Source organism: Candidatus Uabimicrobium helgolandensis (assembly GCF_041508025.1).
Lineage (GTDB): Bacteria > Planctomycetota > Uabimicrobiia > Uabimicrobiales > Uabimicrobiaceae > Uabimicrobium > Uabimicrobium helgolandensis.
On record NZ_CP165719.1, the window covers coordinates 8721617 to 9182989 of the forward strand.

Here is a 461373-nt window from a genome sequence, read left to right on the forward strand (position 1 = left end):
TTTCTTTTCTTGTGATTGATCTTGTGATTCTGGTTCTAGATCGAGAACTTTCAATTCGGGTTGTGATTGATCTTCTGGCTCTAGTTTTAGGTCGGGAATTTTGAATTCGCGTTTCTTTTCTTGTGATTTATTTTCTGATTCTGGTCCTAGATCGAGAACCTTCAATTCGGGTTGCGATTGATCTTCTGGCTCTAGTTTTAGGTCGGGAATTTTGAATTCGTGTTTCTTTTCTGATTTAGACTCTAAATTAATGGCTTCCTGTTTATATTTTTCTTGTTTTTTTAAGGTTTCTTTGATTTTTTCGATACCTCTATTTGCTATCGGAAAATTAGCATCTTCTTGCAGAGCTTTGTCGTAGCAAATGATTGCTTCTTGCCATTTTTGAGATTGTAAAAGCATTGCTGCTTCCATGCAAAAACGTAGTGGTGTTACTTCTAAAGTGGTCCATTTTTTACAAAATTTTGCAGCGGTTTCCCAATCTTTATCGAAGATAGAAGAAGTTATTTGTAGACGTATTTTTTTTATGTTAGTTGATGCAAGTTGTTGATAAGTATCTAGCATTTTGGAGGGAATTTGGTTTTCGAGATATTCTATCTTTTCTTTTAGGCGTTCTAAACCTTTGTGTACTTTGTCGTAGTTAGGATTTAAAATAAGCGCATCTTGGTAGCTTTCTTTTGCTTCGTCAAAACAGCCTAGTCTGCGAAGTAAGTCTGCGCGGGCGCAAAATCTTTTGGAGCTAGGATCTATTTCTAGCATACGGTTTAAAATCCAAAGCATACTTGGCCAATTTTTTTCTGCGGCAAATTTATCTCTATCTTGACGCAATTGATTTAATAACTTTTTCCTAAGTTTTTTCATTGTTTGTTGTCCAAAATCAATAAATAGATAGTACTAAGAGAGTGCCTATAAATCGCGACATTTCAATGTCGGTACACTTTACTTCTTTGCTTTATCTTAGTCCTAAGATTAGGGAGATATTTGTTTTTATAATTTAACTTTTAAAGATTCGTTTCGACACGCCTTAATAATTTTATATAAGTTTTCAATCAATCGCATTATAATGTAGGTTCTTATATTCTTTAAATACATAATATTTCTGTAGTGAGTAGTTTTATGATAACGCAATACGAAAAAAATATTTTACAGTTTTTGATTAATAAAAATATTTTAACTCAAGTTCAGGTTACTGAGATAGTAAAAAATATTTATTCGCTCAGACAATCGCGAAACTCTGTAGATATATTAGCATTTCTGCAGCAATACAATTATATCTCTGCTGATGTTGCGTATAAACTACGGGAAATGATTGTTAAATCATCGCAGCAATCGCAATCAAGTCAGCGTAACCAAGATCAAACGATGGCTGGATCTCCGACGGGAATTTTTTTACAACAAAATCGAAATCAAGCGCCAGCAGGAAATATTGTGCAGCAAAACCAAGATCAAACGATGATGGGATCACCAGCGGGAAATATTGCACAGCAAAACCAAGATCAGACGATGATGGGATCACCAGCGGGAAATATTGCACAGCAAAACCAAGATCAGACGATGATGGGGTCGCCAACGGGAAATATTGCACAGCAAAACCAAGATCAGACGATGATGGGGTCGCCAACGGGAAATATTGCGCAACAAAATCAAGATCAAACGATGATGGGATCGCCAACGGGAGCTTTTCCGCAGCAGCAAAATCAAAGCCAAGATCAAACGATGATGGGATCACAAGCGGGAAATATTGCGCAACAAAATCAAGATCAAACGATGATGGGATCACAAGCGGGAAATATTGCGCAACAAAACCAAGATCAAACGATGATGGGATCGCCAACGGGAGCTTTTCCACAACAAAACCAAGATCAAACGATGATGGGATCACAAGCGGAAAATATTGCGCAGCAAAATCAAGACCAGACAATGATAGGATCTCCGGCTAGAAATATTCCGCAACCAAATCAAAATCAAACAATGGCAGGATCAATCGCCGAAAGTGTATCGCCGCAAATTCAAGAGCCGATAACTAATGTGCAACAAGAAACAAATAATGGTGGAAAATCGCTCAATCAATCAACAGATTTCGTAAATGGGCAAGATAAAATGTTTGGCCATTATCGGATAGAAAGAGAACTTGGCCGTGGTGGGATGGGCTTAGTTCTTTTAGTTTATGATACCAAACTTGATAGACAAGTAGCACTTAAGGTTATTATCAATAATCAGAATATTTCAGACGAACAAATACGTCGTTTTGCTCTAGAAGCGCGAGCAACTGCTAAACTCAAACATCCAAATATTGTCGAAGTATATGAAACAGGAAGTACTCCAAAAAACTATTTTACAATGGAGTATGTAAAAGGAAAGCCTTTATCAAGTCTTATTCAAAAGGGAAGTTTAAAAACAAAAGATATTGCGCTTATTATGAAAAAAAGCTCCGACGCCATTTCTCATGCTTATAAAGAGCACAAGATTATCCATCGTGATATCAAGCCTTCCAATATTATGATGGATGACAAGGAACCCAAGATTATGGATTTTGGATTGGCAAAAGAAATGGACCGCGATGAGCAGCTATCTCAAGATGGCGGAATGATGGGAACACTGGGTTATATGCCTCCAGAACAAATTGACAATGATAATGTCGGTCATCATAGCGATGTTTACGCCCTTGGCGCAACTCTTTACAATGCTCTAACTGGACGTCCTCCGTTTCAGGGGGAATCTTACTACATGGTTTTGAGGCAAATACATAATGATGATCCAATGCCGCCAAGTCAATTAACTCCAGGAATACCAAAGGAGTTGGAGGCAATTTGTTTAAAGTGCTTGCAGAAAAAGCCACGAAATCGTTATCGTAATGCAAAAGGGCTTGCAGATGATCTTGATAACTTTTTAAACAATCGTCCTGTAAATGCTAAACCGCCAAGTCTAGTAGCTAAAGGCTGGAAATGGACTAAACGCAATAAGACAAAGGCTTCGATTTTTACAACGATTTTTGTTTTTTTGGTAGCAATTACGATTCTTATGACGATAAATAACGCAATGCTAACCGAAGAGCGCGACAATGCAAAACTAGCGCGAGATAATGCTGAAGAGGCCCAAGAAGATGCTGTAATCCAATTAACCTCGGCTATTATTTCAGGACATCGATCGTTAAATACCCAGTACAAATTAACTATTTTCTCAGGGCAAAACTCTGCTGAGAAAAATAACGTTGAAATTACAAGACAATATTTGAAAAGCTTTAAAATACAAGAACAAGAATACCAAGATGACTTACGCGATACTATCAACGGTAAAAACTACGAGGGGGTTTTGGAAAAGCTCAATCCACAGTCTTATTTGTATCAAAAACTAAAAGAAAAACAAACAGATTTGATTAGCCATAACTGGGAGTGGCAGTGGTTAAAAACAATTGTAAATCGCCCTTTTCAAAAATATAAGCATGATAATATAATCATGTCTTGTGTCCATGATCAAAATAATTCGGAAATTATTTGTGGGGACGATGATGGCAATATTTTGAGTATGTCTTTGCCTCTTTCACCGAATTCTCGCTTTCGCGTTTGGAAAAATAAAGAATACGGAGACAAGCGACCGGTAATAAAGTTAGTTATTAGTCCTAACTCTAAATTTCTTCTATCTCTTAGCAATGATCGTCAATTAACTCTGTGGGATTTACCAAATAAACGTGTTATTCGTAAGTATTGGCGCACATTGCGAAATGTAGAAACAAATGAGAAAGATTTAATTGATATATCAGATTTTGTCTTCACTAAAGATAGCAAATATTTTATTGCTGGGTATGGCGAAAAAGATGCCAATTATCGCATGGATGTCTTTGGAAAAATGAATCGAGATCTAGTACCTCGGTTTGCAAATGCAGTGCTGTGGTCTGTTACTGATTCAAAAGCGCGACATGAGTTTTTTCTATATATGAATAAGAAAAGAGGTGATGGCATTGCGCATGCTGTTACTTCTGTCGACATATCTCCTAATAATAAATTACTTGCAGTGGGAAGAGCTAACACGATTACACCTATAATTGTTATCAATTTAAAATCAAAAAAAGAAAAAGTTTTGAAAGAGCATACTCAGGTGGTGAAGCATGTTAAATTTTCTTCTGACGGTCGTTATTTAATCAGCATTGATAAGAAAGGCATCATTCTTTTTTGGGATATTAGAACATGGAAATTACATCGAAGTATTTCTAGCGAATCAAGAATAAATCGATGTCTAGTTGTTGATAAGATGCTCATTACTTTTGGATCTGGGGGACAAGTAACATTGTGGGACCTGACTAACTTAGATGATGAGAATATACAAATTAGCTCTTTTTCTTGTAATGAAGAGATGATTGGTGATATTGCTTACGATAGTACTAACAAACAAATTATACTCGAAAGTAGAAGAAAGTATATTAAAGCTATTAATTTTTCATCTGTAGTAAACCCTTCTAGGTTAAGTGGTAAAAGTTATAGATATGTTCAGTTTCATCCAAAGCATAATGATATTGTTGTTTCTGTGTTTGGGCCAAGAACCTTTTCTCTAGAGGAAACCAGTAAACCATATACTAATTGTAAACTTATTGAAGTATTAGACACAAAATTTAACAAACAAGGAACTAGAATAGCGCTTGCATCTAAAGTTCAAAAAACGGTTTCAATTATAGATTTTACAGATAGAGAAACATTGTTTGAGGGTATAAAATCTGTACAAGGTTTAACTGCTAATAAGGATATATTGGGAATAAAATTTTATGATAAGCCTCAATCTTTGGCTTTTAACCCTGTGAGTCCGCAAATTCTAGTCGGATTTTCTTATCATGGTACTCAAGTTAAACCTACAATATTTGATTATCGAGGCTCTAAAGTTAAACCCCCAAAAAATAAGAAATATGCACTCCGCGAATCATTGTATTTATATGACATTTTGAAAAACAAGATGAGTAAGATGTGGGTTGCCTATTTTGAAAAAAAAGTAGAGAGGCTGGATATTTCTGACAACGGTAAACAGATGCTCGCTTTGTGTAATAGAAAATTGTATACAAAAACTTTTGACTCCGTTCAAAAAGATATCGATAAAAATAAAAAGTTTTTCAACAAAGAAGCTCTTACCCAACTTGATTTTAATGAATATGAAGATCCCGAAGACAATAAATATCTTTTAAAAAACGAACATCGACTAGGCATAAGATCTATATATCATGCTTGCTTTAGTCCAAATAATAAATACATTGCCGTTGCACGTAGTGGAATAAGTAATAACTTACTTATTCTAGATGCGAAAAGCTTAAAGAAAATAGCAACATTGGAAGATCATACTAATTCCGTTTCTTGTTGTGATTTCTCACCAGATGGTAAAAGACTTGTTTCCTCTAGTGGTGATGGAACCGTGCGCATTTGGAATATTGAAAGAATAAAAAATGGGGACGTACGACATTCTTTGCTTACTTTACGTGGTCATAAAGGCAGTGTAAATTATTGTGCTTTTAGTCACGATGGCAAAAATATTGCATCTTGTGGAAGTGAATTACTAATATGGAGAACTGAGTGATTATATTGTTAAAGCGAGTTGGATAGAATTTGATCGTTCTTATATAATATTTCTGTATAGTAGGTGACTTATGATAGCGCAACATGAAAAAAATATTTTGCAGTTTTTAATTAATAAAAATGTCTTAACTTCAGTTCAAGTTACTGAAATAGTGAGAAATATTTCTACGCTCAGACAAGCGCAACGTTCTGTAAATCTATTAGCATTTTTGCAGCAGCAAAATTATATATCTGCTGATGTTGCATATAAATTACAGCAAATGATTTCTCAATCTGTAGACGTTTCGTCAACGCAAGTGCCGCAAGCAAATGCGGAACAAACGATGATGGCTCCACCAACACAAGTACCACAAGCAAATGTAGAACAAACGATGATGGCTCCACCAACACAAGTGCCACAAGTAAATGTAGAACAAACGATGATGGCTCCACCAACACAAGTGCCACAAGCAAATGTAGAACAAACGATGATGGCTCCACCAACGCAAGTGCCACAAGCAAATGTAGAACAAACGATGATGGCTCCACCAACACAAGTGCCACAAGCAAATGTAGAACAAACGATGATGGCTCCACCAACACAAGTGCCACAAGCAAATGTAGAACAAACGATGATGGCTCCACCAACACAAGTGCCACAAGCAAATGTAGAGCAAACGATGATGACTCCACCAACGCAAATAAGAGAAAATTTTTCCCATCATGTCTCAAAAGAGATCACTTCTTACGTTGAAGAAACGGCGTATCCCCAATCTCCAGCAGGATCAAACCATCAGATAGGTAATAGTCAATTAGGAAATGCTAAAAGTACAACTGAGTCGTTTCGCATTTCTCAATTTAGCGATTCTGCTCTCAGTCAAAGTGATGACAAAATGTTTAGTCACTATCGCATAGAGAGAGAACTTGGTCGCGGAGGTATGGGCTTAGTTCTTTTGGCTTACGATACTAAACTAGATAGACGTGTTGCCCTTAAAGTTATTATTAATGAAGAAAATATCTCTGAGGAGCAAATACGTCGTTTTGCTTTAGAAGCAAGAGCAACAGCAAAGTTAAAGCATCCTAATATTGTGGAAGTGTATGAAGCGGGAAATCGTCCCAAAAACTACTTTACCATGGAGTATATAAAGGGAAAACCATTCTCCGGCCTCATTCAAAAGGGAAGCTTAAAGGCTAAAGATATTGCTGTTATTATGAAAAAAAGTGCTGATGCTATTTACTATGCTTACAAAGAGCATAAGATTATTCATCGTGATATCAAACCGTCTAATATTATGATGGACAACAAAGAACCGAAGATTATGGATTTTGGATTAGCGAAAGAAATGGATCGCGATGAGCAATTGTCGCAAGATGGCGGTGGGATGATGGGAACACTTGGTTATATGCCACCAGAGCAAGTAGATAATGATAATGTTGGACATCATAGTGATGTTTATGCTCTTGGTGCAACTCTTTACAATGCTCTTACTGGTCGCGCGCCATTTCAAGGTGAATCTTACTATATGGTGTTGCGGCAAATCCACAATGATGACCCTATTCCTCCAGGTCAACTGACTCCAGGAGTACCAAAAGAGCTTGAAGCTATTTGCTTGAAATGCTTGCAAAAAAAACCACAAAACCGTTATAAAAACGCTAAGGCATTCGCAGATGATTTAGGAAACTTTTTATATAATCGTCCTGTTATCGCCAAGCCGCCGAGTCTCGTTACTAAAAGCTTGAAGTGGGTGAAGCGCAATAAAACTAAAACGTCTATTGTGTCTATTGTTGCTTTGTTTCTCACAGTGTTTTTTGTGCTTATTGCTATGAACAATACAAATTTAACTAAGGCAAATAGCCGTTTGGCGGAAGCTAAAAAAAATATAGAGCAACAAATAGATAAGGTGCGCAAAGAACGCGCAAATGCGATAGATCAATTAGCTGAAGCGATTAAATCGAAAAAAAGTTCTTTACTCAAACAATATCAATTAACAATTATGGCTGGGCAATTTACAGCAGAGACTAGAAAAATAGATGCAACTAAAAAATACTTAAGAGATTTTACTTTTGAAGAAGAGAGCTTTCAAAGCTTTTTGAAAACGGCGATAGATGATTCTAATCATGAACAAATTTTGAAAAAGATCATAAGTGATAAAGAACTATATAGTATTGTAAAAAACAAAAAATTTGATGAAAGAATTCAGTATCGAGGTTGGGAATGGTTGTGGCTTAAATCTTTGTCAAACAAAGATTATGGACAATTCAAGCACACCAATAGCATAACAGCATTTGTACATGATAAACAAGGGGCACAGGTTGTTTGTGGTGATTCTAGGGGACGTATATTTAGTATTAGTTTACCGGTTAATTCGGATTCTTCGATTACTATGTGGAATAGGGCTCATAACAAAGGGGAAATTACGCAACTTGCAATTAGTCCAGATAGAAAGTATTTGATCTCAGGTTGCACCGACCGCCAATTATTTTTATGGAATCTCAAAGAGCGCCGCGCGATAAATAAATATTTAAACCAAACAATAAAAGGATCCTCTAAACCTGTTAAAGTATCTTCGTGTATTTTTATGAAAGACAGCAAACATTTTGTTGTTGGTTATGAAAAAAGAAATAAGGATACACGCTTTACAATGTTTAATCACGCAAATAAAGAGGTTGTTCCCCGGTTTGCCAATGCTATTATTTTTAGTGTGAAAAATGCAAAGCCTCGTAAAAAACTTTTTCTCTACACCAATAAAAAAAATGGGGATGGTTATGACCAGAGTGTTACTGCTTTGGATGTTTCTTCTGATGGTAAAAAAATAGCTATTGCTCGAAATAACGCAAATATATTTGTTGTTGTTGTCGATGTGAAATCTGGAAAAGAACATTATCTTAAAGGAGATAGCCCTGCCACTGATGTTGCTTTTTCAACCAATGGACGTTATTTAGTGGCAACTAATGAAAAAGGCTTGATTTCTATCTTTAATGCTAAAACCTTAAAACAATTAAATAAAATTAAAACAAATACAGCAGAAGTTGTGCATTGTGCAATCCATCCTCAGAGCAAGATACTTGCAACTGCTGGAAAAGAACACCAAATTGTTCTATGGAATATGAGAGATTTTAGTAAAATAACGACGTTTAAAATTAATAAGGAAAAAATCAAAGAAATTGCTTTTGATTCTACAGGAGAAAAGATTTTATTTAGTTCAAAAGACGATACATTAACCTCTGTTGATTTAGTTTCATTTACTAATCCTGTTAAAATAAGTGATCACAATAATTTTCGTTATGTTCATTTTCATCCACAGCGCAATGACCTTGTGTTTTCAAGTTATGGACATGAAAAGATTTTTTTGATGCAAAACCTGACTGAGTCTTTAACACATCGACCAAGTATTTTGGCTATGGGCTTTTCGGATTTCAATAATAATGGAAGTAAGCTAGCTCTGGCAGTTACTGATCCTGTTGGTAGTATTGGTTTTGTCGATTTTCGTAATCCGAAATCTTTTATTGGTATTTTGAATAAGGTTACTTCTGTTGTGTTTCGTCATGAAAAAGTTGTTCGTCTCGAAAAAGAAGGATACAAAATGATTAGTTGTGATTTTCATCCAACACAACAAAGAATATTAGTTGGGCAAGGATTTAATTCGAAAACAAAACCCAACAATAATGCCTCAAATCCTGATGTTATTTATAAAAAGAAATACAATTTAGACGACAAATATCGCCTACTCTTACATTTGTACTCTTTAAAAAATAAATCTCCCGAAAAAAAGTGGAGTGCTTACTTTAAAGACGAAATCGATAAATGTTATTTCTCTCCCGATGGAAAACAAATATTAGTAGTCGAAGACAAAAAACTGCATACTAAATTTATAAGTACTATTCAAGGCAATATTTTCAGTTCAAAGGATTTTGAACATTATACTCACAGAAAAAAATCCGAATCGCGAGATGAAATAGAGATACTACATGCATGTTTTAGCCCTGACAGTAACTACATTGCTGTTGCAACTTTGGGAGGTACCTATAATCTCGTTATTTTAGATGCGAAAAGTCTACAACAAATAGCAATACTCGAGGATCATACTGATAATGTGAATTGTTGCGCTTTTTCTCCTGATGGTAAGAGACTTGTCTCGTGTGGTGGTGACAAAACAGTTCGTATTTGGAATGTGGAGAAAATAAAGCAAGGAGAAGTGCGCAGCTCCTTATTAACCTTAAAAAAACATACAGCCGAAGTTGCTTATTGTGCTTTTAGTGGTGACGGCAAAAATATTGCGTCTTGCGGTTTAAATGAATTGTTGGTTTGGAAAACAAAATAAAATGAGCTTCATTATAGGAGCTCATTTTATTTGTAACTCAAATAAAGGTTACTTCGCGGACAGTAACAATGTAAATTTAATCATTTTGCCTTTAGCAAGAGTGCGAAAAGCGGAAAAATCCCAAATTACTTTATCTTTTTTGTTATCTTCTTTACTTATCTTGACTTCGATTTCAGAGTAGTCTTGTCTCAATGCTTCCAATTCAATTTGAATTTTTTTGCTTACGCTGTTTTGCATATGATGATTTAACCACAATCTCGAATGAGAACCATTACCGTTAGCTAGAATATTGTCATTTTCATCTTTGACAACAACTGATATATTCTTGCTTAATTTAATGGAGAGATAATGACTATTGCCATCAGTTAACTTTACGGAAATAGTCTTGTTTTCTATAGCAAATTTCTGGTCTATTATATCGACATTTTTTTTGCGGTCCATTCTCGAAACAACTTCGTACACTCTTTTTACGTTGGGCGCATAGTCTGTTACTAAAAGTGCGTTAGAGCCTTCTATGCCAGCAAGATTGCCACCTTGTGGGTTTATAATTCTAAGCGCACGTAGAGTTGTTTGCACTTCGCGAGATGAAATGTACTTCAAGTCAATTACCATCGTAATAAATCTATCTGTACGAGCGACAGCATCTAGCTCTTCTTTATTATAAATCAAAGGAGTCGATGTCCATGGTCCCTGTATCGATCTTTTGATTTTTAATACTTCGCTGTTCCCTTCTCCTACTTTTTCTATGAAATAACCGTTAAACTCTAAGTACGAGTGCAATATACTAAGAAGTTCTTCACTTGATTCAGCTTTTATATTGGCAATGTGAAGTTTTTTAGAGCTTACTGATAGATCGTAAATTAGAGTTTTACCTGTCTTTTTTGCAACATGATCGATAAACGTTCTTAAATTAACTTCGGATGTTTTAATATCATTTTGTGCGCATAGCACAATCATTATAATTGTAATAAATGTATAAACTCTGAACATAATTACTTCCTTTCGGTATTTAGTATATAATTAACTCTCTCGTATGCAATTTCTTGCAAGCGGTAATTATTACTTTTTTCCATAATTTTTTTGTAGATTTCTAAAGCACGAGGAAAATCTCGTAATTGTTGTTCGTATATTTTTGCTTGCCAGTATTTTGCAAATTTAGATATTTCTTCTTGTTCTGTGTTCTGAGATACTTCCTCTAAATAAGAGGCTAAGGTAGTTGCGTTGTGATTCTTCGGAAAAGGTTTACGTATTTTCTGTAGAGGCATTTCTTGGTTTTTTAAATACAATTTAAATGCACGACTTGCCAAGGGTGAATCTGGGTATTGTGTGATTATAGTTTTTAATCCGTAATACTCTTGCTGTTCTTTAGCACGAACATATAGAGTAAGAGGATAATAATTGTCGCGTTCATGGTGTTGCATCCAATTAATTCGTAGTTTTATTTTCTCATCGTTGAGCATACTTTTTTGCAAGTATTTTTTGTAACGTTCATAAGCTGCTAAAAATTGTAGTTGTTTAAAATCATGGTCTGCTAATCCTTTGCACGCCTGCCATGAATAACTTCCATATGAGTCTTCTTTTTCTAGTTCCTTGAGTATACGAAAATAAGAAGTGCTACCCATTTCGTGACATTGTGCTAAATTCCACATGTATTTTCCGCGTTCACTCGGGTCTAAAAAAGTGTCTGCGAGGATTTCATTGTAGACTTTTTGTGCTTTGTCATATTGCTTGTTTCTGTATAAATTTTTTGCAAGAGATATACGAATAGGAGCTGCTAAAAACCCTTCGGAATATTTTTTTAAAAAACTTTGTTGAGCGCTTATTATCTTGTTTTTACTTGATGTATAAAAAATCTCTTCGAGTATGTGTAAATCATCTATTTGTTGTTGTAGTTTGGTGCTTTGAACAAGTTTTTTTTCCATTGTTTGTATAAGCTTTAATTGACCTTGAGACAAAGAATCTCGGTATTTCTGATTTTGAGCGAGTATCATCAATATTTCATTGATATTAGTTTTTTTTACGACAAGGTTGTTACTTTTTGGTAAATATAGTTTTCCTAAAACAAAGCCAAGAACAAAAGAAAATAGTAAAACAGCTGCGATAGGTAAAAGGCGCATAAAAATTACGCGGCTACTTTTAGTGCTTTTCACTTGCCAACTTTTTTCTGAGCTTTGCGAAACGATGTTTAATACCTGTTGTAATTCGACTAGTTCTTGGGCACAAACTTCGCAACTCTCTATATGATTTTCCCAAACAATCTTTTGTTCATTAGGCATTTCATGATAAAGATAGCTTGCCATTTCTTGTTGTACTGCCAAACATTCCATGAACGTACCTTTCTACTCCATTAATCCTTGTTCTTTGAATTGGTTTTTGAGTTTTTTTAACGTCTGAAACAGTGTTGCTTTTACCGTACCTTCAGCACAACCCGTTTCTACTGCGATATCACGAATAGACATTTTTTGAAAGTGTTTTAAATATAAAATTTGTTTTTGCTTGGGAGGTAAACTATCAATAATAGAATGCAAGATATCTATTTGTTCCTTCTCTATCAGTACGTCTTTTTGCGATGATAAGCTTTGTAGTAAGTAATAATGTCGAGGTAAATTTTTGAGCTTAACTCGCTTTTTACGTAGATGATCTATGGATAAATTTTTTGCAATACGCAAAACCCAAGCATGAAAGTTTTTTCCATGCCACTGTTCAATTTTCTCTAACATAATGACAAACGTTTCTTGTATAATGTCTTCTGTATCATCTTGTGAACGTGTTATAGCAAATACAATCCTGTACATAATAGGACGGTAGTGCTCCATTATTTCGGGAAAAACTTCCATATTTCCTTTTTGTAAAGATGAGGCTAAGTTTTCAATTTTCTCTGACATTCTGACCTTTCCAACCTTTGCAGTTTAAACCTAGGAGATCTAGTCGATTATTGACCAACAGGTTTTTGGTGCTTTATCAAGTTGCATTTGTTTAAAAGACGGTAGTGGTAATAAAAAGGTTTAGTTGTCTAACAAAAGCAGTGATAAAAAGGTTTTGTGTTTTCTGAAGTACTGCATTTACGTATAGAGACGCTGACAATAACTAAAATGTTTAGTCTAAAAATTTTGCGAGGTGAACAATGAAAAAAACAAGCGTAATTATTTTAATTACTGTTGCTGTATTAATAATTGTAGGTTGTTCTCTTATAAGAACATTGTTTTACCCACCAGTAGTTGTTGCCGGGGAGATTTATCAAGACAAAGGGAAAACGTTATCTTTTTTAAAATGGAATGAAGATTTACAAAAGTATGTAAAGAGTGGTTTTGTTTCTTATGCTAAATGGAAAAATGATGAGACAAGTCTTGACCACACTATTGATTTTTTTAAAACAATGCAAGTAGATAAAGTTGCTCGCGATCATTTGCTTGCAGCATATATTAATGCTTATAACGCTTTTACTGTAAAACTTATTCTCGAATACTATCCCAATATTACTAGTATTAACGATATACCTAAAGCAAAACGTTGGGATGCTATTCGTTGGCAAGTGGGTAAAGAAACATTTAGTTTAAATCAATTAGAGCACGATATTTTGCGCAAAAATTTCATAGAGCCGCGTATTCATTTTGGAATTGTTTGTGCAAGTATTGGTTGTCCTCATTTGTATAACAAAGCATATGATGGTGACATTATTGAGGAGCAGTTAACAGCTGTAGCTAAAGATTTTTTTAGTCGCGAAGAAAATTTAAAAGTAGATGGTAGTGTTGTGTACGTAAGTTCTATACTGGACTGGTTTCGAGGTGATTTTGTTCGCGAAGAACTAGCAACAAAATTAAAGTGGTTTGGTGAGGATTATCAAAAGGCTTCCGAAAATATACGTTTACTTATGTTTATTTGTCGGTTTGCTCCAGAAAATATTAAAAATAAGATTAGCGAAAATTATAGTAAATGGTCGATTAAGTATGCAACATACGATTGGAATCTTAACGGCAAATAAAATATTTGATAGATGTGCAAAGTAAAAAACTTTTGTCACAATGTTTATCAATTGCTACAATAAGGAAGTGCTTGGGCGCATTAACATTTAGTTTTCATGTAATGTGGTCCTGAAAAAAGCGTAAAAAAACGTAAAGGCATCTCCAGACCATAATGTAGGATGTATTATTAGTTAGCTGTTTTACACTTGTTGATTAATAACTTCATCTCTAAACAATGATATCATATTCTATTTTTGTGTGGGTGTATTATGAGTTCAAAAAGTGGCTTAGATATAGTTGGACTTCCCAACCTGTTTCAAAGTATATCAAATGACATGAACACTGGTACTTTGAAAGTCCAAAGCGATTTAGGTGAGAAGTATGTGTATTTTCGTAAAGGTGATATTCAACAGGTTTCTTCCCCACAAAAGCCTTCTATCTTAGCAGAAGGATTGAAGAGGCATCCAGGATTAGATGAAGAATCCTACCAAGAAATGTGTGCACAACAAAAATCGACAGGAAAGTCTATGGCTTCATTGCTTTTAGAAGAAGCAGATGAAGGAAAACAGCTTGTTATAGAAGTTTGCCAATTCCAAATACTGGAAGAAATTTGCGAGCTTTTCACATGGGAAGATTGCCATTGCGAGTTTGAGGAAGGAGATCCTCAAGCGATGCTCTTTGACATGGAAATTTTAGATATTGATATGGCAATGAACACCGGCATGGTACTTCTTGAAGCAGCAAGACGTTATGATGAATGGAAAATTATTTTAGAGATTATTTCGTCAAAAGCCGATATTCCTGAAATGAAAGAAGAAGTTAAAGAAGAGCCTGAAGAAGATGAAACAGCTGTTTTGAACTTAATTGATGGTTTTCGCGATGTAGAAGAAATTTTAGACCAAGTTCGCTTAAGTCCTTTTGTAGCAATGAAAGCAATTGCAAATTTATTGCAACAAGGAAATATATCTTTTCGTAGTGGCCCTGATTTGGCACGTATGGCGAAACTCGATATTTTTCGCGAGAATAAATATAAAGCAATTAAACTATATGAACGCGCTGAAGAATTAGGTGAAAAAAGTGCTGAAATTACTTTGTGGCTTGCTCGCTCTTATGAAGCAATGGGAATGAAAGATAAAGCTGCGAGACAATATTTAGAATTAGGTTACCATTACCTCGATTCAAAAGTGTATCATAAGGCCGCAAATTCTTTTGAAATGGTTACTCATTTAACTCCTGATAACTTTGATGCCCAGGAAAGATTAATCACTATTCTACCTAAAATGAGTCGTTTGGAAAATTATAGTGAAACAACTACTAACTATTCTAGATGGCTAGCTCTGCGCGGTGACAGAAGACGTGCTATTGTACTTTTACGTGAATCAATAGAACGTGTTCCTGACAATTTAAGTGGTTTAGATCTTTTGGGAAACCTTTATAGGGAAGAAGGAGAGCGTCAAAATGCTATCGATACATATCGCTCTTTAGCCGATAAAGTGAGCGATTCTGAAAATCGCGAAGCATCGATTGGCGCCTATGAAAAAATAATTTCAATGGACCAAGATAATTTAGAAGCGCGTAAAGAAGTTGCTGAAATATATCACGAAGTAGGGAAAACTCAAGAAGCAATGGATTACTATCTCGCTATAGGTCGCAAAATAACTAAAGAAAGCAATATCGATAAAAAGTTGGTAACTTTACTTGTTGGTATAAGCCAAAAGATTATAAATATAGATTCTAGTAATTTAGTAGCAAGAGAGTGGCTAGCAAAAGCTTATATAAAAGAGAATAAGAACGACTTAGCTATTCAAAACCTCGAAGAATTACTCTCTAAAGCAAATGACAATACAGAACTCAACTTAGTTATTGAAGCTTTAAAAGACCTAACGACATTAAAACCTTTGGATTTTGAAAATAGACTGCGTTTAGCTGAGTCTTACCTGAAAGTAAAGCGCGAAAGAGAAGCGGTTCAAGAATTATTTAATCTTGGTACAACGGCTGCTAATAACAGTGATATAAATCAGGCATTAAAAGCATTTGATCGCCTTTTATCTTATGAGCCATCTAACTACGCTACGCGTTTAAAAAAGGCCGAAATACTTGAAAAAGAAAAAGATTTTCTACAAGCAATGAACGAGCTTATGTTAACAGGTTATTTGAGTATGGGAGCAGATAAATTGTGGCAAGCAGTAAAAGCTTTCCGCAAAGTTTTATCTTTAGATCGCAATTCTAATATAATTTGTTATTACGAGTTAGGTAAAGTGTACGAAAAACTCGATAAACAAAAAGAAGCTATTGCGGCATACAAGAAACACGTACAAAAGAATGTGAAAAGAAGTAATTTTGGCGATGCTCTAGTTTCTTGTGATTGCATTCTTCGTTTAGATCCAGATCATCAATGGGCAAAAGTAGCACAAGATAAGTTAAATAACATAATGCCAAGTATCAATGAACTATTTAAAAACAGTGTGAGTAGTAGCGCGTAGAAAGATTAACAAAGTCATTTTGTTTCCTACAAAAAAAACGCAAGCGAGGTCATCATACAAAGATGACACGCTTTAGCAAAACTCGCAGCTCGCAGCCATTTTTTACAAAAAAACATAAATTTTCTCTCATAGAGAGGAAGTTTGTAAGCAAGCAAGGTGGGCATCGCGTAAAGACAATATGCTTTTGCGTAGCTAAGCGCATGCTATAACCTTATGATAACGACTACGATACTATAATTTGAAAAATGAAAAAACCAAGAAAGGAACAAAAGTGGAAACACCGTTTAATGAGGAGTTACTAGAAAAAAGGCAAGCACTCTTAGACATGGGGATAACTCCTTATCCGTACGAATTTAAGACATCTCATAAACTAAGCGAAGTTCGCGAAAAACAAGAAGAATTAATGGAACAAGATGTTTCTGTTGCTGGAAGAATTACTGCTTTGCGTCGCCAAGGTAAAAAAGTATTTTTTATGGACATCGAAGATTTTGATAGTCGCATACAACTTTATATGAAACAACAAATTCTCGGAGATGAGAATTGGCAAGCTCTTTTACAACTCAATATGGGTGACTGGTTGGGTGTAACTGGGAAAGTTTTTGTAACCAAAATGGGCGAACTTAGTATCAATGGAAAAGAAATGTCGGTGTTGTCGAAAGCTGTAGTTCCTGTTCCTATATCGAAATCAAAAGGTGAAGAATCTTATTATCAGCTTTCTGATGCGGAAACTTTATATCGTCAACCTTATATTCGCTGGATTACAGATAAAAAATCGCGCGAGACAATGGTGACAAGATCGCGTATTATTTCTACAATACGTAGTTTTATGGAAGATCGCGAATTTTTAGAGGTAACTACTCCTACTATTGAAATGTTGTACGGTGGTGCTGCTGCAAAGCCTTTCGAGACTAATATTCAGGCTCTTTCAAATCAAGATGCATACTTGCGCATATCTCCAGAATTACCACTTAAAAAATTTATTGCTGGTGGTTTTCCTAAAGTTTTTACTATTTGTCAAAACTTTCGCAATGAAGGGATTGATCGCTCTCACAATCCAGAATTCACAATGATGGAGTGGTACGAAGCTCTTACTGATTACAACTATCAAATGGACCAATTTGAAACGCTTGTTTCTACTGTTGTAAAGAAAGTCACAGGGGATACAAAAATCACGTACCAAGGTACAGAGCTTGAGTTTGCTCCACCATGGGATCGCTTAACAATGATCGGTGCGATTAAAAAATTCGCAAATATAGATGTGGAAGAAATGAGTGACGAAGAGTTGCGAGAAAAAGTAAAAGAGATTGACAAAGATGAGAAAATGAAGAAAGACTTTTCTTGGGGGCATGGTGTTAATTTTTTATTTGAAGAACTGTGTGAAGACAAGATTATTCAGCCTACGTTTATTATGGATCATCCACTAGATATTTCTCCGCTAACTAAAGCAAAGCGTGGTAATCCTAAACTAGTAGAGCGTTTTGAACCACTAGTTGTTGGTATGGAAATAGGTAATGCTTATTCGGAATTAACAGATCCAGTAGAGCAGTACGAGAGATTTACAAATCAACGAAAATTTGACGAGCTTAGTATGGACCAAGAAGGCACAGTTCACCATCCTATTGATATGGATTTTATAAATGCAATATCGATGGGAATGCCGCCGACAGGTGGTGTTGGTCTAGGAATAGATCGTTTAGTTATTTTGTTGACTGATCAACCATCTATTCGCGATGTAATTGCTTTTCCGATGATGCGTCGCGTTACAACCGAAACAGAAGAAGATAAAAGCGAGGAATAATATTGCACGATGAATGTGATGATCCATCTGAAATGTTCTCCTTTTGGGGCGCTGAAGACGAATTATCTACATCAAGCTTAGAATACGTAGAAGTTATATCATCATTAGAGTCTGGTAGTTATTTTGGACGTTATAAAGTAATTACCAGACTTGGTAGTGGTGGTATGGGAACTGTATATAAAGTTTATGATCCACAATTAAAAAAAGATGTTGCCCTAAAATTAATTATTTCTGCAGATAAGGCTTCGCAAGAAAGTACGGAACGATTTATACGCGAGGCAAAAACGACTGCTACACTTCAACATCCATATATTATAAAAGTATATCATTTCGGTCATGAAAGTGGTCAACCGTACTTTTCTATGGAGTTAATTGAAGGGAAATCTTTAAAAGACTATGTGAAAACAGAGAGCAATTATAAGCAAATAATACAAGTGTTTATAAAAATCTGCGAAGCAATGCATTACGCACATCGTTGTGGAGTGGTTCATCGAGACTTGAAGCCAGACAATATCATGGTTAAAGATCAAAATCCATGTATCATGGATTTTGGTTTAGCAAAAGTAAGCGTAAAAAACAAAAAAATTTCTCATACCGGAATGGTTATGGGGACTTTGCAGTATATGTCTCCTGAACAAGCTCAAGGGTTAGTTAGTTTTATAGATGAACGAAGTGATATATATTCGTTAGGTTGTATTCTTTACTATATGCTTGTTGGTAGACCTCCTTTTATAGAAAAGGGCGTATATTCTTTTCACTTTATGTATAAAATCTTAGCAAAAGAACCAGCCTCCTTATCTACCTACAAAAGCGATGTCCCTGAATCATTGCAAAAAATATGTACAAAAGCTCTTGCGAAAAATAAAGAATTTCGTTACCAAAATGTTGCACAGATGTTGTACGATCTAAAAGAGGTGCAGAATCTACTTTCCGATGAAAAACACAAGTTTTGAGTGGTTAAACTATGCAACCCTTAATTATAAATAACAGATACGAAGTTAAAGAAACTTTATATAAATCTGAAAACTCATTGCTCTATTTAACCTATGATAATCTTAAATCTACTAGTATGTATTTAAGAGTTTTGCTGTTTCCACAAATTACGCGACAAAATTTATGGAAACAAGTGCTTGTGTTTTATCGAAATTACTACAACTGGTTACAGAAGTTGACATGTCCAGGAGTTGAAGTTGCTAGTGATTTTGGGCATACGCTAATAAAAAATCCAGCTGCTCGTTATGAAGATACTTATGCGTGTTATTTTGCTACCCCCTTAAGTAACAACCAAAGGCTTTTAGCAAATGATAATTCAAATGTAGAGGAGCTTGTTACTTATATTGGAAAAGTATTAGCTATATTGCCTGTTCTACATGGCAAACGAGTGTTTCATTACAACATTTCTCCTTATAATATTTTAATAGACGAGGATGATAATGTATCTTTGCTTGATGTAGGGCTTATACCTTTAGGACATAGTTTTCTTAGTAATTCGTGTTATACTGCTCCAGAGCTTAAATATGGATTTGAGCATGACTCTTCTTGTGACGTTTACTCTGCAGGAATGACTTTATATAAAATAGCTAGTGGTACTTTACATAATCAGAGCCTGCCGCAAGAAAAGTTTTTTGCTGAGATGGATGCTTTTTTAGCAAAAATCATTCGTAAAAGCACAGAAATACTTCCGCAAAATAGAATCACTTTGGGCGAATTAATCAATTACATTGAAGAGTTCTCAGGACAATCCCTTTCTATTACTCAAAACTTGAGTTATTTAAAGACTTGCTTTATTGGTGAACAATCTATTCACGAGAATATAAATTCAATTCTCGCCCGCATATCAAAGCAATCTAAAAAAGCTCATCAATCCTTAGCTTTTTTGGTGGAAGGAGATTATGGCCAAGGCAAGAGCCAATTTCTTTCGCAAGTAGCTAGTCTTGCAAGTTCTCATCGTATACAGTGCAACTATGTTCCACTGAAAAGAAAAGTCAATAATGCTATTGTTGTTTTTCATGATATCTTACGTTCGTTAATAAATGATGAATTTTTGTTTCCCGAATTTGATAAAAGTAATATTCCTCTTCACATAAATATTTCTCAGCAAGAACTCAATTTGCAAACAAAAGAAAGAATAGCGCAAGCCATTATTGACTATTCACGTAAGAATCCTCTTATACTTTTGTTTGATGATTTTCATTTAGCAGATTTAGCAACAGTAGATATAGTTAAATATATATGGAATAGAACAAAAGACGAGTTGGAAAATAGACAAAGTTTTCCGCGCCTTTTTATGGTGGTAACCTATAAACAACCTGAGAACAATCATCTACTACAGAATTTTTTTGATGATCAAGTCCACGAAGACGAACTAAAACCTTATCTTGTTCACTTAGGGTTAAGCCCATTTTCTTTAGAAGAAACAGGCCAGTGTATTTCTTCTATACTACGAATGGATTATATTCCTGAGAAATTTGCATCAAGGCTCCATAAGGTAAGTCGTGGTAATAAGTTGCATATATACGAAACTTTTCGTAGTATGTTGCGAAAAGGTACTCTTTACATGGAAGAAGAAGAGTGGTGCATAGATGTTGAAAATATCCGACTTCCGCAAACATTAGAAAATGCCATTTTGCAGCACATTGAAACTTTGCCTCCTTTATGTGAAAAAATACTCAACATTATTTCTATTGCCCAAAATCCTGTACCTATCGAAACTCTATTTCAGGTAATAGGAACAAATGGAGAAGAAGTTATATCTGCACTTTATTATTTGTCTTTTTATTCTATTATTCGAGTGTCTTCAAATTTTTCTATTGATTTTTATAGTACAACTACAGCGATGTGTTTACAGAAGCACATAAACGAAAAAAATGATATTGAATTACGATTAGCAAAATCTATAGAGACTTTGCAGGATCCAGCATTTTACTTTTTGCTTTCAAATTTACCTAAAGAGAATTTTAGTGAAGAGAAATGGTTTGAATATATTCAGAAATGCTGTTATTACATTGTGTCTTCAGGTTTTACTACTTATCATTATCAAAAACTCAACGATTACATTACTGTTTTGAAGGATTCAGAAAAAGACAAAATGTGGTTGGCTGAAATTCTATATCACTTACATCGCTACGAAGAAGCAAAACAAATTTACTATGAAATAGTAAATGACACTCCATCTGCTTTTTCTTTTTTGAGATTAGCAGAATTACTGTGTGAAGAAGAAGAACTTACTACTGCCGAAGAGTATCATCAAAAATCCAAAAAAATGCTTGTCGAAAAAAATCTAGATGAGGCTTTATATTACTTTGTTCATGCTCGAATTTTTTTGGCAAAGGGAGACATAAAAAGAGCTATTGATAATACCCAAAAGTCTTTGTATTTTATTATCGACAATTTTTCACATATGACCAATAAAAAAGTTGTGGTTGAATTCTATTGTAAAGTGCTTGCTTTTCGCGAATTGTGGGAACAGACTCCTTATATTGATAACTTCATTTTGCGAGGTAAAGAGATCTCGCAGCAACTTAACCACACAGCAAGTCTTGCTCTTTTATCTTGTTTGCTTGGAGAGCGTAAAAAAATAGAAAGCCGATATGCCCAAGCCCTTGAAAGTTATCAACATAGTTTGGGTTTATGGGAACAAGTAAAGAATCCTTACCAAGAAGCTATTTGCTTATTGGGCCTTAGTGAATTAAATATTGCTATTGGTGACTATGATAAGGCTGAATTTTTGCTAGAACGTGCTTTTAAAATATCATTAGATAACCATCTCGAAATTTTAATGGCTCAGTATTATCGTGTAAAAAGTGCTGCTCTTTTCGCAGGAAAACAAAATGAAGAAGCTGAAATATATTTGGATAAAGCGATTAAGGTATTTCAAAAACTTGATGAAGATGCATCTGTGTGTTTAGCGACGACACAATTGATTGAGAATTTAGTACAACACAATGATATTCAAGAAGCGGAAGGTTATATTTCTGCGGTAGAAAAAATTTCAGAAAGGCTGAAATGGCCTCAATTACAAGTGGCTGTCGATTTAGCAAAAATTAAGGTTTATAGCGAACAAAATCCCGAAACTGTTATTTTGTTATTAGATCGAACATTGAAAATTTGCGAAAGTTTAAAATTTAACGAATTTCAGTGGAAAATATTTTACGAGTATGGCAATACTTTGCGGGCACAAGGTAATATACAAGGGGCTGTTCAGAAATACCAAGCAGCAAAAAAAACCATTGATTTTTGTTTAGAAGGACTACCACAAGAAAAAATAGAGAGTTTTTATAGCACTGCAGGTCCAAAGTCTTTAGAAAAAATGTTGTCGATATTGACTACGGAACTTCCTATTGATGTAGATGAATTGCAGTACTCAGATGTTGTTTCTTCTTATGAAGAGTCTATGGGAAATGATCACTTAAGCTCATTAAGAGTTGAAAACTCTAGTTTGAAGAAATTACTTGATATCAATAAAAAACTTCTGCGCGAACGAGATCTAAAGAAACTACTCGATTTTATTATGGATACAGCTATAGAATTAACAAAAGCAGAGCGTGGTTTTATTATTTTACGCAATACAGAAAAAGCGTTTGAGGTCGCGCGCAATTTTGAAAAAGAGTATATTGAGAATCCTGAATTTGAAGTAAGTCATTCTATTACAGAGCAAGTGATAAAGACTGGTTTGCCGATACTTTCGGAAAACGCAATGGAAGATGAACGGTTTAACGGTTATAGAAGCGTTGCTGAACTAAACTTATATTCAATACTTGCTGTTCCTCTTGCAAGTCACGAGAAGATACTTGGCGCTGTCTACATTGATAATCGCTTTGAAACATCTGTTTTCTCTGAAAAAGAAAAAAACCTTCTTAGTGCTTTCGCGGTCCAAGCAGCGCTCGCGGTAGAGAATGCTAGGTTGATCCAGGATAATATAGAAAAGCAAAAAGAAATTGAGGCCTTCAATAAGCAATTAGGAAAAGCGAACACTAAGTTATCGAAAAAAGTCAAGCGCCAGGAAGAAGAGCTTAGTGATGTAAAGTTAATTTTGCATCGCAATAAACAAGAGTTGGCAACAAGGTATAGTTATCGCAATATTATAGGTAAAAGCCAAAAAATTCAGGATTTGTTTAATATTGTTGATAAAGTAAGTAGCAAAAATATTCCAGTACTAATTCAAGGAGAGAGCGGTACTGGAAAAGAATTAGTGGCGCGTGCAATTCATTATAACAGCCCGCGTAACAAAGAAAATTTTATGTCAGAAAATTGCGCTGCTATTTCTGATTCTTTATTAGAAAATGAATTATTTGGCCACGATAAAGGAGCATATACTAACGCATATGCGGATAAAAAAGGTTTATTTGAATTGGCAGACAAAGGTAGTTTATTTCTCGATGAAGTTGGCGATATGAGCCCAAATATGCAAGTAAAGTTACTACGCGTATTAGAGAATAATCGTATACGGCGTTTGGGTGGTAAGGATGAAGTTCAAGTAGATGTGCGTATTATTTCTGCCTCGAATAAGATACTCGAAGAGTTAGTAGAGAAACAAGAATTTCGCGGAGATTTATTTTTTCGCTTGAAAGTTGTACAAATTGATTTACCTCCTCTACGTGATCGTAAAGAAGATATTCCTTTACTCGCAGATCATTTTTTGAAGATGTTTGCAGAGGAAAATCAAAGTATTGTACGAAGTGTTGATAACCGCGGTATGGATGTTCTTTTGAATTACGATTGGCCAGGAAACATTCGCGAATTAAAAAATGTATTATACAATTCTCTTAGTATTTATGATGAGAAAAAACTAACAACTCAACATTTTGAAAGCCTTACGCAAAATCGTTCGCAAAAGCTAGAAGGCCTATTCAATCAAGAGTTGTCGATTGATGAATACGCCAAACAATTTGTAATTAAAAACCAGAGTAAGTATAATGACAGTCAGCTAGCTAAAATTTTAGGTTTTAGCCGAAAAACTTTATGGGAAAAGCGCAAAAAGTGGAGTATAGTTAGAGGATAATTATCATCTCAGTTGCTATCCTGTGGTTGTTTTTTATGCCTATAGCGATGTAGGTAATTGTCCTATTCCTGTGCACGTTTTTTCTTTATATTTGATACAAGAAAGTTTACTATGAGTTGCAAATACACAATTACAGCTGGATTACCATATGCAAATGGTCCTCTACACATTGGACATATTGCCGGAGCGTATTTACCTGCTGATATATATACTCGCGTTCGTAAATTAAGTGGTGATGATGCCATTTATATTTGTGGTACAGATGAGTACGGTGTACCAATTACAATTACTGCCGAAAAAGAAGATGTAAGTCCAAGAGTTATCGTGAAAAGATATCACGAAGAAATTAAAGAGGGGTTCGCAAGCCTTAATATCCAATTTGATAATTTTTCAGGAACAAGCAATTTAAACAATAAAGATCACGCTGCTCTTTCGCGAGAATTTTTTACTGAGTTAAACAAAAATGGATACATTTCTTCTAAAATTGAAGATCAATTGCGTTGTAAAAATTGCGATCGTTTTCTTGCAGATCGCTACGTTGAAGGAACTTGTCCTAAGTGTGGAAATGAAGAAGCACGAGGAGATGAATGCTCTGTTTGTAATGCTCAGTACACAGTAATGGAAATGGGAAGCCCTAAGTGTAAACTGTGTTCTAATGAGACTCTGGAAAAGATTCCTACAAAACATTGGTATTTAAAATTAGATGTTCTTCAGGCAGACTTAGAGGAGTGGATTGACTCTAAAGATTATTGGAAAGAAAATGTCGTTAATTTCATCAAGGGATGGTTCAAAGAAGGTCTAAGAGAAAGAGCAATTACTAGAGATTTACATTGGGGCGTTCCCGTTCCTTTAAATGACGCTGTTGGTAAAGTTTTATATGTGTGGTTTGATGCACCTATTGGTTATATTTCTTCGACAATGCAGTGGGCTGAAAAACAAGGTAATAAAGATAAATGGAAAGAATATTGGCAAAATCCTGATGCGAAAATTGTTCATTTTATGGGCAAAGATAACATTCCTTTTCATTCTATTATTTGGCCTGCAATGCTTATAGGCCAGAAAAAAAACTACCAATTACCATGGCATATACCAGCGAATGAATATCTAAATATTGGTTTAGATAATGAAGAAGGAGGAAAAGCCTCCACTTCAAAAGGTAATGTTGTGTGGGTAAGTGATTATTGTAAGAATTTTGCGGCGGACTATTTACGCTATTACTTAGCTGCAAATTCTCCTGAGAAAAGTGATTTCACTTTCACATGGAAAGACATGCAAGCGCGTTGTAATAATGAGCTACTAGGGGTTATTGGAAATTTAGCGAATCGCGTTCTTAAATTTGTGGGCAATAATTTTGAAAATACAATTCCTACGCCTGAAGACTTAGATGCACGTGATAATGAAATATTAAATAAAACCAAGGAATCTGTGGCGAAAGTAACAAAATTTTATGACGATTTTGAAGTGCGTCAAGCTATATCGGAAATTGTAAATTTGGGAAGACTTGGTAATCAATATTTTGATGAAAAAGCTCCATGGAAAACGGCAAAAAGTGATCGTACCATTTGTGGAAATACACTTTATGTAACTGCGCAACTTATTCATAAGGTGGTACAACTTTTATCTCCTGTTATTCCTGAATCCTGTGACAAGCTGTGGAAACAGCTAGGTTATTCTGAAGGAATTAAATCATGGAGCGAGTTAGAAAAAGATTTACCGGCAGGGCAAAAAATTGCTAACCCTCAAGGTGTTTTTAGTAAAATTGAAGATAAGGTGATTCAACAAATGGAAGAAAATTTACGTGCTTCGCAAGAAGATAATAACGAGAAGCCAGCTGTAAACTTAGTACCATTAAAAGAAGATAAAATTTCATACGACAATTTCTCTGCTCTTGACATTCGCATGGGGAAAGTTTTAGAAGCAGAAAAAGTCGCTAAAACCAAAAAATTACTTCACTTAAAAGTAGATATTGGACACGAAGTACGGCAGATTATTGCTGGTTTGGCAGAATACTATGCGCCTGAAGATCTTGTAGGTAAGATAGTTCCTGTTCTTGTTAACTTGGAACCAGCAAAAATTAGAGGCTTAATGAGTGAAGGAATGATTTTGTGTGCTGATATCGATGGTGAGGCAATTATTCTTCACCCAGGAAAAGATGTTTGCCCTGGAGCAATTGTACGCTAATTAGTAATTTATTCAATACTCATAGAGACTATAAGGGCATCCTTTATGGGTGCCCGCGAAATGCATTTCTAAACCTTTGCAAACCGTGAGATTATTTGGGACGCCTATTTATCAGTCTAAAATTCAATGTGTCCGAGTCTTAACAAAAATCTATTTTTTTCTCTAAATGTCGACATCTTATTTTTTATAGTGGGAGTTTTTGATGAGCGAAGAAAAAAGTGTAATGAATAATCCCTTCTTAGTGTGGGGAGTATTTGTGCTAATTCCCGTGGCTTCGTTTGGACTTTATGTCTACGAAGTTTTTTTCAAAGAAGAAAAACAAGCGCGCGGAGCAAATACTTTATACAAAGAAGCTCGGTTACTAGAAGCAAAAGGTAATCGCCTTAAAGCATATATAAATTATAGCACTATTGTCGAAATTCACAAAGATTCCGAAACAAAGAAGCAAGCTGCGCAACGGCTCAATGAAATGAAAAAGAGTTTGGAAGTAGAGATTTTATCTTTAGCAGGAAATAATAGATGGACAGAGTTGCGTAAAAAAAGAGATGAAATAACAAAATTATTACCTGCGAGAATTCCTTGGTTAGATGATCAGTTGAAGAACAAAGGAAAAAGCCGCCAAGATAAAAATGATCCCTTGACTGTGGAAGTTAATGATCTTAAGCAAAAAATAGATTTACTCATTGCTAGCGAGAACTTTACAGAAGCTTTTCAGGCGTGTAAAAAAGCAAGTTTAAAAAATAAAAATCGTAAGTTTAAAAAACAAGCGAAGTATATTAATGCAAATATTCACTATGAGTATGCAATGATAAAAAAAAATGCTCTACTTGCAAAAATTGATGGCGCAGATATTGGTGAATTTAAAAATGATTTTCCTGAGGAAGTTCTAGAAATACGGGCACATCTAAAAAAGTATTTAAAAATGTCGTCTAACTCTGATGCAAAGCGTATAAAAGTAAAAGAATTTTTTAAAAAATTAGATTAGAGCGTGTCATCATTCAAAATATTGTGTGTTTTTTCGAGCCCGAGCCCGTTTCCGAAACTTTCACTAACAATTTATCAAAGAAGCAAAGTTTCTTTTTCCATCGCAAAAAACTAGTATTGAACCAATAAATCACTTTCTGTCGCTCTCAAAAAGTTTTCGGGCGCGGGCTCGCAAACGGGCTCGGGCTCAATACTACTGGCGTATCATTAAATGAATCCGTTATATTTTTATCTGTATTGAATGATGACACACCCTAGAATATTTTTGTATAAAATTTTTGTATGATGGCAGGCCCTAAACAAGGATACTAAAGTGTCGAAAAATGATGATTTGGCAGATGTATACGGTCTTTTACGAAAAGATGAAAGGCCAAGTACTGTTGATAACCGTTATGAACCACATCAACTTTTAGGCCAAGGAGGTATGTCGAAAGTTTACAGTGCTTACGATATGAAATTAGGACGTATTATTGCTCTTAAACTTTTATCATCGCAAAATAGAACACTTTCCACGAAAGAAGCGCAATCAGTTGCTAAATTAAAGCACAATAATGTTGTTACTGTTTTTGATTTTGGCAATTGCAAAGATCGATCGTACATCGCAATGGAATATATTCCAGGTCAAAATCTTCAGCAGTATTTAAGCACAAAACCTAATCCAGAAATAAAGTGGATTGTTCGTTTAGTCCAACAAATAGCGGAAGCTGTCCATCATGCTCACCGTGAAGGTATTATTCACCGTGATTTAAAACCTGCGAATATCATGTTACAAAGTGGCATACCCAAAATCATGGATTTTGGGTTGGCAAAATCCATAGACGAAACCACGAACAATAATGTAATTCGTGGTACTTTGCAATATATGGCTCCTGAGCAAGTACAAGCTCAAAACTCAGAAGTTGATCAACGTACTGACATATATGCTTTAGGACTCATTCTTTATGAACTGCTTACGAAACGAAATCCTTTTACTGATGTGACTATTGCGAATTCAGTTCGTATTATCGAAGAAATTCCTCCTTCTCTTCGCAGTATAAATAAAACAATTCCGTGGCAACTAGAAAAGATATGCCTAAAGTGCCTAGCAAAAAATAAGAAGCACCGTTATCAAAGTGCGCGTTTTTTAGCTAAAGATTTGGACAGTTTTGCTAATCGTAAAACACGTACACTTATTTATATTCCTTGGGTTTTATTTTGTTTGTTGTTTATTTTTATTTTTTACCCAAAAAACCCTGAACTCAAGCCAATAAAAAAGCAAAAGCAAGTAAAGTCCCCTGTACAACAGTCCTCCGCAGTGTTACATCATGTGAACAAATACCCGATAGCTCAAAAACACGATTGGAGAGTTGTCTTTGATAATAAACCTAAAAGCACAAGTTACTTGCAAACACATGCCAAATTTCTGCTAAATTACGCAATGTCTTCTTCTGAGGTAAAACATCGCAAACAAAAAGTTGCAGAATTGATATCAGTTACCAAAAAAGCAATAAACTTAGACTCTAATGATAGTTTTTCACGTTTTTTACATTATCTTGGACACTTAATTTCGACTTCACCATCTTTACAACAAAAAGCGAATGTTTTTTTGAAAAACAACAGTCCTGTAAATAATGAAATACAATACTACAACAAGGCGATGTCTCATCTTGATAAAATCAAGAATAGAAAATCGGCTTCACCAAATAATCCTCACCTCAAACAAGCATTTCTTTCTATTGAAAAAGGGCTTGGAATTTGTAAATCATTTGTTTTTCTCTACGATGCAAAAGCTACCGCCTTACAGTTTTTATCAAAACATAAGGATGTGCTTACTGCTTATGAAACAGCTCTCAAATACGAACCCTATAATCCGTTTATTTTGTCTTCACGTGCAAATTATTATTACGAACAAGAAAACTCGGAAGCTGCTCTCGCTGATATTCAAACATTAGTCTATTATGAAATGACAACTGCACAAACTTGGTATTTACACGGGCGACTTTTCAAAGAAAAAAAACTATATTCAAAAGCCGCAAAAAGTTTTACTATCGCTCTCGATTTGGGCTATTCCGCATCAAAATGCTATTTTCAAAGGCAGAGCACTTATAGTAAACAAGGGCAATACCAAAAAGCCATAAATGACTGTACTAAATTACTTTTGCAAGACAAAAGAAAGAGCTACTATCTTGCAAGAGCTGAAGCTTATCTGGGTTTAGGTAGAAATAAAAAAGCGGTAGAGGATCTCGAAGCGGCGCGAAAATTTGCTCCTAATAATAGGAAAATCATTTTAGAAATAGCGAATATATATCAAAAGATGGGGGAAAAGGAAAAAGCTAGAGAAATTCTTCTTGAGTATACAAAGTAATGGTAAGAATACGAACTATTGGCGTTTAAACTGAGGAGTAGTCCCTACAAGTAATGGCAAGATTGTTACTCGTAGGGAGAGCGATAAGTTCTACTCGACAAACCACAGTTCTTTTTCAGGTTTTATTAGAGATAAGCTACCGCTGGCTCCATCAAATGAATTGTAACCAATTAGACTTTCATTCCAGAAAAAACAGGAGTTGCTTATTGCTTGATTTTCTGCTCTTCCAAACACGCCACTTGCAATACTATTCATTTTCATCATTTTTGGAAAATCGCCCGGTTTCCCTGGGGCTGCGAGTAGCCATCCTCTTTTGGGAACGATTAAGATCAAATCAGGAGACTTACATAGTCTACTAGCTTCTTTTAGAAATTCGTTATTAAGAATTTGCTCTGTTGATAAATCGTCCATCACGTCAATCGTTTTTATGCTTTGGAGGGATATAATCGCACGTAACAGCGACGGTTTTTTGAAAATGAATCCTGCCTGTTCACTTATTGTCCAAGTTTTGGTCTCGTTTGCTGCATGAGTATTTGCTTCCAAGATATAATTTTCTTTCTGTGAACGGTCAAGTGATGCTCGTTCAACAAAATCGTATTTTCCGTCAACAATACCTTGTGCAACAGAGATCCAGGGAATGCTTGGATTCTTTTGACTGCCAAGAAGGGGGCGTGATAAATACTTGTCAGCTTCTGGCCAATTACCTGGCATCAATACAAAAAACTTTTTATTAGACATATATTTTCCTTATTCTTAGTGAAAATAATAAACTGTTTACTAGGAGCTGTAATCATTTAAGATATTTTTCGAGCTCGAGATCGATTTCAAAGCTTTAATCAAACAAATAAGCATTTGTTATAACGTGCAAAAAGTTCTGTTTTTTTAAGACCTTGTAAGCGTTTTCGGAAACGGACTCTACATTACTCGCAGTATCATAATGTAAGGCAATTGATGACATGCTCTATACATAACTAAAATATATAGTACAACTAAGACTTTTGCCATTTTTTTTGCGAGATTGTATTATTATGACTGGAACCAAAATTACATGATCTAATCACAATTTAATATTTCTAAACAATACCGTGTTGATTTTTCTTTCCGTTTATTTGCTCCTCAAGTAAATAAATATGAAGTTGCAGAGTATAGAAATCTTTTTTGAACATAATTGGTACATTCGATTCTTCTATATTTTTTTTGAGTTCTGTGATTTCTGCTTTTAGCTTTTTCTTATTTTTAGAATTTTCTGCTTCTAATTTCATACGTAGTAATTTCTTGTACCACAAGCCTATTTTGCGATTAGTGCGCCAAGCGATTAGAGCTGGTATTATTTTAGATAGAGGAATAATTATCGTTAGCATAGAGAACAAAAATAGTGCTAATCGGTACAGTAAATTCGCCAACCAGAATGGCAAATAAGTGTATAAAAAATTTGGCCCGTTTTGAAAGTAGCGTTGTGCAGATTCGTGAGCTGGAAGTTCTAGGTATTGTAGAGAAGGAAATTCTTGGGATTCTTCTAGAATACTTCTTTTACTGTGGATTTTATTTGCTGTTTGTAGTAATAGTTGTACAACTGCAGGATGAATGTTTTTGTTTGTTGCTATGGTTGCAACGGTAGAGATAATGACCTTGTCTTTCGCTGGTATATTTTTCGTTAAGTTGAGCATACCTTCATATATATTGATATCTTTTATGAATAGAAAATTTCGCGCATAAGCGCGGTAACGTCTGAATGACATCAAAGAAATATCACTTTTGGTGAAAAGTTGCTGTATTACACTGGATTTAGGAGAAGAAATAAAGAAGGCAGCATCTAATTTTTTTTGTTGTAGCATTTCTGCAGCTTTGGCAAATCCAACTTCTTTTAGTTGAGAATTTTGTGGAGTTATGTCGTTTATTTTTAGGAGTTGGTTCGCCACGAATTGCGTACCGCTTCTCGGTTGACCAATTCCAATTTTCATACCTTTTAATTCCACAAGCGACTGTGCTTTTAAATCTTGGCGTAGAAAAACCCATAAAGGTTCGTAATATACGCTCATAATTGAAGTTATATTTTCGGTTTTCCCGTTTGTGGTACCCCCTTGAATGAAAGCAATATCTGCCTTGTTGTTTTCTAGAAGTTGAAAATTTTCTACGCTACCTGCTGTCTCTAAAATTTTTAATTCTATGCCTTGTTTTGCAAAATATCTTTTATATTTATGCGCAAATTTGTAATAAGCGCCCGAAGAATTGCCGCTGGCAATGGTAATTTTTTTGGGTAGTGGTGGAGACAATAATTTTAGTGATTGCCATACGAAAATAATAAGTAAAATGTAAAGAATAAATCGTATTTTATAGATAAATTGTTTGGTTTTTTGCATGATTTAACTTTCGCTCTGACTCATGTTTTTCTATTAAATAAAGAGATGTGATATTGTCTTAAATGGTTCAATAAATAAACATATGAATCTCTATAGGTTACTTTGGATTCATATGTTAGATAACACTTTGACTTCTATAAATTGGGTGCCTAAATACATTCAGTCTTTCACTTCACCAAAGTCTACAGCATGATATGTTAGAGAGTATAATAAAATTAGTGTAAAAAAAGCGAAAGAAAAAATGACATTGGGCTTGCGCCAACCTTGAAATGTGTGCTTCGAAACAACAGCATTCAAGGTTGAAATCACAAGAAAAATGTGGCACATTCTTAGAAAGGATGAAGGTAGGTTGTTTTTGATGGTAACCACACACCATAGAACATTAATGCGCAAAAGATTGCCAAAAAGAAAATCACAGCAATTGTTGACCATTTTTTTATTCTTTTGTTCTTCTTAATTAGCTCCTCTTTTGTTTTTGTAGAAACAATAAAGGATTTGCTTCTTTCTGTTGGTTTTTCGATTTGGTGGTCACCTGATTCTGGGTTAGCATCGCCAAGAATGTAAACTTTTTGTCCAATAGGAATAATACATTCTTTTAACTCATAGCCTAAAGCGAGTCCTTCTTCATGTCTAAAGTTGTCTACGTCAAAAGTAAGTGTACCAAACGTCAAAATTGTGCCACCTCCTAAAGGAGGTTCGATAAAATGATTTTTGACTTCAATAGCCTCTATTTCTGCACCTTCTCCTTTTACAAGAATTTTAGCCGTTTCATCTTCTACGAAGAAATCAGTGTATTTTGCTACTGTGTGGATTAACTTGTATGAGTTATGGCCTGCTTTGTTTTTGTATTTTTGGAATATTTGGTGTTCATAAGCAACACATTTTTCTTTTGCTAGATCTGATGTTAAAGGTGTATCGCAAACCGTTTTTCCATTTACTTCCACGTATTGTTTTTTGTTTGTGGATTTGATTTTTTTTATATCAGAAGAAGATGTCGATTGCATGTTGTAAAGTTTTTTGGCAGCAATATATCGAAAGATAACGAATATTAATGCTCCAAAAAGTGCAATTCCGGAAAATATATAGTAATGTAAATATGAATGTTGTCCCTTAGGTAATCCAAAGTTGTTATCTGGTCCCTTTAGGTTTATTTGTCTGAAGTTATGGCTGCGATATTGAACGTAGCAGGATTGATTTTTGAAGATATTCTTATGTAATTGGAATTTTACTTCTTTAAATTTCTCTTCTGAAAAGAGTAACTTTTTTCTGTCTGCAATCACAACAATAAAATTGCTTTTATAGTAAATATCAATCTTGTTCTCTTTTTTTTCTAAATATTTCCTTGACCAAGGTCCAAAAACTTCCCATTTTTTGCCTTTTTCTAATATCTCAACTTGGTCACTGGCATCAATTTGATTGCCACTTTTTGCGCATAACTCTTTAGAGATGTTTTGTTTGTCTAACTCTGCAGCAAAATGTCCGCTTACCGTTTCTTGATAATCATTTGAAGGTTGAAACAGAACAAATGTCCAGTTGTCTTTAAAGTCTAAAGATTTATTATTCTCTAAAAAAATAACCATTTTATCTAGTACTGACTGTTGTGCATTTATTTCGTAGTAAAGATTATGTTTACTACTAGATAGCTCTTTTTTTAAAATAAGTGAGTCGTGCCAGTTTACGACTTTTTGAAAATTATCTATGTATAGAGTTACTTCTACGCTCCCTTTTGGGAAGATGCTTGTTTTTATCTTTCCGCCAATATTTAAGCATACTAGTGGCCAGAAAATTTTTTCTTTCACTTTTTCTGCAGCTTTACTTAAACTGAAATCTATCTGGTATCCGTATTCATCTTGACGAAGCTTAACATCAATTGGTTTGTAATTTTTAAAGTACTGATCTTGCTCCAAGATTTTTGTGATTTCTTTTATCTCTGATTCTGGAATCTTTTTTGAGTATGCAAGTTCTCCATGAGAATATTGTATCTTGTTTTCGTTACAGCCGACCAAGAGACACAGAAAGAATAAAATCCACATAGAATTTTTTGTCATTATTGCTCCTATACATGAATAAGAAAAAATGAACGGCTAGGGCGTATTATCATTCAGAAATAACAGATGTCGTAAAAATACCATTGTCTCGTATTACAACATTGCAAATAGCCTCGAGTTTGAAAAAACATTTTGAATGATGACAAGCTCTAAATTTATAAATACAATGACAAGTGTACTGCAATTGTTTGTCAAATTGCCATTTTTTTTGTATACACCGTATATTGGTTTAGGTGGCGAAATTAAAATAGAAAAACGATCTTGCTCCTGTTTAAAAGATGAAAGTCTTATATGATTTTATGGAGATTGTGCAATAGAAACAAATCTAAGGTAGCAATGTTTTGGAGTTTGAGATGAAACGCATAAAAGTAGTTTTTGATATGGAAACTCAGGACCCTGATGATTTTTTAACCTTGCTACTGCTCTTAGGTCATCCTTGCGTTGATTTGAGAGCAGTTACAGTTACTCCTGGATCAACTGCTCAAATTGGTATAGTACGTTACGCTTTACAGGTTTTTGATGTTGATCTACCTATTGGAGCATATAATATAGATCATCCCAAAAAGTGCGTATCTGCTTGGCATTACAAAGTTCTTGGAGACGTTTCTTCTGTAAATGAGGCTGAAGAAGGTTATAAAGTATTATTTGAAAATTGTGATGAACACACAACTCTTATTACAGGTGCACCGCTTAAAAATTTAGGAAAGGCTATTGAAGAAACTTCTATTACTATTGGACGGCTTGTAGCTCAAGGAGGTTTTGCTGGTGCTCCTGTTGTACCAGAGCATTTGCAAATGGAGAAATTCAAAGGGAAGACTACTTGTCCAACATTTAACCTTGGTGGTGATTCTAGATCAGCATTGGCAGCTCTCGAATATTCTGGGATATTAAAGAGGTATTTTGTATCAAAAAATGTATGTCACCGCGTTCTCTACGATAAAGAACTTCATGTTGAAGTGGAAAAGATAAAAGAGAAGTCACGTTCTTTGCAAATGATTTGGCGAGTAATGGAGATATACCTACGTAAAAAGAGTTCTAAAAAATTACACGATCCTCTTGCAGCTTGTTGTGCTATTGACCCAAGTATAGGAGAATGGTCCGAAGTTGAATTATATTATCAAAGAGGTGAGTGGGGATCTAGGCTTTGTCCGGGTTCTAACACTTGGATTATTATTAATTACAATCATCAAAGGTTTTTACGAACGTTATTGGCATTTTAAATAGAGGTTTTTATGTCTGAAAAAAGAATATTTTTATCTCCTCCACACATGGAAGGACATGAACTTGAATATGTACAACAAGCATTTGCAAGTAATTTTATTGCTCCTTGCGGACCAATGCTAAATCGTTTGGAAAAGCAGTTTTGCGAATATACAGAAATTCCTTATTGTGTAGGTCTAACAAGTGGTACAGCGGCAATGCATTTAGCTTTAAAAGGATTAGGTATAAAGGAAGGGGACCTTGTTCTTGCATCAACATTAACTTTTGTTGCGAGCGTATCGCCTGCTGCGCATATGGGAGCAAAAATTACCTTTATTGATGCCGATGAAAAAAGCTGGACAATGGATCCGCGGTTGCTTCAAGAAGAAATAGATCGTTGTGAGCAAAAAGGACAGCTTCCTAAAGTTGTAATACCCACTGATTTGTATGGACAAAGTTGTGATTTAGATGCTATTTGCGAAATTTGCCGTCCTTTTGATATACCTGTTGTTGTTGATTCAGCTGAAGGAGTAGGTACAAAATACAAAAGACGCCATGCCGGGCATGGAGCTACAGCAGCAGTTTATTCATTTAATGGAAATAAGATAATTACTTCTTCTGGTGGAGGTATTTTGGCTTCTCATGATCAAAAACTTATTGATTATGCGCGTTTTCTGGCGACGCAGGCTAGAGAATCTTTTCCATATTATGAACACAAAGAAATTGGTTATAACTATCGCCTAAGTAATATATGCGCGGCGATTGGCTGCGCACAGTTAGAAGTAATAGACAAGAGAGCGCAACAAAAACGCGCAATTTTTGAATATTACAAGCGCCATCTCGAAGATCTTCCGGGTATAGAATTTATGCCTGAAGCTGATTATGGCAAAAGTAATTATTGGCTTAGTGTTATTTTAATAGATTCTCTAAAATGTGGAACTTCTTATGAAAAAGTGCGCCAAGCATTAGAAAAAGAAAACATTGAATCGCGTCCGATGTGGAAACCTATGCATTTACAACCTGTTTTTGTCGATTGTGATGTGGTTGATAATATGGTAGCCTCAAAATTATTTGAGCAAGGATTGTGTTTGCCTTCCGGAACATCGATGAGTAAAGAAGACTTGCAACGAGTAATTAACATAATTAAAAATAATTGCGAAAAATAAGTAGAACTTCGGGCCTGTAATCGTTGTAGCATGTGGTTCCATTGAATGCTAAAAAAGCCCTTTTTTTGGATAAAATAACGTAGGAGGTTTTTGACCTTAAAGCCTTATTTTAGTAATACGCCCTGGTAGGATTCGAACCTGCGACCTACAGATTAGAAATCTTTTCTTATTTTGAAATACTGAAAGCCACAAGTGATTTTTTAAAGAATCACTTGTGGCTTTTTTTATTTTTTCAATTATATCGTTGGTTCCCTTATGGGCCAATCTTTTTTACTAAATCAATTGCACCGTCTTGAATTTTTGCGAATCAGAGGTTCTAATAGCTACAAAAACGACTTTGAGCATTTACTCAGAATGACATAAGCTTTAACCTAAAAGAAATTCGTTATTTGTTTGACATTGTAGTACTTGTAGTAATCTAAATATCTACAATTCCTCACCGCAACAGGCAAGTCTATACATCTATATTAATCTCTTTTGCAAATTATTATTACCAACCAACTCGGTCCTTATGTTAAGAGGACGAAACTGAGTTGGTTATCAGTGGTGTGAATGGGCAGATGAGTATCGAGAAAAAGTGCCAGGCTCGCGCAAATAAAGAAAATATAGTAACATAAGTCATTTCGATCTTTCTTTTTCAAACAACCACATTCTATTCTATCGCAATTTCAATAATTCCTATAGTTCTAACTACAGTACTCTTAATTTTATGAGGATAAAAAAATGAAGCACGACATAACAACAGGACGAAAACTCAATCTTTTATACCTTCTTCGCCACTTTCCAATACCGGAAACATCAAGTTTGGTGAAGAACAATAAGATAAAAGGAAGTTATGGACGTAATATTCTACGTGATATAAAAGATGCTGCTGGTTTTTTGTTCTTTTCATGGATCATGTACATGTTTTTTGCCAGCGCAAATGAAGGAAAACTTGTCAGCCCAATTGTTGTTGTTAGTTTAGGGATTTTCGTGCTTTTTGCTCTTCTCTTCCTTTACTTAATGGTACAAAGGATCATTCTCTATACTAGGCATGGAAATACTTTTTTGCATTTAAAAAATTATCCCATCTATCTCCGAGATACTATCGAAGGTAGTATTGAGTTTAGTAAAAAAAATTTCAAAGATCTGACCGTTTGCTTACGCTTTGTAGCGGGAAACGGAATGATTACCTATGAAGATAAGATTGTGTTAGAAGATGTACATAATCGCCAGTCTTTTACCTTCCAACTTCCTAAAGAGCAATACGACGAAAAGATATATCAAGGAGTTGGAAATTGGCAAATTGAAGCGTATGGCGATCGTTTTTTTGCTAATTTTCAGACAACTTACTTTTTATCCATCGAATTTAAAACCGAGCAGCAAGAAAAAGAAGAACGAGCATTTGAAGAGACAGAACAACTACAAAAAATGTCATATTCCTACAATTTCAACGGCAATAATCATGATGTTGATCAACAAGAACTGTGTCTTGATACTTGGTTTTTTCGCAAAGTAAAAAATCAGGTAATTTTTGTTCCACAGAATGGTGTTTTCATTTCCATTTTTTTTCTACTCATTTTTGCACTACCTCTATCTGTAAAGACTACGGTAATTCTTTTTAAAGGTGTTTCACTGACTATAAAAAATTTCCTAATCATATCGGGACGTTTTCTATGTAGTTTCTCTCTGTTATCTATTGCAGCAATCGTGTATTTTAATAACAAGCGTAAAAGCGTATTTGGCAGAAATGGCGAAACGAGTCCGTGGACAAAAGAAAAAGTTTCTAGTTCGGATATTTCATTTGCGTTCTATAGCACTGGAGAAATTTTTGCGATATGTTTGTGTGCATTCACTTTGGTGCATATGATAAAATACAATTTTTACTACTTTAGTCTAACCTTGATTATTTTGCTGATGTTTTTTTTCGGAAGATTGTTATATAAATACATGCGTTTTTTTCCCAGAAATACATATGTACATTTCGATACCTATCCATTTACATGCGGAGAAGAAATGCATATTCGTTGGGAGTATGAGCATCTACCTTCTGTTACACAAGCTACTTTTTACTTGCAGTGTATGGAGGAACATCTCATAGAAAAAAGATCAGACGGGGGAGGACCATACGTATCGATTAAGCAGGTACATAGTGACAAATGTGTTGTACACAATATCCCCAAACATCTCAAAGAGTTACCTATTAGTTTCAAGTTACCCAAAAAATCAGGGACATCCATTGGAATTATTACCAGTCGTTACTGGCAATTAAAGGCCGAAATTAAAAATGTTGTTGCTTTTGAGACATTTCACTTGTTACCTGTTTTCGATTCCATAGAAAAAAAAGATAACGATTTAAATAGCAACAATGGCAATAAAGATCATGAAAATGCATAGTACAATAATTCAGTACTAAATTGACCAAATTACTTGAAAATAGCCAGTATTTTGTCAGAGTTACCTTTCGTAGAGAAATATCAAAAATTTTAGAAGGAGTGAGCAACTATATATCTAGCTAGCCGAACCTGTTCTGGTAAAATGAAGGCAGCATACAAAATCGAAAACTAGTTGAAACGAGAATGTATTCTAGCGGGGTAAGCAGCGGTGGTATGCAAGAAAGATAATTACGGAACTGGAGAGAGCTTCCTTATCCCAGTTAGCAGTTTTACCACTGTTTTTGGAAACTTACCAAAAGGGAATTTTTTGTACGGAGCGTACTTAGTAACTAAGTAACATTCGTTCCGCAATCTTTCTTGGAAGTCCGCTAGAAATAACTTTACTTGCTGCTTTTTCAGCATCATATTCAATGCTATAAATCCATATTTTACATGTTGTACTGTCGTAGATTCCACAATATGGATGCGGTCTATAAGGTTTTGGATTACCTTTTGGAAAACCAACGCTACCTACACCTATCAAGGTTTTGCTATTTTTATTTACGATGATTTCCTTATTTCTCGAAGGAATTTCTAAGTCTATGAAGGATGGATTTGATTCACCACAAAAAATTATAGGGGCATAACAACCAAAAAAGCAAACAGGTGTTTCTAGGTTATCTATAGCCGTGCATCATAATTGTTGAATATTCCGTCAAAAAGTTCAGGAGAAGACAAATTTCCGTAAACCAAAGTCATATCTGTATTTAAGGTAGTAACTAAATCTAGACCCCATAAATATTTTTTTTCTTCGATACTGAGTTGTCCTTGTGACCAGCGCAAAAGGTGTAATGCTTCCGAATTATAAAATTTCAACTGTTTATCTAGCCTACCAGCAACAGCATAATCTTGATCGCCAGCAACAGTTACACAGTTCAAATCACGTATTATTTTTAAACATTCCTTCGGATTTGCTCCATAGTTGACTGTATTACCTACACATAAGTATAGTAAAGTTTAACATAAATCAATATCAAATATGATCAAAAAATATCAAATTATTCTTGTCGAAAAGAAAAACTAAAGTATAATAAAGTAATGAAACTATCAGAATATGCAAAAAAGAATTCAATAACTTATTTAACAGCTTATCGTCATTGGCAAAAAGGCTATATAAAAGGAAAACAACTCCCGTCAGGAACAATAGTTGTTTTCGACGAAAAGGAAAAAAAAGCTAAGGAAGAAAAGCCAAGCGTGATCATTTATGCACGAGTATCATCATCAGAAAATAAAAAAAATCTAGAGTCTCAGTGCAACCGCCTAAGAGATTATGCAAGTGCTAGAGGCTATCAAATAGCAAAAGAAATCAAAGAAATAGGATCTGGATTAAATGATAAGAGAGCAAAATTAAAGAAAATTTTAGAATCAGATGATTGGGAAATTTTAATAGTAGAGCACAAAGATCGTTTGGCAAGATTTGGATTAAATTACATTGAAATATTATTAGCAAAAGAAAATAAAAAAATAGAAGTAATAAACAAAACAAGTGGTGATAAAGAGGACTTGATGCAAGATTTCGTAAGTATAATTACTTCTTTTTGTGCCAGATTATATGGGTTGAGAAGAAACAAGAGGCGAACAGAGAAAATTATAAAAGAGTTAGAAGAAGAAATGAGTAAAACTGAAAAATAAGTGAGTTTAAGCAAAATTATGAAGCTCGTAGAAAAACATCATATAACAAAAAATAATAAAAAATACTCTGAACTGGACGACTTAAGTTTCCGTTCAAAAAATCTATATAATGCTGGATTGTATGTAGTGCGTCAAAATTTTTTCGCAGGAAAAGGTTTTATAGGTTACGAAAATCTTCAAAAAGAGCTACAACAAAGTAAGCAGCCAGACTATTACGCACTACCAACAAAAGTAAGTCAGCAGATATTAAGAGTATTGTGCAAAAACTTCGAATCATTTTTTAGAGGGTTAGAAGGATACAAGATCAATCCAAATAAATTCAAGGCAAAACCAAAATTGCCAAAGTATAAACATAAGAGTAACGGACGGAATATAGTTTTATACCCAATAGATGCAATAAACAAAAAAGAATTAACAAAGAACAAAATCAAGCTATCAATGTGTAACATAACATTGTCATGTCAACAAAAACACATCAAACAGGTAAGAATAGTTCCTCGATATGGAATGTACAAAATAGAGATTGTTTACGAGAAATCAGTGTATTTACTCAAAGAAAAAGATATCACGTCGGAATTTCTCTTAGAACTACAAAAAGATACACCAATATCATTGTATTTGAGAAAAAAGTGTTCAAAAATATTGCAAGAAAAAATAGAAAACTACAAATGCGATAAACCAGCAAAGTTATTAAAAAAAGCAATAGCAGATAAATTGAATTCTTTGATCAAAACAAAAATTTATAACAAAGATATTTTTGATTCTGTAACACTATCAAAAGTAACAAAACAAATATTAAGTCAAAAGCCAAAAGAAGAAAAGTTACTTGAGTTCAATAGATTATTATTAGAAGATTGTTACAAACAATTAGGAAAACATAAAGTTCTTAATCCTAACCTTGATAAAAACAAAATCGCTGGAATAGACATTGGGTTAAACAACTTAGCGGCTATAACTTCAAATCAAAAAGACTTCACTCCTGTCTTGATTAACGGTAGACCTCTAAAATCGATTAACCAATTTTTTAACAAAAAGCGTTCTTGTTTAATGTCTTATATCGGTAACAAAGGAACTAGTAGAAGAATTGAAAAACTTACATACAAAAGAAATTGCGTTGTTAGCAACTACCTTCATCAATCTAGTCGCTATATCATTAAATTGCTAGTTGAGAAAAGTATTGGAACATTAGTTATTGGCAAAAACGATGATTGGAAGCAACAGATTAACATTGGCAAAAGGAATAATCAAAATTTTGTTTCTATTTCCCATTCTCAGTTTGTTAACCAACTTACCTACAAAGCCCAACTTGCTGGTATTGAAGTTCTTATTCAAGAAGAAAGTTACACTTCTAAATGTTCTTTCTTAGACAGTGAACCGATTAAGAAACATCAAAATTATTTGGGACGCCGTGTTAAACGAGGTCTATTTAGGTCTAAACAAAATATTTTGCTTAATGCTGATATCAACGGGGCAGCAAACATTATTCGAAAAGCAATCCCGAATGCTTTTGCTAACGGGATAGAGGGCATAGTAGTATTCCCCAAAAGGATCACTCCTTTTTAAATGAAAATTCATTAAATGTAATATTTGATAATGTTTTCGTGAACTATCTATCGATGTCTTTTTTTTTCAAATGATTTAGTACTGCTTCTAGAGCTTCTAAGTTTCCATGTATATTACCAAGAATTCCGTATCGCATAATATATCCTTGAAACATCTTTTCAAAAAGCAAAAGGCATTCAAGCCTGGCATGAATGCCTTTTGCTTTGATTCTTTAACTATTTTGCAAATACGCCCTATTGAGAAGCCTTATTCCAAACGGGCGCACCGAGGGGACACCGTTAACTCGCTACTTGAAATCTGCCCAAGGCCATTGGTCACTTTACTCGATTGACAATGATGTTGTATTTCAAAAACTGTAGATTGAGATATTGTAAAGCGCCCATGTATGAAATTCCTATTCGAACCCGAGAGCCATAATTCTTAGTGGTTTCTCTACTCTATCGCACTTATTGCGTAACGTGCATAAAGTTGTACATCCTCACAGAAAGGGAAATGGGACTTTTAACGGTTTAGAGCAAAAAATCCCATTTAAGTAAATTTTATAACTCCATTATTCGTCCTAAAAATAATGTACTTTTTGTTTGTTTGTCGAATATAAGAAATACAAACGGGCGATTTGCGTTAAAACGAATTAAATAGTCTTCGGATCTATCGACATAAGACAGCGTACTATACGCCACAGCCGTTGCTGCGGCTGCTTCTGTTCCTTTTTCATCAAACTCAATAAATGCTTTGTGAATGATTTCTGAAATCACCAACGGCTTTTTTGCTATTCCAGAGAAGTTCGCTTTAGAAGATGAAAAAGCTTGTTTCATGCCCATTTTTTCTAGTGGTTTATTTAAAGAGCGCTGATCAACTAACTTAAATTTAGGAATTGTAAAGTGTATGTTCTTACTTTTTGCATTTGCTAAAAACGCGTTGATATCAAAACTATCTATACTTTGTGTAAATGACTGAGTTGGGTTGGGAAGTAGAATAATTGCGACAATTGAATTTCCTTCATACGGTAGTTCAATTGCTTGAAGATTTCTATCTTCGTGGTATAAAAAATAATTCGTCATACTCATCATATCTACATTAGATTCTTTTTGCCCAAAAAACTTCCTCTTTCTTGTTTCTCCGTTATCAAATGGCATTGCCCATTGCCCTTTGAAGTAAATTGCGTTTGTTAAAACCAAACGTGTATCAGGGGTTATAACATTTTTTTCTAATAAATTTTTAATTTTTTTATTCGTTTTTTCTTCGACCCAAGAATTAATTTTTAGGCGTGAATATTCTGTTGCTCTTACAAAATCTACTTTCCTTGCACTACTGCGATAATTTTTATCAAGTGTATCTATAAATGCCTTTTCCAAAGAAAAATCGCTATGCACCCAGATAGAATTGGCCACATTAAATTTATAGTTATCTGAACTTTGACTTTTATCTATCAAGTTAGAAAATGCGCGATGTAGCTTCGCGTCGGGTAATGTAAAATTTAAAGCAGTTTTCATTTCTTCGCGTGTTTGTTCTCTTGCTCCGCTATAGGTCATTGCTAACGCTGTAGAAACGCTATATGGAGAAAAAAAGATATTTTTTGACGAGGAATCAGCCAATTGCCTATACAAATTCCACGCAAAATTCGTATTATTTTTCGCAAGCTCATCAGTATCTTCGTTAGAGACATCAATAATGTTACCGGTAATACTGATCTGAGTTTCTTTTTTTATATCTATGTTTTTTGATGAATTCTTTATGCGATTATGAGAATCTTGTTGTTGGTTACTATCAATATTTTTCTTTTTAGAGTCAGTACTTAACTTCCTATTATATAAATCATTTACACATGATATCATGAGGATGCAGATAAGTATTCCTATATAGGTATTTTGTTTCTTCATTTTTAAGTTCCTTTCAAAAATTATTTTTAGAACATTGTATCAATTCAGTGTAATTGTTATGTCATTTGTTGGTCATTTGTTGGTCATTTGTTGGTCATTTGTTGGTCATTTGTTTGTCATTTGTTTCAAAGGTTTCTAGTAGGTGTCAAATGATAGCAAAAAGGGAGAGCTAAAGATGGGAAGCATAACTTTTCGGGAGTTCTTAGTGGCACTCCACTCATATTCTGCCAATTTTGTTTTATCGTCTCCAAAATAGTATTTAAATTGAGAACCAGTACGACATGCATACTGCCATTCGACTTTTTGCAATTCGGTGCCAGGCTCAATATCTTATTTGTAATTCGGTGCCAGGCTCAAGATATTACGAGTCTGGCATGAATGCCATGAAATTGACTTGGAAGATTATTATGTTTTAAGTTATTATGAGTCTGGTATGAATGCCCATGACTAAGTTCAATACTGACTAAGGAGATTATCATGGAAAAAACAGACTTTTTTGAAAAAATACTCAGGAATTAAAAGCAGATGCTGTATGTGACTACTGCAAACAAAAACTCTTAGCTGAAAAAGAAATAAAAATGAATGAGGCCATAGTTGGGCCAAGGTTGTATTGTCAGGTTTGTCGGAAAAAAGAAGTTTTGTCTCCATGTTATGTTTGCCAAGTTGTTAAAGGTTATTGTAGGTGCTATGAATACCAAATATCATTAGGCATTTCTGTGCCTAGAGCCAGAGGATTGAGAACAGATGTTAAAGTTTGTAGAGGATGTGGTAGTTTACCTTGTCTCAATGAGAACTATATTTGTTCGAAAAGCTCGCGATTTAAAGGAATTCTCTTACCTGGAGCTGATAACTCAGATGACACACTGGAAGAGGATGATAAGTTCGAGGATGTGTTGGAAGAGGATATGTTGGAAGAAGATGATTCTGGTGATTTTAAACATTCCGTGCCAACAATCGACTTTTCCAAATAACTATTGCGTTTTCAATTATAGCTAGTTTTTATCCTTAAATGAAATATCGTCATATAGACGAAGCCCGGCTCATCACCGACTTGCAGCGAAATAGCGAAATCTCACTGTAATAATTCAGTTCTAGTAAACTCCCTTGTTACTTTACACAAGAAATCTACTTATTTTTTGCTTCGCTAATTACGGTTATTGACAAAACAACATTTGCAAATATAATAAGTGACCAGCCAAAAGTATTCACATTTGGTTTGCTCTTCATAATTCTTAATGCAGGATATTTCTATGACTTCTGATTACAATAAAAATCTATGGAACGCGGTACTTGCCGAGTTAGAAGAAAAAATTTCAAATCGCTTACATAGTTTGTGGTTTCAAAATACAGAACTTCTTTCGTACTCAAAAGATTTATTAACAATGAGTGTCGAAAATGAATTTATCCAACAAAGAATATTAGAAAATCATAGACAAGATATAGTTGATGCTGTATTTAAGTGTTGTGGAGACCAACCAGAGCTAGAATTAATTATTCGCGAGGAAAATAAGGAAGAACAAGGCTTTTTTGACTTTGAAGATAAAATCAATACTTATTGGCAAAACGAAGGTGCAAAAGAGTTTCCAGCGGTGCATGCCAATATTGAAGCGGTAAAGCAACGTGTTCAGCTCAACGATCTTTATACTTTTAACAATTTTGTTGTTGGTCCTTCTAATCAATTGGCTCATGCTGCAGCACTTGCTGTTGCAAATAAACCAGGAGAGACCTATAATCCTTTGTTTATGTATGGAGCTGTCGGGCTAGGAAAAACACACCTATTGCAAGCAATTTGCCATAATATTTTATCGGCCTCAGAGAAACACAATATTGTGTATCTGTCGTGCGAAGAGTTTATTAATCAATTTATTACTTCTGTCGAACGTGGAAACGTCGAAGGATTTCGCCAAACGTTTCGCTATATCGATATTCTTGTTATTGATGATATTCATTTTCTAGCTAATAAAGAAAGAACTCAAGAGGAGTTTTTCCACGTTTTTAACATGTTTTACAACGCGCACAAGCAAATTATTTTGTCAAGTGATAGCCCACCGTCGGAGATTCCAGAATTGCGCGAACGTTTAGTTTCGCGTTTCAAGTGGGGACTTGTTAGCCAAGTTGATATTCCTACTTTTGAAACTCGTGTTGCAATTGTTAAAAAGAAATCGCGTTTAAAAGGTACGCCTTTTGGAGATGGTGTTTGCCAATATGTTTCAGAGAATATTGTTTCTAATATTCGCGAACTAGAAGGAGCAATTAATCATCTACTTGCTCTGTCTGATTTACACAAAGAGAGTATAACTCTCGAGTTTGCGCAACAGTATTTGAAGGAAGTTATTATTCCTGAAGAAACAATGATTCAATTACCTCTTATAATGAATGTTGTTGCAAAAGATTTTAATGTCACCATTGGTGACTTACAGTCAAAAAAGCGCCATAAGTCAATTGTAATTCCACGGCAAGTGGGAATGTATTTAGCGAAAAAATTAACCAACTACTCCTTGCTTGAAATTGCAAATTTTTTCGGAAAACGCGATCATACCACAGTACTTCATGCTGTAGATAAAATTAAGGATCTACGTAAACAAGACAAAGATCTCCACGAAAAATTAGTTGATTTGGAGTATAAAATTTCAGGGACAGATAGCAAAGACTGATATGTAATTATATGTTTTGTAATTTTTTTAGAGCTTGTAATTTCATGTATTTAATTTGCGATTGTTTTATTTCTTGTTCTCTAAAAACTTGTTGAATTTTTTCTATATCTTTCTCTTTTATTTCAATGTAAGCTTCTCTAGAGAATGACTCTGGTTCTTGAATATGAAGTAGTAAGATGTGATGTGATTTTTCCTTATCGATAATCATGCCAAAATGGTAGCTTTTTATGTGTTCATATTGGCAATAGTGCTCTCGGAAATTTTTCTTTTTTATACAGCGAACTTTGTCTTTTTCCAAGAAGAACTCTTTACCCTCTTTTTTACCATAATTCCATATCATCTCTAGGATCGCAGATGTAAAAATTGCTAGGGAAAAATTTCCTACTAAGTAATAACTGTAAGGCCTTGTTTTCCAAAAATTCCCAAAACCAAGTTTTATAACAATACGATTTATGTCTCTAAAATTCTCATAAATTAAAGGGTATAGTAAAAGAATCATACCTAGAGTTAAGAACACAAGCACGATTGTTGTTAAAATAGTAATATGTAGCGAATAAGATCTTCTCACCAAAGCTGGTACAGTATTACCGGCAATAAAACGATACACTATATTGGAGTTGTTGTCGTTTTCTTTGGGCTTAATTTTTACTAAATGTTCAATTAATTCTTGATCTTGATTAAAAATTTGTAGCTCTTTTGCTAGTTTTTCATTAACTAAAGTAGTTTGTGCTTCGAAGCGCGGTGCTACAAAAAAAACTTTTTGATTTGTTATTAAATTGAGAAAAGTACGAAGATGTTCAACTGGCACTTGTCGGACATGAATTGAAAATACTACGTTTGTTATTTTATTTTCGATAGCATGAGTAAGTTTTTGTTTTGCCAGTAATAGTTCTTCTTCTGGTATCTTTCCTCCAATAACTATAGAAAAAAAATCGCTGAAAAGTTTACCTTGTCGATGGTTTTCTTCATTGTAAGAAAAAGAAAAACTTTTGGATTTTGAGTATATAAAATAAGCCATAAGTATCGCTATGGTACTTGAAAATCCTCTTAGAGCTATAATTTTTTTTTCTACTTCTTGGTCCAATATTTTTTGGTCTAATAAATATACTATGATCGAAATTAAAAAAGAACTAACAGTAACAACAACAAAAAATAAAGCTAAAATACGAAATATGCGCGTTGTGTAACTATCATAATTCGCAGGGTTTTCAATGAAAGTAGCGACTGTCGCAACAAATGGAATACTCAAAGCTAAAATAGATACTAAATAAAATACTTTTGTTTGCCTATCGTTTGTTACTACAACTTTAATGATAAGTACTAACATTGAAAGAAATAACGTATTACGTAAAAATAATCTTGCTGTTTTTATTTGTGTTCTCCTTTAGCAACTGCAATGCTTTACTTAAGGTATTAAATGTCGATATGTTTTAGTAATTTGTTGTATCTAATTTGCGATTGTTGTATTTCTTGTTCTGTAAATACTTGTTGAATTCTTTTTATATCTTTCTCTTTTATTTCGATGTAGATTTTTTTAGATAAAGACTCTGGTTCTTGAATATGAAGTAGTAATACATGGTGTAGATTTCCTTTGTCGATTGCGACATTAAAATCGTAGTTTTTTATATGTTTATATAAACAGTAATCCTCTCGGCAGTTATTGTCTTTTACACAACGAATTTTGTCTTTTTCTAAGAAAAATTCTTTGGCCTCTCTCTTACCATAGTTCCATATCATTCCTACAAGTGCAGATGTTACAATTGCTAACAAAAAACTTCCCATTATGCAATATTGATAGAACTCTGATTTCCAAAAATTTCTAAAACCAAGTTCAATAACAAAGCGATGTATATCGCTGAAGTATCTATAAATAAAAGGATATATTAAAATAAACGTAGCAAGAACTAAGAATGCGAATGCAATTATCGTTAAAATAGCAAGGTGTGGAAAATAGGACTTTCTCACAAGGGCAGGTACGTTATTACCGGCAATGAAGCGATATAGTACATTAGGATCATTGTTATTTTCTTCGCGTTTAAGTTCAACTAGATGTTCAAATAATTTTTGATCTTGATCAAAAATTTGTGATTCTTTTGCTAGTTTTTCATTAATTAAAGTAGTTTGTGTATCAAAGCGCGGTGCTACAAAAAAAACTTTTTGATCTGTCATTAAATCGAGAAAAATACGAAGATGTTCGGTTGGTACTTGCCGCGCATGAATTAAAAACACTACGTTTGTTATTTTATTTTCGATAGCATCAGTAAGTTTTTGTTTTGCCAGCGATAGTTCTTTTTTTGGTATTTTCCCTCCAATTACGATAGAAAAAAAATCACTAAAAGCTTTACCTTGTTGATGGTCATCTTCATCGTAAGAGAAAGAAAAACTTTTTGATTTTGAGTATATAAAAGAGGCCATAAGCATCGTTATAATACTAGAAAATCCCTTTATTGCTATGATTTGTTTTTCTATTCTTTGGTCCAATAAATACATTACTATTGAGATTAAAAAGGAACTAGCTGTAAGAACAACGAGAAATAAAGCTAGAATACGAAACATACGTGCTGTGTAGCTATCATAATTTAAAGGATTTTCAAGGAAAATTGCCACTGTATAAACAAATGGAACACTCAAAGCTAAAATGGAGATTAAACAAAATATTTTTGTTTGCCTGTCACTTGCTATTGCAGCCACAATAACAAGCACCAATATTGAAAGAAATAGCGCATTGCGTAAGAATGTTTTTATTGTTTTCATTTAGGTTTTCCTTTAATAACCACAACACTTAAAATAAGACACATCCGATAATTAATTATGGATGTGTCTTATTTTAGGTTACAGTTTATCTTTTGCGTAAAAGAGGAGCAATGAACACATTGCGAATTTTATGCTCGCTATCTGCACCACCTGTTGCTGCAGAAAAGCCAATATTTTTATATTCGTTGTTCCATTTGTATTCATGGCTAATTGTTGGTTTACTATTTTTATCTAAATAAACATTTATTTTATTTGCGTAAACTACAATTTTTACTTTGCGCCATTTTCCATGTGTGTAGATAGATTTATCCCATTTATCTGTAATTAATGAATCATTTCCATCTCGAACCATTATTCGTCTTGACTCATACGTAGTAAAAAAAACGCCGTAGCCTGTTCCGTCTTTTTTGAACCCGCAATCTCCTCCTGTTGGAGGATTATTATATTTTTTGGCATTCTTGGCAAACATAAATACAAAGCCGTCAGCTGAATTATATATGTTATTGATTCCACCATCGTTGTCGTAAATCGAATATTCGAATGCTACTGCAAATGGAATACTCACTTCTTTTTTATACCAGACCGCTGCTGCCGCTTCTGTACGATCATCAGGAGTTAGTGTTACAGTATTTCCATCGGCTACTGGATATTGCTTGTTATTTGTTTGATAGTAGTTCCAGTTTTTATCATTAAAATACGTATCTTTGTCTTTCCACGTTTGGGTTTTTTCAGGAATTCGGCTGAGTATTTTGTCCATCTGACCATTGTAAAATTTATTAGGATATCGCCACTTATCATAGCGAAAAGGTCGATTGACTGGAACTTTGTCACCGGAAAAGACTTGCGTTGTGGATGAACCACTTTCTAGAGTAATATGACCACTTTTATCAATATCTAATTTTATTACTCCGTCTCCATTCCATTTCATTGTCCATAGAACTTTTTCATTTATAATAACTTTAATCCACCAGTAGGCTGTGGAGTAGTTATTTGGACTAGGAAAAAAACCTTGGGCGCTAAAGTCAATGTAGCCTTTTTGCGGAATATAGATACTTAAATCGTCCTTATAACCATACCAACCGCCCCTTGTAGATTTTTTATTAGATAGTGATATAATATGAACGAAATCGCTGTAGTCATTATTTATACTTTTGAAAGTCCAGCCACGAGAGCCTTTTTGAGGAATTTGCTTTTTTAGTTCTTCATTCTTGGCTGTGAGTTCTTGTACTTGTTTTTCTAGTTGTTTGTATTTTTTAGCGTTTTCCAATATGGTTTCTAGGTGATTTATCGTTTGTTGTAAAGAAGTTTTTTCTTGGCAAAAAGCAATTGCCATCAAACAAAAAAAAGTGATTATGTACTTCATAATAATCTCCAAAATATAGGTTCTTAAGAGGTGGAGTATAGAAATATGGAAAAATTTGATACTATTATTATCGGCTTGGGAGCTATGGGTAGTGCAACTGCTTACTCTCTTTCTCAACAGCAAAAAGTTCTTGGTCTAGAACAATTTACTTTAGCTCATACTTTTGGCTCTTCTCACGGAGAAACGCGCGCAATTCGCGAAGCGTATTTTGAAGACCCTGTTTATGTTCCTATGGTTCAGCGTGCTTATCATAATTGGTTTGCACTGGAAAAAAAAGCACAAACTTCCTTGCTAAAGCAAGTAGGTGGTTTGATGATAGGTTCTCCGCAGGGGATTGTTGTTCAAGGATCAGAGAAAAGTGCCGTAGAGCATAATTTACCTTATGAACGTATTGATTCATCTACTATAAAAAATAGATTCCCATTTTTTAATCCTGACGAAAATATGATTGGTATTTGGGAGCCGCGTGCAGGTATCTTGCTTGTAGAAAAATGTATAAGTACATATTTGGAGCTTGCTAAAGAGCAAGGAGCAAAATTGAATTTTTCGGAAAAAGCATTGTCGTGGGGTGCATCTGGGAATGATATCACTGTTACCACAACAAGAAATTCTTACAGCGCAAAAAATTTAGTACTTACAGCAGGAGCATGGCTTGGTGATTTGTTTCCTTTTATAAAACAGCATTTGACAATTGAAAGGCAAGTACAGCTCTGGTTCGAAAGCGAAAAAAAATGTGAGAATTGCCCTGTTAACATTTGGGAATATAAACCGGGCTATTTTTTTTATTCATTGCCGGATGTTGGTGGTGGTGTGAAGGTTTCTTTGCACCATAATGGTCAGCATACAACGGCAAATAGTATAAACAGAGAAGTTTGTCAAAATGAAGATGTTACTCCTGTTCAAGATTTAATTCGTACTTATTTACCATATATTAATCCACAAGTAATACGTAGTAGTGTTTGTATGTATACCAATACTGTTGATGGGCACTTTCTTCTCGACCATCACCCACAACATAATAATGTTTGGATTGTTAGTCCATGTTCTGGTCATGGTTTTAAATTTTCAAGTGTAATAGGAGAGATTGTAACTTCTCTTGTTACTACAGGAGAATCACCATTCCCACTGGAGCGTTTTTCATTACGGCGCTTGCTTTCATAATAGACTTCCTAATTAAGCACTAAAAAACATACCTCGCTCACAATAATTAGGGCGGGTTCTTTTTACAAAAAAAATATGTATAAACTGGGAAACTGTAACAAAACGGAAAATAAAACTTTGTTAGAAGAGGTAATATTGATTTTTTAATAGAGGTACGGCTAATAGAGAAGCCGTACGCTGGGTTTGATGGCGGAGCTGGAAATATAGTCATGGTAGAAAGACTCTTTCTCAAGGAACTTTCTACCTAAAACTAACGCGCCTGTTCTCAATCTGATGCCAAATTGATTCCCTATTGGCGCTTAACAAATTTGATTTGCATGAATTTGGTGAAATCGTCTTTCTTTTCGCACAGAAAATTGAACTCCAAGACTTTCTAATCTTTGATGTTCTTTTGCAAGATCGTCTACCATGAAGGATGTCCAAGGGATGCCTGCATCTTTCAAAGCTCTTTGGTACACTTCTGCAGGTTGGAAAGACATTGGTTCAAGTAATAATTCTACACCACTTTGTTCTTTCGGTGAAACGACTGTTAGCCATTTATGCTCACCTACCGGGATATCTGTTTTTTTTATAAAACCTAATACCTCTGTATAGAATTTTAATGCTTTTTCTTGGCTATTTACAGGAACACTTGCTACGTGTATTCTAATCATTTGGTTAACTTCCTTTACTATTCTATTTCTAAATGATGCTACACAAGCATAACAAAGTATTTTTAAAAATTCTTATTCTGGATTGCTATTATTCATTTTTTGGTAATTTTTGGGGGAATATCCTGTAGCGCACTTAAAAGTGTTTGAAAATGTCGGTAAACTTTCGTATCCAATACTATAACAGACTTCTGTGACAGACAGCCCTTTTTCGAGTAACTCCTTCGCTTTTAAAATTCTCAGGTCTCTTAAATATTGACGCGGAGTAATTCCATAAATTTGTTGAAAGATCCTGATATAATGAAAGCGAGACATAAATGCTGTTGCTGCTATTTTTTCCAATTCAAGTTTTTCTGAGTAGTATTTTTCCATAAAAGCTTTGGATTGTCTCACTTGCTCATACTGATATTCTGGTAATAAATGTTTTTCAATTATTCGATCCATCTCTTGTTCGTAGTATGTTTTGGGCTGATCAGTCATTCATTACTCCAAATTTAGTCTACGGTCTTTATTAGATCAATAGCGTCTGGAAAGTCAGTATAGAATTTGCCAAAACCTCTCAGATAAATTGATCTTATTGGAGAGTCCAAGTAAAAAAGATGACGTTGGGTCGAGAACAGGTGCCAACTTTTATAGCAGTTGTATTTTTTCGAGATCTTGTGCCGAAAATTGTTCTATAGAAAGAAGATTTTGACAATATTTTTTTGCAATAATTTTCGATTCAGGATGTTTTTGAGCGAATTCAATAATTAAGGTTGTAGCAGTGATACGTGCTATAGAGTAGGCTAATTGTCTTGCTTCTACTTCTAAGAGATCGCGTTCTTTGTTATGAATAAAACTAGATAATTTTTGGGTACTTGTTTTTACAGTTTCTATACAATCTTGACATGATTGCAGATTGTTTAGTTGTTCATTAACCCATTTGCACCATACCGGAAAGGATTGTTCTTTTTGTATAGCGCGTAAGACATCCAGGCTCAATATATTTGTTGTTCCCTCCCATATAGAGTAAACTTGAGCATCGCGCAAGAATTTAGGGAGTTTTGTATCTTCTATATAGCCCGCTCCTCCAAATAATTCTAGTGTTTCGCTTGATATGGCGATGGCTTTTTTGGCAGAGTACAATTTGGCAATAGGAGTTAATGTACGTAGCAATTTTTCTTCTTCTGGAGTCGCGATGTTTGTTTCACTCTTTCCTAGTAGTTCTATAAGGAAAAAAATCAAATGAAAACATCCTTCGAATTCAATTTTTAATTCGCATAGTGTACGATAATGCAAAGGATGTTCTATAAGAAGTTTTCCAAATGCTTTGCGCTTTTGCGCGTAGTCTATAGCCAAAGATAAGCATCTACGCATGTGTCCAAGAGCAGTAATTGAATTGTAAAGCCGTGTTATATTTAACATTGACGCTATTTTTCGGACGCCATTACCTACGCCAGCGATAATTGTTGCAGGTGTATCGTGTAGTGTGAGTTCTGCTGTGGGTAGCGCTTTTGTTCCTAGTTTATCTTTCAAGCGATGTACTTCAATGTTTTGTAATTGTTGGTTATTGTCGCGCAGGACTAACATAAATAAACTAAGTCCTTTACTGCCTTTTTCGTTATCAATGCGCGCCAACGTTAATGCCATTTCAGATGTTGTGGCTGAAGTAAACCATTTAGTACCACGCAGTTTGTAACGGTCTTCTTTTTCCCATATAGCATTAGTTGCTGTTTGGCTTACGTCAGAGCCTCCACGGCGTTCTGTCATCCACTGTCCTGAAGTCCAAAAATTAGCTGGATCGCGAGAAGTTAATTTCTCAAATGTTTGTTGCTGTTTTTTGTTTCCATGTATTTCAATGACGCGCGCAGCGCCATCTGTCATTGCAAGAGGGCAGGTGAAAAATGCTGAAGAGGGATGAAATAAATAGAGTTTTGCAAATTGGTATAAACGAGAATAATGTTGTTGTTTACGTTCGTAACCAATGGCGATGAGTCCTTCTGTTGCTGAAATAGTTTTTAGTTGTTGCCATGCATTACAGACGTTGATTTTGTCTATGCGTCTTCCCCAGCTATCATAGGGAGTATGTTGTGGAGGATTGTCTTCTGCTTCCTCACCTAAAGGTAGAATATTTCTAATAACAGTATCGCCAAATCTATGTAAATCTTTTGCTATATCGTTATATATTTCGTTTGGTAGTTTCCATTGTAAATATTGTTTTAGGAGAGAGTCAGCATGATATTGGTTTTTTAATTGGGGAGGCTGTTGAAAAAAGCTACTCATGATTGTATCCTAACTAACGCAATAAGTGAATGTGTTATTTGGATCGTGATAAAAATCAAGCCAATACAAAACTAATGTTGCAGGTTCGTAACTAGAGCTATTATAACATAGGGGAAATGAAATGAAAAATAACAATATCTACTGGCATCATGGTATTGTGAACCGAAAGCATCGCGAAAAATCAAAAGGACATCGGAGTTGTTGTTTGTGGTTTACTGGACTATCAGGCAGTGGTAAATCTACAACAGCATGTCATTTTGAAGAGTATTTACACCGTAACGGAGTGCACTCGTATTTGTTAGATGGAGATAATATTCGCCATGGCCTGAATAAAGATTTAGGGTTTTCCCCCGAAGATCGTTGCGAAAATATTCGACGCATTGGTGAAACAGCAAAGCTTTTTGTGGATGCTGGTGTGGTCGTTTTGGCTTCATTTATATCTCCTTACATTAAAGATCGTCAGGCGGTGCGCCAGTTGTTTTGTGAAGGTGATTTTATTGAGATACATGTTTCTTGTGCTCTAGATGTTTGTGAACAGAGAGATCCTAAGGGTTTGTATAAAAAAGCGCGTAGTGGTGAAATATCTAATTTTACAGGTATTTCTGCTCCTTACGAAGCGCCTGTTTCAGCAGAAATAATTATTGACACAGGTGTGAGTTCTTTAGAGGAAAATGTCGTGCAAATAGTGAGCTATTTACAACAAAATAATTATTTACACATGTGATTTTCTTAAGGAGCTTTGAAAATGTACTTAAAAGCTTTTGTGGCTCTTTTAAAAGATAAAAATGTTGATTTTGGTTTGAACGTATAAGATAATGTAAAAATGCTCTAGAGACAACTGCCTTTTATTTTAGGGCTGAAGTTCCTGGAAGCGCTTTTGCTATAGAATTAAATTATCCTAAGTCCCTTTTTTTATAGGATAATTGGAGCAATAGCGTTTTGCAAATTATTTAGAGGTTTGAGTTAACAAATTATTTTCTACTTTAGAAGCAAAAATACAATGTTTCGCAAATCAAGTCAATGTAACATTGTACTAGCTTCTAGTATTTTAAAGGTTTAAATAGTATGTCTCGCGGTAGTGATATAGATTTCGCAAAATTTTCTCTGATTTTTGGTTTTGCTAAAAAAGAGGAAATTTGTTCGGCCATACGCGAAGTAGCATTGTTACAAGAACTTGGAATAAACAAGCGTTTACCGCATATTATGTATGAACGAAGAATGTTGAGCGCTGAACAAATCCAAGCTATCTTTTGGGGTTTATACCACTCTAAGAGAATTCGTCGCTATCCTACGCGTATCGTTTATGATTTTACACATGAAGATGACCAAGTTTTTTTTGAAAAAGCCTCCGTTCCAATTAATGACTTAATTGACGATATTCGTAATAAAAACAAACAAGAAAGCACCTTTCCACAAGAATTCTTAATTTATTGTCAAGACATCCAGAATACGTTGGCAAAAAAAGGATTTAAGCGCTCTTTACTTTCTATTCTCAATACCAAAGGCTATTTAACAAAACCTTATAAAAATCTTATTCCCGATATTGAAAGCAAACGTATTGTTCTGGCATCACCTCGGCAAGTTAAGGAGGTTCACTTTCGAAGAAGATGTGAACAAATACTTTACTCTGCTTTAGCAAAAAAGAAGTTTAAACTAAAAGATAGTGAAGCTTCTCATGCCTTAGACGTATGGAATCAGTCTTTAAAACATGATATTGAATTTAAATACAGCGAAATACTGTTTTTCTTAGGTTATGCAAAGCGTACAGAAGTTCATTCTGTCGCTATGGTTCTCGAATATATTACAACAATAGAACAACATCCTAATGTTAAATTTGTAGATTCACGCGCGCGTTTATTTTCAATTCAAAATCCTGAATATAAAGAGAGATATGCTGCGGAATATGAACTTGCTGAGAAACTGCGAAGTATTGGTCTAGTAAAAATAGATGGTTCTAATATTCTTATTTACAAAAACATTATTGATCATGATGATTTGCCGAATGATCAAAGTACAGCAAGTATAGATTTAGCTTTTGTTTCTGGCAGTGATAAAGGACTTCTCACTCATCAAAAATTACTTTCTATTGGTGCTAAATCTGAAAAAGAAAGGCGAAAAAATCTTTTTCGGTCAATGTTTCCTTATTCTTTATCAAATCTTGGACGTGAATTTGAACAGGTTTATTTAGATGAACGAATTGCCATTCGCAAAAGTCCTGTTAATGAAGCAAATGAGATTGTTCAGGAATGGGCGCAAACACAGATTCTATCATTACAAGATGAAACATATCAGACAGAAGTTGTGCCATTACCAAATGAAAGTCCATCTAAACGACGTGCAGTGGCTCCCGATATTGAGAACACAGACTATATTTCTCTTCCGCAAAATGATAGTCAACAAGCTTCTGGAGCGCAAACAGAGTATTTTTCGTTGGCTCAAGCAACGCACGAATTAAAAGTGCTTAGTGCAAAAATTGAGCAAAATGTAGCAGAAGTGCGCTCAACAAAATTATTATTTTGGTCCATTTTTTGTCTTTACGCAGGTGCTGCTGTTATTCTTTCCGATTTAGATAAAATTTTCCAAGGGCAAGATGACAATCTTCCTCTTTTTAGTGGTATGAGTACTTTTATTATGTGTTTCCCTGCGATTTTTTGGGGAGGACATATTGGTAAACTTGCTGATAGAGGACAGGCACATAAATTGATTTTATGGGGCTTTGTTATTCACGTATCCTGTATGCCTTTTTTACCTTTTTGTAGCAACATTTATATTCATCTAGTTGTTAAATTTTTTCAAGCTATTGGTTTAGTTGCTGCAGGAATTGGTACGGAATTTTGTGTTAGTCGTTGGTATGGTATTGGCGAACGAGGGAAAATGCTGGGGGTTGCTTCGATTACAGCTACTGTTGCAGCTGCCGTAGGTTTTGTATTACCTGCTTTTTTTGAAGGCATACAAATACCTTATGTTAAAGATTCTTTAGCTCCCGTATTTGCAGCTTCTATATTGTGGATGGTTATTTCTGCTATAACAGCACCTTTTGCATATAAATATATTCGATTGGGAGCTGCTAGTACAGAAGATGTTGATGATGAACTACCTGCAGAAAAACTCGCTGTATCGCGCGTTCCTTTACTTGCATCAATGATTTATGGTATTGTTCAAATGGGAATTTTTATTGTCTTTTTGCCTACGTTTGAACAAAAAATGGGTGAAAATCCTTCTCCATATTTAAATGAATATTACTTAGCAAGTATTTTAGCTCTTGGATCGGTTATTAGTAGTTACATTTTCGGTAGTGTTAGTGACCGTATTGGTCCTCTTAAAATTTTACGCAGTTTAACATTTCTAGCTATCGTTTGCTGCATACTTGTTCCGTATTATATTCGTTTAGAGCAAGCTTTACTGATCTTTTTTATACTAGGTCTTGTCGAAGGTGGACTCCATCCTTTGGGCTTTTCGTGGTTACTAGAAAGTATTGATGATGAACAGTACTATGGAGCGGCGACAGGTGCATATACTTTGTATAACAGTGCTGGAGCAATGTTTGGGTGTTTATTCTGTGGAATAATCTTTAAATATGCAAGTATTAGTACGTTTTTCTTAGTATTGACGATTATTTTCATTCTTTATCTCTATCTTCTACTTATTTCTAGAACGCGAGATGCTCCTTTTGCAAAACGTAGAGTACGAGGCGTTCTACGATTATTAGAGCCTCCAGAGGCTGAGATATAGATTACGAATACAATACTCTACTAAAAATACACTTTTTCCATATTTTAAATATATGGAAAAAGTGTATTTTTTTTGTTTAAGTCCCTATTTCATAAGGAGCCCTCTATGGATAGTTGCGCAGAAAAATTAAACATTGAACAAGAGCAAGTTCAAAAACTACACCAACTTAATCATCATAAAACTTACCTACGTATGATTGTTTTTCTTGTCCTTTATTTTGTAAGTGGCTATAGTGCTTATATGTATGTAATGTGGATGAGTACATGGTGGGCATTTTTACTTATTTTTCCGCTTTACATTATCGCGGGAGCTTCGCTTCATGGTATTAGTTTATTTACTCATGAAGGAGTTCATGGAGTATTGTCTCGTAATCGTTTATGGAATCATACTCTCAGCGCTTTATGTGCTATGCCTGTTTTGCAGAATTTTGCAGCGTATCGCGTTTTGCATTTAAAGCACCATCGACATTTAGGCTTAGAGGGAGATCCTGATCATTATGATAATTATACCAATTGGACTTGGCTTGTTTTCGCGATGCATTGGGGAAGATTAATATTAGGATATCCTGCTTATATAACTGCAATACCTATTCTTGGTTTTCAACAAGGTAATATAAAAGATCGTTTTTGTATTTTTGCTGAACTTATGGTAATGAGTGCTATTATTTGGGCAATATGTATTTCTCCATTGTCATGGACCTTACTTCTTCATATGTGGTTAATTCCAATGATTATTATTAACACAATGGTGAATATTCGTGGTATGAGCCAACACACTCTTTTAGAACATGAGTCTGACACAATAAAAGGAACACGGACTATTTTGACAAATCCTGTTACTACGTTTTTTATGTGCAACGAAAACTATCATTTAGAGCATCATCTTTATCCTAATGTTCCGTGGTATAACCTACCTGCAATGCATCGCGAGTTAAAAGATGACCTAACAGAAAAAGGCGCGCCTTATATACCTTCTTATTTTGCTTTTGTGTATGATTTTATTGTCGCCAGTATAAAAAGAAGCCCAGCTGGTAGTGTTGTTGTTGGGAAGAATAAAGTTTAGATGGAAAATCGAAATATTATACCGTTTCTTCTGGATTGTTGTCAGAGTAATGATTTTAAATTATGGAATAAGCGAAGAAAAGCATTTTCTGATTCCCATGAAGATATTAATCTCGAAGGAACTAGTTTAGAAGGATTAAATTTAGCAAAATTTAATCTAGCTTGTGTGAATTTAAAACATGCAAATCTGCGAGGATGTAATTTACAAGAAGCTGATTTAAGGGAAGCAAATTTGCAAGGAGCTAATTTACAAGAGGCAAATTTGCAAAGCGTAAAATTTTATAACACAAATTTGAGATATGCAAATTTTACAGAAGCGAATCTCGCATTTTCTTACTACTCAGAAGCAAATGCTGAGGAAGCAATTTTTACAAACGCTAACTTGATGCGCGCCAAGATACGGAGCTCTAATTTTCAGTTTTCTATTTTTAAAGAAGCGAATTTAAAAGATACATATCTGTTATCTAATCTTGAAAATGCAAATTTTGAAGGAGCGATACTAGATGGCACTATTTTTGGAGCTCAAGGTTATCATGGATATACGGATGAAGCATATGGTCTTACAAGTGGCCAAATCGCATGTTGCGCTCATATTAATAACATAATAGCGCGCAAAAAACTTTTACTCTCGCTTCAAAAATCTAGTCCAGAATTAATGAAGTGGTGGGATCCTATGCTTTATCCTGACATAGATAGCCCAATTTTTAATAGTGTGTATTATTATAGTCGTTCTCCTCAGTCCCTAAGGTCTATAATAAAATTACTTAGTTCTAAAAATGACAAGGATGCTATTGGTGCGATAATTGTTTTAGCGCAGAAAGGGCAAAAAGTGAAAAAGGCTTTGCCGCAAATAAAAAAAATAGTCAATAAATATAAGTTAAATGATAGTGATAATGATGTAGCAAAGATGGTACTTTATGCGGTTGACAAGATAAAGAGTTGTAGTTGTGAAAAATAATTGCTGTATGTCTTCTTGTATCAGGAGTATCTAAAATATTATATTTAGAATAATTTTGCGAGGAGAATAAACCACAGAGATTGCAGAAATAGGTTACAAAACAATACAAACAAAGATTTATCTTGAAAAAGTTTAGGGCGCGTTGATACGCCCTATTCTTTTGATAATGGTTTTAAAGCGCTTTGTTCTCTCTGGCTAGTTTCAGTAAGTCACCAAATTCATTAGAATAGGAGTTCACTTATTCAAATTCAACTGAGAGTATTCTGTTATCAGAAGTAACATAAGCTTTTACCTTTTTGGTAAATAAAGTACCAGCCACACTACGCTCTCTGTATACCATTGATATACTATAACTATTTCCTATTTTTTCTTTTGTTGTTGAAACATGCTGAAAAGATTCTGGTCTTTCCATTTGGTTTTGCACATACTCAACTAAAGGTTGAAATGCGTTGGAATTGTAGTTTTGTGTAGGGATTTTTTTTATTGGTGTGTTATTTGTTGAAATAATTGTGTTTTGTTGTGAACTGTTTGAGCTATTTGAATTTGTCGATGTGCTTTCTCGTACGGCTTGTGCAACAAAAGCTATAAGTAAAAGTAAAACTAGGGCTGAAAATAAGTTGCGAATGGTGTTATCTTCACCTTTGCTTTTAATTTTTGGTTTTATAACTTTTTTTGCTTTATTTTGCTTTTTAGGATATCCGCAATGCAGACAACAACTTGCAGCACTTGAGTGTTTTTTTCCACATCTTTTACATTTTATAGTTGCCATTTTTTCCTCATTGATGCCACCTAAACAATTTAAAAATTGTTTAGGTGGTAAAAAAAATTATGCCTGTGGCTTTTCTTCTCCGCCCTCTTGATCTTCTGATGGAGCTTCATTGTCGTCGCTAGAATTTTTACCAATAAAAATCAAAATTACAACAATAACAATAACTATCAATAATCCTGGAGGATAAGAATAAGACGATGGTACTTTTAAACCACCTTTAATCTCTTTATTTAACGTAGCAACTAATTCTTCGTTTAGTGACCAGTAGGTATTTTGTGATTCACTATAAAGACAATATTCACCACTCCATGTCCATATTTCCAACCAGAATACGCCAAATTGTCCATATTTATATCCAATATAAGCATCTGGAGCAGGAGCCATTTGTTTATAAGCTTCAGGTAAATCTGCGACTTTGGCTATATCATCCCCGTAAGTGATTAACATCTTTGCCTCGAGTTGCGGTACGAACAGAAGCATGATGATTACAAATGAGAAAAGTATACTTTTAGATGACAATTTCTGTCTCCTATCAAAATAATAAAAAAGAAAGATCATGAAAGGTTGAAATCCCTTTTATGATTTAGTACTCATAATCCTTATGAGTATAACATAACTCTTTTAGCTGAGGTATCTCTGAGTACCCAACACTTATATGTAGGTTTCTATGGCACTACTCGTAATCATGCTTCTGCGAACGGCACGCAAATAGAGATTTAAAATATTGGGTTTGGCCAAACTATCTAATAAAAAAATTAAAGGCTTATAAGCGCCTGAGTGAATAAAGTAGTTATATTTTTTGTTTAGCTCGTCGAGTTGTTTACGTGTTATAAGGTCATTATCTACTAAGTTATCACATAATATTTTATTTTCTTCGCTTAACCAAAAATGCTGCATATAACAGCATAGTATTTTATAATAACGACGTGGCAAGATAGACAGTTGCAATAATTCATTGCAAGGAATAACATCCTCTACTTTGTTTTCTTTTACGTAGCGGTCTATTTTTTCTTTTGCTTTTGGTAGAAACTTTAAGGCTTCTTCCATAAAAGAGTTGTTTGTAAATAGCATGTGCTTTTTAAATGTCTCTCGGATAATAATTTCTTGCGATGGATTAAGCATATTTTGTTCAGCTATTAAATCCATTAATGAGAGTTGTGCACCAGTCACGTGATAGTATTCTAGTTCATCTAAAAACATCTCTAGTTGATTATCACCAAATATTCTATTGTGGTGGATAATTTTTCCATAAAGTACATCTGTTGGACTTGGAGGCGCACAAATATCATCTCTTGTTTTTTTCATTTTACACACACTACAGTTAAATTATGAATTTTAGCATTGAAACCTGTGTAGAGAAGGTAAACAACCTACAATTTAGACCACAAAACACAAGTTACGATTTTATATTAAGCTATAATATACAAAATTGCCAACACAAAAACAACCCAACGGTTTTACCGTAGAAAATGGCTATATTCTTTTATTTTAATTTTTAGTCTCTCTGCCAGTAGTTGATTGCTTTTGTGCAGATGGTCGTGAATTATTTCTGCTTCTTGTTGGTAACGCAATATTTTATCTTTTTTCCAGTAGTGGGGCGGATGATAGAGATTCGTTATTCTGTCAGCTATTTTTACCATCCAGACTTCAAAAGGTTGTTGTTTTATCCGTTCCAAGGAATCTAGCATTTGTTGGTTTTTAGTTGGAAGTTGTTCGTTTTTTGTTAGTGACATGACGCCATCAGCAACATTTTTACCAAATGTTTGTAAAATGTCGTTATATGTTATTTTTGTATCTTCTATAGTATCATGCAGTAGTGCACATGTAATAGCTAAATCATGATAACAATTAGGAGTGTGTTGTAGTCCCCAAGTTAATTCCATCGCAACACTTGCAATGTGGTTGATATAAGGAACTCTTATTCCTTTTTTTTTGCCACCGTATGTTTGTTTACTGTGAGCAGATGTTGCAAAATCCCACGCTTTTTTGTAAACGTCTGGAGACCAGTTCATTGTTTTCCTTTGTTTGTAACAGGCTTTTGTTATAAAAATTTTGCAATTCGCTTGTTGATGATTCAAATTATAAATTTATAATACAATGAATCAAGTACAATGTTCAGACCACTTTCTAAGTGACCCGTCAAAAATAGTTAGCCATTGGTATTTTGTTCTTTTAATTTCTAGTTTTGTTACTTCTGAGTTACGTAGCTATAGCGGCGCGACAAGGATGCGTTGTACTAGAAAATAAAGGTCTGTATTCAACAAGTAATTACTTTTGTCAAATCACTTTCGAGATCATTCTTTAACTAAAAGTAGTATAACTATGCAAAAAACTATTATTATTGCTATCGGCGGAAACTCTCTTATACAAGATAAAAATCGACAAACTATTAAAGATCAGTGGGATTGTGTTGCTAAAACTTGCTGTGCAATAGCAGAGATGTATGATCCTCAGGATCGTTTGGTTATCACCCATGGAAATGGACCACAAGTAGGATTTATTTTACTACGTTCGGAATACTGCAAGGATATTCTACACACAATACCTCTTGATATCTGTGGAGCAGATACTCAAGGCTCTATTGGATATCAAATACAACAGTGTTTACAAAACGAATTTAACAAGCGCGGTGTAGAGAAGGATATCACCACTGTGATTACGCAGGTAATTGTAGATAAAGACGACCCTGGTTTTACGGAACCTACAAAACCAATCGGTATGTTTTATAACAAGGATGAAACTACAAAATTACAAAATGAGCATGGTTGGCAGATGGTCGAAGATGCTAATCGCGGATATCGTCGTGTTGTCGCTTCTCCAAAACCTCGTGAGATTATCCAAGCAAATAGTGTATCGAAAATACTTGGTATGGGTAATGTTGTTATAGCATGTGGAGGTGGTGGTATTCCTGTAGTAAAAGATGAAAATGGAGCTCTTCATTGTCGTGAAGCAGTGATTGATAAAGATCTTGCTTCAGCACTCCTTGCAGCAACAATTAAGTCCGATATTTTTATTATTTCTACTGCTGTTGAAAAAGTAGCTATACATTTTTCTACACCACAACAGCAAGAATTGGATAATGTAACTGTTAAAGAATTGAAAAGTTACATAGAGGAAGGGCACTTTGCTCCAGGGAGTATGCTACCTAAAATTCAGGCAGCTATCGAATACTTAGAAAATGGTGGTAAGAAAGTTATTATTACGACACCAGATTGTTTAGCTGAAGCTATTCGCGGTAACACAGGTACTCATATTGTGAATGATTAGAATCTGGTAATCGTTGTTCATTAATTTTGATTTTAATTCCATTTTATCAATATTATTGACCGATTTAAAATAAATTGAACAAATACCTGGTTCAATATTCGTAGTTCGAAACTTGAGTTAGTATTTAGTAGAGCATGTTGACATTTTCTAACGAGCTCTACTAAATTTTGAGAACGATTTACAATTTATTTTAGTTCGGCAACTGGTATAGAAATTTTTAATACGCCTCTAAAATCACCCTTTTTAAAGTTGACAGCTTTGTCGTTGGGATATTTTTCCTTTAACATTTTCTTTAACTCTGGCTTCAGGTTTACTTCACTTCCATGGCATTGTATACACAGTGGTGCTACATAAAGAGGTTTATAGTAATTGATAAACAGTTGGTCATCGAGTCTTACTTTTACTAGGTGATGACTTGGCGCTTGTTTTTTAGTTTTTATTTCTTCAACAAAAAATTTCAAAGCTTGCTTTTCTTCGTTGTTTGGCGTGTTTTTCTGGTTGCGATTTTTTTGTGATGTACGCTTTATTGTAATTTTCTTAGTGAATTTTTCTTGTATTTGAGAAGTTAATTCTTGGGCGTGTACAGAACAAAATTTTGCTGCTTTGACTGTTCCACCTTGTTGTATTTCTTCCATTAGTTTCATCATCATAACACGTAAGACCGTGGTGGATGATTCTTGCCCAATAATCTGCGCTTGTTTTTTTTCTTGTGGGGTAATGGTTAAATTTTCGCCACACCCGATCAATAAACATAAAAAAAATAGTAAAATTATTTTTGTGTTCATTACCTTCCCTTTTTTTTTGTAAATGGCATTTTTAAAAGTTGTAATGTATTTTTTTGTTGCGGGTACTCTACCATACCAATTTGAATAAGCAAAGGGTTTTTATGCCATTTGAAAGTTCTAAACACAAAGTCCCATAAACTCAAAACGCTTGAATAATTAGAGTTTGCTTCGTAGCCATTTTGAGAGTGATGTATGCGATGAAAATTTGGGGTGACAATTACATAGCTCATTATTTTGTCTAAACAGAAGGGAACAGCGATATTACTGTGCTGGAATAAAACAATTACTATAAAAATGATTTCGTAAAAAAAATAGAACTCCAAATCGATTCCCAGTAACCAAATCCAACCAAGTTGTAATATTTTTGAAGTGAAAATTTCAATAGAATGGAAGCGAAAACTAGAGCTAGTATTTAAATTCAATTCGCTGTGATGTACCTGATGAAATTTCCATCCCCAAGGAACTTCGTGCATAAGTCTGTGCCAAGTATACATAAAAAAATCTAATAGCAAAAATGATATTAGAAATTGAATATGTGGGTTTGGAATGCATAATGGTATTATGCCGCTAAACACAGGTTTAGTAGTAATCCACGTAAGCAAAAAAATGAACATGCTGTTAATTGAAATAGCATTTATGAATGCTAATGTATAATTACTGCGTATTTTTTGTAAATAGGACGTTTTAGTATGGTAGAAAACGAATAAGTTCTCTATCACTCCAAATGCAAATAAAGATCCGCAAATGATGTATATTTTCGGTAAATTTACCATGTGATTTTTCTAGCTTCGTTAATCGTAAAAAATTGGGTGATTGTGTACAATGTGAATGATCGAGGAACGTGAGTATGCAAAAATTATTTATGGCACAAAGATCAGATTATTTTCATTGCCCTTAATGCCTAAGCATTCTTCTAACGTACTTATCTTGTAATCTAGATTTGTAAACATCTTTTGTATTTCGACCATGTTTTTCTGCCATATTTCGGCAATGATGATAGGACGATATTTTTTGATCGTTTCCAGTGCTCCTTGAATAACTTCTAATTCATGCCCTTCAACATCTATTTTAATAAGAGATACATTTTTGATACAGAATGAATCTAAGGTTGTTATAGATATCTTTTTTTCGCGATATTTTGTAAATTGTGGATTTTTATAAAGACTTGCCCAACCATTTAATTCTAGTTTGTTTTGAATAGGAATAAAAAGTGTTGATTGTTTTGTCACTGATGATAAACCAACTGTGATGATTTTTATATTTTTAGCACTACATTCGCGGAGATCTTGAACAATACTGTCATTGATTTCAAATGCATACACTTTATTGAAAAAATTAGACATGCGATATGAATACAATCCTTCGTTAGCACCAATATCTATAGCGACTTCTCGTTTTTTGCATAATTTCTTTAGATGTAACAATTCCGGTTCACATGTTTTTAAATTTGAATATAAAAAATATTTAAAACCAAGTTGATTTTTTTTCGGAATGTAGGGAATTACGTATTTTTGAAAAAAACGAATGATTAAGCGTTTCATGTAGTTTTAGGTCCTGGCGTTTGTAAAACTAAATTTGGGTTTTATAATAAGCGATTACTTTTGTGAGGTCACTTAGTTTAATGACCATGTAAGCACCCAAGGCTTACCTCAAGTACTTACATGTTAGAGAAGACTCCGACTTCGAAATAATGATTTATCAAAGCCTAGAAAAAAAGTCTTTGTTGTGCCAGTTTAGTCTATTGCAGGTAAGATTTTGCCGTGGCATTTACCGAATCCCACGCGATAGCCATCACCTTGGCACCAACCTTTTAAAGTAACTTCATCACCATCTAACAAGAATTTACGTTCTTCGCCACTTGGCAACTTCAAGGGTCTGGTTCCGCGCCAGCATAATTCAAGCATACTTCCTAGAGAATCGGGAGTGGTTCCCGAAACAGTTCCTGAACCGTAAACATCTCCAGCTTCGATGTTAGTTCCATTACTAGAAACGTGCGCGAGTTGCTGTGGAATATTCCAGTACATGTTTTGAAAATTCGTTTTTGTCATGCACATTGGCGCATCCATTTTTTCGGTTTTAATATGAGCTTCTAAGTGAATATTGTAATTACCGTCACCCTCAAATTGCAAATGTGGCAATACTGGTGGGTCTTGTTTTGGACTCGAAGCGCGAAATGGTTCAAGAGCATCCATAGTGACAATCCATGGAGAAATAGAAGTGGCAAAAGATTTTCCTAGAAATGGACCTAGAGGAACATATTCCCATTTTTGGATATCACGCGCACTCCAGTCGTTAAGAAGTACCATTCCAAAAACGTAGTCTAGAGCTTCAGCCGTTGGAATAGTTTGCGATAGCGGTTTTCCTGGACCAGTAATAAAACCCATTTCTAATTCGATATCAAGTAGTTTGCTAGCGCCAAATGATGGCACTTCTGCGTCATCGGCTTTTATTTGCCCTTTTGGACGAACGACAGATGTTCCCGAAACCACAACAGAACTCGAACGCCCGTTATATCCAACTGGTAAATGTTTCCAGTTTGGCATCAATGGATTGTTTGGACGAAACATTGAACCAATATTTGTGGCATGTTCGATACTCGAATAAAAATCGACAAAACTAGCTACTTCCACAGGCATTTTCATCGTAACTTGATTTTGATCGATAATGCATTTTTGGCGTAGATCGTTATTGCCTTTTAGTTCAGCGTTATCTTCTCTAAGTAATTCGCTAACTCTTTTTCGTGCACTACGCCACGCTTTTTTTCCGAGCATTAAAAAAGGATTTAGAGAACTTTTGGCAAAGACATTTTTTTCGACGGTGTCAGACATCAAACCAGCATCATATAGGTGCCCTAAGTGAACTATTTTGTCACCTATAGCAACTCCAACGCTGGTATTTCCTTCGTATGAAAATACACCAAAAGGTAGATTTTGAATCGGGAAATCACTGTCAGCTGCAACAGTTATCCACGATTTGAGATTTGGATTATTTTCTTCCATTGTTTATTCCTTATTCTGAGTTTGTTGTTGACGAAATGATTTTAAGCTAAGTATAGCTTCTATGCATAGCCATATCGCCATAAAAAATAATGCACCACCTACTACAATTAACGGTGTGTTTCCTTTTTCGAGAAATTCAATGCCATTAATGATCATCGCCGCAACGGCCATTCCTAGTATAAAAATCATTGGTAGGAGAGTGTAAATGATAGGTTTACCACTTTTGTAAAGATACATTGTCGCTACAAGAAGAGCGATTCCAGCAAGTAGTTGGTTTGTGGTTCCAAATAGTGCCCAAAGCGTAAGTCCGGCCGGTTTTCCATTTATTTTCATAAAAGCAAAAAATGCAATGGCAATGACCGCAAATGTTGAGGCAATGTAGCGATTTTGTAAAGCAGGAACTTTGACATCTTTGCCAATTTCTTCGATATTATAACGTAGTAAACGTGTTGCCGAATCAAGAGTTGTCATAGCAAAACCAACGATGAGAACCGCAATAAGTGTTTTTGCAAAGTCAACGGGGATTCCTACATGAGCAATAAAATTAGCAGCTCCGTCGACAAAAGCAGCAAGCTTTGCCCCTAGACCACTTGCTGCTCCCCAGTCACGATAAAAATATGCCCAACTTTTTTCAGAAGAAAAACCTGCTGTGCATGCAAGAATAACGACAATAGCTAGAGCTCCTTCGGTGAGCATAGAGCCATAACCGATAAATTGAGCGTCGCGTTCATTTTTTACTTGGCGCACTGTTGTTCCCGATGAAACTAAGCAGTGGAAACCGGAAATTGCGCCACATGCAATGGTGATGAAAAGAAATGGAAACATTGCTGGTATTCCTGTGGTAATATCGCGCACAAAAAAATGACCGTGAGAATTTACTGCTGGAGCAACAATCGTTGGAGCACCGATAAGGAGTCCTATGTATACAAGACCTAGGCCAATATATAATTGAAATGAGTTTAAGTAATCTCGTGGTTGTAAGAGTAACCATACTGGCAAAATGGAGGCGATAAGAGCGTAACCTAGAAGTATATAAATCCATGTATCGCGTGCTTTTGTTGAAGCATTTTTCAAATCACTGACAATTTCATTGTTTTTAGTAGCGGTAAAGAACTTGACCATCGTGCTTGCATTTTGTGGAACTAATTTATGGTATACAATGGGTACGCTTTTATTATCAATAAGTTTAGCATTTATTGCCAAAACAGTGTCGTAAGAATAAACATCTTCTGCAATTGATGATTGTTGAGAAGTTTTTAAATCGGAGTCACCATAGTCAGTGATATAACAATAACGATCAAATGTACCATCAGCAACATAGTTATTTACCGTTTGTAAAGTATCTGCTTTTGCGAAATAGGGGTAGAGGCTAAACGGATAAGAAATACCAATGTACATAGTGATAAAAACTAGTGTCAAACCAATAATGCTTGCGGTTCGTAATGGAACGCGGAATTTATAAACAGCTAGTCCCATTACCACAGCAATTCCGATGAGAGAGAATGTTGGTATAACTGCCTGGGGATGAAAATCGTTAAATAGTAGCGCGATAATGAGTGCAAAAGCCCCCATTGCTAAAGCTAGAGCAAAAAAGATTATGAATAAAAAAAGTAATCGCGCGCGCCTACCAATGATGTCTTTGGTTATGTCTCCAATAGAACGCCCTGAAAATTTTAAGGAAATTCCCAAAGTAACGAAATCATGAACTGCACCAAGAAAAATAGTGCCAAAAAATACCCATAAAACAGCGGGTAGCCATCCCCAGATGACGGCAATAGCAGGGCCTACAATTGGTCCAAGGCCTGCAATAGAAGCGAAATGATGTCCAAAAAGTACAAATTTGTTTGTCGGTATATACTCATGACCATCTTCATAAATGTGTGCAGGGGTTTTACGGTTTGGATCGAGACCTAAAATTTTTACCGCAATAAATTTGCCGTATACAAAGTATGCCATCAAAAAGCCAGCGATAGATAGTATCGCTAATAAAATCGCATTACTCATTAAATTTCCTTTAGAGAGATTGTTGCGTAAGTGACGCAAGTATAAATATTGCGTAGAATTTTAAAATTGACGATTTAAATTCTTGTCATTAACCAGTGTTATAGTACACGATATTTGAAATACTCAAGGAACCAATATTATGTTAAAGGGTTTTTATTATGTCAATACTTGACTTTCTCTATCCACCACTGTGCTTTGTATGTGAGAAAAGCACTTATCATTGTAACAATAAATCCTTATGTTATACATGTTGGAAAAATATGAATATAATTCAAAGGGTTTGTCAGGAATGTATGCAGCAACAAACCGCTTACTGTTGCAAATCTAGATGTAACTTCACTGAGTATAGATGTGTTACAAGATATAGTGGTGATATAAAGAAGCTACTCACTAATTTTAAATTTTGTGGAAAAGTCCACTATGGACAGCTCTTGGCAAGTCTTTTGTTTCGCAATATTGCGCGTATGCCTTTTTTACAGAAAATTGATTTTATCATTCCTGTACCAATGACTGCTAAAAAAAGGATACAACGTAGATATAATCAAGCAGAAATTATAGCGACTCACTTGTCAAAAAAAATGCAAGTATATTGCATGAAGCGAAATTTAGTAAAAATCAAAAATACAAAGAACCAATCCTCGTTATCGAAGGAACAACGAAAACAAAATGTGCGAAATGTTTTCCATTTAGTGAATAAATCATCTCTTTATCAGAAAAATATTCTTCTTATCGATGATATTTGTACAACTGGGAATACCTTGCAAGCATGTATAAAGGCTTTAAAAACAGCGAAATGTAAAAACATTTACATTGCTACTATAGCATATGGATAAATTTTTGATATGTGACCCACTAAATACTTTTGTCAGATTACTTGCAACACAACGCATCTAAAATTTTTCTTCTAATTTTGTGAGTAATGTTATCGCAGGTTGGTAATTTGGTTTTTTCTTTATAATTGTTTTTAGTAATTTTTTGGCTTGATAGTAGTTCCTTAGTTTTATAAATAACGAAGCTTTTTTCATCATAAAATAAATATTTCCATTGTCGAGTTTTAGAAGCTTATTTGTAATTAGAATTGCTTTATCCCATTTACGCTGTGATACAAAATGATTGAATTGCTTTTTGAGTTTTGGAATAACAGATTCACCGCTTAGATAAATTGTTTTTTCGCGGTTGTGTAATAGTGATTTATTTTCACTTTTCGTTGCAAAGCTTTCTAAATAATTTGTTGCTTCACTTCTCGTAGCAAATATATTGAAAAAAGAGTCAAGCTCCAACATGGAAAATACGATCTTGATTCGCGGTGGTAAATCAAAGAAAACTAATCCACCGTTTTTAGACTCTAGTTCGTCAGCAAAGTTAACCAGTGTCCCTAAGGCGATACTATTGATATAAGATACGCGAGTGAGATCCATGATGAATCTCGTATACCCCAATGATTGCAATTCACCTAGTTTTTGTCTAAACGCAGGAATTGTTTTATGATCAATTTGTCCTTTAGCGCGAAACATTACTGTTTTGCTAATATTTGGAAAATCAATATTCATTTCCAAATTTTGCATTCGCTATCCTTTCGCTGCACTGGTGTGGTCCTTCTCGAGAATAATTTACACATTATACACAAAACAATAAATATTTTTCGAACAAAAAAAATAGCGTTATTAGATTACTCAATATATAATAGAGACAACGACTTACATATTTTTGCGAAGGAGATAGTCATGAAAAAGATAATTGGGTTGTGTGTATTTTGTATGATTATGGTTAGTTGCCAGAAAAACGTATACACTTATGATGTTTCGCAAACCGTCCCTAGTAATAAAGCGATTGCGAAAAAAACGTATCCTCTTTATGTACAAATGGCTTATAGAGGTATTAAGAAAAGTAATAAAAATGGAAAAGAAGCTTTGAAGTTTGATTTACTTGTTCAAAATATGGGGGCTGAAAAAGTGACTTTAGCCCCAACGAATTATTACTTACTAGACGAAGAAAAAAAACGTTTAGACCCACTTGTTAGGAAAGAACACAAAAACCTAACTGTTGCCCCTGAAACCTCGACACTGTTTCCTGTGTTTTATACAATACCTAATGGTTATGAAATGGATGATTCGCAAATTTTACATCTGTTGTGGGATTACAATGTTGAGAGCCAAAAATATGAAATGGAAACAAAGTTTGATCGTCGAATGATTCGCGAAAAAGACTATTTTGGTTATCCTATTTCTCAACAATTTTACCAAGGCCCAAAACAATTTCGACGTTTAGGCCCTGGACCATTGTGGCGTTATCAAAAACTTGAGAATAGAGGTTTTCGTAACCGAAGAAAATAAGTGCGATTTGGTTCTTTGCTTATAAAATTTATTTATAAATAAATTTTGGTGTAATGATATTGTATGATCCAACGACCAATAAAGCATTGGGAACATGCGTTACTTACAAAACAAGGAGAATGATATGAGAATTATGCTTTTAATGGTATGTTGTCTTTTGCCGCTGTCGTGTCAAGAGGCTGTTGGTGTTGTGAATATGGATCACAATGAGGAAGTAAAAAAAATGAACGACCCTAAATTAAAAACGGCGACATTTGGTGGTGGATGTTTTTGGTGTGTTGAAGCTATATTTCAGCAGGTAAAAGGTGTTCATAGTGTTATATCTGGTTATTCTGGTGGAGTAAAAGAAAATCCTACCTATAACGATATACTTAGCAAGAAAACTAAGCATGCAGAGGTATGCCAAATAAAATACGATCCAAAAGAAGTATCGTTTAGCGAATTATTGGAAGTATTTTGGAAAACCCATGATCCGACAACACTCAACAAACAAGGCAATGATGTTGGTCCTCAATATCGTTCGATCATACTTTATCATAGCGATGAACAAAAGGAAATAGCAGAGAAATATAAGCAAAAATTACAGGACGCAAAAGCGTGGAGTAATCCTATTGTTACAGAAATAAAACCACTAACAAAATTTTATAGCGCAGAAAAATATCATCAAAATTACTATAGTTTAAATCCAAATCAAGGATACTGCGCTTGGGTAATCCAGCCAAAAATAGAAAAATTTCGCAAAGTATTCAAAGATAAATTAAGTGATAAAGCAAAAACCAAGTGATAATAGCGTTTTGAAAATTTGAACAGTTATTAACTGTGTTTGACTCTTAGAGAGTATCTGCATTTATTTTTAGGTAAACCTCATACCATAAAAAGCAATGCGGGTATTCTTTTTTTTTGCATTTTTCTAGGGAGACTTAAGGTGAGAATAGCGATATTTATAATATTCATTTTAATTGGTCTTAGCGCCCAGAACCAAAATTTACGACGTATAAATCTCGATATTTCGGCTGAATTTCCCCCAGGAGAAGTTGTAGATGCAAAAACGGTAGAATTAAATGGAAAAGACGTTCGTGGAAACTTGTTTTACCCAGGTGTGTATCAACTAAAAATAGCTGAACCTGGATTTGCAACTATAAACAAAAGTCTTGTTATTTCTGATGAAGAGTTTTCGTTTGTAATTAGAGAAGTGTTAAGAGTAAAACCTCGAAAAATAGAAATAAAAATTACTTATGACATCGAGCCACCTGATTATTTAGAAAATTACAAAGTAGTTCTGACACTTCTAAATGAAGCTTCTGTAGTAAAGTACGTTAAGTCAAATGATATTATAAAGCCTGGTATTTACTTACTAAGAATTACGAAACCTGCCTACCAAACGGTAGAAATAAAGCAATATGTGTGGCCTGATAATAATCCATATATGATTGAGCAAAAGTTATATGCAAAGCGGGTTCCAATTAATGCTCTCATTACTCACGATGTAAAGCCATCTGATAATCTTGAGTCGTATTTTGTATCGATTGTTTCAAAAAAAACGCGTGCGTTACTGATGGCACCTGAAAAAATTCGCCCAGGGAAATACGATCTGAAGATTTCTCAACCTGGATATAAAACAGTACAAAAAGTATTAGATATCAAACCAAGCGAAAAACTATTTCTAGTAAAAGAAAAACTAATTGCAAAAAAGCGTCCTATTTCTTTTGAGTTTATTGTTACAAATGGAGGATGTTTACAAGATGCTTGTAAAGTCATTGATCTCAAAACTCAGCAAAAAATAGGTTTTAGAGATTTATTTAAGCCAGGACAAGAAATGCATTTGAGGTTTAAATTCGATTCTTATAAAGATCTAGAGGTTAAAATAATTCTTCCTCCAGGAGAAGGTCCTTATTCTCACTTTAACAAGGGAATAGCTCTTGTTCATCTTTATCCTATTTGTTTTACAGTTCGCCGCTGTATAGAAATAATGGATGGCTTTGAATATGAATGCAGTTTTACTATTGATGGTCAAATACCTGAAGATATTCATATTAAAAAAGAAAGAGGTTTTAGATGTTTTTACTATACGTTAATGGTGTTGTCTAAAGCAAAAAATTTTCGCGCATACATTGGATATAAGTATACACAAGTCGACTTGAAAAATTTTCATCAAGGCATGATGATTGAACAACCCAATAATATATCGGTAGCGAAACTCATTGAACATCTTGATCGGATTGCAAAAAATGAGAGTTACAACACATCTTTAAATGTCATCAAAAAACTTCTAAAAAATTCTCCTAGCCGAAAAATATTGAAACAACTTACAAATAGAAATCAATTAATTACCTATCTCAAAACTTGGAAGTTAAACACTACAGAACGTAGTCAGTTGCAACTATTGATAAAAGATATCATCAAAAATTAGAGGTTGTTATGAAAAAATTCATTTTTGTTCTTGGGTTTACCTGTATTTTGAATTTTGCCTACTGCGATAAGCCATTTAGTGTAAGCAAAGAGTACGACTATTTAGAAAAAGATTATCGCTTTTTGAATAATATAGCAGTTGAAGGTGACTGGAATCTTTTAGAGAAACATATAAAAGAAATGAATTACATAAAGCGTATTGAGAAGTTAGTTAATACGAAATTTTCTTTAGATTTTGATCGCCAAGGAAAAAAGAAAAAACAGTTGCAAAAATGGTTTGATGAATTAAAAATATGGCTTGTTTATATCTATGAGTGCGGTCGTGGGCGTCGAGATCCATCTATTTCTGAAATATTGAGTGATGCTTCTAGGAAAATATCTGAAGTAGAAGAGTTATATTACAAAGGCAAAGAAATACATAGCGAACATCTTTTAATACGAGTTCTAGAGATTACGAATAATGTTACGCCTGGACTGAATAAACATATTGATTCTTCCAAAAAGAAACAGGTACAACCACTATTAAAAAGATACATATATTTCTCGAAGTTGGCGAGAACAGAGTTAGAAATTATTGATAAAATAAAAAGAATTAAGATTGATGGAACAATATATTTTTCTAATCCTCAAGAAAAATGGCGAAGTGTTGCTTTTATTGAGAAGCAGATTTGGCGAGTAAATGACAGATTAAAGAACGGTTTTGTTGTGAAAGAAATTCGATATGGTGAAGTTTTGTTCGAATATAAAAAGAGGCGTTTTGTTTTACGTAAAGAATGAATAGCGAAGTGAAGAATCTAAGCTAGAAAATCGAAAGCTCTAAAACGTTTAACAAACAATAACTTTTCACGCTTTTTCTAACTTAATCCTTAAGCCAATAGCTTATTTTATAAAAAACTCCTGCATTATGCAGGAGCTCTCATTGTTATTGTAACAATTCTTTATAAGTGTCTTCCTCAAAACCTGCCATCGCCCAGGTTTTCCCGATCAACACTGGTGCACGGAGAGTTCCGCTGCGTCCTAGAAACATTTTAAGTAATAACTCTTCATTGGCTTCTTTTGCCGATAAGCGTTTGACAGTTTTTCCTTTTTTTTCCAAGAACAGTTTTTTACCTTTGAGAAGTTCTAGCACTTGCTGTTGTTCTATTGGTTCTTTGCGAACATCGTGGTGAATAATATCATCATTTTCCGAGAGAAACTCCCTCGCTTTTGCACATCCACTTCATTTGCGGTTATAAAAAACTACTTTTGACATAATTCATTCCTATTTTTTCTTTTTTGCTTTTGCCCAAGAATCTTTTAGAGTAATTGTGCGATTGAATACTAGTTTTTCTTCTGTTGAATCTTTATCAATACAGAAATATCCTACGCGTTCAAATTGGTATGTTTTTTCTGCCTTCGCTTCTTTGACACTTGGCTCTATATATCCAGTGGTCACTTTTAACGAATTTGGATTCAAATTGTCTTCTAGATTCCCTTGTGACGGATCTTCTACAGCAAAAAGATGTTCATATAAACGAATTTCTGCTTCTATTGCATGTTTTGCAGAAATCCAATGAATTGTTCCCTTTACTTTGCGGTTATCCGCAGAAGATCCACCTTTAGTCTCTGGATCATATGTGCAGTGAACTTCTAATATTTCACCGGTACCTTCATCCTTGACTACTCCAGTACAAGTTACATAGTAACCATAGCGCAATCTTACTTCGCGACCAACAGTCATACGGAAATACTTTTTCGGTGGGTCTTCCATAAAATCATCTTGTTCGATATATAAAACTTTAGAGAATGGTATTTCTCTGCTGCCATAACTTTCGTCTGTTGGATGATTTGGTGCATCGAGAAGTTCTTCTTTGTCTTCCGGGTAGTTTGTAATTATCAATTTCAATGGTTTAAGAACACCCATTACTCGTGGAGCGACTTTGTTTAGGTCTTCGCGAACAAAGTGATCAAGAAGCGCCATCTCTATAGTATTATCTCTTTTAGCAACCCCTACTCTTTCACATAAATTGCGAATAGCGCGTGCAGTTATACCGCGGCGGCGCAAACCTGACACCGTCCACATGCGCGGATCATCCCAGCCATTTACCACTTTGTCAGCAACCATTTTAACAAGATGACGTTTTCCCATAATTACATGTGTTAGATTGAATTTAGCAAATTCAATTTGTTGTGGGTGGCACTCTGTGCCTATTTCATTTAAGCACCAGTCGTAAAGTGGGCGATGATTTTCAAATTCTAAAGTACAGATAGAGTGGGTAATTCCTTCTATTGCGTCAGAAACGCAGTGTGCATAATCGTACATTGGGTATATGCACCATTTATCACCTGTTCGATGATGATGTACTCTACGTATACGATATAAAGCTGGATCGCGCATATTGAAATTTGGCGAAGCCATATCTATTTTGGCGCGAAGTATATGTTCGCCTTCCGCAAATTCGCCATCGCGCATTTTTGCAAATAGTTCAAGATTTTCTTCGACAGAACGTTCGCGATAAGGGCTATTTTTTCCTGGTTCGGTAGGTGTTCCGCGATACTCTCTTGTTTCCTCTGCGTTCAAACTACAGACATATGCTTTGCCTTTTTTAATAAGTACAGTAGCGTATTCATATAATTTTTCAAAATAGTCAGAAGCGTAGAGTTCACTTTCTCCCCAACTAAAACCAAGCCATTCAATATCGCGCTTGATAGCGTTGACGTATTCTGTATCTTCTTTTTCAGGATTAGTGTCGTCAAAGCGTAAATTACATTTTCCACCGTATTCTTGGGCAAGTGTAAAATTTAAACAAATAGATTTAGCATGACCAATATGCAAATAGCCGTTTGGTTCTGGCGGAAAACGCGTAACTACTTTGCCACCGTTTTTGTTCTCAGCAATATCTTTTTCAATAATGTTTTTAATAAAATGTGTTGATTCTTCTTTTGAGTTTTCTTCCTCTACGGAATCATTAGATTTTTTCATACACTGTCGGCTTTCAAAAATATACAATGTTCTTTTGAGATCTCTGTAAGGTTTATCCGACGATAAATTTCCAGACGTGTCTACAGGAATATACACTGTTTTTCGCAGTTCGCAACAAAAAATAAATAACTCAGTAAAAATATTTATGTAATTTCTCAGATATACTACAAAGCGTGACATTTATCTTGTAAGCTCTTGATATTGGCCGTGTCACTAATCACAATCACTTTCGTATTAGGAAGTGACTTGATAGTTAGCAGTATTTCTATGAATATTAGTCATTACTACGGTCACGGTGACCTAACGATAAGCACCAATAGAACTTAACAATCTTTTTAAAATAGAAAACATAAATATTTTTTTTTACAAAGTGTAACAAAACATTTTATTGAAGCTACTTAATGATGCCTAAAAACTACTCTACTAAAATTTCCGTACGCGAACTGGTTGAATTTGTATTGCGCAGTGGCGACTTACGGCATACTCCAATGTCCAAAAATCGACTAACAGATGCCATTACCGCCCACACTCTTTTGCAAGAGCAGAGTCCAGAAGGATATATTCCTGAAGTATCCTTGAAGTATATTTTTGAGCAAGATGATATGTTTTTACAAGTCCAAGGGCGCGCTGATGGTATATATACCACAGAAGAAGGTGTTTTGATTGATGAGATCAAAACAACATATGTGCCTTTGGAGAAAATACAAACAAATGAAGTGCACTGGGCGCAAGCAAAGATGTACGCTTTTATTTATGCTCATGAACAAGATTTATCACAGTTAGAAGTTCGTTTATCCTATTTTCATATGGAAACAAAAGAAACTCGTTACTTTGTTGAAACTTTTTCTTTGGAAAGCTTGTGTAGTTTCGTTGAAGGAATTGTTGGCGAATATTTTCACTGGTTAAAGAAAAAAGTATTATGGTTAGAAAAACGACAACAATCAGTACATTCTCTTTCTTTTCCTTTCAAAAAAATGCGGCAAGGGCAACAACAATTAATCGATGCAGTTACTGATTGTATAGAGAATAAAACTAAAATCTTTGCCCAAGCCCCTACAGGAATTGGTAAAACAATTGCAACCTTGTATCCTGCAATAAAAAATATAGATGACAAGATTTTCTACCTTACCGCTAAAAACACCGGACATCAAATTCCAATGCAATCTCTTGATAAGTTGCGCGAATGCGGTTTAAAGTGTAAATCGATTGTCATTACCGCGAAAGATAAAGTATGTTTTTGCGAAACGAAAGACATTAATAACTGTGATTTTACTATTGGTTATTTTGATCGAGTGAACGACGGGTTAAGCAATATGTTGGAATGCGATGATTGGAGTGCCGACAACATAAAAGATTGCGCCCAAAAATATCGTTTATGTCCATACGAATTTTCATTAGAGCTATCTTTATGGGCCGATTGTGTTATCTGTGACTATAATTATGTTTTTGACCCTCGCGTTTACTTGCGGCGGTTTTTTCAAAATGCAAAAGGAAATTATTATTTTCTCATTGATGAAGCTCATAATTTAATAGAACGTGCGCGCTCTATGTTTTCAGCACAGTTAGAGAAAAAGACAGTATTAGAAGTTCGCAGAGCAATAAAAGACCATTATCCTACGATTGCTAAGAAAATATATAAAATTAATACCTTTTTGTTACAATTAAAAAAGCGTGGTGAAAATGATATTGATGATGACATGTTACAAGAGCTTTTGGGCACAATTCAAGAAGCATGCGATCAGGTAGACTCTTATATTTCACAAAAGGGAGAATTACCAAATATTCTTATCGACTTCTATTTCTCATTGATTACTTTTTCGCGCGTCGCTAATGAATTTCTCGATGATAATTATTGCGTGCATTTTGAAGTCCAAAACGGAAATTTATACTTATGGTGTATTAATCCAAGTGACCTTTTACAGAAATCTTTTGCAAAAGCGCACAGTTCGGTACTATTCTCAGCAACGCTTGCTCCTATAGATTATTGCAAGAGATTTCTTGGAGAAAAAGAGCAAGATGTTTCATTACAACTACCTTCACCATTCCCAGCGATTAACTTTGGGCTTTTTGTCGCTGGAAATATAGACACCTCATTTCGCTACCGTCATTTAAGTTATGAAAAAATTGCCGATTATGTTGCCACTGTTTCGCAAATAAAAACCGGAAACTATTTGGCTTTTTTTCCTTCTTATGCATATCTATCCAAAGTTATCGAAATTTTTCGCGAAAAATACTCGCACATTGATTTATTAGAACAACAACGCAATATGGACGATGAACAGAGAAAAGAATTTTTGCAAAATTTTACTCCCAACAATAAACAATCTTTAGTGGGATTTGTAGTATTAGGTGGGATTTTTTCTGAAGGAATAGATCTCGTAGGAGATAGAATTTCAGGGGTTGTGAATATTGGAGTTGGCTTACCACAAATCGGAACAAAGCGTAATTTGATACGAGATTATTTTAATGAAAGGCAAGAGAATGGGTTCGCCTATGCTTACGCTTATCCAGGAATGAATAGAGTAATGCAAGCGGCAGGAAGAGTAATTCGAACTGAAAAAGACATCGGAATCGTTCTTCTGATTGGTCGTCGTTTTGAACAATCGCCATACAAAGAAACAATGCCCAGTCATTGGTATCCTCATAGAGTGTATAATGAAGAAAATTTATCGCGCTTAATCAAAAGTTTTTGGGAGTACCCAAGGTAAAAGGCATGTAATTTAAAACTTTAGTAGTGGTTTTGCGCTAAGAATTTTTTGTTTCTTGGATAGATTTTAATATTATATTTTTTGCCTTAGCATTTACTTTCTCTAAAACATTAACAATTTCGTTTTCAGAGTTTGGACTTACTTTTTGTATTAAAGATATTGCTGAACGTACAAATGTGTTGTAGATTGATGCGTTGCTTAATTTTGATAGGAAATCTTTGTTGTTCATAACACTTAATAGAACTGGTGTAACAATTTCTGCTTTAGGACCAATTTTTTCAAGCGCGTTTACGGCAAGGATTTTTATTGATCCTGATTCATTACGGATAGCTTCTATAAGTTGTATCGCTGCTATCTCAGAACCAATTTCTCCAAGAGTTTCTATCGCCTGAGCTTTTGGTGCTACATGTTTAGAGTATGCTCGTGGGCTGTTGAAGACTTGTTTACTCCAATTCATATTTGCCTGCAAAGCTTTTATTAGTGCTGGCGCTGCTGTTTTTGCGTTACTACCAATGCTTCTGATTGTTTTAATAACGGCTTCAACTGTTTCAAAATCCTGCTTATCTAGGGCTTTTTCCAAAGCTTTACTTAGTGCTACAACAACGCGTTCCGAAGAGAGCCCCATTTTTTGTATTTTCTTTGCTGATTGGACTCTATTGTTCTTGTCTTTCGTGTTAAGTAACCAGATAAGGTTTTCTTCTAGCATAAATTATTCTCTGATTTTAGCAGTTCGAGATGTTTTTTACATACAACATCCCACGCAATATATTGTGCAAAAAGGTTTTGGGTATTTGTTTGTAAGTGCGTGCGGAATTCGGTGTCTCTATGAATCTTGACTATATATTTTAAGAGTCTCTGGTCATCTAAATTATCTAATAAAATTGCGTTTTGTTCATGTTGCAATATTTTATCTGTTAAGTTGCCTTTGCTGCTTACAATCACTAATGAATTTGCAAAAGCTGCACATAACGCTCCGCTATGCAAGAATATACCTTTATCTGCTGGCTCCCAAATTAAAAATATGTCAGACATAGCTAGATATTCTGCAGCGTCGTTAACATCAACATATCCCGTTGTGTGTATGTGGTCATTTAAGTTAAGGCGGTAAATTTCATTATAAAAATGTTGAGCTCTAGCATTTTTGTAACTACCAATTAGAATTAACTTCCAAGAGATGTTTTGCTGATGTAATTGTTTAAGGACCGGTAGTAGCATATAGTTGTAACGGATATTTCCAAACATCGCGAAAAGTATGTCACATTTACCTACGACATTACTGTGTATTTTGCGTAGATCGCTTTTAGACTTTGTACACTGAGGAATATTGCTACCTATATGAATAAGCTTTGTTTCTTTGTTTTTTAAGAATTTTTCAACGCACTCGTTACTTACAATAATGTATCGAGATAGATAGCACAGAACATATGCTATAAAACGTTGTAGTAAAGAAACAATAAGAACCTTAGGTTTTTTTGATATTTCAATGGCCACCTCGTGAAAGAAGATTGCTACTTTCTTGGAACGCAATAACCATAGTAGTTTACAGATATAGAACGGTACACCTCGTGGATCATATAAATAAGGAACATATTGTAACAATATATATGTGGGTTTAATTTCGTTTATTTTTGTGACAATAGTTTTTACGGATTTAGAATTCCAATTTTCTGGAATGCAGTGTACTTCTACGTTTTTTAAGCGTACACATTTTTCTATTTGCCCACAAGTAATTACAGAGACCTTTATCTGAGAATTTTTAGCAAACTCTTGTGCTAAGTTGTATGTGTAATCTCCTACACCACAATGGATAGGGGGAAAATTTTTGCAAATAATTAAGATATGCATGGATAACCATTAGGATGTTTTATTTTCCATTGCCATGCGCTTTTTATGATTTCACTAATGCACGAATATTGCGGGGTCCAACCTAGTACAGTTTTGGCTTTGTTATTGTTTGCTATGAGAATCGGTGGATCACCTTGTTGACGTGCTGCAAATTCGATTGGAATGTCTTTTTGGGTTACTTTACGACAAGCATCTATTAACTCCAAGATGGAGTGCCCTTTTCCGTTCCCTAAGTTGATCGCGTTAGATTTCTTTTCTTGTTGTAAATAGTCAATTGCATTGATATGTGCTGTGGCCAAATCATAAACATGAACATAATCTCTTACTGTTGTGCCATCGTGTGTTGGATGATCATTGCCGTTGATGGATAGTATTGACTTTTCTTTGTTTGCGGTTGCTAAAATGTTGGGAATAATGTGTGTTTCTGGAGAGTGATACTCTCCTTTACTTTGCGTTGCTCCTGCAACATTAAAATAGCGAAGAGCGATGTAATTAAGGTTGTAGGCACTGGCATAACTTTCTAGCACTTTTTCTATTATTAATTTACTCCAACCATAAGGATTTATAGGTGCAAATGGTTGGTTCTCTGTTACCGGTACACTTTTTGGTATGCCATATACTGCACATGAAGAAGAGAAAACTATTTGCTTCACGTTTTTTTGTAGCAGAGTGTTAATAAAATGCAGGCTACCTGTTACATTGTTTTCGTAATAGATTTGTGGATTAGTTACCGACTCTCCCACATATGCATACGCAGCAAAGTGAATACACTGAGTGATATTATGCTTATCTATTATTTTCTCAACTAGATCTTTATTTGCGATATTACCAATATAAAAAGGTGTATTTTTTATAATCGAGCCCGAGTTACCCCGCGATAAGTTATCGAGCACTACAAAATTTCTAGCTTTGTTATGAAGTAGCTCTGCGACAACACTGCCAATATATCCTGCCCCGCCGCTAATAAGAATAGCCATACATGCTCTTTCTTTATGTTGGTTTGCTGTACTTTTCGTATTTATACCATACGTGTTTTAATAAGAAAAGGCGCGATTTCTTTTTATCGCGTAAGTTTTGTTTTTTTAATATCAAAAATCCTAAAAGGTTCAAAAACAAATATTCACCCACATGACGTAAGAAGAGTAGCGAACAAAAAATAGTTTTGTTCGGAAGTAAACTATGTTTTTCTAAAAACTTGTAACGATTGCGGTAGAAACGCGCTACTCTTTTTGCTGTACTCTGCGGACTACCACTCCCCATGTGAAAAGCTCGTAAAGTTTCTGATATTTTTAATTTCCAGCCATGCAAACGAAGGCGCATAAAAAAATCTATATCACCGTCTAGAAAGTCAAAGTTTTCATCAAAACCATTAATACTTAGAAAAGCTTCACGGCGAATGATAACACCACACGAGTAGCATACAAACGGTTGGTTTTCTTTGCGTTTTTTACGTAGTTTACCATACAGTTTTTGCCCGAGAAGAAGCCCCCAATAATTAGGAACTTCTTCATGATTCCCCGTGGGTTTTCCGTTTTTGTCAACGAGGTGTAAAGATAAAGCCCCTAGAGAAAGGTCTTCTGAAAAAAGTTGTTCTAAGGAAGAAAATATGTCTACTACTGGATAAGCATCACTGTCTAAAAGAACTATCAAATCTTGAGTAATATGCTTAACACCAATATTCACCGATGCAACATATCCATAATTCTTTTGGTTCTCTACTACTTTTACTTTTGATGGCAAATTTTGAGGACTTGCTTCTGTTGAAGCATCATTGACAACTACTATTTTTTCAATATTTTTTGAACCATGCTCATATATTTTGTTAATACAACGCTGCGTAAGTTCCCAAGTATTGTAGTTTGTTATAAGAACTGCTATTGACAGAGGATTGCCCATAAAGACTTTCTAAATTAGAGTATTTTAGGATGTGATTGATGTTTAGATGTTAGCAAAAGAGCATTTCTTTGTACAAAAAAATTTTAGAATGTCTATGCTCTTACTTTTTTCAATATGCCACTGAGACTCTTTTGCATTGCATATGATAATGGTTTTAGATAAAATTAGAGTGTCGATATTTAAGTTTTATGCAATGAGAGATAATGCTGGCATACCTTAATACATTGATTCAAAAATTTTTGTGCGCTATAACGCAGATAATTTTGGCACAAAACTGTAATTTATAACTGAAAAGTAACAACATTAGTACTTAAAAATGCAAACTAGAATGTTACTTTTGTCAAACCAGTTAGTTCAAAATTCACAATGAGGATAAAACTTATGAGCACTACAACTCAATCTACTGAAGATGTGAAACAAGCATCATTCAAAAAAGAAAAAAAATCATTGCCTAGTTTTATGAAAGCAGCTTTTTCAGGAAGAATTGATCATAAGCTAATTTTTCCATTTCCTGAACCATCTTCTGAAGAAATGGAAGAAATGGATTCTTTTTTGCAAGAATTGGATAAGTTTTGTAAACAAAACATCAATGCATCTAAAATAGACGAAGAAAGTAAGATACCTCAAGAAGTCTTAGATGGACTAGCAGAACTTGGCATATTTTCTTTAACTGCCCCAGAAGAGTATGATGGTTTAGGTGTTTCCAATGTGTTCTTTTGTCGTTTTCTTGGACTTATTTCGCGACATTGTGCGTCTGTTTCGACTACATGTGGTGCTCACTTATCTATAGGTAGTAAAGGACTTCACATATTTGGAACAGAGGAGCAAAAGCGCAAATATATCCCTGGTATTATTAGCGGAGAAACAATTGCAGCTTTTTGTTTAACTGAACCACAAGCAGGCTCGGATGCCCATAGTATTCGTACAACAGCAAGACTGTCAGAAGACGGTAAGCACTTTATTTTAAATGGCGAGAAGATTTATATTACCAACGGTGCTTTTGCTAATTTTTTTACTGTGTTCGCTAAAATTGCTTCTGAAAATGAAGAAGAAAGTGGATTCACAGCATTTATTGTAACTCGCGATCTTGGTGGAGTTACTAGTGGAAAAGAAGAAAAAAAATTAGGGTTAAAAGGGTCTTCGACAACGCCTATTTTCTTCAATGATGTTAAAGTGCCTGTTGAAAATGTTCTTGGAGAGCGCGGTAAAGGTTTCAAGATTGCGATGGAGATCCTTAATCTAGGACGACTTGGATTAGCGGCAGCTTGTGCAGGAGGTGTGAAGCGTTTAGTTAATGAAGCTATTCGCCAAGCTTCAGAGCGTAAGCAATTTGGTTCATCCTTGAGTTCTTTTGGACTTATACAAAAGAAGTTGGCACGTATGGGTTCTTTGTGTTTTGCGATGAATAGCGCTGTTTTGCTTACAGCTGGTCTTGCTGATAGTAAAGAAGTTGATGTTTCAATTGAATCGGCGATTTGCAAAATTTTCACAACAGAGTCAACTTGGGAAATAGTTAATGAAACAGTACAAATATTCGGTGGAAATGGTTTTATTGCTGACTTTGAACTTGAAAGAGCTCTTCGCGATACACGTGTTAATATGATTTTCGAAGGCACAAATGAAATTTTACGCTTGTTTATTGCTCTAACAGGGATTAAAGATTTTGGGAACTACTTAAAGAATGTAGGAAAAGCGTTAAATAAACCACTACAGTCTATGGATGTGATTATTGACTATCTTTCAACAAAAGTAATTCGCTCTATTGCCAAAGAAAAATTCGACAACGTTGAATCTCTTCTAAGTTCTGAAACTAAAGTTGTAGAGAAATATATCGCTCTTTTGAATCACGTAGCAGAGAAGCATATCAAGATGTACAAAAAAGACATTATTCATCAGCAATTTTTGCTTGAACGAATGGCAAATATGGCAATGTACATTTATGTGCTTGTGGCGTGTATTAGTCGTATTGATACACAAATGAAAAATGGCAAAACTGCTGAAGATTTAGAGCACGATTTAGCTTGTGTACGTATTTTTTCAGAGATAGCCAAAGAAAAACTAGAATACAATTATAATGGAATTAACAGTAACTATGATGACTCTATAACAAAAGTAAGTAATCACTTGTGCGAAAATCAACAGTATCCATTTAAGGTGTGGGGTTAATGAAGTTATTTAATTCTCTTATTGCTAATACGCTTCCTTATGTGCCTAAATCTTTGGTCGGAGTTGTATCTAAGCGCTATTTAGCAGGAGAATATATCGAGGATGCTATTGCTACTGTGAAAATGCTTAACTCTGAAGGGGCTGTTTGTACTGTTGATTTATTGGGAGAATTTGTTACATCTGAATCGGAAATTCAAAAAACAATTGATGTGTACAAAAAAACAATGACCAAAATCAGCGAAGAGAATTTGTCGTCTAGTATATCGCTTAAACCTACTTCTTTTGGAGCACTTATCGATCGTAAGGAATGTGCCAGCAATATTCGCGATATGATAGTTTTTGCCAAAGAAAAAAACATTTCCGTTACTATTGATATGGAAGATCATCCGTACACTGATTTTACCTTAGAAATCTATAATCAGTTGCGCAAAGAATTTCCTGACCATATTCGGACAGTAGTGCAAGCCTATTTGAAACGCACTTTGGACGATGTCCAAAAACTGGCAGTAGAGGGAAAGTGTTGCTTGCGTTTGTGTAAAGGTATATATAACGAGCCTGCTGATATTGCTTATAAAGATCGAAATAAAATTAATGAGAATTACTTACAAATATTGCGACTAATGCTTCATAAAGGTTATTATCCTGGAATCGCAACTCATGACGATTACTTGGTATACAAAGCTTTTAAAATTATCGAAGAATTTTCGTTAACAAAAGAAGATTATGAATTTCAAATGCTACTTGGTGTACGCTCTGAATTACGTAAAGAAATTCTCGCAAAAGGCCATCCTCTTCGAATTTACATACCGTTTGGAGAGCGCTGGTATGAATACAGTTTAAGACGCTTAAAAGAAAATCCAAATATCGCTGGACACATTGTTAAGGGGTTTTTCACATTTGGACGCTAAAAATGTTGCGATAAATTATCTGACTTGACTATAAAAAAGCCGTATGCGAATGAATAAACGCATACGGCTTTTTTTATTCTATAACAAATGCCAAATGAGGCACTTTCTTGCGATGAATTGTCGTTGCTATTTCGTAACGAAATCGATTATGGTATCGCGCTATCTCTTTTTGTATAAGTATAACAGGAGTTGTCTCGCGTTGAGTTACTGTTACCAGTAAACGCGTTATATTGGGCATTGGTACAGCTCGAACTGCATATAAGGATGCAATGATATCGTTGTCTATGTCAGCGAATGCTAAATTGAGAGCTTGCACCACTTGACTGCAAAGTTGTTGGTTCTTGCGATGTACTTTTCTACATTTATTGTGAGAATTTTTATAACGTTTTTGTAAAATGCGCGGATCAATACCATCGTCTTCACCGATTGTAGCACAGCTTTTTAATAAATCTTTTTGCGAATTTTTCATGAATTTCTCCAGTGAGTATTTGTTTACCGAAGCCCGTCCACGTTTATCGCATTTTGATTGTAAGTCACACCATTAAAATAATTTGTAGTTTTTTTGTTTGCACAAATGATCGTATTCACCATTTGCATTTTGTGTTTACACAGCATAACAAAAAATGCTATACTACGGAATAATAATTTGAAATATAATCACTATAGTATTAGTGATTTATGAATTCATAAATAATTTTCTATCTGACAACTCGCGAGGTCAGATTTAGTGTATGGAGGGAAACATGTTTCCGACCGGAAAAAAATTTCGTTTTTTTGCTATCTTCCTGATGATGACAGCTGCTATTTTGATTGGCTGTGACGGAGGAGATGGTGGTAATAACGACGGTGAGAATGATGGTATTGGTGCACTTGATAATGCGTTTGGTAATGCTGGTGTACTCCTTGTTGAAGCGCAAGGCCAGGAAATCATTAGCGCTGAACAAGATGCAAAAAACCAGCAAGCACAAGTTGAAAATCAACAAAGAAAAAGAGAGCTTCAGTTTGTAAATCGTTTTGATACTACTACTCTACGTAATACATTTAGAGCTGCAGGAGATGATACTGTAGAGGCTGTTGCTATCGATGACGGAAATAATCGTATCGCTTACGCTGGTATCTCTGACGGAGCTGTAACAAAGGTATTATTTTCTCTTAGCGATCGTGACGGAAATCTAGATAACAATTTTGGTGGTGATGGTCGCGTTGCTATCGATGTCGGTGCTGCTGCAGTAGGCGATGTTGAGATCCAAGGAGTTATTATTGATGCAGCGGGTATTGTTGCTATTGGTAAACTTACTACAGCTGGTAATGATGATGTTTTAGCTGTAAGAGTCGATCTTACTGGTGCTTTGGACGTAGCATTTGGAGGTGGTGATGGTATTGCAACCTTTGATGACCTAGAAGCCGCAGGTAACGTTCAACAAGACGAAGGTAATTCTGCTCTACTAAATGGAGCGAATATTTTTATTGCACGCTCAAGTACTTTTGATGGAGCTACTTTTCGCGCAGGTATTTTGGTTATAGATGCGGCAACAGGAGCTGAAGTTAACAATTTTAGTAGTGATGCTGATAACTCTACAGGTTTAGATGCTGCTGTTGATTCTGGTGGCAATATTTTTGGTGTTGGAGCGCGTGCTGCTGGTTCTCAAGTTTTCAAGATGGATGCTGCTGGTACTCTAGATGTAGCATTCGGCGGTGGAGATGGAATTGTTGATGTTGCAAATGCAAACTTTCAAACAGTTGTTGTTGATGCTGATGACAATGTTGTAATTGGTGGACGTGATATTCAAACCACTGATTCATTCCTTGTTCGAAGACTTGGCGTTGATGGAGAAATTGATCCTACCTTTAATCCTGATGGAAATGGTAATGGCCAAGATCTTGTATTTGAACCAAAAATTGGTGCAGATAATCAATTCGTTGAGGATGTATTTCTAAGAGGTACTGATATTGCTGTTGTTGGTGGCGCAACTGCTGCTGGCGATGTTCTTGGTTTTATTGTTTTATTGAATGCTGCAGGCGTTCAACAATTTGCTTTTGAAACTGAAGGACTTATTAGCCAAGATAACATTAATGAAGATTTAAGACAAGGTGTTGTTGATGGTGGAACAAATCGCATTATTGGTGTAGGTGCTGCACTTGAAGTTGATAACGATGGATTTGATGGAGTGGCTGTTCGCATTCTTGATGACTAATCTGAATTAAGCTTTGGTACCTATGCTTAAGGCATAGGTACCAAATAAATTGAACTATTTCTAAAACACCGTTTCTTCATCTGGTTTATCTAGTGTTGAATCGTATATCTAGTTAAGTTTCTAATTCAAAATAGTATCAATTACTTCGATGATTTTTTCACACTTTTCTTTGTTTAAAGCATCAGGATGCTGATTGCCAAAACAACCGGAGTCGTTGTCAAAATACTTACCCGAAGCATTAGCAAATTCATCAGAGAATGATGCACGGATAAGAATATCCACTCCGATACCGATATCTTTACCTGCTACACCAAATCCTTCTTTCACCATCTTGCTTCCTAACAAAGAACCGGGATTAACAGCAACGATTATTGGGCTATTTCCAAGTAAATTCCCCATTGCATACGACCACATAGTAATAGCTAGCTTACTTTGAGAGTAAGCACTCATCGCGTCTAATTTATTATCTTTACCAATCAAGGCATCAAGATCAACAGGGGCTTGCGCTGCTGAAGATACGTTAACTACCCGCCCAGCGCCTAATATTGGTAATAATTTTTTTGTCAATAAATATGGAGCAATTGTGTTTACAGCAAAACGCACATCAATACCATCAGCAGTTATCGCATTTGGAGTTTTCAATACTCCTGCATTGTTAATAAGTACATCAAGAGATTGGTGTTTTTCGGCAATAGTTTTTGCCAATGATCTTACAGCTTTGAGATCAGATAAATCAGCGACATAACTCTTTACTAATCCCAACTTTCCAAGTTCGGTTTCGACTTTTTGTAATTTTTCTGGATTGCGCCCATGTAATAAAACATGGTGGCCTTGTTCAACCAGTACTTTTGCGGTCTCAAAACCAATACCATCGGTAGCCCCTGTGATCAAAATAGTTTTAGTCATTATTTTTTCCTTATTGATGAAACTCTGGTAGCACTTTGCTTGCTGAGAGTTCTATGGTTTTTTTGATATCTGATTTGTTAAAACGTAAATTAATCGCAACGTGACTTTACACCAATTTCTTTGCGAGATTTTAGGCAGTCTTTAGAATCAAAAAAATTTAACTGTTTCTAAAACATCGCCATTTGCTCATTTGATGGGTCTTCTCCCTCGTTCTCTTTTGGTTGCTGTTCCTCATTTTCTTGCGCTTGTTTTTCAAGCAGTTCTTTTGCTTTCTCTACTTCCAGAGGTTGTATTTTTAAAAGCTGTTGAGCGCTTAAGCGATTCCCTGTAGCTTTCCATCCTTTTATGTCTATAAATTCCTTAAGATCAATGATCTCATCTACAAGCTTTCGTGGACGTTTGCGTAGATAACTTACTTGGACATGGGGCTTTTCTTCTGTGAATATATGTAGTAATCGCGATTCGCTATGGGCGGTGGTAATTTGTAGCATTTTTCCGGTAAGAGTGTTATCTAATTCAAAACGTTTGACGTATACTTGCTTTTTATTACCATCGTGATGAATGACTGTAATTGGGTGTTGTTTATTGAATTTTTCTATTGAGTGGACATCTTTGTATTGATATTCTAATTGATAAGGCGTTAATTCTAGACAACCGTTTTTGTAAAAAATGAGCAGTAAATCTTCGGCATCAAACTCTCCTAAAAATTTTCCTCTTTCTTCATTATTTATTTGACCAATTGCTTCATCGAGCCATATTTTTGTAGGTCCAAAAGTCGATTTCCCTTGGCTCTTTTGAGTTACACGATTTATCGGATATTTGGTGACAAGGTTACCTTGTGCGCTACGTCCTTTTACCAAGAGTTCTGAAAAATCAAAGTCTATTATTTTATTGCGTGCTGTGGCTTTAGGATGTAAATGCAAGGTAACTATCTCTGTTTCGCCATTTGGATTTGCAGTGAAGTATAAAATGCGCGATCCCTTGGTTCCTTTTGTTAGATCATATTCTTTGTCACGAGTGATTGCTTTTACATTAAAACGCTTTGCAAGAATGCGCCCGCCTGTGCCGTCGCGATAGATTAGATTATAGACACGCCTTTCGTCGTTCTTTTTCCATACATCAATGTGTAGAATATCTTTACCTACAAAAACCTTGTCGGCAATTTTCACCACTTTACAAATACCACTCTTTAAGAAAATGATAATGTCATCGATGTCAGAGCATTCGCAAACAAGTTCATCTTTTTTGAGTGAATACCCCATAAAACCATCTTTGCGATTGACATAAAGTTTTTGGTTGGCAACAGCTACCTGGGCGGCCTCTATAGTTGTAAAGTTTTCTATTTTTGTTTTGCGTAAAAAGTTTTTTCCGTGTTTCTTTTTTAGGGATTGAAAATAACGGATAACGTAATTTGTCAAGTTGCGAAGGTTACGTTCAATTTTGGCGATTTCTTCTTCTAAATTACTAATTTGTTCTTCAGCTTTGCGGTGATTAAATTTGGAAATGCGTTTGATTTTAATTTCAGTTAGTTTTGTAACATCGTCGTTAGTTATTGCCTTGTGTAATTTTTTAGCAAATGGTTCGAGAGCATCTTTTATACATGAAATCACTTCTGGCCATGTTTCGCATTCTTCTATTTTACGATAAATTTTTTCTTCGATAAAAAACTTTTCTAAAGAAGCGAAATGCCATTTATTTTGCAATTCTCCGAGAGCAACTTGTAATTCGAGTTTTAAAACTTGTGTTGTGTGATGCGTTGATTTTTCAAGTAATTCTTCTACTCCTAGAAACAAAGGAGTTTCATCGTATATGATGCAGCAGTTAGGAGAAATAGATATTTCGCAATTTGTAAAGGCGTATAGCGCGTCCATCATTGTTTGCGGTGGAATACCAGATGGTAATTCAACTATAATTTCGAGTTCTTTTGCTGTGTTGTCGATGATTTTTTTGATTTTGATTTTGCCTTTGTCATTTGCCTTGACAATAGAATCAATCAAAGTAGATGTTGTTGTGCCATAAGGAATACTGCGAATAGCAAGAGTTTTTTGGTCTACAATATCAATGTCAGCACGAACGCGAATTTTGCCACCTTTTTGGCCATTGTTGTAATTACTAAAATCGGCTTTACCACCATGAGGAAAGTCGGGGAATATCGCGACTGGTTTTCCTCTTAGTATATCGCAACTTGCGTCTAGTAATTCATTAAAGTTGTGGGGCATTATTTTTGTGGCAAGTCCCACTGCTATTCCCTCTACACCCTGAGCTAAAAGAAGAGGAAATTTCACTGGTAGGTTAATTGGCTCTTTGCGCCGTCCGTCGTAGGACATTTGCCATTTTGTTACATGAGGGTTGAACATTATTTCTTTAGCAAAAGGAGTCAAACGCGCTTCTATATATCTAGCAGCTGCTGCTGGATCTCCTGTACGCGTATCGCCCCAGTTACCTTGTGGATCAACTAATAGAGACTTTTGACCGATACCCACAAGAGCATCACCAATGGCTGCATCACCGTGCGGATGATACTGCATGGTATGTCCAATGATATTGGCTACTTTGTGATAGCGACCATCATCGATTTCATTCATTGAGTGTAGTATACGTCTTTGTACAGGTTTTAAACCATCTTCTAGAGAAGGAACAGCTCGCTCAAGAATTACATATGAGGCATAATCTAGAAACCAATTTTCGTATAGGTTTTCCAAATGAGATTTTGGAGGATTCGTAGGCTCATTGTTTATAGGTTCATTACTTATAGGTTCATTACTTATAGGCTCGTTATTTATAGGCTCATTTTCATTAGACATGTGCTACGTCCTTTTCTACTTTTAGATTGTCGATAATAAAGCGCTGGCGTTGTGGAGTATTTTTTCCCATATAGTAGTCAAGAGTATGATCCACTGGTGTGTTGTTGTTAATAATTACTGGTTCTAAACGCATGTCATCACCGATAAAGTGTGAGAATTCGTTAGGTGATATTTCCCCTAAACCCTTAAAACGCGTTATTTCAGATGTTTTTCCAAGTTTAGATAAAGCTTTGTTTTTTTCTGTTTGGTTGTAACAATATATCGTTTCTTTTTTATTGCGAACGCGAAATAAAGGTGTTTGTAAGATATACAAGTGACCATTTCTCACTAATTCAGGAAAAAATTGTAAGAAAAAAGTCAAAATAAGTAAGCGAATATGCATACCATCAACATCAGCATCTGTGGCAATAACAACGTTGTTGTAGCGCAAATCTTCGATAGTTTCTTCTATATTTAACGCATGTTGTAGTAGGTTGAATTCTTCGTTTTCATAAACGATTTTTTTGGTGAGCTTATAACAGTTGAGTGGTTTTCCACGTAAACTAAATACAGCTTGTGTTTGAATATCGCGCGCTTTAGTAATGGAGCCACTAGCAGAATCCCCTTCTGTTATGAAAACAGTTGTCTCGTAGCGTTTATCTCCGCGTTTGTCGTTTAAATGAACCTTGCAATCGCGTAGTTTTTTATTATGTAAATTGGCTTTTTTTGCTCTTTGATTCGCTAATTTGCGAATTCCAGCCATTTCTTTTCTTTCGCGCTCGGATTGTAATATTCTTTTTAGTAGGCGATCAGCAACTTCTTTGTTTTTATGTAGGTAATTGTCTAAGTTTTTTCTTAAAAAATCACCAACAAAAACGCGTATGCTTGTTCCTTTAGGGGCCATAGTTATGGAGCCTAGTTTTGTTTTCGTTTGCGACTCAAATACCGGGTCTTGAACACGTAAACTAATTGCTGCTGCAATAGATTGACGAACATCGGCGGCATCAAAATCTTTTTTGTAGAAATCGCGAACAGTTTTGAGTAAACCTTCGCGAAAAGCAGATAAGTGCGTTCCGCCTTGAGTCGTGTATTGACCGTTTACAAAGGTGTAATACTGCTCTCCATAGTGGTTACCATGTATCATTGCTATTTCAATATCAGTGCCTTGCAAGTGAATAATAGGATAACGATGATTTTCTACTTCTGTTTTTTTACTAAGGAGATCAAATAGACCTCTTTTGGAATGATATTTTTGACCATTGAATAAAATAGTAAGACCAGCGTTTAGGTAAGCGTAGTTCCATAATAATCCATCTAGGTGTTCAGGGATATACCGATAATTTTTAAATATTTGTGAATCTGGTATAAAGGTTATTTTTGTTCCATTTGTTTCTTCTGTTGGAGTAACAGGAGGATCGCTCATAAGCTTTCCACGCTGAAATTCAGCGCATTTTTCTTTGCCATCTCGTATAGAGCGAACACAAAAATAGCTTGATAAGGCATTTACTGCTTTTGTACCAACTCCATTTAATCCAACCGATTTTTGAAATGCTTTTGAATCGTATTTTCCACCTGTGTTGATTTTTGCTACACAATCAACTACTTTTCCTAAGGGAATACCACGTCCATAGTCACGCACGATGACTTTTTCTTCTGTGATATTGACTTCTATCTTCTTACCGTGTCCCATAAGATATTCATCAATACAGTTATCCAGTATTTCTTTTGCTAAAACATATATTCCATCATCTGGCGCAGAGCCATTTCCCAGTTTTCCAATATACATTCCCGGACGCATACGTATATGTTCTCGCCAGTCTAGAGAACGGATATTTTCTTCTGTATATTTGACTTCCATGATAACCACATTTCTATAATAAAATTAGGCGGCATTTAAGCCGCCTAACAAGCTCTATAAAACTAATACAATTTTGGTCAATTTTTATGACCACTATATAATACACTAACCTACGCAGAAATGCAAATTTTAATACGGTTTGTGTACGGAACACGCGAGAGAAACGTTGTAGGTTATAGTTTTTTAGCATATGCTATGAATGCGCATATTTTCATTTTTTCGCTATTGTATTCCATCTCTTTGTTCTGTGAAAAATGAATTGTTTGTCCACCAGCTTCTCTCAGTATTATATCAGATGCCGCAATATCCCACTCCATTATAGGATAGAGGCGCGGGTAGATATGTGCTTTTCCTTCAGCAAGACGCATAAATTTAAGAGATGAACCTATTGCTAAAGTTTGCACATTGTTTAATTCTGAGATAAACCTCTTTGTTTCATCGTTTAAGTGAGATCGCGAACAAACAACTCCTAAATTTTCGTCTGTCATCCTGAATTCTTGACATTGAAGTTGTTGTAAACCATTTTCTTTTGAGTGTTTATAAGCTCCTTGGCCTTTTTGCGCCCAATATATTTCTCCTGATACCGGAATTTGTACTACTCCTAAAACAGGTTGTCTATTTTCAATAAGAGCAATATTTACGGTAAATTCTCCATTTTTTTTAATAAATTCTTTTGTTCCATCAAGAGGATCAATGAGCCAAAATTTCTGGTAGTGCTTTCGTGTTTCGTAACAAAAATCTTTGCTTTCTTCGCTTACAGCAGGGATGTCAGGATAGTTTTTGGCTAATTCTTCTATAATGTACTTGTGTGATAGCTGATCGGCTAGTGTTAATGGACTGTTATCTTTCTTATTTTTTACAGAGAAATCATCACTAGTATACACTGTTAAAATTTTCTGTGCTGCACCTATTGCAATTTTTTTTACGAGTTCTATATCAACGATACTCATTTTGATTGTTTCCTAAAATTTCGGCGTTGTTCTTTTAGTTTATTTTTTATAGAAGAAGATACTTTTTCAACAGCAGGAGAAAAAGCTATTGAAGAGATGTCTTTTAGGTTTTTTTCAATGAACTCTATTGTTTCGGTTGGGTAAACATTGCCTACTTCGCGCAAAGACCAACCAATGCCTTTTTGCACATAGTAATCATCATCTTTTAACAGTTTTTTGATTAATGGAAAAATTTTGTTTTTAACAATAATTGTTTTTCGAATAGAGCTGTAGTATACAAGACTGACAATTGATTGTCGACGGAACCACGGATTTTCACTTTTATTCCACTCTTTTAATGTAGGATATACATTTTTTGGAAATTTTTCTAGTAAGTGAGAATAGAAACGCGATAAACGATCAGAGTGTTCCCAATTATCAACGCCGTTAAGCCAGCTAGCAAAAGTAGACCAATGTTCATCATATGTTATGATCGCCATTTTTTTTTCATAATAGAGAATGGCTTGTATTTTTTCTTCAAATACTTGTGAGTTTTTCCATATATAGTCCCAAATTTTTAAGATTTGCTGCGGTTTTTTTTCATAAAATGAGAATACTTTGTTGATATTTTTGAGTTCTGGTATTGTCAAGCCAATGACTTTAAGTTGCGTGTTGTATATTGATTTTCTTTTTTGCGCTTTTTCACGTGGTGTAGGTTGTACTCCTCGTATTTTGCTACGCACTTCCATTAAATATTTTTTACTCATAATATACCCAAAAATCTTAGATTCTTAGTCTGATGTAAATTCTTCTGAGTTAAGAAATCTAAAAGCCAAAAAAGCTAATATCCCACCAACAAAAGGAGCTGTTAAGTAAATATACAGTTGCTCGATTGATATACCGCTGTTTATTATTTTTCCAACGAGAACAAAACTTAATCCTACTGCAGGGTTTAATACTGCTCCAGATATTCCTCCGACGCAGAAAGCACTTGCTGTTACTGTAAACCCTATTGCTAAACCGTATATGTAGTTTCCTTCTAGTTTACTCGACGTTGCAACATTTAGAATAACCATAGCTAACAAAAATGTAAAAATAATTTCGGCAATTATCGCTTGAGATACGGTTATTCCTTCACCTAGATTAGGAACAAAAGTTTTTTCCGCCATATAATAACAAAGAGCTGCTGCTACAAAAGCTCCCAATATTTGCATCAAAATGTATCCTGCAACATACTTCGTCGCTAATTTACCACGCATCCATATTGCGATTGTTATAGCAGGATTGTAATGTGCACCTGATATGTGTCCTCCAGCATATATGATCGCTGTGAGCATAATGCCAATTGCCAGTGGGTCTTGGGTTAGTCCTATTGCTAGAACGAGAAACATTGTTCCAATAAATTCCATAATATAGCTTTTCATATTATCTCCTTTGATATGAAAACATCATTACCGTAGCAAAACTACAATAAAATGCAATTACTTTTTCACGAGCAAATGAAATCATTATTGATGCTAGGTCTAAGTTATAGTAAAATTATCGAAAAATTGAGACAGAGATCTTTATTTCATTTACCCGCGCTAGGAGAAAACATGTCGGAGAAAACAGTAGATACTTTAGTCATTGGTGGTGGTCCTGGAGGTTATGTGGCAGCAATTCGCCTTGGTCAACTTGGTATAAAAACTTTAGTTGTTGATAAAGATCGAGCTTTTGGCGGTGTGTGTCTTAATTGGGGATGTATACCATCAAAGTCTTTGATCCAAATGGCAGGTGCTTACGATAAAACCCAAAATTTATATCCTAAAATGGGAGTTCTCGTCGATAGTGTTTCTGTAGATTGGCCAAAAACACAACAATGGAAAAATACAATCATTCAAACTCTCACAAAAGGTATTTCAGGTTTACTCAAGGGTAATGGTGTTGAACAAATACTTGGTACTGCAACACTCACTTCTCCTTACAGCGCTGAAATTGTAACTAAAAGCGAAAAGCATACTGTAAAATTCAAAAACGCTATTATCGCAACGGGTTCTACTCCGCGGTCAATACCTGGATTTGATTTTGATCACGAATCTGTTCTCGACTCTACAGATCTCTTGGAGCTCATGGAGATTCCCAAGTCGCTTGTTTTAATAGGTGGTGGCGTTATAGGTTTAGAACTTGGCACTGTATATGCAAAATTAGGCGCAAAATTAACTGTTATTGAAGTGATGGATCAGTTACTTCCAAATATAGTTTCTAAAGATGTCTCAGATGTGGTTCATAAAAAACTGAAGAAAAAAGGCACTGATATTCATTTAAAAGCTAAAGCAAAATCTTGGAAAAAAGTGGGAAATCAAGTTGAGGTTACATTTGAATGCAAAGGCAAAGAACACAAGGTCCAAGCTGACTTTGTTAGTGTTGCAGTTGGGCGCCGTGCAAATACCGATTCTTTTGGAGCCGAAAAAGCAGGAATTGTGATAGAGAAAGGCTTTATCAAAGTAGACGATCAGTTGCGAACAAGCCAAAAACACATTTATGCAATAGGTGATGTCGTTGGACAACCAATGCTTGCGCACAAAGCATCCAAAGAAGGTGAAATTGCTGCTGAAAACATTCACGGTGAATCCTACTCTACTGATGATATTCAGGCTATTCCAAGTATTATTTTTACCGACCCAGAAATTGCAACCGTTGGTTTAATTGAAGACCAAGTTATCAAAGACAAAACTCCATATAAAGTAGGGAAATTTCCATACGCATCATCTGGACGTGCAAGATCGACTGGTGAAACCGATGGATTTGTGAAAGTAATTGCTGAAAAAGAAAGCGAAATAGTTTTAGGAGTTGAAATGGTTGGAGGACACGCTTCTGATTTGATTGCTGAAGCTGGTTTGGCTATAGAGATGACCGCTGAACTAGATGATTTATCTCTCACTGTGCATCCACATCCAACTCTTGGTGAACTTATCATGGAAGCGGCTAAAGTTGCCAAAGGTGAACCGATACATACTTTGAAAAAGTAAAAATATGCTTTATGTACTAAGCACTTACGAAAACTTTCCCGTAATATTTATCTACTTTACAAAGAAATTTTTTTGTCATTCGCGATAAATACAAGATAAAGTATTTTTCAATAGAAACAAAGACAAAGAGGGCGAAGACTTGTTCAGCGAAGCATTGTTTCTTCTCCCTCTTGTCATCGCTGGCTTGACTAGGAATGTATGTGTTGAAGATGACTCTAGCGAAAGCATTGTTTCTTCTCTCCTGTCATCCTTGGCTTGGCTAGGGATCCATGCGTTGAAGATGGGTCCAGTCAAAGATTTAATTATGCATCACAATCGAATAAGAATTTACTACTCGATATAGCTAACTACAAATCTTCAGTCATTAAACTTATCTTATAACGAAATAACGGAGAGAAAGATGAAATATACAACAATTTTAGACTATTGGTTTGGTAAAGTTGAGCGCGATGAAGATATAGCAAAAGATAAACAATCGCTATGGTTTCAAGGAGGCAAGGAAGTTGACATTTATATCATTGAGCATTTTAAGAATGCTTTAGAAGAAGCCAAAAAAGGTGCGCTTAACGAGTGGAAAGAAACGCCACGACAAAGACTTGCTTTGATTATTTTGCTCGATCAATTTTCTCGGAATATTTATCGTAATAATCCACAAATGTACGAAAGTGACTCCCTTTCTTTAGAGCTTTGTACAAAAGGAATTGAACAAGAAATGGATTGCAAACTTTTTCCTGTTTATCGCCAGTTTTTTTATATGCCGCTACAACACGTTGAAGATCTAACTTCGCAACAAAAATCTGTAGAATTATATACTCAACTCAAGAATGATGCTCCGCAATCGACAAAAGAGTATTTTGCTATGGCTGTGAAGTCGGCGAAAAGGCATTGTGAAATTATAGAATTATTTGGACGTTTTCCCCATCGTAATAAGATACTAGGACGTTTATCAACTGCGGAAGAAAAAGCATTCTTAGAAACCCCTGATAGTTCATTTTAAATATTGAGGTTATATGAAAGAACAAGATGTAAAATTCGGACAAATAGCTCTGGGTAAGAACTTAATTAATTCGAAAATTTTGACATATTGTATTCACTTGCAACATTCATCACCTCAAAAAAAATTATCTGATATTTTTTTAGAGAATGGTTACTTAAGTAATCAGCAAGTTGTAGAAATACACAACCAATTAAAACCACAAAATACGAAGCAAATTGGTCGCTATCAAATTTTAGAAGAAATTGGTCGCGGTGGTATGGGAGTTATATACAAAGCTCGGGATACCTTGTCTAAAAATATTGTAGCAGTTAAGATTTTGATTCATGGTAGCCAAGAAAACAATGCGCGCTTTTTACGAGAATCAAAAGCAACCTCTCGTTTACAACATCCGAATATCGTGCGCTTACACGAGTGTGGGCAGGAAAAAGGCGTGCATTATTTTTCTATGGATTTTATTGGTGGGAAATCTTTAGATGACATTGTCAAAGGTGATGCTTTACTGTCTATTCGTAAAACGGTTCACCTAATGATAAAAGTTTGTAAAGCAATTCATTATGCACATGAACAAGGTGTTATTCACCGCGATTTAAAACCAGCAAATATCATGCTTGAAGATGATGAACCGAAGGTTATGGATTTTGGTTTGGCAAAACTTCACGATGCTAGTCAAAAACTTTCCACGAGTGGTGCAATGATCGGTACGATATATTACATGTCGCCAGAGCAAGTATTAGGTCGTGTTGGTTCTATTGATGCACGTAGTGATGTGTATTCATTAGGAGGAGTTCTATACACACTCCTTACAGGAAGAGCACCGTTTACAGGTAATTCTATTCCTCAGGTTTCAAAGCAAATACTAGAAAAAGAACTTGTTCCCCCTAGTAATTTAAAACAAATAGTACCAAACGTTTTAGATGATATCTGTGCTAAGGCTATGGCTAAAGAAAAAAATCAACGTTATCAAAGTGCTGCGCAGCTAACTGTTGACCTCGAAAAATTTCTTGTCGGCGAGAAAGTGGATCGAGCTAAGTCCCAAAATTATAAAAAAATAAGCTTATGGTTAAAAAAGCACAGTATAGTTTTAACAGTGTTTTTTATTATATTCTCGGTAACTTGTGCTTTGTTTTTTAGTGCTTACAATTCTTTAATGAAAAAATATGAAGCACTTCGCGCTAAATCCTTGCAAGTTAGGGTGCCTAAACGAGATAATTCTAGTAAGAAAAAAATGTATCTTTTATATGAGCAAGCTATTAAATATCGAAATGCTGGACAAGATGATTTGGCTATAAAAGAGTTTAGCAAAGCCATTGCTATTGATCCTTCTCATGTTCGTTCTTATGTTAATCGTAGTTCTCTTTATTATAAACAACGAAAATGGAAAGAAGCAGTTCGCGATGCAGATAAACTACTAGAATTGGATCCATTTGCTGATACCGCTTTGTATAATAAAGGTGTAGGTTATAACAACAATGGTAAGACAACGAAGGCTCTCAAATATTTAGAGAAAACAGTATTTTTAAATCCTAATTCTTACGGTGGTTGGGTGGTACTTGGCCGTATTTATACAAGTCAAAAAAAGTATGAGCGTGCTAAGAGAGTACTTGAAAACGCAATAAGAGTAAAACGAACTCAAGAAGCACACTTTCTTTTGGGTTTAGTGGAGTATCGACTGAATAATATGGATGCCGCTATTAATAACTATACGTTATCTATAGCTTTTGGTAACAGAAGTGTTGAAGTTTTTCGCAATAGAAGCGTCTGCTACCTAGAAAAAAAAGATAGTGCAAAAGCTATTGAAGATATTGATAAAGTTATCAAAATAACACCACGAGATCATACATTGCATAATAGTAAAGCTTACTCTCTTGCAAAGTTAGGTAAATTTTCTTTAGCACTTAGTAGTGTTAATGACGCTTTGAGAATTCGTGCAACACCAGCTTCTTTGGATACTAAAGGAGAGATTTTCAATCACATGGGAAAATATGATGAAGCGCTCGATATAGCACAGAGAAGTCTACGACTCGCGGAGCAAGGAGATGCTTATTACAATCGCGCGATTAGCTACTATATGTTAGGTGACTACAGTAGAGCGAAAGTTAATTATTTGAAGGCTTTACCACTGAAAAAAATGGCAACAGAGGAAGAATATTTTGAAGACATTCCCAAAGAGAGCGCATTGTATCTACGTCGTAGACGAATGAAGGCGTTTTTTGCACAAATCAAATAAAAACAATATTTAGTAATTAGAACCTATCATCATTCAAAAATCATTCAAAATTTTTTTCGAACCCAAGCCCAGTTTTAAAACTTTTAACCAAACAAATAAGCATTTGTTACAACGCGCAAAAAGTTCTTTCTGCGCTTGGGAACAAGAGAAAAACGGCAAGAGATTATCAATTATTACATATTTTTTTGGTAGTCCATATCATGTAGTGATTAGGTGCTGTTGACGAATTGCTGTTATTAAGATCTTCCAAAGAGCGCCAATATGGTTTTCGGTTTTTTTGGAAAAAGAAAGAGTTTTACGGACGAGTCGAGAAACTCCTTGCCGAAGGGTATTATTAAAACGTTCAATGCAAGCTGTTTTACCAGTATGTTTGCCAACAGCTTTGTGACTAGAAGGAAAAACCTCAGAATAAGAATCCCAAAAATCAGTATAAGATACAGCGCATTGCCTGTATACCGCTGGTAAAGAATTCCAAAGACCTTGCGCTCCTTCTTTATCACGTTTTGCAATGTGAGCTCTAACAATTTCTTTAGTGTTGGCATCTATAGCTAACCAAATCTTATTGCTTTTCTTAGCAACAAAAGACCACATTTCATCACACTGAATTTTTAGAGGTCCTTTGCTTTTTTTTTTTACTCTACCCTACGTGATACTGTCGCGTATTTTTTGTTCACATCTCGAAAATCTCTGTATACCTTGAAAAACAATGGGTAACTATTTTTGTCGCATTACTAAGCATGTGAGCACCCGAGGTAAACTCACATGCTTAGATAAACGTGAGTATGAACGAATTTTTTTACCTTGCCATTACTTATAGAGAACTATTCAACTCTTTTTCCTTATATTCGCAGAGATCTTTTATTATACATTTTGTACACTCTGGATTTTTCGCTTTACATACATATCTTCCATGAAGAATTAACCACAAATGCGCATTTTTTTTCCACTTGTCTGGTACTACTTTTACAAGTACTGCTTCTGTGTTTTTTTCGTTTTTTTCATTTGCTAAACCGGTGCGATTACATACTCTAAAAACGTGAGTATCTACAGCAATATTGAGATCACCAAATAAATAATTCATAACAATATTCGCTGTTTTTACTCCAACTCCTGGTAGCTTTAATAAATCTTCAAAATTGTTAGGAACTTTACTCTCATATTTTTCTAGTAATATATTACACAAAGAAATAACATTATGCGTCTTAGAGTTAAATAGACTTAAAGATTTAATATACTCTTTCAGACCTTCTTCTCCTAAATCGTACATTTTTCGAGGAGTATCTGCTACTTCAAACAAACTCTTTGTCGCTTTGTTCACTCCTACATCCGTAGACCTAGCAGATAAAACTACTGCAACGAGAAAAGTAAATTCATTAACGAAATCCAGTTCGATTTTGGGTGAAGGATTGTCATCAGCCCACCGACTAAATATTTCATTTATTGTTTTTTCTTGCATCCATTTGTCCTTAAAAAACATTTCTTGAGATAAAACCAAGTTTTGTTAAGTGAGTCACAAAAAGTTTTTGCAACTTGCTTAACTAACACTCTAATCGATCAACAAATTCATATCGAAATGTCATTCAGCAAAAAACAGCGACCTATTATATACGTATAAAAATTGTAAAATTGTAAAAAATTTTAAATAACTCATAGACATAGTAAATAAAAAGAGAGATAATAATGCACATGACACTTATATCAATATCCCTAATTAAAGAAAGATTCACATGAAAAAATATATATATTTCCTCATTGTTAGTTTTTTGTTGTCGATGAGTACAGTAGCGCAAGATTTAAAAGAAATAAGAATTCTTACTGAAGGTGTTGAAAACAAAGCTCTTCCTAAATCTATTTCTATTGATGATCACGAAGGGTGGGGACACACAGTAGGGAAGCACGTTGCTAAAAAAGATAAGTATTTAAAGAAGCGCTTGAAAAAAGAAAAGCTTGCTGCAGCTAGTTCTTTTGTAGAGAAAAAAGATGCTGGATCTGCCGCCAAAAGAGTATTTAATAAAAACTTAAAAGACATTAACAAATGGTGGACAAAAACAACAAAAGTTAAAGAAACGTTTACTGCTAATCTCAAGGTAAAAGGATATGCTTTTTTTAAACAAAACCCAACTAAGAAAATTCAAATCACCAAGAAGTGTAAAGTGATTCTTGTTTTAAAGAGAAATAAAAAGAAAAAATTACTTTACATTTTAACTTGTTATCCTAAACCTGACCATAAAGACTACGATTTAAGATAATTGATAAAGGCTAAATATGCAAAATTTTCAAGACATTTTTCCTGAAATATACACTTTACTAACAGCGTGGTTTTCCGATGATGGTAATGATGAGAAAGTAGTAAAAGAATTCGTTACTGAAGAATCCAAGGAAATGATAAACAAAGTGCTAAAAGAAGGAAAAACTTTACTTAGCGGCGATAGCAAATATCGCGAAAAAATAGGCGATTTGGCCAATCGCTCTTTCGATTCTCAAAAACAAAGTGAAGAGTGGTTGTTTGATATTCTTTCTTCAATAGAAAAAAACGTCGCTTAGTTGGCTACACCATAACAAAAGAACACTATTTTAAATAGTGCTCTTTTGTTATTAAGCTTACTTACTCTCGTTTACGGGTGAACTGTAGTCGTCGATTTCAACAACAATAGAAACTCCCCATTTTTCGGACTTAGCTTGGAACAGTTTTTTTCCTCTAAAATCAAGTGGTATTTCGATTTGGGTTTTACCTAAATCTTCGTATGGATTCATGATATCTTCTTCAATTTTATACATATCATCCCAATCTACCTCTTCTGCCCACAATTCAAGTTTTAAACTTTTTTCTTCTGGGTTAACAAACCAGTCAAATAGAGTACTTTCAATTGCTTTGCTATCTCTACTTTTTCCAAACTTAATTACTTTTGCAGTGTGATTCTCGCGATTAACTAAAGCAATTTCTTTGTCGATATTCCATTTTTCTTTAATATAAGGCGAGTATACTTTTGCTTGGAAAACAACCTCTGCATCTCCATACCAATTTTCATCTTCGTCAAATTGGCTAGCTTTTCCTTGCAGTAATTTTATAGTAACTCTACGTGTTCCACGAACAAAGCTTACGATATTTTGTAGAAAAATTTCGTCTTTGGTTGCTGATAAGTGGGTAGTGTTACCTATTACTTTAGCAGGCATTCTTCCACGAAAACGACTTTGCGGAGCAACTTTGTGCAAATACATATCATCAACAAGAAGTACGCCATCATTAGGGCGATTTGTTGCAAATGTTAAAAGTTGTTCGTTCAATCTGTCATTTGATGAAATATAGTGACCAATAAGAATATCTTTAAAATATTCGCAATTAGTTTCTGTATGAGGATTATGAATGTTTTCGTTTACCCACTGATGATGCATTGTTTTTGGATCAGAAATATCAAGTCCAAGAACTTCTTCGACAAATTCACGGATATCTTTATCTGCCGAAAGACCTGCAGCCCAAGCACCACAAACAACACCTTCTAGAGTCAACCATTTCTTGATCTTACCTTCAGCAGCAAGATTTTCAAGGTTATTTTCTATAAGGTAACGTCCAATAAGAGCCCCATAACTTCCCCCGCCTAAACTTACTCCAGATGCTTTGGTTAGTTCTAAGCGTCTTTTAATAAATTTAGCAGCAACAAGCGCATAGCGCGGTGTTCCCTTGCCCGCCGCTTCTATTTCTTTAATATCTTCTGCTGTATAGTACTGTGGAGGAGTATCACCGTAGTAAGCTACTTGAACAATTTGATTTTTAGCATACGGATCATCGAAACCATCTGGAACTCCCAAAACCTTTGCTGCTCTTACAATAAGGTTTTCTTTTTCAGCAATTCCAAAAGTTCCTTTTTTTGTTGAGCCGTTAGGATTAAAACCATTTAATATGACGCTAATGGTATCATCATTGGCGTAACAACAACTTAAAATAAGTAAACATAAAATGAACTTCATTTTTTTCTCCACGAGAATAGATAAAAACATTACAATTAATATGTGCCGTGTTAAATTTTAACTCATAGGCACAAAATACAGTGTTATGCTATTTTTGTACAATAATTTTGTAACACTGTACTAATTTATTATAACAATGTTTTAAGGGGTTTGAAAAAAAATAATGTGCCAAATTTTGCGTAGAAATTTTATCCATCGATCAGACATTTTGAATGCGCAGATTATCATCTGTTAGCAAAAACAAAATGCCAATAGATAAAAGAGTAACGAAAATGGTTCATGATTTCTTTCGATTCCTTAGTTCAAAACTAGGGAGAAGCAAATGAGTTCGACATCAAAGTCAAAAAGATGGAAAAGGATTGTTATGATTGTGCTAGTACTGTTGTTAGCGCCAACAATTACATTGTGGTTTTTGCTAACGCAGCCAACTTTTTCTCAAAATAGTAAATCTAACAAAACAGTTGATAGCGAAAAACTACAGAAGCATGTTGTTATGTTATCCGAAACTTTCCATCCACGTAATGAAGTCGCTATAGAAAATCTCAATAAATGTGCCGACTATATTCACGACCACTTTACCAAAGCGGGAGCCTCAGAAGTTGGTTTTCAAGAGTATAAAAGTGGAAGAAGAGTATACAAAAATGTGACAGCTATTTTTGGTAAAAAAAGTAATAATCGCATTGTTATTGGAGCACATTACGATAGTTGCGGAATGACTCCTGGAGCAGATGATAACGCTAGTGGTGTTGCGGGGTTAATCGAATTAGCATATCTGTTGCAAAAATACCCTTTAGAGCGTACTGTTGAGCTTGTTGGTTATACCTTAGAAGAACCACCAAATTTCAGAACAAAATGGATGGGGAGTTATGTACATGCTAAGGCTTCTCATGATGCCGGAATTAAAATTGATTTAATGATCTCACTAGAAATGATTGGTTATTTTACCGACGAAAAAAAACAAAGTTATCCATTTCCACTCCTTAAACTCTTTTATCCAAACCAAGGAAATTTTGTAGCAATTGTAAGCCATTTAGCTGATATTTCTGTAACAAGAAAGCTAAAAGTAGGAATGAATGGGGCGACAGATATGCCTGTTTATTCGATTAATGCTCCTGCAGCTCTACAAGGAATTGACTTCTCTGATCACCACAACTATTGGAAATTTAACACGCCAGCTCTGATGGTTACTGATACAGCGTTTATGCGCAATTTTGAGTACCATAAGCCAGGAGATACTGCTGATCGTTTAAATTATGACAAAATGGGTCAAGTTGTAATTGCTGTATATGAAGCTATTGCGAAGTGGTAGATTATCTATAATTATTTTATTAACTTAGGACCTGTCATCATTTGAAAATATTGCTTGTTTTTTGGAGCCCGAGCCCTATCCCCAAGTTTTTACTTGTGTTTTGATGAAACGAGTAAATATTGTTACCTTGTATAAAAGGTATAATTCTCTACAATTTTATCTGTAAGGATAACAAAGTTAGAGAATTATTTTAAAATCAAGATGTTCATGGTCGAAATTGCTCACTGCTACCTCTTTTAGAAGGTGGAAACGGGTTCGGGCTTGGACTTGTAAACGGGCTCAAAGCATTTCATGCTGAATGATGACACGTTTTAGAAAAGAAAATTTTTTTAAGTTGATAAAACAATTTGATGAAGTAGCTCAGTAAAATCTAGGGCTTTTTGCATATTAAAGTAAAAACTCGGTGAAGAATTCTTAAAGTATTTTCAGGAAAAAATTTGGCAAGCATTTGTTGTAGTTCTTGGTCAAAATTTTCTACTTTCTGAGGTTCTAAGCTAGCACCAATTCCAGCACTTGCTCTTATTCTTCCTCGCCATCCTCGATGAGTATATGGTATACTCAAATCAAAAGTATATGATTGAATATCGATAAAGCCCGCTTTAGCAACGTCAGTAAACCAATCAGGATATATGCCTGTCCCACCACTGAGATGCCAACTTGGGTTATGTTTTAATATTAATTTTTCGGTTTTATCGACAATATTTCCGTCAATAGGTATCCAGTCGAAGTGAGCTATAACTAGCTGTCCACCTTTTTTTAGTATACTTTTAGACTTCTTCGCTACTTTTTGTCTATCGAACCAATGCCAACATTGACCAGCAACAATACAATCAAAACTTTGTGGTGCAAAGCTCATTTCTTCGACTTTGTCGACGACATAATCAATCGATAGTCTCTGTTCTCTGTCTAAGATTTTCGCTTGACCAATTAATTCTTTCGATATATCAATACCAGTTACTATTGCTCCTTGTTTTGCAAATCCTCTTGCAAGTGTACCTGTTCCTGTTCCAAGATCTAGAATTTCTTGCCGTTCTTTGCCAATGTCGAACTTGTGTATTTCGTCAAAAAATTTCTGCGGGAAACCAGCTCGATGTTTGACATAATCGTTCGATGTAAGCCCAAAATCTACTTTTTTCACAAATTATCCTTACTTGTTATACTACAGTGATTGCAATTGTATTTTTCTGTCTTGGCTAACAATAACTAGACTATTATCTTCAATGGTTGCCTGTTCAAGGTTTAGTGGTTTCGAAGTAATCAAGCTGAATTTTCTTCTCCTTCCTCCATATGGCAAACACCATTCTCACCGTTATATTTGTCTCTTTTACGATAATACAGATTATTGTGTGCGTAACCTGTTGTTGCGTATTTTGACGCAACAAGTCTTTTTTCATCAGAAACAACTAAATTCATTGTTGATGGGTAGTTTACATCTAACTGTTTTTTGAGTTGTTCAACTTATTCAAAGAAATTTGTAATAAAGGTTTATTTATTATAATAACAAAAACTATGTTGCAGTGCAATGTACAGTAAAGGTAAAATAAATAGTTTGAGATTGGGTGCGTTAACGCACAATCACTTTATTTTAGGAAAAATAAAAACGATGAAAATTTGTTATAACGGCACAAAAGTAAAAGTGCTAAATATAGTATTTCTCTTACTTAGCGTATTATGGGTATTTGCTATTGTTGCTAGTTTTTATTTTTTAGGTGCATATGAAAACAAACCTGGACAACTAGGTAAGATATCTAAAAAATGGGTTGAAAATTCGCTCATAGTTCGCAACCCAGAGAAGCCAACTCTACTTCTTTTTTTGCACCCGCATTGTCCATGTTCGAAGGCAACTGTTGGCAGTTTAGAATTTATTCTTAGCCGTTGTAGACAACCTCTTGAAGTAAGAGTTGTTTTTTATGTTCCAGAGAACGCCAAAAAAAATTGGGAAAAGACATCTTTGTTTCATACCATAAGTAACATATCAAGTACGTTGGGTAACAAAAAAAAAGATATTGTTATAGACATCTATTTGGATAGCGGTGGCGCGGAAGCGATAAATTTTGGGGCCGCAATTTCAGGGACAGCGCTACTTTATAGCAAGAATAGTGATTTAGTTTTTCATGGTGGTGTAACTCTTTCAAGAGGACATTTTGATTCAGGTGATAATTTTGGTGTGAGCTCAATTGTGAATTTTATTAATGAAAAATCGCAGTCAAAATCACAAACACCTGTTTTTGGATGCCCTATTTTCGAAGTTAAAGGAACTGATGTATGTCCGAATTGCAATCAAGACCAGAGTTAGATGATCCTGAAGTATATGCTTCTTTGATTTATAAAAGGTCTTGTCTTGAAAATTACAAATTGGTAGATAAGATGTTTGCCTATCTTATGATTTTTCAATTTTTATTTTGCGTTTTTTTAGCTATTTTTATTTCTCCTCAGACTTGGATTGGAAATGAATCTACTTTTCATATACATCTGTGGAGCGCAATATTTTTTGGCGGTATTTTTACTATTTTTCCCGTGTTTTTATCTGTATATAAACCGGGAAGTATTATAACGCGACATGTTATTGGAATTAGTCAAGTTTTAATGTCAGCACTTCTTATTCATATTACAGGTGGTAGAATAGAAACCCACTTTCATATCTTTGGTTCCTTAGCATTTTTAGCTTTTTATCGTGATTGGAAAGTTCTTATCTCTGCTTCAGTTGTTGTGGCTGTTGATCACTTTGTGCGCGGTATTTATTTTCCTCAATCTGTTTTTGGTATAATTACTGTAAGTAACTGGCGATGGTTAGAACACGCTGGATGGGTAGTATTTGAAGATTTGTTCTTGTTGTATTCATGTATACGAAGCCAACGCGAAATGCGTAATATTGCGGAAAAACAAGCAACATACGAATCACTAAACTCTAAGCTTCTCGCTAATGAACAAATATTGCAAAAAAGTAGTTGGCTAAAAACAAACTTAGTAAAACTAAACGAAGAAATTTATACGCAACACGATCTTTCTGCTTTTTGCAATGGGTGCCTTGATTTTCTGATGACACACACCAAAGCTCTGATGGCTGCTTTTTATCATCGAGATCAGGAGCTATTTTCTCTAGTTGCAACTCATTCATTTGATAGTAAAAATATGCCTTTTAGTTTTTCATTTGGCGAAACTTTATTAGGTGAGGCTGCAAAAAAAGGTAAAATTTTGTGCATATCTGCTAATGAAAATAGTTTAAAAATAAACACTGGTATTGGTCTTTTAACGCCTAAAAGCATTATTTATATTCCTATTTGTTATGACGAAAAAGTACACGGTTTGATCGTTTTAGCTACGCTAGAAGATTATCGTGAACAAGAATTTTTAGAGCAAGCAGCTGAGAAAATAGCAATACGTTTAGAGAATGTACTTTCGGCTCACAAAACTGAAATACTTGCAAAAACACTTAGTGAGCAAAACAAAAAAATTCAGAAAAGTAGCGAAGATTTACAAGAAAAGAACAAACAACTTGAAGAAGCAAGTCGTCATAAAAGTGAATTTTTAGCCAATATGAGTCACGAATTACGTACCCCTTTAAATGCAATGATTGGTTATACTGCTTTAACAGTAAAAAGCTTAAAGGGTAAAGTAAGTGATATGAATATTAAAAATCTCAAAAGAGCTGAAAAATCAGCAAAAGGTCTCTTAAAGCTGATTAACGATATTCTTGATTTCTCGAAAATCGAAGCAGGAAAAACGCAAACATATTGTAAAAAAATGTCGTTGGCAGATGTTTTAAAGGATTGTTTAGAAACATTAGAAGGGCTTGCTAAAGATAAATCGATTTCTCTCGAATGGGTAAATAAAGATCAAAAATTATCACCTATTTATTGCGATTCTACAAAACTCAAGCAGATATTGACTAATATTATCGGTAACTCTGTCAAATTTACGGACAGTGGAAGTATTTCTATTTTGGTAAAAGAAATAGGGGAATCTCTAAAAGTGACAATTGCAGATACCGGGTGTGGTATACCAGAAGATACCGTTGACAGCATTTTTGAATCTTTTAAACAAGTTGATAGTACAACAAAAAAAAGATTTGGAGGTACTGGTTTAGGATTAGCAATTACTAAAAAGTTCTGTGAACTTCTCAACATTGATATATCAGTAGAAAGCGTAGAAGGGGAAGGAACTACTTTTCATTTACAAATACCACTGTGGATAAGTAGCAAAGAGCAAGAAAGTGAAAGTAAACAATCTTTGAAACACACTCCCAAACCGATAGAAAAAATTAAAAGAAAATCTTTTTCACATGTTGAGGTCGAAAAAGACTTTGTAACAAAAAAACGAGTGCATATTCCTTGTATTGTTAGCCCCGAGTCTTTTAGTTCGTTACAAAAACATTTGAAAGACTTACCTTTCCACTTAGAAATTTGCGATCTAGAACGTTGTTTAAGCAATGATGGTCTCTGGGCAATTGTTGTAGAGCCAAAACTTTTTGGACTAGAGGCACTGAAGACATTGCAAGAACATCCAAAAACAAAGCATGTACCTGTTATTGTATATTCCGCAAAAGATGATACTCCTAATTTTTGTGCACAGATACAACACTGGATTTCGAGTGACAATGAAGATGAAATACTTGACGCTTTTATAAAAGCAAATAATCATCAACGCGGTGATATTTTGATCGTTGAAGACCATCGCGATACCGCAGAGATGTACAAAAAAACGTTAGAAGAAGCGCAATTCAAGTGTTTAATTGCTGACAATGGAGCTAAAGCGTTAGAGCTAATTACTGAGTATAATAATTTTCAACTTATTCTTCTCGATTTACTGTTGCCAGAGATGGATGGATTTGAATTTTTAGCAAAATTACAAGAAGATACTTATCTACGTAAAATACCTATTATAATTGTGACTGGAAAAGAGCTTTCTGAAAAAGAAAAAGATGAAATAAAGGAAGGCTCTGAGTTACTGCTAAACAAAGGTGATTTTGAATACTCTGATTTTGAAATTTATATACAAGATATTGTACAAACTTTTCGTTTAGCGCGTTCGCGATCCGTTTTAGTGGTGGACGATAATATTGAAAATTTAGATTTGATAGCTTCGCTTTTAAAAATATCGGGCTACTCGGTGAGTAAAACAAACTCAGGGAAAAATATAGTGGAAAAAGTAGTAAAGGAAAATCCTGCCATTGTTCTTATGGATTTGGCCATGCCAGAAGTTGATGGATTTGAAGCCACGCGAAAAATTAAAGAGAATCCTTCTACAGTAGACACTACGGTAATTGCATGTAGTGCTTTTCATACTTCCGACTTTCGCCAAAAAGCTTTTGAGGCAGGTTGCGAAGGCTATATCACCAAACCAATAGATCCAGACGAATTGATTGAGCAAATTCAAAAATATACACTGGCATCTAAAATAGCAAGAGTATAAGATCTCGAATTTTAAAGGTAAGTCAACGTGAAATCTAAAAAACGATTATTTCCTACTTGTTTGTGGGAAGAAGTACAACATGAAAATACAAATGTATACTCATTACTTGAGTCTTTCCAAGAATACCAAAGAAATACTCGATCACAACTTTCCCTGTCAGCTATAGAAGGACTAGATAAAGCGTTTAAAGATGAATTTGAGAAGCTAGAAAGCTTTTTTTGGCGCTCAAAAATACATAACCTATTCGATATTGCTAGTGAAGTATTTAACTCTTTACGAGAATTAGTAAAAATAGGAGCTAGCGCTGAGCTATTAGATAAAAACGAGTTAGGGAATTTTAATGTTGCGAAAGCCATAAAAAGTCTTCCTGATTTCACACAACAACAAGACCTTGATCTTGCAAATGAAATTATATGGCTCACTGTGCAAGCTGGATCTCTTTTATTAGAACAAAAAGCCTACGCGGGAAATGGTGGTAGTTCTGCAATTTATTGGTTAATAGATAATATGCATATAACTACCGAACATCCATTACAACAACAAATACACGAATACAGTTATCAAATGATTTGCCTAATGTTTGTCTCAAACATCGGTATACCAGTGGCAGAATGCGATATACTACTTTCTATTTTACTAAGAAATAATAATGTTCAACTAGATGAGCACAAGAAAATAGCGATGCGTATTGTGAATATTATAACTGGTTTCTATTGTTTTTCCCTTTCTGCAATATTGATTGATGTAGTTAAATGCAAAAATTGGGAAATGATTCCTATTTTACTTCCTGACACATCTCACATGAAAAACGCAGTGCAAATTATTAAAGCATCTATTTTAGAAAAAGATATTGTCGATATAATAAATGCATTTACTCTTAGCAAGAGTGGTCGCAATATTTTCAAAACACAATTCTCATACCACTGGTTATCATCACTCGTTGTAAAAAACTACCCAAATGTTCTTTTTCAACTAGTCAAAAGACGAGAAAAAACCATACTCGAAACGTTCAGCAAAAAACATCGATTGCAGCTAGTTAATCTAAAAGACAAAGAAGGGAATACTCTTCTTCATATAGCAACCCAAACGCATGGCAAAATGGAAAACACTATAAAAATGCTATTAAACGTTGGAGCAAATTCTGCGGTAAAAAACAACAAAGGTTTTACCCCATATGATATAGCTCAAAAAAACAAAAATTCTAAATTAAAAATGTTATTTGTAAAAAAGTGACTTTGGCATTTTTATAATCTCTAATGCACAAAAATTGATGGTATCGCAATAAGCACAATAGGAAAAAGAATTAGGGCGTGTCATCATTCAATACAGATAAAAATATAACGGATTCATTTAATGATACGCCAGTAGTATTGAGCCCGAGCCCGTTTGCGAGCCCGCGCCCGAAAACTTTTTGAGAGCGACAGAAAGTGATTTATTGGTTCAATACTAGTTTTTTGGATGGAAAAAGAAACTTTGCTTCTTTGATAAATTGTTAGTGAAAGTTTCGGAAACGGGCTCGCAAACGGGCTCGGGCTCGAAAAAACACACAATATTTTGAATGATGACACGCCCTACTGTTTTTACTGAATAGCTGCGATTTTCTTTTTCAAGGAATAGTCCTACTCTTTATAAATACTTGTCCCTTCTTCATCAATAATTCTTTTCTTGAATTGATCATATATTACATATGCGGTATTTTTTGCACTTCCTTCTTTAATAGCTTCGCATACAATTTTATAAATTACTTTGTCTCCTGGCGGTAAAAAAACAATTGAGTCAAAATGAATTTGATGTTCTTCCTTGTTGTAGCGATACTCTATTTTATTTGCTTGTTTGTTTTTTGGAGCGTCAACCTCTGCTTTTATAAACTTCATTTGCTTTGGAATCCGATTTGTCAATTTAGCGTTTGTTATTATGAAAGTTCCTTCATTAAGTATAGTAATCACATATGTAGTTCTCATACCAACGGCACAAGGATCATCTGTGTCATATGCACTCAGATGAAAAGCACTGACTCAGTGTTCTACTCTAATAGATATATTGTCTTGTTTTTGAATACCTAAATAAGAAACTTGAAAAACATTGTTAACGCGTGAACATCCGTGTATTCCGCGCATAATTACTCTTATTTTTGTTGTCGATTTTCCAGCAATAGTTATTTTCCACTGAAGTGTGTTTTTTGGTTTTTCATGAAAAGTATAGTCATTTTTTGCAGGTTTGGTTTTTTCGTTGTATTTTGCTTTAAAATTAGAAGATATATATTCTAATTCTCTAGGTACTTCATAAAAAACTTGGGTTGTTATAGCGTTAACAGATAAATTTTTAAGCGTAACAATAAACATCGCTTTCTTATCGGTAGAAACAGAGCGTGCGCTTGCTCTCACTTTGATTTGTATTGACGATTCCAAATTTATTTTTTCCGTTTGCGCATTTAGTAGAGTGCAAATAGAAACAAACAATAATATAGTACTCTTCATTTTTTTCCTAACTATTTTGCTGAATCTTTGCTAGTAAAAGGCACTATTTCTAAAGGTATTGATAATTCCCTGTCTTTTCGATTTTTTCTAAGATTAGATATTTTAAATGTGTTGTAGCATTTCCGACTTGAATTTATCGCTGAACGAAATAATGGAAGCACTTTGATTGTCGTTTTGAAGGTAGATTTTGCCGGAATATTCAACTGCCAGGTGACTGTATTATCTGAATGAGATTTATTGTAAACGCCCAATGGTTTCGAGAATACATATTGAAGTGTTGTTGGCAGCTTGTAGATTAGTTGTCCATCAGCAATAGCAAGTAAAGATTTATTTTCTATTACGATATTAAAAGAGGTTGTTTACTAGTAATTATTATTTTAACATTTGCTAACAAATATTAAAAATATTAAAAAGGTTAAAATAGGAGTGAAAAAGGGGGTAAAAAATGCAGTGGGTACCAAGTCGAGTAGCTTGCGAAATATTAGGAGTGCACGCAAATACTTTAAGAAACTGGGACAAAAAAGGACTTATCAAAACAATACGCACAAAATCAAACCAACGAAGATACAATTTGGAAAGTATATTAGGTAATAAAAAGCCAAAGAAAAAAGTATGTTATTGTCGCGTATCGAGCAGTAAGGAAAAAGACGACTTGGAAAGACAAAAGAAGTTTATGAAGGAAAAGTATCCAAATCATGAAATCATCACCGACATTGGGTCAGGGCTCAACTTCAAACGAAAAGGGCTGCTCAAAGTACTGGAACAAGGACTTAGAGGAGAAATCGAAGAAGTACTTTGTACCCACAGAGACAGACTTAGTAGATTTGGATATCGACTTATCCAGTGGATTATGGAAATCGGTGGTGGGCGAGTCGTGGTTCTCGAAGAAGATAAAAGTAATGCACAACAAAAGCTCACAGAAGATCTTATGTCGATCATATACGTATTCTCGTGTAAACTTCACGGAATGCGAAGGTATAGCAGTAAAAAGAAGCAGGAAAATAAGATTCTATCCAAACAAAAAACAACGGCAACTTCTACGTAACTGGTTTGGTTGCGCTCGGTTTGTTTACAACAAAACGATTCACTATCTAAAACAGCCAAATACAACTGCAAGCTGGATGAAAATCAAGAAACAAATACTTGATGATCTACCTGAGTGGTCAAAAGAAACTCCTTTTCAAATCAAATCAATTGCTATTAAAGATGCGTGCAAAGCTGTACAAAATGCCAAAAAGAAGTTCGCAAAAACTGGTAAAGTGCAGGAAGTGAAATTCAAAAGTCGCAAAAAACGCGATGAGTGCATCTACATTCCAAAAAGTGCTGTAAAGCAAGATTCCTTTTATAAACGCAAAATGGGAAAATTGTTACTTCGCGAAGTTGTTGGTAAAGCTTATTTTGATTGCCGCGTTGTTTTCCAACAAGGACGTTTTTTTCTTGTTAAGCCTGAAGGCAAACCTGTCATGAAACCTGAAAACCAAAGGAGTGACATCGTTGCCTTAGATCCAGGAGTTCGATCTTTTCAAACTTTTTACACCAAACACAGTTGTGGCAAAGTCGGCTGTGGTGATTTTGGTCGTATTGTGCGACTATGTCATCATCTCGATCAACTTACCAGTCGCATATCGAAAGCAAAATCACGACGTAAAAAGCGTATGAAAAAAGCCGCTGATCGCATGCGATGGAAAATCAAAGATCTCATCAGCGAAATCCATCACAAAACTGCCAATTGCTTGTGCAAACATTTTGAAATTATTATTATACCACCTTTTGAAACCAGCCAAATGGTGCTACGTTCAAAGCGAAAAATACGCTCAAAAACAGTCAGAGCAATGCTCAACTGGTCGCACTTCAAGTTCAAAAATACTTTGAAGTCTAAAGCTGAGCTCTTGTCTTCTATTGTTATCGAACAAAACGAAGCATATACCTCCAAAACTTGTAGCTCTTGTGGCTATGTTAAAGAAAATATCGGTGGACACAAGTTTTTTAATTGCTCTTCTTGTAAGAAGCGTATTGATCGCGATTTTAATGGAGCGCGTGGAATCTTTCTACGTGCATTGGGAGATAACCCCTGGCTGCATTCTTTGTAGCTTGCATTTGTTAGCATTTGTTAACAAAAATTTATCGGTTAACTGTTTTTCTACAGTGGATTTTAAATTTAGAACATCAAAACGAACATTATCTTCATCTACCAATGTTCCTTCTTCATCAATAGTTTCTCTATCGTAGTGGCGAAAAGTATCATATTTTATAAATCTTTTGTTTGTGCATTTAATAAAACGCAGCTAAAAACCGCTAGCAAAATAAAGAGTTTCATTTTTTTCTCCAATTGCTTTTAGAGGTTTTTAGACTGATACGTTTTAATGTCACTATTTTTTCTTTTCAAGCGTAATCAACAACATTTTGGCAGGTTCATTCCCTTGATCTGCTGCTTTTCTGAGCCAAGATTTGGCTAAATCGAGATCTTTTTCTATTTCTAGTTCTTCATCACCTTTTATGTAAAACATGCCAAGACCTAGCATTGCTTGATCTAGACCTAATTCAGCGGCTTGTTCTAAGTAGTCCAAACCTTGTTCCACATCTTTCTCTCCTCCTACTCCCATCATATACATACTTCCAGCTTGCGCTAAACAAATAGGAATACCAATAGAAGCACCTGTATCATACCAAGAAAGAGCCTCTTCCTGATTAGCTTCTATTCCTACACCATTTTCGTAATTTTGCGCCACTTCAATAATAGATAATTCATGGTCGAGTTCGGCAGCGAAGAGAGTCCATTTGTGAGCCTCTTTGAGATCTTTTAATACCACAACACCTTCTTTGTAATAAGTTGCTAATTTGAGCGCTGTTTTTACATCGTCTTCATATTCTACATATATTTTGTACCATTTTATGGCTTCGTGATAATCTGGTTTTCCAAGTTCACCCTCAGCATATATGTCGCCAATATCATCAGAAGAACTATATTGCCCTTCATCAAAAGCTTTTTTATACCACTTCAGAGCTTTGGGAATATTTCTTTCAACGCCTTCACCCCAACAATATGCATAACCTATACAATACATCGAGTAGCTTTTACCCATAGCGGCTGCTTTTCGAAAATACTCTAACGATTTAGAATAGTCTTGAGGAAAACCATTACCTTTTTCGTGCATTTCGCCGATCATCTGAACTCCGTCAGCATCATTTAAGCTCGCTGCTTTTTGATACCATTTAAGCGCTTCTTTGGTGTTCTTAGTGAGCCATTTTCCTTCTAAATAACTGTCGCCTAGTGTTGTCATTGCACGTGTTACACCAGCATTGGACTTTTTAAGAAGCCATTCTTTAGCTTTGTCATGTTCTTCTTCTTCTAAGTAAAGATCAACAATAGTGCTTATATTATGAATTTCTCCGTGATCAACACTTTTATCAAGCCATTCTATTACTTTTTCAGTTCCACCTTCAATAGATCCGTCTTTATAGAGCTCTGATATTTCCCACATGGCATTGGTATCATCTTTTTCAGCAGCTTTTTTAAATATTTGCAAGGCTTCGTCGTATTCACCTTCGTATTTCCTTAATCCTCCAAGTTCATTCATCGCATCAGTGTCGCCAGCATCAATAGCTTTTTGGTACCACTGTATTGCTTTATCATAGTCATAACGAGGGGACTCTTCGTTTAGGTAAATATTAGCGATAATTGTCATTGTGTATGTGCTACCAAGTTTGATAGCTTTCATACTCGTTTCGATCGCCTTATCTTCATCTGGCTCTGTTCCTTCTCCTGAAACATAAAAGTTAGCTAGATTTTCTAACCCTTTTACGTTGTTTTTTTCAGCAGCTTTCTTGTACCAGTAGAAGGCCTTTTTGCTATCCTGCTCCACGCCATTACCGTCGTAATACATCTGTCCTAAAGTAACCATCGCTTTTGGGTCTTTTGGGTTAAGGTTTAGAGCGTTTGGCTGTTTTTCGCCATTTTGAGGTTGTTCTTCATCATTTTGAGCCTCTGGCGATGTTTCTACCATTATATTGGGAATCAAAATAGATATGATCACAAGTATTAAGATTATATGCTTTAGCATCCTAGGATCGCTCCTTCAAATATAGGTATTATTTAGTTTTCTAACTGTAGAAAAGTTTATTACGAAGTTTGGGAAATAGCAAATCTATATTTTTTGATTTTTTTAAGCGCAAAATAAATGCAAACGACTAACAAAAAAAGGAGTATAATTTTTATAAAAGAGATATCTGATGTAGTTGCAAGACCAATTACTGCAATATTCTTGTAGTATTTTTCTTGAAATTTCTTTTCCACATCTTTATTCGTTGCAATCCATTTTTTTTCATCTTCACACAATTTTGTATACCAATTGTTGGCGTCTTGTAGCTCATGTGTAAACTGTTTTTGTTCAGTTTCAAAGTCTTGCTTTGGATTTCGATGACCTGATATACACAATTTTGCCAAATCATAATATATTTTTTTTAGAGATGTGTCTTTGCTATGAGAGGAAGCCTGTAAAAAAGCACGACATGCTAATTTACTAGCATTATGATGACGGTGTTCTTTTTCAATTAATAAGTGAGCCAAAACTTCTAAAAGTATAGGGGAAGAAAAATTGCCAAAACGCATCATCCCCAAAATGCCATTGACAGCCTTGTGGCGACTGAATTTCTTACCCTGTTTCTTTTGTAAAAAATCAACAAAACCGTTAAAAATCGAACTCGCTACAAAAATATTACTCCTTGAACTGCTTATATAATCAGTAACGGTTTTATATTTATAATGCTTGGCTTTCTCCGTGAGAGTGAAAAGAGGAAGTGTTATTTTGCTATCAATCATTTTACTCAATAAATACTCCACCAAATATTTTTGATATACCTCTCTGCCAAAATGAGCATCAGGATTTATAGCAATCGCTTTATCTATATAAATAAGCCCCTTTTTATACTGGCGACTATGAATATAAAACGTTCCCATATTAGCATAAGTTTCATACAACCCAGGAGATTTCTTTTCCTTTTGCAACATTACCTCTATTGCCTTGCTATGTTCACCAACTTTGTCATAAGAAACAGCCAAATCATCATATAGAGCTAAATTATCGTGGTCATTTTCGATTTTTTGTAAACGGTCCTTTATTCTCCATTGATAAAAATGAGTACTGTGACGAGGAAATTTTCCAGCGATAAGTTCCAAAGTACTAGGAAAAATCGATCGCTCTTGAACAAGAGTCTCTTCATCCCAAAGGCAAGCATTTGCACATATAATGAGCATATAAACAACTAGCGATTTTAAAAGCATAGTGATCTCCTTTTTTGTTTTGGCCACAAATTCACCTACAATTATACACTATGATCTCAAACGCAGCAAAAAATATAAACGTTGTAGCACAAATGTAAATTTTTTTTATTTTAATGCAAGATTTAGTGAAAGCAAGACGACTTTACTTACAGAAACAAAAAACGGGGGTGTAGCTCAGATTGGTAGAGCATCTGCCTTGCACGCAGAAGGTCGCAGGTTCGAACCCTGTCATTTCCATAAGAAGGTGTAGCTCAGATTGGTAGAGCACCTGCCCGACATGCAGGATGTCATAGGTTCAAGTCCTATTACCTTCATTTTTATGTCCAGTAGCTCAGTGGTAGAGCATTTGGCTGTTAACCAAGTTGTCGTAGGTTCGAATCCTACCTGGACAGTTTTTCCAATAACAAAAAATGTCGCGACAATTTCTACTATTCTAATTTCCATAAACGCGAAGGTAAATCGAAGTTTTCTACCTGTTGAAAGGGAGAAACTCGTTTTTGAAACAAATATTGAGTAAAAAGCTTTGGATTGGCTTCTAGGTTATATTCAATTAACCACCCAGGTATATCCAAACGATAGTCGAGAATGGAATTTTTGATATATTTTTGCTTTTGCTGTGGGACAAAATTGAGTGTCCACAGTGGCAAAGGATGTATGGCTTTACGAGCTTTTAGAGGAGCGATTTGCGAGATACTAACTTTGTCGTCAGAAAGATAATTTGTAAGCATTGTCTGGTCGTCAGAGTCTAATTGGGCGACCTCAGCGCCTTTTTCTGGTTTGTAGATAGTTCGGAGTGGCGCTTGTCTTTTTATATCCCAAATAACTGTTTGGTCAGCAGTTTCACATAGTAAATATTTGCTATTAGCGAGAAATTTTTGTTTCTTTATAGGTTTTATATTATCCAGTTTGTACGTTTTGTTATCTTGTAAGCTATTTATAAGTAGGGCTTCACCGTCTTTTTGTACAAGATAGTGTCCATCGGGGCTAACCATTGGTTTCTGTACGATAAACCTGTTGCTAACTTTGTAGTTTTTGAGATTGCTAAATAGTGCCAGATTTTCTGATAAAGAAGCGAACCCTCGGGGATAAAAAAAAGTTGATACTGCACTATCTTGAGAATGTTCTACCGTTTTATGGAGAATTTTTTTATCCTTAAAACGCCATAACACCACCTCTCCCTGTGATGCGGTTAAAAAATGTTTTCCATCTGCTGAAAAAGTAATATCTGTTGGATAAGAGGAATGCGTTTTTTGTAATATTTCTACTTTATTTTTTCGATAATCCCAAAAATACAGGTCGTTATCTCTGGCGACAATTGCCGATGAATTATCGATAGCGAAAGCAAATTCAGAAGGCAGTACATGAGTGTCTTTTTTCAGAAAAGCGATTTGTCTTCCTGACAATATATCGACAATGCTACATTTTGTTCCTGAAGAAATCAATAGCACATTGTTATGTGTTATTACCTGGCTTATAGGAGCTGTATTTTTTTCGATGTAAGTGAACAACTTTTTTCCTGAAGTATTCCATAGAAATACCTTATTGCCTTTGTACGTTACAAATTTTTCATTTCCTGGAAGAAAAGAATTCTTGCCATACAAATAACTTTGAGATTTACCTGCGACTATGATCGAGTTACCCAAATTAGCAATGTCAAATAGAGCTATTGAGGATTTTGTTGTGCTCAAAAAAAAGCGATTTGACTCTATACTTCCCACTAAAAATTTATCACTACAATCAAATACTGTAAAACCACTAAAATAGAAACCGCTCTTTTGCAAAGAAAAGTCGACAATCGTGATTCTTCCTTGCTCCGTACATAGTAGTTGGTTTTTGCCATGAAAGATAGCATCTCCGGGACTATAAGATAAAGATTTCTCTGTTTGATTGAGTACCTTTTTATATAATTGTTTTCCTGTAGAAACATCGAAGAAACTCACTGCATCAAACTGCCCAATAGCCATTACTTTACCATCTATAGAGTACCTGATGGATAGAACTTGACCAGATACAGGTATTCTATATAGAAGTTTCTGCGTAGCAGTATCCCATACTAAGACATTTGTATCTTGGCTTGACCCTGATACAGCTAATTTTTTACCATCTCTACTAAATTGCACTTGGCTGCTGTATAGAAGGTCATCTCCATTTTTTAAACTTGCGATGTCATAGTTGTTTGCGATATCACGAAGTAAGACTCCTTGTGTTTTGGCCACCGCAAGAATTTTGCTATCAGCGGTCATGTCTATCTTGTAAATAGCGTTATAACCACCGTTAATTCGACTTTTTCTATCTGGTCGTTGGTATATTTGTTTTATAAGTGTACCGCTTTTAGCGTTGTGGACAAATATTTTGTATGGAGTTGCGACTATCAGCCATTTGTTGTCAGGGCTGAATAAATAATCGCTGATGTTATCATAGTAACTTAACTGGTATTTCTCTTGGCCGCTTTCTATGTCCCACATTGTTATTCGCCATGAATTTCTGATGGCCAATGTTTTTTCATCTGGGCTGATTTGGGCAATATCTTCGGGTAAGTATTGAGATATTCTTCTCATCGTTTTATCTTGAATCTTCAAAGTAGGTGCATTACGAGAGAGGTCTTCGTAATGTACTTCTTTAGAGCGTGCGTTTGGTCTTCCTGGAGAACATAGCCATCTTTTATTTGCAATATCCCATAGATAGATATGACGACTTCCTTCACATATAGCCAGTACTTGGTGTGAAAATGCAAAATCAATATGCGAAACGTCATTGTAGAATTGGTATTCCCATATCTTTTTGCCCTGCAAATTATAAAGTACAACTTGTTTTTTGTTTATGAAGGCAATTCCGGTAGGGGAAATTTGTAACTTTTGTCCTTTTGTCTTTATTTTAAATCTCGGTTTATTTTTATGCCACAATACCAATTCATCTCCTGCAAGAGTTACGATGTTACCAGTAATATGATCGACGACTAGTTCATTAATCGTTTCTGGAACTGAAAACCTTTGATATGTTTTTTGTGATGCAATGTCTCTTACAAAAACATCCTTGTCTACAGCAAATACAATTTCATCTTGTGATAAAAAAGCAGCTCCATGCCCCTTTACCATCAGCTCTTCAACTTTTGATTTATCTTGGATATTCCACAAAGAGATACTTTTCGTTGAGCGAGCAACAAGAAATTTATCGTTTGGGTCAAAATCAATAGATAAAAGACCTTTCTTTTCTAGGCGCCATTTTTCTGTTCCGCGAGGAATGTTCCAGACAATGATCATGTTTTCATCTACGGTTGCAAGGTATTTGCTATTAGCACTAAACTTAATGAGGTTAACATCGCGAATGTGCCCAGGTAAATCCATAATCTTGTCACCATTTATATGGTATAGACTGAGAAAATTTTCTTCGTAAGAGGAAAACGTTACTACGTACTGATTATCAGGGCTAAAATGAATGGTATCGTAGCGTAATCCACTGCCATAGTTATACTTTTGACTTAGAACACCAATGTCCTGTAAACAGGCTCGGATATAACCCTTTCCTTTTTCTCTAAGAAGGACAACATCTTCTCCTTCGATATTCTTGATGTATTCTAGCGCAGTGCCCACTAGTGCACCACATTCTTGCCACTTTTTGTGATGATAATTCTCTGCTGCTTGGGTCATGGAAATTTTTGCTAGAGCTAAAGCTCTTTCCCTTGCCAGTTCGGTTTTTTGTGCTTTTTCGCGCTCTGCACTTTTCCACTGAACAACAGAAAAAATAGCGCCTATAACTACCAATAGATAAACTGCGATGCCGGTAAACACTGCTAGCCGATGACGCAGAATGAATTTATAGGTCACGCTCCATATCGAAGGTGGTTTTGCGCTTACAGGACGGTTTTCAATGAAGTTTTGTAGATCTTTGGCCAGCGCTTTTGCACTGTGATAGCGACGATTAGGATCTTTTTCCAAACATTTTAGGCAAATGGCCTCTAATTCTCCTGGCACATCAGGGTTCAAAACAGAGGGACGAACTGGGTCCATGCTCAGAATCTGCATAACTATATTGATGTAGTTTTCGCTCTGAAAAGGAGGACGCCCCACAAGAGATGCGTATAAACTAGCTCCTAGAGAATATATATCAGAACGTTTGTCTATTTTTTCTGCGTTTACCTGTTCTGGTGACATATACAAAACCGTACCCAATACATTCCCTGTTTTGGTCAAACTGTTTTCCTGGCTTACCTTTACCAAACCAAAGTCCATTAACTTAGGGTGCCCTTGCGAATCAATCATGATATTCGCTGGTTTGATATCGCGGTGTATAAAGTTTTTTGCGTGCACTGTGTGCAATGCCGAAGCTATTTTTTGCAAAATCGATGCATATTTTTTAAATTCTGGCGTTTCCTGATATAGCAAGTCTTTGAAAGTTTTACCTTCGATGTACTCCATTGTAAAAAAACAATTTGGTTGATCGCCGACTTCTAAAATTTTGACGATATGAGGATGATCTAGCTGTGCGGTAACAGACGCCTCACGCATGAACCTCTGTGCTTCTTCTTCAGAAAAAGCAGTATTTAGCATCAATTTTAAAGCCACAATACGTCGCAATTTGGTATCAAAAACTTTATAAACGACTCCCATACCTCCCTGACCCAACTTTTTTTGTATCTGATAGTGGAGAAACATTTTACTTTGCGGTGGTACCTTTTCAAGAATAGCTATTTTTTCCACAGAATCATAGTTAGTCATATCCGCTATTTCTTGGACTTGTTGCGGGCTGAGAAGATTGTACTTTTTGAATATCTGTATTAGAGTGGAATGTGGATGTTGCTTTTGTATTTGCAAACCTTTTTGTAGATGCTCAGGTTTAATAAAGCCTAAAGATACAGCTTTCTGTGCCATTTCTAAATCATAATTATTGGGCATTTTTTCTATCTTTTTGTAGTAGTTTTTTTTTGTTTTTTTATTCTTTTGATCCTAAATGCGCTTTGTATTTTGTTTCCCATAAAACGGGAGGGATTTCGAATTTATTTATACTGAGAACTTGCGATACCGACCTTTCAAATAAATACTGTGTGAATAATTTAGGGGTCGCTGCTAGGTTGTATTCTATCAACCAGCCAGGAATATCAGTTCTAAAATCAAAAATAGATTCTTTTTGATATTTTTGAGGATCGGATGGTAAAAACTGTTTCGTCCATCTTGGTCGAACATATTCTTTATCACGCTTAACATTCCATTCGATTTTTGACAGAGAAACAGTTTCGCGTCCAGACCATTTGTTCAATAAAATTGAATTGTCGGGGCTGAACTCTACAAAGTGAGTACTGTATGTCGTGGGTTTGTATATTGTTTTTAACGGCGATTTCATTTCTAAATCCCACAATATCGCAGGTCCTTCAGAGTAATCGCAAAACAAATATTTGCTATTTCGCGAAAAAGTGGTCTTGGTAAAAGGAGCCTGTGATATGTTTTCTAGTTCGTGGACCTTGCCATTTTCTAAGTTATAAACTAACAGTTTTGACTTTCTGTTGCCAATGAGATATTTACCATTAGGACTGACATTCGGACTTGCTAATAGAAATTTATTGATAATCTTATATGTTTTTGCATCTTGTAAAACCGCGAGTGAAAAAGAAAACGACATAATTATATTCTTTTGGGGATGAAACATTGTACGAACAGATCCACTTGGGTGCTTGACTGAAGAATCTAGTAATTTTTTTTTCGACAAATCCCACAAAGTAACAACGCCACTTTTATTTCCAGAACCATATCCACTACCTGTTAATAATTTGTTAGTAGAAGACACTTCTATGGAATGGGTTGCTCCGAACTCATTAGAAAGCTTGAAAGTTTTGTCTTTTATAAAATCCCACAAATAGATATTTGTACCACGACCAACAACGATGGAATGATTGTCTGGACAAAAAGCAGCTGTAGCACCACCGTTTTTTGTTTCTTTCTCCATAGTTGCTATTGTTTTTCCCGTTGATACATCAACTATTTCTACTTTTTTCCATGATATTACGCATATTTTTGTACCATCATTATTAATAACGACATTGGTGATGTGATCATGAGAAGAACTCAAGATCTTTTTGCCATCTGTGTTCCAGATGACAACGTCTTTCTCTACCCTTGTAAAAAGTTTTTTGCTACCAGGGAAAAAAGCTGTTTTGTTGTTAGTACTGTAGTTTCCTTCTGTACGTGCAGAGCTCTCTAAATTTTGTATATCAAGTACAGATGTTCCCGACCCACTGCCAGCAATTAAATAATTTTCGCTAGAGTAAGCAGATTTTCCGCCTGAAAAGAGACTACTTTTTTGATATAGAATGTCAAAAATATTTATACGTCCGTTGTCACTGTAAAATAAGAACTTCCCCGATTTACTAAATACTACTCCTGATCCTCTGCGCGCTGGAATTTGTTGTAACAACTCTCCTGTTTTAGAATTATATAAGTAAACCCCGCTGTATGTACCTATACATACAAATTCACCATCAAGAGAGTAATCTATCGATACGCAGTGGTCTTTAGTATCTATTTCCTGTAGTATTTTTTGATTGCTAACATCCCAAATCAAAAATTTCTTTCCCGCTGAAAAAGCCGTTGTTAACAGATTTTTTCCATCAGGGCTGAAAAGTACTTTTCCAAAGCTGAATTTTTCGTGGTTCAAGTTTGCTAGTTCGGTGTTGCCATCAATTCTTCTTAGGGTGACTTCTTTTACCCGTGCAATAGCAAGTATCGAGCTATCAGGACTAATAGCAATAGAAGAAATAAAGTTTCCAAACCCTCCCAATACAGGCTTTTTATCATCAGGGCGCCCTAAATTAATACGCTCGAGAAGCCGTCCATTATGCGTATTAAGAATGAAAACTTCATAAAGAGTTGCTACAATCAGTAATTTTCCATCAGGACTAAAGATATGCTGCATAATACGATCATAAAAACCTATCCTCTGTTCTTCTTTGCCATTGTCCATGTTCCATATTATGATAAGGTGCGAGCCACCCCGGGTTGCAATTTTACGTTCTACAGTATTTGTTACCGCGCCACTTTCATGTAAATACTGTGTGAAACCTGTGAAAGATTTCGCTGGAGTGTATTTGGGAGGATCTGAGATCTTATCGGGAGTAGCAGGGGCACATAACCAACGCTTTTCGCGAATCCCCCACAAATAAACATGTTGCTCATCGGAGGTAATTGCTAAAACATTGCCACCGAATGCAAAGTCTACTTCTGAGATTGCACGATTAAATTTTAACTTCTTTAGCTTTTTCCCTTCTAAATTGAATAACATTAACTCGGTAGTATCTATAACCGCTACACCAGAAAGACCTATTTTTATTTTGTTACCACTTTTACGTTTTTTTAATACCGACCGTCCATTTTTTGCATTCCAAACTCTGAATTCTTTTTGGGAAAGACTGGCTAAAAGAGTTCTGTCTTTGCTAACAGCAGTATCTTTTATTTCTTCTTCATGGGAAAATTCATGAACAACTTTTCCTGACATACTATCTTGGACAATTGCTTTGTTGCCATTGGCAAAAAACACTTGGGTTTTTCCTACAAAGGATGCTTTTTTTACTTTTTCACCAAGTTCGCCTACAAATTTATGCTGTGCAGTATCCCATATGTTTATTTTCTCTTTTGTGTGCAAGAGAAAATATCTACTGTCCTCAGTAAAATCTATAGATTTTACAACGTTTTCATCAAAAGTTGCTACGATATCACCGCTTTGTACATCCCAAATAGTAGCAGTATTACCTCCCTTTGCTGCGAAATACTTGCTATTAGGACTGAAAACTAATTGTTTTAAAACCTGAGAATACCCAGACAAGTCATGTAGATGTTCCCCTGAGATTGTGAACAATCGCAATATATTCTTGCTTATAAATCCTTGAGAATGTGAGAATAAAGCTATCAGCGAATTATCCACACTAAAAGATACTTTGCAGTAAAATATACTCTTTGTACTATTAAACCTTTGACTAATAATAGCTATATCACGCACACAAGAACGAATGTAGCCTTTTGCTTTTTTTCTGAGGATATCTACATCTGGTCCTTCGAGATTTTTAATATACTCCAAAGAAGTTCCCATCAACGCTCCACAATCCCGCCATCTTTTTTCATAATGTGCTTTTGCTCCTTGCGCCATAGCAACTTTACAGAGAGAAATCGTCTTGCTTCTTGCAAGCGTACTTTTTTGGGTACGCTCTTCAATCGCTACCAGTTTTTCACTTTCTGCTTTTTTCCATTGCACGATAGAAAAAATAGCACTAATGAAGATCACAAAATATATCGCAGCAAACGATATCACAGCATAGCGATGACGTGATACAAACTTGTACCCTCTCTTCCAAATAGTAGGAGGTTTTGCACTTACAGGTCGATTTTCTAAAAAATTTTGCAAATCTTTAGCCAACGCTTTTGCCGTGCGATAGCGGCTTTGAGGTGCTTTTTCGAGACATTTTAAACAAATAGCTTCTAACTCAGGAGGAATACCTGGATTGATGACCCTAGGTTTTACTGGCTCTGTTTCTATTATTTGCATTACTAAGTTTACACTGGTTTGGCTAATAAATGGAGGACGTCCTGTCAATACTTCGTATAGACTTGCACCGAGAGAATAGATATCGGAGTATTTGTCTACCTTTTCGCCATTAGCTTGCTCAGGAGACATATAACGTAATGTTCCAATTACATTGCCCGTTTTCGTTAGACCATGTTCGTCACTAACTTTAGCTAAGCCAAAATCCATAAGTTTTGGATTTTGTTGCCCATCAATCATAATATTTGCAGGTTTAATATCACGATGAACAACACCCTGGCTATGAACTTCGAAAAGAGCTGTAGCCATTTTTTGAATGATTTGTATATGCTGAGAAAGTTCTATTTCATCCTGGCGCAAAAAATCTTTAAATGTTGTCCCTTCAATATACTCCATAGTAAAAAAGCAATAAGGTTTATCACCATACTCTAGAACATCTACAATGTTTGGATGTTTTAATCGAGCGGTAACCGATGCTTCCCGAATGAATCTTTTGGCAGCTTTGGGAGAATCATTGTGTAACATCAATTTCAAAGCAACCACTCTACGAAGTTTTGTATCAATGGCCTTGTATACAACCCCCATTCCTCCTTGTCCTAGCTTGTCTTTAATCTCGTAGTGAAGGAAATGGTTTTTTTGTTTGAATTGAGAAAACCCGGATTGAGAAAACTTGGGTTGAGGATTTTGCTGTGTTGACTGTCCTAATTTGGTTTCGTTTACAAGTTGCTGAATGCTTTGGGTAGTGAGTTGTTTGTAGTTGAGTAAGATTTGTAATAATGTAAATTGCTGATTTGCTTTTTGAAATTGTATTGCTTTCTGTAACTGTTCGTTAGTAATAAGACCTTTCGATACAGCTCTTTGGACAATATTAAAGTCATCTTGCTTTGACATCACTTCTCCTGGTGCTTTGTATTGTAAGTCTCGAAGCATTTACCGGTTTTTTTGAGATTTATGAAGTTTATGCTTCGATTTTTAGATACTATTTTACAATAATTTATTGATTCTACATAACTAAATCCTTACGTGGTTTTCAGACTTGTACCTGGTACAAGTCTGGTGGAAATCTGAACTTAAATGTTTTTTTGGCTGCGGTATTATCGATGATTGTGTACTTTCTTCCTTGTTTTGTTTTCAATACCAAAAATTACTCTTTGATGTACAAAAACTTCTTGAGTTGGAAAAAACATGGCAGAAAAATCGCGTAATCAAATTAAAATTAACATCTATTGGAAAATAGGCGAGAGAATTGCGAGCGATCCATTTTGAGTTTGTCACCGTTTTTTCGCGTTTAGATCCTAACGAGTTTGGCGCTTATAAAACGGATTTAACGAGTCCGGCGCTTAATAAAACGAGTCTGGCGCTTATAAAACGAGTCTGGCACTTATAAAACGAGTTTGGCGCTTATAAAAAAACATTGTAGCCGTGATAAAAAATCGCGTAAAATAAACCTTGCGTTTGATCGCAAATTACGGAGGATTCTTAGATTAAAAAAAATACTAACTCTGAAAATATAAATACCCAACAGTTCTGGGTTGACCATCACGCTTCAGCAAATACAAAAGTGCTGAACACTTTTTTATCATTGACACCAGCTGATTGCTCAGAAATACTAGATAATGTTGCTGGGTCGTCTCTAAATGAAGGCGTTCAATTTGAAAGTCCTGAAAATAGAGTCTTTGGATTCGGTGATGTGGTTGTGAAATTTTATCGCCCAGGTCGCTGGAGCATTCATGCTCTAAGAGACGAACTTCAATTTCTGGAAGACCTACGAGATGCAAATGTTCCTTTTGTTCGTCCCATTGGAGATATTGGGACTTGGCGTGACATTCATTATCTGGTATTTGAAGCTGTTCCTAAGCCTTACAATGTAGACCCAGAAATACTCGATGAAGACGCTGTTCGTACTATGGTGCATTTAGTTGCGCAAATTCACGATGTTGGAGCCAAGCGGCCGGCAATGGCTCGACCACAGTTTGAAGCCTATAATATGTGTTACGGTTGCTTTGAAGTTATTTGTCGCGCAGGATTTATTCCTAAATCATTACACAAACGTTACACACATGCTATCGAGCAGATTGTTTCGCAAATTGAAAATTTTGGTCATATTCCAATACAAAGAATTCACGGAGACAGTTATAGTGGTAATGCTCTATGGCGAGCTGATGGTCCTATTTTCTTAGACCTCGACGATTTTCAAATGGGTCCTGTGGCTATGGACATACCATTACTAAGTTTTCCTTGGCGTTTAAACTCACTACCTAAGTCGATGGATCGTCGTGAACGTCGAAATATTCAACATCAGTTAGTACTAGATCTGTATCGCGAGGTTCGTCCATTTCCTAAAAAATTTGAAGCATTGATTCCCTTAATACGAGGCTGTCGAAACATTGTATTTGATGCCTGGTTTTCAACTCGCTGGAACGAACCTGGGTTTAGAAAGCATTATGAGGATGACAATATTACCAATCCCGATTGGTGGCAGGACTCTATCGAAGAGCTGGAGCGCGCAACAAAATAAAAATTAATGTTGGAATACCTCTAATCAACGCGCTATTTCAATTCTCACTTAAAAAAATGAAGCGTTAAATCCCAATAATTTTAAATGCTATTTGGTTTGTTGGTTTTAGGATAAATATCATGGCAGAATATAAACATGCTATTGTGAAAGATGGCAAAGGAGGACATATAGTATTTCCGATAAATTTTTGTTAAATGCTAACAAATGCAAGCTACAAAGAATGCAGCCAGGGGTTATCTCCCAATGCACGTAGAAAGATTCCACGCGCTCCATTAAAATCGCGATCAATACGCTTCTTACAAGAAGAGCAATTAAAAAACTTGTGTCCACCGATATTTTCTTTAACATAGCCACAAGAGCTACAAGTTTTGGAGGTATATGCTTCGTTTTGTTCGATAACAATAGAAGACAAGAGCTCAGCTTTAGACTTCAAAGTATTTTTGAACTTGAAGTGCGACCAGTTGAGCATTGCTCTGACTGTTTTTGAGCGTATTTTTCGCTTTGAACGTAGCACCATTTGGCTGGTTTCAAAAGGTGGTATAATAATAATTTCAAAATGTTTGCACAAGAAATTGGCAGTTTTGCGATGGATTTCGCTGATGAGATCTTTGATTTTCCATCGCATGCGATCAGCGGCTTTTTTCATACGCTTTTTACGTCGTGATTTTGCTTTCGATATGCGACTGGTAAGTTGATCGAGATGATGACATAGTCGCACAATACGACCAAAATCACCACAGCCGACTTTGCCACAACTGTGTTTGGTGTAAAAAGTTTGAAAAGATCGAACTCCTGGATCTAAGGCAACGATGTCACTCCTTTGGTTTTCAGGTTTCATGACAGGTTTGCCTTCAGGCTTAACAAGAAAAAAACGTCCTTGTTGGAAAACAACGCGGCAATCAAAATAAGCTTTACCAACAACTTCGCGAAGTAACAATTTTCCCATTTTGCGTTTATAAAAGGAATCTTGCTTTACAGCACTTTTTGGAATGTAGATGCACTCATCGCGTTTTTTGCGACTTTTGAATTTCACTTCCTGCACTTTACCAGTTTTTGCGAACTTCTTTTTGGCATTTTGTACAGCTTTGCACGCATCTTTAATAGCAATTGATTTGATTTGAAAAGGAGTTTCTTTTGACCACTCAGGTAGATCATCAAGTATTTGTTTCTTGATTTTCATCCAGCTTGCAGTTGTATTTGGCTGTTTTAGATAGTGAATCGTTTTGTTGTAAACAAACCGAGCGCAACCAAACCAGTTACGTAGAAGTTGCCGCTGTTTTTTGTTTGGATAGAATCTTATTTTCCTGCTTCTTTTTACTGCTATACCTTCGCATTCCGTGAAGTTTACACGAGAATACGTGTATGATCGATATAAGATCTTCTGTGAGCTTTTGTTGTGCACTACTTTTATCTTCTTCGAGAACCACGACTCGCCCACCACCGATTTCCATAATCCACTGGATAAGTCGATATCCAAATCTACTAAGTCTGTCTCTGTGGGTACAAAGTACTTCTTCGATTTCTCCTCTAAGTCCTTGTTCCAGTACTTTGAGCAGCCCTTTTCGTTTGAAGTTGAGCCCTCACCCAATGTCGGTGATGATTTCATGATTTGGATACTTTTCCTTCATAAACTTCTTTTGTCTTTCCAAGTCGTCTTTTTGCTTACTGCTCGATACGCGACAATAACATACTTTTTTCTTTGGCTTTTTATTACCTAATATACTTTCCAAATTGTATCTTCGTTGGTTTGATTTTGTGCGTATTGTTTTGATAAGTCCTTTTTTGTCCCAGTTTCTTAAAGTATTTGCGTGCACTCCTAATATTTCGCAAGCTACTCGACTTGGTACCCACTGCATTTTTTACCCCTTTTTCACTCCTATTTTAACCTTTTTAATATTTGTTAGCAAATGTTAAAATAATAATTACTAGTAAACAACCTCCTTTTGTGACTCAAAAAGAGCTTGATGAGATAGCTAAAAAATTTAAAGTATACGATAGTGACGTGTTTGTTGTCGCTTATCCCAAGTCAGGTACTACCTGGATGGAACAAATTGTTCATTTGTTGAGAAACAATGGTGAACAAGGAGATCAAGTTCTTAGTGAGGCCGTTCCCTGGGTAGAAGGTGCAGCAAACAGATATGATGGGCTATCTCACTTAATGAAACCTTCATCTCCGCGACGCTATTTCCACAGCCACCTCCCATATTCTTTAATGCCTGGTGTTTCCCATACAAAGGCAAAGTATATATATATCGCTCGCAATCCAAAAGACAATGCAGTATCGTTCTATTATCATTGCTGTAGTAAGTTAAACTACAATGGCAGTTGGCAAGATTTTTTTGATTTATATGTTCAAGGAAAAGTGGGATATGGATTTATTTTAGATCACATTTTAGAATGGTGGCATGCCAGTATTTTTCAAAAAAATATCATATTTTTACATTACGAACAAGTGCATAAAAATATAGAAAACGCTATTTCTCAGGTAGCCAATTTTATAGACATTTCACTAAACGATACGCTTCGGAAATCTGTTGCCACAAAAAGCTCTTTTGCATCCATGAAATCCAATTCTCTAGCCAACTTAGATTGGGTACCTCAAAGAAAAGGATTTCCTAAACATATGCGTCGAGGAATTATTGGCGACTGGAGAAATTATTTTAGCGATGCGCAAAACGCCATTTTTGATGATTTATGCAAAAAGAAACTTGCTGGAACAGAATTGACTTTCGATTTTGGGTAATAAAAAGTATTGCGTTGAGTGTGAGTATATATCCGTGTCAGCGGTAGCTGTCGTTCAGTAACTTAAATTTATATTTACATCGATAAAATTTATCAAAGTTTGATAAATTTCGTCAAAAATTGACGATATTACAATTAGTAACGTTATCTAAAATTTCACCGCAAATTTACCAAACCTAATTTTACCCAATGAATACTTAACTTACATCGTTTCATTACATATTTGTATATGTACAAAGTATATCTTTGGCATAGTATGTGCTTTATAATTTTATATCGCAACAAACTATTTCATAAAACAATTGTCGTATTACAAAATACCACTTTACCTAAAAGTGTAGTAAGGAAGTAAAAATGTTTAATAAAAACTCGATTATCAGCTCTCTCGTCATTATGTTATTACTTAGTGTAAGTTCTACAAAATTAAAAGCACAAAACTATAAAAAAATATGGCAAGATGCTAAAAAAGAAGCCAATAAAGATTTTGAAAGTTTATATAAAGCTATAGCCTCTACAGAGAGTAATAAAAAGCAAAAACAAAACTTACTCAAAAAATGCGGCCTCAATCCAGATAAGTCGTCTTTAGGTAAAAGTATAAATTTTAATCTAGAGCTTAGTCCTAGTTTAAGCAAACTTAAAGATAAAATAGATGACTACGAAAAAGCCAAAAAAGAAGACTTGCTGTTTGGAGTCTCACTAGGAAAAAAACTGAATATTATTTTAGGAAACAAAAAAATCAAAAAAGAATACATAATTTTTTGCTCTAAGGAGAAGTCTTCTGAAAATATAAATTTTTATTTGGAAGCAAATAAAAAATCAGGGAAATACCTATACTCTACATACGTTAAATCAAAATCGAAACAACAAATCAACCTTCCTGATGATCTTATAGAGCTTTGGGAAACAAGTAATGACAAAAAATTCAAAAATAGTAGCTACAAAGGCTTGGTAGAAAAAACAAAAACAGAAATTGCTAATCTCATGATGACAGATACAATCGGACGATTTACAACATCAAAATATTACACTAAATACCAAAATAGAAAAAAAGCTAAGAAAGCAGTTGCTAACAAAATCGAGGCGATTAAAAAAATCATTAATAAATACGAAGAAAGCATAAAAAAGCTTCGCAAGAAGATAGATAAAGGAGTAAAAGATTTAGAAGGTAGTGATATTGATTTATCTGGAATTGATTTTACTAAGGTTTTAGAAAAAGCTTTTAAGAAACTAAACAAAAAATTCAAAAAGCTTAAGAAATCGGAACATATGTAGGAGTACGGACAATATCAAAAAGCAAGAAATTTGCATTTGTGTTGTTATCTTCTCCTCCGCGAGGATCATAGTCTATTCAGTGTGGAGGTATCGGAAAACAAAAGACTTCCGATGCCTCCCGTTGTGAGGTAATTCCTTAAACAGTACGACTAATCATATCCCAACCAACCCACATAATGGCAAGATCTGCAAGTACATGACTGATGTAGCAATCTATAATAGAAACCTGTTTTACACGTAACCATGCCCATAAAAAACCTCCAACACTAGCACCTGTTGTGAAGAGAAGAGCTAATGATACATCAAAATAAACATTGAGAATGATAAAATGGTGCAGTCCAAACAATATTCCATTAATTACGCATATTCGTAGATGTTTATCACTATACGATGCTTGTTGTTCGAGAATAAATGCTCGCCAGTAATATTCTTCAATGAAGCTATTCCACAACGAAATAAAAATAGCCATTACCCAAAAGTATTCAATCAAACCCAACTCTTTGATTTTATTATATAACAGTGATGCATCCAAAGAAGGGAATAGTAGATAGTAACTACCTATAATAAAGGTAAAAATCACAATTCCTGTTCCAATACCATAAAGTCCGTTGGTTTTTTTCCACCCAATACGTTTCTTAAATTCTGCTAATGATTTACACATATGTCGCCATAGCACAATTGGAAAAGCAATAATGATGATTTTACTAATGGAATAAATTGTTTTTTCATACCCTGGCATGGAGAAAGCTAAGTAGGTAAAAATAGTAGGCAATAAACAAGCAACAATAAGAAGCGGTAACGAAATTTTTCTATTATTTTTCATATAATATCTCTTGAATAAATAAACCGACCAAACTAAGTGGCCTAACAAAAATAGTTACTCGTTTAGCACAGAGCTTTTATATTTCAGTGCGACGAAAACGAACAGCCTTGTGGCGTACACTTAGCTACGTAACTGAGGAGTAACAAAATTAGAAAACAAAACAACAAATTTGAGTAAATAAATACTTTGGTGAGTAACTTAAATTAATTCTTTACGGATAAACCATCTTTCTTTGTTCATATTTTTATTGAATTTATCACTTGCCACTGATCAAGCAGTATAACCTCATATCCTACAATTTTTAGTAAATCTTTTGCTGCTTTTGATTGCTCTTGGCACAATGGAAGTTGTTCCTCAACGTAATTACGATAAGTTTTTTCTTCCCACAAAGTGGTGACCAAGAAACGATTCTCGTTAATATGGGAAAAATATCCAGTAAGCATTCCAGCTCTTGCCATTGCTGGTACCCACAAGTTTAACTGCATATCAATAAAATGATTTTGGCGCTGTGTTGCTATTGTACACTCGGAAACGCGTAGTATTGTTGCTGAATGCACAGCATCTTCTATATTTCGCTCAGTACCTGGCATCCAAATCAACGGTTCGGCAAGTGCTACTTGTATTTTATTGTAGTAATTTTGCTGTTCGTTTTTAGAAGTAATCGCATCATGAACAAACAGAAAAAAATTGTCATAACATTTCTTATTTTCCCACAGTGTTAAAATACAAGCAAGTGAAGTATTTTTACACCAGCCACCCACTTGTCCAATAAAACCCACACTGTTTTTTACACAGTTCCACTGTTCCTGTGCCTGGGAAAAGTTTTCCCGTTGAGATTGGTCTACTTCACATGTGATCCACTTTAACAGCATAGTAATTCTCTTTAAATTATTTACATTTATTACGCAAAAAATCAAAAATTTTATTGTTTCGATAAAACTATATTCCTAATAAAAAGACAACTATACGCAGTGAGTAATGGGTATTAATTCTTCTATCTTTTTTTGATTTTTTCTATCATAAGAGTTACTTGTTTTTTTGAAGGCTGAATATTGAACTGACTAGGAGCATACTTAAGTATTTCTAATATTTTTTTGAATTGTTCTTGCGCTTTTTTGTAACTCTTTTTTTTGAAATATTGCACTCCTTGATCATAAAATTCGTTTACATCGTGTTGTAGTATTTCTTCATCAATATCTACATATTCAATGCAGCCTCTAACTGGCACTGTATGATTTGGTAAAATAGTACATAGTTCATTGTAATCCTTTTGTAGTTTGGGATTCTTTGGAAGCATATCGTGTATATGATTGAGGTATGCTTTTGCTACTTCGTATTTGTGTGTTTTTATCTTTTGGCGAGCTGTATTTAATGAGTAAACTACATAAGCTTTTTGTAGTTTTTTTCGCGATGGTTTGTGGTCTACTCTATCTTGGCATTTTTGTGGTTGTTGATTTGGAGATACTTGACAACTGGTTATAATAATTATTATGAGCATGAATATTCTGTTTTGCAATGTTCTCTCCTAACTTACTTTTTATACCAATATTGTATTACCTTTAGGTTTCTGACTCTATTCCATTGTGAAAATGAAAGAATAAAAACAATACTCATTCCTAAGTAATAAATATTCGCTAACCATGTTGTTCCAGCCAAAAAATAAAACGCTGCATAGGTTACCGCAATTGGCAAAATAATACGAGCACATAGAGCTAAAAAGTGTTCTTGGGTAACAGAGACATCAATATGTTTTTTACGAAAATTTATCCAGAGCTTTTTTGCTACCACTGGCTCTAGATTTTTTTGTGTAGTGTAAAAGTAAATTCTTTCAAGAGTGATAAACATTAAAAAGAGCGCTTGGAAGGTGTAAATTATCGATTTAAATAAGACAAAATGTCCTGTTCTAGTTGCAAAATGGATATTAATAATTGCAAAACCCATTCCCTTGTCTACACCTTGAAACGTTATATTTAAAGCAAGCAACACGACAATTATATAAATATACCTGTAGCTAGGAGAAGAATGCTTCAAAGGTTCCCCATTGACTATATCTCCTGGGCTCTCTTCGTTTATTCTCATTATCATATTTTGAAAAATCGGAGAAATGAATAAACAAATGTTGAGAGCCAAAAATACAGAGATGACCATCAAGGCATTTTTTTGCCATAGCTCTGTTACGATATTTTTGGCAATATACTCCAACTGTAATATAGGAAAAAAGTAGCCTAGTAACTGATATAGAATTAGTATCGGAGTCAGAGTAAGTACTATTCCATAAAAGTAGCGATATACAATTTGCCACGTTTTTAACTTATTGCCCACAAGAGTTTCTTTTTGTTGTAGTTCTAACTTGTTGACATCTCTTAAGAAAATATAGTTGCGAAACATACACCAAGCTGGATATGGCATAATAACTAATCCAAAGAATATTCCAATATCAGAAAAGTCTTTTGAAATAACCGACGTAAGAATACCTGCGCCAAAAAATGAGCCCGCCATAACTGCTATATAAGTAGATGGTGAGATAAAAAAAAGAAGTAAAGACTCTTTCCAAAATATATCTTCAAGAATAACGCGCCACTTTTCAAAACCAAAAACCATAAAAAGTAGTAAGGATGTGACAGGAAAAATAATAGCTGCAAACAATAGGCGAAATTGTATGACTGTGACAAAATCTAACGAGTCAAAAGAGGTAAACAGACGCGTTTTCGGTAATTTACGTGAACCAATATAAAGCCATACGAGATGAAAACGAATCGAAAACGAGAATAGTAACGAAAACAAAAGAGCTAACCCATAAATATCTTTATACATCAAGTAAACCTCGTACGGTTATAAGAACCAACTAAACAATTGCTTTTCACCTTATATTAAAAAGCACAGCACCAGTATAATTTTTTTTTATTTTAATGCAAGCTTAAGAGAAGGTAAGACGACTTTATTTACAGAAGCAAAAAACGGGGATGTAGCTCAGATTGGTAGAGCATCTGCCTTGCACGCAGAGGGTCGCAGGTTCGAATCCTGTCTTCTCCACAAGAAGGTGTAGCTCAGTGGTAGAGCGCCTGCTTTACACGCAGGATGTCATAGGTTCAAGTCCTATCATCTTCATTACAATGTCCAGTAGCTCAGTGGTAGAGCGTTTGGCTGTTAACCAAGTGGTCGTAGGTTCGAATCCTACCTGGACAGCCAGTTTGTACACTCCTCGAACCTAGAGGAGTGTTTTTGTGCCTTCATCACCACCACAACCCGTTGCGGGTATATTTCTACTTTTTCAATCAACTCTTCCAAAACTCGCTTCTGTTCTTTGCTACTAACTTCATAAAAAGATTCCATAGCAACAGAAACGGTGTAGCGAATATCATCCACAGAAACAAGTCCATTCTTAAATGTCAAAACTTCAGAAATTAAAGCCTGCTTCTGTTCCTCTAACTTTTTCTTACAACAAGAAATTTCATTTAGCCGCGGAGTTACAAACTCGCGGATTTGCTGCTCATCCAAATAAGAAAGTCGATTAACAAGACCACTAGCCTCACAATTCAATGTTGCTAAATCTTGCTCAACAAGATCTAGTTGTAATTGCAATTGATTGCAATCTTTATTTAACGTCTTTTCAACCTCACTACAAATATCTTCCAACAAACGATCATCTTGATGAACAAGCCCTAAGACTTGTTTACCAACAATAATTTCTAGTTCATCTATTGGAAATGAAGTTGGATAAGGACAATCCTTCTTACGCTTTTTACTTGGATGCCGATAATAAAAATATGACTTTCCGGTGTGGCTAGTTCCAGAACCATTCTCTAAAACAATACCACAGTGCGTACAATGCACCAGTCCTAACAACAGATAATCATGCTGAACATCTTCACTAACACTGTTTCCACGCGTTTTACTATTTTTCTTTAGTAATTGCTGTACTAACTGCCACTTTTCTTCATCAACAACACCATCCCACACTATTGACAACATCATCACCAGCACGCCTCTTGCCAATATAAGCTGGGTTTTTTAAGATTTGCATAACTGAAGTGCTACTCCACGGCTTTGATGGTCGATATTTTCCTGTAAGTGTTGTATATTCGCGTGTTTGATAACCTTGGGCATTATAATCATGATTTGGCAGCCCACACACGACAAGCATTTTTTGAGTTGAACATCTTTTTCTAGTAGTATCATCTTTTCTCCTTATAGTTATAATATACTACAAACGTTTAATGCGACTATAAGCTCTCACTGCGATAATTGCGATAAGCTCAAAAATACTGTTTGTCGAAAACGACTGAAAATGAGCGAAAGTACAGGGAAGTTATTGTAAGTGATTGGAAATTTGTAAAAAAAAATTACGCTCACCTTCAAAGTTTGCTTTTAGGTGGAACTACTCGGCTTGCTCCGCCGCGCCTCTCTGTTCCACCTTCTTCGTAGCTCCGCTACCTTTTTGTGACCTCAGGCAAAACCGAAAACCAATGAAGTCGTCGCGGGAGTCGGGCTCGAAACTGTAACGGTACGCAGAGCGCACGTGCCCAGACGAATAGTCCCACCAGCTACCGCCGCGTATGACACGGTTAGAACCACTATCAGGGCCAACAGGATCTATAACACTAACTGTTTCGTAATTGTCAAACCAATCACAGCACCATTCCAATACATTGCCGTGCATTTCATATAATCCCCAAAGATTGCAAGGCAATGACTTTACCTCGACTGTAACTTTGCTACCGTAGTTAACTTGTTCCTTAGTAATACTTTCTCCAAAGCTAAATGCCGTGGTTGTTTCAGCGCGACATGCATATTCCCACTGTGCCTCTGTAGGTAAACAAATATTTTCACTTGGGAGTAGCGAGTTCATTTTTTGTACAAACTCATCACAATCTTCCCAACTAACATTTTCGACAGGAAGTTTTTTACCTTTAAAGCGACTAGAATTGCTTCCCATAACCGTTTCCCATAACTCTTGTGTGCAAGCAGTATCTGCTAACCAAAATCCACTACTCAAAGTTACCTGATGTTGAACTTCGCGACCAGACCTACCTTTTTCACTTTTTGGTGATCCCATTGTAAATGTTCCTGGTTTTATCCAGCGAAAACTTTGTTGCACTCCTTTGAACGTAAACGAAATCCATAGGCCATATTCGTCTTCGCCCCAACCACTTGCCCATCTTGGAGGAAAGTGCGGAATTTCGAGGTTAATATTTTGTTCTTGCACTGATGACACGGTATTCCCCTATAAAAAATATCAAATTTTAGACGAAAGCTTGTAACTTAAAAAGTTTGCTTTTAGGTGGAACTACTCGGCTTGCTCCGCCGCGCCTCTCTGTTCCACCTTCGTAGCTCCGCTACCTTTTTGTGACCTCAGGCAAAACCGAAAACCAATGTAGTCGTTGCGGTCGTCGGGCTCGAAGCTGAAACGGTACGCAGAGCGCACGAGCCCAGACGAATCGCCCCCCCAGTTACCGCCGCGCATGACACGGAGAGAACCACTGTTAGGACCAGTAGGATCTATAACATTACCTATTTGATAATCATCATACCAATCATAGCACCATTCAAATACATTGCCGTGCATTTCATATAATCCCCAAAGATTGCAAGGCAATGACTTTACCTCAACTGTAACTTTGCTACCGTAGTTAACTTGTTCCTTAGTAATACTTTCTCCAAAGCTAAATGCCGTGGTTGTTTCAGCGCGACATGCATATTCCCACTGTGCCTCTGTAGGTAAACAAATATTTTCACTTGGAAGTAGCGAGTTCATTTTTTGTACAAACCTATCGCAATCTTCCCAACTAACATTTTCAACAGGAAGTTTTTTTCCTTTAAAGTAACTAGGATTGCTTCCCATGACCGTTTCCCATAACTCTTGTGTGCAAGCAGTATCTGCTAACCAAAATCCACTACTCAAAGTTACCTCATGCTGAATTTCTCTTCTCGACCTTTCTTTTTCACTCTCAGGGGAACCCATCATAAACGTTCCTGGTTTTATCCAGCGAAAACTTTGCTGCACTCCTTTAAACGTAAATGACATCCATAGGCCATATTCGTCTTCTCCCCAACCACTCGCCCATCTAGCAGGAAAATTTTGCGGGATCTCATAGTCAATATTTTGTCTCTGCGCCGATAACATATATTTTTTCCTAAAAAAATCATCCGCGTAACCGCTTCTTTTACTTGCAAAAATAATTGTCGCACAACATATTTTCTAACTTGATTTAGTGTTCGTTTGGCTTGACTACGGCTATCACACCACCAAATAATATCGTCCATGTAGCGCACCACAGCACATACTTTTAGTTCTTCTAAAATATACCGATCAAGACTATCTAAAAAATAATTGGCAAAATGTTGCGATGGCAAAGTGCCAATAGGAAGCCCTTTACCTGGACTAGATTGGTAATTATGTATAATGTTTTTCAACAAATTTAAAACTTGTGTACCTTTAAAACGGCGCTCAAGTTTTTGATAAAGTAATCTGTGGTCTATCGCATCAAAATAGCTATGAATATCAATTTTGGCATAATATAGAAAACGGCGTATATTTTTCTGAACTTGTCTTATCGCTGCATGGTTACCTTTTTGTGGCCTACATGCAAAACTACTACTTATCATTGCTCGATCTAAAACAGGAGCGACAAAATTCATAATAGCATGATGCAAAACACGATCAGGAAAATTGGGCGCGCGAATAATACGTCTTTTTGGATCAAAAATAGTGAACTGATGTAGTTCTCCTGACGCAACTTTTCCTGCGAGAATTCTTTCTCTTATCTCTTGCAGATGTACCTCAAAATTTGCAAAAAATTGCATTACATTTGCGGATGTTCGCTTACCGCTAGCTGCTTTTGTTGCCGCTTTAACTAAATTGTCAAAACAAGCAACATCTTCTACCGCGATTTTTTTACGTTTCATCGTTTTTGCTAGTTTCTTTAAATTCTTTTTGTAAAAGTGGCAGAAAAACGTCGGCGTACTTTTCCATTCGCGATTTGCCAATACCTTCGATAGCGTTCATCGCTGCAGATGTAATGACTTTTTTGCTCACCAACGTAGCAAGTTGCTCATTGGTAAATAACGCATAGACAGGAATTCCTTCTTGTTGCGCAAGTTGTTTACGCAAAGCACGTAGTTTTGTGTAAATAGCAAAATCATGCCCGTTGAGTACCTCTTTGTAATCCATCTTGCTTTTTATTTTGACTTGCTTTACTCCACTTTCTATATACGTGATACAAAACGCCCAAAAGCTCATTTCTCCATTAGCCACAAACTGTTTTTCTACCGCCGCAATTTTGTGACTAGTACAAAATTGATTCAGTTCTTCTTGCACTTGGTATGGAGAACTTATAGTGACTTTAAAAAATTGATATTTCATCTTGAAACTCCCTCGGCTGAGACTACTCGGCTTGCTCCGCTGCACCTCTCTATCTCATCCTCTCCTCTAGCTCCGCTACTTTTCTTGTGACCTCAGGCAAAACCGAAAACCAATGTCGTCGACGCGGGAGCCGGGCTCGTACCTGTCACGGTACGCAGAGCGAACGAGCCTAGGCGAATTGTACCCCCAGCTACCGCCGCGAATGACACGGCCAGAACCATCATTAGGACCAGTAGGATCTACAACACTACCTACTTGGTAATCATCATACCAATCATAACACCATTCAAATACATTACCATGCATTTCGTATAGACCCCAATTATTACAAGGTAATGATTTTACTTCAACTGCCTGCTCACTATTGTAGTTAACTTGCTCCTGTGTAATATTTTCACCAAAGCTAAATGCGGTCTGAATTCCTGAACGACATGCATATTCCCACTGTGCCTCTGTGGGTAGAGAAAAGTTACATTCTGGCAGTAATGAACTCATTTTGTCTATAAACGTATTGCAATCGTCCCAACTCACCGTTTCTACAGGAAGCTGTGTTTCTTTAGACCTACTCGGATTATCTTTCATAATTGCTTGCCATAACTCCTGTGTGCAAGCTGTATCTGCGAGCCAAAATCCACTACTCAAAATAACTGTATGATGAACTTCATCATCGCGGCGATTCACTTCGCTCTCAGGTGAACCCATCATAAACTTGCCAGGGTTTATCCAACGCATGCGAAAACGAACGCCTTGCACGATATAGTCACTAAACAAACCATAACGATCTCGTCCCATGGCAATCGCAACCGATGGCTTTTCTACTGACTTAAAAACAACTTTCTCGCAATCTGTTTCGATCGAAAAACCGCCTTGCTGTGGTATTTGTATTTCGCATGCATGTGCTAAATTGTGCGCGTATTTAAGACCATCGTCGTAAATTTGTTCGAGATATGTATTTGCTGTAAGATCAATTACTGGACTTCCCATCGAAAACGGCTGCTCTATATTTTCGCTTTCCACAACAAACACATTTCCTTTGTGTATCAAGGCGTATTTCTTTGCTGGCGTCTCTTTTTTGTTGATAAGCCACTTGATTTTGTCTAGATCCATGCCTTCTTTGACTGGCAACTTACTTCCTTGCTCCCATAATTCGCGATGATTGGAAAACCATGTAGCAAGTAAAGCTTCATTGTCCCACATTTCTTTATGCTGGCGGCTACTAACGCGGTGAAACCACTGTTTAAAACCTTCGCGATAGTCAAAGTTATCACTGTCCATTGTACGAAAAATCTTTTTTATGTACTCTTGGGTTTCTTCTTTTTCTTCATTTAAAAGATCCTCATATAACCACTCTTCCTCTTGTCGTACTCCCTCAGGCAGATAGGCGTGATGTTCTTTGATTATTTTTATAACTGGCATACGATATTCTTCAATGATTTTTTGTATTTCAGGAACCAACTCGCCTTCGCATGCAAAATTTTTGCGGTATGTATCAAAGTGCGATTCTTTGTAAGAGAATGCCAAGGGGTTTTGCTCGACATGCGGATGATTCCATACTTGTGCCTCAACGCCTGAATCTGTGTATTTATGTAAAAGAAGTCTAGCGGCACGCAATAAAGATGGTTCAATACGAACAGCAGGAGAAAGCAAACTTAATAAAAGATCAACACCATTATGTGGATTTGCTGTAGAGGTAGACAAGGAGCAGCGATGATCAAAAGGCAAACGCTGACCTCGATCCCACCAAAATAAATTAAAATAAGAAAATAATCTACTATCCCATAAGCGCGGAGGACATGGTGTTAGAACAATAGCCTTTTTTCCCTTTTTTTTAAGACGTTTGCCGAAACGCAACCATTTCTCAATAACAACATCTCGCATTTGCTTATTGCTATAATCGCTTTCTTGTACTGGTTCAGCAACGCTTTTTTCTTCTGTCGGTTCTAAACAACCAAGATCACTAATAATCAATAATGGTTCATTTACCTGAGGGGTAATAAAAGACTCAGCTTTTTCGCGGTATCGCCGATATTTCTTAAATTTGGTCAAAAGTCCATTTTCAACGCAATATGCCTCTAACCCAGAGCTACCGCGCAACTGTTCTATACCTTCGTATATAAAGTTCATATCATCCCAAAAAGTGAGCAATCGCTCATCAAAATCAAAAACAATATGACAAGTATTTGCCCATGAGCGGTAAGACTTTTTTGGAACACGGTAAATCGGCTTGATCTCAGATACGATTTTAATCAACTTTTTGACATCTATGCCTCGTTGATAAGTAGCACCAAGCACACTTTGCAAAAAAGGCCATAATTTCGGCCATGACACTAAAGGATATTGTTTAGGAGGAGTTTTATCATAGTTCATTCCACCCTTCTTTGTATCTAATATTTCGCCTTTAGTCCACTCTGGTTCTTCAACGTTAACTACAGACTCATGTTCTTTTGATTCATATTTAATAGCACGCCAGAACCGCATTTTTTCAGATTGGCTAGGTGGTTTTTCATTAACATCAATATCAGAACCTTCTCCATCAGGCTTGCTAGGACTCTTGCCTAATTCGATAGGCTCTTCTTCTTGTTCGTTTTCTATCTGGATAGACTCAAAGCCTGCAAATGCTGACATTTTTTTAAGATAACGCTCACCATAAAACAAAAACTCAACAAGATCAGCGCGGCCAATAGAAGTACTTTTATGTTGTATAGAACTTTTTTCAGTTGTCATGCTAATTATCTTTCGCATGTTTTTTCAAAGCAAACTCACTAATCTTACCCAAAACTCGCAGCTGTTCTTTTTCATTGCTACCCATTTTGCTCAAAGCTCGTAATAAATCAAAATACTCCGCTTGTCCAGGAGCAGGCAATCCATTATCTAAAGCTTTCTCACGATCTTTCCACAACAACTCCGCTGCTTCTTCATACACTTTTCCATGCACTTTTTTACATTTTCCCTTAAAATGTAGTCTTCCTCTTTCAATAACTTTGTTCTTTTCAGGAAGTTTCATATTTAACACCATACAACGTCGTAAAAATGCACGAGGAAGTTCACGTTCTTCATTTGTAGTAATAATAACCAGTGGTTGAACATCACCCTTTACAGTAACTTCACACTCATCTTCTTTAAAATAAGGAACCGTAAAAGCCCCATTACCAAAGACCTCAAGTAAACCATTGGGAAGATTTGCATCTGCTTTGTCAATTTCATCAATAAGTAATACACATCCATTTTCTTCACTCCACCCTTCAGGTTCTTTAGGCATGCGATTTTTATGGACACATTCATCCCACTGCTTTTTAGCCGACTCCCAATTAAAAGCCCACCACATAGAGCCAGGGTTTAAAAACTTCAAAGGATCTAGTTTTTCTTTTCGCTCATCTTCTCTACACCCAGCGAGAACTTGCGCTTCTCCCAGCCGAGCAACCGCATCAAACTTCCACAAAAGATCACAACACTCACTATGAGCATAAACCACTTCTGAAATAAAGATTCGCCCTAATGCCTGTGCCGCAGCACGAGCAAGTTGACTTTTTCCAACGCCAGGCTCACCGCGGATTAAAAGAGGTCTTCCAGAGGTAAGAGCGGCATTTACTGCCCAAATACTCTCTTCCTCAAAGCCATGCATACTCGCAGGCCAAGAACCTGACGCTGGGATTTCTACTGTTTTTTTATCTTCGGGAATCAATTCCATTTCTTTGCTCCGGTTTATTGCGAAAAAATTCTTTTAGCCATGTCATCAGTTCGACTTCAGGAACAATAAATATTTCCTCATCGCCTACTTTCATATACAGAATATTTAAATCAGGAAGGTCTTGTTTTAAACGAAAATACACCTCTGGACTTTTTATCGCTTCTAGTCCCTCAGAATTTACTGTGAGATAAAAAAAATTTTTATCCTCATTACGCCACTTTAACGACCCATTTAATTCAGTATTTACTTTTTTACCAAATTTTAGAGGAGGGTTTTCTTCGTTGATTATTTTCCAAATAAGCTGCTTAATAACCAGCACTTGATCCTCCGTTTGCCATCCCGATTCGGGAAAACCATGTTTATATGCATTTCGACCAAAAGGTCTTCCTCCTCGCTTTTTTACATCTAGCCAAGCTGGAGTCTCTGTCATACAAGAAAATGCAATCTCTAAACCCGCATCAGTTTCTACTGGAATTTCAAGCTTTCTATTTTTCGGATCATTATCAAAAAACTTTTTTTGTTTTTGGACCCATTCACCGTCTGTAGAAAGCAATACTAACCATCCAACAAGACTAACAACATTCTCCCATAGATCTTTTTTCGCGTTTTCCCTATCTTCTAGTTTTAAACTACCAGAGACTGCTTTAGACACTAGACGTAAAGCTTTTCGAAGGGGATATTCAATAAGAATAGAAGCAGGGTTTTGCTGATTTTTTCTGATTTCCTCTAACACCTCAATATTTAGTGGATTTAGAAAACTCTTTACTTCCGATGTGAAAGGAGATGGAATTTGATCGACAATCAATTTTCGCAAATTAGAGAGTTTTTCTTGATTTAGGATGGCGGTAATTTCGTTTTTAACACGTTCTTTAGTTTCTTCTTGTATAAACGGAAACGTTGGTGGATCAAATGGCTCTGAGATTTCTAACCAACTTTTTACAAAAACTAGCCCTTCTTTGTGAAATACCAACAACCAATCGACTAAGCGATTACGCGCTTGGAGGTATTCTACAATGTTCGTGTAGTATGTAGGAAGATAATTATCTTGCTCTATGTAAACGCGATTTATGCCGATTCTTTGTAGGGCAAAATTGGCTGTTTTTTCTGTTATAGATTGAATGCAATTTTCTACAAGAATAGCGATTTCATTTGTTTGCAGGTTTTGCCAATTATCTAGTGCTTTTGGGAAATTTTTGATTTCAGAGCTATTCTTATCGTTCATATACATTTCCTACCTTCGTCTGACTAGACTAGAATTTTTGTTTTATTCTTCTATTTAGTTAAGCATAAAATCTTTAGTTAAGATCATTTATCCAACTATTTACAAACACAATATCTTTTTTCTTTAATTCTTGTAACCATTGGAAAAGCATTCCTTTAATTACTAAATGCTTGATAATATTTATAAAATACTCCTTAAGAAGATTATTTGTAGCAATATGCGCTTTTTGTATATTTAAGCGCATTAATGCATGTTCTGCTTGTTCTTTAGTTAAAAAATTATCTATACAATCCTCAGATAAACGCTCAATGTTTTGTTCGCTAATTTTTATTTTTTTATGAACAATATTATGGATTTCTTGTCCTTTTGTAGCGTAGCTAGCAAAATCTTTTTGTTTAGCCAGCTCCTTTGCTCTTTTGATAAGTCCTTTTATCTCTGTTGCTAAGTCATTTTTCTCACCAAACACTTCCAAAAGTTTTATTACTTCGGATAAATTTTCTTCATTAGTATGAACGATCGCTTCTAACTGTGCTAAATCATTAATATCAAAATAGTCAGAGGGTGTCATCGATATAGGTTCATTAGGATTAGGAGGTGCATATGCTACTGGAAAATCGCGATCTAGGCTGGAAATTTTTAAAACAGGACGCTGTTCTTTTTCGAATTTAAGAGCATCTTTTACTACATTTTCATTTAAGTATGTAAACAATCTTAACACGCTTATATAACCTAGTCTTTCACTTCCGCAATTTGAGTGAAGAGCTTCACATAAATGTTTAACAAACACACTATATTTATCATCTTTAAAGATATAAGATTTTTGCTCAGGCTTGCACGAAGAAATAACGACTCTTCCTTCACCTTCTTTCAACTTATTTAAAAAATCTTCAGGAGGAGCAACTCCGTCATTCCCCATGCCATGAGTAACTCCTCCGGAATGACAACAATCTAGAAAAACCAAAACTCTTTGACTTCGTTCCAAACGAATATTTACAAAAGTATTAAACTCGCGGCTATGAATAATATTAGTACTTTCTTTTTTTTCTTCGTAGTCGCATTCACATCCTTTTTCGTAGTCATGTGGCATAAAGAAATAACCATTTCTTTTTTTTATATAGTCGCCATGTCCCGAAAAAAGGATAAATGCGATACTATCTTTAGTACTCTTTATTTTTTTTTCTAACCACTGAAATCCTTCGCGAATACTTGATGTTGTTGCTTGTTCATTTGTAAGAACTTTGACATTATCTTTTGGGTATGCACATCGTTTAGGATTTCGTAAAATTTTTGCAACTGCCTGTACACCGTTTGCTGGTCCTTTTTCTGGCAATTTGTAACGCTTTTCTTTATATTCACTTATACCGATAAGTAAAGCATATGCATTATTTAAAGCCATTATAGTTAACTCTCTTTACTAATTAAAAACTGTAGACTTTGTTTTGTTTGTGGATCAAGATGAAATCCTCCGTGGGTTGTTGCTGAACAACGTTTTCCTTCGTATTCATTACCCCCTGTTACAGAAAAAGTTAATCTTTCTTCATTGAGAAAACGATCTATTTCATCGAGATGATCAACTTCACAAGGAGCAGCATCTTTTTTGATATGTCGGTGTAAGCCAGCAATAGGTTTTCCTACTTCATCCTCTAAAATACCTGAGATAAAGTAAAGCAACGAACGAGGATAAATTCTTGTTTGCTGAGATGGTAATCCGTCAAGACATTCGTATTTGTCACTCATTGTAAACATACGAAAATTTTCATAAACACCTTCATGGTCAATTAATTCGCAAAATAGATCATTTGTGCATGCAGGTGCCAGAAAAAAAACATTGCGAATAGAAATATTGAGGTTTTCTTGCACAATTTTTTTGAGCATGTGGCAAATAGCTATAGATCCAGCACTGTGTCCAATAATGTCAATGGTAATTTTTTTGTCAAAATTTACCAAACCTTGTAAAAAACGATGACCATGTTTTCCCTCTTGCCACATGTTTTCAGCGGCCTTCTTCATGTTACTCCATGTCCACTCACCAAAATCTGCTAAATACAGTTCTCGTAAAATTTCTTCGATAGTAGTCGCTCGTAATCCATGATCACTTTTCTTGATGTAACGCTGAATAACTGCAACAGTAATTTTAGCAAGTCCAAATGCAAGTGAAGATACAGGAGCTAAAGAGACATGTTCACCTGTAAATTCTTGCTTGATATTCTTTAATTTTTTTTCTCTTTTCGGATCCTTATTAATAAGATTATCAATTTCCTGATCTGAACGTATTTCATGATCTATATCTTCAGCAATATTTTCAACATCTTGCGAAACATTTACTAGTTTTCGAGCTTCTCTTTCAGAAATGTCATCCAGTTGCTCTTCAATTTTACCCTTCATAGGCTTTGCAGAAGGAGATATAAGCTCAATTAACTTAATACTTAAAACCTCTAATATTTTTTGAAAAAGCTTTGTCTCAGTAATTTCTTCTAAATTTTTTAACAGCGTTTCTTTAAAACCTGTTTCCCAAATAAAAGTAAGAGGATGACTAATTTCAGAAAAAGTATTTCTTATATGACAGGCAGTAGTAACACCGTTTTCTTCTGAAACTAGCCCTCCATGAAAATGGATAGTTAATTTTTTTTGATTAGTGTTAGAAAGATATGAAAATAAATTATTTATATCATCTACACTTGTATTAATAGCACCTGTCGGACTATCTGGAATTTCAATGTTAATATAGTGAATCTTTTCGAGATGTGAAGTATTCAAAATTTTCTCCTACTATAAAATAATTTTAATTATTAAAGGTAAATATAACATTTCAAGCAAAGGCTTTGCAAAAAATTGTTCAAATCCGATTATTTCGCAGTTATAATTTAGGCAAGTTATCGGATAGTCAATCGAAATATTTTCAGTGAAGAATGTTGAAATATCCCAAAAGAGATGTTGATTTAACTGATCGATTAATAGAGTAGTACCTTATTTACCTATAATGTTTAGAGCTATAAAAGTAAAAAATTAAACTACTATGATATAATAAAATTTTCAAAAGAAATTATGAGTGCCACCGAAAACAATGAGCCCAAGAAGAAAATAACTAATGTTATTCGAATATTTAATGAAGTGTTTGAGTTTACGAGTTAGATTGGAATTTATATGTCCCCTAGGGAAATTGTAGAATTAGCAAATGATGTAAGCCACTATTATGTGTCTAAAGAACAAATAATGTTAAGTTTAATGTCATTGAACATAAATCCCCATCACATAAAAAAAGAAAATAATTATAAAAGCTACATAATTAATGTAATAGAATATTTATATGTCAGAGAAAAACTAGATTCGTGGTTGTCTTTATTAAGTAAGCAAGGCTTTGTATTCACTAAAAAATGGACTCAACAATATGCACCAGATAACGAAATTGAGAACTTAATTGAAAAAGCCATACAAGAACAAAAACAGGAACTCAACTTAAATAGCCGTGGATTAGATAAAATCCCTTTAGCTATTGGAGATGCGCAACGTTTAAGAGACCTTGATATTAGTAAAAATCAACTTAGTGAATTACCCAACTCAATATCCAATCTAATTAATATTGAATATTTAAAAATAAATAACAACCTATTTTCTAAATTTCCTAACGTAGTGTTACAGTTATCAAACCTTAAATATCTCGATATCGCTAACAATAATATCCGTAAGCTTCCACCAGAGATTTCGAAATTAAGTAAACTAGAATCATTAATCGTTCGAAACAATCCAATTGAACGCATTCCTTTAGAGTTACGTATTCTCAATAATCTAAGCTATTTCGATATAGAAGGAACTCCATTAAGTGCACCTGAAATTGCATCTAAAAAACCTAATGAAATTATTCATTACCTTTTGGATTTGCAAAACGAATCAAGTTCATATTTGAGAGAAGCAAAAGTTATTTTTGCTGGTGCTGGAACAGCTGGCAAAACGTCCTTGATAAAAAAACTTATCTTCGATAAATATAACCCCCAGGAGCCTAAAACTGAAGGCATTGAAATATATCCTTGGAAAATAGAATCAAAAATCCATTTGAATTTTTGGGATTTTGGTGGGCAAGAAATTATGCATGCACCACATCAATTTTTTATGACGGAACGCAGCATATACATATTAGCGGTTGATCCTAGATTACAAGGAAATAAATATGGCAAAGAAGAAACTGACTATTGGCTTAAAATGATTAATAGTTATGGTGGAGATTCTCCGATTATTCTTGTTGTAACTAAGAGCGATCTCGGAAAAATTCGATTTCCGAAAACACAATTAATGGACAATTATCCTAATATAAAAGCTTGTATCGATGTTTCTTGTGAGACAAACTGTGGTATTCAAGAATTAAAAAATAAAATATCGGAAGTAGTTGTGGAGCTTGAGCATTTAGACACAAAATATCCGAGAACTTATCTTCTGGTAAAAAAAGAACTAGAAGAAAAAAATGAAAACTATATAAGCTATTATGAATATCAAAATATTTGTCGCAAAGTAGATCCCGATATGGATGAGACAAGTATGCGCATTTTAATAGGTCTTCTACATGACTTAGGAACGATGCTAAATTTCTATCAAGATAGACATCTTGCAGATACACAGGTGCTAAATCCTGAATGGGTTACTGAAGGTGTTTATAAAATTATCACATCGAAAGAACTTATTGCAAACAAAGGTATACTATCTCTTGATCAAATAAGCAAAATTCTCCCACCTAAATTTCCTACGCTCAAAGAACGCGGTTTTATCATGGATTTAATGGAAAGGTTTGAACTTTGTTATCAACTTCCTACAAACAGAGATACTTTTTTTATTCCAAGTGGTTTTTCGCAAGAGCCTCCAGCTAGTTGGCCAAGCGAGGTAAACGACAAATCTGTCCGGTTTCAGTTTCAATATGATATTCTCCCAGACAGTATTATTAGTTACTTTATGGTTAGTGTACATCCATTTATCCATGATGACCTTTATTGGGTAAATGGAGTAATTATATACCATGAAAAAAATTATGCATGTGTAGAAGCTAACTTCGTTAAGAGAACTATAGATATTGAAGTCTGGGGAGAAAAAAATAAAAGAGCTACACTTACATACATTCGTACTCAATTTACTGGAATTCATACGCGATTTCGAGGTCTTGAGATAACAGAGTATGTCCCTGTAAAGAATGCTCGTGTTGAGTATAAACAGCTTGTCATGTGTGAGGAAGAGCAATTAGATAGATTACCTGTTCCTGGTGCTGGTATGATCAATGTGCACGAAACATTAGAAGGACTCCGCGATTTAAATCCGATATCTCCTTCTCAAGTTGATCAACTGGCAGATGATTGTGTTACTGAATTAAAAAAAGCTATCGCCGAATCAGCTCTACGTCAGCTAAATATCCAGCCAACAAGAATAGCAGACGACACCGACTTAAAAAGTTACTACGTTAATATTATCCAATATCTTGTATCTAGAAGATTACATAGAGAGTGGCTTTTACGGATAACACGAAAGGGATTAGTATTTGCTAAAGTTTGGTATAAGAAATTGTATTGAGATTGGTTTCGCAGTAGTTTACAGGCCGTATATAAATTATTTTAGGGCTTTTTTGGGTTATGAAAAAAATAGAAGTACGAGATATTGAACAGTTAGCTGATGATTGCGTAGAGTATCATTTACGTATAAAAGATGTTAACGAAGCCTTAATGCGTATAGATATCTTGCCAGATAAAATTGGGGATTTCTCTCAAAAAAAGACCCATTTTATCGAGGTTATTACATATCTTGTTGCAAGAGGAAAACTTAAAGAGTGGCTAGTTGAGCTAAGTGAGTTTCCTTTTATTATAGAATGGCAAAAAAAATTAGAGATTTGCTCTGACTCCAAAGATGTAGAAGACCAAATAATAAGAAAAAAACTTGGAAAACTTGTTCAACCTCATACTCGGTCTACAGAATATACACCATGGCATACTAAATTTATAGGTCGCGATAATGAAATAAATCAGCTTTGTAGTTTGTTATATAGCGAACCAAATATTGCGTTATACGGTATGGGTGGAATCGGTAAAACTGCCTTAGCAGCTGAATGTGCATCTCGATGGGATGATTCTAAAAAGTTTCCGTCTGGTATCCTTTGGACAAATTTAGAGCGGGAGGCGCCAGAGCTTGCTGTTGATAGATGGCTAAAAAGCCTGCATATAGAAAGTAATGGTAAAAACCTTAATTCTCAAATGTATTCCTTGGCAAATCATTTAACAAAATACCCTGCAATGCTAATTTTGGATAATGCTCAAAACAGTAATCAAGTTAGAAAATTGATGATTACAGTACCAGGAGTTGTATATTTAATTACAACTAGAGATAGATCTAATGTTCCTCCAAAAGTCAAACTTTTCCATCTAAACAAGCTATCAGAGAATGATTCCCTCGAATTATTAAGGGATTTGGCAGGAAAAGATAGAATTAACAACGAAATTGATATAAATAAAAAGATTTGTCATTTGTGTGGCTATTTAGCGTTGGCCTTAACCTTAGTTGGTGCCCAATTGAGAGATACACTACGATGGGATACAGTGAAAAAATATAAATGTCACTTTGAAAAAAAGCGTTTGAAAATGTTATCTAAAGGAGACTATAGAGAGGATAATGTAACTTTGACGTTTGAAATTAGCTATGAACAAATAAAAGATATTTATACTCAAGAGTTGTTTTCTAAACTTGCATTGCTTTCAAGTAGTTTCAGCATTGATTCAATTACTGCTATGGAGAAATGTGATTCTGATCAATTAGAAGAGTCTTTATATGAACTTGTAGACGCTTCGTTATTATGTAAATCTAAAGATAATCGTTTTTATTTCCATGATTTAATACATGAGTTTGCTAGTAAAAAATTAGAATGTTTACCGTCTGATGTCATAGATAAATGTAAAGAAAACTTAGTTGATTATTTTTTGGACTATGTTTTAAAATATGGAAAAGATTTTGATAAAATCTCAGTAGAAATAGAAAATCTTTTTCTATCTTTGGGATGGGTTCAAGTTGATAAAGATAAAGATTTATCTGTTTTAGCTGATGCAGTAATTGATCTTTCTAGTTTTTTGAAAGACAGAGGATTTTGGTTGCAGGCTATCAAATTTGGAAAAAAAGCATTTCAACTATTAGAAGAAGAATTCTTTGAAGAAAAAAGTGGAAAAATAGCGATAAGTGTTCTTAGCTGGATATATCTATACCAAGATAATTTTGAAGAAGCTAAGATTTGGGCTGAAAAAGGATTATTACTTTATTCGCAGATAAATAATGAGTACGGTAAAGCTTGTGCAATGAGAAAAATGGGTATGTCTCTTCATGGACTTGGAGAAGAAAATAAAGCTATTGATTTGTTGAAAGAAGCATTAAAAATTTTTCGAAGTATAGAATGCCAAAAAGGTATAGGAGATGCACTAACTACACTTGGATATTTTGAGAAAAAAAAAGATGTTGTTAATCTCGAAGTTGGTAAAAGGTACTTTAAAGAGGCTTTAGATATTTTTAAAAATATTGGAGATAAAAAAGAGATTTCGATTACTCTTTATCACAATGCAAGGTTGTTATCAAAGTGCGATAATATAAAAGAAGCAGCAACTATGCATAAAGAATCTTTAGCAATAGATAAAAAATTAAAAAGAAGACCAGGCATAGCATACAATCAAAATTCTCTAGGAAAAATAGAAATAGCTCAAGGAAATATAGAAGGAGGCGAAAAACGATTAAGAGAAGCTAGAGAAATTTTTTATGGAATGGGTGCAGAATCTCGAGCCAAAAAAATAGACAATTATTTAAATAACCTTGATCAAAAAACAAGAAACGAAAATATTGTCGAGTTGGCGAATTCTTTGTATATTTTTGGAATCATACTAACTTTTTATCTAACCTATTTACTCTATCAATTATGGAAATAACACATGAAAAAAGAATACTTATTTGTAGTGCTAGTGGCTACCATTTTAATAGCAGTCGATTTTCTTAATACTTTTAGAATTCAAGAAAAAATTAATATTTTACAGATACAAAAAAGACGCACTTTTTTAAAAATTCAAGAAACAATTAACAATTTACAGTGGCAAAAAATTAATTTAGAAAACGAAGGTATTTTTGATACTAAGTATGAATATCGAATATTTTTTTCTGGACAATATCTTTACCCCACGATAATTAAAAATAATGAAATAGAGGGTTTCGTAGCTAATTTTCCCACTAAGTTAAATCTCTCTGATGCCAGTAAAATAACAAAAATTAAATTTTCTATAAGAAGCAATAGAAAAAATCACATTTTTTTTCTTAGAGAAAATGAAAATATTAACGAGGATAGTTCTTATACAAGTTTTGTTGAAAGTATAGAAAGGCGTATGTATCCGAGCGTACTAACACTAGAGATTGAAGGATTTAAATACCTAATAACTAATATATATTCTTGCGGTGGAGTTACTAACATAGTACAAGAATATCTGCATGTCAAAACAGGGATGGTGTTTGTATTAATTCCAGAAGGTAACGTTACGATTAAAGGTAATGATGTAAGAATAGAACCTTTTCTTATGTCAAAAACAGAAGTGACACAAAAGATTTGGAAAAAAATAATGGGAGGGAATACATCTCGCTGGAAAAATAATAATAATCCAGTGGAAGCAGTTCCATGGACAGATGCTCATGATTTTGTAATTAAAACAGGATTACAACTGCCAACCGAAGTACAGTGGGAATACGCTTGTCGCGCTGGAACTCTAACTACTTATTACTGGGGGAATACAATAAAGAAGGCCAATAAATATGCATGGTGGATGAAAAACGCGAAGAAACCTCACCCAGTTGGTGAATTAAAACCTAATGCATTTGGGCTATATGATATGATTGGTAATGTGTATGAATGGTGTAAAGATGAGCCTAAAGATTCGAAAGGGTCTGGAAAAAATCATATTATACGTGGAGGTTGCTATCACAAAGCATATCCATCAAATACTTTAGAGTCGTCCCATTCTCATGAAAATAATGGACATCAGGCTTTTATAGGTGTTCGTGTTTGTTTCAATTTTAAATAAAGGTCTAAGGTGTTTATCTTGGTCTAACAACAACTAAAACAATGTTTGTCAGATAATTCGATGAAGTTTCATGAGGTAATAAGTACTACAAAACCAAACTGAGGTTATGTTAGGAATACCAAATATTATTCGAAAAGTTGGAAGAGATAACCAAAAATCATTTTAGTGTCGAACATTCTTTTACTAGATTCTTTTCAAGAGGTTGCTAATATGATATTTCTGCTTACCATATCTACATACTAGCAGTAAAAGAGAGTGTCAATTTTTCAATAAATCAGGAAATAAAGTTACTCCAAAATTAGGTTGTTCTTAACGATGAAAAAATTACTAAGTATACAAGATATAGAACAATTAGCCCAAGACTGTATGGAAAATTTAGATTCAGAAGAGGCAAATGAGGCTTTGATGCATATCGGTATTTTTCCTAGCAATATTAAAGAATCTACTAGAAAAAAGACATACTTTGTCTACATTCTTGAATGGGAAAATTATTCTAAAAGTGTTGAAGTTTTTAATCGAAAACTTAATCAATATTGCAGAGGAGATAAACTAAATAAAGGTATTACAGATAGAATGTGTCCATGGTGGAAACTCGAATAATTTGGTAGACATATGGTACACTAAAAGTAATCGAAGATAAGCTAAGATATTGACTAATTTTAGATATAAGAATCATTTTGAAGATAAAAAATTTGTAAAGTAAACTAGGTGGAGTGTAAATGCTAAGTTCAGAAACAATAGAGATGTGGATAAAAGATTATATCAAAAATTATTCAACTAAAGAAAAAATGGACGATGCACTAAGGTCTATAGGTATCAACCCTTCTTATATAGAGCAATCAAATAATCGTATAATTTATTCTATAAATATCATGCGATTTTTAGATTCTGAGAGGTTAAAAACTTGGTTTGATACTCTATCTCAAGAATCTTTAGGTAATTTGTTTTCGGGAAAATATTTCAAGTCACAACAAACGAGTCCTTATCGAGGTTTACTCTATTTTAGAGAAGAAGACTCAACTTTTTTATTCGGTCGTGAAAATATAACAAAAAAGTTATTTTCTTTAGTAGAAAAAAAGTCTACAGTTCTAGTAAATGGGCTTTCAAAAAGCGGAAAGTCTTCTCTTGTCTTCGCAGGGCTTATACCAAAATTACGTTATGCTAAGCAGCAATATCTAATAATCTCATTTCGCCCAGGATACGATCCATTCTATACTTTTTCTATGGGCTTAATTGATTTATTATATCCAGATAAAACCAAAAGAAATTTTGAAGAAGTAAGCATAATAGCTAAAAAACTAAGAAGTGAAACCTCCTATTTACAAAAGGTATTAGATTCAGTATTAGTCCAAAAAAAAGACCATGAATTGGTAATTATTATTGATCAATTTGAGGAATTATATACTCTATGTGATGAAAAAATGCGAAAAGACTTCTTGAAATTGATATATCGAAATATAAAGAAAAAATCAAATCCAAAATTTAGGTTAGTTATAACCACCATTTCTGATTTTTATCCTCACTGTGTTTTCTACAAGAATCTAGAACGTATTTTAGAACAGTCAACAATTCTTTTAGATTCGATGAGTAAAGAGGAAATTACAGACGCGATTACAAAGCCTGCCAAAGTAATGGGAGTCGAAGTAGAACCTAAATTAGTAAAAACACTCTTGCAAGATACAAACAATAAGATACAGCAAATGGCACTTTTGGAATTTATACTAGCTTTACTGTGGGAAAAGAAAATAGAAAATAAGTTAACATTATCTAGTTATCAACAATACGGAGGGTTGAAGTCTATAGAGGAAGAATATTTAGAGGCTTCAACTCAAAAAATTTTTGATGAAATTGATATGAATGAATCACTTAAACAATACGCTACAGAACAAAGAAAATCTCTTATCTTACTATCTGTAAATGATACTTCTAATACACAAAGTCCCGAAAAAGAAATTCTAGCCTACAACCTAAACCAAATCCTACAAAAAGAAGATCTATGGAAGCAGTGGAATAATTCAAGTCAGAAATGGGATGAGCCACAGAGCAATTGGGATGAACTTCCGCCGCAAATGCAAAAATGGATTGACAAAGGTAACATCACCAATTATCAACGTGTTGTAGTCAATCGTTGGATTTTGGAAAACGTATTTCCAGAGGCATTTGAATCTACAAGTCATTTGTACACTGATAAAGTTGATACCGACAAGTCCAAAAAAGATTGGATTGAAGCCATTCAACCTACAGCTAAACCTGCATTAGAAGGCAAACCCCAGTCTAACACTGCTAACGAGCCTCCGTTTGACACCAATGAATCCGAGTCTAACACTGCTAACGCCAATAAATCTGAGTCGTACGTAAGCAATTACAACACAAAACATCTACGTCAATGGTGGGTGATCGCATTGCTCCATTTTGTCTTGCTTCTATCAGTAGCTGCGATGTGGAGTTTGCGTAGCGATATATCTGATATTCTTACTCCCGAGGTAATTAGTCTCGATTATCTACAACAAAACGTAAACCAAGGCAAACAGCAAGCAAAATTACAAGATCAAAAGATTGTCGTTACTACACTTGAGAGAACTATCGAATTGTCAACATCATTATCCAATTTAGAAAACGCCGCGTTTAGTACAACGGGAAAATACCTTGCTGCTATTTCCGAGTACAATAATATCGAGCTTTGGGATACATCTATCAAAAAACGCTTGGCGCGTCCTTGGCAAATCAACGGTGTAAATACAACGGATGAGCTTTATGCGGTTGCGGTGCAAAATAATACAGTGTGGATGGTCGGAAACAATCGTATTTTACGTTCTACTGATCGTGGACAAAGTTGGGTGTTTTTTACTGTAGACGCTGTTCTTCAAGATGTTTACGTTAGTGCCGTGGACAATTCGGTGTGGGCTGTAGGAAAAAACGGAGTTATTTTGCGTAGTAAAGATGGCGAAATTTGGCAAAAGCAGCAAAGCGGAACACAGGTTGATTTGCATGCGATTTGTGGTAATAAAAATAATGTTTGGGTTACGGGAGATAATGGAACAGTTTTATCTTGGGATGGGGAGCATTGGCAAAGTTTAGTGACACAGACACGTGAGAATTTATATGCGATTGATGTCAACAATGATGGCTCCAGATTGTATACAGTGGGAGCAAACGGCATTATTGTTTCTTACGAAAAAAATAAACTATTGCCGCAAAAACATATCGGAAGTTTTGCTGATTTACTTGCGGTGAACTGCGATGACACAAAAGTATGGTGTTGCGGAAAAGATGGTGTTTTTGCTTATTCTGTTGACGATGGTGCTCATTGGAATTTGCGGCATTTTTCGCAAAAGATGGCAATGTACGATATCGCAGTGGAAGGATCGCAGGTTTGGTGCGCTGGTGAAGATAGGCTTTTTTATTCTGTGGATAGGGGTGAAAACTGGGTTTTGCGCATGCATGGTAATCAGCAACAACTACGTGGAATTTGCTTTGACTCGCAGGATTATAAACTATGGTTGTGCGGTCGTTATACATCGCGGCGCATATCGCAAACGATAAACTTTGAAAACTTGGGTTACTCCAAATCATCCGCAAAGAATATTAGTGCTAGAAAAATTCTTGATGAAAGTCAAACACAACAAAAAATTGTGGTTACTGCTACCGATCCAAAATCCGAGATAATCGCAGCCGCTTTTCAAAATGGAGTTGTCGGAATTTATGCGAGAAATGGTAGCGAAATTATCACTTTGCAGACAGGTAAGGAAAATATTGATAATTTAGCTTTTCACTCGCAACAGCAAAAGCTGGCATATTCTACGCAAGATGGTATTTATGAATGGGACATTACAACGGCTTTGGTTGAGAAAAAAATATACCAAGCGCTGCCTTTTATCCCTAAATTACAAATGTCGTATACGGGTCCTAAAGTTGCGGAATTGGGAGAGGATGTATTTTATGCTGTTACCATTCGTAATAATGGCTCAGATAACATAAACAATATTTCTCTCAAATATACTTATGATTCGAAGATAATGGATTATCAAAATGCCGAACCTTTCGTTTCTCAGTTGCAAAATCAAAAGCTAACGTGGAAAGTAGATAAACTTTCTGCTGGCGAGATTCAACAATGGCAAATTCGTTTTCGCTGTAAGATAGCAGGAACAGCAACAATGTTTGCTAAAGCAACTGTAAGCGCAAATATCGTACAGCAAATAAAAATACTTACAAATGTTGGCCCCAAAGGATGGGATATAGCTTTGTGGGAAGAGTGTTGGGATAAAGAAAATGAGTGGTTGAATTATACAGGTGAAAAGTGGAGTAAACTTAGTGCAGAGAAACAAGCGATTTTGACTACAGCCTACCAAGAGTGGTACGCTGAGAAATATAATCTAGAGCTAATAAAGAAATTTCGCCGAAATAAGATTGAGTTTGTTTTTAAGTTAGTTCCACCAGGTAAGTTCTGGATGGGAAGTGATCGTATATCAGATTATGAAAAACCACGTCATAAAGTTATCATCAGCAAACCAATGTGGGTAGGAGAAACAGAAGTCACTCAACGTCAATGGTTAGCTATTATGGGAGATAATCCTGCTCATTTTCAAGTGTCAGGATTAGATGCCCCTGTTGAGAGTGTTTCCTGGAACGATTGTAACAAATTTACCAAAAAACTAGGTTGGAGTTTGTTAAGCGAAGCGCAATGGGAATATACCTGTCGCAGTGGAACTACCACCGAGTATTATTGGGGAGAGCAAAATATTAACGATTATGTTTGGTATCGTGAAAACTCAAATAAGCAAACACATCCTGTCAAACAGAAAAAACCTAATGCTTATAGTCTATATGATATGTCGGGAAATGTATGGGAGCGGTGCTTGGATACTTATCAAGAATACTCACCCGAAGAGGTAAAGGACCCTTTAATCATAGATGGTTTGCGTCATGTGCTGCGCGGCGGGTGCTATTTCGATCTCTCTGTGTACTGTCGCTCGGCGTCCCGCCTCAGTATCGTTTCCGGGTTCGAACTCGGCGACTTCGGTTTGCGGTTATTGTTTTCGAGTTCCGAATAATAAAGGACTGATATTAAACAAAGAAGTGGCAAAAAAGTTTATCCTTTGTACTTTTACCCTCTTTCCCTTTACTTTTCTTTACAGAAAAGAATGACCGTCGTCAACTGTCGTTTTATTGACAAGAAACGATAAAGTTTTTTTCGCAAATGAAATTGAGCTGTTTGGTTGTTATTGATGCCGATTTCTGGATTGTGCCTGTTATGAAAAACAAAGGTTTATAAAGCAATTATAGTGAGAAAAGTTAGCGTAGTAGCAAAATACTCTGTAGAGTAATTTTTATTTTTGTTAGTGTAGTAAAGAGCAAAAATAAAAAGTCAGTAAGGTCTGGGTTTTAGAAATTCTGAGCAAAAAAATGAAAATAGACCATCTCTATGCCTTGATAAAATTAAGGTAAACAGTGAGTAGGCTTTTGTTAGATAAACAAATTATAGAATTTTAGGAATAATCTTCACCGTTTTAAGAGTAATGGCGCAAGAAAAGTGTAAAAACCACATGTAATTGGATCATAACAGTGAAGTCCACCACGTTTTATGAAAAATACCAGAATCCAGTTTTTAAGTTTTGTTGGTAGCAAAAAAGTTTTCCTTTGTACTATTTACTTATTGCAAGTTTTGTTGATAGCAAAAAGTTTTCTTTTATGCGAAACTTGTTGCACCAAGAGATACTTTTAATATAAATAAGTTTGATAGGCGGCAAAATGAACTAATCTTTTACTAAGCTGATTTTGCAATTTGGTAATAAGGATTTTAACTCTTCTAGGAGTGTTTCTGAAATATTTGTATGTTCTAAATTAAGATTAGATAATTGTTCAAGGTGTTTTAATTGATTTACTCCTTCTTTTGTTATTGTTGTTGGCCCTAGAGTTAAATGTCTGAGTTTAGAAAGATTTTTTAGATGCTCTAGACCGTTATTGAATTCGTTACTATTGCCTCCTAGGTTGAGATAATATAGTTCTTTGAGATTTGCCAAATGTTTTAAACCTTTTCCACTAACATTTGTATTAAACAATTGTAGAGAAGATAGCTTTGTAAGTTTTGCCAAATGAGAAAGACCTTCATCTCCTATTCCACAGCTATGAAGGCGTAAATCATTCAAGTTAAGAAGGGAAGTAATATGAACTAAACCTGCGTTCGTTATTTTTGTATTATTACTTAAATCAAGGCGAACAAGGTTGACAAGAGATGAAACATATTTTCTCAAATAATTATTATCTATGTTTTTTCTATTTAAATTAAGTTCTCTATCATAAGAAATATTGCAGTTAGAAAACTTTTGTCGTAGATATGATATACCTACAGGAGTTATACTTGTTTTATCTATTAAAAGAGTTGTTAAATCGCTAATATTGTCTAAATGAGCAAGCCCTTGGTCATTTATTTTGGAGAGGTGTCTCAGATCAAGTTTAGTAAGTTTTTTCAGCGTTTTAAAATTTTCTAAACTATCGTTTGTTATTTCGCGATTTTCACTCAAGTTGAGGTAGGTCAGTTTTGTAAGATTTTTTAAAAACAAAAGGTTGTTTATATTTAATCTGCTCAAGTCAAGATGGGTGAGCAATTGGAAATTACTTAGGTCGTCTATGTTGTTTGTTACTTTGGTATTGGCTAAGAATAATTTCGTAATTTTAAAATTTTTGAAATTTTCAACACTGTTAATATTTGTACTACTCAAGTTAAGCTCTGTGAGTGTATCAGGTAAATTTGCAATCCCTCTTTCGTCGCTTCTTTTATTTCCTGTCAAAACGAATACTTCAAGTTTTTCAAGTTTTTGCAAATGTTTCAGACCATTGTTGTCTATTACTTGATTTTCGCTCAAATCTAATATTTTCAATGTCCGCGAAAACATGTTGCAAATATTAGCTAAGCCTTGATTACTTATGCGAGTTTTTCCTACATTTAGGGATTCTAAACTAAGAGATGATAAATAATGTAATCCTTTATCATCTATGTTCGTAGAAAATAAGCTAAGGTGAATAATATTGGGAAACAATTTCAAGCGTGCTAAATCTTCATTTTGGATGTCATCACCCGACAAATTAATACTTTTAATCGTATAATCTATTTTAGATGTTTTTGAATTTTCCATACTAGTATATATTGCAAAAGAAACTGCTATAGTTAGCATAATCAAATAGCTTATTTTTTTCATAAGAGTTATTTTGCTAGTGTGACTTTGATTTTCTATTTTTTTATTAGTTTTTGTTGTATTAAACATGTTTAACAAGTTACTACCCATCATTGTATTAGTAAAACGATTTCTCGAAACAAGCCTTTTGTATCGTTTTATGTTTTTTTGTATTTTTATTTGCTTAGGTGTTATATATAAATATCCAAGTGGACTTAGTTGTTGTATCAAATTACCAATCTGATATGTTTTCGCAATAGTAAAATTTTTGCTAAGTTCATGGCGCAACCAATATGGCATTTCTCCGTGGCGAAACCACGGCAAACGAATTAAACGCACCAGCGTTTTTTCGCAAAATAACATTTGATTTTGGCATAAGAGGTTTTGCCCTAGACAAAGAGTAATTTGCCACTGAAGTTTGGGATAAACAGCGCAAGCCTGCAACCACTTATATCCACTTGTACCGAGATACTGTTGCAGTTCACTCAGTAGTTGTTTGATTTCGTTTTTGGGTGGCTTATAAGGTTCTAGCCATTTTTGCGGTTGTTCCTCTACTATTGTTGGTAAACTTGCCAAATGAAGATAAAGATCTCGCGAAGAAATTTCGTATCCTGCCACTAGTTTTGTCAATGCTTTAATACCACTGTAGTCCATAACTAGTCGCGCAAAGTTCATATTACCGATTACGGATTCGCGATATCCCCAATCGGTGAGTGGTTTGGGAGTAAAAAAAATACGTACACTCCAGTGATAAAAGAGTTTCAACCACGGATGTGGCTCATTTGTGATAGAGTGGAAAAAACCGCTACCATCGCTAAAAACTAGTAAACGGTGGCTCGGATATAGCTGTGCTAGTTCTTCAAGAGAAATATTATTACTTTGCGGATCAAAACAAAAACGCGGGTCTTTACTAAAATAAACTAGCGTAAGCGCAAGGTGCTGTTGTTGTAGACTTTTAACTACTTCTAATGCCCACTGTGCATAGTGATCTTGTTTAGTAAAGTGATCGATCAGCACCAAGTATTGCGGCACTATTTTGCCACAGTGATACACTTGAGTAAAAAGTCCGGCGTTATTCGCTGTTTTGTTCGCTGTAGCGATATAGTCGATCTTATTGGAAATAATACTGCGACATTTTTGTAGATTTTCAATGGGCGGAAGATTGATCTTAGTGGAGAGTACAGGAGATGAATTTTTTATTTCTAAACGTTGCATCGATTGGCGTCTTAGAAGCGTCGGCATTTTTACAGAAAAGTAATTGAATCTGCGTAGAAGTATGATCATGACAACCAAGAGCATTGACAAGATGAAAATCCATAAGTATATATTTAATTGCGGCGTATTTGTCGACATTTTACTTGGTTGCGAAAAGAATGAATATAGGGAGATGTTTTTTTTGGTCATGACAATTGTGACTATGGTTTTTGATTTATCAAGTGTGATCACTACTTTTTGTTGCGCGTATTGAGGGTGAGAAGCGTATAATTCGACTTTTTCTTGTCGTGTGGCAACGGATACTTGAAAATGATTGTTGTTCGCTGTTGTGGTGTTGATATTGAGTACATTTATAGCAACTTGCTGAATAGGATTGTTATCTTTGTCAACAACTACACCGTTGATTTCACATTTATTTAGATTTTGTAGAACAACTTCTGTGGTCATTGTTTCTCGTAATGTAATTTGTTGTTCATAAAGTTTGTAATTTGTATTATCTACAGTTAATAGAGCTGTTTTTTGATTTTGTGGTATGTTACCGCTGAAATTACATTTTCCCTTTACAGTCTGTTGTTCTTTTCCTAGGAAGGAAACTGTTGCATCTACCGGATTTTTATGTGCCTCGGTACTAGTAATACTTACGGATAATTTAAATGACCGAAGTGGAGAAAGAGTGTAGGTTTTTTCGACATTTCTGCCAACAAACTGTATTTGTTTTGTAAGAGTATTGTATCCATCTTTAGTTATTGTAATCGTTACAGGTTTAGTTTGAGGTGTAAATTGAGTAGTGTAAAATTTTTGTTGTTCCTGTAAAGTTTCGCCTGTACTAAGCTGAATGGACGCATTTTGCAGCGGTTGCTTTTTTTCATTGACAGCGTAAACGGTTAGTGAATATTTCTGTTGTTTGTGAGGACGAGTTGTGTACCAGATGTAGGAAAACAACAGTAACAACAGTAACAAAAGTGCTAAGCCACCAACAAAATACTTTAACCAGCGCCTTTTAGATTTTGGTAGTGGGTTTGGTTTGTCTATATTATCATCGGATTTAGAAAGTGATGTAGGCTGTGGTTCTTGTTCTTTGCATGCATGTAATTGGCAAAACTGTGCGAAGTAGTTATGAAAGTCTTGCTGTTGCAGTGTATTACAACAAACAGTGGCCGCCATATAGCGACATAGTTCTTCAAACTCTATCTTTGCATTACCTTTTTTGGTAAGTGACATGAGTAAAGTTTGCCAGTCTTGTAAATGCCGAATCGAAATATTGTACTGCGCTAGTTGTAAACCATGCAACAGTAGCCCAAGGTTTTCTCCGAGAAGTGGAATATCTACTTGCACAGCTATTCCACCCATTTTTCAACAACAGCATTTGCCGTTTGAAAATCATCTTTGTTTTTTATCAGGGCTTGTAAACTTGAGAGTAGTTCATCTTTTTTGGTTTTAAGATCTATTTGTTCATCTTGCTGCTTTAGCTTTAATCCGTGATATAAAGTTATTAACCAACCTAAAAGTTCAGCGATCGATGGTTTTTTGCTCAACTCATTTTCACGCAATATAAAAAACAACTCTAATGCATCGTCGATAAATTTGTCTTTGGAAGACAATGGCTTTATTTCTTCAAGGCGCAAATCAACAATTTTTTTCAAACTTTTTTTGGAAGGAAACTCTATATTACAATATATACAACGCCGCAAAAATGGGTTGGGGAGTGGTTTTTCCTCGTTGCTGGTAAAAATAACTATAGGGCGATACTCTTCATCAACGCAGATTTCCTTATCTGATATAAAAGGAATTCGAAAACTCAATTTCTCTAAGCGATTAAGGAGATCATTGGGAAAGTCACGAGGAGCTTTGTCGATTTCGTCAATAAGGACCACCACTCTTTTGGGCTGATCGGGAAGCTCAATTTTGTTGGATAGAAACTCTTTAATTTTATCGTCTTTCGCTCGCGAATATAAAATAGCTTTTCCCAACGCATGATACTCGATATAGTTAGCCGCTTTTGCTTGTTCCGGCTTTAATTGGTCGAGATTTACTGCACTAAATCTTCCTAAAGTGTCGTAGGTGTAAAAAACTTCTTCGGCTGTACTTGCGGATGTGGTATCAAAATCAAACACTTCCCATCCCAATTTATTTGCAAGGTAGTAAGCAAACTGCGTTTTCCCTACACCAGCTTCTCCAGTAAGGAGAAGTGGCTGGTTTAGCAAAATTGCCATATCAGCAGCAGCTTCTAGATTTTTGTCAGTGAGAAGATAGGGATACGTTTTTCCTGCATAATCACGTTTTTTGGGTATTTTGAACAAAGATTGTTGTAGTTGTACGTCTTTTACGTTGGAGTTTTTTAGGTTTTCCAAGTAAGGAAAGTCGATTTTTTCATTTTCCACTGCGATTATCCTTTTTCGAAGCAAGATTTTACGATGTGTTTTAATTTTTTCATAGAAACGTAATTTTTTAGTTTATCTAACTCTTCCTTTATATACTCCCTTTGCAATTTTGACAATTCTCGGTTTTCTACCAACCAAGCATCTACCTCAAATCTATTTACATCGCCAAATATGGATAATGTTTTGAATATTCCGTCATATGGATACTTTACTTTCTTCTCTAAACTGAATTTATCGGAGAAAAAGTTTGGCGGCATTAACCTTGGTGTAAGCTCGCTTTTTTTGTATTTGATAACAAAGCAAATGTAAACTATTTGTTTTGGATTTTGCTTTTTATCAAGTAGCTCTTGGCTTCCAAGTCGCAATAGTAAGTTTTTGATCATATTATAGCTATTGCGTTGTAAATCTTTCACTCCCATCAAAACTTCAACAACACTAGGCTTCTTTGTTTCCTTATAAAGCCTCTCAACTTTTTCAACTATATCATCTTCAATACCATAATTCTTATCGCTCTGCCAAGCAATGGATCGCTGTTCTACATCTCCATGTCGCTTGACTATCAAAAATCGCATAATTTCCGAAATTTCGGTATCATATCCATAGACACACAAAATGATTGGCCGTTTGCGCTTATCTTCCATCCACTTATTGATAGACTTTTCGATGTCTTTTGTTTGTTTTGTATGATCACACGAATAGGTTGTTGTGTTAACGTCTTGAGGCTTTTCTGTATTTTCAGAAATTGCCTTCGTTGTTTCTCCAGGCATTTTATTTATGTTTTCAGGAACATAAAGCCAGTTACCAACGAATTCATGCTTATCTTTGTGAAGAACTAATAGCCACTCTGCAAATTTGCCATGCCCCAAAAGATACTCAACTACATTTACACAGTAAGTTGTTGGATCATTGCTTTTAGCTATTTTAGTTTTTCGTATCTCTACCTTCATGAGAGATAAATTAATCTTATCTTCAGAAAGATATTCCACACATTCTTCAGCAAAAAATGCAATCTCTGATATTGTTAAGCCTTGCAATTCTTTGGCATTTCTGGGTGCCATACCTACTTCTTTCTTTGTTATATTTTAATGTACTATTCTTTATATAATACAACATTTCGCCAAAAAATAAAAGAAGCTGATAGAAGGGAAAAACTGGAAAGAAATAACCAGTAAAAAGAGACAACTGGTTATCTGTAATGATGAATTCTAGAGCTTGTGCGAACTTTTAACCGATACAGCTGGTAAACTTTAGGTACACAGAATCTATTTTAAAAAACTTCCACGGAAAATATTGCTCTGACGTAATTTCATACTTGTCTATACTTACTTGAGCAAGGTAGAAATCAAATTTTCCCTTAGAGCATTTTTGCGCAAAAGATGCAACTTTAACGATATTCTTATTACTCTTAGGAATTTTATTAGAACACATGTTAATCTCTTTTATTAGAACTAGATTATTCAATACAAAATAAAGACCCTATAGTTTAGGACTAAGTTCTATTCTTTTGTCAGAATGAGTAGAATATAAAAACAATTTTATATTTGGACTTTGAAAAAATTCCCCGCCTAAAATAAGTAAGATAGATTCTGAGCATCGGGTTTCAAAATCTTGTGTTATCTCAAATTGGGTTGTATCATCTTGAATGCTTGGTATTGGTTGCATCTCTGGATGGCTATGCCATTCCCCTAAGTAAAACCATTTTTTTGTACTCCATAGCTCTTGGTAAAATTTTTTTAAACCAAAAACTCCTCTATTAAAAGCAAATTTTCCATGTTTTGAATCTGTAGGTAGAGGCGTTATTCCCAATATGTTAGCGGTATAGCCATCTTTAGAATAGCTACCAACTAGAGATGTTCCAGTCTCTAAAGGATAGAACTGACAGGCTAAACCTATAATATTAGACAGACATTCGTTAGTAATATTTACATTGTAGTCGCCACAATGAGATCGCCAGTGTAGTGATAGTTGTTCTAGTATTCTTGGCTCCATGTTATCTTTACCATTTCATTTGTATCAGAAGAGAATATTCTTGAGTTTCTTTGTAATATAACAGCAAGTCCATTTTGTGGTTTTTCATTGACATAAGCGACTATTAAATCCATAGCACTTGCAACTAACATATTGATATGAATAAAAAGAGCTGGAAATGTCGATTCAAAGCAGCCAGCTCCTTCAATTATTTCGTCTTCTAGTTTTGGTTGATAAAAATATACTTTTGGTTCTACAGGAGTTTTTTTATTTTTTATTTTATCAAACAAATCTTGAGTAATAGATTGGCAAGAATTACTTTTATTTGAAATGATAAGAGTAAGAGTCTCTGCATGTATGTTGAAAAACATAACAACTATCTTCTGCTCGTTGTTTTCAGCAAAATCACTAAGCCACAAAGACGCTTCTTCATTCGCAGTACAATCTATAATAAATCTTGAGTTTTTTAATCCTTCGCTTACTTCTATAGGTACTTTTGAATGAAGTGGAATTCGGGCTACATGTCCTTTTATTTCGGAAAATGGATTTATCAACGAAAGTTTATTAGCTAAAGATATAGACTTATATCTACCTATATCCATAGCTTCAAGAGTATGCCGACAAAGATTGCCAAACAAAAGTATATCATAATCGAATAAATCGATTTTTTTCGTTCCACCACGCGCCATAAATTCGGCGACAATACTTCCAATAGCGCCACACCCTACAATTGATGTATGAGATTCTTGAATGGTATTAGGTAAAGCACCTCGACTATATAAACGTTCACTAGTAACATTTGTAGACCAGCCCCATTCTAAAGAGCTACTTGTAGCATGCTGTGGAAGTACAAGACCACTATCACTTTTACATGCTTTACTACTTAAATGTAAATATAAAGGCTGCCAATGTATTTCAGTATTTTTTTCGCCATATGTCTTAGTTATTGGAAAACCGATTAAAAGAATTGCTACTCCTTGTTTGTCTTTGCATGTGTCCTCTCTTACTTCATCAAAATCAATGTTGTATTTCTGACATAGATTTTTTATCTCTTGGTATGTTTTTGGTGGGCGATGTTTCTCGTAGACAATTTTGGGTAAAAGAAGCCAAGTTATATTAAATTGGCGGTCAATATTTTTAAAGTGGGACGAAAAGCCTGTTTTACATATTACTTTTTTTTGTGAATCTAGATATTCTAAAGCAAAAACATTACCTCTGTTTATAGCCCAGCTACACTGGACTTTACCTACTTTTCCAAAATAGCTTTGCCATTTTTCAAAAGATACTTTGTCTTCACTAAAAACAATTTGCGGACCTGTCAATGCGCCAAAGTAAGGTAGTTCATAAGGGTCACCAGCTTTTATTAATTGCTCATTGATAGCATCGTCAAGCCACTTTTTTGCTTTTTCAACAAAGTATACTAACTTTGTGTAATCCAGTGGAGTCCCCTGTGTTTCTCCTAAACATAAAAAATTATTAGGCTGATGAGCAAAACCAGTAATTTCTTCATCCATTGAGAGAAACTTAGGTGAATCAAAAGGGAAATTCTCAGGAACTATAACTTTTAACGCGATATTTCGAATATTTTTTTTACCGAGGTTACGCGAAATGCAAATCTCTATTTCAAACTCTAACTGTATTTTAAATTTATCTGTCCACTTCATTGGTGTTTTGACATTAACAACACCAATGTCTTTTAAATTCTGATAAGCTTTAATGATCTCTTGCGGGATTTCTTTCATAATTATTACCTATTTGTTTTACCATAACGTCGTGGTTTAAGATCACCAGATGACGATTTAGGAGTAACAAATGGACCTTGTTTACTTTTAGGAAATTTATCACCAAATAACTCTCTCCAAATTTTTGATGATGCAAAATTATCATCTTTATCAAAGGCTTCTCTTGCTTGTTTTGCTGCACATTCAATGTGTTCGTAAAATTTAGAATACTCTGAAGCAGAAATTCTAGCAAAAACATCTTCTTGTGGAGAAACTCCATAAGATGGATAGTACGGAACACTGTTTCCTCTGTTGACTATACCTTCAAAACTAGAAACAATACCTTCAGCAACAGAATTTATCTTATCTGGACATACTTGCCCGATAAGATGTTCTAACGGATATCCTTTAGGACGGTCGTTAGGCCAATCTGATCTTTGCCACCACTTTATAGCTTTAACAACATTGGTGTAGTGTCCATTCGTGCTGTTGTTTTTTTGTTTTGTCCAGTCAAATTGCTCTAAGGGATGAGTTGGTTTCCATTCTGAAGCATCTCGATCAGGAATCCATAACTGCTCTGATTTCCATTGACCTTCATCAAAATCCTCGATGTTTTCATCACTAATTTTTTTATATTCTTCTATTTGAGCAAGAGGCGGCGATGAAGTAATAACTAAATCTAAGTCGACATATGATAAATCTATTGCAAACGAACGTCCTTGTCTTTTGTATTTGTGCTTATAGTATTCACGCAAAAATGGAACAAAAAGATCCATGGCTTTATTTGGATCAGGATAAGATTCTTTTTTTAGATTTGTTACGACAACAACATCTACATCCGAGCGTTTTCCGCCTTTTGGCCGAACTAAAGTAGCACGTTTATAACTTCCTTGAAGAAAAGTATGAACAACAATACTTTTCAGCTTTTCGTATTTAAGTAAACGCTCGCGCAAAATGGTATGGCCTTTTTTCAAATCTTCTTTTTGATTACTAGTAGGTCGAATTTCTTTTAAAAATTCCCTAAAACTACTGTCTAGTTTTGCCATTTTTTATCTCCTGTTTAAACAAAAAGAAGGACTGTATTGATGACCATCATATTCATAAAGTTGTAGTTCACCTATAGTATTTAAGCGATGACCAATAAAAATAGCGAGAGCTAAAGGCCCAGAATAAAACAGATGAATTTTTTCAAACTGGTGCTCACTACATATTTCTAATATACCCTCACTCACCTCTTTTGCGGCAAAATTTGCTTGCGCTGAGTTTCGTATACAGTCTCTTCCTGTAACCTTTGCCGCAATCTCTAAATGCGTAGCGATCATTTTTTTATGAGCTACATATTGCTTTACAGCGCCAGAAATGTCACGTGTAATCGAAATAGTTAAACATAATTCTTTTTGGTTTACCCTAAAGTTATTTGAAAGTATTTTTTTTATTTCGAACTCTTCGGATGTGTCGGTAGTTTTCCACAATTCTTCTTGTTTTGTAAAATCGTTGTCTTGCTTTATTTCAATTTTATATCCTGAAGGTTGAGAAAATATATACCCAAAAGCTATGCCAACTGATAGAAAGCATTTCGCAGATAACTCTATAGTTTTTCCCTGCTCTTTTTTGTGAATAATTTTTTTTAGCTTTTTAATCTTTGTGAGTAGTTTAGTATTCCAATATTTAGTATTCCTGATATTGCGATTATCAAAATATGTTGACCAACAGAGGTTATAATTTTTTCGATTTGTTGGTAGCGGATCATATGTGTCTATTGAAATTTTAATTGGTTTGCAGTTATTTTTTTCACTCTCGATCGGAATAAGTTCTGCACTTTTGTTACTTTGGCAGGGAAAATAGACTACCTGAGTCGAAATTAATTCTCTATCTTTAGCATGCGAATTTGGAGGTTGTAGCCAATTATCAATAAAAATAGGTTTATCTTCACGAAGAATTAATAACCACTTGACAAAATAATTTTCGCGCCCCAAAAGATATTCAACTACGTTTACACAGTACGTTTGTAGATGTGAGTCTTGCGTTATTTTAGTAGCTATTATTTTCATTTTTCTAAGAGAAAAATCAATTTCAGCTTTCGAAAGGTTTTCGACACACTCTTCAGCAAAAAATGCGATCTCTGATATTTCTAAACCTTGCAATTCTTTGGCATTTTTGGGAAAACCATCTAGTGCCATACCTACTTCTTTCTTTGTTGTATTCTGATATTTTTATTTGATATTTTCAATATGGTACAACATTTTACAAAAAAATAAAAGAGGCTAATAAGAGGAAAGACTGGTAAGAGATAACCAGTTGGTTTCTTTTTACTGGTTATCTGTAATGATGTATTCTAGAACTTGTGCGAACTTTTAATCTATACAACTGGTAAACTTTAGGTACACATAATCTATTTTAAAAAACTTCAACAAACAGTATGCTATTACTCGTAATTTAAATATTCATTTCTTATTGGTTATACTAGTTATGTTTATCTTTTCTCTTTATAATTTAAGTGTTCTAGCGTAACCAGTAGAAAATTTCCTACTGGTTATTTGCTAGTTACTCCGTAAATTTACTAGTTATTTTTCATATTTGTTGCATTCCAGGATTCAAGCGTACTCCCTGATAGCTCCAGCCTTTTGATTTCTGCTTCCTCTCCACAGGCCAATTTTCAGAGGTAGCGAGTTTTTTTAACTCTCGTCCAAATCGAGCACTGGTTTTGGGTTTGTAGTTATTTTCTTTACACCACTCGTTATAGGCTTTATATAAACTGGCGCATGGAGTATAGACTTTATCTTCAACAGTACAACAGTTTTGTATAAACTGTAATACTGGATTAGAGTCTTCTTGGAATTCAACTAGAGATGTTTTCATCTCATCACTATTTGTCATTTTCCAATTATTCTCTCTTAGCCTTTTTAATCCTTCTAACGCCCAATTGAGAATACCTGATAGTTCACTATCAATTATTTTTTGCGCTAGATCTTCGTCGCGTTCGGCTTCTGAAAATATTCTTGAAAAGGTGATTATGTCTATGCGGCGAAAAAAGGAATTGCCCTTATCTCTGGAAGGTATGTAGTCGTTGGCTGCAAATATATAGCGGCAGAATGGTCGAAACTCGAACGAATCTTTTCCTTTGAATTCTCCGGTGATTGGTTCTCCGGCAACTAGTTTTTTGAAGGTGTCGTTTAGTGTAGTGGTTGTGTCTACATCGGTTGAGATGTTGACAAGTTTGCCACGGATATTGACGCGATTGAAGCGTTCTTCTAGTTTTGTGATTTCTGAATGTCCGCAATATTCGCCTAGTAATGCACCGATTACTTCTAGTATTACACTCTTGCCGTTTGCTCCATCTCCTTTTAGAAATAACGCTTTTTGAATTTTTGTTGATGGTGTAAGAATATACCCAAACCATTCTTGTAATCGCTGTAATGTTTCTGGAGAAAAGAGTAGATCATTGAGGAAATTTTTCCATTGTGGACAGTCTGCTTGTTGATTATATTTTACGCCTAGTTTCAAAGTGAAATAATAATCTTTGTCATGAGTAAATAGCTTCATGCTCTTTAGATCGAGAATACCGTTTTCAAGATTTAGAAAACCGCGAGCGTTATTGAAGTCGAAACTTCTGTTTGCAATGCATTCATTTTGCATTTGATAGTACACATCCTCAATATCTTTTCTTTTTGCTAATTCATATCCTAAAACGCGCTGTATTTCTCTTTTAAGGCGTCTGGGATCTTCTGATTGCCAATAACCATTGTTGTATAGCCAAAACTCTTCTTGGTGAAAAAGAAGTGGGTTTGATTTTTGTAACATGGATTTTGCAAGTAAACCAGTAACAATTTTTGGGTGGCCATCTTTAGTATAGCTGATCCACTCAGGCGAATTTTGTTCTAACTGAGCTTTGGCTTTGTCGCGTAGTAAAGATTCTAAATCTTTCAGCCTACACTTAAAGCGTTCTTTTAGAGCATCTTCCCATAATTGTTTTACCATAATATTGCTAGTTTTATATTTTGCTAAGTACTTTGCAGCATCTTCTATCGTAATGGTTTTGAACGAAGAAAAAATATCTTTTTGGGCTTTTTCTATTCTTTCTAGAATTTTTTTGGCTGGATGTTTTAGAGCAGCAAGGTAGTCGTCTATCCCTGTGTATTTTTCAGGAAAAGTGATATTATGAACTCTTGCGCCTTCACTATATAGAAATAAAAATAGCGATAATTTTTGTTTTTCAATATTCGAATTACTTTCTTGGTCAGACTTTGGGTTATCAAAACAAATATAAACAGCACGACCTTTGCATTTGATTTGACTCCACTCTGGAGCATCTAACCATTGTGTAATTCCAGGAAAGCCAATAGCGCAATAATTTTGGCCTAATTCCTGTTGCAATTTTAAACACTTTTTTTCGCCTTCGGTAATGATAAGTGGCTTTGAATCTTTACATAGATTTTTTTCCACACTAGGATGAAAAAATAAATGATACCCATCATAGACTTGTTTTAATGGGGATAAGTATTTCATGCCATCAATGGGAGGATGAGCTTTATAACGAGCATATCCTGGAGCATGCAAATAATTTATTTTGTAAATAAAATGCTGCACTTGCAGTAAATGTTGTCCCTTGTATTTACTACGTCCAATATTATCTTTTAATTCTTGAGTTCCTTTTTTACCAGAAGGAACTTTGTGGATAATTCCTTCGCAAATATCAGAATTGAGTCCTGATTTTTTTAAGTCATCAATTATATTTGGGTCATTGATGTTGATCAAATTAAACTCTTGATAGTCTTTTGCTTTTTGCTGCTTCCTATGATTTTTTGTTTTTTTTATAGACATGATCCACCTCTAAAAAAGAATGGCATTTAGAGGATTTTTGTGCTAAATTATAAAAATCCCCTGCATTCCCAGGAGATAAATGCAAGAGTCAGGAAAGATTGGCGTCTGGTCCTGACTTTTTTATTTTTATCTCCACAATTTCCTCAAATCCATATAGTTGTAACTATACAAATTCCGGTTTTTCAAATTCCAAATCACATAGCTTCTAAATTATTCGCTGGTATGGTAACCGCGTAAAATAACCATGATTTTATAGAATTTTTATTGAGAAAATTTCTTGTAGAAGTTTTTTTTAGAGGTGGATAATACTATGCTTCCCCCGTGAAACTTACGAGTGGAGAATAGTGGGAATTGGATTGAAAAAGTTCGTTTTGTAACCTGACGGGGCAGCCAGTTTGTGCACTCCTCGAACCTAGAGGAGTTTTTTAAAAGATATTAAAAAGGCATTAATGCCAGACTCGTAATAACTTCGTAAGGAGGTGTAGAATCTTCTAAAAAATCTTCAAAGCTATTTCCGAATATCACAGAATCTTCCCATCCTAAATTACCAGAATTGGCACCATAAATTTTAGTGCCTTCGTGTTTTTTTAACATAATGAAATTTCCAAAACCATCCATTGCAAAGGGAATTGCTTCTGGCATATATTGTGCAAAAAGGTAACAGTCGTAATATTCTTTGATTTCTTTTGTTGAGAGAAATTGAATTTCTTTTTGGCTAGTATAGTATGTTACATCATTGTTTTGTTTTAAAATTTCTTTTAAGCCTTTTGGAAAATCGGTCTCAAAAAAATATTCGATTCTATCTAACATTTCTTTAGAAGCGCTGCTTTGCCTATTTTGTTTTTTATAATCCATTTTTTTCTATTTCAAAACGCAAATTTGTTCTATTTTCATTTTTAGTAGCTTAATTTTTAAGGATGAAATAAGCCTTTTTGGTACTTCCTTTTTTTACAATCTCGTTATTCAAAACAAGGTACTTTAAATCATTTCTTGCTATGTTAATAGAAACATTCATCGTAGAAGCATATTCTTTTGTTGTAATTTTTCGCTTGATATTTTTTATCGCTTTTTGGGTACGTTTTTCTACTGTTGAAAATCTTTTTTTGTTGTTAGATTTAACGGATTTCTCAGCATCAGAATCTATAATTATTCTAATATCCTCAAATACTTGATAGGATACATAGCGTCCTTTTTTACCTATAGTTGTAATGAGTTGGTTTTGGGATAATTTTTTAATGATACGACTGACATTGGGTTTTGATATTTTTAGTGCTTCGACGATATCCTTATTCGTAAAATACTCAGCTTTTACTGCAACATTCAATACTTCCCACTCTTGTGGAGTAATTTTCTCCATCACATCTTCGTAGAGTATTTCTTGTAATTTTGCGCAAGCTACTTTACTTGGTAAAGTTTGCGGATTTTTGCGACTCAAAAATGGAACCAAGGTATTTGCTGCTTCCATAATGAAACGTATTTTTCCCCGATAAACATCGTATAAATAATTAATAAAATCATCTTCAAATGGCTTGATTACTTCTCGGTTTGGTAATTTCAAAATAGAGTATCTTTTTTCTATTGCTTTTATTACTTCTTCTTTTTTGAGAGGTGGAATATAGATTGATCGTCCAAAAAACACACTTTTCAAACGTTCTCTTGGAGAAATTACATTCTGAAAAAAACCTCTGTATGCGACAAAAGCAAAATATACGTCTGGCGTTTGTAAAGTATCGCGTAGATTTTCAAATAGATTTTGAACTTGTGTATTTCATTTGAGTTTTTAATTAATTCTAAATTGTCTAAGTGTAAAAATAGACCAACAAAGCCCAGTTTTTTGATAATACTTACTAAGTGAGAAAAATATTCTAGCAATTGGATCTCTGGAACACGTGGAACATTAATATTTTCACTTTTCTCTGTCGAAAAACCAATATTGAAAGCGTTGATTCCAAAATTTTGGTTTTGTCCTTTGTAAACTTTACCAAGTAATGAAATCTCTTGAAAGATATTATCTTGTTTGAGAATACATTTGGCTTGGGGTAATTTTTGTATTCGTTTTACGATAGTTGCTAAAATATTTATTAAAAAATCTTTTATATTCCAGTGATCATAAACAGAAATTTCTCGTTCAATAGTCAGTATCTGATTTTCAGCTTCATTTTCCCATAAAAAACGATGATAGTTAACAAAAGAAGTTTTGCCAACACCTATCTCCCCTTCGACAACAAATCTGCAACCACCAGGATTACAAAGTATATTTGTAATTAAAATATTTTCTCTGCTCGTTTCGTCTCTTCCTACGTAAGCTTCTCTAATAGGTAGAAAATTTTTTTCCAATGACAAAGCTTTTGTGTCGAAAGGGTTAACTTGCGATTTTAACATTAGTAAATTTTTTATGAACAAGGGCTATCTGTTTTGAATCTATATTTAAATTGTCGCCTTTGATATAAACTAAACGAGATAGAACAGATGGATGTTTCTGATTCTATCCAGTATAATCTTTCTAATGAATGCCACAAAGACTCCAGGTCTTTAAAAGATTCTGAGTTACTTTTTTTTGAGACAAGCCACTGCAGAACAGTCACTTTAACTAGTGACTGTGCCATATAACATATTATTTTTACCAAAGGTCACTGTAAACCGAATATTGTCGGATACCAGTAAGCCAAGAAAAAAACAATAAAGCATAGAGGCCATATTCATTAAAAAGGAATATGCCGAGAGCAAAAAAGAAACTCAACTTATCGTTCCCTGTTAAAGACGGCGAATTTGTGAAAAGCATTCCAAGATTTCCAGACGTGACAATGTCTATCCACAGGCAGAATTTCTTTTATTTTCACAAATTATGTAGCGACGACCTTAAAGAAGATAATCTATTGTAATTTTGGCGAACCAAGCCTGAGTAGATGTTATTTTTAACTGTATATCTTCTGTAATTTGAATATGTGGTTTTTCACCCGCATATGTTGTAATTTCTGTATCACATAACGTTGCAAGTTGTGGTAATGTAATTACCAAGTCATATGTAATGTTTTTGCTTCCCCACACAGCTTCATATCGATAACAGTTATTATTTTTGGTTATTAGCCCACTGTCCACCAAAGAAATTTCTACTCTTTCATCCTCACAATAGTATAAAAAATGGTTTTCCGCTTTTATCCAATAATTACAATGAGATATTTTTGATGATAACAAGTCAATATGATTTTGGTTGAAAAGAGGAAAACGTAACGACAACGGTCGCGGTAAACTCTGGGGCGGGTAGTCTACAATTTGGTTGATTACTCTATGTTGTGAGACAATTTCTATTTTGGCAGATCTTCTCCAGCCCTCTTTTACTGGCAATTTTTCTGTTACCTTCTGTAAGAGATCTGCGTATTTCATCCAGCGTTCTTGGTGAGGTTGGCACTTAGATAAGAATTCATATAAAATTTTTAATTGTTTAACTTGTAAAGCTTCGTTTAACAAGTCAAGGTGTGTGATAAAAAAATCAGCTATATCTAATTGATATTCTTGTAATTTTTTAGAGATAGTTTTTGTTCGCTTTGTACGACCAAGCATTTCAAAAGTGTATCTTAAATAACTACTATCTTTCTCGTTTTGGTAAACTTGAATAGATAGAAAAAGAACTCCACGTATGTGTTTCCAAGCAGCAATATTTTCTTTATCTAAAAACTTCGCAGCATTACTTATTTGTCTATCAAGGTGCTTGTTTAATGAAGTACAAATTTTTGGTGATGGCAAATCACTAGTAACTTTTTGCCGCTGTCTTTTTGTAATGTTTGGTGCATTCTTTGGACAAACGGATTCACCTTGCGAATTAGGTTTACTGTGAGTGAATAAATCAAAAATAAAGAAAATACAAGCAATAAAAACAATCGAAAAGTAGCTTATCTTAAAATATAAACCACTTGCTATAAAGCAAGTACCCAAAAAAAAGAATGTATAGGAAAGCACTCTGGACAACACCGCGTTTACAGGAAAATAGAGCTTTTCCATGAGAAAAACCACAAATAGAGAATACAAAATGACAGGGTGAATATACATATAGTTATCCACATATCGTTCTATATCGAAATATCCCCTAGTGTAGTAATAACTCTTATAATTTAGATTTTCACAGAACAAAGAGATGACAACTGCATAAATAGGAAAAGCAATTAATTCCATAATTTCTTGCTTGAAATTCTTGCTACGACCAATGCAGTTTATAATAATGACCGCAGATAAAAGAATGAGAGGCAAATTTAAACCACAAGCAAAATGTAATACGGTAAAGATTACCAACCCTATTATTGCAAATACAAAAATACGCAATAATTTCCAATCAGGTGCTAGTTTTCTATCATAGATTATGTAAATACCAGCAAGTGTACACGTTGCCATAGGATAAATATACTCAAAATATAAAGAAACACTTCCCAGGTAATTGGTATAGTAAATAATAATACTGCAAGTGATTATTGAAAATATTGTAAACTTTGTTTTGACTGTGAAACGTTGTAACATTTTCCATTTCGATTTAGTGTCAAAAATGTAGTACTTCATATCATCTAATCTATCTGTGATAGAGAACCTATCACTAATTGATACAAGGACTACTAAAATCATTGGAGTTGCAAAAATATAAATCATAACAGCATCCATCCTTCATATCGTTTTTGTTTTAAAAACAAATACGTTGCAAAAATGAAATTAGTTTGATTTTTTTTTGAAAAAAAAACAATTAGTGCGAGACTCAAAAGTGTAAAATAAATGGCATTTGGTTAATAAAAACTCCTGTATCTTAGACAATCAAGAATTATAGAGGCAAATCAATATTTAAAGTATAATATGTTCCTCTTCCACGATTACCTACTTTTTTCAAAATATTTTTACTCACTAAACTACGTAGCTCGTTACTAACTTGTCTTTTTTGAATTTTGCAAATAGTTTGACATTCTTGGTTAGAAATACGCCCATTTTTTTTGACATATAAACAAATCTTTTTCTGATTAGGAGGAAGCTCTAAAAATAATTTTTTTTCATTTTGTGAGCTAGTTTCTATCGAGACAGGTAATCCTTCCAACAATTTAGATATTTGTTCTGGTTTTGGAAGGTGATCTTCTAGTTCTTTTGGAGGAGAAGACATTATTTGATAAGACGCTACACCTATCGGTTTAATTGAATCCTTCAATGCGTATTCAACTATTGTTTTATTTTTCGACCTACACAAAATAATTCCAATAGATGGTTTTTCATCTTTTAATTTCACTCTATCATCTAAAATGGATAAATAAAATTGCATTTTACCGATATACTCAGGAATAAATTCCCCAATTTTTAGTTCTATGGCAATAAGACAACGTAATTTTCTATGATAAAGTAATATATCTATAAAATATTCTTTATCATCTATTTCGATTCTGTATTGACTGCGAATAAAGGCATACATATCGCCAATTTCAGTTAAAAATTCTTCGATATTACGCACAAGTCCTTTTTCTAATTGCCTCTCACTATGATTCTCATCAAGTTCTAAAAAATCAAAAACATATTCATCTTTTACTACTAACTTAGCCTTCGTTTGCATATCAAGAGGAAGAGTTCTAGCGAAATTAGTTTGATTTTGCATAGTTTTTTCATAACTTTTATTTCCAATATGGTGAACTAGCACATTGTTTGTCCAGCCAAATTTAATAGACATACGTATATAAAATTCGCGCTCTAGTCGGTCTTTGCACTTTTTCATCAATGTAATGTTATGTGTCCAACTTATATTTTTGGTAAGTTCTGCTAGTTTATCATCCTCTTCATATAACTTATAAAATCTTTTCATATTCCATAAGTTATATGAAGAAAAACCTCTAATGCCAGGTAAATTTTTTTGCAAATCACTAGACAATTTTTCAACAACAGATTTCCCCCAGCCTTCTACTTCTTGTTTTTCCATCATTCTTTTACCTAAGTACCAATACATATCCACAAGATTTCTATTTATTGTTCTTAACATTTTGTATTGAGTTGCATTTAATTTCCATCAAGTAAAGTGTTTTACAAATTCTGGAGTTAAAAACGCCAGAATTTGTCCAATTGCAAACCTATAAAGAGCAAAGGTTTAAAAACATAAGGGCAGTTATAATGAAAATTTTTTCTTTATTTTTACTTAATCCTATTCTTTCAAAAAGTATACTATTTTTTTGCCTTACTAGTTTACGTACAGACCAATTGTTTTTTATACATTCAATTTCATAAAAAGATCTTTTTAATTCATCGTCTATTTTTATCAGTTCTAAAAAATGCGACCAACTAAGACGCGAAAATAATTTTTTAAACATTCAGCATCATTCAAGTCGCGAATAACTTACTTAGCCTTTTTATTAGAGGCATCTTTATTTATAGAATCAAGTACATGAATATTTTTATCTGCTAATTGCGCCAACAGTGTTTTCGAAATTGTCAGATAAACTAAAAAAAATTTTCTAAATTTTTCACGCAAAAAGTACCCTACAGTTAGGCTACATAGTGGTACGAAATATATTTTTGTAGCGTTCCTCTTTAAACTAAAAAATCCAAAGTAGTGGATAACATTCATACGCGAAGGATTCCAAAGATAGTACCTTTAAAAGAATTAAAACTCTTTTGTACGACTTTGGAAGAGAGGGAAACAGAATGTATCCAGCCCAACAAACAATAAATGTGACCTTTGCAATGGGTTGTAGCAAAGGCGTCCTGACGGAACAGTGAATCAGGCAAACGAGTCTTCTTATAGACGACTGTTTTTGTACATTTTTTGAGATTCTTTTTAAAAATGGCTTTCCGAGCAATATTCAAGCACGCGACATAATCGCGATCAGCGGAGAATGTGCAATTTGGACAATAAAACCAAGGAAGAGATTTGTGTTGTTTTTTGTGGTTATCAGAAGATGAAAAGTGTTGCCCTTTGTGCGAACATTTTGGGCAAATGGAGCTGGTACCTGCTGGATGAATAGGCTTTTGTAAAGAATAACCACACAGACTGGCTTTATAATCAGTCAGAGCAATAATTTTTTGGCGGACAGTGGTGTTTATTTGATGATTTTTATTACGAGAGTAACCACGAGATTTAAGTGATTTTAGGTTTTCATAATAGATTTTTGAGCAATTGTAGTGTTTGGCAAAAAAGACAATGATGTTCGCGGCTGTGTGTGAGATTTCTTTGTTAATCAATGAAATTTTATTCCATCTTTTGGCAATTTCTCTATTACATTTTTTGAATAACGAATCTTTGTGGAGAAGCTTATCGCGCTTGCTTTTCCAGTGATCAATATCGTTGTAAATTCGTTGTGATTTACTTTGTATCCCACAAAAATTAGCAAAATATGGCTGCGCGATTATTAATCGCGCGAAATAGTTGTTTTTGGTAGAGATTTCTTTAAACTTTTCAGCGCTGAATCCTCTATTTTTGTTAAGTAGAGATCAGTAAGACTAGTCATACTTTTTAAATGCTCTAGTCCGACATCCGATATTTTTATACTATATAAACAAAGAGAAGTGAGGCTGGTTAGGTTTTTCAAATGCTCTAGCCCTTCTCCCTCTATTTTTGTACTTTCAAGGTTGAGATCTGTGAGACTGGTCAGGCCTTTCAAATGCTGTAACCCTTCATCGTCTATTTTTGTATACCTAAGATCAAGAGAAGTGAGGTTGGTTAGGTCTTTCAAATACTGTAACCCTAGATTCCCTATTTTTGTATCGAAAAAGGAGATATCTGTGAGGTTGGTCAGGCCTTTCAAATACTTTAGCCCTTCATTCCCTATTTTTGTAGTACTAAGTTTGAGAGAAGTAAGGTTAGTCAGGTCTTTCAAATACTTTAGCCCTTCATTCCCTATTTTTGTATAGCCAAGATCGAGAGAAGTGAGGTTGGTCAGACCTTTCAAGTGCTTTAACCCTTTATCTTCTATTTTTGTACTACTAAGTTTGAGAGAAGTGAGACTAGTCAAGTCTTTCAGATACTCCAGTCCAGCATCTCCTATTTCTGTATTCCAAAGGTAGAGAGAAGTGAGGTTGGTCAGACCTTTCAAGTGCTTTAGACCTTCATTTCCTATTTTTGTACTGTTAAGGCCAAGATCTGTGAGATTGATCAGGCCTTTCAAATACTTTAACCCTACATCCCCTATTTCTGTACTGTTAAGGCCGAGATCTGTGAGGTTGGTCAGACCTTTTAAATGCTTTAGTCCTGTATTCCCTATTTTTGTAATGTCAAGGTAGAGAGAAGTGAGGTTGGTCAAGTCTTTTAGATGTTCTAGCTCCTCTATTTTTGTTTTTTCAAGGTTGAGAGAAGTGAGATTAGTCAAGGTTTTCAGATCCTTTAGCCCTGCATCTCCTATTTTTGTCCAGCTAAGATCGAGAGAAATGAGGTTATTTAAGCCTTTTAGATGTTCTAGTCCTTCATCCCCTATTTTTGTTCTTTCAAGATTGAGAGAAGTGAGTTTGGTCAAGCCTTTCAGATGCTTTAGTCCTGTATTCTTTATTTTTGTTCTTTCAAGATTGAGAGAAGTGAGGTTGGTCAGGTTTTTCAGATGCTTTAGTCCCGTATTCATTACTTTTGTATCACTAAGATCTAGGGAAGTAATATTTGTGCACTGGACAATTTTGTCTAGACTAGTAATAGATTTGTTTCCTAATTTGAGTTTTCTAGAGAACCCACAATTGTTAAATTCGCAACCTTCAAAATCAAGTTCCACATCTCCTTTAAAACTACAATTGTCAAACAAGGAATTGTTTATTTTGTGTATTCTGTTTTTGTCTAGATAGAAAGTACATCCAAAGTATTTCATATCGCTTTCTATTTTATTTAAAGATTTACCTCTTATTTTCACATTTGACCTCCTGATAACTACGCATGTTAGTATTCTTTATGACAATAGGCACGGATTTTAACACCAGCGGTAAACATTTTCCTATCGGAATTATAGTTCTGTATCTTTCTTCTATTAGTTTGATGATAACCGCTGCCATAAATTCCTGGTCGTATATCTTACAACAGACATATCTTCCTTTACTTTATAATTGTGCAAGTGATTTGTTTGTGGGTGAGATTGTAAGATATTGTATTTTTGAAAAGGTTCCCACAAATATGTAAAACCATCAAAAGTAGAGCATATTAAATCGTTACCGTTATAGCGTAATATTTGCATATTGTGGTGTCTTGCTATGGGTAGTTCTTGTGAAGTGGTAATGTCCCATATTTTTATCCCCGCTGAAAAGTTACATATAATATACTTGCCGTCACCACTATATGTACAGTAACGAATGTCAGGTTTATCAAAAATTATGGTTGATATGTGATTATTGTGTATGTTCCATATGTAAATGCGATTATTAGCGCCAATGGCTAGATGTTGATTATCAGGAGCGAAACTAACCGCATAAATTTCAGATTTACTTTCGCTAAAAACAGCAAGTCGCTTTTTGTTGACAATGTCCCATAAAATTACAGTCTTATCTTTAGAGCTTGAGGCTAAGTATCGCTTATTTCTGCTAAAATCAACAGCTGTTACCGTATTGCTGTGCCCTTTGAATACGGCTTGCTGCTTTGCATTTTTCGCATTCCACAAGTAAACGAGATTATCTTCACCGCCAGACGCAATATACTTTCCATCTTTACTAAACTTCACACACCATATTGGCGCTTTGTGTCCTTTCATTGTCGCTATAATCTTAGAGTTGTCAATATTCCATTTGTTGATTGTTCCATCTTTACCGCCGCAAACAACCTTACTTTTATTTAAATCAATAGAGTTTATGTAAGAGTTGTTTATTATTGATTTGGTTATTTGTTTGTTTTCCAAACTCCATAACTTTATGGTGTTTTTATGCGAAGAAGCGAATGTTTTATCATTTACAAAAGATACAGATTTTGCATTTAGGAGGGGTTGGTTGGTAATCAAAGAAACATCCCACAGTTGTACAGTACGATTGTTATCACTTATAAAAACAACTTTTTGGCTAGCTACATCAAAGTGGCAAGATTGGGTTGAGGTTGACTGCTGCAATGTTGCCGCTAATGCCTGAGTTTTGACATGCCAAATGCGAATAGTTTTATCATATGAACTCGAAACTATAAAACGGTTATCGTGACTCAAATCCACAGAGTTTACTTGAGAAGAATGCCCTCTAAATGAGTGAATCTCTTTGCCTGTTTTTATATCCCATAAACGAATTACTTTATCTGTACAACCAGAAACAATATAATTGATGTTGGTACTAAATGTAGCACTGGAAATTTGGCGAGGATGAGGCAGTTTGGCAATTTGCTGTTTGGTTTTTGTGTTCCATACACGAATAGAATTATCATGACAAATAGCCATTAAATGCTGACCTTGTGCGCTAATTTTAATTTCGTTTAGAGTAGTTTTGTGTTTTATAAAAGTAGAATAATTACCAGTTTGAATGTTTAAAATTTTTACGGTGTTATTCCCTAAAATAAAAAATAAATACTTATCATCAGAGCTGAATTTTGCACTATGTACGAAGGTCGAAAAACTATGCATGAGTAATTGCTTGCGTTGCTGTACACTCCATACTTTTATACTCTTATCTTTGGAGCATGAAACTATGTACTTACCATCATGACTAAATACAGCAGATGTGACCGCTGAGGTATGACCAGTAAAACAATGTATCTGCCTACCATTTTGCGCATCCCACATTCGGATTGTTTTATCCTTAGAGCAGGACAATAAATATTTTCCGTCGTTGCTAAAAATTATGGAGTAAATATCTGCAATGTGATTATTGTAAATAGAAATTTGTTTGCGTTTAGCCATATTCCATAACTTAACTGTTCTATCCTTAGAACAAGATAAAAGATATTTACCATCGCGACTGAAATGAGCAAAATTAATTTGTCCTAAGTGCCCGTGAAAAGCATGAATAGCGGTATTTATATTGCAAATATCTAATTTTATTCCATTATTATAAACGAATACTTTATTGTTTTTATCATAATCTAAAGTTAAGACCGAAGACTTGCTATTTGCTATAATTTTCAATTGTTTACCAGTGTTTGAATTCCATAAGCGGATGGTTTTATCTGTCGATCCCGAAAGAATATAATTCTGCGCGAATTTTACTGCGTTTACCGCCTTGCTGTGTCCACGAAAAACCAACGTATTTTTTTTCGTTATTATATCCCATAAACGGATAGTTTTATCTGCTGATCCTGAAACAAGGGATGTTCCATCGGAACTAAAATCTATAGATTTTACAGAACCTAAATGGCCTTTTAAAACAGTAATTTGCTTACCTGTAATTATATTCCACAAACGAATCGTTTTATCTGAGGACGCAGAAGCGAGGATCTCTTTGAAAAAACATATGTTATTTACAGAACCACTATGCCCGCGAAAAGTAAATATTTGTTTTCCTGTCTTGATGTCCCATACCCGAATAGTTTTATCAGTCGAACCAGAGGAGAGATACCTTCCATTAGGACTAAATCGTACTGTGTTTATTGTCGATTGGTGACCGCTAAAAGAAGTTACTTGGGTTCCAGTAACGGTATTCCACAAATAAACAATCTTATCGTTTCCTGCTGTAGCAAATAACTCAGCATCAGCATTAAAATGCACAGCATTTATTTTTCCTGAATTTGCAGCTTTTATTTTCCACAACAAAGGACTAAATGGTCGTTTAGACGAAATGTCTATCATGCCTTGGGCAAGTTTTTTGAGCTTGTCAATTTGTATATTGTTTTTACTTGAAATAAATTGAATTTTCTTCGAAAACTCCAAGCTTTTTTCAGCGTAAACTCCACATTTATCGTAATAATTCTCTATCTTTTGTAGATGTGGATAATCACCTTTTTTGGTTATTTCTGATGACGCAAGTTGATACGCTTCTTTTGATTTACTTAAAGCAATTTGCGCAAGCTGTTGTAGGGCTTTGTTTTCGCGATATTTAGTATTGCGCTCAGCTTTCCTAATCAGTAAAAATCCTATTGTTAATCCAGCAATAATAACGGTTGTTGCGATGTATAACAGGTAACGCATGTATTTAGAGGTACGTTGCATACGTAGTTTGAGGTTTCTTGCATGATTTATTTGCATTTTCAATTGTTGTGCTTTTTGCTGTGCGACAAAATCAAGTTGCGCATCTGCTAAACCAAAATCTTCATGTTGTAAAGCTGTTGTCGCATATGCAATGCGTGCTTTTTCTAACCCTACTTTAGCTTGCTTGTTTTCAGCCCATAGTTGTAAAGCTTGTGTAAATCCAGCAATCGCTTCGGAGAATTGTGCATAAGATTTATTTTGTTCAGAAGAAATCTTTTTATCAATAATTGCTTGTGCTTTTTCGGAAATGACAATACTTTCTTTATGTTGCAAATAGTTTTCAATACATTGTTGAAACTGAGCAATATTTTCGTAACGCTTCTCGATATCTTTGCTCATCGCTTTATGACAAATTTGTTGCAGTTCTTTAGGAATGTCAATCGAAAATGGTGGTAATTTACCGGTAACAGCAGCAAAAAGTGCAGAAACGATACCGCCACCATGAGGAGGTCTACCCATTAAGATATGATATAGAACTCCGCCTAAAAGATACACATCTGTCCATACTCCAATGTTATCTCCACATCCTTGAGCTAATTCCCACGGCATATAACTAGGAGTTCCCATTGGATTATTCACCATAGATTTATGTAAACCTTTTGAAAATGATACGCCTTCAGAAATATCTACCGCAATTCCCCAATCCATAACTAATATTTCACCGAATTCTCCTACCATCACATTTGATGGCTTTAGGTCGTTATGAATAACGTTTTTACTGTGCGCATAAGATAGAGCATTGCAAACATTGAGTAAAATACGTAAGTGACTTTCCGTATTGTATTTTTGGGCAAGTATTTTATCTTCTGTTGTTTTGGGGTCGAGAATATTTTTCCATTCTGTACCACGAACGAGCTTCATCGCTAAGAAAACTTCTTCTTCACTATTCTCCTTTAAATCGTAAACAGGAACAATATTTGGATGGTCAAGATAAGCCGTTACTAAAGATTCGCAAACAAACTTTCCTTTGTTACCTACGCTGTTGTTATCTTTAATTTTTTTAATAGCTATCTCACGCTGCAAGTTAAGTTGCTTCCCTTTATAAACAATTCCCATCCCACCGCGTGCAATTTCATCTAAAAATTCATAATTCTCAGAATCTGTCAAGCAAGCTCCCCATTGCTGGCTATTCGCTAACGGATCACTGTCTACATGATAAGAAGAGACAATAGTATCTGGAGAACTCTTAGGAAAGATACTCTCAATACTCATATTAGCACTTTTATAAGTCTTTTCAGGATCGCAATCTTCTACATTTTCCTTGAGGATAAACTCTTCCCAAAGCTTTTTGATATCTTCATCTGTGGACATACAACACTCTCTTTAGATTGTTCTTTTACCATGCAATAAATTTACTTTTTTGAATTCGAAATACAAACGATAATTTCTGCTCTGTAGGAGTGGTTTTGTGCACCTATCTAGTGCAGTCTAAATCTATTACTTGCTTTTAATTTTGTTTTTTTTATGAAGTTTTACATTCATTACATACTTCCTTGCGGATATGTTTTAGATTACGGCAAGTCTGGCATATGTTTCGCTTTAGATTACTGTATATGCTTCTTGTTGAATTATCTTTGAATATAACGATTAAGTTTTTAGATTATGCAAGCCTGGTATAATCTCTACAATAAAATTTTACGCGAAATGTTTCAAATTTGCTACAATAGAACTGCCGTTATAATAAATATGTTCGTTGTTCGCTATCCAAACGGGGGTTCTTATGAATATCGTGTGTTACAATTGCAAAGCTAAAAACCCCGAACATGCTACGTGGTGCTTAAAATGTAACAATCTGCTCGCTTTAGCAAAGCGTTACAAAGTCGAAAAGTATATTGCTCAGGGAGCAATGGGTAAGGTGTATCTTGCTGAAAATAGTGAAACTGAGGATAAAGTTGTTATCAAAGTTTTGCACTCTGGTTCGGAGCAACGATTTTCAGAAGAAGCGCGTTTAGGAAAACGTACCCACCAAAAAAAAGCTAAGCATTTAGTTCATGTTCTTGATGAATTAGATGTGGCTGGCCGCAAATTTATCATTCAAAATTATATCGAGGGGCAAACTTTGCACTGTCTGCTCAAAAATGAAAATGATTTAGTGCTACCTTTTTCGCGTAAACTAGCTATCGCAGCTAACTATGCATCTGCTCTCGAAGAAATGCGGTCTTTAGAAATCGTACACCGTGATCTTAAACCAGAAAATACCATGGTTGGTTCTGATGATCATATCACTATACTCGATTTTGGACTTGCCAAAGATGATTTTTCTCTCACTCTTACAACCCAAGGTGAGATAATGGGGACATATTATTATATAGCTCCTGAATCATTAAAATCGTCGCATAATGCCGATTTTTCGGCAGATATATTTAGTGTAGGAGTTATTCTCTACGAAATATTTCATGGGCGTATTCCTCATGATTTTTCTCTTATTGATCCCTATTATGATAGTCCGGACTTTATTTTTAGACTCCAAGATCTAAAAAGGACAACGCGAATTTTTCCTGCTTTTCCTGGCGCTCCACAAGAAATAAAACAAATGCTAATGGAACTTATTAGTAAATGCCTTAATCCAGATCCAGGCAAAAGATGTGCTAGTATTTACATGTCAAAAACACTTGCCAAATGCATCAAATGTTATGATGATTATGTAGGGCAACAAATCAAAAATCTTCCAGACGATCGCGAACAACTATTGTTTGGTCTTCATCATATTCCTTATGTAGGAAAATTGTACTCCAAAAGTACCAAACAAATTAGCGCACGTATTAAAAGTATTGTAAAACACCGAGAGTTTCAACGCCAAGAACATCAATTAAATAAAGCTCTCACAAAACTAGAACACCAGAAGGAAGAACTGCGCAAAAGCAACGAAAAATTAAACAAACAACTGCTCGAACAAAAAAGCGAAAATGAAAAACTACGCGCGCAATTAGTGGAGATCACAAAAGAAAATGATAACAAAGTTATTTGTGATTTAATGCAAAATGAATACTTGAAGAGCTGGCTCCAAGACACTTCTTGTTGGGAAGGAAATGTTGTTTGTAAAGCTATGTATGAGGGGCCTATAAAAGAAGAAAAACCTTTTGCGAGTGGTAAATGCCAATTCTTTTACGGTGGAAAACTCCAATTTATCTACAAAAGAAAAAATGTAATTTACGAGGGCGAGTGGTACGACGGTCTTCCGCACGGGCAAGGAACTTTAGAATGGATTAATGGCGACAAATACCAAGGTGAAATAAAAAATGGTAAGCGTAGTGGTAGGGGACATATGGTACTATCGTGTAATTCAGAATACTTGGGGCAGTGGAAAGACAATCAAAAGCACGGTTGGGGCACTTATACTTGGGGAAATGCTGACGCTAAAAAAACGGAAGATAAATATACAGGACAGTTTCACAACGATGTTATTTCTGGTCACGGCACATTGTTATTCGCCAATGGCAACAAATACACTGGTGAATTTCATAATGGAGAACGCACCGGGCATGGAGCTTTTCGCTGGACAAATGGAGAAAAATACGTAGGTGAATTTCGCAATGCTAATATCACCGGACAAGGAATGTATTTTTGGCAAAATGGTGATGAGTACGTAGGAAGTTTTCACGACAAAGAGCGCACAGGATATGGTATTTTTACTTCAAAAGGCGAGCGTTATATAGGCGAATTCAAAAACGGCGTCAAGACCGGTAAAGGAACCTTTATATGGCCAAATGGAAATATTTATGAAGGTGAGTTTAAAGATGATACCATGAATGGACATGGCACTTTCATTTGGGCAGGAGGCAACAAATACATCGGAGAGTTTAAAGACGGTCAAAAAAATGGCGAAGGAACATATACGACGACAGACGGCGACAAGTATGAAGGATTATTTAAAGACGACCTAAAAAGCGGTCAAGGAACTTATATGTGGGCTAATGGTGACATATACGTTGGTAAATTTAAAGACGATGATAAAAGTGGTAACGCCACTTTCATGTGGGCTAACGGCGATAAGTATGAAGGTAAATTTAAAGACGACAAAAAAAACGGCAACGGAACATTTATGTGGGCCAATGGTGATAAATATGTTGGCAAATTTAAAGATGATCAAAAAAATGGTCATGGTATTATCTATCACGCCGACCAAACTATAAAAGTCAAAGGTATTTGGGAAAAAGACACCTATAAACGTGATTCATTTTTATAATTTATGTGCAATTCAATACTTGTAGTAACTTTGTAATCTATAACTACAGAAAATTTGGACGTTAAGTGAACGAGCCAGAAATTAGGTTTTACTAATGAGTCTGTCACTATTAATTCTGAATGCATCCTCCCTAAACGAATCGTTTACCATATCTAAGTAACTCCAATAAGGTAAGTAAGGATAATTTAATATGAGATTCAGACTCGTAAGATAATTTAATGTCAGGCTTGTAACGATCGAAACATGTCTATGGAGAATATGTGAGGCTATTTACAATTGAAAAATAGACATGGAAAAACTTTTGTCTAAGGATAATACGCCAGCCTTCGAGCCTATCTGAAATGCCATTCAAATTGTAGTGCTATTCAATTAAACTAAGGCCATTTAGAAACGGTATAGGAGAAAAAATTGCAACTTTTAAAGGGCAGGTATAAGTTTGAGAAGGTTCTTGGTCAAGGTGGAATGGGTAAAGTGTATCTTACAAAAGATATACAAACAGGGGAAAAAGTTGCAGTAAAAGAATGTTTTGTACAAGGAAAAGAGAACAAGAATTTTGCAGAGAGAGTAAGACGTGAATACTATTTTATGACTAAAATTCAACACCCTAATATTATAAAGGCATTTGATTTTTTCGAAAATAAGGGTAGGTATTTCATTGTTATGGAATATGTAAAAGGTATTACTCTGCAAGATCTTATACGACATTTCCCTAAAAGTATTAGTTTTGAGCAACAGCTAATAATAATAAAAGAAATATGTAGTGCCGTTATAGTGTTAAGCGAAAGTGGTATCATTCACCGTGATTTGAAACCTGATAATATAATGCTTGTTGGCGAAAAGCTAAAACCTAAACTGCTCGATTTAGGTATAGCCAAAGACATAAGTGAAGAACTTGAAACTATAACAAACACTGGACTAATGGTTGGTACGCCGGATTATATGAGCCCTGAACAAATGAAGGAAGATTTGAAAGTTGGAAAGAATTCAGATGTTTTTTCATTGGGAGTTATATTCTATCAGTTTCTTTCTTGGAATAGAAACTCGCCTTTTTACGGCGGTAATTTGATTTCAACGATGACTAGAATAACAGAATTGGAACTACCAGGCTTGAGTTCTATTATTGATACAAAATCTAACAGTGTAGATATTCTTTCGGAAATATTAGACTACAGTTTAAAAAAAGATCCTCTTCAAAGATTGAGTTGTGTTAAGGATTTCCTTAGAAAACTCAATAGCATCCCTAATTCGTCAGAAAAAAAGAAATTACCTCCTACAGAAATTGATGGAACTAGAACATTTGATCATAGAAAAAAGAGAAAATTAAAACAAAAGAGAAAAGAAAAAAATACAAACAAGAAAAAACGTAGCTTAAAAACTCTGAGTTGGATTTCATTTTGTAGTGTTTTTTTATCAGTGGTCATACTATACAATATTGGCTTTAGTCAACAAAATAACTTAAATCAAAAACCTAAAAAAGATGCGGAATCAAAAAGAAATACTAAAAACAGTAATACTAACATAGAGTTAATTCACAGTTCTGAAGACAGAAAGAACAAATCAAATGATCAAGGCAAATTAGAAATAGAAGATAATCTTAAAAGAAAATCGAGTAAGGCTATTACGCTTTTTGAGAGTGCACATTTCTTTTTTAATCAAAAAAAATATGATTTAGCAGTTAAGGATTACACTAAAGCTATTGACTTTAATCCTAAATATTCGAAGGCTTATCACGAAAGAGGACGTAGTTTACAAGTTCAAAAAAAATATGATTTAGCAATTAGAGATTACAATAAAGCAATTGAACTTAATTCTAAACACTTTTTGATTTATCATCACAGAGGTGTAACTTTTTCTTATCAAAAAAAATACGATTTAGCAATTAAGGATTACACTAAAGCTATTGAGCTTAACTCTAAACACGGGCAAGCTTATAACAATAGAGGTGTTCTTTTTCTTCGTAAAGGAAAATATGATTTAGCAATTAAGGATTTTAATAAAGCTATTGAGATTAATCCGAAAGATGGACAAGTTTATAAGAATAGAGGTGGCTTTTTCTTACAGGTAAGAAAATATGATTTGGCAATTAAGGATTACACTAAAGCTATTGAGTTTGGGTATGATGTAGACCAAGCAAATAAATTTATAAAACTAGCCAAAAGAAAACTAGTTAACGCAAAGAAATGAGCTTAAAACGAGCGCTAGATTAAAAGAGAATTGAACCTAAGTATTTTCTATTAAAGTGAATGTTCTTTCGATTTGGTGGTCGTCTTAGGTCTTTTTAGATTTTTGTGTTTTAACAGGAACGGCTTTATCGCGGAGCAGTAGATAAATGGAGAAAGCGGTATGAAAAAGGAGCTTTGCAAAATCTTGCAGATAACAATCGACCTTATTTTCGATCTTCTTAACAAAAGCATATGGTATTACTAGTACTCCATAAAGTTAATTGTGAGCCATCTCTCTAACTCCCATGTTTCTTTGTTTTTCAAGAACTGTGATTAGAGAGGGTTTATAAAAACTATATGTTGTCAGGATAGAATTTATTCAATTTGATACGAGCATCATTCTTTGTAAATTTCCAATTTATAGTGCAATGTTGTTTATTTCGGTATCGTTCCCAAAAGAGTACTTCTTTTTTTAGCTTTTCAATAGTAGGAATACGGCGATTTAAGCATTGTTTAGAAAGAGCAGAAAGCTCAATTTCAACCATATTAAGCCAGCTAGCCTTCTTAGGCGTATAATAATAGTCAAATCTTTTTGCTAATCTAAAGGCTTCTTCTGCAGGAAAAGCTTCATAAAAAGAGCCATTTGTATGAGTATTTAAATTATCTTGAACTATCCTTATACTATCAGCATCTGGATAATACTTATCAGTAAGTTCTTTCAAAAAATGGGCATAATCAACTTTTGTTCTGCGCTCTTTTATTTCGATATATCGCCAACCAGATAATCGCTCGAAAGCTACAAATGCACAGCAGGTACCATTACGTTGATATTCTGAATCTTCGCGCTTTGGTCGACCTCGTTTGCTCTTAACTGGTCTTGTAACCTCTTCTAAAAGTTGGCAAGGACGTTCATCTATACAAACCACAGGTCTTTTAGGGTCGTATGGCTGTGAATATAAATCTAGAATATTCTCCATACGCCATAAATATTCTGCATTAATCTGGCCAATACACCATTGCTTTTTTAACCAAGGCTTAAGTTCATTTTTTTTAGCAGCGTTCCCACATGCGTATGTGAAATAGATTCGATCAACTCTAGCTCTACTAATTTGTTAGCTAATAATTTTAGGCTCCATTTACTAAAGCCTTCAGGAGGTTCTGAGCACGCTATTGTTGCTAACTGAGTTTCTAAACAACTATCTATTTTACTCGGTTTACCGCTACGAGGTTTTTCTCCTAGAATAAACTCTAAACCTTCATCAATGTAGCGCTTACGAATTCTATAAACTGTTGGCTTACTGCTTTTTAGAGCTTTCACTATTTCGTTAACTGTTTTTCCTTCATTGGCCAATAGTAAAATACGCGCTCTTGTTATTGCTCTTGCTGATCTCTTTCCACTCTTTACATAATTTTCTAATTGTTTTTTTTCTGCTTTTCTAAGCTTAATCTTATATTGTCTTCTTCGCATTCCTAGCTCCTTAAAGTAATAAAAGCTAGATTATAAAAGATTTACAAGGCAGATTCAAAACTAACTTTACGGAGTACTAGTCGTAATAGTAAAAACTCAAGTATCGAGTAGTACTTCAAGTTTGCCCAGCTTCTTTTTTTCCTATTGTGAGAATGCACTCATTCAGAATGATCTAGACACAGTACTAACTAATGCGATTTCCACTTAGTTTCGCGATGCAGCCAATGAGCGTTATATTTTTCTTCGAAGCTGCGTAATTTTCCAGATGTTTCAAGAAATTCAAGAGCATTATTTAAAAAATTGGTCCATTCAATATCGCTGTGACGCAATGTCCATGCGACTGGTGTGAGATTTAGTGGCAATGAAACAAACAAGCCTTTTCCTTCCTTTTTCTCTTTTAGAAATTGTTCAATTGTAAAGGTATCTGCAAAAGCAGCATCAGTTTCGCCAGAAATTACCTTTGATATAGGGACAAAGAGTTCTGTTCCAGGAGAAACCATTAGTTTAGCTGTAGGAAAATGCGTTTTGCAAAAATCGTGTTCGCCAGTACCTTTTGTAATAGAAATTTTTACATCTTTGTGATTAAAGTCTGCGACTTTAGTAAAACGCGTTTCGTCTTTTCTTACAAGCGCACTGATCCCTAAATAAAATAATGGACGTGTATAAGCTACATTATAGGCGCGTTTGATAGTTTTAAATGTTCCAGCAATAACAACATCACATTTTCCTGCTTGTAGATCGTTTTCAAAAGTAGCCCAATCGGTTTCATAATAGCTAACTTTAACACCTATTTCATTGGCAATGTATTCGATAGTATCAACAAAATGTCCAGAAAGTTTCCCTTTGGAATCCTTAATAACAGTAGGTGCCCAAGGAATGTATCCCACTTTCATTGTTTTAGTATGCTTAACATGTTTTAAAGTATTTATACTGGAATTTTCTTCTGATTGCGCTGGATGAGATATGGCTAGTGAAAAAATGCAAATAAGCACTACAATAGAAACAAAAACTGTTTGTCGTGTATTCATTTTATAACTCCATATGGAATAGTTTATGAGTATTTTAATATCGCTATTCAAAGTAACACTCTGATGTGTTATTTTGAGACGAATCTGCCATATTCAGTAATAGAGAAGAACCATTCTTTTAAGAAGAACAAAATCTTATTTTGGCATTGTGTATAACAATATCACAATAGGCAAAACGCTCCAACAATAAAGTTAGGTTTCAATAGACTGTTCAGAGAAACAGATTTTTGGGAGTTCTTCTCAGCCTGATTCTATATGATGTAGAATCGTAATGTTTTAGGCAAGAAATTTTGGAAAGTGAGACTTAAAAACAGTTGAGATTGGAATGCCTAAAAAAGTGTCAAAAACAACTAGCATAAACCTACCTATCACACCAGTCTGTCATATGTTTCTTAAAACAGTATCGAGCTATTTCAACTAGATACGATAAGAGAGCTGTCAATTTCTTAGGTGCTATTTATCTAAGTGACTCGCCAAAGGTATTTACCCATTGCCATTTTGTTCTTTTATTTGCTAGCTTTGTTGCTCCTTAGTTGTGCAGCTACGGCTGCGCGCCCTCGTCGCGCCGCGCTAGAAAATAAAAGCTCTGCATTCAACGGGTAACTATTTTTGTCAAGTCACTTAGCTTCTTGCATAATCTTACTTCGATAAATTCTTGATATTTAAATATCCACACGTTTTAAACTTACTTATTTTTATGGGCACTATCGTTCTTGTTTTCTACATCCAATTGCTCATTAACTGTTTTTGCAAATAAAAATTCGATAATTTGTTTTGGAGAGTTTTTTAACTTCTTTTTAAGTTCTTTATTTGAAATATCTTCGCGAATCCCATGCCTAGATTTTAGATTCAAACTTGATAAATCAAGTACTGCTAATTGCTTTGCGCCGCCTTTTTTTTCTATAAATACAAAAGATAACTCGTTACCACTTTTGTTAAAAAAAAGTTTATGAATATAATGTATATTTTTTTTATCTAGTAGATAGCATAATAGCTGGTTTGTTTCGAGATCCCACAAAGATATAGAACCCTTATCTCCAACAACAAACATTTGATTATTTGGATGTATAGCTAAAGAATCTACATTTGTAGAAAATGAATATTTCAAAGTTTGCTTTTTTAAGTTCCAAACTTGAAACATTTCTCTATTTGAAAGAATTGCATAGTTGTTATTGGAAGTGAAAGCAAATAGACTCCCTTTAGGAGTTTGAAAATTAGAAATAAACAATTGTCTTTTACCACTGTGTATATTCCATATTTCAAGGTGGTCTGTCTTTGTTTCATGTATTAAAAAATGGTTACCTACAATATAATACTCTCCCCATTCTTTCAGAGGAATAGAGTGCAAAAGATTGTAATTACTCGTATTGACAATATTTATTTTTGTTCTTTTATGTTCAGAATCGTAGGCGCTATAGGCAATTATTGATAAATCTTTGCTAAAGGTATCGCCAAAAAAATGTTTTCGATCATATAGTTTTTTATGTGACAATTTTGTTTTTGTTTTACCTGATTCTATATCAAGCGTAATAAAAGATTCCAAAACGCGAATCATAATATCACCACTTTGCGTAAATTTAACAAATTCAGTAACTTCTTTCTTCCATAAAAATTGTGAATTTCTTTTGTCGTAAACCTCTATTTCAAAGAAAATCTGTGAATTGTCGTAATCTACATAACCGTCACCTGAAAATTCTACAGCGTCAAAACCTATATCATCTTGAAGTTTATTGATACGATCTCTATCGATTCTTTTTCTTAGAATTACAAAGTGATTTTCTCCCATGAATATTTCATTAAAATACCAAGGTATATTGCTTTTAAAAATTTTATATGTAAAAGATAATTGCCAGTTTTCAATTTTTTCTTTTGCTTTAGAAGCAAATATAAAATTCTTTTTATTTGGATGTTTTGCTAAAAACAATAGATTATTAGGAATATGGTAAGAGGTATACTCTTTTTCATTTGTTGTAAAGTTCCATAAAAACATGCCTTTTTTGTCTCTAATCCAAACAGAGTTATTATTTTCTGGTATAATTTGCGGTAGTCTTATGTTCCAGTGATGATCTATCTTTATTTTAGAAATTAGTTTTTGTGTTGATAACTTCCAAACGTAAATAAATTTTCCTACAAACGAAAATAGGTTGCCATGCGATATTGTAAGACCAGCAAATGCATATTTAAATCTTTTGATGACTTTTACACTCTTGTTTTTTCTATTTATAATATGAATTTGATTGTCTGATTGCTTTACAAAATAGTCTTTTGAGAGCGCGTAGTTTGACCACCATCTATCCCAACTATCTTCAGAATTGATAATTTGGCGGACGTTACCTTCTATATCCATGATCACATGAGATTTCTTGTTAGCATCATTATAAAGAACTTCGATACTACCTTCTGTGTTAATAACAAATACTGAAGATTTACTCTTTGGTATTTTTATTTTTTGTTGGACATTATTTTTTATTGGATCATAAACACAAAGTTCTTGGTTTGCGGATATAAAAACAAATCGGCCATCCTTTGTAAATTTTCGATGCTTACCACCTTCATCAGTAAACAAATAGCTAGTAGAATTGTCTGTACTTAGATTTACAAAGGTAAGATCATCTTTTTCTGCAAGAACGGAATTGTTTGCTTTTCTCCATAATACAGGTTGAATCTTTATTATTTTTTGTATCCAGCTCATACTATCGCGATGAATTTTTCTAGCTTCTCTCCCTTGAAAGTCTTTTACAAGTTCTAGTGCTGTTGCAATCAATGCTAAACATTCTCGCCATTTTCTCTCTTTCTCAGCTTTTTTTGCTTTTGCCAGGGAAATTTTTGCTATGCGTACATTTGCTTTCTCTAATTGAATTTGCGATTTCTCTCTTGCCATTATTGCGTCTTGTTGGCGTTCGTGAATAGAGTGAATGTAGAACATCAAAAAAGAATACAAAACAATAAATAAAAAACTAAATACAGCACTAAGTGTTTTATTACGATATATAACCTTTTTGACTCTGGAAAATTTAGTGGGGAGCGATGCCTGTATCGGACGATATAGAGTAAAGTTTTCCAAATCATTGGCTAAATCAAGAGAGGTTTGATAGCGAGAATATGGGTTTTTTTCTAAACACTTTAAACAAATTGCTTCCAAATCTTTAGGGATTTGTGAACAAATAGTAGAAGGCTTTACAGGTTCTCGTTGACAGATGCTTTTTATAATGTCTTCTTCAAAAACTAAACAATTTGTCAAAATATAATACAAAGTACTGCCTATGGAATAAATATCTGTTCGATGATCAAGTTTTTTATTTTGAATTTGTTCTGGTGACATGTAGGTTAAAGTTCCTACTATGTGATCAGATGCTGAGCAGAAGCTAGAGTCTTTTCTTTTGGATAGGCCAAAATCAATTATCATCGGAGTACTTTTCGAGATCAATATATTGCTAGGTTTAATATCTCTATGAATGATTTTGTGACTATGGAAAAAATGAATCGCTTTTGCAATATCGCAGAAAACTTGTGCTATTTTATGGTAATTATTTTGATGAGACCATTTATCGATCGTTGGTCCATCAATATATTCCATCGCAAAGTATAATTGAGATTCTTTACTTACCGATAAAATGCGAACAATGTTTGGATGGTTTAATTTGGCTAAAGACTGCACCTCCTGATAAAATCTATGTCGAGGATACTTGTCTTTTTGAGATTCAGAAATAAATTTTAATGCCACAGCTCTATTTAGTTCTAAATCCCACGCTTTATACACTATTCCCATGCCGCCTTCGCCCAATTTTTCTAATAATTGATACTGAGCAATTTGAGAATTGATATCGAGAAAAAATTCATCTTCTTTCTCGATATCAATTAACAATGGGTTTCTCTGTAAAGAGTTATTTTTTATCATGTTTACTCCTTTAACAATTTGAGTATAGTTCTATTCTATAACTCAATCCGTTAAAGGTTTTTGTTATAGTACAAAAATTACCTTAAATTTTGAAAAAATTTGTTTTCTTCTTCAACAGATTGTTTTCCGTAAGCTAATTTCTCTATTTGTCTACAAATGTTTTTTTGGAATTCTTCCCAAAGATAGCGGTTTCTTTTTTTCCACTGTTGAGCAGCTGCTTTTTTAAGATCCGAGGTTTTGCTTTTTACTTGTAAAAGTTCTGCTAATTCAAGTGAATTTGGCCACCTAGAGTTTTTCCAAATAAATAACAAAAGTCGCCGCTTTTTTTCAGGATACTTGTTTATGGAAATATGGATAGTTTCTTCGAGAATACTCCACGACAAATTTTCAAATGAAGTATCGCATTCGTAAGCAAAGTCTTCTTCTATAGCTTGCATAGGTATTTTTTTCTTACGCCAATAATCTCGTAGTACATCACGAACTAGGCTTTTTATAAGAATTCTAAATCGAACACCTTCTTTTCGGTGAAAACTCCAGCGAAAACCTTTTTCATAAACTCTAGAAGCGATGTCTTCCGCTTGATGGATTTTGTCATACGACCAACTTGCTTTACTTAAAATGTATAAGACAATGGCTTGATGGTATCGTTCATAAAACAACTTCCAGCATTCTTGGTATTTTTCATGTTCTGGCTTATCTAACCATTTTACACAGTTAGAGTGAGTGGATAACTCTGATATTGTCATTAATCGCATCCTTATTATTTTCGTTTACAAATATGAAATATGATTTAACTAGGTTCTGTTGATATTTCAAATTTTCTGGAAGGGAAAAATGTGTTTAGTTGCGTGGCGAAGCCTACGGAATAATTATTATAGAGGTTCATGACTCCGAAGGCGATTGTACAATATTCGACGGAATTTATTGTTTATATTACCAATAATCTCTAGATGCAATCTATAGCTAATCATGTTAAACTCTTCGAACTATTATGTCAAAGTTTGTTTTTTCAAATATCAATAGAGCCTAACTAAGTGACCTGCCAAAAGTATTTACCCATTGGCATTTTGTTCTTTAATTTTCTAGCTTTGTTGCTCCTCAGTTACGCAGCTACGGCTGTGCGCCATCGTCGCGCCTAGCTATAAAAATAAAGACCTGCATTCAACGGGTAACTACTTTTGTCAAGTCACTTAATATTACAGTTGTAATTATTTTGCCTTGCTTATTTTTCAAACTTTTGAGCTGTTAACAAAAAACAGAACATTTGGGCTAATGTAGATAAAACAAAGGCCTAAACGGTCTCTCATTTCGAGAAAAATTACTTAATTGCGACAGTCTAGCATGAATACCAATACTCGCAACTTTAGATTCAAACTTGATAAATCAAGTACTGCCAATTGCTTCACACATGAAGGCCAATGCTCGCAAGTCTGACGTGAATGCCGAAAATATTGATATGTATTACCGTTAGTACAATTACTTTAAGTTACCAAGATATAGGGGAGACGCAATAACTAGTGGCATATGCAAGTTACTAATCCTATTTAAATACGATACCACAAGGTTTTAGCATAAGATGTTAGAATCCTTTACTCAAGCTTGAATACTACATGTTTAAAGGTTTTAAATATTTTGCTTTCATTATTTAACTCATCCTATTTAGTCAATTCTTCTAACTGAACAATCTAATTCTTTCATTCCGTTTTCATTACAAAAAATTCTTTACCTTTGTGCTGCCCATCGGTACTTTCATTTTTGTAACGTTTTGAGTCTGTCACTCGTTTTGAGTCTGTCACTCGTTTGAGTCTGTCACTCGTTTTGAGTCTGTCACTCGTTTTGAGTCTGTCACTCGTTTTGAGTCTGTCACTCGTTTTGAGTCTGTCACTCGTTTTGACCTTTGTGCTGCCCATCGGTACTTTCATTTTTGTAACGTTTTGAGTCTGTCACTCGTTTTGAGTCTGTCACTCGTTTGAGTCTGTCACTCGTTTTGAGTCTGTCACTCGTTTTGAGTCTGTCACTCGTTTTGAGTCTGTCACTCGTTTTGAGTCTGTCACTCGTTTTGAGTCTGTCACTCGTTTTGAGTCTGTCACTCGTTTTGAGTCTGTCACTCGTTTTGAGTCTGTCACTCGTTTTGAGTCTGTCACTCGTTTTGAGTCTGTCACTCGTTTTGAGTCTGTCACTCGTTTTGAAAGGATAACCAGGACTACTTTGTCCAATAGAACTAATGAAAGTATACGCTTTTCGTTGTGTACTTTTAGTAAAAATCCAATTTTTTGATTTTTGCCACTTGCGTTGCCACTTTGCCACTTGCGTCAGACTCCAAAGTTTGCCTTCGGTTGAGATTACTCGGCTCGGCTTGCTCCGCTGCACTTCTCTCCTCTAGCTCCGCTACTTTTCTTGTGACCTCAGGCAAAAACGGAAGCCAACATTGTGGATGCGGAAATATATCGGTATTACCAACGATATAGAAAGAAGAACTTTAAATATCAATTTACCTCTTTGATTCTTCAACAATTGTTCAATGATTACTCAGGAAAGTTATTTGTGTTTTTTATTTAAAAGTGGTATTTATTGATCGTGATGAATTCAATAAAAAATGTATTTCAGTGTTGCAACACATCGCGAAGGAAAAAAAATGAAAAATCGTTATGCTCTAACTATAGTTTTTGGTTTACATGTTATTTGGACGGGTTTATGGCGCAATATTGAGGCTGGGGCTTATAAACCTAAAGCATTGTGGTTTTGTTTTGTTATGGGTTTAATTCTTATTATTGCTGGCTTTCTTTACAGAAAAGGACGTAATCGTCTTGCTAGAGTTGTAGCACTTATTGCTATTTCTATAGTCTTTACTTTTTATCTTTTCTCTTTTATTAGTGCTCCTGAAAAAGACGCTACTTTTAGAGTTGGACTTATTATTCTGTCTTCTATCGCTGCATTTGTGGTTGTCTTATTACCTGATTGCGAAAATTAGGTTAAGTTTTGTGGTTTATACAATAAATACTTTCATCGCTAAATAAATTTTCTGTCGCGCAAAATTCCTACAAGTTTGCCAAAAACAATTATGTTTTTAGTTTGATGTTAATGTTGCGCGAAATTTAACTGTGCGATATATGCTAATGTAGGAAGCGATTGAAATAATAATAAGTATAACTATGATGGCGGCGACTACTAATAAGTAAATAAAACTTTTCCAGATGTAAGTATCGACACTGAGTTTAGTTCTATTATCAATTAAGATAAAAAAGTTGTCGATGGGACGCATTATTGTTTTTTTGTTCTGGTGATATTTATTATCAAACATCATTGTTATTGCTTGTTGTTGCTGGCCGTTTTCTAAGGCTTGCATTGCTTTTATTTCTGTTTTTACTAATTCATTAGAGTAATTTTCGGATTCTTTTAGTTTGGCAAACTCTTGGTCAGTAAAACCTAAATCTTCCATTATCTTTCGCAAGGAAATTTGTCTGCCATCAGAGCGTGGTGTTTTGCCGTTGCGGACGTCGAGGATTTTGTAGTAAAGAGCTTTAAATTTTTTATTTTTAGTGGTTACATAAGAACGGGCCATGCGCGTTAAGTCGTCAGAGCTTTGACGCAGTTCTTGGGCAGTGATGTAAGAGAGGTGGCGGATTTTTTGTTTGTCATTTAGCGCTTCTTCTACTGCAAACATGTACATAACAACTGTTCCAAGGGTTAAAAGTAGGGCAATATATATGGAGGAAATAAACAAAAACTTTAAACTTTCGCGATTTTGTAAGTATTTATTTAGCGCATTTTGGAATTCTTTGACAGAAGAATAGCGTTTTTGCGGTTCCCTTGCCATTGATTTTTTACAAATATTTTTTAGCTCGCGAGGAAATGTGTTACTAAATTTAGGTAGATTTCCTTTGTAAGCGGAAACTAGTACTTCCCACATCGTGTCTCCCGTATGCGGTGGTTTTCCGGAAACGATTTCGTAAAGCACTGCTCCTAGTAAATACACATCCGTCCACGGTCCAATCTTGTTGCCCTCCCCACCGACTAATTCAGGAGCAATATAGCAAGGTGTACCCATTGGCGCTACGATTTCAGATTTACGCAAAGTACGAGGTTCTTGTTGTTCTTCGATATCAACGGCTAGTCCCCAATCCATCAGTTGAACTTCGCCAAATTCTCCGATCATGACATTTTCGGGCTTTAAATCGTTATGAACGATTCCTTTGCTATGAGCAAAAGCAACCGCGTTACACACAACTAATAATATTCGCAAGTGAGCATCGAGGTTGTATTTTTGCGCTTTTTGTCTTTCTTCATCTGTTTGTGGATGTAGTAGCTCTTTCCATGAAGTTCCGCCAATCATTTTCATCGCGAGCATAATCTCACCATCAGATCCACGCCCAAGGTCATGAACAGGAACGATATTTGGGTGTTCTAAATATGCAGTGACAAGAGCTTCGCCTATGAATTTTTTTTCTTTAGTTGTTTTTTCAGGGCGTAATTTTTTTATAGCGATTTCTCTTTGTAGATTTTTTTGAAAACCTCGAAAAACGACTCCCATTCCTCCTTGACCGATTTTGTCAATACACTCATAGTTTGCTGTGGTGATTTTGTCTCTCACCTCTTTGACATATTTAGAAGTACCAGGAACAAAATCAACAGTGTCAGAGCTATCTAATGTGACATTATCTTGTATCTCTATTGAAGATTTAGCTTTTGTTTTACGAACCAAGTAATTCTCAAGATGTTCTGATGTTTGCTTCTTTGTTTCTGTTGCATATGCCACTGTTTCTGCTCCAGGGTTAACGCTATTTTGAGTGTCCTCTAAAGTTTCGTTGTTAGCAGTTTTTCCTGAAAGTGCTATGACTTGTGTTTTTTCTTGAGAATTTATATCGGTGTTTAACGAAGCATCTTTTTGGGCAGTTTGAGTACTTGTGGCTAACAAAGGCAAGTTGTATGTGTAACTACTAGTTTGCTCTATGTTCTCATAAGTAAGTTTAGTATGTTTTCCTTGTAATTGTTTTATCGTAGCTACGTTTTCCCAAATTTGTCGTAGTTTGTGTTCATCCATTTACTTTATATCCTCGAAAAAATTGGTGGGTGATTATGCATTTCGCAAAAGACAATATCGTAAACCTTTTTTTCTCCCAAAATCAATTAATGGATGAAGTTAATGATTACATTAAAAAACCAGAAGATAAACGAAAATCCAGAAAAATTTATCACAAATTATGGCAACCTCTAGAAAAATAGCTAGTGCAAGCTAAAAAAGTTTACTTAATTCCTGATAGGTATAGGCGTCGTCGACCTAAGAAACTGCGCTCTTAGAGTTAAAGGAGTTCCCTAGGCTAATATCGCTTAGGGCGACTCTTGTATTTATTTTAACTTTTACTTAAGTACCTGATAAAAATAGTTACCCTTTGAATACAGAGCTTTTATTTTCTAGTGCGACACGAGTGCAGTTGTAATTGTGTAACTAAGGGCAATAGAATTAGTAATTAAAAGAGCAGATGTGAATAGACTAATGCTTTTGGCGGATTACTTAGAAGGCATTGTCCAAAAAGTAGCAGCATCTATACCACTTGATGGTAATTTTCTCCACTTTGATTTTATTTTTTTTGGACCTTTATTTTTTTCGCCAGTGTTTATATCAAAAGATAGCCACCTTGATCCTTTGAACATTAAAATCTCAGTGTTATTCCAATTCAATGCTGCATCCAAATTGCTTGGTGCATCGGGAAACCATGTGCGAATTGAAACAGGACCTCCATCTTGTTGACGGGAATTCACAGTATAGCGAACTGTTTTTTCGCCTTTGAAAAAGAAAACGTCGCCGTTCCCCCAATTTAGAGCGGCATCTATGCCATCAGGCCATAAATCGGGCCAATGGCTTGATATTGGACTAGGTCCCATGTCTTTTTTACGAGTCCTTGCATTAAAACGAATGAATTGGCTTCCTTTGAAGAAATACACATGGTTATTACCCCAATTCACAGCGGCATCTATTCCACTTGACCATGAACCACGCCACTCTTTAGATATCGCCCTTGATCTATCTCTTTTCTTAGGCTCTATTTTGTAACGAATAATTTTGCTGTCTTTAAAAAAATAAGAGCGTATATTGTTTTGGTTATCGGTAGTGTTCTCGTTATTATCTCCGTCTTGTTCTTCACTATTTTCGTACTGAACACCGTAACTGCGAGCTAATACATCTTTCATTATTTTTTCATATTCTGCCGCTAACCCTTGTGATTTAGCATATTGACTTATGATGGTATTGGCAACTTGAGGATCGACAGGAATAGTCTCTTTTACTTTGGTAAACTCCGCTGGTATACTGCCTGTTCTCAGGTCGCCGCTTAGCTGCATTGCTTTCGAAACGATACCACTGTAGATTAAGCCTTCCCAAAAACGAGGGTCTAAAGGAGGGGTTTTTCCTAATTTAACAAATTTTGACACCATTTCTGCAACATTTGGTGGAGACATTTCTCCTAGTTCTTTTTGCAATTGTCTGCGAAAATCAGTAGGAAATTTTGAGAAAATTTGATTTACATTAATTTGGGGTATTTTTAATTTACTAAAATCAAATGGTATTTTATCAGCAAACGAAGGTTTGTCACCGCCAAAAGGAGGTTTGTCACCGCCAAAAGGAGGTTTGTCACCACCAAAAGGAGGTTTGTTACTGCCAAAAGGAGATTTACGGTTACTAAAAGGACTGCTATTTTTTCTGACAGATGGCATTTTAAAATTTGACTTTGGGCGCGGAATTTTTACTTTTCCCATACCACGCATACCACCCATCTTCATTCCTCCAAGCCCTCCTCTACCACCACGAGGACCACCTCTCTGAGCAATAATTTCAGGAACAAAAAGTATTAAACACAATATCCCACAACACAACAATTTCATATTTTTCTCCATCACAAAATAAACTGAAAGTTACGACTATTATTGTAACATACCATGCCTGAGACTAACTATGTTTTATATACATATTACAGACACTTTTTAACCTTTCTCTTTTTTTTGCTTCTTACTATAAGAAGCATTGTTAGTTTATAAAACGAATTTGTTTAAAGGTAAGTAAATTATTTTGGAGCAAAAAATGACTAGGAAAATCCATACAATTAGTGTTGGAACTAATGTTTCTATTTGTGCTGATTCCGAAGCTATTTATTTTGCTTTTGAATGTAAGGAACCTTATCTCAGTAAGTTAAAATGTCAGTCAACACAGAATGATGACAGAACAATTTCTGATGATGATAATGTTGAAATTGTTATTTGTAAACATGAAAATAAATACCCTCTTTATTATTTCGGATTGAGCGCAAAAGGACTTAAACTCGACTATACATATAACAATGTAAAAGGGGAAGAGTGGAATTTTGAATACAATCCGAAATGGCAATCTTCTGTATCGCACAACAAAGATTCGTGGAATGCAGAATTGAGAATACTGTGGCAATCTTTACAAATTGAACCGACTTTTCCAATAAAACTGAAACTTAATTTTGGTCGTAATCGCGCCCACTTCAAAGAAAAAGCTAAATGGGCTCCCTCCTTGAGATGGGCTCCCTTTGAACGAAAATGGTTTGGTAATATAACTGTTGATAGATAGAGACTTTAAATCTTTACTATGAAAACGATAAGCAATGACTACTGTTTATGAAGAACTGTATTTTTTATGTACCAAATATAGGAAATTCCAGGGATATAAAATAGAGTATTTTATTTCGTGTAACGAAAGAATAAGGATTTTCTTATGATTAAGTACATTGTTTTATTACTTGCAACATATAGTTGTGTACGAAGTTTTCCTCTAGAAATTACTAAAATTTGTTCTAAAGTTGAGGCGAATAGGAATTTTTTATACGTGGTAGACATTGTCAATCGTGGTAACGGTATGAATGATTTACACATTGCGTGTCAACTAGAAAAATGTGTTTATATCGTTTGTAGTCAACAGCCCGAGTACAAAATAAGGCCACGAAAAGGTTTGTATAAACTGAAGTGGTCAAAAAAGTTAACAACTAATGGGCGAATGCGTTTACTTTTTGTTATGGGTGGTGTTCGAAAAAAAGAGTCTCCTATTATCCGCGTTTCAGTTATGCAAGGTGGAAAAATTGTACAATGTACCACTAAAAATGCAGTGATGAAAAGAGACGTTTGGAAAAAATACCTTGTACAACTATCTGGAGACACACTTCGTTTATTTAATAGTTATTTAGCTTGGTATTCACTATTGATGGAAGAAAACAGTCCTAAATTAGCAAGCATTGGCGATGAATTATCATTCAGTGTACGCTTACATTATGATGGAAGCAAAATAGATAATGTTGTTTTAGACTATACCATAAATCCAAAATTTGAATACCTAGAAGCGAGCCAAAAGCCTAACAAAGTTAAAAAGAACCGTTTAGTTTGGAAATGGAGAACATTAGAAAATAGTGTTTCTATAACGATAAAATTAAAAGTAAAGGAAAAAGGTCTTTTGTACAACAGTGCTAATCTTAACTGTTTACAATGTTCTGCTCAGAAAATTGTTTCAATAACGAAAGTTAATCAGTCAAAGAAATATTTTTTGAGAATAAAAGGGTCGAGAACTGTATACGCAGGTAAACGCTGCCGTATGAAGGTTTTTATCCATAATACAAAAGATACAGCTTTACGTAATTTGCGAGTAGTTATTTCTCTGACCAATCACTTTTCTATTATTTCGAGAAGCGATTCACCAACAATTTCCGATTCGAAAATAGAGTGGAAGATTAGTTATTTAGCGGCGCATGATCAAAGAAAATTTGAATTTACTTTAGTATTCAAACTAGATGGTCCTTCCTTTGCTCTGGGTAAACTAATGAAGGGAGGTCTTCTTTTAAAAGAAGACGCAATGTTGATTAATTGTTTAGCTTCCTCTGCTTTACTTTTGGAAGTGATCGAAGATGTAGAACCGATCTCTGTAGGAGAAGAAACTCAGTATCTTATTCGGGTGACAAATTGCTTTTCTACAGATTTTAAACTTATTATAACAGCAGAACTCCCTGATGGTTTAATTCCCATTGAAGTAAAAGGATCTACTCAAGGATATATTGTTAAAAACAAGTATATATACTTTGAAGCTCATCCACGATTAAATGTAGCGCAAAAAATTCAATTTGTAATAAAAGTAAGGGCTACCAAGACAGGAGACATGCGTTTACGCGTAAGTCTTTTTTCCAAAGACTTGAATGATTATGTCATAGAAGAAGAAAATACTTACGTTTATTAGGATGTCTTTGTGTTTATAAACGTTACTTTGTTGTAAAGATTTTTAGTATTTTTTGTACCAAATATGGAAAACGTTAGGGATGTAAAAGTAGTTGTCTTTGCGAGAACAACACTTTTGTCTACTGTGTATTTCTATATTTCGTACAAAAAATATTGAGGATTGTTCTATGATTAAGTACATAATCGTTTTATTATTTTTGACCTGCATACAAGGTTCTCCCCTAAAAATTACTAAAGTTTGTTCAGAAGTTAATGAAAATAAGAATTTTTTATATGTGGTAGATGTTGTTAATTATAGTGAAGAACGGAGTAATTTGCGTATTGAATGTTGGTTAGAAAATTGTTCGTATATTATTTGCAGTGAAGAACCTGAAAGTCAAAATAGTGAAGATAATTGGTATCGAAAACCAGATACATTGCAATGGTCGCGGAAAAAAATTACCACTGGTGAAAGTATACGTTTACTTTTTGTAATAGATGGTCTGCGAAATAAAGTATTTCCTTCCATTCATTTTACCATTACTCAAAATAACGAAATTGTGCAGTGCTCTACAAAAAATACAACCATGCAAGCAAATGACTTGGAAAATTACCTTGTAGAACTACCTTATTCTACACGTCGTTTATTTCGAAATTATCTTACTTGGCATTCTTTATTAATTAAAGAATGCGCACCTAAAAAGGCCGATCTTGAAGAAGAAATTCTGTGCAAAGTACATTTACGCCATAGTGGAAACGAGATAAATGACGTTGTACTTCATTACAACATAGATTCAGGATACAAGTACCTAGGGACTAGTCTTAAACCACGCAAAAAGCGTAACAATCAATTAACTTGGAAATGGAAAACATTAAAAAGAGATATTTTTTTGACTATCAAATTAAAAGTAAAAAAAAGAGGTATTCTGTGTAATAATATTTCTGTTAAATGTTTTGAGTGTCCTACCCAAAAAGCAGTATCTATAGTGCGGGTTGATAGACGTAAATTCAACAAATATTCTTTAAGTATAGAAGGACCAAAAAATTGCTATATCAGCAGGCGATTTATGGTAAATGTAATTGTTAATAATCAAGAAAATACCGTGTTACAGAATTTTCAGGTTATTTGTTCTACAACAAAAGATTTTATTATTATTTCTGGCAGTCATTCTCCAAAAATTTCTGGATCTAAGATAAAATGGCATATTGATTACCTAGCTGGATATGATCAAGTTTCGTTTACATTTAGTGTAGTAGTGAAGAAGCACAAGTCTTTTTTTGTAGAAGGAAAATTAATGAAAAGGGATTTACTATTAGCGGAAAATATTGCATGGGTTAACTGTCGTGGTTTTTCTTCTTTGCTTTTGGAAGTCATTGATACTGTAGATCCGCTTTTAGTTGTCGAAGAAGAAGAAACTAGCTATGTTATAGAAGTAACAAATTGTTTTCATACAGACTACCAATTAATTATAACTGCTGTGTTTCCTGACGGTTTAATTCCTCTAGAAGTAACAGGAGATACGATAGGTCATATTGTTGAAAATAGATATGTGTATTTTGAAGCGTATCCCAAGTTGCATATGAAAGAGAAAATCAGATTTATAGTTAAAGCAAAAGGTGTGAAGCGAGGGGATATGCGCTTAAAAGTATATCTTTTTTCGAGAGACCTTGTTTCTCCGATTATAGAAGAAGAAAGTACTCATGCTTACTAGAACGTGCCATCAATAACCATCGTAGTCGTGATCCTGAGGAGATATTCTTGGATTTCGCGCTTGTTTTAATATTCCACGGTGGAACTAATACAGTCAAAAAATAGTTCGATATTTTAAACTAGGGTGTGGATATTTAGAATTTATTCGTTACATAGCCTTTGTAAATCCTAGCGTTGTTGTGTCAAAATTACAGAACTTGACTATGCCGCGTTTAATAGGCCTAACTGCGCCCTACAATGACTTATACACTAAACAATTTGAAATGTTTATATGCCCTATTGAAAGTTCAAAAAAGAATTAATTTTTCTTTTTTCTCTGCGCCCTCTATGGTTTAATCCTAAAGGATAGGCTAGTAGTTAGGTAACATTGGTAAAGGGACGAAAATGAATCAAGGGGCGCAGAAAACATTTGGACAATATACTATTCAGCAAAAACTTGGTGCAGGTGGAATGGGTGTTGTTTACAAAGCGTTTGACAATAAATTGCAGCGAGTTGTCGCTATTAAAATGATTACAAACCAGGATAGTACAACAAGGGATATTGAGCGCTTTTTACGCGAAGCACAATCGATGGCAAAGTTAAATCATCCAAATATTATTGAAATTTATGATATCGGAGGTAATCCGAAGCCTTTTATCGCAATGGAATTTTTGGAAGGAAATGATCTTTCAACACTGTTCAAGGCGAGGGAAATTAAAACACCACAACTTATAAAAATTATTACTGATATAGCTAAGGCTCTAATCCCGACCCATAAGGCTGGTATTATTCATCGCGATATAAAGCCTGCAAATATAATGGTGACAAATGATAATGTTGCTAAGCTAATGGATTTTGGCTTGGCAAAAACCGACAAAGAAGAGCAAGGACTCTCTAAAAGTGGTTCTGTTATAGGAACACCTGCCTATATGCCTCCTGAACAAGTGGCAGGCAAAGTAAAACCTACAAATGATATTTATTCTTTGGGAGCTAGTCTCTACGAAGGCTTAACTGGGCGTCCGCCTTTTGTAGGTGAAAGTTATGTTAACATGCTATCGCAAATTATTCTTGGCGAACCAATTCCTCCACGTGACCTCAATCCTGATATTTCTGTGTACCTCGAAGCTATATGTCTAAAATGCATGAGCAAAAAACCACAGAAGAGGTATCAAAAAGCTGAAGAGCTTGTAAGCGATTTACAAAATTTTAGTAAAAATCGCCCGATCAAGGCGAAACCATATACAAAAGCAGATAAAATTAAAAAGACCATATCTCAGAATAAAGGTATTTTTAGTCTAATTTTCTTATCTTTCTTTTTAATATTCGTTTGCTGTTGCATTTTGTACTCTAGTAAAGAAACATTGCAAAGTAAAAATGTAGAGTTAAATATTGAAAAGGAAAAGTTAGAGAATTTTGCTTTTCAGGTATTCAGTCATGCTGCAGACTTGTTAGATTATCAAAATACGAAACATAATTTAGAACTAGCTAAACGACTAACACATTATATGAAGACACTTGGTCGACTAGGCCCTGAAAAATTATTTACTAAAAATGAAAAAATTGCACAACAATACTTTCTTTGTGTTTTTACAGGTTCAAATCAACAAAAAATAGAAAAATATAGCGAGATTATAAGCAAAGACAAGTTTATTATTGCTTTAACTTCAAGAATACAATGCTATATCGATGCAAAAGAATACCAAAAGGCAAAAGATGATTGTTCAACGGTTAGGAAACTAAATCCCAAAATCAATATTGTACACTACTTTGAGGCTAAGATTTCTTTTCGTGAAAAGAAATATAAAAAGGCTTTAGAGCAAATACAAAAAATGTTCACTACTCAAGTAGAAAACCATAGAGTTTATCGTTTACGAGGTGCAATTTATCAAAAACTAGGTAAATACCAATTAGCCGTAGAAGATCTAACAACTAGTCTTCAGAAAAAATCTGATAGTCTTACTTTTTTCTACAGAGGATTTTGCTATTTTTACTTAAAAAAATACCAAAAAGCGCTAAGTGATTATAACAAAGCAATCAGCCTCAATCCAGAAGACTACAATGCCCAATTTCAGCGTATTCTGGTGTATAAAGAGCTAGGTAAAAAAGAAAAAATAATTACTGAAAGTAAAGACTTAGCTCCTATATTTTTAAAGCAAAAAAGATATCAAAAAGCTATTGACCTTTGGAAAATGGCAATAGCAGCAGGTGGACCTCGTAAACAACTAAGAAAAAAAATTAAAAAAACAAAACAACTAAGAGCAAAAAAATAATTCTATTGCAAATTAAGTGGTATAATAAAACAGAGACGTATTTGCGTAGTTAGTTTACAATAGGAGAAAGGAAGAGTTTTATGTTGAAATATACAACAGTTGTATGTCGCGAAGAAGGTATTGATGTAGAAAAAATAGAAGATGCAATAGCAAAACTCAACAGTGGTGCTCATGCTATGGGAGATGCTATATGGAAACTCACCGCTAAAATGATTACTATTAATAATATATGCAAAATTTTAGAGCGCCAATTTGATGTAACTCAGGAAGAGTGTTATGAAGAAACAACTTCTTTTCTCAAACAGTTACTGGAATTGCAAGCTGTAAAAATTACTGAAAGTAGTCAAACCACAAAGCTTCCTAAAATGCCTAGATCGAATTAGAAAGCTGTTGTTTACCTCGTCCGAAAATCAATAGACTGTTAGGATTGAAATATCGGTATTTCACTGTAATAATGGAGTAGAAAATGAGAAAAATTATTATTGTTATAACATTTGTAATTTTACTTTTTTGCTGCTGCAAGTGGCAAGGTAAACAACAAAAACCCACCATCCCAAAAAAATATAACATTGAAAATTGCTTAGTAAAGTGGCATTTTGAGAGCAATTCACAGTTAGACAAAATAGATGATATTTATTATTATTTTCAACACAATAAAATTGTAGCTAAAACAATTACCGAAAATTATAAACCGGTAGCGCTTACAAAAGACTTTTCGATTGTCAATGAACCTTTGTTATTTGCAAATAAAAATAAACCTGAAGTTGTGGTTAGTGATAAATTTTTTACTACACTACGGGTTGTTAGTGTTCCTAGTTTGACTAAGAAAAAAGTTGTAGGGCGTTTTTTACTTAATGATTCTAGTGTTTTTCGGCAATTGGTTAAGTTTTTGTTTACGGCTAATATTATACAGACCTATTTGCACATAAACTCGGAAATATGCTTGATGAAAGAAAAATTTACTAAAGAATACTACCAAGCACATTTTACCGGGAAACACACTTATTATACAAATAGCGAGAATGAAGTGTTTTACCAATTTTCAATACAAGTATTCATACCTAGTGGAAAAATTGTAGTACATAAACTTTGAATCTATCAATCCCTTTGTCCATAAGCGCGTAAGAAGCCATCAGTACTGCCTATATATACACGCTTTTTATAAATTATTGGGGAAGAATAATTGTAGTAACCAGTGATTGGTTTTCTTTTTTTGTGTGTATTGATTTTGTTGGTTTTTACGTTTATGGAATAAAATGCTTCGATACTATTGATGAAAAGATCATCTCCTGCCATAGATGGACATGACCAAACAGAATTATCTTTTGTTAGAAATGAAGGCATCGTTTCTTTTACCCATTCAACTTTCTCTTTTTCTAAATTGATTGCATGTAAAAGACCTGTTTTTGTTACAACAAAAATCATACCTTTATAAAAAATACCTGTTGAATATATTTTTCCTTGTAGTTTAGTACTCCAAATTTTATGACCATTTTGAGCGTTTAAAGCATAAAAGATGTTGTGGCAAGAAATGTAAACTTTATCCTTGATAACAATTGCTGAACTGTAACTTTTTGAATCTCTGTCGTATTGCCACGCAATTTTGCCATTTTTTTTGTTTAAAGCGTATACTTTTTTTTCGTATTCAGTAATGATAATAATATTTTTGTACATAGAAGGTGAGCAGTATAGCTCTTCGCCTTTTTTGCCTTTAAAATGCCATTCTTTTTGCGATGTTTTTAGATTAACGGCATAGAGATTCTCTTTTTCAGTATTTATATAAATAGTATTTTTGGCTATAAGAGGAGAAAAACGTTGTGATTGTTTTACATTATAGTGAAATAGTTTTTTACCTTCAAAAATATCAAGACCATACATATCACCTTTGTCATTACCAAAATAAACTATGCCGTTAAATATAGACCCATAACCGTATATGGGGGCTGACGATTCAAATTTCCACAGAAGATTACCTTCGTCGTTAATACAATAAAAAAAACCGTTTAGATCGCCAAAAAATATTTGTTTGCCTAGTACCAAGGGAGAAAAAATAATACGTGCGTTTTTTACAGGAAATTTCCATAGTAATTTAAGTGGTAGAATAGGCACTTTTTTTGCTTTAGAGAGTCTTGAAATATTATCTAAAAAGAAGGACGAATCTTCTGCTTTTGCACGGTACAAGGATCTATTTAGTTTGTAGTATCTTCCAGAAGAATGAAGAAAAATGATTTCAATAATGTTTCGGCCGTATTTTAATTTTACATTAGTTTCGAAATTGGTTTGGGTTTGATCCCAGGTGATTTTTTTGCTGTTTGCGTGAATTTCAGTAATTCCAAGTGGTAGATTTATTTTAATAGTTATTTGCTTTTTGAATGAAGGAAGGGCGTCAGAGGACTGGGTTTTCAAAATATTAGGAGAAATAATTTTAATATGTTGTTTAAGTATATTCTCTTCTGCTAGTGTACTATTTTTTAAAAACGTATACAAGTTTATTGATGTACTAATAGTTAATAGAATGATTAGTATTGTACGTAACTTGTGTTTATGTGTCCAAAATTTTATATTTTTTAAACTGGGTGATGGCTGTACTGTCTTTGTGCTTACACCATCAAGAAAACGTTGTAAATCTTCGATCATTTCTCCAACAGATGAGAATCGTTCTTCTTTTTTCTTGGCAATAGCTTTCATGACTATGTTTTCAAGATCTTGTGGAATAAGTGGATTAATTTTTCGCGCAGGTGTTGGTTGAGCATTTACAATTTTATGTAGTGTCGCTAGAGGTGTTGGAGCACTAAATGGTACTTGCTGAGTCAATATTTTATACAGTGTAATTCCCAGTGCGTAGATATCAGTACGTTCGTCTATTTGTTTTGTTTTCCCGTGTGCTTGTTCAGGAGCCATATAAGCTGGTGTTCCGATTAATGCCCCTGTTTGGGTTATTCGTGACTCTTCTCTTGTAAAACGAGCTAAGCCAAAGTCAGTAACTACAGGATCTTTTTCATTGCGCATGAGAACATTGCTTGGTTTTATATCGCGGTGTAAAATATTTTTTTTGTGGGCATGTTGAATAGCTTCGGCAATTTTGATGAATATTTGTACTGCTCTACGAGAGCTAATTTTTCTATTTGTTAGAAACATTTCAAGATCTAGACCTTTTAAGTATTCCATTGTAAAAAAGTTAATGTTATTGTGTTTTCCAACATCATATATTTGAATAATGTTGGGGTGTTTGAGTTTTTGCATTGCTGATGTCTCTGCTAGAAAACGACTTTCTTGTTGTTGGTCAGCTTGTCCGCCAGCAAGCATTGTTTTAAGGGCCAGTTGTGCTTTTCGATCAGGATCTTCTACAAGTAGCACGCGTCCCATATTCCCACTACCAAGTTCTTTGATTATTTTGTATTTGCCAAATTGTTTAGTAGAGATATTTGCAGTTGTTTGTTTCTTGACTAATGTTTTTTTGGACGCTTCAAGTGATAATAACCTTTGATTGAACTTTTGTACAACAAGATTAAAAGCATCTTGATCTATTTGGCTATCACAAAGGCAATTATTTATGAACCATTTTATGTTTTCTTTTTCTTCTCTTCCTGGAGGTTTTTGGTTCCAGATAAATTCAATACGAGTTGCATTTATATTGTTTGTTTTTAGTAAGTGAAATAAGTACTCTTGTAAAGAGTAATTCATGGATCTTTCTCCAAGGATAGAGTTGTACATGTTAAACATACTGCACGTAAAGAGTTTTAAAACTATAACATGAAAAGAGTAATAGTTAAAAGGGGAAAAAGAAAGCATGCAAACCAGACATTAGAGAGGTAAGGCAAAGAAAAACGGAATTCCTCTAAGGTCAGTAACTAAATGGCATTTGAAGCCATAATAATATAATTTTTTAGAAACACAGTATCTAAAAGAAGCTCCATCATATTGAAATTGCAGAGAAGAGTTTTTCAATCTTTGAATGTTACATAATTCAATGGGAAAAGAATCAATAAAAAATCCTTTGCCAGAGTTAGCACCTGTAAGGTTTACGAAATATTGCCGGAGAAAGCAACAACTTTTGTCATAGGTCAATTTTAACATGTTTTAAATCAGGCTTTTATGCCAATCGCAAGATTATTATTTCAACTGGAACAAGTCGTAAGGATTTACTGTGTATATTTTTTGGTTAACATATTTTTCAGTTATTGGTCTTATTGGCATTGTCGTCATTTTTCGATTGAGAAAATTTATTGATGGCTTAGAAATTTATCGGAAAAAAGCTCTGAGAAAAGTCATCGACTTTTCTGCTGTTCCTACTGATTCTCCTATGGACTTAGACAAATGGTCGCAGGATGCCGGAGTTAAAAGCATAGAAACTCGCTTTAGCATGATTCGCCGTATTTTGGCACCATTTGTCTTCTTTTTCTGGTTTTTCTTGCTATTTGTGCCTCTTTTTCCAACAATTCCCGCAGTTTTTGCTTCAATACTTGCAGCGTTTATCACCGGTTTGATTGCAATTATAACAAGACCTATTATCGAAAATGCTATCGCAGGTATTGTGATTTCTTTTTCTCAACCAATTCGCATTGGCGACACTGTAAAAATAGACGGGCACTATGGCACAATTGAAGAAATCACTATTACCCACACAAAACTAAAAGTATGGAATTGGCAACGTTATATTATTCCTAATCGTATTCTTCTTGAAAAAGAGTATCTAAATTATTCCATTGTTGATGAATTTATCTGGACTTACGTCGAATTTTGGGTCGCCTACAACGTGGACATTGATTTAGTTAAATCAGTAGCAATTAGTTGCGCTCAACAAAGTCAGTACTTATTAAATTGCGAAGAACCTGCATTTTGGGTCATGGGATTAGAACAAAAAAGTATTTGCTGCTGGGTTGCCGGTTGGGCTGATACTCCAGGAAATGCATGGGAGCTACAAGCAAACATTAGGCAATCGTTGATTAAAGGATTTCAACAGCACGGCATTTTTACCCATTTGCAAAACATTCGTTTACAAAAGGAAAAAGAGCAACAGTAGAGTTATTTTGGTACTTTTTTTGATAATTCATCCAGTTGACAATTGTATCTTGAAACTATATCATATAGGGTGTATTAACGCGCTTCTAATAACATTTACTTTAAGCACATCTTTGTCTAGGTAGCAATAATGAGACTAACAGATCATTGTCATTTATATGTAAAAAAAATATTGTGCTTAGGAGGCGTAGCGGTTGATGCTACCGTTGGAAATGGATACGATACATGTTTTCTCGCTAACATTGTCGGAGAATCAGGCCGGGTTTTTGGTTTTGACATACAACCCGCTGCCATTACTTGCACCAAAGAACGATTAAAACAACAAGGCCTTACAAAAAATACAGTCCTTTTTAATAAAAGTCATTCACTTATGAAAGAGTTTATTTCCAAAGACTACCATCATAAGCTGCAAGTTATTATGTTCAATTTGGGTTACTTACCAGGCGCAGACAAGAAAATCATTACCAAATCTTGTACAACCATTACTGCTTTTAATGAAGGTTTAAAACTTTTAGCTAAAGGTGGACATTTAATTGTTATGGTTTACACTGGACATGATGGCGGAGATAAAGAGTGGCAAGATATTCAGGAGTGGTTTTCTACACTAAATACCAGCTTGTATAACATTAATTTCCCTGTTTCTCCTTCGCCACGTAGAGAAGTTCCTAAGTTATTTGCTATTGAAAAAATATAAGGGGTTTATTGTGAGTGTTTGTAAAATGTTACTTTTGGATGTTGATGGTGTCTTGACTGATGGTTCAATTTTTTTAGATAAAAACGGAGAAGAGATTAAACGATTCAATGTTAAAGATGGACTTGGCATTAAAAAACTACAGCAACAAGGAATAGAAGTTGGAGTTATTACTGGACGCTCTTCATTAGCTCTTCACCATCGTTTAGCAAAATTAAATGTCACTTTGATTTATGAAAATATTCAAGAAAAATTACCAGTGTATGAGCAAATACTTGTGGAAAAAAATCTTGTTGATGAAGATGTGTGTTACATGGGAGATGATCTTCCAGATCTTCCTATTTTAAAAAGAGTAAAAATATCAGGTTGCCCAAGTGATGCCGTTGATGAAGTACAGGAAATATGCCAGTTTAAGAGTGGACGCAAGGGCGGGCGTGGTGCTGTTCGCGAATTTGCAGATTTTATATTAAAGCAAAGATAACTGTGTTAACACACCCGAACTCTGTAGGATTTTTGCAGGTATTACGGTATGTGATTTTGACATCGATTTGTTTTTATCCTATCGTGTTATGTGATTATTTTGATCAGAATTTCTTAATTCCCAAACAACTTGTTTTTCAAGTATCTGTTTTAGTTATTTTTATACTGTGGACTTGTAAATATAAGTACATTCCTATATATCACCGCGGTTTTTTGACGAAAAGCGTCTTGTTGTTCTTCTTGTGGACAGCTATATGCAGTTTCGTTTCCCCCAATCCATTTATTGCGTTGAATAAATATACTTTTTGGCTGAGCGGAGTTCTCTTTATTCTTTTGCTCGAAGCTTTATCTTTACGTGGTAGTACTTTGTTCTTAATGTGGATTGTTGTTATGTTTGTTGTGGTAAGTGTTTCGTATATGCAGTGGCTAGGTTTTTCCCCTGTGCCTGTGATTCGATCTTATTTTTATGGCTCAACACTTGGGAATCCAAATTTTGTAGCTTGTCTTAGCGCAACAACCGCTATTTCACTACTTGGCTATGCATTTTCTAGTCACGGTCGACAAAAAATATTATGGATAGTTCTTATTCTATTTTTTATTTTTCCAGTATTTTTTATTGGTGCTCGTGGTGTATTTGTTGGATTGCTTGTTGCTGTAAGTATTTTTTGTTTTTTACGCAAAGCTTATTTAGCAACGATTACTCTTTTGTTGTTATTTTTTCTGGCTTCGTTACTTCCTTTTTATCAGGGAAGGAGTATGTTGAATAAAGAAAATTTTAATCAATACGGAGCAACAAAGGAGCGCGTAGTCGTTTGGGTGAGTTCATGGAAAACATTTCAGCAAAACTTATTGTTTGGTACTGGTTTTGAACAGTGGCACGAACAAGCTTGGTATTATAAAAATCGATTTGTTTCCAAAAATGGAAACGAAATATATCGCCAAGCAAAAAAGCGAATATTCACTCATACTCACAATGATTACTTGGAAATTTTTGTAGAGACAGGAGTTGTCGGGGGTTGTTTATTTATTGTATTGCTACTCGCTATGCTGTATTATGCTTATAAAAGTTATCAGGTAACAAGCTGTTATAAAAAAGCAGGGCATTTAGCTGCGCTATCTGTTTTACTTACTCATGCACTGGTTAGTTTTCCTTTGCAAACAACTTTTGGTTATGTGTGTTTTCTCCTTAATTGGTTTTTTAGCTTAAATGCGCCGATGGAAAAGAATATTGAACGACAATCTTTAGCTACTTGTTTAGTATTATTGTTGCTTCTTTGTAATACCGTGAGTTGGGCATTTGCTCATCTAATATAAAAGATATGGCGAAAATAATTTACCTGAGAAAAGATTATTATGGATTTTGCTTTATATGAATTAGGCCCAGGTCAATATTTTGGTGAATATAAAATTGTAGATTTCTTAGGCCGTGGAGGAATGGGAGCCGTATATAGTGCTATTCACGAAGCGTCTGGCAGAAAAGTCGCTATCAAATTAATTTTTAATAAAGAATTGGGCACTACCGAAAAACGATTCCTTCGCGAAGCAGAAATTACAGCAGACTTAAGTCATCCAAATATTGTAAAAATTTATACCGCAGGAGCAAAACATGGTGTGTTCTATCTTGTTATGGAGTATATCAAAGGTGTAACATTGGATAAATATATGCGTAATAGTAACATGTCTATTGTCCAAAAAATACGTTTGCTCTATCCTCTAGCCAAAGCCTTAGCATATGCTCACACTAAAAATGTAGTTCATCGCGATTTAAAACCTAATAACATTATGATTGATCACAATGATGTTCCAAAGCTAATGGATTTTGGCTTGGCAAAAAATGTTGAAAGCGATCGTTTTTCTTTAACACAATCAGGAGAATTTGCCGGTACGCCACATTATATGGCTCCTGAAGTTTTGTTGGGGAAGCCAAAAGAAATAGATTTTCGTGTAGATATTTACTCTTTTGGGGCAATTCTTTATCAGATTGTTACAGGCAAAATGATGGTTGCGGGAAAAAAAAGCGAAGAGGTTTTTCAAAATATACGTTACAGTAAACCTGTGATGATGAATGAGTACAATACTAATGTTCCAAAAGAGTTAAACAAAATTTGGATGTTGTGTGTTGCCGAAAAAAAAATGCGTTACCAAACAACCGAGTTAATGGTTGAAGATTTGGGGAACTTTCTTAATCTAAAAAAAAGTAGTAGATTTAGGAGGCCTCGTTGGTTGTTTACTCCCTTACATGGTGTGATATTAGCATGTATTATACTGATAAGTGTGATTATCGTTTTCCACGATGACTTGGTAAAAAACAATGACAGCAGTTCGGTTAAAATTGATAGCGAAGTTTTACTTATTCGCGCTAAGAACTCGTTGAAGCAAAAAAACTTTAACGATGCTGTTTATGAATTACAACCTCTAATTAAGCGCAATAATTATAATGCTTTACCGCTTCTTATTGAGGCTTACGTTCGGCTGGGAAAGTACCCTTTAGCAAAACAACTTTTTGAGAAACACTACTACCAACAAAAAAATGTGCCACATAATGTTCTTTTGCACATGGCAATTGTCTATAAAATTGCACAAGCGCAAGATAAAAAATATATAGAAATGGCTCACGATGCTTTGCAAAAAATCATACAAAGTAAAAATGCTGATGCAAATATTTTACAGAAAGCATATTTCTATAGAGGCGTTATTTTGTTTGAGGATCATTTTTATTCACAAGCATTGTCGCACTTCTTACATATAGAAGCATCCCTTGTTAATGACAAAGATATTCTGAATAGGTTGTTTTTTTATTTGGGCGTTTGTTATTTAGAAATAGGAAAGTTACAAAAGGCTGCTTCTTTTCTAAAACGTGCAGAAATACATTTTCCCAATGATAGTGAAGTACTCTTTTTTTTAGGACAAGTGTATTTAAAACAGAATTTGGCTTTTCGCGCCAAAAAATGTTTTAGCAAGAGTTTAGCTATAGAGCCTGATAATCGAAAATATAAAGTTTTTTACGCACAAAGTTTGTTGAAGCAAGGTCAGAATGTACAATGTCAGCATATTTTACAAGATATTTTTGTAAGTGAAGAAGAACCGAATTTTAATGTATTTAGTGGTCTGTGCGAATTGGGTATTTTTGAACCTATTACTCAGCACGAAAATTTAATACTAATGCGACACGAATTTACCAAAAAGTTTTTACCACTTCTTCCTAATTTGTTTATAGAAAACCTCATTGCAATTCGCGATAAGTATTTCTTAGATTTTCAAGAACGACAACACTTAAAATCTAAGAAAAAGGTTGATTTAGAACCTATTTTGCAAAGTTTACGCGATAGCCAAAATTCACCTCTTAGTTTACGTATTTCTGATCATATTTACCGATTGCGTTATCAGAAGAACATCGTTCGTGACTTGAAAAATTTGGCGAAGAACGGTTTTGCTGATATCAAAATAGTAATTTATGAAATCGCGAACAAAATAATCACGCAAAAGAAACAAGAATATATCGAAGATCACTACTATCATATTGCGCAAATCTTTGTAGATAAAAACTATTTTCGTCGTTACGAAAAATATATCGATAGTGATGTTGTTTTTGAGATACTTACAACACATAGTAGTGTATTTTATAAATATCTTGCTGCAAGGTGCCTCGTAAAACTTTACGATATTGATCGTTTGGATCAAATTTCTTTACAATCAAAATTATTGGACTCCTCTATTATTGCGACATGCGTTTTGCGTGAATACGGTTTTCCTATTGTATTTAGTGATGAAGATTATCGTTATGATGTTTTTGATACAACTCTTCCTCCAGAACAACAAAAGTTTTTATTATATTTGGTTTGTTGTAGCGTTTATAACCATACTAATTTTGTGTATAAAATAGGTATGGCAATGAGTGAGAGAACTCTTGGGTTTTTAAAAAAAATGCTCAACAATGATGATGAACGCATTCGTTTGTGTGCTGCAGGAACTTTGCTATCATCAGTAAATAGCTATTCTAAAAGCGCTCAAATTAAACTGACAAAAAAATTGCAACAGCAGTGTCGATCTATTGTAATGGCAAATTTACACAATGTGTCCGCAAATATACGTCGTTATGCGTATCTTTACTTATGGTTCTCGTTGTCATTGAGTCGAGATTTCCAAGAGATTTATTTCGAGCATTATAAAAAGGGTATTCAAGATAAAGATACCTCAATTATCTTAACAAATCTTTTTTTTAGCGATCTTTTTTATTTACAGGAAAAATTTTCATCTGCACGTCCTCTTTTAAGGGAATTGATATTAAGAGAACGTAAAACTACTCTTATGTTTAAAGCAACTGATGTATGGGCACAAACTAGACCTGATAAAACAGAAATACGCAGTGTACTTAGTAATGAACGCTTGACATATGGCGAAAAAACATTTGTTTATACCATGCTTTTTGTGCACTTTGTGTCGGAAATGAACGGAAAAGTGACCCGAAAAAATTTGCGCTCGGCACTCGGAGTTATAGAGCTTATTAGTGAGGATATTCCTCAAGATCCGGATGAGTTTTTTCGCGGACAAATGTATTTTCATTTGAGTTTATTTGGCCAACCTAATCTCTCCGATATTTATAGCGAAGAAAGCGATATTGTAAAAGCTATTATACTTACCCATTTGCACCTTCCTATTGTTCGCGGATCTTTTATGCGTTTTCTCTTAAAACTATCGGTTCCGCAACAATATGAAAAGCGAAATTGTACAAAGAAATTTTTAAGTAGTCCAAATGACCAAATTCGCAAAGCAAGCTATATTTCTTTTACAGCACTTACGAATACTCATCGTAAATTAAAAGCGTTAGTAAAAAAAGCTAAGAATAGTAAAGATGAAATGGAAAAACAAGGCGTTGCGATAGGTCTTTATCATCGTTTAATATACTATGAAGTTTTGCGTGAAGAGGATTACGCGCGTTATATAGCTCTGAAGCAACCTATAGAAGTGAAGTATCAAAAATATATAGATAAATTACAGGCTGTTGCTTCTCAAAGAAGTGGGTTGCAAAAAAAATGGTTAGAGATGCTTAGTTGGGCGATAGAGTTAGCCCCTGAAGCAAAGTATTTTTATGAGAAAGCTCTTTTGTTGAAGTCGGGTCGAGTAGAAGAAAAATTGATGTTGCTAAATAAAGCTATTGCAATAGATGATTATGCTCTTTATCGTTTAGAACTTGCCAAATCGATATGGACAGAGCGCGGAAAGTCTGCAAAAATTGAAATTATAAATGAATTAAAAAAAATTAAGCATGTTAATCGCACGGAATTGTTAGAAAAAATAGCAGATTTGTATAACAAATTGGGGATGGACAAGGAAAGTAAAAAAATATACTATAAATTGTTTTTGGCAAAACCTTTTTTAGCAGAATATGCAAATAACATGGCAACTTTATATGCCAAAAAAAGCGATGAGCGCTTTGAACAGTTTGAGTCGTATTTTAAATTGTGTCTACAAATAAGAAATGAATAAATATGGATTATCTTGAACAAATTGAGCATAAAAGTATACACATTATTCGAGAAGCTTACAGTAATTTCAAAAACCTAGCGATGTTGTGGTCTATAGGTAAGGATAGTACCGTTTTGCTGTGGTTAGCGCGCAAGGCTTTTTTTGGCCATGTTCCATTGCCACTTGTGCACATTGATACAAGTTATAAAATACCTGAGATGATTGAATATCGGGATCGCTTAGCAATGGAGTGGAAATTAAATCTTGTTTATGGTCAGAATAAAGAGGCTTTGGCTAACAAAAATACTTTTCCTGATGGCAATGCAACGCGTATAGAGTGCTGCTCTCAGTTAAAAACAAAAGCATTGCAAGACACTTTGCATGGTATAGGAACAAGATATAAAATAGATCATGACACAGGGAAATATGAAATATGGAGTAATAACGAACCTTTTACAGGCGTGATCGTCGGTGTAAGAGCTGACGAAGAAGGAAGTCGGTCAAAAGAGCGCTATTTCTCGCCGCGTAATGTTGAAAATAATTGGGAAATTAGTGCCCAACCACCTGAATTTTGGAATCAATACAAAACAGAGTTTGCTCCTGGTACACATGTGCGTATTCATCCACTTCTTGATTGGACAGAGCTTAATATATGGGAATATATTGAGCGCGAAAATATACCCACTGTCTCTTTATATTATGATCAAGGTGAAAAACAACGCTATCGATCTTTGGGGTGTTATCCGTGTACTCTAGCAGTAGAATCATGTGCTAAAAATCCTGTAGATATAATAGAAGAGTTAAAAACAGGTAAATTTGCTAATATTGCAGAACGTTCTGGTCGCGCTCAAGATAAGGATGACGGCGGAGGTCTAGAGTCGCTTAGAAAGGGTGGGTATATGTAATGGAACGCATGAATATCGTTGTTGTTGGCCACGTCGATCATGGAAAAAGTACTGTTGTTGGGCGTTTGTTGGTTGATACTAATTCACTACCTGAAGGAAAATTAGCTCAAGTAAAAGCAACGTGTGAAAAAAATGCGAAACCATTTGAATATGCTTTTCTTCTCGATGCTCTAAAAGATGAACAGGCTCAAGGAATTACTATTGATGCTGCACGCATTTTTTTTAAAACGGCAAAACGCTACTACGTGATTATTGATGCTCCTGGACATATTGAATTTTTAAAAAATATGATTTCCGGAGCATCGCAAGCAGAAGCGGCGCTTCTGGTTATCGATGCAGATGAAGGAGTACAAGAAAATACAAGACGACATGGTTATATGTTGTCGATGCTGGGCATCGAACAAGTTGTTGTTTTGATCAACAAAATGGATCTTGTTGACTATAGCGAAAAGGTTTATGACAATATTGTGAAAGAATACCAAGATTTTCTGGTCAAATTTGGTCTTAAAGTTGATATCTTTATTCCTGTTAGTGGTCGCGAAGGAGATAATATAACGCAAAGCTCTTCTCATACACCGTGGTACAAGGGAAAATGTGTGTTAGAAATACTTGATCTTTTACAAAAAAAACCGCAACCTGTAGATTTTCCTATGCGTATGATGGTGCAAGATGTTTATAAGTTCACTGGCCAAGGAGATAGAAGGCGTATAATTGCTGGTACTGTTGATTTAGGTGTTTTACGTGTTAACGATGAGGTTATCTTTTATCCTGAGGGAAAAAAAAGTCAAATAGAAACCATTGAATCGTTTTCAAGCGATAACAAAACAGCAGTAACGGCTGGCTATTCTACCGGTTTCACTTTAAAAGAACAGCTTTATGTCAAGCGTGGTCAACTTGTCACTAGGTCCGTGGATCCTGCTCCTGAGTGCACGTCGCGAATATTGGTAAGTCTTTTTTGGCTGGGGCAAAAACCTCTCAAGCGTCAAAAAATTTATACACTAAAATATGGTACGGCAAAAGTTCAATTTTCGATAGAAAAAATACACAAAGTTTTGAATGCTTCTAATCTAGAACAATTTGATAATACAGATGAAGTTTCGCATCATAGTGTTGCTGAGTGTGTGTTAAAATTGCAACAGACGTTGGCTTTTGATTGTGCAAATTTCTCTGTAAAAACAAGCCGCTTTGTAATCGTTGATAATTATGAAATTTGTGGTGGCGGAATTATACGCGAAGCTGTCAAGGACCAATATGCCAATATTAGAGATCAGGCAATATTGCGTAACTACAAGTGGGAGAGAAGTATGATATCCCAATTACGGCGTGCAGAAAAATACAATCAAAAGTCTACTCTTGTTCTTATCACTGGTTGTAAAGAAGTGGGCAAAAAAACTTTAGCAAAAATACTAGAATCTATATTGTTTAATGACGGAAAATTTGTTTATTTTTTGGGTATTGGAAATGTCTTATATGGTGTTGATGCCGATATAAAAAATAATGTAGATTCGCAAAATGAACATTTCAGACGCCTAGGAGAAATTGCAAATATATTACTCGACGCAGGAGCTATTTTATTAGTAACAGCGGTAGAAATTCGGCAAAAAGAACTAGATATTATAAAGCTACTTGTAAATCCCGATAAAATAGTTACTGTATGGGTTGGTGATTCTGTAACTACTGGTATAGAATATAATATTAAGGTAAAAGGGATACCCGCGATAGATGAGTCTGTGTCGCAAGTTAAATCTTTTTTACAAGAGAAAGGTGTTATTTTTAGCGCTATTTAGGATATTGGAAGTACAAAATTATTTTTAGCCTTGATTGTGTAGCTCGCAACAAAAGTTGCGAGCTATAAATTGCAAATCAATATTGTAGAGCACTAGTAGTCATTATCATCAAAATAATCGTCGGATTTTTTCTCTGTACCTGTTCCAAAAAAATCATCCCCTGAAACCTCGTCAAGTTTGTTATTCACTCCCTTACCAAAAGCATCCCACTCACATAGCCCAAAGCGATATAGTGTTAAAGTTGCATTTAGTCGTTGTGCTTGTTTATAAGTAAAAATATTGACAGCATCATCGTCACTATAGTCCATATAATTTTCGTACATATCACCGGAACCACAAGTATAAGGGCGCGTTTTTGGGTGCCCTCTATTTGCCTTACTTGCCTTGGGAGTGTCATCAATTCCATCGTCTTTGTCGCATCCTCCGTCTCCCCAAATGTGGCGCAAGCCTAACCAATGTCCAACTTCGTGAGTAGCTGTACGGCCTAGATTAAAAGGTTTTTTTGTGTTTCCGTAGCGGCCAAAACAAAGCGTGTTAATGACAACACCATCTGTCGCAAGTGTTTTGTTGTGGCCTAATGATTTAGAACCATTTGGAAATTGAGCATAACCAAGTAATCCTTTGCGTGCTTGGCATACCCAAATGTTCAAATAGCGGGTTGTATCCCAAGCATCCATCCCGCCAGTGTGGTCAAATTTCATTTGATCTAGAGCAAAAAATTTCACTTTAGTGCGCTTGCGAGTGATGCCTGTTGTTTTTTTCCAATTTGGGTCCACTTTTGCTAGGCGAAATTCAATCATTGTGTCTGTCGCTAAAGAATTACGAGAGTATCCGTTGGTATTTCTCACTTTGCGATAATCTTCATTTAGTACACGAATTTGTGAATGTACTTGTTTGTCTGATATATTGTGTTGCGAGCGATTCCATAGGATATGAACAACTACTGGAATCGTACGGATTTTTTGAGGAATAGAGTTTTCTTGGCGCTTAAAAACATACCTTTTTAATTTGTTTTCTGCACCTTTTATTTGTTCGTATATTTGTGGATTATCTTTACTCAGTAGTTTTAAATAAGGAACATGTCCACATTTTCTTTCTTCGGAATAAAGTATTACCAAAAGAATAAGTAATAATGTAATAATTTTCATTTTTTATCTCCAAATAAATATTACAAATATTCTTTAAGGACGTCCTAAGTTTTAGCTTCATATTTTTTTAGAATTTCAATATCAACATGCTCTATTACTTGGACATGAGTAGCTTCTAAAACAACAGGAGGAGCACATCCTGCTTTTTCTGCTTCAACCCAACGAGATATACATAAACACCATTTGTCTCCAGGTTTTAGCCCAGGAAAATCATATTCAGGAACAGGGGTTGTGAGATCGTTACCACGTTCTTTACTGAAATGTAAAAATTCACTAGTCATTTTAGCACAAATGATATGAGTTCCGTAGTCATGTCTTCCTGTTTCACATTTACCATTTCGATAAAATCCTGTCAACGGATCAAGACAACAACATTGGAGCTCAGTGAAAAGTACATTTTTTGCCATATATAATCTCCCTGAAAAATATGTAAGGTTTTGCAATAACAAAGATAGCATTCAAAATATAAATATACTTGTACTAGAGACATGCTCTAGTTGTATATGGAGCTTAGAAGGTTTTTGGTTTTAAAACTTACCGAAATTGTCGACAGACATTGTTTACTTTGGTCTTGCGTTATTGTAACATTTCCTTAGAGTATTTTATAGAAGGAGTTTATTATGTGGAAAATTGTGATAGCGATTTTGTTGTTTGTAAATATTTATGGGCAAAAATCTCCAGATTTTGTTTTTGAAGAATTACAGAAATGTTGGCAACAGGAAAATACATCAGAATTAGAATTACTTTTTACAAGTCAAGTTCGTATTTTTTTAAATAAAAACGGAGGTGAATATTCGCGTTCAAAAATACTGGACATTTTAAAAGAACATTTTGAAACAGTTGACATTATCGTATTTTTAAATAATAAAAAGAAAACCACAAAGCAACGTATTGTTGTTGATTACAAATACAAAAAGAAATCAACGATTATAACTAGTCGTTTATATTTTTTTATGTCTTATAATACTTGGAATGATATCTATTTGGTCGAGAGTATTCGCGAAATAACTCAAATAGTAGATGATAAGAAAGCGAACGAAGTAACAGAAACAGGTTATTCTAAAGAATTACTTATAGAAAAACGCGGTGATCCTCAAATTATGAATTCTGAATTTTGGGAATATACGCGAATTTTATCAATGGGTTGTCATAATGCTTTTTACGTTACAAAATACTTTTTTTCTAAAGGAAGAGTTGTTGATATAAAAAAGAAAGAAATATCGACTGGATGTGGGGCTGAATCTTTGTGGTGAATGGAATTTTATGAAAAAACTAATTTGCAAACGTAGTTTAATCTTTTTACAATAAATTTTGATTAGGCATCGCTGATAACTTGATTGGAATCCAAGATCTGAATTCTTTCAGTGTTTGATATTTTTTCTAATTGATAACACGCGCCCTAAATAAAGTAAGTGAGATTTTTATGACAAAAGAGAATAATGAGTATTTTAAATATCAAGATACAGTGCGTGAAAGTACAACAAAAAAAAATGTACGAGATAGTCTTCTTGAAAAAAATACTCAGGAAAAAATAACAAAAAAGAATGTACGAGACAGTCTTCTTGAAAAAAATGCTCAGGAACAAATAACAAAAAAGAAGATGAGAGATAGTCTTCTTGAAAAAGCTGTAAAACAGACTGGCATTGAAGAAAATATAGAAGAAAAACTGAAGAAAACCGTTACTTTTGTAGATGAAAAGCAGTTTGCAAAAACAATTAATTTTGCAAACGAAAACTTGCCGGAAAAAACAACAACTAATTCAAGTAAAGATCAACTAGAAGAAACTATCACTTACTCAGATAAAGATCAGTTAGAAAAAACTATTACTTATTTAGATAAAAATGGATTAGAAAAAACCATTACTTATGTAAATAAAGAGTTAGAAAAGACTATTAGTTACGATGAAAATAGTCCTGAACAAAATTACTATCTAAATAGATTTATTGGTCGTTATCAAGTATTTGAAGAAATAGGTAGCGGTGGTTTTGGAACAGTATATCGTGGTTTAGATCCACATCTTCACAGAGAAATTGCCTTAAAGACAATTCACAGTGATAAGTTGTCAACATCGGAAGTTGAGTATTTCGAAAAAGAAGCGCGGACACTAGCTAAATGTAACCATCCGAATATCGTGCAAATTTACGATGTAGGAAAAGAAGGTAGTAACCCATATCTGGTTATGGAGTTTATCAATGGCCCTAGTTTATATGAATATATTGCTAAAGAGCGTACAGGGAAAAGCCCACAGTATATGCAGCAAATTATTTGTTCTCATATGATTGGGCTAGTTGACGCACTTAACTACATGCACAAACATAAAATGTATCACCAAGATATAAAACCAAATAATATTATCGTCTCGTTAGAAAATAACTGCCCTAAACTAGTTGATTTTGGTCTAGCTGTGAATCAAACAGATCGAGAAAATTCAAAAGCAATTATCGGAACTTATGCGTACATGCCACCAGAAAAATTTGAACGTTTAGGTACTCCTAAAATGCATGATATATATGCATTAGGAATTGTTTTTTTTGAAATGTTAACTGGACGACTAGCTCATCCTGGAAGTGATGTTACGGAAATTATTGATCATGTATTTAATGGTGAAGTTGCCTTTACTGACGAAGAAGGTATAGATCAAGAGTTGCAAAATATATGTTTAAAATGTATTGAAAGAGATCCCCAAAATCGCTACCAGAGCCTTTCTGAGTTCTATGAAGCTCTTCTCAACTATTCTGGCAATTCAGCAGATGTTAACGATTATCCATATTTGTCTATTGTGATGGAAAATAAAAAACTTGTTTTTCCTTTAACTCATAAAATTAATTTTATTGGCCGAACTTTTACAAATCATATTGTTATACCAGATGCGGCTATCTCTAGATCGCAAGCTATTATTGAAATAGACACACAGGTTAAAATTAGAAACTTAAGTGAAGTAAATACAATACAAGTGGGAGATATAAAACTAGGTTGTGATGAAGAGACTAATTTGGTAGGACATGAAATTATTCATGTAGGAGAGTATACATTTCATTATATACCTCGTTCCGAAATATCAGAATATACGTCTAAATCGGATGCGATCAAGTCCTTTTCGCAGAAAAAAGCTGAAAATGTTGGTTCTCAGATTGATGACGGTATGTGGGAACGAACAATTGTAACTTCGGTAGACTTGAATAACAATACTAATTCGATGTCTAGAGATATAAACAACCAAAAAGATACAAATGAAAAACCGCAGATAAATGATTTTATTCAGCGATTAAAAGTAATGATTAAGAATTTCGAAGAACAGAATGAGTAAGGACTGATAGCCTATATTTTACTTATAAATTCATGGTCTTTTAGTTGTTTTTTAAAATGTTAGTACTTTTGGTAAAAGAATATAAACCAATGTTTTACGATAAAAGAATATGGTTTATGTTTACAATAATCGTAAAACGTTTAACGTACAAGGATGTGCGATTATTACGGTTACAAATGAAAACTAGTAATAAAACTTCTGTGTTTTTAGAAAAACTACATAATTATGGGGTAATTTCTGTTATACTTGGTGGTGCAGGCCTTATTAGGCCCTAAGTAAATTGCAAATTTATGTACTGTTATTCAAACAGAAAACATCTTTTGTTCGTTATGATAGATAAATACGTTTTATTTTTTATTCTAAACACCAGTACCATAAATCAAAGCGAACAATATTATTGTTATGAGTAACAGACAAATCAATAACTAAAGCTAGAGTTATACTAAGAATGGCAAAAAATAAAAATTTAAAAGTACTAGTCATTGGTGGCGGAATCTTAGAGCATTCGCTAGTTCGCAAACTAAAACAATCACCCAAAGTCTCTAAAATATATGTCGCTCCTGGCAATGAAGGAATGCGAGATATTGCTGAATGTTTAGATATTCCAGAAACAGACTACTTTCAGATAATAAAGTTCGCTAAAGAGCAAAAAATAGATCTTACACTTGTCGGTCCTTATCGTTTGATTGCAGATGGAATTGCCGATCAATTCCACAAAGAAAAGTTAAGAATTTTTGCGCCTCGCGCAAGGCAAGCGGAAATAGGGGCTAGTCGCGTTGTGGCAAAGGAATTGATGCGCCACTATTCGATACCTACGTCGCCATATCATGTTTTTGAAAACATCGATGGTGTAATGAATTTTTGCGAGCACGCTCGTTTTCCTTTGGTGATAAAAATAGAAGGTACCGCACTTGCAGGAACAGTAGTCTGTCATTCAATGGAACATGTAGTTTCTCATCTTGACAAAGTTATGAAAAAGAAAGTTTTTGGAGAAGCAGGCGAGCGCTTAATTATTGAAAATTTTATTCACGGTGATGTTATATCTATGACAATATTGATTGATCGACAGACGATCATTCCTTTTCCAGCGTGCCAAATTGTCAGAGAGTTTATAGACGGTAATCGCTATCCTATTAAACTAGGTGCATTTTCTCCTGTTCACTGTATTTCTCCAAGAATGATACATCATATTGAGCGTGAAATTATTGTTCCGCTTGTACATGCGATCAATAGACAATACCATTCCTATAAAGGTTTTTTAACTGTTGATATGGTTATTACCGAGAAAGGTGCACGGGTTTTAGATTTCAAAATTCAGTGGAGCGATATACTGGCACAAGTTTTGCTCAACGTTTACCAAGGGGATTTTGTTGATCTAGTACTTCATACATTAAATGGCACTCTTGAAAATTTGAATGTAGAGTGGTGTACAAAGTCAGTAGCGGGTCTTGTCGCTGTTAAAGACAACCAGATTAAATCAACAGGTGGCTATGTCAAATTGCCTAGTTTTCCTATTGATGAAGACGAGCATACAAAAGTTTTTTGCGGAAAAACAAAAAGAATGAGAGATAATGTATGGGGAACTGGAGAACGAATACTAGGTCTCGTCTCAACAGGAAAAACAGTAAACCATGCTTATAAAAACATGGAAGAGAGTGTTTCTTATATTGATTTGAAAGAAGACATTGTTTTTCGAATTCCGCAAATCACAAACAAAGGTAAAAATATAAAATAACCTAAAATATGTCGTGAATTTGTTCATAAAGCCTATTTGCCTCAAAAAGGAGATACGAGGTTAAAGTTTGTTTTGACCTTGTCACAGCATGATGAAGACCAAAGACATCATCATATTTTTTATTATAGTTTCTATACTTTTTGTTGTAGACATTGCTTCAAAAAAATACGTATTTGATCATTTTTCGGTTGTTATTTCTGATACAGCTCCTCAAAATAAAAATGTAAGGATATTGTATGATGACCAAAAACCTTACGTCTATGTGAAGAATGATTATAAACCGTTAGAAATTTTACATTCGTATCATAAATTTTCTTTTGATGCAAAGCACAAACAAGAATTGTATCATCGACAAGTAAGCTCTACTTTAAAGAAAATTTTTAGTACGCATGGTTATGAGCTAAAAAAACGAGCTGTTGCTTATCGAACATCTGAAAATACTTGGGTTGTAAATGATTGGCAAAATGGTAAACGTTTTTTCGCAACACTTAAAGATAAAAAAATACATGTAACTTCGTCTTTCTTTAGTTTTCTTGTTGTAATGAACCGTGGTGCTATATGGGGAATTTTACAAGGACAGACTTTCATTTTGACGATGTTTTCTGTTATCGCTATTTTCTTCATACTGTTCATTGTATTTCGCAATGATAAGAGTAAACCATACATGATGCCACTCGCTTTTATCACTTCTGGCGCATTTGGAAACTTGTGGGATCGCTTATTCTTTAATGGTGTGAGAGACTTTTTAGATTTTAATTTAGGTTTTATGCAATGGCCTACTTTTAATCTGGCAGATGTATTTATTGTAACTGGAGTAATTTTATACTGTTTGACAGAACTTTATGTGACACATAAAGAAAAGAATAGAAAGGAAGCGTAAAAAATGGCAACCGCTATTATTGAAACAAAATTTGGAGAGATTCACTTAGAGTTTTTGCCTGATGTGGCTCCTGGGCACGTGGAAAACTTTACGAAATTGGCAAAAGAAGGTTTTTATGATGGGTGCACTTTCCACCGTGTTATACCAGGGTTTATGGTTCAAGGTGGAGATCCAAATTCGAAAAGTGATGATCGCTCAAAGCACGGAACGGGTGGACCAGGATACAATATTAAAGCAGAGTTTAATAGTACACCTCACAAAAGAGGCATTGTATCAATGGCAAGATCTAGTAATCCTGACAGTGCTGGTAGCCAGTTTTTTATCGTTGTAAAAGATTCCTCATTTTTAGATAACCAATATACTGTTTTTGGCAAAGTTACTTCGGGAATGGATGTAGCTGACCAAATTGTATCTCAACCACGTGATGGTGCTGATAATCCTAACGATCGCATTGAGATGAAAGTAAAAATAGAAGATTAGTCTCATTGCAAGGAGTGTGGTTACCTAAGTGAATTGCAAAAAATGATTATTTTGGTTGCAATTTTATGTTCCACACTCACTTTCGAGAGTAAAGTAGCACCGCAAACTATCACTTTACGTTTCAAATTAAGGAGATTCCAATGGAAAAACCTTATTTACCTATACAATACGGAGATGTGGATAATTTACGAGGACGTGTAATAATCGCAATTGAAGTTAGTCATAATCCACAAAAGTTTGCACATTCAATTATTGATATCAACGGCACAACTTTGAAGGAAGATTTAACTGATGCGATTGTTTATGGAAGATTAATTGTTCCCGATGTATTTATTCCATCTTATGTAAAGACAAAAACACTAAATCGAGATATGTCCATTCAACAACTACGTGAATTTGCCCAAAAAGAATTTCGCGACTTAGTTGTTGTTGATTTTGACGAAATCAGTAATGGAGAAGTAGTTAACGAGCAAATGAGTACTCGTTACCTTATGAGCTATTACGAGGGGATTTATCTACGTATATTAGAGTCTATGTCTAATGAAATATTCCACAACTATCGTCGTTATACGTATAGCGGTTACTATATTGCAATGTTCAAGATAGCTCAGTTAATTTGTTTACTTGCGCGTTCGATAAAAGAGCAAAATGGTAGCCAAGAATATTATAAACACGAAATTCTAAAGTACCAAGATCGTATTACAATTTTAGACTTAAACAAATTGACAAATGTTTTAACAGGTAATAACGGTTTAGAAGCCCAAAAAGCGATGGAAGGTTTAGATTCCTTGTTTCTGTCTTTGAAAAAAGATTATTCTTGCTGCTATAGCGGTGATGTCTTCTTTTCACTTGATAAGGGTGCTCAAGAGTGGCTTTCTCAAGGTTTGCCACAACTATATTATCGTTTTTTTCATAGTCTATTTCTTGAAGATTATGAGCAAGCATCTATTTTACACCAGGAAATTGATAATTTTGAAAACACAAGTTCCATAAAGGAATTTCATTGATATTAATTTATTTGTGTATTTTATCGCTATTACTATGGATTTTGTTGTTACTGCATCCTGACCAAAGGTATTTGTTCAATGATATTTTACCTAAAAAATCATCGTTGGGAGAAATTCCCAAAGTCAGTGTTGTTATTCCTTGCCGAAACGAAGAGTTAGTATTAGAAACAACTTTAAAAAAAATACTAAAGGTAGATTATGCAGATTATGAAGTTATTTTAGTAGATGATTGCTCTACTGACTCTACTTACAAAATAGCTAAAGATTATTTAGATACTCCTCACAAAATTATCCCAGGAAAAGAAGTGCTCGAAGGTTGGGCTGGAAAAATGTGGGCATTGCAACAAGGTGTCGAAAATGCAACAGGTGAATGGATTCTTCTCTCTGATGCAGACATCATTCACAGCGACCAATCAATATCGCAACTTGTTAGTTTAGCATTTCGCGAAAATTATGACATGGTTTCTGTAATGGTTTCTTTGTCCACAAAATCTTTTTGGGAAAAACTCCTTGTACCAGCATTTGTGTATTTTTTCAAAATACTGTATCCATTTAAAGCCATTCGAAACAAAAAACGAAAGGTAGCTGCTGCAGCTGGAGGTTGTATATTAATTAAGAGAGAAGTATTAGCCAATATTGGTGGAATTGCTGCAATTCACGGAGAACTTATAGATGATGTGGCGTTAGCAAAAAAAGTCAAATCATCAGGATACAATATTTCACTTTGGTTGGCGAAGGATATTTGTAGTGTTCGTGACTATGTGGGAGTTAAAGATCTTTGGGCTATGGTTGCGCGTTCGGCATTTACTGAACTCAAATATTCTTACATACGTTTACTCTTCTGTACATTTGGTATGTGTCTGCTTTTTTTATTCCCCGTTATTTGTGTGTTATCCTCTAACACCATGCTTATGTGTTTTGGCTTAGTAACATACTTAGTTATGACAATCACTTACTTACCTGCGGTAAAATTTTACGATATTCCTTTGCTATTTGCATTATTCATACCACTTATTGGATTGCTCTATATGTTAATGACTCTCGATTCTGCGCTTAAGTATACCTTTGGTATCCGTGCAAAATGGAAAGGTCGTTCGTATAAAAATTAATACTATCCTTACCAAGATTACCTACATCAATGTTTTGATATTCCTAAAACTACACTCCACTGAAATTATTATAACTTAGCCACTTGCATTCTTATTTATATATTCTAAAATAAGCAAAAAGCAAGGTGTGTCATCAATTAGAAAAATAACACACTTTCTCTTTTACTCTATATTTTATAGATAACACAACATTTCGTAATCGTTACGGTGATTGTCACCGTTTTTGCTCTTTTAAAAAAAAACTATAAATTTTTCTATTTTAAACGATTACAACTGGGGCTAAAATTATAATCTAATTAATAGCTGGCTCTATTAAAAGAAGTTTTTGTTATATTTTTTGAGGATGAAATTATGGAATACCGTATTGAAAAAGATACAATGGGTGAAATGGAAGTACCTGCCAAGTCCTTATGGGCTGCGCAAACTCAAAGAAGTTTAAAGAATTTCAAAATCGGCACAGAAAAAATGCCGGAAGAATTAATTCATGCGTTTGCTATTTTGAAAAGGTCTCTTGCTGTTGTTAATTGCAAACTTGGTAAACTAGATGAAGGAAAAAAGAATGCTATCACTCAAGCTTGTGATGATATTCTTGCAGGAAAATTTCCTAATGAATTTCCTCTTGCTGTTTGGCAAACAGGTAGTGGAACTCAAACAAATATGAATATGAACGAAGTGATCGCTAACCGCGCAATTCAAATTCTTGGTGAAGACTACACACAAACAAAAACTATTCATCCTAATGACCATGTTAATATGTCTCAAAGCTCTAATGATACATTTCCTACAGCAATGCATATTGCTGCTGTTATCGAAATTGAAAATCGTTTACTTCCTGCCACCCAAAAATTACGAGATACTTTACAAAAAAAAGTAGATGCTTTCTCTGATATAGTAAAAATAGGGCGTACACATTTACAAGATGCAACCCCTCTTACTCTTGGTCAAGAATTTAGCGGTTATGTTGCTATGCTTGACACAAATATGCGACAAACGAAAGAAAGTTTAGAGCACATTCGCGAACTTGCTATTGGTGGTACAGCAGTAGGAACAGGTCTTAACGCTCATCCTCAACTAAGTGAAATGGTTGCAGAAGAAATTAGTAGTTTAACTACTAAGAAATTCATTTCTGCGCCAAATAAATTCCAGGCTCTCACAAGTCATGATGCTATTACTTTTGTTAGCGGTGCTCAAAAAGCACTTGCGGCAAATTTAATGAAAATTGCCAATGATATTCGTTGGTTAGCAAGTGGTCCACGTTGCGGAATAGGTGAAATTGCTATCCCTGCAAATGAACCAGGAAGTTCTATTATGCCAGGAAAAGTCAATCCAACGCAAGCAGAGGCCATTACAATGGTAGCGTGCCAAGTATTTGGTAATGATGCAACAATCGGTTTTGCCGCAAGTCAAGGCAATTTTGAATTGAATGTTTTCAAGCCAGTGATTATATATAATTTATTGCAGTCCACACGCCTGTTAAGTGACGCGATGGTTTCATTTTGTGATAATTGTGTTGTTGGTGTAGAACCTGTTAAAGAAAACCTTGATCGTAATCTGAATGATTCATTGATGCTGGTAACAGCTTTAAATCCTCATATTGGTTATGAGAATGCTGCAAAAATAGCCAAAACAGCCTTCAATGATAACAGTACACTCAAAGAAGCAGCAGTTAAGCTTGAGTTGTTAACTGCCGAACAGTTTGACGAATTTGTAAAGCCGCATGAAATGACTTCTCCTAAAGCATAATTCTTCATTTGTATTAGTATCGAATATAGCGAGTTGAAATTTTGTTTTTTACTCGCTATGCTCTACAAATCCATAAAAAAATAGAATTTACTATTGTTGTGTATATATGTTATTATAGAAAAAAAAATAAAAAACAGCATTATCAAAGATTAATTTATAAGCATATCAAATGCTAATATTAATGGTGTTGCCAACATTATTAGAAAAATAATTATGGATGTTTTGCTGACAAAATAGGAAATTTATGTTTGCAAAGATAATTTATCCTCTTAAAGTAAAATTGATCAAATATAACATTTAATTATGTTTTATGAACTATAAACGTTTTATAAAGTACAATTATCGCTTTGTAAAAAACAATTGTTAACATATTGATTGTTTAAGAACTCGTCGATTTTTGTTCTTAGTTTGGTGTTCTTATGACAAATCATGATTTTGACAATAATAAAAAAGATTCTTTTAGCAGTCGTATTAAGGCAAGTTTATCTTCTTCGAGGAATGATAAAGACCAAGTTGAATACGAAACGCTGGAAAGACTACGGCATATTTCGGTATCGGAAGGGACAGATAGTACTGTTGCACATACTCCCTTAAATAGTGATACCAATATCAAAGCTAATAGCAAGACACGCAACGATATTCAATTAGAAGTTATCAAGCTTTTAGATACAGAGCGATATGAAATAGTTGAAGAAATAGGTAGTGGTGGTTTTGGGCGTGTATATAAAGGTTTTGATTCTAAATTAAGTAGAGAAATTGCGATAAAGACAATCCGGTTTGATAAAGAAATAGCCAAAAAAGTTGAATTTTTTGAACAAGAAGCTCGAACGCTAGCCCAGTGTAACCATCCTAATATCGTACAAATTCATGATGTACAAAAAAACAATGATAGCCCTTATATTGTTATGGAATTTGTCAATGGTCCCAATATTTGCGAATACATCAAAATTCTTAGAGCCAGTAAAAAATCAGAGAATGTACAGCGAATTATATGCTCTCATATTATCGATTTAATTGATGCACTTAGTTATATGCACAAACGCGAAATATATCATCAAGATATAAAACCAAAAAATATATTAATTTCTTTAAGTAATAACTGCGCTAAACTTGTTGATTTTGGCTTAGCAATAGATTATTTTGATAAGCGGCCAGATGAAAGCTTTTCTGGAACATATGGTTATATGCCGCCGGAAAAATTTGCAGGAAAAGGCTCCCCTCATATGCATGATATCTATGCTCTTGGAGCTGTTTTTTTTGAAATTCTAACAGGAAGAGTTGCACATCCAGGAAAGAATGCTAAAGAAATTGCATCGCATGTTGTTTATAACGAAGTTAGGTTTGCTGAAGAAGATACTGTTGATAATAAACTTCAAAAAATATGCTTGAAATGTCTAGCAAAAAACGCTGATGAACGCTACCAAGATTTTCCTGAGTTATATAAAGACTTGATGTCATTTTTAGGGAATAACACCGCAGTAAATGATTACCCTTACTTATCTTTAATTGTTGATAATAAAAAATTAGTTTTTCCTCTGACACAGAGTAAAAATTTTATTGGTCGTACATTCAATAATCAAATCGTAATACCTGATCCTTCTATTTCTCGTTCCCAAGCGGTTATTGAGATAGATGAAAGTGTTAAAATCAAGAATTTAAGTGAAATAAATAAAATTAAAGTGGGTAATATCGAACTAAGTTCCGAGCAGAAAATAAAACTTGTTGGGCATGAAACAATTCAAATAGCTGACTATATATTTCATTATATTCCGCGCTCAGAAATACTCGACTTAAAAGAAATCATTGTTGAAATTGAAGGTCAAAATTCGCAGATAGTTGATCGGGTAGTTACTCCTCTTTCGGTTTCGCAAAAAGAAGCAGAAAAAATAGGGTTAACTTATTCTCAAATCAATGATAGTATGTGGGAACAGACAATTTCAACGCAAAAAAAACAACAAACCTCGTCTTTCGCGCTGTCCACTACAAGAAAAAATGAGATAGTGAAATCTCAGGATATAAAAGAATTACAAGAATCTATAGAACAATTAAAAAAATCTATAGAGAAAATCGAAAGTAAAATCATAAAGTAAGTACTCTATTCGGGCGTGTCATCATTTTAGCAATGAAGCTAAGTATACAGCCACTAAAAAATTCTGAGCAGTTTTGTTGTACCGCGTAGTAATATTGCTCGAATTTGCAGAATAAATTTTCTATCAAGTGGCGCGATTTATAGAGGTGAATATCGCATTCTTTCGGCTTTTAAATGTTAGATTTAGAAGGACAGTAAGAATATTTCTTTGTTCTAGCTTTTGGATAACATGTTGTTTAGCATAGTAAGCTTTATCAGCAAGTCGTGCTTCAGAACCTTTTTCTGCCCATCGATTGTAGCGAGTACTCTTTACTCTAAAATTTCCAAACTTCTTAAACAAATCACGCCAAGGAATTCCAGCTTTATATCTGTATAACACAGCTTCTATCATATTGTCTTTGGATAGAGGCATTGAGTTTTCTTAAAAAGAAGCTGTAAACGTTTTTTAAAGTACGATTACAGCTTCGATTATAGTTAAGGTCGCGCTCATATTTTAATCAATGACACTTTAATTCTATATTGCGAACCTAACCTTACTTTTTCTTTTTAAGATACGAAGAAAGAACTGCTAGCCAAAGTGCAAAAATAATCAAAGTAACAATACCGGTTGCCATTAAATAACGACTAATTTCATGAATGATCCAACGATTATCTGTAAGTATACGAAGTTCAATATCTCTTTCAAACTCATCTGTTTTATCTACTATGTTACCATTTTCTCGTATAGAGTATTTTACCGAAAGGTAAAGCTTTAAAGGGATATTTTTTCCAGATAATTTTTCATTTTCAAATATTTTAGTATGAATATAAATGGTGAATGGATCTAAATCTGCATTAGTGGTGATTTCAGTGTTTGATATATTTTTAAAATTCCATTTCTTAGATTTTTTATCGTAAGAGTCTACGACTTTCACGCCATCTTTTGTTGCTACGCGTTGCGGGGTGTAAGATTCTAATACTGGAATTGCGCTCGAAGCACTAACTGTCGTTTTTGCCGTCCATTTACCACCTAGAGATTCAACAGGACTTTGTACTTTTAATGAAATCTCTGCTCCTGAACCTGCAAATTCAACGTTTTTGTGATCACCAAGTTTTCCACCTATAGCATAATGACCAGTTAAACCTACAAGAATGGAAAGTATTCCAAAGATGACAAGGAAGGCACTAAATTTAAACCATAGTTTTTGGCTGATATCATTAACCTCAATGTCTATTTGTTCTGTAGATTTTTGATCATCTTCGTCCAAAATAGAAGCATCTTCCCCGCGAAGTAAAACATCACTGCCATCGTGAAAACAAGTTATTAGTAGTTGCGAATCCTTTTGCGCGCGTTGTATTATTTCGCGATTTTTAACGACAACAGACTCTATTAAATCTTCAGCCTGTTCTGATTCCTGCTCGTTTGTTGGTTCTGTTTCTTGATTTATTTGGTCTTGTGTAACTTGATTATCTTCAATATTCTCGTTTTGAGAATTTGAGTTAATATCGGCTGGCTCGTCATCTTCAGTGTTCTCGGTTTGAGAACTCGTGTCAATATCGACCTGCTCCATCGCTGCTACGGCTGGAATATTTCCTGTGTCGATAATACTAACATTTTTATCACTTTTTTTTGTAGGGAGATTGGTAAAAATCCCTAATAAAAATATACCATTTATCCATAAACCAATACTCGATGCAATAGCAAGAAAAGCTATTAAGTTATTTTCAAATGTTGGTGAAAAACCACTAATATTTGAGAAATACGTCGCCTCTAGAGTTTCGCCAAATAAACGAAGTAGCAAAAATATTGTGATAAAGAGTAAGCCAGTGATTTGTTCACTTTGAAAACTTAACCATTTGCTATCACGGCTTAAAAAGTCATTGACGGCTTGATTTTTAGGATAAGCTTTTGGATTGCGTGCGTAGGTAATAAAGTTTGATAAAGAAGGAGTGCGCGCTTGACGATCTAAAGCCATTAGGTAGCGCGGAGTTGTATTGTCCTGTTGTGCTTTTTGCTCTAACTCTCGTACTTCTTTTGTAAATTCTCCTGCTGCTTCAATATTACTTGTTGTTAAGGTTTCGCGATATAGAGGTAAAGCTACCCAGAAAAGATTGAGGGTAAGTGTGACAACAATAACAAAAATAGGGTACTTCCATAATGATTGTGATGTCATTTGTAGTAAGTAAACAACATCAATTGCAGGAAAACAATAGCAGGCTATTTGGTACACTACTAGTAATGGCAACCATTTTAACAAAGTGTAGTAATGTTTGTAATATTTATTCTCTGCTATTTTGTCTTGCACAGAATGCATGAGAGATGTATAGCTATTACTTAAATCTAAACCTATTTTAAAACCCGGAATAATCCCACTAGAAAAAACCAACCAAAAGTAATTGTCAAAACCAAAAATAGAAAGAAGTAGTGGTGGTATTCCTGCAAAGATAGCAAATATAATGGTGCTACGCAGATTAATTATGAGTAACATACCACACAATAACAGTAAGGTACACAGCATCATAAAATTCCAGCTATATGCTGAATTGACAACCAGCTTAAGTGCAAGTAGCGAAGCAGAAAAAATAATCATTGCAAGTAAGAAGCGTGGACGATGCACTGTTTTATCTTTTATTTCTCCATAAGTGGTGAAACGAAAAGGAATAGGGGCCCCTATTTTTACAGGCACTGGATCGTTTGCGCGTGCAGGAATTAAGATAGGGGTTCTCTTCAAGTAAGAAGCTGCAAAGGCAAAGCTCAGGCCTACTGCCACTGCAAGTAATAAGATAACAATATCAATTATCATGAAATTTTCTCACAAAAATAAAAGTCTAATAAATCACGGGTTTACCATAAACGAAGAACAGTAAAATATCAACTTTTATTCTAAATATACCTTGGTGGGCATCTGATTTTAACGCGCTTATTTGTTTGTGGTGTTTAATGTAGTAGGAAGTGGGCGTAAAGGTTTCATTTTTCCAAACTTTTTATAGCACATTTGCGGTAGTTTTTGTTGCCATTGTTGTATATTTTTGCCGGTTTTTGCGCAATATTTTGCAATAAAAAATTTACTTTCTTCTTGTGTACATACTCTGGTGATATCTTTATATATGCTTAGTAAATCGTAAATGAAACCACGACCGATAGGGGTTTTTTTATATTTTCCTTTGGGACAATCGATAAAAAAGGGATTTGTATTTTGTGTAAGTAGAATATTACGTAAACGTAAAGATCCATGAAAAAAGCCATTATTGTGTATATGTCCTGTCATGCAGGCAATTTTGTCGATGATATATTTTCTCAATGTGTGATCATTGTTGCTCATTAAAAAAGAAACGAGATCTGTTGCCTCTGGAATTTCCTGCGTTGCAAGAATTGACCAGTGAAGTTTACCAATAACTCTTTTTTCTGCGCAGAGTATTACTTGAGGATGTGGTATTTCCAATTTAGAAAAGCAATCGTATGATTTTTTTTCTCCAAACGCAGAGCTGCATCTTCCAAGATATCTGTAACTTGGTTTATAGAAATACTTTTTAATGAAGCACATTATCGTTCCTATTTGCAGTCTGCGAACCTCAACATTGCCTCCTTTGACAATAAATTGCCCTTCTTGTAACAAGGCATCTATATCTTCAATACTTAATATGTTTTCGCTTTTGATATAGCTTTTATTTATGTAAAATTTACTCATAACTAGCCTTATCGTTGATTATTTGTAGTAGTAATGTCCAAATTCCATTCCAGCGGCGTTTAAAAAAATGATTTCGCGCTTTATGAATGGATGCAATCGTAATGCCTAACGATTTTGCCGTGCTCAATTGAGTATCGATAGAAAACCACAAATCTTTTTCTGGTATGAAAGTTAAAATTTTTTCTCGGTGTTGTGCTATCTCAGTAGAAACGTTATAGCCTGGATGGGCAACGCTTTCCATGCTTTTTTTTATTGAAAGATAAGAGCTTGTTTTATTGTCGATAGAATCTTTGATTTTCTCCCAGTAATCAATGTCTAACCACTTTCCTTCAATGAGAACATCCCAAAGTTTAGGATTGTATTTTCGTTCACCACAAAAAAGTTTTGTGAATAGATATTGATACTTTTCTTTGTACATAAATTCTAACGCTTGTCTTGAGTCTAGAACTGGAGAAAAAAGAAAAAGCTTTTGAAAAGGTAAAATATTTGCTAGTTTTAATATACCTGTTCCCCCTGCGCTATGACCAATACCATATAGTGGTAAGCGAATCTCCATGTTCTTTGTGAAGTAGATAGCATCTTTTACCGCTTGCTCAAAACAATAATAACCATGTGAGTTGCCGTGTGCACGAGGGTTATACAATATTAAGTCGAAATCTTTAAAAATATCGCGGTAATTTTCGTACAAACTAGAATGGATATCTCCCATTCCACAAGGCCACAAGAGAATAGTTCCTTGGGCTTTTTCATTTTTAATATGTTGAATATCTACAAGAGTGTTATCAAGAGTTTTTTGTAAAATCCTCATACTTTTCCTAGGTTTTATAATGTATATAGCTTCTTTACCATGGTATGATTTCTCAGAAATCAAACATGCAACGGATTTTTTTTGGTGCTTTTTAGCGGATCGCTTGCGAGATTTAGGTTTTGAAGCTCCCAATACCCTAACGCGAAATATTCCTTATAAAAATCAATGGCAATCTTCACGTTTACTATTTAGCCAAGCGTGCGGGTACGATGTAGTAAAACCCTTTATTAAAAATTTACGCGTAGTTGCTACGCCTTGTTATGATGTTCCTGGATGCAAAGAACACAATTACGCTAGTTTTATAATTGTTCACAGAGATTCGAATATCTATAACATAGAACAATTATATAATAAATCATGCGCTATCAATTGTCAACACTCTCACTCTGGAGCTAATATATTGTATTTTGTAATAGCAAATACAATAAAAAAGAATCAGAATTTTTTTTCGCAGATAGAGTATAGTGGTTCGCACGAAAATTCAGTAAAAATGGTCTTGGATAAGCAAGTGGATACTGCTGCTATTGACTGTGTTAGTTACCATATACTAGAAAAATTTCGCCCGGAATTCATAAAAAAAATTCGCATTATTTTTCATAGTCCTTATGCGCCTGCTCCGCCATATGTTACTAGCGCGTTGCGCTGTGAGTCTGAAATAAAAGCAATTCGCCAAGTTTTGATTGATCTTAATTCTCAGAAAGAAATTCAACCAACATTGAATACTTTGTTCATTCGCGAAATAAAATATATTCCTCTTGAAGAGTATTTTACTATTCTCGATATGGAAAAAATTGCAATGAACAAGCATGGGTTTTCTTTCTTGGATTTCGCCTAATAATTTGGTACACTGTAGTAAGAAATTATGTAGCATAAATAATGCTTCTAGATGCATTCACGGTGTTACAAAAATACAAAATCACCACTATATTTTTATATTCATCTCCAATCAACCAATACCTTATATAGCTAAGGATATTAAGTGAATTCCGAATTCTCTAATGATGAAAAACACTCACTGTTTGAAAACTTGCCAAATACAAGAGTTTTTAAAACTATATTTCCCAAAGGGAGTTATATAGGACCGTACCAAGTTATTGAAGAAGTAGGGCAAGGAGGTATGGCAAGAGTGTACAAGGCGTACCACCAAAAATTGGAGCGTTTTGTTGCTATTAAGGTAATGGATAAACAAGTAATTTCCCAAGAAGATCATAAAAGATTTGTTGCCGAAGCTAAATTAACCGCTCGACTACAACATCCTAACATAGTTGCAGTGCACGATGTTGGTACAGCTTTAGGACTTAACTATATCGTTATGGATTACATAGAAGGTACTTCTCTACGCGATTTGATACACAATGAAACTCTTTCTATTAGTAGAGCATGTGATATCACAAAACAAATCGCAAGAGGTTTACATTACGCACATAACGAAGGAGTTATTCACCGCGATATCAAGCCATCAAACATTATAATAACTAAGCAAAATCGTCCTGTTATTATGGACTTTGGATTGGCTAAAAATACTAAAATGGTGCAGGATATAACAAAAAGTGGTGTTATTATCGGAACGCCAAAATATATGGCTCCAGAGCAAATAAAAGGTAATAATAGTAATATTTCTCGCGCAACAGATGTTTATGGTTTAGGTACTGTTTTTTACGAAATGCTAACGGGAAAGCCTGTTGTTTTAGGAGAAACACCTCTTAGTGTTTCTTATAGCATTTTAAATAAAGAGGTACTTGCGCCGCGCACTTATAGAAGTGATATACCGCAAGATGTTCAGATTATTTGTTTAAAAACATTGGAAAAAAATAAGCAAAAGCGTTATCGCTCAACAAATGCTCTTGCTGATGATATTGATCGTTTTTTAAACGGAGAAGCTGTCACTGCTCGCCAGGAAAATAAGTTCTATCTTTTGCAAAAAAAAGCACAACGTTATCGTACATGGTTTTTGATTGTTTTGTGTGTTATTTTTGGTGTTTTGAATATACTCCAGTTCGCGTTTTTCAAAAAAGAAGGTCAAAGTAAAAAAATAGACGGAGAATACAATAAAATAACCGTGAAATATCAAAATTTGAAAAACGAGTACGATAAAATATTACTTACCTATAACCAAAATAATAAGTCTGAAGTGATGCTTAAGGCTATGGAATTTAATATGATCAATAAGCCTAAACAATCACTACAAACGATAGAAACAATTTTCAATGATGTAGAAGGCAAAGATAAGGCACGTTTTTATTGTCATAAAGCTTATTTTTTCATAAATACCCAACGATATAGAGAGGCTTTAGATTTTTTGAATCAATCTATTGCTCTTGATTCAAGTCTTTCTTTCGCATACTTTTTAAGAGGAAAAATATTTGTTTATTTTAAAATGAATGTTAGTGCTATCAATGACTTTGAATATTTTCTCACGAAAGAAAAAAATGTTGAAATTATACTGTTACTTTGTGATACATATCTTTTAGAAAAAAGATACACAGATGCTCAAAATAATTTACAAGAGCTCATTAAAATAAACCCCTCTAACTACAAAGCTTACCATGGCCTAGCCAAATGCTATTTACATCAAAAAAAATATAATCAAGTAATTACTTACTCTGTAGAAAGCTTAAAAAAAAATAAGCAGTACCCTTCAGGATACTATACCTTAGGTTATGCATATTATTTTTTAAAAGACTGGGAAAAAAGCATTCACTTTTTTACGCGCGCTGAATCATTAGATTCAGCACTTCGATATAATGATACCTTTACTCCATTTTATTATTTTAGAGGAATTGCGTATAAAAAACGTGGATTTTTACGAGAAGCTTTTAATGATTTCACCAAAGGTATTCGTTTTTTTAAAAATTCGCTACCTAAAAACAGAATTTTTAATTTGTGTCTTGTTGAACGCGCAAGGCTTTATGCAAAAAATAAAAAAAATTTACAGGCTTTAGAAGATTATAATTTGGTTAGAAAAAATTCTCCGCATTTACTAAAGCAAGAAGATTTACGCTACCTTGAGCAACATAAGTAACGTGCTTGAGAAAAATAATTCTGAATCTGACTGACAACCTGGGAGTTTGAAAAAAATAATTAAGGAAATTTTATTCATCAGCTAGGTATTTATTTTTTTCCAAACCCTTTAATTTAATGCTACAATTATAAATCCAATAGTAATATGCCGAAATTCAAGCTAGATTTATATTACAAAGGAAAAGAAATGTCCGAAAATAACAATGAAAATACCAATGAAAATACAGAAGATAAGTCGCAAGATGAAAACGAACAAAGCGATATTAAAGTGCCTCAAGGCGACGATGTTGACATGCCTGGTATTGAAGAAAATGAAGAAAACGAAGAGGTATTTTCTCAAACCCAATCTAGTGTAGTTAGTGGACGTAATACAACTATACGCATCAGTAAAATAGCTGCCATGCTTTCGCGCTTTAAACCGGAAGATAAATTTCACCTTATTGGAGAAATAGCGCGCGGGGGTATGGGAATTGTATACAATGTTCTTGATAAAAATACCAATCGTTGTTTAGCGATGAAGGTATTACTTCCTAAAGGTCCAGAAGAAGATAAAAAAAATATGGACTACTTTGTGGAAGAAGGGCAAATAACTGCGCAGCTAGAACATCCAAATATTGTGCCTCTACATGATATGGGAATGTTGGCTGATGGTAATGTATACTTTACTATGAAAAAAGTAGCTGGCGAAGAAATGATTGGTATTATTCGCAAAATACATGCTAAAGTAGATGGTTATGAAAAAAAATACAGTATTTTTCGGCGTTTATCTATGTTTCGCAAGGTTTGTGATGCGGTAGCATTTGCGCATTCGCGTCAAGTAATTCACCGCGATATAAAACCTGAAAATATCATGATTGGTGAATATGGAGAGGTTCTTACACTTGACTGGGGTCTTGCAAAGTTTATTGGTACTACCCCTCCAAAAGATTATTCCGATAGTACTGCTGTATATTCAATGCGCTTACAAAAAAACTTCTCTACAACCCAACAAGGTATGATTCAAGGGACACCACGCTATTTTGCACCAGAGCAAACATATGGAGATAGTGCACTAGTTGATTACCGTAGTGATGTTTACTTGTTAGGATCTTCATTGTACCATTTAATGACACTTCAATTTCCTCACGATGGTTCTTCGTTGGAAGACCTTGTAAATAGAGTACGTAATGGTCATATCGTTCCACCAAAACAAACTGTTAATGGCGCCTTGATTCCTAATCAGTTGGAAGTTATTATTCAAAAAGCTATGGCAGTTAAAAAAGAAGACCGTTATCAAACTGTAGAGGAAATGATTCGCGATATTGATTCCTTTCTCGAAGGTGACATAGTTCGCGATCCATTAGAATTCAAAGCTGGCGAGCTACTTATGAAAAAGGGTGACGTTGGGGATGAAGCATATGTGATCTTACGCGGTGATGTAAAAGTCTACGGTCATATTGATGGTAAAGAAGTAGTTTTTGCACGTATGGGAGCAGGTGATATCGTTGGAGAGATGGCCGTTATTTCTGCTCAAACAAGATCTGCAAATGTTGCAGCGCTTGGCGATATAGAAGTACTTGTTATTGACCGCGAACTTATGATGAATGTATTGCGTCGTTTGCCTTCGTGGATGGAAAAGATAGTTCTTAACTTAACCTCTCGTCTTAATACCGCAAATGATAATGTTCACCCACTAAAAATAAAAGACTTTAGAGCTCATGTATTGTATCAAATGACGAGCTTGATTTTAATCCATGGTGACGATAACGCGATATTCTCAGCAAGTGATATGATTTTACATGTTAGCAATTTACTTACTTTATCAGTGGATTTTATTTCAAAGTATTGTGATTTAGTTGTTTCAAACGAGCGTTTGTTCAAAAAAATAGATAATGATTCTTATCAATTACAAGATAGAGAACTTCTTATTGCAACACAACAGCTCGTGACAAAAACACTGAGTTATCCTGATAATTATTTTCCAAATATGGGTGTTCCTTCATCAGAGAAAATAGATGAAGCTGGTTCTGTTGTTGAGCATATTCTTGGTACAAAAGTAGATGAAGGAAGTGGATCTGCTGTTACAGCTATGGCTGAGAAAAAGAAAATGACACTTGCTCAAGATGAAAGTCAAAAAGGCACGGTTAGCGATAAAGTCAAAGCTATCATTGCAAATCGTTTACATGCTATTCATCAATTACTAAAAGAAAATGGTTTAGACCAAGAGGTAAGCCTTAAGTATTCTGTAAATGCAGTAGGTGAAGGTGGAGCAACTCTTGTCGTTGATGGGCATCTGGTTCAACAATAATTTCTATTTTGTATTCTTTTTCTCAAGGTTTATTTTTAATTCTTGAAGATAATGTCAATACGCGTTAGAATAATCACGAGTTTAGATGTTTAAACATCATGTTAATAAAACATTAGGCAAACACTTACTTTAAGCAGAATGTAAAGTGTACGACTCATGCAAAATAATTAGTCGTAAAGTGTTGTATTTGGAGAAATACCACTATGGCAGTGCGTATAGATTGTTATGGTGTTAGCGACGTTGGAAATGTTCGCAAAGGTAATGAAGATCAGTTTGTAATTGCCGACTTAGCAAAAAAGATTTCTTTTTCACATTCTAGTCTTCATAACGAAAACAGCCCTCAACTTGAACAGGTTTATGGTAAGTTATTTGTTGTTGCAGATGGGATGGGCGGGGCCGTTGCCGGTGAACAAGCAAGTGCTATCGCTGTTGAAACAGTAGTTGAATATGTTTTGCGTAGTATGCAGTGGTCTTTATTTTTGGATCAAAGTAAAGATGCCGATTTTCAAGATGAATTAAAAAAGGCTATTCTTTATTCTCAAAATAAAATTCAAGAGGCTACCGAACAATTTCCTGATTTACAAGGTATGGGTACTACGCTAACAATGGCTTGCGCTACATGGCCAAGACTATATGTTGTTCATGCTGGAGACAGCAGATGTTATCTCAAGAGAAAGTCTGATCTAAAACAGGTTACAACTGATCATACGGTCGTACAACAACTCGTTGAAAATGGTGTAATTACCGAAGAGAAAGCAGAGAATGTACAGTGGGGTAACTTGTTATGGAACGCTATTGGTGGTAATAGTTCCGAATTAGCTACTGATATCTATAAATTGGAACTACAACACGGCGATATGATTTTACTATGTAGTGATGGTTTGAATAAACACGTCACCGATAAAGAAATTAATTGCCTAATGGATTTAAATACCAACGCTGAGGATATCTGTAAAAATTTAGTTGAATTGGCCAAAGAAGAAGGTGGAACAGATAACATCACTATTGTTGTTGCTCATTTTATTGACGAAGAAAAAGAGAATAACAAGCGTTATGAAGACATGGAAACCTTAATCGAAGAGCCTGCAGAAAAAGCACCAAAGCAAAAAAAAGAAGAGGAAGAGGAAGAAGAAGCGACAACTAAAGACACAGAAAGAATCCAAAGTTCTATGGATGAAACAATAGTTGACGCAAATATTCAGGATTTAACAGGCGGGGAAGAATTATCCTAACTTGCAAAGATCCTGTAATAATTCCGTAGGGGTAGCATATCGATTTTCAATGTCTCTCTCGAGCATTTTGTTGATAATAAACCAAATGTTTTTATCAATGTTTAAAGGCTTAGGGTCATAGTAAAGTCGTGCTACCATCAGCTCGTTTGTAGAATTAGCTTCAAATGGTAGTAGTCCTGAAATCATGTAATACCATGTGACGCCTAAACTATATATATCGCTACAAATAGTGACTTCTTTCTCTCTCACTTGTTCTGGAGAAAGATAATCCGGTGTTCCAATGATTATTCCTTGGGTTGTTAATTGGGAATTTTGGCGGCTTTTTTTTACAAGGCCTAAATCAACTAAGACAACTCTATCATCATCTGTAACCAATATATTAGCTGGTTTTATATCTCGGTGAACGAGCCCTTGTGAATGAAGATATTCTAATCCTTTTGATACTTCAGTAATAATATTAATCGAATTTTTAATCGAAATGAATCCGTTTATCATTAACTCATCGATGGGTTTCCCATTAATATATTCCATAATATAACAAACATAATCAGGCGTCTTTATAAAATCTAAACTTTTAACTAAATTTTCGTGTTTTAAATTTAGTGATAATTCTATTTCTCTTAAAAAACGTTGAATATCCGAGCAGTGGTTTATTGTTGCGGAATTCAATGTTTTTATCGCAACAGGTAAATTATCCGATTTACGGTGTCCTGAAAATATAACTCCCATTCCACCTTGCGCTAAACGATGATCAAGAATATACTCAGCTTGTGGACTTTTAAGCACAGAACCTATTGCAAAATTGCTAGAATCTGCCCATTTAGGCTTATGATTTTGTCGTTCCAATCGTTTTATATGAGCAGTAAGACGTGCAGATAGTTCATTAGCACTAAATGGCTTTTTAATGTAATCATCTCCGCCTTCTTCAAGAGCTTTAATCACATGTTCTTCACTAGACATACCAGTAAGAAACACAATCGTTACACCTAGTTCTGGATATTTAGTGCGTATATTTTTACAAACATCAAAGCCATCAGGATCACCAATATTTATATCAAGAAGAACAATATCTGGCGCAGCTATTTCAAATGCTTCTAGTGCTGCATCTCCACTTTTAGCTTCTAAAACTTTATGGCCAAGTTCTTCAACTATTAACCGTATTAAATTACGGGATAACGAGTCATCTTCCACAACTAAAAACGTATATATTTTTTGGGTATCCATAACTACTCACAAGTAAACTAGGTCTGATTTGTGTAAATTTTTTTTACGGTGCCGATATTTTAATTTTATACAATGTGAGTTTCTTAGAGGTAGCAATTGCACTATAAAATTGAAAAGTAACGAAGTTAATCTCTAAAAAACTTAAACCATAAATGTTGAAACACCTATATCATCAATCAAAAGGATTTTACCAAATTGTGTAAATCCTTTTGATTGGTCACTTACTATAACGAATTATTGTTTCCTAGTACATAAAATTCTTTTTTTACTATTGCGACTGTTAGGGAGTATTTGTGTAAAAATGTTTTATAATTATTTGGGTATTAAAAAGCATTTTTTCGTAGCGAGTGTTTGCGCCGTGACCAAAAAGCGTTGTAATACAATTCGGAAATAGTTCACTTGCATCTTTGAAGTCAACTAAAAGTGTTTTTCCATAATGAGGGATTCGCATTTTGTGCGCTATGTTTTTTTGTAAGACTTTTTGGTTATTTTCGGGCCCTAGAATAGGATATAGTTTTTCATTAAGTCTTTGTTCCCAAGGATTAGAAGCTATAACACCACTTCCTGTAATTCCTATTTGCTGAATGTAATCACCATCTTTAGTAAAGAGTATTCCGTCTTCCAAATCTCCTGCAAGATGACTTTTACCACGATGGTTAATTATATTTAGTAGACGAAAGGTACTTTTTTCACCCCAACCGTAAAGAGGTGGAGTTCCGTAAGTAACAATATCTAATTTTACTTTGCGAATTTGTTGTAGCCATTTGGACATTTGTGAAACATCAACACCACCTTCGGACGCAATTTCCATCAGTCTATCTACGCCTTTTGATTCTGATAAAAAGTTTGTTAACAAAGCAAATAACTGCCCAGCATGACTATGCCCGACAAGTAAAATTCTGCCGTTTTCTAATTCTGATCTTTGGGATATTTCTTGTGCAATAGACTTTGTTAAAAGTATGGCAGATTTTAAACGAGCCCAATGGTAACCACCAGAAGACCACTCGTAGCGATGACAGGGAATTTTATCTCCAAGAGCTTTTGAAAATAAATTTGTGTACTCAGGGGTAAAGTTTGCAGTATCTTCAAATAGTAAGTCGTTAGAGTGTTTGATGATATCTCTCAATTTTTCTTCTAAATCAGGGCTCATGTCAGGATATATTTTTTTTAGGTATTCTACTGTACCAAAAGGATCATTTCCGACAAAAGTACCATGGACAAAATATACTGATTGAACATTATTGTTGATCAGTTTCTCAGCGAGCATTGACATTTTTTTACGCCATAAATCGCTTTGTGCTTTCCACGAGAGTTCGTTACGGTTAAAAGTAGCAATTTCATTAAAATCTAAGTGTTGGAAGGATGTTTTTGGAGGGCTACTGGTGTAATTTTGTGGGCCTAAATCAGCGAAGGTAAAACAGCAAAAAATAGAGATTAATATTAGTTTATCCATAAATTTATCCTTATTATCGTTTTTAATTCATTATAACAATAATATTAGGCGCGTGTCACCAGTAAAATAGATGAGCTAATAATTTTGTGATACTCTAATGAAAAATTTCATTTTGTTTGGGAAGTAATTTGTATTTTTTCATACGATTCCATACTGTAACGCGAGATACGCCTAAAATTTCAGCGGCTTTAGAGCGGTTTCCATTTGCCTGCTTCAAAGCTTGAATCAATTGTTCTTTTTGAGGGCAGTTTTTTGGCTCTACTGTTGTGGATTTTAGCTGTTCTGTAAAGGATTTCTCTAATAACGGTTGCTGGCTTTGACATATGTCTTCGGGAAGATGACAAGGCAAAATAATTTTTTCAGCCAAAACGAGTGTATGGCGTACGCAATTTTCTAATTGGCGTATATTACCAGGCCAAGAATATTCTCTTAATACATTTATTGTATCGGCATGAAAATGTCGGTTTTTGCTGGGAGAATATAGTTCTAAAAAATAATTTAGTAGGACTTCAATATCCTGCTGGCGATTGCGAAGGGGTGGAAGATAAATGGAAAAAACATTTATTCGATAGTAAAAATCTTCGCGGAAGGTCCTTTCGTGTATCATATCTTTTAAATCGCGATTTGTAGCGGCTATTATACGAACATTTACATCTATTAAGCGGCTGTCTCCTACGCGCTCTATTTGTCTTTCTTGTAAACTGCGTAGCAATTTTACCTGCATAGCTCCAGAAAGTTCACCTATCTCGTCTAAGAAAAGAGTACCATTATCGGCAAGTTCAAATCGACCTTTACGGTTTGCTGTAGCTCCTGTAAAAGCACCTTTTACATGACCAAATAGTTCGCTTTCAAATAAATTTTCAGATAGCGCTGAACAGTTAACAGCGATAAAGGGCCCATCTTTTCGCCAACTACAATCGTGTATTTTGCGCGCCGCTAATTCTTTGCCTGTACCTGTTTCTCCTAGAATTAAGCAGTCTACATCACTTTGAGCAACGCGATTTATTAAATAATTGACACGTTGAAGGCTTACACTGTTACCCATCATCTTTTTTTCGAAGCTTTTCATTATCTTTACCTTGAAAAATATATAAAACAATGCTAAAACTTTAAATGAACGTGTATATATTATATACTTGCTTCTTTACAATGTTAAGGGAGAACTGAATGAAAAGAAAGTTTTATAGTTGTGATAAATTGACTCTTCACGCATTGAGTATCCTTGACATAGCAGAGGATGCTATTGTTTGTGTCGATGAAGAATGGCGTATTATTCTTTTCAATAAAGGAGCTGAAAAGCTATTTGGCTACAAGACTCAGGAAATACTTGGTCAATACATTGATGTTTTGATTCCTGATGATTCGGTTAGCTCTCATCGCAAACTTATGCAAACTTTTGCTGTGAGTAAAAGCAAGGCTAAATTAATGAATCGACGTGAGACTGTTTTTGCCAAACATAAAAATAATAATCTGTTTCCTACTCAAGTAACAATATCAAAAATAAAAGTAAGTGAAAGTACCATTTTTACTGCTATTTTACGCGATATGACAAGTGTACAATTAATTCAACAAAAGTTACAAGAAGCGAATGATAATCTTGAAACCAAGGTGAAGAAGCGTACAGAGAAATTGCAAGAAGCGAATGCAAAATTAAAAAAAGAGATTTACGCACGCCAAAAAGCGCAAAAACTTTTAGAAAAAGAATTTCAAGCTCGTTTAGATGCTGAGACGGAGAGAACGAGATCTATACAAATAGTAGAAAAATCTTCTAAACTAGCGTCAATTGGGGTTATTGCAGCAGGAATTACTCATGAAATTAATCAACCTCTTAACGCAATTAAAATAACTGCTGACAGCATTCTTTATTGGGAAAAACGCAATCAAAATATTTTACCTCAAAGATTTATTGATAAAATAAAAGATATTTCGCAAGGTGCAAATCGCATAAATGAAATCATTTATCACATGCGCTCTTTTTGGGATTCACAGCAAAGCCAAAAAATGAAAGTAAATATTGAGGAAGTTATTAAAAAAGCTCTGTCTCTTGCAACAGTACAACTACATAGCCACGGAATAAATCTAGAGTACAAGCCTTCGCGTTCTAATCTTTACATAAAAGGTAATTCTATAAAATTAGAACAGATTCTTATTAATTTAATTGTTAATGCTGTACACGCTGTTGATTCTTCGCAAAAGACTAGTAAATACATCAAGATACAAACAGCAAAAAAGAAAAGCTATGTCGAAATAAAGATAATTGACAATGGCACAGGTTTTGCAAAAGGTATATCTCAAGAAAGTTTATTTGATCCTTTCTATTCAACGAAGAATAGTAAAGGAGTTGGTATGGGACTTGGTCTTGCTATTGTAAAGTATTTTGTTCAAAAACTAGAAGGTAAAATACGTTTTTTTAACAATAAATTAGGAGGCGCTACTTTTTGTTTAGAACTTCCAATTTACAGCAGTTAAGGAATAAAGATGAGAATACTACTTGTTGATGATGAACCTCTAAGTCGAAAGGCGACAGCGCAATTTTTAGAGGAAGAACTAGGACACGACATTACAGAGTGCGAGCATGGTTTAGATGCAAAAAACGTTTTGCAAAAAGTTAGTTTTCCTCTAATTATTAGTGATGTGCGAATGCCTTGTATGGATGGCCTTGCGCTTCTAAAGTATGTTAAGGAGGTTACTGAAAACACTGATTTTATTATTATTACTGGGCACGGAGATCTAAATACTGCGATTAAAGCGTTAAGGTATGGAGCATACGATTTTATACGCAAACCAATAGATATAGAAGAGCTGGCTGCTTCGGTGTCAAGAAGTATGGAAAGACAGGCTTTAATCGTTGAAAATAAAGAGTTAAAGCAAAAAAAACAAAATAGCGCTACCCTAAATTCATTTATTGATCAAATAGAATTCCCACAAAGCGGTTTTGATCTATACAAAATGGAAGCAAAAATTATATGTAAAGTACTTGATGTATGCAATAATGATAAAAAACAAGCCGCTAAATATCTAGGCATTAGTCCTCAAGCGCTTAACAATCGCCTGAAAAATAAATAATTCACTTTCAATAGGACGTGTTACTAATTAGGAAAAGCGTATATTTGCATATTTTATAATTGATATAACCTTGTGTGATTGCGTTATCGATGGTGATCTGTGACTATGGCCGTTTTACTGTCTTAAAAGAAGTTATAAATGTTTTTCTTAAACACGTCTAGTTGATGACGCCGTCTAATTTGAAGTTATTCTTTAGCGGATTATTTTTTGACGTATTTTAGAGGATTTTTCTCCAAGAGTGATGGCTTTTTTGTAGTGCTGTAAGGCTAATTTTTTGTTCATGTCAAAGCCTATTCCTTTTTCATATAAAAATCCTAACACTACATGTGTATTTTTATCTTTTTTACTAGGGTTCATCACTCTTCCTGCAATTTTCTCATCTTCGATATATCGGACAATATCATCTATAATATTGAGATTTTGCGTATCGTGATGGTGGGCCGTAATAAGCCAATAAAAGCTATCAATGAATAGTTTTTCTTGTTCCATGAACCAATAAGAAAGTACATAGCGAGCATAGTTATTTTTTAAGAGAACTTGTTCTTGTATTTTAGACAAACTGATGCTCTTTGTTAAATTAAAAATATCGTTTTGGGCATAACGATTTCCTTCTTTTTTCGCTTTAATAAGCCAATATAAACCTTGATAATAATTCGTAAAATAACGAATGTGCATGTTACCTAACGCTCTCATTGCTAGATGGTAATTTTGTGTTGCCGATTGGTTGAATATGTGAGCAATTTCAGCCAGGCTTTTACGTGGTTTTGCTTTTTTTCCATGTTCGTCTAAATAAACGGCAGCCAAATTATTTAAACAAACAGCACTTTTGTATTTTGCTCCGGTTTCAAACCACTGCGTTGCTAAGTTATTGTTTTGAGGAACAGAAAGTGTACCATAAAAATAAAGATAACCAATACTACTAGCAGCATAAATATTACCTTTTTCAAATGATTCATTTAGTAGCTCTAGCGCTTTTTTGCCGTCTTTTTCAACTTTTGTTCCTTGAAAATAAAGCAAACCTAACTGATGCATCGATTCTATTTCACCTAAAGAAGTTCCTTTCTCGAAGGCTTGTACAGCCGCTAGATCATTTTGTTGTTCTAGGTAGATTTTTCCTAAACAAGTAAACGCTAGTGGATAAAACTTTTTTGTCGCAGATAGTGTACTTTTTAATGCTTGAACTAAGTCTTTTTTTACACCAATACCATGAAAATAAATTTTTGCTTGTAAGTATAATGCATATACGTCTTGTTTATTTTCTATTTGCTTATACCACTTGGAACTAATTCTATCACTTTCATATATTTGACGACTAACCCCTAAGCCTCTTCGTAGCATTAGCGATTTTAATAATCTAGGATAAGGAGACAGCGGAAATTGAGACATAAATAGTTTATTTTGTTTCCAAGTATCTTTGAATTTATTTTGGGAAAAACTTTTCATGATGAGCGCAAATTTTTTATGAGAATGAATCTCTTGTTTACTAGAGATACCTAAAAATAGAAAACCTAGCAAAAAAACAAAAATCATGCTAAATATAACTTTTTTAGAAGCTTTGTTATCATTTGTAATACGCTGGATTTTTCGTATATGCGGCTTGCGGACTTTGATCTCGCGTGTAGGCTGATGCATTCCCATAATTGAATTCATTTCGCGAAAGAAAACGTCAATATCTATGCGTTTATGAGAATCTTTTTCAAGGGCGCACTCTAAAAGACGAGAAAGCTTTGTAGAATGAGGGAATCTTTTTTCGATGATATCTTTCAGTGGCGTGAGTTCGAAAGTACTTACTTTCAACATTGTATTTAAATTGTTATTGCCAAGAAAAGGCGATTGCGAAAGATTTGCAAACAATTGGTAGATAACAGTGGCAACAGTAAAGACATCGCTTCTTTTTGTGGTTTTACCATTTACTTGTTCTGGACTCATGTAGCCAGGAGTACCTAGTATGGCATTGGTTTTTGTCAAGTTTGATGTCTCGTCTTGTGGAATAAGACTTTTAGCAATACCAAGATCAAGAAGTTTTACATATTGGCCTTTTGCGACATACAAAATATTGCTTGGTTTTATATCTCGGTGAACTAAGCCTTGTAAATTCATTGTACGAATAGCACTAACGAGCTGATAAGATATGAGTAGTTTTTCTTGAGAGGTTAACTTGCAATCGCGATAAATAATTTCTTCTAATGTTTTTCCCTGAACATACTCCATAACCAAATAAAATTGTTTATTTTCTTCAAAAAAATCATACACGCGAACAATATTTGGGTGTGAAATTTTGCTTAGGTACAAAGCTTCTCTTTTTAAACGCTCTATACTCTGAATATTTATTTGATCAGGGTGAATGTTTTTTATAGCGACTTGGCAATTATGCTTTTGATCTGTAGCTAAAAGTACAAGACCCATTCCACCTTCACCAATGGCTTTTTCTATTTTATATCTTTTATTTATATATTGTTGTGTCATGGGTTTTGTCTAGTCACTTAAAATGTTTTCGATTTACAACGAGAATAGCAATATTCTATATTATTTATCTAGTTGATCTACATATTCCGCTGCTGATAAATTCGCGTCGATGTTTTGTTTTGCTAAGCGAAAAATTTGTTTTGGTGATGGCCAAAATCCGTCCCACCAACCGCCCACTTCAGGAGTTACTGAGAGAATATTTTGCGTTTCTAGTAACCAATCGTCAGCGTCACCGCGAATAGGATAGATCATTTTATCCGAAGAACCATACGAGTAACCATTTACTCGTGTTAGTTCTTTCATTAGTGGTAAGCAGTGGGGTGAGGCAACAACGTCTTTATGCGCCCAAGGGTAGTAAACCACATTTCCAAAAGCGTGGTAGTTTAGATTTAAGCGGATGTTTTTTGTTGCAACGAAATTGCGGATAGCTTGTGTTTCATTCTCGGAAAAAGGTTGTGTTCCGCGGTAAGTTACTTCACTTGGATCATCACTTGATCCTTTATTTTTGTAATTCCAATATTTTTTGGGTCCGTAGTTGCGATTGAGATCAACACCGGTTTTATTGCGATTTTTGCGCCACAATCCACCACCGTTAGGGTTCGTTTTCTGATTGTATGCATAACCATCAGGGTTAACAAGAGGAATGAAAAATAACTCACGGTTATCTACAATACTGCGTACACGTTTATCGGTTTCGTAATTTTCAAGTATGTAGTACATGAAATAAAAAACCGTCATGAGTCCTGCTGGTTCACAAGCGTGGTGTGCAGCGGTATACATTATTTGCGCTTCGGTTTGTTGTTCGTTTTTCGTTGCATTGTCTGAAATTTTGACCATGTAAATATCTCGACCGTTTACTGTTTTTCCTATAGATTTTTTAGCAGTAATTAGGTTTTTTTTGCTGTATTTCTTGAATAAATAGTCTAGGTTTTCCGTGACCTCTTCAACTGTAAAATATCCTCCCATAGATCCTAGCTTCATTTCTGTTTTTGCTGCAGAAAGAGATTTTTGAGCATCTGCAAGATCTTGGTGATTTCTTTGGGCGTAAAACTCACTTAGATTTTCAATAATTATTTTATATGAAATATTACTTTTGTCGAGTTTGGTGATTTCTGTTGGTGTCAATGGTAAACGAATAATATCTGTTTTAGTATAGTGTTCGTGAGCTGTACACTCCATTGCAAATGGTAGACTTGCTATCTTCTCTGCGTTGTCTTTGTGGATATAAATTTCGACCATGCTATAGTGATTTTCAGCAAATATACCTGAAAGTAGAATGAAACTGAGAAGTAATATTTTATACATGTTTGTTTCCTTTTTCACGAATTGCATTTGAAGTTGATTGTGGAAAAGATTCGATATTTAAATAACTACAATTGTTCTCAATACAAATCTCAAGAACAGTATACAAGTGGTTTATAGCTTGATAAGCTGCGCGAATGATGTCTGGGTTTTGACAATAGTAACAACATAATAGTGAAGTAAATGCATCTCCGCAACCACCAAATTTTGCATCAGTAATAAACTTTTTTTTCACCTCAAACGCTTGGTCTTTGTTGACAATTACCACGTTATTTTGTAAATTTGCAAATTGAACAGAAGTTACAATGACAACTTGCAATTTATCAAAAGAGTTTATCAGTTTTCTGCAACAATTGAATAGGTGACTTAAGTCTACTATTTTTTGCCCGCAAAGTATTTCTAATTCAAAGAAATTTGGCGTAATGACGGTAGCATATTGTAAAAAAGATTGGTATTGTTGTACAACACAATCTTTGACGTAAATTTTTTCATTGTCACCTATAACAGGGTCTACAACGACAAGAGGCCTTTTTAATATTTGTAGACCATTTTCCATGGCTTGCATTTGCTTGGCTGAACCAAAATAACCAGTGTGAATGACATCTAGCTTGTTGCGCAATAACAAAAGTGTTTTTTCAATAAATTTTAGCCAGTCATTGTTATCAAACGTAATGCCAAATTTTTTTTGTGATGCTACTCCTGAGAAATAAACAGTGTCGATAAATGTACACTCTAAAGGAAATTGCGCGTAAACATCTCGCGAAATAACATTGCCTACTTTGCCAATAAGAACATTACTTTGTACAGATAAAATTGACTTCATTAAAGCTTTATCCTTATAAAGGACAGATTATGTCTTCGTTTACATCAGTGATGGAACATCTTAATCAAACAACAGAACTCACTAAAAAATGGGACTTGCAAAAAATAGCACAAATTATAAATAAAATAAAAAATAATAAAACCATAAATATTCAAATTGTCGGAACAAACGGTAAAGGAACTACAGCTTTATTTTTGCAAAAAATTCTGTGCGCTCATGGATTGAATGTTGGTCTATTTACATCTCCGCATCTCGTACAAATAGAAGAACGCATTCGTTACAATAATGAACAGATATCTTCGCAAGATTTTGTAAAAATCTATTCTAGTCTCCGCGATGATTTTGATCGATTGAAGTTGTCTTATTTTGAGAAATTAGTGGCGGTAGCTGCGAAGTTTTATAGTGATAATCTTCCTCATTTTGTTGTATGGGAAGCAGGTTTGGGAGGACGTTTAGACGCAACAACTGCTATGGGTAGCGATGTTGTTCTTTTTACACCTATTGCCAAAGATCACACAGAATATTTGGGGGATTCAATTGCGCAAATTACTTGTGAAAAGTTTTTTGTTAGTCAGTACGCTTCAATTATCTTTTCAGCACCTCAAGATGTAGAAGTCCGGGAGGTTATGGAGAAACAAGCGCAAGACTATTGTAAAAAAATTAACTTCATTCCACAAGTCCGTAATTACAAAATAAATACAAATGCAACAGCATTTTCTATTGAAGATAATGACATTAGTATTCCGATGTACGGAGGACACTACGCTCAAAATGCTATGTTGGCATGGAAAACGGCACAACACTTACTTCAACAAAAATTTTGTGCTGCCTCTGCTATTAAATCTCTAAAAATAGCATCATGGCCAGGGAGATTACAAGTAACAAAACACAATGATGAATATTATATTTTTTCTTGCGCGCACAATGTACATTCGTTAAAAAGTGATTTGAATACACTAGAAACAATGATAGATAAAAATATTGTACCTTCCAATTTAGGAATTGTTTTCTCTATAACACGCGATCGGCCTGTGGAAGAGCATATGGAGCTTATCACCCATTACTTTCCGCAAAACAAAGTCGTTGTTGCGCAAGCAAATCAGCATCATCCTCTTGCAAAAAATGTTTCTAAGAATTACAAAACAACTCAAAATTTCAAGCAAGCTATCTCGACATTGAGTAAACAAGGTATTGACAACTATTTGGTGATAGGTTCTATTTATTTGGTGGGAGAAGCGTATAAATACTTGAATTTAAGAGTTGGGGCTTCAACTTAATTTAGGTGCGTTTGAGCAACAAAGAAAAACAATATGCGGTGTTGATCAACGCTCAATGTTCAATATGCGAAACAATGTGCTCTTTGTTTCGCATATCGACTTTTCTATTCTACAGCATTGCGTGTGTTTTTCATTCGCCAAATTTCATAAATACGAATTACTCCCAAAACCGCATCTTCTTTTTCTATTACACCACGAATCTTAGCGTTATTACCTGCGATTTTTTCGATTTTATCTAGCATATTTTTCGCTGACTCGTGAAAGAGATAGCCTAATTTGGCTGGTGAATTAGCCTCTGCTGTTGTGTCTAGCATAAAAGGTATCTTTTCCTTACTCAAATCAATCGATTCTTTACCACTCTGAAAAAGTTTTACTACCTTACCGTAAACACTAACTAACTTGTGCCAACAACCACTATTATTTGGTAAATATCCATGTTTACCATTGTAAAACTTTACTTTTACATAGCTACCCGTATCATTAACCATATCAAATGTGGTTCCTATTTGAATAGCTATTTCTGGGTTTGCAATTGCTGCTTGAGGAGGATGCTCTAAATAAGAGCAAGGTTTTGTCACGATATACTGCAAATCAGATTTCTTGCGAAATAGATTTGGCTTAAGGGATTGAGAACTTTTCTTTTCTAATTTAAAACGGACATTACCTGCAAATTTTTCTACAACAACAGCGGTGTATTTCGCTACATCGTTGGGATAACTAGCAATAGTAAGTTTATTAGACAATTCATATGAGACAACCATTTCTTTGCTGGTTTTGATATTCAAAACTTTTGGATTGTCTTTCATTGGTTCACCATTAAACATAACAAGTAACATATGTTTACTAAAATCAATGGTAGACTTTTTTAAGAGTGGGTCACTGCTTGCAACAGCAGGGGATGTTTTTGAAATTTTATTTGCAACGATCATTCTTGTAAAAGAAGATAATGCTACTTTGCCTTTTATTACACGTGGTTTCGGCACCACAGGTTCAAAATTAATATTACGCGGTTTGTTGTAAAATCCATGAAATGTGTTTTCTATTTTACTATCTGCAAAAGTCAAAACAATCAACAACGAAGTAATAAATAAACTCTTCATAGTGAAACCTCCAAAATTATTAACATGATAAAGTGAATTGGGTTTGTTACCTAAGTGGCCATTTTTTAAATTATGATTCAACGATTCAATTTTCTGTGAACCAAAGTAGATAAAATTCCAAGATATTCGTCTTCGGTTTTTCCTAGTACTTCGCAAACTAATTGTAAAATGTGGGTATTTGGTTCAGCAATCGATCTTATCGAAAAAAGCATATCAACGGCTTTGTCGACAGAAAAATGCTTCAATAAGTGCCCTAAAGCAATTGCCGTAGAGCGTCTTTTTCCTACAGCACAATGTATGAGTGCATCACCACCTTTGTCCAAAAAATCAAGCGCTTGCTTACAATGTTCTTTCGTTGCAAGTACTGGTGAAGAGACTAGATTAAGCTGTAGTTCTTCAACCGTAAAATCATGGAATTCTAAATATAAGACTTCTTTAATATTGGGAAATCGCACTGCATGATTTGGACTCATGATAGATACAACGCGATAATCTTTTTCGGGATCTTGCAATATTTCGGTGGCTGTATAAACGTCTGTTATTTTTAGTGAACCAAACATTGTTTTTTCTCTCTCTTGTCATTCCTACGAAAGCTGGAATGAATGTACTACACTAGTTACGTATTTTGAATAAACGATAAAAACTCATCTAAAACTCTCTCAGGATTTTCTAGCTGTGGATAATGACCAATGCCCTGCAATAGAGCAATATTTTCATGCGTCACAAGCTCTTCATATCTTTTTACCATATGTGCACCAGACACAGGATCAGCAGCGCCATTGATAAGTTTTAGCGGAAATTTCGCGTTTATTAGCGCTTGTACCCAGCGGTCGCGATGAATTTTGCGTTCTTTCATATAGCGAATTAACTTATGCGCTATTTTATGACCATTTTTATATTCAATTAAACGCCAAAAATCTCTTAGTTCTTTATCTGTAGGTTGAGTTTCTGCACCAAAAATTTTAACAAAACTGCGTTTAAAAGTGGTAAAGGATAAAAACTCTTTTATGATAAATCCCCAGTTACCAGCGAGTAAACTTTGGATTCGTCGTGGGCGATGTGTTTCAGCAAATAGACCGCCATTAAGTAAACATACTGACTGCAAACTAAAATGTAAAAATTTACCTCTCGCAAGTAGTTCTTGGGCGACAGTGTCTCCATAGTCGTGAGCTAGAACATGTGCTGCTTTGATATCTAAGTTTACCAGTAGTTCCTCATGTAGGTTTGCTTGATCTGCAATAGAATACTCATAGTTTTTGGGTTTATCTGAATAACCAAAGCCAATCATATCAATAGCAATAACGCGGTAGTGTGTTGTAAGTTCCTCCCACAACAAATTCCAATCCCACGAAGAAGTAGGAAAACCATGAATACAAACAATGACGTCACCTTGGCCTTCGTCGACGAAAAAAATGTCATTGTTTTTGTAAGTAAAAAAATGTCCACGATTTTTCCAATTTTCTATATTCATCAGAGCTCCTGTTTTGTAAAGTAGCTGCAAATCGACATAAGCTTATTATAAGAATAAGCTGTTAAAAATTAATTTGCTGTAACAAGTTTGTAACAAACTCTAGCTATAATTGATAGTACAATTTACGAGGCTTTTTTGCGCAAAGTTTTTCTGGTGATCACTTAATAAATGTCCATTAATATGAAGTTCTGAGAGCGATTGCATTTTTTGTATTTCCTTAGGTAAACAATTAATTTGATTACCTAATAGATTCATGCGCGCTAGGGTTTTTAAGTGTGTTATTTCATCGGGTATAGATGATATTTTGTTGTATGATAAATTGAGTCCGTGAAGAGTCTGTAACTCCTTCATTTCTGAAGGAAAGCTTTCTATTTGATTGCGGTGCATTGAAAGCGTTTTTAGTTTGGAAAGTTGGCATAATGAAATGGGAATTTTAGTAAATTTGTTGTGTGCTAAAGATAAGGTTTCTAGATTATGTAATTGTCGAAATTCATTAGGGAGATTACTAATTTGATTGTTATCCAAAGATAGTCTTGTCAGGTTAGACAATTTTCCGAATTCACTAGGTATATAATCGACTTCATTGTTCGACAGAAACAATATACTGAGCTTTTGCAGTTGCCCGAACTCACTTGGTATACTAGTAATATAATTATCCGATAAATATAAACGCTTAAGATTTTGTAACTGTCCAAGTTCTGAAGGAATACCAGCAACTCTATTACCAGTAACGGATAAATGCACAAGGCTTTTTAAATTTACAATACCAAGTAAAGTAACTAATTGATTATGTGATAATGATAATCGAGAAAGATGATGAAGTTGCGATAATTCATTCGGTAAAAAACGAATGCTATTTTTTGATAAATGAAGCTCGCAAAGATTAGATAGTTGCGCTAGTCCAGCTGGTATAGTGCGAATATTGTTTTTTGATATATCAAGCATTTTTAATTCATATAGTTCCCACAATACGCAAGGCAAGAGACTAATTTTGTTCTCTGACAAATTGAGTTGTTGTAGATCTCTAAATTTTGAAAAATCTATAGGCAAAGTCTTTAGTTTATTTTTTGATAAATTTAAACTAGTGATAAAGGGAAAAGAAAAAACCCACTGTGGAATTTCCTGTAAATTTTGTCGCGATAAATTAAGAGTACAGCCATCAGAAAACCCACAATTCTCAAATAAACAATTTTCTAAATAACAAAATATTGCGCTACTACGAAAACTACAGTTGCGAAAAGAACTATTTTTCAAATTATAAGCATGTCCTTTTGGCAAATAAAAAGTACAACCATCATAACAAGTGTTACTCTCGATATTTTGCAGTGATAATAGTTTTCTTTTTTCCATAAACTCTCCTAACTCATGATATCGTTTTGCCGGAAAATAGCCAATTATTCCATATTCTTAAATGCTTTATAATACAATTCTCAGGGCGTTGTCCGACTACTGTTGACTTAAGAGATAGAGATTGTTTAGTAAGGCGTTCATAATCAAAGGTTTACAACGGTTTTAGTCTAAGCTCCGAAGGAGCGTGATATCTCAGCTTAGGGCAACGCCCTAAGAATAAAAACCTCCCGAAGTTTAGCCCTGAAAGGGCGAAATAGAGATAAGTTATTCCGCCCTTTCAGGGCTAAACCATTTTTCATACCACTATACCTAGGGCTTTGCCCTAGGCTAGGATGTATAGCGCTTTCAGCGCTATTTTAGTATCCTTAAGTCAACAGTAGTCGGGCGTTGCCCTGAGCTGACATATTTTTCCCTTTTGGGAAACACTTTTGTAAGCATTTTATCACGAAAGTTCAACAACTTTTGTCATAGGTCACTTTTAACATGTTCTAAATCAGGGTTTTATACCAATTTCAACTGGAACAAGTCGTAATTAATAGGTTGAATAGTAACTCATAGTACAGTTCGGAAGACAATTTTTCACAAAGTTTTTTTGACTATGACTAAGCAAGTCAGGGCTAATACAAAATTCTGATAACGCTTGCATTTCTTTTATTCCTTTAGGAAAACTTTGGATTTGATTGTCTGACAAATTTATATCTGTTAGGTTTTTTAATTGCGTTATTTCATTGGGAATATATGACATTTGGTTGTGCGATAAATTGAGCCCCAAAAGAGTTTGTAGTTGATTCATTTCGGAAGGAAAATCACAGATACTATTATGATGCATGGAAAGCGTCTTTAGTCTGGGAAGTTGACATAACGAGGTAGGTACTTTAGTAAACTCGTTGTGAGCTAAAGATAAGGTTTCTAAATTATGTAATTGCCGAAACTCGGTTGGAAAATCGCTAATTTGATTATTGTCGAGAGACAAGCGCGTAAGGTTGTGTAGTTGTCCAAAATCACTAGGTAATGAGTGAATTCTATTGTTTGATAGGAGCAATACACTAAGATTTTGTAATTGACCGAGTTCGCTAGGTATATCAACAATCTGATTGTAAGACAAACATAAACGTTTGAGGTGTTGTAGTTCTACCATTTCTAAGGGAATTTTACGAATCTTGTTACTAACAGCAGATAGGTGCACAAGATTTTGTAAGTCTTTAATACCAAAAGACAAAGTCGATAAGTGATTGTGCGATAATGATAATCTGCAAAGATTGCGAAGCTGCGATAGTTCTGTCGGTAAAGAACAAATGCTGTTTTTTGATAAATCAAGTTCGCAAAGATTAGATAGTTGCGCTAGTTCCGCTGGAACAGTGCAGATATTATTTTGCAATAAATCAAGTAATCTTAGTTCGTATAGTTCACATAATACAGAGGGCAATAAGCTAATTCTATTCTTTGACAAATCGAGCTGTTGTAAATCTTGAAATTGTGAAAACTCTATAGGCAGAGTTTTGAGCTTATTTTTTGATAGATTAAGGTGAGTAATAAAAGGAAAAGAAAAAATCCACTGCGGAATTTCTTTCAGGCCTTGGCCCGATAAATTGATAGCACACCCATTAGAAAATCCGCTATTCTCAAACAAACAGTTTTCTAAGTAACAAAACGTTACGCTACTACGAAAACTACAGTTGCGAAAAGAACTATTTTTCAAACTGTAGACAGATCCTTTTGGTAGATAAAAAGTACAACCATCATAACAAGTGTTACTTTCAATATTTTGCAATGATAATAGCTTTCTTTTTTCCATAGATTCTCCTAACTCATAATATCATTTTGGCGAAAAATAGCCTCTTCTTCCATGCTTTTAATAAAACTATGAACACAACCTCCATAGATTCCCCAACTATTAACACCACCAATCTCCACAACCCGCAAACGATCTCCACAAGCAATATCAATAGTAAGCATAGAGGAAAAACCACATTGAACAAGCAAACAAGCTACCTTTTCCGCAAAAGCAATAACATGCGGTGGAGCTGAAGTATAAGGTGGCAACGGATAAGAACTATGGCAAAACACCCGACCATCGCGGCAAAAACACCGATATTCCTCTCCCAAGTCAACAACTTCGCTAACAACCACAAGTTCATGCTGCTGACGATAACCATTGCGCTCAATAAAATCATCCAAGCTATCCACCGCAACAACCTCCGCCTCAAATGGCTTACAATTGCTATCTGGACGAATAAAAACTCTCTCACCAAGTATTTCATCCCATCGCAGGCAACCAAGCGCCGCAAACGGTACAATAAAAACAGCGCGCCCTAGAAATTCATAAATATAACGATAATAGTAAGAGCAACGCAAAGTCGAATAATCATCAAAAACCGCTTCACAAATTTTAGGCTGACGTATCATTCCCATAAGCTTGCGCATAGTTCCATAAGCAACACAAGGATAGCAAATATCTGGCCAACTACCAACAATAGAATCCGCAGGTAAAACCACATACTTATCTACAAACGCAGAAACACTTTTTGGCGCAGTAAAGTCATAATCAAAATCAAAAATCCAAGTAACAACCATCCACAAAACTCACAAAAAAAACACATTTTTTAAAAAAATTTCTTGACTAAGTTTGTAAAATATAGTAATAGTAATAGCGTTAAAAGCGCCCGTAGCTCAGCTGGATAGAGCAACAGATTTCTAATCTGTAGGTCGCAGGTTCGAATCCTGCCGGGCGTACTTATAATTTAGGGCGATTGCTTATAATAAAGCAATCGCCTTTTTTTGTTGTGTGATGTATATGTGATTTTCTGTGAGTCGGACAGAGTAATTGTTTACACCATTAATAGCTTAGAGTTTAGAGTCAATAAAAGCCTAAAATAAATGAATTATCAACAAGTATGGCACTTTTTCCAGGCGAAAAAGTTACTCTTCGATACTCGCGTGATTATTTTAAAATAAATGAATTATCAACAAGTATGGCACTTTTTCCAGGCGAAAAAGTTACTCTTCGATACTCGCGTGATTATTTAATATCATAATATATTTTGCGTCCCTGAGCAATTTTTACAACTCTATTTTGTTGAAGCAATTCAAAAAGATCTCTCCTTGCTGTGGGTTCAGAAACTTTCATAATTTGGCTACATCTTGCTGAAGAAAGAATTCCATTGTTTTTCATATAGTATATTATCTTTTCCTGTCTTTGTTTTTTCTTGCTTTGTATAGGTGCTTTTCTTTCCGCTAATATTTTTAGTTCTTCTAGGCAATTATAGTATATTTTTTTACCTTTTTGTTTTACGAAATAAATCAAATTCTTTTGTTGAAATTTAGTTAAAGCTCTAGATATATTTGATGTTTTTATTTTTAATTTGTTACTTAAATCAGAGTTGTTAAACATACGCATATTAACAGCTTCAAACAAAATTTCACGTTCTTTAGAGGTTAAAAAATTTATTTTTTCTTTTATCATATCAGATAGTGTTTTTTCTGCTTTTTTACAAGAAAGTGTTACTGCTAATGGCTTATGCAAGATGACTCTTGCAAGAGTGTCCATTATAAATCGAATTTTGCCACCATAAAACTGATATAACATACTAACAAATTCCTCATCGACAGGTTTTATGTATTTACCGTTATTAGATAAGAGTTTATATCTAATGTTTATGGCATCTAACACTTCTTGGCATGTTAGCGGCTCAACATAAATTGGCCATCCCATAATACTGCTGACTCTTTCCGAGGGAGAAATTACCTGACTAAAAAATCCCGATTTAGCAACAAAAATGTAGTATATATCAGGTAGTTGTAGAATATCTCTAATTTCTTCGAAAAAATTTTGGCATTTTTTTATTTCATTTTGAATCAATAGTTCTAAGTTATCAAAATGAAGAAATATTCCTTTATAGCCAATTTTTTTTATCTCGTTAACCATGTCCATAAGATAAGATATTAATTGACTCTCGGTCATATTCGGTATGCTTACTTGTTTACTTTTATTGTAAGCAACTCCGATACCAAACAGGCTGCCTTGAATATCAACATTGTCGTGGTAAAAAATTTCGTGTAAAAAGCGGACTTTATCAAAAAGTTTATTTTTTTTGAGTTTATGATAACCGATCAAAAGTAACAACTTATTTGATATATGACCTATCATATCCATTAAAAAATGTTTAGCTTCCCACTTTTGATAAACTGAAATTTCGCGAATAGGTGTTAGTATAAGATCATCGGAATCGTTTTCCCACAGATATCTATGGTAGTTAACAAGTGTAGTTTTACCAACACCAATATCTCCTTCCACAACGACTCTACCTCCTCCCGGATTGCTAATTACATCTATTAATTTTTTGCTTTCCGGAGCATCTAAGGATCTCCCAACAAAAGCTTTCGTAAGAGGTAGTTGTTTGGAATTTGGCGATAGAGCTGTTGTTTCGAAAGGATTTCCTTGAAATCCCCATTTTTTCCAAGGATTTTGACTTAATTTCATAGCAGTCCTTATATTCATGATAACATAACGCGTCATTATTGATAACATAATGATAACATATTGATAATTTACATGTCAATTGTAAATGAGTTATTTACGGTAGTTCAGTAATATTACTGATTAGAAACGCGTCATTTTTTGCTACTATTGTAAAATTTCGTTTGTCTCCAAATAAATAAAACGGTGTTTTAAAAGGGGGCAGACCTTTTAAATTTGATCTAAAATAAAAAGAGGGACAGACCTTTTAAAAAGAGGGACATTTTTTCAATTACGAGGATATTGTGTGCAAGATATCAGTCGACCAAACTTCGTCTGCTGCCTTGGTAAAAATTTAAAAAGAGAGACAGACCTTTAAAAAGAGGGACAAAAAAAAAGAGGGACAGACCTATTGTGCCAGAACCAGACTCGTAATGAAAAACATTTTGGCTTGGGTGGTAAACTTACGAAGTTTAATCCATAGTGATGTAGACAGTTGCTCGTCCTTTACCTCTTTTTTGTAAAAGTCCTTCTTTTACATACTCTTGTAAATCTCTTCTAGCTGTTGCTTCCGATACTTTTGCAATGTTTTGATAACAAGGGACTGTAATTTTACAGTGTTTCTTGATATAGGATGCCATAGTAATTTTTCTTGCTTCTTTTTTGCTATATTTTTTATCTTCTATTTTGAGGTGTATTTTATTTTTTAAAACAACTAATTCTTCGCGTATACTATAAATGTTTTTTGCACCCTCTTTGCGTACTAAGTAGATAAAGTTTTCTTCGAGCAACTTCTTAAAGTGTACAGATACATTTGATGGTTGTAGTCCAAGACTAGTTGCTATATTTTTGTTGGAAAATTCATGCTGTTTTATCATTTCCTTTAGAACTACTAATTCTTGTCCTGATAGAGCTTTGGTTTTTTGTTTAATAATGTTAGTTAAAAACTTAATTGCTTCTTCTTTTCTTAAAGTTCTGTGCTTTTTATACGGATAACCTAAAACAACGCGTGCGATACTGTCCATCACAAACCTTATTTTTCCTCTATGAAGTTCATACAAGTATTTTATGAAACTATTTTCAACAGGTTTGATTTCTTTACCTTGTTTTATTGAAAGTAGGGCGTAACGAGTATTGATAACTTCGATAACTTCTTGATAGGTAAGAGGTGGGACTTGAATGGGCCATCCCATAATACTACTAACTCTCTCAGAGGGGGAAATAACTTGACTAAAAAATCCCTTACGAGCAACAAAAATGTAGTATATATCTGGAAGGAGCAAAATATCTCTTATTTCTTCAAATAACATTCTACATTTCTTTAAATCATCGCTAGATAATAATTCTAAATTGTCAAAATGAAGGAAAATACCACCATAGCCTAAATCTTGAACTTCTCCGATAATATCCATTAAATAGCCAATTAATTGGCTCTCCGTTAAGTCAGGTATGTTTAGTTGTGTTTGACGGTTATAACTTATACCACACCCAAATATATTACCTTGTATATCATGTGATTCACGATAAAAAATGTCATATAAGAAGCGAATTTTCTTTAACTGTTGGCTTTTCTTTATTTTCTTCTCTTGTGCTAAAAGCAACATTTTACTGGATATGTGTCCTAAAATTTCGACTAGTAGATTTTTTGCTGTTGTTTTACCATATACAGATATCTCTTTTATTGGAGTAAAGATTTTATCATCTGCTTCTTGTTCCCATAGATATCGATGATAATTAACAAGAGTAGTTTTACCAACGCCGATATGCCCCTCTACAATAACTCGCCCACCACCAGAATTACGTATAACATTTAGTAACTGAGTCGACTCATCAGAGTTCATTGAACGTCCAACGAAAGCCTTACTAATAGGGAGTAATTTTGAGTGTAAGGTTAGAGCATTTGTATCAAATGGATTTCCCTTAAATCCCCAGTTTTGCCAAATATTGCGAACTAGTTTTACTTGCACGAGCAGTTATCCAATCAAAAACATAACAATGTTATAAGAAAGAAGCCATACTAGATAGTAGTATGTAGTACTTTTTTCCAATCATTTAATTGTATCTTTATTTATATTTTATGTCAACAGAATCCAATCAAAATTATAATATATTTATAACATCTGTTTCCTATTTTATGGTTAACCTACGTTCATTTTACCATCATATTATTTATAATAGCGGGAGAAAAAATTATTATGAGTCTGGCATGTTAAGTATACTTTTTTTATAACATTCAGTAGAAATAGCGATAAGAATGAGAGAATTCAGTTATAACCATTGAAGAATAAAGCTTTTATTCTAAATTTGAATATTGGAAATTTGAGAGCTATTTATAGAAAAATACCTCAAGTGGCCAAACAGACACTTATGATCTATTAACAAAAATTGTTTAAGCGATTGATATGAAAAAATGACCGTTTTTCTGAACTCAAAAGATGAGCCAATATTTTAGAATTGATGGGGCAAAAAGTGCCGTTTTTGTCTCTAGAACGAAAATTGAAACGCAACTGGATTTTAGCTGAATTTTTACACAAAAGTTCTGCTACGGCGTTTTGAAATGAATTTGGGTTTGTTTTTTTATTTTATGATTTCGACAACTTTTAAGGAGCGTTTTTTTGTTATTAGTTGGTAGGAAAAAATTTTAATGTTGGAGAAGTGTAACCGCCCAAAATTGGCAAAAAGTTCAGGAAAGAAACGAAAATTTTTTAGATAGCCGCTTTGAAATCACATCAGAAATCAAATTTAAGTTAGATAAAACAAAGGGTTGAGAGGGAAGAATCGCTCCTGAACTTTTGCCTAAAACTTCAGGGAAAATCACGCTTGACAAATTTGCATAATTTCATTTTATATTATAAATGTTCTTTCCCTCCTTTAATGAGCAGCCAAATAGCAAGCCCAAGTTCACCAAGTGCCATTGGTAATGCTAATATCATTTCTAAAGTATCTGCTAGTTCAGAATGAGGATTATTTAATTTGATAAAATGAACAACTATATATGACATTCCTGCAATTAAAGTTAAGCACCATAAGATCTTTAAAATTCTTTTGTGTAGCTTCATTAGAATTCCAACTAAAACTATATGAACCCCGAATACTATGAGTCCTACGCTCCAAATTGATTGAAATAATTGAAAATTATTTTGGATTAGTTGATTATCGACTTTGTTAATATTTAGATTATTAGTGAGATAGTATGTCGCTACTCCGAATATTACGGTGTAGATAATTCTTAAAATTGCTGATACTAAGGAAATTTTTTTATTGTCATTTTTGAAGTAAATAAAAAGGGTATATGACACCAATAAATCTAGTATTAATATCAAGAGTATGCCTACTAACATATACTTGTATAGTCCGATATTTTGAGCAAGATTATCTTTAAGTAAACTAAATTGTTCAGGTTGATACAGTTCTTGGTAAGCATACCCAACTGAAAATCCAGAAATTAATGCCATTAAAATTAATGACCACCCTGTTATTTTTGCTAATTTTATATTATTCATTTTGGTCATCTTTATTTGATAGAATGCTTTATTATTTAATTTTTTATGTTCATTGATTTGAGTTTTGAACACTGTTTTGGTTGTAAATTACAGGCATTTGTCCTTTCCACTTTTCCCATAAGTTACTGGTTATCAATTCTGCCATAAAATGACCTACATTAATTCGACTAGTAATTCCTGCATTAAATATTGCACTTCTAATTGGTGAAGGGTAAATATTATATTTCCCTACTTTTTCTTCGTTAATCAAATTGTCTGGCCGAACAACTACCCATTCAATATCTTTATTATTTTGTCCTATTTTTGTACGCAAAAAATCTGCCGCTTTTTCATTGTCTGCATGAGGGGGTAATAACAATCGTAAAAGCCCAACTACGATTTTTTGACCAAGAGAAATTTTTTCATTGATGTCAGCATTTCTTTTACCTGCTGTATTCATGAGCACAAATTTGGTAGGTTTTTCAGGTTTATTTTCTTTAACAGCATTACATAGTTTACGAGTTGCATCTGTTACAAGCTGGCGAGGATGACCAAAAAGCCCTTTAATGCTCATATTATGCCCTAAACATGATGCTATCGCATCACACCCTCTAACTTCCTTAGATAGATCATTGTTACTAAGATCCAAGATATTTGCTTGAATTATATGTACCTTGCTGTGGTTCTTGATTGTACTTGGTAAACTATTTCTATCTCGTACAACTATTTTGACACTGTCTCCATGGTTTAGTAATTGTTGGACAAGTAGTTTTCCTGTTTGACCACTTGCTCCTGCAACAAAAATCATCATATTATTTCCTAGATTAAATATTAAAAAAATTTAAACATTAAAGTTTTAATGTTTAAAAGCTTGTTCGACTCCATTTAAGATAAGGTCAAGACCAAATAAAAACTCGTCAGAAAATGAATATTCTGGTTTAAGATAATATTCTTCTGCCATCTTTGTGAGGTATGGAAAACCTTGTCTCGATAGTGCGTTTATTGAGGCAGTCATTTCTACAAAATCGCAACCTCTTGTAGCAGGCAAACTGCATTCTTGTATAACAAATCCATAGACATAGCTGTCAATAAGAGCATAGGTGTGAGCACACATTGAATATGAAAATCCACAAGACATTAACAATCCTAAAACTTTGTTATGGTGCCTTAAAACAGAAGGACCAGGGTTAGATCTTGAATTCAATAGTTTTATTGACCAAGGATGCTGAAGTAGAACTGCTCGAACAGCGATAGCCTGTTTACGTAACTCTGGTTTCCAACTTTTACTTTTTGTATCTGTTCGCCAATCAATTTTTGAAAAAACTTCATCAACTATTCCATCTAGGAGTTCTTCTTTATTTGCAAGATGGTTATAAAGAGACATCGCCTCGATATTTAATTTTTTAGCTAATTTGCGCATACTAAGATTTGCTATTCCATAATTATCAGCCAATTTAATTGCCTCTTTAAATATTTTTGCCTTTGTAAGGGCTTTTTTTCTCTTCATAATTCTTACTCTTAATTTGTATAAAAGTCAATATTTTTATCAATAAAATTTAAAAACTCATCGCTAAATAAAATTCAAACAAAGCATTGATACTCACTTTTACTTCGCACGCATAAAACGTAAACTAAAACGCTCGTTTAATTAAACTACCTCAAAAACAAAACAATTCTTGAAAACTCTTACCTGTAAAGTACAATAAACTGGTTTACAAAAACAAAGTTCAAAATACTATTTTTTCTTAGCTAAAATGAATTTTTTAAGTAGGAGTGTGGAAATTGAAAATTGGATATGCAAGGGTAAGTACAAAAAACCAAAGTTTTCGGTTACAAGTTGACGCACTGAAAAAAGTTGGTTGTGAAAAAATATATAAAGAAGTTGTTAGCGGCGCAAAAGCAGAACGGAAAGTACTTCAAGAAATGCTTGATAATCTCCGTAAAGGAGATACTTTGATTATCTGGAAGCTCGATAGACTAGGGAGATCTTTGAAGCATCTCGTTGAATTGGTAGAGTTACTCACTAAAAAAGATGTAGGGCTAAAGAGCCTTAACGATCCAGTAGATACTACGACAGCTCAAGGTAGATTAATTTTTAATATATTTGCATCTTTGGCTGAATTTGAAAGAGAGCTTATTCGAGAAAGAACAATTGCAGGGTTAGAGTCGGCTCGTGCGAGAGGTCGAAAAGGTGGACGACCAAAAGGACTCTCTAAAGAAGCAGAAGCGACTGCTTGTGCAGCACAGGCATTATATGAAGAGAAAACACTTAGTATTAGTAAAATTACAGAGAAACTAAACATTTCCAGAGCTACACTCTACAAATATTTGAAATATCGAGGGGTAAAGGTTGGTAGCACAACATTATAATTATATCAAATCACTTGTTTAATAAAATGAGCGTTTTTATTTACGATTTAAAAACACAAGTAAGTTATTTTACAGAAATATGAGCTTATAAATTCAGACAAAGTACATCTTCTTTTAAAAAATTTCAAAAACTATTTGCTTTATTCTTTTTCTTGAGATAAAGTATCTTTTAAGGAAACTGTGTTTTTAAAGAGGAAGGTTTCCTTTAAGGATACATGAAGCTATTAAGATACTGCATGTGATAGGAAAGATAGACTTATGAAGTATAGAAACAAAGGTGAAATAGAGCATATATGTCTAAGCATAAGATTACTTCGTATTCAAAAGGGAATGTCACAAGAGGAGTTAGGATTCAAGATTGGTTTAAAGAAGTCACAAGTTTCTAAACTGGAGAGAGCTAAGTCTTTAATTAATACGGACTTACTGATTTCTATTGCCAAAATACTTGATGTGAATCCAGAAATGCTATTTCCCAAGGAAACAGGAGACGGATTGAACACAAAAATAAACGAGTTGCATTTAGAAATTTCTAAAGCACTAATGTCATAAGGAGATCAATATGTCGTCGAGGAATGATATCAAAAAAGAGCTAGCCGTAGAAGAACTAAATGAACTATTACAGGTGGCTGAAGTAAAGCATTCTATCAAGAAAATTTTTACTCGTAGTAGAATTTTTATGCTATTTCTCTTTACTCTAATTTTAGCCTGGCAAATGTTTTCGATTATCAATTTGACTCAAAAGGTTCGAGAGTTAGAAAACGTAAACAAAACGAAGAGAGTATTCGCAAATTATCGCCTCTCTGAGCCTATAAAGCAAAAAGTAGATCCGATTATACATTTTGACAAAGTTGTTAATACAGACAACGCATTTAGATTAACGAAGTTTGGACTAGAGATCTTGCAAAGAGGAACTTATGTAGTGAAGGCTAATATTTATTTTCAGGGTAATGCGCCAGTTTTAGAGATCCGCCGCAATAAGTATATCATCGGCGTTGAAGAAGGAAAAAAAGGCTCAGAGCCTTGGACGAACATGGTAGGCACTACGTTATTCACCTTTGAAAAAGGGGATACCATTACTTTTACGTTAAAAAGTGGGCACTCAATTTCAGTAAGCAAAGAGAAAACGAACCTTATAATAGAAAGGTTTTAGGTATATTGCGTGTACTTTCTACAGCTATTTGAACTATGAGTAGCAAAAAAGATCTAGTAGAAAAATAATATTTTACTAGATCTACCTTCGAAGGCAAAACAATCATTTTTTTAGACAGAGTTAAAAAAAATCTATAACGAAATTACATCGCAGATTTGTTCTAAAAAACAGTCTTTTTTCTAATATGCCAAACCATAAACAATTTTTATCGATAGATTATTGAAAGATACATAAGTATCTTCTTGGGTTCTTAGGGTATTTGAGGTATCTGTTCTATAAACAGCTCTTAAATTTCTGATATAAAAACTTGAATGAAAGCTTTATTTTTCAAAGATCATAGCTGTACTAAAGATACATAATTATATTGTGTATCTTTAGTACAGCTTTTCTGTACTATCTTAACTATAAAGTTTTTTCGTAGTTAATTATTTTTTCCCTACATTCACTGTTGTGTAAAGACTTTTTTGATCTTGGGTCAAAAATAAACAACCACGATAAGTAAGTAGAAATAACTGCAATAAGTATCATTGTCGAATAGAGGCTGTATATCCATACTGAGCAATCATTAAACCACTTGGGAGCGTTTCCTTGTGATAGCAACATGATAACTCCAAAAACAATAAGTGCGCTTGTTCCTCCTGAATTTATTACAACGAATTTCATCTTAAGTCTTAGACGGCTCCCTTTGCTCCAGGTATCGAGTTCTAATTGTTGGGGCACTCCATCAAAATTTTTTATAATATATCGAGAAAGTCCATTTAAGTAAAAACCTATCTCTAACAATTTCATATCTAAAATAAAAATAATAAGTGGGATACTTAAAATAAAAATTGTCCAAAAGTTATTGTCTACAGATTTTTCGGAGATAAAGTTATCATTAAAGAGAAATACTACTACAGTCCCAACCAAAATTAGTTTAAATTTCCAAACATTTTGAACAAAGTTGTTCTGTTGCTCCATGTCAATTTTTATTCTCTCATACACTTTTTCTTTCATATTTTTCTCCTATCACGGCTATAAGTTTATTTTACTCATAAAACCTACCTTGTTTTAGTATTTCCATAACATATTCTTTAAACCTGTATATTTCGGCATAATAGTTTTTTTCACCACGCTCCTGTATTTCGTTTTCTATTCTCACTGTTACTTTTGCTATTTTTTTAAATGCTTCTATTATATCTGACTGGTACTTAACAATAATTTCATCATCATTAAAAAATTTAAATATATGCGCTGACTCTCCAACTATTTCGTCTCTCCAAGAAGATAGTTGTTCTATCAATTCAAACCTTTGATGATGTATCGATGCTGAAAAATGATTATCATCACTACGCCAAAAATTCTGAATCTCTTGTGCTAACGGTTTGCTAAGTTCTATGTAGTCTTCAATATTCATGTTCCTATTTGCTGCAGTCCAAACTTGCTGCCTCCAAATTTCCATTCCGAATTTTTGGGAAGTGGTAACAACTGCTTGAAACAATCCTAAAAGTATTTTTAGAGTACCTTTTATAAATGTATTATCAGTTATAGAATCTACAATTAAGGTTGTATCCACCAGTTTATTTATCTTGTCGTAATCTTCTTTATTCATTTCTGAAGAATTATCACGTAAAGATAAATTTAAATCGTAGTGGCAATGAGCATACAAAGACAATAAAGAATTTCTAAAAAATTCTTTTAAGAATATCTCGTCTTTTGAGGCTTGTCTAAAAGCTATTTTCCAAAGGTAGGGGACTTGACTTTCTCTTTCATCGTTATAGAGATCGTAAAGAGCTTTTCTGTAATAGTTTGCTAAACTAACAAGAAGATTATTTACCCATGTTTTATTTACAAAATTGTTTTTTTCAATCGCTAAAGTAACTTGATAAAAACAGGATGCAAAAACCCATCGATAATCTTTTCCAACAAAATTCCACAAGGAATAAGCACCACCATTAAAAAATATACTCTTTATCGCTAGTAAATTTTCTGATACTTTATCAAGACCCCAGTCATTCTCAATTACAATGATGATATCATCCTTCAAAGTTTTTCTCCTAATTCACCTAGTTGTGTATCTTTATCTTTACATTAAATTATACTCACATGAAACTATTTCCGGCATCAAAAAATTTCTAAGTAATAAAAAAACTGGAACCAGATGGGAACCAACAGCATAATTGAACAAAATAAAAAAGCCACAAGTGATTAATTAAAAATCACTTGTGGCTTTCGATATTTCAAAATAAGAACAGATTTCTAATCTGTAGGTCGCAGGTTCGAATCCTGCCGGGCGTGTCGGCGTTTTAGGGCGTTTGCTTAATATTAAGCAAACGCCTTTTTTTGTTCGGTGATTAATATGTGATTTTCGGTGGTCAGACACAGTAATTGTTTACACCATTAATAGCCTAGAGCTTAGAATCAATAAAAGCCTAAAATAAATGAATTATCAACAAGTATGGTACTTTTTCCAGGCGAAAAATTTACTCTTCAATACTCGTCTGATTATTTAATATCATAATATATTTTGCGTCCTTGAGCAATTTTTACAACTCTATTTTGTTGAAGCAATTCAAAAAGATCTCTCCTTACTGTGGGTTCAGAAACTTTCATAATTTGGCTGCATCTTGCCGAAGAAAGAATTCCATTGTTTTTCATATAGTATATTCTCTTTTCTTGTCTTTGTTTTTTCTTGCTTTGTATCGGTGCTTTTCTTTCCGCTAATATTTTTAGTTCTTCTAGACGTATATTTTTTTTACCTGTCTGACTTTTAAAAACTTAAATGTCTGAAAAATAATGAGTTAAGTTTGTTTTCTGTTGTTTTGTCTGACTAATTTCATATACAAGTATTCAGCGGAAAATAGTAATTACAAACTAACAATATTCAGATTTCCGTTATAAAATCGATCCGAAAACGATTCTGCGATTACTTTTCTATGGCATTTTGAGAAACTTTTGCAAGCACAAAGCAAGCAAATATTGCCATCAAAATGATCGAAGATTTGGTGTAGATAAAGTAAGCCGCGATTTACAGGCCATTTATCATCGTTAGATCTGATGTGCTGCCTCAAGACTGACATATCAGGATCAACTTTCTGCGGATTACCGAGTTCGACAATCCATAAGTAATCGATACTGTTTTTTTGCATCGCGACCTCGATTCCCCTATCTACATTGAGATTCCATTCTTTAGGTCCATAGTTACTTCCTTCTACGAGATTAGAGGAACAAGGCGAAATTCTAGTATCAACAAGTAGCTTAATATTGGCTTGTTTCAACGCTTCTAGCAAGGAGTCCATTCTACTTTTCTTTTTGTTATTACTCCAATAACCGTATCCTACTGTATATATTTTTTTCATAGACAAAAAGTTTTACGATTATCAATTTGCAAGGTATAATGTCTCAAAAAAGCTAAACATTTTAGTGATGTTTCATAATACATAATAACTTCTCCCTCCTTAATTTATTGAATAAAAAAGGTTTTTTTATGTCAAAAAAGCTAAACACTTTGTCTCATAGTTAAAAATAAAAGACAAAGGAGAATATAGCAAACTGCTTAAAAAAATACTTGCCACTTACCAAAATAAAAAACAAGAAAGATATCATTTAGTACTACAGTTGTAATTAAAATAACAAATAGGTAGCTATAAAAATTAGACACTCTGTAGGTCTTATTTTATCGATAGCTCTTCTCAAATAGCAAAAAATACTGTTATTTGTAAACAGCTAGAAACACCGAAAAATAAGGAACTGTACTTAGTTACAACTGTAGTATTAGGGCGTGTCATCATTCAATACAGATAAAAATATAACGGATTCATTTAATGATACGCCAGTAGTATTGAACCCGAGCCTTTTTGAGATCGACAGAAAGTGATTTATTGGTTCAATACTAGTTTTTTGCGATGGAAAAAGAAACTTTGCTTCTTTGATAAATCGCCAGTGAAAGTTTCGGAAACGGGCTCGCAAACGGGCTCGGGCTCGAAAAAACACACAATATTTTGAATGATGACACGCCCTATATTCACTTACACTATTATTTGTTTAATTCGTCTAAACACTCTGTGCGAATTTTATCCCAAGTTTGGCCAACTGAATGCAAACGTCGGCTAAAGGAATCGCGGTGTAAATCAAAGCTTTTCGCAACTTCTCCAAGGGAACATTTTGCATTTTTTGATAGTAAAACACGGAGTTTATTTTTGATAATTTTAGTTTTATACGACTTCACTAAATCATCAAAATTTAGAGATGTATCTGTGACGTCCTCTAAATAACTAGGAATTACGCCAAACGAGCAGCGACGAATGCAATTGTATAGTTGGCGAATATTTCCAGGCCAATCATAGTTAAGTAGTAATTCAATAACCTTAGGAGTAATGTTTTTTTTACGCTCTGGATGTGAAAGTTCATCGCAAAAATGGCAAATTAGTTTGATCATATCTTCTTGGCGTTCGCGCAAAGGAGGAATTTCAATGCGAATTCCGTCAAGACGTTCTGCCAATTCGGGCAAAAATTGTGATGATGGAAGTTGTTTAATATCGCGAATACTCGCAGTAATTATGCGAACATCACATAAAATATCTGTTTTACCACAGACGCGACGAAACGGTTTACCTTCTATTACAGTAAGAAGTGCCGATTGAGTGGAGAGCAATAACTCAGATACTTCATCGAGAAATAAAACCCCATTATTTGCTAATTCAAAAAGTCCGATTTTTCCTTCTCTTGATACTCCTGAAACTCCAGAGTTGGGAGCTATTCCAAAAAATTCTACTTCAGCTAAGTTACCTACAATGGCACCACAATTTACTTCAATAAACTTTTGAGATGAACGTGGTCCATACTTATGAATTGAGCGAGCAACAAGGGATTTTCCGGTGCCAGACTCGCCAATAATATACAATAAATCGCGTCTATCAGAATATTTGATTACTTGATCTAAATAATTCAGTACTTGTAGTAACGATTGACTATTTCCGTGAATATCGGCATAACTATGTTGTAGTTGAGAGCGGCTAGAGACCGCTTCTTCCTGGCTAGCGATACTCTTTAGTACTTCATTTTCTTGACCATAAATCGTAGCGCTACTTTTTAATTTGGCAAGTTGGAAGTAAATAGGTAGTGAGGAAGCAATGGTTTCAAAAAATATTTGTAGTGCGCAGGAGTTGTAATCATCATTTATTTCACAACTAAAAAAATATAAACCACTATAAAAACCTATCTTTTTTTTATCGGCAGTAAACAATAAAGTGTTTTTTTCGGCATAAGATATTTGTTGTAGCAGTTCTGCAAAATTGTTTTCTGTATATTTTTTTAATAAAACCTGTTGTTGAGATTTCTCAATAACAGACTGATCCCATAAAATAAACAACTTCACATATTTTTCACCGTTTTTAGTGGTAAACTGCCACATTGCTGTTTTTTGACAGCCAAATTTTTTAGCAAACATTTCTAAAAAACATTGAAATGTTTCTAACTGCGACTTCTCTTCCGCATAATGTTTAAGAGTAGATAAAATGACACTAACTGATGGCCTCGCATCCATAATTTGTTTCTTTCTACAAAATATATATCAATTTATAAAACTCTAAAAAAATTGTTATTCTATAAAATCTCCATCGTTTACAAGTGTGTCATTCACTAGTAAATCTTCGCCAACTATCATATTAAATAAAATTTCAGTTATTTTTAGCGGCGCTTCTGCAACAGCACTTTCAATAAACCAACCTGGTACTTCTTGGCGTAAATCAAATTTCGAAGGATGTTTTTGCGCCTGGCACGCCAAAGGAAACTGATTAGTCCATATTGGTAGGCCAGAATATTTATACTGAGGAAACGATGGTAGTTGAAAAATTCCCATTTCTCTTTTCGTTGCTATAACTAATTTCCCTGAAGAAGTTACGCGCAAAAATTTCGCTCCTACCCACGACAAACAAAAACTCTGGTAAGGCTCCTTAGTTTTTAAATCCAATAACTGAACAGGATACCCTCCAAGAATGATAGAATCTAGATAAGAGCTATGCACTCCTCCCTCAGCAAACGATACACTGTAGGAAACATTCTCTACAATATCGTGAATATAACCACACCAAGGATTCGAGTATAACAAAGAACTCGAATATAACAAATATTGATTGTCAGGAGTAAATTGTAAATTAGAATCCACTATTTTTCCATGACAATCAAAACTCTGTTTTAGTTTCCAGTTTGCAAAATTCCAAATGTTAATGTGTTGGTTTGCATCTAACAAAGCAAGATATTCTCCATCATTGGAAAACGACAATGCCTCAATTTTAGTCATACGACTATTAAATTTTTTGCTTTGATTTGTGTATATATTATACACCACAACATTATCATCCTTATCTCCAAAAACAAGCAGATTTTTTTGTTGCGGATGAAAGAGTAATTGCAAAGAAAAACCGTGATCTAGTGTCTTAATTAACTTTCTTTTCTCTACATCCCACAGTCTTATTTTGTGATCTTCGCAGCTAGAAGCGACTATTTTTTTACTGTGGTGAATCACTGCGCTATTCGTCAACTGTGAATGAGGAAATGTTGCTATTTTTTTTACGGTATCCATATTCCATAAATTAACATTTTTACCCGATGTCGTTACAAAAAGTGATTCATCCTCACTCACATCTATGCCAAAGTAATTCTCAGGAGGTAATGTTGCAATATGTTTAGGATAAAAAACTCGCCAGCAGGTAAGGATGTGGCAATGAAAAAAAGAACGTGCAAGTAGGTGGCAATCATCCGCAGAAAATTTTAGCGCAAAAACAAAAGGACTACTCTGATACACATGAATGAGTTCATCCATTTCAAAATCCCAAAGTTTTATTTTGCCATCGTGATATCCAATAGCTAATATTTTTTTAGAGTGAGACAACGCTACGCAAATCGGATCAACCTTGGAGTCACTATAAATTTTTTCTTGTTTACCAGTATTTAAATCCCATACTCTCACAGTGTAATCTGTAGCACACGAGATCAATAAATCGTCATTAGGAACGAGTAACAATTGCATCAAGTCATTTGTATGACCAAATAAACGATGAACTACTTTACCCGATTCGCGACTACGCACTACAATTGTAGCACCAACAGTGTAAATAAGAAATTTACCATCATTATTAAAAGTAGCGATGTTTAGACCACGCCAATCTGGCTGTTCTACCTTATAAACTTCAGTCTTCTTTTTTTGAAAAATATTCCATAACTCAATTGTTTTATGGTTAGAAAAAAAAGCCAAGTGTTGTTTATCAGGACTAAAAGCCATGTGCATTTTTCCTGTTATTGCGATTGGAATTTGCAAAATCATTTCATTTTTAGGTAAGTCCCAAACCTCGATTTTGTTGGTAAAAGAAATAGCAAAAAAGCGTTGGTCAGAAGTCATGATAGAATGCTCATTACTTTTCATTCCCATTTTTTTTACTGCAGGATAAGGGGCTAATTGTTCAAGTATTTTCTTTTTGTTAGAAAAATCAACAAGAGGATAATCGGTAATTTTATGTAAAACGCCAGGATCTATGTGATACCAGACAATTGCATGACGTTCCAGTGCTACACGCAGTAAATTCTTACTGTATTCTTTTAGCTTATTGCTAGTTGGAGTTTGTATCTTTTGCACAAACTGCAAAGCAGCGCCACACAATGCACCACAAGTGCGCCACTCAAAGTTCTTATGTGCTTGTTTGGCACGACCAATAGCGATATTTGCCAAACGCATTTGCGCTGTCTCAGTCTCTTTTAAACGCTGTAATGAAAATTGATACAAAGACGAAACATATAATACTAGTGTAGCTGCAATTACGGTTATAGTGATCAAGGTTAACCAGGTAAGTGTTTTATTGCGCCGTAACCATTTCCGCACTTTATGCCATAAACTTGCTGGCTTTGCCAATATTACTTTATTATTTTGAAAACGAACTATATCCTGCGCCAATTCACTAGCGGATGTATAGCGATGTTGTGGATCTTTTTCTAAACATTTTAGGCAAATAGTTTCTATATCTCGATCTAATTGAGATTTGAGTACACTCGGGGCAAAAGGCTCGTGTTCTAAAATATTTACCATCAACTCCAGAGAATTTTTACCAGTAAACGGTAATACCCCTGTGAGTATTTGATAAAAGATTGTCCCCAATGAAAATACATCGCTGCGATATCCTACTTTTGCTAATTTACCTTGAACTTGTTCAGGAGACATATAACTTGGAGTACCAAGAACAGAGCTGTTTGTAATACTTGATTTATCACCAAGATCTTTTGCCAACCCAAAATCAGTAACAACTGGTTCAAAATTTTCTTTTAGAATAATATTAGCCGGTTTCAAATCACGGTGAATGATATTATGTTCATGTGCCACTGATACTGCCAATGCTACCTTGCGTATGATTTCTAAGGACTGCGTAATCTCTAAGCTTCCATTATTGGCAACAAAATCTTCTAGACTACAACCCTTGATGTACTCCATAGAAATATAGGCAATGTTGTTCTCGGAACCTACTTCGTATAAATGGATTATATTCGGGTGACGAAACTTTGCCATGATTTGCGCTTCTTGCTGAAAACGTTTCATAATTTTGTCATTAAGGTTACCAGCAAGCAACATTTTGATAGCAACATCGCGTTTAAGATTAGGATCATAGGCCTTATAAACTTTGCCCATTCCTCCTTCTCCTAGTTTTTCGAGAAGCAAAAATCGCCCAAATTGTTTTTTTTTAATTGATTCATCAACTGTTACAGGTTTTGCATTTGCAAGTAACTCTTCACAAATTTCTTCGATAATATCTTCCGCGACAAGTCCTTGATCAAATAGTTTTTCTAAAAACCACTTAATTTTTTTAGATTCTTCTAAATCGCTTGGACTCTTTTCCCATAGAAGAACAACTAATGGCGAGTAACTACTATTTTGTTTGAGTTTGTTAATAATGTATTCATATTGGTGTGACATAAGCAAAATCACTCCTGCTTTATCATTTTTTATATTCAAGATTAGAACGATCAACTAACAATATCAGCTATAATTTCGCAACTTGTACTAAGTAACTGACAAAATAGTTACCTATTTAGTGCAAGAATTTGGTTTTCTAGCGCAACGCGAGCGCCGCAGCCCATAGCGAGGTAACAAAAAAGCAACAAAGCTAGAAAACCAAAGAACAAAATAAAGTGGGTAAATATTTTCGGTGGGTCACCTAAAAAAATAATCGCTGTTACTTTTTTTACCCAAATTGTGAATAGTCATTGTTTCCTTTCCCCATTGAAATAGCCCCGTGTTATGGTAAAAATGAGAAGGAAACCCCAATAACAATTTAAGCGCTGTAATCGTTACCGCATGAGAAATGACAATAGGCGTATAATCGACATGTTTATTTAACAATTCTGCAAACGAATTCGCGCGTTCCATCACCTCAAAAAAGCCTTCCCCTTGTGGAGAAGCAAAAATATCATGGTGCAAAAACATTTTTTGCGCAATGATATCTGATTCTATCAGCTCTTTCATTGTGCGGTTTTCCCAATTTTGTAGCTCCATTTCACGAAGACGAGCATCTGTTTCTAATTCGTAAACATTATGTCCGTGTTGTTGCAAAACCTGACAAACAATCTCGGCAGTTTGCAATGCTCGTCGCTGCGGACTGCAAAAAACTCTGAACAGTTGTGCCTTGCTGGTTGCCGCCATTTTTTCAATTGCCAAAGCAATTTCATGTCGCGAATTTTCGGTAATAGACTCATCAAAACTAGATATTTTCTTTGTTATATTTGCTTGAGTTTCCCCATGACGAAAAATATAAATAGGTGTAGCTATGTACTGCGGTTTTACAAATACATAAAGATAATCGTCGCGGATTTGATATCCTAACGACTTGAGTTTTTGGTAGAGTTGTTTCTCCATAACAAATTCCTACTAAATCAGGGTAAACAAATTTCTTGCAAAATCCCTAGCTACAATTTTAGATTTTTTAGATTAAGGCTCACCCTAAATTAAAGCCGTGAGCCTAACAAAGAGAGATTTTCTTCGCAAAGCAACTATTCCACAAAAATAGTTGCCTTAACTCTTTCTTGGCGATTCCATTTTTTACCAGGTACAGCTAAAGATTTTTGCTCACTACGACGTGCTTTCCGATAAAAATAAGGAGAAACAACGGTGTAATCATTTCCTACTTTATTCTCGGCATCCAGGCTGAATATATATGTTGCTTTATCCTGAGAGCTAGAAATATCGCAGTTTGCGCGCAAAAAAATGATGTCCGTACACCACGGCAAAAGCTTAGAAATAAGTGGAAACTCGCGGTCTTTTTTATAGCAGTTCCATACCAAGCTAGAAAAATAGATATCAACATACGTTTTGTGCAACAGCTCGTAAAAAAAATCGTAAAATTGAGCTCCTTCATCTTCTGATAAAGACCACAAATGACATTCATCCAGTACCACAACTTCTATACTCTTGTCCATAATTCTCTGTAAAACCTCAGATAAATCTTGCGGGTCATGCATTTCTACAGGGTAGGTAGTTGCTATCTTATGCAGTTCCCTTTCACTATTGCGTTTATTTATTTTAGGTTCTATCGCAATTACAGACTTATCATTGGCAACTGCTCGAGAAGCGAGTTCATTGAGTTTTTGCGTTTTCCCTCCCCACATCGGAGCGAGAATTCCAATACAATCACACTGCATACCTTGTTCCTCGATATTTACAAAAATGACATTTAAAAATATTCGGCAACAAACCGCGTAACAAATTGCTGCAGTTCTTTGTTGTAAGAAAGAGCTTCGTGTAGGTTTTCTACTTCTAACCAACACATTCCTCTATGGTAATCGGCATCGTCTACCTGTGATCTTTCGTTACCGATCAACTGTGCTACGTAAAAATGTGTACAACAAGGAAATTGTTGCCCATCCCATTCTAAAGAATAGTCTACAATTTGTTCTGTTTCCGTTTTTACACCTACCTTAAAACCTGTTTCTTCTAAAGTCTCACGAATTGCACAGTCTACAGGAGATTCATTGGGATCTAGTTTACCACCAGGTAAAAAAAAGAATAATTTCTCCGTTTTTGGTTCTTTTCCGTAAAATCCTAAAATTTTGTTGTCGCGAATGCAAACGACAGAGGCTCTTTTCACTGTCATAAAATATTACTCCATGTTATAAAGAACTTCTTTAATAGTGTGAATAATCGCTTTGCGCTTTTGAATAATTTCTTCAATTCTTTCGTTTGAAAGATCTTCATCGTATTTTTTTACCACATTATCAGATACAAAATGAAAATAACTAAATTCAACACCTGCAGCTTGTGCAAATTTTGCCATTTGCCCCAACTCTGAATCAACAAAATGGTACTGCGAATGGCGCGCCAACCACTCTTTAGTTTCCATCACAACACCTGGACAGTTGCAATGCTGGCCGTGAATTAAATTGGGAAGTTCAACATTTTCAAAAACATTTTTCCAAGTCACAATCTCATCTTCCATAGAGCTCATATTACCAGTGGTAACATATTCATTAGGAACGATCTCCGGTTGAATTGCTCCCAATTTACCTACATAAATAATTCTCTTAAAACCTTTTTTGGCTAAATGATAGACAAATCTTCCTCCTGCATCCGACCAATAACTATAATGACAACCAACATATGTCACACTATGATTTTTCAACTGGTCAGTCGCCCAAAGATAAGGAGATCCATCAGTCCACTGATTGTCAGTAAATTTATCTAGGGCAAAACCAACAATTGCCACGTCTGACACCGGAATATCATTAAAATTTGAATTTTCAATTGTCTGCGAACAAAATTCCTCAGAAGGTAAATCGTATTCTACCAGAACATCGCGTTTATTGATATTCATATATGTTTGAATAAGACTGGCGTAGTGCCGCACATAATCTCTTCCCGGATAACAATACACTGTAACATTTCCCTGCTCATCAATGTTAGCGGTAGGACGGTGAAAATTGAACATTTTATTGTTCTTTTCGCAATCTGCAATCACACTATTTTCTCTATCATATTTTCCCATAACTAAAATTTTGGAAGGATTTTCTTTGGTAATCAATTGATGCATTTTAATTTCCAAATACTGAAACAGGGAATCTCCCATCGAATGTAGATCAGGAGAGTCAATTCCAAAGGCCTTGTATCTATATTTCATTGTTTTTCCTTTTTTTTCCTTTTTACTAAGTGACCCGCTAAAAGTATTTACCCATTACCATTTTGTTCTTTTATTTACTAGCTTTGTTGCTCCTTAGTTGTGCAGCTACGGCTGCGCGCCCTCGTCGCGCCGCGCTAGAAAATAAAAGCTCTGCATTCAACGGGTAACTATTTTTGTCAGGTCACTTAAAATATATTAAATTGTTGTATCCCTAAGTGGTTTGATACACCAGTATGTAATATACATAAGCAACTAACGGGCCGTTTAGGAAAAATATAGTAGAAGAAAGTACTTAAGTTATTGAAAAGAAATGACAAAGGAATTTTTACTTATTCAATAGTTTTAAATTTACGTGGTTTTTAAGCGAAAAACGCGTATACTAAACACATTTAATAAGCGATATCCACGTAGCGACACCAAACGATGATTTAGGTTGCGCTTAGGCTTGTTTTATTTTTGTGAGGTGAGAAACGGTAGTGAAGATTGATTCACATGCTATTAAGATAGATTTACGCGATAGAATAATATGCTAGACAAGCTGTAATCTAAAACCTAAAACCTGCTCGCTCAAATGAATGAAAGGTATTTTCAAATAAACGCTTTTCAAAATCACATAAGCAAACATATTAATAAAATGTTGTTAGTTTTACAATCACTTGGCAACAATCGTAGGACTTTTTAATATGTGGATTCGTTTTGTCAATTCAAGTTACCAGTAGATTCTTGTAGTGGGCAAGTGGTTATTGGATGATAGGCATTTGTGTACATAAGGTAGACTACCTTTATATAAAAATGACCTAAATATTACTAGGTGATGACATTTTGATGACATTAATCTGCTACAATTTTTTTTTGTAAAAGGCTTGGAATATGCAAGCAATCATGACAATCGTAGTCGCTATCACAGGTATCCGCTTATTTTTTGCACTCGTATATATGGAGGATCGCACAATGAATTTAACTCAAAAACTATGGTTGTGTGGATTAACGTTTTTTATTATTGTTGGTTGTTCAACGACAAGGAACAATCAGATAGTTTCTGATGATGAGGCTCTTGATAGTAATCACAAAAAAAGTACCTATCAAGATATTAATGCTGCTGCTGGTTTTTTCTTTGAAGAAGATGTTGATCTTCGTCCTCGAATAGAAAACATTGACGAACAGAGTCTAGGGCAACGACTCTTTGATGACGGTCTTGAAGGTCATGAAATGCTGGAAACTCCTCCAAATAATGAGGAATATAGTAAGGTTCAAGAGAACTCTTACCAAGATTCTCAACAAAAGCCACTTTCCACCTTTTCAGTTGATGTTGATACCGCATCATATAGTAATGTACGCCGTTATTTGTCAGGAAATCAATTACCACCAAAAGATGCTGTGCGTACAGAAGAACTGATTAATTATTTTTCTTACGATTATCCTGTTCCCCAAGATGGTATACCTTTTTCGCGGACGATGGAAGTTGCTGAATGCCCATGGAATTCTAATAATTGGATTGTTCAAGTTGGTATCCAAGGATTTAAAGTTCGGCAACAAGAAATGCCTCCTTCTAATCTTGTTTTTCTTCTTGATGTTTCTGGGTCAATGAGTAGCGCCAAAAAACTTCCACTGCTAAAAACGGCGATGGGTTTACTAACGGATCAACTGCGCCCTGAAGATACTATTTCTATTGTTGTATATGCTGGATCAGCAGGACTCGTTTTGCCACCTACTTCTGGGCGGAATAAAGATATAATTTTGCGAGCAATGAGTAATTTACAAGCGGGTGGATCTACGAATGGTGGTCAAGGAATTGAGTTGGCTTATCAAATTGCAGCGGATAATTTCATTCCTAACGGTGTGAATCGCGTTATACTGGCAACAGACGGTGATTTTAATGTTGGTGTATCGAGTCAAAATGCTTTGTGGGGACTTATTGAAAGCAAGAAACAAAGTAATATCTTTCTTACTGTTCTTGGTATGGGTATGGGAAATTTAAAAGATGGAATGATGGAACAGTTAGCCAATAAGGGGAATGGTACTTATCACTATATTGATACTCTTGCAGAGGCGCGCAAGGTTTTAATACACGAGTTAGGTAGTACATTGTTTACAATTGCAAAAGATGTTAAGATACAAGTAGAATTTAATCCTACATATGTAGGAAATTATCGTTTACTTGGTTATGAGAATCGTTTGTTGGCTGCTAAAGATTTTAATGATGATAGTAAAGATGCTGGAGAAATAGGCGCTGGGCATACCGTAACTGCTTTTTATGAAATTGTTCCTCGAAATGCACAATTTCGACCGTTGGTAGATCCATTAAAATATCGAAAGCAAAAAGTTGCTGTGCCAAAATATAGTTATAACGATGAAATTTTGACCCTTAAAATTCGTTACAAGTCTCCTAGCAGTGATACAAGTAAACTTCTTACCAGTGTATTGAAAACACCTGTAAAAAGCATCAATGAAACATCTACTAGCTTTCGTTTTGCTACGGCTGTTGCAGCTTTCGGTATGATTTTACGTGATTCACAATATAAAAATAATGCTTCAATGGAGTTAGTCCGTAGTCTTGCAATGAGCGCTTTGGGACAAGATTACTATGGTTATAGACGAGAATTTGTTGATTTGACTAATATTGCGGATACTTTAATTAAGATGGGCCGTTAGTTTCTTTGCCTAACATTAAAGTTGTAAATTCTATTGATTATCCAATCAACAAAATCTTTATTTGTGTACAGAAGTTTGTCTTCGTGATTAAGGTCTGTCCCTCTTTTAAAAGATCTGCCCCTCTTTTAAAAAAGATCATTTTGCCGGTCTACTCTTTTTTTACTTGCGCTTTTTGAATTTTTTAACTTTGCTATGTGCCACTGTGCACATTTAGTAATACTAAAATTGCCACGAGATTCTTTTGGCATTTCTTTTTCTACAAACCTCTTGATTACAAAACAAGATTCTTACCAGTCGAGTTCACGAGCGAAATAAAATTAATGCCCTGGCACAAGTCTGGCGCTGAATAATTTTGATTAGATGCTAAGCCGTCTATGTTGACAGCATCCAATCTAACAGAATGTCTAAAAAAATTGGCTATACAGCCAATTTTCTTAGACATTCTGTTACGAGGATTAAAGACATTTGCGATGCACAATTGAGGCACCCGATTTTTGCAAATCTGCTGTATTAACATAAGAAGTAAGAGGTTGACAGACTGAGTAATTGGTATAATAAACAAGCAGGTGTTGGACTGGGTAACTGGTAATATTCTAATGGCATCCCAAGGATATTCTAATGGAAAAGAAATCTAAATCGTTAAAAACAATAGAAAATAATACCTCCTATTATGGCTGTGCTTTTTTCTTAAGAGAAGATAAGAAATACAAAATAGATGGGTGTGTTTTTGAAAACTGTAGCTTTCGAACAGGTGTTACTTTTAATAGAATAGAGAAATCTAAATTCATCAATTGCAATTTTTCGAATAAATTTTGCCTTGATTTGAGTTATGCAAAAATAGCAGAATTGCCAAAAGAGATATTTCAACTTACTTCTCTCACGCACCTAGATTTACAGAATGTTGGGATAAAAGATTTTCCAAAAGAAATAAAAAAACTCACTTCTCTTACGCACTTAGATTTGACAAGAAATTTCGAGAGAAAAGAGTTTCCCAAAGAGATACTTCAACTCACTTCTCTTACTCACTTAAATTTAACAAATGTCCAGATAAAAGAACTCCCAAAAGAGATAGAACGACTTTCTTCTCTTACTCACTTAAATTTAAGTGGGACAAAAATAACAGAGTTACTCAAAGAAATAGGTCAAATTTCTTCTCTTATTCATTTGTATTTGAGTAGAACAGAAATAACAAAGTTACCTAAAAAAATAGACCAACTTTCTTCTCTTACTCATTTAGATCTATCTCGGACAAAAATAAAAAAACTGCCAAAAGAAACATTTCAACTTACTTCTCTTACTTACTTAAATTTAAGTGGGACAGAAATAACAGAGTTACCCAAAGAAATAACGCAACTTTCTTCTCTTGTTCGTTTAGATTTATCCTGGACAAAAATAAAAAAATTACCAAAAGAAATAGGTCAACTTTCCTCTCTTGCTGACTTAAATTTAAGCGGGACAGAAATATCAGAATTACCCAAAGAAATAGAGCCACTTTCTTCTCTTATTCGTTTAGATTTATCTCGGACAAAAATAAAAGAAGTAACACAAGGTATAATCCAGCTTTCTTGTCTTACTCACTTAAATTTAAATAATACAGAGATAACAGAATTACCAAGAGAAATAGGCCAACTTTCATTTCTTACTCATCTATACTTGAGCTATACAAAAATAACAGAGCTACCAAAAGAAATAGGCCAAATTTCATCTCTTACTCATCTTAATTTAAGTAAGACAAAAATAACAGAGTTACCCAAAGAAATAACGCAACTTTCTTTTCTTGTTTACTTAGATTTAAGTGAGACGAAAATAAAAAAACTCTCAAAAGAAATAGAGCAACTCTCTTCTCTCAAAATAATAATGAGAAATATGATACCATTTGATATATCAAACTTGCATCCAGACTTTATTAGAGCAATGAACAATCTGCAGTACAATCCAAACGCAGAACGTTATTATGAGATATTTTCGGGTGGTTTAGTATGGGCAGATGAGAGACCAAATTCTCCAAAAGAGTTCTTTAACCTAGAGAAAGGTGGATCTATAAATCGATACTTACTAGCATATAGATCTTCACTAATTCGTGGAACACCAATGAAAAAATTTCAACATATTTGGGACGATTTGCATAAAATGTATCCACATTGGTTAATTTTTCGTAGCGAAAGATCTAGTACTGAACATTTGCAATTTTTATTAGAGTTACAAGAATCTGTAATGAGAGATCTGTAAAAAATATTTTCATCTACTAGTTTAGGAAAGAGGTTAACGCTCACTACCATAACTCTTTATTACAGCAGCTTAAGGTAGTTTGGAATCTTCTCCTGTAAGCTGATTCCGAGGGGCCTTCCCTCATCTTTTATACAGCACTTTTATCATATTTCAATATGATAAAGTTCATGGCACACCGAGTCTGACACTTTCTCAACTTTACACTTTCTCAACTTACACCTCATCGATTTGTAATCTTTGTCGTATCTTAGTATCAGTAACGTTATAAATAGTCTCTAAGGGAACCTCTGGAAGTTTTTCTGTTCTTGCGGATTTCTTTGTTCTAAATACTTTCTTGATTTCATGGGCAAGAGAAGTTACATCTTCTAAACTCATTATATACTTATTGACATAGTCGTGTATAACATCACCACTAATTCCTAATTGAATAGCACGCCTACGTAATTTATTTAGGTGTAAATCGCGATCTGGGTCCCATTGGTAGCGTACTGACGTGCTTTTGAGTTGGTCGCGCCATTGCCGTTTATTTACAAAAAGATTTTCTGAATAAGATGAGACAGCGGCACAACTTAGTATTTTTAGAAAACCTTCATGGCAAATCTTGATTTTCAGTATCGCCTCTTGGCGAGATTTTGTAGCGTATCGAGATCGGTATAGCATCCAACCAAAGGAAGGCTTAATCCAGGTCATGCGCTCTAAACTAAAGCCTTCACCAAATGTACCTTTTTCTAAGGCTGCATCTACAATTTTTCTTTTGAATGCTTGATAAACATATATACCGTCTTTATCGTAATTTGCATATATTTGCCGCAATTTATTATCCTCGATGACGAAAGTCTTATATTCGGAGTTTTGTAACTTGTGTCTTTAGAAATCGATGTCAGGTTGAGTAATTCATGGAAGTTTTACTTGCGAATATATAACGCAACCAATAACTAAAACATCAACGGTCGCCAAAAAGTACTGTAACTACTACTACCAAAAAATATGCAAAAAATACTCTCATTGTCTTAGACATTTCCTTTCCTCGAATAGCTAAAGATCTATCAATTTCAACTGCACTAAATTGAAATTTCGATAAATGTGAGTAAAATTTTTAAACGAAATTCTACTTTAATCTCGATGCGCATAACAAATATCTTATTTTACAATAATTTCTCCGACAAAACTTTGGGCTAGATAGACTTTGTACTTCCCAGGAAGAAGTGTAATTTCTTGGGTTGTTTTTAATTCTCCTGTTAGATGATCGCTAATATGTTCTCTTGTATATTGTATTGTGGAAATACTTATATCTACTTCCTCTTCACCAATTGTTATCTTTAAATTTTCCCATTTATACCATCGTGTATCGATTATTTTTTTGATTGTGATATTGGTTTTTCTGCTTACTTTGAGGGGTAATTTCTCTGCCAGTTTTTTACTGTCAATGATAACATTTGCGCGTTTTTCATCTGCTCCGTATGCCCAGTCTTTTTCTAGTGTTGTTTTTTTGGTTGAAGGATGTGCGAAGTCAACTTGTAATGTTATTGTTGTGCCTTGAGCATTAACGCTGTCTTCGAGAAATATAGCTAAGATTTTTTGCCCTGCTGAACTTGGTGGTTTTTGCCAAGCGCTTCTATAGTTACTTGAATTTTTTCCTGAAATTTGTTTCCAAAAAGTTAAAGTTACTTTTTGTTTTAGGTTTAGTTTTGTTGTGTTTTTTTGTACAGATAAAACTGTGCAGTGGGCTAGTATTTTTTGTTGTTTTGTTTTTATATGAGGTCCGCTATCATCGTAAAGTAAATAACCGCTTTCACGTATTTCTTTGGTTGTTTCTATAGAATCTATGGATAAATCGAGTGCTAAAGTGGCAGCCTTTATTTGCTCCCTAATACTTTTTTCAGAAAGAAACTCTGTATAAGACATCCCTGCAAACATAAATGTTGTAGATACAAACAAACAAATCATTAAATAAATTTTCATTGTTGTCTCCTTTTCAGACTCGGTAACCAATTAAACAGATACATGTTTCGCTATTGTCGAAAATTACTCGAAATTTAAAAACTTAATGTTGATATGCACTAACTAACTTTTTAGAGTTTTATTAAGGCATTTTAGTTCCATTAAATTTATTTAGAGCGATAAATCTTGACTTAGAATTCGATTTTGCAATTTGGAAGCCAAGATTTTATTTCTTGTTGGTGTTTTTTGCTTTTGGTTTCCGTATAAACTTAGTGTTCTAAGAGAAGAAAGCTGGATTATCTCTTTTGGTAGTGTTCTCAATTGATTAAAAGTTAAGTCTAGTTCCTTCTATTTTCACAAAAGTTGGTCAAGCTGAATGAGGTAACGTTAGAAGTCGAATATATAGCAGCGAGAAAAGTTAAAGCAGTTTTGCTATATCTCGTTGCTATAGTATAAATGGGCTTTAATTTTCGAAAAAAATCTTTCGACAAATACCAAATTAATTGATAGAAAAAAGAGTATCAAAACCTTCAAATTTAGGATGAGATACATAAGTTCCTTTTGGCATTTTTGCGTTTTTGTGTGTGTTCTTGAAATGTTCAGACTTGGTCCAATTTTCGAAATCGGTTTTGGTTTTCCATGTTGTATATGATGAGTATAAGCGAACATTTTCTTCGTTAAGGTCTCCTCTGAGTAGGTGAAACTGGAGAAAACCAGGGACTTTTTCTAGATGAGAATCTCTTTCTCTCCATAATTTTTCAAAATCAGCAGAAGATTCTTCTCGTACTTGGAAACGGTTCATCGCGACGTACATATATCTATCCTTTCTTATACTATTTATTGGTTCACTTGTAAAAAACTTTGAATGTCATTTCGTCCTCTATATTACCAATATTTATCTATTTGTCATGCGTTTTTATTTTCAAATCAGCCTTTTACATTTGGGAAATGCACCCAAATAAGTTACGCCTTGGTATTTGGTTTAGAGTCTTTCATAAAAGAATTTTTAGACGTACCTTAGCACGATCTATCCAAGAAGATTTGGTGATTTCGAGTTGCGAATATTTATAATACATAGATTTTTATGGAGATATTAAGTGAAGAAAGTCAAATTAGAAAAACTAAGTAGTATAGAAGATAGCACAAATACTATGGTTGTGCTTTTTATTTAGAGGAAGAGGTATCTCTTAAGGATGTTTGATTTTATGACTGTAGTTTTCGGACAGATGAGATGTTCTTTTTCATGGGGGATTTTGAATTTGTAAATAGTTCATTTTCAGCTAAAGTGGTTGGGGGTTTTCCTCAATTACCAAAAGAAATAGGACAACTGCACAATCTTATCGAGTTAAATTTGAATGGAACTCAATTGGTCGAGTTACCAAAAGAAATAGGACAACTACAAAATCTTACTCACCTTGATTTGACTGATAATGAGTTCGAAGAATTTCCAAAAGAAATATGGCAATTGCAAAATCTTACTGAGTTAAATTTAAATGCAATGGAATTCGAAGAATTACCAAAAGAAATATCGCAACTGCAAAATCTTACTCATCTTTATTTGAGTGGTAATGGGCTAAAAGATTTGCCAAAAGAAATAGGCCAATTACAAACTCTTATTTACCTTGATTTGACTGATAATCAATTCGAAAAAGAAAAAAGAGATGATATAAAAAAATGGCTGCCAAATTGCGAGATACATTTTTATTATAACTGAATGGCATTCAAGACTGACACCATCATGTAAAGTACAATTTTTGTTGTTGGCAAAGTATACCACGCTGAAGAACGTGTTCTAAAAAAGTTTATTTTTTCTAAGTGTACAACAATGTTAGATGTTCTTGGTAGATTGCTGTTTGTTTATTCGTTTCTTATTGTTTTTATTATTGTTCATCTTTGTTAAATAGATTTGTTTTCTATAGCTAGTTTTATTATTAGCTTATTGTTTGTAGTACATCTGTAGGATACAATTCTATACTTTTTTCTGCTGCGGTTGATAAAAATTGGAATTCTCCCTTATCAATATACAAAACGAAAGACAAAAGTTCCTCGATAGATTCTAGTTCTAGAGTAGATGAATAATTTGTTATTCGTCCTTTTTCAAAGCTAAATGTATATTTTTGACCCTTACTTTTTAGTTTAAAAATTCCTGAAACTTCTGTTGATTCAAAAAAACTAAGCAACGATGCTGCTGGTATTTCGCATAATTCCCCTGAAAAAATTATTTTTTCTTCTGGCTTGTCAATACATTCTGTAACGCGATTGTTAGTTTCTTTAGATTGAGAAATCGCTTTTTCTACACGGTAAATGAGTTCTTCTGATGGAAAAGGTTTATTAATAATATCATCGGTGCCAATGCTGCATATTTTTTTACGTATATCTAATGAGTCAGATTCTGTCATTATTATTGTTGGGATAAAAATATAATTTTCATCTGCTCGAATTTTTTCGATTACTTCCCAGCCACTCATTCTTGGCAAAGTAACATTAAGTAAAATTAAATCGATCTCTATTTTTTGTTTCAAAGCTGTAATAAGTTCTTCACCTGAATTATAAGACTTTGTATTTTCATATCCTTCTTGCCACAATATGTTTTCAATAAAATTGCAAAGAAACTCATCATTGTCGACAATAATAATCTTTTTCTCATTATTTTTTTTTGTTTGTTTATTCATTATGTAGTCTTTCATAGCATAGTTGTTTGTTTTCTACGCAATTAGGAGAGCGTAGAATGTTAATTTAATGAAACGATATCGAATTTCTCAGTAAACACTTAAATCAAAAAATGGTGGCCAGAATAAAACTAGAATTTTTCCAAATAAAGAAATTTCAAAGAATCGATTATACTTTTTATAGTTTTTGATTTAATCAAGGATCAGGATCTTGATTAATATCATGATTAATTATAATATTTTTATTATTAAGATGAAAGAGGTTTTTTGAAAAACTTATATTACTGACTAAAATTAATGAGGATAGTAAACAAAACAACGGTATTCTAAAATTGCTAGAAACAATAGAAATTTACGCTTGATATTATGATTGTGTTTTTTCTTAAAAAACAATGAAGTGTATTATAAAATAGAGGAGTGTTTGTTTGAAAACTGTCGTTTTTGAACAGGTGTTACTTTTAGAAATAGAAAAGAGTTGTTTTATTAACTGATTCTCCAAGAGCCTTTGCTATGCACAGTTGCAATAGCTAATTGTTTAGGGACGTCTCTTTTAACTAGTTCTGCACGCCTGCGTTTTGGCGTTTTCCATTGCTACCATAACGCATCTTATTTATCTTCCGACTATGAATCAAGTCCTCTAAAAAGATAACTTGTTTCGTATCCCAAAATATCCAGTTCATCCTGTTGTATAATTCGATAGTTATTGGATTTACTTTAGAATATTATTTACTCACTACAAGTGAAGTCTGTCTTTGTTGGTAGGTTTTTAATAACGTTTGTACTTTTTTCTTAAAGATTGTTGCTTTTAATGGAATTTCGAAAAAATCATTAAACCCGTAGCGCCTTAAACTTCTTTGTTCGGAGCTTGAAAAAGCGTTAGACATAGCAACAATTATTAAGTTTCGGCTATTAACTGTTTTGCGAATGGAATCACAAAAATTTTTATTATCTATTTCAGAAAGTGATAAATCAATAAAAATAATGTCTGGTATTTGTTGCATTGCAGTCATACCAGCAGCAAAAACATCATTTACTACACTGAAATTGTAAAGATCATTTTTTCTGACAGCGTTTATGAATTTTTCGCTGTAATTTTTTTCATTACAGATAATGAGTATATTTGTTATATATTCTTCATCATCGATAGGAAATCCGTAGGATCTCATAAATTGATAAATAGCTTCTCGTGGAATTCTTATTTTGCCTGAACCAGGCATTTTAAAATGTTTTATTCTACTTTCTCGCACCCATTTGTGAATAGTTGGGATAGATACATCACAAAGTTTTGCTACTTCACCAGTAGTTAAAGATTTTTTCTTATTCATTCTAGAACTTTCATTAATGAGTTTATAAAACACTAGAGTATAAATCAAAAACCGTATAAATTATAAAATTTCGTAGCTGATAAACAAAATCGATTTTAACAAACCGATGTATTGTATAGTGCTTTTGTAATAACTTCTACCTATGTTTTACGGTTTTCCTAATTGATGCACTCCCTAATCAAGGATTAGTACCCTGTTTAATATTATAATTAATTATAATATTTTTATTATAAAGATAAAAGAGGTTTTTTGAAAAACTTTTTGAAGATAAAGATTGTCTTGTTTGTGTAGGGTGTATCAACATTTAGATATATATGCGTTTTAATTCACAACGATTATAATACTAAAGTTTGAAAGTTATTTGCTATGTTGAGATTTTAGAGTAACTTGTAGCGAGTTTTGCGTTATAAATTTTTTTAATGTGTATTTTCGATGATGTCAGAAATTTTACAAATGGTTCGCCAATTTCGTGCAGTAGCAGAAACACCAAGCAACTTTGTAACATTGGTTGCTAATTTTGAACGACCAATGCCATCAGGAGCGTACAGGTAAAAGGCATTATCACAGAGAAGAAACTGTTCACTTTCTTTCTTTATTTTATCAAGTTCAAAAAGCTTAGACACATCAGGCTTTTCAAATAAAAAATAAATATGATTTTTTTGATCTTGTTCGTTTAAAAAGGGATTCTTAGAAATAATTTTTTCAAATTGATTTACAGTTAAAATTAGAACGTGCGGTGAAAAACCGTGTTTTTCCAAAATAATAGCGGAAATTTCTTGAGATAGTGTAGGCGAAATTTCTTCAAAGGAAGAAAACACGACGTTACCGCTTTGGATATATGTTTTAATATTGTGGAGTCCAAAATTTTTGAGATAGGAAATTAAATCCTTCATTTTTAAAGAATTTTTCCCACCAACGTTAATTGATCGGAAAAGAGCGATATATGTTTTCATGCGTTTTCCTAAAATAAAGTAGAACACTATCTTTACGAATAGCAGTAGTTGTGGAGCTCATTTTATTCTTATTTGATGTTAATGTTATGCAAAATTTAGCTTGCGATATATACTCATGTAGAGCAATTGAAATAATAATCACTATGATAGTATACAAAGTTTTGAAGATATAATTATCAAGAACAAAGTAAAGCTATTTTAATCTAGAATGCCCAGATTTACAAAAAGATATTGAATCAAATACCTAAGGTAGAGATCCTGTGAATCCTTATATGGATGGAAATGAATAATTTTATTTTCAAACAAGAAAAGAACAAAAAAGTAGTGATGAAAATACAAAAAAAAATACAGTATTTATCTTTTTAGAAATTTGATACTATTGAACATTAGCTTCGTTGCTTTTCATTACGGAGCATAGTTATAGTCAAATAAAACAACAGCATTTCTTTAATGTGAACCTCTATGCAACTACTAAATGAAAAATATAAATTCGTCAAGGTCCTTGGACAAGGAGGAATGGGTAGAGTTTTTTTATGTTGCGATATCAATAGTAATGATTTTGTTGCGATAAAAGAATGTTTTGATCAAAATTCTCAAAAAAACCTCAGACGGATAAAACGAGAATATTATTTTATGAAAAAAATAGTTCATCCTCATGTGGTTAAGGGTTTGGAATTTTTTTGTATTGGCAATCGATCATTTATTGTAATGGAGTATTTACAAGGAATTACGCTAAATGATTTTATTAAAACAAAGTCACAGAGTATATCACTAGATAAACAAATAGAGATTGCAAAGCAAATTTGTGAAGCCGTTATAGAATTAAACAAAAATGGCATTATTCATCGAGATTTAAAACCGTCGAATATTATCTTGTGTGGTGAGAATTATCATCCTAAAATATTGGATTTAGGCATTGCTAAATGTGTAAATAAAGAACTCACAGATTTAACAAAAACAGGTGCTGTCGTAGGAACTCCTGGCTATATAAGTCCAGAACAAGTAAAAGGCAAAGTGAAAAAGAATACTGATGTATTTAGTCTTGGCATTATTTTTTATCAATTTTTTTCCTGGCAAAAACGCTCTCCTTTCTCTACAGGAAGTAATGTTACAACAATGGATCGCGTTGTTCATCAAAATCTTCCTCCTCTCGCAACTACCATAAAAATAAAAGATAAGCGTTCTTTACATTTATCTAACTTGTTAGAAAATGCATTGCAAAAAAGTAGCGTTCTGAGGTACTCTTCTGTAGAAAAAATGTTATATGAATTTAAAAAAATAGATCAAAATATTACTTTGATTTATCTCGAGAAATTTTTTGTCTTTCTTAAAAAATACAAATCAATTACTCTTATTATCACATCTATACTTTTTTCTATTATCTTGTTTTATTCTTTTCCAAAACGTTTAGCAAAAACAGAAGATAACATTACTATACTTATGAACAAAATCATTATGTTATCAGCATCGGGAAATTATAATCAAATTATTCAACATGCAGACAAAATTATTGCTCAAAACAATACCTTTACGAAAGCATACTTTCACAAAGGTATTGCGTATGCAAAATTTAAAAAATATGATTTAGCAGAAAAAAATTTTACCAAAGCAATAAAATTAGGTTCCCTTTCAGCCATGACCTATAACAATAGAGGATTAACTTACCTTGATCGAAAAATGTATAATTTGGCGATACTTGATTTTACCAAAGCAATTGAAATAAAAGATCGTTCTTACAATGCATACTACAATCGTGGCCAAGCATACTTTCGCCAAAAAAAATATAAACAAGCAGAGAAAGATTACAACGTTGCACTCAAAATATCTCCTAAATATGCAGATGCTTATTTTGCAAAAGGAATGTTGTATGCACAGCAAAAAAAGTTACATATGGCCCTGAAGAATTACACACAAACTATCAAGCACAATTCCAAACATGGCCTTGCTTATGAAGGTAGAGCGATTATACACGCCCAACAAAAGAAATATAAATTAGCTCTCGAAGATTTTAATCGTGCGATAAAGTATAATTCAAGATCAGCAAGTCTCTACACAAACAGAGGTTTCTTTCATCATTCTCAGGGAAAATTTGAGTTGGCCAAAATAGATTACGATAAAGCTATAGAGTTGAATCCTAAATACGCAATGGCTTTTTACAATCGAGGTTACCTAGCTTTTAAAATGAAAAAATTTGACCTGGCGATATCAAACTGGAGAAAAGCAATAGTTTTAGGTATAAAGACAATAAAATTGAGAAACGATCTGGAAAAAGCAAAAAAATTAGCCAGAATGCCTTATAAGAAATAAGTTTCCATGTGTTTGTGGTCCGTTTGACAAAGGTATTTGAATGAAAAACATAAGCTAGGAGATAAAAATGACCTCAATGCAAGATAATGATCTTGTCAAAAAAATCTTACAATCAGGACTCATTGATCGCAATGCTTTACAAAAGCATTTCAATGAAAAAAAACATAAGTTTCCTCAGATGTCACTAGCACAGTATCTCATTAATAAAAGTATACTCACTCCTGCACAAATACAAATGCTTGTTGCACCAATAAACGCTGATCAGCAAAAACTTAGTGAATCATTCCTTATCAATACAGATACAAAAAGTATGGTAAACAATCAAACAGATGCGCAAATTACTCTAGACGATGAATTGCTTGTGGAACGCGAAGGTCATAAAAAAATTGGTCGTTACCAAATTATAGAAGAAATAGGTCGTGGAGGAATGGGGTGTGTTTACAAAGCTTTCGATCCACAATTACAACGAACGGTAGCCTTAAAAATTCTACTTGGTATCGGAAACGAGAAAGCAATAAAGCGTTTCCAAATAGAAGCACGAGCAACAGCTAAGCTGGATCACCCAAATATTGTCAAGGTTTATGACATTGGAACAGAAGACAAACAACCGTTCTTTACCATGGAGTTCGTTGAAGGAGACTCGTTAAAGAGTTTTATTCGTAAGCAATCGCTAGATAACAATCAAATTGCTCAATTAATGGCGAAAGTGTGTAAAGCAATGTATTATGCACACTCTCAAGGAGTACTTCATCGCGATTTAAAACCAGCTAATATTATGATGCCAGCAAACGGCGAACCGCAGGTGATGGATTTTGGTTTAGCGAAAATGACACAAACGCAAGAAGATATATCGCGAACCGGTGATGTTTTGGGGACATTGCAGTATATGTCTCCTGAACAAGCGCAAGGGAAAACAAAAGAAATTGATAAACGCAGCGATGTATATTCCTTAGGGGTTATTCTTTACGAATTACTAACAAAACAAGTGATTTTTGAAGGTAGTGCTTTAAATATTTTACACAAAATTATGCATGAACGACCAACGATTCCTCGAAAAATAAAACCTTCTATCGCTGTCGCAATTGAAAGTATCTGTCTTAAAGCAATCTCTAAGCAAAAGCAAAAACGTTATCGTAATGCAAAATCAATGGCCGAAGATCTCATTGCTTTTAGTAAAGGACAATCTGTTCAAGCACAACCGTTTAACCAATTTATATCGATTTTAGATTTAATAAAACGTTATAAAAAAACAATTGCGATGGTAACTGTTGCAGTTATTTGTGGTTATTTTATTACTCCTACACTTAATAGTGTAATATACCCAACAGGCGAAATTGAAATATCTTCTGAAATAAAGGGATTAAGAGTAGAAACGGAAAGTAAAGGAAAGATCGATTTAACTTATACCACTCAAGATAGGTCTTATATATACAAAAAAAAGCTAAGTGCAGGGAACAACACTGTTTTTGTTAGAAAAGAAGGCTATTTTCCAGAAAAGGTATCTTTTAAAGTTACAAAAAATGTAAGAAAAAAATACCGCGTTCCCCTCCAATCTCAAACGGTGTGGAATAAAAAGATATTTGTAGATGGCCAAGATAATAATCTATCACTTGTAAATATGAATAATGATTCTCATCTTAGTTTGATATATACAAACAAAAATGGCGCTATTGTTAGTTATGATGCGACCAAACGACATCATTTATGGTCTATAAATTACAGTCTTTTTCCTCATTATTTTACAACACAATTTACTGATCTCAATTTAGATGGTGTCAAAGACATTATTATGCCTCAAAAAGAATATATGATTGTGGTAAACGGCTCGACGCGATATCCAATACTCGAAATACCTGAATTCTGGGGGCAATCTTGTGTTTCTATTGACATAGATAACGATGGTGATAAGGACATCATTACATTTGCAAATCACTTTCCTAAAGGAGTTCGTTGTTACAGATCAAACAACGGTAAATTTAGTCGCAAAGTTTTATGGCAAAAACCAAATATAATTTCCCTGGATAATATCCCTCTGGTAAAAATAGGAACTAGTATATTTTTTATTGGTAAAAATCTTGCTAACAGAAATAGTCCTCTTGGCAATTGCTTAATTCGAATAGATACACAAGGTAACTTTAAAGTATTGCAACATATGGTTGGGAAGATAATTGATTTAAAAAAAATATCTTTATCCGGTAGAGATTTTTTGGTGTATTACACAGCTAACGAAGGTTTGTCCTGCCTAGACTTACAAAAAAATCAAAAAAAATGGGTTGCACCATTTAAAAATGTACATGGATCTCCCATTACAATTGACTATTCTGATAGTTCTCCTAGGATTTGGTTGCATTTAAATTCGGTTTATTGTATTGATGCTTCTAGTGGTAAAACATTAAAAACTTTACAACTTAAATCAGAAAAAGACAAATTTAAGAATAAAAAAAGCTCACCAGTTTATCTAATAAAAAAAGATAATGATTTATTTGCTGTTGTTTGGGGATTTAGTTATATATATATTATTGATACAAAAGTTCAAAAACAGGCTAAACCATTTTGGTTTTCTCCTTATAAAATAAACGACCTTATCCTAAAAGATGTCACGCCAAACAATTTTCCAGAGATTATTTATTTAGCGAATAAAACGCTCCGAGCTATTACTTATAAAAAAAACAAATATATAACGACGTACTTACCAGAGAAATATACTTACTCGATTAGAAAACGTTATAGTCGTCCTTATGCATTTGACTTTGACGAAAATACTAAATCGATGTTTTGTTTTGTTGCCGACTTGAGAGGTGAAATTGTTGGTTTAAAAACAAATAAGAATTTGCGCGAAATTATTGCAGAAAAAAAAATAAAGAAAGAAACGCACGCTCTTAAAATTATAAAACACAAGGAGAAAAAGCATCTTCTTGTAATCACTAAAAATACTATTATTCGATATAATATTTCTTTAGATGAGAAAATATCGGTATATGAAAACAAGGATTATAATATTTCTGATAATTCTGTTCTTGTTACTGATATAAACAACGATAAGATCCAAGAAATTATATTTGCAGACGGTAAGAACATAAAATGTATTGATTGGAAAGGGAAAATAATTTGGCATCAAAAAAAAGCAGTTCCTTCTTTTTGTAAGTCTATTTTTGTAAAAATAAACAAAAGTAAAATCAGTAAAAGAGTATTCTTTGTAGACGCAAAAACCGTTTTTGCCATGGATGTAAAAAACGGAAATATTTTATGGGAAAAACCGCTTGCGACTAGTTCTATGGGATTTGTTTTATCTAGCGCAAATCTAATCAAAAATGATAAAAATGATGTACCTGAGATATATTGTTCACAATTGCAAGGTACCGTATCATGTTTTTGCGCGGACACAGGGAAGTTGTTCTGGCATACGCGTTCTTTAGGAGGTAACATTGCGCAATCACCTGTCCCTAGAACAAAAACCAAAGACCTCATTTTTGCAACAGATCGAAGTAGTGTACACTCCATAGATGCACGTACAGGAAAAATCAAGTGGTCATCCACCGTTTCTCTTTTTGTCCCTTACCTTCGCGGTTTCGATATAGCATTTGATCTAAAAGATGATATTAACCAAGATGGTGTAGATGACATTATTGTCAATAATAAAGAAAATTTTCTTTCGGTTCTTTCTGGAAAAAATGGAGAGCTATTAGGAAATATCAATGAATTCGATAGTTTAAATAAGATGCCACATCTCACAGATGCAAGCAGAAGTACGGGATTGGATTTTGTTTTTTTCAATAGTGACGGACAATTAATTATTATTGATAATATCATTGAATACATAAAAGATTATTTAGCGCCACCATTAGAAATTATTGATAATAATGGGCAACATTTACCAGCGATTGAAAGTTACTTACACAGTCTTGTACACACCCGACAATTTAATCTATTAAGTAAACAGTTCTACCGATATAAAAACCTGCCTACTCACTTAATTAAATTCTTCGAAGGAGCACTGCTAGTAAATCAAAATAAATACATTGCTGCGCGCAACAAACTACAATATTGCCATCTTCCTCGCGCCCAATTTCTACTTGCACTATGTCATTTCCAACTAGAGAATTATTCTCAAGCCACAACTATATATGCTGACCTTATCGAAAAAAATGTTGAAAAACTAGATAAATACAATAAACACTACAGTGATCGGATTAAACGGAAACATCTTTGGCAAAAAATCCACGATGATGCTGTGAAAAAAAGCTCCAAAAATATAGTAAAAATATATAAAGCATTTGCAATTTCAAAAATTAATAAAACGCGCGAACAACTTCTTTTGCGTCTGGCAGCAAAATATTCTAAAGATCAAGAAATCCATTATTTGTATGAAAAGTATATTTTCTCCAATCGAAACATGTTGAAAAGTGCATACATACAAAACCAATACATTGAGCTACTCAATCAGGCCGTAGATGCTTCTCCAAATAATTTGAATTTTAGACTTGAGCGTGGAAAAGTACTAGTTATTTATGGCATTTTTTACGAGCAAGCCTTAAAAGACTTACAAATGGTACCAAGAAAAACATTACGTGGAGAGAATCGTTTATACCTAGCCTTAGCTGCTTTTGGGGCTAAAAATTATGAGTTGTACGACCGTGAGATCACAACTATAAAATTTGATCCTCAGTGGAAAATAGCACTACAATATCTACGTAGTGGTAAAAAAGAACAATTGTTAGAGAATATGCACAAGTTGAATCTACCTCCTGTCATCAAAAATATCTGTTATTATCAAAAATAAAAGCGCGGTAAAAAATAGTGAAATTTTAAACTAGGGCGTGTCATTATTCAAAATATTGTGTGTTTTTTCGAGCCCGAGCCCGTTTGCGAGCCCGTTTCCGAAACTTTCACTAACAATTTATCAAAGAAGCAAAGTTTCTTTTTCCATCGCAAAAAACTAGTATTGAACCAATAAATCACTTTTTGTCGCTCTCAAAAAGTTTTCGGGCGCGGGCTCGCAAACGGCTCGGGCTCAATACTACTGGCGTATCATTAAATGAATCCGTTATATTTTTATCTGTATTGAATGATCACAGGCCCTAAAGCAAGTCGCAAAAACTTTTTGCGATTCACTTAACAAGATAAATATAATAACGAAGGTTTCTCAATAAAAGAAAGCATAAGCTAGGATGCAATTCAATGACTGATTATCCAGCCAAAAATATGTTTGGACCTTATCAAATCACCCAAGAACTTGGTCGTGGTGGTATGGGAAGAGTCTTTAAAGCACATCATGTCCAATTGCAGCGTACAGTCGCTTTAAAGATCATGCTAACAGATAGTAATACTACTCAAAAACAAGTACAGCGTTTTTTGATAGAAGCAAGAGCTATGGCTCAGCTTCAGCATCCAAATATTGTTCGTTTGTATGAAATAGGTAATCACCAAGGGACAAATTTTTTTACTATGGACTATATTCCTGGTGTTACTATGAAAAAATTCATCCAAGAAAAAAAGCCAACAACTAAAAAAAGCATTCGTCTTCTTATTCAGGTAGCGAAAGCAATTGAATATGCACACAGCCATAATATTATCCATCGCGATTTAAAACCGGCAAATATCATGATCGATGAGCAAGAAAAACCTTATGTAATGGACTTTGGTTTGGCAAAAATACTCTCTGATGAAGAAGGGATTAGCCATACAGGGCTCATTATCGGTAGTCTCGCATATATGCCACCAGAACAAGCAGAAGGAAAACATCGCCAAATTGATGCACGTAGCGATGTTTATGCGCTGGGAGCAATATTGTACGAATGCCTTTGTGGGCAGAAACCGTTTACTGGTAATAGCCAAACCGCTATTTTGGTCAAAATTGTTACCCAGGAACCTGCGCCACCGAGCGCTATAAAACCACGTATTGCTAAAGTACTCGACCATATCTGTTTAAAAGCAATGGCCAAATCCCAAACAGATCGCTACCAAAGTGTAGAAGAATTTATCCAGGTGCTCAAGGATTACTTGGATGGTAAAGTGAAAAAATCTTCGAGAATGTCTAATTATTCTAACGTGTTCAAGATAATAACAGCTTTTGTTTTCATGATTATGATTATTATTGTTAGTTGGTTGCTTTTCTCTCCTAGGCCTGAAAGTGCTTCAAATAAAGCACAATCTTTTAATCAAGATCCATCAATAAAACGTCAAAAAGAAACGTGGAATCTCTTTAGTAATGATAATATATTACTAGGAATAGGATCTTTAAGTCAGTGGAAAATAGCGCCGTCCTCTCTTGGCAAAATAACTCAAAAAGGCCAAAAAATTTTTTTTACAGCTAGTTACCACAACAGCAAGGGAACTATTACATCACAAGATAAAAAAATTGACATTCATATAGCACAACCATTAGAGATTTTTATCGGCAAAAATTTTGTGGGACAAAACATGTATGTCTATAAATTACAAACGCCAGGTACACTGTGTTCTCTTACTTCTTACAAAGTGAAAAATTCGGGGACGATAACCATTCCTTTGCGACCACGGATACCAAAAACTTTATTTGTGCTATCAACAAACGCTGATTACCACCAAAAGTTTCCCTTTTACAACGATCGCAACAAAATCATGATTATTGAAGTCCAAACAAAGAACAATTATCCAACGTATCGATTTTTAGGAATGAATAGAGAAAATGTCCAGATAGAATTGAGTACATTGTGTAAAGAAGATGGAACATATATGTTACGTCCGTTTAAAGGATCACACTGCCCTGTAACAGGTGGTTTTATCAACGACAATAATTTCCTGATAACAAAAAAACAAAACGCTATTAAAGGTTCGCGTACGGCGTGGAATAATTATGTGTTTGTACTAGCAAAACTTACGGCAAAAAATAAAAAGTACAATTATCGTCATCTACGTACTATTCTTATAGACAAAGAACATCCTCAAGGATATTACGAAATAGAGCACCTTGCCCCGGTAGAAGATGCGATAGGTAATATGTCAATAGTCCCAAAAAAATTTATTCCTGAATGGACAAAAGGTCTACAAGGGACTTTCCAAAAGAGAGATGAAGTGTGGGGCTATGACAGTCATACGTTATTCAAAATTATTGATGTAAAACGTAATGCATATCCTACAATCAAAAAGAAAAAAGGAATGCAAATTCTCTATACCCAAGGTTCAAAGATTATGCAGATATTTCTTAAAGATGGTAGAAAGGATCATTGTTTAGTAGAGCTTAATCACTTGCAATCTATTAGAGAACTTTATGTATCAAAAAATGAATACTTATTTACTACTGCCAATGGAGAATACCGTAGAAATATTATGTTGTGGAAACCTTCTTTCCGAAAATCCAAAGTACTTTATTCAAAATCAGGGATGCATTACCAAGTGCCTACATTTTCCCCTGGTGGTGGGCACTTTATGGCTAGTATAGAAGAGGCAAACGACAATGGAGCGCGACTTGTGTTATGGAAAAAAACATTTCCGCAAGCTACTCCTATTCACCATAGTGAAATTTGGAAAAATGATGGAACGAAAAACTGGATGAGCTTTTCACCAAGTGGTAGATATTTAGCTTATGGAAAAAGAATAAGAGAAAATTGGCGCGTTGCAATTGTTGATATAAAAGAGGGGAAAACAACGACAATAAAAAAACCAGGAAAGCAAAAATTCCCTGAATATGTAACCGAAAATAGAATTGTTTATCTCTCGGATGTTTCAGGTAAAAATCAACTCTACTCATACAACTTACAAACCGAAAAAGAAACTCTATTTTTAAATATAGATGTCCCCATTCGTTTTTATAAAGAGTAGAGAAGTTTTATTTTGTTAAGAAAGATTAAGGGGCTATCAATTTAAATTGTCCGTTTAAAACAGCGAACCTTGACTGATACTAATAGAGTTAAACAGAATTACCAAAATGACGTTTTGTATGTGACCTACATGACTATTGTACTGTCAAATGTTTTAGATACTCTTTTTACAAGATTTTCTGCCATGGGTTTTTTCCTATTCTGAAAGAACCAAATTGTAAGAAAGATAAATAGTGGCGCGTTCTAGTTAACTTTTGCAAAAAAATATTCAAATCATTTGATGTTTTCTTTCGTTTCGAACTTGCTCTTTATTGTAATGAGTTGTCGATAGAATTATGAAAACGCAAAATCATTTCTTCGAAGCAAGTGTAACTAAAGTTATCTAATGATTTTCCAGCTAAGCCTTTTTGGATCGTTGCGCATAGTTCATAGTCTTCTTTGGTAATCATTTCTAATCCCATTGAAATTCTTTGGAATTTTTGTTTTTTCTCTTCTTCGTATTTTGCAGGAACAAGAGTGGTGCAAGTTAATTTTGTTTTTTGTTGCGAAATAGGCTCTATATTAATCCAGGCAAAATGGTCATCAAATACTAATAGAAAATTTCCCGGAAAAATGAAATACATAACATTGACATGTTGCAAAAATTCCCAGTCAGAACGAGGTATATTCTTCATTTGTTCCTCTAAAGAATTAATAGGAACAACGATTCTACCGTGATCTGCAAAAGAATCTATTAAGCAAATATTACGGTATTTCAAGTTTGGCAATGTTTTACCATGAGCATAGCTAAAATGATATACTTCAAGAAAAGATTCAACTCCCAACTTCCAATTAAAATCACCGTAGTAAACAGATTCGTGAAAAAATTGAAAATCATCTAACAAAAGATGATCTAATTCATTTGCTAGAGCATCAAAAGTTGTATCGATAGTGTTGTTGTTATCTAAAATTGTCCAAACAATACCAGCGCGAATAATGCACGGATATTCTCGAAGAGCAAGTGATTTTTTATCGCAGTTTGGCATTCCTGTTTTCATTCCGGGAATATTGAGTAATTCGCCATTAAGATTGTAGCTCCAGCTATGATATGGACAAATAAATGCATTGCTGCATCCTTGTTTTTCTTGCTTGAGAATGGCTCCGCGATGAGAACAAACATTAGCAAAAACTCTAACTTTATTTTCTTTGTCGCGCGTAACAATTAGAGGCATTTTATAAGGAGTGACTGTAAAAAATTGCCCAGGTTCAATAACGAGAGATGCGGCTCCCAATGCAGTAAGTTTATTACGCAGAAGTTTCTGTTCTTTCTCAAATCGAGAAGGATCAGTATAGTGTGTAACAGGTATGGTAAACGGCTTTTCTCCCATATCTGTAGTTTTTTGTGAAATGCGTTGCTCTAACCTTTGTAGCAAATTATTGAATGTTTCTTTTAGTTCGGGATGATTAGAAAGAGCTTTTTGTTCTATCATTTTTTTCCTATCATATGTAGATAAAGTTAATTTTGAGTTCGCTAAATTCTAGTGATCAGATAAAAATAGTTTCCAGTTGAGTATATAACTTTTATTTTCTAGCATGGGAGTCCGACCTCGCCTAGGAGTTTGAATCTTTCGTTTTTATTTGAACTTTGGTATGGCAAAACTGCTCAGAATTTTTTAGTGTCTGTACACTTAGCTTCTTGCATTCTTTGGCTTCATTAGCTTGAATGATGAGAGGCCCCTGTTGTTACATCGCATATTCTTAGATTAATTTTATTACAAGTATTAAAACTCTAGCCACAATAAAAAATAAAATTATAGAAATAAAGTTGAATAATTTCTCTGAAAAGAAGTCTATTTATTTGATTATCACCAGGATACTAGAATTTCGATAAGTTACAGAGTCACGTTCTTGTCATGTCTAGTTTAAAACGAAGTAGATGGTGTTAACAAACTAACCATACAAATCCCTAGAGCAAAAACGTTGATACCGTGTTCTTTGCATAGTAAAAAAGCTATTTTATTTAGATATATTTTCTACTTATTTAAACACAGATTTTCTTCAAGGATAAAGTAATGAGAATATTGACTATTATAACTATTTTCGTTAGTATGCCGTGTTTTACTCAAGAAAACGACAATAATGTATTAATTAAACAAGGTTTAGAATATTTAGTAAGTCAACAAAAAGCTGATGGTTCATGGCATGGAAATGTTGGTTATAAATCATACTCTGGTTATTTCGTTACAAAAAAAGATTGTTCTCATGTAGGTGTAACAGCGCTAGCAGCGCTTGCATTATTAGAAGCTAAAAAACTTGATTATTCTAAGGGGATTTATACCGACAAACATTTAGAGTTGGCAGCAAATTTTCTTTTATCAACGCGAAATTTTTATTCTAAAAAAATTTCTCAAAATGGTACGCGAATGATTAGCCATTGTTTAGCCACTCAATTTTTAGCAAGATATTATATTTACAGTAAACGTAAAGATTTGTATAAACCATTAAGAGCTGCGCTAATCTATATTTTATACATGCGGAGTTTTTGGAATGTGAGTCCTTTGGAATTAGAACGTTCTATAATATGTAGAACGCAGGCTCTATTTTGGTGTCGTCACGCTGGTTTAAGAATAATACCAGAAAAGCAATGGCAAAATTTGATTGATAATATTCTTAAAACAAAGAACAATAATGGTAGTTTTGGTCCGAAAGATTATGCCAGAGTTGTATCGTTTTTGGGTAAAACAGCATATGGCGCCTTGGGTTTATTATTAAACCAAGAAAAACCTTCTCAGCTGTTTTCAACTTGGGCATATTTACAAAATAATTATCAAAAATATAGAACAGATACTATTGGTACATTTCGCTATTTTTATCAACGTTGGTATCTCAACGAAGCAGCATATTTAGCTGGCCCAACGTACTTTAAGCTGTTTTTTTTTCAAACCCAAAAAGAACTCAAGCAACTCCAAAAAAATGGACATTGGCATGATGAGGTTTCTTCTGTTCACGCTACTGCTTATGCTATTCGAACATTATTAATTCCGATAAAAGAGCCTATAAACTTTAATTTCCCTTTGCGGGATTTAACCTCTCTCAAACAAAATAACAATACTCAAAAGAAACCAAAACCAAAACCTAAAATAAAACCAAAAACTTTATTAGAGAGGCAACATGTAATATATAAGAAAATACAAGAAATCATAATATCTAAGTCTAAACTTCATAAACTTCTTCGTCGAGACATTCTTCACATAAAACGTATCATACGAAATCAAACAGTATTTATTTCAGAGGTCAATAATGGTAAGTTACAACAGAAGCAACAGTTACTTGTGCTTTGTAATAAAATGATTCATGATTTAAAAAGACGAGATTTACAAGGAGCAAACAAGGCACAAATGAGCATTATAAAACTTTTGAAACAAAAAAAGTAGAAAGATTGTCTAGTGTTGACATTTAAAAGAATAACTAAAATAATAGAACTTCGCGAGTAAGAATATAGGCTACGATCGTGATTCCGAAAAAAATGATTTAAAGTAGCTTAAAATTTAGGAAAATTAAAATAGGGCCTGTCATCATTCAAAGTGTTTTTTCGAGCCCGAGCCCATTTCCGAGCCCGAGCCCGATTTAAAAGCTTTTAATCAAAGAAAGTAAGCATTGTTACAATTCGTAAAAAGTTCTGTTTTTTTACCATCTTTAGAAAGTTTTCGGAAACGGACTCGGGCTCGATACTTTTTGTAGTATTAACACAAGGCAATGGCACCTGTTTATTCTCACGGGCCGAATGATGACACGCCTTAGATCTTATCAAAAAAAGCTCATTGCCAATTGGAGGTAAATAGAAAGATCATTATTAACAATGTTTCTAACAGGAGGAGAAATATGTTGAAGAAAGTTTTTAACAAGCCAGTCTTAATTTTGCTTTTTATGTTATCAACAGGCGTTGTAATGTGGGTTTATAGTAACTATCCTCGATGGGTCATTGTAAAAGGGGAGAGTTCAGCTTTTCGGTCGTTGATTGATATTTTACTTGTACAGTCCGAATTTCAAAAGCGCGCTTTATTTAATAATAACAATAATAAAATTGGTGAGTTTGCTGATTTTGAATCGCTATTAGAAGCAGACATCGTTATTCGCGATTTAAGTTGGGATTTATGAGCTAGATCTGTTATTAATAGTCCTGGTAGGATTATTAAACTAAGTGAAACATTGAAGCTAATGAGAGATAAAGATGGAGATATCATTGCGACAAATGGTTACTACAATTTTACAATGTATTTATCGAGTAATTTAGAAGATCAGGAAAATACTTGGTATTGTTATGCTTGGCCTGTTGAGAAAGATATTACAGGAATAAGAGTTTTTGTTTTTAGTTCTTATAATCATTTTGTGGCAGCAAACAACACTCAAAAGTATTCAGGAGATAAAAAGCCTAAATACAATGCCGCAATATCTCCTGAGGTGGGTATTATAATGTCGGGCCATAGAGGTTACGATGAAGAACTTTGGGTTACATGAGGATAATTTTGCATTTGACTGAGTTCAGTTATCACAAATACTATCTTATTAGAAGATACTTTTATTATAAACAAAAATTAATTTCTTATGCTGAATATAAAAGAAAGCAGTGAAGCTAGTTGTTGTCTTTGGTAAAATGTCCATGATTTGTTGAAGGCTCTGCCCCCATTTCAATAACGAGTTGATAGGTAAACATTTTTTCTTTTGAGTAAACTCCAATAAAGCTCTTGTTTGTTAAACGCACAGCTCCTCGGCGAATACAATAATCCAAATATTCTGTATCCTCTAGTTTTACTAGTGTTGTTTGGAAATCTTCAAATGTTTTAAACTCACCTTTCTTATACCCTGGAATATTACCCATCTTGTTTTTTTCATTTTCTAGTTCGTTGGCAGAACTGGAAGCTCCTATTTTCTGTAAAGTATCGAGGCTACTGTCTAGTCTTGATTTCTCACTACTGAAGTCATTTATTCGTGGATTAAAGTATACATTTTTGTTTGCAGATGATGAGAAAAGATAAAGACAGTTGTTAATAGAATGGTGAACAATAAAACAATTAAAACGCGATACTGTTGCAACTCTAATATTGATATCGTTTGCTTCGTGACGGCCAATTAAAAAATAAGATTTGTTCATGCAAATGCAATGCATTCTAGGATTGTCAGTTCCTATTTCTTTGAGATATGCTCCCATTTTTACCTCCACAGTATTTCAAAAGATAAAATTATAATGCCAATACGTTCTAAACAATATCATTGGAAATTTATTTTTGTTTGTACATCAGCTATATTTTCACAGAAAAATATTTCCTGTGAAAATAGCCGATATAAAAGTATCGCAGACCAATATATTTTGCTTCAAGTTAGAACAACTATCAATAACCAGCTGCCCATCGTCCTTCCCAAACTTCTAAAATTTGTCCGCGTTTATGTTGATCGTGGTGTCCTTCAACATATAAAGGACGGGGAGAAGTTCCTGCGTGAAGAAAAGGAAGAGATACGCCAAAAGAACCAAATTGGATAAGACCAAGTACTGTGTAGCTTTGGTAGCCGTCATCGGCATAATCCATACGAAAAATGGGAAAGAAAATAGGACCAATGCACCATGAATTTAAGTGGCCACTGTGTTGCGAGTAAAGAGGTGTTACTATACCTTTTTGACCATCTACATTTAGATAACCAAAAAGATTGGGTAGCGCAGGTCCTAGTAATTTCAATTTTGTGTTATTGTCAAAATTTTCATAATCAAAAAGAGGAGACCATATGCTTGTTCTTCCGCGCAAAGATGTACTTCCATCTTCAGCAATTACTCTTGTGCCATTGCCCCATCTAGCGCCAAATAGCAGAAGATTTATATTACAATCCGATTGTGGTATATCTCCGAGATTACCTCCAGCATTGTAATAATTATGTGCACAGCCAGAAAGAATAAAAATGATTAATAACAATCCGCTTTTATACATAACACATTCCTCAATGTTGAGCTGTATAAAAAAAGCCCAGTTTTTCCTTTATCTCATCAGGAAGAGGTGGCAAAGTAGATCTTGGTATAAAGAAAGTCGCCATATTAAATAGATCTTGGTATACTTTACTTTTTTCAACAGTCATTTTTAAATAATCATGCCCAGAAGTTCCTCCTGTGCCTATTTTCGTTCCGATCATGCGTAGTACCATAAGCGCATGACGATAGCGCCAAGCGGTCATTAGTTCATCGATATCGACTAGGAGTGTTAAGAATTTAAACGGTTGTTGTAAAATAGGCTGGTCGCGGTACAAATGAATAAAAAGTGCTGCATGGGTTGCACGGAATGATAAACGACGTAGATTTTTTTTGACAAGTTCGTCGTGCTTTTCTTGGTCAAATATTGCTCGAAAGTTTTCTCGTGTATCTTCGTGAGCTTTTAGTTCCTTTTGGCGTTTTTCTTCTGAAATAATTGGGTTGTCGATAATTGTTTGCTTATCTTCGTCTAACATTGTAATGACAGCTTCTTTGTAACTCTCCCAAAAATTAAACCCTTCCGACTCTAAAAAAGGTGTTCTTTCTAGCCATTTTTCGACTAATTCAAACAAAGAACTTTGTTCTTCCGATTCCTGCAGCATTTTTTGATGTTCTTCTGCAAAATGCGAACGATATCCTTTTTTATTTAACATTGCTCGTTGCTGTGGGTGTAATCCTAATTTGTTTTCGATCAAACGAAACTGTACACTTTGAAATCCAGAGGCTGGTGTAATAAAATTTCTAAAGTCAAGAAAGTCGAGAGAGGTCATTGTTTCTAAGATTCGTAGTTGTTCGATTAAAAGCTTTTGAATCTCTGTGACTCGTGCGAGCCGCGACACCGTAATCCCAATGTTCACTTCATCGATGTAATCGTGTTTAAACATATTAATAATAGAATCTAATTCGTGAATAATTTGTCTAAACCATAGTTCATATGCTTGATGAACTATAACAAATAGCATTTCATCGTGAGCAGGATAACCGTATTTTTCACTCAAGAGTTCTTGAGAACTAAGTAATTTATCTAACCCTAGATAATCTGAGTAATAAGCAGGTGGATATTTTTTCATTTAAGTTCCTAAAATCAAAATAGTAGCCTTAGGGCCTGTTATCAAATTTTTGATATTATAACAAGTTCTACATATCATTGATAAATATAAACAAGTAATATATAATATGAGAATGCAACTAGGACGAATAATAAAACTCATACTTCTCAGTAAACATAGGGTATGTATTTGGGAATTTTTATTATGAATGACATATTAACTCTAGAAAGACTTCGTTGTAATATTTCTCGTATCCAAGATCAAATAGAGGAAGCGCGTAGTAAAGTAAATAGATCTGATGAAGTAACATTAGTCGCAGTAACGAAAACTGTTTGCGTTAACACAATAAAACTTCTATTAGAGTTAGGAATACGAAATATAGGAGAAAACAGAGTACAAAGCGCGCAAGATAAATATAGAGTTCTTAGTACAGCCAAATTAACATGGCATATGATTGGTCATTTACAAACAAACAAAACGAAACTAGTGTTGCCTATTTTTGACATGATACATTCTGTTGATAGTATTAAACTTGCCAAAAAAATTTCAGAGTGTAGCATAAACACAACAAAAATTTTACTCCAAGTAAACATAAGCAAAGAGGACAGCAAACACGGTTTTTATGAGAAACAGTTGCAAGATAAAATATTAGAAATATCAACTTTAGATAACATCAAAATTTGTGGTCTAATGACAATGGCTCCTTTTACTGATGACATGGATACTTGCCGTAAATATTTTCGCAAAACGCGAATTCTCGGAGAGAAGTTGCGTGATAAAGGGTATATCAAGCAGGAAAAATTAGAGTTATCTATGGGAATGAGCCGCGACTTTAACGTCGCGATTGAAGAAGGAGCAACACTTGTACGAGTCGGATCTGCTATATTTAAATAGGAATTAGACATGCCAGTATTATTTGTAGAAAAAGGGTCAGATAAAAATAAAAATATAGAATGGAAATCTTCTGCGATTGTAATTGGACGGGGCGATAAAACCGATTTGAAAATTAATGATACTGCTATTTCGCGCAATCATTTTAAAATTTACAAAGTAGAAGAAAAATTTGTAATCGAGGATCTAGGAAGTCGTAATGGAACTATTGTAAACGGAGAATCAATTGATAGTCCTACCTCTCTTGAAATAGGAAGCTGTATCCAAATAGGCGAAACTATTTTCTCATGGTTGGATACACAACCTGAAGCAGGAAGCGATCCTTTAATTGGCAAAGAATTATCTGGTTATTTAATCAATGAACTTCTTGGTAAAGGTGGGATGGGGCGTGTTTATCGAGCACAGCAGATATCTCTTGACCGTGATGTAGCGCTAAAAATTTTATCTTCGAAGTTTACAAAAGATGAAGTTTTTATTAACAAATTTATTGAAGAAGCTCGTTCTAGTGCAAAACTCAATCATCCAAATATAATACAAGTATATGATGTGTCACAAAATGGTAATAAGTATTTCTTTTCTATGGAATATGCTCCTGGTGGTTCTATTCAAGATTTAATAAGCGGAGGGCGTAAACTACCATTAGAAAAAGCATTACCTTACTTTAAAGATACACTTAGTGGCCTTGAATTTGCAGAGAAAAAGCAGATTATTCATTGCGACATTAAACCCGAAAACTTAATGTTGGCAGAAGAAAATATTGTAAAAATAGGTGATTTAGGGCTTGCACAGTCACTTAACGACGACAAAAAAGAAAAAGAGCAGTTATATGGTACACCGCACTATTTTGCTCCTGAAAGAATCACAGGAGGCGTTGTAGATCATCGTTCCGATATATATTCTTGTGGAGCTAGTTTCTATCGTATATTAACAGGAACAACGCCTTTTAAAGGGCGCAGTAGCAAAGAAATTATTCAGAAGCATATTCATGATACACCAATACCTATTCGCGAGTTAAATGCCGATCTTCCAGAGTACATTGAAACAATTATTGAAAAAATGATGGCAAAAAATCCAGAAGATCGTTATGCCAGTAATACGGAGATTATAAAAGACTTTGAACGGGGCAAAAAAAATAGACCTCTTCGCAGACCTTCGCGCATTCGTAATGTCAAAAAAGCAGAAGAAAAATTTAGCGGAAATCCAACGAAAAATGCCATTTTAAAAATTTTGCACAATATATTACCAGTGATAGTTCCGACACTAATTTTTTGTGCGGGTTATTATTTTTTTGTTGGAGGAAAAAAACCTGATAACAATGTAATAATAGACGATACGGAAAATACTGTAAAAAAAGATGATCCATTTGCTAAACAATCGTTTGAAACCGCGTTAGAACAGTATGAAATTCAAGGAGGAAGTGAAGATGTACTCTCACTCTTACGCGATATTGAAACAACTTATAGTAATACTATTTATGCTGAAAAAGCGCAGGATCTTCTAAGAAAAATAGTGCGAGGTTCTCAAGAAAAAGAAGAGCAAAAAATCTATCGATTGCTACAAGATGCAATACAGTATGAAGAAAAAAATCCTTTTGAATACGATAAAATTATCGCTCATTATCAAAAAGTTGTAGACCTGAATTCTAAAAACAATTTGGAGTTTATCAAAGATGCCAAAACGCAAATTATACGTTTGCGCAAAACAAGGGAACAGTTTGAAAAAAAGCAAGAAATGGCTATTGTTTTTCTTGAACATGAAAAAGAAATAGACAACTTAATAAACACCAATCAATACCAAGAGGCGTGGAAAAAATTAAATGAAATAGAGCTGAATTTTGTTGGATTTGACGAAATCAACATTCAAATAAAAGACAAACGAAAAAAAATAAACGAGTTGCGACAACAAGAGCTTGTAACGAAAAATACAGCTGCCTCTGAATTAATTGAACAAAAAAAATATCCAGAAGCATTCGAGATAATGAAAGAAATCAGAGCATTTGGCACAATTGAATCGACGCAAATTTACAATGCCCTTGCTTTAAAAATTAAAAAAGCCCAAGAAAAACTTCTCGAGTCCCGCAAAAATTTAATGCTACTTTCTTTAAAAGAGCAAAAGAAAGCATATGATTTGTTACTTAGTTACAAATATTCAGAAAGTAGAAAACTCTTTACTTCTGTAGCAAAGAAAATAAAAAATGAAAAAGGGCAAGCAACTCTCAAATCTCGTATGGAAGATATGAAACTTCTTGAGTCTCTTGTTGCACGAGTAAACGAAAAATTAAAAAGCAAACAGCACAATAATTCAAGGCGAGACCTTTCCGATAAAGAGGACAAAGATTTGCGCAAAATATTGCCCAAATTCAAAATGTCGCACATTTTAATTAAGTCATGGAATAAAGATCGAATATCTACCTTAGTTCCTTATCAGTATAGTAAAAGCTTCATAGGAAAAAAACTCGACTTGAAAAAATTAAGCCCGAAATGGACTTATTACAATTTAATCAAAAACCAGTGGACTTATAACAGTCAAGATTATTTACTTGCAGCAACATATTGTTTTTATTATCGAATGTATAAGGAAAGCTGGAAAAATTATAGAATTTATAAACAAAAAGGTAATAAGGCTCAAAACTTACTGGAACAACTAAATTTAATTGAAAAAGAAGCAGAAAGTAAATATAAAGAAAATTATCTGCCCGCTATGTTGGAACTACGAAAATGGATAAAGTTAGATAAACAAGGAAGATTGAGTAGCTCTGATCGGAGTAAACTAGAAGTTGCGAAGGATAATTTCAAAAAAGTAGATCGCTCTTATCGCGGCCAATATGGACAAACTTTATTTGCTAAAGATAAGTTTTAAAACTTACTTTCGGTAGAATCGTTAAACTTACTGCTTAAAATGACGAGTTTTAAATAGATTTTGTTAAAAGACGAAACTAAACTTGTGACTCGTAACCATTTTATTTTTTACAAGACCTTCTTTCCTATAGGGAGAGGAGGTCTTATAAAGCAAGCAGAGGATCGCAAAAGATAATATTTCTTTTGTGAAATTATGAGGTGATATTTTTCGGCAGTTGAAATTGTGTCAGAGCAAAACAAAATCGTGTCAGAGCAAAACAAAATCGTGTCAGAGCAAAACAAAATCGTGTCAGAGCAAAACAAAATCGTGTCAGAGCAAAACAAAATCGTGTCAGAGCAAAACAAAATCGTGTCAGAGCAAAACAAAATCGTGTCAGAGCAAAACAAAATCATGTCAGAGCAAAACAAAATCGTGTCAGAGCAAAACAAAATCGTGTCAGAGCAAAACAAAATCGTGTGGGTAAATTAAATATTATGCAACAAATTGTACATCTTGATTTTTTACCTGATAATTGTGTTATTGAGCACAAGATCCAAACCGCACCACTAGCAGAAATGCAGATGATTTGGAGTTTTCTATTTATCATTGGTAGCATTTTTCTTGGTATCAGTGTACAACAACAATTCCCTGTTGCCGCGCGTTATACTAGCACAGCATTTGTAATTTATACTATATGGATATTACTAACTTACCACAGCTATTTTGTTATAGATCCTTCTTTACGCCAAGTCACTTACTTCAACAATGTATTTTTTTTCGGCGAAAAGCAAATGCCAGTGACTTCGTTTGATATGATTAGTCATATCGTTGCACATTCGGAAAATGAAGGATTTCGAAATTATCTAGTGATCGTATACACTAAAAATAACCATACCTCAGCAAAAAGAATACACGATAATGATAGTCTAGAACTCATTCATCAATACGGAACAATTCTAGCAAAAATAATTGGGTGTACATTTACTCCTTTTACAAGTGACAAACAACTTTTGAAATCTCAATATCAACTAAATTCCTTTGAACGCCAAAGAGGATGTTTAAGCACTATTGGTTTAGTCTTTTTGTTTGCCACAAGTGTTTATATCTTTTATCGTTATTTTTGATCTCGGTCTTCTTTACTGATGAAACCATCTCCATTGCGATCCATTTTTTGGAAACGTTCTAGTTTTCCTGGCCACTCGTCTTGAGAAATTTTTCCATCGCCATCACTGTCTAGCATTTTAAGACGATTGCGCATTTTATCACGAAAACCTTTTTGACCACCTTGTTGCATTTTTTTTGCTTGCTTTTGTATTTCTTCTTTTGTTAAAAAACCATTGCCATCAATATCTAACTTACGAAATTTCTCAATGTTGCCCATCCATTCACTTGCATCTATTTTTTCATCTTGATTCTTATCCATTCGCTTAAGAAGTTTTTGTAGTTTTCGATGTGGGTTTTTTCCCTTATCTAAATCTTCTTTGTCTAAGAAGCCGTCTTTATTTTTATCCATACGTTCAAATGCTTTAGCGTTCTTTGTCCATTCGTCTTTTGATATTCTTTTATCCTGATTTTTATCCATCTGTTTTAGCATCTTGAGCCCTCTTTGATGCTTACCTTTATTCTGACGTTGATTTTTTCCTTTGGGAAGTTCATCAGCTGATAGCGATTTATTGCCATCTTTGTCTAGATGATCAAATATTCTTTGTGGACCACGCCATTCTTGCTCCGAAATACTCCCATCACCATTTTGGTCTAAACGTTGCGCTAAATTTTGTCTTTGTGGATTTTTTTGCATTTGTTTAAGTGCTTTTCTGTTTGGTAATTCATCTTTTACTAAAAATCCATCGTTATTCGCATCTAAATTATCAAAAGCTCTCTTATTCCCTGGCCATTCTTCTTTAGATATTTTTCCATCAGAGTTTGTGTCGAATTGGTTAAGTATTTTTCTTTTTTTATTCTTTTTTTCTTTTTCTTTCGGAACTTCAGAAGCAGGAGCATTTGGATCAAGCTCATTACGCGTAATAATGCCATCGCCATTTTTATCAAGAATGTCAAAAGCATTTGTGTCGTTTAGTTCTTCTGATGTTACTTTACCATCACCATTAGAGTCATTTATTTCAAAAAAACGATCAATACGTTGATTTTGTGAATAGCAAATCGTTGATATAGTAAGTAAAATTATAAAGTATTTCATAGTATCTCCATTTAAAAAAATGTTAGGACATTGTTTAAGGCGTGTTGATATTTATCTTCTTTATAATTTAGTGAACACGCTCTATTATAATAAGTGTACGTTAACAGAGTTTTTGGGGAAAAAATAAAATTTTTTTAAAAAATTCTATTTTTTTATCGTCTAAAGTAAGTAGGGCACGTCGATGTTTAGGTTTTTATGTAATATGAGATATTTTGAGATGTAAAGTTGTGCTCCTGAAAAAAGCTAAACTATAAAAAATACAAATGTCAACGCGCTTTAACGAGCGACTATCTAGTTTTGTTGGTCGCTTCGTTCAATTTTATTTGGATATTTTTTAGACCACTTAATTCTAGGTGAATGAATGAGATTTTTCTTTATATTTTTTATTGCAACCACTTTTATCTTTTCAAAAACAACTAAACTTTATATTTTCGAATCTCCAGAACTAGTAACAAAAAAAACTTTAAAAAATAATAGTGTATCTGGAATCGTTGATTTAGATATTGGTTATGAGAAGCTGCACTCAATTTACATTAACAATACCAAAAAAATTGAAAGTAGTCATTTTTCTAAAAAAATAAATATAAAAAATGATAAAAAGACTGCTCTATACCACCTAGTTTATACTCACTGGCTTGTTGGTGAGTTGTTTAAATTAGAAGAAAAGCATCAAAAAATAAACAAAGGGTGGTGGCTTAATACTTCAGAGGTTGTTTTTCCGAGTAACAAAAAAACAGAGATGTGGGTTGTAAATAAGTATTTGTTAAAAAAAACAAAACACTCTTGGGTGGGTGATAATTTGGAACATCTAGAAATGATGTTTGTTTTTATCAAAATGGGAAAAAAGAAAACGCGATTATTTTTCCACATGATAGTTAACGCGGAAGGTTGCAGAACAACAGACGAATGTAAAGAGCAAACCGGTAAAATACTAAACAAAATTTTGTGCTTAGCTCGGTCACACATGAATAAATAATGTAAACTGAATATTTGTTCATCGGACATAATAAGGTGTCCGATGAACAGCCAAACAACAAGTAAAACAAACAAACGTATGCTGATTAGCTAGCTATGCTCTCGCGAGATCGTCACCTTTAGCGTTGCTTCTAATTTTTAACTCGTTTGCAACCCCTGATATTGTATAAATTAAAAACCCTGAACACAGAAGAACGGTGATCAATGAAAAATAGAAGATCACTAGAGCTAATAATGAAGCGTAGATGATAATTTGTATAAATATAGATCGTTTTCTTAGCAAAAAGGCGCCTGCGTGGAGATAGCGAACCTGGCTTATCATTAAGAAACCAAGTAATACAGTTGTGATCATTAGAGATATTTTATAAGTATTCTCTGGAATATAAATACCAATAGAAACCGTTTTTGCCACTAAAACTAATGAAGCAAGAACACCTGCAGCTGCTGGTGTCGCTAGTCCGTAGAAATATGTATGTGAGTCGTTTTCATCTGTGTCGACGTTAAATTTTGCTAATCGTACAGCAGAGCAAATAACAAAGAACAAACACACTCCCCATACGATTTTTTGCGACCACAAAAAATCTTCAGTTACAATAAAAGTTTTCATAAGAAAAGCAGGTGCAACGCCAAAAGAAATCATATCGGCTAAAGAATCCAATTGAACTCCAAAATCGCTACTTCCGTTTGTCATACGCGCAACTTTACCATCGAACATGTCAAAAATCATTCCAAGAAATATCAGCCATGCTGCTGCTAAAATTTTTTCATCAGCAATGTAACTGATAGCTAAAAATCCGCAAAATAAATTGCCCAGGGTAATCAATGTAGGCCAGACTTTGCTATCAATTTTTTTATCTTTCATCATACCGTGGTAGGATTTCCAGCTACCACCCTCCTAATCCAAGTTATTATCAATATAAATAGAGCGAGAGTACTTATAGCAAAATATATACCCAAAATCGGATATATCGCTAAATATTTTTTTATCTACATTTCGTTGTGTACAAATTTTACTAACTGTTAGGTCATTGAAAGTGTGTCTCAGTTTAAATTCCTTATTGTAAAAACGATAACTTGCTGGATCTATTTTATAATCTACTCTCAAAAAGACAATAAAATATTTGAGAGGCAGCATGTCACTTTTTTGTTGCACTGCAATAAAAAAAATGCATCATCGGTATAATTTTATTTTTAGTATAGGGCGTGTCGATATTTAGAGAAATAACCCAAATAATCGAGCTTAGCCTTTAAAAATATGAACTTTCGATCCCTATCCCGATTTTTTAACATTTACAACAGAGACTATTGCAAATAGTAATCAAAACAAACCGTAAAAATTGTAAAGATAACTTAACAAAACAGACAAGGCTCTTTATTTTCGGAACAAGAGCAGGATCGGATCGAAATCAGGATCGACTTTACTATTTTCGTAAAATTTAAATGTTGACACGCCCTAATGCACTTTTCTTTACATTTATTTGTATCACTATCTATTTTGTTTCATCCCATATCTTATATTTATTTTGCATTGGAGGACGATTTTGTGGAATCTCACGTAAAGGTTCGCAAGGCTTTAGTGAAGAGTACAATTCTTTTGGTAAGCCTTGATATAGTTCTGTTCCTTTTGTTTTCCATGCTAACATTTTATCGGGGACATCTTTAATAATTCTTGCTGGATTACCAACAACAAGTTTGCGATCAGGTATTTCAGTACTTGCTTTTACGAAACACAGCGCTCCAATGATGCAACCCTTGCCAATAATAACATTATCCATAATAACAGCATTCATACCAATCAAACTATTTTCACCGATAGTAGCTCCGTGAATAATCGCTCCGTGGCCAATGTGAGCACTTTTGTGTAGTGTCACTGTAACTCCAGGAAACATATGAATCGTACAGTTTTCTTGTACGTTACAACCATCCTCAATAATAATTTCTCCCCAATCACCGCGAATAGCTGCCCCCGGCCCAATATACACATCTTTACCAATAATAACATTACCAGTGATAGAAGCATTCTCATGGATGTAAGCACTTTTATCAATAACAGGTTTATAGCCATCAAATTCAAAAATATTTGCCATACGTTTCTCCATTCAAATTCACTGTAGATAAAACAGTGCATTGCGCGTAGGGTTTACACTAAGATGTGTTGATATTTAAAAAATAACATAACAAATTTGAAGCAGTAACTCAAGAATTTAGTGCTCAAGAAGCAAGAGATTGCGTGGTTATCTTGGTGAGAAGTTTTCTTTCAATTTCTAACATAATTTGAACTTTATGGATCTAAGGGGCGGTTGAAAATAATTTACCATTTTAGATGATCTTTTATTCAGTAGCTTCGTTATTTTTTAATTACAGAGTAAAACTTTACTCATTTTAAATGCCTAGCTGATGTATAAAATCTCTATGTAAAATTTGGTAAATTATTTTCGAACATATCCTTAGATGGCGAACTCAAAATTTTAATCCACAACTCATGACTATGAGTAACTTAAGAGCCCTGAGAATAGTATTTTTCCGCTATTCTTTTTTCGTAATTCGCAAGAGCATTGTATTTTTTTAATTCTTGTGTTGCAAAGCTTGGATAGTTCGCTACTCCAGTGATAAAGGCAAAAACGCTAATGTCTACAGAGGTTATCTCTTCGCCCATTAAGTATGTTTTTTCACCCAAAAAGTCATTCAAGTTTTGGAATACTTCATTGACTTTAGCAACAATTTCTTGGTGGGAATGTCGACCTGTTCCTTGCCCATGTAAAGTCTTTTTTAAACCACCGCGTACAAGTTTCGGAATTATAGGTCGTAACATCGCTGGCAAAGATTTCTGGAATGTTTGTTTTGTATCTTTCCACCCTTCTTCATCAATCCAGCGAGCATAAACTAGTAAGAAATAAAAGTGCTCTTCCATCATTTTGCACATACTATAACTTACTGCTTTTTGTTCTGCAGAGAGGTTTTTGTCCATATCTATCGATTGCTTGTCTGATAGGTATTTAATGATAGTTTCAGAGTCACATACAAGAGTTTCACCGTCTTTTATATATGGTAACTTTTGCTTTGGAGCTTTACGTACATCTCCTAAACGACATTCGTGCTCAATGTCATGAACTTTCATAAATATTTCGCACTTGATACAAAAAGGACTTGGGTCTGGTTTGTTTACAGTTTTTGAAAATTGATATAGTTTAATCATTTTCCTACCTTTACTGAAAGAATCGTTTACTGCAAATAACATAGTATCTTATCGTATTTAAACCGTATATGCATTTCAAGTTTATTTTGCAAATATCGGACAATTCTTAAAAAGAATGGTAAATTAGAGTCTTGCTGTGTATCTTTAACAAGATATAAAGATATTATGAGTACGTTACTTCATAGTGCGCCATCTACGGCGGCGATCTAGCTCTTCTTGGTCCATTAAGCGAAATTTGGCGTCTCGTGGCCAACCAATGTTAAATATACCCCCGCTGCCATCTAAAAGCTTACGCAAAATAAAATTTCTTTGTGAAACATAGCCTTCTTTTTTTAATTCGACGATGATATATTCTTTCCAAAATTCAGCATCTATAGTGCATGGTGTTTCTCCTACTTTTTTGCCATCTACATAGACGCTTACTGGTTGAGGTTCAGCGTGAATTACTATTGGTGATTTGCTACAGCTAAGACAAAATAAAGCACACAAACTACAAGCAAATAAACGAAACATTACTACCTCCTTAGCGACCTATAGCCCTAGTATAATTTCCAAAAAGAGCAAAAATTTGCATAACAATCCATAGCATAACAAGACCAATAATAATTCCTGTTGTGATGCGTACAAACCAGTCCATTAAATCTGCAGCTATTTCATTAGTAAACTCACACATTTTTTTTAATGTAGAGTCTAGTTTGCCAGACTCTTCTCCTACAACAATTGCTTCGTAAACAGCGGCAGGAAATATCTTTTCATTTTTCATAGACTCAGTAAGAGATAACCCTTGGCCAATTTTTTCTTTTACTCTCCCCAAAGCTTCTTTCAATGGAAAAAATGAAATAGAATGTTGCGCTTGATTAAAGGCCGACTTTATGTTGATTCCAGCGTAGTACATGCCATAAATAATTGTGAAAGCATATGATGTGTAGAGATAAATGAGCATGTTATTTATAAATGGTATATGAGCTAGAATTTGGTCTACATATTGGCGACTTTGCTTGTAAGATCGAGCTACATAGAAAGCGGCGATAGGTGTAATGATGAATGCGTATAACGAAATTAGACTTATAAGTACATTTGATAGATATGTTGACATATTTGCAGATATAAGAATTGGTACGTTACCTATAACTATTCCAGCGTGAACGAGAAAAATTGGATAATAAAGTTTCGAAGCAAAGTGTTTGATGCGCTTTGATCTTTGTTCGTGGTACTTTGATAAGTAACGCCAAATCTCTGGTAGACTCCCCGATTTTTCACCAGCAATACTTAGAGCTATTTCTAGAGAAGAGAACGCTTTTGTCGCGATAAGTGCCTTTTGTAAATTTCCGTCTTTTTGAAGTTGATCTGCGGCCTGGCAAAAGCCTTGTTGTTTTGAATTTTCTGAAACAATTTTAAAGGCTTTGGGAATAGAAATGCCTGTTTCTACTAGAGTTGCTAACCTAAAGTATAATTGTGAACGTGTGGCTTTCATTTTTGATTTCCATAAAGTGCAGTTGATACAGTTATAAATGTTTGCGCAAGGTTTGTCGATACCCAACTAGATGCTTTTATTCCGTATAGCTTATTATTTTCTACTGCTTGTAAGTTTTGTGCTCCAAGAAGTTGTTTGGCAATAGAGATTTGTGAAGGATCAGTAAAGATAACTTGCGGGTTTTTTTTAATGAGTTCTTCTATATTTATAGTACCTGAGATATTAAACACATTTTGTCCACCAACCTTCTCTATAATTTCGCTTTCTAAACTTGAATTCCCGATAACATAAGGAGGGCTTTGCGTTGTAAAATAGACTACCGCGACGGAAATTTTTGTTGTAGTTTTTTTTTGTGCGTGCGACTTTATAATACTTTGAGTTTTCGCTATTAAATTTTTTGCACGATTTGTGTTACCGTGAAGGATTAGATCAATGTTTGAGATTGCCTTATTGAGGCTTTTGATGGAATTAATGACTCCATGAGGAGGTTCGCCAACAATAAACACTGGTATATTCATTTGCTGTAGTTTTCCTCTGATGCTGTTTGCGCCAAAAACAATGTCTGGTTGTAATGATATTATTTTTTCGAGATTTGGTTGTAAAGCTTTACCAACAGATGCTACTTTTTGAAGAGATTTAGGTGTATTTTTTGAATGAGCAATACCTACAATTTTGTGCCCTGCTTTTAAGTCGTTGACTATTTGAGCGTAAAGAGCGGTTCCTGCAACGACTATTTTTTGTGGTGGACGTGAAACTGTAACCGTGCGCTCGTGGGCATCTGTAATTTCTAAAGGATAACCCTCACTTTGGGAAGTACTAGGATGGTTGGTTTGCTCTGTACAACTTAATAATAATAAGATGGATATGATGCCCACAAATTTCATAATTTACCTCTACCAGTAACGAGTAATAATTTAGCGATCAAAAATATGAACTACGCAGTGTTTAATCGGACGCAGTTATGGGATTGCGCAAAAATTCAAAATTTAGTTAGAGGCCGGGAGCCAGGAACTAAGAGCTATGAATTAAGTTTATAGGATCGTCTGTCGTAGTAAAGCTAAGCGATTTATTTATAAACACTTAGCTTTACTTGACGATTATTTTACAACAATGTAAAAATGGGAGTAGTCTTCGTCTGTGTTCGTCCCGTCGTCAATTAATGAATGTATGTAATATTTTCCTTGCGGAAAATCTTCGGGAACTTGCCAGTCATAGTAGTGATTAGCATCTTCAGAAAGATCTTCTACTATTGTAGTAGTATTTCCCATTTTGGTATCTTTGTCAAGAGATAATGTAATGCGTGCGTCGTTATCTAGGTCTTTTGCGCGGAAGTAAAAACGAAATACTTGTCCTTTTTTAGCAACAAAAGCATCAGATTCGTTGTCTAGGTAGTATCCACGTTTACCATTTTTCTTGGTGATACGTTCGACAGCACTGTGTGGTTGCAAGACATCTATTTGTGGTTTGCGTCCATCTATTACTACCGAATCAAGTACTTTTCCTTCAGGAGTTAATGTCTGCATTTCGCATTTGTATGGAGATATATCCATTATATTGTAACACAATACAAAATTGTCGTATGTTACACTGTAAGGATTTAAACTTACCCCACCAAATGTAGAAGGCGCACCTCCACCTCCAGAAAGAATATAATGGATGCCTTCTTTGAAACTTCGTTCATAAAAGTGATCGTGTCCATTTAATACGAAGTCAGCACCATAGCGTTCTAATAAAACCACCAGTTCTTCTGCAATTTTTGGGCTTTCTTCACCACCATGACCAACGCCAGATGAATAGGCTGGTCTATGGAAAACAACGACAAGCCAATTATCGCGATGGTATTTTTTAAGATCACGTTCTATGTAACTGTACTGAGTACTTCCCTTTTGGTAGTCAGCCTCGGTATCGATTACCATAACGGTCATTGGACCATAACGGAAGTTGTAGTAGTACATTTCTTGTTGTGAAGGAGCGTTTTCTGGCAACGGAACAAAATCCCACATGTTTCCGGCTATAGAACCATCGTGATTTCCATGACAAGCAATGAAGGGAATCTCATCAATAGAGGAAGCAGCAGGTGTTAGAAACTGTTCGTACCATTCATGCAATTTATTACCGTTTTCGATAATATCGCCAGAGTTTATAATCATGTGAGGTTGATGTTTGGCAATAGCTTTAACAACGACTTGATGGAAAGAATGGAAAGTACGGCTGTCACCATACATCCCAACGCGTATATTGGTATCTTTCGTAACAGGCGCAATAAAGGATTTTGTTACTGAGTGTACAGAGCCAGAAATAACTTTATAATAATATCTTTGCCCAGGAATAAGGTTTTTTGCGACGAGTTTGTGGGTATTATTTTTTAAAGTTCCTTTTACTATGTTTTCCATGTTTTTACTGGCACCATAGTGAAGTTCCGATAGTGCGCGCTGGCTTGTTTGCCAAACAACAGTTATACTGTTATCGAGTGGTAAAGTGAGCCAAGGACCCCAAGTAATCGCGATTGCGTTTTGCCCTTTTTCCATGCGTGCATCAAAGGCAATATCAGTGCTTAAAAAACTTGCTTGATGTACTTCTATTGCTATAGTATTTTTACCTACTTGAAAGTGTTCACCGTCTATAAAAAAATTGGCAATAGACTCGTTTCTTTCGGCGGCATTATCGTTGTATTTTGCCCCTTTTTTTACATTCTGGTGATAGACCGCGACATTGTTGACATAGCATATAAAGCCATCGTCGTATTTTGCGCGCATGGTGATTGCTTGTGGCTTTTCGTCAAGAGTAACTGTTTTGCGAAAATAATAAGTGGTTCTACTGTTTTTGAGCTTTGTTGTTGGAGAACTTTTTTGCCAATCGCCAAACCCAAACATTCCAGTACTCGTTTTCCAACTAGTGTCGTCGAATTCTGAAGATTGCCAATTTTCACCATCTAAGTTTTGAGTATCGTTGTAAGACCAACTCGATTCATAATCAAAAATAACATGCGGTACTTTGCGAGAAACGTTATCTTCAAATGTAATAGGATAACCTTGTAACGAAAGCGTTGTTTCGTGTTGGTCAGAAGCTTGAACACCCCAAAAAATTGGTGTATATAAATAGTTTTTTAATAAAGTTCGCAGGGTAGAAACAGATGCGTGGTGAAAATTATCATTACCACAATCTATAGTTGCTAAAGGAATAGACATTTCTGAGTCTTGAGCAAAAACTATACTATACTTGACTTCGTCGCGATTAGGATCTACTGCTTTTTGCCAAGTGAAGGTAATTGTGTCGTTATCTTGCCCTAAAGTAAAGGAACTTGCTGGTGGTGGACTTTGTAAACTAAAACTCGCTGGTCCCCAATTTTCAGCGAGAGATTGCCAAGTCCCCACTTGGTAAGTGCCGGTGTTTTTTATTTCGAGTTGAACAGTTTTATTTTTGTAGTCTATTTTTAATTGTTCTGTTGGAAAAACTACAGGTTGCGAATTTTTATCGGCTTTATACCAAATATTGATTTTTACATCGCGAAGAGGTAGTTGCCCTTCTTCAAAAGGTAGTTGAAGCGTGGCTATGTTTTTTAGTTCTACTTGCGGTGTAATTTCAACTGCTGGACCTAGAGCGACAGCTGGAGGGTGAATAATTCCCTTGGTACGTGCCATTGAAATATTTGTAGGAGAATCAACAGCTTTTAGTGGTATTTGTAACTTGATACTATTGTATGTTGTTGGTGCGAAATCTAAATTGTAAACTTGATCAGGATGAATAGTCCACTCATCAGCATGTATCGCCATACATGCAATCAAAATAGCAATTACTTGCAAAACTTGTTTCATAACTCTGTCCTTAAAGTAAATGTGTCCCTGAATTTTAAATAATGAAAATACCTCCACTTTTACAATTATAACATAAAAATAGCGCGGTCGTTAGAGTCTTGTTTAAGTGATATTTTTTGTAAAATTTACAAGTAATGGCTATACTATTAAAGACAAGGAGAATATTCCTAACTATTTATGTGGATGGAATTCTAAAATGTTTGATGATGCAATTCTTGGGAAAACGGCGGTGAAACTGAAGTGGTTGACACCAGATGAACTTACTTTTTGTTTACAGAGACAACAACAGCATAAATCGGCTGGACAAATAATTTCCCTGGCAAATATAATGATTGATCTTGGCTATGTTTCAGCAAAAGATTTACAGAATTTTGTTGATAATCCAACACTTGGGCGCTACAAAATTTTACAGGAAATTGGGCGTGGAGGGATGGGACGCGTTTATAAAGTATATGATCCTAACTTGCAGCGTGTTATAGCTTTGAAATTGTTAGTTTCTCAAGGAAGAGAGGCAGAGAAAAAACGTTTTTTGCGCGAAGCAAAGACAACAGCGCAATTAAAGCATCCTAATATCATCAACGTATATGATTTTGGAATTGAAAATCAACAATATTTTTTTACGATGGATTTTGTCGATGGCATTACCCTTCACGATTTAATCGATAAGAGACTTTCTACTAAACAAATAATTGCCTATATGTTAAAAATAACCGAAGCTATTCACTATGCGCATAGCCAGGGAGTTATTCATCGTGATTTGAAGCCTGCAAATATTGTTATAGACACTAATAATGTTCCTATTGTTATGGATTTTGGCCTCGCTAAAGTTAGTAACGAAAGTCAAAAACTTTCAAAGACAGGTATTATTATGGGAACGTTATTATATATGTCTCCTGAACAAGTAGATGGGAAAGCAAGTGAGATTGATACGAGGACGGATATTTATGCTTTAGGAGTTATCTTGTACGAGTTATTAACTCTGCATCTTCCCTTTTCAGGAAATAGTACAGTTACAATAATGGAAAAGATACTATATAAACCTCCTATCAAACTATCAAATTACAAAAATACTATTTCCTCTGCTTTAGAAAATATTTGTTTAAAGTGTTTAGAAAAGGAAAAAGGCGATCGTTATACCACTGTAGAAGAATTACATGAAGATTTGTTGCGTTTTCAACAGCGTAAAAAGGTGTATGCTACTTTACCTAGCTATGAAAAGAAAATACCAATGCGCGTTGTTGCAATCGTACTCACCACGTTTGTAGTTTGTTTGTCATGCTTTTGGTATTTTTCACTATCTCAAAAAATAATGTTTAGTGATTTGCTACACTTTGAAATTCCTAAAATTGAGAATTCTCGATTTGTAGTAGAACCTGAGACTGGAAAGTGGGTACTACGGGGAACAAAAAATACGAAGTATGATATTTCAAAAATAATGGTAAACGACCAAGTTATTGTTTCAAAAACGGATGATTTCTCTTATGAAATACCGTTAAATTATGGAAAAAATGTGATTCGCTTTCTTGTTTTTTATAATGGCAATAAATGGCTTGAACACACGTGGATTGTAAAACGTAAGAAGAGTGATGTTGCGAAAAGAAACATTTCTTTTCGCAATAGCAGCAATACCGGTTTTTTTGATAGTAAAGTGATTCCACGCTTTCAGAGAACGCTGTGGAAAAAAAGATTGCCAAATCGCGTTTGGTCGTCACCTCTTGTTACAGAGTCTTATGTTTTCGTTGGAAGTTATGACGCTAAATTGTATTGTTTGGATAGGCGTAGTGCTAAGATTTTATGGGAATTTAAGGCGAAGGGGCAGATTTCCTCTACCCCAGCTATTCTCGGTGATGTTATTTATCTCTGTGGGACAAATGGAATGCTCTACGCTATTGATTATCATACGGGAGTGAATTTATGGAGTTTACCATTGGGGGCTCCGATCGAAGCATCACCTGTTATTGTAAATAATCATTTATTTGTTGGAGATACCAAAGGGAAGTTTTATGCGATTGATTTGATTGCAAAAAAACAAAAGTGGTTTTTTCAAGCGCGGCAAGACATAGTTTCTTCCGCTTGTTATTATAAAAATAAAATTTGCTTTGGTTCCTTTGGAAGTGCTTTGCATATACTTAATATAGAAGATGGTCAGTTATATACGACCTTCCCTGCACGTCATTTGGTTTACATGTCCCCTGCAATTTCAAAGGACGGGATTGTTTATTTTGGGGATTTTGCAGGATATTTTTATGCGTATAACATTGAAAACCTTCAGTTGTTATGGCAAAACAAATGTGGAGGACGCATTGTCGCTTCACCAGCAATGAATGATAACTTGGTATATTGTGCTACAGAAAATGGCGTTTATTGCTTCGATCGTTTTATTGGAAAACGCAAGTGGTATTTCGCTACTCCAAAAATTGTAGAGACTTCACCTGCTTTGACGCACAATGCTCTTTTCTTTGGTGATTTTAGTGGGAATTTTTATATTGTAAATTGCAACAATGGTGATTTGTTGACAAAACTATCGACAGGGGCTTCGATGACATCATCTCCTTTTGTAAAGGACAATTCTGTGTTTTTTGCAAACTATAGTGGTGATGTTTATGCTGTAAAATTTAGTGAGTAATTTAATGAAAAAAACATTGATTATTTTTAGTGGGTTAAGTGCGATAAGTATTGCGATAATTGTAGTGCTTGCTGATGGCATTCTTGTGACACCGCAGGTATCCCCGGTAACGGAAATAGAAACGAAAACAGAAGCGATAATGGTTCTAAAAACAAAAGAGAAGGAAATTCTTTTGGATAAAGAAAATCGCTTAGAAAAAGTGAGCCATATACATTACAACGAAAAACGCCAAAAAGAATGGGAAATTACTTGTGAAAAAATGCGGCCCCATACCAAAAATGCTTTTTTTATTGAAAAGCCACACTGTATTTATTATTCCCCATATCAAAAAGATAGTGGAGAGTGGAAGTTAAGTAAAACTTATACTATTGATGCTGACTCTGCAATACTAAAAAAAAGAAAAGGTGAGTTCAATATTCTTATTCTTAGAAAGAATGTTCATATACAAGGGTTTTCTGATGATGGACTTGAGAGTACTGCAACAACGAAAATTCTTCGCATTGATTTTAATAATAGAATATTATCTACAAAAGCCAAAATTCAGTTAGATAAAAAACAAGCGGTTACTGTTGAATCGCAAGGAATGAAAACCTATCTAAATTCGAATGAGATTAATTTTTTAGAAAATGTAAAAGCAACATTATATAAAAAAGGTAAAAACAAGGAAGTTATACAAATCAATTCTCGATCTAAGGGAAAACTTAGTTTGCAAAAGATTTCTCAAGAACGATTTGTGATTATTCAAAAATCTAATGTTTATTTAACTGCAGCACAGGCAGAACTAAGGTGTGAATTACTCAGAATAGAATTACAACAAAACGTTGATAAGAAAATGTACGCTCGTAAATTTTTAGCCCAAGATAAAGTTAGGTTCATCGATGGCAACAATCGAGTAACTTGCGAAGATTTTTCTCAAGAAATACGCAGTGATGAAGAACGTATTTTCATAAAGAAAAACGCTTTTATTGCTCTTGAGGGAAATATATCCTTGCTCAGTAAAAAAGAGCAACAGAACATAGAAAAGATAAGAGAAAAACGCAATTCTCAACGAATAGAAGGAGAAGCGGCTAAAGAAATACGCTGGTATAAAAACTATGGTGCGCATATTACTACCGAAAATGTGTATTTTGTTAAAAATGCTAAAATTCGCGAATATTCGCAAAATCAAGTAGTTACAAAGATAAATGGCGATTACTTGAAATTAGACACTGTAATAAGTGTAGATCCTAAAACGCAAAAAGAAAAGCGCGAACCTTTATACCTCCAAGCGAAAAAAGATGTGGTTTATCGCGATAAAAAATTGGAAGCTAAGGGAGAATATTGCCAGTGGAAAAAAATTTCAGCGACGACTGATTATCTTTATATAAAAGGGAAAAAGAATAACATTGCGTTTTTTGATGTTTCAGGTAGTGGTTCAAAGGATACAAAGAAAAATGAGGACATTGTGATTTCTGCTGATGCGTATATCACTGTTAAGCGTCATAGTAGTGGTGAACATTTTTGCCGTAGTAAAAAAAACGTAACTATTTTGCGTTATTTAACAGGAACTAAGAAACAAATTGGTCGTTTTCAGTCGCAGAAATTGGTCATCAATTTTTTACAAGATAAACAGAAGAAGAAACGTTTTTCACTACAAAAAGCAGTGGCTATTGATGAGGTTATTTACCACGATGAAAAAATTAAAGCTGTAGGTGGTGTGCTTACTTGGACGAAGAAAAACAATAAAGAAAATATTGTACTACAAAAAAATCCGAAAGTAATTGCGTACAATGTCGATTTAGGTAGTGGGCAGAGCTCTCTTTTGGGAGCAGATAAAAAGCCGAAAAAATCTTCGTCAAAAAGTAAAAAAGAAGATATCGAATTGCGCGCTCAGAAAGCCATTATTATCATAAAAGATGTTAAAGATCAGAGTTATTTTTTAAGCGCTCGTGAAGATGTTGATTTATATCGCTATCAACATTTAACATCTAAACAAGTGGGGAAATTTAAAGCGCATTTTTTATCCGCAAAAATTGTGGCACGTGAACTAAAGAGTTTAAAGGCAGAAAAAGAAGTATATATAGAAGACGCAGGACGTACAGCATCAGGAGATCGTTTACATATAGAAACCTTAAAAGACGATAGCAAGAAGGTTTATTTGTTTGGTCATGTTGTGGTAATGAGCGATAAATCAAAGATTACCGGTAACAAGTTAATTATTACTGGTAAAGATAAGATGATCTACGTTAAAGAGAATGTAAAAATGTTTACTAATGGTGCGGAAGGGTCTGGTGATCGACTTGACTATTCTACAAAAGAAGAGCTTGCTACATTGTTTGGTAATCCTGCTCAACTACAACAAATCGATACAAAAACAAGTTCTCCTAATACACTTTTTGCGCAAAAAATTATATTTGCTAACGCGAAAAATACTGCAAATGCTTATGGCAAAGTGAAAATGTTATTTAGTAATAATGGCGGTGGTAAAGGCTTAGGATTAATTGTTGATAGCAAAAAAACTTCTGAAAAATCTACGCAAAAAAAAGCAAAGGATTTTCAACTTACGTGTGAAGAGGCACAAGCTTTTTTCGAAAGTAAATCAAGAAGGGCTAAACAAGGTGGTGATCTTTTAACCAGTAGCAGTCGAAAACTAGTCAAATTTATTGCTCAAAAAAATGTCATTATTAGTAATCGCGATGATTCTACTCAACAAGCGACAGGAGAAAAATTTTCGTACTTTATTCCACAGAAAAAAGCGCAATTACTAGGTGATAAAGCGCGTTTGATGCATGATGGTCGCGAGATTTATTCGAAACACTTTGATTTTCATATCGATAAGAAAGAGGCGCATGGACAAGGACCGATTACCATTATTTTACCTCGACAAAAATCAGAGAAAAAAGGTCAAAAATTTATTTCGGGTAAAACAATTAAAATTATCAGCCAAGGAAAAATTTCTTATCTAAATAATGACGAAAAAATTCAATTATTTGATGATATTGTTGCTACTATAGGTAATCGTAAACTTAAATGCCAACGCTTAGAGGTGATTTTAAAGAAACAAACAGTAGAGGAATTAATTGCATATGAGAATGTGATTCTCATTGCTGAAAAAAATACCGTTTACGGTAATCAATTACGTTGGAATGAAGCGAAGAAACGCGTATTTATTGCTGACTATCCATATGTACGTGTAGAAGGTGAAGGAACAAATATAAAAGCACCGATGGTATTTTATGATATCGAAACAGAGTATTTGTATACTAGAGGGCATAATATTAAGGCAACGCGTTTGCCACAAGTAAAGACAAAGGACAAAAAATGATATTTTTTAGAGTGGTGTTAATTGTTTTTATGACTGTTGCTGCTCAGGCACAGTTGGAAGTCCTTATTAGGCCAGATGGACCAGCTTTTATTTATGCAGACTCAACTCTAAATACCAATGTATTTGTTAAAAATAATAGTGATCAGTTTATTAATATTACGCGTATTGAGCCATCTTGCGGCTGCGTAAAAGTTACTGTTGAAAATTTGTGGTTGTCACCTAACGAAATTAGAAAAATAAAAATTGCTGTAGTGCCGCCATTTTCAAAGAACATGGCTCAGAGTTGGTACTTTAGAATATTTACAAATGCAAACAATAACTCTACAACTATCGTAATTAAAACATATATTGTTTACCGCCATTCTCTCAAACATATAGCGCAGTATATTGCAAAATTTATAAAGGTATGCACATGGACGACACTCTTTTAGAAATGCACGAAAATGAAATAGATAAAAAATTAGAGATAGCCGTTGTTTTAGAAAAAATTCACTGTTTTGATGAAGGTGATGGTTTTGGTAAGGCAGAACCTTATTTGTTACCTATATTTTTTAAAATTGATGGCGAGCAAGTTTATTTTGAAACAATTGAAACATTAACTCTTGGTGGAAAAGTGCAGTTGCACTTAGTTGATGGTGGACAACAAAATTTAGGTGTTGAAAAAGTAGATGCAGGCGATATTGTTACTATTCCATCAAAGATTGGCAAGTGGCGGACAACGCTCAAACCCATTGCCATACATGATTATGATAATTGGGCTTTAGCTCAGGGAGTTATTGGTGTTTTTTGCGTTTTAATGGAACAAGACAATATGAGCAGTCGTGTAGCCAAAGCATGCTACAAAAAATTAGCGCAAGGGATTGAATCAGCACTTAACGAGGCTATTCCAAATCTAAATGAGCAGCAACGTTCTTTGTCAGCAGAAGAAGTGAACGACTTTGCTGAATCAATTTCTGAGTCTGTGCAAAGAAGTGTTATTCAAAATCAAAATGTTTTAGAAAACTTATGGACAGCGATTAACCAAGACGATGTTATTGGCTGGGAGTGTTTCATTTATAAGCACTCTGAGTTACTAAGTAAGAAGAAAAAAAGTTTTTCGCGGCGTTGGAAGAATGAAGGTGATTGGAAGATATGTGGAAGTATTCGCATGTATAAAAGTTAGGGAAAACAATGAGTAGTGAAGTACCGGTACAAGCGCAACTTGAGGCTTATAACTTAAAAGACTTAGATAATTTTGTTGCTCAGTATGCGCACAATGTAAAAATACACGATTTTCCGTCACTTAATCTTACTTTGGAAGGGCGCGAAAATTTGCGCGCATTTTTTCGCGACCATCGCTTTAATATTGAAAATCTACACGCGGATTTGATCAATAGAATTGTACAAGGAAAAACAGTGATTGATCATGAGCGAGTGCATGGTATGAAAGAAGAACCAGTGTATGTTATTGCTATATACGAAGTAGACAACAATCTGATTCAAAATGTTTGGTTTATTCGTTAGGAGGTTTTATGAGCTCTGTATTTTTTAATGCTGGTAAGCACCATTTTCCTGATATTGCTCGTCGTATAATAGGCTATGCTCAAAGTAGTGAATGCCAAGAAAATTTTATTATAGGCCGAATTAAGGATCTTGATGGAGTTACTGATATATACGTTGGTGATTTATCGCCTCAGCAACTTGAAGGCGAAGTATCTGAATTTATTCAAAATAAAAATATTACATCTTTAGAGAACTACCGCAATTTTCTAGAAACTGAAGGCGATATAAAGAGATTTGGTTACTATTACCAATACACAATGAGTGACACTTCTATTTTTACCTTGCGCCTAATTGAAGATGAAAAATACATACATATGCACCCAGCGCGCTACTCTCCTCATACTTTTCGTATACGCGGTAATACACTGAAAACGATTATTATAACGACTTTTATCGCTATTCGCGACAAAGAGTCATTTACTAATTTATCTGTTGTTAATAATGCGCGGCAAAAATTAGGGTTGCCTCCCCTTGATGAAATACCAAGTAAAATAGGAACTATGCTCCACAAACTACAAGATTATGTTTAGGTGATAAAAGAACTTGTAGAATAAGTTTTTTTATTACAGTGATGTAGGGGTCTTCCGTTTGTATTACAAATAAAGTGAATACAATCTGGAATAAATTTTTACAATTGTTTGCGCAGGCCGGGCGGTACAATACCGCGTCTACATTGTACCTCATGTATCTTCTGAAGTTAGGGCGTGTCATCATTCAAAATATTGTGTGTTTTTTCGAGCCCGAGCGCGTTTCCGAAACTTTCACTAACAATTTATCAAAGAAGCAAAGTTTCTTTTTCCATCGCAAAAAACTAGTATTGAACCAATAAATCACTTTCTGTCGCTCTCAAAAAGTTTTCGGGCGCGGGCTCAATACTACTGGCGTATCATTAAATGAATCCGTTATATTTTTATCTGTATTGAATGATGACACGCCCTAATACTACAGTTGTAACTAAGTACAGTTCCTTATTTTTCGGTGTTTCTAGCTGTTTACAAATAACAGTATTTTTTGCTATTTGAGAAGAGCTATCGATAAAATAAGACCTACAGAGTGTCTAATTTTTATAGCTACCTATTTGTTATTTTAATTACAACTGTAGTACTAATCATACCCGGTCATTTCAACATAACCATTTCCCGATATTCCTTTTCCTTTGACAGAAACAGCTCCTTCCCAATAAGCAAAATTTAGTAATAACTCTTGGTTTGCTAGGTACGGTTTGATTTCTAGATTTAAATTGTATTTCGGAATTTCAATTTTCCATCGTGCTGGATAACGAATATTACTTTTAGGACTTAACCAGTGGTCTAGAACTGTAATCGAAAAATCACCGTGTTTTAGCGGTTGATATTTACCATCCGCAAAAATAAATGTTCCAGAGGAATGGGGATCTATTTTATTATCTTTAAGCCGTAGCTGGTATAACATAATCTCTCTGCTATCGTTTAGTTGAATAGAAAACCAATCCCATCCTATTTGTTCTTTTCCTAAAACACTAGTACTCCACTCACGATCAAGCCAACTAAGTCCGGTTACTTCGTATTTTTCATTACCAAGTGTTATTGCTCCTTGTGTTTGGAGTCTTGTGACTGAGTAGTAATAAGAGGCATTGCCTTTTCCACTACTTTTTTGACTTAGCCCTTTTTTACCGTTGAGAACGGGTTCTTTCAGAGAGGTCATTTTTAAATCAATACTATATTCTTTTGTTCTAGCAACAACATGAGTTTGTTTACTGTTTTCAATAAACCAATTTTCAATCCAGATCTTTGTTGGATTTTTTTGAGTGCCAGCAAGTCCCATTGCCCCGCGACTAAAGCGTTCACTATGCAAAAAACGCTTACCACTTATGTCACTAACAGCGAAATGTGCGAAATAAATTTGATTACTTACCCATGGAGATTTTCGTTGTTGTTTTTGTGGAAGAATAGCGCGGCGAAATATTGTAAACTGAAAACCAAAACGACGGTTTTTTTTTGTGACGAGGTTACCTGTATAGTACCACCATTCTGTCTGGTATTTGGGATGTGCTCCTTCGTCTTTTGGAAATGTAAAAATACGTGGTTTATCTGCACGTAAAAATCCGCGGGTGCTATCGCTAGAAAGTGCATCACCAACAGAACCTGTGGTTTGGGTCTGAGCTGAAAAGGATGTAGATGAGTATATGGAAAACAAACATAAAAAGAGTGCCACTACAACAGTAAGAAGTACTTTCATTTTTTAGTCCTATTCTTCGCGTAATGCTTTAGCTATATTAGTTCGAACAAAAATAGATAGTGGATATAAACCAGCAACTAAAGCCGCTACAATGGCAATCGAGAGTCCTTGAATAAAATAATGAGGATAAACAAAGAGCTCTATCGTCCAACCAAATGAGCGAATATTGATGACATAAATAAGCGCTATTGCGATAATAATTCCTAAAGGTATTGCGAAAAATCCCGCTGTAAATCCCATAATTCCCGTTTCATAAAAAATTAACTTGCCTAGTTGACGAGGTGTCATGCCATTTGCTCGCAAAATGCTAATTTCTTTTTTTCTTTCTAGCTGCAAGGCCATTAGTGTACTAACTATGGCTATAAATGCGACAACGCATACTAAAATCTGCATAGCAAATGTAATAGTGAAAGTGCGATCGAAAATTTTAAGTGAAATTTCTCGCAATTCAGAGTTTGCGTTTACTTGCAAATTTTTCGGTATGCTTTGTTTTAGTTGTTGTATAATTTTTTCCTTGTTTGCGGGTGATGTCAAGAAAACAGCAATCGCTGTTATCTGTTTATCTTTCCAGTAATGGCGGTACACGGTGTCTGACATGATCACTTTGCCTTGGTCTGAAGAGTAATCCGAATAAACACCAGTAATAGTAAATTGTTGTAAGCCTGCGTCTGTAAACAATGAAATACGGTGTTTTTGATGAGGTTTTATGTTGTAACGGTAAGCAAACGGTTCTGAGACAACAATTACTTTTTTGTCAATGTTATTCCACTGCTTATCGCTACTGTTATCTTTCCACAGAAAAACATCTTTATTTGAAATATTTCGCGTTACCGCATTTATGTTTATAATGTTGCCATCTTCTGCTGTCGTTTTGGTGGTACGTGATGTTGATATATCCTTTACACCATCAATGGTCAAAATTTTAGCAATAATATTTGTTGCAAATGGCTCTGCGCGAGCAATACCTTTGTTTTTACCTGCAATTAGTATGTCTGCTGTGAATACTTGATCAAGCCATTTTATGAAAGTAGTGCGAAAACTACCAATCATGATGTTAATTGCAATTAAGCTTGCAATTGAAATAGCAAGAGCTGCAATTGCAATTGATGTTCGGCTAATGTTTCTCTGAATGTTGCGCGGTGCCATTTTTAGTGTGACATCAGAAAAAACAGTGGTTAATTTACGAAGTAAAGACATGAAGGTGTAAACAAAGACAGGAGTAAAAAAAGTACAACCAAGTACGAAGAACAGTATGCTTGCGAATCCCAAAAATAAACTATTGCTAGGTACAAATAAAGTGCCTATACCGATAATAACGAGCAGGATACCGTAAGTTATAAAACGTGGTATTAGCGTGATGAATTTAGTATCTAAATGTGAGCGACGCAAAACACTGATTGGAGGAATTTTTGACGCTTCAATTGCTGGAAATATAGCTGCGACTATTGCGATAATAACACCAATGAAACTTTTGTATATTGTCGTGTAAGTAATGGTGAAATCGGTAACGGTTAGAGTGAAATAAATATCATTGATTGTCTGCGTTACCATAAAAACAGCAGCTTTCCCTAAAGCAGCTCCTAACATAAAGCCAAAGACCAAACCGATTAATGACATTACTAGAGTTTCACCTACGATCATCAAGAAAATTTCGTTTTTGGTTGCTCCTAGGGAACGTAGTATTCCCAATATTTTTCGGCGTCGTACTACTGAGAAGGTTACGGTATCATAAATGATAAAAGCGCCGATGAGAATTGCTAGTAAACTTAAGGCCATCAGGTTAAATTGAAACGAAGCTGTAATTTGTTGTGTCTTCTTACTGCGTTGCTTCATATCTATAATACGTGTATTCTTGGGAAGGTACGCTTTAATGTGTTGTACTTCTTTGTCGCTAATTTGTAAATCAATATGTGATAGACGTTTGTAGTGGTTTAATATTTCTTGCGCCGTTGCAATATCGACAATAATTATGCCGGTCATTGCTTTTTTCGTAAGTGGATCACTTGTGTCAATGAAAGAAACAATAGTGATTTCTATATCTTTTGCCTGGTACTGGATACGGAGTTTATCACCTTTTTTTATACCATGTTCTTTTGCTAAATCTTTTGCGATAATTGCGCTACCACTTTTTTGCGAAAAAGAGACAAAGTCGTAACTGCCGAGCTGTCCTCTATTTAAGTAATCGCGAAATGGTAATTCAGCAAATATATCGATACCAAGAATTTGTAATGAATGTTGTTCCCAGTCTTTTACTTTGACATAGTCAGTGATGACTGGTGCAGAACGATGTATGCCTAGCTTTGTTTTGAGATTAACATATACCTTTTCGTCAACCCCCCACTTTCCACCAACAATACGATGAGTTGCTTTTCCTGAGATACTTTTCAAAGACAGAGAAAATGAGCGACTTGCACTTTGGTTTGCGATATCAACAGCCACAATAACTGCGACTCCTAAGGTTACGCCCAAAATTAGGAATAGTGCTTGCCATGGGTGACGTTTCACATTGCTAAGTCCGACACGAATAAGTGTTAGCATTCGCTTTTCTCCACTATGTGGCCATTTTCGATGTGAAAAACAAAATCTGCATGAGCTACAATATCCAAATTATGTGTGGCCATAATGAGTGTTTTGCCTAATTTTTGAGTTAGCTCTAGTAATAGTTGGAGTACTTGCTCGCCTGTTTTCGCATCGAGGTTACCCGTTGGCTCATCTGCAACAACTAAATTTGGATCGTGAATAAGAGCACGTGCAATTGCCACTCTTTGCTGTTCGCCGCCAGATAATATATCGGGAGTACTCTTTGCGCGATCTTGTAATCCTACTCTTTCAAGTAGGTAGTAAGCGCGTTTTTCGCTTTCCTTTTTGGGTCTTTGATCTAAATCGCAAGGTAAAGTAATGTTTTCAAGTACTGTTAGTGTTGGAATTAAGTTGAAAAACTGAAATACAATTCCAATATTACGACGTCTGAATAAAGTACGCTCATGTTCTGAAAGAGAGGCAAGATCATTACCATCTATTTGAATTGTTCCAGAATCAGGTATATCAACTCCTGTAATTAAGTTGAGTAAACTACTTTTCCCTGAACCGCTGCGGCCAAGTAGAACAGAGAATTTTCCCTTGACAAACGACACATCTACGTTTTGTAAAACATCTAGCTGACGTTGTCCTTCACTATATGATTTTGATACATTACTTAATTGAATAGAACTAAACATAAATACTTTCTTTGTAATCTTAGAGGTTAAAACCTACAATTATTATTTTACTGTTTGAGTGATTAGCGCAAGCGCGTCTGTTTTCCTTGTTACGCAGCTTGGTGAACTTAAAAAAGCAATAAGATTTGTTAGGTCAATGAGTTTACACATTTTTTGCCAGTTTTGATCTAATTTTTGCTTGCCATTTTGCACTCCTGCTACAAATTGATATACACATTGTTGTGGAAATACATGTTCGTCTCGTAACATATTTCCTATGTCACAATATAAACTTCCGGCAAAAGAAAATTCCCAATCAAGAATAGCGGTTATATCTAGTGATTTAGGACAAATGAGAATGTTGGCTGGATTGTAGTCGCCGTGAGAGAGGTGAATGTTGCGATAAATCTTAGGATAGAGATATTCGTTTTTGTTGAGATACACATGTATTTTTTTAAGTAAACTATTTTCAATTGCACCTTGTATAGAGTCCGTTTGCAAACATTGATAAATGTAGGTTAAAAATGGATTGTTTTTGCCAGAAAAAAATGGTTTTACATTGAGTTTTTCGTCTAATGTTCCTATTTGAGAAAATGAATGTTTTTGGAGGACTTGCAAATAGGTGCCTAATTTGAAGAATATTGGTGGTAGTCCTTTTAGTTTTTGATCTATTGCTTGGCGTAGAGAAATACCTTCGTGCCACTGCATAATCACAAAAGGGTGTGGAATTATTTTTTGTGAATTGTCTAGGTGTAAAATTTCAGGGATCGGGAGATTGTTTTTTAGTAGTTGGTGTATTTTTTTTTCTAAAAGACAAGCATTTTTGTCACGCGTGTAAATGCGTAATAGTATTTTGCTATTATCGTCAAATAAACAGCAGTAATTTGTATTGGCAAGACCACCACTTAACAGAATAAATTTGCGCACTTTTTTTGTCGGAAAAGCAGCGCGCATAATTTCGTTTATTTGTTGTTCATTTAGTTGTTGTAGAGGTTTTAGTCTTTGCCAGCCATTTTTCATCGCACACATATATTATTAGCTTTTTGGTGGTTTTATAATTAGAAATGAGAGTACTAAGTGAATCGTTGTACAACTTAGCGCGATCCAAATGAAATTTCCGTGGATAAAGTCTCCTGTAGGACAAGGTTCTGGTGAAGTACTACTACGGAGAATTATCAAATTAATCAAATAGAATAAGCCATTAAATAGTACCGCGGCCATTGCTAATATTTCTGATAATTTACGGTAAGCGATGTTCGAGCGCTCTTCATTTGCGAACCAATAGCTCTTCCATGGAACACTCAATATAGAGTTTGGGATTTTTTTTATAATGACAGAAATGCATAAAAATATGATATTTAAAAATGCAATAAGTATGGAAAAAAATATATAGAATTCCTGTTTACCACCAAAAGCATCTGCTTGACCTTGAACATTAAAATGAACAGCTATTTGCTCTGGTAGCTGGGGGTATACACTCATTATTTGTGCGCCCAAAGCAATAAATAATCCTAACCATAATAATCTAAATAAATGTATCATTTTTTTTACCTTTAGTTTGAAATTTTGAATGTTGTTTTTTGGCCTTTTACTTGAATAGTTTTGTCTTTGGGATAGACATACACATCTTCTTTTTTATTTTCACCAATGGTCCATGGAATGTCTTCTATTGAAAACGGTTCATATATACCTTCATTATTTTTTGATGACTTACTTTCTTGCATTATTTTTCCTACTTGTAAGATTCTACTGCACTTGTTGTTTTACAAAAACGATTTCTCATGAAGCTTATTTCTTCAATAAAACAGAATATATAATTCTCTATTTTTATTAGACTCTTGTTACTAAGCCGAGCAGATTGGCCTATTTCTAAAGTGATAAATTGATTTTGTTTGAGAAGTTTTTTTGTTGTTGGGATTTTATTTTTGGGAAAATTTTGCGGAAAATTTTGTGGTGTTTGGCACACCATTACTTTTCCATTTTCGCTTAAATTTTCGACGTTCACAATATAGTTTTCAACATTGATAGATAGTTGTACACGTGATACTTTGTCGTTATGTAATATAAAGTCGTTTGCAAAACTTCGCCCAATATAGTTGCGGGGCTTTTTTAAATAAAAAAGAACTTCTGCGTTTAGTAAATATAAGTAAGGGAATTCTTTATTATCCTCCAACAAAAGACTGTTAAAATCTAATAAATCAGAGTATAAAGATATAGCGCTTTGGTATCTTTTGTTGAAGTCTTTTTGCAAGCACTTTTGGCAAATGTTTAGTAGACGTCGTTGTTTTTCCTGCGAATTGGGAGGGAATAGTTCAGCAAGGGATTTACTCATATTTACTGCACTGTGCTCTTGCTGTTGACTAATAACATCGAGAAGTATTCCTCCAAAAGAATATATATCTCCTACTATTGATGGCTTGATCGTTAAATTTGTTCTCTCTGGTGCTGTGTATTTTGGAGTGTAGCCTTTGTTATTGGATATTTCTTGCGTAGAAGAAGCCAAACCAAAGTCAACGATTTTGATATTGTTTTCACTATCTACAATAATGTTTTGCGGTTTTATGTCTTGATGGCATATGCCTTTTTTTTCCAGATAAACTAACGCTTCTATTATTTGTAAACATAAATGTAGGGCATGAGAAAGGTATTTTTTTTGCCCTCGATAACGAGATATATTTTGCAGTAGATTTTCTCCGCGAATATACTCCATTACAATATACGTTTGTCCATTTTTGGTTGTGCCAAAGTCGTGTACTTGTACAATATTTCGATGATTGAAAGTGGCTAGATTTCGCGCTTCTTTTTTTAATTCATCTAAAGGAGTTTGTATCGACTTTTTTGTCATCTTAAGAGCAACAATGCGATTTAATTTTGTATCGTAAGCTTGGTAAACAACGCCAAAACCACCAGAGCCTATTTTCTCTTCTATATTATAACGGTCTATTTCTCTGTATTTTTGGGTGCTCTTTTTTTTGTAGTTTTGAAGAATTATCTCCACTTTTTCCTCTGTTAAGCAACCCATAAAAATAAGAATTTCGCCTATTTTTTTGCTAGATAAGTATTTTTTCTGGTGCAGTAGAGCTTCTTGTATTTTTTTTTGTGAAACGTATCCTAGTTTTTCTGCTATTTCGCCAAATAACATATTATTTCTCGCTTATAAGACCGAGATTTCGCCAGTGATTGGCTAAAGTATTGTGATGTACGCCTAACATTTTTGATATTTGATGAACGCTTTTACGATTATTTACAGAATAGTGATAGGCTTGTTTAAAAAACTCGTTTTTAAGGTCACTAAATTTTTCCCAAGGTTCGGGAAATAAATTCATACTGCTCGCGTTTCCTTTTGCCACAGGACTTTCTGTTTCGATTGCTTGAGAGGATTTCTCTATGGCAGAATATATAATGTCCTTAGTAATAAATTTTTTTGACTTTGCTTCTAAGTAACTTTGATAAACGATGGATTGTAATTCTCGGATATTTCCTAGAAATAAAGATGGGGTTGCATCTTCTTGAAGATACTCACTTGCATCAATTGTAAGTTCTATTTTTTGTTGTTTTTCTTCATTGAGTTTTTCTAAGAAGTACTTGGCAAGCAAATAACAGTCTTTAGATGTTCGTTCGCGAAGAGGAGGAATATTAATTACGAGTTTAGATAAACGATATCGTAAATCATTGCGAAACTTTCCTTTGCGAACTTCACTTTCTAGATTATTATTACTTGCACAGATAACGCGAACATTTGCTTTGATGATTTTTTTTGATCCCATGCGTGAAAATTCTTTGTTTTCAAGAAATCTAAGTAGCATTCCTTGTGCCTCTAAAGATAATGAATTTATTTCATCTAAAAAGACTGTCCCGTTATTACCGCTTTCAAAAATACCGCAACGCCCTTTCATGTTTTGTACATAGTTGTCAATACAACCAAATAATTCAACGAGCTGAATTTGAGGATCTCCGTGGAGGTGAGCACAGTTTTGCACAGCAAAGTGATTGTCATTAATATCTTTTATCGATAATGCCCTGGCAATGAGTTCTTTACCTGTTCCCGTTTCGCCTTGAATAAGAATAGAAGCTTTTTCATTTTTGTATTTTTCGATTTTGGCGAATACATTACTCATCATCCCACTATCTGTACTTACTATTTTTTCATTTGCAAAAATATATCCACCATGTAAGTACCAATCGAACATTTGCTGTTGTGTTAATCCATGTGTTCCTTCGGTATAGCCTAACGTTATTGCACGCTGATATGTTTTTATTAGTTGCTCTTTATTTGGTTGAATTTCACTTAGTAGTTTGTCTATGTCACCACCTAGTGTATTGTTAAAATTTGTGTCTTCATAACCAAGGAATAATGTACCTATTAAGCGTATCTGTGTTTTTATAGGAATAAAAATAAGAGATTTTAATTGCGAGATATATCGAAAAAACATATGCGAATCTGTATTTTCGCAATGAACAGTCTCTGTTCCAATATTTACCATCACATTTACTAGTTTTTCAATGAAATCTTGTGGCATTTTAGATTGCGATAGGTGATCTAAAATACGAATATCGTTTTGCTTTTTTATGTCAAAATGGGTATCTTGTAGAACCTCAAATGCCTTATCTTTTTTCCACATAATGTCTATTTTTGTATTTGTATGGTTAAATAATATTAGGTAATCGGGCATTGTTTTGTAGCAAATATCGTGTAATGTATTTATTATATGCATTTTAGATCTCTTTATTTTTAACAACAAAAGGAAATGACGCATCTTTGTCAGGTCACTTAATGTAACAAAATAAGTAAAAAAAATCTATAGTTCGTTGTTCTAAAATGGTTTGTTCTTTTTTTTTACATGTCCTAGATGCAAAATGTAGGTGACTGGCGAAAATAAGTGACTGGCCGAAAGTTTTTACCTATTGGCATTTGTTGTCACTTAATTATCCAACTGAATAAATTACTTAAATTATACTGGATTGTAAGGAGTATTGCCATGAAATGGCTATCTATTATATTTGTTCTTCTCACCGTTATTTTTGCAGAAATATCTATTGAAGAACAGTTGCAGGCGAATGAACAAAAAGCGAATACACTACATAAGAAATTTACAGAAGATTTTAATTCTAAACTTGAAAATGAATTTTCAAAATGGCAAGAAAACGCAAGCGTAGAACAGCAAAAAAAAATACAAGTGATTTTAGCAGCGATTAATAGTAATGTTGCAAAAATAAATGCGGAGTTGAAAGAAAAAAGAAAAGAGCTAGTTGATTCAGAGTCAAAGAAAATAAAAGATGCGTTTGTTGAAATTAAAAAACAAGGTACACCGGAAGACATGTTGCGTCGTCGTGGGGTAGCGATGGGACATACTTTGTTTCACGCACTCCAGAAAATTTATCAAGAAGAGCGAGAGAGAGTAGCAAAAGAATATTGGCAAGCAGTGAACGACTGTTTGCAAGTCATTGGTGAAAAGAAAGAAAACATTGATAAAAATATTCGTAAGCGTGAAGTTGCTTTTAAACTAGAAGAGAGTATTAAAACACGTACTCATAATTTGACACATACTTTTCAAGTACTCAATGAATATGAGTTTAGCGATGATGAAAAAACCTGGATTTTAGAATTATTGACTAAACAAATTAAAGCAGAAGAAATAGTGAGAAGTAGTCGGAATGAGCGATTAGACGGATTTGCAAGAAAATATCTTGCGGCGAAGGAAAAAGCTAGCGGAGAATCAAAAGAGGCGCTGCTTGAAGTAAAAAAAATAGATGTAGAAATAAAAAAGCGACGTGTTTCTTACGAACGTAATTTAGCTATGTATACCCAGCGCCGTATGGCAAACCTACAAAGAGAAGTTTATTACTTTAAGGGATTTATTGATGCTGAAATTGGTCGCTATAAAAAAGCAAATTTTCCGCAAAGTGTTATTGACACACTAGAAGAAAAACACTGGAAAGTGTTTCTGAAATTGACAGGATCAAATTTCCAGAGGTGGTTGGTAGAGGATAATATTATTTTTATACGGTTTCTAGTTAAAGAATTGGCTCTTTACGACTATAGTAGTGAAGAAGTAGAGGAATACTTACTTAAAATATTAAAGTGATATCAAAAATTGTTGTGCTAGTTAAAAATAACATGTAAAATAATCGAATTAGAGCACGTTGGGGCATGATTTAAATAAAAATAGTTATTATCACGAGGTTCTGTAAAAGTAGAATCTCGCGAGACGTCTCTTTTAAAGGGAGTTGTGTCGTTATTTTCGTTTGCATTATATCACTTATAATCATAAACCTTAATCATTCGTTACTACTAGATGACACACTCTTGCTTTTATCTCGTTTTCTAAATGTCGACATGCCCTCGTAGACATGGACATTTTTCCAGAAAGGAATGTTTAATGAGACATTGTCAATTAAAAGGATATGTTTTTATATTAGTTGTCTCGCTCATTGCTTTTGCGTGTACTTGTGGTGTGGTGGTTTTTAGTATTTATAATCCCTCTAATTCACAGAAAGTCACGAGAGCAAAAAACTCGAAAATTGAATTTTTAGAACATGTTATTCATGAATTTAAGGAAAAAGAAAATCGTTTACCACACGATCTTAACGAACTAGTTGCTAAAGAGTATGTTACGCCTACTGATATTCTTGATAAAAGGGGTAAAATATTAAATTACGAAAATGGTAACGTTGATATCAATCATTGAATGCAATTCCCTGTGGGTTCTCTGCTACAAGAACTTATATAAACAATAGCGAATTATTGCCTAGATTATTTAAAGGAAAAACAATGCACGAAGTCTATTTCTCAAATGTATCGGTTTCTGAAAATTGCGTTTTGCTACACGGTGATTATTTTCAAGGAGTTGTTGAGCTTGTAAATGAAAATGTGTGGCGCATATTTGTGTGGCATCGCTTAGAGGATGTTCATAAAGGAAGTTGGACAGTAGAAAAAAAAGAAAATTCTTTTAAATGTCAAGATAATGAAGATTACATTGTTGTTTCTGCAGAAAGTGCTCCCTCACTTAAAATAAATAAAAACCCTTTCTCTTGGGAATGGCAAGATTTTAAAGTTTCGCGATTAGATGCTCACAATTCTAAAGATGCAGAAGAAATGATAGATTTAGCAACAGGAGATGGAAACCCATTTGCTGAGATTAACGATGGACTGCCTATGGGAAGTGGTTACACTCTGTCCATTAATGAGATTCCTGAACGCTTTTATTATGGCCTAGGAGAAAGAACGGGTTTTTTGAACAAAAAGGGACGTACGTGGCAAAATTGGAATACTGATATTTCAAAACATGTTCCTAATACTGATCCTCTTTACCAAGCTCATCCTTTTTTAGTATCTAATACAAATGGTAATTTTTGTGCTCTTTATTTAGACGAAACGTGGAAAACCAATTACGACTTGGCATTTAGTCAACCTCAAAAAAGTTTTATCAGTACTACTGGACCTACTTTTGATCTATACTTGATTCCTGGCCCAAATCCACAGCAAGTTGTATCAAAATACACGGAACTTGTTGGTCGTTCTTTTATGCCGCCACTATGGTCTTTGGGTTTTCATCAATGTCGTTGGAGTTATCCTGATGAGAAATGCATAATGGCCGTTGCAAAAGAGTATCGTAAACGCGAAGTGCCACTTGAGGCTATGTGGCTTGATATTGATTACATGGATGGTTATAAAGTTTTTACTTTTTCTCCTCATCGTTTTCCTAATCCTAAAAAAATGACCGATGAATTGCAACAAATGAATATCCGTACTGTTACAATTGTCGACCCTGGAGTAAAAAAAGAACCTGGTTATGAGGTCTACGAAAGTGGGCACAAAGAGGGAATGTATATCAAAAACAGACGCGATGAAGAATTTGTTGGTGAGGTTTGGCCTGCTCCAGCTGTGTGGCCTGATTTTGTTCAGGAAAATGTTCGTAAGTGGTGGGGGGAGTGGTTGAAAGTTTATCGCGATGCCGGAATTTCTGGTATTTGGAATGATATGAATGAGCCAGCAGCATTTAAATTACCAGGGAAATCACTTCCTGTGGGAACGAAGCAAGGTGAGTATTGGCATGCAGAAGTTCATAATATATATGGGCATATGATGTGCAAAGCAACTTTTGATGGTTTAAAAAAGAATATTCCACAAAAAAGACCATTTATTCTTACACGCAGTGGTTTTGCTGGAATTCAAAAATATGCTTTTGTGTGGACGGGAGACAATGGAAGTTTTTGGGAACATCTAGAGATGTCAATTCCAATGATTTTGAATATGGGAGTATCAGGAATACCGTTTGTTGGAGCTGATATTGGTGGTTTTTCGGGTAATTGTGATGGCGAGATGTTATCGCGATGGACGTGGTTAGGTGCCTTTTATCCGTTTATGAGAAATCATTCTGGCAAAAATAGTCGCCGTCAGGAAGCATGGGGTTTTGGTGAGAAATATTTAGATGTTGTGCGCAAAGCTGTTAATTTTCGTTATGCATTGTTGCCTTATCTCTATACATTAGTAAACGAAGCTCATTTATCGGGGATGCCTATCATGCGACCGCTGTTTTTTGAGTATCCACAAGATGATAATACATATACTATTAATGATCAATTTTTGTGTGGAAAAGGTTTGCTTGTTGCTCCTGTTGTGCGTCCGCAACAAAGTCATCGTCTCGTTTATTTCCCTGAAGGAAAATGGCAAAATATATTTAGTGGAAAAATATTTGAAGGTCCACAACATTTAGCTGTTGAAACGCCTTTGGAGAATATACCTATTTTTCAGAATGTTACAACAATTATTCCGTTTACTGTTCATAAACAACATACGAGTGACGCTTATTGGCCAGAATTGACCTGGCGTCTTGTTTTAAATGATACTGCAAGCGGACATGTGTATTGTGACTCCGGCGATGGTGAAATTGATGGAAAGATTAAATGTATAAAAACGACATATGATGGCAAAAAATTGCATATTGAGCGTGAAAATTTTGTTGATGAACTGTGTGTGATTGAAATTTTAAATGTAAATGCTCCTTCGCGTCTAGAAGGACAAGTTAGCGTCACCTGCGAAAAGAATATTTTACGTATAGAAATGCAAGCGGAAGAGGTAGATCTTTATTGGGATGAAGTGTAAAGGCGTATTGTAAAGAATTTTAATCTCTCGTCTTTTACCTAGGGAATATCCCTATTATCATAGAGGAAAAATCATGGCAAGAAAAACAACTGTTATTATAAAGCAAATGGCGCGAAATAATGTTATCGCTGAGTTTTCATGCGGAGATAGTTTATTTGGCATTTTATCTTTTAAAAAAGGAACGTTTTCTTTGGAAATCTATCCTCCTTCTGGTGACAAATGGGAGCTTGACTTAGAAGACTTTCAAGCACTTATTGAACAAGGGAAGCAGGATATTATGGCTCAATTGAACTCTCGTTCTAGTAAGTAATCGAACTTACTAAAAGGATAAGGAATTGGGAATACTCAATTCCCAATTCTTTGTCCTTTTATCTCCAATAACCGCGTACCCAGATCCAACCTCTACCTCTGCGATTCCAATGTCCACCAACCCAAGCGCGATGACCACGACGAATTCTGCTCCAGCGACCAGAAATCCATACATAACGATGTCCGTTCCAGTGCCAGCGGCCAGAAATCCATACGTGCCTACGTCCTGGCCTTCTTGGTCTGCGTCTTTCTGCTCTAACTCTTGGTGGAGCGGTGTAGACATGGATTTCTTGCGTTGTATCTTCGTAGCATTGACCATCATTGTAGTCGTTGTGATTATCATAGGTTTGGTCATAATCATGATGCTGTTGATGTTGCTGATGCTGTGGAGGATAGTGAGTTGTGCGTGTTTCTTTTACATAAACAACTCTTCTGCGGCAGCCACTTGTAATAAGACCCACCAACAGAATACCTAGTAAAAATACTATTGATTTTTTCATTTTTATCTCCATAGTAAATATTAAGTAATACAAGCGTGTATAATCTTTTGATATATTATGAATCACAATTAGTTGTTTGACAACATGTATTCTACAAAATTTGGAGAGCGAAAATGAAAATTATTATAATAGTTTTTATCGTTATTTTTATGACTACTGGATTTGCTCAAGACAATTACTATGAAAAAACTATTCAGCAATTTGAAGCGAAGGATAAAAAGAGTTTTCCTCCGCAAAATGCCGTGTTATTTGTAGGCAGTTCCAGTATTCGTCTGTGGGGATCTTTGAAAGATGACTTTCCCGAAATCGCAACGATTAATCGTGGTTTTGGAGGTTCTCAGACTTCTGATGTTGTTTATTTTGTCGATCGTATTGTTACCTTGTATAAACCAAAAGCCATTGTTTTTTATTGTGGGGAGAATGATATTGCGGCAAAAAAAGCGGTAGAAGTGCCTATCGAGGACTTCAAAAAATTTGTTATTCACGTGCGTAAACATTTACCAAAAACTCTTATATACTATGTTTCGATGAAGCCCTCACCTTCTCGGAAAAATATTTGGCCTAAAATGGTACAAGCTAATCAAAAAATAGCAGAATATTGCAAAGAGAATAGTGTTGTAGATGGCCATAAGAATTTAGGCTATATTGATATTTCGGCAGTGATGTTACAAAATAATAAGATTGATAAATCCATTTTTGTAAAAGATATGCTTCATATGAATGCTGATGGCTATGCAAAGTGGACATCGGTTATTCGTAAAAGATTGGTAAAAGATGGTTTACTTGTAGAAAAAGAAGAAAAGTAATGAATTGGCTAGAAAGTATTTATAGCGATGGAACAGAAGACTTTGTTATCCCTGTGTCTCCTTGCAAAAGTGAAAAAGTTGTTATAAAACTGCGTTTGTATCGAGAAAATCCTGTACATCGGGTGTTATTGCGCAGTTCTCCAGAAGGAGAAGAGATTTTAAAAGAGATGGTGGTAGATAAAGAAGATGACATATTTATATACTATCGCACAGAAGAATACATACACAACAAAGTTTTTACATATAGATTTTTACTAGAAGCGGGAGGTCACCGCTATTGGTATAATCAATCAGGAACTGAGTGTACAACACCACTAGATATTTATGATTTTCGCATTATCACCGGTCTTGCGTCTCCTAAGTGGTTACAGAAAAGCATATTCTACCAAATTTTCCCCGATCGGTTCGCATGCGGATTAGAACCTAAATTACCTAACTATACATACTTAAATCGAAAACCTACTCTGAAAAAATGGCACGAAAAACCAGGAGAGTACCAAGAAACGTACTGTATGGATTTTTTTGGCGGTAATATTTCAGGCATTTTTAATAAAATTCCTTACTTACAAGAATTAGGGATAAATGCCCTGTATTTTAATCCTGTTTTTCACTCACCTTCGAATCACCGTTACGATGTACAAGATTATTTTAAAATTGATCCTGTCTTTGGGGACAATAGTTCTTTTGCGATTCTATCAAAACGCTTACAACAAAATAATATTAAGGTGGTACTCGACGGAGTTTTTAATCATAGTGGAATGGCTTGTCGCTGGTTTAATAAAGCAAAATACTACGATGAGGTAGGGGCTTATCAGTCACAAAAAAGTGAATACGCATCGTTTTATTGCTTTAAAAGACATCCGCACAACTATCATTCGTGGCAAGGAGTAGACACACTACCCAAGTTTAACTACGCATGCAATAAATTACGCGACATGATTTATCGTAGTACAAACTCTATTATGCAGTACTGGTTGCAAGAACCATACTCCATAGACGGATGGCGAATTGATGCTGCAAATATGCTAGGGCGAAGTCCTGGATGCGAAGATTACTTGACCGTTTGGCAAGAATTGCGCAAAGCAATTAAAGACCGATTCCCTGATTCTTATATTCTAGGTGAACACTTTTTCGACGCAAGTGATCTTCTTCAAGGAAATGCTCTAGATGCAGCAATGAACTACCAAGGATTTACTTTTCCCGTACGCAAGTGGTTGGTAGAAGGTTTCTCTAGCGAGAACCTAGATAAACAGCTGTGTACTTTTCGCGCCGCGATTAGCTGGCAAGTTGTACTAAATCAATACAACCTACTTAACAGTCACGATATTCCACGTCTATCTTTTTTACTTCCCTGCCGAAAACTTCAAAAGTTGGCAGCAATATTTTTATTTACCTATCCAGGAGTTCCAGCTATTTACTATGGTGAAGAAATTGGGCTTGCAGGAGGTAGTAGTTGTGAGAGTTCTAGGTTACCTATGTTGTGGGATAACCAGGATTTAGATATGCTCGAATTCTATCAAAAAATTATTGCCTTACGCAAAGATTCGCAAGTATTACAAAAAGGCGGAATAAAAACAATTTATGTTAAGAATGACGTTTATTGCTATGCGCGTTTTTTGGAGAAGAAAGTCATTATTGTAGCTTTAAATCGCGGAGAAGAATGTCGCATAAACATCGATTTGAAAAAAGTGAATGTTTTACCAAATACAAAGCTCCAATCTTGGGAAAATAATCGAACTGTCTGTTGTGATGAGAATGGTCGTTTATCGGTGACTATTTCGAAAAGTGGTTATTTTGTTGGGATGTATTAGAATTAGTTTATTCTTGATCGAATATGAAACGTAGAAAATAAATAATAGTATTTGATCCCCTCACATCAGCTCTTATTGATATGTTAGCTTTCTTTAGAGAGCTAACATATCAATAGGAACTGAAAACATACAACTTCGATTTTAGATGCTAAATTAACTTAAGTTGCGACCTAAAAATAACAAGAAAAAGTGAAAGCGAGAACAAAAAGGACAACTTTTAGCTCAAATCCATAAGAGGTAACAGCATGAATTTTCTTTGGAAAAAAAGAAGTGATCTGACTAAAAGTAGTTTCAATCCTTTTACGGGTAACCTTTTGAATAAACTCAGTAGCTCCGGAAAAAGCCCTTTTAGAATTTTTCTTTCTCTGAGGTAAGATAGAGACATTAAGAGCTTCAGAAACAATATCTTCGAAAGAGTAATCATTGTAAATTTATCAGCAAAAACAAAAGAGTTTTCAGGGATATCTAATTGAAATTGTTTGAGAACACAAAGTTGCCAGAAAAGTAGAGCATAGAAACTAATGCTGTTGTCATAATTTCTGAATTAGTCATTTTAACTTGAGGATCTTCTACAATCTTGAGTGCTTGTGTTATCTCATCACATATACAGAAAACAATTATAATTTCTTTTTCCATGACTTTCTCCTTCTTGTTTTTCCTACTTTAAGAGAAGAGTCGTTATAACAGTATAAAAAAACGATGTGTGCAATTCGATTTTTGAGGTTCGTGGTCGTGGATCGATATTCCATGTGCGAAAATTAGACTATTAACTTTGAAAGCATACAAATTATTCTATAGAGTAGTTTTTTGATTTTCTCTTTTTCTTTTGAGTCTATTATTTGGGCTATCTTGGCAACATCGAATACTGCACTACATTCATTTGCTGATGCTCTTGCTATAGAGAAAAACCTTGCTTTCTCTTTTTTGCTAAATTTGGCATTGCCTTCTGCTATATTAAGAGGGACTCAAAGCGATGCTCTTTTAGCTAATCCTTTAAATAGCTGTAACCTGATGGCATTTTCTCCATCACATTAAATGTTTCTTTTGTATATTCTAGTGATACTTGATATACATCTAATTTTTCATGATTAAAATTCATTGCATTACCCTTACTTCATGCCATGTGCCACGACTGCGTCTCACGAGATTCGAACCGCGCACATCGAATTTGTAAGAGTAATTATACCAGACTGTACGATAACTTTTATAGGTCGCAACTTGGGTTAAATTAATCGTTGAAATTTAGAATGGTAATTCCGTTTTTCTAGGACCTAGTTTATAAGGTGTATTTGGAATTGTAAAAGACTCAAAATCTTGATCAATGATTATACTCATTGGGTAAATTTGCGCTTCTATATCAGTGGGAAACCATTTTCTTCCACAAGCGACAAGAATTAAAAGTCCTTTCTCATCACCAATAGTTATAAACTGATTAGAAATTACTTTTTTTTCATTTACACCGAACCATAGAGGAATTTTTGTTTTTTCCGCAATTAAAGAGTAAGTGTCTTTTACATTTATTATTGGAATTCCTATTTCGCTTACATTTAGAATATTTTGGTTGCAAAATGATTGATGGGTCTCATTTTTTAATGTGTGGCGTGCAATAAATTCAACGATATTTCCTTGAGGATCGTTAAAGTAAAGAGCACTAGCATTCCAATCGGCGAAAAATGTTTCTTTTTTAATAACAATTTTTCTTTCTATAAGCCACTTTTTAGCATCTAAATATTTATTTTCTGGTATGTTAAAAGCAAAATGGTATTTGGGGTTCGACTCTAAGTCTTTCTCAAATAATAATTTAGATGTTCCGGCTTGAATGGTAAAGTAGAGTTCTGTTTCGTCTAAAATAGAAAAACCTAAACGTTTTTGATAAAAATATTTTTGTTCTAATAATTTTGATGTTTTTAACATTAAACTTCTTATTTCCATATTAAAATTTCCTATTCTTGGCTTGATATTCATTAAAATTGTTTTTTCGTTTTATGGTATTGTATAATTTTGCAATGATACATAAATTTAAACTCAAATTTAACTGAAAGAAAATAAAATGTTTGGTGATAAGGAAAATAGTGCGTTAATAAAAATATTGAAAAATAAAGAAGCTGTCGTTTTTTGCGGAGCAGGTGTTAGTCTTGAGCCACCAGCTGGTTTACCTAACTGGCATAAACTACGTGATTACACTCTAGAAGCTGTCGCTAGTAAAGATGAATATCTACAGCAATTTGTTTCTGATTTAATTTCTATACCAATGATTGAGGACAAAAATGGTAAAGGATTAACTCCTGAAGTTGTCGCGTCTGAGATCTATCAAAATTGTGGTGGTTATTTTGAGTGCTTTCGTGCTCTCAAAGATGGCGAGCCAAACGCAAATCATAAATATTTAGCTCTTATGGCCAAATTAGGATTTGTGAATTATATCATTACAACTAATTTTGATCTATTCATTGAAAATAGTTTTGATGAATTGAGTGTGCCTTACAAAACATATCGAACATTAGAAGAGTTTTCGCAAATAGATGATTTAGAGTCTTGTACTCATATATTAAAAATACACGGATGCATTAGTTTTCCAGAAACGATTATTGCTACGATAGAGCAAGAAGGTCGTGGTTTGCCTTACGAAATTAGAAACGTTATTAAGCGACTTGTTGAGCGCTATGTCTTTATTTTTTGGGGTTATAGTGGTGCAGATTTAAAAATAGATCTTGATTATCTATCTCTACTAAGTTGTAAAGATAAAGCAAAAGGGTTTGTTTGGAATTTTTTAGAAAATGAAGATTACCAAGAGCCTGTAAATCCTTATGTCGAAATTTTAGCAAATCATTACGGCTCTCGCGCACAAGTTGTCCATGGTAAATTGCCTGATATTTTTGATGAAATAACTGATAGTAAATATAAAATCAGTCGCGAACATTACGACTGTGACCAAAGACAAGAATGGCAACAACAGAAAAATATTAAACTTCTTGAGTTTTTAAAGAAATGGGCAAATGAATACTTAGAAAAATTACAAGCAATGAATATTTATGGTTCACTACTTGCATACAGTGGACAAACTTCAAAGGCTTTGCAGTGCCAACAACACCAAATTGATTTGTGTCGTACTACAAACAACAATTCTCAGCTTAGCACAGCTTTAAATAACATTGGAAGTACATATGAATCGATAGGTGAATATGACAAAGCTTTACAAGCATTTGAGGAAGCTTTAGATATCGATGAAGAACAGAATGATAGCAAAGGACTTGGAATTCTTGCAAGCAATATAGGAAATATTTATTATACTCGCGGTGATTATAGCAAAGCTTTAGAGTATTACGATAAAGCTAAAAATATTGACGAGCAGATTGGTTACCAACGCGGACTATCGACAGATTTAAATAATATTGGAATGGTGCACAATAGTCTTGGTAATGGTGAATTAGCACTAGAATTTTATAAACAAGCGGAAAATATTGATCGCGAAATAGGGGATAAGAAAGGATTAGCTGCGCGTTTGAATAATATTGGGATTTTATTTAAAGAGCTTGGTAATTATGAAGAAGCAATGCGTTGTTATAAAGAAGCCCAACAAATAAATCGAGCATTGGGAGATAAAAAAAGTTGGTCTACTGCGCTAAATAATATGGGATTTATTTCTTATCTAAAAAAAGATTTTATCAAAGCAATTGAATATTACAAAGAAGCTCAAAAAATAGATGAATATAGTAACAACAAACGTGGAATAGCTATTCGCTTAAATAATATAGGCTTGGTGTATAAGCGCCAAAAGCAGTACGACAAAGCTTTAATGTATTACCAAAAAGCACACGATATAGCTCTTGAACTGGGAGACAAAAAGTCTTTAGCGAGTTTATATATCAATATTGGTAGTACCTATGACATCCTAAAAGATTATAGTAAAGCTTTAGACTATAACCAAAAAGCCAAAAATATTTATTCTGAAATTGGTAACAAAAAAGGATTGGCGACAAGCTTAAATAATATTGGAAGTTCTTACAAATCAATGGAGCAATATAAACAGGCACTCGATTATTACAAAAAAGCAGAAGAAATAGATCGCGAATTAAGAGATCAAAATTCTACTTGTGTACTTCTCTCTAATATTGCAAGTGCTTACCGCTCTGCAAAAGAATATGAAAATGCCATACTTTACTATGAAAAAAGTATTGCTCTTGCCAAGAGTTTGGAAAACAATAGTGAATTGTCTTCGCTTTTTAATGGTCTTGGCATTGTATATCGAAGTCAGGGTTTGTACTCTAAAGCGTTAGTAATATTCGAAGAGGCTTATAAAATAGCAAAAGATAATAGTGATTTTTTTGTTATTGTTCTAACTAAAAATAATATAGGAAAAAACTACCACAAACAAAACAAATACCAACAAGCATTAGATATGTTTAAACAAGCAGCGCAGTTAGCTGAAGAATATAAATATGAGGAAGAACTCGCGGATAGTTTAAATAACACTGCTATAACACTTAAGCAACTTGAACAATATGATGATTCTTTACTACACTCACAAGAAGCGTACGAGATTGCGACAAAGTGCAAGGCAAGTTTAGAAATTGCCCGAGCTTTCAATAACATGGGAAATATTGCAAAAATTCGACAAGAAATTTCACTAGCTATAGACCAGTTCAAAAAAGCAGAAGCTTATGCAAATAATTGTTATAACACTGAGGTTCTAAATATGATTCGAGAAAATTTAGTTTCTTTACAAAGCTAAATTTATGATTAGTTTATTATTTACGAGAAAAAAATGCAAAAAATATGGTTCACTTCAGACACTCATTTTGGGCATGGTAATATTATAAAATATTGCGCGCGCCCTTTTTTTTCTGCAAACGAACAAAAGATTTATGAGGCTACGCAACATCCCGAAGCTAGTGAGGAAGACAAGGCTGAGTATAAAAAGATGGCTCTTTCGCCGGAAAGTCTTGATCGTCATGATGAGCAACTTATTGCTAATTGGAATACCTGCGTTAGTAAAGGAGACCGAGTCTATCATCTTGGAGATTTTAGCTTTGGCAATGAGGATTATATTGAAAAGATTCTCGCGCGGTTAAATGGTGATATTCATTTGATTAAAGGAAACCATGATCGCAATTTGCGCGCTTTAGAAAAGCGTTGCATATGGGTAAAAGATTATTTTGAATTAAAAGTTAAAGATAATGGGCAAAATCAAAAAATTATTTTGCTACACTATGCGCTACGCGTTTGGAATGCTAGTCACTATGGATCTTGGCATTTGTATGGTCATAGTCATGCTACTCTTGCTGATGATCCTTTGGCGTTATCTATTGATGTTGGTATTGATGCTGTAGCTCTTTGGCATGCTAACGATGAGAATATTTGCAAACGTTATCGTCCTATATCGTTTGATGAAGTGAAAGAAATTTTGAATAAAAAGGGAAATCTGCGATGAGTGAACTTGTAACAAAACGTTTATGTTTGCGTCGTTATGTTTCTGATGATATTACGAATTTCGTGGCCTTAAATACCGATCCTGTTGTACGAGAAAAAATGGATGGTGCAAAATCACTGAAAGAGGCGCAAAATTTTTTCCGCAAATTATTAGTTAGTGAAGAACTGTGCTGGGCGATTATTTCTGGAGATAATTACATAGGTCATTGTTTTCTCAGTAGCACGGATTTACCGAATGTGTTAGAGCTTGGGTTTTTATTGCATCAAAAATATTGGGGACAGGGATTTGCAACGGAAGCAGCTCAGGTATTGGTTGATTATGCGCGAAACAGCGATCGCGTTCGTGAGATAATTGCTACTGTTGACGAAGATAATTTTGCGTCTATTTGTGTATTGAAAAAAATTGGATTACAATTAAAGGCAATTGAAAAAGACGAAGAGGGAGAGTATTGTTTGTATTCGTTGTGTTGCTAAAATAAAGTGCCTAAAATTCATTTGAAATATAAATTACTAACATGTCCCTCTTACTATCTCTGTGGAAGATCGGACTCGTAAGCGGGCTCGGGTTCAAAAAAAATGGACTTTGAATGGTAGTCGGCGCTAGCCTTATATAAATTTCAATTTACAACAGAAAGAGATTGCCAGCTGTTGTTGATCATTAAATGAATTTGGCTCTTGTAAAAGTAAGCTTTACGGTTTAAAATGGTTTTAAGTACGGGCATTTTACTATATCTTTGATTTTTATTAGAGACGCAGCTCTGGGACATTTCTTATTATATTGAATTTTGGGTGTCGTATGGAAGAAAAACTAAAACGTTACTGGGTATCTTGGTATACACCTGATGGTGAAGTAGAAACATCTTTTGAGTACGGACGACAAGAAAACTATAATTCTGATAGTATGGAAATACTATATGCAGTGATAGATGCAGAAAGCAAAAAGGATGTTTGGAAGGGAATTGCAAAATTTTTTCCAAATTTCACAGAAAGATTTATTCAAGAACGTTCTTTACCTTGGCTACCAAGTAGTTCTTATCCCGATTTCAAGCCAAAACATACAACTATCGAGGAACTTACAGTACAAAAGTTTGATGTCTATGCTGAAATGACTGCTACGGCTTATGTAGGAACTGTTGAGGCAGTGACTGAGAGGCAAGCGCAGAAGAAAGCAATGCAGCTCGATAAAAAAGTGGCGATATGTAAAAAATGCACTAAAGATATAAGAAATATTGAAATTAAAGACAATTATTCTGTTGAATCTCAGAGCTCTCAGTAAAGCGTGAAAAAGTGATCATCTATGCAAGATAGACAAGAAACAGCTGTAAAAAACTGGACATCTCATGAAGATATTGTCGCGCATTTTGAAAGTGGAACGCAGGGATTATTTTTTCTATCTTTGCAAACAATTCGACGTATTATTCGTCTGCACCGGCAGTTGAATGTTTTTTATTTGTCTGTCCCACATAGTAATGTTTATAGTTTAACGACAGAAGATTTTGTAAGAATACTCAATACCTATGATAGCATACTAAAAGAAAAGATTCTTTATCAGCAAATAGAAACAGAGTATGTTACTCTTGTGGCTGTTCCTTCAAAATCGAAACTTCGCAAGCATGGTATTCACTATTTTGCACGGGAGTTTTGGAGTTTAATTTTTCACGCCCAAATAGATATAAAATGTCGTAGCTCGTCTTATTTAAATGATCTGACTGATGTAGAAATTAAGTCCTTGTTTACTCCTATCATTTTTGCCGAAATCCGCGCAGTTTTGTACCAAGAAAATCGGTTATTTGATGTGAGCAATGACAAGGAAGTTTTACAAGAATTTTTATCGTTTTATTTTGAAATGTTTTATTTTCATCGTGAGTTAATCAAATCTTCTTTCCCTTCTCTTTGCAAGTGCGAAGTTGTAGTTTCTGAAATTGCACAAAAAATAAATTTAGATTTTGAAAATTTTTTAGAGCAAAGTCGACCACAAATAGCTTCGTTTTCGTATTTAGAAAAACACTCAAAAAACTCTCCTGATCAAGTTATTAATAATATATTAGCGCATTTAGCTTTTCTTGATGAGAATAAAAAAGGCATAGATGTCTCTAAAAATTACAATAAATTTATTACACTTCTTGTTTCTCAAATAGTACAAATTGAAGAACTTTGTTTCGCTGATATATGTAATCTTGCTATTCGTGAAAAAGTTTATGTTTCAAAAAAAATACTGTTTGCGATTGATCAGCTCATGGTCCTTTATTTTCCTCGAAACTATTCTAAGGCTTTGTACACGCAGAAAATAGTTGTTTACTTGCGATCACGGGAAAAAGTAGTGAGGGACGTTTACCGTTTTAAAGCAAGGAAGATTTCTGAGGTATTTGTTAATCAATTATCTAACTACACCAATATAAAACAACCAAAACTTACAAATGAGATTATACGTAGTTTTACAGGTTATTTTTTTTACTATTTATTATTTGGTTGGTTAATACACTTTATCACTCGCAATCTGTCATTATCTTTTACTTGGGCACTACGCTCCAAATATTATTTCGATAAAATTCTTTTTCGAAAGTATTACATACGATTTCTGTGGGTAAGTGAAAAAAGAAATATTGGTCGTGGGATTTTAAATCTTCGACAGGCACAAGCAATTTTAGAACGCGCTACTTATTGTTCAAAATCGGATGTTATTGATCGCATTAAAAAAGATTTGCAACAACAATACGAAGAGTATATTAAGCCTGTGAGCGAGTATCTGATTAAAGATCTTAATTTAGACGAGCGTGATCGCACAGATTTTCATAACTTTATAGACTATCTTAGCAAAAAAATTCGTCGCGAAAAATGGTGTACAGAAAGATTTATTCTTTTAGATTTGGAAAATGCATACATCGATGGAAATACTAAATTTTGCGAACTTAGTGTTCGCAGTTGGATGTTCTCATTTGCAAAAGAAAAGTTAATCTCAGGGTTACCGTACAATAGTCATATGCGACGTTTAAAACATTTACGTGCAGCGTGCAAAAAGACTCAAAAAATAGAGCTCGATGAAAAAACACTAGAGCGGTATGTTTATATTACACATAAAGCTTTAGAAAAAACGAAACAGAAAGTTAGTGAACAAATTGGACCTATTGTTTTATCGGCAATGGCTGAACAAAATTTTCATCAAAAAACATTGGAAGAAAAAGTTGCTTTTGAGAAAGTATATCAAGGTTATCTCGATGTAATGACTAATGAAGGCTATAGTTATTTTGCAAAACTGCGCGATTTAGTAAGCCGTAATCGTGTAACCCTAGAAAATTTGGAAACCAAGCAGATATTTACAGGTGACCAACTTATAAAACTAGATCGTTTGTTAGGTAAAAAACTGCGTGGAGTTCATCGCCCTGCGGAAATTTATGTTCGTTTTTTACAAATTATAAGCTCTATTTTTTTTGGAACGCCTACAGGAAGATTTATTTGCAAATTTTTCTTTTTCCCTTTTGGGGGGGCTGTCATTCTTATGGTTCTTATGCAAATGCTTCTTGAGTCTTTTGTACCTGGTATTGATTTAATATCTGCAAAGTGGGTTTTTTCAACGAGTGCAGGACTACAAATATTTTTCTATGTTGAATTTTCAAGAACTTGGCTTAAGAAGTTTGTCTGGAAACCGTTAGTATACGTAGGCTCTATTCCCATCAAAACTCTACAAAGAATACCCACCATACTAAAAAAAATAATACTATTACCATTTCTAGGTAGCCTTGCTATTTTTTCGTTATTATATTTTCAATTCTATCGAGAAGTTTTGTTATATAAACCTTCGCATTGGAGTAATACTTATTATTACCAAATAGTATATGCTGCTTGTATTTTTATTGCTTTTCTCTTTTTTAATTCGCGTTTGGGCACTGTTATAAAAAATATATTTATAGAGATAATAGCTCTTGTTATACAAGCCCTTGGACGCGGTCTTTTAATACGCTTTCTTTCTTTTTTATTATATTTATCTCGTATCTTATTGGAAAAAATAGAACACGCTTCTTACATTGTTTCTGACTATTTACGTTTGATTTATGGCGCAAAATACACTACTTCATTTTTTAAAGCATTTATAGCCTTAATATGGTTTCCTCTTGCTTACATAATAACATTGTATATTGTGTTATTCTTAGAACCGCAAATCAATCCTCTAAAGTTTCCCATTGTTTCTATTACTTATAAGTTACTATTCGTATTTCCTGAAACTTATCTACAGATTCTTACAACTTTGCAAGATATTGCGAGTTTTATACTTCCTGCAATCGCTGCTTATAGTTTTGCGTGGTTTACAGGATTTGTATTTACAGGATTGTTTGGGTTTTTAGGATGGGAACTTAAAGAAAATTGGCAATTGTACAAAGAAAACTGGCGCAAATTTGTTTCTCCTGCCAAAATTGGTAAAAAAGGAAAGACAATTGTTCAGTTTTTACGTCCAGGTTTTCATTCTGGAGATATTCCGCATTTATTTGATAAATTGCGTACGATTAAGACTAAAAATATTGGAAATCAGCAAGCTTTTAACCCTGCGCTACCGTTAGAGCGAGAAATGAAAGGGATCAAGCGCGAGTTGCAAATCTACGTTGAGCGAGATTTTTTATGGGTAGTAGGAAAACATCCACTTTTTTGCAAGGATTTTTCTCTCAAAGTCACAAATATAAGCTGTACTTATAATACAATATCTATTGATATAAGTATTGTTAATAAGGAGCAGAAATCTAGTCTTTGTATTTGCTTTCAAGAAAAAGAGCATCGACTTATTGCTACCTCTGAGATTTCTAATTTAGGAAATTGGTCAATATCTCAACAGCAAGTTTTTGCATATATTCTTGCGGTTTTTTATAAAAAGTCGTCTACTGATTTAGTACGTGAACACATTGAGTTCTATCTCAATAAGCGATACAGTGATTACGAATTAAATAGCGAAATGTTTTACGATATTCAAACAAACTATGTAAATGTAAATTTAAAACAAGAGAATCAAAAAATGATGTCATTACAAAACATACGTCGTAAATTTTTTGCAACTAAAAATATTTACCAAGAAAGAATGTACCTTGATAGAAACTTGTTATTTTCGAAGCATAAATTTCTGTGGAAAGATTTTAACAAAATAACCAAGGAAGAGCATTTTTCTCACGGTAAACAATACCTTCACTTCTTGAAGCAAAATTGATCTTACAAGCTATTAAGTGACCCGCCAAAAGTATTTACCCATTGGTATTTTACTCTTTTATTTACTAGCTTTGTTGCTCCTCGTTTACGCAGCTACGGCTGCGCGCTCTCGTCGCGCCGCGCCAGAAAATAAAAGCTCTGCATTCAACGGGTAACTATTTTTGTCAGGTCACTTAGTTCGCTATAATAACCCATCTCAAATAAATTTTAGTTTTTTTCTTGACGAAGGTACTACGTTTGTAGTACCTTGTTATGGATGTTGGTACTACACTTGTAGTACTATTTTTGAATGAAAGAATAAGCATGACAAAATTAGCCAAATTATCCCAGACAGAATGGGTGGTAATGAAAGTGTGTTGGGAGAAAAAAAGTTGTTCTGCGCGCGAAGTGCACGAAACCGTGACATCTAAAGATTGGGAATATCGTACAGTGAAAACAATGCTTGATCGCCTTGTTGAAAAAGGATACCTAACAAGAGAAAAAGATGCGAATATTTGTTTATATATCACTGCAGTTTCACAAAGCTCGGTTACCAATACTGCAATTGACAACTTTATTTCTACCGTACTTGACAATACAGTTACACCTTTATTTGCTCATTTTTCAAAGGGGAAAAAACTTAGTAAAAAAGAACTTTCTTCTTTAAAACAACTCATAGATGAATTCGAGGAGGAATAATGAGTCTTGACTCCATAGCAGATAACATTTTACAACATTTGTGGATGATTAGTTGGCAAATTTGCGTTTTAGTGATTGTTGTTTGGGGACTGTGTAAGATTTTTTCGCGAACTTCTGCGAATTTTCGTTACTGGTTGTGGTGTATTATTCTTCTGCGCTTGTGTTTGCCAGGAGATGTTTTTCAAACGGATCGCGATAATTATTATATACCAAATAGCTTACCTGTCGTTTGGGAACAGTCACAAGAAACAGCTTTGCAAAGTATTTCTTTCGCAAATATAGAAGAACAAAGCTCCAACTCTAGCTATGTGTTGGTGAATTGGTCTTTATCTACGATTGTTGTTTCGCTATGGAGTTTACTTGCTTTATTACTAGGAAGTATTGTTGTATTGCGTGCGGTATACGCTTTTGCACAGATTAAAATTTATCCGCGAGTAAAAGATATAGCAGTACTTCGGCTTCTCGAAGAATGTAAGAAACAATTAAAAATAGACCGCGATATAGAAGTTTTATTATCGCCTAAAGTTACCGATGGACCATTTTTAACGGGAATTATTTTTCCTAAAATTATTTTACCAAAACACGTAGTTACGTCGTGGAAAGAACACGAACTTTCGCCTATTATTTTGCACGAATTAGCGCATCTAAAACGTAGGGATTTAGTTGTGAATTGGTTGCAAATCTTACTGCAAATTGTTTATTTTTTTCATCCAGCAGTATGGTATATCAACCGCAAAATATACAATGAAAGAGAGTTAGCTTGCGACGATCTTGCTGTTTATTGCTTAGGAGGGAAACGCAAAAATTATACCAAAACAATGTTGCGTGTTTTACAAGAAAGCAATGATGTTTTTTCTGCTTTTGGTGCTGTAGGGTTAGCAGAGAAACATCATTTTTTGAAAACGCGTATAGTACGCATTTTAGATAATAAATATTTGGGGTACAAAAAAATGAAAAAATTAACTCTCTTTATTTTAACATTATTTGCCGTATGTTCAATAGGAATTTTTGGACAACAAAAAGATTCGGCACCAGAGAATAAGACGCAGCAAGAAAAAGTTGAAGTTTCTTATGTTGTCTATACTATGAGTAGCGGAAAAAAACAAGAAGTAGAACCAGATCTTATATTCCTTAACGGTGTGGACCTTAAAAAACAAAAGTTTTTTGCGCCTGGGAATTACAATTTATTGGTTTCTAAAAAAGATTTTAAGCACATTTTTAAAGAAATAAAAATTGCTAGTTCAAACAAGACTTTTGATATTAGTGTATCTATGGAATTATCTCAGAAACAAGTAAAGCTTAAGAAAAAAGACGGGGAAGTCAATGTAAAGTATAAAATTACAGGTGATTTTCCAAAAGAAGACCCAATTGATCCAGAGATTATATCATTGAACGGACTTGATGTGCGCGATCAAAACTTTACACCAGGAGCCTATATTTTGGAAATTAAGCAGCCTGGTTATATACCAGTAAAAGAGCCGATAGTAATTAACAAAGGTCAAGGAACGTTTGAGTTTGAGCGTGAGCTAGTTACGTTAGAGCGAACACTCGACGTTGATATAAAGTTTGACTGTGTTACAAAAGATAATTCTTATTCTATTTTTTTGAGGCCAGTTTCAGAAGATAAGTCTTTTAAAATTGAAAACGGGTCAAAAATCAAACCGAATAGTTATATGATGACCATTAAAAAACCATTTTTCTTTGGTATCGAACACAAACTTCATGTTTGGCCTGATGACCGAAATTTTGTTCTATCTGAAAAGCTTGTTTCGCGACCTGTTACAGTTGCTTTAGAAGTAATGTACGGTGATAGGATAAATAGTTCTGAGCAAATTGTGACTTTGAAAAAAGGTCAAATTACTCACGCAGTAAAAACTGGGCTAAGTGTAAAGCCAGGAAATTACGATTTAGAGATTTATCATCCCCGTTATGCATCTGAAGCTAAATCAATTACAATATTTCCTTCTAATGTTCATACAATTAAAGAGAGAATGGTTGAATCGAAGAGATCACAAAAACATAGCCAACTAGTTTTTCAAATTTTGGATAGAGATACTGAACAATTAGTACAGCCGTTAAGAGTTTTAGTAAATAACAAAATTTATAGTTTTGATCAAAAATTCGCAAAAAACACTAAAATTTCAGTTGAGATTGATATTCATAAATACAAGACAATTAAGAAAAATTTTATTGTCAAAGGTGATCAGTTTATTGTTGCAGTAGAGGCAGAAAAATTACGAAAAATAGAATTTTTGTTACGCAACCCAAGCATGGTTCTTAATGGTATTAAGTATCAACCGAGGTTTGCTGTAGATAAAAAAGAACTTGAATCACATAATCTTATAACAGAAAGAGGTGGAGTTACGTATTATGTTGCATATGTAGAAAAACGTGCGCAATTTTTTACTATTGCTATTGGTTACAAATATAATGTTTTTTTTATCTCAAAAAAGAATTATATAAGTGTAAATTCTTCTTTCCCGAACATAAATGTACCTGCACTTATAAATCATTTACAGCTCGTTAAACAAGAAGGCATTCATGAACTTTTCCAATCTATGAAAGAAATATATTTACTTCATAAAAGTAACATTGCAACACTACCAGAAGAAGAATTTTCGCTACTGGTTGGGTATTTACAATCAATTTCAGTTTCGGATGCAGGACTTAGTGCGAAGCAAATGCAAATTATAAAGAAACTTCGTGAACTAAAGTAAGTAATATTTTTATAGTGTGTTTTTGAAAAGCCTCATCTAAAGATGAGGCTTTTTTGTTGGTTGTATCCTTTTGTTAAGGGGGTAATAATTTTGAAATAAAAAATTCGACAGATAACTATAATATAAAACTCTTGACTCCGTACCATGGTACGGACTGTAGAATAGTTGCTGGAGGTTCACTATGGAAACTTTCACTATTGGTCAATTGGCAAAGCGTGCTAATGTAAATGTCGAAACCATTCGTTATTACCAGCGTCGCCAGCTGTTAGCAGTTCCTGTTCGGTTGACAGGTTATCGTAAATATACAGAAGAATATGTACAGCGTATTTCTGTTATCCAACAAATGCAACAATTAGGTTTTTCTTTACGAGAAATCTCTGATTTGATTAATCTTGATGGCAATACTTCTTGTGACGCCATACAAGAAGTTGGATTACAAAAAATATCCCAAATAGAACAAAAAATTGAATCGTTACAGCAAATAAAAGATTTTTTACAAATGTTATTAATACAATGCGATAAGAGGTTTATGAAGGATTGTTTAGCTGTCGAACATTTAGGAAAAAAACAGAAATGAAAAAATCATTGATTTTTATAATAGGAACTGTTGTAGGGGTATTTTCAACTTATTTCTTTTATATAAATGAAGTAGAAATAAACTATTCTATGAAAAAACAAGTATCTAAAAATTTGATCTCGTGTAACCTATCTTCTGAAGCTCTTCAACAACGAGATGGAGAACTACAAAAACTGTTCAAACAATGTACGAAAATAGAAGAATTAGAAGATGGTTATGCTTTTCAATTTCCTCGTACTCAAAAAATGGCAAATGAACTATTACAATTTGTATTTTTTGAACAGCAATGTTGCCATTTTCTTACTTTTGAATTAATTTTTGCCGAAGCAAATAAGGATCTGTCGTTGCGATTACGAGGTTCGCATAAAGTAAAAGAGTTTATTAAACCTTGGCTGAATAAAAGTCCTAACGAGTAGTTAACCTAAGTTGCGACCTTTAGGAAATAGAAAAAGTTGTATTTAGGGCGAAACTTGTTTCGAACGATCATTCACGGCTGTGAATCACGAATATCGAGGAGGCATATCGTTTGTAAAACTCTGGACATTAATATTTTTTATTGGTCGCAACTTGAATTATGTTTACGAGAATAAAGCCTTTTGGGATTAGGATGTAAGTCAATGTTAAATTGTATGTTTAGTTATTCTTCTAAATGTCGACACGCCTTTCTTTTCGCCATATATGATAAGTATATGCTCCTAATTGCACCCAGTTTTCTCCGGTAGCCCCTTGCGTTTTCTGCGCAACTATGTCGCAAAGTTTTTCATACACCTCCGTTTGCGCATATTTTACTAAAGCTTTTACAAATAAAGTATGTGGTGTTTCTTTATCTATATGAAAAATCTTAAGTCTTATGGCAAGTTGTTTCCATTTTGTTGTTGAAACAATCGGTGAATTATGCGAGACCGCAGATTTTACCTCTTCAATGCTATGCTGTAAATTAGCAAAGCGTTCTTCTAAAAGTGGTATTAAATCGCGAAAAAATTTCAAAAAGCCATCTAATCGTGCATTGACAACTACACTGTCGCGAATGATATTTTTTTGCAATTGTTGGTGCCATTCTCCAAATTGTTCTTGTGGACGATGATAAATCTTTGGTTGGTCGGTATTTTTTGAGGTATTTTTGTTTAATTTTTGCCATTCTAGTTGCGAATGCCGTAGTTTTGGAATGAGCTTTTTCATATATTCTGTGGCAAAAATTTTTCCTAAAGGATGATTTGTACCTGTCAAATAACGGTATAAACCGCTTTCATAGAAAATGAATTGATTTTCGTTTTGCTCGATTGATATCTTTTGTAAATGGATGTTCTCTATATAGCGACCGTAGCCAATGTCGATATGGTGAAAATTTCTAAGATGTGTTGTTAGAGAGTCAATAAAAAAACCTATGCGGTTATTGATTTTGATAAGTGGAATCTCTGTTGAAAACGTTTGACTTAACCAACGAGTGAGATAAATATTTTTCTCACAAGGTTTTGCTTGTGGTAACACTGTTTTACATACCCATTCCCCGATATAAAAGGCTTTAATTTTACAAGATGACGCCATAAGTAAATGGAAGCCTGATTCAGTGACAAACATTATCTTTGTGCTTACAGCATAACGCTCGATACATATACTTTGTAAGTATGTTTTTAAATCGCGAATTTCTGAACCAATAACGAGTTTTTGGTGGCATGTTTCTGAGAAAAGCGGGTTTTTACGAAGCAATACTCCCACGCAACGATATTCTAAAATCTTAGCCAATTCGCGGGCAATAAACAAAACTTCCCCTGTACTATTATCGTAAAATACATTGATATATTGATTGGGAATTTTATAAAAAAATGTGGCGACAAATTCAATATTCATAAAGCTCACCCTACAGATTGATTACAATTGATTACAAATGACAAATTCGAATTGAGTGCTTTTTGTAGTATTGTATATTGAGATGCGACAAAACAGTTGTGACATGAATTTTGAAATGCATAAAATTTTAAGTTTGTTTAGTGAATGAGTCATTGTAGACTATAGTAAGCAAACCGAATTTGAAAACTAGGAGATCTTAAAATGGGGAAGGTAATTCGCACAATTTCCATCCACTGTGCTAAGTGTAATACACTAATTTATAAATACCATAAAGGTGGACGCGGAGGTTTAGTAAAGTGTTTACTTGATCGTATTGTAAAGGACAATACTGCTGGAGATATGCGCTGCTCAGGTTGCGGCCAGGAATTCGCAAGGCCTATTTCTATTCGAAATCGTCCTGCACATAAGATTATTCAAGGAAAAGTTTTTACAAAAGGGATGTGCCGCAAGTGACATGGTGGTCACTTGCAGTATATTTGGAGTACTTTGAAAATTAACTTGTTTAGGTGTATTTGCGCTGAAGGCCTAAATAATTGTTCCATCGGGAATTGTGGCATTTTTAGGAATAATGACAATACCATCGCGAATGAAGAAATTTGGACCTTCGCCTTCTTGAACGTTGTCGCGATTTTTAATGATGCATTTTTTGCCTATGTGAACATTTTTGTCAATAATGGCGGCTTCTATATAGGTTTCATCGTGAATACCAGGAGCATCGGCTCCGACCAAGAAATCGCGTGAGGCACGGTCATGCCATGAATAGTAATCCGCTCCCATTATAACGCTGTTTTTTACAGTAGTGTTGTTGCCAATGTAAGATCGTACCCCAATGACTGAGTTAGATATTTGGCTATTGATAATAATACAACCTTCTGCAACTATTGAATCTTGGATAAAAGTGCTTTGTAGCTTAGAGGCAGGCAACATCCGTGCGTGAGTATACATTGGCATATCTGGGTTATATAAATCAAAAGCCGGTTGCCTTTTGGCCAAATCTAGATTTGCTTCATAAAACGAGCGAATGGTTCCAATATCACTCCAGTAACCGTTAAATGGAAAACTAATTACTTTGCGGTTGTTGATTGCGTTTGGGATAATTTCCTTGCCAAAATCAGTAAAAGCGTTCTCGTCTAATTCTTTGCGAAGTACTTTGCGGTTAAATATGTAGATCCCCATAGATGCAAGATATACACGACCTTCTTTTTTCAGGTCGTCATTTACGTAACTTTGTAAGCCTTCTAGTTCTTCTTGTGGTGGTTTTTCGCGAAATTCGTTGATTACATATTTGTCATCCGTTTTTAAAATTCCAAATCCAGAAGCATCTTTTGCAGTTACTGGAATTGTTGCAATAGTAATATCTGCTTCATTTTCTTGGTGATGCTGTAGCATCTTAGCATAATTCATTGAATATAACTGATCGCCAGATAGAATAAGTACTTGGGAATGAGAGTAACTGTCGATATAATGCAAGCTTTGTCGCACAGCGTCAGCTGTACCTTGGAACCATTCTTTAGATGATAGTGTTTGTTCTGCGGCTAGAATTGTTACAAAACCATTGCTGTAACTGTCAAAACGATATGCTGTTGATATATGTCGATTTAAGCTAGCAGAGTTAAATTGAGTTGCAACAAACATACGATTGATGCCAGAGTTTATACAGTTAGATATAGGAATATCAATTAAGCGATACTTACCAACTAAAGGAACAGCTGGTTTAGAACGAACCTTTGTCAAGGGAAACAAACGAGTTCCAGCTCCCCCTCCAAGGATAATAGCAATAACCTCTCGATTTAACATATTTTTTCCCTGAAAATGTAAAGAATACGCGTTGTTGTGCGCGGTGTGTGTCTGACTTTTATAATTTGAGAAAGTTGTTACAGGTAAATAAACTTACTTGAGCTACTTGTCAATAGATTATACAATGATTGTAAAAAACATTTCAACAATAAAGGAAAACGAATGAGTGAATTTATAAAACCTGTTGACCGGCGAATCGAAAGTTATATTTCTCAGTTATTAGAAAAGTATAACGATAATGTTCTCGCAGAAATGGAAAAATTCGCTGAACAAGAAAAATTTCCTGTTGTTGGACGGGCGGTTGGTAGTATGTTGCAGGTTCTTGCACGTAGTGTAAATGCAAAACGCATATTTGAGTTTGGCAGCGGTTTTGGCTATTCTGCTTACTGGTTTACAAATACACTTGCTGAAGGTGGAAAAGTTATTTGCTGTGATCATCTAGAGCAAAATGTAAAGAGGGCCAAAAAATATCTTTCAGAAGCTGGAAAATGGGAAAAAGTGGAGTATCACTTTGGACTACCGCTTGAAGTTTTTGCCGGTACTAGTGGAGATTTTGATATCATTTACAATGATGGCGAAAAACAAGAATATCCAGAAGTTTGGCAAGCTGTTAAAGATAGAATACGCCCAGGAGGACTTTATATTTGTGATAATGTTTTGTGGGCTGGACGCGTACTTGATACGGAGATGAGCGAAAGTTGTACATCCGCTATTCGCGAAAGTACGAGTATGATCATGAATGATTCTAATTATGATTTTTTTATCAATGCTATTCACGATGGTGTTCTTATTGCGCAAAGAAAGTAGCCTCAAATGATTCGTATATTAACTGCTGGAGAAAGTCACGGGCCGATGTTGAGTGCTATTATTGAAGGGATTCCTGCGGGACTTACAGTTACTCCTAGTGATATTAATGTAGACCTCCAACGTCGCCAAAAAGGTTTTGGCAGTGGAGGTCGTATGCGCATAGAAAAAGATCGCATTCAAATAATATCTGGCGTTGTTGAAAGTACAACGACAGGAGGACCTATCTCTTTACTGTTAGAAAATCGTGACTACAAAAATTGGCAGAACCGTGAGATTGTTCCAATTACCACACCACGTCCCGGACATGCAGATCTTACAGGAGCTATAAAGTATCGTTATCCAGACTTGCGCTACTGTCTTGAAAGAGCTAGCGCTCGAGAAACAGCTATGCGTGTTGCTGTAGGAGCAATATGCAAAAAATTTCTAAAAGAATTTTCTATTGTTTTAGGTGGATATGTTACACAACTGGGAGAAGTTACGGTTGTAAACAAAGTGGCTTGTCTCGAAGAGCGCGCGCAAATTGCTGAAAAAAATGCGGTGCGTTGCCCTAATGAAGGACAAGTAGAAGAAATGCATGCTCATATCAAAGAAATAATGAAGGCCCAAGATACCCTAGGAGGTGTTGTTGAAGTTTTTGCAAAAAATATTCCTGTTGGTTTGGGAACTTACGTGCAATATGATCGTCGTCTTGACGCGCAAATTGCCGCGGCAATGATGAGTATTCCGGCGATAAAAGGGGTAGAGTTTGGTTTTGCATTTGAAAATGCTCGAAAGAGAGGAAGTGCTGTTCACGATGAAATTGCTCTTCATAATGATCAGCTACAAGTTGTGCGCAAAACAAATCGAGCTGGAGGGCTTGAAGGAGGAATTTCAAATGGAGAACCTATTGTTGTTCGCATTGCAATGAAACCTATCTCTACAGTTGTTCGTGGTTTCGAGTCCGTAAATCTTGCAACAGGAAAAAGAGAAATGACAACGTACGAGCGAAGTGACTTTTGTGCACTACCGCGCGTTGTACCTATTGCTGAAGCAATGTTAGCATTAGTGATTGCGAACTCACTTCAGGAAAAAATAGGTGGAGATTCTATGGCAGAAATGAAGCCGCGTTTTCGCGATTTGCTTTCTGCGAATATCAAAGATATAAATTTGCGTAATGAGCCGTGGAAGTTTAACTATTGAGGAGACTATTTTGCAATTTACTAGTACAGATCGTTATTATTTGAATCCTGAGTTAGAGGAAATAGTGAATATTGCTATTCTTATGGAAAAACCACTTTTGCTCTCTGGAGAAGCAGGCACAGGAAAAACTCAACTTGCATTTGAAATTGCGAGAACACTTGGACTCGAAATGGAAATAGCGCGTTGTAAGTCAACTTTCAAAGGCGAAGAACTTTGCTATATTTATGATACTGTTTTACGTCTCAATGACTCGCGTTTTGGAACAGGGGATACTAAGAGAGATATTAATAATATTTGGGATTATTTGCGATTTGGGCCAATAGGTAGAGCATTTCGTTCTGAAAAACGACGTGTTTTGTTGATTGATGAAATTGATAAGACTGATAGCGATACCCAAGATAATCTACTCGATGTACTAGAAGACAATTCTTTCATTATCCGCGAGATTAACCACTGTGTGCAGGCAGAACAAAAACCTATTATTATTATCACTAGTAATGCGAAACGAGAGCTATCTGACCCGTTTTTACGTAGGTGCTTTTGTCACTTTATACCTTTTCCGCAAGTAGATGAAATTAGTAAAATTGTTAAATTACACTATCCAGATATTGATGACACTCTTTTACAAAGCTCAACGGAAGCTTTTTACAAATTGCGCCGCGAAGGATTTGAGAAACCTCCAGCAACGGCGGAACTTCTAGATTGGTTAGGAGCCTTGCAAAAAAACGAGAGAACAGGTCCAGAAAATAATGGTGAAGTAGCATTTTTGGGAAGTTTACTCAAAAGAACAGAAGATATTTTACGTTTCAAAAAGCAAAGAAGATAGTATGTTTACTGATTTTTTTCAATTACTGCGAAGGTGCGGGATTCCGATTAGTTTCCAGTATATTATTGAATTTTTCCAAGCATGGGAAAAAGGACTAGTTACTAATCTCGACCGTTTGTTTCTTGTTACGCGCCTTATTTTTGTTAAAAAAGTAGAACACTATGACATGTTTGAACGCGCATTTGCCGCATATTTTCTTGGGCAAGTAGATAAGCTGCAAATACCAGAAGTTGATTCCTTTTTTTTAAGTAAGCCATTTCGAGAATGGTTAGATAAAGAAATTGAAGAAGGAAACTTTCCTCCTCAAGCATTACACGAAATGCCTCTCGAAGAGCTTTTGCAAAAATTTTGGGAAACAATGCTTGAACAACAAGAAGAGCACCACGGGGGGAGCCGCTGGGTTGGTACGGGAGGAACGTCACCGTGGGGACACTCTGGTTATGCTAAAGGCGGTATTCGCGTTCATGGTGTGGGCGGTAATAAATCTGCGATTAAAGTTCTTGGGCAAAATCGTTATACAAATTACAAGCAAGATGCAAAGCTAGGAGCAGAAAACATACGCCAAGCACTCGCGATGTTGAAAAATATGCTTCCTGTTGGTCCTCATAATGAATTAGATATAGACGAAACGATACATCGAACGTGTAAAAATGGTGGTGAAATCGATTTCATTTTTAAACGTGAATTACGCGACCAGCTAAAAGTTGTACTTCTTATGGACAATGGCGGATATTCAATGATGCCGTATGTACGACTCATAAAGTTATTATTTTCAAAAATGCGTAGTCAATTTAAAGATTTAGAATTTTATTATTTTCACAATTGTATTTATGAAGGTGTTTATAGTGATGTTCAACATCGAAACTTTGTACCTCTTCGCAATATATTTCAAAAAGACAAAGATATTCGTTTGTTTGTCGTAGGTGATGCTAATATGGCACCTAGTGAATTATTTTCGCCATATGGAGCTATTAACTACTACGTAGAAAATGCTATTCCAGGTATCGACTGGCTACAACTTATTGCTGATACCTTTCCATATGCGGTTTGGCTTAACCCAATAGAGAAAAAGTATTGGTACTATCAAAGTTCTACACTTGAAGCGATTTCCCAAATTTTTCATATGCAAGATCTTACCCTTGATGGTTTAAAAAATGCGATCACTTATTTAGAGGAAAAAGTAGAAAAATGAACATCATTATTTTAGGCTCAGGCTCTGTCGGAGTACATTTGGCGACAGAACTTTCATGTTTAGGAAACAATGTGACTATTGTTGATACCAACAAGGAAAAACTTGCTCAAATACAAGAAACATGTGATGTCCAATGTGTATATGGTAATGGCGCAGACTTGACGGTTTTATTAAAAGCGGGTCTTGAAGATTGCAAATTGCTACTTGCCACAACAAATAATGATGAAGCAAATATGTTGAGCTGTCTACTTGCTAAGAATACTGGTGTAGCAACTACAATTGCGCGATTACGTCAAGATTTTTATTTCAAGGGGCATAAAACTCTTTATCGCAATAAAATGGGTATTGATATGATCGTTTGCCCTGAAATATTAGCAGCCTTAGAAGTGATTGGTTACACTAAAGAACTCAAAAGTTCCGTTGTTGAAACACTTGCCGATGGTAATATCGAAGTAAAAACCATTCGCGTAAGTGGAAAATTTAAATATAAAGACTATGTGCTTACAGAAATCCCTTTTCCTGAAAATACACTTGTGAGTGGTGTTGTTCGCAACGAGAAATTAACTATTCCTAGTGGGAACTATAAAATCCAAGAAGGTGATATTCTTTATATTATCGGAAAAACTGAAGTTATTGAGCACATGGGAGGTGTTTTTGATCCTAAAAAAGAAGGGTGGTTTTTTTCTCAACACAAAACCGCTTTTATTTTAGGAGGTGGGCATATCGGAGCGCTTGTTGCAAAGTTGCTATCTATGCACGAAATACAAGTGAAACTTATCGAAGAAGATCCAGAGAGATGCAAACAAGTGGCAGCAGAACTTCCTGATATCACTGTATTTAACGAAGATGGGACAAATGATAAATTTCTACACGAAGAAGGCATTGAAAACGCTGATTATTTTATTAGCACATGTAAAGAAGTTGAAACAAGCTTGATGGCTTCCCTACTTGCAAAAGATATGGGAGCAAAAGAAATTATTTCTGTAATTGATAATGATCGCTACAATCGAGTTTTACAAAGATTGGGGATTAACAATATTGTCAATCCACGCCGTAATACTTCGCAGTGTATTCTTGATTTTGTTCGTAATGGTAATGTTCTAACACATACTCTTGGACGTTTTGATGATGCTCATCTTATTGAAATGTACATCAATGATAGTTTTCCTTTTCAAGGCAAAACACTTCAACAGATTCATCTGCCTGAAAATACGTTAGTGTGTATTATACAGCGTGGAGAAGAGATATTTGTTCCCAAAGGTAGTTCCCACATTCAATCAGGAGATATTATTGTTGCTTTTACCATTGGCAAGAATATAGATCCACTACGAAAACTTTTTATTGGTGAATAAAATGGTTGACTTTTCGAGCCTGTTACAAAATTATATTTAGGATAGGTTCTTGAGTGTGTCTCATTTCTTTATTTATGGATTGAAATAATGAATTTGCAACTTATCATTCATACGCTAGGGGCTTACTTAGTTTTTTATGGGTGTTGTTTTCTCCCCTCGATTTTGTGGGGGATTTATGCTCAAGAGTGGGCGATGATAAATGTATTTGGTTGGATCACATTGTCAACGATTTCAGTAGGAACTCTGTGTAAAAAATATACTAAGAAATACCAAGGTAGCAATCAATTTACCAAAAGAGAAGGCTTGTTTTTAGTGTCTGTTATTTGGATAGCCTCTGGTATTATTGGCGCCTTGCCTTTTTACGTAAGTGGGTATATTCCGACGTTCTTATCGTCTTTATTCGAGTCAGTATCAGGTTTTACAACTACGGGAGCAAGTGTATTAAGTGATATAGAAGCTCTACCACAAAGCTTACTATTTTGGCGTTCACTTACACATTGGCTTGGAGGTTTGGGAATCGTTGTTCTTTTTATTCTTGTCTTACCTCATTTAGGCGTAGGAGGTCGTGCGTTATTCCATTCGGAAGTTCCAGGACCACATACAGAAGTTTTGAAACCCAAGATCCGTGAAACAGCTTTTATACTACTGAAAATATATATAGGTCTTACAGTGATTGAAACCTTTGCTCTCTGTTGTTGTGGGATGACTATATTCGATTCTATTTGTCATACTTTTGGTACCCTTGCAACAGGAGGGTACTCGACTAAAAATACTAGCGTTGCTGCTTTTGATAGTATTTCTATTGAAATTGTTCTTATCGTTTTTATGTTTTTGGCAGGTGTGAATTTTTCACTCTATCATTATTTTTTATCAGGACAGCGCAACATTTTTTGGAAAGATACAGAGTTTCGCGCGTATTTTCTTATTATCATCTCCGCAACAACTTTAATTATGGTTGACTTATCTTTACACTTTAGCCACGATATTTTAAAAAACCTTCGCGAGGTACTGTTTCAAGTAGTATCAGTACAGACTACGACGGGCTATGGAACGGCAGACTACGATAAGTGGCCTGGTTTTAGTAAGCTAATACTTTTTGCTCTTATGTTTATTGGTGGTTGCGCTGGTTCAACCTCTGGGAGTTTTAAGGTTATTCGTTGGGTCATTGTTTTTAAGTATATTTTCAATCAAATCGAACATGTTTTCCGCCCACAAGCAATACGTCCAATTCGCTTAGGAAAAGTAGTTATCGAAGACCAAGTTGTGAATAACATTATTGGTTTGTTTTGCCTGTGGATTATTATATTCGGAGTAACGAGTATTATCATTTCATCTATGGGATTTGATATGATGACATCAATGTCAGCAACCGCAGCAACGCTTAATAGTATTGGTCCTGGTTTTGTTGAAGTAGGACCAACAATGAATTTTTCAGTGATTCCTGATTTAGGTAAGTTGTTGCTTGTAATTTGTATGCTTTTTGGTCGATTGGAAATTTACACGTTTGTTATCTTGTTTCACCCAGCCTTTTGGAAAAAGTAAGCACCAAGAAAATTATTTTAATCAATAGAAAGTATTGAGATGAAAAAAATTTTTATAATATTATTTCTTTCTACAACGTTGTTTACTGAAGTACTCACTTTTACCGGGATGACTGTAGATCAACAAGGAGAGGTTAACGGTATATCTATTGTTGGACAAACTTTTGATGTTCAAATCGATTTTGATGATGGAAGCGTATTTAACGCGGGACTATTGACTCTTGTCAATCCTTTTATCACTCTTACTATAAATGGAGTTGATAATATTCTTGATCAAGATGGTGGTAATTACTTTATTAGAGCAGATGGGAATACATTCCAGTTTGAAGATGAGGGGGTTCAGCATGTTTTTTTTGGTCAAGATAATGATGAAATAGGGGCTGTTGCAGCGAATGACGGTGAATCATTTACTCAGTTTTTGAATAGAAGCGGCTTTAACAATTCGCTAGTTAATTTCAACCAATTTGGGATTAACAGTGTTAACCCAGGAACTTTAAATAATGGTGTTGATAATATCACTAATGTTATTTTCACAGGAGCACAAGAGGCTTTGATTTCAACAGAGGTAAATGCAGTACCAGAACCAAGTACTTACATATTAATTATACTTCTTGGTGTGACTTTATTAAATCGTAAAAAAAATACTTGTATTTAAACATAAACAAATGCTTTCATTTGACTATCTATATGTTATAGACGATTCAGACTTTATAAACGGAGTGCTTCGAATATTTAGTTAGGAGAAGTCTCTCATTGAGTGCCGTTGAGTTGAATTTTGTTCAATAAGTTTCATATTGCTGTTACTACGGGGAAAAGAATGAAAATTTTTTGTATTATTATACTAGGGTTTGCTGTTTGTTGTTTTGCCTTTAGTAAGAAAATGTTCGCCGGTACAAAAGTAGATAGTTATATAAACAAACAGCTTAAGCGCCAACAATACGGAGATACCCATAAACGAATACGCAAACTTGATTTTTCTCCATTTATAGAAGACCTAAACAATTTTAAAAATTATGCTAAAGTAGAAGAGAAAATTTCCTGCGTTGAAAATGTATATGAAATACAAGAGCTTTTTGACAGTGAGCAGTTATCATCGTATCAACTAGTGTTGTTTTATCTTAAACAAATACAATTATACGACCCGCAGCTAAACGCTATTTTAGAGTTAAATCCCGAAGTTCTAAAACAAGCTATTTCAATTGATAACAAGCGCCTTAAGAGAAGAAGTCCGCTTCACGGAATTCCTGTTCTGTTAAAAGACAATATTGGCGTTGCCGGAAAAATGCACACTAGTGCTGGAGCTGCTGCGTTAAAAGACGCTCGCTGTGATCGTGATGCTGAATTAGTAAAAAATTTACGCAATAATGGTGCGCTTCTTTTGGGTAAAACTAATTTGAGTGAGTGGGCTAATTTCATGTCTTTTTCTTCAGCAAACGGCTTTAGTAGCTTAGGTGGACAAACAAAAAATCCACATGGGCTTTTTGATGTTGGAGGGTCTAGCTCCGGTTCGGCAAGTGCTGTGGCTAAAAACTTATGCTCGTTATCTATAGGTACTGAAACAAGTGGCTCCATTATATATCCTGCTTCTCAAAATTCTGTATTCGCATTAAAACCGACACTTGGTATTATTAGTCAAGATCGTATTATTCCCATCACCTCTAAACAAGATACGGCAGGGCCAATGGCGCAGAATGTGACTGACCTTGCTGTTTTGTTTTTTGCAATGCAAGGAGAATATCGTCAAGCAAATGTACTTGATCACGCAGCTTTGAAAAAAGCAAAAATAGGTATTCTTTACGGGCAACAGTACCAAAAAAATTTCCGCGAAGGAGATAAAGGTTTTAGGCAAAAAATGCATCAGCAATTTGAAAAACTAGGTGCTACAGTAAAGGAAATAGAAGTAAATGAACCATTATTGGGTATGGTAGATGCTTATCACGTAATGGTTTATGATTTTCCACGAGAATTACAACTCTACTTGCAACAAACGCAGCAAAAAATTATTAGTTTACAAGAGGTTTTTAATTACAATAATCGACAAAAAAATAAATATGCTCCTTTTGGCCAAGGAATAATTAGATACTCTTTGAAGAAAAAAATAACTAAGCAACAATACCAAGTCTTAGTTCAAAACAATCGCGAAATTACCAAAAAAACATTAGATAATTTGTTTGATAAAAACGATATAGAAATAATTGCCACTCTGAGTAATTATTTTACAAGTGTATATGCTCCATGCGGTTATCCTGCCATTAGCATTCCTCTTGGGTATCGAGATAGTGGCGAACCAATTGGGATGACTCTTATTGCTAAAGAACACGAAGATAAAAAGCTACTGGATATTGCGTATTCATATGAACAGTTTTGTAAGAGATCAAAATGATGTTGGTGGAGTAATTGATGGAAGTTTATAAGGAAATAGCAAATTATCTTGGAGATAGTTCTCGTATTTTATTTATAACAGGAGCGGGCATTTCTGTTGATTCAGGAATTCGTTCATATCGCGGTGTGAATGGAAAATGGACAGAAGATAAAAAAGTTGAAGGTATAGTAAAGTTTAACATAAATCAATATCAAATATTATCAAAAAATATCAAATTGTTCTTGTCGAAAAGAAAAACTAAAGTATAATAAAGTAATGAAACTATCAGAATATGCAAAAAAGAATTCAATAACTTATTTAACAGCTTATCGTCATTGGCAAAAAGGCTATATAAAAGGAAAACAACTCCCGTCAGGAACAATAGTTGTTTTCGACGAAAAGGAAAAAAAAGCTAAGGAAGAAAAGCCAAGCGTGATCATTTATGCACGAGTATCATCATCAGAAAATAAAAAAAATCTAGAGTCTCAGTGCAACCGCCTAAGAGATTATGCAAGTGCTAGAGGCTATCAAATAGCAAAAGAAGTCAAAGAAATAGGATCTGGATTAAATGATAAGAGAGCAAAATTAAAGAAAATTTTAGAATCAGATGATTGGGAAATTTTAATAGTAGAGCACAAAGATCGTTTGGCAAGATTTGGATTAAATTACATTGAAATATTATTAGCAAAAGAAAATAAAAAAATAGAAGTAATAAACAAAACAAGTGGTGATAAAGAGGACTTGATGCAAGATTTCGTAAATATAATTACTTCTTTTTGTGCTAGATTATATGGGTTGAGAAGAAACAAGAGGCGAACAGAGAAAATTATAAAAGAGTTAGAAGAAGAAATGAGTAAAACTGAAAAATAAGTGAGTTTAAGCAAAATTATGAAGCTCGTAGAAAAACATAATATAACAAAAAATAATAAAAAATACTCTGAACTGGACGACTTAAGTTTCCGTTCAAAAAATCTATATAATGCTGGATTGTATGTAGTGCGTCAAAATTTTTTCGCAGGAAAAGGTTTTATAGGTTACGAAAATCTTCAAAAAGAGCTACAACAAAGTAAGCAGCCAGACTATTACGCACTACCAACAAAAGCAAGTCAGCAGATATTAAGAGTATTGTGCAAAAACTTCGAATCATTTTTTAGAGGGTTAGAAGGATACAAGATCAATCCAAATAAATTCAAGGCAAAACCAAAATTGCCAAAGTATAAACATAAGAGTAACGGACGGAATATAGTTTTATACCCAATAGATGCAATAAACAAAAAAGAATTAACAAAGAACAAAATCAAGCTATCAATGTGTAACATAACATTGTCATGTCAACAAAAACACATCAAACAGGTAAGAATAGTTCCTCGATATGGAATGTACAAAATAGAGATTGTTTACGAGAAATCAGTGTATCTACTCAAAGAAAAAGATATCACGTCGGAATTTCTCTTAGAACTACAAAAAGATACACCAATATCATTGTATTTGAGAAAAAAGTGTTCAAAAATATTGCAAGAAAAAATAGAAAACTACAAATGCGATAAACCAGCAAAGTTTTTAAAAAAAGCAATAGCAGATAAATTGAATTCTTTGATCAAAACAAAAATTTATAACAAAGATATTTTTGATTCTGTAACACTATCAAAAGTAACAAAACAAATATTAAGTCAAAAGCCAAAAGAAGAAAAGTTACTTGAGTTCAATAGATTATTATTAGAAGATTGTTACAAACAATTAGGAAAACATAAAGTTCTTAATCCTAACCTTGATAAAAACAAAATCGCTGGAATAGACATTGGGTTAAACAACTTAGCGGCTATAACTTCAAATCAAAAAGACTTCACTCCTGTCTTGATTAACGGTAGACCTCTAAAATCGATTAACCAATTTTTTAACAAAAAGCGTTCTTGTTTAATGTCTTATATCGGTAACAAAGGAACTAGTAGAAGAATTGAAAAACTTACATACAAAAGAAATTGCGTTGTTAGCAACTACCTTCATCAATCTAGTCGCTATATCATTAAATTGCTAGTTGAGAAAAGTATTGGAACATTAGTTATTGGCAAAAACGATGATTGGAAGCAACAGATTAACATTGGCAAAAGGAATAATCAAAATTTTGTTTCTATTCCCCATTCTCAGTTTGTTAACCAACTTACCTACAAAGCCCAACTTGCTGGTATTGAAGTTCTTATTCAAGAAGAAAGTTACACTTCTAAATGTTCTTTCTTAGACAGTGAACCGATTAAGAAACATCAAAATTATTTGGGACGCCGTGTTAAACGAGGTCTATTTAGGTCTAAACAAAATATTTTGCTTAATGCTGATATCAACGGGGCAGCAAACATTATTCGAAAAGCAATCCCGAATGCTTTTGCTAACGGGATAGAGGGCATAGTAGTATTCCCTAAAAGGATCACTCCTTTTTAAATGAAAATTCATTAAATGTAATATTTGATAATGTTTTCGTGAACTATACACTCAGAATGTTGATGATCTTCACTCTCAAGCAGGTTCAAAAAATGTTATTGAAATTCACGGCAATTATCGCGATTTATATTGCCGCGAATGCGACTACCAGAAAATGGTTGAAAATTATGCTGGTCTTGAAATCCCTCCTATTTGTCCTGAATGCCAGAATATGTTGCGTCCCAACGTTATTCTCTTCGGGGAAATGATACCTGGAAGAAAACTTATTAAATTCGCTGAGGAATTACAGAGAGGTTTTGACATAGTTTTTGTTGTGGGCACAACTTGTGGCTTTCCTCATATTCAAGGACCTATTTTAAAAGCTAAGGAGCGCGGGATGTTAACTGTCGAAATAAATCCTGATGAAACTTGGGCATCTGATAAAGTTGATTTTTCAATACGCGATACTGCTAACAATGCATTAAATAAAATTTGGGCTTTGTACAATGCCGACATGCCCTACCCAAAAGGTTGATCGCTCCTTTACTTTGCTTGATATAAGAGGTATAATAACTAAAAATTTATTTTTGTATTTTTTAGGAGAAATAGAAATTATTTTCTGTAATTTCTATTTGTTAGCTTATGAGTAAAATAAACAGCGACTTTGACTGGAAACAGATTTGCAAGTGGGTTATGACCTCGCGCAAAATAGATGAAATAGAAGAGACTGAGCTTTACCCGCAAAAGAAAGTATTGTACCAATTTTCTGCTCGCGGCCACGACCTAGGACAGATTTTGCTAGGTTCTATGTTGACAAATGCAAAAGACTGCGCAAGTGCTTATTACCGTTCGCGCCCTTTGTTATTAACCCAAGGTTTGGAAATTGACGATGCTTTTGCTGGTCCTTTAGCAAAATCTGGAGGATTTAGTGGCGGGCGCGATATTGGAGTTGTTTGTAATCTTCCATCTCAAGGAAAAGCAACAATTATCCCAATGGCAGGAGATGTGGGCTCGCAATATACACCTGCTATTGGCTGGGCACAAGCGATTGAGTATCGTAGAGATACTTTAAAAGAAAGTGCTTATGATAAAGCAATTTCGGTTGTTCTTGGTGGAGAAGGTTCGGTTGCGACAAATGGTTTCTGGTCAGCTCTTACTATTGCAACGACTTTGAAATTACCATTTTTATTTTATATAGAAGATAATGGTTATGCTATATCTGTTACTTCAGAGAAGCAAACGCCTGGAGCGAATATCGCAAAAAATTTGCAATCATTTTCTCATCTTAATATTTTAAGTGGTGATGGTACTGATCCTCACGAAGCTTCGCAGCTTATAAAAAAAGCTGTAGACGCGGTTCGTAATAATGAAGGGCCTGTATTACTGCGTTTAACTGTTCCACGTCTTTGTGGTCATTCTGGACAAGATACTCAAGCGTACAAGTCTCCTGAACTTTTAGAACAAGAACAACAAAGTGATCCTTATCATAAATTACGTGATTATATTGTTCCTGAATGTATGAACGAAAAAGAGTGGCAAGCTTTAGAAGAAAAAGTTGCAGTAGAGGTAAATAGCAAATTGCAAATGGCACTAGAGCGACCAGAACCATCTCCTGATGATGTAACAAAGCATTTATTTTATGAAGACGAAATTCAGATAACAGGTGGACTTGCTTCTGAAAATCATAATTTTCCTGAAACTAAAGATACTCCACAAACGGGCACTGCAAGAATGAATATGCTTACTGCTATTAGACAAACTCTAGAGCATGAACTCGAGGCAAATCCAAAACTTCTCGTTTTTGGAGAAGATGTTGGCCCGAAAGGAGGAGTTCATGCTGCTACAATGGGATTGCAGAAAAAATTTGGCGAAGAGCGCGTTTTTGATACGAGTTTATCAGAAGAAGGTATCATTGGGCGTGCTGTTGGAATGGCGCTTGCCGGTTTAATGCCCGTTGCCGAAATTCAATTCCGTAAATACGCAGATCCCGCGACAGAACAGCTAAATAACTGTGGTACAATACGCTGGCGCACTAAGAATCGTTTCGCGGCGCCAATTGTTGTTCGCTTGCCAGGTGGTTTTGCTAAATGTGGTGATCCGTGGCATAGTGTGTCAAATGAGGTAATGTGGGTACATGGGCAGGGTTGGCAAGTGGTTTGCCCATCTAATGCTGAAGATGCCGTTGGCCTTTTACGGGCAGCGATGAGAAGTAATAATCCAACTATATTTTTCGAGCATCGTGCGCTTTTGGATAATTCTTGGGCGCGACGTCCTTACCCTGGAGAAAATTATGTTTTACCTATGGGGAAAGCAAAGCTCATTGCTACAGGAAGTGATATTACAATTGTCACTTGGGGAGCGATGGTCGAAAGATGTGAAAAAGCAGCGAAAGGTCACAGTGCCGATATTCTAGATTTACGTACATTATCTCCTTGGGATAAAGAGGCAATTCTCGCTTCTGTAGACAAAACCAAAAAATGTTTGATTGTTCACGAAGATAATATGACCGCTGGTTTTGGTGCAGAGATTAGTGCGACTATTGTCAAAGAAGCTTTTTTTAGTTTGGATGCTCCTATCGAGAGAATTGCTGTGCCTAATATTCCGATCCCTTACAACATTGGATTAATGAATGCGGTTGTACCAAGCGTTGAAAAAATAACAAAAGCCATAAAAGAACTCATTGAATTCTAAGGGAAAACTATGTCCAAAACAGTTCTCGTTACTATGCCAGAGCAAGAAGGATCAAAATCAGTCGTGGAAAAATGGTTAAAGCAACCAGGAGATTTCGTTGGAATTCATGAACCGATTGTTGAGATAAGCACTGATAAAGTAACTATCGAAATTTCTTCGCCTGCGACAGGAGAATTGCATAAAATTTTCAAACAAGAAAATGCTGATGTTATGCCAGGAGAAGAGTTAGCCGAAATCCTTCTTTTTGGAGAGCCGACAGTACGTACGACTACAGATCGTCTCTCTAAAGAGTATACGGAAAATATTAAAACAGCTACAGAACAAAAAACTGTAGAGCACAAACTACTTTTGAGTCCTGCTGTAAGAAAACTTGTACGAAAACACAATTTAGATGTATCTAAAATAGATGGTAGTGGTAAAAAAGGGCGCATAACACATAAAGATGTTATGTTCTATGTTGCAAGAAACAAGATTCAAGATAAACAAATAAAATCTCATGTTGAACCGCATGAGTCGAGTTATCCTACGACAACAAGGATTAATTCTCTAAAGAGTGCTTCTACTACAAGTCGATTTGTACCGCATTCACCTATGCGTAAGCAAATAGCAAATCATATGGTCAATAGCATGTTGAAGGTAGCTCCACATGTCACGGCTATTTTTGAAGTAAATATGTCGAATGTGATTGCTCATCGTAGTAAAAATAAAGAAGCATACGCAAAACAAGGAGTTAAATTAACATTTACTTCGTATTTTGCTACGGCAGCCGCTATAGCAGTGCAAGAAGTTCCTGAGGTAAACTCGCGTTGGCATGATGATAAGCTGGAGATATTCCATAACTGTAATATTGGTGTTGCCACAGCAATGGATAAAGGCCTTATCGTTCCTGTGTTAAAGGATGTACAAAATTTAAATTTAATGGGGGTTGCCAATGAATTACATCGCTTGATAGAAAAAGCAAGAAGTGGTAAATTGGCAAATGAAGATGTACAAGGTGGGACTTTTACAATTACCAATCACGGAGTTAGTGGTAGCTTAATCGCAACACCAATTATTAATCAACCACAGTCAGCTATTTTGGGAATTGGCAAAATGCAAAAACGCGTTGTTGTTAAGGAAATAAATGGACAAGACTGTATACAAATCCAACCGATGATTTATGTGACTTTGACAATAGATCACCGCGCAATGGATGGCTTCCAGGCGAATAAATTTTTAACCGCTTTTGTCGACGTTTTAGAAAATTGGTCATAAAATGTGTGCGTCTGAAATTTTAGGCGCACTGTTAAAACAAAAACGAGGTTATTAAGTGAAGGTTTATTATGCGCCGAAAATTACATATTTGTATTTTTTTGATCTATTTTGTTTTTCTGCTAAGTATGGTAAATGCTGAAATAATTACAAGTATTGACTTTACAGGACAAGAATTACTCAATGATCCAAATACTGTTTTCCCCAATGGAAACAGGCAGCCAGTAGATAATGGTGATGGAACTATTACCTTTAACGAAGGTGCTGTTAACTTCATTGAAATTATGTCTCGTACAACTATTCTTGCGCCAGGAACAGCTAATAATGTTTCCGTAGATATTACTGCCGATATTACTCCACTAACTGATGATAACGACCTTTTCTTATCTTTAAGTGACGGTATTAATACATCGGGCTTTATTCGACTTGACAATGGAGGTGGACAACTAAGTTTTTCCACAGCCGAAGATGGAGGAGACATTTTAAATAATCCTAATTTTAACCTTGATGTTACCAACGCAGCTTTTAGTGATATTTTTAGTATCTCTTTTTCAATCGAAGATGGAGTTACTACTTTACAAGCAAATATGAGCGGAATATTTACACCTTTAATAGTCTCAGATATACCACTAGATGCATCTTTAGGACTAACTTTGTTATTATCAGGAAACAATGCCGCTGAAAGATATCAGGTAAATAATCTTTCCGCTACTGTTAGTACGGTTCCTGAACCATCTTCTTATATCTTACTATTTATTTGCTTACTCATTTTTCGCTATAAAACTTTAAGTAAGCGTTTTATTTCACAACAAGATTAGTATTTTAGTTGATGTAATTGGATAAAGAGTTTATGAAGCTGAAGAAATACAACTAGGTTAAAAAATATAGCTCTACGATTTTTGAGCGAGTAATTGCTGATTTACTAACGCCTCTGCAACTGTTTTGTATATGAATACTTGGGGCGTATAGGTAAGTATTTGTTCGATAACAGATTTTGGAGTGTCAGCTATACACACTGCTCCCTTTAGTTTTATTACTTGGGCCACTAAATTTGGCCACAACTCGTTGAAAGAAATGTATTTTATATTAAAGAATATTAGATATTTTAAGTCTTTCTGAAAATAATATTCTATCTGCTGCTCTATACTACAATGAGGTGCTTTTCCAAAATGATATTCAAGCCTACCGCTAACAAGAAATTCTATACTCTTTTTCTCAATTACTATTAGTGGTTCGATTACTGCTATTTTACCATTCGAAAATATTTCTTTTCGATGGCCATCTAAAACTGCCATATCTCCTCCTGAATGATCGTAGCTTGATTAAAATTGAAATAGGATGTTTGTTTAATTTTGAAGATGTTTGTATACGAGCAAATCTGCTTTGGCTTTTTCGCTTTCTCCTATTTTATCAAAAACTAAACTTCGTTTTTTGTATATTTCTGGATTACTTTCTCCCAATTCTATCGCTTTGTTATAATCATTGATTGCTTTATCCCACTCTTTTTTATCGGAATAAGCACCAGCTCGATTATTGTACAAAATAAAACTTTTCGGGTCTAATTGGATAGATTGAGTGTAATAACTAATTGCTTTGCCAAGCTCTTCTCTATCGTGGTGGGCGATTGCACAATAATTGTATACATAAGCATTTTGAGGATCTAGTTTTATAGCTTTTTGGTAATCGTTGATCGCTTTTTCTAATCGTTCTTTCTTGTAGTAAGTGTTACCGCGCTTGCTATATGTCAGTACATGCTCAGGAGCAAGTGTTATTGTTTTGCTATAATCTTCAAGTGCACTGTTGTATTCTCCTTTATCATAATAAACATTACCACGGTTGTGGTACAATATAGCTCGTTGAGGCTCTAATTCAATTGCTTTGCTGTAGATCTTAATTGCTTTGTAATAGTTTTGTATATTATGGTAAGCAATTCCGCAACAGTTATAGCTATCGACATCTGTGCAATCCAATTGGAGAGCTTTGTGGTAATCCTCAATCGCTTTATTAAGCTGTTGTTTTTTTCGATAAGCATTACCGCGGTTGTGGTAATAAACATTTATAGGGTCGAGCTCTAAGGCTTTGCTGTAATCGTCAACGGCCTCGTTATATTGTTGCCTGTTGTAGTAAATATTTCCGCGGTTATTGTACAGTCCTCCACTTTCAGATTTCAATTCAACTGCTTTTGTGTAATCGTTCATTGCTAAGCTATAGTTTTTCTGATCGTAGTAACAGTGTCCGCGTAAGTGGTAGTACATCCCTTTGTGTGGATTTATTTGTATCGCTTTTGTACAATCGCAAATAGCTTCCTCGTATTCTTTTTTACGAAAAAAAGAATATCCTCTGTTGTTATAATAAAGATCGTAAGGGTTTATTTTTATAGCCTTGTTGTAGTCATTAATCGCTTTATCATATATTTTGGTATCGAAATAAATATCTCCTCTACCGTTATAAGCTGGATCGAATTTGGGATTTATTTGTAATGCTGTTGTCTGATCAGCTATTGCTTTATCGTATTGTTTTTTTCGAAAGTAGGCGTATCCACGATCACAATAAACGCTTGCATAATTAGGTTGTATTTCAATAGCCTTGTTGTAATCATTAATAGCTTTGTCGTGTAAACCTTGATAGTAGTAGATATCTCCACGATTGTGGTAAGCGCTGAAACGTTTAGGGTCTAATTCTAGCGTTTTTGTATAGTCTGATATTGCTCTGTCATATTGTTTTTGGCAAAAATAACTACCCGCACGGTTTTCGTACGCATGTTGGTCTTGTTGATCCATTTCTATCGCTTTTGTATAGTCGCAAACGGCTTTACCATATTTTTTTTGATCGTAATAACAATTTCCGCGTGTGCGGTAATACCATCCTGTAGGATCAATTTCTATTGCTTTTGTATAATTCTCAAGAGCTTCGTCGTATTTTTTTTGCTCATAATAACAATCTCCACGTGAAATATAGTCGGTAGAACATGGTTCTACTTGTATTGCTTTTGTATAGTAGAAAATGGCTTTGTTATAATCTTTTCTATTGTAGTAACTTTCTGCGTAGTCGGAGTATATTACTTCACATTTAATATCAAGTTCTACTACTTTTTGATGATCATTTTCTGCTAGATCAAACTCTCCCATAGCACGATAAGCATCTGCACGACATGCGTATACTAGGTCGTCATCAGGTTCTAGTTTTAGAGCTTTGCTGTAGTTTTGTATTGCTTTATCGTATTGTTCTAGTTTACAGTAAGCATCGCCGCGATAAACGTAAACACAATTGTATTTCGGATTTGGGTTTAAATTTATTGCCTTGCTGTAACTATCTATGGCTTCAAGGTATTGTCTCTCGGCATAATGCGAATCACCTTGATTCTGGTATTGCGCTGCTAAGCGTATATCACTTGTCATCTTGTGTTATTACTCACTTCTATTTTATTTTGAGGAGGATTATGGACGGGATCTGGATGCGAAAAGTCTTGTTGCCATAAGAATTCTCGCCAGTAATCGGCAAACTCTTGGGCGATTGTTTCGCTGGCGAATTTTCTTCTGATGCTTTTTGCATTTTCATCCACGATCTGTAAATGCCCTAATTCATGAAGAAATACATCGTAGAGAAGATAACGGCGAATGGCGATTTTGTTCCACTGTTCACCTCGTTTAGCACCAAACATCGCTGGCGCTTGATGCTTTAGCAAAAATCTTGTCAAGCTTACTCTTGGAGGTAAAGCACATAGTGCAATTTCTCTTCGTCCTTGGGTAACGTAGCCTAAAATTCTTACACCTTGGCCTTTGTCGTTGAGGTGTACTGCTTTTAGCATTTGCCAATTTTCATAAGGAATGCGACTAAGTACGGTTCGTATATCGTCTTCATTGATAAAATATTTACGGTCGCAGCCTGGGTTAATTTGTGAGAATTTTATTTTTTTAAGTTTAGAATTGTTAATGTCGATCATTATTGTTCCTGTTCTTTTTTTACTAGAAATTGAATGTAGTTATCTAGTTGTTCTTTTCCCTTAAAAGAAAGCTTTTCATAGCTATTAACTAATTCATTTAATTGTGGACTTTCTTTGCGCTGGCGTCTTAGTTGTTTGTTGTATCCCAATAAAAAATCGACGCTTACCTCTAAAGCCGCAGCAAGCCTCTTTACAGCTTCAGACTTTAATTCCTTAATTTTTCCGCTTTCTATTCGAGAGATCGTGGCATGAGCAATTTCGGATTTTTCTGCCAACTCTTTTTGAGTTATTTGCATTTTCTCTCGTAAACTCTTTACTTTTTTTAATGACATTTTTATTCCTGTTGTTTAATAGTTGCATTGATGCAATAGTTGCGTTGGTGCAATAATATTGTAAAAATTGCATTGATGCAACTATTTTTTGGAAAAAGTTGTAAGGTTGATATATAGAATCGGCATGTAAAAAAATAGCCAACTTTCAACTAATGCAAGTCTTAGAATAACTAATTTACAAGAAGATAGATGCCGTATGTTTTTAAAAATAATTAATAAGCTTTAAATAAATATCCCTCAGAGTTAAACTTCTCATGTATTCTAACTCAAAGTATCGCTCTGAGATATAATACACAGCGTTTTTAGCACTGATGTCACTTCCTTAATCTGGTAGCGTTCGGATCGAGACGGGATCGAAATCGCTTTTACTGTTAATTTCGAATGTGGGTGGGTTTTTGTATGCTTCGGCTAGTCTTGAAATCCCTATTTTTTTGTTTACTTTTCATATGGTTTTCTTTAACCTAAGTTACCTCTTAAAAATAGTTGCCTCTTTAAAATATTGCAAATGAACTATTTTTACTAGGCATGTATAAAACCCCTTCGGGGCAATTGTTTAAAGATTTATCAAAAAAGGACTCGCGAAATGGAGTTTAAAAAAATAAACTGGCCTATTCTTACTTTTATAAGTGTTTATCATGTAGCACTACTTATAGGCTTACCTCTTTATTTGTATTATTTCTCAATCACTTGGACCTTAGTTGGTATTGCTCTGTTTTTGTTTTTTGCTACGGGAATTAGCATAACAGGAGGATACCATAGGTTCTATTCTCATCGTACTTACAAAGCGAATAAACTTGTCGAAGCTGTTTTACTTTTTTTTGGTACGATGGCTGGCCAAGGAAGCGCTTTGCGTTGGTCAAATGACCACCGTATTCACCATGCTCATATAGATACGGACAAAGACCCTTATAGTATTCAGAAAGGCTTTTTGTACGCTCATATCCTGTGGCTTTTTGAGAAGCCTAAGCCTATCGAACCGCGAGTTGTCTCTGACTTACTTAAAAACAAAATGGTCGTTTTACAAGATAAGTATTATGGTTTACTGTTTTTATTACTGAATGTAGGAAGTTTTGTGCTTGTAGGTTGGCTACTAAATGATTATGTTGGTGCTTTTGTTATTGTTTGGTGGGCAAGACTTTGTTTATTACATCACTCTACTTGGTTCATTAATTCACTAGCGCATGTGTGGGGCTCAAAAAGTTACTGCAAGGAAATTTCAGCAGTGGATAACTATGTCATCTCTTTACTTACTTTTGGTGAAGGATATCATAACTATCATCACTCATTTGCTACAGATTATCGCAATGGTATAAGGTGGTATCATTTTGATCCTACAAAATGGTTAATATGGTCGCTTAGTAAAATAGGGTGGACTAAGCAATTAAAACGAATAGATAAGTACAAAATACAAAAACGTATTATCAAAAAAGATCGCGACATCTTACTTGATTGGATCAAAGAAATCCAGTATATAAAAGTAGATGTTCTCGAAGAAAAAATTCGCAAAGTTGCTGAAGATATTTCTTCAAAAATATCAGAAATGAACAATCTTAAAGATCTTTATTCTGAGTACAAAAAGCAGTGTATGGAAAAACAGACTTTAAAAAATCTTAAAAAAGAGATCAAAGCCTTGAAGAAAAATATTTACCAAGACTGGAAAGATTGGGTAAGATTATTCAATGATATTATGGATATTCGTCCTATTTCTGTGAGTTGTTAACTACTAAAATTTGCAACATGTTAGAATTTTTATATTCTAACATGTTAGTTTATTTTTTTGTTTTTTGATCTACAGCCTTAAACTGATAATTACAATAATGAAAATTTTGTGCTTTTACTGAGTTGAATAATTTATTGTTTATCTTTTTGTTTAAGAGTTTCTTCTGCTCGTTTTCGCAGGTAATCTAAAGGGCTACTTGTTTGTCTTTCTTCTAGCCATGGATCTCCATGATTATGATATCCGCGTACTTCCCAGAATCCAGGTTTATCAACAGAACTAAATTCAATCGTATGTAAAAATTTTGCAGACTTCCAGCCGTAAAGAGCTGGTAAAACAAAGCGTATTGGACCACCATGCTCTATGGTGAGAAGTTCATTTTGTAATTCATAAGCCAACATCACATCTTCTGCTAAAGCGTCTTCTAATGGAACATTGGTAGTATAACCATCACTGCTATGTAAAATAACAAATTGCGCGCTGTCCTTAAGACAGGCAAGATTTAAAATTTCTTTGAGCTTTATCCCTCCCCATAAAACATCGAGAACTGACCATGTTGTAACACAATGAAAATCTGAAGTTTGTTGATGTTTAGGCAACTTTAACAATTCATCCCAAGAAAACTCTAATGTGTTTTCAATTTCGCCAACAACCTTGAAGCGCCATGTATCAGAGGCAAAGTCTGGGCGTATTCCTAGGTCTAATATCGGAAATCCTTTGGCTATATGCTGACCAGGAGGAATACGTTCATTATCATTGGGAGCTGATTTACCTTTTTTTTCCATTCGCTCTAGGAATTTTTGTTTGGCACGAAGAATTTTTTGGTTGTATTTGTGTGTCATTTTTAATTCCTCATTATTGTAGACAGTATCAAGATCAAATAGGTAATTCTAGTTGGCCAAAACCATCAATGCAAACAAATACATTTTTCGAACGTCTAAGTTGTTGTCTCAAAACTACCTTTAAGGAGTATTTTCTATGAGTAAACGCAATTTAGTCTTTCTATTTTTGATTGTTGTTTGTTGTCCTTTGTACGCAGGAGCAGGTGGTACAAGTGGCAAAGGTGACGGTGGCGCTGGTTTAATTGTTATTATATTATTGCTACCATATCTTATTGGACAAGGAACTTACTTTTACTTAATAAGAAAGCGATCTAAAAATGACGCTTGGCGAATTATCAGTGAATCTAATAACACTGACGTTATTTGGAAACACGAAAAATTAATTGCGCATGTTGATGATGTATTCCATAAATTACAAGACTACTGGTCGTTAAATAATGTAGATGGCTCTAAAAGATATTTACATCCATCTTATAAAAATAAATACTGCAAATTAATGTATGACTATAGTAGTCGCAAGCAGTTTAACAAAATAACAAGTGTCAGCGTTCAGCGCATAGATATTGTACAAGCTCAAAACTACATTGATGATAGCCTAGACATGTTTGTTGCTCATATTACAGGAACTATGGACGACAAAATTGTTACCTACGGAGGAGATCTAGTCTCCAACCAAGGAGACGATGGAAAGCCAGGTCGTAGTATTGACGAGTACTGGTATTTTCAGAGAAAAGGTGAAAAATGGCTACTTTGTAATATAAATCAAAAACACTGTTCTTTGTTTGATGTAAGTGTCAATGAAGAGAACCCAAGTGTTATGAGAAGTGATGAACTTTGGAATGCAGCAACAGCTAGTAAAAAGAAATATGTCATAATATCGTTTTTGATAGGTTGTGGAATTACAACTGTCGGTTATTTAGCTTATGCAGCAATAATCGGAGCTGTGTTTAACTTGTTTTAAATTTGAAGATAGGTAGACGTAAGAAGAGTGCTTAAGTAGCTGGTAAATTTAGTTCTGCTGATAAAATACAAATAATAAGAATTGTTCGCATGGTTCTTATTATTTGTGTTGCAAAATAGTATTTGCAATTTTCTTAGCCATAATCTGGTTTCCAAATTCATTTAAGTGACAACAGTTATCAATGTATGTTGTTTTTTTTATATATTTAAAGACCATAGTTAAGTCTTCAAAATTAACGCTTTGATCAATTAATTCTTGGCTTTTTTGTTGAAGTAGTGGATATCTACGATTTACTGATCGATTAAATGGATGACTTTCTAAGTAAGCGATTTTCCTCTCCTCTGTATTAAAATCCTTAGAGTTTAGAAAATATTGATTGGGCTGTAAAAAATGGAAATATTGACCATTATGGCTATCGCATATTCTCTTTATTATTAACGAACACCGTTTCCATAAGTCAACTAATTCACTTTCTATTTCTTCTTCATTTGCATAAGTAAGTTTTGGACCACTAACAGAGTAAGGTAAATTTCCTTTTGGAACATAACTATTTAAAAAATCAATATTTTTTTGGTATTCAGATTGCAGAGAACTATCAAGTACTTTCCATAATAAATTTAAGGTAAATGAGTAGTGATTTATGCCAGAATAAGACTTTGCTATTTCCATGCGCTTTATTCTCAAATCAATTAGTTTTCCTTTACGGTAAGCTACTACAGGATTAGAAATTCCTTGAGAACGAAGAAACCAATCTGTAGGGTAGAATATCGAAACGCCTTTTAATTCATTTTTTTTAGAGTGAAGAGTAATATCGTTAAAACCATCAATGTTAATGACAATGTCGAATTCTCCGCCTATCGCTAAGTAATAGTTTAGTGCCATAAGTTGTTGTGGTTGTTTATATCCACCAACGGCCAAATTTAACACCACTATTTTTCTTTCTGTGTAATTATAAAATTTTAACTCTTTGATAAGATGTTTTGATCCATACCTATTAAAACCCCCAGCAACAGAACCACCAAGAATTAAAATGATGATGTGATCAGAGGATTTCTTATAAATAGTTTTTGGAAAACCATAGCCTTTAAAATCTTTATTTGAATTACTTGGATTACTTGCGAATCCTATGTAAGGGTGGGTTGCTTTTTTTTGGAGAAATTTACGTTTAATAAATTGACGATCAAACCGTTTTGTTGTATTTTTTGGTGAATCAGTGTTTGTTAAATAAATAAGTGTATTTTTTTGTTTTCGTAAGGTAGAAAAATCATTACCACCATAGGTAACAAGATATATAATAAAAGAACTTACTTCTAAGAAAAAGAGCATGGCAATAAGTACTAGTAATGAAAAAATTATTTTTTTACGAGAGCGATATGACTCAGGGCCTTTTTTTTTCATAACAAGCCTTTCAGTACAAAAAAAAAGCCCTGTTTCCAGGACTTTTACAAACGAATTTAGCCATGTAAACTAGCTGCAAGTTTCATTAAATCAACAACGCGGTTTGAATAGCCCCATTCGTTATCATACCAAGAAACAACCTTAACCAGGTTTCCTCCTAGAGCCATTGTGCACTGTCCGTCTACTATAGAGGAATGCGGATTGTGAATGATGTCAGAGGAAACGATAGGGTCTTCTGTATAGCTTAGAATACCTTTTAACTTTCCTTCAGCATTCTCTTTTAATACAGCGTTTATTTCTTTAGCAGAAGCATCTTTTTTTAGATGCACAACTAAATCAACGCACGAACCGTCTACAACAGGTACACGAAGAGCAAATCCATCTAATTTGCCATTCAAATCAGGAATAACCTTGCCGACAGCTTTAGCAGCGCCTGTTGTGGTTGGAATGATATTTACAGCTGCTGCACGGGCGCGGCGCATATCACTATGAATTTGATCAGCAACACCTTGATCGTTAGTGTAAGCGTGGACTGTTGTCATTAGACCTTTTTCAATTCCAAATTGATCATTTAAAATTTTAGCAACTGGTGCCAAGCAGTTTGTTGTACAAGAAGCATTAGAAATAATTTGATGCTCTTTTGTTAGCGAGTCGTCATTAACTCCCATTACAATTGTAGCGTCAATTTCATCTTTAGCAGGAACAGTTAAAAAGACGCACTTTGCTCCTGCGGTAATGTGCTGTGCACATAGCTCTCTTTTGCGAAAAACACCTGTAGATTCAACGACAAATTCAACGCCCATGTCTTTCCACGGTAGTTGTTTCGGATCTCTTTCAGAAAGAACGCGAATTTTTTTACCGTTAACAACAAAATTCCCATCTTCAACTTCAACTGTTCCTTGGAAAGGACCATGAACTGAATCATACTTAAGTAAGTAAGCTAAGGTGTTTGGATCACTTAGATCGTTTACTGCAACTACCTCAAACTCAGGGTTTTGAGATAACACTTGGAATACCAATTTACCAATACGTCCAAAGCCATTAATTCCAACTTTTATAGCCATGCCTTTTTCTCCTAAACAATGATACTGCTAATTAATTACTAGAATAATTTTTTTATATCCTGTTGCCAACATAACGAGCTTTATTAAATAATCAAGTAAAATTTTTTAATCATTTTACTCTATTTGACTTGAACGCGTTATTATATTCAGCAATAAATAGGTAACAGTAATTGATAAGAAAATAGGTACAAGCCAACATAAAAGATAGTAATTAACATCAGCTGTTTTCACGAAGCGTAGCCAGCGCATAAAACTAGTGTTTATCTGAAATGCCTCTCGCCATCCTTCTTTGGCGCATAAAAAAATAAAAAAACAGAACTCATGAATTGCGGTAAAAACTAAAGGAAAAAGAATCATGTAGAAATTCTTTAGCGTTATTTTTTCGTTGCTCATTTTTTGGCCTCTGTTATCTGCATTTGCTGGCGGAGGTCTTGATCTTTTATTTGGTAAATCGATTCGATAGGTACAGAAGGTAGTTTTTTAGCTGATAATGAATTTTTTACTTCGTGGGCCAGTGCCGTTACCTCTTCTAATGAAATAATCCATTCATTTACGTAGCGCGTTACTATCTCTCCGCGAATTCCCAATTGAATAGCGCGCCTACCTATTTTTCGCATGTGTAAGTCTCTTTCTGGGTCCCACTGGTAACGAACAAGTGATTTTTTTAACTTGTTATGCCACTCCTTTTCACTGCTGAACAAACTTTCGTCGTGCGAAGTAGGCACAGCTTCCCGCAGAATTTCCAAAAAACCTTCATGACATATTTTTATCTTGAGAATGGCTTCTTGGCGGTGCTTGCTAGCGTAACCTGAACGATACAACATCCAGGCAAAGGAAGGTTTTATCCATGTCATGCGATCCATATTAAAACCTTTACCAAAGGTTCCTTTTTCCAGTGCGGCGGCTACAATTTCAGGTTTGAATGCCTGATAAACGTAAATTCCCTCATTATCAAAATGAGCGTATATTTGTTTTTCCATTAACATATCCTTTGTTGTCTTTTTAAGAATTTTCCAATTCCTTTTTTACCTACAAATTCACCATCGCGAACTTGGATATTTCCACGTACTGTAACTGTGCTACAAACTCCTGAAACCTCATAACCTTCAAAAACACTGTAATCGATGTTCATATGATGGGTTTTTGCTGAAATTGTTTGCCGGCAATTTGGATCATATACCACAAGATCGGCATCGCTTCCTACTTGAATAGTTCCTTTTTGTGGAAACAAGCCGAATATTTTTGCTGCTCGTGTGCTTGCGACATCAACAAAACGATGAATGTCGATATTCCCTGCCTGTACTCCATGAGTATACAATAAACGCACTCGATCTTCTAAGGAAGGTATTCCGTTGGGAATATTGCAAAAGTTATCGCGTCCCATTTGCCTTTGCTTCCAATCAAAAGGAGCATGATCAGTTGCTACTGTCGCTAAGAAGCCTTGTTGTAAAGCATTCCATAGTATTTTCTGGTTTTTCTTATCGCGTAAAGGAGGGCTCATTATATACTTTGCTCCCTCAAAATTAGGTAGTTCAGCGTGACTTTTGTCCAGTAACAAGTATTGAATCAATGTTTCGGCATGAATATTAGCGCCGCGCATTTTTGCTGCTAACACTTTCTGTAGAGCTTCTTCGCAAGAAAGATGAACAACATATACTTCTCCGCCAATAAGCTCAGACATAACGCACAATCTATGTGTTCCTTCAGCTTCTAGTATAGGAGGACGACTTTCATGATGGTATTTTGTCGCTAGTTGTTTGTTGGCAACTAGTTGCTGTTGACGGATATCTATTATATGCGCATTTTCGCAATGAGCAGTAGTTACAACCCCTAAACTTTTTGCAAGAGAAAGAGTTTTGTAAATGTCACCGTCGTTCATTCCTAGAATATCTTTGTACGCAAAAAATATTTTAAAACTGGTAATGCCTTGTTTGACGACTTCGCGTAATTCGCTTTCTACTTGGTCGCTAAAATGACTAACTGTCATATGACATGTATAGTCGTGACAAGGATTTTGGGTTTGTTGTCGCCATTTTTCTAACGCTTCTAGTGATCCTTCTTCACGCCCAGGATTCACAAAGTCAATCAGTGTTGTTGTCCCTCCGCACAAAGCAGCAATTGTTCCTGTTTCATAAGTATCTTTAGCATACGTTCCCATTGCATGCAGGTAAATGTGGGTGTGAGGGTCCACAAACCCTGGAAAAACTAATTTCCCTGTGGCATCAATTACTTCAGCGTGATTTGGTATGGGTAGATTTTTACCAATTGTAGTGATTGTCTCGTTTTCACACCATATATCTGCGACATAGCGGCTGTCTGCAGTAACGATTTCTCCATTTTTTATAAACAGTGCCATTGGTTTCCCCTAAGCATTAGTGTTCTAGGACATACTGACATTTATCTTTCTGAGTGACTAGTCACCTATGCGGCAACGATCTTTTATTCTTGCATATTTTATAGATAAAATATATAATTCAAAAAGACTTTTTAACTTATTTTTTTCGAGTTTTTGTGAAGTTTTTATAAAAGCAGGATGTGATAGGAAAATTCTATTTCTATTGTAAAGTGATTGAAACCTGGAGAACATATGAGTATTGGCCAAATTGTTGTACAACGAGAAGAAAGTGGGGAAGAGACTTTCAATATACCCTCTGGAGGATATGTTGTTATAGGACGGAGCTCTTCTGCTGATATTCAAATCTCAGATCTTTCTATTTCTAAACTGCACTGTAGAATAACTCATCAAGGTGATAAGTTTCTTTTAGAAGATCTAGGTAGTCGTAATTATACGTATGTCAATGGTGAAAAAATCGAAACGGTTGTTACTTTGCAAAACAACGATTTAGTTACTGCTGGTCGCGTTGATGTGTGGTTTTACAACGAAGAAAATACTGAAAAATCTCTAGGACCTGACGAAGACTCAAAAATTGATTTGACCTCTGCAATATCTGAGAATGGAGAACCTGATAAGCCGTTCTCTTTTCATTCCACAGGTGAAATGCCTGTTATTAATCGCACTGATTTTGAAAGTAAATCAGTAGACAAGACAAGTGAGAATGCTTTAGGTGATTATGCTGTTCCTCGGAAAATTACTGAGAAAACAAGTGCTATTTCAAGAAAAATTAGATTTCGTAAGCCAACAGAGGACGATTCTTCACAGCAAAAAAGCGACCCAGTCCCAGAAGAACCAAAACGAATACCTACAACCACATTACTTGAATCAGCAGGCTCACCCGGCGATGCTATGTTAATAAGCATGTTGTTATCTAGCAATGAAATAAATATTAACACCTCTCAAATAGCCGAATGTATAAAGTTACAGAAGCGAAATCCACGCTTTAACTTAGGACAAGTTCTACAAAAAAAAGGCTATGTTGATTCTATTAAAATGGCCGAACTTCTAAACGTTGTAGGAAATGTTTTAAACTTTGAACAATCCGAAATTCCAAGAACAACTTCAGGTCGTTACAAGGTTGCTGAGCTTCCAAATACCCCTCAAAGTAAAGAAGAAGAAAAGCGCAATCAGAAATTCTTTATAAAGGTTATTCGTTCGCGTAAATTTATTACCCAGGAACAATTGCGCAAATGTATGCTACTGCATCAAAAATATGCTGCAAATGGTGTTAGTATCCGTTTTTTGGAACTCCTTATTCGTGAAGGTTATATGACAAAAGAACAAGTTGCAGAAGCTTGGCGCTTTGTCACAGGTGAGGTGTCTTACAAGATCGATGGATATAAGATGATATCGCTTATAGGTGTAGGTGGCATGGGTTATATTTATAAAGCGCGTCAAATATCAATGGACAGACTTGTTGCTATTAAAATTTTATCAGAAGAATACAGTAGTAATCCGCAGTTAAACGAGTTATTTTTAAAAGAAGCACGCGCTGTTGCAAAACTAAATCACGAAAATATTATCTCTGGGTATGATTTTGGACGTAAAAATGAATTTTGTTTTTTCGTTATGGAATATGTTGATGGTGTCTCGCTACACGAGAAATTAAAAAATAGCGGTGATAAGCTTCCGATTTCAGAAGGAATAGATATCATTACTCAGGTAACAAAGTCATTAGAACATGCATCTGCTAGAGGGTTTGTGCATCGTGATATAAAACCAGAAAATATACTTATTAAAAAAGATGGTATTGTAAAACTTTGTGATTTAGGATTAGCAGAGAGAATCGATGATACTCGAAAAAAAGAACAAGATTTTGGAACGCCGGCTTTCATGAGCCCTGAACAAATACGCAGTGAACCAAACATAGATATACGTAGTGACATATATTCTCTTGGAATCACATTTTATCGTACTCTTTTTGGCAAAATACCTTTTCAAGGTAGTTCTAGAGAAATTATGGCGAAACATCTAACAGAAAAGATTAAATTTCCCCAAGATTCGGTTTCTGAGCGCGAAAAACGAGCTATTGAAATTATTGATAAAATGACTGCGAAAGAAAAGAACAACCGTTACCAAGATCCAGCAGAATTAATAAAGGATTTGGGATCTGCTAAAAACCCCGAAATGATTCAAATATCGCGAGGAGATTTACTTAAAGGCATTGATGCGACTGTTGCAATTCCAAAGTTAAGTCGCCGCAAAAAACTCTCTTTAAAAAGGCGAAGACGCAGACGATAAACTTTTTAAAATCTATTCAAAATAATTATAATTTTGCGTAGTGTGTCTACAGTGGGTTTTGTCTAGCTTGAGTTATTTTGATACTTTGATGTATACAACTCCAATAAAAATGCGATGCCCTATCCAAATTATAAAAATAAATATGAACACGCCGTAAATGGTTTTACAATCTCTAAACATACAAAATCAAGTATTCACTAACTCCCACGACCTTCTTTTTCAAGAAAACAACAACGTTTTGGCATTAGTGAAATTATTTTATTCTGAGTTACAGTTATATAGACAGGATGATGTAAATGCCTACTTTATCTGAAAGAGATTCATTGTTTCTCGAACTTGCTGTTGGCGAGAAAATGATTTCCACACAGCAAGCCAAACTTTGCAAGCAATTTTTTTCTGGATTCTCAGAAAATATTGTAAAGCATGGATTCCTATCTACTGAGCAAGTAGCATCTCTACACCAAAAAGTAGAAGATAAACTCAGTAGTGGTAATAAAGTAGCAGTAGTACAGATTGAGGTTTACAAAGAAGATCTACTGGACGAAAAAGTTGTTGCACTAGCAAAAGAAAAGCAACTTATTAGCGAAGAAGATGAAAAAAATTGTAGGAATCAAGTCAAAAAACTATACGACTTAGGTTACAATCCTCAACTAAGTTCAATACTATACAGTGCAAAATGTATTTCCCGCGAAGATTTGATGGCTTTGTACGCAGAAGTGGAGCCTAATGCAAAAGTAAATATAGTAGAAAAATCAATACCTTTTGCAGAGTTATCACTACCAACTGTCCCTAAAATAGGTACTCTAAAACGAAAAGCACGACACGAAGAAGCGCAGCAGGAAGAATCAATGTCGAGCGAAACGATTCACATGCTAGATAAAATGGAAAAAGTGGTGTCTCAAATTAGCGCGCCACAAATAGATATTGCAGCTGAAATTTCTCCTATGTTAGAAAAAGAAGTAGAGGAAATCATAGAGGAGATAGAAGAGGTTGTAGATGAACCAAGCGTTACCGAAGAAATTCCGCAACATGTTTCTCCAGTAGCAACGACAGTGAACATTCCAAATTTTGATAAAGTGCTAGAATATTTAGAGAATATTGACTTCAAGGTAACAAAGCTACAAAAAGATCAAAAAACAGCTATTCATAATGCGACCAGTCACGAGGAGATGGAAGAACGATTTGATAGCGAAGATATACCTGATGATTTACAGCGAATAATTAAACGCTTACGTCATGTTTCCGAAGAGGAAGTTCAAGTCGCTATTCGTGATGGTATTGCGCTTGATAATTGTTACATAACTAAGATGTCTAGCGCAACTCCTATGGTTGTTAAAAAAGTTAATTTTACAAATTGTGTTATTGATCAAGTTGATTTTGCAGGTGTTCAATTCAAAAATCACCTTGATTTAGGTAATAGCCGTTTTCTTACAAAAGCAATATTCAAAGAGTGTCATTTTGTTAAAGATGCGACCTTTAAAAGTTGTGAGTTTTTAAATGGTGCTGATTTTGCTAAAGCACAGTTTGATGGAAAGACTACTTTTAATTCATCAGCTTTCCGTCGTTATGTTAGTTTTAATCGTTGTAATTTTGGAAAGAAAACCGTTTTTACCCGCTCTTATTTCGCTAAAGGGGTGAAATATGGTGAAGTTGAATTTCGTGGAACAGCGAGCTTTAACGACATTTTTATTGACCACCGCTTTTATATGGAAAAGTGCCACTTTAAAGATAGTAGTACTTTTAGTGGAGCGCGCTTTGCTGATATTGCTGATTTTGGGCGGTCTAAATTTGATAAAGAAACAAAATTCATTGGCGCTACGTTTATGAAATGGGGTAGTTTTAAAAACTGCAAATTTCATGGTAGTGCGAATTTCAATACTATGAATGTTGTTGGAGATGTCGCTTTTGACAATTCAACCTTTGAAAGTATTATCAATCTACGAGCAATTAGTGCAAGTCGCAATATTAGTTTGCAGAATATTAAAGTTGGTGAACAAGCTGCTTTTAAATTTCTTGATGCGCATATCGGACGTTTATTTATTTCGTTATCAAGCCTAAAAGGACATATTGATAGTCATGTTCAGGAAGATTATCATGTTGCGCGTAAAGAATATGGGCTTTTGAAAAACAACTTTAGAGAGATCAATGAATACGATAAAGAGGACTGGGCATATCTCATGGAAAAACGCATGGAGCGTATGGGAATCAAAGTTAAAGGACCATTTTCCGCTCTTAAACGTTTTATCAATTGGTTAGCTCTTGATATCGCCTGTGGTTATGGAACGAAACCTGCAAATATCTTTTTGACTTCGCTCGCGATGTTAGTATTCTTTGCAGTATTCTTTTTTACTTCAGGAACAGGAGAGTTTGTGCCTAGTGGTGAGTTGGCTTTAGATCACTCTGTTGCTTTAGAACAAAGCATGTCGTTTCTCGATGCAGTCCAAGTTTCTTTTCGTACGTTTACTAACGCTTCTATAGAAGGATGGGTTCCGTATACGGATAGTTGGCTTAACTACATAATGATGTTTGAATCTTTTTTTGGCTTTTTTGTGATGACGGTACTTGTCGTGACATTTAGTCGCAAAGTAATACGTTAACAAAATAACTACACAAAGCAGATTTTCTTCGGAAGATCTGTTTTTTTTTGGACATGTTCTGTTAGGATAGCATATGAAGCTTGCAACATTGTGTTATTTAAAAAAAGATAACAAAACTCTTATGCTCCACCGTATAAAAAAAGATAAAGATATTCATGCTGGAAAATGGAATGGTCTTGGAGGCAAGTTTGATGAACATGAAACTCCAGAAGAATGTGCTATTCGCGAAATAGAAGAAGAGTCAGGACTTGTTGCTAAAGAGCTAAATCTAAAGGGAATGATTACTTTCCCCAAATTCAAAGACAACGAAGATTGGTATGTCTTTGTATATGTCGTTCCTAAGTTTAGTGGTACTTTGAGAGAATGTGAAGAAGGAGAACTGCACTGGATCGCCAACGAAAGTTTGAATGATCTTAATTTATGGGAAGGGGATCGCATCTTTTTCCCGTGGCTAGAACAAAACAGTTTCTTTTCAGCCAAGTTTATATATGAAAATGGTAATTACATAAAACATGAAGTAAGTTTTTACTAAAGGAACAAAACATGATACCTGAACAACAAGAAGCATCCTCATCACACAAACCTGAAGATATTGCCAAAGTCTTAAATCAGCACTTAGATTTGGTGAAAAACTATGCAAATGAAATAGGTTGGTTACTAGAGCAAAATGCTAATCTCCGTAGTGAGTACGTTACATTTTTCAAAAAAGATCTAAAGGAAATTGAAGGTGCTTTGCAAAATCTTGTAAATGATGAGCAAAAAGGCAAAGAGTTTCTCAATCAAATTATCTCTGACTTTCGTAGAGATTTAGAGCGTTCATATGAGTTGTTGAATTTCACATTTTTCTGGAAATTAGCCAAGGCTCTAGATGCTGGTGAATATGACGATGAATAATTTTTCTGATTTTAAAAATAGTCAGTTTTATCAAATATTGAATACGTTTCTCAAAACAGTAGGGAAAAATCACTCAGAAATAACAAATTTACTTCGTGAATTCAAAAATCTACGTATTGAATACATTGAGACACTACGCGATAAGATTATTCCTGACTTAGTAAAATCAAATGAGCTCCCAGACCTAGAAGAAAAACTTGATCCGCATCAACTTGTTACTCTTTTAGGAGGAATGAGTGCATCTTTTCGCAGTGAGCAAAAAAAATCATACCAATTCCTTGAGAATACTTTGTGTGAAGAACTTCTTACTAAAGTTCCACAACAGGCGATGGAACAAGGTTTTGAAGAAATCAATGAACTCCGTAGCGAGTGTCGTACACTCATTAATGAAAATGAAGAATACAAAAAAACTCAACTTCATTTAGAGAAGCGTGTAATGGAGCTTGAGCAAAAGTGTAACACTTTAAGTGAGCAACTACAAAAAAGTCAGTCCTTACAAAAAGAGTTTCAAGATAGAGCACACGAACTAGAGGGTAAGGAAAAGGCAATCCAAGATTATGAGTATGTTATTAGTAAGGTTCGCAAAGAAGTAGAAGGCAAGAGTGTTTATGATTTATGGCGTTTGAAGATCATGTACAATAGAATTGCATCTCTTACACGCAGTAGTTGGACACATCCAGGAACGCCAAAGCCCGATGTTTTTAGTCCTAAATCATATCATGCCAAAAAATTTCTCGACTCTATTAAACCTGATCATTAAGTTTTTATTTGTTGTATGATGATTTTGTAATGTTATAAAATCATCATACAACGAATACTTTCAATTGCATTAAGTGAATAACATCTTCTTTAGAAATTTTTTGAAAAGCGCACTTCTAGCTTCTTACACGTTTCTAACGCAAGTTGTTGAGAAACATACTTAACTTTTCTCTCTTTTGCATATTCCTGAGAAGGATCTTAATTATAATATTAAGATTAACCCAAGTTGCGACCTATAAAAGTTATCGTACAGTCTGGTATAATTACTCTTGCAAATTCGATGTGCGCAGTTCGAATCTCGTGAGACGCAGTCGTGGCACATGGCACGAAGTAAGGGTAATGCAATGAATTTTAATCATGAAAAATTAGATGTATATCAAGTATCACTAGAATATACAAAAGAAACATTTAATGTGATGGAGAAAATGCCATCAGGTTTACAGCTATTTAAAGGATCAGCTAAAAAGAGTATCGCCTTGAGTCCCTCTTAATATAGCAGAAGGCAATGCCAAATTTAGCAAAAAAGAGAAAGCAAGGTTTTTCTCTATAGCAAGAGCATCAGCAAATGAATGTAGTGCAGTATTCGATGTTGCTAAGATAGCCGAAATAATAGACTCAAAAGAAAAAGAGAAAATCAAAAAACTACTCTATAGAATAATTTGTATGCTTTCAAAGTTAATAGTCTAATTTTCGCACATGGAATATCGATCCACGATCACGAACCTCAAAAATCGAATTGCACACATCGTTTTTTTATACTGTTATAACGACTCTTCTCTTAAAGTAGGAAAAACAAGAAGGAGAAAGTCATGGAAAAAGAAATTATAATTGTTTTCTGTATATGTGATGAGATAACACAAGCACTCAAGATTGTAGAAGATCCTCAAGTTAAAATGACTAAAGGGCTTTTTCCGGAGCTACTGAGTTTATTCAAAAGGTTACCCGTAAAAGGATTGAAACTACTTTTAGTCAGATCACTTCTTTTTTTCCAAAGAAAATTCATGCTGTTACCTCTTATGGATTTGAGTTAAAAGTTGTCCTTTTTGTTCTCGCTTTCACTTTTTCTTGTTATTTTTAGGTCGCAACTTAAGTTAAGATTAAGATTTCTTGAACGTACAGATTACTCACTTATACTCTATTTCTTTCCATGCCTGTTCTGTTAGTACCAGCTTACTTCTTCTTGTATTTTTTTTCGCTTTTGCCTTTGACATTTCTATATCTCCCTCAATACACTCTTTGGAAGATACACTTTATCTTAATAACAGCAATTCGTCAACAGCACCTAATCACTACATGATATGGACTACCCAATTTATTTAGTCATTTTCTTAATGTCGATACGCCTTAATCGAAACGCAAAAAAAACTGTTGTTCTCTGTGAGATACTTAGGGCCTGTCATCATTCAAAGTATTGTCTATTTTTTCGAGCCCGAGCCCGCTTGCGAGCCCGATCTCGCCTAGCAATTTAAGTCTTACGTTTTTACTTGAACTTTGACCAAACGAGTAAGCATTGCTACAACTCGCAAAAGAAGTTCTCGTCCATTGGCCAGAAGATTTTGTTTTACTAAGTGACCTGCCAAAAGTATTTACCCATTGGCATTTTGTTCTTTAATTTTCTAGCTTTGTTGCTCCTCTGTTACGCAGCTACGGCTGCGCGCCTTCGTCGCGCCGCGCTATAAAAATAAAGCCCTGCATTCAACGGGTAACTACTTTTGTCAAGTCACTTAGTTTTAAACATCGACAGATATCAATAATAGAAGCACATTCAGTAGCAGATCGGCGAGCAATTCTATAAAAACGAGCTTTCTCGGTAGAACTAAATTCACCAGCGCCTTCTGCTATATTTAAAGAAATCGACAAAGCAGCACGCTGGAGTTGATTAGAAAGGTGAGAGTGGCCTTCTAGATTATTTAATTTAGCCATTTTTATAGGGAGTTTTTTCATTTTGTTGTAGCTTAGGTCTAGAACTTTCAAATTTTGTAATGAAAAAATTTGCGAAGGAATTTTTTGTATTCTGTTTCTTGCCAAGGATAACCTAGTTAAAGCTTTTAATTTGAATATTTCAATGGGAATGTTGTTTAATTGATTATTACTAGCATGTATTTGATTTAAGTTTGATAGTTTTCCCATTTCTTTTGGCAATTTAGTGAGTTTGTTATTCCAAGCATATAAAAATTGAAGGCTTTTTAGATCACTTATTTCTTTCGGTAACGCTTGTAAGTTATTTTCTGAAATATTAAGCGCACGCAAATTTTGTAAATTTGTTATTTCGCGCGGAATATTTTTTAAACCTAGTTTTGAAATATCTAAATAAGTTATTTCTTTCAAGTATAGAATACAAGCAAGATCCTTTTTGGAAATTTTTTCGAAACGTTGTTGGTACCAACTCCAGATAAATGGTCTTATGTGCGAGTGTTCTTTTCGCGTGCCATAAAATTTTCCGTTAGCGAAAAAACAGATTTTATCATCCTTAGGGTGAAGGTGCAATTTCAACTCTAAGTAAGAAAAAATGGAATAACCTGTAAACACAACAACCATTAAAGTTAGTAAAACAGTAAATGCTAGCGCAGTTTTTTTCATGCTTGTTTATTTTTAAGGAATAGATCAATAATTTTGTACGCATCTTCGAGAATAATCATCAATTCATCAGGCTTGACTCTTTTTCCTTTGTGAATTAAGAATCGATCGTTATTACCTTCAAAAATGAAATTCTTACCTTTGTAATCCAAAAAACCTTCGCGTACTTTATCATTAAAAACCCTACGTACCTCTTTTTCTTCTCCTTGCAAAACGAAAGATTTAGAAAATTCAGGATCTTCTACAAAGTCAATGTCTTGCCCACCAAAAATCTTTCCCAAAAAATCAAAAAAGGCGATTTGCATACGTAAATAACATCGAGGAAGCCCTAAACCTTCTTTTTCGAAGATGCAAATAGTTTGCTGGTGAGTTGTTTTATTTTTACCTGAGCCTGTTGTATACTGGTAATCCATAATCGTAATGTCAATGCTCCCGTTTTTACCTGTCATTACGTTTTTGGTTTTGCGACTACTTCCAGTATCGAACGATTTAAAAAAATTATATCTAAAAATAAGGGAATTGTTTGACTCAGCAAAATCAAAACCAATATCTTTTGCAACAAGTCCCCATTCTTGCTTGCGTTGTTTTTCTTTTTTTATGCTAGTTACAATAGCCACAATGACCATTATAATCCCAAAGGCTACAAAGCCACCGATTAATATAAAAACTTGTGTATCAGTCATTTTTTTATCTCCTGATTTTAAGTTGAGGCTCTAAGAGCCTGTTAAATAAAATACGATGTATTTAATTTTATACAAAAATTTAGAGTGTGTCTATATCAGTTTTGCAATAGTTTGTGAAGGCTGACGCATAAGGCCATCCCTAGATCACACTTCGTTTAAGTACATATTACAAGCTTACAATGTCTAGCATTGTTGGATATGCCTATTCTAGCTAGCCTGTTTCTTCAACAAACAACTCAAGTGTAATATGATCAGCAAGCATTCTACCGCGATGAGATAGTCGCATTATATTGTTTTCAATCATTAGTGCTTTTTCTTTTACAAATTTTTGCGCTTTTTTTTCCATATGATGACGCCCTTGCTCTCCGCCTAAAAAAGCGATTTTATTCAAGTCTGTTCCCCACATTGTTCGCAAAGATGTCATTAAATACTCGTTTACTTGTTGGGTTTGTGAAAGAATTTCATTTTGCGCAGGTATTTCATTGGCTGTGATTTTGTTTATATATTCTAGATTATTTGCTACATTCCATTGTCGTACACGACCATTAAAAGAGTGCGCAGATGGCCCGATACCCAAGTATTGTTTACTTTGCCAGTAAGAAGTATTGTGTTGCGAAAAAAATGGTGGTAGGCAAAAATTTGAAATTTCGTAGTGAGCATAATTATTTTTATTCATTGCTTCCATGAGTAGAGAAAATTGTCTGGCTCCTTGGTCTTCGCTTATGTTTGGTACTTTTTTACTTTCAATCATGGACTTAAGCGCTGTTTTTTCCTCTACAGTTAAGCAATAACAAGATATATGGGGTATTTTCATCTCAATTGCATTAAGAATATTGCGCTCCCAATCTATATCTGTTACATTGGGAATTCCGTAGATAAGATCTATAGAAATATTGTTAAAACCTGCTTCTCGCGATAATTGAATACAATTGAGAGCTTCCGCGGCATTGTGTGCGCGATTTAAAAATTTCAAATCAACATCACTGAATGATTGAATTCCTATACTTAAGCGGTTAAAACCTAATTGGTAGTATTCTTTCAAAGTTGCTTTATCTAAATCATTGGGATTGACTTCAATGGTAATTTCTTGCAAATTTTGAGTATCATAATAGCTATGAATAGTGGTGAAAATTCTCTTTAAATCTTCTATGCTCAGTATAGAAGGAGTGCCTCCACCAAAGTATAGTGTTTGAGGTGGTTTACATAAATAATTGCATTGCATTTGCAATTCAGTGATAATGGCATCTACTACTTTTTTTTTCAAACGCAACGAAGTTGAGAAGTGGAAATTACAGTAATGGCATGCTTGTTTGCAAAACGGTATGTGAATATATATTCCAGACAATAGCAGAGCTCCTACGAATTTAAGGTCGGTGAATAAAGTGAAACGTTTTTTTTGCGCAAATTTAAAGATAGTTATTCTTGTGGGATTTTTACTAAGTAACGTAAATGCACAAGAGAAGGCTTTTGTATATATTAAATCCAGTAAAGAAACAGAAAAACAGCTACAAAAAATTGTTTCTGAAGTTATTGGACAACAATACTTTGTGTCGCGTAGCTCAAAAATGTATACTACGCTTAAAAAACATCACTTTTTGCAAAACAAAAATAGCAAAAAAATTCGCGAAAAAATATTTAAAAAGAATGTAGCTCTTATACTTCTTGTTAAATGCCAAAAAACTACTAGCGGTTATAAGATTTATAGTCGCGTTATTAAACGCGATAAAGATATTGTGCTGAGAGAAATATCAAAAACTCCTGAGGAAGTTTGTTCTCAATTTAGTAATTATCTTACAACGAATATCCTCGCGACAAAAAGCATTAGTATTCTAAGTGTGATATCGATAATTGTAAATTGCTTGATTATAACTAGTATATTTATCTATTCTCTTTTTCTGTTAGTAACGCGCGGCAAAATTGTTTTGAGTTTGTGTATTTTACAATTGGTACTATTTCTATTTCTATTTGTGCAGATTTATTATTTACTAGGTTCCCATCATTTTGAGCACGGTAGTGCTGATCCTTACTGGTATCAGTGGATTTTGTTTATGTTTTTCCACATCTTTCGCGCTATAGATATTATCGATTTTCTGGAAGAATTCAATATCGGTATTTATTTTTTAAAACATCATACGCACTTGTGTGGAACTACCATTGTTGTTATGCGTCTTATGATTGATGCCTTTGTCATTGCTTTGACAGTTAAGTTTCTTGAAAATAAAATGCAAGGAATTTACAATGCGCTTGATGCTTTTAAACGTCGTTGGAAGAATCAAATATTGCCAATATCTATTACTATTGCTGTTGTATTTCTAGGAACATATGTATACTCTGCGGCAAGTGAAAGGTGGTTTTTGGTAGATGCTCTATTACTATGGCCACTCGATAATTTTTTACGCGTTATTGATATTGGAGATTGTTTTCAAACGTTTAATTGGACACTACATTTTGTTTTTGATAGTACCTTGCACAGTTCTATGGAAGTTTTGTTTCGTTTTGCTGTAGGTGTTTATATCGCTAAATGGGTTGATCGTCTTACAACAATTCATTTTAAAGGCATTGGACTTACTATTGATGAAATTATCGATAATTTAGAAAACAAAGATCTCAAAGTTGTCAAAATTATGCTTAAAAAGTTGAAAAAAATAGGTCCAGAAGTAAAAGAGAAAGCAATACCACGATTTATAAAAATTGTCACAACATATCAAATAGATTTTAGAATACACAAAACTCTTCGAAAAGAGTACATATTTTTTGATGAAGATGTTCCGCACACAGCTCAGAATAATCTAAATTTTGTTATAGTAAAAGCATTACAAGAAATTGATAAAAATGGCAAAGAACTCTGTAAATATTTTGAAGCAAGCGATCCAAATATTCGGGAAAGTGCTGCAAAGTTACTTTCGGCTTTAGGAAAAAGATCAATTGAACAGGTGATTCGTTTTTTAGAGCACAATAATCCAAATACTAGAGAACAAGCATTACTTTGTTTAGACAATATGACAAGTCCACAAGGCAAGTGGTGCCATACTCGTGAATATTTAACAGAGCTTCCAATTGTTCTTCGTATGTTGCATAGTTTTGATATTGAAATACGGAAAATGGCTCTTGGGATTATTGGTTCTTCAAAAGTAACATCGTCAATTGCTGGCAATGCTATTCCGATTGTACGCAAAATGCAAAAAGAAGAATCCGACAAAGAAATTCAAAAATTATGTCAGGATGTTGTCGATATTTACAAAGGAATTTGTTTTGACGAAAATGGAAATTATATTTGCTATTAAGGGATGTGAAAAAAATTAAGTGTATTATTTTTTTAATATCCCTAAGAATTATTCCTAAGGAGACTAAACAATCAAAGCATATGCAGTTATACCTGCTCGTCTTGCCTCTACAAGGCTTCCAAAAAAGGCGTTATTAAAAGATACAGGAAAATTTTTAGTGCAGCATGTATACGAGCAAGCACTCTTAGCCGAAAAAATACAAAAAGTTATTATTGCCACGGATGCTGATGAAATTGTTTCGGCAGTAAAATCTTTTGATGGAGAAGTACAGTTAACAAGTATAGACCATCAAAGTGGAACAGATCGTATTGCTGAAGTTGCAGGGCGCGAACAAGCGGATATATTTGTAAATGTTCAGGGAGATGAGCCCGAAATTTCGCCACAAGCAATAGATCAAGTGGTCTCTCTATTGTTAGAAAACCCAAATATAGAGGTTGCAACTCTAGCCTACCCAATATCACCAGAAAAAGCTCTAGATCCTAATCTAGTGAAGGTTGTTACAGATAGCAAAAATGCGGCCCTATACTTTTCGCGTTCGCCTATCCCCTTTATTCGCGATATCGCAGAAAAATCAATAAGCCCGTATCTTGGGCATATTGGAATATACGCATACCGTAAATCTTTTCTAAATGTTTACAATTCTTTAGAGCCATCATTTTTAGAGAAATTAGAAAAACTAGAACAATTACGTGTTTTAGAAAATGGCTACAAGATCATAGTCGGAAAAACTTCTGATAATACAAGAGGAATAGATACAGAGGAAGATTACCAAAAATTTGTAGAAAGATTTAATAAAAAATGTCCAACATAGATACAATTATTCGTCACGAAAAAGAATCAAAACAAAAATGCACCATATACCCACTAAACTACCGCGAAGACTTACGTTTTATAAATGCTGGTTCTCTAAATAATTATGATTATGATGGTTACTTACTGTTGCACGTAGACGGCGAACCATTATCTTTAGCAGATAAAGATTTTCCTTTGCTTTTAGTTGATGCGTCGTGGCGGTGGGCAGATAAAATATTTACCAATAGCAAAATAGCATGTTTACAACGAAGATCTATATCTGGATTTATCACCGCATATCCTCGTAAAAGTAAAAAATACAATGATCCAGAGAGTGGGCTCGCAAGTGTAGAGGCTTTGTATATTTCGTCTCTAATGCGTGGCAAAGAAGATCTATCATTGTTGGACCATTATTATTGGAAACAGCAATTTTTGGAAGAAAATAACAATATTATCGCGACTTATCGAGAAATGTAAAAAAACAAGATGGAATAGCAATGAAAGTTTGATTTTCCTGTAACCGAAAATTACAGTTGTCCACAGGTCGTTACAAAATGTAACAGCTATTTGAAAATGATTTTGCGATTTGCATTTTTCAAAAAAGGCCTGTTTCCCCTGAAAAATAAAGAGATTACTGCAGAAATAAATTTATTTTTTGTTTTGGCACACTACTTGCATATACATATAGCAGAGTTTAGAGTTTATTTCATTTGGTTAGCAGTCATCCATTCCTAACACAGATTTAGGATAAAAACTGATTAGAGCATAGGGGAAACTACTACATAGATAGTAGAGTCAGAGTTCCTGTTAAGCATGAGTAAAAGTTGAAATATTTCAACTTTTACTCATGCTCAAAATACAGGTTTAGGACGTGTCATTGATCAACTAACAACAAGCTGATCGATAACACGTCTTTTTTTTGGGTAGTGCAATTTAACTAAGGGAGGTGGTTGAATATCTTTTCTTCTTCAGGATTAGGCGCGCCTAATACCTCAAGCTTTTTCTTCCTCATCACATCGAATACATCTACACAATTGAAAATTACGTAAATGAGCAAACGCTAAGATTGATCCGCCAATAGTTGTAAAAACTTTTTCATTAAGCTCTCCTAGTGTAGAATGCCCCCAGAAAGCACAATAAGTTATAATGGCAAGCCCTAACACCCCGATAATGAAGGGAGAAGTCTTTTTATGATGCTTACAACCTAAAAATAGAGATAAACTACTGAGTGGTAAAACAATATAGACCATTATTTGGTGAAAATTACTATGTTCATTGCAACAAGACGATGCACAAAATGGAAAAAGAACAATGATAAAAGGTGTCAAAAAACAATGAACTGCGCATACAGCTGAAAATGCAATGGCTACAGAATCTAGTTTTTTTTGTATATTCATGTATTATTCCTTCTAAGTAACTACTTTTGTCAGGTCACTTACAATACGTTCGGCCGCAAGGCGCGCGCCGACAATGTTTCTTGCGACAGGACCAATTTCTAATTCGGAAAGTGCCCCACTAACATACACATTATTCCCCCAATGTAGACTTTTATCGACAATTGGATAACCGCACTCTGTTCGAGGTAGGCTACTATTTTTAATAGCCGTTTGTAGCCATTTACCTGGACACTTTTTATCAAAGCCTGTGGCAAGAATTATGTGATCACATACTATTTGGTCTTTTTTGGTCAGTTGTAATATATATTCTTGGTCTACGCGCCAAGCATTTTCTATACGGTCTACTACCATATGTACTTTTTTCTCTGCGGTTATATGTTTTAGTGTTGTGGCTACTTCTTTTGTCATAGAGCCTCGATAACGAGCATTGTCGATGGTTTTACGGCGCATAGTGTAGTTTTCTATTTTATGGAATTTTCGTAAATAACCGCTAATCCAACCAGGATCGCTATCAAATCTACGAATGTTGGGAGCGTGATTTGTGATTAGATAAATTTTCGCTTGAGGGCATTGTTTGGACATTGCAATTGCTGTTTGTGCAGCACTTATTCCACCGCCTACTACTACAACATTCTTACAATTATTTAGTTTTTGTCTGTGGAAAGTAGGAGAAAGTATATGTTGTGCTCCTACTTGTTTAGACCATTCGGGAAAAGATAAAGAACCGGAGCCAATTGCTAATAGCACTCGTTTTGTTTTTAGAGTCCCGCTAGAAGACTCTACTTCTAGATACCCACGTTTTACATGAATATTTTGCACTTGAGCCTGTTTATGAAGTTTTGCTAGATTGTTTTTTTGTATAACGCTTTCGCAGTGGCTATTAAATAATTTTAGTGATGGACGACTATATGGCTCGATAAATTGATGACGAAAACCTGCTTTTCTACTATATTTTTTTAAGGCAAAAGGATCAATATCTATGTGATGTACCAAGGTAGAACGTAAAAATTCCATGCCACAATTACGAGTACAATGTATCCAGTTAAAGAGTAAGTGCGGGTGAGGATCTATAATTTGTATTTGATGAGGTAAAACTTTACGAGAGGAAAGCAAGAAATTTGCCAAAAGTGTTCCATGTATTCCTCCACCAATAATGATCCACTGTAACATATTAAGCTCCCAAATTTTTATACGCGAACACTTAAGTGATTATAGTCTCTTCCTGTGAAACCGGAGATCAAGACTAATGAATTTAAATCTTGATTTCTCGATTTCAGCTTTTGCACAGGTCTTTAGAGTTTATTATTTTACTTAGAGTATAAATTTTAAAATACTTTGTCAAACAAAAACGCAATTTGATTGCGTTTTTGTGTCTATTTATTTGATTTTTATCTTTTTTGCTGCAATTTGTTTGCGTTTTGTTTTTGAGGGAAAAAGTTGCATTTTTCATAGTAAACATTTACAATAAAAATTCAGGTCAAATTACAAATTTATAAAGAGGTTTAAAGCCGTGGACAAAAACAATCGTAGTAGTACTTATGTGCTGAAACAAGCAAAGCTAAGCAATACAAAAATTCGAAAATCTATTCTCGAATTTCTGATGGAAAATCATGGTCCATTCTCTATTGATGAAATACACAAACAAATTTTTGATTGTGACTATGCTACAGTATATCGCTGTATCAAAAAATTCGAAGAATGTGCAATTGTAAGTAGGTGTGATTTCGGAGATAATATTTCGCGTTACGAGTATAAAGACCTTAATCATCATCACCATCATATTATATGTCGCAGCTGTCATAAAATTAGTACTGTTGAATATTGTTTTCTAAAAGAAATGGAAAAAATGCTCACAGACCAAGGCTACAAAGATGTTTCGCACGCATTAGAATTTTTTGGTATTTGTCAAGAATGCCAAAATTAGTTGGTTTCTAATTTAGAAGTAACGAATGCATTGGTTTGAATTATGATGAACTTGGTCTTGTAGTGAAAAAAATAAAAATAGTTTTCGTTAGATATTATACAGAAGTGGTGTAATCATGAAGGGCTTATTTTGGAATAGTGTGCTTTAAATCGTACTCATAGAAGAGTAGCTGTTTTTTCAGGTTCAAAGAAAAAACAGCATAGCAGTACACAGCATTTATTGTTTTTTAACTTTTGCAATTGTTGTAAATGGTACCTAGCTTTAAATGTGTTATTTATTGCTCTGTGACTTCGGGATAGTACGTAGTGAATCTGTGCATCGTTTGGAGACAAGGAAAGTGACGCTTCAAAGTCCTTTATCGCTTTGGAGTAGCCCAGAGTGGACAAAAAATCTCAAAAAAAACAGTTTAAGTCTTGAAAACAATATACGGATTTTGTTCGGCATATTGTATAGGATATTAATAACAAAATGTTAAGGAAAAAGTAATGGTCCAATCTAAATATTATAAAAACGACAATATTTTTGCTTGAAAAACTACGTGTGTAGTATTATTATTACATTTGTAGTTTTGTTGTTACATTTGTGGTTTTTAGCGAATTAAGGCTTGAAGTGTGTTTATATTATTTTCTAATTGCATTGATGAATTTCAAAACTATACGTTTGTACTTGTACTTTTGGAGTGATGGATTTGTAATTAGCAGGTATTTTACATGGTGAAAAAAATAGATGAGTTGTCAAAAAATGAGTGGGTTGTAATGAAGGTTTGCTGGAAAAAAAAGCAAGTTACAGCAAGAAATGTATATGAAGCAACTTTAAAACAAAAAAAATGGGAATACCAAACAGTGAAAACGATGCTTGATCGTTTGATAAAAAAGGGATATTTGCAGCGAGAAAAGTTTGGTCCTGTTTATATATATTCTCCTGTTATATCTCAAAAACAAAGCGTGCGCCAGGCAGTGGAAAGTTTTGTAGGAATGGCTCTCGATAATACAATTATTCCTATTGTTGCGCATTTTGTTGATAGGCAGAAGTTGACACAAGATGAAGTGAAATCTTTAAAAAAATTGATAGAGAATTATGAAGAGCTAAGCAGCGATGAATGATTTTCTGATATGGTTGTGGAATCAAATATGGTTGATGAGTGCTGTTGTAGGAGTTCTTGTTATTTTATTATGGTTTACAAGTAAGATATTTAAGAACATTTCCGCAAATTACTACTATTTATTCTGGATATTTCTTCTCATTCGCCTTTGTATTCCTGTGGATTTAAATTTCTTATCTCCAGAGATTTTACCCAACGAATTAATTTCATCGATAAATTCAGTTATAGTTATTGAAGATTCTCCTATAAAAAATATAGACTCTCTTTATTCAGTTGCAAATAATAGCGTAAAGCAGTTTAGTTTTGATTTATGGGGCGTTGTTTGGCTTGCTAGCGTTTTACTCATTGGATTTTTGTTTCTTTTTAAGTATTTAAGGTGGTATCACTTATTATTAAATAGAGAGCTTTTGTCACATGAGAAATTACACGAATTTGTTAATTTATGTTGCAAGAAAATGGATTTGCGGCGTTCTTTTCGTATTTATGTTTCGAATGAAGGACCTTGTGTTGGTGGATTTTGGCAGAAGTATCTTATTCTTCCAAAAGAAATGGTTTACAATTGGTCCTTAGAAGATATTGAACCTATTCTTTTTCACGAATTAACTCATCTAAAAAAACGAGATTTACTGTGTAACATGTTGCAAAATATCGTACAGATTATTTATTTTTTTCATCCTTTAGTGTGGTTTATAAACGCTGAAATTAGAAGATTTCGTGAATTAAGATGTGATGCAATTGCTGTTACTTACACCTCTCAAGGTAAAAAACACTACTGCCAAAAAATACTTGATGCGGCAATTTTTATTAAGTCTTTGAATAATTATAGTTATCTTCATTGGGCACAAAAAAAATCATTGACATATGAAAGAGTGGATAACATGTTGAATTCTATAGAGAGAAATAAGAGTCGAATACCTGTTGTTATTTTAGGCACACTAATTTTATTGTCTTTTGTAACTCCTATAATCGGGCAGAGCAGCTCTGGCGATTTACATTCTTTTTATATAGGTGAGATACCTGAGAGTGTTAAGTCTGATTTTGTTTCTTTAAGGTGTAAATCACTATCAAAAATGCTAAAAGAAATTCCAGGTGTTGCGGAAGTTAAATTTTTGCAAAAAAACTCTCAATTAATTGCGCAAATATATTGTTCTAACGAAGTTTTAGATCAGGTAAAAGAAATTTTACAAAAGGCACAAATTACACGCAATAGTTTGTACGAATTTACAACAAACTTAATTTTATTAAATGAAGCTACTAATTCATCGATAACAGCGGTAGCTGCAAATCAAAATCATATGAATAAAATAAGTAAAATATTAGGTAAAACTATTGTTAGTGCACCTAAAGGGACAACTTTTTCTCATCAAAGATTTAATGTCTCTGTATTGGAAAAAATATCTTATATTAGTGATTTTGACGTGATTATAAGTGCTGCTACTGTAAAAGCGGAACCTGTTATCGATTATGTGAACCCAGGATTAAAATTAGAACTTCGTTTAGAGAAAAATCTAAGACAAAACAAACAATATGTTTATATTGATTTGGAAAACTCACAAGTAAAGCGCCCGATTCCTAATGTCAAAACAACTGTAGAAGGTTTTGGAGTTGTTACTATGCAGGTTCCAGAGATGGAGATAGATAAGAAATCGCACAGAATAGAAATCGGAGAATTACCGCAAATGATTGAATGGCATGGTAACACTCTCCACGGCAAACCTATTGCAATTTTGATTTTAGTTGATAAAGCATCTTAGCGATATAAAAAATGCTGAATTATAGGAAATAGACGTTAAAGGAAATAGAAAATAAAACTACGTCTATTTCATTATGGTTTTTTTCATAATCTTATCCATATATTTATATCGTTAGTAGTTTTTTGAGTAAATATATTTATAACTTTCGCGTAGAAATATATGTGCAAATTAAAGATTACAATACTAAATATAAAAGTTAGCACTGCTCATAAAAAATCTTTTCGTACTATTCCATTTTTTGTTGTACTATTTTGATTTTAACCACACTTCATTAAATTCAACGTGTTTAATTGATTTGCCCTTTTCTTTCACATGATAACTATATGTTATATGAATATTGTTTTTGTTGTCTTGGGCAATAGAGGGATACGAGAACCTACCCTGTTGTTTTTCTAGATATTTGTGCCATTTCCATGATTTTCCTTCGTCGTCGGATAATGAAACTTTAAGTTGGTGACGCCCATCATAGGTGTCATTGTACACAAGTATCCAGTTTCCGTTTTTTAAACTTAAACATTCAACGCTAGAACCTGGATTGAGAAATTCCATGTTTTCTACGGTCCCCCAGGTTACTCCGCCATCTGAAGAAGTGCTTAAACGAATACGATGTTCTGGCCCATTTTCGCGCATCATTGCCACAATTGATTTGTCTTTTTTTTGTACTAGACTTGGCTGAATGTTTCCATAACCAACAATCGGATGACTAGTTGACCAATGTTGCCCATAATCACTTGTTATTGCAATAATAGAAACAGAATAGGCGTCTGTGTACAAAGGCAATAACATTTTTCCTGAGGGAAGCCACAAAGGATGAATACGAGTCATCCATCCTAAACGCTGTTGTAATTTATCATTACCTTTCTTTTTAATATAATAGTACATCTCTTCATCAGCGCTAAGCTCTTGTAGTGTTTTTTGTTCTAGATCAGGTGCATATTGGGGATATTTTTTGATAAACTTGTCTAGACCAGCGTTTAAAATGTTGTTAAAGTTTTTTTGTGGTTTTATATGAATATTGCCTTGCCATTGCCATGAAATTGAATTTTTAAAGGAGTCGGTATATTTATATTTGAGCAGAGAAGATTGCCAACGGTTATCAAGGACAACTGTCCAAAAAAGCCATAATTTACCACGAGGATCGATAGATAACACCGGATTACAATCGGGAAATCCTGGGGTATCTGCCAAAACAAAGGGTTGTTTCCAGTGGTTTTCTTCTTTGTAGGAGGCAACAATGGCTACATCATCAGCTTTTCTTTCTCCAGAACCATAAAACCAACACACCAGTAGTTTATCTTCGATAGTAATAATTGAAGATCCATGGCAATGAAGTTTTTGTAGTGGAAAAATAAGTTCTTGTTTGTAGTGAGCCTCTTGAGTAAATATAAGTCCTACTATACCAAATAGAGTGATAACTATACGAAGAATCATCGTTGTCTTCCTTGCAAAATAAGATTTCCTAAAGTAGTTTTTTTTTGTATATTATGAGCACACCTAAGTAAGTCACTATTGAAATATACCTGATTTATTTTCGATAGGTGCTGTGCGCCTTTAATAGTTATACATTGTAAAAGCGCAAAATAAAAGTCCTTAAATTGAGTTTAAGGAAAATAGGTACAGAGTTATATTTATTTGCAGCCAAACTCTCAGTAGAGAAAGAAATTATGGAAGTATTAAAAATTCAAGACCTAAAAAAAATATATGTTTCTCCTGAAGGTGAAAAACATTTGGTTATTGATGTTCCTCAATTTGTTGTCGAAGAGCAAAAACAAATTGCATTACAAGGAACTAGTGGTTGTGGAAAAACAACATTTCTCAATTTAATTGCTGGAATTCTTACTGCAACAGAGGGAAAAATTTTTCTTAATGGAGAAAATATTAGCACGATGTCAGAGGCAAAACGCGATATTGTTCGCGCCAATAATATAGGCTATATTTTTCAAACATTTAATCTGTTACAAGGTTACACCGCTTTAGAAAATTTAATGATCGCGATGAGTTTTGGCAACCATACTGTTGATCAAGAACGTGCAAAAAATCTTTTGAAAAAAGTTGGTCTAGAACATCGCATGCACTATGTTCCAGCAAAGTTATCTATTGGACAACAACAACGCGTTGCTGTTGCACGCGCGCTTATCAATAAACCTAAGTTGGTGTTGGCTGATGAACCTACAGGGAACTTAGATGCCAAGCATGCCCAAGAAGCTTTAAGTTTAGTTCGAGATATTTGTAGCGAAAATGGTGCAGCACTGCTTTTAGTTAGTCACGATGTAAATATCTTACAAAAATTTGACCATTTACAACAAATGCAAGATATCAACACGGCTTCAAAAACGGAAGGACACGAGTGATGTTACGCACTATTTTTATAGTTGTCAATCGCAGTTTAAAACAGTTTGCTTTGTCAACCTGGATTACTGCTGTTTCGATAGCTTTAGCAGGCGGATTACTTATATCTATTTTTTTAATACAGACTCAAGCACTGGCAGCGTTTACTGGTGGTTCCGTTGGTTTTGATGCAGTACTAGGAGCGCGCGGTAGTCAATTACAGCTCGTTTTAAACACTGTTTTTCACCTAGAAACATCTCCAGGAAATATACCGTGGTCTATGTACAAAACAATTTCAAAAGATAAGCGTGTTAAGCTTGCAATTCCATATGCTGTGGGGGATAACTATCGCGGTTTTCGTATTGTAGGGACGACAGATAAAATATTTACTGAATTTGAATATCAAGTAGGTAAAAAACTGAGTGTCAGGCGTGGACGAGTATTTGATAGTACGAGACGCGAAGCTGTTATAGGTAGTTACGTGGCGAAAGAAACGGGTTTGAAGGTTGGGTCTATAATAAATCCTTATCACGGTTTTATTTTTAACGAAAACAGTAAACACGAGGAAGAATATGTTGTTACTGGAATTTTGCAATCAACAAATAGTCCGACAGATAGAATTATTCTTATTCCGATAGAAGGTATTTTTCGCATGTCGGGTCACGTACTTCGTGGTGCAGGTCAAGAATATCAAGCGCAGGCAAATGCCGAAATAGACGATAAACATAAAGAAGTAAGCGCGGTAATGATTAAATTGCATAAAAATCCACTTGCTGGATTTCAGTTACAGCGACTTATTAACAAACAAGGTAAAGTCGCGTCTTTTGCTTGGCCAATCAACAAAGTAATAGCTGACTTTTTTTCTAAAATGGCATGGATAACAAAAATATTGGAACTTATTGCATATCTCGTGGCAATTGTCGCTATGGCTTCCATTGTTGCCAGTTTATATAATACCATGAATGAGCGAAAGAGAGAGTTTGCGATCTTGCGTACACTTGGTGCACGTAAAAACATTATTTTTAGTATTATCGTTATACAATCGACAATGATTGCTTTTATTGGTAGTATTTTGTCTTTTATTGTTGCTTTTGTTATCATGAGTCTAGCAAAATATATAACGTACACACAAACTGGTGTTGTTTTGGAAGTATTCCAGTACAATATAGCATTGGTGTGGGTGCCATTAGGAATGGTTGCATTAGGTGCTGTTGCTGGTTTTATACCGGCGATAAAAGCATATCGTACTGATATAGCCAAAAACCTACTTCCCTCAAGTTAAAACAGGAGGCCGTTGTGAAATATCCCTTTATCGCTATTATTATCACTGCTATAAGTTTAGCAACAATATATAGTTTACAAAGTCGTGAATCGCAAGACGATCTTGCGTCTTTAGAGGCACTCGAAAATATACAGGGTGCACCAATCGCTTCTCCTATAAAAAGCGAAGCAAATGGAACAACAAGTTTTGATAACATGGTAGGAAAGCAAAACAAAACTGAGAACACTGATGCTACAGCAACACTTGATAAAAATATTCAAAATAAAACTAACAATATTGAAGTAGTAAAAACAGGCGAAAATACGCAAAACAGTGCTGAAAAAATCAACAATGTTGAAGTGGTAAAAACAGAAGAAAATACGCAAAACAGTGCTGAAAACATCAACAATGTTGAAGTGGTAAAAACAGAAGAAAATGCGCAAAATAGTGCTGAAGAAATCAACAATGTTGAAGTGGTAAAAACAAATGACAGTGTGCAAAACAACACTGAAAAAAGCAATGTTGAAGTGGTAAAAACAAATGAAAATATGCAAAACAACATTGAAAAAAACAGTAATATTGAAGTGGTAAAAACGGATGAAAATGCGCAAAACAGTGCTGGAAAAGTTAACAATGGTGAAGTGATCACGGAAGATCGAGATAATGCGCAATTGGCAAAAGAAGTAACAGTAAATAAATACGATTTAGCATTAAATTCCTTGAATGAACAATCCGATGATATTTCTAATGCTCCAGTAAAGAAAACTCTTGCAAAACGCTCAACGGAAGGATTAGGAACACCAGAAGCAGAAAAAAAAGGTTATGATGCAATGTCTTTTCAGTTTCTATCTAGTTATGATATAAGTGATGAGTTGACAGAAGAGGAGCTAAAAAAAGTTCCAGACTATATTCAAAAGCTAGATGGAAAAGTTATTGGAATAGCTGGATATATGGTTCCTACAGATATGATGCAAACAGATGTATCGCAATTTTTACTTGTGAATATGAACGACAATTGCTGTTTTGGTGGAGTGCCAAAAGTCACAGAGTATGTTTTTGCAGAATTACAAGATACCACAGCAAAATATACTAATTTTCCGGTCGCTGTTATTGGAACTTTTACATTAAGCAAAGATGGAAAAGATAAAGTATTGTATCGCATGAAAGTTCAGAAGATTATCCCATCGCGCGATAAGATTTTTTGGGATATCATGCGCACAGCGCCTACTTTTCCAGGAACATCTTCTTTTGGAAGTTCTTTTTCCTATGGAAATTCAAATTATGAATAGGATGAAAAATGGTTAAGCATGTCTTTGTATATTTATGTATAGCAACATTTTTATGGGCGAATGATCGGTCGCTTCACTTAGCTCATAATGATATACTTCATTCTGAAAATAGATCTTTATTGTCAGGTGAACACTATATACTAAAAACGTTTCCAAAAAATGAAATGATTTCGACTTATGTAACTGCGAATGAAATGAGTAGTTACAGTTCTCAAAAAATTTATACTACGTGTTCCATTGAAAAAAAACAATCTCGTTTTCAGTTAAATATTGCGCATAGATTTTACCAGTCGCAGCGTGAAGACATTCGTTATTCTGTACATATTACAGAAGATAGTTGCGAAATAAAATTGCATAGTTCAAAAGACGTGAGAACACTAAGGACCATAACTAAATTTTCCGCTTGTTTTTTGCGAGCAGAAACTACACCATCATTTTTGGTTGGTATTGTTACTCCACTAAATAACATTGCTGAAAACCTTATGCCAGTAACTGAGCACCGTGAGTATAAGAAATTGAAAAAATCATGGAAAATGGTTAAAAAATCCGGAGACAATAGCATATACATAGGTTCTAATGGTTTAAAAATAGTAGACTACGGGGTTTTTGCAACAAGTAAATCTAAAAATGTTGCTCTAGCTCGTGTAAAGGGAAGTTTAGTAAGTGATACATTACTTAAAATTTCCGGTGTACAAATTACATATCATGGAAATAGTTACTGGATAAAAGGTGAGGCAACTCTAATTTGTCAAGAAAAAGAATCACAACAATAAATTTCTGTTTTGACAGAATACTAATGGAGGTGACCGATCACCTCTCCTAAGAAAGGAATATTACAATGGCAAATGCTCGGGCAAGACATATTTTAGTACAAACATCAGCAGAGTGCTCGACTCTTAAGGAAAAAATAAACAACGGAGACTCTACTTTTGAAGAAGCGGCAAAGAATCACTCTATGTGTCCTTCTGGAAAAAGTGGTGGTGATCTTGGAAAATTTGGCCCTGGTCAAATGGTTCCTGAATTCGACAAAGTTGTTTTTAGTGAAGAAGTTGGAGTTGTTCACGGTCCAGTTAAAACAGAGTTTGGTTACCACTTAATTAAAATTACTGAACGTTCTTGAGCTAGTATGAAATATGCGATATAACTCCAGAAGATTTTTATTAAAAACTAAATAATGCTGTTTTGGTGGTTTTGAAAAAATAATGTATCATTTTTTGTTTACCAGATAAAAATTGATACATTATTTTTTACTTTTTAGGGCGTGTCGACATTTAAAGTTTCGTCCTTTTTCAAAGTTGCCAGAAAAGTAGAGCATAGAAACTAATGCTGTTGTCATAATTTCTGAATTAGTCATTTAAACTTGAGGATCTTCTACAATCTTGAGTGCTTGTGTTATCTCATCACACACACAGAAAACAACCACAACCCCCCTTTCCATGACTTTCTCCTTCTTGTTTTTCCTACTTTAAGAGAAGAGTCGTTATAACAGTATAAAAAAACGATGTGTGCAATTCGATTTTTGAGGTTCGTGGTCGTGGATCGATATTCCATGTGCGAAAATTAGACTATTAACTTTGAAAGCATACAAATTATTCTGCTATATTGTTATTTTTGTCAAAAGAAAATTTAATAACGCTGTTGAATAAGCACTCAATTTTTATCAGGATTATTATTTGAGTGTAAAGGGCATGTCCAATTTTTTTCAACGTGCCGCCCAGAATATTGCCGCGCTTCTGATTCTTCACCAAAATCCGCTAAATTAGGATTAATATTACCTTGTAAATTTAATTCTCTTTCTCGAATAATACTTTGATACTTCAAAAATTTTTGGGTTTTTCGTAGGTTGCGAAATTGAATATGAGGATTGAAAACAATTGTAGGGTGATGGAATGTTCTGGTTTGTCGAGAACTTTTAGGGTGTAATCCTACAATAAAAAAAGCAAGCCCTGCGAAACTATAGGCATAGTTGTCGTCTTGAGGAGCAGAACTGACAGCAGGATCATAACTATGAAATTGTTGATCTAATATTTGTAAACGATATAACAAATCCCACATACTTGCTTCAAAGTTTCCTTCATTTTTTATTTGTGGTAGGGAAAAACTCGCAACAAAAGTAGAGAAACTTTCCTCAAATACAGGTCTTTCTATGACAAAATTGTATAAATCCCTCGCAATTCCTTGCAAACAGTTTTCACTTTTCATATCAGGATAAAATCCAAAGCGATATGCTTTTTTTTGTATAGCGGCTTTGCCTAATATACAAGAAAAGTTACTGTTCAAAATAAATGAGCGAAATTCATTGTGAACTTGTTGTGTCTTAGGACAAGTTTTATTGGATATATTTACTAATTGATTACCATCAAAACCATTGTAATTACTATATTCAATAGCAGCTTTGTTATTAAATGGATTCTGCAAAAACATTGATGTATCTAAAAAGTTAGCTCGATGCATATCAATACTCAAACACCAGATGTTAATTGGGAAATTAATTTACAATGCTCATGAAAACTAAATTTCACAAGAGTTACACATTAAAAGATTTTAGTATGCTTTGTAAACATATTATATAAAAATTTATGAATATGTATAATTTTTTATATAGAACGTGTCGAGATTTATCTTTGTTTATAATTAATCGGGCGTGGCGATACTTATCTTCTAATTTGGCTCTTTGATATTAGCTTTGCTACTTTTCAGTTGCAACCACAATTTATATTTTCAAAGTATCTTGCTACTCACTAGAATAACATACTCTAATCTCTAAAATTTCTTATACGTAAAATCCAAAATATATCCTACAATATCATAAAAAATCGTTTTATTCCGCCGAGCGTTAAGATTTTGTGGCGATGGTATTTTGAAAAAAACCACCGACGTGCACTGTTTTTATCGCGAAGCTTTACTGCTTGTACAATTGCGACTGGAGATTTTTGGCGGAGCCAATTTTCAATTTGAGGATCTTGTTCACTAAAATTTTCATATACATGTTGAAAACTCATGTAGCCCGCGTTATTATTCGCATTTTTACTTATCGCTTTTTTCATAACGCGGTATCGGGCAGTGTATTTGTCTAAAAAATAAAAATTACCGTATTTAGAAACGGACAGCGCAAAGAAAAAATCAACAGCGTCTCTTCCTCCCAAATTAGCATAGTCTATTTTTTTTATGATGTCAGACTTAACCATGTAACCATCGTTTGGAAATTGTTGCAGTATGGCCATTTTGAGCGAATTTTTTTGTGGTCCTTGGTATTTAGCGTTGCGAAAAAAAAGATTATTTAAATTTACAGAATCATCAAAAGGCGTATCATCTTCGAGAAGAAAAGTTTGTTTTCCATATACTGCTACAATATTCTGTTCAATATTAAAACAGTTTACCATATTTTCTAGAGCTGTATTTTCAAGTTCATCATCGTCATGAAGTAAAACAACATAATCTCCGCAAGATTTAGAAAAAAGGTACGCAACATTTTTTTGTTGGCCTAAAGAAGGTTCATGATCGAAATACTTTATCTCTATTCCTACCTGCTTTTGTATTTCAGAAATAACCTGTTTAGAGCTATTACTAGTGGAGTCATCACCTACTAGAATTTCATAGGGCCGCAGTGTTTGGTTTATACAGCTATCTATAGCTTTTAATAAAAAATCTTGCCTATTGTATGTTGGAATGCAAATAGATATCTTGGGCATATTGCACTACTTTTGCTTTGCTAACTGTGTTGATTGATACGCAACTACTTGCCAGTTATCTGTTTTACTATAAACGGTAATAAAACGTAAATTTAATTGTACTTTCAGCCCTTTTCCTTGCGCATGAATTTTCGAAATTCCCGTAATGACAGCACAATTACCGTACAATTTAAGTTGTAAGTTTTTTAATTTAATAGAATGATATATTAAATCTTTTTGTTTAAGTCGCTGTAAAAAAGCTTTTTTGGTTTCTTTTATTCCGTTTGCGTGTGTAAACGACAGATCATCATTTAAAACTTCTTGCAAGAATTGGTGATTGTTTTCTACCATTGCTGTATAGCGCATTTTTTCTAACGAAATCACTTCTTCAATGATTTGTTTGTTACTTTGGTTTTGCGCCAGAAGTATTGTTATTGTTATTGCTAATAAGAAAAAAGGCTTCATTGTGTCCTCTAAAACAAAGGAATATCATATATTGTTGTATAGTCACAAGTCTCTATTTCTAAAGAAGTATTTTTTTGCAACTTGTCTATTTCGTCAACTTCTATTAGGTAAGATTTGTCATACCCTAAACGAATACGACCTATTTCTAGCTTCATAATACTCCCACCGATGAGTGTTTCAAATTTATGATGGTTGCCCAAATCTAATGTAGTGCCGTAACGACTACCGAGATCTTTTAAATACCAACTACCATTGTGGTAAAACATTTGAAAGTTTTGTCTGGATATGCTACGTTCGCGGCGACCAATGTTGACAAAGCAAAACATCTCTTCGTCAAAGGATAGACTACGAATATCGCTGGTATTTCTTCCAAAAACATAATTTTTATTTTCTTCTAATGGTAAAATTACGTTTTCTTGCACTAGGTGAATCCCCCATTTTTTCGTAGGAGAATTCTCTGTTGACTTTGTATAAAACCCTCTTAAAATTAGGCGAGTACCACTTTCGAATTCCATGCGGTCACCTATATGAAGTGGTATTTCTTTTGATGCGGTAGAACAAATGACATGTTTACCTAAAGCGTCATTTATGATAGAAACTTTTACTTCTCCATGCGTAGAAAGAAAAAACTGGTCTTTGTTAAAATGAATATAATCAGAATAAGGAGGTAAATGGATTTCTTGTTCTGTATCTAAAAAGAATACATTTCTTTCTTTTGGACGATCGCACATCATCAAGTAGCTAAAGTCACTGCTGTAGTCGAAAGTTTGATTTTTTTTCTCTTTTTTTACTAGTGGAGCAGACTTTTGCTTAAGACCTGTAGACAAAAGTGTACTATTGTGACTGTTTAATTTCATGGATTTTATATTTGTTTGATACTTATCTCTAGGAAAGTAATAACTTAGCCATTCTTTTTCGTATTGAAGGCGTTTGTCTTCTTCACTTAACAAGTTATCATATATATCGCCAAGAATTGCTTTTACATTGGTAATATAATCTTCATTGTCCATTAGAGAATTTTCTTTTAAAGACTTTTCAATCTTTAGTATGGCAAGGTAGACTAAATTAGGTGGAGCAGCAGGAGGTATTCCTAAAAAATCGTAGTAGTCAAAAAACTCGGTACCATCATAGGTTTGAATATCGCTAGTCATTTTACTTTATCTTTTCTAAAAATTCATCTATCGGTTTCATAAACTTGGTTGCACCTGTTGTTAAATAAATACCATTATGGCCTGCGTTTTCTACAGGAAAAAAACTTTTGACTGTAGCAACAGATGTTTCGTAGATTTTTTTGCCCTGTGCAAAAGGAATGACATTGTCTTGTGTTCCATGTATAACCATAGTTGGATATGTTATTGTTTTAATACGGTCAATAGAAGGGAGCTTAGAACTTAAAAGAAATTTAGGTAGTCTAAAACCAAACAACTTACTTGACATATCGTGAACTGAGGTAAAAGGGGCTTCTAAAATTAGAGCGTGAACAGGCCTTTTTTGCGCCAAATAAATTGAAAAAGCTGCTCCAATTGATTCACCAAAAAGAACTATTTTTTTAGGCTTAAATTTGCGTTTAACATAATCAAAAACGGCAAGAACATCCTCATATAAACCTTTTTCAGAAGGATAGCCTGTCGATTTTCCATAGCCTCGATAGTCAAATAAGAAAACAGAATGGCCTTTTAGTTGGAATAGCTTTGCTCGCCCTTTACGCGTTGTTATATTTCCTGCGTTACCGTGTAAGTATAACAAAAACTCTTTGTCATCTTTTCCTTGTAAATACCAAGCATGGAGTTCAATGGCATCTTTGATTTTTACAGTATGTTCTTCTAAACCTTTCATCCTCTTCGTGTCCCAATCACCTATAGGATGACGCTGATTATAATAAAGTAAAAAATCACCAAATAGCCGTATGCTTAGAGCAATAATAAATATTCCCAGTAAGATAGACCTTATAACACGTACATACCACTTCGTTGTTTTTTTCGTTTTTTTAGGTGAATCATCCATTAAATTTCTCTCAAAATAATAGGTGAAATAAAACTTTAAATTGATGACAATTTTTTTTGCATTTAGAATCGGACGTGTTAGTGTCCTCTCTTTTTTTTCTCTCTCCTGCTGATTTGTTACTTTATTTTTCGCATAATACGAAAACCTAAATCATCCCAGCAATTATCTAAACGGTTAGAAGTGCGGCAAGATGATCGACAATCTTGAGCGAATGACCAGTAACTTCCGCCTCGCCGCGAGCGAGTATTACCAGATTTTGCGTAGGCACTACCATCGACAGGAGCTTTATGGTAATTTTCGTGCCAACAATCTTCGCACCATTCCCAGACATTTCCAATCATATCACAAAGTCCCCATGAATTGGATTTTTTTTGCCCAACTAAATGCGGTGTATTTTTTTTCTTGTTTGCAGAATACCAAGCGTAGTCACCTATTTTATTTTTGTCTTCGCCCCAATAATATATCGCTGTAGTCCCCGCACGACAACTGTATTCCCATTGTGCTTCACTTGGAAAACGAAATTGTTTACCAATAACAGAAAGGAATTCTTCGTTGATTTTTTTCCAACTTATATAGGAGGCGGCGCTACCTGGAAACTCTTCGCCATACTTTTTACCTACCCATGGTTTGTTTCTGGTAACAGTATACCATTGGTGTTGAGTAATAGGGTATTTCGCCATCCAGAATGGACGATCAATAGTTACTTTGTGTTTGGGTTTTTCGCTGTCGTGTTCATCTTGGTTGCCTCCCATGAAAAATATACCAGGAGGTATTAGCATCATTGCTACGCGAATTTCTCCGGCAACAAATATTTGTTCGCTTGAAAAGCCTCGTTGTTGACTATACCATTTTTGGTACGCAACAGCGTATTTTTTTTGTTTTGCGATAGGAAGATTTTTCCAATTCGCATGAGTAAAGTTAAAATACTCGTGTTGATCTTGCCAACAATCGTTCCAAATGGCTGCTGCGAATGGTGCTTTAACTTTGCGTTTACTTGTTATATTTTTGAAACTCAATTTTGCTGTTTCGAATAATGAAACTTCTTTTTTCTTACTAAGAGCAATTTTGTCGGTTTCTTCTATTAGTTTTTGCCTATGTTTTTCAAAAGCATTTTTTTCTTTTTCAAATCGAATTCTTTGCGTTTCTAAATTATTACGGAAGTCTTGCTCTTTCGCTGTGAATGTTTCTTCCAATTGTTGCTCGCGACGTTTTAATTTTTTTTCTGTGTCTTCTAAGGCAATTTGTTTTTCTTGTACTTGTTTATTTTTGCGTTCTAGATCTTTTTTTTGCGTTTCTATAATCGATATTTTTTGTTCTAGCTGAGTTTGCTTTTGAACAAGTTCCTGTTCTTTTTGTTCTAAGAGCGCTTGGAGGTGTTGTTGGCGAACAACTAATTCTGATAACTTTTTGCCGCGGCTATCAAGCTTTTCTTTAAGATCACTAAGTTCTTTTTCTTGCTCTTGCTGTTGTTTTTGTGCATCTTTTTTCATGCGTTTTGCGCTACGGCGTTCAGGACTTACAAAATCTTGTAAGGCAGCACTCATCTCTTCTGCATTTTGAAAACGATTTTCAGCCTCGTAAGCTAATGCTTTTTCTATAAAAAGATCAATTTCGTGTGGAAGATCAGGCCTCAATTCGCGCGGTAGACTAAAACGACCAATGGGCATTTTCTCGGTAAGCATTTCATAGCAAATAACACCTACAGAATATAAATCAATACGGCGATCTATTTTCCCGTTTTCTTGTATTTCAGGTGCTATATAATTATAAGTTCCCATTATACGACTAGTGTAAGTAAGCTGATTGTTATTTTGAATACGCGATATACCAAAATCACATATTTTTACTTGGTAGTGAGGGGCATTTTGGTAGAGTAAGATATTGTCTGGTTTAATATCACAGTGTACAGTTAGTTTGTGCGCACATTCTAATCCTTCTAGTACGTTTACTAAAATATCTGCGATTTGCTGCAAAGGAATAGAGCCTTTGGCATGATTTTCTTTCATCCATTCACGGAGATTTTGCCCTTCAATATACTCCATCGTAAAAAAATCTAGGGATTCAAAAGAACCTAAGTCGTATGTACGTAAAACATTTGGATGAAAAATTTTTCTTGAAATAGCGACCTCTTTACGAAAACGTTTTTTGGCCTCTTCGTCTCCTAAAAATTTAGGAAGAAGTACTTTTAAAGCAATCAGTTCATTTTCAAGAATATGATCTTTTACTAAATAAACTGCACCCATTCCTCCGGCGCCGATTAATTCAATGCACTCATAGCGATCAGCAATAATAAATCCCGGAGAAAATTTTAATTGACTTAGGTCTTCATTTGCCAAATCTTTTCTCGTCATTAAGATCGATAAATCTTTTACTTTTGGCATAAGATTATCCTAATCATCTTCTAGACATACACTTATTTTTTGTTTACCAATATTCATTATTTCACCTGCAATCAAAGGCCTAGGTTGTTTGTTTATGAACAGAGATTTTATAAAAATTTTCTTTGTATAAAACTGCATGAAAATATGATTTTGTTGCGCGGTAAATTCACCAGTAACCTCAGGTATATTTTCGCGAATGCGAACGGGTACATTTATTCCTGAACCAAAAGTTGCTTTGGTAAAAATAATCACAAATTCTTCATGATTATGAGGATTATTAACATATTGCAGCCGCAAACATTCAACTTGCTTATTTTTATTATGCCATAAATTTACCTTTAGTTGCAACCTCCCTATTTTTATAATGTCATCATTATTAATGCAATGTTTTATTCCATCGGCAATTTTTTGATCTTCATTTACGACTGTAATGTTATGTTTCTCTGTTTGCGCAAGTTTTTCTAACCAAATTTTATTGTTGACAAGAGAAAGCTGACAGTGTTTACGACTAATAAAATTAGTCATTTCTTTGTTCGGGTTACCATGAGCATTTGTATGATAAATTTGAATGTCGCAGCTAGATGATCTACCGATGATCGCTGATTTCTTATGTACGAAATAGATATAGCGTTTATTTTTAGTGTTGTCTACTTGTAGATAACAAATATTAAATTTTCGCGGTATTGGAAAGGGCTTTCGTGCTTTAATGAATTTTCGAGCTAATGTAAAAACAATTAAAACGCATAAAAAACTAATTACCCCTATTATCGCGAATTTTGTAGATAAAAATGGTGGACGAATTTCAATCCACATGGTTGCTGTAGTATCTTTACGTAGTGAATTGTGTCCTACGTGTTTAATTCGTGCTGTGACTTTAATAGGAGTTGTTGTTTTTTTTAATCCAGCAATGAAAAACAAATTGTTACCATCATTGTTTATTTCACCCCATTGCGGTTGGTCTATCTGCCATTCAATTTCAAGTGGGCGATGTATTTCTTTTTCTAGACCTTTTATTTTCCAAGTAAGACGTACTTTTTGTTTGTGATCGAGTATAAGTGTTTCATTATTGTTCAGTAGGCGCTCTGGCCATTCAAATATTTGTACTTGTGCTGAAGCAAAACAAATAATATTAAGGTGTGTCATTGTTTGTGGTACGCTTTTGGAAAATACTTTAATCAGTGTATTGCACGGTGTTTTTGCAATAACATGACCATTTCTTATCTCCACTATATTCGCATCATATTCCCATACTAATTCTGATTGCAAAGTATCAATACTTAGTACTTTTTGTTCGTTATAAATTGTTTGCAGGTTAAGTTTTTGTTCTTTGCCTGGAGAAACAACAATATAGGGAGAAGTAAATACTAAGCGCTTTAGTTGTCTGATTTCAAGAGGTATTGCCGTGGACTTGACGCGTTTTTGCGTTACCGATGTTGTATAACAAGCAATTAAATCTAAGCGCCCAAATTTATTCGCTGCTAGTAAAAAATCACCCTTAACACTACTACTTATATCCCAATTATCTGGTTTCCAGGTAATATTATCTTTTACGGTAATTTCATCTTCCCATGCATCAAAACCATAAACATATAGTGCAATAGAGCGCATTTTTTCGCCAATATATACAATATGATCTCGATGAGAAATATCGACTTCCAATTTTAAAGGTGGGTTAGGAGAAATAGCTTGTTTGGTAAAAATAACATTACGCATTTGCATTGATTCACCAATGACTTCTTGTTCTAACTCTTTATCTCCTTTTAGTTCTTCAGGAGAATCAGTGACAAGGCGAACTTTATTTCCGGGAGAAACAGTAGCATTGTTTGATGAAAAATATGCTTTACATTGTTCTCGTTTGAGCGCTGAACTGAGAACTTCTGCAAAACCTAGGCTTTTACCTGTTGGATCGATAACATCTAACTTATCATTTGCACTAACGGAATGGAATGAACCTATATCAACGGTAATACTTTCACTATTTACGGCAAGTATTGTTCCATACAAAGGGACATCAAGATGATTAGAGGCTAAACGCGCAGCTTCTTTGAAAGCCTTTTTTAAAACGACAAGTGAAGTTTTTTCACTTTCATCGTAAGGAACAGCTTTAATTCCCACAAAATCTCTTTTTAATACGGTTTGTTGGTCCTCAATATCGTATATAAATAAAGTCAGTATTACTTTTGCAAGTAATGATTTACGTTGGGCACTATTTTGTGCTTCTACATAGAAATAGTTATAAGATGCTACACGTCCAATTCCAAAATAACGAGCTTTATCGTTATTTTTTACATCAATGTAAGGAATATTCATATTGAGTTGTTGTTGTAATATCGGTACGCCTTGCTTTTCGATAAAACGATTAAAAGCTGGAAAATTGGTTGCAGCTTCTATGGTACGCAGTAGTACTTTTGGTTTGGGAGTAGTTTGTGCACTTGCTAGATCAAAACTAAGGCATAAACACAAAATAATGACGATCTTTAGCATTCTACGCCTCACATTTAAACAGAATTTACATTGACGAACAGAAAACTCATAGTACAATAGATTTAGGGCACTGCAAATAGATTTAAGCCTAGATTTATTCCAATTTCAATATAGAAATTGATGTGAAATTTTGGTTAATTTCTTATACAGAATAGTTTATCAATACGGTTAAATATTCTGTATTTTTCCTCTAAGGGATTTGGTGCATTATTTTTTTCCAGACCCCTAAATAATTTGCAAAAACTGCTTTATATTATATAGGAAAGTAAATAAATATGCCATCGAAAAACATTGCAAATATAAGTGCGTTGAAACTAAAAGAAATGAACGAAACATGGCAAAAAATAGCCAAAAATGACAACAATCCTTTTGGTGGATTTAATCTCAGTGGATCTCATCGCGAATTATCAAAAGAGTACTCATTAAATGAAATAAATTACATTATTAAAAATGAATTGAGCTCTTGTTTATCTTCTTTTGCTTACGGTGGTAATAATAGCAGCCAGTGGATTTTTCTAGTAGGAGAAAAAGGAGCTGGTAAAACGCAACTACTAAATTGGCTAAAAGAAGAGACGAACAAAAACCAAGCTTTGTACTTACGCACCAAACCTTTTCCTGGATGTAAAGCCGTTGATTATTATTTGATGCGTCAAATCTTCGATTCGTTACTATTGTTTTCTTTTCCTCAAGAAAGCGTACCCGCTTTAAACACTATATGTATAAATATTTTGCGCAGTACAGTACTTGAATTGTTAAAAGATGAAAATCTCCCTATTGAAAGAATATGTAGTAATACTAAAGTAACAAAAAGAGAGTTGCGCAATAAAACAATGAGTGATAATGATTTTCCTTATTTACTAGATTCTTTGTATCTCGATGTTCTTATCACAGCAGCTGTAAAAAAATCGGACTTAAAAACAGATGAATGTCACTGGTTTGAAAAACTATTACGCGCAGGTTTGAATGACAAAAACAAAGAGTTTTTAACCGAAGTTTTCTCACCTAATAATGACCTTGTTGCAATAAAAAAAGCGTTACTCTACTTGATTTCTCAGGGTGAAAAAACAATTTGTATTGGTCTTGATAAGTTTGAAGAGACATTTACTATTTTTCATAAAATCTATCCAACAAACAAGATTCAAAACCTAATAAAAGAATTATTTGTTGATATAAGCGAATTAATTGAGAGTTCTAATAATTTAATGTTTATCTTTACTTGCCGTCAAGATCATTGGACAGGTAAACATGGCGTTGTAAATATTGTACCTAAAAAAATTATTAGCGAAATTCGCCATCAATTTACTTTACATAAGCCAGCTTTTAAAGAATTGCTTATATTGATTAATAGTACTCTCAATCGTTTTTGGATGAGAAATCACTTTACACCTCCGCGGCATGAAGAGCTGATCTTTCCTTTTTTACAGCGCGAGGTTTATGGAATTTGGGAATATAGCTCGAGTATTGGCTACATTTTTAGTTATTTAGAGCAACTTTTTGAAAAAAGTAAAAAACGTATACTCGATGGTGAAACTGTAGAAGAGTTAATTCATCGTGCTCAAAAAGTAACAGATACTGATAGAAAGCAGCAAGTTAAAATGCGTCAGACTATGCGCGTTGGTCAGCAAAAAATTATACGCCAGCAAAGTAATTTAAAAAAGATGCATAGTAAATTGCAGCAATTGCAAAAAGAAATTTCGCAAGCGACAACAGAGGATGCTTTTCTAAAAACGATTTATGCAAAACTAGAGAATGCTCTTAACGAATTTGAAAAAAACGCGCAAATATGGATAGATGAAAGCATTGAAGTGTATGGGCAGTTCCAAGAGAAAAATAATGCACTAGCAAAACGCGAAGAAGAGGTCAACCAACGAGAACAAAAAATATTATTGCAAAACAAGTTACTACAAGAACGCGAAAATGACTTCAAAAAGCAAGAAAAAATACTAAGTGTACATGGCATTAAGATTGCAACAGCTAAAAACAAAAAGCACCAACGCGTAACAAAACGATTTGATAGTATTATCAAAAATAAAGTTATTCATAGTGAAGACATATGTCAACTAATGATTAAGTGCGGTTATATTATTGGCAAAGATAAAACTATACAAGATGTTAATCAGCTTATTATGTTAATAGATCATGAAGAGATATTTACGCTTTTAGAGAGTATTTGTACTATGTCACAGTTGCGCCAACTGTGCCAGCAAAGTGATTTGTCATCAAGAGGTACAGCTAAAGATCTTATACTACGTTTGCTCAAAGAAGGATAAAGAATTTCTGTATTCCTTTGGGGTTTTTCCTATAAATTTTTGAAATGCTTTGTAAAAAGAACTCAATGAGTTATATCCGACATTTAAAGAAATTGACAATACAGAGTTGTCAGTTGTTGCTAATTCTAAAGTGGCAGAAAAAATACGTCGCATACAAATATAATCGCTAATATTTATTTTCAATTCGCGTTTGCATATTCTTTCTAGGTTGCGTTTGGATGTTGTGGCGACGCTTGCTATATCTTCAAGAGTAATAAATTGGTTATAGTAATTATCTATATAACAAAGAGCTCTAGATAGTCTCAGATCATTACTTTTTGGTAATGATATTGGTAAGTATTTTTGTTTGTTTTGATAAAAAAGAAAAAATAATAATTGCAAAGCAGTGCGGCTAACACAATTACTAACTAGAGTGTCTTTGCATATTTCATTTAAAAGTTCACGAAACAAGGGAGAAATAGAGAACACAACTACTTGTTTGGGTAGTTTGTTACTATTATACTCTGTTAAGTGACAAAATATTTCATCGTCAAAATACACAGTATTGAATACTGTGTTTATTCCACGTGCTTGATGATATATTCCTCTTGGTACAAAAGCAGCGCTTTGCCCACATAACATATTCTGTCTACAATCATCAGAGAATAATAACACTCCTTTTCGTGCAACCAAAATTTGGTGATTGTCATGGTTGTGCCGGTTGCTTTGCTTTTCATCCATAATTCCACAATAACTTTTTACAAACATGATAACCTCAAATTAAATCCATAAAGTTGTCGTTTTGAGACAAAAAAAAGTCATTTATGCTGAAGAACGACATTCTTCTATATTATAGAATATTGATATACTTAATACAAATAACCAATTTATGGAGAATAAAATGAAGTTAATCGTTTTTGGAGTTTTACTAATAAGTACTTTCGTGTGTAGTGAACAAAAGATTTATACATTTGAAAGTGATCACCGTGGGTTTCACACAAAAAGTTTTTTTTACAATAATGGCGAAGAAATTATTGCCTTTGGTGGCCAGTTTACACCGCAGATTGCAGAAAAGGCAATTGAGTTTTTACGAACAAAGACAACTAACCCACTCTCTTATTTAATTATTACTCATCCAAATCCCGACAAGTTTAATGGTTCAAGTGTTTTTCGAAAACACGGAGCGCAAGTTATTTGTTCACAAAGTACCGCAGTTGCAATCCCTGAAGTCCACAATTATAAGAAATATTATTTTGTGCACATTGCTAAAATGTTTACTGAAGAAACATATCCACAAATGCCAATGATTGATATTGTTTTTGAAAAAACATTAGAGATATACCTACGTAATGGTGAGAGATTTATTATAGAAGAGCATGATCAACCAGGTATAAGTTCAACCCAGACTTTAGTATCTTTTCCTTTGACAAAAAGTCTCTTTGTGGGAGATCTTATTCACCATAAAGCACATGCGTGGTTAGAAGGAGGTATTGTCAATGGCCAAGCACAAGCTACCATTGACCTATGGATGGAACATCTAGATTACATTGTAGCGAACTATAGTGATTACAAAGTCTATGGAGGGCGTGGCGAAGCGATATATGCCGTTGTTGCTGTAAAAGAACAGATTCGTTATTTAAAAACAGTAGTGAAAATTACCAAAACTTATATTCGAAATCTAGGAAATAGCAAAGGGGAATTGAAAGGTAGCGAAGCGCCTAAACATCATAAAGCTATAGAAAATATTATTGCCGAGTCTTTTCCCGATTATAAAGTAAATTATATGATTCGTTTTGGAATTTATGGTTTGATAAATGCTTTGTTAGAATAGACGAGTTCTAAAGAAGTTCTTGTTGACATTCAAAAACTTTTTGCGACTCACTTAACAATACGAAGGCAGCGCTTTTAGCGCTGTTTTTGTTAGCCTAAGTTTGATTGTATAGTCTAATGTATTCTGTAGACACATTCTTTCATGAAAGATAATCGTTGTTGAAACATTGGCAATATGTCTAATACATTTCTCTCATCGAGTTTGTCAACGTTCTGGTACTGGCTATATAAATTTTGAACTATTTTCTGAGGAATTGAGAAAGGTGGACCAGGCATTTCGTGTTGAGGATATTCGTAAGTGATTAGTAAAATTTCTGCATTTTCAGGAGTGATTTTTTTTAGGTAATTTACATATTGTTGTCGTAAGTTTTGTGATAAAGCAACAAGAGCAGCGCGATCAAAAATGAGTGGTGTATTTATTTGCGGTAAGGCAAAAAAATCTCCGCAATAGATTTGGATGTTTTTATTGTAGAATATTTGCATGTTGTTTTGTTGTTTTGTTTTATGAGACTTGTCTATAAAAAAGTCGCGAACAGCTGTTTCGTTAAACTCTACTCCTATCACATCATGCTTTTTTTGTGATAGCCAAATCATGTCTTTTGTTTTGCCACATAGTGGTACAAACACTTTTTTTGGGTCATACCGCCAGTATTTTTCGAGGAAAGGTGATATTTCTTCTTGGTGAAATCCAATGGTGTTTTTAGCCCATAATGTGTGCCAAAAATTGGCTCTATCAGAAGGATGTTTTTTCATAAAGAAGCTTCTTATGATAAAGAATAGGTAATACCACCAAACACTCCCAATGCGACAAATACAGCAAATATTGTTGTGTAGTAGCGCTTACGTTTTGTTATGCTTAGTACGCTTTGGATATTAGTGTATAACATAATAAAAGCGGTCATAAAAGCGGTCATTACAACTGCAAGTCCTAAAGAGTAGAGTATACTTGGTAGATTTTCTGACTGAGATTTTGTTGCCATCTTAAAAAGAATGTAGCTAATAAACATACCAATTAACATTGGTAGTACAATTACTCCTGTCACTACCGTTGCACTTTTCCAATTACCTTTGCCATAGCGCATACACATAATACTTAGAAACATAACTAAAGCAAGAATTGTGCAGCTATTTACAATGAGACCTCTCTGAAAAGCGGGCATTTTTGCTTCGGGCTGTTCTTCGCTACTAAAAACTCCTGATACACTATCCCACCATGATGATTCATTTTGAGGGGTATTTTGTAAGTACTGATCTAAAGCTTGACCACCATTTTGCCAAACATCCATCATTTGTTGTAAATCGGTGATACTGGTAAATGCTTCTTGCAAGCCTGTTGAGGCTAGTAAAATCCAAGTTACAATTACAATTGTTGCAGGCAGCAGTAAAGAATTTTTTTGAGAGTATTTGACATTGTCATCTAAAGAATCTAGGGCAAATTGAGCAAAAGAGGTACTTTTTTTTGGGGAGTTGCTTTTTTTCATTAGTGACCTACTTCCAGGCGGTCTGCCAAACGATTATCTAGCTTTGGAAGCTTGCGAATTTTTTCTTGAGTTTGTGACCAGTCATAAGGAATGCGGTGATAACAGATACGTTTCCCATCAAAAGTAACGTAACAGGAACGATTATCTCTGTCGCGTGGTTGGCCTACCGAACCTACATTACAGATAATTTTTTCGCCACGTTTAACTTCCCATGTGTAGTCAAATTTCTGTAACGGAATCCATTCACTTTTATCGTTGATAATACCAGGTTTATGGGAGTGACCGACAAAGCAAAATTGGTCGATACAGGAAAAAATTTCAGCTATTTTTTCAGGTATTTCACCAAAAATATCTTGAGTGTCATCTTCTAAAATGTATTCTTGCGTTGGACATCGTGGTGATCCGTGAACAAATAGCATGTTGTTTTCACGAAATGTCAGTGGAAGATTTTCTAGTTTGTGCCACAATTTTTTTGTATGTGGAAGACTATAAAATTGCGGTTTCATTACCTCTCTAGTCCAATCCATTGCGTCCTTAGCCATTGCACTTACACCATAAGCACCATCAACAACGCCTTCTTCATGATTACCTTTTACAATAATTTCGAATCGATTTGTTGCAATAGTAAAACATTCTATTGGATTGGGGCCATATCCAATTACATCCCCTAGACAATAAATAGCATCTACCTTACGGTTGCTTATATCATCAAGGACGGCGGTTAAGGCTTCAATGTTAGCGTGAATATCTGAAATAATCGCGATCTTTTTCATATTTTTTCTTCCAAACAAAGCATATAGTTCTAGGATGCTATTGCCCAAAATAACTCAAATTTTGTCAAAACCAGTGGTTCAATTGTAATTACAATTGTTTTATTCAAGTAAAACTACATTTTTCTTGCGAATGAAAATGCGTAATTCTGTTGTCTAATTTATTGAATATTAATAACTTACACTCAATGTCTACGTTTCATTTTGCCGTATAGTTTTGAAGAGCCTCTAATGGTGACGCATCTAAATATAATAAAGATATGTGGACACGCCACAATGTAATATACACTATCACTAGGATTATTCAAGACTTCATCTGAAAAAGTTTTGCGCCGTTGTTACTTAACTTCGAACCATAAATACCATGTTAATGTTTTTGTAGTTCGAAGTTAGGTCGTTTATTTTGCCATTTTTCTTGTATAAGTACCAACAAACACAGTCATTAAAAATAATCCTAGAAAGCCTTCGATAGCAACTAAATACTTTATCCAGTGATCAAATGATGGAGAAATACCTTCTGTTCCTAAAGTAACGAAATTCATAGAGCTAATATATAAAGCTTGCATAAAAGATATTCCACCTGTTGTATTTCCTAAACTTGGATCGACAACAAAAAATTGCCCAAAACTCCAGAATATCGATGAAAAAATAAGTATTAAAAAACTAGCAAGAATAGTAACATTGATTGGTTTTGTACCATAACCACATCCAAGATCGAAGAATAACCAATTGCAAAATACTTTAAATTTATTTATAGGATTAGGGCTTGTGTGTGCTTTTCGTTCTGCCTTACGAAAGTTGTAGTAAGCCCACTCACTGTTTTCGTGTTCTCCCCAATAGTCAAAACAGCGGCGTAACATTACATATACTTCTTTGGCTTTGTTGAATTCTTCTTCGCGATGTGATGCAATTTTACCTTCTATTTGTTCGCGTTTTAGTAATAAGATATTCGGATTTGATGCGTATAAAACCACGTCTTCGTTAAATGTGCACTCTGTACAATTAAGTCGCATGTGAAAAACTGTTTGCCCTAAATCAACGCGCTTTCCAAAAGAGCTACCTATTAGATGTAGATCATGATGAAAAACGCTGCGCTTGAATATTGCTTGCCCTGCGCACTTGGTTTCTTGGATATAAAAAGAGGCAGACGCTTCTATTCCTGAAAAATCTAAATCGCCACCACACTCCATCCAACTGAAATACTGGCTATCTTTGGCAGTTAAACCGCGAAAAATTCCTTCTCCTAATACTACGCGGTGAAAGTAACCTTTACTGTCCATTGTTACTTTTTTTAGGCTAAATTTTCCAACACAGCTCATATCTTCGAAACGAGCAAATCCAGTAAAAGTTGCGTTTTCAAAGGTAACATTTTTTTCGAATTTTACTTTGCGAAATAAAAATGTTTTATAGAAATATACTTTTTTAAAGTTTGCTTTATCTGAAAAGATAGACTCTTCAAAAGATGTTAATTTATCAAACCTTGTTGCTTCAAAGCGACAAGTACTTTCAAAGTGAACTTTTGCAAAAGAGGCTTTTGCTATAAAATGCGCTTTAGCAAAAGATGCTCTTTTTTCAAATTTGGATTCATCAAAGGCCGCGTATTGTTCGAAGATAGCACTTTTACCATGTAGTTCTTCTTTAAAAACACATTTTAGAAAACTTATTTCGTTTTCGTATATTGTCTGTCCCGCATCTTTATGCTCTTCTTTATCGAAGTTAAGAGTTACTTCGCCGAGAAAAGTTACCCCACTAAATGCAATGGATTTTTTGAAAATACAATTTTGTAATGTCAATTTTGCAATAGTGCAGTTCTCTATTTGGATTTCGCGATTAATCGTTTCTCCGTTAATGTGTATTTCGTCAATAGCACAATTTTCAAGTTTTTTTCCGGCTTTAATGTCTTCGATAAACTGTTTGGCTGATATTTTCGTATACTCATCCATATGCTTCGCGCGATACGCGCCCTCCTTTAATTATTTTTTTTTACAAAGTCTAGTTATAAATCTATAATTGGGCTTTGGGCATTGTAAACATCCTTTTATAGCAAAAAATAGTTGTCAGGTCACTTATTTTACCTGATTACTTAATAACAGTTTTGTACTACTGTAACACTCAGTCTTATTACAAATTAATGTACTAGGGTATTGTTAATCATAGGTTTTACGAATGTTCTTGGAGTAGTGTTGGATGGTGATTTACATTATATTTAGAAAATTATGTAATTCTTGTCGCCTCAGAACTTATTATCGATAGTAGAGATGTCGATGGATGCGAATTATATTGGGAGTATACGTGTGGTGTTCTTGGATTTGATTTACGCTTTGTAACTTCTGAATAAGTTGATAATTATTTTAATATTTATTTAAAACTACATGTATTTTAATAGAACGTGGCGACATCTAAAAAACAACGAGAATAATGCGATTTAACTGTGACCAATTAGCTATTCATAGCTATTGTAACCGTGTAGTTGTGATTGAAATTATAAAGACAATTTTGAAAAATAGAGAAAGTCTTTTATTTTATGAGCAGGATTGAGAAAGAGAATAATCTAAAATATTAAAATATCGACACGCCTTAACTAGATGAAAGATTTTTAGGTGTTATTATGCAAATAGGTAATTATCAGATCTTATCTGAATTAGGTCAAGGAAACATGGGGCGCGTTTTTTTGGCAGAAGATGTTAAAAACAATCGCAAGGTTGCTTTAAAGGTAATGTTAGAAGAGCAAAATAAACTACAGCAAAAACGATTCTTGCGTGAAGCTCTTGCCATGAGTAAACTTTCGCACCCAAATATTATTAAAATTTATGATATTAGTAAAGAAGAGGGATCGTATTACTTTACCATGCGTTACATTGAAGGAGAAACGCTTTCTTCTCTTATAAAGAATAAACGTCTTACTACGTCAAAAATTGTAGATATTACTACAAAAATAGCGCACGCAATTCATTATGCTCATAAAAATAATGTACTACACCGTGACCTAAAGCCTTCAAATATTATGATCAATAAAAACGGTGAACCTATAATTATGGATTTTGGATTAGCACGACAAATTCGCGACCGTAGTAGACTTTCGCAAACAGGTGACATTCTAGGAACGCCGGCTTACATGTCTCCTGAGCAAGCAAATGGAAGTAAGAGTGTTGATCAGCAATCCGATGTGTACTCGTTGGGGATATGCCTGTATGAAATGCTAACTGGACGAGTTCCATTTTCTGGAACCAAGTGGCAAATTTTGGCGCAATTAATGAACGACAAGCCACTTCCTCTACGAGAACATAATTCACAGATTCCCGAAACACTAGAAATTATTTGTTTAAAGGCGCTAGAGAAACGTAAAAAATTGCGTTTCGTTAATGCCCTTCTACTTGCAGAAGAATTAGAACGTTTTGCTACTGGTAAGGCGTCGCAAATCAAAAAACGCGTTGGCGCAACATTTATTTTATGGCTTGAACGTTACCATTTACCAGTGATGGGAGCCCTCGTTATATTTTTAGGAATGATCTGTTCTGTACTGCTGTACGAACAATATTTCTCTAAAGCGCAGCAGATATGTAAGATCTCTTTTGAAGATCCTCCTTTCTCCGAAAATGTTGCATCGCAAGTTACATCTTTGCAAATACAAGGTCAGGTAAATGAAGGGCATTTTTTGCGTAAAGTTTTTATCCAAGGTTCAGAACATTTGCTCAAAGAGAATCATAAGTTTACGGCAAAAATTCCTTTGCAGTACGGAAAAAATGTTATTGACATAGTTACTTTGTCAAATAGTGGAAATTGGAATGAACGTTCTTGGAACGTTACACGTACAACACCTAAAAAACAAGTGCTTTTCTTAGGTGGTAACCATCGCAATAGGTTTGTCAAACAAGAAACGCTTTCTGATCAACTTCGCGAAAAGTGGCATTTCGAGTCTGAAGAGATCATTGGTGGCTCAGCTATCGTGTGTAGTAACATGGTTTATTTTGGAAGTGATGACTATTTTTACGCTATTGATGTAGAAAACGGTACTGAAATTTGGAAATTCAAAGCCAACGATGAAATACGAGCAACCCCAGCTATAAAAAATGGTTTTGTTTATTTTGCGGCAGAAGATATGTTTTATTGTCTAGATATGTATTGTGGACGCAAACAGTGGAATTTTTTTACAGATGAAAGATCGTGGTCGTCACCTGCGATTGATGAAAACACTGTCTATGTAGGTTGTAATGATGGAAAATTATTTGCATTTGATGCGATTGACGGGCATCAAAGGTGGAGATTTAGAATTAACGACAGAGATCGAGGCAGGGGTGGAGGTAGAGGTAGAGGTAGGCATCATAGAAATCACTTTAGTGCAGCGCCTGCTTTATACCAAAATACAGTAATCGCAACCAATTGGAATGGAAAGGTGTATTGTCTGCGTAAATCGAACAAGCAACTAGTTTGGAGTTTTGATACTAAACAAAAAATTGAAACCTCTCCTGTAATTGTAAACGATGCTGTTTATTTTGGAAGTAATAACCGTAAGGTATACGCATTAAACGCAAAAAACGGTAATGTTAAGTGGAGTTTTGGTGTTGGTGGGAGTGTTGATTCAACGCCTTGCATACAAGATGAAGTTATATACTTTGGCTGTGATGATTATCACATTTATGCTGTAGATATAAAAGCGAGTTTAATAAAGTGGAAGACGAAAATAGAAAGCGAAATATTTTCTTCACCAGTGATTGTTGGTAATCGACTTTATTGTTGCGATTATGCGGGGTTTTTATATTTAGTAAACGTAGAAACGGGTGATATTGTCGTTCGCAAAAAATTCAATGGTAAAACCTATTCTACACCGTTTATTGACAAAAATAATATATACTTCGCTAGTGAGAATATTCTTTATGCACTAGCGGCCTATAAATAAAAAAATCCCACATTGAGTGGGATTTTTTTACTTATAAGTAATTCATTACTTTGTTTCTTCGAAGTTTTGGCATACAAATAAGAAGTGGCAGCTTTGTGAAGGTTTTGCACCTTCAGCAAATAAACCTAAAGCCAATTCGTCTCCGCTTTTTAATCCAAAATCAACTTTGTAGTAGTAGCGTTTGTTGAACGTTAAAATAAGCTCTGGACGTAAATTTACGTCGTTTATTTTTAGAACTACATCAGCGAATTTTTTATCCAAAATTAACATTCTAATTTGTGGATTGATACCTTTTGGAGATAGGTTGTAAGCATCAGTGTCAACACAACCGTGCTCATCGGTATTTTGATCAAATTCAACTTTATATAGTTCTTGCTCATCTTCCATGTTTAGAATGTCAAGAAGCTCTTGGTCCTGCTCTTGTGCACGACTGAACATTGCTTCGCCAATCATTTCAGTATCTAAAGATACATGAATATTTGTGAAGCGAGGAGCTTTTTTTACTTTGACTTTCATCAATTCTCTTGCTACGCCTGTAACAGAATATACCTTACCAGCTTCAACATCTTCGTTGAAAATAGTCTTGCCATCTACAGCAATGTATAGTCTACAATCGTGACTTGTCATGAAATTGTTTACACGAATGCTAGCACCATCTTCAGCGCGAACAACACTTTTGTAATAGCACTGACCTTTGTTACCAGAAGGCATCGCCATGCTTAATAACTCAACTGTTTTACTTAGTTTCCATTGAACTGTGCACTTAGCTGTAGTTCCTGCAACAGCATTTTTAACTTTTAGGCCCATGGCACTTGTTTTTGCATTGATTGCGAATTTTTCACCAGCTTTTACATCGCCGGAAAAATAAACTTCGCGAGTAGACACAGAGTAAAGTTCAACATGACAATCTTGGTCGATACTACCATCAACTAGTAATATTTTCCATCCAAAGTCATCGTGCATTTGGCTTTCACCATTTTCATCCACCTGTAAATCAAATGCTTCTTCTGCAGCATAAGGACATACAGCCATAACAAATACTAACATAAGCAATATAAAATGTTTCATTTTATAGCTCCCTACTGTTTAAAAAAAATTAACAAATAAATTTATCTTCCACCACCCACACCAGCACTTACTCTTTGACTTGCGCTTGGAGTTATAGCACCATACAAGCCTATTGATAAAGTGACGTTCCATTCATCTTCGAAATCATTACTCTGGTGCCAAGTATGGGTATAGCTTAAGGTCATAAGTTCAAGGAATGTAATTTGCACACCGCTTTGAAGAGCGGCTCCGTGAACATCTGTTCCAAAAAACTCTCCATATCCATATTCAATACCATTAATCATTTCGAGTGCTAGTCCTGATTGTTCACCAATACTCTCGTAACCGAATGGGATGTTAACTAAGCGCGAAGTAAGAAATGTTCCAATATAAGTTACATCTAGCGTTTGATCTTCTGGATCTATGTTTCCTAAGTTTCCAAAAACAACAGACTCGGCCCCGTTAATCAAATCTTCTACTCTTCCAAGATCATCGGGAATTCCTCCAATATTTACATCAACATTGGCTGCTGATTTCTGTCTTTCGCTATTTAAGTTAATATTCGCGTAGAAATATAAGCTAAAAAGGCTAAAATAGTTACGTTCAAAAAGTTTGCGAATTTCTAAAGACATGTAAAGGCTATGGTCTCTTTGATTGAAGTGGTGTTGTGATTCGTTAAGTGTTAGAATCGCTCCCTGAGTTGCATCATCTACCACGTTAATATTACCAATATCCGAACGAAGATTTGACAAAAGGTACCCTATTTCAAAAACAACTTGTAAGCCTGCTTCGGGAAAACTTCCCAGAACCGAAAGACTAAAAGCTTGGTAGTTTAAGTCGACATCAATGTCTCGTGTTGTTATGTCTGCAAGGTTTCCTCCAATATCTTCGTTGTCAGCAACATTTGTGGGCTCATAGAATTTTTGCAATGTTCCAAAGTAGGAGACGCCTATGGCAAAAGAATAGGTTCCGTAGTCGAGAAGAAATGGTCGGAATGAGGCGTAACCTGAAATAGCCCTTGAGTCTCCATCATCTTCATTTCTAGTAATGAAACCAGCAATAACCAAGTTTCCTGCTGAGCTGGGGTCTATCCAGCCCCCTTGTCTCGCAATTGAATATTCGTAGCCGTAGTGAGCTCTTTCCCATGCAAATTTGAATACAGATTCGTCATTCTCATAAGTTTGTTGAAATATCGCATTATCTGTATCTTCGGGAGCATAGTATTCTATATCTTGGCAGAAAATACTAGTGCTGGTAAAAAGCCCAAATAAAAGCGCAAACAATAACCTCATCATTACTCCCTTTACACTTTGTAATATATTTATAAATAGTTTCTGTTTTAACTGAGTATATTTTTATGATTGCTGATATTTTCGCAAAACTTATTGATACTCAATACTAAATAGCTAATCAAAAATGCTTGCATATTCCTAATTTAGAGATTATGTAAGCACTTTTACTGCGCCATTTAGAATCGATTTTACTTTAATGCATGTACATATTCAATAAAATAATAAGTGTTTGTAACCTATTTAGTTTTCCGTAGTTTTATGTCTAACAAAAGCAACTATTGATATCCTTATATGCAAAAAATGTGCCTGAAAGATACATTTTGTATTTGTAAGCAATGAGATCAGTTATTCCTTCTTCATTTTGTTAAGCTAGACAAGTTTAAAATATTTTTTTCCGTTTTAATTTGGTTTTTACTTATTGAAAAAGATGTTACAAAATGTAATAGGTGGTTTAATAGAAAGAAGCGAATTTCTAAAAGTAATCGTCCTACTCGGTAGGGCAATTTTGTTTTTTATTCAACTACACTTTTAAATCTTGTATAATAATTTTAAATAGTAGCATACGTAAAGAATTAATATTGTTCGTTTAAAAACAATGTGTTTTGTCGGATATTTGTGAGGTGTAGCTACAAAATGTGACCACACTTCACGAAATATGAATAATCGCATATCGTTTTTTTACACAAACAGGAGAGAGTACATGAAAATAATAATGATTCTAAGCATTTTTTGCTTAATATTTGTGGGTTGCGCTACAGAAGAGGTTTATCATGAACCAGATGTCTATCCACAACCCGGACCATATCCAACAGATCCAGAGCCATACCCAACAAATCCAGAGCCATATCCAACAGACCCAGAACCTCAACCATATCCTGGCGATGAAATTCCTACAGAACAGTCTGGAAAAGAATATTTTGATGAGAATAAAGGTAATGGAGATTACAACGATAGTTACAACAATGATAGCAGTTATGACAAAGATAACAGTTATGACAATGATAACTATGATAACTCGTCGGAAGATCAATCTGCTGATGAGTGGTTAGATGATAGTGGACAAGTGGAAGAAGAAATAACTGGTAAAGACGCTTTTGACGATAATAGTGAAGATTTATCTTCCCCACAAAAAGATGATTCCCCTAGTGATCCTATCGATGATTTTATGGACGATGGTTATGTAGAAGAAGAGACTAGCGGTGACGATTTTTTCGATTCTGATTACTAAGTAGATTGATCCAAACTTGAGCGCAAAAATTGCGCTCTACACTTCATATTTCCTTCCAATTATTATTCTTCTAATCTTGTACCTAAGTCCTTTGCTTCTATTTACTTTCAAAGAGAAATAATGATTATATTTGCCATTATTTTTATATTGCAAAAACAATTATTTTTGCTACACTACCGACTCAAAAACCAAAATCACCATTTTTGTGAAAGGAAATAAAATGGCAAAAGTTGTTGAGTGCCCAGAATGCGGCGCTGAAATTACATTGGGAGATGACGCAATGGTGGGTGAAATTGTTACTTGCCCTGATTGCGGAGCAGAGTTGGAAGTTATTAGCCTTGATCCTCCTCAAGTTGAGTTAGCACCACAAGAAGAGGAAGACTGGGGAGAGTAATTATGCGCGTTGGTTTCTTATATGCGCGAATTCGCGTAGAAGAAAAATTATTACTAAAAGAACTTGAAAATAGTGGCGTTGAGTATGATCTTATTGATGTTCGTAAAATAAAGCTCGATCTCCACCAAAAAGAAGAGTGGCAAAAATACAATGTTGTTCTTGAGCGTTGCATTAGTCATTCGCGTGCAGATGCGACACTACGTGTTTTAGATTCGTGGGGTATTCCGTGTGTAAATAATGTTAATGTCGCTGCTATATGCGGTGATAAACTCACCACTTCCCTTGCTCTTATACGCAATAACGTAGCAACACCAGAAGTTAAAATCGCTTTTACACCAGAATCGGCTTTAGAGGCAATTGAAGAAATGGGATATCCTGTTGTATTAAAACCAGCAGTTGGTTCCTGGGGAAGACTTCTTACTAAAGTAAACGATCGCGAAGCTGCAGAAGCTGTTTTGGAACACAAGGCTGTTTTGGGAACATACCACCACTCAATATATTACATTCAGAAATTTATTGACAAACCGGGGCGAGATATTCGTAGTTTTGTCGTCGATGGTAAGACCATTTGCGCTATTGCTCGTAACTCAGAGCACTGGCTGACGAACACCGCGCGCGGCAGTACCGCTGAAAATTTCCCGATGACAGAAGCTGTAGATCAACTTTCTGTTGCTGCTGCACAAGCTGTTGGTGGCGGAGTTGTTGCCGTTGATTTACTCGAAACTCCTGAGGGAGGTGTTATGGTTAACGAAGTG

General features: G+C 34.5%; 348 protein-coding genes, 7 tRNA genes and 5 pseudogenes (2 of these 360 only partly in view). 172 read left to right on the forward strand and 188 right to left on the reverse strand.

Translation table 11 applies throughout. From position 1 onward, the window contains the following. A protein-coding gene (locus UABHE_RS32240; RefSeq protein WP_372367568.1) for a tetratricopeptide repeat protein crosses the window boundary here: on the reverse strand, positions 1–858 show its 5' portion. It extends 216 nt beyond the left edge of the window; only the first 858 of its 1074 coding nucleotides appear in the window; the start codon lies at positions 856–858; its stop codon lies off the left edge, out of view. A 255-nt stretch (positions 859–1113) separates the two neighbouring features. On the opposite strand from UABHE_RS32240, the gene UABHE_RS32245 reads away from it, so the two are divergent. Together UABHE_RS32245 and UABHE_RS32250 are read left to right on the forward strand one after the other, a co-directional pair. Next, on the forward strand, positions 1114–5550 hold the full coding sequence (locus UABHE_RS32245; protein WP_372367570.1) for a protein kinase: 4437 nt from the start codon (positions 1114–1116) through the stop codon (positions 5548–5550). 70 nt (positions 5551–5620) lie between these two features. Further along, a complete protein-coding gene (locus UABHE_RS32250) occupies positions 5621–9850 on the forward strand; it encodes a protein kinase (RefSeq protein ID WP_372367572.1) in 4230 nt (1409 codons plus the stop codon). Between the two features lie 48 nt (positions 9851–9898). Here the strand turns inward: UABHE_RS32250 and UABHE_RS32255 are convergent, their stop codons facing one another. From UABHE_RS32255 to UABHE_RS32265, 3 genes are read right to left on the reverse strand one after another with little or no spacing between them, the layout of a single operon-like run. Then, entirely contained in the window at positions 9899–10840 is a 942-nt protein-coding gene (locus UABHE_RS32255) for a secretin N-terminal domain-containing protein (RefSeq protein WP_372367573.1), read from the reverse strand. A gap of 2 nt (positions 10841–10842) precedes the next feature. Further along, entirely contained in the window at positions 10843–12177 is a 1335-nt protein-coding gene (locus UABHE_RS32260; RefSeq protein ID WP_372367574.1) for a hypothetical protein, read from the reverse strand. A 12-nt stretch (positions 12178–12189) separates the two neighbouring features. Beyond that, positions 12190–12735: an RNA polymerase sigma factor gene (locus UABHE_RS32265; RefSeq protein WP_372367576.1), complete on the reverse strand. Its 546-nt coding sequence runs from the start codon at positions 12733–12735 to the stop codon at positions 12190–12192. Positions 12736–12974: 239 nt separating this feature from the next. Between UABHE_RS32265 and UABHE_RS32270 the strand changes: the two genes are divergently transcribed. The 8 genes from UABHE_RS32270 to UABHE_RS32305 all read left to right on the forward strand — a co-directional run bounded on the left by UABHE_RS32270 (position 12975) and on the right by UABHE_RS32305 (position 29603). After that, entirely contained in the window at positions 12975–13832 is an 858-nt protein-coding gene (locus tag UABHE_RS32270) for a DUF547 domain-containing protein (protein WP_372367577.1), read from the forward strand. Positions 13833–14081: 249 nt separating this feature from the next. Next, positions 14082–16295, forward strand: a complete 2214-nt coding sequence (locus tag UABHE_RS32275; RefSeq protein ID WP_372367578.1) for a tetratricopeptide repeat protein — start codon at positions 14082–14084, stop codon at positions 16293–16295. A gap of 271 nt (positions 16296–16566) precedes the next feature. Further along, entirely contained in the window at positions 16567–18093 is a 1527-nt protein-coding gene (lysS, locus tag UABHE_RS32280; RefSeq protein WP_372367580.1) for a lysine--tRNA ligase, read from the forward strand. A gap of 2 nt (positions 18094–18095) precedes the next feature. Continuing rightward, a complete protein-coding gene (locus tag UABHE_RS32285) occupies positions 18096–19046 on the forward strand; it encodes a serine/threonine-protein kinase (RefSeq protein ID WP_372367581.1) in 951 nt (316 codons plus the stop codon). An 11-nt stretch (positions 19047–19057) separates the two neighbouring features. Beyond that, on the forward strand, positions 19058–24094 hold the full coding sequence (locus UABHE_RS32290; protein WP_372367582.1) for a sigma 54-interacting transcriptional regulator: 5037 nt from the start codon (positions 19058–19060) through the stop codon (positions 24092–24094). Between the two features lie 111 nt (positions 24095–24205). Next, complete coding sequence (gene metG / locus UABHE_RS32295; protein ID WP_372367583.1) at positions 24206–26275, forward strand: methionine--tRNA ligase; 2070 nt, start codon at positions 24206–24208, stop codon at positions 26273–26275. 202 nt (positions 26276–26477) lie between these two features. Beyond that, on the forward strand, positions 26478–27260 hold the full coding sequence (locus tag UABHE_RS32300; RefSeq protein ID WP_372367584.1) for a hypothetical protein: 783 nt from the start codon (positions 26478–26480) through the stop codon (positions 27258–27260). Positions 27261–27572: 312 nt separating this feature from the next. Continuing rightward, positions 27573–29603: a protein kinase gene (locus tag UABHE_RS32305; protein WP_372367585.1), complete on the forward strand. Its 2031-nt coding sequence runs from the start codon at positions 27573–27575 to the stop codon at positions 29601–29603. A 90-nt stretch (positions 29604–29693) separates the two neighbouring features. Here UABHE_RS32305 and UABHE_RS32310 read toward each other — a convergent pair whose 3' ends face one another. The 3 genes from UABHE_RS32310 to UABHE_RS32320 all read right to left on the reverse strand — a co-directional run bounded on the left by UABHE_RS32310 (position 29694) and on the right by UABHE_RS32320 (position 34011). Then, positions 29694–30341 carry a hypothetical protein gene (locus tag UABHE_RS32310; protein ID WP_372367586.1) on the reverse strand — a complete coding sequence of 216 codons (648 nt, stop codon included), beginning with the start codon at positions 30339–30341 and terminating at the stop codon, positions 29694–29696. A 335-nt stretch (positions 30342–30676) separates the two neighbouring features. Next, positions 30677–31963, reverse strand: coding sequence for a TAXI family TRAP transporter solute-binding subunit (locus tag UABHE_RS32315; RefSeq protein ID WP_372367587.1), 1287 nt, complete (start codon positions 31961–31963; stop codon positions 30677–30679). Positions 31964–32292: 329 nt separating this feature from the next. Continuing rightward, positions 32293–34011, reverse strand: coding sequence for a GIDE domain-containing protein (locus tag UABHE_RS32320; protein ID WP_372367588.1), 1719 nt, complete (start codon positions 34009–34011; stop codon positions 32293–32295). A gap of 353 nt (positions 34012–34364) precedes the next feature. Here UABHE_RS32320 and UABHE_RS32325 point away from each other — a divergent pair, with 353 nt between their 5' ends. The 3 genes from UABHE_RS32325 (at position 34365) to UABHE_RS32335 (ending at position 38753) form a co-directional block, all read left to right on the forward strand. Then, entirely contained in the window at positions 34365–35231 is an 867-nt protein-coding gene (locus UABHE_RS32325) for a nucleoside hydrolase (protein ID WP_372367589.1), read from the forward strand. 12 nt (positions 35232–35243) lie between these two features. Further along, positions 35244–36377, forward strand: a complete 1134-nt coding sequence (locus UABHE_RS32330; RefSeq protein ID WP_372367590.1) for an aminotransferase class V-fold PLP-dependent enzyme — start codon at positions 35244–35246, stop codon at positions 36375–36377. 723 nt (positions 36378–37100) lie between these two features. Then, positions 37101–38753, forward strand: a complete 1653-nt coding sequence (locus UABHE_RS32335) for a hypothetical protein (RefSeq protein WP_372367591.1) — start codon at positions 37101–37103, stop codon at positions 38751–38753. A gap of 321 nt (positions 38754–39074) precedes the next feature. On the opposite strand, the gene UABHE_RS32340 is transcribed toward UABHE_RS32335, so the two are convergent. Together UABHE_RS32340 and UABHE_RS32345 are read right to left on the reverse strand one after the other, a co-directional pair. Further along, positions 39075–39275 (reverse strand): hypothetical protein, encoded by a 201-nt coding sequence (locus tag UABHE_RS32340; protein ID WP_372367592.1) that lies wholly within the window; start codon positions 39273–39275, stop codon positions 39075–39077. Positions 39276–39412: 137 nt separating this feature from the next. Further along, positions 39413–39670, reverse strand: coding sequence for a hypothetical protein (locus UABHE_RS32345; RefSeq protein ID WP_372367593.1), 258 nt, complete (start codon positions 39668–39670; stop codon positions 39413–39415). A gap of 159 nt (positions 39671–39829) precedes the next feature. On the opposite strand from UABHE_RS32345, the gene UABHE_RS32350 reads away from it, so the two are divergent. Both UABHE_RS32350 and UABHE_RS32355 read left to right on the forward strand, forming a co-directional pair. Then, a complete protein-coding gene (locus tag UABHE_RS32350) occupies positions 39830–40423 on the forward strand; it encodes an IS607 family transposase (RefSeq protein WP_372367594.1) in 594 nt (197 codons plus the stop codon). Positions 40424–40441: 18 nt separating this feature from the next. Then, positions 40442–41986 (forward strand): RNA-guided endonuclease InsQ/TnpB family protein, encoded by a 1545-nt coding sequence (locus UABHE_RS32355; RefSeq protein ID WP_372365790.1) that lies wholly within the window; start codon positions 40442–40444, stop codon positions 41984–41986. A gap of 539 nt (positions 41987–42525) precedes the next feature. On the opposite strand, the gene UABHE_RS32360 is transcribed toward UABHE_RS32355, so the two are convergent. Next, complete coding sequence (locus UABHE_RS32360) at positions 42526–43866, reverse strand: serpin family protein (RefSeq protein ID WP_372367595.1); 1341 nt, start codon at positions 43864–43866, stop codon at positions 42526–42528. Between the two features lie 578 nt (positions 43867–44444). On the opposite strand from UABHE_RS32360, the gene UABHE_RS32365 reads away from it, so the two are divergent. Both UABHE_RS32365 and dnaA read left to right on the forward strand, forming a co-directional pair. After that, positions 44445–44837, forward strand: a complete 393-nt coding sequence (locus tag UABHE_RS32365; RefSeq protein ID WP_372367596.1) for a 26S proteasome complex subunit SEM1 — start codon at positions 44445–44447, stop codon at positions 44835–44837. Positions 44838–45116: 279 nt separating this feature from the next. Then, positions 45117–46520, forward strand: a complete 1404-nt coding sequence (gene dnaA, locus UABHE_RS32370) for a chromosomal replication initiator protein DnaA (RefSeq protein ID WP_372367598.1) — start codon at positions 45117–45119, stop codon at positions 46518–46520. Between the two features lie 7 nt (positions 46521–46527). Here the strand turns inward: dnaA and UABHE_RS32375 are convergent, their stop codons facing one another. The 3 genes from UABHE_RS32375 to UABHE_RS32385 form a co-directional block, all read right to left on the reverse strand. Next, a complete protein-coding gene (locus tag UABHE_RS32375; protein ID WP_372367599.1) occupies positions 46528–47847 on the reverse strand; it encodes a hypothetical protein in 1320 nt (439 codons plus the stop codon). A gap of 86 nt (positions 47848–47933) precedes the next feature. After that, positions 47934–49274 (reverse strand): hypothetical protein, encoded by a 1341-nt coding sequence (locus tag UABHE_RS32380; protein WP_372367600.1) that lies wholly within the window; start codon positions 49272–49274, stop codon positions 47934–47936. Positions 49275–49359: 85 nt separating this feature from the next. After that, entirely contained in the window at positions 49360–50637 is a 1278-nt protein-coding gene (locus UABHE_RS32385; protein ID WP_372367602.1) for a hypothetical protein, read from the reverse strand. A 45-nt stretch (positions 50638–50682) separates the two neighbouring features. On the opposite strand from UABHE_RS32385, the gene solA reads away from it, so the two are divergent. Continuing rightward, complete coding sequence (solA, locus tag UABHE_RS32390) at positions 50683–51798, forward strand: N-methyl-L-tryptophan oxidase (protein WP_372367603.1); 1116 nt, start codon at positions 50683–50685, stop codon at positions 51796–51798. Positions 51799–52097: 299 nt separating this feature from the next. Here solA and UABHE_RS32395 read toward each other — a convergent pair whose 3' ends face one another. The 3 genes from UABHE_RS32395 to UABHE_RS32405 all read right to left on the reverse strand — a co-directional run bounded on the left by UABHE_RS32395 (position 52098) and on the right by UABHE_RS32405 (position 54710). Continuing rightward, a complete protein-coding gene (locus UABHE_RS32395) occupies positions 52098–52451 on the reverse strand; it encodes a VOC family protein (protein WP_372367604.1) in 354 nt (117 codons plus the stop codon). Positions 52452–52523: 72 nt separating this feature from the next. Then, positions 52524–52928: a helix-turn-helix domain-containing protein gene (locus UABHE_RS32400; protein ID WP_372367605.1), complete on the reverse strand. Its 405-nt coding sequence runs from the start codon at positions 52926–52928 to the stop codon at positions 52524–52526. A 150-nt stretch (positions 52929–53078) separates the two neighbouring features. Further along, positions 53079–54710 (reverse strand): acyl-CoA dehydrogenase family protein, encoded by a 1632-nt coding sequence (locus UABHE_RS32405; protein WP_372367606.1) that lies wholly within the window; start codon positions 54708–54710, stop codon positions 53079–53081. 121 nt (positions 54711–54831) lie between these two features. Between UABHE_RS32405 and cysC the strand changes: the two genes are divergently transcribed. The 4 genes from cysC to UABHE_RS32425 all read left to right on the forward strand — a co-directional run bounded on the left by cysC (position 54832) and on the right by UABHE_RS32425 (position 60461). Then, positions 54832–55434 carry an adenylyl-sulfate kinase gene (gene cysC, locus UABHE_RS32410; RefSeq protein WP_372367607.1) on the forward strand — a complete coding sequence of 201 codons (603 nt, stop codon included), beginning with the start codon at positions 54832–54834 and terminating at the stop codon, positions 55432–55434. A gap of 341 nt (positions 55435–55775) precedes the next feature. Continuing rightward, positions 55776–58442, forward strand: a complete 2667-nt coding sequence (locus UABHE_RS32415; protein ID WP_372367608.1) for an MFS transporter — start codon at positions 55776–55778, stop codon at positions 58440–58442. Between the two features lie 105 nt (positions 58443–58547). Beyond that, positions 58548–59504 carry a fatty acid desaturase gene (locus UABHE_RS32420; RefSeq protein ID WP_372367609.1) on the forward strand — a complete coding sequence of 319 codons (957 nt, stop codon included), beginning with the start codon at positions 58548–58550 and terminating at the stop codon, positions 59502–59504. After that, positions 59505–60461, forward strand: a complete 957-nt coding sequence (locus UABHE_RS32425) for a pentapeptide repeat-containing protein (RefSeq protein WP_372367611.1) — start codon at positions 59505–59507, stop codon at positions 60459–60461. 238 nt (positions 60462–60699) lie between these two features. Here the strand turns inward: UABHE_RS32425 and UABHE_RS32430 are convergent, their stop codons facing one another. The 4 genes from UABHE_RS32430 to UABHE_RS32445 all read right to left on the reverse strand — a co-directional run bounded on the left by UABHE_RS32430 (position 60700) and on the right by UABHE_RS32445 (position 63242). Continuing rightward, entirely contained in the window at positions 60700–61230 is a 531-nt protein-coding gene (locus tag UABHE_RS32430) for a hypothetical protein (RefSeq protein WP_372367613.1), read from the reverse strand. A gap of 57 nt (positions 61231–61287) precedes the next feature. Beyond that, the gene (locus tag UABHE_RS32435; protein ID WP_372367615.1) at positions 61288–61749 is read right to left on the reverse strand and encodes a hypothetical protein; all 462 of its coding nucleotides are present in this window, start codon (positions 61747–61749) and stop codon (positions 61288–61290) included. Between the two features lie 132 nt (positions 61750–61881). Beyond that, positions 61882–62535 (reverse strand): hypothetical protein, encoded by a 654-nt coding sequence (locus UABHE_RS32440; RefSeq protein WP_372367616.1) that lies wholly within the window; start codon positions 62533–62535, stop codon positions 61882–61884. A gap of 152 nt (positions 62536–62687) precedes the next feature. After that, positions 62688–63242: an HD domain-containing protein gene (locus tag UABHE_RS32445; protein WP_372367617.1), complete on the reverse strand. Its 555-nt coding sequence runs from the start codon at positions 63240–63242 to the stop codon at positions 62688–62690. A 310-nt stretch (positions 63243–63552) separates the two neighbouring features. Between UABHE_RS32445 and arcC the strand changes: the two genes are divergently transcribed. Then, entirely contained in the window at positions 63553–64497 is a 945-nt protein-coding gene (gene arcC, locus UABHE_RS32450; RefSeq protein ID WP_372367619.1) for a carbamate kinase, read from the forward strand. Between the two features lie 185 nt (positions 64498–64682). On the opposite strand, the gene UABHE_RS32455 is transcribed toward arcC, so the two are convergent. The 5 genes from UABHE_RS32455 to UABHE_RS32475 form a co-directional block, all read right to left on the reverse strand. Next, a complete protein-coding gene (locus UABHE_RS32455; RefSeq protein WP_372367621.1) occupies positions 64683–65282 on the reverse strand; it encodes a DUF3365 domain-containing protein in 600 nt (199 codons plus the stop codon). Beyond that, positions 65282–66055, reverse strand: a complete 774-nt coding sequence (locus UABHE_RS32460; protein ID WP_372367623.1) for a sterol desaturase family protein — start codon at positions 66053–66055, stop codon at positions 65282–65284. The genes UABHE_RS32455 and UABHE_RS32460 overlap by 1 nt, the downstream gene beginning before the upstream one ends. Before the next feature lie 87 nt (positions 66056–66142). Next, positions 66143–66823, reverse strand: a complete 681-nt coding sequence (locus UABHE_RS32465) for an FkbM family methyltransferase (protein WP_372367624.1) — start codon at positions 66821–66823, stop codon at positions 66143–66145. Positions 66824–67015: 192 nt separating this feature from the next. Beyond that, the gene (gene fahA / locus UABHE_RS32470) at positions 67016–68281 is read right to left on the reverse strand and encodes a fumarylacetoacetase (RefSeq protein WP_372367625.1); all 1266 of its coding nucleotides are present in this window, start codon (positions 68279–68281) and stop codon (positions 67016–67018) included. 3 nt (positions 68282–68284) lie between these two features. Continuing rightward, the gene (locus tag UABHE_RS32475; RefSeq protein ID WP_372367626.1) at positions 68285–70285 is read right to left on the reverse strand and encodes a carbon starvation protein A; all 2001 of its coding nucleotides are present in this window, start codon (positions 70283–70285) and stop codon (positions 68285–68287) included. Positions 70286–70545: 260 nt separating this feature from the next. Here UABHE_RS32475 and UABHE_RS32480 point away from each other — a divergent pair, with 260 nt between their 5' ends. Continuing rightward, entirely contained in the window at positions 70546–71118 is a 573-nt protein-coding gene (locus UABHE_RS32480) for a ComF family protein (RefSeq protein ID WP_372367628.1), read from the forward strand. 57 nt (positions 71119–71175) lie between these two features. Here the strand turns inward: UABHE_RS32480 and UABHE_RS32485 are convergent, their stop codons facing one another. After that, positions 71176–71850, reverse strand: coding sequence for an STAS domain-containing protein (locus UABHE_RS32485; RefSeq protein ID WP_372367630.1), 675 nt, complete (start codon positions 71848–71850; stop codon positions 71176–71178). 159 nt (positions 71851–72009) lie between these two features. Here UABHE_RS32485 and UABHE_RS32490 point away from each other — a divergent pair, with 159 nt between their 5' ends. From UABHE_RS32490 to UABHE_RS32505, 4 genes are all read left to right on the forward strand, one after another. Next, positions 72010–72618 carry a hypothetical protein gene (locus tag UABHE_RS32490; RefSeq protein ID WP_372367631.1) on the forward strand — a complete coding sequence of 203 codons (609 nt, stop codon included), beginning with the start codon at positions 72010–72012 and terminating at the stop codon, positions 72616–72618. A 124-nt stretch (positions 72619–72742) separates the two neighbouring features. Next, entirely contained in the window at positions 72743–73402 is a 660-nt protein-coding gene (msrA, locus tag UABHE_RS32495; RefSeq protein WP_372367633.1) for a peptide-methionine (S)-S-oxide reductase MsrA, read from the forward strand. Positions 73403–73543: 141 nt separating this feature from the next. Then, positions 73544–75028, forward strand: a complete 1485-nt coding sequence (locus tag UABHE_RS32500) for a hypothetical protein (RefSeq protein WP_372367634.1) — start codon at positions 73544–73546, stop codon at positions 75026–75028. An 8-nt stretch (positions 75029–75036) separates the two neighbouring features. After that, positions 75037–75804 carry a hypothetical protein gene (locus UABHE_RS32505; protein WP_372367635.1) on the forward strand — a complete coding sequence of 256 codons (768 nt, stop codon included), beginning with the start codon at positions 75037–75039 and terminating at the stop codon, positions 75802–75804. Between the two features lie 145 nt (positions 75805–75949). Here UABHE_RS32505 and UABHE_RS32510 read toward each other — a convergent pair whose 3' ends face one another. Both UABHE_RS32510 and UABHE_RS32515 read right to left on the reverse strand, forming a co-directional pair. Next, entirely contained in the window at positions 75950–76123 is a 174-nt protein-coding gene (locus UABHE_RS32510) for a hypothetical protein (protein ID WP_372367636.1), read from the reverse strand. Between the two features lie 165 nt (positions 76124–76288). Then, positions 76289–77989 (reverse strand): glutamine--tRNA ligase/YqeY domain fusion protein, encoded by a 1701-nt coding sequence (locus tag UABHE_RS32515; protein WP_372367637.1) that lies wholly within the window; start codon positions 77987–77989, stop codon positions 76289–76291. A 401-nt stretch (positions 77990–78390) separates the two neighbouring features. On the opposite strand from UABHE_RS32515, the gene UABHE_RS32520 reads away from it, so the two are divergent. Beyond that, positions 78391–80697, forward strand: a complete 2307-nt coding sequence (locus UABHE_RS32520; RefSeq protein ID WP_372367638.1) for an ATP-dependent DNA helicase — start codon at positions 78391–78393, stop codon at positions 80695–80697. A 37-nt stretch (positions 80698–80734) separates the two neighbouring features. On the opposite strand, the gene UABHE_RS32525 is transcribed toward UABHE_RS32520, so the two are convergent. The 4 genes from UABHE_RS32525 to UABHE_RS32540 are packed head-to-tail and all read right to left on the reverse strand — an operon-like array spanning position 80735 to position 84438. Next, positions 80735–81403, reverse strand: a complete 669-nt coding sequence (locus UABHE_RS32525) for a HEAT repeat domain-containing protein (RefSeq protein WP_372367639.1) — start codon at positions 81401–81403, stop codon at positions 80735–80737. Further along, positions 81397–82542 (reverse strand): glycosyltransferase family 4 protein, encoded by a 1146-nt coding sequence (locus UABHE_RS32530; protein WP_372367641.1) that lies wholly within the window; start codon positions 82540–82542, stop codon positions 81397–81399. Before UABHE_RS32530 ends, UABHE_RS32525 begins: the two co-directional genes overlap by 7 nt. Further along, positions 82530–83519: a UDP-glucose 4-epimerase GalE gene (gene galE / locus UABHE_RS32535; protein WP_372367642.1), complete on the reverse strand. Its 990-nt coding sequence runs from the start codon at positions 83517–83519 to the stop codon at positions 82530–82532. Before galE ends, UABHE_RS32530 begins: the two co-directional genes overlap by 13 nt. A gap of 13 nt (positions 83520–83532) precedes the next feature. Beyond that, entirely contained in the window at positions 83533–84438 is a 906-nt protein-coding gene (locus tag UABHE_RS32540) for a glycosyltransferase family 2 protein (protein WP_372367643.1), read from the reverse strand. A 381-nt stretch (positions 84439–84819) separates the two neighbouring features. Here UABHE_RS32540 and UABHE_RS32545 point away from each other — a divergent pair, with 381 nt between their 5' ends. Together UABHE_RS32545 and UABHE_RS32550 are read left to right on the forward strand one after the other, a co-directional pair. Continuing rightward, a complete protein-coding gene (locus UABHE_RS32545; RefSeq protein ID WP_372367644.1) occupies positions 84820–86604 on the forward strand; it encodes an acyl-CoA dehydrogenase family protein in 1785 nt (594 codons plus the stop codon). Next, complete coding sequence (locus UABHE_RS32550) at positions 86604–87512, forward strand: proline dehydrogenase family protein (RefSeq protein WP_372367645.1); 909 nt, start codon at positions 86604–86606, stop codon at positions 87510–87512. Before UABHE_RS32545 ends, UABHE_RS32550 begins: the two co-directional genes overlap by 1 nt. A gap of 73 nt (positions 87513–87585) precedes the next feature. On the opposite strand, the gene UABHE_RS32555 is transcribed toward UABHE_RS32550, so the two are convergent. Then, a complete protein-coding gene (locus tag UABHE_RS32555; RefSeq protein WP_372367646.1) occupies positions 87586–87981 on the reverse strand; it encodes a hypothetical protein in 396 nt (131 codons plus the stop codon). 274 nt (positions 87982–88255) lie between these two features. Between UABHE_RS32555 and UABHE_RS32560 the strand changes: the two genes are divergently transcribed. Next, positions 88256–89707 (forward strand): hypothetical protein, encoded by a 1452-nt coding sequence (locus tag UABHE_RS32560; RefSeq protein WP_372367647.1) that lies wholly within the window; start codon positions 88256–88258, stop codon positions 89705–89707. Positions 89708–89827: 120 nt separating this feature from the next. Here the strand turns inward: UABHE_RS32560 and UABHE_RS32565 are convergent, their stop codons facing one another. From UABHE_RS32565 to UABHE_RS32590, 6 genes are all read right to left on the reverse strand, one after another. Beyond that, positions 89828–90613: an SDR family NAD(P)-dependent oxidoreductase gene (locus UABHE_RS32565; protein ID WP_372367648.1), complete on the reverse strand. Its 786-nt coding sequence runs from the start codon at positions 90611–90613 to the stop codon at positions 89828–89830. Positions 90614–90780: 167 nt separating this feature from the next. Continuing rightward, a complete protein-coding gene (locus UABHE_RS32570) occupies positions 90781–93417 on the reverse strand; it encodes a DNA gyrase/topoisomerase IV subunit A (RefSeq protein ID WP_372367649.1) in 2637 nt (878 codons plus the stop codon). Further along, positions 93410–95254, reverse strand: coding sequence for a DNA topoisomerase IV subunit B (locus UABHE_RS32575; RefSeq protein WP_372367650.1), 1845 nt, complete (start codon positions 95252–95254; stop codon positions 93410–93412). The genes UABHE_RS32570 and UABHE_RS32575 overlap by 8 nt, the downstream gene beginning before the upstream one ends. A gap of 173 nt (positions 95255–95427) precedes the next feature. Then, positions 95428–96204 (reverse strand): 3'(2'),5'-bisphosphate nucleotidase CysQ, encoded by a 777-nt coding sequence (gene cysQ, locus UABHE_RS32580; RefSeq protein ID WP_372367651.1) that lies wholly within the window; start codon positions 96202–96204, stop codon positions 95428–95430. Then, positions 96201–96950, reverse strand: a complete 750-nt coding sequence (locus UABHE_RS32585) for a DNA alkylation repair protein (protein WP_372367652.1) — start codon at positions 96948–96950, stop codon at positions 96201–96203. The genes cysQ and UABHE_RS32585 overlap by 4 nt, the downstream gene beginning before the upstream one ends. 24 nt (positions 96951–96974) lie before the next feature. Then, on the reverse strand, positions 96975–97607 hold the full coding sequence (locus UABHE_RS32590) for an MIP/aquaporin family protein (protein ID WP_372367653.1): 633 nt from the start codon (positions 97605–97607) through the stop codon (positions 96975–96977). 171 nt (positions 97608–97778) lie between these two features. On the opposite strand from UABHE_RS32590, the gene lpdA reads away from it, so the two are divergent. The 3 genes from lpdA to UABHE_RS32605 all read left to right on the forward strand — a co-directional run bounded on the left by lpdA (position 97779) and on the right by UABHE_RS32605 (position 102415). After that, a complete protein-coding gene (lpdA, locus tag UABHE_RS32595; protein ID WP_372367654.1) occupies positions 97779–99191 on the forward strand; it encodes a dihydrolipoyl dehydrogenase in 1413 nt (470 codons plus the stop codon). A gap of 400 nt (positions 99192–99591) precedes the next feature. Further along, the gene (locus tag UABHE_RS32600; RefSeq protein WP_372367655.1) at positions 99592–100188 is read left to right on the forward strand and encodes a DUF924 family protein; all 597 of its coding nucleotides are present in this window, start codon (positions 99592–99594) and stop codon (positions 100186–100188) included. 13 nt (positions 100189–100201) lie between these two features. Further along, positions 100202–102415, forward strand: a complete 2214-nt coding sequence (locus UABHE_RS32605) for a protein kinase (RefSeq protein WP_372367656.1) — start codon at positions 100202–100204, stop codon at positions 102413–102415. A 198-nt stretch (positions 102416–102613) separates the two neighbouring features. Here UABHE_RS32605 and UABHE_RS32610 read toward each other — a convergent pair. Both UABHE_RS32610 and nth read right to left on the reverse strand, forming a co-directional pair. Next, positions 102614–103089, reverse strand: a pseudogene (locus UABHE_RS32610) (IS1 family transposase); the annotation flags it as partial. Between the two features lie 137 nt (positions 103090–103226). Continuing rightward, a complete protein-coding gene (gene nth, locus UABHE_RS32615) occupies positions 103227–103871 on the reverse strand; it encodes an endonuclease III (protein ID WP_372367658.1) in 645 nt (214 codons plus the stop codon). Between the two features lie 271 nt (positions 103872–104142). Between nth and UABHE_RS32620 the strand changes: the two genes are divergently transcribed. Both UABHE_RS32620 and UABHE_RS32625 read left to right on the forward strand, forming a co-directional pair. Beyond that, complete coding sequence (locus UABHE_RS32620; protein WP_372367659.1) at positions 104143–104664, forward strand: RNase A-like domain-containing protein; 522 nt, start codon at positions 104143–104145, stop codon at positions 104662–104664. Between the two features lie 16 nt (positions 104665–104680). After that, a complete protein-coding gene (locus UABHE_RS32625) occupies positions 104681–104959 on the forward strand; it encodes a contact-dependent growth inhibition system immunity protein (RefSeq protein WP_372367660.1) in 279 nt (92 codons plus the stop codon). 57 nt (positions 104960–105016) lie between these two features. Here the strand turns inward: UABHE_RS32625 and UABHE_RS32630 are convergent, their stop codons facing one another. Beyond that, positions 105017–106381, reverse strand: a complete 1365-nt coding sequence (locus UABHE_RS32630; RefSeq protein WP_372367661.1) for a hypothetical protein — start codon at positions 106379–106381, stop codon at positions 105017–105019. A gap of 322 nt (positions 106382–106703) precedes the next feature. Here UABHE_RS32630 and UABHE_RS32635 point away from each other — a divergent pair, with 322 nt between their 5' ends. Beyond that, on the forward strand, positions 106704–107690 hold the full coding sequence (locus UABHE_RS32635) for a M28 family peptidase (protein ID WP_372367662.1): 987 nt from the start codon (positions 106704–106706) through the stop codon (positions 107688–107690). 370 nt (positions 107691–108060) lie between these two features. Here UABHE_RS32635 and UABHE_RS32640 read toward each other — a convergent pair whose 3' ends face one another. Continuing rightward, positions 108061–108828, reverse strand: coding sequence for a class I SAM-dependent methyltransferase (locus UABHE_RS32640; RefSeq protein WP_372367663.1), 768 nt, complete (start codon positions 108826–108828; stop codon positions 108061–108063). A gap of 119 nt (positions 108829–108947) precedes the next feature. Next, the gene (locus UABHE_RS32645) at positions 108948–109103 is read right to left on the reverse strand and encodes a hypothetical protein (RefSeq protein WP_372367664.1); all 156 of its coding nucleotides are present in this window, start codon (positions 109101–109103) and stop codon (positions 108948–108950) included. A 190-nt stretch (positions 109104–109293) separates the two neighbouring features. Between UABHE_RS32645 and UABHE_RS32650 the strand changes: the two genes are divergently transcribed. Genes UABHE_RS32650 through UABHE_RS32660 form a run of 3 tightly spaced genes read left to right on the forward strand, consistent with a single transcriptional unit; the run spans position 109294 to position 114335 of the window. Then, positions 109294–109986: a hypothetical protein gene (locus tag UABHE_RS32650; protein ID WP_372367665.1), complete on the forward strand. Its 693-nt coding sequence runs from the start codon at positions 109294–109296 to the stop codon at positions 109984–109986. Then, positions 109956–113102, forward strand: a complete 3147-nt coding sequence (locus tag UABHE_RS32655) for a response regulator (protein WP_372367666.1) — start codon at positions 109956–109958, stop codon at positions 113100–113102. Before UABHE_RS32650 ends, UABHE_RS32655 begins: the two co-directional genes overlap by 31 nt. Positions 113103–113129: 27 nt before the next feature. Further along, positions 113130–114335, forward strand: a complete 1206-nt coding sequence (locus UABHE_RS32660) for a hypothetical protein (RefSeq protein WP_372367667.1) — start codon at positions 113130–113132, stop codon at positions 114333–114335. Positions 114336–114721: 386 nt separating this feature from the next. On the opposite strand, the gene UABHE_RS32665 is transcribed toward UABHE_RS32660, so the two are convergent. Then, entirely contained in the window at positions 114722–115102 is a 381-nt protein-coding gene (locus UABHE_RS32665) for a hypothetical protein (RefSeq protein WP_372371704.1), read from the reverse strand. Between the two features lie 15 nt (positions 115103–115117). Next, entirely contained in the window at positions 115118–115579 is a 462-nt protein-coding gene (locus UABHE_RS32670; protein WP_372367668.1) for a hypothetical protein, read from the reverse strand. A gap of 445 nt (positions 115580–116024) precedes the next feature. Between UABHE_RS32670 and UABHE_RS32675 the strand changes: the two genes are divergently transcribed. Both UABHE_RS32675 and UABHE_RS32680 read left to right on the forward strand, forming a co-directional pair. Then, a complete protein-coding gene (locus UABHE_RS32675) occupies positions 116025–116624 on the forward strand; it encodes an IS607 family transposase (RefSeq protein ID WP_372367669.1) in 600 nt (199 codons plus the stop codon). Beyond that, positions 116581–117669, forward strand: coding sequence for an RNA-guided endonuclease InsQ/TnpB family protein (locus tag UABHE_RS32680; RefSeq protein WP_372371705.1), 1089 nt, complete (start codon positions 116581–116583; stop codon positions 117667–117669). Before UABHE_RS32675 ends, UABHE_RS32680 begins: the two co-directional genes overlap by 44 nt. Before the next feature lie 279 nt (positions 117670–117948). Here UABHE_RS32680 and UABHE_RS32685 read toward each other — a convergent pair whose 3' ends face one another. Then, positions 117949–119640 (reverse strand): tetratricopeptide repeat protein, encoded by a 1692-nt coding sequence (locus UABHE_RS32685; RefSeq protein WP_372367671.1) that lies wholly within the window; start codon positions 119638–119640, stop codon positions 117949–117951. A 59-nt stretch (positions 119641–119699) separates the two neighbouring features. Next, positions 119700–120860 (reverse strand): hypothetical protein, encoded by a 1161-nt coding sequence (locus tag UABHE_RS32690; protein WP_372367673.1) that lies wholly within the window; start codon positions 120858–120860, stop codon positions 119700–119702. Between the two features lie 163 nt (positions 120861–121023). On the opposite strand from UABHE_RS32690, the gene UABHE_RS32695 reads away from it, so the two are divergent. From UABHE_RS32695 to UABHE_RS32705, 3 genes are all read left to right on the forward strand, one after another. Then, positions 121024–121097: transfer RNA gene (locus UABHE_RS32695), tRNA-Ala, on the forward strand. Between the two features lie 3 nt (positions 121098–121100). Beyond that, a tRNA-Val gene (locus UABHE_RS32700) sits at positions 121101–121174 on the forward strand. 6 nt (positions 121175–121180) lie between these two features. After that, positions 121181–121252, forward strand: a tRNA-Asn gene (locus UABHE_RS32705). A gap of 36 nt (positions 121253–121288) precedes the next feature. Here the strand turns inward: UABHE_RS32705 and UABHE_RS32710 are convergent. Together UABHE_RS32710 and UABHE_RS32715 are read right to left on the reverse strand one after the other, a co-directional pair. Next, complete coding sequence (locus UABHE_RS32710; protein WP_372367674.1) at positions 121289–125752, reverse strand: protein kinase; 4464 nt, start codon at positions 125750–125752, stop codon at positions 121289–121291. A 37-nt stretch (positions 125753–125789) separates the two neighbouring features. Then, positions 125790–130274 carry a protein kinase gene (locus tag UABHE_RS32715; RefSeq protein WP_372367675.1) on the reverse strand — a complete coding sequence of 1495 codons (4485 nt, stop codon included), beginning with the start codon at positions 130272–130274 and terminating at the stop codon, positions 125790–125792. A 670-nt stretch (positions 130275–130944) separates the two neighbouring features. Between UABHE_RS32715 and UABHE_RS32720 the strand changes: the two genes are divergently transcribed. Further along, positions 130945–131901: a phosphotransferase gene (locus tag UABHE_RS32720; RefSeq protein WP_372367676.1), complete on the forward strand. Its 957-nt coding sequence runs from the start codon at positions 130945–130947 to the stop codon at positions 131899–131901. A 211-nt stretch (positions 131902–132112) separates the two neighbouring features. On the opposite strand, the gene UABHE_RS32725 is transcribed toward UABHE_RS32720, so the two are convergent. From UABHE_RS32725 to UABHE_RS32735, 3 genes are read right to left on the reverse strand one after another with little or no spacing between them, the layout of a single operon-like run. Further along, complete coding sequence (locus UABHE_RS32725; RefSeq protein ID WP_372371707.1) at positions 132113–133225, reverse strand: RNA-guided endonuclease InsQ/TnpB family protein; 1113 nt, start codon at positions 133223–133225, stop codon at positions 132113–132115. Further along, the gene (locus UABHE_RS32730) at positions 133158–133457 is read right to left on the reverse strand and encodes a recombinase family protein (RefSeq protein ID WP_372371709.1); all 300 of its coding nucleotides are present in this window, start codon (positions 133455–133457) and stop codon (positions 133158–133160) included. The genes UABHE_RS32725 and UABHE_RS32730 overlap by 68 nt, the downstream gene beginning before the upstream one ends. A 24-nt stretch (positions 133458–133481) precedes the next feature. Beyond that, positions 133482–133757: a recombinase family protein gene (locus tag UABHE_RS32735; protein ID WP_372365232.1), complete on the reverse strand. Its 276-nt coding sequence runs from the start codon at positions 133755–133757 to the stop codon at positions 133482–133484. 89 nt (positions 133758–133846) lie between these two features. On the opposite strand from UABHE_RS32735, the gene UABHE_RS32740 reads away from it, so the two are divergent. Both UABHE_RS32740 and UABHE_RS32745 read left to right on the forward strand, forming a co-directional pair. After that, on the forward strand, positions 133847–134644 hold the full coding sequence (locus UABHE_RS32740) for a sulfotransferase domain-containing protein (protein ID WP_372367678.1): 798 nt from the start codon (positions 133847–133849) through the stop codon (positions 134642–134644). Between the two features lie 353 nt (positions 134645–134997). Next, complete coding sequence (locus UABHE_RS32745; RefSeq protein WP_372367679.1) at positions 134998–135915, forward strand: hypothetical protein; 918 nt, start codon at positions 134998–135000, stop codon at positions 135913–135915. 136 nt (positions 135916–136051) lie between these two features. On the opposite strand, the gene UABHE_RS32750 is transcribed toward UABHE_RS32745, so the two are convergent. The 4 genes from UABHE_RS32750 to UABHE_RS32765 all read right to left on the reverse strand — a co-directional run bounded on the left by UABHE_RS32750 (position 136052) and on the right by UABHE_RS32765 (position 139552). Then, a complete protein-coding gene (locus UABHE_RS32750; RefSeq protein WP_372367680.1) occupies positions 136052–136738 on the reverse strand; it encodes a CPBP family intramembrane glutamic endopeptidase in 687 nt (228 codons plus the stop codon). 236 nt (positions 136739–136974) lie between these two features. Next, positions 136975–137610, reverse strand: coding sequence for a DUF4937 domain-containing protein (locus tag UABHE_RS32755; protein WP_372367681.1), 636 nt, complete (start codon positions 137608–137610; stop codon positions 136975–136977). Positions 137611–137732: 122 nt separating this feature from the next. After that, complete coding sequence (locus UABHE_RS32760) at positions 137733–138254, reverse strand: hypothetical protein (RefSeq protein WP_372367683.1); 522 nt, start codon at positions 138252–138254, stop codon at positions 137733–137735. Positions 138255–138268: 14 nt separating this feature from the next. Continuing rightward, complete coding sequence (locus UABHE_RS32765; RefSeq protein WP_372367684.1) at positions 138269–139552, reverse strand: hypothetical protein; 1284 nt, start codon at positions 139550–139552, stop codon at positions 138269–138271. A gap of 145 nt (positions 139553–139697) precedes the next feature. Between UABHE_RS32765 and UABHE_RS32770 the strand changes: the two genes are divergently transcribed. The 3 genes from UABHE_RS32770 (at position 139698) to UABHE_RS32780 (ending at position 139927) form a co-directional block, all read left to right on the forward strand. Further along, positions 139698–139771, forward strand: a tRNA-Ala gene (locus tag UABHE_RS32770). A 3-nt stretch (positions 139772–139774) separates the two neighbouring features. Beyond that, positions 139775–139846: transfer RNA gene (locus tag UABHE_RS32775), tRNA-Val, on the forward strand. Positions 139847–139852: 6 nt separating this feature from the next. After that, positions 139853–139927: transfer RNA gene (locus tag UABHE_RS32780), tRNA-Asn, on the forward strand. Here the strand turns inward: UABHE_RS32780 and UABHE_RS32785 are convergent. From UABHE_RS32785 to UABHE_RS32835, 11 genes are all read right to left on the reverse strand, one after another. Next, a complete protein-coding gene (locus UABHE_RS32785; protein WP_372367685.1) occupies positions 139913–140713 on the reverse strand; it encodes a zinc ribbon domain-containing protein in 801 nt (266 codons plus the stop codon). The two genes, UABHE_RS32780 and UABHE_RS32785, sit on opposite strands and share 15 nt — an antisense overlap. Beyond that, on the reverse strand, positions 140679–140882 hold the full coding sequence (locus UABHE_RS32790; protein WP_372367686.1) for a recombinase family protein: 204 nt from the start codon (positions 140880–140882) through the stop codon (positions 140679–140681). Before UABHE_RS32790 ends, UABHE_RS32785 begins: the two co-directional genes overlap by 35 nt. A gap of 234 nt (positions 140883–141116) precedes the next feature. Beyond that, positions 141117–141953 carry a formylglycine-generating enzyme family protein gene (locus UABHE_RS32795; RefSeq protein WP_372367687.1) on the reverse strand — a complete coding sequence of 279 codons (837 nt, stop codon included), beginning with the start codon at positions 141951–141953 and terminating at the stop codon, positions 141117–141119. A 72-nt stretch (positions 141954–142025) separates the two neighbouring features. After that, positions 142026–142826 carry a formylglycine-generating enzyme family protein gene (locus UABHE_RS32800; RefSeq protein WP_372371710.1) on the reverse strand — a complete coding sequence of 267 codons (801 nt, stop codon included), beginning with the start codon at positions 142824–142826 and terminating at the stop codon, positions 142026–142028. Next, positions 142718–143644 carry a reverse transcriptase domain-containing protein gene (locus tag UABHE_RS32805; protein ID WP_372367689.1) on the reverse strand — a complete coding sequence of 309 codons (927 nt, stop codon included), beginning with the start codon at positions 143642–143644 and terminating at the stop codon, positions 142718–142720. The genes UABHE_RS32800 and UABHE_RS32805 overlap by 109 nt, the downstream gene beginning before the upstream one ends. Beyond that, complete coding sequence (locus UABHE_RS32810) at positions 143634–144101, reverse strand: HRDC domain-containing protein (RefSeq protein WP_372367690.1); 468 nt, start codon at positions 144099–144101, stop codon at positions 143634–143636. Before UABHE_RS32810 ends, UABHE_RS32805 begins: the two co-directional genes overlap by 11 nt. A gap of 75 nt (positions 144102–144176) precedes the next feature. Continuing rightward, on the reverse strand, positions 144177–146825 hold the full coding sequence (locus tag UABHE_RS32815; protein ID WP_372367691.1) for a formylglycine-generating enzyme family protein: 2649 nt from the start codon (positions 146823–146825) through the stop codon (positions 144177–144179). Position 146826: 1 nt separating this feature from the next. Continuing rightward, on the reverse strand, positions 146827–147789 hold the full coding sequence (locus UABHE_RS32820; protein WP_372367692.1) for an AAA family ATPase: 963 nt from the start codon (positions 147787–147789) through the stop codon (positions 146827–146829). Then, positions 147767–149011 (reverse strand): hypothetical protein, encoded by a 1245-nt coding sequence (locus UABHE_RS32825; protein ID WP_372367693.1) that lies wholly within the window; start codon positions 149009–149011, stop codon positions 147767–147769. The genes UABHE_RS32820 and UABHE_RS32825 overlap by 23 nt, the downstream gene beginning before the upstream one ends. Positions 149012–149084: 73 nt before the next feature. Further along, entirely contained in the window at positions 149085–150407 is a 1323-nt protein-coding gene (locus UABHE_RS32830) for a caspase domain-containing protein (protein WP_372367694.1), read from the reverse strand. Between the two features lie 5 nt (positions 150408–150412). Beyond that, on the reverse strand, positions 150413–151768 hold the full coding sequence (locus tag UABHE_RS32835; RefSeq protein WP_372367695.1) for an alpha/beta hydrolase: 1356 nt from the start codon (positions 151766–151768) through the stop codon (positions 150413–150415). A gap of 387 nt (positions 151769–152155) precedes the next feature. On the opposite strand from UABHE_RS32835, the gene UABHE_RS32840 reads away from it, so the two are divergent. The 5 genes from UABHE_RS32840 (at position 152156) to UABHE_RS32860 (ending at position 163127) form a co-directional block, all read left to right on the forward strand. Beyond that, positions 152156–154558, forward strand: a complete 2403-nt coding sequence (locus UABHE_RS32840; RefSeq protein ID WP_372367696.1) for a COR domain-containing protein — start codon at positions 152156–152158, stop codon at positions 154556–154558. A 59-nt stretch (positions 154559–154617) separates the two neighbouring features. After that, positions 154618–156939 (forward strand): NB-ARC domain-containing protein, encoded by a 2322-nt coding sequence (locus UABHE_RS32845; protein WP_372367697.1) that lies wholly within the window; start codon positions 154618–154620, stop codon positions 156937–156939. 3 nt (positions 156940–156942) lie between these two features. Further along, positions 156943–158076 carry a formylglycine-generating enzyme family protein gene (locus tag UABHE_RS32850; protein ID WP_372367698.1) on the forward strand — a complete coding sequence of 378 codons (1134 nt, stop codon included), beginning with the start codon at positions 156943–156945 and terminating at the stop codon, positions 158074–158076. 315 nt (positions 158077–158391) lie between these two features. Further along, the gene (locus UABHE_RS32855; RefSeq protein ID WP_372367699.1) at positions 158392–158676 is read left to right on the forward strand and encodes a hypothetical protein; all 285 of its coding nucleotides are present in this window, start codon (positions 158392–158394) and stop codon (positions 158674–158676) included. A gap of 119 nt (positions 158677–158795) precedes the next feature. Further along, entirely contained in the window at positions 158796–163127 is a 4332-nt protein-coding gene (locus UABHE_RS32860) for an SUMF1/EgtB/PvdO family nonheme iron enzyme (protein WP_372367700.1), read from the forward strand. A 702-nt stretch (positions 163128–163829) separates the two neighbouring features. Here the strand turns inward: UABHE_RS32860 and UABHE_RS32865 are convergent. The 19 genes and pseudogenes from UABHE_RS32865 to UABHE_RS32955 all read right to left on the reverse strand — a co-directional run bounded on the left by UABHE_RS32865 (position 163830) and on the right by UABHE_RS32955 (position 190736). Beyond that, positions 163830–167798 carry a hypothetical protein gene (locus UABHE_RS32865; protein ID WP_372367701.1) on the reverse strand — a complete coding sequence of 1323 codons (3969 nt, stop codon included), beginning with the start codon at positions 167796–167798 and terminating at the stop codon, positions 163830–163832. Between the two features lie 2 nt (positions 167799–167800). Continuing rightward, positions 167801–168844, reverse strand: a complete 1044-nt coding sequence (locus UABHE_RS32870; RefSeq protein ID WP_372367702.1) for an AAA family ATPase — start codon at positions 168842–168844, stop codon at positions 167801–167803. Between the two features lie 5 nt (positions 168845–168849). Then, positions 168850–169902 (reverse strand): hypothetical protein, encoded by a 1053-nt coding sequence (locus UABHE_RS32875; RefSeq protein WP_372367703.1) that lies wholly within the window; start codon positions 169900–169902, stop codon positions 168850–168852. 166 nt (positions 169903–170068) lie between these two features. Further along, entirely contained in the window at positions 170069–170272 is a 204-nt protein-coding gene (locus tag UABHE_RS32880) for a hypothetical protein (protein WP_372367704.1), read from the reverse strand. A 48-nt stretch (positions 170273–170320) separates the two neighbouring features. Then, a complete protein-coding gene (locus tag UABHE_RS32885; RefSeq protein ID WP_372367705.1) occupies positions 170321–170833 on the reverse strand; it encodes a Mov34/MPN/PAD-1 family protein in 513 nt (170 codons plus the stop codon). After that, on the reverse strand, positions 170815–172554 hold the full coding sequence (locus UABHE_RS32890; RefSeq protein ID WP_372367707.1) for a ThiF family adenylyltransferase: 1740 nt from the start codon (positions 172552–172554) through the stop codon (positions 170815–170817). Before UABHE_RS32890 ends, UABHE_RS32885 begins: the two co-directional genes overlap by 19 nt. Before the next feature lie 5 nt (positions 172555–172559). Next, positions 172560–173579 carry a nucleotidyltransferase gene (locus UABHE_RS32895; protein ID WP_372367708.1) on the reverse strand — a complete coding sequence of 340 codons (1020 nt, stop codon included), beginning with the start codon at positions 173577–173579 and terminating at the stop codon, positions 172560–172562. Between the two features lie 3 nt (positions 173580–173582). Continuing rightward, a complete protein-coding gene (locus UABHE_RS32900; RefSeq protein ID WP_372367709.1) occupies positions 173583–174713 on the reverse strand; it encodes an SAVED domain-containing protein in 1131 nt (376 codons plus the stop codon). A 391-nt stretch (positions 174714–175104) separates the two neighbouring features. After that, the gene (locus UABHE_RS32905; RefSeq protein ID WP_372367710.1) at positions 175105–177354 is read right to left on the reverse strand and encodes a phage/plasmid primase, P4 family; all 2250 of its coding nucleotides are present in this window, start codon (positions 177352–177354) and stop codon (positions 175105–175107) included. Positions 177355–177789: 435 nt separating this feature from the next. Next, positions 177790–178209: an SMI1/KNR4 family protein gene (locus UABHE_RS32910; RefSeq protein ID WP_372367711.1), complete on the reverse strand. Its 420-nt coding sequence runs from the start codon at positions 178207–178209 to the stop codon at positions 177790–177792. A gap of 49 nt (positions 178210–178258) precedes the next feature. Then, positions 178259–178993 carry a MarR family transcriptional regulator gene (locus UABHE_RS32915; RefSeq protein ID WP_372371712.1) on the reverse strand — a complete coding sequence of 245 codons (735 nt, stop codon included), beginning with the start codon at positions 178991–178993 and terminating at the stop codon, positions 178259–178261. Between the two features lie 26 nt (positions 178994–179019). Next, positions 179020–179736, reverse strand: a complete 717-nt coding sequence (locus UABHE_RS32920; protein WP_372367712.1) for a hypothetical protein — start codon at positions 179734–179736, stop codon at positions 179020–179022. A gap of 477 nt (positions 179737–180213) precedes the next feature. Next, positions 180214–181989: a hypothetical protein gene (locus UABHE_RS32925; protein WP_372367713.1), complete on the reverse strand. Its 1776-nt coding sequence runs from the start codon at positions 181987–181989 to the stop codon at positions 180214–180216. Positions 181990–182155: 166 nt separating this feature from the next. Further along, the gene (locus tag UABHE_RS32930; protein ID WP_372371713.1) at positions 182156–182968 is read right to left on the reverse strand and encodes a PDDEXK nuclease domain-containing protein; all 813 of its coding nucleotides are present in this window, start codon (positions 182966–182968) and stop codon (positions 182156–182158) included. Positions 182969–182983: 15 nt separating this feature from the next. After that, a pseudogene (locus UABHE_RS32935) lies at positions 182984–183355 on the reverse strand (DUF1016 N-terminal domain-containing protein); the annotation flags it as partial. A gap of 79 nt (positions 183356–183434) precedes the next feature. Further along, the gene (locus UABHE_RS32940) at positions 183435–183671 is read right to left on the reverse strand and encodes a DUF1016 N-terminal domain-containing protein (protein WP_372367714.1); all 237 of its coding nucleotides are present in this window, start codon (positions 183669–183671) and stop codon (positions 183435–183437) included. 253 nt (positions 183672–183924) lie between these two features. Then, positions 183925–184542 carry a zinc ribbon domain-containing protein gene (locus tag UABHE_RS32945; protein ID WP_372367717.1) on the reverse strand — a complete coding sequence of 206 codons (618 nt, stop codon included), beginning with the start codon at positions 184540–184542 and terminating at the stop codon, positions 183925–183927. A 167-nt stretch (positions 184543–184709) separates the two neighbouring features. Continuing rightward, positions 184710–186191, reverse strand: a complete 1482-nt coding sequence (locus UABHE_RS32950) for a leucine-rich repeat protein (RefSeq protein ID WP_372367719.1) — start codon at positions 186189–186191, stop codon at positions 184710–184712. A gap of 114 nt (positions 186192–186305) precedes the next feature. Then, on the reverse strand, positions 186306–190736 hold the full coding sequence (locus UABHE_RS32955; RefSeq protein WP_372367720.1) for a WD40 repeat domain-containing serine/threonine-protein kinase: 4431 nt from the start codon (positions 190734–190736) through the stop codon (positions 186306–186308). 409 nt (positions 190737–191145) lie between these two features. Between UABHE_RS32955 and UABHE_RS32960 the strand changes: the two genes are divergently transcribed. Further along, positions 191146–193611, forward strand: coding sequence for a protein kinase (locus tag UABHE_RS32960; RefSeq protein WP_372367721.1), 2466 nt, complete (start codon positions 191146–191148; stop codon positions 193609–193611). 408 nt (positions 193612–194019) lie between these two features. Beyond that, entirely contained in the window at positions 194020–195795 is a 1776-nt protein-coding gene (locus tag UABHE_RS32965) for a protein kinase (RefSeq protein WP_372367723.1), read from the forward strand. Positions 195796–196126: 331 nt separating this feature from the next. On the opposite strand, the pseudogene UABHE_RS32970 reads toward UABHE_RS32965, so the two are convergent. The 4 genes and pseudogenes from UABHE_RS32970 to UABHE_RS32985 all read right to left on the reverse strand — a co-directional run bounded on the left by UABHE_RS32970 (position 196127) and on the right by UABHE_RS32985 (position 202913). Beyond that, positions 196127–197241: pseudogene (locus UABHE_RS32970) on the reverse strand (IS630 family transposase). A 188-nt stretch (positions 197242–197429) separates the two neighbouring features. Then, a complete protein-coding gene (locus UABHE_RS32975) occupies positions 197430–198269 on the reverse strand; it encodes a substrate-binding periplasmic protein (protein WP_372367725.1) in 840 nt (279 codons plus the stop codon). Between the two features lie 685 nt (positions 198270–198954). Next, entirely contained in the window at positions 198955–202167 is a 3213-nt protein-coding gene (locus UABHE_RS32980; protein WP_372367726.1) for a protein kinase, read from the reverse strand. A gap of 77 nt (positions 202168–202244) precedes the next feature. After that, positions 202245–202913, reverse strand: a complete 669-nt coding sequence (locus UABHE_RS32985; protein WP_372367727.1) for a hypothetical protein — start codon at positions 202911–202913, stop codon at positions 202245–202247. 1889 nt (positions 202914–204802) lie between these two features. On the opposite strand from UABHE_RS32985, the gene UABHE_RS32990 reads away from it, so the two are divergent. Next, on the forward strand, positions 204803–205138 hold the full coding sequence (locus UABHE_RS32990; protein ID WP_372367728.1) for a hypothetical protein: 336 nt from the start codon (positions 204803–204805) through the stop codon (positions 205136–205138). Positions 205139–205234: 96 nt separating this feature from the next. Here the strand turns inward: UABHE_RS32990 and UABHE_RS32995 are convergent, their stop codons facing one another. After that, positions 205235–207208 (reverse strand): serine/threonine-protein kinase, encoded by a 1974-nt coding sequence (locus UABHE_RS32995; RefSeq protein WP_372367729.1) that lies wholly within the window; start codon positions 207206–207208, stop codon positions 205235–205237. A 35-nt stretch (positions 207209–207243) separates the two neighbouring features. On the opposite strand from UABHE_RS32995, the gene UABHE_RS33000 reads away from it, so the two are divergent. Next, positions 207244–207390: a hypothetical protein gene (locus UABHE_RS33000; RefSeq protein WP_372367730.1), complete on the forward strand. Its 147-nt coding sequence runs from the start codon at positions 207244–207246 to the stop codon at positions 207388–207390. A 285-nt stretch (positions 207391–207675) separates the two neighbouring features. On the opposite strand, the gene UABHE_RS33005 is transcribed toward UABHE_RS33000, so the two are convergent. Continuing rightward, complete coding sequence (locus UABHE_RS33005; protein WP_372367731.1) at positions 207676–209046, reverse strand: hemopexin repeat-containing protein; 1371 nt, start codon at positions 209044–209046, stop codon at positions 207676–207678. Between the two features lie 196 nt (positions 209047–209242). Between UABHE_RS33005 and UABHE_RS33010 the strand changes: the two genes are divergently transcribed. The 6 genes from UABHE_RS33010 (at position 209243) to UABHE_RS33035 (ending at position 216434) form a co-directional block, all read left to right on the forward strand. Then, complete coding sequence (locus UABHE_RS33010) at positions 209243–209755, forward strand: hypothetical protein (RefSeq protein WP_372367732.1); 513 nt, start codon at positions 209243–209245, stop codon at positions 209753–209755. Positions 209756–209899: 144 nt separating this feature from the next. After that, entirely contained in the window at positions 209900–211402 is a 1503-nt protein-coding gene (locus tag UABHE_RS33015; RefSeq protein WP_372367733.1) for a hypothetical protein, read from the forward strand. A gap of 166 nt (positions 211403–211568) precedes the next feature. Then, the gene (locus UABHE_RS33020; RefSeq protein ID WP_372367734.1) at positions 211569–213092 is read left to right on the forward strand and encodes a hypothetical protein; all 1524 of its coding nucleotides are present in this window, start codon (positions 211569–211571) and stop codon (positions 213090–213092) included. 383 nt (positions 213093–213475) lie between these two features. Further along, complete coding sequence (locus UABHE_RS33025) at positions 213476–215341, forward strand: protein kinase (RefSeq protein ID WP_372367735.1); 1866 nt, start codon at positions 213476–213478, stop codon at positions 215339–215341. 80 nt (positions 215342–215421) lie between these two features. Further along, a complete protein-coding gene (locus UABHE_RS33030; RefSeq protein ID WP_372367736.1) occupies positions 215422–215724 on the forward strand; it encodes a PqqD family peptide modification chaperone in 303 nt (100 codons plus the stop codon). Between the two features lie 83 nt (positions 215725–215807). Further along, positions 215808–216434 (forward strand): hypothetical protein, encoded by a 627-nt coding sequence (locus UABHE_RS33035; RefSeq protein ID WP_372367737.1) that lies wholly within the window; start codon positions 215808–215810, stop codon positions 216432–216434. A gap of 5 nt (positions 216435–216439) precedes the next feature. Here UABHE_RS33035 and UABHE_RS33040 read toward each other — a convergent pair whose 3' ends face one another. Next, positions 216440–219025 carry a protein kinase gene (locus UABHE_RS33040; RefSeq protein WP_372367738.1) on the reverse strand — a complete coding sequence of 862 codons (2586 nt, stop codon included), beginning with the start codon at positions 219023–219025 and terminating at the stop codon, positions 216440–216442. A 463-nt stretch (positions 219026–219488) separates the two neighbouring features. Here UABHE_RS33040 and UABHE_RS33045 point away from each other — a divergent pair, with 463 nt between their 5' ends. The 7 genes from UABHE_RS33045 (at position 219489) to UABHE_RS33075 (ending at position 229692) form a co-directional block, all read left to right on the forward strand. Further along, a complete protein-coding gene (locus tag UABHE_RS33045; protein ID WP_372367740.1) occupies positions 219489–220364 on the forward strand; it encodes a mechanosensitive ion channel family protein in 876 nt (291 codons plus the stop codon). 129 nt (positions 220365–220493) lie between these two features. Further along, entirely contained in the window at positions 220494–221057 is a 564-nt protein-coding gene (locus UABHE_RS33050) for a class I SAM-dependent methyltransferase (protein WP_372367742.1), read from the forward strand. 25 nt (positions 221058–221082) lie between these two features. Next, positions 221083–221535: a KdsC family phosphatase gene (locus UABHE_RS33055; RefSeq protein ID WP_372371714.1), complete on the forward strand. Its 453-nt coding sequence runs from the start codon at positions 221083–221085 to the stop codon at positions 221533–221535. 50 nt (positions 221536–221585) lie between these two features. Further along, on the forward strand, positions 221586–222848 hold the full coding sequence (locus UABHE_RS33060) for an O-antigen ligase family protein (protein WP_372367743.1): 1263 nt from the start codon (positions 221586–221588) through the stop codon (positions 222846–222848). A 39-nt stretch (positions 222849–222887) separates the two neighbouring features. Continuing rightward, positions 222888–227021: a protein kinase gene (locus UABHE_RS33065; RefSeq protein WP_372367744.1), complete on the forward strand. Its 4134-nt coding sequence runs from the start codon at positions 222888–222890 to the stop codon at positions 227019–227021. Between the two features lie 2 nt (positions 227022–227023). Further along, complete coding sequence (gene cysD, locus UABHE_RS33070; RefSeq protein WP_372367745.1) at positions 227024–227905, forward strand: sulfate adenylyltransferase subunit CysD; 882 nt, start codon at positions 227024–227026, stop codon at positions 227903–227905. Continuing rightward, positions 227905–229692, forward strand: a complete 1788-nt coding sequence (locus UABHE_RS33075) for a GTP-binding protein (RefSeq protein ID WP_372367746.1) — start codon at positions 227905–227907, stop codon at positions 229690–229692. Before cysD ends, UABHE_RS33075 begins: the two co-directional genes overlap by 1 nt. Before the next feature lie 92 nt (positions 229693–229784). On the opposite strand, the gene UABHE_RS33080 is transcribed toward UABHE_RS33075, so the two are convergent. Then, positions 229785–230840, reverse strand: coding sequence for a zinc metalloprotease (locus UABHE_RS33080; protein WP_372367747.1), 1056 nt, complete (start codon positions 230838–230840; stop codon positions 229785–229787). 44 nt (positions 230841–230884) lie between these two features. Beyond that, a complete protein-coding gene (locus UABHE_RS33085; protein WP_372367749.1) occupies positions 230885–231247 on the reverse strand; it encodes a DUF2237 family protein in 363 nt (120 codons plus the stop codon). Between the two features lie 213 nt (positions 231248–231460). Here UABHE_RS33085 and UABHE_RS33090 point away from each other — a divergent pair, with 213 nt between their 5' ends. The 9 genes from UABHE_RS33090 to UABHE_RS33130 all read left to right on the forward strand — a co-directional run bounded on the left by UABHE_RS33090 (position 231461) and on the right by UABHE_RS33130 (position 243191). Beyond that, a complete protein-coding gene (locus tag UABHE_RS33090) occupies positions 231461–232093 on the forward strand; it encodes a hypothetical protein (protein WP_372367751.1) in 633 nt (210 codons plus the stop codon). Between the two features lie 170 nt (positions 232094–232263). After that, a complete protein-coding gene (locus UABHE_RS33095) occupies positions 232264–234147 on the forward strand; it encodes a protein kinase (protein ID WP_372367752.1) in 1884 nt (627 codons plus the stop codon). Positions 234148–234595: 448 nt separating this feature from the next. Continuing rightward, a complete protein-coding gene (locus tag UABHE_RS33100) occupies positions 234596–235882 on the forward strand; it encodes a phosphoribosylamine--glycine ligase (protein WP_372367753.1) in 1287 nt (428 codons plus the stop codon). Positions 235883–235970: 88 nt separating this feature from the next. Next, positions 235971–236762: a signal peptidase II gene (lspA, locus tag UABHE_RS33105; protein WP_372367754.1), complete on the forward strand. Its 792-nt coding sequence runs from the start codon at positions 235971–235973 to the stop codon at positions 236760–236762. A gap of 3 nt (positions 236763–236765) precedes the next feature. After that, a complete protein-coding gene (locus UABHE_RS33110) occupies positions 236766–237242 on the forward strand; it encodes a peptidylprolyl isomerase (RefSeq protein ID WP_372367756.1) in 477 nt (158 codons plus the stop codon). A gap of 140 nt (positions 237243–237382) precedes the next feature. Next, positions 237383–238249 carry a hypothetical protein gene (locus UABHE_RS33115; RefSeq protein ID WP_372367758.1) on the forward strand — a complete coding sequence of 289 codons (867 nt, stop codon included), beginning with the start codon at positions 237383–237385 and terminating at the stop codon, positions 238247–238249. Beyond that, positions 238246–239358: a glycosyltransferase gene (locus UABHE_RS33120; RefSeq protein WP_372367759.1), complete on the forward strand. Its 1113-nt coding sequence runs from the start codon at positions 238246–238248 to the stop codon at positions 239356–239358. The genes UABHE_RS33115 and UABHE_RS33120 overlap by 4 nt, the downstream gene beginning before the upstream one ends. A 351-nt stretch (positions 239359–239709) precedes the next feature. After that, complete coding sequence (fumC, locus tag UABHE_RS33125; protein ID WP_372367760.1) at positions 239710–241101, forward strand: class II fumarate hydratase; 1392 nt, start codon at positions 239710–239712, stop codon at positions 241099–241101. A 419-nt stretch (positions 241102–241520) separates the two neighbouring features. Continuing rightward, positions 241521–243191, forward strand: coding sequence for an FHA domain-containing serine/threonine-protein kinase (locus UABHE_RS33130; protein ID WP_372367761.1), 1671 nt, complete (start codon positions 241521–241523; stop codon positions 243189–243191). A gap of 123 nt (positions 243192–243314) precedes the next feature. Here UABHE_RS33130 and UABHE_RS33135 read toward each other — a convergent pair whose 3' ends face one another. From UABHE_RS33135 to UABHE_RS33150, 4 genes are all read right to left on the reverse strand, one after another. Beyond that, a complete protein-coding gene (locus UABHE_RS33135) occupies positions 243315–243602 on the reverse strand; it encodes a transposase (protein ID WP_372367763.1) in 288 nt (95 codons plus the stop codon). Between the two features lie 121 nt (positions 243603–243723). Further along, positions 243724–245973 carry a hypothetical protein gene (locus UABHE_RS33140; RefSeq protein WP_372367764.1) on the reverse strand — a complete coding sequence of 750 codons (2250 nt, stop codon included), beginning with the start codon at positions 245971–245973 and terminating at the stop codon, positions 243724–243726. Between the two features lie 117 nt (positions 245974–246090). Next, positions 246091–246858, reverse strand: coding sequence for a lipopolysaccharide kinase InaA family protein (locus tag UABHE_RS33145; protein ID WP_372367765.1), 768 nt, complete (start codon positions 246856–246858; stop codon positions 246091–246093). Further along, the gene (locus UABHE_RS33150) at positions 246851–247666 is read right to left on the reverse strand and encodes a hypothetical protein (protein WP_372367766.1); all 816 of its coding nucleotides are present in this window, start codon (positions 247664–247666) and stop codon (positions 246851–246853) included. Before UABHE_RS33150 ends, UABHE_RS33145 begins: the two co-directional genes overlap by 8 nt. A 19-nt stretch (positions 247667–247685) precedes the next feature. On the opposite strand from UABHE_RS33150, the gene UABHE_RS33155 reads away from it, so the two are divergent. The 4 genes from UABHE_RS33155 to UABHE_RS33170 all read left to right on the forward strand — a co-directional run bounded on the left by UABHE_RS33155 (position 247686) and on the right by UABHE_RS33170 (position 254206). Continuing rightward, on the forward strand, positions 247686–248501 hold the full coding sequence (locus tag UABHE_RS33155; protein WP_372367767.1) for a phosphate/phosphite/phosphonate ABC transporter substrate-binding protein: 816 nt from the start codon (positions 247686–247688) through the stop codon (positions 248499–248501). Positions 248502–248645: 144 nt separating this feature from the next. Further along, on the forward strand, positions 248646–250688 hold the full coding sequence (locus UABHE_RS33160; RefSeq protein ID WP_372367768.1) for a protein kinase: 2043 nt from the start codon (positions 248646–248648) through the stop codon (positions 250686–250688). 186 nt (positions 250689–250874) lie between these two features. Further along, on the forward strand, positions 250875–252974 hold the full coding sequence (locus UABHE_RS33165; protein ID WP_372367769.1) for a cyclic nucleotide-binding domain-containing protein: 2100 nt from the start codon (positions 250875–250877) through the stop codon (positions 252972–252974). 203 nt (positions 252975–253177) lie between these two features. After that, positions 253178–254206, forward strand: coding sequence for a PP2C family serine/threonine-protein phosphatase (locus UABHE_RS33170; protein WP_372367770.1), 1029 nt, complete (start codon positions 253178–253180; stop codon positions 254204–254206). Here UABHE_RS33170 and UABHE_RS33175 read toward each other — a convergent pair. The 3 genes from UABHE_RS33175 to UABHE_RS33185 form a co-directional block, all read right to left on the reverse strand. Further along, positions 254198–255430, reverse strand: coding sequence for a protein kinase (locus UABHE_RS33175; protein ID WP_372367771.1), 1233 nt, complete (start codon positions 255428–255430; stop codon positions 254198–254200). The genes UABHE_RS33170 and UABHE_RS33175 overlap by 9 nt on opposite strands. A 280-nt stretch (positions 255431–255710) precedes the next feature. Then, the gene (locus UABHE_RS33180; protein WP_372367772.1) at positions 255711–256883 is read right to left on the reverse strand and encodes a hypothetical protein; all 1173 of its coding nucleotides are present in this window, start codon (positions 256881–256883) and stop codon (positions 255711–255713) included. Positions 256884–256977: 94 nt separating this feature from the next. Next, complete coding sequence (locus UABHE_RS33185; protein WP_372367773.1) at positions 256978–257952, reverse strand: sigma-54 interaction domain-containing protein; 975 nt, start codon at positions 257950–257952, stop codon at positions 256978–256980. A 98-nt stretch (positions 257953–258050) separates the two neighbouring features. Between UABHE_RS33185 and UABHE_RS33190 the strand changes: the two genes are divergently transcribed. After that, the gene (locus UABHE_RS33190) at positions 258051–259352 is read left to right on the forward strand and encodes an ATP-binding protein (RefSeq protein ID WP_372367774.1); all 1302 of its coding nucleotides are present in this window, start codon (positions 258051–258053) and stop codon (positions 259350–259352) included. A gap of 9 nt (positions 259353–259361) precedes the next feature. Beyond that, positions 259362–259949: a response regulator gene (locus UABHE_RS33195; RefSeq protein WP_372367775.1), complete on the forward strand. Its 588-nt coding sequence runs from the start codon at positions 259362–259364 to the stop codon at positions 259947–259949. A 192-nt stretch (positions 259950–260141) separates the two neighbouring features. Here the strand turns inward: UABHE_RS33195 and UABHE_RS33200 are convergent, their stop codons facing one another. From UABHE_RS33200 to UABHE_RS33210, 3 genes are read right to left on the reverse strand one after another with little or no spacing between them, the layout of a single operon-like run. Beyond that, complete coding sequence (locus UABHE_RS33200) at positions 260142–262415, reverse strand: protein kinase (protein ID WP_372367776.1); 2274 nt, start codon at positions 262413–262415, stop codon at positions 260142–260144. Positions 262416–262475: 60 nt separating this feature from the next. Next, a complete protein-coding gene (locus UABHE_RS33205; protein ID WP_372367777.1) occupies positions 262476–263720 on the reverse strand; it encodes a M14 family metallopeptidase in 1245 nt (414 codons plus the stop codon). Beyond that, complete coding sequence (locus UABHE_RS33210; RefSeq protein ID WP_372367778.1) at positions 263713–264540, reverse strand: PfkB family carbohydrate kinase; 828 nt, start codon at positions 264538–264540, stop codon at positions 263713–263715. The genes UABHE_RS33205 and UABHE_RS33210 overlap by 8 nt, the downstream gene beginning before the upstream one ends. Before the next feature lie 29 nt (positions 264541–264569). Here UABHE_RS33210 and UABHE_RS33215 point away from each other — a divergent pair, with 29 nt between their 5' ends. Next, complete coding sequence (locus UABHE_RS33215) at positions 264570–265817, forward strand: folylpolyglutamate synthase/dihydrofolate synthase family protein (protein WP_372367780.1); 1248 nt, start codon at positions 264570–264572, stop codon at positions 265815–265817. Between the two features lie 104 nt (positions 265818–265921). Here UABHE_RS33215 and UABHE_RS33220 read toward each other — a convergent pair whose 3' ends face one another. From UABHE_RS33220 to UABHE_RS33245, 6 genes are all read right to left on the reverse strand, one after another. Then, the gene (locus tag UABHE_RS33220) at positions 265922–266917 is read right to left on the reverse strand and encodes a hypothetical protein (protein ID WP_372367781.1); all 996 of its coding nucleotides are present in this window, start codon (positions 266915–266917) and stop codon (positions 265922–265924) included. Positions 266918–266994: 77 nt separating this feature from the next. After that, the gene (locus UABHE_RS33225; RefSeq protein WP_372367782.1) at positions 266995–267477 is read right to left on the reverse strand and encodes a hypothetical protein; all 483 of its coding nucleotides are present in this window, start codon (positions 267475–267477) and stop codon (positions 266995–266997) included. A gap of 56 nt (positions 267478–267533) precedes the next feature. Further along, positions 267534–268388 (reverse strand): alpha/beta fold hydrolase, encoded by an 855-nt coding sequence (locus UABHE_RS33230; protein WP_372367784.1) that lies wholly within the window; start codon positions 268386–268388, stop codon positions 267534–267536. 99 nt (positions 268389–268487) lie between these two features. Continuing rightward, positions 268488–269738: a leucine-rich repeat domain-containing protein gene (locus tag UABHE_RS33235; protein WP_372367785.1), complete on the reverse strand. Its 1251-nt coding sequence runs from the start codon at positions 269736–269738 to the stop codon at positions 268488–268490. A 532-nt stretch (positions 269739–270270) separates the two neighbouring features. Then, positions 270271–271533: a leucine-rich repeat domain-containing protein gene (locus UABHE_RS33240; protein ID WP_372367787.1), complete on the reverse strand. Its 1263-nt coding sequence runs from the start codon at positions 271531–271533 to the stop codon at positions 270271–270273. An 8-nt stretch (positions 271534–271541) separates the two neighbouring features. Next, positions 271542–272312 carry an ATP-grasp domain-containing protein gene (locus UABHE_RS33245; RefSeq protein WP_372367788.1) on the reverse strand — a complete coding sequence of 257 codons (771 nt, stop codon included), beginning with the start codon at positions 272310–272312 and terminating at the stop codon, positions 271542–271544. A gap of 85 nt (positions 272313–272397) precedes the next feature. On the opposite strand from UABHE_RS33245, the gene UABHE_RS33250 reads away from it, so the two are divergent. Next, a tRNA-Arg gene (locus UABHE_RS33250) sits at positions 272398–272471 on the forward strand. A gap of 286 nt (positions 272472–272757) precedes the next feature. On the opposite strand, the gene UABHE_RS33255 is transcribed toward UABHE_RS33250, so the two are convergent. From UABHE_RS33255 to UABHE_RS33275, 5 genes are all read right to left on the reverse strand, one after another. Next, positions 272758–274218 carry a DeoR family transcriptional regulator gene (locus UABHE_RS33255; protein ID WP_372367789.1) on the reverse strand — a complete coding sequence of 487 codons (1461 nt, stop codon included), beginning with the start codon at positions 274216–274218 and terminating at the stop codon, positions 272758–272760. A gap of 449 nt (positions 274219–274667) precedes the next feature. Continuing rightward, the gene (locus UABHE_RS33260; RefSeq protein ID WP_372367790.1) at positions 274668–276161 is read right to left on the reverse strand and encodes a DeoR family transcriptional regulator; all 1494 of its coding nucleotides are present in this window, start codon (positions 276159–276161) and stop codon (positions 274668–274670) included. 882 nt (positions 276162–277043) lie between these two features. Further along, complete coding sequence (locus UABHE_RS33265; protein ID WP_372367792.1) at positions 277044–277697, reverse strand: DUF4386 domain-containing protein; 654 nt, start codon at positions 277695–277697, stop codon at positions 277044–277046. Between the two features lie 49 nt (positions 277698–277746). Continuing rightward, positions 277747–278487, reverse strand: coding sequence for an NAD(P)-dependent oxidoreductase (locus UABHE_RS33270; protein WP_372367793.1), 741 nt, complete (start codon positions 278485–278487; stop codon positions 277747–277749). Between the two features lie 45 nt (positions 278488–278532). After that, complete coding sequence (locus tag UABHE_RS33275) at positions 278533–279183, reverse strand: TetR/AcrR family transcriptional regulator (RefSeq protein WP_372367794.1); 651 nt, start codon at positions 279181–279183, stop codon at positions 278533–278535. A 275-nt stretch (positions 279184–279458) separates the two neighbouring features. Here UABHE_RS33275 and UABHE_RS33280 point away from each other — a divergent pair. From UABHE_RS33280 to UABHE_RS33290, 3 genes and pseudogenes are all read left to right on the forward strand, one after another. Beyond that, positions 279459–280031 (forward strand): annotated as a pseudogene (locus tag UABHE_RS33280) (recombinase family protein); the annotation flags it as partial. 273 nt (positions 280032–280304) lie between these two features. Beyond that, the gene (locus UABHE_RS33285; protein ID WP_372367795.1) at positions 280305–280595 is read left to right on the forward strand and encodes a helix-turn-helix domain-containing protein; all 291 of its coding nucleotides are present in this window, start codon (positions 280305–280307) and stop codon (positions 280593–280595) included. Between the two features lie 10 nt (positions 280596–280605). Further along, on the forward strand, positions 280606–281196 hold the full coding sequence (locus tag UABHE_RS33290) for a hypothetical protein (protein ID WP_372367796.1): 591 nt from the start codon (positions 280606–280608) through the stop codon (positions 281194–281196). 402 nt (positions 281197–281598) lie between these two features. Here the strand turns inward: UABHE_RS33290 and UABHE_RS33295 are convergent, their stop codons facing one another. From UABHE_RS33295 to UABHE_RS33340, 10 genes are all read right to left on the reverse strand, one after another. Next, entirely contained in the window at positions 281599–282192 is a 594-nt protein-coding gene (locus UABHE_RS33295; protein ID WP_372367797.1) for a hypothetical protein, read from the reverse strand. Positions 282193–282223: 31 nt separating this feature from the next. After that, positions 282224–283222 carry a DUF5995 family protein gene (locus tag UABHE_RS33300; RefSeq protein WP_372367798.1) on the reverse strand — a complete coding sequence of 333 codons (999 nt, stop codon included), beginning with the start codon at positions 283220–283222 and terminating at the stop codon, positions 282224–282226. 458 nt (positions 283223–283680) lie between these two features. Next, positions 283681–283923, reverse strand: a complete 243-nt coding sequence (locus UABHE_RS33305) for a DeoR family transcriptional regulator (protein WP_372371715.1) — start codon at positions 283921–283923, stop codon at positions 283681–283683. A gap of 119 nt (positions 283924–284042) precedes the next feature. After that, positions 284043–284474, reverse strand: a complete 432-nt coding sequence (locus UABHE_RS33310) for a DUF488 family protein (RefSeq protein WP_372367799.1) — start codon at positions 284472–284474, stop codon at positions 284043–284045. A gap of 737 nt (positions 284475–285211) precedes the next feature. Beyond that, positions 285212–286720 carry a sigma 54-interacting transcriptional regulator gene (locus UABHE_RS33315; protein ID WP_372367801.1) on the reverse strand — a complete coding sequence of 503 codons (1509 nt, stop codon included), beginning with the start codon at positions 286718–286720 and terminating at the stop codon, positions 285212–285214. A gap of 54 nt (positions 286721–286774) precedes the next feature. Continuing rightward, a complete protein-coding gene (locus tag UABHE_RS33320) occupies positions 286775–290134 on the reverse strand; it encodes a WD40 repeat domain-containing serine/threonine protein kinase (protein ID WP_372367803.1) in 3360 nt (1119 codons plus the stop codon). A 237-nt stretch (positions 290135–290371) separates the two neighbouring features. After that, positions 290372–291073: a histidine phosphatase family protein gene (locus UABHE_RS33325; RefSeq protein ID WP_372367804.1), complete on the reverse strand. Its 702-nt coding sequence runs from the start codon at positions 291071–291073 to the stop codon at positions 290372–290374. Positions 291074–291207: 134 nt separating this feature from the next. Next, positions 291208–291855: a hypothetical protein gene (locus tag UABHE_RS33330; RefSeq protein WP_372367805.1), complete on the reverse strand. Its 648-nt coding sequence runs from the start codon at positions 291853–291855 to the stop codon at positions 291208–291210. Positions 291856–291887: 32 nt separating this feature from the next. Next, positions 291888–292307: an NUDIX hydrolase gene (locus tag UABHE_RS33335; protein WP_372367807.1), complete on the reverse strand. Its 420-nt coding sequence runs from the start codon at positions 292305–292307 to the stop codon at positions 291888–291890. Positions 292308–292313: 6 nt separating this feature from the next. Next, a complete protein-coding gene (locus tag UABHE_RS33340; RefSeq protein WP_372367808.1) occupies positions 292314–293327 on the reverse strand; it encodes a hypothetical protein in 1014 nt (337 codons plus the stop codon). A 951-nt stretch (positions 293328–294278) separates the two neighbouring features. Between UABHE_RS33340 and UABHE_RS33345 the strand changes: the two genes are divergently transcribed. Both UABHE_RS33345 and UABHE_RS33350 read left to right on the forward strand, forming a co-directional pair. Continuing rightward, complete coding sequence (locus UABHE_RS33345) at positions 294279–295979, forward strand: von Willebrand factor type A domain-containing protein (protein ID WP_372367809.1); 1701 nt, start codon at positions 294279–294281, stop codon at positions 295977–295979. Between the two features lie 618 nt (positions 295980–296597). Then, entirely contained in the window at positions 296598–298208 is a 1611-nt protein-coding gene (locus UABHE_RS33350; RefSeq protein ID WP_372367810.1) for a leucine-rich repeat domain-containing protein, read from the forward strand. Between the two features lie 213 nt (positions 298209–298421). Here UABHE_RS33350 and UABHE_RS33355 read toward each other — a convergent pair whose 3' ends face one another. From UABHE_RS33355 to UABHE_RS33365, 3 genes are all read right to left on the reverse strand, one after another. Further along, positions 298422–299021 (reverse strand): DUF4291 domain-containing protein, encoded by a 600-nt coding sequence (locus UABHE_RS33355; protein WP_372367811.1) that lies wholly within the window; start codon positions 299019–299021, stop codon positions 298422–298424. 327 nt (positions 299022–299348) lie between these two features. Continuing rightward, entirely contained in the window at positions 299349–300170 is an 822-nt protein-coding gene (locus UABHE_RS33360; RefSeq protein WP_372367813.1) for a hypothetical protein, read from the reverse strand. A gap of 478 nt (positions 300171–300648) precedes the next feature. Further along, entirely contained in the window at positions 300649–300963 is a 315-nt protein-coding gene (locus UABHE_RS33365; protein WP_372367815.1) for an antibiotic biosynthesis monooxygenase, read from the reverse strand. A 429-nt stretch (positions 300964–301392) separates the two neighbouring features. Between UABHE_RS33365 and UABHE_RS33370 the strand changes: the two genes are divergently transcribed. Then, positions 301393–301863 carry a leucine-rich repeat domain-containing protein gene (locus UABHE_RS33370; RefSeq protein WP_372367816.1) on the forward strand — a complete coding sequence of 157 codons (471 nt, stop codon included), beginning with the start codon at positions 301393–301395 and terminating at the stop codon, positions 301861–301863. Between the two features lie 217 nt (positions 301864–302080). On the opposite strand, the gene UABHE_RS33375 is transcribed toward UABHE_RS33370, so the two are convergent. From UABHE_RS33375 to UABHE_RS33385, 3 genes are all read right to left on the reverse strand, one after another. Next, positions 302081–302821, reverse strand: a complete 741-nt coding sequence (locus tag UABHE_RS33375) for a response regulator (protein WP_372367817.1) — start codon at positions 302819–302821, stop codon at positions 302081–302083. Between the two features lie 719 nt (positions 302822–303540). Continuing rightward, positions 303541–304143, reverse strand: coding sequence for a helix-turn-helix domain-containing protein (locus UABHE_RS33380; protein WP_372367818.1), 603 nt, complete (start codon positions 304141–304143; stop codon positions 303541–303543). 416 nt (positions 304144–304559) lie between these two features. Then, positions 304560–305096 (reverse strand): DUF1697 domain-containing protein, encoded by a 537-nt coding sequence (locus tag UABHE_RS33385; RefSeq protein WP_372367820.1) that lies wholly within the window; start codon positions 305094–305096, stop codon positions 304560–304562. A gap of 462 nt (positions 305097–305558) precedes the next feature. Here UABHE_RS33385 and UABHE_RS33390 point away from each other — a divergent pair, with 462 nt between their 5' ends. The 3 genes from UABHE_RS33390 (at position 305559) to UABHE_RS33400 (ending at position 315203) form a co-directional block, all read left to right on the forward strand. Next, a complete protein-coding gene (locus UABHE_RS33390; protein ID WP_372367821.1) occupies positions 305559–307403 on the forward strand; it encodes a tetratricopeptide repeat protein in 1845 nt (614 codons plus the stop codon). A gap of 67 nt (positions 307404–307470) precedes the next feature. After that, positions 307471–312183: a protein kinase gene (locus tag UABHE_RS33395; RefSeq protein ID WP_372367822.1), complete on the forward strand. Its 4713-nt coding sequence runs from the start codon at positions 307471–307473 to the stop codon at positions 312181–312183. 398 nt (positions 312184–312581) lie between these two features. Beyond that, the gene (locus UABHE_RS33400) at positions 312582–315203 is read left to right on the forward strand and encodes a protein kinase (RefSeq protein WP_372367823.1); all 2622 of its coding nucleotides are present in this window, start codon (positions 312582–312584) and stop codon (positions 315201–315203) included. A gap of 307 nt (positions 315204–315510) precedes the next feature. Here UABHE_RS33400 and UABHE_RS33405 read toward each other — a convergent pair whose 3' ends face one another. Next, positions 315511–316671, reverse strand: coding sequence for an SRPBCC family protein (locus UABHE_RS33405; RefSeq protein ID WP_372367824.1), 1161 nt, complete (start codon positions 316669–316671; stop codon positions 315511–315513). Between the two features lie 582 nt (positions 316672–317253). On the opposite strand from UABHE_RS33405, the gene UABHE_RS33410 reads away from it, so the two are divergent. The 3 genes from UABHE_RS33410 to UABHE_RS33420 all read left to right on the forward strand — a co-directional run bounded on the left by UABHE_RS33410 (position 317254) and on the right by UABHE_RS33420 (position 319699). Beyond that, positions 317254–318615, forward strand: a complete 1362-nt coding sequence (locus tag UABHE_RS33410) for a hypothetical protein (protein WP_372367825.1) — start codon at positions 317254–317256, stop codon at positions 318613–318615. 448 nt (positions 318616–319063) lie between these two features. Then, positions 319064–319339 carry a hypothetical protein gene (locus UABHE_RS33415; RefSeq protein ID WP_372367826.1) on the forward strand — a complete coding sequence of 92 codons (276 nt, stop codon included), beginning with the start codon at positions 319064–319066 and terminating at the stop codon, positions 319337–319339. A gap of 51 nt (positions 319340–319390) precedes the next feature. Next, positions 319391–319699: a hypothetical protein gene (locus UABHE_RS33420; protein ID WP_372367827.1), complete on the forward strand. Its 309-nt coding sequence runs from the start codon at positions 319391–319393 to the stop codon at positions 319697–319699. A gap of 115 nt (positions 319700–319814) precedes the next feature. Here UABHE_RS33420 and UABHE_RS33425 read toward each other — a convergent pair whose 3' ends face one another. From UABHE_RS33425 to UABHE_RS33435, 3 genes are all read right to left on the reverse strand, one after another. Beyond that, the gene (locus tag UABHE_RS33425; RefSeq protein WP_372367828.1) at positions 319815–320390 is read right to left on the reverse strand and encodes a hypothetical protein; all 576 of its coding nucleotides are present in this window, start codon (positions 320388–320390) and stop codon (positions 319815–319817) included. A gap of 181 nt (positions 320391–320571) precedes the next feature. Next, positions 320572–321159, reverse strand: coding sequence for a hypothetical protein (locus tag UABHE_RS33430; RefSeq protein ID WP_372367829.1), 588 nt, complete (start codon positions 321157–321159; stop codon positions 320572–320574). Positions 321160–321169: 10 nt separating this feature from the next. Then, a complete protein-coding gene (locus UABHE_RS33435; RefSeq protein WP_372367830.1) occupies positions 321170–322264 on the reverse strand; it encodes a tryptophan 2,3-dioxygenase family protein in 1095 nt (364 codons plus the stop codon). Between the two features lie 183 nt (positions 322265–322447). Here UABHE_RS33435 and UABHE_RS33440 point away from each other — a divergent pair, with 183 nt between their 5' ends. The 4 genes from UABHE_RS33440 to UABHE_RS33455 all read left to right on the forward strand — a co-directional run bounded on the left by UABHE_RS33440 (position 322448) and on the right by UABHE_RS33455 (position 327096). Next, on the forward strand, positions 322448–323137 hold the full coding sequence (locus UABHE_RS33440; protein ID WP_372367831.1) for a YggS family pyridoxal phosphate-dependent enzyme: 690 nt from the start codon (positions 322448–322450) through the stop codon (positions 323135–323137). 9 nt (positions 323138–323146) lie between these two features. Then, on the forward strand, positions 323147–325993 hold the full coding sequence (locus UABHE_RS33445; RefSeq protein WP_372367832.1) for a protein kinase: 2847 nt from the start codon (positions 323147–323149) through the stop codon (positions 325991–325993). A 222-nt stretch (positions 325994–326215) separates the two neighbouring features. Continuing rightward, the gene (locus UABHE_RS33450) at positions 326216–326461 is read left to right on the forward strand and encodes a hypothetical protein (RefSeq protein ID WP_372367833.1); all 246 of its coding nucleotides are present in this window, start codon (positions 326216–326218) and stop codon (positions 326459–326461) included. Positions 326462–326466: 5 nt separating this feature from the next. Further along, complete coding sequence (locus UABHE_RS33455; protein ID WP_372367834.1) at positions 326467–327096, forward strand: hypothetical protein; 630 nt, start codon at positions 326467–326469, stop codon at positions 327094–327096. Here the strand turns inward: UABHE_RS33455 and UABHE_RS33460 are convergent. After that, positions 327087–328169 carry an EF-hand domain-containing protein gene (locus tag UABHE_RS33460; protein WP_372367835.1) on the reverse strand — a complete coding sequence of 361 codons (1083 nt, stop codon included), beginning with the start codon at positions 328167–328169 and terminating at the stop codon, positions 327087–327089. The two genes, UABHE_RS33455 and UABHE_RS33460, sit on opposite strands and share 10 nt — an antisense overlap. Before the next feature lie 361 nt (positions 328170–328530). Between UABHE_RS33460 and UABHE_RS33465 the strand changes: the two genes are divergently transcribed. Next, entirely contained in the window at positions 328531–329145 is a 615-nt protein-coding gene (locus UABHE_RS33465) for a hypothetical protein (protein WP_372367836.1), read from the forward strand. 93 nt (positions 329146–329238) lie between these two features. On the opposite strand, the gene pssA is transcribed toward UABHE_RS33465, so the two are convergent. From pssA to UABHE_RS33500, 7 genes are all read right to left on the reverse strand, one after another. Then, the gene (gene pssA / locus UABHE_RS33470; RefSeq protein ID WP_372367837.1) at positions 329239–330009 is read right to left on the reverse strand and encodes a CDP-diacylglycerol--serine O-phosphatidyltransferase; all 771 of its coding nucleotides are present in this window, start codon (positions 330007–330009) and stop codon (positions 329239–329241) included. Between the two features lie 625 nt (positions 330010–330634). Next, positions 330635–331231: a transferase hexapeptide repeat family protein gene (locus tag UABHE_RS33475; RefSeq protein ID WP_372367838.1), complete on the reverse strand. Its 597-nt coding sequence runs from the start codon at positions 331229–331231 to the stop codon at positions 330635–330637. A 410-nt stretch (positions 331232–331641) separates the two neighbouring features. Continuing rightward, a complete protein-coding gene (locus UABHE_RS33480; RefSeq protein WP_372367839.1) occupies positions 331642–332340 on the reverse strand; it encodes a glutathione S-transferase family protein in 699 nt (232 codons plus the stop codon). A gap of 174 nt (positions 332341–332514) precedes the next feature. Beyond that, the gene (locus UABHE_RS33485) at positions 332515–332853 is read right to left on the reverse strand and encodes a PEGA domain-containing protein (RefSeq protein WP_372367840.1); all 339 of its coding nucleotides are present in this window, start codon (positions 332851–332853) and stop codon (positions 332515–332517) included. Between the two features lie 10 nt (positions 332854–332863). Continuing rightward, positions 332864–333814, reverse strand: coding sequence for a type II secretion system F family protein (locus UABHE_RS33490; protein WP_372367841.1), 951 nt, complete (start codon positions 333812–333814; stop codon positions 332864–332866). Beyond that, a complete protein-coding gene (locus UABHE_RS33495) occupies positions 333811–334698 on the reverse strand; it encodes an ABC transporter substrate-binding protein (RefSeq protein ID WP_372367842.1) in 888 nt (295 codons plus the stop codon). Before UABHE_RS33495 ends, UABHE_RS33490 begins: the two co-directional genes overlap by 4 nt. Before the next feature lie 213 nt (positions 334699–334911). After that, complete coding sequence (locus UABHE_RS33500; RefSeq protein WP_372367843.1) at positions 334912–337629, reverse strand: metallophosphoesterase; 2718 nt, start codon at positions 337627–337629, stop codon at positions 334912–334914. A 196-nt stretch (positions 337630–337825) separates the two neighbouring features. On the opposite strand from UABHE_RS33500, the gene UABHE_RS33505 reads away from it, so the two are divergent. The 6 genes from UABHE_RS33505 to UABHE_RS33530 are packed head-to-tail and all read left to right on the forward strand — an operon-like array spanning position 337826 to position 345631. Then, positions 337826–340255, forward strand: coding sequence for a PQQ-binding-like beta-propeller repeat protein (locus tag UABHE_RS33505; RefSeq protein ID WP_372367844.1), 2430 nt, complete (start codon positions 337826–337828; stop codon positions 340253–340255). A 4-nt stretch (positions 340256–340259) separates the two neighbouring features. Then, positions 340260–343559, forward strand: coding sequence for an LPS export ABC transporter periplasmic protein LptC (lptC, locus tag UABHE_RS33510; RefSeq protein WP_372367845.1), 3300 nt, complete (start codon positions 340260–340262; stop codon positions 343557–343559). After that, a complete protein-coding gene (locus UABHE_RS33515; protein WP_372367846.1) occupies positions 343556–343990 on the forward strand; it encodes a DUF1573 domain-containing protein in 435 nt (144 codons plus the stop codon). The genes lptC and UABHE_RS33515 overlap by 4 nt, the downstream gene beginning before the upstream one ends. Beyond that, complete coding sequence (locus UABHE_RS33520; RefSeq protein WP_372367847.1) at positions 343972–344721, forward strand: hypothetical protein; 750 nt, start codon at positions 343972–343974, stop codon at positions 344719–344721. The genes UABHE_RS33515 and UABHE_RS33520 overlap by 19 nt, the downstream gene beginning before the upstream one ends. A gap of 8 nt (positions 344722–344729) precedes the next feature. Next, positions 344730–345062 carry a nuclear transport factor 2 family protein gene (locus UABHE_RS33525; protein ID WP_372367848.1) on the forward strand — a complete coding sequence of 111 codons (333 nt, stop codon included), beginning with the start codon at positions 344730–344732 and terminating at the stop codon, positions 345060–345062. A gap of 8 nt (positions 345063–345070) precedes the next feature. Then, positions 345071–345631: a hypothetical protein gene (locus UABHE_RS33530; protein WP_372367849.1), complete on the forward strand. Its 561-nt coding sequence runs from the start codon at positions 345071–345073 to the stop codon at positions 345629–345631. Positions 345632–346205: 574 nt separating this feature from the next. Here the strand turns inward: UABHE_RS33530 and UABHE_RS33535 are convergent. The 8 genes from UABHE_RS33535 to UABHE_RS33570 are packed head-to-tail and all read right to left on the reverse strand — an operon-like array spanning position 346206 to position 355230. After that, on the reverse strand, positions 346206–347318 hold the full coding sequence (locus UABHE_RS33535; RefSeq protein WP_372367850.1) for a lipocalin-like domain-containing protein: 1113 nt from the start codon (positions 347316–347318) through the stop codon (positions 346206–346208). Between the two features lie 9 nt (positions 347319–347327). Further along, on the reverse strand, positions 347328–349856 hold the full coding sequence (locus tag UABHE_RS33540) for an FtsX-like permease family protein (RefSeq protein WP_372367851.1): 2529 nt from the start codon (positions 349854–349856) through the stop codon (positions 347328–347330). Then, on the reverse strand, positions 349850–350536 hold the full coding sequence (locus tag UABHE_RS33545; protein ID WP_372367852.1) for an ABC transporter ATP-binding protein: 687 nt from the start codon (positions 350534–350536) through the stop codon (positions 349850–349852). The genes UABHE_RS33540 and UABHE_RS33545 overlap by 7 nt, the downstream gene beginning before the upstream one ends. 42 nt (positions 350537–350578) lie before the next feature. Further along, positions 350579–351544, reverse strand: coding sequence for a phosphotransferase family protein (locus UABHE_RS33550; RefSeq protein WP_372367853.1), 966 nt, complete (start codon positions 351542–351544; stop codon positions 350579–350581). A gap of 6 nt (positions 351545–351550) precedes the next feature. Beyond that, on the reverse strand, positions 351551–352057 hold the full coding sequence (locus UABHE_RS33555) for a DUF1648 domain-containing protein (RefSeq protein ID WP_372367854.1): 507 nt from the start codon (positions 352055–352057) through the stop codon (positions 351551–351553). 11 nt (positions 352058–352068) lie between these two features. Continuing rightward, complete coding sequence (locus UABHE_RS33560; RefSeq protein WP_372367855.1) at positions 352069–352239, reverse strand: hypothetical protein; 171 nt, start codon at positions 352237–352239, stop codon at positions 352069–352071. Between the two features lie 8 nt (positions 352240–352247). Beyond that, entirely contained in the window at positions 352248–353657 is a 1410-nt protein-coding gene (locus UABHE_RS33565) for an FHA domain-containing serine/threonine-protein kinase (RefSeq protein ID WP_372367856.1), read from the reverse strand. A gap of 1 nt (position 353658) precedes the next feature. After that, entirely contained in the window at positions 353659–355230 is a 1572-nt protein-coding gene (locus UABHE_RS33570; RefSeq protein WP_372367857.1) for a sigma 54-interacting transcriptional regulator, read from the reverse strand. A gap of 264 nt (positions 355231–355494) precedes the next feature. On the opposite strand from UABHE_RS33570, the gene UABHE_RS33575 reads away from it, so the two are divergent. From UABHE_RS33575 to UABHE_RS33590, 4 genes are all read left to right on the forward strand, one after another. Continuing rightward, on the forward strand, positions 355495–356601 hold the full coding sequence (locus UABHE_RS33575) for a hypothetical protein (protein WP_372367858.1): 1107 nt from the start codon (positions 355495–355497) through the stop codon (positions 356599–356601). 294 nt (positions 356602–356895) lie between these two features. Beyond that, the gene (locus UABHE_RS33580; protein ID WP_372367859.1) at positions 356896–357204 is read left to right on the forward strand and encodes a hypothetical protein; all 309 of its coding nucleotides are present in this window, start codon (positions 356896–356898) and stop codon (positions 357202–357204) included. 83 nt (positions 357205–357287) lie between these two features. Further along, entirely contained in the window at positions 357288–359621 is a 2334-nt protein-coding gene (locus UABHE_RS33585) for a glycoside hydrolase family 31 protein (RefSeq protein ID WP_372367860.1), read from the forward strand. A gap of 73 nt (positions 359622–359694) precedes the next feature. Next, positions 359695–359931 carry a hypothetical protein gene (locus UABHE_RS33590; protein WP_372367861.1) on the forward strand — a complete coding sequence of 79 codons (237 nt, stop codon included), beginning with the start codon at positions 359695–359697 and terminating at the stop codon, positions 359929–359931. Positions 359932–359989: 58 nt separating this feature from the next. Here the strand turns inward: UABHE_RS33590 and UABHE_RS33595 are convergent, their stop codons facing one another. Beyond that, positions 359990–360430 (reverse strand): hypothetical protein, encoded by a 441-nt coding sequence (locus UABHE_RS33595; protein ID WP_372367862.1) that lies wholly within the window; start codon positions 360428–360430, stop codon positions 359990–359992. A 113-nt stretch (positions 360431–360543) separates the two neighbouring features. Between UABHE_RS33595 and UABHE_RS33600 the strand changes: the two genes are divergently transcribed. Next, positions 360544–361236, forward strand: a complete 693-nt coding sequence (locus tag UABHE_RS33600; protein WP_372367863.1) for a GDSL-type esterase/lipase family protein — start codon at positions 360544–360546, stop codon at positions 361234–361236. Continuing rightward, positions 361236–363047: an alpha amylase N-terminal ig-like domain-containing protein gene (locus tag UABHE_RS33605; RefSeq protein ID WP_372367864.1), complete on the forward strand. Its 1812-nt coding sequence runs from the start codon at positions 361236–361238 to the stop codon at positions 363045–363047. Before UABHE_RS33600 ends, UABHE_RS33605 begins: the two co-directional genes overlap by 1 nt. Positions 363048–363512: 465 nt before the next feature. On the opposite strand, the gene UABHE_RS33610 is transcribed toward UABHE_RS33605, so the two are convergent. The 3 genes from UABHE_RS33610 to UABHE_RS33620 all read right to left on the reverse strand — a co-directional run bounded on the left by UABHE_RS33610 (position 363513) and on the right by UABHE_RS33620 (position 364979). Continuing rightward, positions 363513–363683, reverse strand: coding sequence for a hypothetical protein (locus UABHE_RS33610; protein WP_372367865.1), 171 nt, complete (start codon positions 363681–363683; stop codon positions 363513–363515). 122 nt (positions 363684–363805) lie between these two features. Further along, on the reverse strand, positions 363806–364000 hold the full coding sequence (locus UABHE_RS33615) for a four helix bundle protein (RefSeq protein ID WP_372371558.1): 195 nt from the start codon (positions 363998–364000) through the stop codon (positions 363806–363808). Positions 364001–364289: 289 nt separating this feature from the next. Further along, the gene (locus tag UABHE_RS33620; RefSeq protein WP_372367866.1) at positions 364290–364979 is read right to left on the reverse strand and encodes a VOC family protein; all 690 of its coding nucleotides are present in this window, start codon (positions 364977–364979) and stop codon (positions 364290–364292) included. Positions 364980–365097: 118 nt separating this feature from the next. Here UABHE_RS33620 and UABHE_RS33625 point away from each other — a divergent pair, with 118 nt between their 5' ends. From UABHE_RS33625 to UABHE_RS33665, 9 genes are all read left to right on the forward strand, one after another. Beyond that, complete coding sequence (locus UABHE_RS33625) at positions 365098–367776, forward strand: tetratricopeptide repeat protein (RefSeq protein ID WP_372367867.1); 2679 nt, start codon at positions 365098–365100, stop codon at positions 367774–367776. Between the two features lie 33 nt (positions 367777–367809). Then, the gene (locus tag UABHE_RS33630; RefSeq protein WP_372367868.1) at positions 367810–368475 is read left to right on the forward strand and encodes a phosphoesterase; all 666 of its coding nucleotides are present in this window, start codon (positions 367810–367812) and stop codon (positions 368473–368475) included. Then, positions 368472–368948: a GNAT family N-acetyltransferase gene (locus UABHE_RS33635; RefSeq protein WP_372367869.1), complete on the forward strand. Its 477-nt coding sequence runs from the start codon at positions 368472–368474 to the stop codon at positions 368946–368948. The genes UABHE_RS33630 and UABHE_RS33635 overlap by 4 nt, the downstream gene beginning before the upstream one ends. A gap of 322 nt (positions 368949–369270) precedes the next feature. Next, positions 369271–369750: a hypothetical protein gene (locus UABHE_RS33640; protein ID WP_372367870.1), complete on the forward strand. Its 480-nt coding sequence runs from the start codon at positions 369271–369273 to the stop codon at positions 369748–369750. 21 nt (positions 369751–369771) lie between these two features. Further along, entirely contained in the window at positions 369772–373662 is a 3891-nt protein-coding gene (locus tag UABHE_RS33645; protein WP_372367871.1) for a hypothetical protein, read from the forward strand. 302 nt (positions 373663–373964) lie between these two features. Then, positions 373965–374339 carry a BlaI/MecI/CopY family transcriptional regulator gene (locus UABHE_RS33650; protein WP_372367872.1) on the forward strand — a complete coding sequence of 125 codons (375 nt, stop codon included), beginning with the start codon at positions 373965–373967 and terminating at the stop codon, positions 374337–374339. Next, positions 374339–377056, forward strand: coding sequence for a M56 family metallopeptidase (locus tag UABHE_RS33655; protein ID WP_372367873.1), 2718 nt, complete (start codon positions 374339–374341; stop codon positions 377054–377056). Before UABHE_RS33650 ends, UABHE_RS33655 begins: the two co-directional genes overlap by 1 nt. A gap of 181 nt (positions 377057–377237) precedes the next feature. Beyond that, the gene (locus tag UABHE_RS33660; RefSeq protein WP_372367874.1) at positions 377238–377633 is read left to right on the forward strand and encodes a MerR family transcriptional regulator; all 396 of its coding nucleotides are present in this window, start codon (positions 377238–377240) and stop codon (positions 377631–377633) included. Beyond that, a complete protein-coding gene (locus tag UABHE_RS33665; protein ID WP_372367875.1) occupies positions 377630–378049 on the forward strand; it encodes a hypothetical protein in 420 nt (139 codons plus the stop codon). Before UABHE_RS33660 ends, UABHE_RS33665 begins: the two co-directional genes overlap by 4 nt. 229 nt (positions 378050–378278) lie before the next feature. Here the strand turns inward: UABHE_RS33665 and UABHE_RS33670 are convergent, their stop codons facing one another. Beyond that, entirely contained in the window at positions 378279–379481 is a 1203-nt protein-coding gene (locus UABHE_RS33670) for a BRO family protein (protein WP_372367876.1), read from the reverse strand. Between the two features lie 201 nt (positions 379482–379682). Between UABHE_RS33670 and UABHE_RS33675 the strand changes: the two genes are divergently transcribed. Then, the gene (locus UABHE_RS33675; protein WP_372367877.1) at positions 379683–379934 is read left to right on the forward strand and encodes a hypothetical protein; all 252 of its coding nucleotides are present in this window, start codon (positions 379683–379685) and stop codon (positions 379932–379934) included. Positions 379935–380006: 72 nt separating this feature from the next. On the opposite strand, the gene UABHE_RS33680 is transcribed toward UABHE_RS33675, so the two are convergent. Continuing rightward, the gene (locus UABHE_RS33680; RefSeq protein ID WP_372367878.1) at positions 380007–381278 is read right to left on the reverse strand and encodes a glucose-1-phosphate adenylyltransferase; all 1272 of its coding nucleotides are present in this window, start codon (positions 381276–381278) and stop codon (positions 380007–380009) included. An 87-nt stretch (positions 381279–381365) separates the two neighbouring features. Here UABHE_RS33680 and UABHE_RS33685 point away from each other — a divergent pair, with 87 nt between their 5' ends. The 15 genes and pseudogenes from UABHE_RS33685 to UABHE_RS33755 all read left to right on the forward strand — a co-directional run bounded on the left by UABHE_RS33685 (position 381366) and on the right by UABHE_RS33755 (position 397709). After that, positions 381366–382085 carry an O-methyltransferase gene (locus UABHE_RS33685; RefSeq protein WP_372371717.1) on the forward strand — a complete coding sequence of 240 codons (720 nt, stop codon included), beginning with the start codon at positions 381366–381368 and terminating at the stop codon, positions 382083–382085. A gap of 6 nt (positions 382086–382091) precedes the next feature. Then, positions 382092–383264, forward strand: coding sequence for a chorismate synthase (gene aroC / locus UABHE_RS33690; protein ID WP_372367879.1), 1173 nt, complete (start codon positions 382092–382094; stop codon positions 383262–383264). A 10-nt stretch (positions 383265–383274) separates the two neighbouring features. Continuing rightward, a complete protein-coding gene (locus UABHE_RS33695; RefSeq protein WP_372367881.1) occupies positions 383275–384090 on the forward strand; it encodes an AAA family ATPase in 816 nt (271 codons plus the stop codon). A gap of 1 nt (position 384091) precedes the next feature. Further along, complete coding sequence (locus UABHE_RS33700) at positions 384092–385282, forward strand: hypothetical protein (protein ID WP_372367882.1); 1191 nt, start codon at positions 384092–384094, stop codon at positions 385280–385282. Then, positions 385279–386634 carry a Trk system potassium transporter TrkA gene (gene trkA, locus UABHE_RS33705; protein ID WP_372367883.1) on the forward strand — a complete coding sequence of 452 codons (1356 nt, stop codon included), beginning with the start codon at positions 385279–385281 and terminating at the stop codon, positions 386632–386634. Before UABHE_RS33700 ends, trkA begins: the two co-directional genes overlap by 4 nt. 87 nt (positions 386635–386721) lie before the next feature. Continuing rightward, positions 386722–388176 (forward strand): TrkH family potassium uptake protein, encoded by a 1455-nt coding sequence (locus UABHE_RS33710; protein WP_372367884.1) that lies wholly within the window; start codon positions 386722–386724, stop codon positions 388174–388176. A gap of 39 nt (positions 388177–388215) precedes the next feature. Continuing rightward, positions 388216–388830: a PEP-CTERM sorting domain-containing protein gene (locus UABHE_RS33715; protein ID WP_372367885.1), complete on the forward strand. Its 615-nt coding sequence runs from the start codon at positions 388216–388218 to the stop codon at positions 388828–388830. 162 nt (positions 388831–388992) lie between these two features. Beyond that, positions 388993–390558 (forward strand): amidase family protein, encoded by a 1566-nt coding sequence (locus tag UABHE_RS33720; RefSeq protein WP_372367886.1) that lies wholly within the window; start codon positions 388993–388995, stop codon positions 390556–390558. Positions 390559–390575: 17 nt separating this feature from the next. Beyond that, positions 390576–390806 carry a hypothetical protein gene (locus tag UABHE_RS33725; protein WP_372367887.1) on the forward strand — a complete coding sequence of 77 codons (231 nt, stop codon included), beginning with the start codon at positions 390576–390578 and terminating at the stop codon, positions 390804–390806. A gap of 7 nt (positions 390807–390813) precedes the next feature. After that, positions 390814–391407 (forward strand): IS607 family transposase, encoded by a 594-nt coding sequence (locus UABHE_RS33730; protein WP_372365194.1) that lies wholly within the window; start codon positions 390814–390816, stop codon positions 391405–391407. A gap of 18 nt (positions 391408–391425) precedes the next feature. After that, complete coding sequence (locus UABHE_RS33735) at positions 391426–392970, forward strand: RNA-guided endonuclease InsQ/TnpB family protein (RefSeq protein ID WP_372365196.1); 1545 nt, start codon at positions 391426–391428, stop codon at positions 392968–392970. A gap of 52 nt (positions 392971–393022) precedes the next feature. Beyond that, positions 393023–393484 (forward strand): annotated as a pseudogene (locus UABHE_RS33740) (NAD-dependent deacetylase); the annotation flags it as partial. A gap of 107 nt (positions 393485–393591) precedes the next feature. Beyond that, on the forward strand, positions 393592–395640 hold the full coding sequence (locus tag UABHE_RS33745) for a thiamine pyrophosphate-dependent enzyme (protein WP_372367888.1): 2049 nt from the start codon (positions 393592–393594) through the stop codon (positions 395638–395640). 9 nt (positions 395641–395649) lie between these two features. Continuing rightward, on the forward strand, positions 395650–396894 hold the full coding sequence (locus UABHE_RS33750) for a dihydrolipoamide acetyltransferase family protein (protein ID WP_372367889.1): 1245 nt from the start codon (positions 395650–395652) through the stop codon (positions 396892–396894). A 68-nt stretch (positions 396895–396962) separates the two neighbouring features. Continuing rightward, positions 396963–397709: a hypothetical protein gene (locus UABHE_RS33755; protein ID WP_372367890.1), complete on the forward strand. Its 747-nt coding sequence runs from the start codon at positions 396963–396965 to the stop codon at positions 397707–397709. Between the two features lie 72 nt (positions 397710–397781). On the opposite strand, the gene UABHE_RS33760 is transcribed toward UABHE_RS33755, so the two are convergent. Genes UABHE_RS33760 through UABHE_RS33775 form a run of 4 tightly spaced genes read right to left on the reverse strand, consistent with a single transcriptional unit; the run spans position 397782 to position 401166 of the window. After that, entirely contained in the window at positions 397782–398186 is a 405-nt protein-coding gene (locus tag UABHE_RS33760; protein ID WP_372367891.1) for a hypothetical protein, read from the reverse strand. A 51-nt stretch (positions 398187–398237) separates the two neighbouring features. Then, positions 398238–400289, reverse strand: a complete 2052-nt coding sequence (locus UABHE_RS33765; protein WP_372367892.1) for a tetratricopeptide repeat protein — start codon at positions 400287–400289, stop codon at positions 398238–398240. Beyond that, entirely contained in the window at positions 400286–400834 is a 549-nt protein-coding gene (locus UABHE_RS33770) for a hypothetical protein (protein WP_372367893.1), read from the reverse strand. The genes UABHE_RS33765 and UABHE_RS33770 overlap by 4 nt, the downstream gene beginning before the upstream one ends. Then, positions 400834–401166 carry a helix-turn-helix domain-containing protein gene (locus UABHE_RS33775; RefSeq protein WP_372367894.1) on the reverse strand — a complete coding sequence of 111 codons (333 nt, stop codon included), beginning with the start codon at positions 401164–401166 and terminating at the stop codon, positions 400834–400836. The genes UABHE_RS33770 and UABHE_RS33775 overlap by 1 nt, the downstream gene beginning before the upstream one ends. A 583-nt stretch (positions 401167–401749) precedes the next feature. Here UABHE_RS33775 and UABHE_RS33780 point away from each other — a divergent pair. Beyond that, positions 401750–402886 (forward strand): fatty acid desaturase, encoded by a 1137-nt coding sequence (locus UABHE_RS33780; protein WP_372367895.1) that lies wholly within the window; start codon positions 401750–401752, stop codon positions 402884–402886. A 131-nt stretch (positions 402887–403017) separates the two neighbouring features. On the opposite strand, the gene UABHE_RS33785 is transcribed toward UABHE_RS33780, so the two are convergent. Beyond that, positions 403018–403725 carry a sulfite oxidase-like oxidoreductase gene (locus UABHE_RS33785; RefSeq protein ID WP_372367896.1) on the reverse strand — a complete coding sequence of 236 codons (708 nt, stop codon included), beginning with the start codon at positions 403723–403725 and terminating at the stop codon, positions 403018–403020. A gap of 136 nt (positions 403726–403861) precedes the next feature. Here UABHE_RS33785 and UABHE_RS33790 point away from each other — a divergent pair, with 136 nt between their 5' ends. Beyond that, a complete protein-coding gene (locus tag UABHE_RS33790; RefSeq protein ID WP_372367897.1) occupies positions 403862–404686 on the forward strand; it encodes a hypothetical protein in 825 nt (274 codons plus the stop codon). 99 nt (positions 404687–404785) lie between these two features. Here the strand turns inward: UABHE_RS33790 and UABHE_RS33795 are convergent, their stop codons facing one another. The 4 genes from UABHE_RS33795 to hydA form a co-directional block, all read right to left on the reverse strand. After that, complete coding sequence (locus tag UABHE_RS33795) at positions 404786–406084, reverse strand: hypothetical protein (RefSeq protein WP_372367898.1); 1299 nt, start codon at positions 406082–406084, stop codon at positions 404786–404788. 56 nt (positions 406085–406140) lie between these two features. Beyond that, entirely contained in the window at positions 406141–407148 is a 1008-nt protein-coding gene (gene gap, locus UABHE_RS33800) for a type I glyceraldehyde-3-phosphate dehydrogenase (RefSeq protein ID WP_372367899.1), read from the reverse strand. A gap of 389 nt (positions 407149–407537) precedes the next feature. Further along, positions 407538–408128: a DUF4291 domain-containing protein gene (locus UABHE_RS33805; protein ID WP_372367901.1), complete on the reverse strand. Its 591-nt coding sequence runs from the start codon at positions 408126–408128 to the stop codon at positions 407538–407540. Continuing rightward, on the reverse strand, positions 408128–409504 hold the full coding sequence (gene hydA / locus UABHE_RS33810) for a dihydropyrimidinase (protein WP_372367902.1): 1377 nt from the start codon (positions 409502–409504) through the stop codon (positions 408128–408130). The genes UABHE_RS33805 and hydA overlap by 1 nt, the downstream gene beginning before the upstream one ends. A gap of 231 nt (positions 409505–409735) precedes the next feature. Between hydA and UABHE_RS33815 the strand changes: the two genes are divergently transcribed. The 8 genes from UABHE_RS33815 (at position 409736) to UABHE_RS33850 (ending at position 417065) form a co-directional block, all read left to right on the forward strand. Next, complete coding sequence (locus UABHE_RS33815; protein WP_372367903.1) at positions 409736–411784, forward strand: protein kinase; 2049 nt, start codon at positions 409736–409738, stop codon at positions 411782–411784. Between the two features lie 296 nt (positions 411785–412080). Then, a complete protein-coding gene (locus UABHE_RS33820; protein ID WP_372367904.1) occupies positions 412081–414381 on the forward strand; it encodes a pentapeptide repeat-containing protein in 2301 nt (766 codons plus the stop codon). Between the two features lie 73 nt (positions 414382–414454). Next, the gene (locus tag UABHE_RS33825; RefSeq protein ID WP_372367905.1) at positions 414455–414913 is read left to right on the forward strand and encodes an NUDIX domain-containing protein; all 459 of its coding nucleotides are present in this window, start codon (positions 414455–414457) and stop codon (positions 414911–414913) included. A gap of 11 nt (positions 414914–414924) precedes the next feature. Beyond that, a complete protein-coding gene (locus UABHE_RS33830) occupies positions 414925–415275 on the forward strand; it encodes a hypothetical protein (RefSeq protein ID WP_372367906.1) in 351 nt (116 codons plus the stop codon). Then, the gene (locus tag UABHE_RS33835) at positions 415268–416035 is read left to right on the forward strand and encodes a hypothetical protein (RefSeq protein WP_372367907.1); all 768 of its coding nucleotides are present in this window, start codon (positions 415268–415270) and stop codon (positions 416033–416035) included. Before UABHE_RS33830 ends, UABHE_RS33835 begins: the two co-directional genes overlap by 8 nt. A gap of 343 nt (positions 416036–416378) precedes the next feature. Further along, the gene (locus UABHE_RS33840; RefSeq protein WP_372367908.1) at positions 416379–416525 is read left to right on the forward strand and encodes a hypothetical protein; all 147 of its coding nucleotides are present in this window, start codon (positions 416379–416381) and stop codon (positions 416523–416525) included. A 1-nt stretch (position 416526) separates the two neighbouring features. Beyond that, entirely contained in the window at positions 416527–416721 is a 195-nt protein-coding gene (locus tag UABHE_RS33845) for a four helix bundle protein (protein WP_372371630.1), read from the forward strand. 122 nt (positions 416722–416843) lie between these two features. After that, the gene (locus UABHE_RS33850; protein WP_372367909.1) at positions 416844–417065 is read left to right on the forward strand and encodes a hypothetical protein; all 222 of its coding nucleotides are present in this window, start codon (positions 416844–416846) and stop codon (positions 417063–417065) included. Between the two features lie 664 nt (positions 417066–417729). Here the strand turns inward: UABHE_RS33850 and UABHE_RS33855 are convergent. The 3 genes from UABHE_RS33855 to hemW all read right to left on the reverse strand — a co-directional run bounded on the left by UABHE_RS33855 (position 417730) and on the right by hemW (position 420639). Further along, complete coding sequence (locus UABHE_RS33855) at positions 417730–418614, reverse strand: four helix bundle protein (protein ID WP_372367910.1); 885 nt, start codon at positions 418612–418614, stop codon at positions 417730–417732. Continuing rightward, positions 418611–419294 (reverse strand): hypothetical protein, encoded by a 684-nt coding sequence (locus UABHE_RS33860; RefSeq protein ID WP_372367911.1) that lies wholly within the window; start codon positions 419292–419294, stop codon positions 418611–418613. Before UABHE_RS33860 ends, UABHE_RS33855 begins: the two co-directional genes overlap by 4 nt. A gap of 211 nt (positions 419295–419505) precedes the next feature. Further along, positions 419506–420639 (reverse strand): radical SAM family heme chaperone HemW, encoded by a 1134-nt coding sequence (hemW, locus tag UABHE_RS33865; RefSeq protein WP_372367912.1) that lies wholly within the window; start codon positions 420637–420639, stop codon positions 419506–419508. A gap of 37 nt (positions 420640–420676) precedes the next feature. On the opposite strand from hemW, the gene UABHE_RS33870 reads away from it, so the two are divergent. The 3 genes from UABHE_RS33870 to UABHE_RS33880 all read left to right on the forward strand — a co-directional run bounded on the left by UABHE_RS33870 (position 420677) and on the right by UABHE_RS33880 (position 423847). Then, a complete protein-coding gene (locus UABHE_RS33870; protein WP_372367913.1) occupies positions 420677–422578 on the forward strand; it encodes a HEAT repeat domain-containing protein in 1902 nt (633 codons plus the stop codon). Between the two features lie 70 nt (positions 422579–422648). After that, complete coding sequence (gene kdsB, locus UABHE_RS33875; protein WP_372371719.1) at positions 422649–423389, forward strand: 3-deoxy-manno-octulosonate cytidylyltransferase; 741 nt, start codon at positions 422649–422651, stop codon at positions 423387–423389. After that, positions 423377–423847: a hypothetical protein gene (locus UABHE_RS33880; protein WP_372367915.1), complete on the forward strand. Its 471-nt coding sequence runs from the start codon at positions 423377–423379 to the stop codon at positions 423845–423847. The genes kdsB and UABHE_RS33880 overlap by 13 nt, the downstream gene beginning before the upstream one ends. 515 nt (positions 423848–424362) lie before the next feature. Here the strand turns inward: UABHE_RS33880 and UABHE_RS33885 are convergent. Together UABHE_RS33885 and UABHE_RS33890 are read right to left on the reverse strand one after the other, a co-directional pair. After that, positions 424363–424767 (reverse strand): MerC domain-containing protein, encoded by a 405-nt coding sequence (locus UABHE_RS33885; RefSeq protein WP_372367917.1) that lies wholly within the window; start codon positions 424765–424767, stop codon positions 424363–424365. A 12-nt stretch (positions 424768–424779) separates the two neighbouring features. After that, positions 424780–425937, reverse strand: a complete 1158-nt coding sequence (locus UABHE_RS33890; RefSeq protein WP_372367918.1) for an NAD(P)-binding domain-containing protein — start codon at positions 425935–425937, stop codon at positions 424780–424782. Between the two features lie 340 nt (positions 425938–426277). Between UABHE_RS33890 and UABHE_RS33895 the strand changes: the two genes are divergently transcribed. From UABHE_RS33895 to UABHE_RS33905, 3 genes are all read left to right on the forward strand, one after another. Then, on the forward strand, positions 426278–426691 hold the full coding sequence (locus UABHE_RS33895; RefSeq protein ID WP_372367919.1) for a Fur family transcriptional regulator: 414 nt from the start codon (positions 426278–426280) through the stop codon (positions 426689–426691). 710 nt (positions 426692–427401) lie between these two features. Further along, a complete protein-coding gene (locus UABHE_RS33900; RefSeq protein ID WP_372367920.1) occupies positions 427402–427794 on the forward strand; it encodes a BlaI/MecI/CopY family transcriptional regulator in 393 nt (130 codons plus the stop codon). Then, entirely contained in the window at positions 427787–429547 is a 1761-nt protein-coding gene (locus UABHE_RS33905) for a M56 family metallopeptidase (protein WP_372367921.1), read from the forward strand. Before UABHE_RS33900 ends, UABHE_RS33905 begins: the two co-directional genes overlap by 8 nt. A 246-nt stretch (positions 429548–429793) precedes the next feature. Here UABHE_RS33905 and UABHE_RS33910 read toward each other — a convergent pair whose 3' ends face one another. Then, positions 429794–430978, reverse strand: a complete 1185-nt coding sequence (locus tag UABHE_RS33910; protein ID WP_372367922.1) for an exo-alpha-sialidase — start codon at positions 430976–430978, stop codon at positions 429794–429796. A 233-nt stretch (positions 430979–431211) separates the two neighbouring features. Here UABHE_RS33910 and UABHE_RS33915 point away from each other — a divergent pair, with 233 nt between their 5' ends. The 5 genes from UABHE_RS33915 (at position 431212) to UABHE_RS33935 (ending at position 435545) form a co-directional block, all read left to right on the forward strand. Beyond that, positions 431212–431898, forward strand: coding sequence for an ABC transporter ATP-binding protein (locus UABHE_RS33915; RefSeq protein WP_372367924.1), 687 nt, complete (start codon positions 431212–431214; stop codon positions 431896–431898). Then, complete coding sequence (locus tag UABHE_RS33920) at positions 431898–433157, forward strand: ABC transporter permease (RefSeq protein ID WP_372367925.1); 1260 nt, start codon at positions 431898–431900, stop codon at positions 433155–433157. The genes UABHE_RS33915 and UABHE_RS33920 overlap by 1 nt, the downstream gene beginning before the upstream one ends. Positions 433158–433171: 14 nt before the next feature. Then, positions 433172–434425, forward strand: a complete 1254-nt coding sequence (locus UABHE_RS33925) for a hypothetical protein (protein WP_372367926.1) — start codon at positions 433172–433174, stop codon at positions 434423–434425. Positions 434426–434433: 8 nt separating this feature from the next. Next, complete coding sequence (locus UABHE_RS33930; RefSeq protein WP_372367927.1) at positions 434434–435198, forward strand: hypothetical protein; 765 nt, start codon at positions 434434–434436, stop codon at positions 435196–435198. A 65-nt stretch (positions 435199–435263) separates the two neighbouring features. Continuing rightward, positions 435264–435545: a peptidylprolyl isomerase gene (locus UABHE_RS33935; RefSeq protein WP_372367928.1), complete on the forward strand. Its 282-nt coding sequence runs from the start codon at positions 435264–435266 to the stop codon at positions 435543–435545. Between the two features lie 530 nt (positions 435546–436075). Here UABHE_RS33935 and gntA read toward each other — a convergent pair. The 7 genes from gntA to UABHE_RS33970 form a co-directional block, all read right to left on the reverse strand. Then, positions 436076–436879, reverse strand: a complete 804-nt coding sequence (gntA, locus tag UABHE_RS33940) for a guanitoxin biosynthesis heme-dependent pre-guanitoxin N-hydroxylase GntA (RefSeq protein WP_372367929.1) — start codon at positions 436877–436879, stop codon at positions 436076–436078. A gap of 344 nt (positions 436880–437223) precedes the next feature. Next, positions 437224–438117: a glycosyltransferase family 2 protein gene (locus UABHE_RS33945; RefSeq protein WP_372367930.1), complete on the reverse strand. Its 894-nt coding sequence runs from the start codon at positions 438115–438117 to the stop codon at positions 437224–437226. 6 nt (positions 438118–438123) lie between these two features. Further along, positions 438124–438561, reverse strand: coding sequence for a nuclear transport factor 2 family protein (locus UABHE_RS33950; protein ID WP_372367931.1), 438 nt, complete (start codon positions 438559–438561; stop codon positions 438124–438126). A gap of 8 nt (positions 438562–438569) precedes the next feature. Continuing rightward, complete coding sequence (locus UABHE_RS33955; RefSeq protein WP_372367932.1) at positions 438570–439712, reverse strand: FHA domain-containing protein; 1143 nt, start codon at positions 439710–439712, stop codon at positions 438570–438572. A 1-nt stretch (position 439713) separates the two neighbouring features. Further along, entirely contained in the window at positions 439714–440565 is an 852-nt protein-coding gene (locus tag UABHE_RS33960) for an alpha/beta hydrolase (protein ID WP_372367933.1), read from the reverse strand. Between the two features lie 116 nt (positions 440566–440681). Continuing rightward, positions 440682–442946 carry an SUMF1/EgtB/PvdO family nonheme iron enzyme gene (locus UABHE_RS33965; protein ID WP_372367934.1) on the reverse strand — a complete coding sequence of 755 codons (2265 nt, stop codon included), beginning with the start codon at positions 442944–442946 and terminating at the stop codon, positions 440682–440684. Between the two features lie 9 nt (positions 442947–442955). Then, entirely contained in the window at positions 442956–445430 is a 2475-nt protein-coding gene (locus UABHE_RS33970; protein WP_372367935.1) for an FHA domain-containing protein, read from the reverse strand. Positions 445431–445705: 275 nt separating this feature from the next. Here UABHE_RS33970 and UABHE_RS33975 point away from each other — a divergent pair, with 275 nt between their 5' ends. Beyond that, entirely contained in the window at positions 445706–447700 is a 1995-nt protein-coding gene (locus UABHE_RS33975) for a hypothetical protein (protein ID WP_372367936.1), read from the forward strand. On the opposite strand, the gene UABHE_RS33980 is transcribed toward UABHE_RS33975, so the two are convergent. Continuing rightward, entirely contained in the window at positions 447677–448447 is a 771-nt protein-coding gene (locus UABHE_RS33980; RefSeq protein WP_372367937.1) for an AraC family transcriptional regulator, read from the reverse strand. The genes UABHE_RS33975 and UABHE_RS33980 overlap by 24 nt on opposite strands. 133 nt (positions 448448–448580) lie before the next feature. On the opposite strand from UABHE_RS33980, the gene UABHE_RS33985 reads away from it, so the two are divergent. Beyond that, positions 448581–449510, forward strand: a complete 930-nt coding sequence (locus UABHE_RS33985) for an MBL fold metallo-hydrolase (RefSeq protein WP_372367938.1) — start codon at positions 448581–448583, stop codon at positions 449508–449510. A gap of 113 nt (positions 449511–449623) precedes the next feature. Here the strand turns inward: UABHE_RS33985 and UABHE_RS33990 are convergent, their stop codons facing one another. The 4 genes from UABHE_RS33990 to UABHE_RS34005 all read right to left on the reverse strand — a co-directional run bounded on the left by UABHE_RS33990 (position 449624) and on the right by UABHE_RS34005 (position 453703). After that, entirely contained in the window at positions 449624–450262 is a 639-nt protein-coding gene (locus UABHE_RS33990) for a thiopurine S-methyltransferase (RefSeq protein ID WP_372367939.1), read from the reverse strand. An 11-nt stretch (positions 450263–450273) separates the two neighbouring features. After that, positions 450274–450990, reverse strand: coding sequence for a hypothetical protein (locus UABHE_RS33995; RefSeq protein WP_372367940.1), 717 nt, complete (start codon positions 450988–450990; stop codon positions 450274–450276). Next, entirely contained in the window at positions 450990–451763 is a 774-nt protein-coding gene (locus UABHE_RS34000; protein ID WP_372367941.1) for a metallophosphoesterase, read from the reverse strand. The genes UABHE_RS33995 and UABHE_RS34000 overlap by 1 nt, the downstream gene beginning before the upstream one ends. Before the next feature lie 395 nt (positions 451764–452158). Beyond that, the gene (locus UABHE_RS34005) at positions 452159–453703 is read right to left on the reverse strand and encodes a pentapeptide repeat-containing protein (protein ID WP_372367942.1); all 1545 of its coding nucleotides are present in this window, start codon (positions 453701–453703) and stop codon (positions 452159–452161) included. Between the two features lie 665 nt (positions 453704–454368). Here UABHE_RS34005 and UABHE_RS34010 point away from each other — a divergent pair. Beyond that, positions 454369–456657: a PQQ-binding-like beta-propeller repeat protein gene (locus UABHE_RS34010; protein ID WP_372367943.1), complete on the forward strand. Its 2289-nt coding sequence runs from the start codon at positions 454369–454371 to the stop codon at positions 456655–456657. A gap of 45 nt (positions 456658–456702) precedes the next feature. Here UABHE_RS34010 and UABHE_RS34015 read toward each other — a convergent pair whose 3' ends face one another. After that, complete coding sequence (locus UABHE_RS34015) at positions 456703–457725, reverse strand: hypothetical protein (protein WP_372367944.1); 1023 nt, start codon at positions 457723–457725, stop codon at positions 456703–456705. Between the two features lie 41 nt (positions 457726–457766). Continuing rightward, a complete protein-coding gene (locus UABHE_RS34020; protein ID WP_372367945.1) occupies positions 457767–458999 on the reverse strand; it encodes a hypothetical protein in 1233 nt (410 codons plus the stop codon). Positions 459000–459696: 697 nt separating this feature from the next. On the opposite strand from UABHE_RS34020, the gene UABHE_RS34025 reads away from it, so the two are divergent. The 3 genes from UABHE_RS34025 to lysX all read left to right on the forward strand — a co-directional run. Continuing rightward, a complete protein-coding gene (locus UABHE_RS34025; RefSeq protein ID WP_372367947.1) occupies positions 459697–460224 on the forward strand; it encodes a hypothetical protein in 528 nt (175 codons plus the stop codon). 220 nt (positions 460225–460444) lie between these two features. Then, positions 460445–460618, forward strand: coding sequence for a lysine biosynthesis protein LysW (gene lysW / locus UABHE_RS34030; protein WP_372367948.1), 174 nt, complete (start codon positions 460445–460447; stop codon positions 460616–460618). 2 nt (positions 460619–460620) lie between these two features. Further along, on the forward strand, positions 460621–461373 hold the 5' portion of the coding sequence (gene lysX / locus UABHE_RS34035) for a lysine biosynthesis protein LysX (RefSeq protein WP_372367949.1). 102 nt of this gene lie beyond the right edge of the window; 753 of the gene's 855 nt are visible here — the first part of the coding sequence; it begins with the start codon at positions 460621–460623; its stop codon lies beyond the right edge, outside the window.

What these genes read in the sequence shown, in the direction of transcription:
- UABHE_RS32245 (WP_372367570.1), top strand. Translation starts at nt 1,114, where the DNA reads ATGATAACGCAATACGAAAAAAATATTTTACAGTTTTTGATTAATAAA.
- UABHE_RS32250 (WP_372367572.1), top strand. Translation starts at nt 5,621, where the DNA reads ATGATAGCGCAACATGAAAAAAATATTTTGCAGTTTTTAATTAATAAA.
- UABHE_RS32255 (WP_372367573.1), bottom strand. Translation starts at nt 10,840, where the DNA reads ATGTTCAGAGTTTATACATTTATTACAATTATAATGATTGTGCTATGC.
- UABHE_RS32260 (WP_372367574.1), bottom strand. Translation starts at nt 12,177, where the DNA reads ATGGAATGTTTGGCAGTACAACAAGAAATGGCAAGCTATCTTTATCAT.
- UABHE_RS32265 (WP_372367576.1), bottom strand. Translation starts at nt 12,735, where the DNA reads ATGTCAGAGAAAATTGAAAACTTAGCCTCATCTTTACAAAAAGGAAAT.
- UABHE_RS32270 (WP_372367577.1), top strand. Translation starts at nt 12,975, where the DNA reads ATGAAAAAAACAAGCGTAATTATTTTAATTACTGTTGCTGTATTAATA.
- UABHE_RS32275 (WP_372367578.1), top strand. Translation starts at nt 14,082, where the DNA reads ATGAGTTCAAAAAGTGGCTTAGATATAGTTGGACTTCCCAACCTGTTT.
- UABHE_RS32290 (WP_372367582.1), top strand. Translation starts at nt 19,058, where the DNA reads ATGCAACCCTTAATTATAAATAACAGATACGAAGTTAAAGAAACTTTA.
- metG (WP_372367583.1), top strand. Translation starts at nt 24,206, where the DNA reads ATGAGTTGCAAATACACAATTACAGCTGGATTACCATATGCAAATGGT.
- UABHE_RS32300 (WP_372367584.1), top strand. Translation starts at nt 26,478, where the DNA reads ATGAGCGAAGAAAAAAGTGTAATGAATAATCCCTTCTTAGTGTGGGGA.
- UABHE_RS32310 (WP_372367586.1), bottom strand. Translation starts at nt 30,341, where the DNA reads ATGTCTAATAAAAAGTTTTTTGTATTGATGCCAGGTAATTGGCCAGAA.
- UABHE_RS32315 (WP_372367587.1), bottom strand. Translation starts at nt 31,963, where the DNA reads ATGCAAAAAACCAAACAATTTATCTATAAAATACGATTTATTCTTTAC.
- UABHE_RS32320 (WP_372367588.1), bottom strand. Translation starts at nt 34,011, where the DNA reads ATGACAAAAAATTCTATGTGGATTTTATTCTTTCTGTGTCTCTTGGTC.
- UABHE_RS32325 (WP_372367589.1), top strand. Translation starts at nt 34,365, where the DNA reads ATGAAACGCATAAAAGTAGTTTTTGATATGGAAACTCAGGACCCTGAT.
- UABHE_RS32330 (WP_372367590.1), top strand. Translation starts at nt 35,244, where the DNA reads ATGTCTGAAAAAAGAATATTTTTATCTCCTCCACACATGGAAGGACAT.
- UABHE_RS32335 (WP_372367591.1), top strand. Translation starts at nt 37,101, where the DNA reads ATGAAGCACGACATAACAACAGGACGAAAACTCAATCTTTTATACCTT.
- UABHE_RS32350 (WP_372367594.1), top strand. Translation starts at nt 39,830, where the DNA reads ATGAAACTATCAGAATATGCAAAAAAGAATTCAATAACTTATTTAACA.
- UABHE_RS32355 (WP_372365790.1), top strand. Translation starts at nt 40,442, where the DNA reads ATGAAGCTCGTAGAAAAACATCATATAACAAAAAATAATAAAAAATAC.
- UABHE_RS32360 (WP_372367595.1), bottom strand. Translation starts at nt 43,866, where the DNA reads ATGAAGAAACAAAATACCTATATAGGAATACTTATCTGCATCCTCATG.
- UABHE_RS32365 (WP_372367596.1), top strand. Translation starts at nt 44,445, where the DNA reads ATGAATGAGGCCATAGTTGGGCCAAGGTTGTATTGTCAGGTTTGTCGG.
- dnaA (WP_372367598.1), top strand. Translation starts at nt 45,117, where the DNA reads ATGACTTCTGATTACAATAAAAATCTATGGAACGCGGTACTTGCCGAG.
- UABHE_RS32375 (WP_372367599.1), bottom strand. Translation starts at nt 47,847, where the DNA reads ATGTTAGTACTTATCATTAAAGTTGTAGTAACAAACGATAGGCAAACA.
- UABHE_RS32380 (WP_372367600.1), bottom strand. Translation starts at nt 49,274, where the DNA reads ATGAAAACAATAAAAACATTCTTACGCAATGCGCTATTTCTTTCAATA.
- UABHE_RS32385 (WP_372367602.1), bottom strand. Translation starts at nt 50,637, where the DNA reads ATGAAGTACATAATCACTTTTTTTTGTTTGATGGCAATTGCTTTTTGC.
- solA (WP_372367603.1), top strand. Translation starts at nt 50,683, where the DNA reads ATGGAAAAATTTGATACTATTATTATCGGCTTGGGAGCTATGGGTAGT.
- UABHE_RS32395 (WP_372367604.1), bottom strand. Translation starts at nt 52,451, where the DNA reads ATGATTAGAATACACGTAGCAAGTGTTCCTGTAAATAGCCAAGAAAAA.
- UABHE_RS32400 (WP_372367605.1), bottom strand. Translation starts at nt 52,928, where the DNA reads ATGACTGATCAGCCCAAAACATACTACGAACAAGAGATGGATCGAATA.
- UABHE_RS32405 (WP_372367606.1), bottom strand. Translation starts at nt 54,710, where the DNA reads ATGAGTAGCTTTTTTCAACAGCCTCCCCAATTAAAAAACCAATATCAT.
- cysC (WP_372367607.1), top strand. Translation starts at nt 54,832, where the DNA reads ATGAAAAATAACAATATCTACTGGCATCATGGTATTGTGAACCGAAAG.
- UABHE_RS32415 (WP_372367608.1), top strand. Translation starts at nt 55,776, where the DNA reads ATGTCTCGCGGTAGTGATATAGATTTCGCAAAATTTTCTCTGATTTTT.
- UABHE_RS32420 (WP_372367609.1), top strand. Translation starts at nt 58,548, where the DNA reads ATGGATAGTTGCGCAGAAAAATTAAACATTGAACAAGAGCAAGTTCAA.
- UABHE_RS32425 (WP_372367611.1), top strand. Translation starts at nt 59,505, where the DNA reads ATGGAAAATCGAAATATTATACCGTTTCTTCTGGATTGTTGTCAGAGT.
- UABHE_RS32430 (WP_372367613.1), bottom strand. Translation starts at nt 61,230, where the DNA reads ATGGCAACTATAAAATGTAAAAGATGTGGAAAAAAACACTCAAGTGCT.
- UABHE_RS32440 (WP_372367616.1), bottom strand. Translation starts at nt 62,535, where the DNA reads ATGAAAAAAACAAGAGATGATATTTGTGCGCCTCCAAGTCCAACAGAT.
- UABHE_RS32445 (WP_372367617.1), bottom strand. Translation starts at nt 63,242, where the DNA reads ATGAACTGGTCTCCAGACGTTTACAAAAAAGCGTGGGATTTTGCAACA.
- arcC (WP_372367619.1), top strand. Translation starts at nt 63,553, where the DNA reads ATGCAAAAAACTATTATTATTGCTATCGGCGGAAACTCTCTTATACAA.
- UABHE_RS32455 (WP_372367621.1), bottom strand. Translation starts at nt 65,282, where the DNA reads ATGAACACAAAAATAATTTTACTATTTTTTTTATGTTTATTGATCGGG.
- UABHE_RS32460 (WP_372367623.1), bottom strand. Translation starts at nt 66,055, where the DNA reads ATGGTAAATTTACCGAAAATATACATCATTTGCGGATCTTTATTTGCA.
- UABHE_RS32465 (WP_372367624.1), bottom strand. Translation starts at nt 66,823, where the DNA reads ATGAAACGCTTAATCATTCGTTTTTTTCAAAAATACGTAATTCCCTAC.
- fahA (WP_372367625.1), bottom strand. Translation starts at nt 68,281, where the DNA reads ATGGAAGAAAATAATCCAAATCTCAAATCGTGGATAACTGTTGCAGCT.
- UABHE_RS32475 (WP_372367626.1), bottom strand. Translation starts at nt 70,285, where the DNA reads ATGAGTAATGCGATTTTATTAGCGATACTATCTATCGCTGGCTTTTTG.
- UABHE_RS32480 (WP_372367628.1), top strand. Translation starts at nt 70,546, where the DNA reads ATGAATATAATTCAAAGGGTTTGTCAGGAATGTATGCAGCAACAAACC.
- UABHE_RS32485 (WP_372367630.1), bottom strand. Translation starts at nt 71,850, where the DNA reads ATGCAAAATTTGGAAATGAATATTGATTTTCCAAATATTAGCAAAACA.
- UABHE_RS32490 (WP_372367631.1), top strand. Translation starts at nt 72,010, where the DNA reads ATGAAAAAGATAATTGGGTTGTGTGTATTTTGTATGATTATGGTTAGT.
- msrA (WP_372367633.1), top strand. Translation starts at nt 72,743, where the DNA reads ATGAGAATTATGCTTTTAATGGTATGTTGTCTTTTGCCGCTGTCGTGT.
- UABHE_RS32505 (WP_372367635.1), top strand. Translation starts at nt 75,037, where the DNA reads ATGAAAAAATTCATTTTTGTTCTTGGGTTTACCTGTATTTTGAATTTT.
- UABHE_RS32515 (WP_372367637.1), bottom strand. Translation starts at nt 77,989, where the DNA reads ATGAAAAAATCTAATGATTCCGTAGAGGAAGAAAACTCAAAAGAAGAA.
- UABHE_RS32520 (WP_372367638.1), top strand. Translation starts at nt 78,391, where the DNA reads ATGATGCCTAAAAACTACTCTACTAAAATTTCCGTACGCGAACTGGTT.
- UABHE_RS32525 (WP_372367639.1), bottom strand. Translation starts at nt 81,403, where the DNA reads ATGCTAGAAGAAAACCTTATCTGGTTACTTAACACGAAAGACAAGAAC.
- UABHE_RS32530 (WP_372367641.1), bottom strand. Translation starts at nt 82,542, where the DNA reads ATGCATATCTTAATTATTTGCAAAAATTTTCCCCCTATCCATTGTGGT.
- galE (WP_372367642.1), bottom strand. Translation starts at nt 83,519, where the DNA reads ATGGCTATTCTTATTAGCGGCGGGGCAGGATATATTGGCAGTGTTGTC.
- UABHE_RS32540 (WP_372367643.1), bottom strand. Translation starts at nt 84,438, where the DNA reads ATGGGCAATCCTCTGTCAATAGCAGTTCTTATAACAAACTACAATACT.
- UABHE_RS32545 (WP_372367644.1), top strand. Translation starts at nt 84,820, where the DNA reads ATGAGCACTACAACTCAATCTACTGAAGATGTGAAACAAGCATCATTC.
- UABHE_RS32550 (WP_372367645.1), top strand. Translation starts at nt 86,604, where the DNA reads ATGAAGTTATTTAATTCTCTTATTGCTAATACGCTTCCTTATGTGCCT.
- UABHE_RS32555 (WP_372367646.1), bottom strand. Translation starts at nt 87,981, where the DNA reads ATGAAAAATTCGCAAAAAGATTTATTAAAAAGCTGTGCTACAATCGGT.
- UABHE_RS32560 (WP_372367647.1), top strand. Translation starts at nt 88,256, where the DNA reads ATGTTTCCGACCGGAAAAAAATTTCGTTTTTTTGCTATCTTCCTGATG.
- UABHE_RS32565 (WP_372367648.1), bottom strand. Translation starts at nt 90,613, where the DNA reads ATGACTAAAACTATTTTGATCACAGGGGCTACCGATGGTATTGGTTTT.
- UABHE_RS32570 (WP_372367649.1), bottom strand. Translation starts at nt 93,417, where the DNA reads ATGTCTAATGAAAATGAGCCTATAAATAACGAGCCTATAAGTAATGAA.
- UABHE_RS32575 (WP_372367650.1), bottom strand. Translation starts at nt 95,254, where the DNA reads ATGGAAGTCAAATATACAGAAGAAAATATCCGTTCTCTAGACTGGCGA.
- cysQ (WP_372367651.1), bottom strand. Translation starts at nt 96,204, where the DNA reads ATGAGTATCGTTGATATAGAACTCGTAAAAAAAATTGCAATAGGTGCA.
- UABHE_RS32585 (WP_372367652.1), bottom strand. Translation starts at nt 96,950, where the DNA reads ATGAGTAAAAAATATTTAATGGAAGTGCGTAGCAAAATACGAGGAGTA.
- UABHE_RS32590 (WP_372367653.1), bottom strand. Translation starts at nt 97,607, where the DNA reads ATGAAAAGCTATATTATGGAATTTATTGGAACAATGTTTCTCGTTCTA.
- lpdA (WP_372367654.1), top strand. Translation starts at nt 97,779, where the DNA reads ATGTCGGAGAAAACAGTAGATACTTTAGTCATTGGTGGTGGTCCTGGA.
- UABHE_RS32600 (WP_372367655.1), top strand. Translation starts at nt 99,592, where the DNA reads ATGAAATATACAACAATTTTAGACTATTGGTTTGGTAAAGTTGAGCGC.
- UABHE_RS32605 (WP_372367656.1), top strand. Translation starts at nt 100,202, where the DNA reads ATGAAAGAACAAGATGTAAAATTCGGACAAATAGCTCTGGGTAAGAAC.
- nth (WP_372367658.1), bottom strand. Translation starts at nt 103,871, where the DNA reads ATGCAAGAAAAAACAATAAATGAAATATTTAGTCGGTGGGCTGATGAC.
- UABHE_RS32620 (WP_372367659.1), top strand. Translation starts at nt 104,143, where the DNA reads ATGAAAAAATATATATATTTCCTCATTGTTAGTTTTTTGTTGTCGATG.
- UABHE_RS32625 (WP_372367660.1), top strand. Translation starts at nt 104,681, where the DNA reads ATGCAAAATTTTCAAGACATTTTTCCTGAAATATACACTTTACTAACA.
- UABHE_RS32630 (WP_372367661.1), bottom strand. Translation starts at nt 106,381, where the DNA reads ATGAAGTTCATTTTATGTTTACTTATTTTAAGTTGTTGTTACGCCAAT.
- UABHE_RS32635 (WP_372367662.1), top strand. Translation starts at nt 106,704, where the DNA reads ATGAGTTCGACATCAAAGTCAAAAAGATGGAAAAGGATTGTTATGATT.
- UABHE_RS32645 (WP_372367664.1), bottom strand. Translation starts at nt 109,103, where the DNA reads ATGAATTTAGTTGTTTCTGATGAAAAAAGACTTGTTGCGTCAAAATAC.
- UABHE_RS32650 (WP_372367665.1), top strand. Translation starts at nt 109,294, where the DNA reads ATGAAAATTTGTTATAACGGCACAAAAGTAAAAGTGCTAAATATAGTA.
- UABHE_RS32655 (WP_372367666.1), top strand. Translation starts at nt 109,956, where the DNA reads ATGTCCGAATTGCAATCAAGACCAGAGTTAGATGATCCTGAAGTATAT.
- UABHE_RS32670 (WP_372367668.1), bottom strand. Translation starts at nt 115,579, where the DNA reads ATGAAGAGTACTATATTATTGTTTGTTTCTATTTGCACTCTACTAAAT.
- UABHE_RS32675 (WP_372367669.1), top strand. Translation starts at nt 116,025, where the DNA reads ATGCAGTGGGTACCAAGTCGAGTAGCTTGCGAAATATTAGGAGTGCAC.
- UABHE_RS32685 (WP_372367671.1), bottom strand. Translation starts at nt 119,640, where the DNA reads ATGCTAAAGCATATAATCTTAATACTTGTGATCATATCTATTTTGATT.
- UABHE_RS32690 (WP_372367673.1), bottom strand. Translation starts at nt 120,860, where the DNA reads ATGCTTTTAAAATCGCTAGTTGTTTATATGCTCATTATATGTGCAAAT.
- UABHE_RS32710 (WP_372367674.1), bottom strand. Translation starts at nt 125,752, where the DNA reads ATGCCCAATAATTATGATTTAGAAATGGCACAGAAAGCTGTATCTTTA.
- UABHE_RS32715 (WP_372367675.1), bottom strand. Translation starts at nt 130,274, where the DNA reads ATGTCAAAGCAAGATGACTTTAATATTGTCCAAAGAGCTGTATCGAAA.
- UABHE_RS32735 (WP_372365232.1), bottom strand. Translation starts at nt 133,757, where the DNA reads ATGCAGTGGGTACCAAGTCGAGTAGCTTGCGAAATATTAGGAGTGCAC.
- UABHE_RS32745 (WP_372367679.1), top strand. Translation starts at nt 134,998, where the DNA reads ATGTTTAATAAAAACTCGATTATCAGCTCTCTCGTCATTATGTTATTA.
- UABHE_RS32750 (WP_372367680.1), bottom strand. Translation starts at nt 136,738, where the DNA reads ATGAAAAATAATAGAAAAATTTCGTTACCGCTTCTTATTGTTGCTTGT.
- UABHE_RS32755 (WP_372367681.1), bottom strand. Translation starts at nt 137,610, where the DNA reads ATGCTGTTAAAGTGGATCACATGTGAAGTAGACCAATCTCAACGGGAA.
- UABHE_RS32765 (WP_372367684.1), bottom strand. Translation starts at nt 139,552, where the DNA reads ATGTATAAAGATATTTATGGGTTAGCTCTTTTGTTTTCGTTACTATTC.
- UABHE_RS32785 (WP_372367685.1), bottom strand. Translation starts at nt 140,713, where the DNA reads ATGATGTTGTCAATAGTGTGGGATGGTGTTGTTGATGAAGAAAAGTGG.
- UABHE_RS32790 (WP_372367686.1), bottom strand. Translation starts at nt 140,882, where the DNA reads ATGCTTGTCGTGTGTGGGCTGCCAAATCATGATTATAATGCCCAAGGT.
- UABHE_RS32805 (WP_372367689.1), bottom strand. Translation starts at nt 143,644, where the DNA reads ATGAAACGTAAAAAAATCGCGGTAGAAGATGTTGCTTGTTTTGACAAT.
- UABHE_RS32810 (WP_372367690.1), bottom strand. Translation starts at nt 144,101, where the DNA reads ATGAAATATCAATTTTTTAAAGTCACTATAAGTTCTCCATACCAAGTG.
- UABHE_RS32815 (WP_372367691.1), bottom strand. Translation starts at nt 146,825, where the DNA reads ATGACAACTGAAAAAAGTTCTATACAACATAAAAGTACTTCTATTGGC.
- UABHE_RS32820 (WP_372367692.1), bottom strand. Translation starts at nt 147,789, where the DNA reads ATGGAATTGATTCCCGAAGATAAAAAAACAGTAGAAATCCCAGCGTCA.
- UABHE_RS32825 (WP_372367693.1), bottom strand. Translation starts at nt 149,011, where the DNA reads ATGAACGATAAGAATAGCTCTGAAATCAAAAATTTCCCAAAAGCACTA.
- UABHE_RS32830 (WP_372367694.1), bottom strand. Translation starts at nt 150,407, where the DNA reads ATGGCTTTAAATAATGCATATGCTTTACTTATCGGTATAAGTGAATAT.
- UABHE_RS32840 (WP_372367696.1), top strand. Translation starts at nt 152,156, where the DNA reads ATGTCCCCTAGGGAAATTGTAGAATTAGCAAATGATGTAAGCCACTAT.
- UABHE_RS32845 (WP_372367697.1), top strand. Translation starts at nt 154,618, where the DNA reads ATGAAAAAAATAGAAGTACGAGATATTGAACAGTTAGCTGATGATTGC.
- UABHE_RS32850 (WP_372367698.1), top strand. Translation starts at nt 156,943, where the DNA reads ATGAAAAAAGAATACTTATTTGTAGTGCTAGTGGCTACCATTTTAATA.
- UABHE_RS32855 (WP_372367699.1), top strand. Translation starts at nt 158,392, where the DNA reads ATGAAAAAATTACTAAGTATACAAGATATAGAACAATTAGCCCAAGAC.
- UABHE_RS32860 (WP_372367700.1), top strand. Translation starts at nt 158,796, where the DNA reads ATGCTAAGTTCAGAAACAATAGAGATGTGGATAAAAGATTATATCAAA.
- UABHE_RS32875 (WP_372367703.1), bottom strand. Translation starts at nt 169,902, where the DNA reads ATGGCACCCAGAAATGCCAAAGAATTGCAAGGCTTAACAATATCAGAG.
- UABHE_RS32880 (WP_372367704.1), bottom strand. Translation starts at nt 170,272, where the DNA reads ATGTGTTCTAATAAAATTCCTAAGAGTAATAAGAATATCGTTAAAGTT.
- UABHE_RS32885 (WP_372367705.1), bottom strand. Translation starts at nt 170,833, where the DNA reads ATGGAGCCAAGAATACTAGAACAACTATCACTACACTGGCGATCTCAT.
- UABHE_RS32890 (WP_372367707.1), bottom strand. Translation starts at nt 172,554, where the DNA reads ATGAAAGAAATCCCGCAAGAGATCATTAAAGCTTATCAGAATTTAAAA.
- UABHE_RS32895 (WP_372367708.1), bottom strand. Translation starts at nt 173,579, where the DNA reads ATGGCAAAACTAGACAGTAGTTTTAGGGAATTTTTAAAAGAAATTCGA.
- UABHE_RS32900 (WP_372367709.1), bottom strand. Translation starts at nt 174,713, where the DNA reads ATGGCACTAGATGGTTTTCCCAAAAATGCCAAAGAATTGCAAGGTTTA.
- UABHE_RS32905 (WP_372367710.1), bottom strand. Translation starts at nt 177,354, where the DNA reads ATGTCTATAAAAAAAACAAAAAATCATAGGAAGCAGCAAAAAGCAAAA.
- UABHE_RS32910 (WP_372367711.1), bottom strand. Translation starts at nt 178,209, where the DNA reads ATGGATTATAAAAAACAAAATAGGCAAAGCAGCGCTTCTAAAGAAATG.
- UABHE_RS32920 (WP_372367712.1), bottom strand. Translation starts at nt 179,736, where the DNA reads ATGTTAAAATCGCAAGTTAACCCTTTCGACACAAAAGCTTTGTCATTG.
- UABHE_RS32925 (WP_372367713.1), bottom strand. Translation starts at nt 181,989, where the DNA reads ATGATTTATATTTTTGCAACTCCAATGATTTTAGTAGTCCTTGTATCA.
- UABHE_RS32930 (WP_372371713.1), bottom strand. Translation starts at nt 182,968, where the DNA reads ATGCAAAATCAAACTAATTTCGCTAGAACTCTTCCTCTTGATATGCAA.
- UABHE_RS32940 (WP_372367714.1), bottom strand. Translation starts at nt 183,671, where the DNA reads ATGTTTAAAAAATTATTTTCGCGTCTTAGTTGGTCGCATTTTTTAGAA.
- UABHE_RS32955 (WP_372367720.1), bottom strand. Translation starts at nt 190,736, where the DNA reads ATGTCCACAGATGAAGATATCAAAAAGCTTTGGGAAGAGTTTATCCTC.
- UABHE_RS32960 (WP_372367721.1), top strand. Translation starts at nt 191,146, where the DNA reads ATGAATATCGTGTGTTACAATTGCAAAGCTAAAAACCCCGAACATGCT.
- UABHE_RS32975 (WP_372367725.1), bottom strand. Translation starts at nt 198,269, where the DNA reads ATGAATACACGACAAACAGTTTTTGTTTCTATTGTAGTGCTTATTTGC.
- UABHE_RS32980 (WP_372367726.1), bottom strand. Translation starts at nt 202,167, where the DNA reads ATGATAAAAAATAACTCTTTACAGAGAAACCCATTGTTAATTGATATC.
- UABHE_RS32985 (WP_372367727.1), bottom strand. Translation starts at nt 202,913, where the DNA reads ATGACAATATCAGAGTTATCCACTCACTCTAACTGTGTAAAATGGTTA.
- UABHE_RS32990 (WP_372367728.1), top strand. Translation starts at nt 204,803, where the DNA reads ATGAAAAATCGTTATGCTCTAACTATAGTTTTTGGTTTACATGTTATT.
- UABHE_RS32995 (WP_372367729.1), bottom strand. Translation starts at nt 207,208, where the DNA reads ATGGATGAACACAAACTACGACAAATTTGGGAAAACGTAGCTACGATA.
- UABHE_RS33000 (WP_372367730.1), top strand. Translation starts at nt 207,244, where the DNA reads ATGCATTTCGCAAAAGACAATATCGTAAACCTTTTTTTCTCCCAAAAT.
- UABHE_RS33005 (WP_372367731.1), bottom strand. Translation starts at nt 209,046, where the DNA reads ATGAAATTGTTGTGTTGTGGGATATTGTGTTTAATACTTTTTGTTCCT.
- UABHE_RS33010 (WP_372367732.1), top strand. Translation starts at nt 209,243, where the DNA reads ATGACTAGGAAAATCCATACAATTAGTGTTGGAACTAATGTTTCTATT.
- UABHE_RS33015 (WP_372367733.1), top strand. Translation starts at nt 209,900, where the DNA reads ATGATTAAGTACATTGTTTTATTACTTGCAACATATAGTTGTGTACGA.
- UABHE_RS33020 (WP_372367734.1), top strand. Translation starts at nt 211,569, where the DNA reads ATGATTAAGTACATAATCGTTTTATTATTTTTGACCTGCATACAAGGT.
- UABHE_RS33025 (WP_372367735.1), top strand. Translation starts at nt 213,476, where the DNA reads ATGAATCAAGGGGCGCAGAAAACATTTGGACAATATACTATTCAGCAA.
- UABHE_RS33030 (WP_372367736.1), top strand. Translation starts at nt 215,422, where the DNA reads ATGTTGAAATATACAACAGTTGTATGTCGCGAAGAAGGTATTGATGTA.
- UABHE_RS33035 (WP_372367737.1), top strand. Translation starts at nt 215,808, where the DNA reads ATGAGAAAAATTATTATTGTTATAACATTTGTAATTTTACTTTTTTGC.
- UABHE_RS33040 (WP_372367738.1), bottom strand. Translation starts at nt 219,025, where the DNA reads ATGAATTACTCTTTACAAGAGTACTTATTTCACTTACTAAAAACAAAC.
- UABHE_RS33050 (WP_372367742.1), top strand. Translation starts at nt 220,494, where the DNA reads ATGAGACTAACAGATCATTGTCATTTATATGTAAAAAAAATATTGTGC.
- UABHE_RS33055 (WP_372371714.1), top strand. Translation starts at nt 221,083, where the DNA reads ATGTTACTTTTGGATGTTGATGGTGTCTTGACTGATGGTTCAATTTTT.
- UABHE_RS33065 (WP_372367744.1), top strand. Translation starts at nt 222,888, where the DNA reads ATGGATTTTGCTTTATATGAATTAGGCCCAGGTCAATATTTTGGTGAA.
- cysD (WP_372367745.1), top strand. Translation starts at nt 227,024, where the DNA reads ATGGATTATCTTGAACAAATTGAGCATAAAAGTATACACATTATTCGA.
- UABHE_RS33075 (WP_372367746.1), top strand. Translation starts at nt 227,905, where the DNA reads ATGGAACGCATGAATATCGTTGTTGTTGGCCACGTCGATCATGGAAAA.
- UABHE_RS33080 (WP_372367747.1), bottom strand. Translation starts at nt 230,840, where the DNA reads ATGAAAATTATTACATTATTACTTATTCTTTTGGTAATACTTTATTCC.
- UABHE_RS33085 (WP_372367749.1), bottom strand. Translation starts at nt 231,247, where the DNA reads ATGGCAAAAAATGTACTTTTCACTGAGCTCCAATGTTGTTGTCTTGAT.
- UABHE_RS33090 (WP_372367751.1), top strand. Translation starts at nt 231,461, where the DNA reads ATGTGGAAAATTGTGATAGCGATTTTGTTGTTTGTAAATATTTATGGG.
- UABHE_RS33095 (WP_372367752.1), top strand. Translation starts at nt 232,264, where the DNA reads ATGACAAAAGAGAATAATGAGTATTTTAAATATCAAGATACAGTGCGT.
- UABHE_RS33100 (WP_372367753.1), top strand. Translation starts at nt 234,596, where the DNA reads ATGGCAAAAAATAAAAATTTAAAAGTACTAGTCATTGGTGGCGGAATC.
- lspA (WP_372367754.1), top strand. Translation starts at nt 235,971, where the DNA reads ATGATGAAGACCAAAGACATCATCATATTTTTTATTATAGTTTCTATA.
- UABHE_RS33110 (WP_372367756.1), top strand. Translation starts at nt 236,766, where the DNA reads ATGGCAACCGCTATTATTGAAACAAAATTTGGAGAGATTCACTTAGAG.
- UABHE_RS33115 (WP_372367758.1), top strand. Translation starts at nt 237,383, where the DNA reads ATGGAAAAACCTTATTTACCTATACAATACGGAGATGTGGATAATTTA.
- fumC (WP_372367760.1), top strand. Translation starts at nt 239,710, where the DNA reads ATGGAATACCGTATTGAAAAAGATACAATGGGTGAAATGGAAGTACCT.
- UABHE_RS33130 (WP_372367761.1), top strand. Translation starts at nt 241,521, where the DNA reads ATGACAAATCATGATTTTGACAATAATAAAAAAGATTCTTTTAGCAGT.
- UABHE_RS33135 (WP_372367763.1), bottom strand. Translation starts at nt 243,602, where the DNA reads ATGCCTCTATCCAAAGACAATATGATAGAAGCTGTGTTATACAGATAT.
- UABHE_RS33140 (WP_372367764.1), bottom strand. Translation starts at nt 245,973, where the DNA reads ATGATAATTGATATTGTTATCTTATTACTTGCAGTGGCAGTAGGCCTG.
- UABHE_RS33145 (WP_372367765.1), bottom strand. Translation starts at nt 246,858, where the DNA reads ATGAGTAAATTTTACATAAATAAAAGCTATATCAAAAGCGAAAACATA.
- UABHE_RS33150 (WP_372367766.1), bottom strand. Translation starts at nt 247,666, where the DNA reads ATGAGGATTTTACAAAAAACTCTTGATAACACTCTTGTAGATATTCAA.
- UABHE_RS33155 (WP_372367767.1), top strand. Translation starts at nt 247,686, where the DNA reads ATGTATATAGCTTCTTTACCATGGTATGATTTCTCAGAAATCAAACAT.
- UABHE_RS33165 (WP_372367769.1), top strand. Translation starts at nt 250,875, where the DNA reads ATGTCCGAAAATAACAATGAAAATACCAATGAAAATACAGAAGATAAG.
- UABHE_RS33170 (WP_372367770.1), top strand. Translation starts at nt 253,178, where the DNA reads ATGGCAGTGCGTATAGATTGTTATGGTGTTAGCGACGTTGGAAATGTT.
- UABHE_RS33175 (WP_372367771.1), bottom strand. Translation starts at nt 255,430, where the DNA reads ATGGATACCCAAAAAATATATACGTTTTTAGTTGTGGAAGATGACTCG.
- UABHE_RS33180 (WP_372367772.1), bottom strand. Translation starts at nt 256,883, where the DNA reads ATGGATAAACTAATATTAATCTCTATTTTTTGCTGTTTTACCTTCGCT.
- UABHE_RS33185 (WP_372367773.1), bottom strand. Translation starts at nt 257,952, where the DNA reads ATGAAAAGCTTCGAAAAAAAGATGATGGGTAACAGTGTAAGCCTTCAA.
- UABHE_RS33190 (WP_372367774.1), top strand. Translation starts at nt 258,051, where the DNA reads ATGAAAAGAAAGTTTTATAGTTGTGATAAATTGACTCTTCACGCATTG.
- UABHE_RS33195 (WP_372367775.1), top strand. Translation starts at nt 259,362, where the DNA reads ATGAGAATACTACTTGTTGATGATGAACCTCTAAGTCGAAAGGCGACA.
- UABHE_RS33200 (WP_372367776.1), bottom strand. Translation starts at nt 262,415, where the DNA reads ATGACACAACAATATATAAATAAAAGATATAAAATAGAAAAAGCCATT.
- UABHE_RS33205 (WP_372367777.1), bottom strand. Translation starts at nt 263,720, where the DNA reads ATGTATAAAATATTACTTCTCAGTTTCATTCTACTTTCAGGTATATTT.
- UABHE_RS33210 (WP_372367778.1), bottom strand. Translation starts at nt 264,540, where the DNA reads ATGAAGTCAATTTTATCTGTACAAAGTAATGTTCTTATTGGCAAAGTA.
- UABHE_RS33215 (WP_372367780.1), top strand. Translation starts at nt 264,570, where the DNA reads ATGTCTTCGTTTACATCAGTGATGGAACATCTTAATCAAACAACAGAA.
- UABHE_RS33220 (WP_372367781.1), bottom strand. Translation starts at nt 266,917, where the DNA reads ATGAAGAGTTTATTTATTACTTCGTTGTTGATTGTTTTGACTTTTGCA.
- UABHE_RS33225 (WP_372367782.1), bottom strand. Translation starts at nt 267,477, where the DNA reads ATGTTTGGTTCACTAAAAATAACAGACGTTTATACAGCCACCGAAATA.
- UABHE_RS33230 (WP_372367784.1), bottom strand. Translation starts at nt 268,388, where the DNA reads ATGAATATAGAAAATTGGAAAAATCGTGGACATTTTTTTACTTACAAA.
- UABHE_RS33235 (WP_372367785.1), bottom strand. Translation starts at nt 269,738, where the DNA reads ATGGAAAAAAGAAAACTATTATCACTGCAAAATATCGAGAGTAACACT.
- UABHE_RS33240 (WP_372367787.1), bottom strand. Translation starts at nt 271,533, where the DNA reads ATGGAAAAAAGAAAGCTATTATCATTGCAAAATATTGAAAGTAACACT.
- UABHE_RS33245 (WP_372367788.1), bottom strand. Translation starts at nt 272,312, where the DNA reads ATGGTTGTTACTTGGATTTTTGATTTTGATTATGACTTTACTGCGCCA.
- UABHE_RS33255 (WP_372367789.1), bottom strand. Translation starts at nt 274,218, where the DNA reads ATGAAATTAAGTCAAAATCCTTGGAAAAAATGGGGATTTCAAGGAAAT.
- UABHE_RS33265 (WP_372367792.1), bottom strand. Translation starts at nt 277,697, where the DNA reads ATGAATAATATAAAATTAGCAAAAATAACAGGGTGGTCATTAATTTTA.
- UABHE_RS33270 (WP_372367793.1), bottom strand. Translation starts at nt 278,487, where the DNA reads ATGATGATTTTTGTTGCAGGAGCAAGTGGTCAAACAGGAAAACTACTT.
- UABHE_RS33275 (WP_372367794.1), bottom strand. Translation starts at nt 279,183, where the DNA reads ATGAAGAGAAAAAAAGCCCTTACAAAGGCAAAAATATTTAAAGAGGCA.
- UABHE_RS33285 (WP_372367795.1), top strand. Translation starts at nt 280,305, where the DNA reads ATGAAGTATAGAAACAAAGGTGAAATAGAGCATATATGTCTAAGCATA.
- UABHE_RS33290 (WP_372367796.1), top strand. Translation starts at nt 280,606, where the DNA reads ATGTCGTCGAGGAATGATATCAAAAAAGAGCTAGCCGTAGAAGAACTA.
- UABHE_RS33295 (WP_372367797.1), bottom strand. Translation starts at nt 282,192, where the DNA reads ATGAAAGAAAAAGTGTATGAGAGAATAAAAATTGACATGGAGCAACAG.
- UABHE_RS33310 (WP_372367799.1), bottom strand. Translation starts at nt 284,474, where the DNA reads ATGGACTCCTTGCTAGAAGCGTTGAAACAAGCCAATATTAAGCTACTT.
- UABHE_RS33315 (WP_372367801.1), bottom strand. Translation starts at nt 286,720, where the DNA reads ATGGATGCGAGGCCATCAGTTAGTGTCATTTTATCTACTCTTAAACAT.
- UABHE_RS33320 (WP_372367803.1), bottom strand. Translation starts at nt 290,134, where the DNA reads ATGTCACACCAATATGAATACATTATTAACAAACTCAAACAAAATAGT.
- UABHE_RS33325 (WP_372367804.1), bottom strand. Translation starts at nt 291,073, where the DNA reads ATGGAGAAACAACTCTACCAAAAACTCAAGTCGTTAGGATATCAAATC.
- UABHE_RS33330 (WP_372367805.1), bottom strand. Translation starts at nt 291,855, where the DNA reads ATGCAGTGTGATTGTATTGGAATTCTCGCTCCGATGTGGGGAGGGAAA.
- UABHE_RS33335 (WP_372367807.1), bottom strand. Translation starts at nt 292,307, where the DNA reads ATGACAGTGAAAAGAGCCTCTGTCGTTTGCATTCGCGACAACAAAATT.
- UABHE_RS33340 (WP_372367808.1), bottom strand. Translation starts at nt 293,327, where the DNA reads ATGAAATATAGATACAAGGCCTTTGGAATTGACTCTCCTGATCTACAT.
- UABHE_RS33345 (WP_372367809.1), top strand. Translation starts at nt 294,279, where the DNA reads ATGAATTTAACTCAAAAACTATGGTTGTGTGGATTAACGTTTTTTATT.
- UABHE_RS33350 (WP_372367810.1), top strand. Translation starts at nt 296,598, where the DNA reads ATGGAAAAGAAATCTAAATCGTTAAAAACAATAGAAAATAATACCTCC.
- UABHE_RS33360 (WP_372367813.1), bottom strand. Translation starts at nt 300,170, where the DNA reads ATGAAAATTTATTTAATGATTTGTTTGTTTGTATCTACAACATTTATG.
- UABHE_RS33365 (WP_372367815.1), bottom strand. Translation starts at nt 300,963, where the DNA reads ATGTACGTCGCGATGAACCGTTTCCAAGTACGAGAAGAATCTTCTGCT.
- UABHE_RS33370 (WP_372367816.1), top strand. Translation starts at nt 301,393, where the DNA reads ATGGGGGATTTTGAATTTGTAAATAGTTCATTTTCAGCTAAAGTGGTT.
- UABHE_RS33375 (WP_372367817.1), bottom strand. Translation starts at nt 302,821, where the DNA reads ATGAATAAACAAACAAAAAAAAATAATGAGAAAAAGATTATTATTGTC.
- UABHE_RS33380 (WP_372367818.1), bottom strand. Translation starts at nt 304,143, where the DNA reads ATGAATAAGAAAAAATCTTTAACTACTGGTGAAGTAGCAAAACTTTGT.
- UABHE_RS33385 (WP_372367820.1), bottom strand. Translation starts at nt 305,096, where the DNA reads ATGAAAACATATATCGCTCTTTTCCGATCAATTAACGTTGGTGGGAAA.
- UABHE_RS33390 (WP_372367821.1), top strand. Translation starts at nt 305,559, where the DNA reads ATGCAACTACTAAATGAAAAATATAAATTCGTCAAGGTCCTTGGACAA.
- UABHE_RS33395 (WP_372367822.1), top strand. Translation starts at nt 307,471, where the DNA reads ATGACCTCAATGCAAGATAATGATCTTGTCAAAAAAATCTTACAATCA.
- UABHE_RS33400 (WP_372367823.1), top strand. Translation starts at nt 312,582, where the DNA reads ATGACTGATTATCCAGCCAAAAATATGTTTGGACCTTATCAAATCACC.
- UABHE_RS33405 (WP_372367824.1), bottom strand. Translation starts at nt 316,671, where the DNA reads ATGATAGAACAAAAAGCTCTTTCTAATCATCCCGAACTAAAAGAAACA.
- UABHE_RS33410 (WP_372367825.1), top strand. Translation starts at nt 317,254, where the DNA reads ATGAGAATATTGACTATTATAACTATTTTCGTTAGTATGCCGTGTTTT.
- UABHE_RS33415 (WP_372367826.1), top strand. Translation starts at nt 319,064, where the DNA reads ATGTTGAAGAAAGTTTTTAACAAGCCAGTCTTAATTTTGCTTTTTATG.
- UABHE_RS33425 (WP_372367828.1), bottom strand. Translation starts at nt 320,390, where the DNA reads ATGGGAGCATATCTCAAAGAAATAGGAACTGACAATCCTAGAATGCAT.
- UABHE_RS33430 (WP_372367829.1), bottom strand. Translation starts at nt 321,159, where the DNA reads ATGTATAAAAGCGGATTGTTATTAATCATTTTTATTCTTTCTGGCTGT.
- UABHE_RS33435 (WP_372367830.1), bottom strand. Translation starts at nt 322,264, where the DNA reads ATGAAAAAATATCCACCTGCTTATTACTCAGATTATCTAGGGTTAGAT.
- UABHE_RS33440 (WP_372367831.1), top strand. Translation starts at nt 322,448, where the DNA reads ATGAATGACATATTAACTCTAGAAAGACTTCGTTGTAATATTTCTCGT.
- UABHE_RS33445 (WP_372367832.1), top strand. Translation starts at nt 323,147, where the DNA reads ATGCCAGTATTATTTGTAGAAAAAGGGTCAGATAAAAATAAAAATATA.
- UABHE_RS33455 (WP_372367834.1), top strand. Translation starts at nt 326,467, where the DNA reads ATGCAACAAATTGTACATCTTGATTTTTTACCTGATAATTGTGTTATT.
- UABHE_RS33460 (WP_372367835.1), bottom strand. Translation starts at nt 328,169, where the DNA reads ATGAAATACTTTATAATTTTACTTACTATATCAACGATTTGCTATTCA.
- UABHE_RS33465 (WP_372367836.1), top strand. Translation starts at nt 328,531, where the DNA reads ATGAGATTTTTCTTTATATTTTTTATTGCAACCACTTTTATCTTTTCA.
- pssA (WP_372367837.1), bottom strand. Translation starts at nt 330,009, where the DNA reads ATGATGAAAGATAAAAAAATTGATAGCAAAGTCTGGCCTACATTGATT.
- UABHE_RS33475 (WP_372367838.1), bottom strand. Translation starts at nt 331,231, where the DNA reads ATGGCAAATATTTTTGAATTTGATGGCTATAAACCTGTTATTGATAAA.
- UABHE_RS33480 (WP_372367839.1), bottom strand. Translation starts at nt 332,340, where the DNA reads ATGATTAAACTATATCAATTTTCAAAAACTGTAAACAAACCAGACCCA.
- UABHE_RS33485 (WP_372367840.1), bottom strand. Translation starts at nt 332,853, where the DNA reads ATGTTTCGTTTATTTGCTTGTAGTTTGTGTGCTTTATTTTGTCTTAGC.
- UABHE_RS33490 (WP_372367841.1), bottom strand. Translation starts at nt 333,814, where the DNA reads ATGAAAGCCACACGTTCACAATTATACTTTAGGTTAGCAACTCTAGTA.
- UABHE_RS33495 (WP_372367842.1), bottom strand. Translation starts at nt 334,698, where the DNA reads ATGAAATTTGTGGGCATCATATCCATCTTATTATTATTAAGTTGTACA.
- UABHE_RS33500 (WP_372367843.1), bottom strand. Translation starts at nt 337,629, where the DNA reads ATGAAACAAGTTTTGCAAGTAATTGCTATTTTGATTGCATGTATGGCG.
- UABHE_RS33505 (WP_372367844.1), top strand. Translation starts at nt 337,826, where the DNA reads ATGTTTGATGATGCAATTCTTGGGAAAACGGCGGTGAAACTGAAGTGG.
- lptC (WP_372367845.1), top strand. Translation starts at nt 340,260, where the DNA reads ATGAAAAAAACATTGATTATTTTTAGTGGGTTAAGTGCGATAAGTATT.
- UABHE_RS33515 (WP_372367846.1), top strand. Translation starts at nt 343,556, where the DNA reads ATGATATTTTTTAGAGTGGTGTTAATTGTTTTTATGACTGTTGCTGCT.
- UABHE_RS33520 (WP_372367847.1), top strand. Translation starts at nt 343,972, where the DNA reads ATGGACGACACTCTTTTAGAAATGCACGAAAATGAAATAGATAAAAAA.
- UABHE_RS33525 (WP_372367848.1), top strand. Translation starts at nt 344,730, where the DNA reads ATGAGTAGTGAAGTACCGGTACAAGCGCAACTTGAGGCTTATAACTTA.
- UABHE_RS33530 (WP_372367849.1), top strand. Translation starts at nt 345,071, where the DNA reads ATGAGCTCTGTATTTTTTAATGCTGGTAAGCACCATTTTCCTGATATT.
- UABHE_RS33535 (WP_372367850.1), bottom strand. Translation starts at nt 347,318, where the DNA reads ATGAAAGTACTTCTTACTGTTGTAGTGGCACTCTTTTTATGTTTGTTT.
- UABHE_RS33540 (WP_372367851.1), bottom strand. Translation starts at nt 349,856, where the DNA reads ATGCTAACACTTATTCGTGTCGGACTTAGCAATGTGAAACGTCACCCA.
- UABHE_RS33545 (WP_372367852.1), bottom strand. Translation starts at nt 350,536, where the DNA reads ATGTTTAGTTCTATTCAATTAAGTAATGTATCAAAATCATATAGTGAA.
- UABHE_RS33550 (WP_372367853.1), bottom strand. Translation starts at nt 351,544, where the DNA reads ATGTGTGCGATGAAAAATGGCTGGCAAAGACTAAAACCTCTACAACAA.
- UABHE_RS33555 (WP_372367854.1), bottom strand. Translation starts at nt 352,057, where the DNA reads ATGATACATTTATTTAGATTATTATGGTTAGGATTATTTATTGCTTTG.
- UABHE_RS33560 (WP_372367855.1), bottom strand. Translation starts at nt 352,239, where the DNA reads ATGCAAGAAAGTAAGTCATCAAAAAATAATGAAGGTATATATGAACCG.
- UABHE_RS33565 (WP_372367856.1), bottom strand. Translation starts at nt 353,657, where the DNA reads ATGTTATTTGGCGAAATAGCAGAAAAACTAGGATACGTTTCACAAAAA.
- UABHE_RS33570 (WP_372367857.1), bottom strand. Translation starts at nt 355,230, where the DNA reads ATGCATATAATAAATACATTACACGATATTTGCTACAAAACAATGCCC.
- UABHE_RS33575 (WP_372367858.1), top strand. Translation starts at nt 355,495, where the DNA reads ATGAAATGGCTATCTATTATATTTGTTCTTCTCACCGTTATTTTTGCA.
- UABHE_RS33580 (WP_372367859.1), top strand. Translation starts at nt 356,896, where the DNA reads ATGAGACATTGTCAATTAAAAGGATATGTTTTTATATTAGTTGTCTCG.
- UABHE_RS33585 (WP_372367860.1), top strand. Translation starts at nt 357,288, where the DNA reads ATGCACGAAGTCTATTTCTCAAATGTATCGGTTTCTGAAAATTGCGTT.
- UABHE_RS33590 (WP_372367861.1), top strand. Translation starts at nt 359,695, where the DNA reads ATGGCAAGAAAAACAACTGTTATTATAAAGCAAATGGCGCGAAATAAT.
- UABHE_RS33595 (WP_372367862.1), bottom strand. Translation starts at nt 360,430, where the DNA reads ATGAAAAAATCAATAGTATTTTTACTAGGTATTCTGTTGGTGGGTCTT.
- UABHE_RS33600 (WP_372367863.1), top strand. Translation starts at nt 360,544, where the DNA reads ATGAAAATTATTATAATAGTTTTTATCGTTATTTTTATGACTACTGGA.
- UABHE_RS33605 (WP_372367864.1), top strand. Translation starts at nt 361,236, where the DNA reads ATGAATTGGCTAGAAAGTATTTATAGCGATGGAACAGAAGACTTTGTT.
- UABHE_RS33610 (WP_372367865.1), bottom strand. Translation starts at nt 363,683, where the DNA reads ATGGAAAAAGAAATTATAATTGTTTTCTGTATATGTGATGAGATAACA.
- UABHE_RS33620 (WP_372367866.1), bottom strand. Translation starts at nt 364,979, where the DNA reads ATGGAAATAAGAAGTTTAATGTTAAAAACATCAAAATTATTAGAACAA.
- UABHE_RS33625 (WP_372367867.1), top strand. Translation starts at nt 365,098, where the DNA reads ATGTTTGGTGATAAGGAAAATAGTGCGTTAATAAAAATATTGAAAAAT.
- UABHE_RS33630 (WP_372367868.1), top strand. Translation starts at nt 367,810, where the DNA reads ATGCAAAAAATATGGTTCACTTCAGACACTCATTTTGGGCATGGTAAT.
- UABHE_RS33635 (WP_372367869.1), top strand. Translation starts at nt 368,472, where the DNA reads ATGAGTGAACTTGTAACAAAACGTTTATGTTTGCGTCGTTATGTTTCT.
- UABHE_RS33640 (WP_372367870.1), top strand. Translation starts at nt 369,271, where the DNA reads ATGGAAGAAAAACTAAAACGTTACTGGGTATCTTGGTATACACCTGAT.
- UABHE_RS33645 (WP_372367871.1), top strand. Translation starts at nt 369,772, where the DNA reads ATGCAAGATAGACAAGAAACAGCTGTAAAAAACTGGACATCTCATGAA.
- UABHE_RS33650 (WP_372367872.1), top strand. Translation starts at nt 373,965, where the DNA reads ATGACAAAATTAGCCAAATTATCCCAGACAGAATGGGTGGTAATGAAA.
- UABHE_RS33655 (WP_372367873.1), top strand. Translation starts at nt 374,339, where the DNA reads ATGAGTCTTGACTCCATAGCAGATAACATTTTACAACATTTGTGGATG.
- UABHE_RS33660 (WP_372367874.1), top strand. Translation starts at nt 377,238, where the DNA reads ATGGAAACTTTCACTATTGGTCAATTGGCAAAGCGTGCTAATGTAAAT.
- UABHE_RS33665 (WP_372367875.1), top strand. Translation starts at nt 377,630, where the DNA reads ATGAAAAAATCATTGATTTTTATAATAGGAACTGTTGTAGGGGTATTT.
- UABHE_RS33670 (WP_372367876.1), bottom strand. Translation starts at nt 379,481, where the DNA reads ATGAATATTGAATTTGTCGCCACATTTTTTTATAAAATTCCCAATCAA.
- UABHE_RS33675 (WP_372367877.1), top strand. Translation starts at nt 379,683, where the DNA reads ATGGGGAAGGTAATTCGCACAATTTCCATCCACTGTGCTAAGTGTAAT.
- UABHE_RS33680 (WP_372367878.1), bottom strand. Translation starts at nt 381,278, where the DNA reads ATGTTAAATCGAGAGGTTATTGCTATTATCCTTGGAGGGGGAGCTGGA.
- aroC (WP_372367879.1), top strand. Translation starts at nt 382,092, where the DNA reads ATGATTCGTATATTAACTGCTGGAGAAAGTCACGGGCCGATGTTGAGT.
- UABHE_RS33700 (WP_372367882.1), top strand. Translation starts at nt 384,092, where the DNA reads ATGTTTACTGATTTTTTTCAATTACTGCGAAGGTGCGGGATTCCGATT.
- trkA (WP_372367883.1), top strand. Translation starts at nt 385,279, where the DNA reads ATGAACATCATTATTTTAGGCTCAGGCTCTGTCGGAGTACATTTGGCG.
- UABHE_RS33710 (WP_372367884.1), top strand. Translation starts at nt 386,722, where the DNA reads ATGAATTTGCAACTTATCATTCATACGCTAGGGGCTTACTTAGTTTTT.
- UABHE_RS33715 (WP_372367885.1), top strand. Translation starts at nt 388,216, where the DNA reads ATGAAAAAAATTTTTATAATATTATTTCTTTCTACAACGTTGTTTACT.
- UABHE_RS33720 (WP_372367886.1), top strand. Translation starts at nt 388,993, where the DNA reads ATGAAAATTTTTTGTATTATTATACTAGGGTTTGCTGTTTGTTGTTTT.
- UABHE_RS33725 (WP_372367887.1), top strand. Translation starts at nt 390,576, where the DNA reads ATGGAAGTTTATAAGGAAATAGCAAATTATCTTGGAGATAGTTCTCGT.
- UABHE_RS33730 (WP_372365194.1), top strand. Translation starts at nt 390,814, where the DNA reads ATGAAACTATCAGAATATGCAAAAAAGAATTCAATAACTTATTTAACA.
- UABHE_RS33735 (WP_372365196.1), top strand. Translation starts at nt 391,426, where the DNA reads ATGAAGCTCGTAGAAAAACATAATATAACAAAAAATAATAAAAAATAC.
- UABHE_RS33745 (WP_372367888.1), top strand. Translation starts at nt 393,592, where the DNA reads ATGAGTAAAATAAACAGCGACTTTGACTGGAAACAGATTTGCAAGTGG.
- UABHE_RS33750 (WP_372367889.1), top strand. Translation starts at nt 395,650, where the DNA reads ATGTCCAAAACAGTTCTCGTTACTATGCCAGAGCAAGAAGGATCAAAA.
- UABHE_RS33755 (WP_372367890.1), top strand. Translation starts at nt 396,963, where the DNA reads ATGCGCCGAAAATTACATATTTGTATTTTTTTGATCTATTTTGTTTTT.
- UABHE_RS33760 (WP_372367891.1), bottom strand. Translation starts at nt 398,186, where the DNA reads ATGGCAGTTTTAGATGGCCATCGAAAAGAAATATTTTCGAATGGTAAA.
- UABHE_RS33765 (WP_372367892.1), bottom strand. Translation starts at nt 400,289, where the DNA reads ATGACAAGTGATATACGCTTAGCAGCGCAATACCAGAATCAAGGTGAT.
- UABHE_RS33770 (WP_372367893.1), bottom strand. Translation starts at nt 400,834, where the DNA reads ATGATCGACATTAACAATTCTAAACTTAAAAAAATAAAATTCTCACAA.
- UABHE_RS33775 (WP_372367894.1), bottom strand. Translation starts at nt 401,166, where the DNA reads ATGTCATTAAAAAAAGTAAAGAGTTTACGAGAGAAAATGCAAATAACT.
- UABHE_RS33780 (WP_372367895.1), top strand. Translation starts at nt 401,750, where the DNA reads ATGGAGTTTAAAAAAATAAACTGGCCTATTCTTACTTTTATAAGTGTT.
- UABHE_RS33785 (WP_372367896.1), bottom strand. Translation starts at nt 403,725, where the DNA reads ATGACACACAAATACAACCAAAAAATTCTTCGTGCCAAACAAAAATTC.
- UABHE_RS33790 (WP_372367897.1), top strand. Translation starts at nt 403,862, where the DNA reads ATGAGTAAACGCAATTTAGTCTTTCTATTTTTGATTGTTGTTTGTTGT.
- UABHE_RS33795 (WP_372367898.1), bottom strand. Translation starts at nt 406,084, where the DNA reads ATGAAAAAAAAAGGCCCTGAGTCATATCGCTCTCGTAAAAAAATAATT.
- gap (WP_372367899.1), bottom strand. Translation starts at nt 407,148, where the DNA reads ATGGCTATAAAAGTTGGAATTAATGGCTTTGGACGTATTGGTAAATTG.
- UABHE_RS33805 (WP_372367901.1), bottom strand. Translation starts at nt 408,128, where the DNA reads ATGGAAAAACAAATATACGCTCATTTTGATAATGAGGGAATTTACGTT.
- hydA (WP_372367902.1), bottom strand. Translation starts at nt 409,504, where the DNA reads ATGGCACTGTTTATAAAAAATGGAGAAATCGTTACTGCAGACAGCCGC.
- UABHE_RS33815 (WP_372367903.1), top strand. Translation starts at nt 409,736, where the DNA reads ATGAGTATTGGCCAAATTGTTGTACAACGAGAAGAAAGTGGGGAAGAG.
- UABHE_RS33820 (WP_372367904.1), top strand. Translation starts at nt 412,081, where the DNA reads ATGCCTACTTTATCTGAAAGAGATTCATTGTTTCTCGAACTTGCTGTT.
- UABHE_RS33825 (WP_372367905.1), top strand. Translation starts at nt 414,455, where the DNA reads ATGAAGCTTGCAACATTGTGTTATTTAAAAAAAGATAACAAAACTCTT.
- UABHE_RS33830 (WP_372367906.1), top strand. Translation starts at nt 414,925, where the DNA reads ATGATACCTGAACAACAAGAAGCATCCTCATCACACAAACCTGAAGAT.
- UABHE_RS33835 (WP_372367907.1), top strand. Translation starts at nt 415,268, where the DNA reads ATGAATAATTTTTCTGATTTTAAAAATAGTCAGTTTTATCAAATATTG.
- UABHE_RS33840 (WP_372367908.1), top strand. Translation starts at nt 416,379, where the DNA reads ATGAATTTTAATCATGAAAAATTAGATGTATATCAAGTATCACTAGAA.
- UABHE_RS33850 (WP_372367909.1), top strand. Translation starts at nt 416,844, where the DNA reads ATGGAAAAAGAAATTATAATTGTTTTCTGTATATGTGATGAGATAACA.
- UABHE_RS33855 (WP_372367910.1), bottom strand. Translation starts at nt 418,614, where the DNA reads ATGAAAAAAACTGCGCTAGCATTTACTGTTTTACTAACTTTAATGGTT.
- UABHE_RS33860 (WP_372367911.1), bottom strand. Translation starts at nt 419,294, where the DNA reads ATGACTGATACACAAGTTTTTATATTAATCGGTGGCTTTGTAGCCTTT.
- UABHE_RS33880 (WP_372367915.1), top strand. Translation starts at nt 423,377, where the DNA reads ATGTCCAACATAGATACAATTATTCGTCACGAAAAAGAATCAAAACAA.
- UABHE_RS33885 (WP_372367917.1), bottom strand. Translation starts at nt 424,767, where the DNA reads ATGAATATACAAAAAAAACTAGATTCTGTAGCCATTGCATTTTCAGCT.
- UABHE_RS33890 (WP_372367918.1), bottom strand. Translation starts at nt 425,937, where the DNA reads ATGTTACAGTGGATCATTATTGGTGGAGGAATACATGGAACACTTTTG.
- UABHE_RS33900 (WP_372367920.1), top strand. Translation starts at nt 427,402, where the DNA reads ATGGTGAAAAAAATAGATGAGTTGTCAAAAAATGAGTGGGTTGTAATG.
- UABHE_RS33905 (WP_372367921.1), top strand. Translation starts at nt 427,787, where the DNA reads ATGAATGATTTTCTGATATGGTTGTGGAATCAAATATGGTTGATGAGT.
- UABHE_RS33910 (WP_372367922.1), bottom strand. Translation starts at nt 430,978, where the DNA reads ATGATTCTTCGTATAGTTATCACTCTATTTGGTATAGTAGGACTTATA.
- UABHE_RS33915 (WP_372367924.1), top strand. Translation starts at nt 431,212, where the DNA reads ATGGAAGTATTAAAAATTCAAGACCTAAAAAAAATATATGTTTCTCCT.
- UABHE_RS33920 (WP_372367925.1), top strand. Translation starts at nt 431,898, where the DNA reads ATGTTACGCACTATTTTTATAGTTGTCAATCGCAGTTTAAAACAGTTT.
- UABHE_RS33930 (WP_372367927.1), top strand. Translation starts at nt 434,434, where the DNA reads ATGGTTAAGCATGTCTTTGTATATTTATGTATAGCAACATTTTTATGG.
- UABHE_RS33935 (WP_372367928.1), top strand. Translation starts at nt 435,264, where the DNA reads ATGGCAAATGCTCGGGCAAGACATATTTTAGTACAAACATCAGCAGAG.
- gntA (WP_372367929.1), bottom strand. Translation starts at nt 436,879, where the DNA reads ATGCATCGAGCTAACTTTTTAGATACATCAATGTTTTTGCAGAATCCA.
- UABHE_RS33945 (WP_372367930.1), bottom strand. Translation starts at nt 438,117, where the DNA reads ATGCCCAAGATATCTATTTGCATTCCAACATACAATAGGCAAGATTTT.
- UABHE_RS33950 (WP_372367931.1), bottom strand. Translation starts at nt 438,561, where the DNA reads ATGAAGCCTTTTTTCTTATTAGCAATAACAATAACAATACTTCTGGCG.
- UABHE_RS33955 (WP_372367932.1), bottom strand. Translation starts at nt 439,712, where the DNA reads ATGACTAGCGATATTCAAACCTATGATGGTACCGAGTTTTTTGACTAC.
- UABHE_RS33960 (WP_372367933.1), bottom strand. Translation starts at nt 440,565, where the DNA reads ATGGATGATTCACCTAAAAAAACGAAAAAAACAACGAAGTGGTATGTA.
- UABHE_RS33965 (WP_372367934.1), bottom strand. Translation starts at nt 442,946, where the DNA reads ATGCCAAAAGTAAAAGATTTATCGATCTTAATGACGAGAAAAGATTTG.
- UABHE_RS33970 (WP_372367935.1), bottom strand. Translation starts at nt 445,430, where the DNA reads ATGCTAAAGATCGTCATTATTTTGTGTTTATGCCTTAGTTTTGATCTA.
- UABHE_RS33975 (WP_372367936.1), top strand. Translation starts at nt 445,706, where the DNA reads ATGCCATCGAAAAACATTGCAAATATAAGTGCGTTGAAACTAAAAGAA.
- UABHE_RS33980 (WP_372367937.1), bottom strand. Translation starts at nt 448,447, where the DNA reads ATGTTTGTAAAAAGTTATTGTGGAATTATGGATGAAAAGCAAAGCAAC.
- UABHE_RS33985 (WP_372367938.1), top strand. Translation starts at nt 448,581, where the DNA reads ATGAAGTTAATCGTTTTTGGAGTTTTACTAATAAGTACTTTCGTGTGT.
- UABHE_RS33990 (WP_372367939.1), bottom strand. Translation starts at nt 450,262, where the DNA reads ATGAAAAAACATCCTTCTGATAGAGCCAATTTTTGGCACACATTATGG.
- UABHE_RS33995 (WP_372367940.1), bottom strand. Translation starts at nt 450,990, where the DNA reads ATGAAAAAAAGCAACTCCCCAAAAAAAAGTACCTCTTTTGCTCAATTT.
- UABHE_RS34000 (WP_372367941.1), bottom strand. Translation starts at nt 451,763, where the DNA reads ATGAAAAAGATCGCGATTATTTCAGATATTCACGCTAACATTGAAGCC.
- UABHE_RS34005 (WP_372367942.1), bottom strand. Translation starts at nt 453,703, where the DNA reads ATGGATGAGTATACGAAAATATCAGCCAAACAGTTTATCGAAGACATT.
- UABHE_RS34010 (WP_372367943.1), top strand. Translation starts at nt 454,369, where the DNA reads ATGCAAATAGGTAATTATCAGATCTTATCTGAATTAGGTCAAGGAAAC.
- UABHE_RS34015 (WP_372367944.1), bottom strand. Translation starts at nt 457,725, where the DNA reads ATGAAACATTTTATATTGCTTATGTTAGTATTTGTTATGGCTGTATGT.
- UABHE_RS34020 (WP_372367945.1), bottom strand. Translation starts at nt 458,999, where the DNA reads ATGATGAGGTTATTGTTTGCGCTTTTATTTGGGCTTTTTACCAGCACT.
- UABHE_RS34025 (WP_372367947.1), top strand. Translation starts at nt 459,697, where the DNA reads ATGAAAATAATAATGATTCTAAGCATTTTTTGCTTAATATTTGTGGGT.
- lysW (WP_372367948.1), top strand. Translation starts at nt 460,445, where the DNA reads ATGGCAAAAGTTGTTGAGTGCCCAGAATGCGGCGCTGAAATTACATTG.